Raw genomic sequence first — 456,515 nt, 5'->3', positions numbered from 1 at the left:
CCAGTGGATTTCCGCACCACCGATCGAGGGCAGCTACATTATCAATCTTGGTGAGATGCTGCCGGTCATCACCAATGACCTCTACAAGGCAACCATGCATCGGGTGCTGAACAATAACAGCGACAAGGTGCGTTATTCCTGCCCGACGTTCTGCGACCCGGAGTATTTCTACAAAGTGGAGTGTGCTCCCACCATTCTTGAAAAGGATGGCAGCGCCAAATACCCGGCGATGACTGCTGGTGAACACCTGCGGGCTCAATTTGAAAAAACGTTCGGCACTGCGGCGTGAAGGCGATCTGATGAACCTGTTGATGCAAGTTAGCCTGTTTTCCGAGGACTTTATCGGTCTGTCGGAATTCTACCGGGATCTGTTCGAGCTCCCGGAGGTGGAGGCCCTTCGTTCCGATGTCTTCCGGGGGTATCTGTCCGGCGACGTCATGATCGGATTCAGCGCGCTGGCGGCGTATGACATGCTCGGCCTTGAGGAGCGGAAGAAGGGGGAGGGCGATCAAACCGCCTTCACGTTCAAATTCGACACCAGGGAACAGCTCGACACGTGTGTTGAAACGGCTGTTGCGCGGGGCGCTGATCTCGTCAAAGAACAGTTCATGACTTACTACAACTGGTACATGGCTGTTTTGAGAGATCCGGACGGAAATGCCATCCGTCTGGCATGTCCTACCCCATGAAAAAGCGAAGGTGGAGCAATGCGTCTCCACCTTGAAGCCAAAAGGACATGAACCCGTGAAAGCCATTGTCTACGGCACGGAAAGGGAAATCCCGGACGCGCCCTTCAAGGAATGGATCAAACGGCCGGAGACGGCCGTCATTTCCATCGATATGCATCAGGGTCACCTGTCTGAAGATCCAATGTGCCCCTGCCCGGCACCGCGAGGGCGGGCGATCATTGAGCCTGTGAATGAATTTCACAGACACGCCCGCGCCTTGGGGGTACCGGTGATCCACGTTCGCTCGATTTTGCGCAAAACCGGCGAGGATGACCTGATGGGGCAGCATCCGGCTGCCTGGCGATCTTTGGTCGCCCTGTATGCCGATCCTATCCCGGGTATCAACGAACACGCAATTCAGGGATCCAAGTGGACCGAGTTTGCAACGGAAGTTTTGGACACCGACTTGATCGTGGAGACCAAACGGCGGTTGTCGCCCTTCTACCCGTCCGACCTGGATTTCTTGCTCCGGTCCATGGGGATCAAACGGGTTGTCCTGAATGGCGGAATGACGGATTGCTGTGTCTTGAACGCCACGTTTGACGCCTCCAATCTGGGATACCGGGTCTGTGTGGCGGCAGACTTGGTGCGTGGATCCAATCCGGAAATGGAAGACGCCGCCCTGAAAATGGTGTCGCTCCATACGGGCTTGGTAATGGCTTCAAAAGAGATTGTCGCAAGGTGGGAAGAAGACGTATTGCCTTGACCACTCTTGTTCCCGGTCGGCATCTATGGCGCTCGTTTTTGCCGCCTTGCGTCGATGGGAAGGGCCCATGCCCCACCTGATCGTGGGAGCCGTACGATTGTCGTGTGGCGTCTTCGTGGGCATAGGGTTGGCACGTCAGACGTCCCGGCAACGCCGTCTTCCGTATCGCCAGCCCTGGAAACGAATGGATCCCCGGACGCGCGTTGCTGCGCCGGGGATGACCGTCTGGGCAGCGAAGGTCTTTCGGCGTGCCGGAAGCGCTTTTCCCGCATGACACAACCGGACCGCCGATCTACCCTGGCGTGCATGAGCGCAGCCGACTGGTCAGATACGGAAAATGACGCCGTCGTCGCGGCCTATTTTGACATGCTCGGCAATGAGCTGTCCGGTCGTTCCTACAACAAGGCCGCCCGTAACCGTTTGCTGCAGGAACAGACCGGCCGCAGCCGTGGCTCAATTTCCAGATGACACTTGCGGAAGCCGTTTCCCGCTGGCTGGCACGGCATCCGGAATGGGAAACGGCGCTCGCCAGCACGCATGAGAGCACCGGGAAAGCCCACAGGCGGCCGGACTGGCGGAGCCGCAGGCCCTGTTCGTCGGCGTTGCGCCGACACTCCAAAACGCACCGCCCCCAGAAGAAACGGAAAAACTGCAGGCCGTCGCCCGGCGATTCGACGTCGCGGGTCGCGACGAGCGCAACCGGACGCTGGGCCTTGCGGGCGAGGAACTGGTTTATCACCGCGAACGCGGGCAGTTGCTGCGTCATGGCCGCGACGATCTTGCCGGGGAGGTCGTCTGGGTGTCCAAGGAAGAGGGCGACGGCGCAGGCTACGACATCAAGAGTTTCACGCCGGAGGGCCGGGAGCGCCTGATCGAGGTCAAGACCACCAACGGCTGGGAACGCACGCCGTTTCACATCTCGCGCAACGAACTGGAAGTGGCCGAGGCCCGCCGCGACGACTGGGTCCTCTTCCGCCTCTACGAATTCGCCCGCACCCCCAAAGCCTTCGAACTGCGCCCACCGCTGGAGGCACATGTAGCGCTGACGGCGACGAGTTTTCAGGCGAGTTTCGGGTGAGGGGCTCGTCTGTCAGAGGTCTTCGAAGAAGGGTTTCAGGGCCGTTGCGAACTTCGGCATGCCCTTGCGCGTCAGATCGGTCAGGAATTCGGTTTTGGTAAAAGGCGGATTGTCCAGACGCTTGCGGACAGATCGCATGGCGCTGACGGTGAGAGGGCGATTGAGTTCGAATTGCCCGACCAGGAATGTGTCCGGGTCGATGGCTTCCAGTTCGTGTTTTTCCAGCACATCCTCAGGGAAGTCCTTCAGATTATTGGTGACGATCTGCTGTGCCTCTCCTGCGAGGGCTGCGGCAACCACGTGACGGTCGGCTTGATCCGGAAGGCCTTCAATGGCAGCGATCAACGGTCGGTGACGATGAACCCAGCAGGGTTCGAAGGCGTCCTTCATGATGGCCACGGTGCGATCTATCTTGTCTCGTGTCGTGGCGTGATTGGCGAGAACGCTCCGCGACCATTCGTCCATGATCTCATCCGTCCAGACGGCCCTGAACAGGCCGTGATGGACCATGGTCAAAAGGATGTCGCGCATCCGGTTGGGGTAGAGCACATTGGCATCCAGAACGACGCAAAACCCGTCCGCGACGAAATCAGCCGGCATCGATTTCCTGGCCGAGCGCGGCCAGTTCAGCCAGGGCTTTCTCCTGTTGTGTGTCTCTTTTGGCCTTGTAATCCATCAGGTCATCGAATTTGATCCGCCGGTGCGACCCGACTTTGAAGCACCTGATGTCACCGCGTTTCAGCAGCTTTGTCAGGAAAGGGCGCGACACGTTCAGCATGCTCGCGGCCTGGGCCGTGGTCAGATCCGCTCCGGTCGGCACCAGCGTGACCATGTTGCCGCTGGCAACTTCCGACAGGAGGTTGATCATCAGCTCGCTGATGGCCGGAGCAATGCGCAGTTCATTGCCTGCCGTGCCCGCGACGACAAGCGCGCCCTTGGCGTCCAGCGAATTGGCCAGGGCCGCCGCCGCATGCGCCGCGCTTTCGATCTCATCCGGCGTTGGCAATCGGTGGTCCAGAGCGTCGGACCTCGTTTCCTCGAGTGTTGCAGCCATGGCAGCGTTTCCCTTCCGTCTCCAGACAAGATAGGATTTCTGGCGATGGATCTCAAATGAAATAAGAGAAATAAGTGTAAAGAGAGAATGTACGCCGCGACGACTGATATCTCTTCCGCCTCTATGAATTCGCCCGCACCCCCAAGGCCATCGAACTGCGCCCGCCGCGGGAGGCACATGTGACGCTGACAGCGACGAGTTTTGGGTGAGGCAGTCGAGGTCAAGACTTCCTACCTCAATATTCATCTAGTGGAATGAGCCCATTCTAAGGAATGTGAAATGAAATATAATGTCAAGGTGTAGATAACTGTTAATAGTGAAATCTAAAATTCGTAATTATCGGTCTCAATTCTGGGGACCAAATGAGCCGATACGCCAAAAATCATCAAAGCGCGGCAAAGAGCGTAGGGTTTGTGAGTATTTAATTTCATCTTCTCTTGATGCGACCAAAAGAAGCGACATTTTTCCAAATGGATCAAGCTGCGTTTTGGCCTCATTTAGCCCGTTCAAAAAATTAGACCTGAGATTCCATAATTCTTTAGAGTCTGCTGCTATTTTCCTGCTGAAAGGAAGATGAATATAATTAATTTGTAAGCATTGAAAGTACTCGAGTGCAAATTGAGTAGATTTATAGAATCCAAAGAAATCAGGATAACGTCTCATGTCCATAATCGTATCAGGTTTACTGACATGTAATAAATTTTTGAAACCAAATTGATCAATTTCGTTCATTGCAACGAAGCTTAAACAAACGCGCTCATCATCCTGAAAAAGAGAGAGCTGTTTTGCATTCTTGAATTCATAAGGTTCGTTTGAATTGCGCTCTAAAAGCTCTGTTGAGGAATCATGAACAAGTCGGAGATTGATTCTATCCATCTGTACCTCCCAAGCCTAGCTCCAGTTCCAACTCAACATATGATATTTTAAGGCTATCGAGCGGACCGCTCCAGTCCGGGGACGCTTCGATCCTTTCACCCGTCACCTTATTCTTATAGTCGCGATCCTTCAAGAAAACTCGCCGATACATCCTGGGAGAAACTCCCACAAAAGGCTTAAAAAGAACTTTTGGCGCTTCCTTGAAATGACCCTCTTTTCCCTCCTCTGTGAGGTAAGGTTGTTTTGAGGGCGCAACCCATCCATCAGATTCAGTGGTTATTGCGTCCGAATGGAGGTCTGTTGCCTTACTCTTCGGATACGGCTCAATAAATTGCACCTCATCAATACCGGCTGCGACTATATGTCTTGCGCAGTAATGGCAGGGATACGTTGTTACATATAGTCTACATCCTTTCGTTGATACGCCAGACAAAGAGGCGGAAAGGATCGCATCCATCTCGGCATGTACGGCTCTACTAAATTCGAGGAGGCTACCTACGCGAGTTTTCCGAATTTTCTTTAAAATTTCGTATTTTTTTTCCGTTTGCGTCAAATTTGGGAAAGTATCAATTAGTTCTTCGATAATTTCATTTTGTTCTCTGTTGCTACTGCAATAAACTGTCTCCCTAAAGGCGCATCGATGATCTGCAGTTTCATCAACATCAAAGCCCTCTCCGTAGACGCCGCCTCCTGCTTTTGGAGCTTCGTTTGTTCCTGTCGCAACAATATTCCCAGAACCATCTACAAGTGCCGCTCCAACCTGCCTCGATAGGCAAGCGCTTCTCATTTGTGCTGAGCGTGCTTGATGCATTGCCGTCTCCGAAATAGTCGGGCGAACTATTTTATTATGACCTATTAGTGAAACAAAGCGCTTCAAACTGTCGTTCATACCGGTGACTGATAAGGTTTCATCGCCTTTCTCAGTGTTGTCGACGAAAAAATCACTTTCCTGAAAAGTATCTGAAACATGCTGTCCAAATTTCTGAGGAGAGTTTTCGTCTCTCTCTAAGAAATTTTTAACTTCCCTTTTTGTTTTTTCGTGGCCATGTACGGACCTGTCAAATAAATTCTCTCGAATTCGACGTTCCCTCACGGCTGGATCACAAACTACACCTACCAAAGCAAATGCATCTTGATACACACTCCGGAGTAATTGAACTTCTGCCGGATGTCGTAAGGAATCTATAACATAGACGCGTTTTCTCCCATCTGGCTCCACTTTAGAAGATTCGCTAAATGGTTTTCCCTGTAATTCGGCCCTTAATTTAGCAATTTTTCTAAGTACAAGTCGGGCTACAGCTGAGTGATCTTCCTGACCGCCAGGATAGTTGCCCTGTCTCAGATCATCTCCTCTATCTTGCATCTTTGTTATGGTTCCGATGCTCTTTCTAAGGTCTTCTGCTGGGACTTCCAATCCATGCTTGATTGCAGTTTCACGAATTAGAGTACTGGCTTTGACAGTTTTTGCCTCATATTCGCTATCCTCAAAAAAGGCTTCTAATAGTTTTGCGGCAGTGCCCGCACCAGCTCCCGCAGGACCAACAATTGCGATGAATAGTTCATTGCTATGATATGATTTCAAAATTTCTTGACCGGTACCTATAGATGTGGTCGAAGAAATCTTGTTTATCTCCAGAATTGGGGAAGTCATCTTCTTAATTTGATCCCTACATCGGGTTTTTCGAGAAACCGTACGAAGCTTAATTTTTGATAGGTGGTAAATTCCTACCTAGACATATTTTATAAAAAACAATTTTTAATTGTCATACTAAAATACACCATCTTCAATCTGATTTTGGTGTTCGCTCCTTTGCTGGTGTTGTTGAGGTGATAATTTCCCCCCCTCAATGAAAATCCCTGCTCGGAAACAGCCGCTTCGCCTGATCCCGCGGATGCATCGCCCTTGGCCTCGGGGGTGGTTTCATGTGAGCGGGGACGTCGTCGGTCTTGGGCGTTGTCTGTCCCAGCACGTCGCCGTTCGGGTGGCCGAGCAGGGAGAGGTCGGTGGAGCGGTCCTCGATATGGTCGGCGATCAGATGGACGACCTGGCCCTCGCGCTCCAGACGGCCGGAGACCTTGACGAGGCGGCCGCCGAGGACGGTGGGGCGGAAGCGTTCGTAGATCTTTGGCCAGACGACCACGTTGCTGACCCCGGTCTCGTCCTCCAGCGTCAGGAAGATCACGCCTGACGCGGTGCCCGGGCGCTGACGGGTGATCACAAGGCCGCAGACGGAGACCCGGCGGGCCTCGCGCGGGGAGAGAGCTGCGAGACGGTCGTGCGGGGTCAGCTGCGGGATATGCGGGCGCAGCAGTTCCATCGGGTGGGCGCGCAGGGTCAGGCGGGTGGCAAGATAATCCTCGACCACCTCCTGGCCCAGATGCATGGCCGGCAGATGAACCTCCGGCTCGAAGATCGCCTCGCCGTCGATCGGGTCGTTGAACAGCGGCAGCGGTTTCGCCGAGCGGATGGTCTTGACCTGCCACAGCGCCGCGCGCCGGCTCAGTCCCATGCCGGCGAAGGCGTCGGCCTCGGCGAGGCGCTCCAGGGTGGCCGGCGCGATGCCTGTGCGCAGCCAGAGAGTTTGGGTGTCCGGATAGCCGTTGCCGCGCGCGGCCACGATCCAGGCGGCGTCTTCCTCGCGCAGGCCCTTGATCTGGCGAAAGCCGAGCCTGAGTGCCAGCGCGCCGTCGCCGCGCCGCTCCAGCGTGCAGTCCCACAAGCTGGTGTTGACGCAGACGGGCCGGACCTCGATCTGGTGGTCGCGGGCATCGCGCACGATCTGCGCCGGGGCGTAGAACCCCATCGGCTGGGCGTTCAGCAGCGCGCAGGCGAACTCCGCCGGGAAGTGGCATTTCAGATAGGCCGAGACATAGGCGAGCATGGCGAAGGCCGCCGCGTGGCTTTCGGGGAAGCCGTATTCGCCGAAGCCCTCGATCTGGCCGAAGCAGTTCTGCGCGAACTCAAGCTCGTAGCCGCGCGCCAGCATGCCGGAGATGAATTTTTCCCGGAGCTGGCCGATCGTGCCCATGCGCCGGAAGGTGGCCATGGAGCGGCGCAGCTTGTCGGCTTCCGACGGGGTGAAGCCGGCGGCGACGACGGCGATCTGCATCGCCTGTTCCTGGAACAGCGGCACGCCGAGGGTCTTGCCGAGCACCTCCTCCAGTTCTTTCGAGGGAAAGACGATCTTCTCCTTGCCCTGGCGGCGGTTGATGTAGGGATGCACCATGCCGCCCTGGATCGGGCCGGGGCGCACGATCGCCACCTCGATGACGAGATCGTAGAACTGGCGCGGACGCATGCGCGGCAGGAAGTTCATCTGCGCCCGGCTTTCCACCTGGAAGACGCCGATGGCATCGGCCACGCACAGCATGTCATAGGTGGGCGTGTCGGCCTGGGGCACGCTCGCCAGCGTCACCTCCCGGCCGTGATGGTCCCTCAGGAGGTCGAAGCACTTGCGGATGCAGGTCAGCATGCCGAGGCTGAGCAGATCGACCTTGAGGATGCCGAGCGCGTCGATGTCGTCCTTGTCCCATTCGATCACGGTGCGGTTTTCCATAGCCGCGTTCTCGATCGGGCACAGCGCGTCGAGGCGGCCTTGCGTGATCACGAAGCCGCCGACATGCTGGCTGAGATGCCTCGGGAAGCCGATGATCTCGCGGATCAGCTCGATGGTCTGGATGACGCGCGGATTGGCAAGGTCAAGGCCGAGTTCCTTCAGCCGCGTGTCCTCCGGCCCGCTGTTCGAGCTGCCCCAGATCTGGCCGGCCAGGGCGGCGGTGACATCCGCGTTCAGCCCCATCACCTTGCCGACCTCGCGGATCGCCGCGCGGGACCGGAAATGGATCACCGTGGCGCACAGGCCGGCGCGGTCGCGGCCATATTTTTCATAGACATACTGGATCACCTCCTCGCGCCGCTCATGCTCGAAATCCACATCGATGTCCGGCGGCTCGCCCCGGTGCTCGGAGATGAAGCGCTCCGACACCATGGTGATGGTCTCCGGGCCCACGTCCGTGATGGCGAGGGCGTAGCAGATGATCGAATTGGCCGCGGATCCCCGGCCCTGGCACAGGATCTGCCGGTCACGGGCAAAGCGGATGATGTCGTGGACGGTGAGGAAATAGGCGGCGAATTTCAGCTTCTTGATCAGCGTCAGTTCCTTGTCCGCCAGCTTCAGCGCGTGCTCCGGCACACCGGCCGGGTAGCGGCGCTCCAGGCCTTCGCGGGTCAGCCGCTCCAGCCGTTCCTGGGGGCTTTCGCCGCCCAGGGTCTCGTCGGGATATTCATAGGACAGCTCGGAAAGATCGAAGCTGCAGCGGGTGGCGATCTCCAGGGTCCGCCGCAGCGCGGCCGGATGGTTGCGGTAAAGCCTTGCCATGTCGCCGGGCGCCTTCAGCCGCCGCTCGCCGTTGGGCAGGGCACGGGTGCCGATTTGATCGATGGTGCAGCCTTCGCGCAGGCACGTCAGCACGTCGGCCAGCCTGCGCCGGCCGGCATGGTGCATCATCACGTCGCCGACGGCGACCATCGGCGCGGCCAGCGCATGGGCGGCGGCCGCGCAGGCGCGGAACCAGGTCTGGTCGGTGCCGTCATAGCGCGGCGCGGCGCCCAGAAACACATGCCCCGGCGCCTCCTGGCGCAGCGCGTGGATGTGGTCTTTAGCCGTCTCACAAAGCCCCTTTGCAGGATCGGACACCTGTGGCAGGGCGATCAGGATCAGGCCCTTGCAGGCCGTCCGCAGATCGGCGGTCTCCAGATGGCAATCGCCCTTGTCCGCGCGCCGCTTGCCGAGCGTCAGCAACTGGCTGAGCCGCTCATAGGCCGCCCGGTCGGTGGGCAGCGCCACCCAGTCGACCGGGCTGTCCTGAAGCACGAGCCGGGCGCCGACAATGAGCCGGGGAAGCCGGGGCGGTTTCACCGACCCGGGTGCCAGCCCAGATGCCGGCCCGGGTGCCGGTGCAGGCAGGGCCAGGGCAAGCGGCGGCGCGGCGGTGGTGACCTGGCGGGAAGACGGGTCGGTCTGCGCATGCGAGCGCACCGGCACGCCTTCCTCCGCCGCCGCGCGCCTGATTTCCTTCAGCGCCGAATAGGCCCGCACCACTCCGGCCAGCGAATTGCGGTCGGTGATCGCGACCGCCTCCAGCCCGAGCGCGGCCGCCCGGGTCACCAGTTCCTCCGGATGGGACGCGCCGCGCAAAAACGAGAAATTCGAGGTCACGGCGAGTTCCGCATAGCGCACCGGTTCGGCGCGGAATGTGCCGGGGAGGGGTTCAACGCTCATCGGTGTGGCTCCTGCAGCACGTGGTCCAACCGACAGGTGTGCCCAACCCGTGGCGCCGCCCCGGCCCTGAGCCGGGGCCTGCCCGAAATCGGGGCTTGACGAGGTCCCGGCTCAAGGCCGGGACGGCGGGGTGGCTGTGGCGTGGCGCGGCGGCTCCGTTCTCCTCCGCTGTCATCCCGGCCAAGCGCCAGCGCAGAGCCGGGACCCACTCGCCCGCCCGCTTGCCGAAGCTGGAGTGAAGGACCCTGATCGCGCCGCTCTGCAAATGAGTGGGCCCCGGATCTCCGCTCCGCTGCGTCCGGGGTGACACGAGGAGGGTCAAAGCGTGCGGGTCCCATCAGCCGAACTCCCCTTGCACGAACCAGCCCGGGGCCTGGGGCGTATGGAACAGCCACAGGCGCAGGCCTTCGCCGGTGGCGATGCGCCAGTAGTCGCGCAGGCCCTTGTCCCAGGTATCGTCCGGGTCCCACCAGGCGGGAGTGATCCGCTCCGGCCCCTCCGCCTCCAGCACGCTCAGGGCGCGGCCGCGCCAGCGGAAGCGCCGGGGCGGCTCGAAACCGGCACCGGAAATGGGTTCGGGGGCAAACAGGCGGATCGGCCGCGGGCGATGGTGGGGCCAGCCTGGTGCCGGCCGGCTGTGGGCGGCGGGCACCAGCTTGAAGCTGCGTTCGGGAATGTGGCTGTCGACCGGCTGGAAGCGCAGGATGTTGTCGAGCCCCACCCGGTTGCCGAGCTGGGTGATCAGGTCGTCGAGACCGTCCTTCTCCAGCCCCTCGGAGCGGTCCAGCTGGCGCATGCCGAGCGGCTCGACCGCGATTGCCTCCAGCCGGATCATGTCGATGCCGTAGCCCGCGTCGACCGTGCTCACCCCGCGCTCGAACAGGGCCAGCAGCCGCGCGCCGTCGCGCATCGGCCGGGCGAGCTTGAGTTCGACCGACCGGTTTTCCTGGTCGACCCGGCGGAAGGTCAGCTTCAGGGCGCGCGCGCCCTTCTGCGCCGCGTCCAGCCGACGGCACAGGTGGTCGGTGAGGCGGCGGGCGGCGGCCATGACGTCGTCGACAAGGCCGATCGGGTCGGGCAGGGTGATGCGCACCGCGAAGATCCGGTCTTCGCTCAGGGGGGAGATCTGCTCGGGCAGGGTCCCCAGCGCCTGGTCGAGGCGGGTGAGCACCTCCCGGTCATAGCGCCGGGCGACGGTGGCGCGCGGCAGGTTGTAGAGATCAGACACGGTGGCGATGCCGAGCCGTTCCAGGCTGGTGCAGGTCTGGTCGGCAAGGCGCAGGGCGGACAGCGGCAGCGGGCCGATTCGCGACAGTCTTTCGCCGGGCGCGGCGATGCCTTCGGAAAACCGGGCGAGCGCCCAGGCGGTGCCGGGCGTGTCGGCCAGACCCAGCCGGGCGGTCAGGCCGGCGCGGGCGAGTCGGGCGCGGATGTCGTCGAGCAGCGGTTCCTCGCCGCCCATCAGATGGGCCGAGCCGGTGATGTCGAGAAACAGTCCGTTGCGGCCGTCGAGACCGATCCAGGGGCAGTAGCGGGTCGCCCAGCGGGCGAGCACTGCCAGGAAGCGCTGATCGGTGGCGGGATCGGCCGGCCGGGTCAGCAGGCCGGGGCAGAAGCTGCGCGCATGAACCAGCGTCATGCCGCGGGAAAGGCCGAAGCCTTCCGCGCGCGGGCAAAGGTCGTAAAGGCGTTCGGAGTTGCGGTCGAACAGGCTCAGCGCGAAGGGCGCGTCGACGGGGCGGGCGCGCAGGGACCGCTCAGCCGCCAGCCTCGGAAACCACAATGATACGATGCGACGCTGCATCCCAACGGACAACCCATTCCGATAATGTTCCTATTTTGTTCTTTATAAGCGACCAGCGCCAGTGAGTCGAGTCATGGCGGTTTTGACGAGGGACGGCGGACAGCGGGCCTGAGGGCGCCGGAACCCCCGTGCAGCGCCAGCGGGTTTCGGCGGCATTGCTGCCCGCGCCCTCCGCGATCAGCAGGAGCGCGGTGGTGCCGCCGGCTTCCGCGGCCAGTTGCAGCCGCCGTCCTTCCGTCAGGCCGATGGCGCCGGAAACCTCGGCCACGACCAGCCCGGCGGCGCCGGACCTCAGCGCCGTCTCCGCGCTCGCCAGAACGTTGAGCGGGCTGTCGGCGCGGGTGACGAGCAGCCTGCCGGGGTCGCAATAGGGGACGAGGCCTTCCGGGTTGACGGTCGGCCGCCGGCGTTCGGCAATCCACACCACGGCTCCCGGCGCAGCCTTGTCCCTATTCGGGGCCGCGCCCGCCGCAATGGCGGCAAAGGCCAGCGCGCCGTCGCCGCAGATCTCGTGGGCACGGGCGGTTTTGGGCGGATAGACGGAGGTGAAGGACAGGGACATGCGGCGCCGGGTCGGGAAAACACCGCCCGAGCTTAGCCGAAGCCCGGCGATTCAGGAACCGGGCATATTTCACACTGCAGGCACGGAGCCGAAGCAAATCAGGCCCCTGGAATATCAGGCGGGCCGGTTGCTGCCGGATCCGTCACCCCGGATCCGTCACCATAGGTTCATGTGAACGACGCTCAAGGTTCATGTGAGCCGCCTAATATTCTCCAGAACAGATCCCGAAACCGCACTGACGCGCGTGTCGCGGCGCGCGCGGACATGGACGTGTGCAACCGTTGCATGCCGCCGCTCTGTCGAAAATGCGGTCTCATTTTTGACTGAGAACGGGGTTTTGACGATTTTATCCCGTTTCCCCTTGCGGACGCGGTCTGGGCGTCTTTTAATGTTCATATGAGCGTCATAGAACGTTCATATGAAAACAATACGAAACGCAGGCGTTACCGTTCCTGGTGCCGATGAAGCCATTTCGGCGCCGTGAAAAAACAAACTGCTGACCGGGGCGAACCAGCCCTCGACATGGGAGCAAATGAATATGGCTTATCGCAAGACCGTCGCCAGCCTTGTTGCTGCGGCTGCCCTTCTGGGCACTTCCTCCGCATCTTACGCCGCGACCGACATTTCCTGGTGGCACGCCATGGGTGGCCGTCTTGGCGAAGTCGTCGTTGACATCGCCAATGGTTACAATGGTTCCCAGGACGTCTGCCAGATCACTCCGGTGTTCAAGGGCACGTACGAAGAAACCCTGACAGCGGGCATCGCCGCATTCCGCGCCGGCGAACAGCCGAACATCCTGCAGGTCTTCGATGCCGGTGCCGCCACCATCATCGGTGCCAAGGGTGCTGTCATCCCGGCCCAGGACATCCTGGAAAACGCCGGCGTTGCCTTCGACATCGAAGATTACATCGACGGCGTCCGCTACTTCTACGCCGACAGCGACGGCAAGATGATCGGCATGCCGTTCAACTCGTCCACGCCGATCCTCTACACCAACGAGGAAGCTCTGAAGAAGGCCGGTGTCGAAGCGCCGAAGACCTGGGAAGAGTTCGAAGCCATCGCTCCGAAGCTGAAGGAAGCCGGTTACGTGCCGCTTGCCCAGTCTCACCTGCCGTGGATCTTCACCGAGAACTTCAAGTCCCGTCACAACCTGCAGTTCGCGACCAACAACAACGGTTACGACGGTTCGGAAGGCACCACGCTTGTCTTCGGTGAGCCGATCAAGAACCACTTCACCAAGGTGAAGGGCTGGCTGGACGACGGCCTGTTCGGTTACTACGGCACCGGCTGGGGCGACAACCAGACCCCGTTCAACGAAGGCAAGGTGGCCATGTGGCTCGGCTCTTCGGGGTCCTTCGGCGGCATCTCCAAGACCGTCGAATTCCCGTTCTCCGCGACCTACCTGCCTTACTGGGACGCTGTTGAAGGCGCCGGCACAGGCACGTTCATCGGTGGGGCTGCCCTGTTCGCCATGTCCGGCAAGCCGGACGAAGAGAACAAGTGCGTTGCCTCGTTCTACCAGTACCTGACCTCCCCGGAAGTCCAGTACATGTGGCACAAGGAAACCGGCTACGTGCCGATCACCAACGCTGCCTATGAGCTGGCCAAGAAGGACGGCTACTACGAAAGCACGCCGGCCGCCGAAGTCGGCATCAAGCAGCTGACCCTGCCGGGCGGCGAATGGACCAAGGGCTACCGCATGGGCTTCTACGTCCAGATCCGCGACGTCATGAACCGCGAATACGGCAAGATCCTGTCCGGTGACACCTCCGTTGAAGACGCCTTCGCCACGATCGAGGCGGACGGCAACAAGCTTCTGGAGCGTTTCGCCAAGACCACCAACAACTGATCGGCAGTTGATCTGATCCCGATGGGGGCGCCCCCTATTCCCAGACAGGCGCCCCCATTCCCATAAAAGCGAAGCGGGCAGACCGGACAACCGGTGGCCCGCTTCGCCCGTTCCCGGTGGTCGAGACGCAATCCAATGAAAAAAGTCCACTTCAAGTCCCCGTGGCTGCCCTATCTGCTGCTGTTGCCGCAGCTCGGCATCGTGACGGTCTTCTTCCTCTGGCCGGCCGCCGAGGCGGTACAGTCGTCCTTCTATCTTGAAGATCCGTTCGGCTTCGGCTCGACCTTTGTCGGCCTGGACAACTTCACGGACACGCTGACGTCCACCGACTATGGCCGCACCGCGCGGTTCACGGCCGTGTTCACGTTTTCCGTGACGCTGCTGTCACTGGGCCTTGCCCTGTTGCTGGCGGTCAAGGCCGACAAGGTTCTGCGCGGCGCGTCCTCCTACAAGACCCTGCTGATGTGGGTCTACGCGGTCGCGCCCCCGGTGGCTGGTCTGATCGGCGTTCTCCTGTTCGACCAGCATGTCGGCCCGATGGTCGATTTCTTCGCCCTGTTCGGCTGGCAGATGCAGATCGGCGTCAACTACTTCGATACCAGCTTCGCGATGATCACGACGGCGGTGTGGAAACAGATCCCGGTCAACTTCATCTTCTTCCTGTCCGGCCTTCAGGGCATTTCCAAATCGGTCCAGGAAGCGGCCAGCATCGACTGCCGGTCCGGCTTCCGCCGGTTCTGGACAGTCACCTTTCCGCTGCTGGCGCCGACAGGGTTCTTCCTGCTGATCATCAACATCACCTACGCCTTCTTCGACACGTTCGGCATCATCGACGTCATCGTGAAGAACGAGCCCGGCAACAATCCGGTGACCCTTGTCTACAAGGTCTATCTGGACGGCTTCCGCGGCAACGATCTTGGCGGGTCTTCGGCCCAGTCCGTCATCCTGATGGCGATGGTCTTCGTCCTGACAATCATCCAGTTCCGCCTGATCGAGCGGCGCGTCCACTACACCTGATGGAGGTCTGAAATGAAACGACTGCAGATCTCGGACCACGTGATCCTACTTCTCGGTGTCTTCTTCATGGTCACGCCGGTCGTGCTGGCATTCCTGACCAGCACCCACGATGCGCTGACCGTCTACAAGCAGGGCATCCAGTTCACGCCCGGCGGCAAGTTTCTCGAGACTTACGAAAAGGTCCTGTTCGAGGCAGGCGGCTTCACCAAGGAAGTCGACGGCTTCGTCATGCTCAAGAATTCCATGATTCTCGGATTCGGCTTCGCCATCGGCAAGATCGTCATTTCGATGCTGGCGGCCTATGCCATCGTCTATTTCCGCTTCCCTTTCGCGACACTGTGCTTCTGGGTGATCTTCGCCACGCTGCTGCTGCCGCTCGAGGTGCGCATCCTGCCGTCCTACGAGATCGTTCAGAAACTCGGCATGGTGAACACCTATTCCGGCCTGATCGTGCCGCTGATCGCATCCGCGACGGGCACCTTCTTCTTCCGCCAGTTCTTCATGTCGGTTCCCGACGAGTTGCTGGAAGCAGCCAGGATCGACGGTGCCGGACCGTGGAAATTCTTCAAGGATATCCTGGTGCCGATCTCCAAGACGATGATCGCGGCGATCTTCATCATCATGTTCGTATACGGCTGGAACCAGTATCTCTGGCCGACCCTGATCACCACCGACGAATCCCTGTTCACCCTGGTGCGCGGCATCAAGCAGATCCTGCAGGTCTGGGTGGGCGCGCAGATTCCGGCCTTCAACGAGGCCATGGCCCTGGCAATCCTCGCCATTGTGCCGCCGGTGCTGATCGTCGTGGTCTTCCAAAGCTGGTTCGTCAAAGGGCTCGTCGAGAGCGATAAGTGAGGTATTGAATGTCAACGATTACTCTCGACACCGTCCGGAAGGTGTATGCGGGCAACGTGGAGGCCGTCAAAGGCGTTTCCATCGATATTGCCGATGGCGAATTCATCGTTCTGGTCGGCCCGTCCGGCTGTGGCAAGTCCACCCTGCTGCGCATGATTGCCGGCCTGGAGGACATCACCAGCGGTGAGGCGAAGATCGGCGAGCGTGTGGTCAACAATATCGACCCGGCCGACCGCGACATCGCCATGGTGTTCCAGAACTACGCGCTTTACCCGCACATGACGGTCTACAACAACCTGGCCTACGGTCTCAAGAACCGGCGCATGGACAAGGCCGAGATTGACCGCCGGGTGAAGGAAGCCGCCCGCGTGCTGGAAATCGGCGACTATCTCGACCGCAAGCCCCGGGCCCTGTCCGGCGGCCAGCGCCAGCGTGTCGCCATGGGCCGGGCCATCGTGCGCGAACCGGCGGCGTTCCTGTTCGACGAACCGCTGTCCAACCTTGATGCCAAGCTGCGTGTGCAGATGCGTGTCGAGATCAAGCGCCTGCAGCGGGCTCTCGGCACCACCAGCGTCTACGTGACCCATGATCAGCTGGAAGCCATGACCCTGGCGGACCGGCTGGTGGTTCTCAACGGCGGCAACATCGAGCAGATCGGCGCACCGATCGATGTCTACGACAAGCCGGCGTCCACATTCGTGGCCAGCTTCATCGGTTCGCCGGCGATGAACCTTCTGCCGGTGAAGACGGATGGTTCTGGACTTGCGCTGGAAAACGGCGACGGCCTGTCCGGCACCAATCCGAAGGGCATGGACCGATACATGATCGGCATCCGTCCGGAGCATCTGGCCGTGGTCGACGGTCCCGCCGGTGGCGAGGGCATCGATCTTGAGGTCACGGTCAATGTGCTCGAGCCCGTCGGCGCGGAAAGCTACATCTATGCCAGCTTCGCGAACGGCGGACCGGAAATTGTCGTGCGCGTATCCAGTCATGCCCGCCACGAACCCGGCGAAACACTCCGCCTGAAGGCGCAGCCGCAGGACGTGCATTTCTTCGACGCGGACACCGGCCGCCGGATCGACTGACACGCCCGCGTCCGGCGGATCCTGCCGAAACCGAACAGGCCACTCCGGGCAACCGGGGTGGCTTTTTTACGGGCGTATGACATCCAGATTCTTCAGCGTCGCGTCGAACTGATCGATCCCGATGACAGTGAACCTTGCCTCCAGCATTGCCGCTGCTTCGATCCGATCACACCTGAAAGTTCGAATTGCCCCTCTCAACTGGTCAAATGCCAGCACATACCAAACGGGACTGTGCAGCAGCAGGTAGTGCGGTTCTATGGTGCGTCGCGTAACCCGGCCCTCGATTGACCTGTAGGAGATCTCGAGAAGGTGCCGGGTGAAAAAGGCCTGATGAAGCTCCTCGACCACCGGCTGACCAGGTGCCGAAAAGGCGGACAGGACCATATGCGAGGCGGCTTCTCCAACCCGGATGCGGGACTTGATGTCCGAGATGTCGTTCTTCAGCCTGGGTGAGAAGGACGCAAGCAACTTGCGCCGTATGGGGGCCAGTTCAGCCATGAAGAAAGGTGACTTCATCTGTTCCGCGACCGCCAGGCTCACCAAAAGGTCGATTGCTTCCGAATAACTGAAATTCACGCGTCCGATGCCCCAGCTGCTGTGCAGTCTGACACCACCTCCCCGTCCGCGATCGGCCTCAATGGGCAGGCCCTGGTCGCGGAGAACCTGGATGTCACGAGAAAGGGTTCGACTGCTGACACCGAGTTCATCCGAGAGACCCGTGACTGTCAGGGCTTCATCCGACTTGAGCCGGGCGCTTATCAGCTCCAGACGTTTCATGCGTTCGGTGATGGAACTCTTGGGCATCGAATTAATAAGACACATAATGTCATATTTATCCATAGGGTTCTCTCATCAACAACTCTAGGAGACAAAAATGTCAGAACCAGTAACCGTTCTCGCCCCCATCAAGCTCGCGTCCGGCAAGACGGAAACAGACTTGCTGGAGGCCTCCAGCCGGTTTCAGGAGAACTTTGTCAGGCATCAGAACGGTATCCTTCGGCGTGAGCTCGTGCGTACGGCAGAAGGCCAGTATCTCGATATCGTGCAATTCCGCAGCGCCGACGATGCGGAAAAAGTCATGGAGGCGGAAAGATCGTCTCCTGACTGTATGGAGTTCTTTTCCATGATGGACTTGTCCGATGTGGATATGGATGCCGAGATGCCGATGTATCGTTCGCTGGCGACTTATAGCTGATCGTCGCAAACACCAATGACCGGCCGGCAGCGTGTCTGCCGGAGCGGTTTCATCCCGTGCTTCCTGACGGTGCTTGTCAGGAGCTTTCCTGCAAGGCTCTGGAACCGAAGGCCAGGCTCTGGCACATGGATGCCTAATCGAACATGGGAGCTGTTGTTGGAACCGTTCAAAAACAACATTTCGCCAGAGCTGGTGCGCTGCATCGGCGGGCATATCGTCCGGCATCTTGATGGTTTCAACCGCCGTGCGTTTGAAACGGACATCCTTGCCGAGCTCGAAACGCTAGAGCTGAAGCAACGTGCGGCACTGATCGCGAAGGTCATGGACCAGCATCTGCCGGATGACCTCGGCCAACGCTTCGCCGTCTTGCGAAAAATGCTGCATCCGATGACAGAAGTTGCCTTCGACCGCGGCAGCGACGAACACGGCATCCGCGGCTGGGGCATGATGCCACTCGGCATGGTGGTCTCCGGCTGCGGTCTCAACGATTACGAAGCGTCCTTCGCGCTTCTGAAGGAGATGACCCGGCGTGCGACGGCGGAGTTCGATGTGCGTCCCTTTCTGGACATGGGTCAGGACAAGGCTCTGGCGATCATGGCGCCCTGGGTGACCGACGACAGCGTTCATGTGCGCCGGCTGGTCTCGGAAGGCACGCGTCCGCGCCTGCCCTGGGGCTTGCGCCTGAAAAAGTTGGTGGACGATCCTTCCCCCACCCTGCCTCTTCTGGAAGCGCTGAAGGACGATCCGGAGGACTATGTCCGCCGCTCGGTTGCCAATCACCTGAATGACATTGCAAAGGACCATCCGGACCTGGTGGCGGAGATCGCCGTGCGCTGGCTGAAAGATGCCGACAAAAACCGGGAAAAGCTGGTCCGCCACGCCTGCCGCTCGCTGGTAAAGCAGGGCCATTCTGCGACGCTTGCTGCCTTTGGCCTGAACCCCCCGGAGATTCAAGTCGACGGGCCGCTTATCACGACCGAAAAAGTCGAGTACGGCTCGGCGCTCGGTTTTCGGATCGACTTGACCTCAACCGGCAAGACGCCGCAGGAGCTGGTGCTTGACTATCTGGTGCATTTCAAGAAGGCCAACGGCTCGCTGGCGCCGAAAGTGTTCAAGTGGACCAAGCTGACACTGGCTCCCGGCGAAACGGTTTCCCTGGCCCGCAAACACACCATCAAACCGATCACCACACGGGTCTATTACGGCGGCACGCAGGCCGTGAACTTCAGGATCAACGGCCGGGATTTCGGCTTTTCGGAGTTTGAGCTGGTGATGGCGGACGCGGAGGACTGATATCCGGGAGTGCCGGTCGCGCGCCCTCTGTTCACGGCGCCGTCTGAGCCAGCCGTTTCAATCTCGCCATTCCGATGATGCCGAGCGCGGGACCGATGGCCATGAGCGCGAAGACGCCGGGCCAGCCGATCAGTTCCGCGCCGAGCGGGGTCAGCTGCACGGTGAAGAACGTCAGGGCAAAGCCAAGCGCGGTCTGGAAGGTCATCAGGCTGCCGGCCTGGTCCGGTGGTGCGTAGTCGGCGACAAGCGCGGAGAACTGCGCCGAGTCCGGCAGGATCGCGGCGCCCCAGATGAGAACGCACAGGATCGTCAGCCAGACAGGTCCGCCAAAAGCCAGCGCGGAAGCCAGGGCCGCGGTGCCGCTGACCGCCATGGCGAGAATGGCGATATTGGCCTTGCCGACCCGGTCGGCGACGAGACCGGCGACGATGCAGGCGACCCCTCCGGCGGCAATCGCGAGAAACGCGATCAGGCGTGACAGAACGGTCGCCGCTTCCCCGGGCATATGCGCGGAAAAGGACGCTGCGAGCGCCACGCCGATCCAGGCCCACATGGCGTAGAGCTCCCACATGTGACCGAGATAGCCCGCATAGGCATAGCGGATCCTGGTGTCTGTCCAGGCGGTCAGGATGGCCGTCATCTTCATGCGCGGCGCCCTGGCGTGAAAGGGACCGAGACGGGAGAACAGGCACAGGATGCCTCCTGCCGCCGAGGCGAGCGAGGCAACGCTCAGGCTCCAGCGCCAGTCTGTACCGCCCAGAAGGGCGAGCAGATGCGGCGCCGCGGAACCGAGGGTCAGGGCCCCGACCAGCGTGCCGACAAGAAAGCCGCGGTCCTTCCGGCCCCAGCCCACCGCAATCTTCATGCCGACCGGATAGACCCCTGCCAGAAGGGCGCCGGTGGCGAAGCGGGCGAGGATCGAAACCGTGCCGCCCGGTTCGGCAACGAGCAGACTGGCGTTGAATAGCGCGGCAAGGATGGCGCAGACGGCAAAGAACCGCCGCGGGTCGATCCTGTCGGCAAGGCCCATCAATGCGGAGGCAACGGCACCGAAGACAAATCCGATCTGGACAGCGCTTGAGAGCGCGGCCTGCCGGCCTTCCGAAATCTCGAATTCCCGCGTCAGGTCGGGAAGAATGGCGGCGGACATGAACCACAGGCTCATCGCGGCGATCTCGGCCAGCATCAGCAGGGCAAGCGAGCGCCATTTCCCGGACATGTCAGACGGCAAGGCCGAGATCCTTCCGCTGCTTTTTCGTCAGTTTTCCGGCGATGATCTTGTGGGCGGCGGCGATATAGGCCTTCAGGTCCTCTTCCGGCAGGGCGCCGCTCCTTTCCATCTGTACCCATTTGGCGCGCGCCAGATAGGGGGCCGGAACCAGGCCGTCCTGCTGGGTCAGGAGGGCATAGGACAGATCCGAGCACTTGAAGCTGAACTTGGCGTGTGCCCCTTCTCCCCAGCTGGAACACACGGCGAAGATCTTGCCGCCGACCTTCCAGACGGACGCATTGCCCCATTGAACGACATGGGTTGTCGCCGGCAGGGCGCCGCAAAAGATGTCGAACTCGTCGCGGGTCATGGGAAACTTCATGCTGGCAGGAAAAGACATGGGATCGGCGAGGGTCCGAGACTGGCCTGTCCTGCTCCCGGGCGCAAGCCGGACCGGATCACGGTAACGTCATTCCAGGGCTTGACCTGCTGCGGCCGGGTCGGTGCTGTCCCTGCATGCGGCGGCAGCTGCGGACCCGTGAAATCAGTTGCGCTCCAGCCGTGCCGCGGCGATCCTTGCCCGCCGGGCAAGGCGTCGGAAAGGGCGGACCAACCTGCGCAGCAGGCACTTGCAGTGGAGTTTCCTGATCCTGAGCGCACGGGCCTTGTGCCGTCTTTCAAGCAGCACGTTCTCCGGCAGGTTTTCCGGCCAGAATTCGGCGTGATGGGAATGAAGGGATCTGATCGGATCGTTCCAGGCGGGGGAGACGCCTTTCTGATCGTCACGTCGACAGTTGATGGATGGCAAAACGATCATTGCGTGCACCTTGTCAAATTTGGAGTCAGTTGATCGGTGTTTGCAAAGCATTCCACAAAGTTGCATTATCTAATTGTTTTTAAGTTGAAATCGAGATTTCAAAAATGAAACGAAATATCGATTGGCAGGATTTGAGGCTGTTTCTGGCGGTGGCGAGGGCAAGTGGGCTGGCCGGCGCGTCGGAAGCGACGGGCGTCAGTGCCGCAACCCTCGGACGGCGAGTCGCCGCACTGGAAGCGGATCTCGAGGTACGGCTGGTCGAGCGTGAGGCGCGCGGATATCAGCTCACGACCGCGGGCCGGGAGCTGATGTTTCAGCTGGAAGACATGGACCAGACCGCCCGGGCCATCGACCTCTGGCGGCAAAGCGGCCGCACACGCCGCAGGATCCGGATCTCGGCCGGTGGCTGGACCATGCACCTTCTGCTCGATCATCTGGACGCGTTCTGGTCACCGGATCTCGGCTGGATGCCGGAGTTCCTGGCCGATCCGCGCGACCGGGATGTCGCCAGACGCCAGATCGACATCGGCATCCGCAATCGCCGCCCCCAGCAGGAATGGCTTGCGGGCAGGAAGGTCGGCACGGTCCGCTTCGCGGCCTATCAGGCCGCGAGCGTTCCGGCGGGCCGCGACATCGGCTGGGTGGGACTTGTCGAGGACGAAGCCAATTTTCCGGCGGCGACGTGGATCAGGGAGAACCACAACGAGGACGTGACCGTCACCCTGAACAAGGCGACCTACGCGCTGACGCTCGTGCGCAAGGGCCTTGTGCGCATGGTGCTGCCCTGTTTCGTCGGTGATGCCTTTGACGACCTGGTGCGCCTGTCGGACCCGATCGAAAGCCTGACGACCGAGCGCTGGCTGGTCATGCATCAGGACGAGCGTCATCAGCCGGATCTGCGGCAGGCCATATCGTCTCTCGCCAACCTGTTGAAAAAAAGCCCTGTTCTGACTTCGGGCTCCTGAATCACGCGCACCCGGGAGCCGCATGAATCCCGTCAGATCCGTGCTCCTTGAATCAATTTTAACGAAGCTCCATATTTAATGACGAATGGAACCGTTGGTTCCGACCCGGATGCCTATTGGAGGGTCCGGGCGCAAGGTCGCTTCCACAAGGACTTTGAGGATGTCACGCATGTCAGCGTTTTCCAGCCCGTTCATGCTCGGGTTCGACGATATCGAGCGCGTGCTCGATCGCGTCTCCAAGGCCGCCAATGACGGTTATCCGCCCTATAATATCGAAAGACTTCCGAAAACCGAAGGCCAGGGCGATATCATCCGGATCACCCTGGCGGTGGCCGGGTTTACCAGAGACCAGCTTGATGTCTCCGTGGAGGAGAGCCAGCTGGTCATCCGCGGACGGCAGGTCGACGACAAGACCCGTCAGTACCTGCATCGCGGCATCGCGGCCCGCCAGTTCCAGCGGGCGTTTGTCCTGGCCGAGGGGATCGAGATCCTCGGAGCCGACCTGAAGGATGGACTCTTGTCCATTGATCTGGCACGACCGGAACCGGAACGTGTCATAAGAAAAATAGAAATCTCCAGCGGCGAATAGACCCTCGTCGGCTAACAGATGGAGAATGACTGATGCACGATAAGATCATGGCCTGGACAGACCGAACCCTTCTGTCCGAATTCATGTCCGTTGACGAGCTGACCGAGCTCGGGACCGGCGATATCGCCTATATCAAACCGATCAAGGCGCGCGAACTGAAGGAAATGTTCCCGGATGTTCCCCCGCTGCACGACAACATGACGCTCTACGCGCTGCTGAATGCGGACGGAACGCCGATCCTGCTGGCGGACAGCCGCGAGGCCGCCGTCGCCAACGCCTTTGAAGCCGATCTGGAAATGGCTTCTCTGCACTGAGTGGACACACGGGGACCCGGCGCGTGTCGCCGGGCCCCGTTTCCTTTTCGCAAGGGTCTGTCTCGGCTTACCTGCTGCCGATGAACTTCACGCGTCCTGCTGAGGGACCTCCGGTCTCAACTCAGCTCGCGTTGCCTTGATCTGTTCCCGTCTGTGTCGACCCGGCCCTCTGGATCCGGACCGGCGGGCGCAGCCTCCGCAGCCTCCGCGACCGCCCTGGGCGGTTTACGCCAGGGCTGGCTCTTGTACCAGCCGGCCACATAGGCAACGGCGATCAGGGCAGCAAACCCGAGAAGGTTCGACAGGATCTGCGGGATCCAGTCACCCCGGCCCCAGACCATGTCGCGCAGCAGGCCGGCGGCCTGGGCGATCACAAGGCTGGCCATGAAGACGGGCAGCGATTGCTGGCCCACCTTCTGCACGATCCCCAGGAACCATCCCCACACCGCGCCATGTCCGAGCAGGCGCCGGCCGTGCTCGCCGGCCGCCACCCAGGCCAGATAGGCCAATGCCAGAAAATGCAGGTAGCGGAACAGTCCGAATTCCGTCTTGATCCAGAGCGGCCGGATCGCCTCGCGGATCTCCCGCGCCCAGACCAGGTCCAGATAATGTTCGCTGTGAATGCGGAAATAGGCGAACGGAACAGTGACAACCAGAACCACGGCGCACAGGACGACAAGCCTTCTGTCGACCGGCGGCGCCGGTATCCAGCCGCGCATGAAGGCAAAGCCGGTGAAGAACAGCATCTGCCAGGCGAACGGATTGAAGAACCACTCCCGGTGGAGCCCGTTCGACATGGTCCAGGGTTCCGCCGGCAGGTTCAAAAGATCGAACTGGGAGGCGAGCCAGAGCCCGATGGACAGCGCGAACGCGGCTGTGACCGAATATCTTGCCGCCAGCATGATCACCGGGATCAGCGCCAGGATCACGATATACATGGGCAATATGTCGAAATAGTTCGGCACCCAGGTCAGGGTCATCAGGCCGGGCAGGGCGATTTCGGTCTTGTTGAAGAGATGCCACAGGTTCAGGGATGCCACGTAATCCTGGGTGAGATCGCAGCAGGTGGTCAGGTAATTGCTTTCATGCAGCATCACCAGCCCGACGGCGATCACCAGGATCTGGCCGATATGGGCCCAGTAGACCTGCCACATGCGGTGGACAATGCGCGCCGCGCCCATGCCCCAGCCATGAAGATCGAAAATCTTGCCGAAAGCGAGGGCCGACGCCATGCCGGAACAGAAAACGAAGATTTCCGTGGCATCGGAAAAACCGAAACGGGCCGGGATCCAGAGTGTCCACCAGTTGCCGGGCAGATGGGCGATGTAGATGATGAACATTCCGATCCCGCGGAAAAAATCGAGCCGCGGGTCGCGGATGCGTTTCGTTTGCGTGTGTGCGTTCACTTTGTATCCAGAAAAATCATGTGCCGGGCCGGGCGGGGTCAGACCGAACCGGTGGCCCTGAGCTTCTTGTCTTCCATCACCTGCTGCGCGCGATGCATCTTCTCGCAGGTTTCAAGGCGCTGTTCGGCGAATCGGTCGAGAGCGCCGCGCTTGCGGGTGCGGCTCTTGATAAGCCGATCCGCGTCGACCGGCAATCCGGCCCGCAGGGCGGCGTCGATGGTGATCCGTTCGAAGACATCCCGCTGGGCATGGGAGCCGCCGACCAGATGGAGATTGTCCCGGGCCGACGCCAGCAGGGTGAAGGCGGAGGCGTAATTGCCTTTCCGGTACTGCTCCAGGCCGAGGCCCGCGGGCAGGCCGGCTTCCGCCGTGACGTGACCGATGTCCGTCTCGCTCCTGGCGCGCTGCCGCAACCCCGCCAGAAGCCGTTCGGCTCCCATGCGGCGGCCGCCGTTCAAAAGGGCCAGAAGGTAATGCAGGTCGGCGAAGACATTGCAGCCGTCTTCGGCGCGCTTGTCGGACAGAAGCGCCAGCTCGTCCCATCTGGAACCGACATTGGCCCCTTCCAGTTCGAGCCGCACCAGCAGCGAGGCCGCATTGGAAATGTCCCGGTAGTCGTCGGTCTTGTCCTTGCGGATGTCGGAATCATAGAGCGCCAGCGCCTTGTCCGCGTTTCCCTGATCCAGATACATCAGCGCCAGGTGCCACCACACATGGTAGCCGAAATTGTTGCAGTGGGACCAGCCGTCCGGATGGTTCTCCAGCCAGCCGGCGCCTTCTTCGGACCGTCCGGTCATATCGTGGACGTGGGCGACCGCATGCAGTCCCCAGGCGTCGTCCCGGGCAAATTCCAGCCCTCTGCGTCCCGAAGTTTCGGCGAGTCGGTAATCGCCCGTCTCCTCGAAGCAGAAAGCCCGGCAGCCCAGAAGGTAGCCGTAGGCCGGATGGCTCTCGTGATAGGCGGAATAGACGCGGTCGAGCGACTGGCGCATGCCGGTGGCATCGCCCAGCACGAAACGGATGGCATGGACCAGCTTCATGACAAGCGCGTCTTCGGGCACCTTCACCAGAGCGGCGTCCAGGATATCGGCCGAACGGGTGGGAAATCCCTGCAGCCAGGCATTGAGCGCGTCGAGCACGGCCGTTTCGCGGTCCGTCAGCGGGGTATGCAGGGCGGAGGCGCGGGCGACCTTCAGGCATTCGCTTGCCGTGTCCAGGAACTCCCGGCGCCCGAGCAGCAGGCAGAACAGGCCGCGTGTCGCATGGCCGAGCGCGAAGTGGGGCGCAAGGCTCAGGCAGGTTTCAAGATGCTGCGGCGTCGTCTTGCCGTGGGCAAGAAACGCTCTCACGGTGTCGTTCCAGGCCGCGAGGGCGCCCTTGTCCGACAGTGTGAGATCATACCCGAATTGATCACTGAGACGCATAACAGGCCTTTTTTGTTTCCGGTCCGGACAGGTGTCGCGTCTGTGGTTTCGCCAGGATCCGCGAGTGTCCGGCCGATGAATCCCCGACGCTCAAAATCCGCAGGCTTCACTTGAACTGCAAAACACAAAAAGGTGTTGGCAATGTGTAGGCCCTGGAAGGATCCACAAGCTCGATCCGGCGCCGTGCGCAGCTGCCGTTTGCGCGCCCCTGCCGAACAGGCCCGATTTGATGCTAAAGGCCCGATTTGCCGCGCCACACCGCATTGTGAGATGTCCGTGACCTGAAGTCGTGTCCTCATGTGCAAACGGGATCGCAAGATCCCGATTGCTCAAATGCGGGAGACAATACAATGCGCATGCTGATGTATTTCATGGTGATGATGCTTGCTGCGGGCATTGCCCGGGCAGACGGCATCGCTGCCCGGGAGGGCTGGCAGGTGCTGCCGACGTCTCTCGGATACGACGAACTGGTGGAGAACCTCCAGACCGCCGTCAAGGCGGAAGGCATGTTTCTGGTGACGCAGGCCAGCGCCTCGTCCGGTGCCAAGGGCCGGGGGCTGACCATTGCGGGCAACCGGATCATCGGGGTCTACCGCAACGATTACGCGGTGCGCATGCTCGAAGCCTCCGTGGCCGCGGGCATCGAGGCGCCGATTCGCTTCTACGTCACGGAGACCGGCGACGGCACGGCGACCCTGTCCTGGAAAACGCCGAGTTTCGTGTTCGCGCCCTATATGGACGAGGGCGGCGAACCGCTGGCGGAACTCGCCGCCGAGCTCGACGCCGTCTTTCAGACGATCGCCGGGCGGGCTGTGGCATCCAGGTAACAAAGGCGCGACGTGCGCAAGTGTTGGGCAGGCAGGTCCTGTTTTTAGGCTTGTGAAATCGGCCCGGCGACCCCACACTCTGTGTGTCGTTAACAACTGAAAGGAGGTGTGCCCATGTCTAATGAGTATCTGAACGTGGCCCGTGTGTCTGGGTGGAATGGTTCGGTTCTGGAGCAGCCTCCGGTCTTGAACGGTTTCGCCGGGATCTGATCCGGACCTCGTGTCACGTTGATCTCATGGGAGGGCCGCATCGCGGCCCTCTTTTGATTCCGGACCCCTTCGCCCGCTGTCCCGACGTTGACCGACCCAAAGGTGATCCGGCAGCTTGCCTGCCTTCAACCGAACGCGGGAGATCCCGCATCCGGGGACGCGGGCCTTGCCTGCTTCACACCAGTCCGACCGACTTGCGCACATCCTCGTCGCGCAGCGAGCAGTCCGTGCCGCGATAGGCATCGCCCGCATCCGTGCACAGCCACGCGATCGCCTCGCCGACCCATTCTGCGGGAATATGGACGGACGGATCCAGCTGGCTGACCGGGTTGATGCCCGAGGCCTTGATATCGACCTGCATCCGGGTCGCGACCGTGCCCGGGCTGAGGCCGACCACGCGCAGGCCGTGATCGCCGAATTCCTTGTCGGCGCAGCGCGTCAGTGCCAGGGCCGCGGCCTTGGAGGCGCAATAGTGGCTCCACCCTTCAAGCGCACCGGACGCGGCGCCCGAACTGATATTGACGATGGTGCCGGTGCCCTTGCCCAGCATGTGGGGCGCGGCGGCGCGAATGCCGTGATAGACACCCTTGACGTTGATGTCGATGGCCTGGCCCCAGGTGACCGGATCGCTGTCCTCGATGCGCGCGATCGGCTCGATCACGCCGGCATTGTTGACCAGGATATCCATGCCGCCGAACAGATCCACGCAGGAGCGGACCGCCGCGTCCACGTCCGTGAAACTGGCCACGTCGCAGGTCACCGCGGCCGCCTTGCCGCCACCGTCCCTGATCTCTGCGGCAGTCCGCTCGATGTCGCCGCCGGAGCGGGCGGCCAGAACAACGCTGGCGCCGTATTTCGCAAGGCTGCGTGCGGCGGCCTCGCCGATGCCGCGACTGGCACCGGTGACCAGGGCGACTTGTCCCGACAGATCAAACATGGAACGTCCTCTTCTTCTGTGCGTTTGCGACAAACGGATGATATGTCCTGAAAGTGCTTTAATGCGACTGCGCCAGGGAATAAACCGCCTTCTTCGCCGGAGTGTGCTGCGCGATCCCCATGAATGGGGCTATTGTCTGCAAAATGCCGCAGCCGATTGACTTCCGCAGCCGCCTCGCGTGCTCTGGGCGCAGATACATTGAACGCGAACAAGGGGGCGGACCTGATGGCCGCGGAAAAGCCGGCGCTTCAGATCATGTTGCGCCAGATATATTTCGGTCACGGCACCAGGGCCCGGATCTTCCGCTATGCCCTGCTGGCGTTCGATCTGATCACCATCGCCTATTTCATCATTTCCTCGATTCTCGACCCGGCGCGCCATCACCACGTGCTGGACTACGCCATCGCCGGGGTGCTGGTCCTGGACTATTTCGCCCGGCTGATCGCCTCGGTGCGGCCGGTCCGCTATGTGTTCAGCTTCACCTCGGTGGCCGACATCGTGGTCATCGCCTCGCTGATCGCGCCGGCCTTCCTGGAGAACTTCGCTTTCCTGCGCGTCGTGCGCATGCTGCGGCTGATGCGCTCCTACCACCTGCTGAAGGAACTGAGGGACGCGTCCAGATGGTTTCGGGCCAACGAGGAGATCCTGCAGTCCACGGTCAATCTCGCCGTGTTCATCTTCGTGGTCACGGCCATCGTGTTCGTGGTTGAGGACGACCGCAACCCGAACATCAACACCTATCTCGACGCGCTTTATTTCACGGTGACGACCCTGACCACGACCGGGTTCGGCGACATCACCATGACCGACAGCATCGGCCGGCTGATGACCGTGCTCATCATGATTTTCGGCGTCGCCCTGTTCCTGAGGCTGGTGCAGACCATCTTCCGGCCGACCAAGGTGAGTTATCCCTGCCCCGATTGCGGTCTGAACCGGCACGACCCGGACGCGGTCCATTGCAAACATTGCGGCCGCACGCTGAACATCTCCACCGAGGGTGTCTGGGACTGACGCTGCGGAGCGCCCTGTGAGGACACTGTCTCGCCGAAAAGTGAAGGCATCACGCTGGACAATGGTCCGCCATGACCCATTCTTGGCGTCAGACACCGTGCCATTCTCCCGCGACCGATGGAGCCTTCATGTCTCGACCGACCAGGCGTTTTCCTCTGCCCGGCTTTTGCCTGCTTGCCTGCGCCGCGATGCTGGCTGCGCCGGCCATCGCCGAATCCGATCCCGGCTGCGGCGGCGAGACGGCCTGCAGCCTGAAGACCGGTGACTATTACATTCACCTGCCGCAAGCCGCGAAGGCGGACGACGCCCCGCTCGGCGCCATCCTTTATCTTCACGGTCATCGCGGCAAGGCGGTCAACGCGATCCGCAACAAGAGCTTCCAGCAGATGGCCGACGACCTCGGCGTGGCCTTCGTGGCCGTGCAGGGCGTCAACGGCACCTGGTCCTTTCCGACCGCGCCGCGCAACCTGCGCGACGAGGCGGCGTTTTTCGACGACGTGCTTAAGGACCTGTCCGCCCGCTTCGGCGTCGACCGCGACCGCACCCTGCTGTCGGGCTTTTCCTCCGGCGGTTTCATGACCTGGTATCTGGCCTGCGCGGATTCCGGCCGTTTCGGCGGATATGCCCCGATTGCCGGCGCGTTCTGGGAGCCGCTGCCGCGCGATTGTCCGACAGAGCCGCCCTATCTGTTTCACGTCCACGGCACGTCCGACACGGTGGTGCCGCTGGAAGGCCGCTGGCTGGGCGGCGGCAAGTGGAAACAGGGCGACGTCTTTCAGAGCTTCGATGTCTGGCGCCGCCAGAGCGGCCTCGCCGCCACGGCGCCGAAGACCGAGGCCGACGGCAAGCTGTCATGCGAACGCTGGCAGCCCGTCACCGGCGTCCTGGAACTCTGCCTGCACGACGGCGGCCACAGCATTCAGGCAAGCTGGATCCGGCGCGCCTGGACCAAACTTTCCGAAATGAAGGGCTGGTCGAGCAAAAGCTGAGATCGCTCTGCATCCGCCGGTACCGGGCCAGGGCCAACTGTCCGTCCGGATCGGGACACCTGCTAGCCCGGGCATCTCTCATTGCGCCCTTCTCCCCCGCAAGGGGGGAGAGGGGAGCAAGGAGAGAGCCGATCCACCTTTCCAGAGACGACCGCCGTGGGGAGGGCGGTATGCGGGAGACAGGCCCAAACGCAACAACGTCGACTGCGCAACCGTACCCGCTGCCCAATCACGCCCGCTGCGCCGCCCCTGCGGAGGCAGGGGCCCAGCAATCCATGACGCCCACGACACAGAGACGTCCATGACGCAAATCGGCGCCGGGGGTTACTGGATCCCGGATCTTCGCTGCGCTGCGTCCGGGACGGCCGATAGCAAGGGCTTCGATCATGTGCAAAGCCCCCTGGACACGCAGCCATCGCCTGCGCCACTTCCCGGAATCGTCCCCGGGTGGTTCTGAGACGCCAGCCCGCTGCGCCGCCGCGGCCTTGAGCCGGGGCCCTCTTCGGACGAGACGCGCGAAGGTTTCGGCTCGGGACAGGAACGGCGCGGGTGCTGTGTGGGAGTTCGCGTCTTTGCTGACACGAATGTGAGCCGGTGTGTTCGGGGCCGCCACCCCGCGCAGTTGACGCCGGATGCGCCTTGTGGCCAGTTCCCGGAAACATCGCTTTCACGACCCCCAGGGTGACCCTTGTCCCAGTCTTCCCCCACCTCACAGTCTTCTCCCGCGCCCGGCGCGCTTTCCGGCCTTGTTGTCCTGGACCTGTCGCGCATTCTCGCCGGTCCGACCTGCACCCAGATCCTCGGCGATCTCGGCGCCGAGGTGATCAAGATCGAACGGCCCGGCAAGGGCGACGACACCCGCGGCTGGGGACCACCCTTCCTGAAGGACCGTGACGGCAGGGAGACCTCCGAAAGCGCCTATTACCTGTCCTCGAACCGCAACAAGGCTTCTGTTGCCATCGATCTCGCCAGCGCCGACGGACAGAAGCTGATCGCCGATCTCGCCGAAAAGGCAGATATCCTAGTCGAGAACTTCAAGGTCGGTGACCTGAAGCGCCGCGGGCTCGACCACGACACGCTTAAAAGCCGCAATCCGAGCCTGATCTACTGCTCGATTTCGGGCTTCGGCCAGACCGGGCCTTATGCGCAACGGGCCGGCTATGATTTCCTGATCCAGGGCATGGGCGGCATCATGTCCCTGACCGGTTTTGCCGACGAGGACGGCGGCACGGAAACCAAATGCGGCACTGGCATCGCCGATGTCATGTGCGGCATGTATGCGGCGGTCTCGATCCTGGCGGCGCTCAATCACCGCAATGCCACCGGCGAGGGCCAGCACATCGACATCTCCCTGCTGGACGCCCAGGTCTCCTGGCTGATCAACCAGGGTGTCGGCTATCTGGTCTCCGGCGAGGTGCCGGGCCGGCGCGGCAACGCGCATCCGACCATCGTGCCTTACGAGACCTTTCCCGGATCGGACACGTCGTTCATCCTGGCCGTCGGCAACGATACCCAGTTCGAGAAGTTCTGCGCGGTGGCCGAGGCGCCGGAGCTGGCCGCCGATCCGCTTTATGCGAAAAACGCCGACCGGGTGCGCAACCGCGCCCAGCTGATCCCGATCCTGCGCCGCCTCACCATCGAGAAGACGGCCGCCGAATGGATCGCCGCACTGGAGGCCGCCGGCGTGCCCTGCGGCCCGGTCAACGATCTGGCGCAGGTCTTCGCCAACCCGCAGGTGCAGGCCAGGCAGATGCGGATCACGCTGCCCCATCCCTCGAGCGGCGCGGTCGATCTCATCGGCTCGCCGATCAACCTGGAAAAGACCCCGGTTGCCTATCGCAGCGCGCCGCCGCTCCTGGGCGCGGACACGGCCGGCGTGCTGACCCGGCACCTGGGTCTTTCCCCCGAAACACTTGCCGAGCTCGCGGCAAACGGCATTCTGGGCCTCGGCCCTCAGGAACAGGAAAACTCATGACCACCGGCGCGGATATCATTGCAGGCAAGTTGCACGCGGCAGGCTGCCGCCATGCCTTCGGCATTCCCGGTGGCGAGGTGCTGGCACTGATGCAGTCCCTCGACCAGGCCGGCCTCAAATTCGTGCTTGTGAAACACGAGAACGCCGGCGGCTTCATGGCCGAGGGCGGCTGGCACGCGGACGGCGCGCCGGGCGTGCTCTTGGCAACCCTCGGACCGGGGGCCGCCAACGCGGTCAACGTGGTCGCCAATGCCTGGCAGGACCGGGTGCCGCTGATTTTCCTGACCGGCTGCGTCGACCAGGGCGAGGCGGAAAGCTACACCCACCAGGTCTTCGACCACCAGCAACTGTTGCGCCCCATCGTCAAGGCCAGCTTTTCCGCTCGCCTGGACGCGCTCGACGTGATGATGGAAAAGGCGCTGGCCATTGCCCTCGACGGCCAGCCGGGCCCGGTCCATATCGACGTGCCCATCAAGGTCGCCGAAAGCGAAACGGCGGAAGCCTGGAGCGATGCTTTCCGGTGCGCACCGGTCACCACGGCGCCGGCCGCAGGCGCCGATCTGGACATGGCCCTGAAGCTGTTTGCAAGGGCCGAACGGCCCATCGCGCTGGCCGGTGTCGATGCCGTCAACGAGGGGGCTTCCGCCGCGATCACGGAATTCTGCCGGAAATTCAACGTGCCGCTGGTGACCAGCTACAAGGGCAAGGGCCTGCTGGACGAGAACCTGCCCCTGGCGCTCGGCGGCGCCGGCCTGTCGCCGAAAGCCGACAACCACCTGCTGCCACTGATCAACAGGAGCGACTGCATCCTGCTGCTCGGTTACGATCCGATCGAGATGCGCATCAACTGGCGGGGTCCCTGGGGTCAGGATGCGCCCGTGATCGACGTGACCCCGGTGCTCAGGACCCACGGCATGCACGCCGTGAGCGCGACCCTGAGGAGCGCCGTCAAACCGGTGCTGGAACGGCTGGGCGAGGTGCGCGACCCGGCAATGCCGTCCTGGGCCTCGGGCGAGCCCGGCAGCACCCGCGCCGATCTCGACGCCGCCTTCGCGCCCGAACTTTCCGGTTGGGGTCCGGGCACCGTCTTCCACACCCTGCGCGCCATCCTGCCCGCCGACACGGTCGCCACCGCCGACAGCGGCGCCCACCGCATCCTCGTCAGCCAGATCTGGCGCTGCCCGATGCCCCGCCGGATGCTGCAATCCTCGGCGCTGTGCACCATGGGCTGCGCCGTGCCGCTGGCCATGGGCCACCGGCTGGTGGATCACCAGTCCCCGGTCATCGCCTTCGTCGGCGACGCGGGCCTGGAAATGTGTCTCGGCGAACTCTCCACCCTGCGCGATCTGAACATCCCGGTGATCATCTGCGTCCTCGTCGACACCAGCCTGTCGCTGATCGAACTCAAACAGCGTTCCAGCCAGCGCCCCAACGTCGGCGTCGACTTCGGCGAAACGGACTTCCCGGCGGTGGCCCAGGCCTATGGCGGGCATGGCGTGTGGGTCGAGGATGCGGAAACGCTCAGCTCGCAGGCCGAGGCGGCGCTGGGCCGCGACGGCTTCACCCTGCTGGCCTGCCGGATCGAGCGGCGCGCGTATGATGGAGCGTTTTGAGGGACGTAATTGAAGCGGACCATCACCGAAGATGGCTCAGACTGCTGACAAACTCTCAGTTCGTCATCCCGGACGGTCTGCAGCGAAGCTGCATGGCCAGATCCGGGACCCAGCGTGTCAGCGCGAGCGACAGCGAGCACCTAAGTAATTTAAGTATTTGAAATCATGAATAAAGGCGCGCCTGCGGCGCAAAGTAAGCGCTGGCTTCCGGCTCTTGCCATGCAGCGTCGCTGCACTTGCCTGGAATGACCGCCGATGGGATCGTCAAAAAACCGGGGCGGGCCGAAGGGGACGATCCCCGTCTGCAAGTGCTTGCAAATCACGCCTCGGGCGAGCGATTCGGCGAAAACCCGACGCGTCCGACCATCGGAAGCTTCAGTGAAAAATCATTCAGGTCGATGCCGTAAGTAAGGCCCAGGAGGTTGACCTCAAGTCCCTCTTCCCAGGCGACCAGGATGCCCAGGAGGCCTCGAACAGAGAGTTGGTATCCGGTGCCGCTCGGAGCCTTTGCCCAGAGCCCCGTCTGAAGAAAATCCTTGCCCACAGCGGTCGGGGGCAGGTCCAGCCTGAGTTCGGGCGCGACCCGGCCGAGATGGGCGATGAACGTGTTCGAGTTGGGCCCCGGCCAGACGGTATATTCGTCGTCGTGGTGGTACTGGTTGATGGCGTCAAGCAGTCTCGGTATAGCGGCAGCGGCCTCCCGGCCTCGAAACTCGGCAATCAGTCGCGGCTCCGCACCGAACCAGCGGCTGTCCGGAGCGCGGCGGGAGGCGGAGACGGCTCTTCCGCCCCGGCGCACCCGCCACCCCGTGACCTCATACGTGGTGAAGTGCTCTGCCTCCGGCGGCTTGATCGATATCCAGCTGTGCACCCCGAAATACCCCCGCCAGCTGAAGGCCCGGGCGGCATAGACCTGGATGATGGCCTGCCGTTCGGTGCGCGGATCGGGTGCGATCCCGAGCGGCGCCCTGCTGGCAGTGCTCCAATGCGCGGCTGTCGACTGCACCCCCGAGAAATACGCGGCGAGGCCGAGACCAAGATTGAGAAGCACGAATCCCGTAACCCAGATCAAGATCCGACGCATTGAGTGTCCCGTGTTCCGTTTCCTGGTGTTGCGGCCCTGAGCCCGTTTCAACACCTCGCTGGCGGCGTCATCTTTCCAACCGGAGGTTTCCAAAGCCAATCACATTCCTGCGACAGGGATTGGCCGGTGGGGTGGTCGGCAACAGTGTGTCACAGATCGAACTGATACAGCGCTCCAGCCAGTGGCCCAAAACCGGCGCCGATTCCGGCGGAGGCAAGGGCTCACCGGTCTGCAGCGTAGGCTGCAGGACCAGAGCCGGAAGCCAGCGGCGCCGTGGGTTGGATCCCCGCGCGGAGGCGGGGAAGGCTGCCTTGGTCGTGGCGAGGCTGTCGCTGGACTACCGAGTTGATGGTGGGTTGCGGGTTGTTCAGCGGTCGGGATCTCTTTCCGTGGGAGAGAGACTTCTGAGATCGCGGCCAGTGATTTCGGCCGGACGCGATCATCCCGCCTATCCAAGCTCACGGCAGAGCCCCCTAGACCTGCCCCGTCCCCCCCATTATGTTGCACCTGCGAAAAGAACGGCCGGTCGGGAAACCGGCCGCGGGAGGAAAAAATGAAAATCTGCCGCACAAAGGCGGAGATGCGCGATACCGTGCGCGGCTGGAAGCGTGAGGGCGCGGCCGTCGCTCTGGTGCCGACCATGGGCTATCTGCACGAGGGACATCTGGCGCTGGTGCGGATGGCCCGTGACAAGGCGGACCGGGTGGTTGTCTCCATCTTCGTCAATCCGACCCAGTTCGGACCGAACGAGGACCTGGGCAGCTATCCCCGCGATCAGGTGCGCGATCTGGCGCTTCTGGACGGCGAGGGCGTCGATGCGGTCTTCATTCCCGATGTGGAGGAAATGTACGGCAGCGGCGGCGACACTCATGTCGAGGTGCCGGGCCTGTCCGCGATCCTGCAGGGCGCGCTGCGGCCGGGACATTTTCGCGGTGTTGCCACCGTGGTCACCAAGCTGTTCAACATCGTCACGCCGGATTTTGCCGTCTTCGGCGAAAAGGACTACCAGCAGCTCACCCTGATCCGGCAGATGGTCCGCGACCTCGACATGCCGCTGGACATTCTCGGCCATCCGACCGTGCGCGAAGCCGACGGGCTGGCGATGTCGTCCCGCAATGTCCGTCTGAGCAGCTATCACCGCGGCCAGGCCGCCATCCTGGGCAAGGCGCTGGCGGCGGCGGAGGAGCTGGCGGGGGCCGGACCGGATATCGCCGACCTGGACCGGGCCGTGCGCGCCACGCTTGCCACCGCGCCGGCGGCCGATGTGCAAAGCGTCGACATCCGCGATGCGGACACGCTGGCGGAGGTCTGCGGCCCGCTGGACCGTCCGGCGGTCGTGCTGCTGGCCGTTCGCTTCGGCACCGTCCTGCTGATCGATCAGCGTGTCGTCGCCCCGGCGCCCTGACCTCTCATTTTCTGTTTTTTCGAAAGGATGCCCCATGAGCACCCAAAAACCCGTCCGCCGCATCACGGCGCCCCAGATCACCCGGAAAAAGGGCGGGGAGCCGATCGTGTCGCTGACCTCCTATCACGCCCATACGGCGGCCATCGTCGACAGATACGCCGATTTCATTCTGGTCGGTGACAGTCTGGGCATGGTCATGCACGGCATGGAATCGACCGTCGGCGTCTCGCTGGACCTGATGATCATGCACGGCACGGCGGTGGTGCGCGGCACGCAGCGAGCGCTGGTGGTCGTCGACATGCCCTTCGGAACTTACGAGGAAAGCCCCTCCGAGGCTTTCAGGAACGCGGCCAGGGTGATGAAGGAAACCCAGTGCGGCGCGGTCAAGCTGGAAGGCGGCACGCGCATGGCCGAGACCATCCGCTTTTTGACAGAACGCGGCATTCCGGTGATGGCCCATATCGGCCTGACCCCGCAGTCGGTCAACGTCATGGGCGGCTTCCGGACCCAAGGCCGCGACGAGGACACCTGGGCGCAACATGAAGAAGACGCCCGTGCCGTGACTGAAGCGGGCGCCTTCGCGCTGGTGCTGGAAGGCATGGTTGAACCGCTGGCCGCCAGGATCACGAAACAGATCGCCATCCCCACCATCGGCATCGGCGCCTCGGCCGAATGCGACGGCCAGATCCTGGTGCTCGAAGACATGCTCGGCCTTAATTCTGCACCGCCGAAATTCGTCAAGGTCTACGGCGATCTCGGCGGCCGGATCGAGGCGGCGGTCAAGGCCTATGCGGAGGAAGTGAAGGACCGGAGCTTTCCGGGTGAGGATCAGGTGTACCGGTGACAAGGATGCCGCTGGGTCCCGTCTGCCCCTAGCGGAGAGATGTTTCCGTCAGGAGACAGAGGAGGGATCGGTCTCCCGGATCATCGCAGCATGTCAGCATGTGCCGCACCGTTTTAACCCCCTCTGTCCGTTGCACGGACATCTCCCCCGCAAGGGGGGAGAGGGGAGCAAGGGGAGACCCTTCCCCAAGGTCGGCCGGCAGGACGTCGTCGAGGGCAATGCCGGGGGAGGGGGCGACACCGGGAGAGGGGCCGATTCACGGTGTTGCGGCGCGGGAGCGCAGCCCGGCCACGTCCAAGGCAGCCTTTCCCCTTTGAGCGGCGGACACCCCACATTGCCACCCCCAAGGCGGCCTTCCCCGCCTTGAGCGGGGATCCACCCCGGCCGCCACGCGGCGTCAGGCTTGATTAGATCCACATGCCGGCATCCCAATTGCGCATTCCAGCCGCTCTGCAAACGATTGGCCCCAGGCCACGCTCCGCTTGCCGGGGGAGGCTCAGGGGAAGGACGGTGGTCCGTGCGACAAGTGAAATAAACGCCCGATTTCCGGCTGCATCTTCTGTCCGGTCGGACTAGTCTCCGGCCATGCTGATGATCCGACCTTCCTTCGACACGCTTTACGAGGCGCTGCTGGCGCGCGATGCGTCTTATGACGGGCGCATGTTCGTCTGCGTTTCCTCCACCGGCATCTTCTGCCGGCTGACCTGTCCGGCGCGCAAGCCGAAGCCGGAAAACTGCGCGTTTCACGAAACGGTCGCCGAATGCATCGACGGCGGCTTCCGCCCCTGCAAGCGCTGCCGACCGACAACCCCGGAGGCCAGTGCCGATCCGGTCGTGAAGCCCCTGATCGAAGCGCTGGAAAAGCGTCCCGGCTATCGCTGGGGCGAGCCGGATCTCAAACGCATGGGGCTGGATCCGTCCACCGTGCGCCGGGCGTTCAAGCGCCATTTCGGCATGACCTTCCTGGAAATGGCCCGCCAGCGCCGCCTGCAGGAAGGCTTCTCGACGCTCGCCGGCGGCGGCAAGGTCATCGAGGCGCAGATCACGGCGGGGTTTTCCTCGCCAAGCGCCTTCCGCGAGGCCTTCGCCGGATTGCTGGGGCAGGCGCCGGGAACGTTCTCCAGGGAACCGCTGCTGCATGCCGACTGGGTGGCCTCGCCGCTCGGTCCGCTGGTCGCCGTCACCGACAGCAGTCAGCTGCATCTTCTGGAATTTCTCGACCGCAAGGCGCTGCCGGCCGAATTCAGAAAGCTGCAGGCCCATGCCGGCGGGCGGGTCGGCATGGGCCGCACCGAAGTTACCGACCAGATCCAGGAGGAGCTGGACCGGTTCTTCGCCGGAAACAGCGGCACTTTCGAAACCAGGCTGGCGCTCCACGGCAGCGCCTTCACCCGCGATGTCTGGCGCGAACTCCTGAAAATTCCCGCGGGCGAGACCCGCAGCTATTCGGAACTGGCCGGGACCCTCGGCCGCCCGGAAGCGGTGCGCGCCGTCGCCCGCGCCAACGGCGCCAATCAGCTCGCCGTGGTCGTGCCCTGCCACCGGGTGGTCGGCGCCGACGGTTCGCTCACCGGCTACGGCGGCGGCCTGTGGCGCAAGCAGCGCCTGATCGAGCTGGAACAGGGCTACCGCGCCAGGGCCACCGGGTGAGGCCGTGCTCAGGCGCCGGTTTCCCGCAGGTGCCCGAGATGGATGTCCCAGCCCTTGTCGAGCGCGCTGATCAGGTGCATTGCGTGTTCGCCGGCGGCTTCCGGAATGCCTTCATGGGTCAGGTAGATCATCGTCCCTCCGGCCACCTCCTCCAGGACCCATGTGACAACGGTTGACCGGTCACCGAACGGGCCGATGCAGAACGTCGTCTTCAGTTTTTGTCCGGCCACGAGTTCGAGAACGTCGCCCCAGACCTGTTTCTCGGGTTGCCCGTTGCCGTCCTTGCCAAGCAGGACATAGCTTTGACCGGCGGCAAGATCCGCCTCCGCCGGATGGTACCATTCGCCCAGCTTGGTCTTGTCGACAAGATACGGCCAGACCTTGTCCCTGGCGGCCTTGATGAAAACGGATTTCCTGAGAGTTGTGTCAGTCATTGCTGGTGTTTCCTTCCGGTTTGGCTGGTTCTGCTGAAGTGTCGTCTTCGGTTTCGTCCTGCTCGACACGCGTTTTCAATGCCTGCAGACGTCCATCCCAGAACCGGCTGAAGTGATCGAACCAGTCATTGGCCTTTGCGAGCGCGGCGGGCTCGAGCCGGTTGACGCGCTCCCGGCCCGACGGGTGCACCGAGATCAGCTTGCCGGTTTCGAGAATGTCGAGGTGTTTCTTGATGGCGGCCCGGGTGATCGGAAACCGGTCCGACACCTCCTGGATCGTCATGTCGCGGTCCCGCAGCAGCAACAGGATGCCCCTGCGGGTGGGATCGCCCAGGGCGCGGAACGCGCCTTGCAGCCCGCCCGTCCCGGGTTCCGCGACGATCATGGCTTGACCGGCAGGAAATCGAACCTGCCGTCCTGATAGAGAAACGTCACGCAGGCAACGTCCGAAACACAGCGGCTGACATGCGCCAGCCCCTTGGGAACCTCGTAGAACGCGCCCGTTTCCAGCCGCACCCCGCCCGAGGGATCGGCTCCGGCCGGCTGATGGGTCATCGCGCCTGACACGACGATCCCGTACATGTTGGCGGACTTGACATGGGGCGGACTGACGAGCCCGGCGGGAAGCCGGACCATCGCCATATACGCGCCCTCGAACCTGTCACCGTGCAGCCGCGCGAAGGCGACCCCTTCCGGCGTGACCTGATAGTCAAGCTGCGTGGCTGGAATGACGGTGATCTCACTGTCCCCGGCAACCGCCGGCTGCACAAGAACAAGACCCGTTATGGCGGCCAGGAAAGCCGTTGGTTTCATGCCGGATACCCCTTTATAATACCTTTTGGTGTCATGTTAATACGATACCATTTGGTATTATGTCAAGCTGAAAATTCAGGACGGGGAAACGGCGCCAGGGAAAGCCTTGCTGCCGGTGAGGGCAGCATTGGGCCCTGAGGGCAGGGGCGGGTTGAAATGCCGCAGATTTTCCGGCGAAGAGAACTCCTTGCCCGGAAGGCAGGACAGGATCACGGAATTCTGCGGTTCGCCAAAATGGTGGAGAGTGGAAAGGGGATGGCGGAGGAGCGAGGACAAAGTCCGAACCCGGAGCCACGCACTCAATCAGCCGAAGGCGGTGGCGCGACAAAAAGAATGGCGGAGAGAGAGGGATTCGAACCCTCGGAACGCTTGCGCGCTCAACGGTTTTCGAGACCGCCCCGTTCGACCACTCCGGCACCTCTCCGCGGCACTTTTGACTAAACGGGTCTCAAGTGGCGCGGAACATAGACATGAAGCGCGCACGCCGCAAGACCGGATTTCGGTGTTTTTCACCGAATGTGCAATCGGCCGGCAAGGCCGGGTTTGAACCTGTCCGGTTTTGCGGAAGCACGCGTCACTGCCAAGCGTCCCCCCGGCCCGTCGTCTGGCCCGTCATCTGGCCCGTCATCTGGCCCGCCGCCTGGCCCGTCATCTGGCCCGCCGCCTGGCCCGTCTCCCGGAGCCCAGCCCGGACAAGCGCTGCCGGCGTCCGGCGAAGGTTTCGGCTCCGGGCGGCCGGAAAGGGGCCGGCCGGGGCGTTTCCTCAGCCTCTTCCCCGGGCCTTGTCCTTCGCTCGGTCGGGGCGTGTCAATGCGACCGCCAGGCTGCTGTGATGCAGCGCCCGGCGCGAGCGCTTGTCGCCGCTCCGGGCCGCCTTGGGCCGCTCCTGGGCGGGCCGGCCAGGCGCGGAAGCCGGCAAACAGCGCTTTTCCGGCGGCGCGGCGCGGATTTCCGTTTGACATCGGGGGATGGCTGACTATATTGCGCGGGCTCGAAAAGGTTCGCTTTTTCGGGCGTTGATTGTCGACCCAGGCCAGCCGGGCTTTCCACGCTTCACGCGCATCCCGACACCAGAAGACCTGTCAACCGGTTCAGACCGGAGGGACAGGCGCCTCGCGTTCGACCCGGAAACAGCCGTCTGACGGGCTTTTAAAGCACGCGGCCGGTGTGTCAAAAACGAAAAGAAGGACGTGCGAGACATGTTCGCAGTGATCAAGACAGGCGGCAAGCAGTACACCGTCGCCGCAGACGACCTCCTGAAGGTCGAAAAACTCGATGCCGAAGCCGGCAGCAGCGTCACCTTCGAGGACGTGCTCATGGTTGGCAACGGCACCGACACCACCGTTGGCGCGCCGCTCGTCGAAGGCGCCACCGTTGTTGCGGAAGTGGTCGAACAGGGCCGTGACCGCAAGATCATCATCTTCAAGAAGCGCCGGCGTCAGAATTCCCGCCGCCGCAACGGCCACCGTCAGTCCTTCACCCTCATCAAGGTGACCGACATCCTGACCGGTGGTGCCAAGCCGGCCAAGAAGGCAGCGCCGAAGAAGGCCGCGCCGAAAGCCGACGACGCACCGAAGGACGATGCGCCGAAAGCCGAAAAAGCCAAGGCTGCGGATGCCAAGGCCGATGCGAAAGGCGAAGACGCAGCTGTCGAGCCGCTCTTCACCGCTCCGGACGGCAAGGACGATCTGAAGAAGATCTCCGGTGTCGGCCCGGTTCTCGAGAAGAAGCTGAACGCTCTGGGCATCACCACCTACGAGCAGATCATCGGCTTCTCCGCGGAAGACATCGCCCGTGTTGATGACGTCCTGAATTTCAAGGGCCGCATCGAGCGCGACAACTGGGTTGAACAGGCCAAGGAACTGGCCGGCAAATAAGCCGCCGTTTCATTGCGACTGTTGAAAAGAATTCGAAGAACGAGGAGTTCTAAAGATGGCACATAAAAAGGCAGGCGGTTCATCCCGCAACGGCCGCGACTCAGCCGGCCGCCGTCTCGGCATCAAGAAATATGGTGGGGAAGCTGTGATTCCCGGCAACATCATCGCACGTCAACGGGGCACTCAGTGGCACCCGGGCAATGGCGTTGGCATGGGCAAGGACCATACCATTTTCGCGACCGTGGAAGGCAAGGTGGAGTTCCAGGCCAAGGCCAACAAGCGAACCTACATCAATGTGCTCCCGGTAGCGGAAGCAGCGGAGTAAAGCCGACGTGAAGTTTCGAAACGCCGGCGTCCCACTTGACCCCGGCATTTCGAGATGAGGCCAGCAACCGGCCAGTCAGAGATCCAGGGGAGAGATGGGGCGCCATCTCTCCCTTGATTTGTTTTGGCTGGAGGAAAAGATGGTTGTTGAAAGTGATGGACGTTTAGACGAGAGCTGTCGGGTCGCGGCCCCGTTGCCGCAGGAAGCGGTCCGTGTACGGCTGGACAAGCCGCGCCCGGATGATTTGGCCGATCTGGTGTATCTGGCCGACAACAAGACCGTGGCGGCCAATCTCGCCACCATGCCGTATCCTTTCACCAAGGACGACGGCCGGGCTCTGCTTGCAAGGGCCGATCTGAACAGACCCGAGTCCGCGACATTCGCGATCCGCCTGAAGACCACCGGGCGGCTGATCGGCGTTGCGCGCTACGCCAATGTGGATGCGGACGGGCCCGTTCATGTCGGCTACTGGCTGGGCGAACCTTTCTGGGGTCAGGGCCTGGCGACCGAAGCAGTGCATGTTCTGGTCGATCATGCCTTTACCCACAACGGCATCCAGGAACTGCAGGGCTCCTGCCGGGTGACCAATCCGGCGTCCCGCCGGGTGCTGGTCAAGTCCGGGTTCCAGTATCGGGACCAGGCCATGATCCGCTCGCTGGGAGCGGGCGGCTCCGTGCCGATCGAGCGCTATACGCTGGAACGGGGCGTCTGGAAGTCGTTGAAAGGATGGGGGCAGGGACGATGAGCATGTTGCCGGAACTGAAAACCCGCCGCCTGATCCTCAGGCCGGTTGCCTTGAGCGATGCCGAGGCCATGGCCACCCTCGCGGGCCGGGACTTCGAGGTCGCCAGATGGTTGACCTCCTTCACCTGGCCTTATGAGGACGGTGCGGCGGAAGCGTTCCTGAAATCGGTCGTCGGCACGGATCCGTTCCAGACCGAGGCCCTGTTCGCGATCACGCTCGGGGGCGTCTTCATCGGTGTCGTGGCGGTCGAACCGCCGGGCGATCTGGACGAGCTGCCGGGTCTGCCGACGCTCGGCTACTGGCTCGGTCGCGCCTTCCAGGGCCATGGCTACGCCGGAGAGGCGGTCGAAGCGGCGCTCTCCTGGGCCTTCGAGGTCTTCGAGGCCGATGCGATTGCGGCAAGGGCTTTCGAGGAGAACTTCCGGTCCCGCGGTCTGCTGCGCAAGATGGGTTTCAAGCCCTATTGCATGACCGAACGCTTCTCCAGGGCGCTCGACCGGCGGGTGTCCAACGTCGTCGTGCGGCTGGAACACGCCGATTTCGAAGCCAGGAGGAAAGCGGCATGAGCCTTCCCGTGATCAGGACCGGGCGCCTTGAAGTGCGCCCGGTCGCCTCCGGGGATTTGCCGGCGATCAGCGCGCAGATCGGAGAATTCGACGTTGCGAAGATGCTCGCGGTGGTTCCGCATCCCTATACGCTTGAGGACGCGCAGGGCTGGTTCGAGCAGAGCTGGGTCCGGCAGGCGGATGGCGCAAGGAACTTTGCCATCGACAATGGCACCGGGTTGATCGGCGTTGTCTCGCTTGGCCGGCCGGTGGAGACACCGAATTTCGGCTACTGGCTCGGCAAGGCCCACTGGGGCCGTGGCTACATGAGCGAGGCCGGGCGCGCCGCGTTGGGCTGGCTGTTCGCGGCGACAGAAACGCAGACGGTTGTGAGCGGTGCGCTCGACGAGAACACCGCTTCGCTGAACGTTCTGTCGAAACTGGGTTTCGAGACCGCCGGGCCGTACACGCTCGCCATCAGGTCGCGTGGCCAGGACCTGCCGGGAACACGTATGAAACTGACCCGGACGGCCTTTCTGTCGGCGGCAGGAGACGCACCATGAAGAGAGAACTTGTCAGGACGGAGCGTCTTTGCCTCACCCGGCCGCGCGTGGACGATCTTGACCGCTACGCCGAACTTCTGGGCGACTATGAGGTTTGCAAGATGTTGTCGCGTGTGCCCTACCCCTATGACAGGGACGAGGGACGGGCGCGCCTTTTGAGAGCACAGGACAGTTGGCGCGCCTTCGAAAAGGCGGAGGATCTGACCTTTCAGATCGAGCACCAGGGCGAAGTGATCGGCTGTTTTGCCTTCAAGAAGTTGCAGGAGACCCCGGAGATCGGCTATTGGCTGGGGCGCGCCTATTGGGGCAAGGGGTTCATGAGCGAGGCGGCCAGGGCAGCGATGGTCTGGCTGTTCGAGAATACGGACCACACGCGTGTTGCCTGCGAAGCCATGATCGACAATCCGGCCTCCATCAGGCTGGCGGAGAAAATCGGGTTTCGGAAGGTTGCCGAGGTGGGATGCGCCAGCGTGTCGCGTGGCGGCACGGTGCCCGCGGTCCGGGCGGAAATAACGCGGGAAGAATTCTTGAACGGCCTTTGACGTGAACCAGGGCCTTACAACAGGACAACAAGAGAAGAACAATGAAATTCCTCGATCAGGCCAAGGTCTATGTGCGTGCCGGCAATGGCGGGGCCGGTGCCGTCTCGTTCCGGCGAGAGAAATACATCGAATACGGCGGCCCGGACGGCGGTGACGGCGGCAAGGGCGGTGACGTGATCATCGAGTGCGTCGACGGGCTCAACACCCTGATCGACTACCGCTACAAGCAGCATTTCAAGGCGGGCACCGGCATTCACGGCATGGGCCGCAACCGAACCGGTGCCCACGGCGATGATGTCGTCCTGAACGTGCCGGTGGGTACGCAGGTCTTCGAGGAAGACAACGACACGTTGATCGCCGATCTGACCGAGCTGGGCCAGAAGGTGAAGCTCTTGAAGGGCGGCAATGGCGGCTTCGGCAACGCCCATTTCAAGTCGTCGGTCAATCAGGCGCCGCGCCGGGCCAATCCGGGCCTCGAGGGCGAGGAAAAGTGGATCTGGCTGCGGCTGAAACTGATCGCCGATGCCGGGCTTGTCGGACTTCCCAATGCCGGGAAATCGACCTTTCTGGCCACGGTGACCGCCGCCAAGCCGAAGATCGCCGACTATCCTTTCACGACGCTGCATCCCAATCTCGGCATTGTCCAGATCGACAGCAACAGCTTTGCCATGGCCGATATTCCGGGCCTGATCGAGGGCGCCCATGAAGGCACCGGCCTCGGCGACCGCTTTCTTGGCCATGTCGAGCGCACACGGGTGCTGCTCCATCTGGTCGACGGCTCGGTCGAGGACGATCCGGGCGAGGCCTACAGGGTGGTGCGCGGCGAACTGGAAGCCTATGGCGCCGGTCTGATCGACAAGCCGGAAATCGTGGCCCTTTCCAAATGCGACGCGCTCACCGAGGAGATGATCGCGGAAAAATCCGCCAGCCTCGAGGCCGCCTGTGGCCAGAAGCCCCTGATCCTGTCATCGGCCAGCGGCCTCAATGTCGACCGGGCGCTGCGGATGATCGTGCGGGCCATCGACAGGGACAAGCAAGACGCGGCCAATCAGGTGCCTGCGCCCGAGCAGGAGGGCTGGCACCCCTGATGAGCGTGAACGCCGCCCTGTCCGCCCCCCGCACTCTCAAGGCCTACAGCCGCATCGTCGTCAAGATCGGCTCTGCCCTGCTGGTGGAACGGGGCGAATTGAAACGTGCCTGGATGGACGCCCTGGTATCCGATCTGGCGGCTCTTGCGGACGCCGGAGCGGAAGTGCTGATCGTCTCTTCGGGCTCGATCGCGCTCGGCCGCGGCATTCTCGGCCTGCCGAAAGGACCGTTGAAACTGGAGGAAAGCCAGGCGGCGGCCGCCGCCGGGCAGATCGCCCTGGCGCAGGCCTACGCCGATGCGCTCGGTGCCCATGGCCGCAAGGCGGGCCAGATCTTGCTGACACTCGGAGATACGGAAGAGCGGCGGCGCTATCTCAACGCCCGCGCCACCATCGGCACACTGCTGAAATTGGGCGCGGTGCCGATCATCAATGAAAATGACTCTGTCGCCACCTCGGAAATCCGCTACGGCGACAATGACCGGCTCGCGGCCCGGGTCGCCACCATGGCAAGCGCCGACTGCCTGGTGCTTCTGTCCGACATCGACGGGCTTTACACTGCGCCGCCCCAGGACAATCCGGATGCGGTGTTCCTGCCGGAAGTTCCGCAGATCACGCCGGAAATCGAGGCGATGGCCGGCAGCGCCGGATCCGAGCTGTCTCGCGGCGGCATGAAGACCAAGATCGATGCCGGCAAGATCGCGACCGCCGCCGGAACGTCGATGGTGATCACCTCCGGCAAGCTGCTCAATCCCTTGCGGCGCCTGAGCGAAGGCGCGCGCGGCACCTGGTTTCCCGCTCTTGCCACGCCCGCGAGCGCGCGCAAGGCCTGGATCGGCGGCCATCTGGAACCGCGCGGCGAGATCCGGCTGGATGCGGGCGCCGTGCGGGCGATGCGATCGGGCAAGAGCCTGCTGCCGGCCGGTGTCGCCGCCGTCACCGGGAGTTTCTCGAGAGGCGACGCCGTCGTCCTGGCCGATCCGGACGGGCGTACGATCGGCCGCGGCCTGATCGCTTATGATGCGGACGAGGCAAGGCTGATCGCCGGCCGCAACAGCCGTGAGATCGAGGCAATCGTCGGCTATCCGGGCAGGGCGGAAATGATCCACCGGGACGACCTGGTGCTTGAGTTGCCCGCGTTCGATTGACGGCGCATCCATCAGAAGGATGCCTTTTGGACCGGAACGCGTTAAAACGCTCCAGAAGGTGACCGATCCGAAAGTGTTGGAGCCTCCCGTGCGCTTTCAGGCGCGGGATGCCCCGAGCGGCCCGGCAGGGACGCAATCAAGGAGTTGAGAAAAATGCTGGACGTCGTCGAGGCGAAGACCACCGCGGAACTGATGACGGAAATCGGGCAACGGGCCCGTGCCGCCGGGCGGATCCTTGCAACGGCGCCGGCGGAGCGGAAGAACCTGGCTCTGCGTGAAATGGCGGCCGCGGTCCGCGCTGCCACGCCGGACATTCTGGCCGGCAACCAGGTCGATCTCGCCGCAATGACCGCCAACGGCCAGGCGGCTTCGTTCCTGGACCGGGGGACGCTCGACACGGAGCGGATCGAGGCGATTGCGCAGGCGCTTGAGGCAATCGTCGCGCTCGACGATCCGGTTGGCAGCGTGATCGCGTCCTGGGAGCGTCCCAATGGCCTGAAGATCGAACGCGTGCGCACGCCGCTCGGCGTGATCGGGGTCATCTACGAAAGCCGGCCCAATGTGACGGCCGATGCCGGGGCCCTGTGCCTGAAGGCCGGCAACGCCGTGGTGCTGCGCGGCGGCTCGGACACGATCCGGTCCAACCGGGCGATCCACGCAGCACTCCAGAAGGGCCTCGAGGCTGCCGGCCTGCCCGCTGATGCCATCCAGATCGTGCCGGTCACCGACAGGGCGGCCGTTGGCGAAATGCTGCGCGGGCTCGACGGCAATCTCGATGTGATCGTTCCCCGGGGCGGACGCAGCCTGGTGGAGCGGGTGCAGAGCGAAGCGAGGGTGCCGGTATTCGCCCATCTGGAAGGCCTGGTGCATATTTTCGTCGACAAGGCGGCCGATCTGGAAAAGTCCGTTGAGATCGTGGTCAATTCCAAACTGCGGCGGACCGGCATTTGCGGCGCGCTGGAAACGCTGCTGGTGCATGAGGCCGTTGCCCACAGCCATCTGCCGGTGATCGTCAGGGCCTTGCAGGACAAGGGCTGCGAGATCCGCGGCGGCGCGCGTGTGCGCGATATCTGCGAGAACATCGTGCCCGCCAGCGAGGACGACTGGTCGACGGAATATCTCGACAAGATCCTGTCGGTGAAGGTGGTGGCGGATCTGGATGCGGCGATGGACCATATCGCCCGCTACGGCTCCAGCCACACCGATTGCGTCCTGACCGAGGACCAGGCGGCGGCCGACCGGTTCCAGTCGGAAGTGGATTCGGCGATCGTCCTGCACAACGCGTCCACCCAGTTTGCCGACGGCGGTGAATTCGGCATGGGGGCGGAAATAGGCATCGCCACCGGCCGCATGCATGCGCGCGGACCGGTGGGCGTCGAGCAGCTCACCAGCTTCAAGTACAAGGTTCACGGTACGGGGCAGACGCGTCCATGAACCCATTGAGTCCTGCACCGGGTCTCGACCGCGACTGGCTGAAGTTGCCCCATGCGGAGGCCGGCAACCGGATCGGCATCTTCGGCGGCTCGTTCAACCCGCCGCATTCGGGCCATCGGCTGGTGGCCGCGACCGTGCTCAAGCGGCTCGGTCTCGATCAGGTGTGGTGGCTGGTTACGCCCGGCAATCCGCTGAAGAGCCATTCCGATCTGGCGCCTCTGGAAATGCGCATGCATCTGACCAGCGCCATGGCCGACCATCCGCGCATGAAGGTGACGGCCTTCGAGACGGTTCTGGGCACGCCCTACACGGCAAGAACGCTGATGGCCTTGCGCGCCATGCGTCCCGCCGTGCGATTCGTCTGGGTCATGGGCGCCGACAACCTGGCGGGTTTCCAGCGATGGCAGGATTGGCGCGCCATTGTCGGATCGGTGCCGGTCGCGATCGTCGACCGCCCGGGGGCATCGCTTTCCGTCCTCTCGTCACACATGACGAAAGCCTTTGAAAAATATAGGCTTCCGGAAGAAGATGCAGCGCTTTTGCCGGAAATGGAGCCGCCGATCTGGACGTTTTTGCACACGCCTCTCGACCGGACGTCGTCCACGGACATCAGGCGTGGCACGTCGCGGTGATCGTCAGAACTACCGAGAACTTCCGGTTGTCTTGAAATTGCCAAACGGGAAGCGATATTATGGGCACGGTCGCGGCGAACGCGGCCGAGGTAAGGTCAACCGGTCCTGAACCCAAAACGGGTAACGTGCGCAGACGGACAGTTCAGTTCGTGACCACGTCGGGCGCAGGACGGCACATACGGCGAAAGGCAGACCATCTGACCATGACCTTTGAAAGCGAGCGGGCAGACATGTCCACTCCTCTGACGGCTTCCGTAAGCAAAGATCTTGCGGCAGACCTCCTCGACACGGTTCTCACCAGTCTTGACGACTCGAAAGCTGAGGACCCGGTTACTCTCGACATAGCAGGCAAGAGTTCGCTGGCCGATCACATGGTGATCGTGTCCGGGCGCTCCCATCGTCATGTGGGCGCGATTGCGGATCATTTGCTGAAGGACCTGAAAGTGGCCCGAGCCGGCAAGGCAACGGTCGAGGGTCTGGCAACATGCGACTGGGTGCTGATTGATGCGGGCGATGTGATCGTTCACATTTTCCGTCCCGAAGTGCGCGGCTTCTACAATCTTGAAAAGATGTGGGCGCCGGACACCGACGAGACGCCGCAATACATCAGCTGAGCGGGCCGCGAGGTTCCGATACCGGGGCCTCGGTCGTCGCTGGAAGATAAAGCACCGGCTCCGGAACCGGCGGGGATTTCATGCGCTTTTCGCTCTACTGCATCGGCCGGATGAAGGCCGGTGCGGACAAGGATCTTTTCGACCGCTATGTGGACCGTGCCCGCAAGACCGGGCGCGGGCTCGGCATCACGGATGTCGGCCTCCACGAACTTCCCGAAAGCCGCGCACAGCGCCCCGATGACCGCAAGGCGGAAGAGGCCCGTGGCCTCATCGCGGCGCTAGCAGGCGGTGCGCGTCTTGTGGTCCTGGACGAGAACGGCAAAAACCTGACCAGCGCGGGCTTCAGCGGCAGGCTCGGGGCCTGGAAGGATGAGGGTGTGCCGGAAGTCGCCTTTGTCATTGGCGGCGCCGACGGCCACGGACCGGACGTGCTGGCACGCGCCGACCTGAAACTCGCGCTCGGCGCCATGACCTGGCCGCATCAGATTGCCCGGATCCTGCTGGCCGAGCAGATCTACCGCGCCATGACGATCCAGTCCGGTCACCCCTACCACCGGGTGTGACGGTTCCCGGACGCGGAAAGGGGTTAAATTTGACGGCACCAACACTCGAAACGGAACGCCTGGTCCTCCGGCCGATGCGCATGGAAGACTGGCCGGACTATCTGGACCTGATGCGCTCGGATCGGTCCAGGTACATGGGCGGACCCATGCCGGAGACCGCTGCCTGGGGACTGTTCTGCCAGGACGTGGCGCAGTGGCCGCTGATGCAACACGGCGCGCTGATGATCGAAGACAGGGCAACCGGCCGGTGTCTCGGCCAGGTGGGCATCAACCACGGGCCGCTTTTTCCCGAGCATGAACTTGGCTGGTTCGTCTACGGGCATGCCGAAGGCAAAGGCTTTGCGCTGGAGGCGGCGCGGGCCATGCGCGACTGGGCAAGGGACACGCGCGGCCTGCCGGAACTGGTCAGCTACATGGATCGCGACAACCACCGCTCGGCGCGGCTGGCCGTGAGACTGGGGGCGGTGCTCGACCCGAAAGCGCCCCGCCCCGCACCGGAGGATCTTGTCTACAGGCATTTCGGCCAGTGAGTCGGCCAGTGACCAGTGAATAGACCAGTTAACCGGCCAATGAAGACATGGGCGGATGACAGGGCTCGCGCTGGCCGTGCGGCACCTTCACAGTTGGACTTCAGGTTCCGGGAATGCCGCTAAGAGCGGCTGGCCGCCCGTATCTCGCCGCATTCGCCCCGTATCGATCAACAGGTATCCTTTTGCAAGGTTATGCGGCATTTGCGTGGGATGAGGTGTTGCGGGCCCAACTGGTAAACGGTTCGTTAACGCAGTCTGTGTATCGCAATAAAAGGATAACCTTTGGGAGTTGAGGCAGGGTGACACCGGATCGCACAGGCATTGCGTGTCCAGGACTTGAGCAGCGGCGGTTCGCACGCCCGTTCTTGAGACGTCGCGTCCCGACTCTGTTGCCTGAAATTCTGGTTCTGGCCTTTCTGTTGCCGGTCCTTGTTGTTCCCGCCCTGCCGGTGGGCGCCGCCGAGAGCCTTGATGAAACGGCGCCGGATCGCCAGGCACTTGAAAGCAAGTCTCCTGCGCCGGAAGTTGATGCCGCGCTCGACCGCAAGAGGGAGCGCGAGCAGGAACTGGCCGCGCTCTCGCGCGACATCGAGGTCTCGACGGACCGTCAGTCGGCAATCGCCCGTGAAATCAGGGCGCTTGACCGCGACCGCGAGACCCTGAATGCAAAGATCATCGGCACCTCCGACACGATCAAGGGACTGGAGACCCGGCTGGGCGATACCGAGCGCCGTTTGCTGTCGCTGGGCGCGAACGAGGACGCGGTCCGGCTGTCGCTGATCGCGCGCCGTGATATTCTGTCCGAGGTCCTGGCCGCGCTCCAGCGAATTGGAAAACGGCCGCCACCGGCACTCGCCGTGCGCCCGAGCGATGCCCTGTCCGCCGTGCGCAGCGCGATTCTCCTGAACGCGGTCATGCCGGAGCTGAAAGTTGAAACCGAAGCGCTCGCGGCGGACCTGGAGGAATTGAACCGGCTGAAGTCGGTGATTGCGGAGGAAAAAAACGTGCTGCGCGGCGACGCGATGCGATTGGCTGAGGAAAAGTCCCGGCTGGAGCTTCTTTTGAGCGCCAAAAGGCAGGAACATCAGAAGTCCGTTCGCGATCTGGAGGCGGAAAAGGACCGTGCCCAGGCACTCGCCGAAAAGGCGGGTTCTCTTCAGGAGCTGATCGCAAGCCTGGAGGCGGAAATCGAAAGCGCGCGTGAAGCGGCCGAAAAATCCAGGCAGGCGTCTCTGGATGCCAGCCGCAGGGACAAGAAAGCGTTTGATCCGTTCTCCGACCCGGGCCGTCTGGCGCCGGCGATCGCGTTCCAGGACACCACAGGCCAGTTGCCGATGCCTGTGGTCGGAACCGTTTTGAAGGAGTTCGGTCAGGATGACGAATTCGGTGGTGTGACGGAAGGACAATCTATCGCCACAAGGCCGGGGTCTAATGTCACGTCGCCGGCGGATGGCTGGGTGGTATATTCAGGTCCGTTCCGCTCGTTCGGACAGCTCTTGATCCTGAACACGGGCGACGGCTACCATGTGCTGCTGGCCGGGATGGACCGGATCGATGCGGAACTGGGGCAATTTGTTTTGACCGGGGAACCGGTTGGTGTCATGGGCGCGACCCAATGGGCGAGCGCATCAACATTCGGCTTGGGTTCGACCCAGCCGATCCTATATGTTGAATTTCGGAAGGACGGACGTGCGATCGATCCCAAACCCTGGTGGGGACGCACAGAAGAAGAAAAGGCTCGCGGATGATACGGAAAGCTTCCTTGCTGCTGGTGGGTGCCCTGGTGGGAGCTGCAGCAGTCACGACACTGTCCCAGATGCCGATCAATGTCTCGGTGGCGGCCAATGCCGCGGCAACCGATACCTATCGGCAATTGAACCTCTTTGGCGATGTGTTCGAGCGCGTGCGTTCCGACTACGTGGAAGTGCCGGACGACGCTCAGCTGATCGAAAACGCCATCAACGGCATGCTGACATCGCTGGACCCGCATTCCAGCTACATGTCTCCGAAAAGTTTCCGCGACATGCAGGTTCAGACCCGCGGCGAATTCGGCGGGCTTGGCATTGAGGTCACCATGGAAGACGGCCTCGTCAAGGTCGTCTCCCCGATCGACGACACGCCCGCGGCCAAGGCTGGGGTTCTGTCCGGTGATCTGATCACCTATATCGACGGCGAGCAGGTCCAGGGTCTCACGCTGAACGAAGCCGTCGAGAAGATGCGCGGACCGGTCAAGACCGATATCGTGGTCACCGTCCGCCGCAAGGGCCGGGCCGAGCCGTTCGACATCACCATCACCCGCGACATCATCCGCATCCGGTCCGTGCGCTGGCGTGAAGAGGACGACGTCGGCTACGTCCGCGTGACCCAGTTCAATGAGCAGACATTCGACGGCTTGAAAAAAGGCGTCGAGGAGATGGCGGCCAAGATCGGTGAGGACAACCTGAAAGGTTTCGTCGTCGATCTGCGCAACAATCCGGGCGGTCTTCTGGATCAGGCGATTGCCGTATCCGATGCGTTTCTGGACCGGGGCGAAATCGTCTCGACCCGCGGCCGTGAAGCCGACGAGACCCAGCGGTACAATGCCCGCGCCGGGGATCTGGCCGATGGCAAGCCGGTGATCATCCTGGTCAATGGCGGCTCCGCTTCCGCGTCGGAAATCGTTGCCGGGGCGCTGCAGGATCATCGCCGCGCGACCATTCTCGGCACCCGCTCCTTCGGCAAGGGATCGGTTCAGACCATCATCCCGCTGGGTGCCAACGGCGCGATCCGCCTGACCACGGCGCGTTACTACACGCCGTCCGGAACGTCCATTCAGGCCAAGGGCATCGTGCCGGACATCGAGGCTCTGCAGGACCTGCCCGACGAACTGGTCGGCCGCGTCGACACCAAGGGCGAAGCCGGCCTGCGCGGCCATCTTGAAGCCGACGGGGAAGAGGAATCCGGCAGCCAGGCCTACGTGCCGGCGGACCCGGAAGACGATACCCAGCTGAAACTGGCGCTGGACCTTCTGCGCGGGAACCAGGTGAACAGCGCGTTCCCGCCGGTTTCCGACAGCGCGGCTGTCAAAAACTGATATCAGGCCCGCACGCCGGTCTTCCGGCGCGCGGGTCCCCGCTTTCGTTCTGCGTATTCCTAAAACAATGAAGTTTCCGGTCCGGCACCGGACATAAGGCTCAGGACGACATGTCGAGCGAAGATCTCACAGCTCCTCTTGGAATGGGCAAGCGGCGGCTCGTCAAGCTGCCGTTCGGCCTGATCGGCGCCGGTATCCTGAGCGTGGTGTTCACGACGACGTTTATCTGGATCGCCGTCGTCGACGACCCGCTCGGTGGCGAGCCGGTTGCCGTTCTGCCTCTCGAAGCGGTCGTCGAGGGTGTCACTTCCCAGGACATCGAAGTGGTCGAAATCCGGCCGGCCATCGGCGACGACCTCGGACCGAACCTGCGCCCGCAAAGCGCGGAGGACCTGCTTGGACCCCGCTACGAAATGATCGAGCGCCCGGACGGTCTGGGGCCGGATGCCCCGGTAACCGGACTGTCGGTCAATCCGGACAGCCGTGTCAGCGAGCGGTCTGATTACGGGTTTCTTCCCAAGATCAGCGACGCGGGCGTCCGGCCGCTCGACGCCTATTCAAGGCCGATCGTGCGCGAGTTCACGTCAATTCCGAAGATCGCCGTCGTGCTGACCGGACTGGGCCTGAGCGAGACCGGCACCCAAAATGCCATCCGCCGATTGCCGTCCGACATCACCTTCGCGCTTGCACCCTACGGTGGAGATCTGGATCTCTGGATGCAGCAGGCGCGCGGCAAGGGCCATGAACTGCTCCTGCAGCTCCCGCTGGAACCCTTCGATTTCCCCGACAACGATCCCGGGCCGCACACGCTGCTCGTCAGCCTCCGGCCGGCCGAGATGCTGGACCGGCTCGCGTATCTTCTGACCCGTGTGACCAATTATGTCGGCGTCATTCCCGAGATGGGGACCCGGTTCACATCGACCAAACCATCCATGGAATATCTGTTTGAGAAACTGAAATCGCGCGGTCTGATGTTTGTCGACAACGGCAGTTCCTCGCGCAGCCTGTCGCCCGAGGTGGCCGCTGACAAGCGCATTCCGTTCAGCGGCGTGGATGTCGTGCTGGACGAAGTTCCCAAGGAAGACAGTATCGACGCCAAACTGCTTCAGCTGGAAGGCGTTGCCCGGTCCCGCGGTGTTGCGGTGGCGGCGGCCTCCGCGCTTCCAGTTACCGTGCGCCAGTTGGAAAAATGGGTGCGGGACCTTGAGGAACGGGGCATCCAGCTTGTGCCCGTCAGCGCCACCATCGACCGGTGACAGGTGATTTCAGGCAAGGAAAAATCGTGACGAAGCTTGAGCCCGGAGCAGATTTCCCGGCGCCCGGGGAGGGGCTTCCCTACCGCCCGTGTGTCGGTATCGTGCTGATCAACAAGGACGGCCTGGTCTGGATCGGCAGCCGTGACGACGGCGGCAGTTCCGCCAATTACGAATACAGCTGGCAGATGCCCCAGGGCGGCATCGACAAGGGCGAGACGCCGGAGCACGCCGCGCGCCGTGAACTCTACGAGGAAACCTCGATCAGGTCCGTGACCCTTCTGGAAGAGGCACCGGAATGGTTTGCCTATGACTACCCCGAAGAGGTTGTCCGCAGATCGCGAAAAGGCAAATACCGGGGACAGGCGCAACGTTGGGTCGCCTACCGGTTCGACGGGCCGGACGAGGAAATCAACATCCTGTCGCCGCCGGATGGCCATACCGCGGAATTCTCTTCCTGGCGCTGGGAACAGGCCGCGCATCTGCCGGAGCTGATCGTGCCATTCAAGCGGCCGGTCTATGAGCGTGTGGTTGCCGCATTCTCGCACCTGACTGCCTGATCCGGCGAAGGCCACACCGGTTAGTACTTATGTCCTGCTTGTCGTTTTTCGAACAGACAGGTCTGATCGGCCTCGCTAACATACCGACCAAATGCGTCGTATTGCAGCATCCGCCAGAGCGGAATTGCCAAGTGAACACGCAACCTTGGGAGACAAGCGCGGAGTTGATTCCGGGGCCGCGCTTCAGAGGATTTGGGAGGAACGCCAATGTCTTTCGGCAAGGGGCTTTCAAGAAAGCCGTCCCAGCCCAAAGGGCGTCAACTGGACGACGCGGCCCTGAGCGAGGTTCAGGCTCTTCTGGGCAATGAAGCCCGCCGCCGGGATCTGCTCATCGAGCATCTCCACAAGATCCAGGACGCCTATGGGTGCCTCGAAGCGCGTCATCTGAAGGCCCTGGCCGAGGAGATGCGCCTGTCGCAGGCAGAGGTCTACGAAGTCGCCAGCTTCTATCATCACTTTGATATCGTCCGCGAAGGCGAGGCCAGACCGGCGCCGCTGACCATCCGCGTCTGCGACAGCATCGCCTGTTCGCTGAAAGGCGCGGACGAACTGGCGACCACGCTGGAAAACAGCCTAGATCCGGGCAGGGTGCGTGTTCAGAAAGTGGCCTGTATCGGCCGCTGCGCCGGCGCGCCTGCCATTCAGATCGGCAAGCGGGCGCTCGACCAGGCCACGGAACTCTCGGCCCGGTCTGCCGTCTTCGAGGGCAACACCGCTCCGGATATTCCGGACTATGTCCGACTTGAAGCCTATCGCGCCGATGGCGGCTACGGGTTGCTGGCGCGCGTCAGGGCCGGTGAACTGAAAGCCGTCGAGATCGCCGAAAATGCGCTTGAGGCCGGGTTGCGCGGTCTCGGCGGGGCCGGCTTTCCGACCGGCACGAAATGGAAGATCGTTCACGATCTGCCCGGTCCGAAATACCTGACCGTCAACGGGGACGAAGGCGAGCCCGGCACCTTCAAGGACCGCGTCCATCTGGAGCGCGATCCGCACAGGTTGCTTGAGGGAGCCCTGATCGCGGCCCATGCGATTTCGGCCGAGCGGATCTACCTCTACATGCGCGATGAGTATCCGGCGGTGCTGGACATTCTGAAGGCCGAGATCGAGGCCTTGCGCTCCGCCGGCATCATCACCACCATCGACATCGAACTGCGCCGCGGCGCCGGGGCCTATATCTGCGGCGAGGAAAGCGCGATGATCGAATCGATCGAGGGCAAGCGCGGCCTGCCGAGGCATCGGCCGCCCTTCATCGCCCAGGTTGGCCTGTTCGGCCGGCCGACGCTCAATCACAATGTCGAGACCCTGTTCTGGATGCGCGACATTGTCGAGAAGGGGCCGGAGTGGTTCGCCTCTAAGGGGCGCCGGGATCACAAGGGCTTCCGGTCGTTTTCTGTCTCCGGCCGGGTGAAGGAGCCGGGTGTCAAGCTGGCCCCGGCGGGCATCACCATGAACGAGCTGCTGCAGGAATTCTGCGGCGGCATGGAAGACGGGCACAGCTTCAAGGGCTATCTACCGGGCGGCGCGTCGGGGGGCATCCTGCCCGCGTCCCTCGCCGACGAGCCGCTGGACTTCGGCACGCTCGACAAGCACGGCTGCTTCATCGGCAGCCATGCCATCGTCGTCTTTTCCGATCACGACGACATGCGCGATGTGGCGCTGAACCTGATGCGCTTCTTCAAGCACGAAAGCTGCGGCCAGTGCACGCCCTGCCGGTCCGGCACCGAAAAGATGGAACATCTGCTGGCCCAGGGCGATTGGGACCAGGCCAAGATCGCCGATCTGGATGCGGTCATGCGCTCGGCCTCGATCTGCGGTCTCGGCCAGGCGGCCGCAAATCCGGTCGCCTCGGTGCTGAAGTTCTTTCCGGGGGAGTTCGAGAAATGAGCCAGGTAACCTTCTCACTCGACGGCACCACGGTCACTGCGGAACAAGGCGAGACCATCTGGCAGGTCGCCAGGCGCGAGGGCGTCGCCATCCCGCATCTCTGCCACAAGGATGCCCCGGGCTACCGTTCGGACGGCAATTGCCGCGCCTGCATGGTCGACATCGAGGGCGAGCGCGTTCTGGCGGCCTCGTGCATTCGCGCGCCGTCCGAAGGCATGGTGGTCAACACCGCGAGCGAGCGGGCAAGCAAGGCCCGCGAAATGGTGTTCGAACTGCTCGCCGCCGACCAGCCGCCCCGCGACGCGCATCCAGACCCGGACAGCGATTTCTGGAAATGGACCGACAGCGTCGGCGTTTCAACAAGTCGCTTCTGCGCTTCTGAAAAACCGGCCCCCGACGTGTCTCATCCGGCGATCGCGGTCAATCTGGATGCCTGCATTGCCTGCAACCTGTGCGAACGCGCCTGCCGCGAAGTGCAGGTCAACGATGTCATCGGCATGGCCGACCGCGGCGCGCACACGGTGCCGGTGTTCGATCTGGCCGATCCGATGGGCCTGTCGACCTGCGTTGCCTGCGGCGAGTGTGTTTCCGCCTGCCCGACCGGGGCGCTGATGGAAAAGAGCCTCCTGGATACGACCGCGACCCGGCGCGAAGTCTACGCCGAGGAAACCGTCGACAGTGTCTGCCCGTTCTGCGGTGTCGGCTGCCTGACGTCGGTCTCCGTCAGTGACGGCAGGATCGTCAGCGTCGAGGGCCGCAACGGTCCGGCCAACGAGAACCGTCTGTGCGTCAAGGGACGCTTCGGCTTCGACTATGTGTCCAGCCCGGAACGCCTGACGAAGCCACTGATCCGGCGGGATGACGCTCCCAAGCGTGGCGACATTGCGATGTCGCTGGAAAACCATCTGGATTTTTTCCGTGAGGCGACATGGGACGAGGCGCTCGACAGGGCGGCGGCCGGATTGAAGGCGTCCTATCAGGCCAAGGGCGCTGCCGGCATTGCCGGGTTCGGATCGGCCAAGGGCTCCAACGAAGAGGCCTACCTGTTCCAGAAGCTGATCCGCCAGGGCTTCGGCTCCAACAATGTCGACCATTGCACCCGGCTGTGTCACGCCTCGTCCGTGGCCGCGCTCATGGAGGGCATCGGGTCGGGTGCGGTGACCGCGCCGTTCAATGCGGCCGAAGACGCCGATTGCATGATCGTGATCGGCGCCCGTCCGGAACAGAACCATCCGGTCGCGGCGACCTTCATCAAGCAGGCCGCGAAAAACGGCACCAGACTGATCGTCATGGACCCGCGCGGCCAGGGCCTGATGCGTTACGCCGACTACGGTCTGAAGTTCAAGCCGGGCACCGATGTCGCGATGCTCAATGCAATTCTCAACGTGATCGTCACGGAGGACCTCTACGACAGCCAGTATATTGCGGCCCATGTCGACGGCTTCGAGGCCTTGAGGGAAAAGATCCGCGAATTCACCCCCGAAGCCATGGCGCCGGTCTGCGGCATCGACGCACAGACCCTGCGCGAGGTCGCTCGCCTTTATGCCACCAGCGCGAAGTCGATCATCTTCTGGGGCATGGGCGTTTCGCAACATGTGCACGGCACGGACAATGTCCGCTGCCTGATCGCCATGGCGCTGACCACCGGCCAGATCGGCCGGCCAGGCACCGGCCTGCATCCGCTGCGCGGCCAGAACAATGTGCAGGGGGCCTCCGACGCCGGTCTTATTCCGATGGTGTTTCCCGATTACCGCTCCGTTGAAAACCCGGATATCCGCGCCGAATTCGAGGACGCCTGGGGGCGGACACTGGATCCGCTCGGCGGGCTCACCGTGGTCGAGATCATGGGTGACATTCTCGCAGGCGGCATCGAGGCCATGTTTGTCCAGGGCGAAAACCCGGCCATGTCGGACCCGGATCAGAGCCACGCCCGCAAGGCGCTGGCGAGCCTCAAGCACCTGGTCGTCCAGGATATCTTCCTGACCGAGACCGCCTGGCATGCCGACGTGATCCTGCCGGCGTCCGCCCATGCGGAAAAGCTTGGCACCTACACCAACACCAACCGCCAGGTCCAGATCGGCCGGCCCTGCGTCCCGCTGCCGGGCGAGGCCCGTCCCGACTGGGAGATCCTCATCCAGCTTGCCAACCGGCTGGACCTGAACTGGTCCTATGACGGCGTGCCGGCGATCTACGAGGAAATGCGCTCGCATATGGCATCCCTCGACAACATCTCCTGGGAGCGGCTGGAGCGCGACGGCACGGTCACCTATCCGGCCGACGCACCCGACAGGCCGGGCAACGAGATCCTGTTCGGCCAGTCCTTCCCCACGAGCGATGGCCGCGGCAGGATCGTGCCGACCGACCTGGTGCCGCCGGACGAGCTGCCGGATGACGACTTCCCGCTGGTGCTCACCACCGGCCGCATGCTGGAGCACTGGCACACCGGCGCCATGACCCGGCGCGCCGCGGTGCTGGATGCCATCGAGCCGGAACCGGTTGTCTCCATGAACCCGCGCGACATCGAGCGCGCGAGCCTGGAGATAGGTCAGCAGGTCACGGTGGAAACACGGCGCGGCTCGATCACGCTGACCCTGCGCGCCGACCGGGACGTGGCCGCAGGCATGCTGTTCATCCCGTTCTGCTTCTTCGAGGCCCCGGCGAACTTCCTCACCAACCCGCAGCTCGATCCGTTCGGCAAGATCCCCGAATTCAAGTTCTGCGCCGCCCGGATCGGCCCGGACGGACATCGGCAGGCAGCGGAGTAACAAAAAACAACCCCGCCCTCGCCTCACACTCTGCGCCTTCCCCGACTTGATCGGGGACCCATTCCACCTGTCGGCAGTCCTCGGGACTTCGAGAGAGGGCAGGGCCTCGCCGCATTGGCTTCGCCAGCCTCGACGGTTCTGGAAACGATTGGATCCCCGGTCTGCGCTGACGCTTGCCGGGGAAGGCGGCTGAGGATGCCGGCAGGGCTTCCCTCCCGCAAAGAGCCCCCCCCTCCCGCAAGGAGGCCCCTCCCGGAATGACCCGCGTCCGGGAAAGACCCGCGCGCAGAAAAGACCCGCGCCCAACACTCGCCTCACACTCTGCGCCTTCCCCGACTTGATCGGGGATCCATTCCACATATCCGCGCGCTCAGGGACTTCGAGAGAGCACTGGGCGTCTCCGCATTGGCCTCGCCTGCCTTGACGGCTCTGGAAGCGATTGGATCCCCGGTCCGCGCTGACGCTTGCCGGGGAAGGCGGCTGAGAACGCCGGCAGGGCTTTCGTCCCGGAAAGGCCCCCTCCCGGAATGTCCCGCGTCCCGGAAAGACCCACGCGCGCGCCGCCCCACACTCTGCGCCTTCCCCGACTTGATCGGGGATCCATTCCACCCAACCGCGCGCTCAGGGACTTCGAGAGAGCACTGGGCGTCTCCGCATTGGCCTCGCCTGCCTTGACCGGCTCTGGAAGCGATTGGATCCCCGGTCTGCGCTGACGCTTGCCGGGGAAGGCGGCTGAGGATGCCGGCAGGGCTTTCGTCCCGGAAAGAGCCCCCCCTCCCGCAAGGAGGCCCCTCCCGGAATGACCCGCGTCCGGGAAAGACCCGCGCGCAGAAAAGACCCGCGCCCAACACTCGCCTCACACTCTGCGCCTTCCCCGACTTGATCGGGGATCCATGCCATGTTGACCCCGGCCGGGGCTGCTTGGGTCAGTGGCCCTGCTGCCTGCTCAGTCCGCCGTGACGCTGACGTTCAGCAGATCCGGCAGGGTCTGCGGTGCGGCCAGGCTGCCGAGGATCTGGGCGAGCGGAACAGGGCCTTTGGGCGCGAGCGTTATCCGCAGGTCGCCCGGATTGTTCAGGAACCTGGAGGCGGTTTCGCTCACCATGCGGGTGAAGGCCTGGTTGCCGATGGGTGCGGTCGCCTCGGCGACCTGCGCGATCAGGGCTTCGCGGAAGACGTTTTCCGGAATGCCCTCGGCTTCTGCGACATGGGCAATGCCCTTTGATGTCAGCCCGGCATCCTTGAAGGTCAGGGACGCCTCGACGAATTGTGCGACGATCAGGGCCATCTGGCCCTGGTTCTCCGGATCCTCGAACAGCGTCCTGGGCACATTGGCGAAACGGGCCGAGAATTCCGCGCGCCCGAGCCCTTCGATATCCAGCATCATGCGCTCCAGGCGCAGTTCCAGTGTGGCGTCGTCCCAGTAGACGCGGGTTTCATCCGACCAGACCACCGTGTCGAGGCCGAGGGCGCGGAAGAGCGCCCGTACTTCGGGATCCTCGACGGCGCTGACCGGAAACCGGATATCCTCATTGCGGACATGGAAACTGGTGGGCAGGGGAGGAACCGTGGTGGCAACGGTCATCTCCGCCGATCCGACCCGTGTGCGTCCAAACCGCGGCACGACGACATCCAGTCCCTTGACCTCGTATCCGAAGGACCGCGGCATGAAGGCCCGGGCAACGTCGAGCGGATGCTCCTCGCCGAAATCCGGATCGGCCATCAGCGTGCTGATCATGGCGCGCATCGGCGTGTAGTCGGCGAACTCGATGTCCTTGACAGCCGCCCAGTCGATCTTGAGCGAGCCGCCGTCCGGCAGGTCGGGGGCGTCGAGACCGACCAGGATCATTTCGCCGATGCCGTTTGAACCGACCTCGGACATCGCCATTTTCGCGATGTTGACGGCAACAGCCTTCTCCGGTTCCGGTGTCGGCATCGTCACCTTGATGCCGCTGATGCGGGCATCCGTGATGCCGAACGACCGGTAGAGCTGGAACATGCCGGTGATCAGTTCTTCCGGCGCAGGCGCCTTTTTCGCGAGCAGGCCGTCGAACAGCGCAAGGAGCGTGTTGTCCCGCTTGGTGACGGTCAGATCGCTCATGGTAGCGCTGTCGATGGCGATATCGACCGTAATTCCGTCCGGCATGTCCTGGCGCGAGGAATAGTCGATCGTGGATCCGGAGCCGATCAACGTCACGGTGTCACCGCTTGCCGGCACGTCCGGATCGAACAGGTCGACCAGGGCGGCGCTATCGATGTTCGAATAGATGGTTTTGCCCTGGCGCGTTTCCTGCGCGAGCATGCTGCCGGATGCCGGATCGCGTGTCCGGAAATTCTGTGTGACGCTGTCGAAGGAATGTTCGCCAACCCGGCCGTCGGCCGCGTCGGCCATCCGGTAGCCGTCCAGTTGCATTGTGCCGGAAAACACAAGCGTGTCGGTGCCGTCTTCCCTCGCATGGGCTTCCATGGTCATGCCCGTGTTGTCGACCCTGATTTCATCAAAGGACGTCAGCAGCGCAGCCCTGATGGCGGGCAACCAGCGGCTGAGGGGGCGCTGTGGATCCGCCGCCGGGGCCTGTGGCAGCGTGAAGCTGTAGTCTGTCGCCGACGCTCCTGCCAGACGGCCGTCGATTTTCAGGCGGCCCTTGCCCTCGGCCGATGCGGTGACGACAAATCTGGTGTCGTCCGAATAGACCCAGTGTGCGGCCTCGAATTGACGACGCTCGTGGCTGAAGCCCGTGATGGTGACGGTGCCGCTCGTCAGCTTGATGTCGTAGGTCAGGTCGGTCAGCCTGGACGGATCGATGTCTGTTGTGCCGCCGCTGCCGGTGATGTCGATGTCATCCGCCGGCAGGTTCTTGATCGTTCCGCTCATGGAGAACGTGCTGTCTGAAATGGTCAGCGTGTCGCTGGCGCTGTCGTAGTCGACGGCACCGGTCTCAAACCCGAGACCAAGCTCTTTGAGACCATCGGCATAAGCCTCGAAAGCCGTTTTGCCGGTGTCCTGGGCAACGGCGGCTCCGGACACCAGCACCAGCGCGGCGCCGAGCGAAAGAAGCCGGAGGCGGGTTTTGGCGCAATGCGGGGGCGAAACGGACAGTGAATTCGTGAACAAGGTCTTGGCTCCAAACCGGAAGATCGGAAATGACCACTCGGGGAAGGGTCTCGCCCGATATGGCGGCATATCTGCGGCCATTCCATGACTATGGCCCAATCTCATGACAAGGTCGATTCACAAGGTGGGCAGAAACGGGCGGGCAGAAACGGGCGGCCTGAAAAGGAAATGGGAGGACGGAAATCAGGACAGGGCGGCAAGCCACTCCGCGCGCACATCCGCGTTTTCTTCCGCAAGGATCGCGCTGTCTTTCTCCGACTTGAGCAGATCCGCGGGCGCCAGCCTGCGGAACGCCCACACGGCGGTGCTCCTGACGACAGCATCGGGATCGGCCAGATGGCGCCGGACAGGCTCCAGCAGTCCGGGATCACCGCTGTTGCCGGCGGCGATCAACACGTTGCGCAGAAACCTGTTGCGGCCGATCCGCTTGACGGGCGAGCCGGAGAACAGTTTGCGGAACGCAGCGTCGTCCAGCGTGAGGAGATCCGGCAGGCGGGGGGATTTCAGGTCCTCCCGGGCAACAAGCTTTGCTTCGCGGGCCGCATCGGCGAACTTGTTCCAGGGGCACGCGGCGAGACAATCGTCGCAGCCGTAGATCCGGTTGCCGATCGCCTTGCGGAACTCGCCGGGAATCGGACCGGGATGCTCGATGGTCAGGTAGGAGATGCATCGCCTTGCGTCGAGCTGGTACGGCGCCGGAAAGGCATCTGTCGGGCAACTGTCGAGGCAGGCCCGGCAGGAGCCGCAATGATCGCGTTCCGCTCCGCTCGGCGGCAGCTCCAGCGTGGTGAAGATCGACCCGAGAAAGAACCACGAGCCGAGCTTGCGCGAAACCAGGTTGGTGTGCTTGCCCTGCCAGCCGAGGCCGGCGGCCTCTCCGAGCGGCTTTTCCATCACCGGTGCGGTGTCGACAAAGACCTTGACGTCACCGCCCGCCCGCGACACCAGAAAACTCGCCAGTTCCTTCAGCCGTCCCTTTATGACGTCGTGATAGTCGCGGTGGCGCGCGTAGACGGAAATGCCGCCGCTGCTCTTGTCATCCAGATGCGCCAGCGGATCGTCCTCCGGCGCGGTGCCGGGGCCGTAATTCATCGCCAGCATGAGTACGGAGCGGACTTCCGGCCAGAGCGCGGGCGGCGACCCGCGCCGGTCGGCTGTCTCCGCCATCCAGCCCATGGTGCCGTGATAGCCCTGGTCCAGAAAGTGGCGCAGCCGGACGCCGGCCTCGGGTATGCCGTCGGCCGGCGCGACCCTGATATCGCCGAAGCCGAGCGTGGCGGCCTTCTCGGCAAGGGCGGTCAGGAGATTTGTGGTCTTTTTATCCAAGACTGACCGTTGGGTCTGTAGGGCCGTGATACCGGAAACGGAGCCCGAAGCTTAGGTCCGGCACCCTTAAAAATCCAGATCCGCATAGGTTGAGGCCGGCGGCATGCCGAGCACCTTTTCGCCGAGCAGCGGGCGCATGGACGGGCGGGACTTGACCCGGGCGTACCAGCTGCGGATGTCCTCCTCGTCGCTCCAGGGCACCTCGCCGAGGTAATCGGCGCAGGACAGGCTGGCCGCGAGGGCGAAATCGGCGAAGGTCAGCCGGTCACCCGCGATCCAGCGGCGCGAGGCGACCAGGTAGCCGAAATACTTCAGGTGGTGCTGGATGTTGGCGCGGGCAACGCGCAGTGCCGCGGAGTCCGGTTCGCCGCCACCGGCCGATTTGGGCATGATCTGCTTGTACAGGCGCTCGCGCACGAGATGACCGACCACTTCCTGGTCGAATTTGCCGAGGCTCCACTCCACCAGCCGCCGGGTTTCGGCGCGCGCTTCCGGGTGATCGGGCATCAGCCGCCGGTCGGCGACCGCATAGCCGCGGGTCTCGTCGAGATACTCCATGATCGGACCGGGTCCGCAGATCGCCGGCCCTTCGTTTTCCACCATCACCGGAACCGTCCCGGCGGCGTTCAGCATCAGGAGCTGTTGCGGCCGGTCCCAGGGGTTCACGTGGCACTCCTCGAAGGCAGCGCCGTATTCGCTCAGGATCAGGCGAATGAACCGGGAGGAGGGAGAGAACGGATGGTGGTAGAGCGTGAGCATGTCAGGTCAGGACCTGTGATCAACAGTGAATGGACGCGGTCCGGCCGCGCTGTGCCCGCGTGCCGGCCGGACGGTTCCCCGCACGGACGCGCCTTGTCTGCACTCAAATCGGCTCATGCCACATCATTCCTGTTTTCGGACCGGTTCCCGGGGTTAAGAGCCTGAACTGTGGCAAGACTACGTCGCGGGCCGCCACCGGCGTCAGGGAACGCGTTAACGGAGAGTTTGCCATCAATATGGTTATCAAGGGTTTGACGGGACCCTTCGGCTTCGTCAAATAGGTGGCGGCACGACGAAGCATGAGGAGGGCGGACCTTGAACCGCCACTCATAGCCGGTCTGGCCGGATGTCATCAAGCCCCTCGGAGACAAGACACGCAATGGACGGCCAAACGATCGTAAACGCTCTGATCCTGGGGATTGTCGAGGGGCTGACCGAATTCATTCCGGTGTCCTCCACGGGGCACATTCTGTTGCTGGGCCATTTTCTCGGCTTCGAAAGCACCGGCAAGACCTTCGAGGTGCTGATTCAGCTCGGTGCCATCCTGGCGATCCTGACGGTCTATTTCGGCCGCCTGTGGCAACTGACCATGGCGCTGCCGTCCGACCCGGCCAGCCGCCGCTTCGTTTTCGGCATCCTGATCGCCTTCCTGCCGGCGGCCGTGATCGGCGTGATGGCGCACGGCTTCATCAAGGAGGTGCTGTTCGAGAGCCCGGCGCTGATCTGCACCACCTTGCTGGTCGGCGGCGTGATTCTGTTGTGGATCGACCGGCTGCCCCTGACACCGCGCTACACCAACGTCATGGATTATCCACTGCATCTGTGCCTGATCATCGGTTTCTTCCAGTGCCTTGCCATGGTGCCGGGGGTGTCGCGCTCCGGTGCCACCATCGCCGGCGCGCTGCTGCTGGGCACCGACAAGCGCTCGGCCGCCGAATTCTCGTTCTTTCTGGCCATGCCGACCATGGCCGGCGCCTTTGCCTATGATCTCTACAAGAACCGCAACGTGCTCTCCATGGACGATGCGGTCATCATCACGGTCGGCTTCGTCGCCTCCTTCATCGCCGGGGTGTTCGTGGTCAGGGGCCTGCTGGATTTCGTCTCCCGCCACGGCTTCGCCCCTTTCGCCTGGTGGCGGATTTTCGTGGGCCTTGCCGGTTTTACGGGACTTTATTTTCTGGGCTGAACGGTCGAGCTGCAATCAGTGCCGCTTCAGCAAGCGGTGTTGCGGACAGGCCCCGGATCTTCGCTTGCGCGTCGTCCGGGGCGCGCGCGGGAAAATGTGCCTCACGCAGGCCGGTCAAGGTCCCTGCCATCCCCGTAAATCGCCGCCAGCTCCGCGAGTTCGCGCGCCAGCTCGGCGCGCAAGCCCTCCGGGCCGATGAGTTCGGCGCCCGGCCCCAGCCAGCGCACCAGCGGCAGGATGCGCGTGCGTGCCGTCGATGGAATGCTGATCAGGACCCGGCCGTCCTTCGCCGGGGTGAACACCGCGTGGCGGTAATACCAGTCGGCGCCCAGTTTCTGCGCCTGGCGCGGCGTGATCAGGATCTTGGCGATCTGTTCGTCCTGCTCCCAGCGGCGCATCGCCCTGGACAGCCAGACACCACCGAGCAGGCTCTGGATGGAAAATTCCCTGTCGGGCCGGAAGAACAGACCGCTGATCTCCAGATTGCGCACCCTGTCGGCCCGGTAGACCTTGACCAGGTCGGTGTCCACGCAGCGTCCGGCCAGATACCACAGGTCGCGGTCGAACAGGACGCCGCGCGGCTCGACGTCATGGGCCTTCACGGTTTCCCGGGACGGGTTCACATGCTCGAAGCGCACGCGCCGGCTTTCCAGGATGCCCGCCATGAAGCCGTCCAGCGCCTGCTGCCAGTCCCCGGTCGGTTCCGCCTTGGTGCCGGAATGAAAGATGTCCGCCGGGATCGGCTCGATGCCGACGATCCGCTCGGCCTGTTTGAACAACCCGTGGACGTTCTTCGGCAGCGAGGCCAGCAGCTTCTGTTCCGCGGAGGCAAGATCGGCGGCCAGGGGCACCGTCCGGCTGGCACGCACCAGCGCCATCGCCGCCAGCAGCGCGGCGGTCTCGTTGCGGGTCAGGGCGACGGGCGGCTGCAGGTAGCCGCTGGCGAGCCGGTAGCCGCCTTCCGCGCCCCGCGCCGCGTCCACCGGAACGCCGAGCGCGATCAGCCGGTCGATGTCGCGGTAGATCGTCCGGAGCGACACCTGGAAGCGCTCCGCGAGCACCGTTGCCGGAATGAGTTTGCCGCCGGTCAGAAGCAGCAGGATGCCGAGCGCGCGTTCAATCGGGTTCATGCGGGAAGGCCTTGCGGGTTGGGGGGGCTCAAAAAAACATAACCCGCGAACAGAACGGGATCAAACCTGACTCCCTGCTGTCAGGATTGCCCTGTCATTGTTCTCCTGTCCCCGAAAAACGGAAGACCTGCTCGGGACCGACAAACGAAAACCGCCCGGCCCCGCACCGCTTTGATCGACCCCTCGTGATGGCGGCGGCGCTGGCCGGACTGCAAAGGTGAGAGTGTCCGCCGGGATGCTCCGGGAGAAGTGAGATGAGCGTTGAGATCGATACTGTATTCCGCAGCCGGGCAAACAGCCGCGGCCTGCTGCTGTCTGCCCTTGGTGTATGTGTCGCTGAAGTCCGGCGCTATTTTGCCCGCAGGGCTACCAATAGGGCTCTGGCCCATCTGAGCGAGACGGACCTCAAGGACATCGGCCTGGTGCGCACCCGCTACGGCTACCGCGAACTGCACCACGACCGGCTCGGGGCGACCTGGTGGAACGTGTAACATGGACCCGGCGGCTGCAGGGCAGCCGCCGGGTCAGCCGCCTGACTTGCGGGTCAGGGCCTTGATCTCCGGCTTGTTCCACGCCAGGAACATCACGATCAGCGCACAGACGGCCGCGACAATGACGCCGTAGAAGGGCAGGTCCAGGTCGAGACCGATCAGTTCGCCGCCGACCAGCGAAATCACCCCGGCGACCAGCGTGAACACCGCGATCGTCACGCCCATCACCCAGCCCTGTTCCTCGTCGCCGACGGCCGCCGAATAGAGCCCCAGAAATGTCGGATAGGCGATGCCGAAGACGAAATAGAAGCAGAACACCGGGATGAAGGTCAAAAGCGCGTTCGGCGCGGCGATGAAGGCCGCCGCCGACAGGGCCCAGACCGTGAAGGTAAGCCCCAGGATCGCTTCCTTGCTGAAGCGTTTCTGCGCCGGCACCACCAGGAAGGTGCTGGAAAAGGCCAGGGCGAAGCCGATGGTCAGCATCACCATCGATCCGCCGAGCGTGCCGTAGCCGAACCGGCTGGTGAGATAATTGTCGACGAAGATGTAGAACGACATGTTGGCGATGTGGAACAGCAGGAACACCACCGTCAGCCGCATCACCTTCGGATAGGCCCGGATCTTCAACATGAGTTCGAAGATTTCCGCAGGGCGGAACACGAACGGCGCACGCTCCGCCTGATCATCGCGCGCGTCCCGGAACCCGAACAGCACCAGCACGATGGCCATCGCCACCAGCGCGAAACAGGCATAGAACGGCAGCTTCACGTTGGCCATGCTGCCCAGGATCGCCGGGTCCGAGAGGACCCCGCCGATGATCGGACCGCCGACCAGGCCGAAGCTGACGCCGGTGATGATGTAGCCCATGTTGCGGTTGCGGTCCTCGTCGTCCGTGCTGCCGTCGATCATCGCGGCCTGGGCGATCGGCTGGTTGCCGGCGGTCAGTCCGGTGATCGCCCGCCCGAGGATCAGCAGGGCGAAACTGTTCAGGTAAAGCGCGGCGATGGTCAGCGCATAGCCGCCGAGGGCGCCGACAAGACAGATCAGGATGGCATTCCTGCGCCCGATCACGTCGGAGATCTTGGAAATATACGGCGCGCCGAAAAACCAGCACAGAAAAAACACGCCGATGATCAGCCCGTAGTCGAAGTGGCGCGCGGCCTCTGGCGTGTCCGCCGGCAGCATCGATGTGCCGGGCGTCATGATCAGGCTGTTGAGGATCGGAAACACCAGCCCCTGGCCGAGCATGTCGACGAAGACGACAAAGAGCAGGGTGATTTTCGCAAGCAAGGACATCGGCGCCTCCTGTTGCAAATGACGGTAGGCGATACATGCCGCCACGGCAATGGTGGAGGAGGGGCGCCTATCGGCACAGCTTTTCACCACCCGGCGTCATTCCGGACGCTCTGCAGCGCAGTTGCATGGCCAGAGCCGGAACCCGGCGCGTCATTCGCGCCGCAGGCGCGTCTTGATTGGTAAGTTCAAATTTTAACCGGATCTTTCGCGCGCGCTGGCTTGCCGGGTTCCGGATCTGCGGGCGCACCTGTCCGGAAAGACGAACGGAGGGTTTGTCAGCAGTCTGAAGCGGGCCCGCGCGCGCCTCTCGAAATCCACCGTGTTTCGCCCCGCGCGTTACGCCGGGCGGTGGGCGTCGTACTGGCCGTGCTCGCGGAACCGGTCCAGATAGGTCGGCAGGATCGCCGCCAGCGTGGCGGGCGCGATGCCGATGCCTTCCAGGGTGCGGCCGTCGGCCTTGGCCGCATCGGAGACCACATTGTCACTCTTCAGGAGCTCAACCTGGTCGGCGGTGAAGGGCGCCATCGGCAGCATCTGGAAGACCTTGCCCATGGCGGAGGCGACCGGGAACGGGACCGGCAGCAGCACGCGCTTGCGCAGGGTCACCTCGAGGGTCTCCTCCAGGCAGTCACGGAAGCTCTTGACCTCCGGCCCGCCGAGTTCATAGACGGCGCCCGCGCTCAGCTCGCCGTCGACGGCGCGCGCTACGGCCTCGGCCACGTCACACACATAGACCGGCTGGAATTTCGTCTCGCCGCCGCCCAGCAGCGGCAGCGCCGGCGAGAACCGCGCCATGCCGGCGAACTTGTTGAAGAAGTCGTCTTCCGGCCCGAACACGATCGAGGGCCTGAGGATCACCGAGCCGGGCAGGGTCTCCAGAACCCCGGCCTCGCCCACCGCCTTGGAACGGGCATAGGCCGACGAGCTCTCCGCATCCGCGCCGATGGCGGAAACATGCGTGATGCCGGCGAGACCCGCCGCGCGGGCGGCCTCGGCGATGGCGCGCGGGCCGAAGGCCTGCACCGCGTCGAAGGTCTGCTTGCCGGAAGGCGCCAGGATGCCGACCGCATTGACCACGGCGTCCGCGCCCTGGACCGCCCGGTCGACCGACCAGCGGTAGCGCAGGTTCGCCTGCACCGGCATGATCTGGCCGACCGCGCCGAGCGGCTGCAGGTGGGTGGCCAGGTCCGGCCGGCGCACGGCGGCGCGCACCCGGTAGCCGCGCTTGGCCAGCGCCTGGACGATGTGGCGGCCGAGAAAGCCCGATGCGCCGAAAACCGTGACGAGTTTGCCGTTGAGGGGTGTGGACATCGCTGGAAATGCCTTTTGTCGCGTCCGAAGGGGGGAGGCCGCCGTTTGTTCACGTTTCCCGGCGCTCCGCTGAAGTGTTTCTTAGCCCTTTGGCGCGGTGCTGTGAAGGGCTTGGCGGCACCATGGCACCGAGAAGTGAAAAAAGTCACCTTCCCTGATTGACAAGGCACACCCTCGCCCTTACAAGCCCCCCTCACGGCCCAGGTGGCGGAATTGGTAGACGCGCTAGCTTCAGGTGCTAGTGCTCGAAAGGGCGTGGAGGTTCGAGTCCTCTCCTGGGCACCAAATTCCCGTTTCGGACGGACTGCCAAAGTCCGAAACACTCAAAAAAGCTCCGGTTCGCCGGGGCTTTTTTTGTTTGTGGGGCAACCCCACGATCCCCTATTCATACAAACGCGTGTTTTTCAGGAAAAGCGTGTGTTTCAGTCCGAGGCTCAGCCACTTGCGCCCCTCTTCCCCCTTGCGGGGGAGATGTCCGTGAAACGGACAGAGGGGGGTGTCGGCCTCTCGGCAAACAATCCCTTTTCGAATGCGCCGAACCGCTTCACCCCCCTCTGTCAGCAAAGCTGACATCTCTCCCGCAAGGGGGGAGAGGGGCGCAAGACGAGAGCCATTTCATCGCCCGAAAGACTTGTGGACGTGAAAAGAGTACCGCTTTCGCGGGAGCGACATAACTTCCCGTGACGGTTGATTTCCGAAAATGCCACGTCCGCCTGTATGGAGAATTACAATTGCGCTGTCGGTATCGAGCATGTCAATTGCCACGAGCCGTACGGAAGTGTTCGTATTTCTAACCGATTGTCTGGTCAATGAGCGCGTAGTTACGATTGGTTGGCATGCAGAAAAGGCAGCGCCCATTGCTGGCATCTGCCCAAACCGTGCCGATCTGTCTTTTGACTACTTCGCCCTCATAAAGGTGTTGCCCCTTGTATTCCACGACAAGAATGCGGCCATCGGTCAGCATCGCAACGAAGTCGGGGTAAAACTTGGCGTGAGGGAGTTGAAGCCAGAAAGAAGATTTCTTCCCTTCGACATTTCGCATCCAGTAGCGAACCTTTTCGTGCCGGTCGAGATGGACGGCACAATCAAACTCTTCGCCACTAGCCGCCAAGTCTCCGACAAGATGGGTGTAATGCTTGTTGAACTTGGTCGCCCCGGAATAGGGCTGGTTCGGTGCATAGGTCTGCTCATCGAAAATGATGGACAAGTCAGCGCTGGTCGAAAAATCGTCGGCATTGGCGGCGAAAAGAGCGCTGTATTGGCTGGTCTCGCGTTCACCGCGCAGGTCCTTGATGAACTGAGCCATCGCCTTTCGCAGGTCATATTTGTTACGGGCCAGGACATCCAGTTCAAGCCCCGAGGCCATCAATGCCTCAATCGCACGCGATATGAAGACAATCGCACTTGGCTTGGTAATATCGGGGTGAACGATGCCTGAGTCGAGCCAGTTGGCAAGGCGCGGGAGGGTCCAGGTTGGTTCTTTGACAACCCCTGCCAATTGCCCTTGAATCTGCTTTACAAAATTGATCTCAACCTGGCCCTTGTCGCTGACATTGATGGTTCCGGTTCGGCTGGTGTCAGCCACGCTGAATCGGCTCGTAATGTCACTTACGTTGCATTCGTCCAACCTCCACGGCAGGTCGAGGAAATGCTCTTGCGAGAAGAGCTGAAGTTCACCCTGCTTTCGAAACCCCAGCATTGGTACGATGAATGGCGGCTTATCGTCGTCGTCGGCGGCGCTGGTCTGGAAGTTGTTGGACTCGGCATAGAGCCGGTCGATGGTCTTGCCCACCTGCGGAAGCGACGCCAAGCCAAGGTGAAGGATGTTGCGGTTCTCGCGCGTCATCGGGCCTTTGTAGGAGATTGTCCGTGTCTCTGGATTGAAGGAAACCCGCGTTTTCACGGATTGCGGCAGTTTCTCCATCGCCGCGGCGATCGTCTCGTGCGACGTAGTCTCTTCAGGCAACGGATCGGACTCGTGCTTCCATTCTTCGGCTTTTTCCGAGAAGCCCATGTCCTGCTGCGGCGCAACGATTTCATCGGCTTCCAGTCGATTGAAGCCCGCGCCCTCCACAAGCCCCGTCTTGAGCTGCTGGGCGGTGGCGTCGAAGCTACGTGAAACAATGTAGGCATAGGACTGGTTGAGCGCGTCACGTCGCTTTCTCTCGGCTCGAGGCATCCGGAGGATCCGGCCAAGGATTTGCTCCACGGCCACCGGTGAGACTTGATCGGCCACCGAACACAGCACATAGGCGAAGGGGCAATCCCATCCCTCTTTCAGCTTGGCCACGGTGATGATGTAGCGAACCGGGCAATTCGGGTCGCGGATGTCCGCAATGTCATCAAGGTCTTTGCGAGGCCCCGTGTGAACGGCGATCTGTTCCTTCGGGATGCGTTGGTCGTTCTTCAAATGCTCTTCTATTTTCTCCCATGTCAGGCGAGTCGGATCATTCTTCGACGCGCTTTGTGCCTGAAACAGGATGATCGGGCGAATGTATTCGCCTGTCTCGGTCTCTTCCGCCTTCGCTGCCTCTTCGAGCATTCGCTGGCTGTCCAGCGCTGAGCCCACGGTCTTGGTCCACTCGCCATCTGTGGTAAGACGGATGGGCATCTTGATCATCTCTTCCGCTTTCAGCTCGGCGGCGGAAACGGAATAGAGGATGTTCGAGGCGTGCTTGTCGCGGGCCGGGTTGTGCTCGGTCTGCGGTGTGGCGGTCAGCTCAAGGATAAGCGACGGGTTGAACCGGGCCAGCGTGCGGAACGAAAGATCGCTCCGGCTGTTGTGAGCCTCGTCAACGATCACCATCGGACGGTGAAGGCGCAACAGGTTGGCCAGTGACGCAATCGGACGCTCGGTCCCCTCGACCTTTTCCAAGGGCGCTTTGTGTGCGTCCGTCAGGTTTTCAAAATGATCCATGAGCGCGCCAGCGTCTTCATAGACCTTCAAGCCCTCCGGGTTTTCCTTTCCGCTGTCGTCTTGGCGGCGGAAGGACTGGATAGTAGACACGATCACCACCGCCCCGCCGGTCGCGTCTGCGCGCGACATGGCCAGCGCCTCGGCCTTGGTCATCACCGAAAAGTTTCGGTTGAAGTCCTTGGCCAGGGCAGCGCGATACGGGTGGCCCTCTGTCTTCAAGGCGTCAACGGTCTGATCGAGGATGGCGGTAGACGGTACCAGCCAGAGAACCATGGGATTCGACGCGTTCAGGTATTCCAGCGCGGCAATGCCGACAGAATGCGCGGCCAGCAAAGTCTTGCCGCCCCCCGTTGGCACGCGAAGGCACACATAGGGCGTGCCCTCGGCCACGGCGGGTGCTTCCCTGAACGGCATATTGGTGGACTTGTAGAAGGCCATGTTGGCCCCCATTTCCGTTGTGTCGCGCAGATAGCTGGTGAAGTGATCCAGCGAGATCTTCTGATACTCTTTCATCTCGAAGTTGGTCGCGGCCATGTCACGCCCCCTCGATCTGATAGGGGATCTGCTTGAACACAACGCTCTCGGCTTTCAGCCTGTCGGGCGATACGGTCGTGCCCTCGGCATAGACCACACGCGCGCCCTCAGAGCCGTCAGGCGGCGTAGGAAGGGTGGTCAGTGCGGCTGGGGTCAGAACATTACCCAAAGCCTCTCTGGGAGTCCCCTCCTGCCCTGGTGCGAATAGCAGATACACCGCCTTGTCACCATGCTTGCCAAGGAAGGGTGAGTTCCCATTGGCTCTGGACGGTATCGGTGCGCCAGTTTCCGTAAAGAAGATATGCGCGGCAAGATCGGGGAAGCTCACGGCGGCGTCGATATCGCCAAACTCGTTGAAGAGCGAAACGCCAAGGCGACAATACCGAAAACCACCGCCTAGTCCCTCGACGGGTTTCTGCGCGTCCCCTTTCTTGTTGTATCCATCCGCGACACGTCGCAAACGCTCTGTGGTGATCTGTGTCGCAATTTCCGGGTCCATCTCGATCAAGATGAAGCGGCGTTTTTGCTCGTCAGATTTATTCAAGTCCATCACAGCATGGCCAGTCGAACCAGACCCGGCGAATGAGTCAAGAACTATATCGTTCCCTGTTGTTACAAAACTGATTAAGTCAGAAAGCAACTCAATCGGCTTGGGAGGAGTTGAGAACGGTCTTTTCTTCTCAAAAAGAATATCCTTGATCTCATTCGACCCTCGACGGCCATCGAGTTCATACAAACTCGATAGCTTGCTCTTCCACTCTTCAATGTATACTTTCAGTTCGACGATCTTGTCTTCATCGCTGCCGAAGATGAAACGCTTTTCAGCGAGGAGCCTATCCCTTGTTTCTTCAGGAAAGCGATATCCCATAAGAGGTTTCTTAGTTGGCTTTCCGGTCTTCGGATGCAAAATGTCATAAACGTAGCCTTCTTTTCCGGGGTTGTGCACAGAACGGCTTCCGGTAAAGACACTGCGTTCATCGATCTCGTCATATTCCTGAAACGGCCAAAGGTAGGGTTTTTGTTCTTTAAACCATTTCCTATACTTTTTTTGGCGTATTTGGTTGTTCTCAACGCCAGGGAGCTCCACCACAAGTTCCTGTGCTTTTTCTTGGATTATTTCTCGCACTGGTGACGCTGGACTTTTCCAGTGTGCGTCAACCTTTTCTTTTCTCTTCGCGAAACAGATTATGTATTCATGTTCAATTACAATTCGGCTGGGGTTGTTGTCTGTAGCGTTCTTCCAGCAAATCGTACCAAGCCAATTTGTTTTACCAAAAATTTCATACATTAAGCTCGTCAAGTGTGTAAGTTCGTTGTCATCTATGCTGACAAATATCACACCATCTTCGCGCAAAAATTCGCGAAGTAATCGCAAACGAGGATACATCATACACAACCACTTATCGTGGCGTGAAAGGTCTTCTGCTTCTTTACCGACAACCTTGCCAAGCCAAGCCTTGATTTCGGGCGATGCGACGTTGTCGTTGTAGACCCAGCCTTCGTTGCCGGTGTTATAGGGCGGGTCGATATAGATACATTTCACTTGTCCGCCGTAATACGGCAGGAGGGCCTTCAAGGCCTCAAGGTTGTCGCCCTGAACCAGAAGGTTGCCCGCGTCTGGATCACCGGCGGAAAGCTCGCTATCGCAATGTACCAGCCGATACGGCACCTCGGCGTGGTGATGTTCGACCGCGTCTTTTCCAATCCAGTTCAATGTCGGCATTCAATAGTCTCACGTTATCTGCCCTCGATTCGGACAGGCTGTAGTTTTCTGCAATAGTGCATGGGGTCAAATCAGGTGCAAGGCAATGAAAACGGGAGATACGCCGCATGACCACACTCTGGGGCCTGCACATGCAGGAGGAGATCGGTTCGGATGCGCTGGAGCGCGGTTATGTCGCTATCGGCTGGGCAGGTCTGGGCGACGTCTCCGCCTTGCCCAAGGATCGCGAGGCGATAAAGGCGGCGATTATCCGCGCCTATCCGGAAAAGAAGGCGGGTGCGATTCCGGTCGAGGCAGGTGTGCTCTTCCGTTTCCTTCACGAGATCAAGGAAGGCGATGTCGTCGTCTATCCATCCAAGCACAACCGGCAGGTGAATATTGGCCGCGTTATCGGTCCTGTGACCCATATCGCGGATACCGGCGAGGGCACCTATCCCAATCGGCGTGCGGTGGACTGGCTCGGCAGCTTTCCGCGCAGCGACTTCCCCCAGTCCGCGCTCTATGAAATCGGATCGTTCCTAACACTCTTCCTCGTCAAGACCCACAGGCAGGAATTTCTGGCGAAGATCGACCCGTCGGTGAGCGCACCGGAAGCTGGAGACGAGGATACGGCGACCCCAGACGACGACAGTGTCGCCGGCACCGTCTCGCGGCAGGCGGAAGAGACCACCGAGGATTACGTGGTCCGCAAGCTTCATTCTGTGCTGAGCGGCTACGAGTTCGAGCATTTCGTCGCGCATATTCTGGAATGTCTGGGTTATACCGCGCGGGTCTCCGAGAAATCCGGCGACGGCGGTGTCGATGTCATCGCTCATAGCGACGAACTCGGCTTCGAGCCGCCGATCATCAAGGTTCAGTGCAAGCGTATGACCGGCCAGACGGGAGAGCCGGAAGTCAGCCAGTTGCTCGGTACGCTCGGCGAGGGCGAATGCGCTCTGTTCGTCAATCTAGGTTCCTACAGCAGGCCCGCCCGCGTTCTGGAGCGCAACCGCCCCAAACTCCGGCTGATCGACGGCGAGCAATTCGTAAAGCTGGTGCTGGAGAATTACGACAAGCTGTCGGCGCGCTACCGGACGATGATACCGCTCAAACGGATCCATGTGCCCGATGTGTGATTCTTCCTGCACGCGCGAGCTGCGACAAGCCCCTCGTGGGCCGGCCGTGGCTGGGTGGAGAAACATGTGTTCGACCATGTCACCCCGGCCGAGCGCAGCGAGAGCCGGGGCCCCCTCGTTCGCAGAGAGCTCGAAACAGGACGGGCAGCCCCGGCACACTGAGCTCCGCTTTGGCAAGCGGCACGGCGAGTAGGCCCCGGCTCTGCGCTCCGCTTGGCCGGGGTGACAGTCGGGAATTGCGGCGGGCTTGCAGGACGCGTTGGTCGAAGCGAACAAGAACGCCCAACCGCCAAACGCAAAGGAGCCACCCATGCGCCAACCAAAATCGATGAAAGGTCTCGAAACCCTCGGCCGGGTGCGCCTGTCGGAGAATTTTTTCATGCGGGATTTTCTCTATTCGGAAATCTCCAACTACTACGGCATCCCCAACATTCCGCATCATCCCGATGTCGCGGTCGAGGCGGGGACGAAGCTGTGCGGGGAACTGCTGGAGCCGCTCAGGGCCGCGTTCGGGCATGTCGCCATCCGCTCCGCCTACCGCTCGCCGGAGGTCAACGGCTTCGGCAACGAGAACGGCCTCAACTGCGCCCGCAACGAGGCCAATCATGCCCATCACATCTGGGATTATCGCGACGGTGAGGGCCGGCTCGGGGCGACGGCCTGCATCATCGTGCCCTGGGTGCACGACCGATACAGCGCAGAGGGCGACTGGCGGCGGCTGGCGTGGTGGATCCACGATCACCTGCCGTATAATTCGCTCTGGTTCTTTCCCAAGCTCTGGGCGGTGAACGTCAACTGGCGCGAGCAGCCCGAACGCCGCATCGACAGCTACGCGGCCCCGGTGGGCCTGTTGACCAAACCGGGCTTCGACAATCACGCGGGCACCCATGCCGGCTGGTACGAGGGCTTTCCGGAGGGCCCGCCAGCGAAGCGCGGCGGCAGCGGGGTGTAGCAACCTCAATTGACAGGAGCCTGTCTGATGGCATCGCCTCGATTTGCCGACGAGGCGCGCTGCGAAGGGCGGTCTGGTTGACCGTTCAAGCAGCGCAACGCTGCCCGGCGCGCCGGAACAAGCCACCGGAGGCCGCGTTTGCAGCTTGTTTTGCTACGCCGCGCGTCTTGCCCGCTCTCCCGTCTGCCTACCCGCTCTCCCGTCTGCCTGAAGGTCCGGCGCGGTTCCGGCTGCGTGTTTTCCCGTGCTTGACCTTCCAGTCACGGGAGGGTCTATCTGAAAGACCCTTCGATATTCAACAGAGCCACCAAGACCATGCACGACACAGCCGTCAGGCCCGCAGAACCAACCGCCGAGACCACCACCACCGACCCGGTCTGCGGCATGTCGGTCCCTTTGGGCCGGGGCAAGCCGTCGCTCAGCTACAAGGGCACGGACTATCATTTCTGCAGTTCCGGTTGCCACGACAGGTTCGAGGGCGACCCCTGGTTCTATCTGTCCGGCAACAGCGCCAGGAAAAAGGCGCGGGACGCGGAGCAGAGCCCGGGCGGCGCGCTGTTTTCCTGTCCGATGGACCCGGAAATCGTGCAGGAAGGGCCGGGCACCTGCCCGATCTGCGGCATGGCGCTGGAGCCGATGAGCGGGGTTTCGGACGAGCCCAATCACGAGTTGATCGATTTCGGCCGCCGGCTGCGGGTCAGTGCGCTGGCCGCGGTTCCGCTGCTGATCCTGACCATGGGGCCGATGTTGGGCGTGCCGGTCCGCAGCTGGATCGGCGAAGGCCTGGCGATCTATCTGGAGGCATTGCTGGCGACACCGGTCGTGCTGTGGGCGGCGCAGCCGTTCTTCAGGCGCGGCTGGACCTCGCTGGTCACGCGAAAGTTCAACATGTGGACCCTGATCATGATCGGGGTCGGCGCCGCCTATCTCTATTCCATGGTGGCCGCGTTCCTGCCGTTCCTGTTCCCCGAAACGCTGAAGGGCGGGAGCGGGCACATGCCGGTCTATTTCGAGGCCGCGGTGGTGATCGTCGCGCTGGTGTTCGTCGGCCAGGTGCTGGAACTGCGCGCCCGCGAGCGCACCGGCGATGCCATCCGCGCGCTGCTGGATCTTGCGCCCAAGACCGCGCGGCGGATCACGCCCGCAGGCGACGAATACGACGCGCCTCTTGAAAACATCCTGGCGGGCGACCGGCTCAGGGTGCGGCCGGGGGAGGCCGTGCCGGTCGACGGGGTTGTCGTGGACGGCGGATCGTCGGTGGACGAAAGCCTGGTCACCGGCGAGCCGGTGCCCGTTGAAAAGGCTTCCGGAGACAAGGTCACCGGCGGCACGCTCAACAAGACGGGATCCTTCGTGATGGAGGCGAAGCTCGTCGGCGCCGACACGATGCTGTCCAGGATCGTCGACATGGTGTCGTCCGCGCAGCGCTCGCGCGCGCCGATCCAGGGCCTGGCCGACCGGGTCGCCACCTATTTCGTTCCCGCCGTCGTTGGCGCTGCCGTGCTGGCCTTTGCCGTCTGGCTGGCGGTCGGGCCAAGCCCGTCGCTGGTCCATGCGATCATCGCCGCGGTGTCCGTGCTGATCATCGCCTGCCCCTGCGCGCTCGGTCTGGCGACGCCCATGTCGATCATGACCGCCACCGGACGCGGTGCCCAGGCCGGCGTGCTGGTGAAAACCGCCGAAGCCCTGGAACGCCTGGCCTCGGTCGACACCCTGGTGATCGACAAGACCGGGACGCTCACGGAAGGAAAGCCGTCGGTCAGCGAGGTCGTGCCGGCGCCCGGCAGCACTGAAGACGACCTGCTGCGTCTGGCCGCTGCCCTGGAGAAGGGATCGGAGCACCCGCTGGCGGAATCCATCCTGGAGGAAGCCGCCAGGCGCGGTCTGGACCTGCCGGAAACAAACGGCTTCGAGGCGGTCACGGGCAAGGGCGTGCGCGCGCTGGTGGAGGGCAACGAGATCCTGTTCGGCAACGCGGCCTTCGCCGCCGAAACCGGCGCCGACCTGTCGGACCTTGCAGACCGTGCCGGGGAACTCGCCGAACTGGGCAAAACGGTGATGCATCTGGTCCGCAAGTCCGGCGGCACCGCGCAGCTCATCGGGCTTGTCGCGGTCGCCGACCCGGTCAAACCGAATGCCCGCGCGGCCATCGACGCGCTGCATGAAGACGGTATCCGGATCGTGATGGCAACCGGCGATGCGCCGCGCACCGCCGCGGCGGTCGCCGGTGCTCTGGGGATCGACGAGGTCCATGCCGGCGTGCTGCCGGCCGGCAAAAAACAGCTGATCGAGGATCTCAGGGCCGGTGGCCGTGTCGTGGCCATGGCCGGTGACGGCGTCAATGACGCGCCGGCACTGGCCGCCGCCGATGTCGGGCTCGCGATGGGCACCGGCGCGGATGTCGCGGTGGAAAGCGCCGGCCTGACGCTTCTGAAGGGCGATCTGGAAGGCATTCGGCGCGCCCGCACGCTGGCGCGCGAAACCGTGCGCAACATCCGCCAGAATCTGTTCTTCGCCTTTGTCTACAACGCGGTCGGCGTGCCGGTCGCCGCCGGGCTGCTCTACCCGGTCTTCGGCATTCTGCTGTCTCCGATGCTGGCGGCCCTGGCCATGAGCCTGTCGTCCATTTCGGTGGTCGGCAATGCCCTTCGCCTGCGCGGACTGGACCTGGAAAAGGGGGGAAGATGAACATCGGCGCGGCTTCCTGGCAAAGCGGATTGCCGGTCAAGACCATCCGCTACTACGAGGAAATCGGTCTGGTGCGGCCCGCGCGCAGCGAGAACGGCTACCGGGACTTTCTGGAGACCGATCTGCAGCGGCTGAAGTTTCTGCAGCGCGCGCGCAGTCTCGGTTTTTCCATCGACAAGTGCCGTGAACTGCTGTCGCTTTACGAGGACCGCAACCGGGCGAGCGCGGACGTCAAGGAAATCACCCGGGAGAAAATCGATGAGATCGATCGCAAGATCGAAGAGCTCCAGTCCCTGAAACGGGTCCTGTCGGACCTGGTCAGGGCCTGCCACGGCGATGACCGGCCGGACTGTCCGATCATCGACGACCTGTCCGGAGCGCCGGGGGCGCAGGACAGCGGCGAGGCAGGAGGGGACAAGGCGGAAGGGGACAAGGCATGAGAAAACAAGGCCTGCTCGGAAAACTCCTGATCGTCTCGGCCGGTCCGTTATTGGCCGTATTGGGTGTTCTTGTCTGGGGCTGCCTGACGGAAGACGGCGACGGGTCCGACAGGTCCGACAGGGCGGGTGCGGCCATGGTGGCCGTCAGCGTGCCCGAACTCGGCGGGCAGGCCCTTGAGGGCGAAAGCCTCTTCAAGGACAATTGCGCTGTGTGTCATGGCGTGAATGCAGCCGGCCGGGACGGGGCCGGTCCGCCGCTTGTGCACAGGATCTACGAGCCGGGCCATCATGGAGACGGCGCTTTTCTGCTGGCGGCGCTGCGCGGGGTGCGGGCGCATCATTGGCCGTTCGGCGACATGCCACCGGTCGAAGGCGTCTCGCAAAGTGATGTTGAAAGCATTGTTGCCTATGTGCGCCTGTTGCAGCGGGCGAACGGCATCAACTGACGCGGAGGATTTTTGATGAAAAAATTGCGGGTTGGATCTGTCCTGCTGGCCGGGATTGTGGCGGCGGGAGCGGCCTGGGCCCATGGCGGCGCGACCGGCATCGTCAAGGAGCGCATGGACGCCATGTCGGACATCGGCGGACAGATGAAGGCGGTCGGACGGATGCTGAGGGCCGGTTCCTACGATCCGGCACTGGTGTCTTCGGCCGGCGCGACCATCGCGGGCCATGCCGGAAAGACGCTTGTCGACCTGTTTCCCGAAGGCAGCCTGGAGGCGCCGACCGAGGCGAGCCCCGCGATCTGGACGGACCGGGCAAAATTCCGGGCCTATTCGGACGAACTGCAGGAAGCCGCAAGGGCGATGAAGCAGCTCGCGGACCGCGGCGCGGACATGCAGGAGGTCGCCGGTGCCTTCGCATCGCTTGGCGGAACCTGCAAGACGTGCCATGAGGCGTTCCGCATCAAGAAGTAGCCAGGCGGGCGGGTGAACTGGCGGGCAGGCGAAGGCGTTTCAGCGGTCAAGATGCTTGCCACACGCGACGGCATGTTCTACCTGACGGTCAAATCGAAAGCTAAAAATGCGGGCGGGAGCCGCCGAAGGAGACGAGACGTCATGACGATCCGCTATCACAAGGGCGATTTGCCGGACCTGAAAGCCTATGAGACGGCAAGCGCGGTGGCGGTCGATTCCGAAACGCTCGGTCTCAATCCCAACCGGGACCGCCTGTGCGTGGTTCAACTGTCTCCGGGAGACGGATCGGCGGATGTGATCCAGATTTCCAGGGGCCAGAAAACGGCTCCGAATCTGGAGGCGCTCATGAGCGATCCGGCAAAAGCGAAGATTTTTCATTTCGCCCGGTTTGATGTCGCGGTGTTGCTGCACTATCTGAATATCCGGGTCACGCCGGTCTGGTGTACCAAGATCGCCTCGAAGCTGGTGCGGACCTATACGGACCGGCACGGATTGAAGGATATCACGCGCGAACTGATCGGTGTCGAATTGTCCAAGCAGCAGCAAAGCTCGGACTGGGCTGCGGAGACGCTCAGCGACGCCCAACTGGCCTACGCGGCATCGGATGTGCTTCATCTGCATGCCTTGAAGGAAAAACTGGAATTCATGCTCGCCCGCGAGGAGCGTGGCCACCTTGCCGCCGCCTGTTTCGAATTCCTGCCTGTCCGGGCGGAACTCGATCTCAAGGGGTGGGAGGAAACAGACATCTTTGCCCATTCGTAACTGTTTTGGGATAATGCGGTTCGCCGTGGAACAAGAGCGTGGTCGGAGACCTTGTTGAGCGCTGTCACTGATTTTCCGGGAGGGTCGGCTCCCAACGGGGCAGCTCCCACGAGGGGATTGAACCGCACGCAGCGGGCGGCGCGCCGGCACAGTGTGCTGGTGCGTGTCCTGCGCTGGGTCCTTCCCGGCATCGGCCTGCTGATTCTCGCCGGCATGATCGGGCTGGTGGTCCTGTTCAACCTGCTCAACAGTTTTGGTGCCTCCAACGTCATGCTGACGAGTGAGGGGCTGGTGATGGACCAGCCGGAACTGTCGGGCCATGACGGCGACCGGTCCTATCAGGTGACCGCGCGGCGCGCCATTCAACGGCTCAGCGATCCGCGCATCATCGATCTGGAGACCATCCGCGCCGACATCGTTCTGGGCAAGGACCAGAGCGCCGAGATCATCGCGCTCAAGGGCACCTACAACAATGCTGCGGAAACACTCAGGCTGTACGAGGGCATCCAGATCGAGTGGAGCGAGGGCTACAAGGTCGATCTGTCCGAAGTGGGGATCAATCTGACCAACGGCGCGATGACGACGACAGAGCCGGTTTCCATCCGTTCAGATCAGGGTCATGTTGTCGCCGGTAAACTCGATTACGACAAGGCCAAGGGTCTCGTCCGGTTCTCCGACGGGATCAAGATGACACTCAACCCGGCCTCGCAAGGACAATAGGCGATGACATTTCTCAAGCGCATGATGATCGCAGGTGCTGCAATCCTGTTTGCCGGCTCCGCGCATGCACAGACCTTTTCGGATGCCTTCGCGGGCTTCGGGGCCAGTGACGGTGAACCGATCGAGATCGAGGCCAGCGAACTGCGTGTCGAGGACGGCAACAACACGGCCACCTTCGTCGGCGACGTCGTTGTCGTGCAGGGTGAAACCAGTCTGAAGACCGAGCGGCTGAAGGTGTTCTACGCCGGGTCCGCGTCTGGATCCGGGTCCGAGACTCAGGAAAGCGCGGTCCAGCAGCGCATATCGCGTCTCGAGGCCGCCGGCGGCGTTCACATCACCTCCAAGGACCAGACTGCCCGCGGCGATGCGGCCAGTTTCGACATGACCCGGGAAGTCATGGTGATGACCGGCAAGGAAGTCGTTCTCAGCCAGGGGCCGAACGTGGTGGTCGGCAAAAGGCTGACCGTGAACCTGAAGACCGGCCAGGCAAACCTGACCGCCGGCAGCGGCAATGTGTCGGGCAGTGGTGGCGGACGGGTCAAGGTGCGCATACAGCCCAACAGCGTGCAGAACGCCGAGTGAGCCGGTTTCCGGACCCTCACTCGACAGTCCGGGACGCAGACCTTATGTCAGGTCCCGGCAACGATCGGATGGACGGCGCATCAGTGAAGACAATTTCTCCGGACAATAACGGCCTACAAGGCGTCGCAGCGGGACCCGCGGATCAGTCCGGGGATCAATCCGCGGATCTGTCCCGTGCGCTGGTCGTCGACGGCATCGGCAAGACCTATGGCCGGCGTCAGGTGGTCAAACATGTCAGCCTGTCCGTGCGGCCCGGCGAGGCGGTGGGGCTTTTGGGTCCGAACGGCGCGGGCAAGACCACGACATTCTACATGATCACGGGGCTGATCCGGCCGGACCAGGGCCAGATATCCCTGGACGGGCTCAACATCACCCGGATGCCGATGTACCGCCGGGCCCGTCTCGGCATCGGCTACCTGCCCCAGGAGGCGTCCATCTTCCGGGGGCTCACGGTGGAAGAGAACATCCGCGCCGTGCTGGAGGTGATCGAGCCAAACCGGCACAGGCGCCGTGAGGAACTCGACTCGCTGCTGGCCGAATTCGGTCTGACGCACCTGCGCAAGTCGCCGAGCATCGCGCTTTCCGGCGGGGAGCGCCGGCGCGTCGAAATTGCGCGCGCACTCGCCAGCCGCCCGTCCTTCATGCTGCTCGACGAACCCTTTGCCGGCATCGATCCGATCGCGGTCGGGGATATCCAGCAGCTTGTGCGCCACCTGACCCAGCGCGGCATCGGTGTTCTGATCACCGATCACAATGTGCGCGAAACGCTCGGCCTGATCGACAGGGCCTATATCATCGCCTCCGGTGAGGTTCTGACCGAGGGCCTGCCCCAGGAAATCGTCACCAATCCTGACGTCCGGCGGCTTTATCTGGGTGAACAATTCACCCTTTGATGACAGGCGGTGCGCAACGCTATACACTGGCTCGGCAAGGAATAAGCAAGAAGCAGACCAAGCGGGCATAGCGGGCACCCCAGAAACACATGGCCATTTCAACCAAGCTGGAAATGCGGCAGAGCCAGTCGCTGGTCATGACGCCGCAATTGATGCAGGCGATCAAGCTTTTGCAGATGTCCAATCTTGATCTGGTTGCCTATGTCGAGGCCGAACTGGAGCGCAATCCGCTTCTGGAAAAGACCGACTCCGGAGAGACCGGCGCGGATGGCGACACCGGCTCCGAAGGCAATTCCGAGCCTTTCGCGGACAGCGCGGGCACGCCGGCGGCCTCCGAGGAACCCGGTTCGGGCGACTGGATGCAGAACGACCTGGAGACCGGCTCGGAAGCCATCGCCGCGCGCATGGACACGGATCTCGGCAATGTCTTTCCCGACGAACCCGGCGTCCCGGCATCTCCCGACCCGGCATTGCTGAAAGGCGGCGACAGCTACAAGAACGTCTCCAGCGGCGGGGCTTCCGAGGACTACAACCTGGAGGCCTTTGTCGCCGAGGAAGTGTCTCTGGTCGGCACCCTGGAAGAACAGATGCACCTGGCGCTGACCGACGAGGCGGACAAGCTGATCGCCGGGCATCTGATAAATTCCCTGGACGAGAACGGCTATCTTTACATCGATCTGGGCGAGACCGCAGGGCAGCTTGGTGTCGGTGCCGACCGGATTGAAGCCGTGCTCTGCGTGCTGCAGGCTTTCGAGCCCGCCGGAGTGTTCGCGCGTGATCTCGCCGAATGCCTGAAACTCCAGCTGATCGACAAGAACCGGTTCGACCCGGCCATGGAAGCGCTCATCGACAATATCGAGCTGCTGGCAAAGCGCGATCTCGCCGGCTTGAAAAAGGTCTGTGCGGTGGACGAGGAGGACCTCGTGGAAATGATTGCCGAGATCCGCGCGCTTGACCCGAAGCCCGGAAGCGTTTTCGGGTCCGCCCTGGTCCAGCCCGTTGTGCCCGATGTCTTCGTCAGGCCGGCCAACGACGGCACCTGGGCGATCGAACTGAACTCTGACACGCTTCCAAGGGTGCTCGTCAACCAGACCTACTATGCCAAGGTCATCAAGACGGCGCGCAACGAGACGGAGAAGGAGTACATGACCGACTCGCTGCAGACGGCGAGCTGGCTCGCCAAGAGCCTCGACCAGCGGGCAAGAACGATCCTCAAGGTCTCGACGGAAATCGTCCGTCAGCAGGACGGCTTCCTGACCTACGGCATCGCCCATCTCAGGCCGCTCAACCTGAAGACGGTCGCCGAGGCCATCGGCATGCATGAATCGACCGTCAGCCGGGTGACGTCCAACAAGTTCATGGCGACGCCACGCGGCATCTACGAACTGAAGTATTTCTTCTCCTCGGCCATTTCGGCAACGGTCGGCGGCGACGCGCATTCGGCCGAATCGGTCCGCCACAAGATCAGGCAACTGATCGATGCGGAAGCGCCGAAAGCCATCCTGTCGGACGACACGCTTGTCAAAATTCTGAAGGATGACGGCATCGACATCGCGCGCAGAACGGTGGCCAAGTACCGGGAGGCCATGAAAATAGGCTCTTCGGTGCAAAGACGCCGCGAAAAAAATTCACGCCTTTAGAGGCGGCCCCATGTATTCCGCAGCGCAACTTTCGGCACGTTTCAGAGATGTCGGCTGAAACAATACCTTGGAATTCCAAGTTCCTTTTTGAAACTTGTTACATCGTTTCATAATCAATTGACTCTTGTCCAACACGCAATTATAGCACCGCCCTCGTGACGTAATGAGGGATGGCGCTTCGGCGCTGACTGGTCCATTCTGTAAGCTTGAAACGTATCGCGTTTCTGCACCGGCGGCACGCCGGTGACCTATCGGTCAATAGAAGAAGAAGAGGTCCCCATGGCTTTGCGGATTTCGGGTAAGAATGTTGATGTCGGCGATGCACTGCGCGTCCATATCAATGACCGAATCGAAGATGCGCTTGAGAAATATTTCACAGGCGGTTTTACAGGCCACGTCACGCTCAGCAGGGAAGGCACGGGCTTCAAGTCCGAGTGCAGCCTGCATCTGGACACGGGAATTGTGCTCCAGGTGTCCGCGCAGGATCAGGATCCGCGCAAAGGTTTCGATCAGGCCGCGGACAAGATCGAGAAGAGATTGCGGCGCTACAAGCGCAAGCTGAAGGATCATCACAGCCACAACGGCGCTGACCGTGAGGCGATGGATGCCGCGTCCTATGTGCTTGCCTCGCCGGAGGAAGACGAGGAAGTGCCGGTGGATTTCAATCCGCTGGTGATTGCCGAGACTTCCGCGAAAGTGAAGACGATGACCGTCGGCATGGCGGTTATGGAACTGGATTTGACCGAAGCTCCGGTCGTCCTGTTCAAAAATGCGGCAAATGGCGGTGTCAATGTTGTCTATCGCCGGCCGGATGGCAATATAGGCTGGATTGACCCGGCACTGGTGGCCAAACAGGCTGCCGAGTAGAGATATGACGAGGTCGGCTTCCCCCGGGAAGCCGGCTTCTGAAACGTGTAGGCGGACTAATGGATCTTAGTGATCTTCTGGGTAAAGACGCGGTGATTGCAAGCCTGAAGGCCAAAAGCAAAAAACAGGCGATCCAGGAACTTGCTGCCAGGGCGGCAGAGCTGACCGGTCTTTCGGAACGCGAGATTTTCGACACGCTCCTGCAGCGCGAACGCCTTGGTTCCACCGGTGTCGGCCACGGTATCGCGATTCCCCACGGCAAGCTCGTGCGTCTGGACAGGCTGGTCGGTCTGTTCGCGAAGCTGGACAAGCCTGTCGATTTCGATTCCCTCGACGACGAGCCCGTCGATCTCGTGTTTCTGCTGCTGGCGCCTGAAGGCGCCGGAGCCGACCATCTGAAGGCGCTTGCGAGGATCGCGCGCCAGTTGAGGGACGCGTCGGTCACCAAGGGACTGCGCGGCTCGGTGGACGCACAGGAAATCTACGATCTCCTGACACAGCCGCTGACCTCTTCCAACGCGGCTTAATCGGTTCAGTCTTCTCGACAGGACAAGGACCGGCCCACGTCGGTCCCATTTGCGTTTGGGGACAGGCCCTTCGCTGACCATTTCAGTTTACACGATGACGCCTTGCGTCAGGCTGCCAGCGATGGCCGCAGCCGGCCGGGCCTCACGCCTTCGCCGGTTCCGCGTCGCCCTGACCGAGTTCCGGCTGGCCGGCCGCCGGGGCGGGGCCCCTGGTCAGGGCCGGCAGATGCAGGTCCAGAAGGTCCTCCGGCGGAGCGGTTTCTTCCGGGATCCGCCACAGGGTCGATGAGATGGCGAGTTGTCCGAGCGTGCGGGTCGAGGTGGTGACGGCGATCAGGCCGGCGAAGAGAGGCCCGATGGCAACGGGGATGACCGGCCACACAAGCCCGATCGGCTGACCGGAGAGCCAGGCGAGGCCGGCCAGGCCGAAGAGCATCTGCGGCCAGAGCTTCTGCAGGGCCAGCACGACCGGCAGTCTCTGCACGCCCCTGGCCTGCGCGCCCCAGCCGATTGTCTTGCCGAACACGAGGCCGCCCATGAAGATCGTGTGCGCCACCGCCATGATCGGCGCCAGCATGGCCGCATAGACAATCTCGGCACCGACACTCACAAGAATGCGCAACGTCCCGCCGAAGGCCTTGCGCAGATCCTGTCTCGCCAGCACGTCGGCCACTGTGGCAAGCTTCGGCGCGAACACCATCGTGAGCACCGTGAAGAACACGAGGGCGCCGGTATCCGCGCGGAACGGCGTGCCGTCGCTGACCAGGCCAAGCACGGCAGCGGCGGTCATGAAGCCGATCCAGGCCGGCGACCCCAGGAACATCAGGATGGCGAGAAAAAGCTGCGCACGGCTGACCGGCTTCAGGCCCGGCAGGCCGAGCAGCCTGCGGTATTGCAGATTGCCCTGGCACCAGCGCAGATCCCGCCGGATGTATTCCAGTAGATGAGGCGGGTTGGCTTCATAGCTCCCGGTTTCCTGCGGCAGCACCCGGACCTCGTAACCGGCACGGCGCATCAGAACCGCCTCCACCTGATCGTGGGACAGGATCGTGCCCGCAAGCGGTCCCTTGCCGGGCAGGTCCGGAAGCCGGCACTCTTCCTTGAAGGGCTTGATCCTCAGGATGGCATTGTGTCCCCAGTAGGGGCCGCAATCACCCTGCCACCAGGCGCTGCCGATGGTGTAGGAGCGCATGCCGAGGCGCATGCCGAACTGGAAAATCCGGGCAAAGGCACTGTCGGTCGGCAAACCGACCACCAGGCTCTGCAGAATACCCAGCCTGGGATTGGCTTCCATGCGCCGGACAAGTCCCGTGATCGCATCCGCCGACATGTAGCTGTCCGCATCCAGCACCAGCGCGAAATCATGCAAGTCGCCCCACCGGTCGCAGAAGTCGGCGATATTGCCGGCCTTGAACCCCGGGTTGGTGTCCCGGCGGCGGTAGACCACCTCCATCTGGCCGGCATGGCGTTCCTGAAGCCGCGCCGTCATCTGCTGCTCCTGCAGGGCGACATCGTCCAGGGAGGTGTCGCTCAGCACGTAAAGCGTGAACCGGCTTGCCTCGCCGGCGCGGGCCAGACGGGACATCATGGCGCTGAGATTGGTCTCGAGGCTTTCGGTATCCTCGTTGCGCACGCAGGAAAGCAGGGCCGTCGAACTTGTCAGCGGCAGGGAGGCGTCGCCATGCGCGATCGGGCAGACGGCGTCGACGGGATCCCGGGAAAGCCGCATCACAAGCAAGCCGATCACCGCGTTCCAGAACCCGATGATGGTCCAGGGGAGGGTCACCATGAAACAGGCGACGATCACCGTGTCGAGCACCGAATATCCCCCCGGTGACAGGGTTACGGTCATCAGCGCGGCAAGCGCCGCGAAACTGATGACAACGAGTGCGGCAAAAAGAACGCGCCTGGCGGTCATGGGGGCTGTTGATCCTTCAAATACACGCATGTCAAAAGCCTTGAACATTTTTTTGACTTCCAATCCTGGCGAACGTCGCAATAGTGCGCATGCCAAAATGTCCTAAGATTGACAGGAACCAGGGTTGATGACGGGAGAAGTTACATAATGATTGCGGAAACACCGGTGACGCGCGACACAGGCAAGGCGCAGGCGCTGTGGTACACCGGCCCTGGTGAATGCGCGATCGAGCCGGTTGCCGGCGCCGGTCCGCGCGCCGGTGAAGTGCTGGTGCAATCGCTTTTCAGTGGCGTCAGCCGGGGCACCGAGGGTCTTGTTTTCCGTGGAGAGATTCCGATGAGCGAATGGCAGCGCATGCGCGCGCCACATCAGGCCGGCGACTTCCCCTTTCCCGTGAAATACGGCTATGCCAATGTCGGCACGGTCCTGAAGGGGGACCCGGAGCTTGCCGGACGTGTGGTCTTTTCGCTGTTTCCGCATCAAAGCGTCTTTGCACTCCCGTCAGCGTCCTGTGTGCCGGTTCCCGATGGCGTCCCTGCCGAACGCGCTGTTCTGGCAGCGAATATGGAAACGGCGATCAATGCTATATGGGACGGAAAACCATCACCTGGGGATCACATCTGCGTGGTCGGGGGTGGGGTTGTCGGTCTCCTGACCGCATATGTCGCGGGACGGCTGCCCGGGTCAAGAGTGACGGTGATCGATACCAATCCGGGCCGTGCGGCGATCGCTGAGGCACTTGGCCTGGCCTTCGCCCTGCCGGCCGACGCGCCCCGCGATCAGGATCTCGTTTTTCACACCAGCGCGTCCTCGGCGGGACTTGCCACCGCGCTTGCCTGCGCCGGCGACGGAACGACTGTCGTCGAGATGAGCTGGTACGGCGCCAGGGCCGTGGAGGCGCCGCTCGGCGCCGATTTCCATTGCCGCAGGCTCAGGCTGATATCGAGCCAGGTCGGCACCATCGCCCCGGACCGGCGCGACCGGTGGAGCTACCGGCGGCGCCTAGAACTGGCGCTGTCCCTGCTCGCCGACCCGGTGCTCGACAAACTGATCAGCCACCGAATTCCCTTCGCGGAGTTGCCGGAGCAGCTTCCCGAAGTGTTGAACAAGGCGTCAGATGTTCTGGCAGCCGTTGTCCGCTATGAGAACGGGTCCGGCCACACCGGCTGAGCCCGACATCGAACAATCAGTCATTTCAGGATCACAAAGATGTTTGCAGTTGAAGTTCGCGACCACGTCATGATTGCGCATTCCTTCAGGGGAGAGCTGTTCGGCCCGGCCCAGGCGCTGCACGGGGCGACATTCGTCATCGATGCCGCTTTTCTGGCCGAGACCCTCGACGAAAACGGCGTGGTGATCGACATCGGCCGCGCTCACGAGGCGCTGAAGGAAGTGCTGCAGCCGCTCAATTACAAGAACCTGGACGAGGTCCCGGAATTCGCCGGTACCAACACGACGACCGAGTTCCTGACGAAGCATATTCACGATCACCTTTCGCGTGCGGCCCGCGACAGCCGTCTCGGGCGCGCCGGGACGGAACTGGCCGCCATTCGGGTGACGATTTCCGAATCCCATGTCGCCCGGGCCTGGTATGAAGCCGGGATCTGATCCGCAGATGCAATCTGTCCATTTCGCATATCCGGGGGATCTGGCAACACCCAGCGGCGGGTATGGCTACGACCGCCGGATCATGGCCGGATTGCGCAAGCTCGGCTGGCAGGTCGAGCCGTTGCCCCTGGGCGACGGTTTTCCGTTTCCCTCCCCGGAAACGCTGTCCGCGGCAGAAGTGCGCTTCCGGGCCTTGCCGGCAGGGACACGTGTCGTCGTTGACGGTCTTGCGTTCGGCGCGCTCGCGCATGCGGCGGCCGCCACGGATCACCTGCGTCTTGTCGCCCTGCTTCATCATCCGCTCTGCCTGGAAAACGGCCTTGCGCCGGACCGGGCCAGGGCCTTGCTGGAAAGCGAGACCTGCGCGCTGAAACATGCCGGCCATGTCATCGTCACCAGCCCGGCCACGGCGGCCCAGGTGCATGACCTGTTCGCGTTTCCCGAGGAAAAGATATCGGTCGTCCTGCCGGGTACGGAGAAGCCGGACACTTATGCGCGCCCGGCATCGGACGTGACAAGGCTGTTGTCCGTCGGCACGCTTGTTCCGCGCAAGGGCTATGATCTGTTGCTGGATGCCCTGGCGGAGCTGCCTGCGGATGCCGGCGCCTGGCATCTGGACATCGTCGGCGGCCTGGACTCAGATCCGGCGTGTTATGGCGCCCTGCGAAAACAGTCCGCCGATCTGAACCTGTCCGACCGGATAAGGTTTCACGGTGCCGTCCCGGAGGACCATCTGTCCGCTCATTACCGCGCGGCGCATATATTCGTGCTGGCGAGCCGCTTTGAAGGATACGGCATGGCCTATACGGAAGCGCTCGCCCACGGCCTGCCGGTCATCGGCAGCGGCGGCGGCGCGGTGCGCGAGACCCTGCCGGAAGGAGCCGCGCTCTATTGCGGCACGGAAGATGTCGCGGCCCTGCGCGCGGCCTTGCAGCGCCTGCTGACTTCTCCAGAAGAACGGGCCAGTCTCGGAGACGCGGCACGGTCGGCGGCACGGGCCTTTCCGGACTGGCAGGATGCCGCCGCCCGGTTTTCAGACATATTGCGGGAGACAGGCCCATGAGCGGGTTTTCGACAACATGGCTTGCCTTGCGTGAGCCCCTCGATCTGGCAGCGCGGAACACGGACGTCGAGGCTGCGTTCCTGGACAGCCTGCCATCGGGACCGGTCCGCATTCTCGATCTGGCAAGCGGCGCCGGATCGACCGTGGCCGCTCTTGCGGCGAAAGGTGTGGAGCCCGCCGGCTGGCTGCTGTGCGATCACGATTCCGCCCTTCTTGAGCACGCCGGGCAGCGCTGGCGGAAGCCGGTGGAGCAGGGCACCGGACGGATCGACCTCAGGCAGATCGATCTGGCCCGTGACCTGGAGCAATTGCCTTTCGCGGATGTGGCCGCGGTCACCACATCGGCGTTTCTGGATCTTGTGTCGGAGGCCTTTGTCGAACGGCTGGTCGAACAGGTCGTCAAGGCCCGCAAACCCTTTCTGGCGAGCCTGACCTATGACGGCCGCGTACGCTTCGATCCTGAAGCGCCGTTCGACAGCGACATCCTCGCCGCTCACGACCGGCATCAGCGCACCAACAAGGGCTTCGGCCCGGCCCTCGGGCCGGAAGCGGCATCGCGGGCGATTGCGCTGTTTGAAGCCGCCGGCTACCGCGTCGTGCAGGGCCCGTCCGACTGGCGGGTCGCGCCGCACGAACACGATTTCCTGATGGAATTTCTGGGCGGCTGGGTCCGGGTCGGCGAGGACCTGAACCTGCCATCGCAGGCGCTCGAAACCTGGTGGCGGGATCGCGCCCGGCAAATCCGGTCGGAAGAACTGTCGGTGACCGTCGGTCACGTGGATTTCGCGGCCCTGCCGTCTTGCTGAAGCTTGCTGCCGGGTTTTTCAAGATGTCACGCGCAGTGGGGGCGTCTTGAGACGCGCGTCCCGAGCAGATCTGCAAGGCCCGCGCAGAACCGGTCGTTGAATACGTCTGGAAGAAGTTATTGAAATCTTAAGATCAATTAACCTTAAGAAAATTTAATGCTATTCTTCTGTAATTTTTTACCATGCTCTTTAAGCACAGTTTATTCTTTTTTGTACTATATTCCGCTCCGGAATGCAGGCGCAGGTTCTCCCGTGAACCGATAATTGATGGCAAGGATCATGATGAAACAGACCATACGGACAATTCTGGCGAAACACGGCAATCTTCCCGTCGCCGTGGAAGACATCGCCGACGCCGCGGACCTTTACGACGCCGGCCTCTCCTCCTTCGCGTCTGTTCAGGTCATGCTGGCACTGGAAGAGGAATTCGATATCGAGTTTCCGGAGCATCTCCTGAACCGCAAGTCGTTTTCTTCCATCGACGCCATCGAAGCGGCGCTTTCCGAAATTGTCGAAGAGCAGGCGGCCTGATCAATGACCGCCGCCAGCAAAATCACCGCGCTGGCTCTGGCCGACCGCGCCAAACGCGCCGCCAGGGTCGCCGCCGGATTCGCCGATCAGGTTGATACCGAAGGCCGGTTCCCGTCCGAAGGCATGGAAGCTCTGAAAGCCGAACGGCTTCTGGGGATCATGATCCGGCCGGAATATGGCGGCGAAGGCGCAAGCCTTACCGAGATCGCCGATGTTTGTGCGATCCTCGGACAGGCCTGTGCGGCGACCGCCATGACCTACGCCATGCACCAGATCCAAATTGCAAGCCTTGCCGACTACGCGGCCGGGAGCGCCTGGCACGAGGCCTTTCAGAAACGCGTCTGCGACGAGCAGCTTCTGATTGCGTCCGCGACGAGTGAGGCGGGCATCGGCGGCAACCTGCGCAATTCGCTTTGCGCGATCGAAGTCGAGGGCGACACGGCCCGCCTGACCAAGGACGCAACCGTGATCTCCTACGGCGCCAAGGCCGATGCCATCATGGTCACGTCCCGCCGTCATCCGGACGCCGCCCATTCCGATCAGGTCGCGACGGTTTTCCTGAAAGACCAGTATACGCTCGAGCAGACCAGCAAATGGGACACGCTCGGCATGCGCGGAACCTGTTCCGACGGTTACATCTTCAAGGCGGAGGCGCCCGCGGAGCAGATCCTGCCGCGGCCGTTCGCCGAGATTGCCGCCCAGTCGATGCTGGCCGTGTCGCATCTTCTGTGGGGCGCGCTCTGGTACGGGATTGCCGCCGACGCGGTGGCGCGTGCACAGAGCTTCGTCAAGGCCGCCGCGCGCAAGTCGCCGGGTCAGGTCCCGCCTGGAGCGCTTCGTCTCGCCGAGACGTCCAGCCTGTTGCAACTGGTCAAGGCCAATGTCGTTGCAGGTCTGAAGCAGTTTGAAAGCTGCAAGGGTGACGGGGATGCACTCAACGCGATGAGTTTTTCCGTCGCCATGAACAACATCAAGATCGGCACATCACAGACCATCCTGACGATCATCAACCATTGCATGCTGATCTGCGGCATAGCCGGATACAAGAACGGCACGCCCTTCAGCCTCGGTCGCCATCTGCGGGATGCCCATTCCGCCCAGCTGATGATTTCCAACGACCGCATTCTGGGCAACACGTCGACCATGCTTCTGGTCAACAAGCAAGATACCAGCCTTCTGGGGTAATAATGGACGCGCAAGTTTCTTTTCTCGATCAATTGTTTTCCGAAGGCGTTCTGCATGACAGCGGCGTCGATGGCCTTTACGCGCGCAGCGGTGAATTCGAAAATGTCATTGCCCGCTTCGAGACCTTCGCCCTGAGCTACGGCCAGGACGAGATTTCCGAAGCGATGGTGTTTCCGCCGGGCATGACCATGCAGGATTTCGAGACCAGCGGTTACATGAAGAACTTTCCGCAGCTGGCGGGAACCGTTCATGCCTTCTGCGGCAACGATCATGACCAGATGGGTTTGCTGCAGTGCATGGCGGCCGGCGAGGACTGGTCGAAGGACCAGAAGCCGACTCAGGTCGCGCTGACTCCGGCGGCCTGCTATCCGCTCTATCCGATCCTGTCGAGACGCGGCCCGCTCGCTGCCGAAGGTGCCTATGTCGCCCTGCAGTCCTACTGTTTCCGGCATGAACCGTCCAAGGATCCGGCCCGGATGCAGATGTTCCGTCAGCGCGAATATGTGCGTGTCGGTTCGGCGGACCAGACCATGACGTTCCGCGAGACCTGGAAACAGCGCGGCCAGGACATGATGAAACGGCTGGAATTGCCACATCATGTCGATGTCGCCAACGATCCGTTTTTCGGCCGGGCAGGCAGGATGCTGGCGTCCGGGCAGCGCGAACAGGAACTGAAGTTTGAAATGCTGGTTCCGATCACGTCGGAGGAAAAGCCGACCGCCTGCATGAGCTTCAATTACCACCTGGACAATTTCGGCAAGGCCTGGGACATCCGCCAGGCGGACGGCACCCCCGCGCACACTGCCTGCGTCGGCTTCGGCCTCGAGCGCATTGCCCTGGCCCTGTTCCGGCACCACGGCTTCGACACCGCCGCCTGGCCCGAAGGTGTCAAAGCGGCCCTTTGGGGTTGAGAGGATCGGGCAGACCATGACAGACGCCGTCTTTGATACCCTGAGCGCGGCCGGCTACGCGCGCAGCCCGCTTCATGCGCAGGACCGCGACTGGCCGGAGACCAACTGCTATCTCGATGTCTGGATCGAGGTTCTGCCCTCGCTCGGCCTGCCGCCGGAAGCCTGCCTTGCCTATTCGCTCACCCAGGATTTCGAGGGCGACCAGTTCACCTTCTTCAAGGTGCCGCTGGAGGACCTGGAAGCCCTCTATGGCCTGAAGGTCACGGAACTGGCGATCTACGACCGGGTCGAATTCCATGTTCAGCAGCAGATCGAACGCGGCCGCCTGTCGCTGGTCGAGGTCGACAGCTTTTTCCTGCCCGACACCCAGGGCGTCGGCTATCACGCCAGCCATGGCAAGACCACGATCGCCGTCAACCGGATGGATTTCGAAAACCGGACGATGGAGTATTTCCACGGGCTCGGCCTCCATCGTCTGGAAGGCGACGACTTCGACGGCGTCTTCCAGCGCGGCGCGCATGCCGGGTCGCTGCCGTTCCTGCCCTACACCGAATTCGTGAAATTTCCCGGCAGTCTGCCGTCCATGCAGCACATTGTGACTGTTTCGGAAGATCTGTTGCGCCATCATCTGAAACGCCGGCCTGCGGAAAATCCCGTGGCTGCGTTCGCTTCGGTGTTTCCGGCACAGGTGGAGAAGGTCAGCCAGCGGGAGTTCGATTTCTTCCATCTCTATGCCTTCAACACGCTGCGCCAGCTCGGTGCGAATTTCGAGCTGTTTTCGAGCTATCTGGACTGGCTGGCGGGCCAGGGACGGACGGAGCTGGCCGAAGGCGCCGCGTTGGCCAGAACCATTTCCACCACCTGCAAGACCATGCAGTTCAAGCTGGCCCGGGCGGTCATGCGCAAGAAATTTCAGGGTCTGGAGGAAGGCCTGTTACCGGCGGTTGAAGCCTGGGACAGGCTGATGCAGCTCCTCGACCTTCAGTACGGCGAAGCGCGGGACACCGGTTTCACACCCGTCGTCAGCGCTGCCGGGGCATAGCGGCCGTGCTGCCGGGTACCGGCCCTGCCACCATGGACTGGATCCTCTCCGTCACGGAACCGGGCACCTTTGAGCTGCCTCCCGCCGCCGGAACCCTGCCAGACCCCGTGCCTGCCGCGGTGCCGGGAACCGTGGCCGGTGCCCTGACTCGGGCGGGGCTGTTCGACCCGGACAATCCGGTGCCGCTGCACGGCAAGGACGTCTGGTACGAAGGCCGGTTCGACGCCGAGCCGGGCCGGTACCTCCTGCATCTGGACGGGTTGGCGACCGTCGCGGAGGTCTATCTCAACGGTGAGCCGGTTCTCGAGTGCCGCAACATGTTCCGGAAATTTCAGGTTCCGGTGGATCTTGCAGAGCGGAATGTCCTGACGCTCTGCTTCCGGGCACTGGCGCCTCATTTGACGGCGAAGGGACCGCGGGCGCGCTGGAAGCCTCAACTCGCGACGTCCCAGGGCCTGCGTCTGGTGCGCACCACTTTGCTCGGTCACATGCCCGGCTGGTGCCCGGAGATCCATGCGGTCGGACCGTACCGGCCGATCCGGATCGAGCCGGAGGCCGCAGCGCGGATCACGGAAAAGCAGGTGCTGGCCGATCTCGCGCCCGACGGGCGCGCCCGGTTGACCGTTTCCCTGAAACTTGAAAATTCCGACGCGGTTCCGGTTCTGGAGTGCGCCGGCAGTGCGGCGGAGATGGTGCGCCGGGAGGATGGCTCGTTGGCGGCATCGCTTTGCCCGGCGGGCATCGACCCGTGGATGCCGCACACCCATGGCACACCGGCACTCTACGAAATCACGGTTCAGGCCGGAGAGCAGCGGTTCGGGCTCGGAAAGACCGGTTTCCGGCGTCTCGAGGTGGATCGCGGCGAAGATGGCACCGGCTTTGGCCTCAGGGTCAACGGAATTGCGGTGTTCTGCAGGGGCGCGGTCTGGACCAGTGCGGATCTCCTGAATCTGTCCGGCGATCCGGACACCTGTCGTCCGTTGCTGGAGGCGGCCCGCGATGCCGGCATGAACATGCTGCGTATCGGCGGCACCATGATCTACGAGACTCGGGCATTCTTTGAGCTCTGCGACGAACTCGGCCTGCTCGTCTGGCAGGACTTCCAGTTCGCCAATTATGACTATCCGGTCAAGGACGACGTCTTTGTCGGCGAGGTGAGGGCAGAGGTCCGCGACCAGCTTTCCGACAGCATGGGGTGTCCCTCGCTTGCCGTTCTGTGCGGCGGCAGCGAGATCTACCAGCAGGGGGCGATGATGGGCCTGCCGGAGAACCGCTGGAAAGGGCCGCTCTGCGAAGAGATCCTGCCCGAACTCGCGGTTGGCCTTCGCCCGGATGTCCCCTACGCACCGAATTCGCCCTGCGGCGGGGTGCTGCCGTTCTCGCCGAACGCGGGCATCGCGCATTACTATGGCGTCGGCGCCTACCTGCGCCCACTGGACGATGCCCGGCGAGCGGATGTGCGCTTCGCCGGCGAGTGCCTGGCGTTTTCCAATGTTCCCTGCCGGCAGAGCCTCGAGGAGGGGTTGCCTTCGGTCAGGCCCGGGCATGATCCGCGCTGGAAGGCCCGCGTGCCGCGTGACCGGGGGGCTGGCTGGGACTTCGAGGATGTCCGCGACCACTATCTGAAAGACCTTTACGGCGTTGACCCTGCGGCGCTGCGCACCGGCGATCCGGACCGCTATCTCGATCTCGGCAGGGCCGTGACCGGGGAGGTCATGGAAAGAACCTTTGCCGAGTGGCGGCGCGGGGGCTCCTCCTGCCGGGGCGCGCTGGTGTGGACGCTGCAGGATCTGGCCATGGGCGCGGGCTGGGGTGTGATCGATGCCGCCGGCAGGCCGAAACCGGCCTGGTACGCCCTGAAGCGGGCCTTCCGTCCGTTGCAGGTTTGTCTGACGGACGAAGGCACCAACGGGCTGGCCATCCATGTCATCAATGAACGGCCAGGGGAAAAGACTGTCACGCTCGCGCTGACCTGTTTGCGGGACGGACAAGTGCCGGTGGTCTCGGGGCAAAAGGAACTTGTGCTGGCGCCGCACAGCGCCCAGTCCCTCAACGCGGTCGACCTGATCGGCGCGTTTTTCGACGTCACCTATGCCTATCGGTTCGGTCCGCCCTCACACGATGTGACACTGGTGCGGATGCTGGACCGGGAGACGGGGACGGTTTTGGCTGAAGCGTTTCATTTTCCGCTGGCAGACTCTGTCGCCAGGGTGTCGAAGACGGCGCTCAGGGCGCAGATCACGGCACACAGTGACGGACCGCTTGCCGTTCAACTGGCGACGGAGGCGACACTTGCTGCCGTCACTCTGACACTTCCAGGATATGTCGCGTCGGAAAACGGTTTTCACCTGGCGCCCGGTCCGGAGAAGGAGATCGTCTTCAGGCCTGAACGCCCGGACGCGCCCGAAACGGTGCCGGAGCGACTGGAAATCGCCGCTTTGAACATGCAGGGCGTTCTGGCGGTGCCCCTTTCCACCGCCGACGGGTAGGTGCGCTACCCCGATCCCGCTACGACTGCTTACTTTGCTTTTGCCAGGTCCTGCCCCACCAGATCGCCCAGGAATGCCTCGAGCACTTTTTGAGCCGGTTCGGGGGTCAGGTTGTGATCGGCGTTTTCGACGGTGAACACGCTCATGTTGGGGTAGGCTTTCAGTCCGCTCAGGTCCTGCCCGAAATGAAACTCGAGCAGTTCCAGGCTGCCGTCGCCGGCGCTGCAGAAAAAATGCACCGGAATGCCCCGGTCCCGGAGTTCAGCGAAGATCTCGAGCGCCTGCAGCTTGAAACGGCCGTGTTTTGTCAGGCGGGGCAACACCTTCGACAGGACCGAGGCGAGTTTCATCCCGCCGAGCTTTGTCATGCCCCGCAGAACGGACCTGATGTTGATGTCGCCGGTGACGAGGCGCTTCAGCGTCCTGGGATCGGTCATCTTCTTGCGGTAGGCCTCGGCGGTCCGGAACCCGAGCCGATTGACATCGACCACTTCGTCAGGATCCCAGATATAGACCAGCGGATTGCACAGAACGACCCGGGAGATGGCCCGGCTGAAACGGGCCGCGTGAAGCGCGGCATGCGAGCTGCTGCAGCGCCCGACCAGTGTGAGCGGACCGTCATGGTGTGCGTCGAGCCAGTCCACCGCATCGCCGAAATCGGCAACAGGACCGTCGGAATACAGAATTTCCGAAGCGATCCCGTCCTTGGGCGGACTGTCGCCCACATTGGCCATGTCGAAGCGCACCGTCTCCGCGCCGCCACGCGCCAGTGACCGGCAGATCTTGACCCAGCTCCGGGCCCAGCCGCCATGGTGGTCATAGCCGCCGGTATTGCCGAAAAGAAACACCGGCCTTCCGGCGCGCGCTTCCTCCGGCGAGCTTGAGACGGCGAAGAGCTGTTTGCTGGCCGGTCCGAAATAGGCGGCGGTTTCAGTGAAACCGTTGCCTGCCAGCGCCGTCATGTCCGCAGGGTTTTCGCTTGCGCCGGTCACCGCCCCGGTCACTGCCCCGGGGGGCGCCAACGTGTTCCCAAGCCAGTTGGCGATTTCAGCGATGCTCGCCTCCGGCACTTTCGAGCGCAGCGGATCGATCATCAGATCCTCGTATCCCCCGAACTCGGTGACTTCCAGCCCCGGCGTATCGCCGCGAAGATGCTCCGCGAATGCGGTGTCACTGTCGAGATCGGGGCGCAGGCACAGAAGAGCTGGAACGCCGCCGGGCAGGCCCGGTCCGGCGGGTTTGACAAGCGCGAGATCGGTTGCGAGCGGATCGGGCAGCGCAATGCCGGCGATGGAATATTTCGTTCGGGGCAGGCCCTCCGGCTGAATGTTCAGCCGCTCGTAAAGGACCTTCGCGCGCAGATCGGTCTCGCGCAGGTAGCGCCTGCCGCTTGTCACCGGCGCGGCTAGGACGATGGCGGAAATGTCCTTGCGGGTCTGGGCGGCGTTCCGCGCGACCACAGCACCGACGCCCAGGCCGAAGAGAGCGATCCGGTCCACACCGGTTGACCGTTTGAGTGCATCGCCGGCCCTGTTCGCGGCTGCGGTCCAGTCATCGAGACCGGAGCCCTCCGGGGTGTCGAGCGAATCGACCGTGTCCGGATAGTCGAACCGGAGGCTGGCCAGTCCGCGCTCCGCGAGCGTTTCGGCGAGAACGCGATAGAACTTGCGGCTGCACAATTCGTCAAAGCCCCAGGGCCGGCACAGCAACACCGCGCCCCGGCAGGGCACTTCGGGGGCTGGCCGGGTCAGCACGGCGGCAAGCCCGTCAAAGCACAGCGGAACGGACGGGACGAAACTCATTTGGTTGATCTTTCCTGTCGAACGAGCACGCGGAAAACGGCTTTCAGAAGTGGGGTCAGTCTTTTGGGAAGCACAGCGGAAAGCGTCCACAGAAGGACATCCGCATCTTCCTGCGGAATGCAGTTCAGGGCCCTGACGGCCGCGAAATAAACGAGTGCACCCGCCGGCACCGCCACCAGAAGACCGATGATCCCGCCGATGCTCCACAGGACCGCATAGGCGGTGATCGCGCATAACGCTGCAGCGGCGAAGCTGCCGAGCAGCCATCTGATGCCGACAGCCAGGTTCAACTGGCGTCCGCAGTAGATCATCAGCACGCTCAGCAGCAGTCCATGGAGAGCGATGCGTGCCAATGCCGCACCGATCAGTCCGGCATAGGGCACCACGACCGCGAATACCGCGATCGAGAGGACCGCGAAGACGGCACTGATCCGGACGATGACATGGCTGCGCTCGCGCGCCATCATGACGGCCCTGGGCACCATTTCCAGGGTGTTGAGAAACGCCGAGCCGACCAGGATCGCGGCAACGACACGTCCGCCGTCGAACGCGTCGCCGAAGATCATCGGCAGAAGCTCGCTCATCACCGCCGCGCCGCCAAGGCATATCGGCAAGGTGGACAGCCCTATCCAGCGCATGGTGCGCTGATATGTTTTTTCTATACGCTCCGTGCTGCCCTGGTCATGCAACTCGCCCAGGTGTGTCGTCAGGGCCGCCAGCATGTGGCCGGGAAGCTGGGTCACAAGTGCGGCCAGCGACAGTCCGGCGGCGTAAAATCCGAGTTCCACCGGGGAAACGTAAAAGCTCAGGAACAGGTATTCGGTCCGGCCCCATGCGATCGTGCCGAGCATGCCCGTGAACCAGGTGTTCCTTGCATAGCTGTAGATATTGCTGTCGAAGCGGGTCCCGGTTTCGGGAGCGGACGCGATGTACCTGCGCACCGCCAGCGCTTGCGGCAGGTGGCGGACGGCATAGCCCGCAAGCGCACCGGCTGCGCCGAACAAAAGGGATCCCGCCACGACTGCGGGGATCTGCAGGGCGCTGCCGATCACTGCGAAACGGGTGATTTCCGGGGACCGATGAAGTCCGCGAGAACTTCCTTCGGCGTAACAGGCGATGGAATAAAACAGGAAAACGAGCGTGATGATCAGGAAAATCTCGGGAGAATAAACATCTGCCGACGCTTCACCGGGGAAGAAATAGACGTAGGCCAGCAACCCGAAGGTGGCGAGGGTCATCGGGATCAGGAACCGTGGCAGCAGGTGCCGGGCCAGCCCGCCGCCACAATTGCCGGGCTGGTCGTAGCGCAGCATGTAGCGTTGCAAGGTGTTCGGGATGCCGAAATTGGCGATGGTGTAGGCGGTCAGGGCCGCCCAGACACCAAAGGCCACAATGCCGGATCCATCAGGTCCGAGCGTGCGCGCAATGATCACGTTGCAGACGAAACCGGCCAGAAGAGACGTCAGGCCGGCAAGCGTGCTGAAGATGGAAGAATTTACGAAACTGGCCATGGATGGAAGCAATTTGGCGTTGAGGTCGGATAACCCGTGTCGGAGGCTGGTTTACCCTGAAACACCTTAAGGGATTGCCTAAGGTCTGTGAAAAATCGAAATTTGATCGAGATCCGCACCGCCGGACACGACGCCCGTTCGCCGTCTTTTCGGGCAACGGATCTGGCTGGAACCACACATGACGTCTCCCGCGTTCACTTCATTTAAACCCAAAATACCGTATGGAATTCTATCGGCATAAATGACAGTAACGAAAATGAAAACGATCGCGCAATCCTACAGGTTTTCAGACAGCCTGCTGCTTCGAATGAAGAGGCTTTTCTGGCGGCTCATCTCGCCGCTGCCGGACGGACCGTACCTCTATTTGAAATATGCCTCGATCTACGGCCGGTTCCCCGATACGAAAAATCCGCGCCGGTTTTCCGAGCTTCAGCATCTGCGCAAGCTGCGGGACCGGAATCCGCTCTATCCGGTCATAGTCGACAAGGTCAGAGCGAAGGATGTCATTCGAGATCGGGTCGGGGCGCAACATGTCGTTCCCACCTATTGGGTCGGGACGGACCTGTCGGAAGTGGACTGGGCCGGCATCGATCTGCCGGCGGTGGTCAAGCCGACGCACGCCAGCAAGTCGGGATATTTTCTGTCCGGACAATCGGACATCGACACTTTGATGGCGCGCCGGCCGGAAGCGGAGTGGCTTGCCGACGACCATTTCAGGTTCAACCGGGAATGGGCTTACAAGGACGTTCCCCGCCAGATCATAATCGAAAAAAGGCTTGGCCGCCCGGGCGAGGTGCTGCGAGATTACCGGTTTTATTGTTTCAGCGGAAAGCTGGTCCATATCGAACTCCGGGAGCCGAAAGACGGCCTGATGTTCGAGGCGGTCTATTCACGGGATTGGGAATTTCTGGATGTACATTTCGACTGGTATCCGCACTTGAGAGAGCTCATGCCGAGGCCTGTCGCTTTGGACAAGATGATCGCGATCGCGGAAAAGATGAGCGATGGCATCAGTTTCGCCAGGGTCGACCTCTACGACACGGAGGGGGAAATCTATGTCGGCGAGATCACGCTTTATCCGAGCGGCGGTTTTGAAACCTTCATGCCGGACAGCTATGACACTGTTCTTGGTTCGCATTGGCGCGACAAGAGCGCGCTGACGGGCGAGCGTTCCGCGCCACGTGATGACGGGCCGGAGGGGCGCGGATGAAACTCTTCAAGTGGACGGCGCAACCCTTCCTGCCGTCGGCACGCAAGGTGAGCACGCATTTCATCGCCGAGGAATGGGCGCGGGCGGGGCACGAGACCCACATCGCGACGGTCGGCTTGAGCTGGCTTTCAAAACTCAAGCAGGACGCAGTCTACCGTGCGCTGGCAGAGCGGCAGAAAAACCGGTTTCTTGAAATCGAGCCGCGGTTGCATGCCGGGGCCTATATTCCGCCCCTGCATGCCTTCAGCTCCCGCAACCGGGTCCTGAACCTTCTCAACCGGCCGCTGTTTCGTATTTACGGCGGATATATTCCCGGCTTCTTGCGCCCCGCGCTGACTTCTGCCGACGCGGTCTTTTTCGAACCTGGAACCTGTCTCAGCTTTTTCCACTCCGCGCGGCGCCTGAACCCGGATGCTGTTTTTGTCTACATCAAGCGCGATTGGCTGACGACGATCGGTGCCGCGCCTTACCTCCAGGAACTGGAACGCCGGATCCTGCCCGAGTTCGATCTGGTCATCACCCCCTCCAGTTCGATTGCCGCGATGACATCGCAATCCTGCCGGACGGAAATCCTGCCGCAGGCCATCGACAAGGCCGCCTTCGACCTTTCGGCACCCTCGCCATACGAAGCCGGCACCAGGAATGCCGTTTCGGTCGGCAACATGCTGTTCGACGAGGCCGCCGTCAGGGCACTGGCCGCCGCCGACCGGAGCGTGACCTATCACGTCTTCGGAGCGACCTGTGCGGGAGACCTGCCGGACAACATCGTCGTCCATGGGGAAAAACCGTTCCGGGAACTGGTTCCCTATATCCGGCATGCGGATTTCGGCATCGCGCCTTACCGGATGCGCAAAGAAGATGTCTATCTGGCAGAGACCAGCCTGAAATTTCTGCAATATGCCTATTGCCGGCTTCCCGTGCTGACACCGGACCTGATCCCGGACAAGCGCGGCAACCTGGTGGGCTATTCGCTCGACGGGGAACAGGACTGGCCCGGCAAGGTCGCGGCGGCCCTGGCCATGGCGAAAAGCGAGTCCTTCGGGGCCGATATTCTTGGCTGGGACGAGATTGCAGCCGGGATACTCGACCGCGCGGTGGCGGTTGCCGAAAAAACTGCGGCCTAACCCCGGCCGAAACCGGCAATCGCGACGCATTTTTTGGGCCAGAACGCCTTTGTTAATCCACACCGGGTATACCGTTCTGAAACGGAATCCGCCGCAAGCAGCCGGGCTCATTCGATGACAATCGCCATTCAAACGCAATCGGAGACCGCGGAACAGCCGGACTTCTCGAAAGTGCATCTGGTTCACGTCGTCCGCCAGTATGTGCCCAGCGTAGGCGGCCTGGAAGACGTGGTGCGCAATCTGACGGCACTGCAGAAGGGGCGTTTTGCCAGCCTGAAGGTGGTCACCCTGAACAGGCTCTTCAAGGAGCCGGACATTGAGCTGCCCGCCCGGGAAGTGATCGACGGTGTCGACGTGCACCGCATCCCTTTCAGGGGCAGCACGCGCTACCCGCTGGCGCCTCGGGTGCTTGCCGAACTTGGCAGGGCGAACCTGGTGCATGTTCATGCGGTCGACTTTTTCTTTGACGCGCTGGCTCTTGCAAGGCCCTGGCATGGCCGCCGCCTGGTGGCGACGACCCATGGCGGTTTCTTTCACACCAGAAAACATGCCGCGTTGAAAACCGTCTGGTTCAATACGCTGACCCGCTTTTCCGCCAGCCGCTACGGGGCGCTTGCCTGCTGCAGCGAGAGCGACTTCCGACAGTTCCGGAAAATCGCCCCGGAGCGGGCCTGTCTGATCGAAAACGGTGTCGATATCGCAAAATTCAGGGCGGCCGCGTCCGAGAAACCGGTCAAGCGGCTGCTGACTCTCGGCCGCTTTTCGGCGAACAAGCGGCCGGACCGGTCAATCGAATTGCTGGCTGCGCTCCGGGCGCAGGACCCGGACTGGATGCTCGACATTGCGGGCATGGAGTCCGATCTGACCCGCGAGGATCTTCTTGCACGTGCCAGGGCGCTTGGTGTTGCCGACAACCTGCGCATACATGTCGGTCTGTCCGACGGCGAAATCCGCGCGTTGATGGGCCAATGCAGCTTTTTTGTCAGCGCATCCGAGTACGAGGGCTTCGGGCTGGCCCTGATCGAGGCGATGAGCGCAGGCCTGGTTCCGGTTGTCCATCCGAACGGCGCTTTCCGCGCGCTGGCCGAAAAACATGCGTCGATCGAGCTGGCGGATTTTTCCAGGCCGGAGCAACCGGCAGCGGCCATTGCTGCCCGGCTCGCCGCGTCCAGCCGGTGGCCGGACCTCAGAAATACCCTGATCGCGGATGCCGAGGCGTACAGCTGGAAGTCTGTCATAAGCCGCTATGACGCACTGTACCGAAAGGTGCTGCCGGCGTCCGCGGACACTTAGGTCTTCGGCGTATTCTGAAGAATTCGCCTTCAGGCCCCGATTTCCGCCTGTCCAGGGGCCTGGGCCAGGTCAGTTCTGAAGTTGTCTGGCAGGGCCCGCCGGGACGCCGGCCCGTCAAGCGTGCTGCTTGTCGAGGTCGGGAGAACCCGTTAACTTGTCACTCTTTTCAAGCGCTTGCGGCAGCAAAGCCTGGAGACCAGCTATAGAAACCGCAGACAAGAGAGATACGGCAATCGCGCTGGTGGTGCTGGCGGCCACGGTCTACAACGCCATTCTGGCGGTCGTGAACGCGCATGTCACCCCTCTCGGCTTCACCGGGGCCGCGGCGACCGAAATGCTGATCCTGCTGTCGGCGCTGGTGATCATAGTGAACAGGGGCCTGTTCGAGAAGGACCTGGCACCGCTGTTCCTGTTGGTTGTCACGCTGGTCTTCTCCGTTTACGTGTCGGTCATCAACCGGGCGCCCGTCATCGACTTCTCCCGCAACATGCTCATCGTGTTCTGTTTCGCGGCTCTGGGAAGCCGGGCGGGGCTCAGGACGGTCAAGTTCGTGTTTCTCGCGGCGGCTTCGCTCGTCCTGCTGGTTCTCCTGATGGAAATGTTCTTCGTCAATCAGTATGGCGACTTCTTCTTTCCGGCGCTCTATTTCGAGAACACGCGCGGGCTCGAGCGATCCGGGTATTTCGATACCAAGCTGTTCGAAAACGCGCTCGGCTTCGAGGGCCGTTTCAGTTTCGGCCTCATCAATCACAGGTCGTCGTCCATTTTTCTGGAACAGGTTTCGCTCGCCAATTTCGCCGGTGTCCTGATGATTGCGCTGGTGAGCCTCTGGGGGCACTTCACCAGGGCGCAACGGGCATTCTGCCTGCTGACCATTGTCCTGATCCTGCTGACGAACGATTCCAGGACCATGCTGATTTTTGCCTTCATCTGCATTGCCGGCTATTTCGTGTTTCCCTCGCTGCCCAAGATGTTCACGCTGCTGTACCTGCCGATCATTCTATTCCTCGGGTTCATCGTCTACCTGGTGAATCCAGACGCCGCAGGTGACGACATCCCCGGGCGCGTGGTGCTGACGATGTCGAAATTGAGCGAAATGGATCTGCTCACCTTGCTCGGGTTCTCGGCCGAAAAAGCCTCCACCCTGGCGGACAGCGGGTATGTTTACGTGATCGTGATCGGGACCGTTTTCAGCCTCATCCTGTTCTGGCTGTTTGTCTGTCTTTTTCCGGCGGGGAACACCACGGAGCAGCGACGCTTCGGGCACGCCTTTGCCGTATTCATCTTCATGAACATGATGATCGGCGGGACGGCCGTCTTCTCGATCAAGATTGCGGGTCTTCTGTGGATGCTCGCGGGGGCGATGCGGCACCTGCCGGCCCCGCGTCGGGCCGCCGCGCCACTGCGGCCGCAGACCCACTCACAACATTTCAGGGGTGCGTGATGCTCGTGCAGTTACAGTACGTTCGGGCTATCGCGGCGTTGCTGGTCGTCTACTTTCACAGCGTGCTTCAGTACGGGCGGTTCGAACCGGAGGCGGTGTCCTCGACGTTCCTGTTCGGAGAAACCGGCGTGGATCTCTTCTTTGTCCTCAGCGGTTTCGTGATGTGGCTGACAACCGCGGACCGTGAGATGCGCCCGATCGAGTTCTACCGCCGGCGCATCGAGCGCATCGTGCCGCTCTACTGGTTGTTCACGCTCAGTGCGGCGGCCATTGCGCTTGTGATGCCGAGTTACCTGAAATCCACGACCTTCGATCTGCCGCACTTGCTGGCTTCGCTGGTCTTTGTTCCATGGACCAATCCGGCGGACGGTTCGGGTCAATTGATCGCCCCGGTCGTCATCCCCGGCTGGACACTGAATTACGAAATGTTCTTCTACCTGATCTTCGGCGCGCTGCTGCTGCTGCCGAAGGCGGTCAGGATCCATGCGCTTGCGGCGGTGTTGCTGGCGCTGTTCGCGGTTTTTCAGCTGTGGCCGGGAGACGGCGTCATAGTGCGTTTCTACGGCAACCCGATCGTGTTCGAGTTCCTGGCCGGGGTGATCATCGCCCGTCTCTATCTGGCCGGCCGGCTGATGCCGTCGCGGCTGGCGGTGGCGCTGGTCCCCCTGGCCTTCGCCTGTCTTGTCGCTGCGGACGGGCTGGACTTGCCGCTGCCGCGCATCGTGTCTGCGGGCGTCCCCGCCGCACTGGCGATCTACGCTCTGGTGTCGCTTGATTTCTCGAGATTCCGCGACGTGAAACTGCTGCATGCGATGGGAGATGCTTCCTACAGTCTCTATCTCAGCCATGTGTTCACCCTTGTCGCGGTACGGATCGCCTACGGCATGGTTCCATTCGACTGGCTGAAAAATGAAATATTGTTCATTTCCGTTTGCATGGTTGCTTCGGTCATAGTGTCCCTGTTGATCTACCGGTATTTCGAATTGCCGGTGGCACGGATTTTCAACGGCAGGCGACGTGGCCAAAGACCGGCGATGGCCGCCGGCGGTGAACGCGTTTGACGGCCCGGCATCGATTGCAGGGCCGGGATTGATTGCAAGGCTTGAGTGACATGGTGAACGACCCCATACGCATGACCGCGCTGGCCGCAGCCGCCGTCTGGATGCTGCAATTGCCTGCGGAAGCGGGCTCGGCGGCCGTCTGTTACAAGGGCGTCAACCTGTCCGGTGCCGAATACGGCGTCGATACCGACAACGTCTACGGCACCAATTACATCTACCCGTCGGAACGGACCGTGAAGTATTTCGCCGAAACCGGCATGAACATTGTCCGGCTGCCCTTTCGCTGGGAGCGGCTTCAGCCGGTGTTCGGCCGTCCGCTCGAGGCAATGGAACTGAAGCGCCTCAAGGAAGCTGTCGAACTGCTGCGGGCCTACGACATGACCGTGGTGCTGAACCCGCATAATTTCGGGTACTACGATGGCAAACGCATGATGACGCCGGATCTTCCGGCCCAGGTCTTTGCCGATTTCTGGATCCGGCTTGCGCTGGAATTCGCGGGTGACGCGGACATCGTCTTCGGTCTCATGAACGAGCCCTATGATATTCCCGCCGAGGACTGGCTGTTGGCGGTCAACCAGGCCATCACCGGGATCCGCGCGGTGGGGGCGGACAACCTGGTACTGGTGCCGGGCACCAACTGGAGCGGTGCGACAAGCTGGCTGAGCGACCGTCCGGGGGGAAACAATTCCAGGGTCATGTCCGGCGTCGTGGATCCTGCCGGGAATTTTGCCTACGAAGTGCATCAGTACATGGACGAGGATTATTCCGGAACGCATGAAACATGCCCGAAGGCCGCCGGTGCCCTTGAGGGGCTTGAACGGTTCACCGGCTGGCTTGCCGAACAGGGCGCCAAGGGGTTCCTGGGAGAATTCGGCGGTTCGAAGGATCCCGCCTGCCTTGCAGGTCTCACGGACATGGTCCGGTTCATGGATGCGAACCCGGATCGGTGGGTCGGATGGACCTATTGGGCTGCCGGCGAGTGGTGGCCGCAAACCGAGGGCAACAACATCCAGCCGGTTGACGGCAAGGACCGCGCGCAGCTCACCGAACTGATGCCGAACCTGCAAACGATCGGCGATCAGGCTTGCGAAACAATAAATTAACTATGTTTCTGCAGGCTGGGCGGGTCTGGGCGCGAGGTCTGTGAATGAGGTCTGCGAGTGAAGTCCGGGAATGAAGTCTGGGCGCAGTGTGGAACCAGGGTGCTCATTTCGGCGTCGAAAAGTCGTCAAAGGGAACATCTCTCCCGGCGGCTTCGTTTCCTGAGCCGGGCATTTTGCACCGAATTTCCTCAGGCCGCGTCCCGATTGGCTCGCTGGCGTCAACAGGGCTCGAAGCCGACCGCGTCGTGTCACAACAGAGAAGTCTGAAAAACGGAAATGAACGGGTACGAAGATGACTGGGACAGCCCGGAATGGGATCATGTCCACGGGCGGCGAACGCCCCAAGGGTCGTCCCGGCGCTCCGGCCGGCCGGAGCGCGGCCGTGACGACGCCCAGTTGGAGCTGGTCAGACTGGCCGGCCAGCGCCGCAGCGGTTCCCGCAAATACGACAGGCAGGTGCCGGAGCCGGGAGATCTTGCCGGACCGGCTGATCCGGATCGTCCGGCAAGGCGGCGGTTTTTCGGTGGCCGTCCGGACCCGCGCAAGAACGGGCCCGAAGCGCTCGCGCCCGAACCCGCCTACCCCGAATCCACCTACACCGTTTCCGCGCGCAGACAGGTCGCCCGAAATCCGCTGATCGACTCTCGTTATCAGGCGGAAGAGCCTATTCTCGATACGCGCACGATCATTGCCGCTCTTTACGAAAGCCGGCGGCTCATCGCCGTCATCGTGGTTCTTTGTATGGCACTGGGTGCTGCCGCGACCCTGATGCTGCCACGCAAATTTACCGCAAACGCAAGTCTTTACTTCGATCCGACCCGGCTTCAGCTCAGTTGGGACGGTCAGGCGACCAGTCAGATCTCGCCTCAGACCGTTTCCGCCCTGGTGAACAGCCAGATCCAGATCCTGACGTCGACCACGGTGATGCGCGACGTTGTGGACATGCTGTCGCTGACGGACGATCCTGAGTTCGGCGGCGCGCAAGGCGGCGAGGCGGGCAAATTCGCTGCGGCGGCGTCCGTCGCGGAGGCGGTGACCGCGAACAGGGTCGACGACTCGTTCGTGATCGCGGTCAGGGCAACGACGAGCAGTCCGGAAAAATCGGCCAGCATCGCCAACGCCGCGGTGGAGTCGTTGTACCGGTACGAGACAACCACGGCATCCGATCAATATTCGACCATAACCTCGACGCTGGACAAGCGGCTGGAGGATCTGCGTGCCAAGGCGTTCGCCACAGAAAAGGCGGTTGAAGACTATCGTGCCCGCAATGATCTGGTTGCCTCCAAGGGCGTTCTGATTTCGGACGACCGGCTGTCGGCGCTGAACACGGCGCTGGTGGTTGCCGAACAGAAAACCATCGAGGCACGGGCACGTGTTGATGCCGCCAGCCGGCTCAGTCTGCAAGATGCCGTCGCGGGGACGAGCGATACGGACGTGTCCTCCGCAACGCTGGTGGATCTCCGCCGCCAGTATGCGACCGCGGCCGCGCAACTGGGAAGCCTGCGCAGTCAGCTCGGGTCCCGTCACCCATCGATCGGTGCGGCGGAAGCGTCGCTGAGCGGTCTGGGCAGCGAAATCCGGCAGGAACTGAAACGAATTGCGTCGACAGCCCAGACGGAACTGTCCCAGGCTCAAAAGGCACAGGATGAGCTTGCCAAGGAACTGACCGCCCAGAAGGCTCTGAAACGCACCAATTCTCCGAACCAGGCGGCTCTCGAGAACCTGGTCTTGCAGGCGGCGACCGCCCGCAACATTTACGAGGCCATGCTGACGCGTACCCGCGAAGCGAACGAGGAATTCAACAGCCTTCAAAGCAATGTCCGTGTCATCAGCCAGGCGGAAGTTCCCATCTACGCGGACGGTCCCGGTCGGTCGACGCTTCTCATCGGAGGCCTGTTCGGCGGAGCGGTTCTGGGGTTTGGGCTTGGCCTTTTCCTGGCACTCGCCCGCCGGCTGATCCGCCATCCCGGGATCCGCTCCTATTTCACGGTTGCCGACTGACCATTCCTGGAACCAGACAGGGGTCCTGCGTCGCTTGCGGTTGGTGCGCGCAGGCGTCCGGGAGAGTTTTGCCTCAAATCGTCGTTTTCGCATCGCGGTGCCTTGAAATGGGATAACCCTTTCTGCGACCTTGCTTCTTGAACCGTGCGACGTGCACTCGAACCGCGACCTGATCCCAATTGACCACAGGCCTGGAGCCTTGATGAACAGCGCCGACCTGCAATCCGCTTCTGAAAATGACCCCATCGAGATCGGTCCGTTCGCCATCGCCTGCCTGACATCGGCAGACGCCATCGAACGCGTGAGCGGAGCCGTCCGTCAGCGGCAGCAACTCGACATCGCTATCTGCAATGCGCACACGCTCCTGACGGCGCTGGACAATCCGGCCTATGCCGACACCTTGCAGCACATGACCCTGCTGAACGACGGCATCGGTGTCGGTTTGGCAGGCCGGTTCCTGCATGGCCGGCACTTTCCCGAAAATCTCAACGGCACGGATCTCGTTCCGCGCCTGCTGGCGGAGATCGACATTCCACTGCGCCTCTATCTGATCGGTGCAGGGGAGGCGCAGGTGCTTGGCGCAAGAGCGCATCTGGAGAGCGTCCATCCCAGGCATAAGGTCGTGGGCCATCGCAACGGCTATTTCGACGACAAGGATCTCGCGGGCATCTGCGCCGATATCAGCGCGAGCGGACCGGATCTTCTGCTGGTGGCCATGGGCAATCCGCGCCAGGAGTTTTTCATTGCCCGCAACCGCGCGCATCTGGATGTCCCGGTGGCCATGGGTGTCGGTGCCCTGTTCGACTTCATGTCCGGTTCGGTCGCCCGCGCGCCGAGGCTCGTTCAGAAAGCCGGCCTGGAATGGCTGTTCCGGCTGCTCCAGGAACCGCGCCGCCTGTTTCGCCGGTATATTATCGGCATCCCGCGATTTCTCGCCGTGCTCCTGAAACTCAAATACGGCCGGCCTGCGGAAAAAGCCTAGGCGCTTCCGACGAAATACGGCTGAAGCCGGTGCAACAGCGCGCTGAGGCTGTCGACTGTGTCGGCGGGCGGCAAGTGCGGTCGGTCGATCATCCAAACCGGCAGGTTCAGCTGCCGGGCCGCCTCGATCTTGGCAAAGGAACGCGCGCCGCCGCTGTTCTTGGTCACCAGATGGCTGATGCGGTGGGTTTCCAGAAGTTCGATCTCGTCTGCCGCCGCCTGCGCTGGCCGTGCCAGTATCAGGCGCCAGTGATCCGGCAGCACCACGCCGGGCGGCTCGATCATTCTGGCCAGTGCGAACAGATCGCTCCGCTGCGTGAACTGGCCGACATCCTTGCGTCCGATCGAAAGAAAGACGCGCGCGGCCGGCGGCAGAGCACAGGCGGCGGCGTCGAGCGTGGGGAAGTGCCGCCAGTCGTCCCCGGCTTCAGGCCTCCACGGTGACCGCTCGAGCCGCAGCAGCCGAACACCGGTGGCTTCCGCAGCCGCTGCCGCGTTGCGGCTCATCCGGGCGGCGAACGGGTGGGTGGCGTCAATGAGGAGCGAAACGGCTTCTTCTTTCAGATACGTGCCGAGGCCGTCCGGTCCGCCAAAACCGCCGACCCGCGTCGGCACGCCGAGATCCGGCAGATCGTTGACGGCACCCGCGAAGGAAGCGGTGACCCGGACACCGGGAGGCATGGCCGCAAGCCGCTCGGCGACCTGGCGGGCCTCGAACGTACCGGCGAGAAGAAGGATGTGGTCAGGCATCGGCGTCGAACCCGCATTCGCCAAGAACAGTGCCCTGCCGGTCGGTGATCAGCACCTCGACATCAATCGGTGCGTTCCGCAAGATATGACGGACCGAAGATTTTACTTTCCCCGCAAGCGGACCGCTCAGGTCCAGCCCTTCGGCAAGCGCGTTGTCGAGCACTTCCTTGGCCGTATTGGCGGCGCCCGCGCCGCCGATCAGGTCCGGCGGAGCGCCGGCTTGCCGAAGCAGGTCCTGCAGGAATGCGAAGTCGACGGAGCTGCGGGCCGAATGAAGGTCGAGCGCGCCCTGCGCCAGCTTGGTGAACTTCGCGAACCCGCCGGACAGCGTCAGCCGGTCGACCGGATGGCTGCGCAGGTATTTCAGCAGTCCGCCGGCGAAGTCGCCCATGTCGAGAAAGGCGGTCTCGTCGAGCTGATAGCGGGCCCTGACCGCATCTTCGGAGGCCGAGCCGGTGGCGCCGACCACATGAGTCAGGCCGATGGCGCGCGCGACATCGACGCCCCGGTGGATGGAGGCAATCCAGGCCGCGCAGGAAAACGGCCGCACGATGCCGGTCGTTCCCAGAACCGAGAGGCCCCCGACAATGCCGAGGCGGCCGTTCATGGTCTTGAGCGCCAGCTCGCGGCCGCCGTCGATGGACACCACGATTTCCACATCGCCAGGCGCGCCCGCCGAGGCCGCAAGCCCGGCAATGGCGTCCCGCATCATCTGGCGCGGCACCGGATTGATGGCGGGTTCGCCGGGCGGGATCGGCAGGCCGGGACGGGTGACGGTGCCCACGCCGTCGCCGGCCTTGAAGACGACACCGCTGGCCGCAGGCAGCAGCCTGACGGTCGATGTGATCAGGGCACCATGGGTGACGTCCGGATCGTCGCCGGCATCCTTGGTGATGGTGGCCATCGCCGTCGCGCCGGAAAGGCTGTGCCGGGTCAGAACGAAGTCGGCTGTTCCCCCGCGCGGCAGCGTGATTTCCACCGGGTCCGGAAAGGAGCCGGTCAAGAGCGCGCTGTAAGCGGCCTTGGCGGCCGCTGTCGCGCAGGCCCCCGTGGTCCAGCCCCGCCGCAATTCTGTTGGCTCCGGTGTCGACATCAGGCTTCTATAGCCGAAGATCGGCTGCTTTGCCTCCCCTGCAGTGTCTGCGCGATGAAATGTCGTAATCCAGACCTTTTTGAGCGTTGAAGCGCTTGGAGGTTTTCGATCCTGCGGGTAAACAGGAACCATGACGGTCAAGGAACATGATAACACCCTGCCGGCAGGTTTGCCGGTGTTCGAGCCGGGATGGGTCTGGCTTGCAGGTGCGGGTCCGGGAGACCCGGGCCTGCTGACCCTGCACGCGCTCAACGGCCTGCGTCAGGCGGACGTGGTTGTCTATGACGCCCTTGTCGATCAAAGTATTCTGGACTGGGTGAAGCCGGGCGCGTCCGCCGACTATGCGGGCAAGCGCGGAGGCAAGCCGAGCCCGAAGCAGCGCGACATCACGCTGAAGCTGATTGAGCATGCCCGGGCCGGAAAAAGAGTTCTGCGCCTGAAGGGCGGCGATCCCTTCGTGTTCGGTCGTGGCGGTGAGGAAGCGCTGGGCCTTGTCGACGCGGGGGTTCCCTTCCGCATCATTCCCGGCATCACCGCCGGTATCGGCGGGCTGGCCTATGCGGGCATTCCGGCCACCCATCGCGATTGCAATCAGGCGGTCACCTTTCTCACCGGTCATGACCAGACAGGTCTGACACCGGACGCGGTCAACTGGGACGGCATTGCCAGGGGGTCTCCGGTGATTGTCATGTATATGGCGATGAAACACCTGGAAACCATAGCCGGCAAACTCATTGCCGGTGGACGGTCTGTGGATGAACCTGTGGGTATCGTGTGCAACGCCTCGTTGAAGACCCAGCGTGTCCTGGAGACGACGCTCGGCAAATGCTCCGCCGAAGCCGAGGCCGCCGGGATCGAACCGCCGGCGATCGTCTGTGTCGGTGAAGTCGTCCGCCTGCGCCAGGGTCTTGATTGGCTCGGCGCACTGTCGGGCAGGGTACTGGACAGCGATCCGCTGGGGCTGCGCACAGACCGCCTCTCAGCCGATGCCGGCTGACCGGGGCAAGGGCTTGCCGCGCGGAGTTCTGATTGCCGCGCCTTCCTCGGGCGCCGGCAAGACCACGCTGACCCTGGCGCTGCTCAGGGCCCTGCGGTCCACCGGGTGCTCGGTGGTCTCCGGAAAGTCCGGCCCGGATTATATCGATCCGAAATTCCACGAAGCCGCCAGCGGCGTGCCCTGCATCAATCTCGATGCCTGGGCGATGACGCCCGCGACGCTGCGAACGCTTGCCGCCGGGCAGGCAGACGGGCACGATCTGTTTCTGGTCGAAGGGGCAATGGGGCTGTTTGACGGGGCGGCCGGTGGCGGCGGCTCCGCGGCGGATCTGGCGGCGACGCTCGGTCTGCCCGTTGTTCTGGTCGTCGACTGTGCCAGGCAGGCGCAGTCGGTCGCCGCCCTGGTGCATGGCTTTCAAAGCTTCCGCCAGGATATCCGTCTTGCCGGCGTGATCCTGAACCGGGTCGGCAGCGCCCGGCACGAGACCATGCTGCGCAGCGCGCTGGCCCCGCTCGATATCGAGGTGGTCGGTGCCCTGCCGCGCTCCGACGATCTGATCCTGCCCGAGCGCCATCTGGGCCTGGTTCAGGCGGGCGAGCACGACGATCTGGAGGCCTTTCTGGACCAGGCGGCCGCGCATTGCCGGGCCCATGTCGATCTGGCCGCTCTGGAAAGCCTGGCGTTGCCATTGGCGCCCGCCGGCCCCGCCGACGTTCATCTCCCCGCGCCGCTGGGACAGCGGATGGCGGTGGCCCGCGATGTCGCCTTCGCCTTCGCCTATCCGCATCTGCTGGATTTCTGGCAGAGCGAAGGCGTGGACCTGTCCTTCTTTTCACCGCTTGCCGACGAGGCGCCCGATCGGCACGCCGATGCGATCTATCTGCCGGGCGGCTATCCGGAGCTGCATGCGGGAAAGCTCGCCCGGGCTGACACGTTCCGCACCGCGATGACGCGGGCAGCAGGGTCCGGAAAGCTGATCTACGGCGAATGCGGCGGCTACATGTGCCTTGGGGCAGGGATGGTCGACGCCTCGGGCGAACGCCACCGGATGCTGGGCCTGCTGCCGCTGGAAACATCCTTTGAAAACCGGCGGCGGCATCTCGGCTACAGGATGCTGCAGCCGCTCGGCGGACTGCCCTGGCACGGAGCGCTTGCCGCGCACGAGTTCCATTATGCCTCGATCGTCTCGGAAGGACCGGCGGAGCGGCTTTTTGCCGCCGAGGATGCCGAGGGAACCGCGCTCGATCAAATGGGACTGCGCGCCGGATCGGTCATGGGCTCCTTCGCCCATATGATCTCTTCTGGCTGACTTAAATTACCTCCAGCACCACCAGCTCGCAGAAGACATCTTCCTTGGTGTGGTAGGGGCTGTGGCTGATTTCAACGGTCCGGGTCTTGCCGCTCTCTTCAAGCTGTTCGACCTTGTCCTTGAAGCCGTCGGCCTCCCAGGCGCTGTCTCGCACGGTCAGGACGACAGGAGCGCCCGGTTTGACGACGCGGATCAGCTCGTCGATGCCGTCCGGGCCGACATGGCCGTTTGTGAACACGCCCGCGCAGACGGCGCCGTCATAGACATCGTCATCGATCTCGAAAAGCGGTCCGCACATGTCCGCGATGTTGAGCTTGCGGTAGGCCCCCTTGCTGCGCGATTGCTCGAGCATGGCGGGTGTCAGGTCGATGCCGTCGATGGTCAGGTCGAAATTGCGCTTGATCAGTTCGATCCCGACCAGCCCCGTCCCGCAGCCCGCATCAAGCACGAGAGCCGTCTTGCCGACCCGTTTCGCCAGCGCTTCGGCGGCAATTTCCGGCCCCACATACCCGATGGCCAGCAACAGGTCGCTGTCATAATCGCGCGACCAGTTCTCGTAGAACTCGCGGATGGCATCCGGGTCGCCGCCAAGCGAAACGGCCTGTTTCAAAAGCTGGTTTTCATCCGGCATCGCGGTCTCCTGTCCGGTTGGGGAACTGCAGCTTATACCAAGTGTTCCCGATAGGCATCCGCCTGATGGGCTTGCCGGAAGAGAACGCCTGTCGAGACGATGGTCCGAGTCGGAAATCTTCTAGGGTCTGTGGACATTTAGGATTTGGCCTTGGTTTGAGCGCAAATTGCTCCGCTTCAAGAAGCGAAGGCACGGGAAGGGTTATCCCTTTCAAGCCTTCGCGACGCCGAAGGGGGCAATTTGCGCCAAATCCCTTCGGGACGCGGCGGATTTCGGTCTCGGGAGCGTCGGAAAGTCCTTGTGGTGGGAGGCACCACCGCGGACTTTCCTCCTCCCCGGGACCGAAATCCGACACGCGCCAAGGCCGAAACCTAATTGTCCACAGACCCTAGGTTTTCGCCTTCTTCTTTTTCGGCCGGAGCACGTGCACGTGATCGGCGTCGTAAAGTGCGCTGTCGCGAAAGTCCTCGCCCGGCTTGAGGGCGTGGCCGACAAAGATCAGCGCGGTGCGGGTGATCTTCGAGGCGCGGACCTTGCCGGCGATGGTCGCGAGCGTGCCGTGGATGAAGGCCTGGTCCGGCCAGCCGACGCGGTAGGCGACGATCACCGGGCAGTCTGCTCCGTAATGCGGCGTGAGCTGGCGCTCGACCTCGCGCAGGTTCCGGATCGACAGATGAATGGCGAGCGTCGCGCCGCTTCTGCCGAGTGTGTCGAGATCCTCGTTGTTGGGCATCGCGGAAGACTGCATGGCCGTGCGGGTGACGATGATCGTCTGGGCAACTTCCGGAATGGTCAGCTCCGTTTTCAGCGCCGCGGCCGCGGCTGCGAAGGCCGGAACCCCGGGTGTGACATCATAGTCGATGCCGAGCGCATCCAGGCGGCGCATCTGTTCGGCCGTCGCCCCGTAGATCGACGGGTCGCCCGAATGTACGCGCGCGACATCGAGCCCCTTGGCATGAGCGGCCTCGATCTCGGTGATGATTTCATCGAGGGTCAGTGGCGCCGTGTCGACCACACGGGCGTCGCCCGGGGCGGCAGCCACGATCTGTTCGGGCACCAGCGAACCGGCATAGAGGCAGACCGGGCACGACTGGATGAGCTTCAGGCCGCGCACGGTGATGAGGTCCGGGTCGCCCGGTCCGGCGCCGATGAAATGAACGGTCATGTGTTGTTTTCCGTGTCCTGAACGTCCGCCTGGGCGGATTTTTCTTCCGTGGGTGCCGGCTTTGAAGCGGCGGGTGCCGCGCCGGGGGCATCGATGCGCTTTGCGTAGCCGCGTGGCGTGTAGACGAAAGGCTTGCCGTCGCCCCGCATCACCGTCCTCGTGTTGGTCGAACCGACCAGAACGGTGGTCAGCATGTCGACGTCGTCGACGCTGAGTGCATGCAGGCTGGTGACGCGGATGCTCTCTTCCGGCCGGCCCAGATTGACCCCCAGAATGACCGGCGTCGCCGCGGAGCGGTGTTCCAGCAGGATCTCCCTGGCGGCAGCCAGCTGGGTGCGGCGGCGCTTGGAGACGGGATTGTAGAAGGCGATCACGAAGTCACCCTCGGCGGCGGCCCTCAGGCGCTTCTCGATCACTTCCCAGGGCGTCAGCAGGTCGGACAGGGAAATCGCGCAGAAGTCATGGCCGAGCGGGGCACCGATCCGGGCCGAACAGGCCTGCAGCGCGGATATGCCGGGTGCGTTGGTGACGCTGACCCGCTTGGCCGCGTCCGAAACGCCGCCATACTCCTCGTTGCGGTGAAGCAGTTCGTAGACCAGCGATCCCATGGCGTAGATGCCCGCGTCGCCCGAGGATATCAGGGCGACGTTCTTGCCCTTGCCGGCTTCCTCCAGCGCGAACCTGACCCGGTCCTCTTCCGCGCCGAGCGGGAAGTTGTGATGGGTCTTGCCGGTGATATGGCTCTCGACCAGATCCAGGTAGAGCGAATAGCCGACGACGTCCGACGCCTCGGCCAGCAGCCGGGTCGCCTCCGGTGTCCGCCAGTCGTCCTTTCCGGGGCCGATGCCGATGACGGAAAGATGCCCGCGCGACCGGCCCGAGGCCGTGACGTCGATGGTCTTCGGCGATCGGGTGATGGCACAGGTGGCGTTGTCGGTCTTCTGCTTTTCAACCTTGAATGTGCCGAACGGACCGGCGGCCGCCAGCGCTGCCCCTTCCGCCACACCGTAGCAGCCGACTTCCTTGAAGACGACATTGGACGGGTTCTTGAGCCGGGGGGTCTCGCGCTGCAGCTCTTCCGCGGAGAAGACACGCAAGGGCACGTCGAGATGGCTGGCCAGCGCATTGACCGCAGCCTCGTCGGCCTTCAGGTCGATGGTTGCGACGCAGGCAACGGCGCCCCTGGCGATCTGTGCCCCGGCGAGCTGTGCCTCGACCAGGTCGATCAGTTCCCGGGCATCGCAGCCCCTGGCGCAGCCCACGCCGAGGGCGTATTTCTGCGGGTGATAGACAAGCCGCGTCGGGCTGCCTTCCTCGGGATGTTCCGTGATGATCAGGGAGATGGCCGCATCGTCGGCTTCCGTCAGCCTGGCTTCTTTCAACCAGTCCGCCCGGCCTTCGATGCGCACGGACGCGCCGGACAGGAGTTCGGCCATCACAGGCTTGGCGTCTTCCGGGTTCGCCAGGCGCCAGCCGTCGGGCGGCGCGTCCAGCGCGACGCCGAGCCTGGTGTCGCCCGCGGTGGTGATCGCCGCGTGACCTCCAAGAGCTTTCGCCAGCAACCGCGCCAGTTCATTGGCGCCGCGGTGTCCACCGAGCAGCGGCACGATGCTGGAACCATCCTCGGAAACGGCGATCACCGGCGGCTCGGTGGTCTTGTCCGCCAGAAGAGGGGCCAGGGCCCGGATCAGGATCCCGCTGGCGCAGAACCCGACAATCGGGTGGCCGGCCTGAAACAGCAGGCGGATGTGGTCGATGGTCTCGTTGAACTGGGTATCGGCGCTCGGCACCCGCCCGGCAAGCCCGTGGATGCGGGCGGTGGAGAACCGCCTCGCGATGTCTTCGGCGGCACCCAGGCCGGCTTCGTTCAGGACGAGAAGGATGGGGGAAGCGTCCACGCTTCGTCTCCCTTGTAAATGAGGATCATGGAAAAATATGGAGCAGTGTCGGTCTCAAGGTCGATGAGCCGGTGAACCTTCTGTTCGGGCAGGCTGGCGCGCTCCACGTAACCGGCGGCTTCAAGCAGCCCCATGTCCTCGAGCAGCGCTTTCAGACGCGGCAGGTGCCGGCCGACCTTCATGATGGCCACTGCCTGGGCCTGTTCGATCCGGCCACGGATGTCCGCGTCCGGCAACGGGCCGGGAATCACCGTCAACACATCGTTTCGAGCTGTCAGCGGCCGGCGCAGCTGGGCCGCGCAGGCGGTGAGTGACGTGACCCCCGGCACGATCTCGATCCTGAACCGGTCCGACAGACGGTCGAACAGATACATGAACGAGCCGAAGAAGAACGGATCGCCTTCGCACAGGGTCACGACATCCTCGCCGGTTTCCAGCACGGCGGCGATGTCACCGGCCGCCTTGTCGTAGATTTCCCGGGCGGGAAACCGGTCGACCCGCATCGGCACGACAATCGGGATTTCCCGGATGCCGGACCCGATTGAACTCGCCGCGATGGCACGCGCGAAGCTTTCGCCGGTATCGGGCGCCGGATAGGCGATCACCCTGGCACCGGAAATCAGCCGGTGCGCTTTCAGGGTCATCAGTTCCGGATCACCGGGCCCGAGGCCGACGCCGTAAAGGGTTCCGCTCATGACTTGGTGAAACTCCACTGGGTGACAGGCATCTGCGGACGCCAGCCCGTCAGCCCACCGACCGCCGATGCCCTGTGCACGGAGAGTTTTTTCAAGGTCCCGCCAAAGGTCCGGTAGGTGCTCAGCAGCACCGCTTCGCTTTCGAGCGTCACGGCGTTGGCGACCAGGCGTCCACCGGGCTCAAGCGCCGCGAGGCAGGCATCCACTATACCCGGTGCCGTCAGTCCACCGCCGATGAAGATCGCGTCCGGAACCGGCAGGCCGGCAAGTCCTTCCGGGGCCGTGGCGTCCTTCAGCTCCAGGTGCGGCACACCAAGGGCAGCCGCGTTTTCTGCAGCCATTCGCCGGCGCTCCGCATGAGGCTCCAGTCCGACAGCGCGCGCGCGCCGTGCCGCCCGCAGCCATTCGATCGAGACCGAGCCGCAGCCGGCGCCGATATCCCACAACAGGGCGCCGGGATGCGGTTTCAGCTCGGCAAGCGTCACGGCGCGGATATCCTGCTTGGTCATCTTGCCGTCGTGGCGGAAGGCATCATCGGCAAGTCCGGGCACGAGGCTGCGGAAGCGGGTGCCCGGATCGGCGACGACGTCCAGCGCAAGCGTGTGAAAACCGGCGACCGTCTCCGACCAGGTTTCAGCAGTGCCGTGAACGATCCGTTCCTTGTGGCCGCCAAGATGCTCCAGCACACTCATCGCGCTGCTCCCATAGCCTTCGTCGGCGAGCAGGTCGGCCACCTGACGCGGTGTTTCGGCGCTGCCGGTCAGGACAAGCAGGCGCGCGCCGGGATAAAGCGCGGCGCGGAGAAGATCGACAGGGCGGCCATGAACCGACAGGCACTCGGTGTCCTGGATCGCCCAGCCCATGCGCGCGGCGGCCAGCTGGAAGGCGGACAGGGACGGCAATACGGTCATCTCGCCGGGTTCGAAATGCTTCAGCAGCGAGGACCCGATGCCGAACCACATCGGATCGCCCGTCGCCAGGATCGCAACGCGCCGGTCGTTCAGGTGCGCCAGCTCCTGAAAGACGGTGCCGAACGGACTGGGCCAGAGGCGCTTCTCCGCCAAAATGTCACCGGCAAGGTCCAGGTGACGGGCGCCGCCATAGACGATATCGGCCTGGCCGAGAGCTTCCGCCGCGCCGGGCGCGAGCGTGCCGTCCTCGCCAATACCGGCGAGCGTGAGCCAGGGCAGGGTCATTTGTCCACCAGCGTATAGGGCCGGATACCGGGCTTGACGACAAGGCTCTCGGGCGTGCCGGCGGGCGAGGCCGAAGCCTGGCGGGTGCCCCGGGACTGGCCCCTTGACTGGCCCCGGGACTGGCTTGAGGTCCCGGCTTCTGCCGGATCGCCGCATCCGCCGTCTTGTACGGCAGGGCCACCCGGCTGCGACAGGAACCCGCGCGAGCGCAGGGGCGTGTTGCGGGCAACCGACTTCAGGGGTTTCTTCGGCGTGTCTTCCGCCATCCTACAGCTCCTCCGGCAGACCGGCTGCCAGCGCATTGACCGCCGCCGCCGCCATGGCCGACCCGCCCCTGCGGCCGTTGATCGCAAGAAACGGCAGGCCGAAGGGATTGTCGGCAAGTGCCTGCTTGGATTCCGCAGCGCCGACAAAGCCGACCGGGAAACCGAGCACGAGTGCCGGTTTCGGCCCGCCGTCCGCGATCATTTCCAGCAGATGGAACAGGGCGGTCGGCGCGTTGCCGATGGCAACCACGGCTCCCTCCAGCCTGTCACGCCAGAGCCCGGTGGCCGCCGCCGACCGTGTCGTGCCAAGTTCAGCCGCAAGACTAGGGACGTCCGCCTCGTTCAGAGTGCAGATCACGTCGCAGCCCTGCGGCAGGCGGGACCGGATGATGCCGTGGACAACCATCTCCACGTCGCACAGCACCGGGGCCCTGGCCGAAAAGGCAGCCTGCGCGGCGTCCACCGCGTCCGGCGACCAGGTGAGGTCCTGCGGCACGTCGGTCATGCCGCATGCATGGATCAACCTGATGGCGACGGGCTTCAGCCCGTCCGGAAGATGCGACAGGTCGGCCTCGGCCCGCACGGTCGCGAAGGATTGGCGGTAGATCGCCACCGGATCCTTTTCGTAAGCGTAGCGCGCCATCGGATCCGTGCTCACCCTTCGCGGTTCAGCGATTTTGGTCCGTGCGGATGGTCCGCATGCGGGTAGGGGTGGTGGTGGTGACCATGATCGTGGCTATGTCCATGCGCATGGTCGTCGCCGTGTGAATGTCCATGGGAATGATCGTGGGAATGACCGCCGGGCTCATGCGAGTGCACATGATGATGTCCGCCGGACTGGACCAGTTTTTCGCAGGCACCGGTGCAGATTTCCGCGCATAATTGGCATTCGGCTTCCGCGCCGAGGCCTTCCACATGGTGATGGTGGCTTTCCTGCGCCTGGCCGACTTCGGCCTCGAAGCCGAGCACTTGCTCGCGGTATTTGCACATCTGGCAGTTCATCAGGTTGGCGCCCTGGAGGATCTCCTGCACCCGGTCCGCCATCGTGTCGATCACCTGCGGGTGGTCGTTGAGATAGCCGGCCTGAAGAAACTCGATATCGGGATGCTTCGCCGCGACCTCGTCTGCGGTGTTGTAGATCCGCTGCACCAGCACGCCGGTAAACAGAAAATAGGGAAACACGATGATGCGCTTGTAGCCAAGCTTGGCCGCGTGCTCCAGGCCGGGTCCGACCAGCGGAAACGTGACGCCGGAATAGCAGGTCTCGGCCCAGCCGAAACCGAAACCTTCCCAGAGCAGGCGGGTGATCTTGGCGACGTTGGAATTGGCGTCCGGATCGGAGGACCCGCGTCCGACCACCATCAGCAGCGTGTCGTGCAGGGGCACGTCACCGGGCGCGGCGTCGATGGCTTCCTGGACGCGCGCCGCGGCCGCCTTGACCATCCGCGTGTCGACAGCCAGTTCCCGGCCATAGGAGATCGTCATCTCCGGATGCATCGCCTGATAGGTGTTGAGCACCGACGGAATGTCGTTCTTGGCGTGCCCGGCGGCAAACAGCATGCCCGGCACGGCCAGCACGCGGGTGCAGCCCTGTTCGCGCAGGCGGTTGAGCCCGTCATGTATGACCGGATTGGCGAATTCCAGGTAGCCGTATTCCACCGGCCAGTCCGGGAACCGCTCCGTCAGGCCTGCGGCAAGCTGTGCGAACTGCTTCACGGCGCCCTTGTTGCGGCTGCCGTGACCGCAGATCATCAGTCCGAGTTTTTCACTCATTGAGCTGCGTTCCCGGCGGTGTCCGCATCTTCGGCGTCCTGCTCGGCGGTGTCGTCTTCCTGTGCCCGTTTGCGGCCCTTCAGGGCAATCACGCCGGCAATCAGCGCGGCGCCGGCGAGGGCGGCGACGCCAACCCAGTGGGAATGCCCGGCAAGGTCACCCAGGTGTCCGCCATGGGCGAAAGCGGAAGTCGGCAGAACGGCGGCGGCGAGGCCGGCGAACACAGTTCGATGGGTCATGGATCTCCCCCAGTGGCAGGCGCCGGTCAAGGCATTTGGCGTCGACGGCGACACGTTTTGGCGACATGGGGAATGAAAGCAAACGGGCGAAGGCACCGGTGTGAACCCGGCGATCCGTCAAGGCCGTGGACAGCTCCGGCCTTGGTCCCCTGGGTGGGTCAACCGCATCCGGAATCGCTTTCAGTCCCATGACAGGGACGCCGTCAGTTGGCGGCAACCATATGGGAGGCACTGCACCGGATCAAGCATGAATGCGACACCGATGAGCGCTTATGACCACCTGCGGCAGTTTGGTGCGCGCACTCGGCCGGCCGCCGCACCACGCCAGGCGCAGGCAATTGTCTTCCGATCGGAACTGGATTAGAGAACGGGGGGGTGAAACAAGGGGCAGAGACCGTGAAACGGGTCCGGCGGACATTTCCTGAAATGAGAAAGACGGCTGCCTGCCTGCTGCTGTTGCCGTTCCTGCTGCTCGCCCTGCTGCCGCGCGGCTACATGCCGACGGTGCAGGAAGACGGTGTTTTCACGGTCACGCTGTGTACCAGCTCGGGTCTGAAGACCCTTGCTCTGGATGCCGCGGGCAACGAAGTTCCAGCCAGTCCCGCCGGTGATGATGACGGCGCTGAACGCCCCTGCATCTTTGCAGGCCTGACAACCCTTGCCCTTTACCAGGGCACACCGGATCTGCCGGCCGCGAATGCCGGAAACAGCGCCGCAATCGGATTTGCCTCGCCAGGTCCGTTCGGCTCGGTGCGCACCGGGCGGCTCGGGGCCAGGGCGCCGCCACTCGGGACCTGATTTCCCGTCACTTTTTTCGAAATCAGATTGATCCGAGGGTTTGTCCGGTCCGGAAGGCCGGGATGAAGCCTCGGTGAGGAGATCCCGTGAACACATTTTCTTCGGGCGCCGAGCGTGCGTCCACCCCCTCCCGTTTTTACCTGGCGGCCTGGCGCTGGCATTTTTATGCCGGTCTGTTCGTCATCCCGTTCCTGATGACGCTGGCAGTGACCGGCATGACCATGATGTATATCGGCTATTTCGATGGCCGTGACGGCGAGAATATCACGGTCGGCGTACCGGAAAATGCCCGGGCATTGAGCCTGTCGGCCCAGGCCGGGGCGGCTTTGGCCAGCCAACCGGGTGGAACGATCAGCGAATGGCTGAAGGGACGTTCCGACGGCAACGTATCGGTGTTCCGCGTTGGCGCCGATGGCACCCAGACCATGGTCGCCGTTGATCCCTATACCGGCGCTGTCACCGACAGTTGGGAGCGCCGCAAGGGCTGGTACGATTTCGCCGATGGCATTCATTCGGACCTGTTGCTGGGAACGCTCGGCGACCGGCTTCTGGAAATCGCCGCCGGTCTGTCGATCGTGCTTGTGGTGACCGGTCTTTATTTGTGGTGGCCGCGTGACAGGAGCGTCCTGGCGGCGCTGGTGCCCAATCTGGCCCAGACAGGCCGGGCCCTGTGGAAGTCGCTGCACGCACAGGTCGGCATCTATGTGTCGGTCCTGCTGTTGCTGTTCCTGATTACCGGAATGTCCTGGACCGGGATCTGGGGCGGCAGGATCATGCAGGCCTGGAGCACCTTTCCGGCCGAGAAGTGGGACGCCGTGCCGCTGTCCGACTCCACGCATGCCTCCATGAACCACGGCGCTGTCTCCGATGTTCCCTGGGCGCTCGAACAGACCCCGATGCCCGCGTCCGGATCGCAGGCCGGTGTCGAGGGGACCGCGCCGGGTACGCCGGTCACCATCGACAGTGTCGATGCGCTCGCGCGGGAAATAGGGTTTCAGGCCCGCTACAGGATTGCCTTTCCCAAGGGCGACGAGGGCGTCTGGACCATCAACCAGGACACCATGAGCGCGGATGCCGAGGATCCGTTTTCCGACAGGACCGTTCATGTCGACCGGCATACCGGGCGCATTCTGGCAAATGTCGCTTTCTCGGATTATTCCCTCGCCGGCAAGGCGATGGCGGTCGGCATCCCCTTCCACATGGGGCTCATGGGCCTGTGGAACCTGATGCTCAACACGCTGGTCTGCCTGTCGGTGATCTTCCTGTGTGTCAGCGGGCTGGTGATGTGGTGGCTGCGCCGCCCCAAGGGGGCGTCCTTCAGGGTCTTCGCACCCAGAACACCGGACAACCTGCCGCACTGGCGCGGGGCCATGATCCTGATGCTGTTCCTGTCCCTGGCATTTCCGCTGGTCGGCATCACGTTGCTCTGCGTGCTGGCGCTGGACTACCTGATCGTCAAACGCGTGCCGGTGCTGCGCCGGACCATCGGATAAGGACTGGTCCGGGCACCCTCGCGGTGCCAAGATCTTGAAGACCGGGCACCCTCGCGGTGCCAAGATCTTGAAGACCGGGCACCCTCGCGGTGCCCGGATCTTCCTCAGCCCTCACAGGCAATGGCAGGTCTAGTTGTGCCGGATCACCAGAAGGGTGATGTCGTCAAAAACGGTCTGGGTGGCGATATGCGCCTTGACATCGGTGAGCAGGCCTTCAAGCACGCGTGCCGCGCTCGGCGCGTTGTGGCGGCGGGCGCTGTCGACCAGCCGGTCGAGCCCGAAGAGTTCGCCTTCCGGGTTTGCGGCTTCCGTCACCCCGTCCGTGTACAGAATGATGATGTCGCCGGGACCGAAAACCAGCTCCCTGGTCTCGATGAACGGTTCGATGTTGTCGTCCAGACCGATCGGAAAACCGAGATCGATCGTGTCGATGATGTCGCAGCCACCGTCCGGTCTCAGGACGATCAGTTCCTCGTGCTGGCCTGAGAGTGTCACCTTGTCCGCTTCGAAATCGAGGAAGGACAGGGTCAGGTGCTTGTCGGTCTTGGTGCGTTTGATGTTGCGGCAGATGGCGCTGTTGAGGGCGGTCAGGAACTGGCGCGGATCGCTGGGTCCGCGCTCCTGCAGCGCCACCGCGACCGACTGGACCATGAGCATCAGCACGCCGCTTTCCAGCCCGTGCCCGGTGACATCGCCAATGCCGATCTTCACCCGGTCATCCAGTTGCAGCACATCGTAATAGTCGCCGCCGACCTCGTCGGCCGGCTCCATGAAGGCGGCGATTTCCAGTTCGCGGATGCCGCCGAGTTCGTCCTGGGTGGGCAGCACCATCATCTGGATCTGCCGCGCCACCTCTATTTCCGCGCCGAGCCGCAGGTTTTCCGAGGTCAGCCGCTCGTTCAGGCTGGCGATTTCGGTGTTGGCCTTTTCGAGATTCCGGTTCATCCGGTGGAAGCGGGTCGCCTGGTGCCATTGCAATCCGGTGACCGCCGCGCCGATGGCGCCGGCGCCGGCAAAATAAAGCAGCAGATACCTGAAGGCCCAGAGGTTCTCTGCGATCGGCTGGCTGATGGTGATCGCCTGAATGCCGCGCACGTCGCCGACCGTCCAGTCCGTCTTCGGGCTTTCCGGATGGGAGTTGTGACAGGCCACACAGGCTTCACCGAGCATCACGGGCGAGGCGATCCGGATCTTGCGGCTGAAGATCGAGCCCTCGTATCCGATCTCGATATCCTCCGGATCCCTGCTTTCCCGGAAGTCCTCCAGCGCCTGGATCTCGAATGCGGTGAGATTGTGGGACGCCCGGTCTTCGAACGGCAGATCCGAGACGAACCGGTATTCGAGATTGCGCGCATTTCCACCGATCACTTCTCCGAGTTCGATGGACAGTGTCGCCGGGATCGGGATGCCGCCGGGCGTGTCGTGATACTCATGGGTCGGCGTGATGTCGCCGGGAGCGTCCTGTACCCGGGCAATGATGTTCTGGGCGTAATAGTTGCGGATCTTGCTGATCGTCTGATCAAGGTCGATCGCCTGGGCTTGCAAAGAGGCATCCGATATCGAGCGCAGGTCCATCCACACCGCCACCGGCAGCAAGGCGAGACCGATGACCACCAGCAGCAGGAACACCGCCGGGCGTTCAATGAGCGTAAGCCAGAACTTGTCGACACGGCGGGGTTCGGTCTGTTGCATCTTGAACCTGATTGTTGGTGCACGGGCCGGCGGGGCCAGAGGCGAACATACTTGAAACGGGTGCAATGTGGCTATTATGACGGCGATCCGCCGCCTGGACCACAACGGCCGGCCAGAATATGCACTCTTGTATCCAGCGCGTTGTAATTGTGTAGTAATGCCAAGCGAAATGAATGGGAACCCGCCAAGGGGTTTTCATCGACAAATCAGAAGCGGGGAGCCCATGCAGACCCATCTCGTTTTCACGGTCATCGCCACGGATCGTCCGGGCCTCGTCGGACGGATGGCCGACATCATTGCGGCTGCGGGTGGCAACTGGATCGAGAGTTCCATGGCCCGTCTCGGCGGCGAGTTCGCCGGTATCGTGCGGATCGCAATCGAAGGAATGCACGCGGATGCGCTGGTCGGGGAGCTTCGCGCCCTGTCTGCCGACGGCATCGACATCACGCTGCGTTCCGACCAGGCGGGAGCGGAGCAATCAGGCGGATCGTCCGCCCGTCTTGACATGGTGTCGCAGGACCATCCGGGCATATTGCGCGACATCACCCGGGTCTTGAGCGCGCAAGGCGTCAGTATCGAGCATCTGGAGACCGAGGTGGTGTCCGGGTCGATGCAGGGCGAGGCGCTTTTCAAGGCTTCTGCCGACCTGCGGCTGCCTGCCGGGCTTCAGCCGGCGGCCCTGAGCGAGGCGCTGCAGGAAACGGCCGGCGACCTGATGGCGGATGTCACCCTGCTTGACTGAGCCGGGCGGCATTCAGGCCGCGACCGCCCAGTCCGCCGCGTCTTCCCGCGCGCCGATCAGTGCCAGGCCGTTGGCGACGGAGGTCAGCTCGTTACCGCCGGAGATCCGTTCCTGTCCGAAGCGTTCCGCGAACAGGCGCCGCACCGCCGGCACGAAGGAGGTGCCGCCGGTCAGGAACACCCGGTCAATGCCGGTGTCCTGCAGGCCGGCCTTGTCCAGCGTCGCGTCGAGCGCCTTGTTCATCTTGTAAAGATCCGGTGCGATCCAGCAGTCGAAATCCCGGCGCGAGACCGACGCTCTGAAGCCGGCGCCGAGGGGAGCAAAGCTGAGCTCCACCTCCTCTTGCGAGGACAGCCGCGCCTTGGTCTCCGAGACCGACTTGTAGAGCGGGTAGCCCTGATCCTCCTCGACCAGATCGATGAACAGCTCGATCTTCTCCGGTTCCAGGCTCCAGCGCAGCAGCTTCTTCATTTCCTTGAAGTCGTCCGAGGTCTTGAACACGGACAGCATGTGCCAGCGGGCGAAATTGGAAAAGAGATTGGGCGGGATTTCCAGTTGCTTGCCCATGCTCTGGTAACTGGATCCCTTGCCGAGTTTCGGCAGGATCACATTGTCGATGATGCGGTAGTCGAACGTGTCGCCGGCGATGCCGATGCCGCCACGCCCCAGCGGCGTCGCGCTCAGGTGACCGGCATGGGTCTCGAAGCGCATCACCGAATAGTCGGTTGTGCCGCCACCCAGGTCGGCGACGAGGATGGTCGTGTCCTGCGTCAGGGACTGGGCGAAGGAGAACGCCGCACCAACCGGTTCCATGACGAACAGGATGTCCTCGAAACCGGCTTTGGCGAACGCCTTGCGGTAACGTGCTATCGCGAGTTCCTCGTCCGGATTGTACCCGGCGAATTCGACCGGACGGCCGACCACGAGACGCACCGAGGCCGGGTCGAACGTGGTGCCCGCGCGCCTGAAGGCAAGCGTCAGGAACGTCGCCATCAGATCCTCGAAGTCCATGCGCTTGCCATAGATGCCGGTGCCCTGGAAGGCCCGGCTGGCCGCGAAACTCTTCAGGGACTGGATGAAGCGCACGTCGCCGGTGCTTTCCAGGAACTGCCTGATCGCCCAGGGCCCGACTTCCGGCTGCGCGGATCCGCTGGGCCGCCGGTCGAGGAAACTCAGGACCGTGGCCAGCGAGGTGAATCTGTCCTGGCCGTCGGCAAAACTCACCGGAACCGTCGCGTTCCCGCCGTCCGCGATCACGGCAACCGTGTTCGAGGTACCGAAATCAAGGCCAATCGTCTGGGGCATGAAAGCAGGTCTCCAAAAAACAACCGTCGAGGAATCTCGAGTTGCGACGGGCTGTCGTAGCAGGGGCGACATCTGAAAAAGAACAGCGGGCTGAGTAAGCGGGACACGCGGCAAAAAAAGGTGAAATTCTGAATTTCAGATCCAGGCAATAGCATTCCGCGGCATGCCGGGGTCAAAACCCATCAGGGCGGGGTCGGACACGGGCCGGTGACCAGCCACTGGACATCCAGCTCCCGCGCTTGGATTGGCCGCCGGAGCGTGCCGCAGGCGCACCCGATTGTGTTTTCAGACGAAATTGAAGTCGTCTGCTGCCAGCAATGCAAAGTTGAAGTTTTCAAGCAGGATCGAACCGCCGGAATAGCTGATCAGCGCATCTCCACCGCTGTCTATAATAACCATATCGCCGAAGGACGCGGCCCCGGCAGAAATTTCGATCAGGTCAATCGTGTCCTGAAAGTCCGTTACTGTGTCGTCGTAACCGGTTTCGTTGAATACAAATGTATCTGAACCACCTCCGCCGGTAAGGCGGTCATCGCCCTGGCCGCCGACAATAACGTTGGTCTCGCTGTCGCCGATGAGCGAATCGGCAAATCCGCTTCCCGTAATGTTTTCGACATCAATCAGGCGGTCGCCCTGCGCGTCACCACCGCTTTCGACGGTTGAATCGCTGATGTTGACGCTGACCGCCGAACTGGACGTGCTATAGTCAGCCGTATCTGTACCCGTGCCGCCCTCCAGGCGATCCGAGGAACTGCCTCCAGTCAAAGTGTCATTGCCGTTGCCGCCTCGCAATGTGTCGTTCCCGCCCCGGCCGGAGAGGGTGTCGTTGCCGTCACGACCCTCCAGAACGTTGTCATCATTCGAACCGATGAGCGTGTCATCGGACGTGGACGCCAAGATAGCCTCTATGCTGATCAATCGGTCGCCCTGCGCGTCGCCGCCATTTTCAACTTTACTGTCACCGAGGTTGACGGTAACGGCAACTGAGGAAGCGGAGTAGTCGGCATAGTCATAGCCGCTGCCACCGTCGAGGCGATCGGAAGATGCGCCACCGGAAAGGTAATCGTTACCGGTCAAGCCACGCAGAGTGTCATTTCCCAAGCCACCGAAAAAAGTGTTCGAACCGGAATCGCCGTCAAACATATCATTGAAGTTTGAGCCGTTGGCGCCCTCGATGCCGATAAGTTTGTCCCCTTGAGCCCAACCGCCGCTCTCGACTTTGTAGTCGCTCAGATGGATTGTGACACCGCTCGTGGATTGGGCGTAGTCGGCGACATCGTAACCGTTGCCACCTTCCAGCCGATCGCTGTCGGCACCCCCGCGCAGGAAGTCGTTGCCATCGCCTCCGCGCAGGGTGTCGTTGCCGTACCAACCATACAGCATGTCGTCACCGCCAGCGCCCTCTATCGTATTGGAAGACGAGGATCCGGTGATCACATCATTGTGGTGTGAACCGTAAACGCCTTCGATGCTGATCAGCCTGTCGCCTGCGGCGTCGCTGCCAGCTTCAACGCTGCTGCTGCTCAGATTGATGAGTACGCTGCCAGCTGCATTCAGATAGTCGGCAATGTCGAAGCCCGAACCGCCATCCAAACGGTCGGTCGAGGAACCGCCGCGAAGAATGTCGTTGCCGCTGTTGCCGAGCAGCGTGTCGTTGCCGGATAGCCCGTAAAGCATGTCGTTTCCAGACCGGCCGTCAAGCGTGTTGGCGTTTGAATCTCCGACGATTAGGTCGTTGTAGTTGGAACCGTCGACATATTCGACGCTGCTCAGTGTATCGCCTTGCGCGTGTCCGCCGCTCTCGGTGTGGACATCTCCCAAATTCAAAAGGATTCTGCTGTTGGATTGGCTGTAGTCGGCAGTGTCGTTTCCGGAGCCGCCGTTCAGCGAGTCAGACCCCAGACCGCCGAGCAACTGGTCATCACCGCCATTGCCGAGAAGGCTGTCGTTGCCACTTCCACCCGACAAAAGATTTGCGACACCGTTGCCAGTTAACGTGTCGTTGCCGCCACCAGAAGTCGCATTTTCAATGACTGTGCCGCGTGAAATGATCAAGTTGCCGGTATAACCGCGAACACTGGAAATGCTTTCAGCGTTCAGATTGATCGACTGTCTCCCGCCAAAGGAACTGAAATTGAGTGTATCGGTGCCGCCATCATCGACGATCGTGAAGCTGATGTAGCTGTTCAAAGAACTGACTTGCTGCATCAGGTCGCCGGAGTTTGCGCCGTCGCCATATACCGTGTTGCCGGTTCTTGTTGTGCCTGACGCGCCGTAAAGATTTCGTACGGCAATGATATCTGCGATTTGCGGAGATATCGCATAGACATAACTGGCGTTGACATAGGTGTTTTCGTTTTGGCTGAAATACGACATTACCGACGTTTGCCAGGAATCGTTGGCGTAGTGGTTGTCGATACCATATGTGGCCGAAACATTGTAGTTGCCACTGTGCCCGAGCCCCAGGGCGTGACCGATTTCGTGAATGTAGGTTTGGAAAGAATAGGTGTTCAGGCCTGAGCCGTAGTAGTCTATCCAGCTGGTGCCAACGTTCACAAAGCTATAAGTGATGTTCGCGCCGCTGAGAGAAGACCCGCTATAGGCGCGGTTGGCATCCGAGTCGCCGAATTCGATCTGAGCGCCTCCATTGGTGAACGAGAAATTCAGCCCCGTAGCATCCGACCAAAGTTCCAAAGCGTTGCGAGCCAGAGATTGTGCCGTAGAGGGAAGGACGGATATGTTCACCGATATCGTGCCTCCGACGCCAACGTTAAATGAGCGGTCCGAACCGCCCCAAAAAACATTGGTCAATTGGTAGGCGATCTGGTCGTTGTTGTAGACGGGAGTCGAGGCAGCAACCGGCACTTTTTCGGCCGATTCTACCTTGCTACAGGAAAACCCCGCGACAATGGGTAATTCTCTCGTGCGTCCGGTCGCATCGCAAAGTGTGCACATTTCAACAGCTCTGAAGTTGAAGACGATTGGTCCGTCTCTAACGGCTCGTTCTTGACAACACATAAAATATCGCGACTAAACATATCTGAAAAGAGCCTGCATCACAACTTTACGCTATTTCTCAACTGCCGCGCTTCAGTGTTTTTTGCAAGTTAGCTGGTCAACCAAATTTGTGCCGTTTCTCCTACAAGAAAAACGGCTTGTGCCGAGCGGTGACTGCTTCGATTGAGCCTCCATTCGTCGTTTGAATCCAAGGTGCGAGCCGGCATGAACTGCGTGAGTTGGGCGCGTCTGTTGGCCAATTGTGCCTGTGAGCAGTTGCGACATGGTGGCGCACAAAACTGCCGGAAGGCAACTGCGAACACCGTTTCAAAAGGTTCGGACAGGCCGGCTAGTTAGCTTTGACGGGTTCCGTCACATCGACAATTTGATCGTGCTGACAAGACTTGCAATTTTCGTCAAAAACTGGACAAGAGGGCCTGCAGCTTGCTGCCGACAGCAATTGCTCCGGTCGGCTCACAGCGGCTATCGCTGCGGCATTTTTTTAATTCGGAGAATTCAAGTGCAGTTTTCTAGGGTATTGGACAAATTTAAAAGATTTAGAAAACGTGGACTTGAGACGGTCGCTTTCAAGGCGGCGCCTTCGTTGGGACACGACGATCTGCTTTGCGTCGCCCTGCCGGACAACTTGGAACGATGTTTCAGTCAGCTCGCGGGCGTGAGCGGTCGAGTCATATTCTGTAGCATAAACACATTTCTGTCCGAGAAATCTCAGGCTTTCTTCGAGAATGCAGGCACGCTCATTGTCAGCGAGATGGTTGCGGGAGCGCTTTGCGACGAGATCGAGAGGCTCAGATCTCAAGGCACTGTTGTTCACATTGCCATCTGGTCGCCGTTGAACGATCACATCAGGCATATTGAACAATGCTCACCGGTGGATCATTGGTCGGGCCGGCTTGTCCGGGTTCCGGACGATGCGGAACTGAGATCATACCTTAAAGATTATCGGGTCGACGGAGAGGAGTTCCAAAATCGCCGCGACGGGGGATGCGATCTGGCGCGGGAAAAGGATATTTCCCTGAAGCTCAAGGATCTTGCGCAGCAAAAGGTGTCGCTGACATCCGGATTGGCTCGCTCTCACGTGCAAAGCTACCGTGATGTTCTTGCCGAATTTTTGCCGGTTGGCGAGGACTACGATCTGGTGGTCTTGTGCAGCGGAGCCAGGGGAGCCGACGCCGGGAACAGGCGTATTGAGATTGCAAAAGAGCTAAAAGCCAAAGACAGCGGTCGCAAACTGCTTTTCTTGCTCTATGGCGATTGGGAGATGAAAAGCCGGCTGGAGAGCCTCGGCTACGCCAGCGAGGGCGACCATTTCCTGTTTAGAAACGTACCGGCAAGTGCGTTGTTCGCGCACGTCGGAACTGTCTATAGTGATATCCCGCATATATGCGTGGAAGCTAGGCTGCATGGAAAGGCCGCTCAAAATCTTGATGATTTGACCGCAGCGCGTGAGGGCGCAGTCGACAGATCAGCTTGCTCAAGCGTTGAAACAACACCTTCCGAGACCTCGTTCGCCACGCAGATACTGAATCCGAAAACCTACTTCTTCGACTGCGCCGCCCAAGAGTTCGTCAGCCTCGAAACGACGCTGTCCCGGCTCGAAGAGCTCAATAAACTGCAGCCTCTTGACGATTTCCGCCAATTTGTCAGCGAGCGCGTGGCGCGGACCTGGTCAGAACGTGTGTTCGTGCTCGGACGAGCTGGTTATTTCGACCAGGCGGTCGAACTGGCGGCTTATTTGGCCCTCCATTATCCCGGCACCAATATTGGTCCTGGCTCTGTGCATTCGAAGACCATACTGCAATATCTCAACCAGGACTACGACGGTTTAAGCCGGAGCTTGTCGGTGCTCGACGATTTGTCGACCTTCGACCGCTACTTGCCGATCATTCTATATGCCCGTTTCCAGGCCGGCGAGTTCGACGAGATCCAAAATATTTCAAATGCCTATGTCCGGCACAAGGTTCTAAGGGTTCACAAGGATTCTTCGGTTAAGAACCTGAAAAGCTTGGAACGGACCCTGAACTGCATTTACGAACTTGATCAGCTGCTGTCGTCATATGGGCAGAGTTGCTTTAACCACGAGAGCCGTGTCGCTATCGCGCAATGCTTGACAGCGTTATTCACGAGCTGGAGCAAGTTGTGGGTTGCCGAACGCATTGCCACCCGTTCGGTTTCCCGCTCTGCGATCAAGCTTCTGCATCGTGAAGACTTTGATATTCCCGAAGATCTTGTAAAGATTTTTGTACAGAACAACAAGAATGCAATAATGTATCATGTCTCTTTGCTGAACCTCTTGAACAATAATGAGATCATCACTGCAGAAAACATGTCCGGGCGGCAGCGGATCATGGTCGATCTTGCTGAGCACACCGCGAAGGAATTTCTGCGTCAGGGCCTTGTCAGAAAGCTTGATCCGGTTTTCTGGGCAAATCTGATGTCCTTCATAGCCGTCGGTTACGATTGCCGGGCGATCCGGTCCGACCGCTTTTACGAGTTGGAAAAACGCCTTGAAAAGCACCTGACCGGCGGGCCGTCACGGGTTGAGGCGGGTTTTCTCTATTCGGGCATTGCTAAACTGATGAGCGGCTATATCAGGGCGCTGGAGCAGTTGTCGGTGTCCAATTCTCCAACGTCTGCACTGGCCTGCGATTTTCTGCAGGAAGTGTTGAAAATCGCCGAGAGTAGATTCAAGTCGAACACCCAAATTCAACAAGATCTGATCCGGGTTTATGCACGCTTGCGTAACCGGGAAGAAGTCGAAAGACGAGTCCAGTCGGCTGCGCGGAACGAGTTTTCGCTCAACGTTCACATCAAACGCATCTTCAGTGACCACCTGTTCGCCGAAGAGCGAATGTCGGAAGGCCTTGAGCAACTCGAGCAGTGCGAAATCCAGCTGAGGACGAATTTGCTGAAGCGGGCCGACAATCCGTCGTTCTTCAAGCAGATGAACGACTTGAGCCACGACCATGCCCGCAAGAGGTTTTACAGATCCAGCGCTGACCTGCTGTCCTCCTGTCCGCAACCCCGAGCGCCGAAAGGCGTGGTTTTCGTGCTGCCTTACGATGCGCAGAACACTCTTGCCATGGGTGTTCCGATGATGGGCGAACTGCGCAAAAAAGGATATGCGACTGTCTACCTGGGAACCGGGATCTTGCCGGAGGATCCGACCGGCATCGAAGGGATCGACAAGTATCACGGCATCATCAGCTACGATTACACGACACTCAGCGATGAGTCTTACTACGATCGAGCACTCAAGAACGAGTGGAAGATCGACTGGAAAAACAAGATACTGGAATGTGAAGGGGTCAACTACTTCCAGGGGGTTTTCGAGTATCTGGCTAACCGGTACCGCCGCTTTGACATCGACATCGAAAAAGCACCGATCTGGAAGTTTTTCTACACCCAGCTGCTGAAGTGCGACCGAGCGGTCACGATCTGCAAGGACATCCGGAACAATCCCGCACTAAAGGATCTACCGGTCCGGTTCATGGCGGTGTCGGCCCAGACATCGCCTTCCTATATCTACAAAGAGTTCTGTGCAGAAGTCGGTTACAGAGACGACATGCACTTAGTTTTCCATATCAACGGATACGAGAATTATTTCTCCAATCTGGGGACGAAAATTGCCTCCACGATGGGGGTTCGGGATATGACCGTGCGTCCGTTTATCCGTTCGCCACTCATCGTGCGTCGGGACATACTTGAATTTCCGGCGGACACCGCAGTTGAGAAGGAACGCCTCAAGTCGGTGCTGACGGCGGACCGGGTGGGCGTTGTTGGCCAGACACCTGTTGTGGCTGCTGTGGAGAAACGCATCCGCGAGCACCGGGCAAAGGGAGGCAAGGTTATTGTCTGCTACGGCAAGGTTCTCTGTGATCTGGGCGTGCCCTATGACGGCGGACCGGCGCACAGGGACATTCTCGATTGGGTGAACCACACTGTCGAATGCGCTCGCAAGAGCGAAGCGCTGGTTCTTATCAAGCCTCATCCGCATGAGGTGCGGCCCGAAATTGCTCGTCACCTGACGCAGACGCTGTTTGACGGCATTACCGGCGAGATTCCGGACAATGTCATTCTCCTGGGCCACGATTGGTTTAACAATTCCCGGCTCAAGGACATGATGGACGTTGCCATCTTGTGGAACGGTACGTCCTGCCTCGAAATGAGTGTTTGGGGTCTGCCGGTCGTCATTTGCGCGCATTTCGGCATGATTGATTACCCGGTCAACCTGATCACTCCGGAAAGCAGGGTCGACTATGAGCGGATGATCCGCGAGCCGGAGACCCTGCAACAGGACGCCGACAGCGCCGGCCTCGCGATTGACTACCTCCAGAAGATGGGCGGTGAGACAGTGTTTTCGCCTTACAGATACTGTCCACGCCCGGCCACCAACGACCCCGTCGGCCATTATTTCTGGATGCAGGAAGACATTCAAAGCTGGCAGGCCGGTTCAGACCCTTGGGTCGGGAAAATGGCTGATGAATATCTGCGTGGCTTCACGCCCGGCGAAAAGGGGGTGGCGACTGAAGAGGATTACCAACAGTACCGCGCCTTCAAACACGGACATGGTACCGCGATCTAGTCAAATTGCGCGAATGCGTTTGGAGGGGGCGCTGCAATATCGGCCGGGCGTACAGCACCTGGGCAGGCTGTGCTTGCATCGGGCGGAAATACCGCTTAGTTGAAACAAACTTTTCGGGGAACTGTCGGCTGGCTGCGCGATTGACGGTCAAGCTAGGATCACTTGGGTCAGCAAAAGACTGACACACAGGACATTTGTTATGAAACTTTTGGACACGACACTTCGCGACGGATCATACGTCATCAATTTTCAGTTTTCAGTGGACGATACACGCCAGATCGCCAAGGAACTGGATCTGGCCGGGATCGAATTCATTGAGGTTGGACACGGTGTTGGGCTCGGAGCGAGCCGAAAAGGTGAAGGTGTCGCACGTGAAACCGACGAAGCGTACATGACGGCAACGGCTGAGGCCGTCAAGAATGCGTCCTGGGGCATGTTCTGCATCCCGGGTATTGCCGAGATGTCTGATCTCGAGGCTGCTATTGAGCACAATATGGGATTTGTGCGGCTTGGTGTGTCCATCGACAGGGTTGACGCAGCCACGCCGTTTGTTGAGCGGGCGAAAGACGCCGGTCTTTTTGTTGCGGTCAACTTCATGAAAAGCTACACGCGCCCGCCGGCCGAGTTCGCGCAGGCCTGCGCAACGGCCGGTTCTTTTGGAGCCGACATCGCTTATCTGGTCGATTCCGCTGGTAACATGCTTCCTCAAACCGTTGAGGAATACATGAGGGCGACGAAGGACACGACCGATGTCGCACTCGGCTTTCATGCGCACAACAATCTTGGGATGGCGAATGCCAACGCCCTCAAGGCCATGGAGATGGGGGTCGAGATCATTGATGCCTCGTTGCAGGGTATGGGGCGTTGCACAGGCAACACCGTTACTGAACATTTTGTCGCAATACTCGACCGGATGGGGCGAAAACACAATTATGACCTCTTCCGCCTGATGGACACTTCGGAACTTTATGTACGGCCGTTTCTAACCCAGGTCGGCCTGGATTCTGTCGACCTGGCTTGCGGTCTCGCCGGCTTTCACTCCAGCTATATGTCGGTTGTCCGGGACGCCTGTATTGCACACAATGTCGACCCGCGTACATTGATCATGGATCTGTGCAAGCAGACCCGGGATGTTGCACCTGCGGACCTCGTCGACGACCTTGCCCGGAAGATTGCAGCGAAGGATACGGAAAACAATTACCGTCATCGCTTCCCGCTTCGGCAGTACTTCGGGCATGAGCAGGACTTTCTCTGAAAGGACTTGCCAACAAGATGTTGCGATCCTCATTTTTCGACAAGATCCGGACTGCGACCGAGCGTGAAATGGTCGTGTCACTGATTGACGACACGTCCGTGTCCGGAGTGCAGATGCTGCACGCTGCGGACCGGATTGCCGGGTATCTGACGGAGCTCGGCGCCGGGCCGCAAAGCCGTGTTCTTGCGGTGCTGCCCAACGGACTTGCGCTGCTGATGCTATATGTCAGTTGCCTTCGCCATCGGTTCATTGTCTGTCCGGTCAGTCCGGACAGTCCGAAGCAGGACGTTGACTACATCTGTTCTGTCTACCGGCCGGACGTGATCGTTGATCCCGTTGCTCTGGCAGCATGTCTGCGGAGAAGCCTTGAAGAAGCGCCTGTCGCTTTGTCGCATCCCGAAGGCGTTGTCTATGACGAACGTGATTTCTTCTCGGTGAATTTCACATCCGGTACAACGGGCCGGCCGAAGGGCGTGGCACATTTTGCCGAGCGGATTCTGGACAACGCCCAGTCCTTCAACAGTCGGCTTGGCTGCACAGAAAACCAGCGCATGATGCATGCCATGCCCATGTACTACATGGCAGGCCTTCTCAACACCATCTTGTGTCCGATCATGGCAGGCGGCGCGATCATTGTTGCACCGGCCTTGTTGCCGCGGACAGCCCTGTCCTTCTGGCGTCAGTTTGTTGACAACAGGGCGACAGCCTTCTGGCTGTCTCCAACGATGTTGCGCATGGTGATGAAGCTGGATCGTACCAAAGATTCCAAGAGTTACGCCGCCGCGGCCCTACAGCACGCGTTTGTCGGCACCGCGCCGATGTCACCGGCGCTCGGACAGGAGTTCTTGGACAGTTACCGTGTCAGGCCGTTGCAGAGCTATGGATTGTCGGAGTTGCTGCTGGTCTCTTGCGACGAGACAGGCTCTGGTGATCTTGGCGGTGTCGGCATGGCGCTCTCGGGGATTTCAATCCGCCTAGCGCAAGATCAGGAGCTGGAAATCCTTACGCCCTATCTCTTTGCGGGGTACCTGGACCCGGAGACGGGCGCGATTGACTTTGCAGACAGGCGGCAGCCGTTCAAGTCCGGTGACCTGGCCGAAATCGACGCGCAGTCCCGATTGCGAATTACCGGCCGGAAAAAGGACCTCATCGTCGTCGGCGGCATAAATGTCAGTCCGGCCGCGATCGAGGAACGTCTCCAGTCCATCGAGGGTGTCACGGAGATCGCGGTCGTTGGCGAGAGCGATGACATTTACGGTGAAGTTCCGGTGGCTTTCGTGCAGATGGAATCCACCGCGATCGAAGCTGAGGTGATCGAAAAGCTTCGCGCGGGCGCCAGGGACGGGTTGCCGATGGCAAGCCGCCCCGCAAGATTCTATACGGTCGACAAGATGCCGACCGGTCCGACCGGCAAGGTGCAGAAGCGACTCCTGAACCGGCCTGCCACGTCATGATCGTCGGGGTGGATCATATCGCGTTGGCGTGTGCCGATCTTGAAGTTGGACAGCGTGCGCTAGAAGAATTGGGGCTGACTGAACGTTTTGCAGACCGCGATGTCCGGAATGCGCTGCAGAAGCGGGATCTCCTGCACGACTACGGGCCGCTGCACGACATTGCCGTCTATGACCCCCAGTCTGGAACGGCAATAGAACTCACTGCTCATAATGTGGCGCGAAAGTCCGCTCAGAACGGCTTTACCCCAGTTCTTGACGTGAACGTGGAGGCCAAGGGCGAGCAAGGCGGTGGCGAGCTCGACTGCGTGGCCGCCGCATATGGCGATGGATACGGACTGTATCGGTTTCCCGATCTGGACACTTACTGCTATCTACGTCCTGGAGGCGAGACCAGCAGTTTGCGAGCCGGCGTCTTCACCGTTGCTGGTTTCGACGCGAGCCTTGGCTTTTTCACAGCGGGTCTGTCGGGAAAAATCGACCGGCAGGGCGCCACCTCCGGGCGACGCTGGGCCACAGTCAAACTTCCGGGGCTCATGCCCAAATGGCGCCTGGAGCTGCTAGTCGTCGAAGACCTGGCGTGCCTTGAGCGAACGAGGCTGTTGGACGACGCCGGCTGGCCTTGCCTTGCCTGTCTGACCACGTCGATCGAAGCGGATGCAGAAAAACTGAGACAAGCCTCTGCGGATCGGGTCGGCGAGATCTTTGACTTGAAAGTCAATGGCAAGGCATTGCGAATTCTTCTTGCTACCGGACCGAACGGCGAACTGGTAGAGCTTATCGAAATTTCGAAGAAATAGGATCACAGATATGTCTGAAGTGGTGGATCTGACACTCACATTGCGCGAAGGAATGACGACGTTCCCGGTCTATTGGCATCCGCTGGTGGAGATCAGCCAGCTTGGCCGTCTACACTATGAAAAGCGTGAAACCCGAAAGCTTGTGCTCGGCACCCACACGGGCACCCACATGGATGCGCCGCGGCATTTCATTGTCGGTGGGAAGACCATCGACGAACTGGATCCGGCACTGTTCGTCGGCGACTGTGTCCTGCTGAACATGACGGACTTCAGCCCGTTCACCGAGGTTTGCAAAGCCGATATGGAACAGCGCTTGGCCGGCCGCACGCCGCAGCGTCTCATGCTACGTTTTGACTGGTCCGATCATATCAATTCTACAGAATACTACACAGACCATCCGTTCCTTTCGGAAGAGTGTGCGCAGTATCTGGTCGAAATCGGCGTCAAGGTGCTGGCGATGGATACACCGATGCCGGACAATCCGAAGAACGGCCGAAATTCAGACAATGATTCTCCTAATCACTACATCCTGCTGGGCAAAGATGTGATCCTCGTGGAATATGTCACCAATCTTCGAGCCCTCGGTGATGTCGAATCATTCGAACTCATTGTTCTGCCACTTAAAATCCACGAGGGCGACGGCGCTCCCGTACGTTGTCTTGGAAGACTTGGCTAAATGGAGCAGCAGATGGAAACTGGAGCACAGGAGCGCACAGTTGAACTGGCCTGGCTGATCAACTGGTTCCGCGAGCAGAATCCCATGCTTGCGTCGCTGACGGACCAGGAAATGGAAGCAGCAGATTTTTTTGCGGCAGAGTATATCGATTCCTTTGGCGTCATCATGCTAATCGAGGCCGCCGAACAGGAATTCGGCATTTCGTTCGATGAAGATGATTTCCAGAACAGGGCGTTTGCAAGGGTGATCGGCCTTGCGGGCCTCATCCGGGACAAGCAGGCGGCATGAGTGCTCCCTATACAGCAGAACAACTTGTCGAAGCCGTTTCACGTTGCGGCATCAAGTCAGGTGACGTGATCTTCGTTCATTCTAATGTTGGCTATTCCGGCAGGATGGTGGGCGTGAAATCGCTTGGTGATCTGTGCGGCAGGACCGTCAGGGCACTTCTTGAGGTCATCGGGCCGGAAGGGACGCTCGTGGTTCCGACCTTCAGCTACTCCTTTGGCTCCGACAAGCCTGAACGCCGTTTCGACCCCGCTGTAACGCCCTCCTCATGCGGCGCTCTTTCTGAATATGTGCGCAAGATGCCGGATGCCGTGAGGTCACTGGAACCCATGTTCTCTGTCGCTGCCATTGGCGCAATGAAGGATGACCTGACGCGCAACGTATCGAATGACTGTTTCGGTGCAGGCAGCTTTTGGGAGCGGTTTCTGGCTGCGGACGGCAAGGTCTGCAATCTCAATTTCGATGCCGGATCGACGTTTATTCACTATGTCGAGCGCAAGCTGAACACGCCCTACCGGCAGGACCGGATCATGTCTGGTGAGCTTTGGGACGGTTCCGGCTGGCAGCCTGCCGAGTTTGTTTTCTTTTGCCGTGACATGAACGATCCGAGCGCGGCTGCGCGGTTCGAGCTGTTTGACAAACTGGCTCGCGAAGCAGAAATCGTTGCAACGCAACCGGTTGGGCGAGGCAGTGCGGTCGTCATCAGTGCACGGGATACGCAAGACTTTGTCCACCGCCAGATCACCAGGACACCCGATTTTTTGACCCTGCGCGGAATGCCTACTTGACAGGTCCCGGCTAATACGGGATGCACACGTCGCCCGCGATCATCCATAGAGAAGTAAATTTCAATGTATCGTATTTTTGACGCCGAACACTCTGCCAAGTTCGAAGATGCAACAATTCTTGTCACCGGGGGCACGGGGTCCTTTGGCAAACAGTTCGTTAAGACCGTTCTGCAGAACCAAAATCCGCACAAGATCATCGTTTTTTCCCGCGACGAGCTGAAACAGTTTGATTTCAACATGGAGCTTCAGGCGCTTTTCCCGCCGGAAAAACTCCGCGCTGTCCGGTTTTTCATTGGCGACGTACGCGACCAGGCTCGGCTTCAGTTTGCCATGCGCGAAGTGGACTACGTGGTCCATGCCGCAGCCCTGAAACAGGTGCCGGCCGCCGAATACAATCCTCAGGAGTGTGTACGCACCAACATCCAGGGTGCTGAGAACGTGGTGTCCGCGGCTTTGGCAAACCGGGTTAAGCAAGTTGTCGCGCTGTCAACCGACAAGGCTGCCAACCCGATCAATCTTTACGGTGCCACCAAACTCGCCTCGGACAAGATTTTCGTCGCGGCCAATAACTTCAGCGGCAACATCGGCACCCGCTTCTCGGTTGTTCGTTACGGCAATGTCGTCGGGTCGCGCGGATCGGTCGTACCGTTCTTCCGTAACCTTCTCGATCGCGGTGTCACAGAGCTGCCGATCACGGATGATCGCATGACCCGATTCTGGATTACACTGGAACAGGGTGTCGCTTTTGTGATGTCTTCCTTCGCCTTGATGCGCGGCGGAGAGATCTTTATTCCGAAGATCCCGAGCATGAAGATCACTGATCTCGCTTCAGTGCTCGCACCTGGCCTGCCGCACAAGGTTGTCGGCATCCGTCCGGGTGAGAAGCTGCATGAGATCATGATCTCGGAAGACGATTCCTACGTCACTGTCGAGTTCCCGGACCGGTACGCCATTGAGCCTGCTTTCAACGAATTCAATCGGGAAAGTTTCCTTGATCTGGCTCATGTGAAACGCGTTGGCGACCGCTTCTCCTATACCAGCGACAACAATTCGGAGTGGCTTGATGGTGCCGGTCTCGAGGACCTGCTGAGCAAAAGCAGCGTCTGAGATATCCTGCTGCCATCGTAGTATCCTGAGCGCGAGGCTTGGTGAATGGCTGAATTCCTGCCTTATGGTCGTCAGACGATTGACGACGACGATATTTCCGCTGTGTGCGATGTCCTGCGAGGCGATTTTCTGACGTCAGGGCCGGCGGTTGCCGGCTTCGAGGCGGGGCTGTCTCAAGTTTTTGGCGACTCGCATGTCGTTGCCTCGGCAAACGGCACGACGGCGCTGCATCTGTCGATGCTGGCGCTCGGTGTGGGGCCCGGCGATGTCTGCATCGTTCCCTCGGTCACGTTTCTCGCCACCGCGAATGTAGTGCGCTATGTCGGTGCCGATGTGATCTTTTCTGATGTTTGCGCCGACACCGGCGTGATGCGGGCGCAGGATCTGGAAGATGCGCTGCAAAGGGCTGCGGGCCGCCCGGTCAAGGCTATTCTGCCGGTGCATCTTGGCGGACACGTTGCTCCGATGGAACAATTGGCCGGGATAGTCGCGGCCTTTCCGCAGAACAAGGTGCCGGCAATCGTCGAAGATGCCTGTCACGCAATCGGAAGCCGGTACACTACCTCCGAAGGCGAGTTCACGGTGGGCGACTGCCGTCACTCGACGATGGCGAATTTTTCGTTTCACCCGGTCAAGACGATCGCCTGCGGCGAGGGCGGCGCAACGTCCACGCGTGACCCGGAGCTGGCAAAGGTGCTTGCGGAACTGCGTTCGCATGGCATGGTGCGGGATGCTGGCCGGTTCCAGAACAAGGATCTTGGATTTGACGGGGAAGACGCCAATCCCTGGTTCTACGAGATGCATGCGATCGGCTACAATTTCCGGATTACCGACATGCAGGCCGCGCTTGGAGCGAGCCAGTTGAAAAAACTGCCGGAATTTGTCGCCCGGCGCCAGACGCTGGTGGCCCGCTACAACGAACTCCTCCAAGATTGTGGTCCCCTGATCGAACCAAATGCTGCTCTTGCAGGCAGTACGCCGGCTCAGCATCTTTACGCCGCCCGCATAGACTTTGAAGCTGCCGGGCGGTCACGCCGTCAGGTTATGGCCGCCATGCGCGATGCGGGAATCGGGACGCAGGTTCATTACATCCCCGTTCATACCCAGCCCTATTACAAGGCGCTGTATGGAGAACATGTGCTTTCGGGGGCTGACAGGTTCTATGCCAGAACCCTGTCGCTGCCGCTCTTTCCGGCGATGGAACCCGGCGACGTTGACCGTGTCGTGGGCGCCTTGAAAAAAGCCGTTGGCGTGAATTCATGAACAGCGGATCGCATGTGCGAACCGTTGCGATAGTGCAGGCCCGCATGGGCTCTAGCCGCTTGCCCGGCAAGGTGATGATGCGTCTGGGGCCAAAAACCGTGCTGGCCCACTGCCTGGACAGGTGTAAGGCCATATCGAATGTGGACGAGGTGGTCTGTGCAACCGTGGACACACCGGATTGCGATCCGATTGCCGATGAGGCCGAACGGCTCGGCTGTTCGGTCTTTCGGGGGAACGAAACAGACGTTCTCGCGCGCTATGTCGGAGCTGCCCGGGCCGCAGAGGCAGATGTGGTGCTGCGTGTGACGTCGGATTGTCCCGTCATCGATCCACAGGTCTGCGCGGAAGTTGTCTACGCCCTGATCCAGTACCAGGCGGATTTTGCGACCAACAACGCCCCACCGAGCTTCCCTCATGGCATGGATGTGGAAGTTGTCCGAACGTGGGCGCTTGAGGCCGCCTGGGATAACAACCCGACCACGCATGAACGGGAACACGTCATGCCCGCTGTACGCGGAAATCCGGGTCTCAAGAAACTGAACGTACATGCCGCCAGCATGCCGGGTGCGGAGAATTTGCGCTGGACGCTCGACACACCGCAAGATCTGGAATTCTTTGAGCTTCTGATGAAGGTCGTGCCGGATCTCCCGGATCGCAGATGGCGGGAGCTGGTGGATATCTGCCGTGCGTCACCGGAACTGTTGCGGCATAGCCCGCATGCTGACCAAGACACGCGTCAGCGTGTTTTTGAAGGATTTGAACAGATCGCTTATCAGGCCCGAGCCTGAAACAAACGGAAACCAGGGACACGGGGTCAATGACCAGTCGGGTAGGGTTTAGGGTTGATGCGGCAGTGATGCTGGGCGGCGGCCACGTAATGCGCTGCCTCACGCTGGCCCGCACCTTCCGTGACCTGGGTCACATCTGTACCTTCCTGTGCTCTGAAGAAACGCTTGAAGTCATTCCCGAGGACCTTTGGGATGGGTTCAACGTTCGCACGATTGCGTCGCTGAACTCATATGAAACGGATGAGCGATATGATCTGCTGGTGATCGACCACTACGGCATTGCAGAACCGGAAGAACGGAAATGGCGGAGCCAGGCCGGAACGCTGATGGTAATCGATGACTTGGCGGATCGCCGCCATGACTGCGATCTGCTTTTAGATCAGACCTACGAAGTCAAGGCCGCGGACTATGAGGCACTGGTGCCTGCCAATTGCCGCATGCTGCTGGGCACAAACTATGCGCTCCTGCGCGAGGAGTTCGCGGCGCATCGTCCGGCTTCACTGGAACGACGGATGGACCGCCCGATCGGTGGCAGGGTGCTGGTGTCCCTTGGCATGACCGATGTCGATGGGATTGCTGGGCGGGTTTGCACTCTTCTGAAGAATATCGGCAATCTCCGCAAAGTCGATGTGGTCCTGGACCGCAAGGCGGCAAGCCATGCCCAGATCCGGGACATCTGCGCCAGTGACGGCCGGTTCCAGATTCACTGCGACGTGCGCAACATGGCCGAGTTGATGCTGTTGGCGGATGTTGCAATCGGTGCCGGTGGAACCACGACCTGGGAGCGCTGCGCCATGGGGGTACCTTCCATTGTCTTGGTCCTTGCGGACAACCAGACCAAGATTGCCGACCTGATGAACAAGGCCGGCGCTATCGGGCTTCTCGGTGATGTACGCAAGGATACCGATTTGCAGCTGTCAGACCGGATGACGCAGTTCCTGTCCAATGCCGAACAGCTGCGCGCTTTCGGCAAAAGGAGTGCAGCTCTGTGCGATGGTGCTGGTGCCCGGCGGGTTGTTGAAGACGTGCTGCAGCTTGTTGCGATGAGGAAAGGGATCAACGGATATGTCTGAGGCATGGTGGACGCATAAGCGAACCGTTTCCGTCGTGACCGATACGGAGGGATGGTTCGATCCTTTCGCGCAGGATCTGGTCGAGAAGGCCCGTGAAAACGGCGATACCGCGCAGTTTGTGCGCGACCCGGATCAGACACCGGAAGGGGAGGTGGCCTTCTACCTGAGCTGTCTGAAACTGACACCGGATGCGGTCCTTGCCCGCAACAGGATCAATCTGGTGGTGCATGCCAGTGCGCTGCCGGAGGGGCGTGGGTTCTCGCCGATTGTCTGGCAAGTCCTGGAAGGTCTGAACGACATTCCGCTCTCCCTGTTCGAGATGGACGGTACCGCCGATACCGGCCCGATCGTGAAACAGAGCACGATCACCTTCAAGGGTCACGAACTCAACGACGAAATCCGGGATGCGCTCGGTCGTTGTGTTGTTGACATCTGCATGGATTACTTAAAGGCGGAAACGCGGCCGGTTGCCGTCGCCCAGTCGGGCGATCCCACCTGGTATCGCAGACGCAAGCCGGCTGACAGTGAACTAGACCCGCATAAATCGATTGCCGAGCAGTTTCAGCTGTTGCGGGTGGTGGACAATGAACGATATCCGGCATTCTTTACCATCAATGGTCATAGATACACTTTGAAGATCGCAAAAGCGGATTAATCGCGTCATTCAGTTGGAGGTTACCAGTCATGACACAGCAGAAAGAGGCACGGTGTATTGAGATCGACGGCCGCAAGATCGGCCCGGCTCATCCGCCCTACATCATCGCCGAAATGTCGGGCAACCATAACCGGGACATCACCCGTGCGTTCCGCCTGATCGATGCCGCCAAGGAAGCCGGCGCAGACGCAGTCAAGCTGCAGACCTATACGGCCGATACCATCACGATTGACCATGATGGACCGGGGTTCACCCTGCAAGGCGGACTGTGGGACGGCCGCAAGCTTTATGAGCTTTATCAGGAAGCCAACACCCCTTGGGAATGGCACAAGCAGCTGTTCGACTACGCCAAGTCCGTCGGCATTACGATTTTTTCCTCACCGTTTGACTTTACGGCGATTGATTTCCTGGAAGAGCTTGGAGCACCGGCCTACAAGATCGCCTCGTTTGAGGCCATGGACATTCCATTGGTCAAGAAGGCTGCCAGCACAGGCAAACCGGTGATCATCTCCATTGGCGTGTCCAGCCTGGCCGAGGCGGCCGAGACCGTCGATGCGGTGCGCGCAACCGGGCATGACGACATCTGCCTCCTGCATTGTGTCAGCGCCTATCCGAGCAAACCCGAAGACGCCAATCTCGCGACCGTTCCACATCTCGGTGCCGCATTTGATGTCGTTGTTGGTCTGTCCGACCATTCTCCCGGCACCGCGCTGCCGTCTGCGGCGGTCGCGCTTGGCGCCTGTGTGATTGAAAAGCACTTCACGCTTGCGCGCGCGGATGGGGGACCGGATTCCGCGTTTTCCCTCGAACCTGACGAGTTGAAGCGCCTGGTGGAGGATACGCGTGCTGCCTGGGCTGCAAAGGGCAGCGTCAACTATGGCATAAAGGGATCGGACGAAGCAAAGATGGGCATGCTGCGCCGTTCGCTTTACATCGTCAAAGACATTGCCGCCGGTGAACCTCTCACGGAGGCCAACGTCAGGTCGATCCGTCCTGGCTACGGTCTGAACCCGAAGTATCTGCCCGACGTTCTGGCCAGAACCGCAAGGCGCGAGCTGAAGCGCGGCGAGCCTCTCGCCTGGGATCTGCTGGGTTAACGACAGCACCTTGGAATAGGACACAGAATGCCGCTCGGATTTGATACACCGGCTATCGGCGAAGTCGCTCATGCGCGCGCCCGGGATCTATGGCCGATCTGCCGATCACTAACCGGCCCGGGTGTACGCGAGACTCTGGCCTATCTGAAGGCGATCCTGCCTGAACTGCAGGTTCACGAAATTCCGAGCGGCACAAAGGTGTTTGACTGGACCGTGCCGAGGGAATGGCATATGCGCTCCGGCCAGTTGACGGGGCCGGACGGCCAGATCGTCGCCGATTTCGCCGACAACAATCTTCATGTTGTCGGCTACTCGGTCGGCGTCGACAAGGAACTGTCCCTGGAGGAGCTGGAAGGTCATCTCTATTCCCTTCCGGATCAGCCGGACGCCATCCCTTACATCACCTCCTATTACAATCCGCATTGGGGCTTCTGTGTCTCGCAAAGGGTCAGGGACACGCTGCAGCCGGGTATCTATCGTGTGGTCATTGACTCGGAACACGTGGATGGCGTGCTGAATTATGCGGATCTGGTCATTCCGGGAAAATCGGACAAGGAGATACTGATCTCCACCTATGTCTGCCACCCATCCATGGCTAACAACGAATTGTCGGGGCCTGTCGTGGCAACGGCGATTGCCGAATGGATCTCCGCCCAGAACAATCATTACACTTACCGTTTCGTTTTCGTGCCGGAGACCATTGGGGCGATTGCCTATGTTCACGAGCGGATTGCCCAGCTCAGGAAAAAGACTGTCGCCGGCTATGTTCTGACCTGCATTGGTGACGACCGGTCGTATTCCTTCATGCCTTCTCGCGAAGACGGAACGCTGTCCGACCGAGCGGGACGTCTTGCGCTCAAATCGGTTGCCCCGGACTACGAGGAATACAGTTTTCTGACGCGCGGTAGCGACGAACGCCAATATTGCAGTCCCGGTGTCGACCTGCCAGTCGCCTCGATCATGCGTACCAAATACACGGTCTATCCAGAGTATCACACCTCGCTGGATGACCTGACTTTGGTCACGCCCTCCGGTCTACAAGGCGGTTTCGAGGCGGTCGCCCAGGCGCTTGCGATCATCGACAACAACCGGGTGTGGCAAATCAAGCGGCCATGCGAGCCGCAGCTCGGCGCGCGGGGGCTGTATCCATCCGTCAGCACCAAGAACAAGGCCCGGCAAGTGCGCACATTGTTGAACATCAATGCCTATGCGGATGGAAAACGGGATTTTATCGACCTGTGCGAAACGATCGAGGCAGCCCCTGCCGAAGTGTTGCCTTTGATTAAAAAACTCGTCGAGGGCGATGTTCTGATTGAAATCGGCTTTTGAATATTGTCCAAGGGTGGACTCGGCAAAGAATTTCCGCCTGCGATTGAAGTTTGCTGGACCTCATGTCTTCATCGGAATTCGGCAGACCCTGCGGACAGGATCGCAATGCTCTGCACAAATTCAAATCATCAGAAAGTTCTTTTCAGATTGGAATCTCCGCCGTGTTGGATTAGTGACATAGCCTCACGATACTCATAGCAAAAAGCCGATTTGACAGATCGAATCCGGACTGCGGGACCAAAATGAACAGAGAACTTAAGTCGGCGTTTACTCTTGACGCGATTGAGGCAATTGAAAATCTGAAAGAACTGGAAACGCTGGAAATCGCCGTTGTCGACGATGTCATGATTGATTGCGTGGAAGGGAAATATATAGCGTTCCTTGACAGCGTTCAGGAAGGCGCGTTTCGAACCCTCAACTTTCTCTGGAAGCGACGGGCCATGTCGGCGCTATCGCACCGTCTTGCAGGCTATCTTGATCGCTATGGTGACGAAGATGTCAGGGTCAAGCGCTTGGTTGTTCAATTTCTCTTTCACACCGGCAAGAGAAACCGGCTGCGAGAGATCTTTCGAAGCGACGAATACGCCCAGGCCAATGATGAGGCTATCTCTACGATCCGGAAAGAAATTTTTGCCGACGCATCAGCAGTTGAGCCACTGAAAGGCACGTTCTCAGTCGCTGGTCACCATATTGGTGTCATCAACGTACAGAAGAAGGCTCCGCGTACAACTGAACAGGTTCTGCGCGAATACAAGAAGACCTGGGAAACGGAGCACCGGAACATCCGTCGCCTGGTCGCTCTGGATGGGATGAACTCTCAGTCCCTGCTGAAGTTGAAAGCCTTGAAGAAAAAGTCGAATTTTGGATTGTTGAATGATCCGGCGATCGGTGATTTCCTGCGTCAGGACTTTCTGGAGCGAGATCTGGCTTATCAGCAGGTGAAATCCGATTTTCGCATAAGCGCATTCGACGAGAGCTATTACGCTCATTCGGTTCTGGATGTCGCTTTTGCCGCCAAGCGCTTGGTGGAGGAGCGTTTGGTTGATGTCATAGTCGAACTCGGTTCGGGTTCGGGTGACAATCTGTTCAAGTGTTTCAACTCAATCGAACCGGAATTCAGGCCGTCAGTTGAATTTTTTGGCGCAGAGTTCACGCCAGAGGGCCGCGAAGCCGCCGACCTGATCCATCAGGTGCAGCCGGACATGCGGTTCTCTAGCGTTCCCTTCAACTATTATGAGCCCGACTTCAGCTTCATTCCCGACCTGGAAAACAAAAAGGTTCTTTTTCTAACCAATCACTCGATCGAGCAGATTCCGGTTCTGCCCACGGAACTCTTTGCCAAGATGTTGGAGTGGCCCAGGAAAACCTACTGTATTCACAATGAGCCGGTCGGCTGGCAGCTGATTTCGGAATTGCTGCAGGCACGCGAGAACGGAGACAGGGCATTTTTTGATGAAATCAAATTCAATATGACCACCAGTCCGGTCAAACCGTTTAATGGGCCATCAACACGCTTTTTGCGCAGATATGCGAAACATCAAGTGTCTTACAATTCGGCTTGGTGGTCGTATTACAAAGACTACAACAAGAACCTCGTTCCGACGCTGCGCAATCTTGAGCAAGAAGGCAAGCTTCGGATCGCCAGGATCTTGAAAAACCATGCAGGGTTGAACCCGATGAATGCATCGACCTTCGTTGAATGGGAAAGCACCAGCGATAGCTAAGTGGGTCTGTCTGCAGGCAGGCGCACGCGGCGCCGCGCCTCAGTTTGCTTCTGTCAGTTGTTGGTTCAGGATGTCGATCACATTGAATACATCCGTGGTCTCGATCGCGCTTGTGAAATAGATCGGGTATTCGCCATAGGCAGCCCAAAGCAGGCTTTCGGGAGAAAGGCCTTCTACTTGTTCCTTGTCGACGTTGCGGTCATCCGTAAGTCCCCAGCCTGCATACCACGGCCCGCCCAGCGTGGTCACGGGCGCACCGCGCAATAGCATTTCGAACCCTGCAAGCGACGAGATTGTGTAGATGCGTTTGAAGGCATCGGCATAAGAGAACATGTTCACGCTTTGCGGAAACTCATGGAGCTTGGGAAAGCGCCGGAACGGTGCGCTGTAGGGTTCAGCAATGCCGCGGTGAACTTCAGGATGCGGCTTGAAATAGATGGTTTTCCCGGGGTTTTCCCGGATTGCAAGCTCGACCAGTTGCTCGCAGGTCACATAGGGGTCGGGACCCCGGCGGATCGATTCGTCCCGCTCGACCTGACCAAGCACCAAAACGCTGTCGTCGGCAACCTGAAACACGTCACCTGTGGACTTGAAATTGTACTTGGACAGGTTCTGCTCAAGGATCAGTTCCTTGAGCTTTGCACCCCGCTCCTGAAACTGCTTCTTTCGGTCCGGATCGAGCGAACGCAGCAACTTGTGCAATGTGCTGGTACGGGACTTGTGAAAATAGAGGTCGGTCTCGCGCTCGATGATGATAGAAAGAGGTTTGATCCTCTGAGCTCCCAGGCCAACCGATCTCAGGAAGCCGTCTTCTACCCTGCAGATGCGGCAATTGTTCGTTCCGCTCAGAGCCGAGAGCCAATAGGGATCCTTGTAGGACCACACATAGATGTCTTGGTCTCGTATACAGTCAAACGCGGCCTCGATTATCTGTAAGCCGCCATAATGCTCTTCGCCGATGAACTGGATGTCCTTGTCGGTAAAGACCGATCTGTAAAAGGCACGCTTCCACCCGGTAAATCCGAAGAAAAGCGCCTTGTTGCCCGATCGGATTGACTTGGCGAGCCTGCGGTCTATTTTGCTCGAAATCAGATCTTCGGACAGCGACACTGCTCGTTCGGCAAGTTTCAACAACATGGCAGCTGTGCTCGTTCGGTGGTCGTTGACAGGCAAGGGCAGAACCGGAACACTGCCGCCCCGGATATCATTGTCTGCGTCAACGGGTCACGTTCTGTCGCGGATATTGTAATACATCAGGACGCCGACGATCCAAATACCCAGCAGCAAGAGAAAGAAGCTGAGGGAATGGATGGCCCGATTCGGATATTGAGGCGCTTCGGAAAGTGTCGGCTCAATGAAAGTTGCGAGATAAAGGTGTTTGCTGTCGGCATCCTGGCGCGCTGATTCGAGACCAGCCAGCGCTGTTGTGTAAAGTTTTTGTGCAAACTCTTCCTCAAGCGCCAGATCAGAATAGTCTGCGATCCGGTAAGAGATTGAATTCCTGCCTGAACCGTCTACCGCGCTACCGCCACCGAGCCTTTGGCGTTCCTTAGTGATCTGTTCCCTCAAGGCGTTGATTTCGCCAGTGAGCAGTCGAATTTTTGGCGAATCTGAATCCAGATGGTCACTCAATGTGGCCCGTTCCGCTTCTTTGACGACGACGTCCTGGTCAAGCCGCGCAATCATTTCCATGGCCAGTTCGGCGTTGCTTTCCGGATTGACTTCCTGCGTCGCCTCCCGGTAGGCGATCATCTGCTTCCGGATAGCTTTCAGCCGGGCCTCAGCCCGGGCAACGCCTTCAGCGGCATATTTGACGGATTGCTTTCGGTTTTCCAGCGAGAGCTGGTTCACGAGAGTCTCCGACCGGCCCAAGATCGTTCGTGCCAAGAGCAGGGAATCCTGTGCGTCGAAGCTGCGCGTTTCAATGTAGATCACACCCGAAGTGGAATCGTAATCCACGTCAACCTTGCTGTTCCAGTAGCTGACCTTTTCCTCAATCGACAGGTCGCTTCCCATTCTAAACAGCCAGTCGGCGCTATCGCGATTGTAGATTTCCTCCAGGTTCACTTCCTCGGGCAGGTCCTGAACGACGGCCTGGCTCTGGAGGTAGTCGTGAACGATGTAGCTGTTGGAGGCTGTCGACTCACCACCGGAATCGAGCACCATCCCCAGAATTTCGGTCGCCGGTGTCTGGTTTGCACTGCGCAGCGCGAAAGCCGTCACGCTGTGGTATTGGTCACTGGCGATAAAGAACATGTAGAAGGTGAAAGCCAGCGAGGGCAGCGCAACAATGAATGCGAAGCCAAGGGCGATCAGCCGGTGCCGCGTTTTTGTCGACGCCTTGCCTGAGTTCCCCGGTAGCGTCAGGTCGAGCAGCTTGTGCGGGTCGAGCCCGGACTTCTTCAGCCGATCGACGATCGAGAGCTCTTTGGGAGCGACCACGTTACCGCTCTTTTCCGGCACCTGTACAATGGAGCTGTCTGCGTCTGCCACATTGTCAGCTTTGGTCGGCTTTACTGATCCCGACATTTAGTCACCTTACCTTTAATTCTGCTGACTGCTAGCGGCGTGCCATATTCTCGTCGTGCATCCGAATTGCATCATCAATATTCGCAAAATACGTTAACTGTCCATCCTCAAGTACGACACCGGTCGTACAGTAGTCCTTCAAAGCACCAGACGCGTGGGACACCATGATAATGTCCGACGTCTGCAATTTTTCTTTAAAAACGCTCTTGCATTTCTGTTGAAAATTCTTGTCGCCCACGGCGGTGATCTCGTCCACGAGATAATAATCGAAACTGATACCCATGCTGACGCCAAAGGCAAGGCGTGCCTTCATGCCGGAAGAATAGGTTTTTACAGGCATTTGATAGGCTTTGCCAAGCTCGGCGAAATCCTGAACATACCAAACGAGGTCTTCCGTGTCGTGACCATAGATGCGTGCGACAAATCGCACATTCTGTTCACCGGTCAGACTGGGATTGAAACTGCCCTGAAAACCTAGTGGGAAAGAAACGTTTGATCTTCGGATGATCCGGCCGGATGTGGGTTTGATGGTGCCGGAGATCAGCTTCAACAGTGTTGACTTGCCGGCACCATTTCGGCCGAGCAGACCAATGCTTTCGCCCCTTGGAATCGTGAACGATACGTCCTTGGCAATGTAGCGGAACTCGCCCTTGTGCTTGAAAGCCTTGGTCATGTTCTCGAGACGGATCATTTGGGCTCCCTCAGGCGGGCATCGAACAGCCAGACCAGAAACAGACCAAACACGACGGAAAAAATGGCCAAACCTATCACGTAGGGCAAGTTGACATAGGATGCTCGATAGGTCGGGTAGAAACCCATACGGAACAGCCCGACAAGGTGCACGAGAGGGTTCCACATCAATACATCACGATAGGGCAGGGGAATCGATTCCGGAAGGAAGAAGACCCCCGACACCATAAAAGCGGGTCGGTTGATGACGCCCCAGATATGCTGATACGTGCTATTGAAATGGAACCAGACGATGTTGGAAATTCCGACGCCTGCTCCAAGCGTGATCCCAATGGCGCTGGCGGCAAGAATCGGTCCCATCCGGATTGGTCCGATCTCGACAAAAAATGACATGGCCCCGAAGAGCATGAGGTTGACCACGAACAGCGTTGCTGCCTGCAGCAGCACGCGCGAGATGATGGCGTCATACGGTCGCACAACGGGATAGTTGAGTAGGGCGCGATTGGCTTCGACTGCGTTGGCAACCTGATCCGCTGTCGACCGGTAGATGTAGAACGAAGCGTAGCCGGTTGCGAAAAACAGCATGAAGCTTCGGCCGAGCGGTGGAATATGTGCCACCGCAGAGAACACGACCGTCAAGATCGCAATGAACAGCACCGGGTCAAGGACGGCCCACATGTAGCCGCCGAATTTGTTGCCATAGCGGGTGGTCATCTCGCGAATGATCAATGCGGAGATGATCGCAAACTGCTGTTTCAAGCTGTCGTTAAACGGTTTTGAATACATAAGAGCTATTTTTTACAGTCATTCGGATCGCGGGTTTCAACTTCGTTGTTCGTCAGTATGAATGACCATTCTGGCAATTTTGAGCCTTTTAGCTCGCTCTCCATGCGGTCTGAAAAACGTCGGTCCCATCCTGTGATTTTGGTGGGCCATCAATAATTGATCCGGGCCCGTTATGCAATCGTCTGAAACTGGGTCTCATGGCCGCATCGCTGCGCAGATCAACGTTGGGAGCTAAGGGTTTTGATCCCAAGGCTCAGACAAATACCAGTAGCAGATGGTTGGCGAAAGCCAGTGTCCCGACAGAAAGTTTTGGCGTTTCGGTCATGTGCAATCCCGTAGCTCTCTGAACCGCACCGGGTTTGCCGGAGGCTCCAACTCCTGAGTAGGATGGAGCACCATGAGCAAAACGACGAACCAGTTTTCCCCTGAAGTACCCGAACGAGCGGTTCGCCTTGTGCTGTATACTGAGAGCCAGCACGGATCTCGCTGGCGGGCGATCGTTTCGATATCAGCCAAGATCGGCTGCTCGGCGCACACACTGAACGAATGGGTCAAGAGGTCCGAGGTTGATAGGGGTGCCCGGGCCGGCATTCCGACGGAGATGGTCAAGAAGATGAAGGCTCTTGAGTTGGACCCGTGAGCTTCGTCAGGCGAACGAGATCTTGCGCAAGGCGTTTGCATTTTTCGCCCCTCCTCTCGGTGATTGCGTTGCAATCATCTGCCGGGCAATGGGACGGAGCTCGACCGCTGCGGTTCAATTAGCTAATTATTCGAAGCACAAGTGGCTAATGTGGCTATCATTTTGCGTGGGCAGTAACACTGTCAGTGCCGTACCTATAGACTGATATTCCTACTACATATAATCATCGAATTTAGGGGTGTTTTAAGGGATAACTCGCTGAGCTACTTAATATTCAATAAACGACAAGGGAATGAAAAGGGAAAATGGCGGACAGAGAGGGATTCGAACCCTCGGAACGCTTGCACGCTCACACGCTTTCCAAGCGTGCGCCTTAAGCCACTCGGCCACCTGTCCGTTCCAAGCGTCATCCGCTGGAGTTGGCGCAATATACTCAGGACTTGGCCAAGCGCAAGCACTTGCAGAATTTTTTTTGGGGGCGCCGCGCCGGCTGTGGAATTCGGTGCGATCCGGGCTGGAACCGGCGCCCGATTCAGTCGTTTTCGAAATGAGGCCTGACGGGTGCATAACTCACAGGATTGTGTTGTAGATCAAATCTTGTGCATATAAAAAGCACTATTACCCTAAGGTAGGCTCAATATTAAGAAGCCATCATATTATGGCTGTCTGGTGCCGGATCTTTCCGTGTTTTATGTCTAGAGGACTTGAACCGAAGCGATGATCAGTGTTGTGAAATTTTTATTCCGTTTGCTGGGATACGGGCTCCTTGCAGTGGCGATTATTGCCGGAATCTCCGATGCGAGTACTTCCATCGCGCTTTCGCAGATCCGGCTGGCTCCGCTCGGCAACGTCTGGTTCGATCTGTCGCCCGAAACTCTCAATCTGGCGCAGGCGGTTGTTCAGCGCCACATCCATCCGGGGCTTTGGGACCCGGCCATCCAGACCGTGCTGACCTGGCCTGTCTGGGCGGTGCTTGCCCCGCTGGGGCTGGGCCTGCTGTGGCTCGGGTCCAAGCGGCGCCGCCAGCGTGCGCAATTCGCCTGACCGGACCTGCAAGCGCCTGACGGGCGGGCGCCGTCCCCGATGCCCGCCTTGCACATCCGCACGATACGGCACTTGGAATGCGTGCACGGCTGCGCCACATTAGACCTTGAAATCAGGCCGCGCCGGTCGCTTGTCCACCCACGGGACGCTGGCGATGCCCAGCTTGGAGGTCCACATGTCGTTCATGACCATGTTGTCAAAGAAATTCTCTCTGCCGGGAAAGGACGAGGCGTTGCCGGGGCGCGCCACCGCGATCCGTCCGTCGGAGGCGCATTTCGTCAACGGGCGTGCGTTGGAAGGTCCGTATCCGGACACGATGAAGACGGTTCTGTTCGCCCTGGGGTGCTTCTGGGGCGCGGAACGGATCTTCTGGCAGTTGCCGGGCGTTCATGTCACCGCGGTCGGCTATGCGGGCGGCCATACGCCCAATCCGACCTATCATGAGACCTGCACCGGACGAACCGGTCACACGGAAGCGGTTCTGGTGGTTTATGATCCGCAGGTGATCTCCTTCGCCGCGCTGCTGAAGGTGTTCTGGGAGAACCACGACCCTACCCAGGGCATGCGTCAGGGCAACGATACCGGCACGCAGTACCGGTCCGCGATCTATGTCGGCTCGGCCGACGACCTTGCCGTCGCCGAACGCTCCGCGGAGGCCTATCAGGACGCGCTCCGGCAGGCCGGGGTCTCGGCGTCGATCACAACGGAAATCCGCCAGCTCGACACCTTCTACTTCGCGGAAGACTACCACCAGCAGTATCTGGCCAGGAACCCGTCGGGCTACTGCGGCATCGGCGGCACCGGTGTCGCGTGCCCCACGGGTTCCACGGTCCTTGGGCAGGAAGCCTGACCGGCACACGGCCGCAGGGCGGGAGACAAGCCAACGTGCTGAGATTGCCCGACGACAGGGACAGCAGCGCCGAGACGTTGAGAACATTCCTCGACAGGCAGCCCGGGAACGGCGCTGCCGCCGCGGTGATCATGGCCCTTGCCGACTGCACGGCGTCCATCGCGGAGCGACTGGCGCTGGGAAGCCTTCCGGGGGATCCCGGGGCCGTTGTGGGCACCAACGAGAGCGGTGACCGGCAAAAGGCGCTCGACGTGGCAGCGCACCTTCACGTCGTCGAGGGACTGCGCTTGGCCGGTGTCAGGCTGCTTCTGTCGGAAGAGGCGGAAGATGTGTTGACGCTGAACCCGGAAGGTTCCCTGGACGTGGCCATTGATCCGATTGACGGATCGGGCAGCATCGGCACCGGAGCCCCGCTCGGGACGCTGTTTTCGATACTCCCGGCATCGGAAGAGGGCTTTCTTCGAACCGGCCGGAACGTGATCGCGGCCGGCTATGTCTCGTTCGGACATTCCGTCGATCTGGGCTTCAGTCTTGGCGACGGCCTGCACCTGGCCGTGTTCGACCGGACGGCGGGGGAATACCGCATGTGGCTTGAAAACCACCGGGTTCCGGAAAAGGCCCGCACACTGGCCTTCAACGCGTCGAACATGCGCCATTGGCCATCCGGGATAAGACGGTTCTCCGAGGATGTCCTTGCCGGTTCCGAGGGGCCGCTCGGCGAAAATTTCAACATGCGCTGGCTGGCCGCCGCCGTGGGCGAATTCCACCGGATTTTGCTTCAGGGCGGGCTGTTCTTTTATCCCGGTGACCGGCGTCCGGGTTTCGAAAGCGGACGCCTGCGCCTGATTTACGAGGCCGTGCCGATCGCGTTTCTGATTGAACAGGGCGGCGGCCAGGCGACGGACGGCATCCGGCCGATCCTCGACCGGATGCCCGGCAGCCTTCATGAGAACGTGCCCCTGATTTTCGGGTCGTCTGAAAATGTCGGGTTGATTGCCACCTATCTCGCCGAGCCGTCATAGGCTCGCCCCCCCTGGCCGGGTCTGCTCATGCTGCTTTCGCCCGGCTCCGGATGATCCCGCTCCGGATGATCCCGGCCCGGCTGCCTTGCAATACCGGGGCATGCTGTCACTTGCCTGACCATCTGAATGCAGCGTCTGCGGAGAGGTGCTTTCGCGGTCGCGCTTCCTTTTGGGCACGCAAGTTCTGCCTGGCAGATTTTTCACTTGGATTTTTACGCTCGCACAGGTCTCTTTCAACAAGTAACCGCCAAAACTTCAGTGTTTTTTAAAGATGAGGTGCAATCTTGCAGTCTACGCGCATCTGCATCAGAGGATGGATACTGTGTCCCGCTCGGCAAAGATTTTCGCCGTGGTTTATTTCGCCGCCTGCAGCGTTCTGGTCTCGCTCGCATCGGTGATACCCGCCGGCGACGGCCCCGTTGCGGTTTTTGCGAGTCCCTGGGGCGGGTCGCCTCTGGAAGTCATTGCAAGGGCGGATGGCAGGATCGTTCATGTCGGAAACGCGTCCTGGGTGGCGGTGACTGAACCCACGGATCAGGATTTTATTGCCCGGCTGTATCGGGCGGGCGCAGGTTTTGTGGCGTCCACGGCAGTAGCGAGCGCCTGCGCGGCCTTAAGCGGCGGATCATTGGAGAGTACACTATGAATGAAGAAACGGCTGAGGTTTCCGGTCTCGACTTGCTCCGGGAGAGATTCGCCAGGATCGTGATCTACTTTATCTGGTTCAATGTTTTCCTGGTCATGGCGACGGCCCTCCTGGTCGGCCATGTGTCGCTGGTCGCAGTCTGCGGCGGGGCCTTGCTGCTCGGTGTGGCGGCGACCGGAAGCTGGTTGAAATTCGGCGCGGGGCTGGAAACCAGACTGGCGACCTCCATGTCTCTGGCCGGGCTCGTCGCCCTCTTCGTGGCCGCGCTGGCAACGCCGGCGGGGCAGCCTTCCTACCAGCTCGACGGCCATATGTATTTCTTCGCCGTGCTTGCGATCCTGGCGGCCTGGGTCGACTGGCGCGCCCTTCTGGGGTACGCGGCCGTGGTTGCCGTCCACCACCTGGTTCTCAATTTCGCCTTGCCCTGGGCAGTGTTTCCCGATGGCTCGGATTTCGCCCGTGTCGTCCTTCACGCGGTCGTTATTGTCGCCGAGGTCGGTGCCCTCTGGTGGATGACCGGCAACCTCGCGAATGCCTTCGAATCCTCGGACCAGGCCCGTCACGAAGCGGAAGCCGCACGCCAGGAAGCCCTGAAGTTCCAGGAGCTCACTGCCGAGCAGGACGCGCAGGAACGCAACAAGCAGGCGGTCGTCAATGAGCGGATAGGTACTTTCCAGGACGAAATCTCGGCCAAGCTCAACGGGGTCGGCCTGAAAGTTCAGGAAATGCGCCACGCCGCCGAGGAACTGGGATCGGTTGCCCAGGACACATCGGGCCAGGCCGCATCGGCCTCCGATGCATCGGAAACGGCGTCTTCCAACGTCCAGATGGTGGCTTCCGCCGCCGAAGAGCTGTCTTCATCCATCGCCGAGATTTCACGCCAGGTCGAGCAGACCACGGTCGTTGTCGACAGGGCGACGGAAAACGCGCAGACCAGCAATCAGAAGGTCGCCGGGCTTGCGGAAGCCGCGAACAGGATCGGTGAAGTGGTCACGCTCATTCAGGCCATTGCCGAGCAGACCAACCTGCTGGCGTTGAACGCGACCATCGAGGCTGCCCGGGCGGGTGAAGCCGGCAAGGGGTTCGCGGTCGTGGCCGCGGAAGTCAAGGAACTGGCGACCCAGACCTCCAAGGCAACCGAGGAAATCGGCGCACAGATTTCCGCCATTCAGGGGGAAACCAAGGACGCGGTGGAATCGATCGGCGCAATCGCCGCCACCATGGACGAAGTCAACAGCTACACGGCCGCCATCGCCGCGGCGGTTGGCGAACAGGGATCGGCCACCCAGGAAATCTCGCGCAATGTCGCCGAAGCCGCCAACGGCACTGGCCGGGTGGCGGCCAATATCGGCGGTGTGCGCGAATCGGTGGAACGGACCAACAAGTCGGTCGAAGGCATGACCGAATCGACCGAAACCCTGGAGCAGGAAACGACGGACATGCGCCAGGCCATTGACGCCTTCCTGAAGGATGTGGCGGCAGCCTGACGCTTTTCCGGCGAGCCCAATGCCCGGCGAGCCCAATGCAAAGACCGGCCGGACAACGGCCGGTCTTTTTTGTGGTCCGGTTCCCGGAAGGCCGCCTCGGCTTGACTTGACGCCCTGCGGATGCGACGAGCCGCTCCCAGCGGGCCCACGGCATGCCGATTGCGTGGACCTGTCACCCGACTGCCATTCCAAACCAGGTCAACCTGATGTCCGAGAGCGCGTTTCAGCCTGGGTCCATCCTGCTTCTGGATGTTGTCCGGCAGCAATCCGCACTGCTGTTCCGGGCGCCGCGCGAGATTGTTTCCTGCACGCGCCTTGACGAGGTGAAGTCCGCCCTGGCCCGCCTGGAGGCCGCTCAGGCCGCCGGGCGTCATGCTGCCGGATACCTGGCCTACGAGCTTGGGTTCGCCTTCGAGACGAAGCTGCACCACCGGTTTGAGGCAACAGCTGAGCCGCTGCTCTGGTTCGGTCTTTACGACCAACCCGAGCGGCTCGGCCTCGGTGAGGCACGCGCCCTGCTCGAGGCATCGGCCACCGGAGAGGCGGCGGCCATCGGCGCGCCGCGCTTCGACATGGACCGGAGCACCTATGAGGCCGCCTTCGGCCTGGTCCGCAATCATCTGGCCGCCGGCGACAGCTATCAGGTCAATTTGACCATGCGCGCCGGGTTTGCCCATGACGGCGCGCCGGAGCGCCTGTTTCTGGACCTGCTGGTCCGGCAGCCGGTCGAGTATGCGGCGTTCCTGCGCATGGAGGATCGCACGATCCTGTCCCTGTCTCCGGAGCTGTTTCTGGAACGGCGGGGGACACGGCTGACAACGAGACCGATGAAGGGAACGGCGCCGCGGGGCCGGTTTGCGTCCGAGGACGCGGCCATCTCGCGTGGGCTTGCCGCGGACCCTAAACAGCGCGCGGAAAACACGATGATCGTCGATCTGATGCGCAATGACCTGTCGCGTATCGCCGAAACCGGATCCGTGAGAGTGACCGGGCTGTGCGAGGTCGAGCGCTACCGGAGCCTGCATCAGATGACGTCCACGGTGGAGGCGGACGTTCCTGCATCCACCGGTTTCGCCGACATCATCGCCAACCTCTTTCCCTGCGGATCCATAACCGGTGCGCCCAAGCTGCGCGCCATGCAGATTGCCCATGATCTGGAAAGCGGACCGCGCGGTGTCTATACGGGGGCGATCGGCTGTCTGGAGCCCGGTGGCGATTTCCGGCTGAATGTCGCGATCAGGACGCTGGTGCTGCACCGGGACGGGACCGGCACGGCCGGCACCGGGTCCGGTGTTGTCTTCGACAGCGGCGCAGCGCCCGAATATGACGAATGCCTGCTGAAGCTGAAGTTTCTGACCGACCCGGTGCCGGATTTCGATCTCCTGGAGACACTGGCCTTCGATCCGGAGGCCGGATACCTGCTGCTGGAGCGCCACTTGCGGCGGCTGGAAGACTCCGCCGCCTATTTCGGCTTCGCTTTCGATGGGCAAGACATCCGGGCCGAGCTGACACGGGCAGCCGCCGCTTTCCGGGCCTCGAAGCGCGTCCGGTTGCTGCTGAGCGCCGATGGAAGGAGTGCCATTTCGGCGACAGCGCTGGTCCCGGCTGACGGAGCCGCAGTCTTCAGGCTGGTTCTGGCCGATGAGACAACCCGCTCGGGCGACAGGTTTCTCTATCACAAGACCACAAACCGGGCCTTTTACGACGAAACGAGGCAGCGCTATCAGGCCGAGACCAACTGCCAGGAAGTTCTGTTTGAGAACGAGAACGGGTTCCTGACCGAGGGCAGTTACACGACACTGTTTGTGAACAGGAACGGCCGCCTGCTGACGCCCGCCCTGAAACATGGCCTTCTGCCGGGCACCCTGCGGGCCGGGCTTCTCGAACGGGGCCTTGCGGCCGAGGCTGATCTGACACGCGCGGACCTGGAAGCCGCGGACGGGATATTCGTCGGCAACTCGGTGCGCGGCCTTGTGCGCGGCAATCTGCCGGTGCCTGGAAAATGACCCCTTCGAACCCGTGGCCGGAACAGATGCCCCTGACCGGGACATCCGAATTTCCGGTCGCAGGTTGCGGGTGTCACGAGGCAGGAGTTGTCCACGGAACCACTTCCAGCTCCGGCCACAGGGCCTTCATCCGCTCCGCCTTTTCGACATAAGTCTGTTCGTTCGGCTGCACGTGATTGGGCACGAGGCGCATGGCGAAGAGATTGGCGAGGCCGAAGGGCGCATGAAGGCGGAGGCGGTCCTCTGCGTCGAGGCGCGCCGCGACCGCATGGGTGCGGGCCGCATAGGTGGTCAGGGCGTCCATGGAACAGTCCAGCGGCCGGTAGGGCCGGCCGAAGCGCTGCGTGTACCACAGGTGGACCCGTGCCTGGTTGCGGACTTCCAGAAGGTCCGCGATCTCCGGCAAGGCGGCATTGACCTGTCCGATCACAACGTCCTCGGCCCCGTAGGACAGATCCGTGCCGTCGAAATAGATGATGTCGAAGTCCTTGATGCCGTGCAGGAGCGGACGGTCCGTCAGCACGTTCCATGCCGTCTGGTAGATGCCTCCGGAGACCAGCCAGGCGTCGGGCAGGTTCAGATCGCGAACAGCGCCCAGCATGCGCATGACATGCGGTACCGACCCGAGGATCCGCGCCAGTCCGGCGAGGCGTTCGTGTTCGCTGGCCACGTAGGGGTCGGCGAACCGGCTGACCGCGGCGGCCGGCAGATCGGTTCCACCGTTCATGAAGAGATCCTCTTGTTGTATTCTTGCAGGCTAGCTGATTCCGGTGTGCGGCACAGCGCATCATTGTGCCGGCAGGAGTGATTTCGAACAGGGGCGCCGGACGAAAATATCGCGACGGCCTGTCTACGTGCCATCGGGCCGCACCCCGCGCGCCTTGACACGGCACCGGTCAAGGCCATCTCATTGAGGACGAGGTTCAAAGGGATAACAATATGAAAAGCTTGCTGAGCAGACTGGCGATTGTCGCCCTTACGGGTGGTGGGGCGGCCCTGGCGGGCATCCAGGCTTCGGAAGCCCAGTCCGGGCGGCCGAATTCGACAACCATGACCTGTTCTCAGGTCCAGGCCATGATCACCCAGCGCGGAGCTGTGGTGATGAGCACCGGCCAGTATACGTTCGATCGGTATGTGGCCAATTTCAGTTATTGCCAGCACGGCGAATTTCTAAGGCGGGACTTCATTCCCACAAAGGACAACAACAAGTGTTTTGTCCAGCGATGTGATCCAAGCCGGCCGTTCATCTTCAACGACTGATCGACTGATCGACTGATCGACTGATCGACTGATCGATTGATCGATGGATCCGGTGCACATGATGCGGGCCTTGGAGCCGGTCTCTGCGCGTGCCGCCAATATCCGGACCGGTGGCCGTCTCCGTGGTGCTTTGAGCGACCACGGGGGGCACTGGGCAAATTGGGGGCACTGGACGATTCGACTGCAGGCGATCACCGGATGGCTGACCCGCGTGATTGTCTCGTCGCGCGCGCACGGAGCCATGCGATCACCCGTTCCCTATTTTCTCCGATTTTCAGTCAATTCCCGAATTTTCCGACGCCTGCCAATGCAATGATCTGTTGCAATTCAAGGACACTTCCCAAATATGAGTTTGGGATTGCACGGATCTGGAATCGATCGACATTTTTTTACATGAATTCGCCTGAAAAATCAGGAAAGGCCTTGCGATGAGCGGGAAGAATACAAAAAAACAACTTTCAATGGCATTTTGTACCCTGCGGGCCTGCCTGATTCCGGGTCTTGTCGTGATGTCTGTGCAAATGGCGGACGCGCAGACACGGCGGCAGCCGGACACGACGAAGCTGACCTGTTCGCAAACGCAGGAACTGGTCGCCAAATTCGGCGCAATCAATCTGAAGTCGGGGCCCTACAAGTTCGACCGCTACGTGACCAACCGCAACAAGTGCTATGCGAACGAGTCCGTGCGCACGACATATGTGCCGACGCTGGACACCCCCAGATGTTCGGTTCAGGTCTGCGTGGAGCGCGATCGCAACCGGCGCTGACAGCCGGCGTCATTCCAGCCCTCGAAGATAACTGGCCCTCGCGGAAAGCCCGATCAGGTGCGCGGAACGCGGCCGTGCGGGTCTTCGCCCGGCCGCGTCAATTCTGCCGCAGAATGTCCTAGCCGCGCAGGGCGCCGCCTGTCGCTTTTTCGACATTGGCGATGATCTTTTTCGCGACCGCATCGATTTCCTCGTCCGTCAGCGTCTTGTCTCTTGGCTGCAGGACGACGTCAATGGCAATGGACTTCTGACCGTCCGGCACGCCTTGACCCTCGTAGACATCGAACAGCGTGACATCGCCGATCAGCGTCTTGTCAGCGCCGCGCGCGGCCTTCAAGAGCTTTTCCGCGCCAACGTCCTTGCCGACCAGGAAAGCGAAGTCGCGGCGCACCGGCATCAGGTCGCTGGCCTTGAGCGCACCCTTGGACCGGCCGCCCTTGCCCCGTGGCTGCGGCAGGGCGTCGAGAAAGATCTCGAACCCCACAATCGGACCTTCGATATCCAGCTTCTGCAAGCTGCGCGGATGAACTTCTCCGAACACGGCGAGGATGTTCTTCGGCCCCAGTTTCAGGCAGCCGGAGCGGCCGGGGTGAAACGTGTCCGGGGCGTCGGTATGGACCTGCAGCTTGTCCACCGGGGCTCCGGCGGCGGCCAGGGCGGCCTCGGCGTCGGCCTTGGCATCGAACACATCGACTTTTCCCGACGTGCCGGACCAGTGCCGGCCGGCCCCCTGGAGCTTCGCGGTGCCCCGGCGGATGCCCGTTGCAACCGTTTTTTGTCCCTGAGGGATGTCGTCTTCAAACACCTGGCCGATCTCGAACAGGGCGACATCGCCGGTCCCCCGGTCCGCGTTGCGCTGGGAAGCCGCCAGCAGGCCCGGCAGCAGGCTCGGGCGCATGTCGGACATCTCGCCGGAAATCGGATTGGCCAGCGCCAGGGCGGCACTGCCGCCGCCGAACAGTTCCGCCTGGTCCCGGGAAATGAACGACCAGGTCACGGCTTCGTTGAAACCGCGCGCGGCGAGCGCACGCCGCGCCCTGCCGCGACGGATCTGTCCGGTGGTCAGGACCTTCTGGCCGACGGTGCCGGTGGGCGGCAGCGGCGTGAACGGCACCCGCTCCAGACCGATGATGCGCACGACCTCTTCCACCAGGTCCGCCTTGCCCTCGATGTCCGGGCGCCAGCTCGGCACGGCGACCTTGACCGTTTCCCCCGCGCCCGAGACCCAGAACCCGAGCGACTTCAGCGTCACGTTGGCTTCGGCCGGTATGACGTCGACTCCGGACAGGCGTTTGATTTCCGAATACGGGAACTCGATGATGAGGCTGTTGTCCGGGATTTCGCCGGCCTGGATGGGCTCCGAGGGCTCGCCGCCAACGAGATCGAGCACCATGCGCGTCGCGTATTCCAGTCCCGGCATCATGTAATCCGGGTCGACACCGCGTTCGAAGCGGTAGCGGGCGTCGGTGTTGACACCGAGCTTGCGGCCGGTGGCGGCAATGCCGTCCTCGTCCCAGAGCGCGGATTCGATCAGCACGTTGACGGTGCCCTCCGTGCAGCCCGACGGAACGCCCCCCAGGATGCCGCCGAGGCTCTCCACGCCGTTGTCGTCGGCAATGACGCAGATGGTGTCGTCGAGCTCGTAGGACTTGTTGTTGAGCCCTTCGATCTTTTCGCCCTTTGCGGCGCGCCGGACCACCAGATCGCCATGGACCTTGTCCGCATCGAAGACGTGCAGCGGCCGGCCCTGGTCGAAGGTGATGTAGTTGGTCATGTCGACAAGCGCATTGATCGGTCTGAGACCGATGGCGGTCAGCCGGTCCTGCAGCCATTTCGGCGAGGGGCCGTTCTTGACGCCCCTGACCATGCGCAGGCCGAAGGCCTTGCACAGGGGTTTTGTATCGCCGAAGTCGAGGTTGATGCTGACCGGGCAGGGGTAGCTGCCGCGGACCTGTTCGTGGCTGCGCTCTTTCAGCTTGCCGAGACCGGCGGCGGCAAGATCGCGGGCGATGCCGTAGACCCCGGTGCAGTCGGGGCGGTTGGGCGTCAGGCCGATCTCGATCACCGGCTCGTCCAGTCCCGCCCATTGCGCATAGCTCATGCCGACCGGCGCGTCTTCGGGCAGATCGATGATGCCGTCATGCTCTTCGGACAGTTCCAGCTCGCGCTCCGAGCACATCATGCCGAAGCTTTCAACGTCCCTGATCTTGCCGACCGAAAGCGTGATGTCGAGCCCGGGAATGTAGTCGCCGGGATTGCCCAGCACGCCGACCAGGCCGGTGCGGGCATTGGGCGCGCCGCAGACGATCTGGACCGGATCGCCGCTGCCGGTGTCGACTTTCAGAACACGCAGGCGGTCGGCATTGGGATGCTGGGTGGCTTCCAGAACCCGGGCGATACGGAACGGCTTCAGCCGGTCGGCCTGGTTGGTGACCTCCTCGACCTCGAGGCCGATCATGGTGAGACGTTCAACGATCTCTTCCAGGCTGGCGTCGGTGTCCAGGTATTCCTTGAGCCAGGAAAGGGTGAATTTCATCGGTCGATCTCTTTAGATTTCAGGCTGCGGCATGGGGCCGCGAGAAAGGGCTTTCGGGCGGATCAGTTGCTGAACCGGTCCACCTCGGGCAGAGTGGTCGCGGCGCCGTAGTTCTCCGCGAAGCGGCGGCCGATTTCGGAAAAATCCTGCGTCCATCGCCGCACCATGTCCGGTGTGATCTGCTGCTTGGTCGCAATCGCCTGGGCGGCTTCCGTTTCGATCCTGTCACGCAGAATGCCGAGTTCGAACTGGGCGGCATATTCCGCCCGGTACTTGCCGAGCCAGCCCATTGCGACGATGACCACCATCACCAGAAGGGCGGCGGTGCTGGTCAGGCCCGCCCATTTCGCGGTGCCGCCGATGCGCCGGTCGCTGGCGATCAGCACGATGGTGGCAATGGTCAGGAACGCGACGATATAGATGGCCTGCAGGAAGCTCTCGTATTTTTCCGCCGAGCTTGCCTCGTGACCGGCACGCAGACGGGTGATCCGGTCCCGGAGATAGAGCAGGGCATCGGCTTCGACCCCGAGCTTGTCGCGGAAATAGGTGTCGCAGAACCGAAGCCGGCCGCGGCTTTCGATCTTTTCGGCGCAGGCTTCCAGGAAGGACGTCGGTGTCGCCACCCGCGCAGCCTGGTCCGCCGTTTGCGCGGCGGCTGGAAATCCGGCGGCAACAGCCAGCATTAGGAAGAGACAGATGCGGATCATCAAGGTCATGGGTTGTCGCCCCGTTCCTGAAGGTTAGCTGGAGAGGCCGCCGAACAGCGTCGGCAGGTCGAGGGGGCGGAAACCGTAGTGCTGGATCCAGCGCACGTCCGCGTCGAAGAAGGCGCGCAGGTCGGGCATGCCGTATTTCAGCATCGCGATGCGGTCGATGCCCATGCCCCAGGCAAAGCCCTGGTAGACATCCGGGTCGAGGCCGCAATTGCGGATGACATTCGGGTGCACCATGCCGCAGCCGAGAATTTCCAGCCAGTCGTCGCCCTGGCCGATCTTGACCTCGCCCCCGGAGCGTTCGCACTGGATGTCGACTTCCATGGACGGTTCGGTGAACGGAAAGAAGCTCGGGCGGAACCGCATCTTGATGTCGTCGACCTCGAAGAACGCCTTGCAGAATTCTCTCAGGACCCATTTCAGATGGCCGAAATGGCTTTCCTTGTCGATCACCAGACCTTCCACCTGATGGAACATCGGCGTGTGGGTCTGGTCGCTGTCGCAGCGGTAGGTTCGGCCCGGAATGATCACGCGGATCGGCGGTTCCTGCTCGCGCATGGTGCGGATCTGCACCGGCGACGTATGCGTGCGCAACAGCAGCCGTTCGCCGTCTTCCTTCGGATTGAAGAAGAACGTGTCGTGCATTTCACGCGCCGGGTGGCCTTCCGGAAAGTTCAGGGCGGTAAAGTTCAGCTCATCGGTCTCGATGTCCGGCCCCTCGGCGATGGAAAAGCCCATGTCGGCGAAGATCGCGGTCAGTTCGTCGATCACCTGGCTGACCGGGTGGATCCGGCCGGTCTCGGACGGCGCGGGACGCAGCGGCAGCGTGACGTCGACGGTTTCGCCGGCGAGACGGGCTTCCAGCGCGGCCTCGGCCAGAACGTCCTTGCGCGCCGAAATGGCGTCGGTGATCCTGGCTTTCAGGCCGTTCAGCGCGGGCCCCATGACCTGGCGCTCTTCCGGGGTCATCTTGCCGAGCGTTTTCATCTGCTCGGAGATCTTGCCCTTCTTGCCGAGGGCATGGACACGAAGGTCTTCCAGGGCGGCTTCCGTTTCCGCTCCCCCGATGGCGCCAAGGAGATCGGATTCGAGAGTATCGAGATTGGACATACGTAATCAGCTACCGGTTCGCGCGCGGCGCGCGCTTGAAGTCGAAACAGAAAGTCGGGGTCTTTTAGCGAATAATGGCACCGATGGCCACGGCCTGGATCGCATTAATGCGTGAGACACCGTTGAGGAGAAAAACGCCGGATTTCTTGCGCGTCAGCGCATAAATCGTCCGCAGGCGGGGCCCTGTGGCGCAATGAGGCGCAAGCCGACGCCCGCAATTGCGCGCAAACCGGCGGCGGGTCCGGAACGTTGGATATGTGCGGTGCGCTCACTCATGGGCGTCAATCTACTCAACGGACAGGCGATGGCAAGCAAAAAGGCACTTTACGGAACTTCCCGCCGGACCGAACGTTTGCCTGCGATAGGTGCCTCCGCAAGGGGGAGCGTTCCGGCGGATGGCTTCGCCTGCTTGCGCGAGAGGATCCGATGGCGATTGGCCGAAATGCAGACAGTCCGGCCGGGATCCCGGCGGCAGGATGGCGTGACATTCTCTACCGCGTCTGGCGCGCGGTGCAGAAAGATCACGTCGGTCTGGTGGCGGCGGGCATCGCCTTTTACGGGCTGCTGGCGATCTTTCCGGCGCTTGCCGCGCTGATGGCAATCTCCGGGCTGGTGGTGGAGCCAGCCGAAATCCACAATCAGCTTGCAACGATCAGGACCTTCATTCCTCAAAGGGCGTCCGAGATCATTCTCGAACAGGCGGAAAGCGTGGCCGGTTCCCGGGATGCCGGCCTCGGCATCACCTTCATCGTCAGTCTCTCGCTCGCCCTTTATTCGGCCTCAAGAGGCATGTCGAGCCTGATCGAGGGGCTGAACGTCGCCTATGACGAGCATGAAACCCGGGGTTTCTTCAAACGCAAGGCGCTGACGCTGGCGCTGACAGTCATTCTCGTGCTCGCACTCCTGCTGGGACTGGCCTCCGCGCTCCTGCTGCCCGTCATCCTGAATTTCATCTATCTGCCGGACTGGCTGACAGGTGTTTTATCGACGGTGCGCTGGATCCTCATGGGCCTGCTGACCGTCATGGGTCTGTCGCTCGTCTATCGCTTCGGGCCATGCCGATCCGATGCCAGGTGGAAATGGATTACGCCCGGCGCCGTGACGGCGACCTTGCTCTGGCTGGCGGCATCCATCGGCTTTTCGATCTATACGGCAAATTTCGGCAGTTACAACAAGACGTTCGGCAGCCTGGCCGGAGTCATCATCCTGCTGATGTGGCTGTGGATCTCCGCCTATATCGTTCTGCTCGGTGCGGAACTGAACGGTGAAATGGAAGCCCAGACGCGCAAGGACAGCACCACGGGACCCGAAAAGCCCATGGGCGAGAGGGGCGCGGTCAAGGCCGACGTTCTTGGCAAATCCTTGACTGCCTCAGACTAGTGGATCCTGATCCGTGACCGAATCCGCCCCCTTCGGCCGTCCGATGGAGGTCTGCAGTTCTTCTTTCAGCCAATTGCCGAACGCCCGCTTGGCTTTTGTCTCCGGCGCGTTCCGGCCACTGATAAGCCAATAGGCCATGCCTGTGGCAGCGCGTTCGGGAAAAGGGGCAATCACCTGGCCTGAATTCACCGCGTAGACGGCGAGTGTTTCCCAGGCGAGGAAGACACCCTGTCCGGCAATGGCTGCATCAAGACACAGGGAGCCGTCGGAGAAGGTCGGGCCGCACTGCAAAATGCTCTCGTCCAGCCCGAACAGGTCCAGCCAGCTCTTCCAGGTAAACATCTGCCCTGGATCGTGGATGATTGGCAGTTTGCCGATGTCCTCTGGTTTCCTGATCCCTTCGGCAAGTGCCGGACTGCACACCGGGAAGACCCGTTGGTTCAGCAGTTTTTCCGCATTGACGCCCGGATAGGGGCCGCGTCCGACGCGGATGCAAAGGTCCACGTCCGACGTATCCGGATCGACCAGATCGACCGTCGCCTCCACCCGAACCCGGATGCCGGGATGCGCCTTACTGAAGTTCTTTATGTGCCAGACGAGCCATTTGCCTGCGAAGACCGGGGCGACGGAGATTGTCAGCGCATCTTCCCTGCCGCGTTGCGTGGTCGCCACCGCAGTGGACAGTGACGTCATCGCGGAAGTCAGATGCGGTTGCATCGCCAGCATATGCGAGGTGGGAAGCAACAGTCTGTTCTGTCGTTCGAAAAGTTGAACGCCGAGCTGCGCCTCCGTCTTCTGAACCTGCTGGCTGACGGCGCCAACGGTGACACCAAGCTCTTCTGCGGCGGCCTTGACCGAGCCGAGCCGGCCGACGGCCTCTACGGCGCGCAGACCCGACAGGTGGATGTTGATGAGGCTTTTCATTATAGGAAATCTAAATCAAAATCCAGAAGAAGTCGATTTTTATAAGGGGTTTTTGCTTCTATATTTCAAGCATAGCTAAATTCAAAAAAAGGGATTTGGCAATGAAAAGAACAATAATAAGGAAACTGAAAATCATGATGAAATTGTTTATGCGCCGCCAGCTGACCGCCAGACCGGCGTCCGCCTACGACCGCACCGACCCGCTGTCCCATCCGGCCATCGTCCGCATGAGCCAGCGTGAACTGGCCGACCTGCCGCTCGGCCGGCGCTGACGAGTCCCTGATCGGCTTGCTGGCCGGTTGGAAACATTGTCGAGCGAACCGAGAATTTCAGCGCCGGTATTCCCGGCGCCGTTTCTGTCTTTGCGTTCAGTCACGCCTTCGGCACCGGAGCGCGATCCGCATAGTGTGCGATCCCGTTTCCGAAGGACCAGTTTTCCATCTTTGTTTCCACCAGATTGATGAAGATGTCTTCCGCCCGGACACCGGCCTCCCGCACCAGCCCTTCGGCAATCCGGGCAAACAGCGCTTTCTTCTTTTCCACCGGCCGCGTGTCGCTGACGGTCAACTGGATGACGATCAGGTCGTCGGAGCGGTTGATGTCCATGTAATGGCGGCCGAACAGGAAGTCCTCCGCGGCGTGTTCCGTGATCATCATGAATTTGTCATCCACGGGCACGTCGAAAGTCTCCCGCATGGCCTGATAGATTTCAGCCAGTATAACGGCTTTCCGGTGTGCGGATTTGGATCCTTTCAGCAGGGATACGTTTGTCAGCGGCATGTCGTCCTCCATTCGAAGCGGTGATGGACAGACGGTAAGTGCCTGACATAAATTTCAAAAACAAATCTTTGATATTTCAAAAATCTAAAATAAGAATGATTGGATGAGCGATCTCGATATGGATCTCCTGCGCGCATTCGTGCGTGTCACGGAAACCGGCAGCTTCACGCGAGCCGGACAGTTGACGGGCGCAAGCCAGTCGGCGGTCAGTGTGAAGATCCGGAAACTGGAAAAACGGCTCGGCGAGGCGTTGCTGAGCCGGTCGCCGCGCTCTGTGCGGTTGACGAGTTTCGGAGCACGGTTCCTGAACGATGCCCGCGATCTGATCGATCTTCATGACCGGATCGCTTCCCGCGTCTCCGGCGCGGAAGCGCGCAAGCCGTTGCTTCTTGGCATCAGCGATCATGCGGCAGGGCACAAGCTGCCGGCCATCATCGCGGAGCTCAGCAAGGCGCTGCCCGGGCACCGGCTTCACGTTTCCGCCGGCCTTTCGGAAGACCTTTACCGGGATTTCAAGGCCGGACTGTTCAGTGCCGTCATCGTGCGGGCGGAAGATGTCGACGTGCCGGGACAGACGGCCTTCGAGGAGGATCTTGTCTGGACGGCATCCGGGAATTTCGTCTGGCCGGCGGACAGCCCGTTTCCCCTGGTCGCGCTGAACGGCAGTTGCGCCTTGCGGCGGCTTGTCGTTGCAAGCCTCAAGGAAGCCGGGATCGTCCGGGAGGATGTTTTTACCGGGACGGGCGTCGGCACGGTCCAGGCGGCGGTTGCCGCCGGACTTGGTATTGCCTGCCTCGACCGCAGAAACATGCCTGCAGGATGCCGCGATGTCGGCAGGCTCTATTCGCTTCCCGCGCTGCCACGTACCCGGATGGCGCTTTACACTCGGCAGGAGCGGGGACAGGGGGGCGCGGTCGGTTCGGCGATCCTGCGGGCTTTTCAGCAGCATGGATAGTTTCAGCGATGCTCGGAAAAAGCCTTGACCTGGAGTGACTCCAGACCGCTAGGGTCGCAATCGCAACACAGGAGCAGAGCAGCCCATGCGGATATCGGAAGCCTCCACGAAAAGCGGCCTGAGCGCGGACACCATCCGGTTTTATGAGAAGACGGGGATCGTGCCTCCGATTGACAGAGGCCCGGAAGGATTGCGGCGTTTTTCGCCTGAAAACATCGAGTGGCTCACCCTGCTTTACTGGCTCCGCAAGACCGGCATGCCCTTGAAGGAAATGCAGCGGTTTGCATCGCTTTACCGCCAGGGAGAGGCAACCGTTCCGCAACGCAGAAATCTGCTTTTGAAACATGAACAGCGCCTGCAGGACCGCCGGGCCGACCTTGCCAGATGCGAGGAGGTGCTCAGCCACAAGCTTGCGGCGTATGACAGGATCGAGGGAACCAAGCCATGAAGATCATCGTAGTCGGAGCAGCGGGCGCGATCGGGCAGGCGGCTTGCGCCGAACTGGCGCCCAGGCATGATATAGTTACCGCCGGGCGCTCTTCCGGTGACATCCGTGTCGATCTGGCGGATGCAGGCAGCATCGCGGCCATGTATGAGGCGGCCGGCCCCGTGGACGCGGTGGTCTGTGCGGCGGGAGAAGTCGAATTCGGCCGGCTGGCCGACATGACCGGAGAAAAATACCTGTTCGGGCTGAAGAACAAGGTGCTCACCCAGATCAACCTGGTGCTGGCCGGTCAGGACCTTGTGACGGATGGCGGCTCGTTCACGCTGACGAGCGGCATTCTCGACCGGGATCCGATCCGGGTGGGTTCGGGCTCCGCCACCGCCAACGGGGCGCTGGCCGGTTTCGTCAAGGCAGCGGCCATCGACATGCCGCGCGGCCTGCGCATCAACGTGGTCAGCCCCGGCCTGCTTGAGGTTTCCGCGCAAAGATACGGCGCCATCTTTCCCGGCCATGATCCGGTCTCCTCGCGCCGTGTCGGCCTCGCCTACGCCAAATGCATCGAGGGTGCCGCGACGGGGCAGATGCTGCCGGTGGATTGAGCCTGGCGCCTTTTGCGGCTCAGGACTTCTTGACGAACTCCGTCAGGATGACGATCCGCTGGTCGTTGACCCGGCCTTCGATATGGGCGGGGTTGTCGGCAACGAGGCCGATGTTGCGCACGGCCGTGCCGCGCTTGGCCGTGAACCCGGCGCCCTTGACCTTCAGGTCCTTGATCAGCGTCACCGTATCGCCTGAAGACAGCACGGCACCATACGTGTCCTTGTGGACCACGTCAGCGGCTCCGTCGGTTGCCTCGTCAGGCGCGGTGCCGGTCAGACCGGCCCTGGCCCAGGCGAGCACATCGTCCTCAAGGTACAGCATGTCCAGCAGATCCCGGGTCCAGCTTTCCTCCGGCATTTTGGAAAGCAGCCGGTAAGCAGCAACCTGCACGGGGGGCACCTGGCTCCAGGCGGTCTCGTTCAGACAATGCCAGCGGGTCGGGTCGATGTCTTTGGCGCCGGAGACCTGATCGGCGCAGTCGGCGCAGACGAGGATCGCCATGTCCGCGCTGCCGTCCGCCTCCGGGCCGATTTCCAGCACCGCCAGTGCCTCGGTGGCGCCGCAGAGTTCGCAGGCATTGCCGGCGCGTTCACGGAGGGTCTGCTCCATGGTCATTTCCTTCATCTGGTCAGTCGCATTTTTCACAGGCTGGCTGTGAAGCTCAAGGTAATCTGGTGGAGACCAGCCGGCAGGGCGCCGACGTCGCGGTCTCGGAGATGCTGCCACGGCACTTCCTGCCGGCCGCCGAGGGGCGCCGGGCATCGGGCAGGCGCATGTGTCCGGCGGTCGTGAAGGTCCGCCGGACCTTCACGTCGGGCAACGCACGGCTGCGTTCGTCCCTTCGATTGATCCACCGGATCAATCGATCACGCGAAGCGTGACCGCATCAGCCCGCTCGACGGCGCTGCGCGCCTTGCCCTCGCGGGCGTTCGAAGCTCGGCCGCCTTTGCCCGCTCGACGGTGCTGCGCACCTTACCCTCGCGTGCGTTCGAAGCTCGAAAAGGTCCACCGGACCTTTTCGCCGGACAAGGCCCGACCGCTTCTCACTCATCCATCTTGAGGGCCTGGATGAAGGCTTCCTGCGGGATTTCGACCTTGCCGAACTGGCGCATCTTCTTCTTGCCCGCCTTCTGCTTTTCCAGCAGCTTGCGTTTGCGCGTGGCGTCGCCGCCATAACATTTGGCGGTCACGTCCTTGCGCAGGGCCGAGATGGTTTCGCGGGCGATCACCCGTCCGCCGATGGCGGCCTGGATCGGGATCTTGAACATGTGCCGGGGGATCAGCTCTTTCAGCTTCTCGCACATGGCCCGACCGCGGCGCTCCGCCTGGCTGCGGTGCACCAGCATGGACAGCGCGTCCACCGGCTCGTCGTTGACCAGGATCGACATGCGGACCAGGTCACCCGCCCGGTAGTCGGAAATCTGGTAGTCGAAGGAAGCATAGCCCTTGGAGATCGACTTCAGCCGGTCGTAGAAGTCGAACACGACTTCGTTGAGCGGCAGGTCATAGGCCACAAGGGCCCGCGAGCCGACATAGGAGAGATCCACCTGGATGCCGCGCCGCTCCTGGCACAGTTTCAGTATTCCGCCCAGATAGTCGTCCGGCGTCATGATCGTCGCTCGGATCCACGGCTCGCGAATCTCGGTGATCTTGACCACGTCCGGCATGTCGGCCGGATTGTGCAGGTCGATGTCCGTACCGTCCGTCAAGGTCATCTGGTAGACGACCGACGGCGCGGTCGCGATCAGGTCGAGGTCGAACTCGCGGTAAAGCCGTTCCTGGATGATCTCCAGATGCAGCAGGCCCAGGAAGCCGCAGCGGAAGCCGAAGCCGAGGGCCGCGGAGGTTTCCATCTCGAAAGAGAAACTGGCGTCGTTCAGGCGCAGCTTGCCCATGGCGGCGCGCAGGTCGTCGAAGTCGTTGGCATCGACCGGAAACAGTCCGCAGAACACCACCGGCTGGGCCGGCTTGAAGCCCGGCAGGGCCTCGGCGCAGGGCTTCTTGTCCAGCGTGATGGTGTCGCCGACGCGGGTGTCGGCCACTTCCTTGATAGAGCCGGTGATGACGCCGATTTCGCCGGCATGCAGTTCATCCACCTGAAGGAACTTCGGTGTCATGACGCCGACGCGATCCACGTCATAGGCGGCGCCGGTTCCCATCATCTTGACCTTCTGGCCCTTCTTCAGCGAGCCGTTGATGACACGCACCAGAACCATGACGCCGAGATAGGTGTCGTACCAGCTGTCGACCAGCATCGCCTTCAGCGTGTCGTCCGGATCGCCCTTGGGGGGCGGCAGCTTCTGCACGATGGCTTCCAGAACGTCGTCCACGCCAAGGCCCGTCTTCGCCGAGATCATGCAGGCCTCGGACGCATCGATGCCGATGACATCCTCGATCTGTTCCTTGATCCGGTCCGGTTCGGCGGCCGGCAGGTCGATCTTGTTCAGCACCGTGACGATCTCGTGATCGTTCTCGATGGCCTGGTAGACATTGGCCAGGGTCTGGGCTTCCACCCCTTGCGAGGCGTCGACCACCAGCAGCGAGCCTTCGCAGGCAGCAAGCGAGCGGGAGACCTCATAGGCGAAATCCACGTGGCCCGGCGTGTCGATCAGGTTCAGCGTGTATTGCTGGCCGTCCTTGGCGGTGTAGATCAGCCGCACGGTCTGGGCCTTGATCGTGATGCCGCGTTCGCGCTCGATATCCATGGAATCGAGAACCTGCGAGGTCATTTCGCGATCTGTCATCGTGCCGGTCATCTGGATCAGGCGGTCGGCCAGTGTCGACTTGCCGTGATCGATATGGGCAACGATGGAAAAATTTCGGATGTTGGAAAGGCTCTGCGTCGTCATGGCCGCCCCTTTACCATTGCAATTCGATTTCGACCAGTGAATTGCGCGCGCCACAAGCCGAAATCCGTGGTTTTTTGAGGCGTGCCAGCCACTCCGGCCTGTCGCGGCCGGCAGGCATTGGATGGCCGCCTGCCATGATCAGGCAATTGACGTATGCCTTTCCTGTCGGGAATCATGAAAAATCAGTCTCAAAGTCCGGGCACGGGTGTGCCCAAACGCCTTTGACCGTTCGAACGAGAGACCCGCATGATCATCCACACTGCCGAACCCGGTGACATTCCGGCCATTCTGCTGCTCTACAACCACGCCATACGCGAAACCACCGCAGCCTGGGTGAGCCGCGAGGAAACCCTGGATGACCGTCAGGCCTGGTTCGAGGGCCGCAGAAAACAGGATCTGCCGGTCCTGATCGCGTCGGCGGCTGACGGCACCTTGCTCGGCTTTGCCAGCTACGGTCCGTTCCGCCCGCGAGAAGGCTATCGGCTGACGGCGGAGCACACGGTCTATGTCGATCCGAAAGCCCAGCGGCGGGGGGTCGGCAAGGCCTTGCTGTTGCGGTTGCTCGACATGGCCAGGGCACAGGGTCTGCATGTACTGGTCGGCGCCGTCGACGGCGAGAACAAGGCCTCCATCGGCTTGCATGAAGCGCTCGGTTTCGAGGTCACCGGGCGCCTTCCGCAGGTCGGCACAAAGTTCGGCCGCTGGCTGGACCTGGTGTTCCTGACCAAGGTTCTGACTGAGGAGGACGCGCCGGAGGGCTGAGGCCGGGGGAAACCGGAAGGGCGGTGACGGAGGCCTTAATTCGCCGTCAGAACCGAGCGGCAATCGCGGGGCAGGGCGGCCAGGGCCATGGGGCGTTTCTTGACGACCTTGGGCTTTTCGCCCTTTTTCGGCGGATTTTTCGGCACCCAGGGCTCGTCCGACAGCCAGTAGGACAGGTGCTGTCCGCAGCCGTCGCCCGGCGGAGGCGGGTTCTGGTTCTTGCAGCCGGCGCTGCCGGGCGGGCAGGCCAGGCGGACATGGAAATGATAGTGGTGCCCCCACCAGGGCCGGACTTTGCGCAGCCAGGTCCGGTCACGGCCGGTCTCGAAGTCGCACAGGGCCTTCTTGATTGTCGGGTTGACGAAAATCCGGGCAACCCGCTTGTCCGAAGCGGCGCGCCGGATCAGCCGCGCATGGGTCTTGCTCCATTTTTTCCGGTCGACCCGCCGGTCGGCACCCTTGATGTCGAGCGGCCCCTTCAGCATTGAAATCGCCGAGATGTCCTCGCGTTCCTGCGCACTCAGGCGGCGGTCGGGCATCTGCGTCAGCCAGATATCGGCGTCGAGGCCGATCTGGTGGCTGGCATGTCCGGACAGCATCGGACCGCCGCGCGGCTGGGCCAGATCGCCGACCAACAGGCCTTTCCAGCCGAGCTTCGGCGCATCGCCGGCCAGGTCCTTCAGATAATCGATCAGGTCCGGATGGCCCCAGTTGCGGTTCCTGGAAAGCCGCATCGCCTGCCAGGCAGGACCGTCCGCCGGCAATTCCGCACCACCGGCCAGACAGCCCTTGGCGTAGGACCCGATCGAGCGCGCCTTGAGAGGCGCCGGGCCGTCGGCGTTGCCGAAATAATCCTTGGCCGGTTGATCGGAATACAGCACCAGCTTGGGTTTGCTGGCGACATAGCCTTCGGGCACGGCGCGTTTTTTCACCGGCAGGGGCGTTCCCGCGACGATCCTCACGCTCGGCGCATAGGGGGCCGTATCCGTGTCTGTTGCCGCGCTGGCCGGTTTGGGCTCCGGAACCGGCGCCGCCGCCGCCGCCGCCGCCGCCGCCGGGGAGAAGAGAGCCGCCAGAACACCCAGACAAGCCAGAAAAGCCAGACCGGCCCGTACGGCGGCCGGTTTGGTCGAGCCTGGCAGCGCGGCCGTCAGCGCTGATATCTTCTGCATGATCACCTTGGGACCTCTCGCGCCGGTCGTGTCGGCCAGCCGCCGGTTTCTTCCGCGCTGTTGTTCGCGGCCGCCGGGGCTGTTTCAGCCTTCAGGCAGCATGCACCAGATCGACCGCCGGCGCATCCGATTCCGGATCGCGCATGCACTCTGTCAACATGTCAGCGAAAGTGTCCAGGAAGACGGTATTGTCCCGGATCACCCGGTCGGCGGCTCCGTTCAGGGTGATGATGTTGCCGGGACGGGCGTTGTCGGTGTCCTCGGCTTCGGGCGGCAGCTCCGCTTCCAGCCGGTGATAGGTCACATTCGGCAATTCGGCAAACAGGTGCTCCGCCTGATAGGACGCGGTCTGGGACTGTCCGTCGGCGAAGATCGACAGGATCGGCACGCCCTTGGAGGGCTGCATCCAGCCGAGCGCACCCCAGCCGATCGCATCCTTGTAGAGGAAGGGCCGGCCGGACGCCCGGCCGGTGCCCAGCGACAGGATGACGATTTCGTCGTCCCCCCAGCCGAGCTTGCGCGCTTCCAGGTAGGCGGCGATGGTCGGGTCCTTCATGAAGACGCCGCCGTCGATCAGGGCTTCCTCGCGCCGCCGGCTGAGGTTTTCCACCTTCGCCGGTTCGAAATAGGACGGGGCGGCTGTGGTGGCGCGCACCGCCTGCCAGAAGTAATAATCGTCCGGGCGGCCGCCGTTTTTCTCGGCGCCGTTGGTCATGAACACAGCCTTGCGCCGTTCGATGTCATAGGCGGTCAGGACCAGCCGGGTGAGGCCGCTCGCCATCGAAGTCCAGCCGAAACGCTCCTTGAGCAGCTTTTCCAGGGGGCGGGCGTCATAGGTCTCGTCGAACAGGCCGAGGGGGTTGGTCACGGCGCGGGCGAGCCGCGCGCTGATCGATGACGTGAAAATGTCCCGGGACTCGCGTTCGAAGAAGGCCCGGAGTTCGGCCAGCGTGGTCGCGGCTTCGCCGGCGCTGCCGCCGGGGCGCGGCGCGGTGAGACCGGCGGCGATCAGACCACCGGACGAACTGCCGGCCATCAGGTCGAACACCTTGTGCATCGGTGCGGCGACGCCGCGCTGGCTCAGCCGGCTTTCCAGTGTTTCGAGGAGGCGTACGGGAATGAGGCCACGCACGCCGCCGCCGTCGATGGAAAGGATGAAACGTTTTTTCTGGGCCATGGTTTTCCCCGGGATGTCAGAGCGGAAGGTCCGGCGCCTTCCCGCGGCCGCGGCAGTCGCCTTGTCATCTGACCCTCAATGTTTGCCACCAATTGCGACACTGCAATGGCAAAGACCGAAGGAAAGGCGCGTTTTTCCTGAATTGGCGAGCAACCGGTTAACGCCTTCGCGTTGCTGGCCGCCAGAACGCTTCAATTCAACGGTGAAAGGCTTTAGGATCGGAGCATACTCAAATCCCGTACAGGAAAATCCATGAACATCGATCTGCTGCGCCGACTTTGCGAAACTCCGGGCGTGCCCGGCCACGAACACCGGGTGCGCGACCTGGTCCAGTCGGAAATCAAGGGTCTGTTCGACGAGGTCAGTGTCGATCCGATGGGATCGCTGCTGTGCCGCCGCGACAGCCGCAAGGCGTCCAGGAAGACCGCGCCGAAGAAGGTCATGCTGCTGTGCCACATGGACGAGATCGGCTTTCTGGTCTCTCACGTGACCGACAAGGGATACCTGCATGTGCAGCCGGTCGGCGGGTTCGACGCGCGCAACCTGTTCTCACGCCGCGTCCTGGTGTCCACCGACGAGGGGGATTTCAAGGGTGTCATGAACCCCGGCGGCAAGCCGATCCACATCTCCTCGCCCGAAGAGCGCAAGAAGATCCCCGAGCCGAAGGACTTCGTGGTCGATCTCGGCATGGGTGAGAAGGCGAAGGACATCGTCAAGGTCGGCGACATGGTCACCATGGATGAGCCGCTGATCGAGATCGGCGACAAGGTCGTCTCCAAGGCCCTCGACAACCGCATTGCCTGCTGGCTCGGCATCGAGGCCATCAGGGGTCTGGGCAAGGCCAAGCACGGCTGCGAGATCCATGTCGCCTTCACCTGCCAGGAGGAAGTCGGCCTGCGCGGTGCCCGTACGGCGGCCTTCGCCATCAAGCCGGACATCGGCTTCGGGGTCGACACCACGCTTGCCTGCGACACGCCGGGCGTTCCCGAACAGGACCGCACCACGGTTCAGGGCGAAGGCTTCGGACTACATGTGAAGGATTCCAGCTTCATCGCCGACCGGGACCTGGTCAGGGAAGTCGAGGCGATCGCGCTGAAGGAAAAGATCCCGTTCCAGCGCACCATGCTGGCTGCCGGCGGACAGGACGGTGCCGCGGCCCAGCAGGCGGCGGCCGGTGCCAAGGCGGTCGGCATCGTGGTCGGCACGCGCTACATCCACACGGTCACGGAAATGATCCACAAGGGCGACCTGCAGGCCGCGCTCGACATCCTGGTGGCATATCTCAAAAAGGCGTGAGCGGCGTCATGGAAAGGGGCGCTGCGGCGCCCCTCTGTCTGCTGACAGGCTTTGGGGCGTTCGTGCGCTCCGGTCAGCTTCGCCTCAGGCCAGCAGGCCCGCGAGGTTGGAAACCTGCTCGCCTGTGCCTGCATAGAGGTTGCTGACCGAGGCGCTCTGGTAGCTGAAGGAACCGTTGCCGGTGGACCCTTCGATGGTCGCTGCGCTGGCGGAGCGCGCCGACAGGCCCGTTTCGCTGTCATAGGAAACCCGGTCGAAGGAAACGAACTGGGCCGACAGGGTCTCCCCGCCGATTTCAGCCTCGATCGTGGTTGTGGAGATGGTCGCGCTTTCATAGGCGATCGACGCGGACGGCCCGCCGTCGCCCTCTCCAAGCGCCGACTTCAACTGGCCGGCCGCCTTCTGGTAGTCCTCGACGGTGGCAAGGGTGCTGTCCTCGTTCTCGTCGTCGTCGTCCTTGCCCTTGTCGACCGCATCCTGCAGGGCGGCGATCACAACCGCGTCTTCCTCGGCCTTCTTGCTGGCCGCTTCCAGAACGCTGACGGCCGGTGCCTGCGCACCGCCGGTACCGCCGGCAAGTGCATCGGGACGGCCGTTGCCGCCTTCGGAGCCGCCGCCGGAAACGGACGCGGAAAACAGGCTGGTGCTCTGGACGGTGGTCTCTATGGAAATCTGCATGGCGCCGGATCCTGATTTGTCCGGCCCGTTCTGGTCCGGCAAAGATTCTGAAAGCATCCTGCAAAACCGTTAACAGGTCATTAACCTAAGGCGCGGGGCATGTCCGGGTCCTGCGGGCCAAAAATCCGGACTTTCAGGCAAACGCTCTTTCCAGAAACCGCCCGCCGAGCACCATGCCGCGCTCGTCGATGGAATGGCCAAGGCCGGAGAGCAGATGCAGGCTGGAAACCACCCCGGCCTGTGTCAGTGCCTGATCGGCCGCCTCGGCATGATAGGCCGGCACGACGTCGTCATCGCTGCCGTGCACGATCAGGACCGGGCTTTCGGTGCCGATTGCCTCCAGGCGGGCGGCACCCGGTAGCAGACCTGAAAAGGCGACCAGCGCCGCCGGCGGCGCCTTGCGGCGCAGGCCGCATTGAAACGCCATCATGGCGCCCTGGCTGAAGCCGACAAGGGCAAGCGCGCCGCCGTCAAGCGACAGCGCGGCAAGTTCCGCGTCGAGAAAGCGGTCCAGCGCAGGTCGGGCCGCCTCGGAGCCGAGACGGTATTCATCGGGCGAGCGCTCGCTGAGCGCGAACCACTGCCGGCCGCCAACCGCTTCGAACGGCAGCGTTTCCGGAGCATCGGGAGCGACGAACGCGGCGTCGGGGAACTGGCCCTGCCAGGCGCGGCCCAGGTCGATCAGGTCCGCGCCGTCGGCACCGTAGCCATGCAGGATCACGATCAGCTGGCGCGCGGGGCGGCCGGAGGCGGGCGCCAGGCGGGGGCCATCGAGATGCGTTGGGGCGGGTCTGACGGTCATGGGGTGTCTCTGGTATCCGTGTTTGCGGCCGGGGTCTGCTTCACCTCCCGGCGAATGAACGGCAGGGAAATCACAAGGGACGCGACGATCAGTGCACCGGCAAGCGCGAACGGGGCACCCGGAAACGAGATTGCCGCATCCGGGCCCGAAAAGGCCGCGAAAACCTGTGTCATGACCAGCGGGCTGACCACCATGGACAGGCCCGCTGCGCTGGAGATCAGGCCCTGGAGCTCGCCTTGCGCGTTGTCCGGCATGCGGTTCGACATCAGGCCGGTGAAGGCCGGTGTTGCCAGGGCGCCGAGCGCGGCGAAGCAGATCAGCCCATAGGCCATCCAGCCCGCATCGGCGACCGCAAGCCCGGCAAAGGCGATCAGGTTTGCGGCCAGGCCTGCCAGCAGGATCCGCCCGGGCCCGAGTCTGGGGTCCAGCACCCGGATCAGGTACCCCTGGACAAAGGCAAAGCCGATCCCGACGAAGGCGAGCGACAGGCCGATATCGCCCGGCGACCAGCCATAGACCTCTTCGGAGTAGTAGCTCCAGATCGCCGGATAGACATAGTGGGCGATGTCGAACAGGAAGACCGCGATGAGAAGCGTTCTGACGGCGGGATAGGCGGCCAGTTGCTTCAACGCACCCAACGGATTGGCGCGTTTCCAGTCAAACGCCCGCCTGTTGTCGTCCTTCAGCGTTTCCGGCAGCACGAAAAAGCCGAACACGAAATTGGCGAAGGACAGGATGGCCGCCGCGTAAAAGGGCGCGCGTGGCCCGTATTCGCCCAGGTAGCCGCCGATCATCGGGCCGAGCACGAAACCGACGCCGAATCCGGCGCCGATCAGGCCGAAATTCTTGGCCCGGTCCTCCTTCGAGGACACATCCGCGATAAAGGCCGAAGCCGCGGAGAAGGTCGCGCCCGCGATGCCCGACAGCAGCCGGCCGGCGAACAGCACGGCAATGTGCCAGGACAGCGCCATGATCAGATAGTCCACCGCCATGGCGAACATGGAGACCAGCAGCACCGGGCGCCGCCCGAACCGGTCGGCAATGTTGCCGAGCGTCGGACCGAAAGCGAATTGCATCAGGGCATAGACAAGGCTGAGGGCGCCGCCCCAGCGGGCGGCATCGCTCACAGGCAGGTCGGTCAGCTCGCGCAGCAGCGACGGCATCACGGGCATCATCAGACCGATGCCCATGGAATTGAGGGTCAGCGTAACGAGGATGAAACCGAGCGCGCTGCGCCTGGAGGAGCCTGTCTGCAAGCTGGTGTCCCGGGTTGCACGTTCGTTCGTCCCGAGCCGGTGTCCGGCCCGGGGTTCCTGTCCGATCTATTCGGCGGCGACCAGCGCGGGCTGCTCCCAGCGGCCTCTTTCGATATCGGCGATCTGCTTGTCGATCTGGGCGATGACGAAACGCGAGAACGGGCCGAGATGCACATAGAGCGCCAGCATCATCATCACCGGCTTGATCGCCCGGAAATTGGTGAAAGCGGTCACGAACAGGGTCTTCCAGAACGGCCCGCGATACGTGGTCTCCTTGAAGGTCATCGCCAGCATGAGCCGGCCGAACAGCTTGAGGTCGTGGAAGAAACCGGCCCCGAAAATCGAACCGTTGGCACCGCTCATGTCGAGCATGGACGCTACTTTCCTGACCCGGCCGAAATAGGCCTCAGGTCCGTAGACCCGATCGATGACCTGCTTGAAATCCTCCAGGATCTGCTCGCGCGGCCGTTGCGTCGTGAAGTTGAGCCCCGCGGTGCACTGGTCGCCGTGTTCCGTATCCGGATCGTCACTGGCGAAGTCGGCGTGCAGGCGCCCTTCCTTGGCGAGGCGGCGGGTGAGCTGCGTGTTGGGCAGGGCGTAAAGCAGTCCGGTCATGGCCACCGGAATGGCGGATTCCTCGATAAGGGCCGAGATTTCGTCGGCGACCTTGTCGCTCTCCCCGTCGAAGCCGACGATGAAGCCGGCCAGAACGAAGATCCCGGCGTCGTAGATCTGGTGCACGCTCTTGGCGATGTCGCGGCGGGTGTTCTGCTTCTTGCGCGTGGCGATGAGCACGTCCGGATCCGGGCTCTCGATGCCGATGAAGACCGAGAAAAATCCGGCCTGCTGCATCATCGTCAGAAGGGCCTTGTCGTCAGCCAGGTTGAGCGAGGCTTCCGTCGACATCTCGAACGGATGATTGCGCTTCTTCTGCCAGGCTGCCAGTTCCGGCAGGAACATCTTCACGGCTTTCTTGTTGCCGATCAGGTTGTCATCGACGAAATCGACATGGCCGCGATAGCCGAGTTCATGGAGGCGGTCGAGTTCCGCCAGCATCTGGTCGTTGGTCTTGGTCCTGGGCACCCGGCCATACAGCTCGATGATGTCGCAGAATTCACAGGTGAACGGGCAGCCGCGCGAATACTGAACGCCGATCTGGACGTAATCCTCGAATTTCAGCAGGTCGAAGCGGGGCACCGGACTGGAGGTCACGTCGGCCTTGAATTTCTCGGCCGTGAACCGGCCGTTGCGGGCACCTTCGTTCCAGGCATCCACGAAGGTATCGAGGATCCCTTCGGCTTCACCGAGAACCAGGAAATCCGCCGATTCATAGACTTCGGGGGAAGACGTGGGATCGGGACCGCCGACAACGGCCGGAATGTTTTTTTCCTGAGCTCTCCGGATCACGGCGAGGCTGTCTGCCTGCTGGGGCAGCATGCCGCCTGTCATCACCATGTCCGCCCAGTCCAGGTCGTCATTCGTGAGCGCGCCGGTGTTGCGGTCGATCAGCCGGACATTCCAGTCTTCCGGAAGCATGGCGGCAACCGTGATCAGCCCCAGCGGCGGAGCGGGATACTTTGCGCCGACCATTTCGCAGGTGGCGCCGTAATTCCAGAAAGATCCGGCATTAAACCGCGGATACACCAACAAAACATTGCATTCCGACATAAACGGTCCCTCCAGACGGACACTTGCCCCCAACGGCGTCACCGTACCAAGTTTCCGCGCCGGCACAACCGCTTTGACAGACTGTCACGCGTTTCCGCTCAAGGGACCTGCCGTATGATGATGTCAGAGCTGGCTTGTGCCAGGCTTGCGGGCATGAAAGACGAGGCCGTGCACCTCCTTGCCGAGCTCATGGCGCAGCACCAGTGGTTTTTCGACCTCATAGACAAGCCCCGCGGTTTCCGCGCAGTTTTTCAGGTAGGCCGGTGTGTGGGCGTAGCGCCCTGTCGGGTCGACGCGGTAATCGGGGCCGGACGGATCGGACAGGTGCTCGACGCTGGCAACCAGCACCGCGCCCGGAGTGAGCGCGGCCCACAGCGCGTTCATGAAGGGCTGCAGGTCGCCAAGATAACACAACGTGTCGACACAGACGGCCAGGTCGAACCGGGTCGGCAGAGCGGAATTCAGGAAACCGACAAGTTCGCCTTCGACCAGAAAATCGTAGACCTCCAGTGCAGAGGCTTTGCGCAGCATGCCCGGGGACAGGTCGATACCGGTGAGCCTCGTGCAGTGTTCGCGGATGAGCGGGCCGCACAAGCCTGTGCCGCATCCCAGATCGATCACGTCTCCAAAGGGGGACGAGCGCGCGGAGGCGAGGCTGGCCACTTCCTCGGAGACCCGTTCCGGAGCCCGGTAGCCGAGATTCTTCAGGACCTCGTCGAAACTGTCGGAAAAACTGTCGAAATGCGATTTTACGTAGTCCTCGGGGGCGTGGTCCATGTCGTCGCCGCGAACGGCTGCCAACTGGTAGCGGGCGATGGTATTGCCGGGGTCCGCCGCGACCAGCGCTTCCAGATGCTGCAGGGCCCGGTCCCGGCGCCCGAGCGCACACAGCACGCGCGCGTGCCAGATCGGATCGGTCCAGACCTCCGAGCCGAATTCCAGGCACCGCTCCAGCGCGTCCGCGGCCTCGTCCCTGTGACCCGCCAGCATCAGCGACAGGCCGAAATTGTGCCAGGCGTTGGGATTGTCCGGGTCCAGACGCACGATTTCCCTCAGGACCGGCAGGAGATCGTCATTGTTGGAGGCCCCTTCCATCATGACGTTGATGTTGCTCCAGGCTTCTTCGTGCCGGGGCTCGATCTCGACCGCGCGCACGTAGGCATCGAGCGCTTCATCAGGCCTGTCGCCGAGTTTCAGGATGTTGCCGAGATTGTTGCAGGCTGCCGCATTCCGCGCGTTGTGTTCCAGCGACTTGCGGATGAGTTGCACGGCGTTGTCCGGCTTGCCGGCCTCGAAGTGCAGCAGACCGAGGAAATGCAGGCCGTCCGCGTTTTCCGGTTCGGCGGTCAGAACGTCCTTGTAGGCCGCAAGCGCGCCCTCGAGATTGCCGCTGCGATGGGCGGCAATGCCCTCCTGCAACCTTGCATCGATCTGCATGTCGCACCACTCCCGAAAATCATAATATAAAAAAAGGGCGGTCGAACCGCCCTTGTTGCCAGAAAGTTCCTTCAGGTGACCTTACAGGACTTTCAGGTCTTCAGCCACCATCCGGCCGCGGCGCCACTCCAGGTCGAAAACCACGAGCTGGCCTTCCGTCAGGGTGTCGATACCGGACCGGCGCAGGGCCGTGATGTCGACGATGATGTCCTCGCCGTCCTGGGGTTCGATAGTGCCGATACCTCGGCCCTGATCGAACCATTTTACGTTTCCATGCAGCATGGAGTCTTCTTTCCAATTTTTTTGCATCGAGGCAGGAGACCGGCACATTTAGCCGTCTTTTCCAACGCCTGGATGACAGTGTTTTTATAATAAAAAAGTAGTTATCAGGTCCGCTCGGAAATAAACCTCGTAGTGCGCAGTCGAAGTCGACCGCAGCATCCGCAAGTTCAGATCCTTCAAAGGTGGGCCCTGAATACCCGGCTCAATGGCCGGGGCTTTTTCACAGTATCTATTAGTATGGTAATGAATTTGTTAATTTCAAGACCCTGGTCACCGATCAAGCTGACCATGAATGACATATCTGAGGATATCGACCACTTGTTCGGACGTTTGTGCGACCGCAAGTGCAGCTGCGTCAACTTCCTTGAGTGGATGGGTCAGCGACGGATCGTGAACGACGATCAGCGATTTGCCGAGCGCTGACGCATAGCCGGCATCGAACGCCGCGTTCCACTGCTTGTACTTGTCGCCGAAACGGACCACGACGATATCGGCCTTTTCGATCAGGGTGCGCGTGCGCACGGCGTTCACTTTCGCCCCCTTGTGATCGTACCAGAACTTGTTGTCCTCATTGCCGAGAATGACGGCGCCGCAATCGTCACTGGCATCGTGATCCGTGACAGGTGCCGAAAAGGACACCGGCAGGTCCAGTGCCTTTGCGCCGGTCATGATCTTCTCGCGCCAGTCGGTGTGAATTTCGCCGGACAGATAAACGCGCCAGGTATCCATATGATCCTCCCATCAGGTTTTTATATCCCGTTGTGAATGTCATACGGAATTGTCTTGAAGCTGGTGTCTCGCAGCGCGAACGTCAAGGACTTCGAGCGGGGCGGCCGCGAACGGTTGGTTTGCGTGCTGGGAAACCGGGGGCTCGTCCGGTCCGGCCTGGAACCGGCGCCGGGTGCCCTCACAGGGTTTTCAGCAGCTCCCTCAGCGCGACGCGATAGTCCGGGTAGCGGAACGCATACCCGAGCTCGTCCTTGAGGCGCCGGTTGGAGACCCGCTTGTTCTCGCCGTAGAACGAGCGTGCCATCGGTGACAGGTCCGCGGTCTCGAACGGGATTTCGGGTGGTGGCGCGACGCCGAGCAGCTTCGCGGCAAAAGCCACCACATCCTGGGGGGGCGCCGGTTCGTCATCGGTCACGTTGAAGATCCGGGTGGACGGCTGCGCCATCGCCGCCTCGAGTGCACCTGCAATGTCGGCTGCATGAATGCGGTTGAACACCTGGCCCGGCTTGATCAGGCGCCGGGCCGTGCCCTTCCTGAAATTCTCGAACGCATTGCGGCCCGGCCCGTAGATGCCCGACAGGCGGAAGATCTGGACGGGCAGGCCATGGGCGCGCGCGAACTCCAGCCATGCCTGTTCCGCGGCCACCCGCTGCACGGAGCGTCTGGACACCGGTTTGCACGGGGTGTCTTCGTCGACCCATTCCCCGTCATGATTGCCATAGACCCCGACCGTGGAGAGGTAGCCGGTCCAGTCGGGCCGTCCGGCGGCGATGTCGTCGCCATGGATCCGCAGGACAGGGTCGCCGGTCTCGCCGGGGGCAATGGACACCAGCACATGGGTGGCGCTCTTCAGCGCCTCGGCGATGCGGTCTCCCGGCGTGGTGCCGTCAAACAGGAACGGCTCGACGCCCGCCTTGTCGAGGTCAGCCGACTTTTCAGGAGAGCGTGTGGTGCCGCCGATCCAGTCGAAGCGGTCGCGGACCCGGTCGATGAAGGCCCTTGAGGAAAACCCGGCGCCGAAAACGAACAGTTTCAAGGTTCAAAGCTCCAGATGCTTGCGGCGGATCTCGTAAAGAGCAACGCCGGTTGCGACCGCAAGGTTGAGGCTGTCGGCCTGGCCCGTCTGCGGAATGCGGATCAGCGTGCCGCAGGCGGTGGCCATGTCGTCTTCCAGGCCCTTCTGCTCATTGCCCATGACCAGCAGTACCGGCTCCTGATAATCGGGTTTGCGGTAGTCGACCGAGCCCTTCAGGTGTGTGGCCGCCACGGTGCCCGGCCAGGATCCGGCAAGCGCCTTGAACTGGTCCTTGGTCAGTTTCGCCAGCGGCACGTGGAACAGGGACCCCATGGTGGCGCGCACGGCTTCGACGGCGAACGGGTCGGTGCAGTCGCCGACCAGCATGACGCCTTTGCCACCGACCGCGTCGACCGTGCGGATGATCGTTCCGAGATTGCCCGGGTCGCGGACCCTGTCGAGGGCCACCCACACGGGGGCACCCGACGGATCGATGTCCTTTGCCTCCAGGATTTGCTGTTCATAGACCCCGACGACCATCTGCGGGTTGTCCTTGCGGGTCATGGCCGACATGACGGCGGTCGAGGCTTCCAGAATGAGCGCGCCCCGCGCCTTGGCCGTGGCCGCGGCCTTCTGGGCCACCGGATTGTCACGGGCTTCCGGGCCGAGCGCGAGATAGCGCACGCCCCAGCCGGCATCGAGCGCGTCGGTCGCCAGTTTCAGACCCTCGGCAACGAACAGACCGGACTGGCTGCGGTGCTTGCGCTGGGCGACGAGGCCCTTGATCTCCTTGACGATCGGATTGGAATGGCTGGTAATCTGCTTGACCGCGCCCTGGCGTTGCTCGCTCATCGGCCGCTCCACCGGGAGAACAGCGACGTCGACAACGCGCGGCCATCGGTATCGTTGCTGCCCTCTTCGCGGATGACCAGTTCACCCGATTCTAGAAGACCTCCCTGAGTGGCGAGCGTTTCGGCCATCAGTTCGTGAATCGCGACGAAACTGGAGCGGATGGCGTAGGCGGTCAGGATCATGAACAGCGCATCGCCCGAGAGCAGCTTCTGCAGATCGGCCAGCATGCCGGGCAGACTGGTATAGAGATCCCATACCTCGCCCTTGGGACCGCGTCCGTATTTGGGCGGGTCGAGGATGATGCCGTCATAGGTGTTGCCGCGCCGGACCTCGCGGGCGACGAATTTGCCGGCGTCCTCGCAGATCCACCGGATCGGCAGATCTTCCAGGCCGGACAGGGCCTGGTTTTCCCGAGCAAAGCCGATGGCCTTTTTCGACGCGTCGACATGGGTGACCTGCGCGCCTTCCGCTGCCGGCAGCAGCGACGCCAGGCCGGTATAGCCAAACAGGTTCAGGATCTTCAAAGGCCTGTCGGGCGCGCGGGCGCGTTCAGCGCGGATTTTGCCGTTGACCCAGTCCCAGTGCGCTGCCTGTTCGGGAAAGACGCCGACGTGGCGGAACGACATGAAACGGCCGTTGTAGCGCACGGGGCCGTAGTTCATCGGCCAGGTCTCCGGCACATCGCCGGAGAATTTCCAGCGGCCGGGCCCTTCCTCTTCGGTGTCCCCGGAAAAGACCGCGTCGGCGCGTGTCCAGACACTTTCCTTCAGCCGGCGGCTGCCCATGGCCTGCGGTTCCGGCCGCACGATCATGAACCGGCCATAGCGTTCGAGCTTCTGCCCCGCGCCCATGTCGAGCAGCCGGTAGTCCTTCCAGCCCGCGGTTTCCAGAATCACCGGCAAGGTCTGCACCGGGGGCCGGCCCGAAGGAGCAAAGGAAGAGGCGTTGGTCTGATCCGCCACGTGTGTCTCTCGTCAATCTTGGTGTTGAGCCACATCACCTAGTCGGCAAGCACGCCAAGGTCAACTTTTTGCGGTGTCGCCAAAGAAAAAGGGCGGGGCGCCGAAGCTTCCCCGCCCTTGGCCGGCAGTGAAATGAGGTCAGGCGGCGGCAACCTCGGAGAGGAATTGCTCGACTTCCCGTTTCAGTTCCTGGGTCTTGTCGGTCAGCTCGCCGGACGCCGACAGCACCATGTCCGCGGAGGACGAGGTCTGGTCGACGGCCTGGGAGAGCTGGCCCATGGAGGCGGACACGGCCCCGGTGCCTTCAGCCGCCCGCTGGACGTTCTGCGAGATTTCCGCGGTCGCGGCGCCCTGCTGCTCCACGGCGGAGGCAATGGCGGCCGTGTAGCTGTTGACCTCTGTCATGGTCTCGGTGATTTCGCCGATCGCGACAACGCTGTCCGCGGTGGCGTTCTGGATTTCGGTGATCTGGGAACCGATTTCCTCCGTTGCCCGGGACGTCTGGGTGGCCAGCTCCTTCACTTCCGCAGCGACGACCGCGAAGCCCTTGCCGGCATCTCCGGCCCGTGCGGCCTCGATGGTGGCGTTCAGGGCGAGCAGGTTGGTCTGTTCCGCGATTGCCTGGATGAGCGTGACCACCTGGCCGATCTTGGTCGCAGCCTGCGCCAGGCCCTCGACCTTCTGGTTGGTCTCCCGCGTGCCGGTGGTGGCCCGGTCGACGATTTCCGTGGTCTGGGCGACCTGGCGCGAAATCTCGCCGATTGAAGCGGACAGCTCCTCCGCGGCGCTGGCTACAGTCTGGACATTGTGGGTGGTGTCGTCGGAGGACACCCGTGTTTCGCTTGCATAACCGGCGCTGTCGCGCGCAATTTCCGTCAGCGCCTGGGCGGTGCTGTCGAGGCCGCCCGCCGTTGCTTCGACGGAGCCCAGTGCCGCTTCCGCCGTGGACCGGAAGGACAGGATCATCGCGTCGATGCGTTCCTGGCGCTCCTGTCGTGCGGCTTCCTCCTGGGTGCTGTGCTCCTGCAGTTGCGCCCGCTCGATCGCGTTGTCGCGGAACACCTGCACTGTGCGGCTCATGGCGCCGATTTCATCCCCGCGGTGGATGCCCGGAATGTCGACTTCATTGTCACCATTGGCAAGGCGGTTCATCACGCCGGTAATTGTGTGTATCGGACGGGTGATTGCCAGATTGAGCACGAATGCCAGTCCGATGCCGCCCAGAATGGCGAGCAGGATGGTCACGGCGATCTGCATTTCCGCACCGCTCGAGGCGGCTTTGGCCGCCCGGGACTGGGCTGCGGAAATCACGGAGATATCCGCGGTGACCTTGTGCGTCAGGCTGTCGAGTTGATCGCGCTTGGCCATCAGCTCCGCCTTCGTGGTCAGCATTTCCTTGAAGGACCGGTCGAGTGAAGCGACGGAAATGGCAATCGCGTTGATGGCATCGGCTGCGCTGGGCAGGGTCTTGGCGTATTGCACCATCTCCGTTTCCAGTCGCGCAAGGCCGGCGACATGCGTTTCCACCTTTGTCGCGTCGGAAGCCCCGAAGGAACCGAACAGGTAAAGCGTCTCCGCGCGCGCGGCCAGGGCCAGTTCATTGAGATTGGTTGCGTGCTGCGCAATCGACTGGATGGTCGCCAGCCGTGTCGAGGCGGTCATTGCGTCCGTCTTGGCTTTTGAAACAACCGGCTGAACCTGGGCCAGAATTTCCTGCGTAAGCGAATTCATGCCGTCGATGGCGGAACCGACCGCGTGGCGGGCTTCATAGGCTTCTGCGAAGCCGAGATCCTTGGTCAGGTTTTCAAGCGCCCCGTCCAGTTCCTTCGCCTTGGAGGCCAGTTGGCTGACGGTCTTGCGATCGATGCCCTCGATCTTCTTGTAGTTCAGTTGCTTGGTCACGCCGACCAGATCGGCAGAGGTTGCGATGGCGTTGGTGAGTTCGTCACCTTCGATGTTTCCGCTGCCCTTCAGGTACAGCATGTGAATCTTGACCACTTCATCCTTCAGCTCGAAAATGCTGCGCTGAAGATTGTTTGTGTCGTCGAGCTGGCTGTTCGCGGCGAAGGCCTCGGCACCGATCTTGGTTTCTTCAGTTTCGACCGCGTCGGAGATGCTCACGGACAGGGCTTCAAGATCGGCTGTGCTCGCCAGCAGGGTTGTCAGCCGCTCGGACTGCTGGCTGGTGTGGTCGACAACCTCCGCAAAGGTTTCCGCGAATTGGGCGACCGCGTCACGGGCGGCCGAAACCTGTTGTACTGCGGCCGTGTCCCCGGCGGCATTGCCGGACAGGACAGCCAGTTCCGCTTCGAGTTTCGCAATCCCGTCTTCCACGGAGGTTCCCAGGGCGTCACCGGGATTGTTCAGATAATCCTCGCGCAACAGTGATGTCGTCTGCACCTGGGCCGCGACCTTGGCGGCCTGGTCCGCAACCACAAATCGCGATGACAGATTGTGAATGGCGAGAAAACCCACCCCGCCCACCAATGCCGTCAACAATAGAACAGCAAAGAAACCACCACCGACCTTGAACCCGAATTTCAGGTCGGTCAGAACATTCAAAATGCGCTTCATGTCATCCCCACACAGCTCGAAGAACCGTATTTTCCTTTTGCGACTATTGCCGATGGCCATGAAGAAGAAGTAAATCGGGAAAATTTAGATTGCTTTGGAAATGTGCAGATCAAGAAAGCTGACCGACACACGAAAGAAAATCGCAAATAAAGATATTATAATGCTGGTCTATCAATTCAGGGTTGCATCGCCAGTTAGACGTGCTGGCCTCCATTGATGTGGATCTCGGCACCGCTGACATAAGAAGACTTGTCGGAGCATAGATAGTAGATCGTATCGGCAACCTCGGCAGGCAGTCCCAGGCGGCGCAAGGGGATGTCTTCTATCATCTTTTCCGTTCCGGGCGAGAGAATGGACGTGTCGATTTCGCCAGGTGCGATGGCATTGACCCGGACGCCGTGGGGGCCGAAATCTGCTGCCATCTCGCGGGTCAGCGAGGCCAGCGCCGCCTTGGACGTGGCATAGGCGGTGCCGGCGAACGGATGAACCCGCATGCCGGCGATCGAGGTCACGTTGACAACCGATCCCCGGGCGTTCTTCAGTTCCCTGAACAGGCCCCGGCCCAAAAGGATCGGGGCGAAGAAATTGACCTGGAACACCGTCCGCCATTCATGCATCGCGGTGGTCAGCGAATCGAGGCGCTCGCCCTCCGGGCCTTTCAGGCTGATGCCGGCATTGTTGACCAGGGCATTCAGCCGGGAGCCGTTCGGTTCCAGCCGCTTGCGGATCTCCTGGACTGCGAAGCCGAGATTTTCCGGATCGGACAGATCCACCTGGATATGGTCTTCGGGGCCCATCGGCCATGGGCACTTGTCGGAGAAGGCGTGACGCGAACAGGTGATCACCCGCCAGCCTTCCGCGGAGAACCGTTTGACGGTCGCATGACCGATCCCGCGGCTGGCCCCGGTCAGCACGAGTGCGGGGCGTTCGTCTGCGTCAGACTTGTCTGTCATGTCGATCCCCAAATATGCGCCGATGGCCCGTAAAAAGTTGACTCTCTTGGTAGAGTTTCGATATTGCGCTGAAAAACAGCTATGACACTATGTCCGCTCATGAGGACTCACGCCGGATCCTGCAATGATCATATGCTCCTGTAACGTTCTGTCTGACAAGCAACTTCGCGAGGCGGCGAAGGAAATGCGCGCGGACCCGAACGGCAAGGTTCCGACCCCGGGAGCGGTTTTCCGGCATCTCGGGTGCCGTCCCCGGTGCGGCGGCTGTTTTTCGTCAGTCATTGACATCATCCATGAAAAAGTTTCTGAACAGACGCAGGATGCAGAATCGACGGCCGTACCGGACAAGCGGGCAGCCGAAGGGTAATTCAGGAGAGGGCCTATGAAGGGTGATCCGCGGGTAGTCGAGTACTTGAACAAGTCGCTGCGGCACGAATTGACGGTGGTCAACCAGTTCTGGGTCCATGCGCGCCTCCTGGCCGACTGGGGATTCGGCAAACTCGCCGCGAAGGAACTGGTCGAAGCCGACGAAGAGCGTCAGCACGCCCAGGAACTGATGGACCGGATCATTTTCCTGGAGGGACTGCCGAACCTGCAGACCCTCGATCCGCTGCGCATCGGCCAGTCCCTGAAAGAGTGCCTGGAAGGCGACCTGGCGGCGGAATATGTGGCGCGTGCGCTCTACAAGGAAGCGCGCGAAGTCTGCCGCGAACTGGGTGATTTCGTTACCATGGCCCTGTTTGAAAGGCTGCTCGGCGACGAGGAAGGTCATATCGACTTCCTCGAAACGCAACTCGGGCTGATCGAACGGATCGGCATCGACAATTACGCGCTGCTTCAGGCGAAATCGGCCGATCAGGCCGAGTAGGCTTCGCAACCGTTTTCAGATGACACGCCGTTCCGGCCAGTTTTCTCGGCCAGTTTTCTCGGCCAGTCTTCCCGGTCAGCCTTGCAACAGACCCCGGCTCAGGGCCGGGACGGCGCACTGCTCCGGCAGGTTTCCAACCGGTGAACCATGCCCCCGCCGGTTGTTTCGGCGTCTTCCTCATCATGAGTGACCAGCAGTACCGGCAGGCCCTTGCGCCGCGCCGCATCGAAGACCAGCGCCCGGATATCGGCCCTGCGGGCCTTGTCCAGGCTTGAGAACGGCTCGTCGAGCAGCAGGGCCTTCGGCTCCGAGAGCAGATTGCGCATCAACGCAACGCGCGTCTGCTGCCCGCCGGAAAGGGTTGCCGGGTCACGGCTGCCGAACCCGGCAAGACCGACGTCCTCCAGGGCCTGTTCGGCGAGATCGAGCCGCGCGGATCGCTTCCGCACATCCGCCGGGATCGCGAACATCAGGTTCTGGAGCACGCTCATGTGCGGAAACAGCAGCGGGCTCTGGAACATCAGGCCGATGTGCCGGTCCTGCGCCGGCCGGTCGGTCAGGTCCCGGCCATTCAGGAACACGCGACCGGCTGACTGGAAGTCCCGCCGCAGGAAACCGGCGATGAAATCCAGCAGGCTCGACTTGCCGCTGCCGCTCTCGCCCATGATGGTGAGGATGTCGCCTGGCGCGATCCGGCAGTCGATCTCCACGAGCGGTGCCCCGTTCAGGTGGAGACGCACCTTGTCGAGAACGAGACCGGACGCATCTGCTGGCGTGTTCATGGCGGTCATCCTCTTTCCAGCCGCATGGCGACCCTGTTCCGGTGAACCAGCGCGGGCACCAGCGCAGCCAGCACGAAGCCGCCGAGCGGGATCAGGAGCTGCAACAGTGCATACAGGGCGGCGGCCTGCCTGCTGCCGCCGCTTGCCAGTGCAACGCTTTCGGTCGTGACCGTCACGATCCGCCCGGCGCCGATCATCAGGGTCGGCAGGTATTGGCCCACGGAGACGGCGGCGGCGACCGCGAAGGTCACGAGAACGGGCCGCAGCAGCAGGGGCAGGCGGATCCGCCAGAAGATCCGGGCCCGCGAAGCGCCCAGGGAGGCGGCCGCCTTGCCATAGCGCGGATCGAGACGGGCCCAGGGATCACTCAGGGCGAGCACCGCGTAGGGCAGGACGAACACCAGATGGGCCAGCAGGACCGCCGCAAAGGTCCCGGTCAGTCCGGCGTGGAGAAACAGCATCTGCAGGCCGAACAGAAAGCCGATCTGTGGCAGAAGAAGCGGCAGGAAAACGAGAGCCTTCAGTCTGGCGCTAGTGGTCCGGCCGGCGGCATCACGTGCCTCCAGAAGCCAGAGCGTTACGGCCGTTGCAACGCCCGCGGCCGAGACGGCGAGGGCAAGGGTTGCCCACAGGGCCGGGGCGCCCATGACGGCCATGTCCGCGAACCGCATCACATCCAGGTGTTGCGGAAGCGCCGCGGGAAACCACCACGAGCGCGCCAGGCTCCACAGGCCCAGAAGGACCAGCGAAAGACCCATCGCGGCGATGACGGCCAGCATGACAAACAAACCGGCGAGCCGGCCGGAGGTGTCGTGCGCATGCCGGTGCCCGCTGGAAAGCCGGCTGCGCAGGAGACGGACCGTGAGCCGCTCAAGTCCCAGATAGGCCAGCAGTGCGGCCGTCGTGACGGCCAGTTGCAGCAGGGCGCCCGCGGAGGCCATCAGCCGGCGCGACAGGTCTGGATCGTTCATCCAGCCCACCAGCCGTGGCGCGAGCGGGGAGGGTGTCGCCGGACCGAGGATTTCGGCCACGTCGACCACCGATGTCGCGTAGGCGATGACGGCGAGCATGGGCAACCGGATCAGCGGATAGATCTGCGGCAGGATCAGCTTGAAGAATGTGGCGAGCCGGCCATAGCCGAGGCTCGCGCCGGCCCGGTAGGTGTCATGGATATGCGGCCGGTTGAGCGCGGCCAGGGTCATCAGGAACAGGAACGGCACTTCCTTGGCCACGAGGCCGAGTGTCATGGCGACGCCGAAGGGGTCGTTCAGTATCAGCACGTCCGGCGGGCGCGTCCAGCCGGTGGCCCAGGGGGATGCGAGGCGCACCAGAAACCCCGACGGGGCGATCAGGAACGCCAGACCGATTGCGGCGGCCGCATGGGGCACCGAAAGCAGCGGCGACAGGAACCGGGCAAGCCGGCGGAAGGTGCGCGTGCCCGACCAGCCGGCGGTAAAGACCAGCACGATCGCCAACGAGGCAAGCGAGGCGGCAAGGCCCGTGGAAAAGCTGAGCGCGGCGGACCTGGCCAGACCCGGCGTCTCGAACAGCCGCCGCATCGGCTCCAGCGACACCGTCTCGTGACCAAGGACCGGCAGATACCCGAAAGCGGGCAGCGCGGTTCCGGCCAGGCCGGCCAGAACCGGTCCCCCCAGCAACGCGATGACCAACAGGGTCGGAACGTCCACGATCCGTTTCTGCCGGATGGTCAAGGTTCCTGTCCGCCTAGTTGGCGCCGTAGCGGGCGATCCAGGCTTTTTCCAGGGCGCTGACCCAGCTTGGATGCGGCTCGGGCAGGACCGGACCGAGGTCTTCCGGTGTCAGCGTTGCGGGGCCGAGGTCCAGCGCCTCGAACAGCGCCTTCTCGCGGCCGGGCAGGGCGGCGACATTCAGCACGGTCGGATCGCCCCAGAACTCAGGATCCTGCTTGCGCGACTGGGCCTCCGGCGACAGCAGGTAGTTGGCGAACACCCGGGCGCCGGCCGTGCTGGAGCTGTTGAAGGGGATTGCGACGAAGTGGGTATTGCCGATGGTGCCGCCGTCCAGAACGAAGCTGCGCACACTGGGCGGCAGCTCGCCGTTGGCGATCGCGCCGGACGCGTCCCCGGGATTGAAGGAAAAGGCGATGTCGAGGGCTCCGTCGGCCAGGAGCTGGCGCATGTGGGCCGCGTTCTTCGGAAAGGCATTGCCCTGCCGCCACATCAGGTCATGGAGTTCGTCCAGGTAGGCAAACACGGGCGCGCTCAGATCCGCGAACCGTGCCGTGTCGACCGGCCTCGACAAGGCGTCCCTGTCTTCGACCGTGTCGACGAGGATCTGTTTCAGGAAGGTCGTGCCATAGAAGTTCGGCGGCTGCGGGTAGGAGAACCGTCCGGGGTTGTCCCTGGCATGGGCCAGCAACGCCTCCAGACTGGCCGGCGGGGTGTCGAGGCGCGCGCTGTCATACATGAACACCAGCTTGGCCATGCCCCAGGGACTTTCCTGGCCGTCCGTCGGCACGGTGAAGTCCACCTTTACGGTCGGTTTGTTCTCGATATCGACATGGCGCCAGTTGGGCAGGGTCTCCGCCCAGCCCGGCCCCGCGAGCAGGCCCTGTGATTTCATGGCAGCGAAGTTCTCGCCGTTGATCCAGATGAGATCCACGGCGCCGCCGGACGATTTCGCGACGGATTTCTCAGCCAGAACCTGGGAGACGACAGTCGCCGTGTCGCTGACCTTGACGTGGATGACGCGGACGCCGAAGTCGCGGACGACCTCGCGGGCAGCCCAGCCGATATAGGCATTGATGCGCGGTTCGCCGCCCCAGGCATGAAAATAGACGGTCTGTCCCCTGGCCTCGCGAAGCACGTCCTGCCATTTCGAATCCCCGGCCGGCGCCGTCTCCTGCGCCGCAACAGGCAACAGCAACGTCGCGAGCAGGCCGAGAGTGACAGCAAGAAGTCGGGTCATTGAATTGTCCTCAGGTTCCGGAGCGAAGGCGCACCCGTTCCCTCGCGCAGGCCGCATGGCACGGTCAAGACAAGGCTTTGTGAACTGCCCTCACACCTACACCGGCAGGATGTGGGTGTCCTTGATTTCTTCCATGACCGCGTAGGTATGGGTCCCGCGGACACCGGGAAGAGCCAGCACGACATCGGACAGAAACGCCCGGTAGGCTTCCATGTCCTGCACCCGGCTCTTGATCAGGTAGTCGAACCCGCCGGCCACCATGTGGCATTCCAGAATGTCCGGTGACCGTTCGACGGCGGTCTTGAAGGCGTCGAAGATCTCCGGAGACGTCCGCTCCAGCCGTATCTCGATGAAGACCAGCAGGCCGCGCCCGACCTTTCCGGGGTTAAGGCTCGCGGAGAAATGTTCGATGTAGCCGTCCCGGACCAGGCGCTTCATCCGCTCGGCGGTCGCGGTTGCCGACAGGCTGATCCGTTCGGACAGGTCGGTGTTGGTAATCCGGCCGTCTTCCTGAAGAACCTTCAGAATGCGCCGGTCAAGTCCGTCAAGCATAGTGAAAAAGCTTTCTGATATTCAATTTGAAAGAGGATTACGCTAAAAAATATCTGAAATACAGCGATATCACACCATGAATATCGAATATTCTAGGGAAATCTGATGACCGGGCCCCAGGCCCATCGGGAGACCCCCATGACCGCGACCACCGCTGCCAGAACGACGATTGAACAGACCGACCTCGAGCCGTTCCGCGCGGCCTATGCCCCCGGCGACAAACCGCTTGTGGACGCGCTGCTTAAGGAAGCCGCCGGCGATGTCGTGGTGGAAAAGCTGATCGACCAGCGGGCCCGCGGCTACATCGACGACATGCGCTCGGTTCAGGTGGGGCTGGGCGGTGTCGAGGATTTCATGCGCGAGTTCGGCCTGACCACACGTGAAGGTCTGGCGATGATGGTTCTGGCCGAAGCGCTGCTGCGCGTGCCCGATGCCCAGACGGCGGACAGGCTGATCGAGGACAAGCTGGCGGCGGCCAGGTTCGACGATCCGTCCGGACCCAAGTCGGACACCTGGCTGGTGTCCGCCTCGTCCTGGGCGCTGGGCGTGACTTCCCGCCTGCTGCATCCCGGGGACACGCCGCAAAGCATCCTGTCGAGCCTGGTCAGGCGCATGGGCATGCCGACGGTCCGGGTTGCCACCCGCAAGGCGATGCAATTGCTCGGCCATCAGTTCGTGCTCGGCGAAACCATTCACAAGGCGCTGGAACGCGCGAAGACCCAGGAAACCAAAGGCTACCGGTATTCCTATGACATGCTTGGAGAAGGCGCCCGCACGGCAAGGGATGCCGAGCGCTATTTCCGGTCCTATGCCGATGCCATCGAGGCGATCGGCAAGGCCGCCGGCGACAGGCCCTTGCCGGACCGGCCTGGTATCTCGGTCAAACTGTCCGCACTGCATGCTCGCTACGAGGCGGTCAATGGCGAGCGGGTGCGCGACGAGCTGTTGCCGAAGCTGCGCGAACTCGTCCGGATGGCCAGGGACCGCAATCTCAATTTCACCATCGATGCCGAGGAAGCCGACCGGCTCGAGATTTCGCTGGACGTGATTGCAGCGCTGCTGTCGGATCCGGTGACCGAGGGCTGGGACGGCTTCGGGCTTGCGGTCCAAGCCTATCAGAAGCGCAGCATACACGTGATTGACTGGCTCGTCGGGGCCGCCCGCAAGACAGGACGCAAGCTGATGGTGCGTCTCGTCAAGGGCGCTTACTGGGACACGGAAATCAAGCATGCCCAGGAAAACGGCGCGCACGCCTATCCGGTGTTCACCCGCAAGGCCGCAACGGACCTGTCCTATCTGTGCTGCGCCAAGCGCATGCTGGCCGCGCGCGACGTGCTCTATCCGCAATTCGCCACCCACAACGCCCTGACCATTGCCCAGATCATCGAACTGTCCGGCGGCAAGGCGGAGGGCTACGAATTCCAGCGTCTCCACGGCATGGGCGAAAGTCTCTACAAGGCCGTTTGTGAGCGCGACGGATTTCCGTGCCGGATCTACGCGCCGGTTGGCGGCCACAAGGACCTTCTGGCCTATCTGGTCCGCCGCCTTCTGGAAAATGGCGCCAATTCCTCTTTCGTGACCATTGTCGGCGATGCCTCCGTGCCGGTCGAGGCCTTGCTCAAGCGGCCGCAGGAACTGCTCGACAACGGCCACCACGCGACAAACCGGTCGATCCCGTTGCCGCGGGACCTGTACGGGGCCAGCCGCAGCAATTCTGCGGGTGTCGAGTTCGGATGGGCCGCTGAACGCAATCTTCTGGTCAGTGGCATGGAAAAGGCGGTGGCCCCGTTCACCGAGGCCGGACCGCTCGGCAAGGGCCTGAGCGCTTCCGGCGATGCCCATCCGGTGTTCGCCCCCATGGACGGCAGCACGAAAGCCGGCACCGTCCGCTTTGCCGACAAGGAGACGGCGCGCAAGGCGATCGACAATGCGCGCAAGGGGTTCGAGACCTGGTCCCGCAGGCCCGTCGAGGAACGGGCCGCCGCGCTGGACAAGCTCGGCGATCTTCTGGAGGAGAATCGGGACAGGCTGATGACGATCCTGGCCATCGAGGCCGGCAAGTGCCTGACGGACGGGATCGCCGAAATTCGCGAAGCGGTCGACTTCTGCCGCTTTTACGCCAGCGAGGCCCGCACGCAGTTCGGCGAAGGCCGGCTGATGCCGGGCCCGACCGGCGAGGAGAACCGCTACCGCCATCGGGGCCGCGGCGTGTTCGTGTGCATTTCGCCCTGGAACTTCCCGCTGGCGATTTTCCTCGGCCAGATCAGCGCGGCGCTGCTCGCGGGCAATGCGGTCGTTGCCAAGCCGGCCGAACAGACGCCCCTGATCGCCTATGAAGCGGCGAAGCTGATGTATGCGGCAGGTGTTCCCGAGGACGCCTTCTACCTGGTCCCGGGAGAAGGCGACATCGGCGCGACGCTGACCTCTCATCCGGCGGTCGCCGGTGTGGCCTTCACCGGCTCCACCGAAACCGCCTGGGCAATCAACGGCACGCTTGCGGCCAAACGCGGCCCGATCGTGCCGCTGATTGCCGAGACCGGCGGCATCAACGCCATGCTCGTCGACGCGACCGCATTGCCGGAGCAGGTCTGCGACGACGTCATGATGTCCGCCTTCCGCTCGGCCGGCCAGCGCTGCTCGGCCTTGCGCCTGCTCTATGTCCAGGAGGATGTCGCCGACACACTCCTGACGATGCTGGAAGGCGCCGCGATGGAACTGGCGCTCGGCGATCCGCGTCTGCCGGCAACCGACATCGGCCCGGTGATCGACGAGGAGGCCCGCGACGGCATTCTCTCTCATGTCGACGACATGAGGGAAAGCCAGACGCTGCGCTATGCGGGCAGAACACCGCAAGGCAAACTCGCCAACGGCTCCTGGGTCGCGCCGCACATCGTCGAACTGGACAGCGCCGGGGCATTGACCCGTGAGGTGTTCGGTCCTGTCCTGCATGTGGTCCGTTACAAGGCGAAAGACCTCGACAAGGTGCTCGACGAGATCGATGCCACCGGCTACGGCCTGACCCTCGGCGTGCACAGCCGCATCGACGCGACGGTGAAGCGGGTGGTCGACCGGCTTTCCGTCGGCAATGTCTATGTCAACCGCAACACCATCGGCGCGGTGGTCGGCACCCAGCCCTTCGGCGGCTCGGGCCTCTCCGGCACCGGCCCCAAGGCGGGCGGCCCGGCCTATCTGACCCGGTTCGCGCTGGAACAGGTGGTCTCGATCAACACCGCCGCCGCCGGCGGCAACGCCAGCCTGGTGGCCGCGTCGGACGATTGACGGGTGACGTTTGCGTAGATTTTGTAGAGCTTCGCCTTTGGGCTGACGTGATAGCCGTGCATTCGGCCTGGTCCCCTTCCCCCTTGTGGGGAAGGGTCAGGGAAGGGGGTAAACGGCGAAGCCGTATCGGAACCAGTGCCCCGGTATCAACTGCCCCGCGGCTTCACCCGCCGTGTCGCCTCGGCAACGGTCGGATCGTCCGGCCAGGGGTGCCTGGGGTAGCGTCCCTTCATGTCCGCCTTCACGTCCGCCCAGGACCCGGCCCAGAAGCCCGGCAGGTCGCGGGTAATCTGGATTGGCCGTTGCGCCGGAGAAAGCAGCTCCAGGATCAGCGGCAACCTGCCGCCGCACACGCTCGGATGCTGGTTCAGGCCGAACAGTTCCTGCACACGGATCGACAGCGTCGGCCCGGCGGCGGCGCCATAGTCGATCGGCACCCGGCTGCCGGTCGGCGCCGTGAAATGAGACGGGGCCAGCGCATCCAGCCTGGCTGCGGCGTCGTAGGGAAGGAGCGCCGAAAGCGCAGTGCCGAGAACGGCGGCATCGATGGCACCCAAACCGGTACAGCCCGCCAGATACGGCTGCAGCCAGGTTTCAAGGCTTTCGCTCAAGGCGGCGTCCGACAGGTCGGGCAGGTCTTCTGCGCCATTTTCGCGTGCGTAGGCGACCCGTTTCTTCAGACGTTTCTGGTCCTTGTTCCAGTCCAGCCGGGCTATGCCGCGGCGGCGGATTTCCGCAATCAGGGCGCGTTCGACAGCGTCCGGGTCCGCTGACTGGATTTGCCTCGAATTCAGCTCGACCGCCTTGTAGCGCCTGACGCGGCGCGCCTTCAGCGCGCCGTCGCCGCTCACGTGGACCACGTCCTGTTCGATGATGTCGGCGGCAAACAGATCTTCAATGTCGTCCTTCGATATTGGCGCGCAGAGCTGGATGCGGCCGCTGGCCGCCTTGCCCTGAATGTCGGCGACCGTCAGGAACGGCTCGCGCGCCAGCCCGTGCTCCGGTTCCAGCTCGGCGCCTCGGCCGTTGGCAAGGCGGAACCGGCCGGTCTGGCCGCGCTGTTGCGCGACCCTGTCCGGATAGGCCAGAGCCAGCAGCGCACCGGCGCTTTCCATGTCGATGCCCGATCCCGAGCCGCCGGCCTGTTTCAGCCAGCGATCCGCGAGCAGCCGGCCGTCCTTCGCCCGCTGGCTGGTGTCGTGCCGGAGAGCCTGGAGACGCGCGCGCAGGTCCGGATCACGGCCGCCGAGGCCGGGTTCGGACAGGATCAGCGCGATCAAGGCGGCTGTGCGGCCGAGCCCCTGCGCGTTTGCCTCGATCACCATGTGGGCCAGGCGCGGATGCAGCGGCAATCTTGCCAGCGCCTTGCCGGCATCCGTCAGCCGGCCGGAGCTGTCGATCGCGTGCAGATCCTGGAGCAACGCGCTGGCTTCCCGCCAGGCGGCCTGCGGCGGCGGATCGGCGAAGGCGAGATCCGCGGGATCGAACGTGCCCCAGGCGGCCAGGTCCAGAACCAGCCCGGTCAGGTCCGCTTCCAGAATCTCCGGGGCCTCGGCGCGGGGCAGGGCGGCGGTCTGGGCTTCGGTCCAGAGCCGGTAGCAGACGCCGGGTTCCGTCCGGCCCGCGCGGCCCCGGCGCTGGTCCGCGGACGCGCGCGAGACACGCACGGTTTCCAGCCGGGTAAGGCCTGTCTGCGGCTCGAATTTCGGCACGCGGGCCAGGCCGCTATCGATGACGACCCGGACCCCCTCGATGGTCAGGGAGGTCTGCGCGATGGCACTGGCAAGTACGATCTTGCGTTGTCCCGCCGCGGCCGGCCGGATGGCGGCGTCCTGCATTTTCGCGTCGAGCCCGCCGTAAAGCGGCGCGATCCGGCAATTGGCGGGAAGCTTGCCGTCCAGCAGACCCGCGGTGCGCCGGATTTCCCCTTGTCCGGGAAGGAACACCAGAACCGACCCGGTGTCTTCGTTCACCGCCTGAGAGATGGCCCGGACGACTTGCGCCTCGATCCGCTCGGTGGCGTTGCGGCCCAGATACCGGGTGTCGACGGGAAAGCTGCGGCCCCTGCTTTCAATCACGGGGGCATCGCCGAGCAGCCTGGAAATTCCGGCCGCGTCAAGGGTGGCGGACATCGGAACAAGGCGCAGGTCGTCGCGCAGGGCCGACTGGACGTCGAGCGCGAGCGCCAGACCCAAATCGCCGTCGAGCGAACGCTCGTGGAATTCGTCGAACAGGACGGCGGCAACGCCGGTCAGTTCCGGATCGTCGAGTATCAACCGGGTGAAGACACCCTCGGTGATCACCTCGATCCGGGTCCGCGCGCTGACCTTCGTGTCCATGCGCACCCGGTAGCCGACGGTCTCTCCGGGCTTTTCGCCGAGGTCGCCGGCCATGCGCCTGGCGGCGGCCCTGGCGGCCAGGCGCCGCGGTTCCAGAACAAGGATCTTGCCGTCGCCGCGCCAGGACGCGTTCAACAGCGCCAGCGGCACCCGGGTGGTCTTGCCGGCTCCGGGCTCGGCCACCAGCACCGCATTGACCCTTGTGTCGAGCGTTTCCAGAAGTTCCGGCAGGACACCGTCTATCGGAAGCGGGGATCCAAAGGTCGGCACGGTGGTCATGGACGCTCCGTCAGGGTGCCTCCGCCGCGCCGCCAACCATCCACCGGCGTCCCTGCAGGTCGACGGCAAAGGCGCCCGGCGCGCGGGCAAAGGACGCCAGACCCTCCAGCGCGGGATCCGTGTGCAGGACAATGAAGGTCGGGATCCTGGCCATCAGGGCCTCATGGGGCGCCTTGGCCTCGAAGGCGGCCCGGAAACCGCCGTCGGTCAGGAAGCGCTTGATCCGCAGTGTCACGCCGCCGGTCAGGTAAACGCCGCCCTGGGCAAGCACGGTCAGCGCGAAATCGCCGGCCACACGGCCGAGGCAGCGGGCAAAGACCTCAAGCGTCTTGACCGCCACGGGATCATTGTCCTCGGCGGCCCGGGTCACGTCGGCCGCCGTCGTGAAAGTGCGCTCGGAACTGAGGTAGGCCGCCACGCCCCGGGCAAGGTGCGGCATGCCGGTGCCGCTCAGAATCTGCTCGGCGCCAAGGCGGTCGCCATGCCGCTCCAGATGGGGCCAGATGCCGAAGTCTTCCGGGCTGACGGGACCGAGTTCGACATGTCCGCCTTCTCCCGGCACCGGGATCCAGGTGCTGGCCGCATAAATCATTGCCGCCGCACCAAGACCCGTTCCGGGCCCGAGCACGAATTTGGAGCTGCCCGCGCGGCTGGTTCCCGGGCCGATCTGTTCCACGTCCCCGGCCCGATAGTCGGGCAGCGCCAGCGCCTGGGCCTCGAAATCGTTGAGGACAATCACTTCCTGAAGATCCAGATCCGCGATCATCTTCAGGGGTTCGATCACCCACGCGGCGTTGGTCAGCGGAATCCTGTCGCCGGTTACCGGACCGGCAACCGCGATGATTGCGGTGCGCGGCTTCCGGGGCGCATCCGGCAGGACCACTTCGCGGATGGCCGACGAGATGTCCGGATGATCGGCGGTCGCGGTTTTGCCGCACATGCGTGTCTCGGCGCTGGCGTCGTCCACCAGGGCGAAACGCGCATTCGTGCCGCCGATATCGGCAACAAGAACCGGATACGCAAAGGACTTAAAACGATTTGAAAAACTCATGTGGTCAGGGAACCGACTTCGGGTGTCTCGGAGGTGGTCTTCAGGCCCTGCAGCCGGGCCGAGCGCAACAGGATGTCCGCCGTCGACGGATTGAGCGCCATGGGCATGTCGTAGACAACGGCGAGCCGCATCAGGGCCTTGACGTCGACATCGTGGGGCATGGTGGACAGCGGGTCGACGAAGAAGATCAGACCCTGGAGTTTGCCTTCCGCGATCATCGCGCCGATCTGCTGGTCGCCGCCGAGCGGGCCGCTTTTCAGGCGCTTGAGCTTGAGCGTCGGGCAGGCGTCCAGAATCCGGCCGCCGGTGGTGCCTGTGCCCACAAGACTGAAATCCGACAGCTTGTCCAGGTGGCGTCTGGCGAACTCCACCATCAGATCTTTCTTGGCGTCATGCGCGACAAGCGCAAGCGTTGGAAGGGCAGGCATCGGCGGTCCTCTTCTGCACTGAAGCAACAGGCTGCGGAAAGTTGTTTAGCCTTTCAAAGCGCTTTAGGCAAAGGAAGATGCGCGGCTTCCGCGCAGAACATGTGCAGGACACCGGAGCGAAGCGGCGCGAAAAAACGCCGCGCTCCGGGAGGAACGCGGCGCAAAAGAACGCGGCAGACGTGGCGTCAGTCGAACAGGTTACAGCGGATCGGTTCGCGTCCGGAAGCCCGCTGGAAATAGGAATCGGGTTCATGCATGTGCAGGCCGGCAATCTCCATGACCAGCTTCATGCGGATGGCGTCGGCGAAGCCCTCCTGGGAGCGCACCGGGATCGCGAAGGAACCGGGGCCGCCGATCACGCAATCCTCGTAGTAATGGTCTAGGTTGAGCATGGCCTGCCAGGTGTTCTTGTTCGACTTCATCATCAGCGGCAGCCCGTTGATCGTGACGCCCGCGGCCACCATCCGGTCGCGCATGTCCGTGACCGAACCGCCCTGGTTGTTCGGGCCGTCACCGGAAATGTCGATCACCTGACGCAGACCCATGAACTGGTTGGTCTGCACAAGCTGCACGGATTTTTCCAGCGCAGAGGCAATTGAAGTGCGCTGCACCTGGCGCAGCGGGGCTTCTGCGATCTTGGAGGCGAAATGGGCGGCAGAGCCTTCGTCCCTGATCACGGTCCAGTCGGCGACGATGAAATGCTCGTCAACGCCGCCCCATTCCATGTAGGTCACGGCGACGCGGCCGATCGGGCCGACCTCGATGGCATCCAGGAACTCTCTGGAGGTCAGGGCCGCCACATAGCCGGCGCGCTGGACTTCCTGTTCCTCGGTGTCCATGGACTGGGAAATGTCGACAGCCAGCACCAGTTCCACGTCCACTTCGCTGGCCGGGTCGTAGGTGTACTGTTTCGCCGCCTGCAACATCGGACGATAGTCCCGGGCGGCGGCGGGTGCGGTGAAGAGAACGGCCGCACAGACGATGGATAGTATTGTCGTACTTGTCAGGTTGCACAGTTTTACTATGTCGAGACGCATTCTTTTTCTCCTTAACGACAGCCTGGCGGCTGGGTGGTCACGTCTCCCCAGTTATATTTTGTTATATTTTTACTTGTCTTCGCGGCCCTCGTGAATCTTGCCTAGTGGTCATCAAACGCCTTGTCGGGTTCAAATATTTACTTAGCAAGCTATATGCCAAAGTTACTGGCTTTTCCTTCGATGGCAAAGATAAAGTGCACGGAGTGCGTATCATATCCACAGGTGGGGATTGCGCGGTTTTTTTGCCAGACAGAATTTTCCGCGCGCGTTTCCGCTGGCAACCTTGATTGCCGTAAGCGTGTGTTTTTTCGCTGAAATTTCACTCTTCAGATCGGTTCACAACCGTGTCAACAAAGTGGCTCCGCAAGGCATTCCATCTTCTCCGGCAGGCCGAGCGGACGCCTTCGTTTCCGTCCCTGTGAAAAACGGTAACGCCGCGAAGCCGACAAAGGCGCACCAAGCGCGCCTTCCGGGCGAATCGGTCTGCCGTCAGGCGTTGGGCAGAAATTGCCGTGTTTCCAGGCAGGATTTGCCGGGTTTGATTAATTTTGCGGCATCGGTAGGCAGAAATTGCCGATGCCCGGTTTCAGCGGGCAAGAGGGTGACTTCCTGCCCAGGAAGGTGCCAATTGGCCAGTTTTTCGGCATTTTTTTTGGTTGACGGCAGCTATTGCGCTCGCCATGATCCGAAGAAATTCTCAGCCGGTGAAGAATTTTTCGGTACGCTCGATGACGCGGAAAAACCGGGGCCCGGCAGAGGGCGAGGTGCGGACAGCGGTGCACAGGAAAACCCTTGCACGGCGGCCGGCGCGGCAAACAGGGGAAGGTAGCGAGGCGGCATGCAGGCGCGAGACGACTGGACGACCTATATGGCCATCCGCGCAGCTTGGCTGTCCTTTGTGGGCGGCCGGACGCAAGGCGAGATCGCCACGCAGCTCGGCATGTCTCCTGCCAAGGTGCACCGGCTCATTGCCCATGCCCAGAAGGCCGGTTTGGTGAAGTTCCAGATCGACGGCCGGCCACTGGAATGCCTGGAGCTTGAAAACGAGCTCACCGACCACTTCAAGCTGACCAATTGCCTGATTGCACCGGATCTCGGCGGCGATGACGACAGCGCTCTCAGGGCCGTGGCCGCCTCCGCAGGCCAGTTCCTGTCCGGTCTTCTCGGCGGCTCCGGGGTCACCCGGCTGGGCGTCGGCATGGGGCGCACGCTGACCGCGGCGGTGGAGGCCCTGCCCAGGATTTCCCGGTCAGATCTTGAAATCATGTCGATCTGCGGTTCGCTGACCAGAACGCTTGCGGCAAATCCCTACGACATCGTGCAGAAGATGCAGGAGCGCACGGGCGGGATCGGATACTATCTGCCGGTGCCGTATTTTGCGGAGAACGAGGGTGAAAAGGCCATGTTCCTGACCCAGCGCAGCGTTCAGGACCTGATGACGCGCGCGCGCCAGTCGCAGGCCTTCCTGATCGGCATCGGCTCGGTCGAGAACGAGGGCCATCTGGTCCAGCGCGGCATGATTTCCAAGACCGAACAGGAAGAATTGCTGTCGGGAGGCGCTGTCTGTGATTTGATGGGCCGGTTCCTGACGCTTGAGGGAAACCTGGCACCCGATCCGCTCGGCGATTGCGCCGTCGGACTGCACTTCGATGAAGTGCGCGGGCGCCGCGTGATTGCGCTGGTGGGTGGGGAAAGCAAGGTGGATGCCACGCTTGCGGCCCTGCGCACCGGTGTCATTACCGACCTTGTGACGGACGAGACCCTTGCCAGGGCTCTGAGGACACGGGCCGGATTGAAGCTGGCGCAGTCCGCTTGAGGCGGCTGTGTCACGAGGGGAAACGGGCGCGCCATGAGGCAGGCCCCGCATGTCGGAGGACATACACGTGAAAAAGTTTCTTACCATTGGAACGGCACTTGCCGGTCTGGCCATGTCTGTTGCAGCTGCTGCCGCAGCGGACATCAAGCCGGCCGTGCTCTACGATCTGGGCGGCCGTTTCGACAAGTCGTTCAACGAAGCCGCCTATTCGGGCGCCGAAAAATACAAGGCAGATACGGGCACCGAATACCGCGACTTCGAGATCCAGAACGACAGCCAGCGCGAGCAGGCCCTGCGCAATTTCGCCAAGCGCGGCATGAACCCGATCGTTGCCATCGGCTTCTCCCAGGCGAATGCCGTCGAGAAAGTCGCCAAGGAATTTCCGGACACCCAGTTCGCCATCGTCGACATGGTCGTCGACCTGCCGAACGTTCGTTCGATCCTGTTCAAGGAACATGAAGGCTCCTACATCGTCGGCATGCTGGCCGCGATGGCCTCCGAAACCGACAAGGTCGGCTTTATCGGCGGCATGGACATTCCGCTGATCCGCAAGTTTGCCTGCGGCTACAAGCAGGGCGTCAAGGCGGTCAATGGGGATGCCGAAGTGTTCGAGAACATGACCGGCACCACCGGTGCGGCCTGGAACGATCCCGTCAAGGGCGGTGAACTGGCCAAGTCCCAGTTCGATCGCGGCGCGGATGTGGTCTACCACGCCGCCGGCGGCACCGGCATCGGCGTGCTGCAGGCGGCCGCGGACGCCGGCAAGCTCGGCATCGGCGTGGACAGCAACCAGAACGCCCTGCATCCGGGGTCCGTGCTGTCTTCCATGCTCAAGCGTGTCGACATTGCCGTCTATGAGGCTTTCAAGGACGCCCAGAACGACACATGGTCGTCGGGCTTCGAGGTTCTCGGTCTGAAGGAAGGCGGCGTCGACTGGGCGCTTGACGACAACAATGCCGACCTGGTCAACGACAAGATGAAAGCCGCCGTCGAGGAAGCGACCCAGCAGATCGTTTCCGGAGAAATCGTCGTCCACGACTACATGAGCGACGAATCCTGCCCGTTCTGAGGGCACGTCTCGGACCTCCGCGCACCGAGCGCGGAGGTCTTTCCTCAAGATAATGCGCCAGCCGAACTGCGGAGAACACCATGATACGCGTCAAGTCATGTCTGTTAACGGCCGTGTTTGCAGCGGCATTGGGGACCGCTTCCGCTGTTGCGGAACCGGCCATCGTCTATTCGGTCGGCGGCAAGTTCGACGGCTCCTTCAACGAAAGCGCCTATTCCGGCGTGACGCGGTATCAGGAGGAAACGGGCGTCACGGTCCGTGAGTTCGCTCTTGAACGCGATTCCCAAAGCCTTCAGGCCCTGCGCAACCTTGCCCGCCGCGGCAGCGCGCCCATTGTTGCCATCGGCTTCAATCAGGCCAATGCGCTGTCCCAGGTGGCCCCGGATTTCCCGGAAACGAATTTCGCGATCGTCGACATGGTGGTGGATCAGCCCAATGTGCGGTCCTACGTCTTCAAGGAACACGAGGGCGCCTATATCGGCGGCCTGCTGGCCGCTCTGGCCTCCAAAAGCGGCACCATCGGCTTTGTCGGCGGCATGGACATCCCGATCATCCGCCGGTTCCTGTGCGGCTACAAGCAGGGCGCCCTGGCGGCCGATCCGGACACCAGGGTGCTTTTCAACATGGCCGGCGACACGCCGGCGGCCTTCACGGATCCCTTGCGTGGTGGCGAACTGGCGATCAGCCAGATCAGGCGGGGCGCAGATGTCATCATCCAGGCGGCCGGCGGGACCGGTCTCGGCGTTCTGCAGGCCGCCGCCGACGCCGGCGTGCTCGGCATGGGCACGGACAGCAATCAGAACGGCCTGCATCCGGGCAAGGTGCTGACCTCCATCCGCAAGCGCGTCGACAATGCCGTCCATGACAGTTTTCTGACCGCCGAAAACGGCTCCTTCGAACCCGGCATCCAGGTGCTCGGGCTCAAGGAAGGCGGCATGGACTGGGTCCTCGACGACAACAACCGGGATCTTGTCACGCCACAGATGCAAGCCGCTGCGGACGCCGCCGTCGCCGGTATCGCCGACGGCACCGTCAAGGTCCATGACGTCGTCACCGACGGAACATGCCCGTTCTGAATGAAACAGGCGACGACGTGAGGGGGACAGGGGCGCATGATAATGACAAGGACAAACGGTCAGGCCCGGGGGAGTGCATGAGCGAAACGCCCGCAATTGAGCTGCGCAAGATCAGCAAGAATTTCGGCCCGGTACAGGCCAACAAGGATATCGACCTTGTGGTCAGGAAAGGCTCCATTCACGGGATCATCGGCGAGAACGGGGCCGGCAAGTCGACCCTGATGTCGATCCTCTATGGCTTCTACCAGGCCGATGAGGGCGACATTCTGGTGGGCGGCACCAAAGTGTCGATCCCCGATTCCAAAGCGGCCATCGGTCTAGGCATCGGCATGGTCCACCAGCACTTCATGCTGGTCGACAATTTCTCGGTTCTGGAAAACGTCGTGCTGGGAGCCGAGGACAGCCAGTTGCTGGCCGGCGGGCTGTCCCGCGCGCGCACCGAACTCAAGCGGCTCGAAGAGGAATACGAGCTGCGCGTCGACCCGGACGCCCTGATCCAGGATCTGCCGGTCGGCCTGCAGCAGCGGGTGGAGATCCTGAAGGCGCTCTACCGCAGCGCGGGCGTGCTTATCCTGGACGAGCCGACCGGCGTGCTGACCCCCGCCGAAGCCGATCACCTGTTCAAGATCCTGGAAGTCCTCAAGAACGAGGGCAAGACCGTCGTCCTGATCACCCACAAGCTGCGCGAGATCATGGCCGCGACCGACATGGTCTCCGTCATGCGCCGCGGCGAGATGGTGGCGACACGGGAGACGGCGAACACTTCCATGGAGGAACTCGCCGAACTGATGGTCGGACGCAGCGTTCTCCTCAGGGTCGACAAGAAACCAGCGGAACCCAAGGCCCCGGTCATGGAGGTCGAGAACCTGACCGTAACCGACAGCCGCGGCGTCCAGGTGGTCAAGAATGTCTCCTTCAACGTCCGCGCCGGCGAGATCGTCGGCATTGCCGGGGTGTCCGGAAACGGCCAGTCGGAGCTTCTGGAAACCCTGTCCGGCATCCGCCGGGCCACCAGCGGAACGCTGAAGATCAATGGCGAGACCATCGATCTGGGCACCAGCACGCTGGACGCCGCCGACATGCGCGACAAGAACATGGGGCATGTGCCCGAAGACCGCCACCGCATGGGGCTGATCAACAGCTTCGCCGAATACGAGAATTCCATTCTCGGCTATCATCGGGATCCGGCCTATTCCCGGGGACTTTTCCTGGACCTTGGCGCCATCCGGAAGAACGCGGTCGCCGAGATCGAGAAATACGACATCCGTCCACCGAGTCCGATGCTGAAAACCGCCAACTTTTCGGGCGGCAACCAGCAGAAGATCGTTCTTGCCCGGGAGATCGAGCGCGACCCGGAGGTTCTTCTGGTCGGCCAGCCGACACGGGGCGTCGATATCGGCGCGATCGAATTCATCCACCGCCGCCTCGTCGAACTCAGGGACCAGGGCAAGGGCATTCTTCTGGTGTCAGTCGAACTCGATGAAATCCGGGCTCTGGCCGACCGCGTGCTGGTGATGTTCGACGGCAGGATCGTCGGTGAGCGCGGCGCCGGCGCCGAGGAAGGCGATCTCGGCCTGCTGATGGCGGGTGTCGAAGACACTCACAGGAACACGATCGAGGGAGGTGCCCGATGAGTGCCGGTCAGCTTCCGCGCTGGGTCGACCTCGGTCTGATCCCGTTTTTGAATCTTGCCGCGGCCTTTCTGGTCTCCGGCCTTGTGGTGATCCTGATCGGGGAGAACCCGCTTGAGGCGGTGAAGATCCTGGTGTGGGGATCGCTCGGCTACGGCGAAGGCATTGGCTTCACCCTGTTCTATGCCACCAACTTCATCTTTACGGGGCTGGCCGTCGCGGTCGCCTTTCACGCGGGTCTCTTCAATATCGGCGGCGAGGGCCAGGCCTATCTTGGCGGCCTCGGGGTCGCGATGGCCTGTCTGGCACTCGACACTTACGTGCCCTGGTACGTGACCCTGCCTTTCGCGATCCTGGGGTCCGCCGCGACCGGCGCCGCCTGGGCGCTCATTCCGGGCTGGCTGCAGGCGACGCGCGGCAGCCACGTGGTGATCACCACCATCATGTTCAATTTCATCGCGGCATCGCTGATGGGATACCTGCTCAACAACATGCTCAAGGAACGCGGCTCGATGCAGACCGAGACCCGCACCTTCGAGGACGGCGGCCGCCTGCCGATGCTGAACGACCTGTTCCCGTCCTTCGGCTTCGGCTATTCGCCCGTCAACCTGTCGCTGTTCATTGCGATCCTGGCCTGTTTCCTGGTCTGGCTGCTGATCTGGCGGACCCGGCTCGGTTTTGAAATCCGGTCCTTCGGCGCCAACGCGACCGCTGCGGTCTATGCCGGCATCTCCCCTGTGCGCACCATCATCATCACCATGCTGATTTCCGGCGGACTTGCCGGAATGATGGCGATCAACGAGATCATGGGGTCCCAGCACCGGCTGTTGCTCGACTTCGTGACGGGCTACGGCTTTGTCGGCATCGCGGTGGCGCTTATGGGACGCGCCCATCCGGTCGGTATCGCGCTGGCGGCGGTCCTGTTCGGCATGCTCTACCAGGGCGGCGCTGAGCTGTCCTTCGAAATGCCGAGCATCACCCGCGACATGATCATCGTCATCCAGGGTCTGGTGATCCTGTTCGCCGGCGCCCTGGAATACATGTTTCGCCCGGCCATCGTGCGGGTGTTCACGCCCGCGCAGCCCTTGCAAGCGGAGGAGGCATGATCATGTTCGAGAGCCTCATCCTGATCCTCGACTCCACCGTGCGCCTGTCGACACCGCTGTTGCTGGCCTGTCTGGCCGGGCTGTATTCCGAACGCGCCGGCGTCGTCGACATCGGTCTGGAAGGCAAGATGCTCGGTGCCGCCTTCGGCGCCGGTGCGGTTGCCTACATCACCGCGAACGCCTGGCTGGGTCTTCTCGCCGGGATCACGGTTTCCGTTGCCCTCGGGCTGCTGCACGGCTTTGCCTCCATCACCAATCGGGGCAACCAGATCGTGTCGGGCGTCGCGATCAACTTCCTGGCCGCCGGATTGACGGCCCTGCTCGGGCAGACCTGGTTCCGTCAGGGCGGCAGGACACCGGCGCTTCCCGAAGGCGGCCGGTTCACCGAGATCGTCTGGCCGTTCGCGGCCGGGATCCGGGACGTGCCGGTCATCGGCCCGATCTACGCGGAACTGTTGTCGGCGCACAACATTCTGGTCTATGCCGCCTTCCTGGCGGTGCCGCTGACCTGGTGGATCCTGTTCCGCACCCGGTTCGGCCTGCGTCTGCGCGCGGTCGGTGAAAATCCCGCTGCCGTCGACACGGCCGGCATATCGGTGACCTGGTTGCGGTATCGCGCGGTCATCGCCTGCGGTATTCTGTGCGGCTTCGCCGGGTCCTACCTGTCGATCGCGCAAGGCGCCGGCTTCGGCGTCAACATGACCGCGGGCAAGGGCTTCATCGCGCTGGCGGCACTCATATTCGCCAAATGGCGCCCGATGGCGGCCATGTTCACCTGCCTGCTGTTCGGTTTCCTGGACGCGGTCGCCATCCGCATGCAGGGACAGGAGGTTCCGGGTATTGGTGAAATTCCGGTGCAGTTCTTCCAGGCATTGCCTTATATACTCACGGTGATCCTGCTGGCGGGCTTTATCGGCAAGGCGATCCCGCCGAAGGCGGCCGGTGTCCCCTATTTGAAGGAGCGCTCATGACCGATCTGAACGACCTGTTCGAAGCGGCCAGAACGGTTCGGAAACGGGCCTATGCTCCGTATTCGAATTTCCTTGTCGGCGCCGCCCTGCGGACACCGGATGGCTCAGTCTTCACCGGTTGCAATGTGGAGAACGCATCCTACCCGGTCAGTGTCTGCGCGGAAGGAGGCGCTGTCAGCGCGATGATCTCGGCAGGTCACCGGGAGATCTCCGAGGCGCTCGTGATCGGCGACGCGGCCCTGTGCACACCCTGCGGCATGTGCCGCCAGCGGCTCAAGGAATTCGGCACGGACACTCTTGTCGTCCATGTCGCGGATCTGGAAGGCATCCGGCGCAGCTTCACCATGGACGAGCTGCTGCCGGCGGCATTTGAACTTGAAGAAAAAAGGACTGGCTCTCGATGAGTGGTTACGGCCGTGAATGCGCGGAGATTGTCCGCGCCGCCCGGGAGGGTTCGTACAGGATCGGCATGATCCTCGGCTCCGGCCTCGGCGCGCTGGCCGACGAGGTCGAGGACGCGGTGCGCATTCCCTATTCGCATCTGACGGAATTTCCGGTGTCCTCCGTGACATCCCATTCCAGTGAACTGGTGGCCGGAACGCTGGCCGGCGTCCCGGTGGTGATCCTGTCCGGGCGGGCCCATTTTTATGAAGGCGGCGATCCTTCCGTCATGCGCACGCCCGTGGAAACGCTGAAGGAACTCGGCTGCGAGATCCTGCTGGCGACCAATGCGGCCGGCTCCCTGCGCGAGGATGTCGCGCCGGGATCGCCAATGCTGATTTGCGACCACATCAACTGGTCCGGCAGGAACCCGCTGATCGGCGAGGAAGACGAAAAGCGTTTCCTCGACATGAGCGCGGCCTATGATCCGGACCTGCGCGCCGCCATGAAGAAGGTGGCCGCGGAAACCGGTGACGCGATCGCCGAGGGGGTCTACATGTGGTTCTCCGGTCCGTCCTTCGAGACCCCGGCAGAGATCCGCATGGCCAGGTTGCTCGGTGCCGATGCCGTCGGCATGTCCACGGTTCCGGAAGTCATCATGGCCCGTTTCCTGGGGCTCCGCGTTGCCGCCATGTCGATCGTCACCAACTATGGTGCCGGCATGCAGGCCAATGCGCTCTCTCATGACCAGACCAAGTCCGTCGCGCTTCAGGGCATGGACCGGATGAAGCAACTGGTGCGGGCCTTCGTGAAGGAGATTGGCGAATGACCGACATGATCGAAACAGCGAAACGCGCCCTCGGGCTGGTCGACCTGACCAACCTCAATGACGATTGCACCTCCGCGGACATCACCGGACTGGTGGGCCGGACCGTGACGGACCACGGCTCGGTGGCGGCCGTCTGCGTCTGGCCGCGTTTCGTCGCCCAGGCAGCGAATGAATTGAAGGGCACCGGCGTCAGGGTCGCCACGGTTGTCAACTTTCCGGAGGGCGGCGAGGACACCGATGCGGTGCTGGCCGAAACCCGGCAGGCGATCGCGGACGGTGCGGACGAGATAGACCTGGTGATGGCCTACAGGGCGTTCGTTTCCGGCCGCAAGGGGTTTGCCGAGGAACAGATCATCCGGGTCAAGGAAGCCTTGCCCGCGCCCGTTCTACTCAAGGTCATTCTGGAAACCGGCGAGATCGGCGATCCGTTGCTGATCCACGCGGCCTCGAATGTCGCCATCGCCGCGGGCGCGGATTTCATCAAGACCTCGACCGGCAAGGCCGCGGTCAACGCGACGCTGGAGGTTGCCGAAATCATGCTGACCGTGATCGAGGAGGCCCGGCGCGACGATGGCGAGCGGGTGATCGGCTTCAAACCCGCAGGCGGGATCAGGACATCCGAGGACGCGGCGTCCTACCTGGCGCTCGCCGACAGGATCATGGGCCGCAACTGGGTGTCCGCCCACACCTTCCGGTTCGGTGCGAGCGGATTGCTGGATGCTCTGATTGCCACGATCGAGGGCGGCGGGCACACGCCCAATCAAGGATACTGACGACCATGCTGCCTCAGGAACTCATCCGGAAAAAACGTGACGGGGGCACCCTCGACGCGCAGGAAATCGCCTTCTTCGTGAAAGGCCTCGCCGATGGATCCGTTACGGAAGGTCAGGTGGCCGCACTGGCGATGGCGGTCTTTTTCAAGGGCCTCACCGTGGACGAGCGGGTCGCCCTGACACTGGCCATGCGCGACAGCGGCGACGTCCTCGACTGGTCCGGCATCGACGCGCCGGTTCTCGACAAGCACTCCACCGGCGGTGTCGGCGACAATGTCTCCCTGATGCTGGCGCCCGCGCTGGCCGCCTGCGGGGCAGCCGTGCCGATGATCTCGGGGCGCGGCCTCGGTCACACCGGTGGCACGCTGGACAAGTTCGACAGCATTCCCGGTTACCAGACCCAGCCCGACAACGCGCTCTTCAAGAAGGTGGTGCGCGAGATCGGCTGCGCGGTCATCGGCCAGACCGGTAATCTTGCCCCGGCGGACAAGCGCTTCTACGCCATCCGCGACGTCACCGGCACGGTGGAAAGCATCGATCTGATCACGGCTTCGATCCTGTCGAAGAAACTGGCTGCCGGCCTGCAGGGGCTTGTGCTCGATGTCAAATGGGGCACCGGCGCGTTCATGGGATCTCTGGAAGAAGCCCGCGCCCTGGCCGAAAGCCTGGTGCTCGTGGCCAATGGTGCCGGCCTGAAGACGACGGCTCTCCTGACCGACATGAACGAGCCGCTGGCGTCTGCTGCCGGCAACGCGGTGGAAATGCAGAATGCGGTCGACTTCCTGAAAGGCACTGCCGTCGACAATCGTCTTTGGGACGTGACGGTCGCCCAGGGCGGCGAGCTGCTAGCCACAGGCGGCATCGCGCCCAACGCCGAGGCTGGTTGCGAGATGATGCGGCAAGCCTTTCAGAGCGGCAAGGCGGCGGAGAAATTCGCGCAGATGGTGCATGCACTGGGGGGACCGGCGGACTTCATGGACAAGGCAGAGCTCTATCTGGCCAAGGCGCCGGTGCAGGCGCCGGTCTATGCGGATCAGCCGGGCGTGGTGACGGCGGTCGATGCCCGGGCGATCGGCGTGGCCGTGGTTGCCCTTGGCGGTGGCCGCAGGGCGGCGGCGGACGTGATCGATCCGGCTGTCGGCCTGACTGATCTTGCCGGGATCGGCAATTCGGTCGATGCGGATGCGCCGCTGGCCATCGTTCATGCGAAGACCGAACAAGACGCGGAACAGGCGGCCATCGCCTTGCGCAAGGCCTATTCGCTCGGGGCGGCGACCGATGTCATCGACCGGCCGGGCGTCGTCGGCCGGATCGCGCCTTAAGCAGAAAATTGCGCCGGGATGCCCCTGTCCCGGCGCCCCTCCGGTTTTGCGGAAACCGGCAAAGATAAAAATGAGGAGATGCCCATGCCTCGTGCAATTCTGTGCGTGCTGGACAGTTTCGGCATCGGCGGTGCTGCAGACGCGGAAGCCTTTGGTGATGCCGGCGCAGACACTCTGGGCCATATCGCCGAGACATGCGCCGCAGGCCTGGCGGACAAGACCGGCCTGCGCGGCGGTCCGCTCAAGGTTCCCAACATGGACCGGCTGGGCCTCGGCGCCGCCGGCAGGCTGTCGACCGGCAAGGATGTGCCGGGACTGGACTTTTCCGGTGATCCGGAAGGGCTGTGGGGCTATGCGGCGGAAGTCTCCAACGGCAAGGACACACCGTCCGGCCACTGGGAGATCGCCTGTGTGCCCGTGCGCTTCGACTGGGGCTATTTTCCCGAAACCATTCCGACCTTTCCGGAAGAGCTGATCGCCCGGATCAGCGAGAAGGCCGGGCTGGCCGGGATTCTGGGCAACAAGCATGCCTCCGGCACGGTGATCCTGGCCGAACTCGGTGAGGAACACGTGCGCACCGGCAAGCCGATCTTCTACACCTCCGCGGATTCGGTCATCCAGATCGCCGCCCATGAGGAACACTACGGCCTGGAGAAGCTCTATGAGCTGTGCGAGATAACCCGGAAATTCGCCGATCCCTACAACATCGGCCGTGTCATCGCCCGCCCGTTCACCGGTGACAGCGCCGACACCTTTCAGCGCACCGCCAACCGGCGCGACTATTCGGTGCTGCCGCCTGAGCCGACCCTGCTCGACCGGCTGGCCGCCGAAGGCCGCAAGGTCTACGGCATCGGCAAGATCTCCGATATCTTCGCCCATCAGGGGGTCTCGAAGGTCCTGAAGGGAGCCGGCAATGACGCGCTGTTCGACAAGACCCTCGAAGCCATGGATCTTGCAACGGACGGCGATCTGGTTTTCGCCAATTTCATCGACTTCGACAGCCTCTACGGACACCGCCGCGATGTTCCCGGCTACGCCGCCGCGCTTGAGCATTTCGACACCCGCCTGCCGGAAATGATCGCCCGGATGCGGGACGGTGATCTCCTGGTCCTGACCGCGGATCATGGCTGTGACCCGACGTGGAGAGGCACCGACCACACCCGCGAAAACGTACCGGTGATCGCGACGGGTCCGGGCATCGCCGGCCGCAGCGTCGGGGGACGGGCGACCTTTGCCGATATTGGCGAGAGTGTCGCCGATCATCTCGCCATCGCGACAGGCCCCAACGGCACCAGTTTCCTGTAGCCTGTCTCCACGCAGACATGCACGACCCCGAACGAGTTTGAGGATCCGACCCACATGAGCGATGCCATACAGGTTCCCAAGGCAGAGCTGCATTGCCATATCGAGGGCGCGGCGCCGCCGACGCTGGTCAACCGTCTTGCCGACAGGCACGGCATCGATGTTTCCAGCGTCCTGGATGGCAACGGCAAATTTGTCTGGTCCGATTTCACCACTTTTCTGAAAGCCTATGATCTCGCCAGTTCGGTGTTCAGGACGCCCGCCGACTACGCCCTTCTTGCGGAGACCTATTTCCGCATGCTGGCCGCGGAAGGGGCGATCTACGGCGAGATCTTCATCTCTCCCGATCATGCCCAGGCGACCGGCCTCTCCTACCGCTCCTATGTGGAAGGGCTGGCGGAAGGCATGGAACGGGCCAAGGCCGGTACGGCCATTGAAGGCCGCATGATCGCCATCGGCGTGCGCCATTTCGGTGCCGCCGCGGTCGAGCGGGTGGTCAAGGAGGTGATCGGCAATCCGCATCCGCTGGTAACAGGCTTCGGACTGGCCGGTGACGAGCGCTCAGGCCATCCAGCCAATTTTTCCAAGGCGTTCCGCATGGCGGCGGAGGCGGACCTTGGCACCACGGCCCATGCCGGCGAGTTCGGCGGTCCGGACAGCATCGTCGCCGCCCTGGAATTCCTGCGGGTCAGGCGGCTCGGCCACGGGGTGCGCGCCATCGAGGACAAGGATCTGGTCAGGCGCCTGGCGGACGAGCAGATCGTGCTGGAGGTCTGTCCGGGATCGAACATTGCCCTGGGCGTCTACACACACCTGCGCTTCCACCCGGTCAACATGCTGCGCAAGGCCGGGGTGAAGATCACGCTCAATGCCGACGACCCGCCCTTTTTCGGGACCACGCTGGGCAAGGAATATGCGTCCGTTGCCGCGACCTTCGGCTGGACCTTCGACGACCAGATGGAGGTCACCCGCACGGCCATCGAGGCCGCCTTCTGCGACGACGCCACCCGGAAGAGGCTGCTGGTCCGTCTGGACAGCGCTAGGCAGATCCCGGGGGAGGGCGGTTAGGGTATTTCACCGCTGCGGGAACGGCTCTAGATCTCCCCGCCGGTCTCGTCCATTTCCGACCGGGGATCGAGCACGACGGTTTCCGGCGTCGTGACCTGAGGGGTGGAAAGGACCGGCAGAAAGTCGGATTTTTCCTCTGTCGTCAGAGCCGCGCGCTGGCGCATGCGCCAGAGAGCGAAGCCGAGCATCGACAGATGCGCGGCGGCTGTCACCTGGAACAGGGCGCCCGGATAGGTGAAGGTCATGAGGCCGGAAGCAAGCAGAGGCCCGAGCATGGTGCCGGTGCCGAAGATCAGCAGCAGTCCGCCGCTGATTGTCAGGAAATCCGCGCCGTCGGCGTGATCGCTCGCATGGGCGACGATCACCGGATACATCGAATAGACGACACCGCCGAAGGCGGCGATCAGAAGGACGGTCACGGCCGCATCGTTACCGCCGATGAGCGACAGGCTGGAGCCGAGCGACATGGCCACGACCGCAAGGCAGACCAGAACGAGGCGTCTGTCGAGCCGGTCCGAGAGCATGCCGATCGGGATCTGCACCACCGCGCCGGCAAGCAGCGCGAGGCTCATCATGATGGCGATGTCCGGCACGCCGAGCCCGATGCGGCGGCCGTAGACGGCGCCGAGCGTGCCGAATGTGCCGTTCGAGATGCCGACCATGAAGACGGCGACAACGGCGATGGGGGAGTTCTTCCAGAGTTTCTTCGGGTCAAGCCGCGCCTGCGTCAGCGGTTGCGGCGAGGCCGCCGTCGACAGGGCGGTCGGCAAAAGTGCCATGGAATAGATGATCGACCCGAGCACGAAGAAGAAAAAGCCGCTGGGGTCTCCCAGCGTCAGCAGCATCTGGCCCGCCGTCGTCGCCCCGAGATTGATCATTGTATAGAAGCCGAAGATGCGGCCCCGGGTCTCGCCGGTCGAGCGCTCGTTCAGCCAGCTTTCCACGATCATGGCGGCCCCGGAAAAACAGAAGCCCGTCAGAGCCCGAAGAAAGATCCAGAACACCGCGTCGATGAAGAGAAGATTGAGCAGGACCGTGATGGCGGCCAGCGAGGCCAGCGCGCCGAAGGCCCGCACATGCCCGACCCTCTTCACGATGAGCGGCGTGCCGAGACAGCCGCCCATGAAACCCAGTGCCCAGCCGGCGCCCAGAAGGCCGAGAGAGGCGTCGGAGAAGCCTTGCGCCAGTCCGGCGAGCGGCAGAAGCAGGCCGTGCAGGCCGCCGGCGAGAAGCAGCAGGCCGGATCCGGCGAGCAGTGCGGCGATGGAAACGACAGAGGACATGAACAATCCTGGCAGGAGCGGCGCGGGTGAGACGTGACTTCGATGATGCCCAATGACGAAGCAATTTGACAAGTTTATGGTTGGGCGATACGCGAACCCATCCGCGCCCCGCTTGAAAACCGGGTTGCCGGCAATTCGGTTCCAGATCCGGCGGAATGTCCATGACTGAACCCAGCCCGTTGTTGACCCTGTTCCAGCCCGAAGAGGTCCGCCGCAAGGCGCATCTGTTGCTGGACCGTGCCGTCGCCGGTGACCTTGAACATGTCGCGGTCAGCCTGGACAATCTCGACCGGGCGATTGAAACGGTTCTGGAAACCACGCGGGAAAACTATCCCGATTTCCAGATACCGCCCTATGGCCTCTGGCGGGACCTCGAAGCCGGCGGCATCGACCGCTGGGCGGCCCTCGCCGATGCGCGCGCGTTCGAGACGGCCGGCGAAATGCTGGTCGCCGCTGCGGATCTGGCAATCCTCGGCGCTTTCATGACCACGCTGCATCCGGCGAACTGGTCCTATGAGGACCGCATGACCGAGACACGCGTCACCGGCCGCACGGCATCGGCCCTGGCGGCCTTCCACATGTTCGCGGCCGGGTCCTTTTCCGCGCAGATGACCGACCCCTACCGGGTGGAAGCGGAAACGCTTGTCCGGCTGGATCTCAAGGAGCTCGCCGCGGGTCTTCAATGGGACGTGCGTGACAACGTGGACGACCTCCTCGAGATGCAGCGGCATCTCAAGCGCCTGGGCGAGGCCCTTGCGCTGCGCCCGGACCTGTTCGGCGCCGAGGAGGCGACCCGTCCGGGCCTGCTGGCGATCGCCCTGGCGCAGAATGGCGACGGCACGGTCGATGCGGGGGACCTGCTCGACCGGCTTCTGGAGGGGCTGGCAGCGGTCTGGGACGGCGGTGCGGCCCTTGGTGACATGTGTTTTGGCGACAGTTTTCACCATTCCGGGCTGCCGGGTACAGCCGAGGAAACAATCGTGCCGTTTCATCTGGCCGCCCAGGAAATGGTCTATTCGCTGGTCGAACCGCTTGCCTGGGCGGGGTTCGAGATGACCGGACTGGACAAGCTGACCGCGCCGTCCGACCGCGCGCATGCGGCGTTGTTCGCACACACGGGCGTCTTGACTGTCCGCGATGACGGACAGGACCTGCTTCCGGACATCGCGACAGACCGGATGATCGAGATCCGCGCGGTTTCGCTGGCCCTGACGGACAGGCTGGCAGACCGGCTTGCCGCAGAGCTGGGGGCCGCGCCCGGCGACGTTCCGCTCACCTGTATTCTGGAGGGCGGGACGGCCCGGGCCGGAAACCGGATTCTGGAACAAGCCTCGGGAAACAAACAGATGCCGGGCAAATTCCTCAATCCGGGGGCTGTTTTTTGGTTGCCGTTCGGGGCATAGGTCCTGAACAATGAAAGTGTGAACCAGGTCCGCATACGCAGGCCGGAAAATGAGAGGCAGATATGTCCGGAGCCAATGTCATCAGCCACCCGCTGGTCCAGCACAAACTGAGCATCATGCGCGACAAGGGGACGTCCACCCAGGGCTTCCGTCGCCTCCTGCGCGAGATCTCGACCCTGCTGTGTTACGAAGTTACCCGGGACCTGCCTCTGGTCCGCCAGACCATCGAGACACCTGTCGCCGAAATGCAGGCGCCGACGCTCGCCGGCAAGAAACTGGTCTTCGCCTCCGTGCTGAGGGCCGGCAACGGCCTGCTGGAAGGCATGCTGGATCTGGTGCCGTCCGCCCGCGTCGCCCATATCGGCCTTTACCGGGACCCGGAAACGCTGCAGCCGGTGGAATATTATTTCAAGGCTCCGGAAGACCTGAACGAGCGCCTTGTGATCGTCGTGGATCCCATGCTCGCAACCGCCAATTCCGCGATTGCCGCCATTCAGAAACTGAAGGAACGCGGCGCCACAAACATCCGTTTCCTGTGTCTGCTGGCAGCGCCGGAAGGTGTGGCGAAATTCAACGAAATGCATCCCGACGTGCCGATCTTCACGGCGTCGATCGACGAGAAGCTGAACGAAAAGGGCTATATCGTTCCTGGTCTCGGCGATGCCGGCGACCGCATGTACGGCACCAAGTAACCGGGGTCGTGAACTGCGCGTACGGATTTCGACTGCACGGTTCATGGCCGCTGCCTCGCTGGCCGAGGGCTACATCTGAAAACGGGAGACGGCATGATCACTGTATTCGGGTCCATCAATCTGGACCTCGTCGTGGCCGTGCCGCGTCTGCCGACGGCCGGAGAAACGGTCAGCGGTCCGGACCATCAGACCTTTCCCGGTGGCAAGGGCGCCAACCAGGCACTGGCCGCGCGGCGCGCCGGGGCCGGCGTCAGGATGGTCGGTGCGGTCGGCCGGGACGGATTCGCGGACCTGGCGCTTGCAAGCCTGCGCGAGTCCGGTGCCGATCTTTCCGGTGTTCGCGTGATGACCGGATCCACCGGCCTTGCCCTCATCGGCATCGATCCGGCCGGTGAAAACCAGATTATCGTTGCCAGCGGTACCAATGACCGCGTCGAGGCGAGCTGGCTTGAAGGCGGTCTTGCCTCCGGCGATACGCTGATGATGCAGGGCGAGGTTCCTTTTCAGGAGGCCAGGGACGCTGCCCTGCAGGCCGGTCGGGCCGGCGCCTCCGTGTTCTGGAACCCTGCGCCTGTCCCCGAAGGGGATGCGAGCGCCCTTCTGGAGCTGGCTGCCGTGGTGGTGGTCAACGAAAGCGAGGCCGCTGCCATCGCCAGAAACCTGGGCATTGACGGCGACCCCGAAAGCTTCGCGGAACAACTGGCCAGGCCGGGCCGTGCGGTTATTGTCACGCTCGGTGCCGAAGGCGTTGTCGCGCGCACCGGCACGGACCGGTACCGGTTCCGGTCTCCCGAGGTTGACGCGGTCGATTCCACCGGAGCGGGGGACGCCTTTTGCGGTGCCGTTGCGGCGGCGCTGGACAGGGGGGAGCCCTTCGGGCGTGCCTTGAAGGAGGGCGTTGCCGCCGGCGCGCTCGCCTGTACCGTTACCGGTGCGCAATCGAGCGCGCCTGTGCGCGAGGACATTGTCCGCCTCGCCGACCGGATTGTCTGATCCGGCTTTACAGCCTGCTAAGGAAACCGTGCTACCCCAAAGCGATCCCCGCAACCTCAAGGGCTGGCATGTCCCGGTTTGTCATCATTTTTCTGGTCTTGCTGGCGGTCGCGCCGCTGGTGCCTGTCGTGCTCGATCGGCTGGCTGCGCCGGAAGGGCAGACCGCGGCCAATGAACGACCCGCCCCGGCTGCGCAGGAGACCGGAGAGCGGTCCCACCGGATTTCCAGAAATCGTCAGGGCCATTTCGTGGCCTCCGCGGTTTTGAACGGGCGCGCGGTCGACATGCTGGTCGACACCGGTGCAACCCTGACCGCCCTTCCCGAAACACTCGCCGGGGACATCGGCATTTTTCTCAAGTCGTCCGATTTCAAATATCCGGTCAATACGGCCAACGGCACGATCTATGGCGCGCGGGCCGTGATCGACGGTTTCAGGATCGGCAACATTCGGTTGCGAAACATCGATGCGCTGGTGCTGAAGGACCGGAGCCTTGGGGAACCACTGCTCGGCATGTCCGTTCTCAATCAGCTGGAACGGTTTGACATGTCGGGCGGCACGCTTGTACTGGTTCAGTGACTTGGCCCTCCGTTTCCGCAGTTCGTCCCGAACCCCGCGTTTGTTGTTTGCATTGAGAGGCATTGATGTTTCCAAAACCCGTCCCGAAACTTTCGCCCAATACGCTTGAGTACGAAACGCTTCCGATGGTGAAGCCGACCGGTTTTCGCGAATACGACGCCCGCTGGCTGTACGAGCAGGAAATCAACCTGATGGGCATGCAGGCGCTCGGAATGGGCATCGGCACGCTCATTCACGAACGCGGCGTGCGTCCCGACATTGTCGTCGGTCATGATTTCCGCAGCTATTCGTCCACCATCAAGATGGCGGTGGTCAACGGTCTGATGGCGGCAGGCATCAACGTGCATGATATCGGCCTGGCGCTGTCGCCGATGGCCTATTTTGCCCAGTTCGCGCTGGATGTTCCGGCAGTTGCCATGATCACCGCGTCCCACAACGACAACGGCTGGACCGGCGTCAAGATGGGCATCGACCGTCCCCTGACCTTCGGTCCCGACGAGATGGGGCGGCTCAGGGAGATCGTTCTGGAAGCCGCGTTCGAGCTCCGGGGCGGCGGCAGCTACCACTTCGTGGACGGCTTCGCGGACACCTATTTCAAGGACCTGACCGGCCGGGCGAAACTGAAACGGCCGATCAGGATCGTGGCGGCCTGCGGCAACGGCACGGCCGGCGCCTTCGCACCGAAGATCCTGGAGGCTCTCGGCGCGGAGGTCATTCCGCTCGACACGGAACTCGACTACACGTTCCCGCGCTACAATCCGAACCCGGAGGACATGAAGATGCTGCATGCGCTCCGGGACAAGGTCCTGGAAGTGGGTGCGGAAGTCGGCCTCGGCTTTGACGGCGACGGCGACCGCTGCGGTGTCGTCGACAACGAGGGCGAGGAGATCTTCGCGGACAAGGTCGGGGTGATGCTGGCAAGGGACATTTCCGCGCTGCATCCGAACAGCCGGTTCGTTGTCGACGTCAAGTCGACAGGCCTCTTCAACACGGATCCGGTGCTGCAGGCCAATGGCGCACGGACCGACTATTTCAAGACCGGCCATTCCTACATCAAGCGCAGGGTCGCCGAGCTTGACGCGATTGTCGGTTTCGAGAAGTCCGGCCACTACTTCTTCAACAAGCCGATCGGCCGTGGTTATGATGACGGTCTGGTGTCCGCGATCGCCATCCTCGACATGCTCGACCGCAACCCGGACAAGACCATGGCGGATCTCCGAAGGGACCTGCCCAGGACTTGGGGCTCGCCGACCATGGCGCCGAAATGCGCCGACGAGGTCAAATACGACGTCGTCGACAGGGTCGTTGCCAGATTCCAGGACATGAAGGCCAGGGGCGAGAAAGTCGCGGGTCAGGCAATCACCGACCTGATCACGGTCAATGGCGTGCGGGTTGTCAGCGAGGACGGCACCTGGGGCCTCGTGCGCGCCTCGTCCAACAAGCCGGAACTGGTCGTCGTGGTGGAAAGTCCGGTGTCCGAAGAGCGCCTGCACGCCATGTTCAAGGCGGTCGACGGCGTTCTGCGCGAGAACACGGAAGTCGGCGACTACAACCAGACGCTCTGACCCCTTGCGCGAAAGGGCGGCGGACGGGTCCGCCGCCGCCACGCCCGATCTTGTCGCCGCCCACACGGCCGGCACCTCAGCGGAGACGTTCATGATCCAGGATTTCGGTGTCCTTCCCGACGGCACCACCGTGCGGGAAATCACCTTGAAAAAGGGCCCGCTGGAAGCATCGGTCCTGACTTACGGGGCCATCATCCGCGATCTTAAGGTGGACGGGCAATCCGTGACCCTGGGATTCGAGGATCTGCAAAGCTACCTTGATCATTCGCCCTATTTCGGCGCTGTCGTCGGGCGCTGCGCCAATCGGATTGCGGGCGGGAATCTCACCGTGGACGGGGTCGGTTACCAGCTCGACCTCAACGACAACGGCCGCCATCACCTGCACGGCGGCTCACTGGGATTTTCCGCACGCAATTGGCAACTTGAACAACACGACAAGGCAAGCGTGCTTTTGAAACTGGTCTCCGAGGACGGCGACATGGGCTACCCCGGGCAAGTGGAGGCGCTGCTGCGCTACACCCTGACCGGGGCCGGTGCATTGCGCGTGAAAATGACCGCGACCACCAGCGCGACCACGCCGGTCAATCTGACCCAGCATGCCTATTTCAACCTGGACGGCAGCGCCGACATTCTCGATCACACACTGGAAATCGCCGCGGACCGGTATCTGCCCGTGGATGAGGCGCTGATCCCGACCGGAGAGATCCGGAAGGTCGCCTGGACCCCTTACGATTTCCAGGAAGGACGCAAGCTGCGGCGCAAACCGGGTGAGCAGGGCGTGCTCTACGACCATAATTTCTGCCTCGTCGACGCGCCCGCTCAGGAGCTCGCCTTCGCCGCGGCCCTTGAGGATGGCGCGGGTTCCAGACGCATGGAGGTGTGGACCACCGAACCCGGACTGCAGCTTTTTGACGCCGAAGGGATGGATGTGCCGGTGCCGGGCCTGGCCGGCAAACGGTATGGCGCCCATGCAGGCTTGTGTCTTGAGGCGCAGCGCTGGCCGGACGGTGTCAATCAGAAAGAATTCATGGATGTTTTGTTACGGCCCGGAGAGACCTATAGTCACGCGACGGAATTTCGTTTTTCCTGACTTGGAGTAGTTTTTCCGGATCGGGCCACGGCAGGCAGCCGATTGGGAGTTGGACCGGGGGCGGCGCGTGAAGACAGTATTTTCAGACACCCAGCTGGCGCATGCGCCGGCACAGGAAATCTCCGACGGCGAGTTGAAGCCGGCGGTTGAAATTCCCGCTCGCGCCGAGATCGTGCTCAAGACGATCAGGGACCGGAACGCCGGGGAGATCCTGGCGCCGGAGGAGTTTCCGATCCGTCCGCTGCAACGGATCCATTCGCCGGACTATGTCGCCTTCCTGGAAGGCTTCTGGCAGAAGTGGACCGCCGCCGGCCGGACCCGCGAGGCATTTCCGTTCGTCTGGCCGGTCCGGAGCCTGCGTGAAGATGTGTCGGTCAACCATATCGACGGCCTGCTCGGACGCTATTCGATGGATGCCGGCACACCGGTCGGCGAGCATTCCTACAAGGCCGCGCGCGCGTCCGCCGACACGGCGCTGACGGCGGCCAGGCTGATCCTCGATGGAGAGAAATCGGCATTCGCCCTGTGCCGCCCGCCCGGCCACCATGCGGGGTTCGACTTTTTCGGCGGCTACTGTTTTTTCAACAACGCCGCCATCGCCGCGCAATACCTTCGCGACAACGGTCTCCACCGCGTCGCCATTCTGGATGTCGACTATCACCACGGCAACGGTACCCAGGCGCTGTTCTACGACCGGCCGGACGTGCTGTTCCTGTCCTTGCACGCCGATCCCAGGGACGAATATCCCTATTTCCTGGGGTATGCCGATGAAACGGGAGAGCACGCCGGCACCGGTTTCACCCGCAACTGGCCCCTGCCGCTGGGCACCGACTGGGAAGCCTATGCTCCCGCGCTGGAGGAGGCCTGCCGTTGGCTCCTGGTCTACAAACCCGAAGCGATGATCGTTTCCCTGGGCATGGATTGCTACGAGAACGATCCGATCTCCGGCTTCAAGTTCAAGAGTGCGGACTATCTGCGTCTCGGCCAGCGCCTGGCGAAGGCCGGCGTGCCCACCATTTTCGTGATGGAAGGTGGTTACGCCGTCGATGCCCTCGGCACGAATTGCGTCAATGTTCTTGAGGGTTTCGAAGGCTGAGGGGCCTGACCTGAGCATCAGGCTCCGTCTTCGGGTCCGGATCCGGGGTCAGAACCGGATCCAGATCCAACAGAATGTCAGTGCGGCAGCAGCCGCAACTGCTCCAGATCCCCGCGCAAGCCGTCCGCACCCTTGAAGTGATGGGCCGTCATGCCCAGCCGGCGGGCGGCCTCGACATTCGCCGGGCTGTCATCGATGAACAGACAGGCCCTCGGGTCCAGCGCATTGCGCTGGAACAGGACCTGGTAGAGGCGCGGATCCGGCTTTGCCAGCTTTTCATCCCCGGAAACGACGATGTCCAGAAAACTGGTCTTGAGGAAGGGAAAGCGGTCCTGTGCCTCGGCGAATTTTTCAGCCGAAAAATTGGTGATGGCGTAGAGCGGCAGACCGCTTTCCTTGAGCGCGGCCAGCAGCGCCGGCGTGCCTGGAATTTCTCCCGGTACCATATCGTGCCAGCGCGTGTAATAGGCCTCGATCAGGTCCGCCCTGTCCGGGTGCCGGCGCACCAGCTGCGCAACCGCCTCCGGCCACGGCCGACCGAGATCCTGTTCCAGGTTCCACTCCGCGGTGCACACTGTTTCCAGGAAGGACGACCGTTCCGCAGCGTCGGGAATCAGGCGCCGGTAGAGATGTTCGGGATTCCATTCGATCAGGACATTTCCTATATCGAAGACAACGGTCGTGATAACATCGCTCATGCAGGCCGGTCCTTGTTTCGTGAAAGGGATCAGGAATGCCAGTTTCAGCAAAAGGTAAAGTCGATATTGTGTCGTTCCTGATGAATCGGGCCATTGCGGCTGTGACGATCCTGTTGTCCGCGGCCTTCTTCGGTGCCCAGGCCCAGGACGCCGACGGCCTGCCGGACAGGCTGCGTCTGGGTGTGATCGTTGCCGCGGACGAAGGCGCGCGCGACCGGGTCGAGCCCTTTCGCCTGGCCCTGGAGGACATTGCCGATCTGCCCGTCGATCTTTTCCTGATGGAAACGATGGCCGATGCCGCCGAGGCGATTGCTGCCGGCCGGATCGACTATGCGCGCCTGTCTCCTTCCGCATATGCGGCGGTGCATCAGCTTTGCGCCTGCGTGGAGCCGCTGGTGACAGCCGGCCCTGATGATTTTCCGGCGCGCTTCTATGCCATTCTGGTCGCGGGGGCGGGCGCGGAAAAGGCCACCCTGACGAGCCTGAAAGGCACACGCCTTGCGGTCGGGGGCGCGCATGCCGTTACGGGCTACCGCGTGCCGCTCGCCAACCTGGCGGCGGACGGCATCGATGCCCGGTCGCATTTCGGCGCCCTGGTCGAAGTCCAGAACCCGCTCGAGGGTCTGCGCGCCGTGCTGGACGGGCGGGTGCAGGCAGCGCTTGCATGGTCCACCCTGGCAGGTGAAGCCAAGAATGGTTACACCGCCGGAACGCTCAACGATTACTATGTTTCGGGCGGTGCCGGATTCGAGAACCTTGAAATCGTCTGGCGCTCGCCACCGATACCCTATTCCGCCCACAGCTTGCGCAAGGACCTGCCGGATGTTCTGAAGCGGCGGCTGAGGGCCGGGCTGATGGATCTCCGCCGGGAAGCGCCGGACGCCTATCTGGCGATCGAGCCGGACCTTCCCGGTGGTTTCGAGCCGGTCGTGCATGCGGACTACCGCCCGCTGCTGCGTACCTTCGAAGACGCCTATGCCACTGTTCTGGATCCAGCCGGCAGATAGCAGGGCTCAAACGGCCGCCGCCTCCTTGCCCAGAAGCGCATGGGTGTGACGGCGGATCATTTCCTCTTCATTGGTCGGGATGACCAGGACACTGACTCGGGATCCCGGCGCGGAAATGTCCTCGCCGGCGCCCCTGTTGCGGGCCGTGTCCACCTGCAGACCCAGCCAGTCCTGATCATCGCAGACCTTTTCGCGGATCACGGCGGCGTTTTCGCCGATGCCGCCGGTGAACACCACCGTGTCCAGACCGCCCAGCACCGCTGCCATTGCACCGAGTTCGCGGCGGATGCGGAAGACGAAATAGTCGATGGCTTCCCTGGCCCGCGGATCGTCGCTTGCCGTCAGCGTCCGCATGTCCTGGCTGATGCCGGACAGACCCTTCAGACCGGAGTTCTTGTAAAGAAGATCGGAGACGTCTTCAGGGGTCATGCCCTTGGTGGTCAGAAGATAGAGCACGACGCCCGGATCGAGCTGACCGCAGCGCGTGCCCATCGGCAGGCCGTCCAGGGCGGTGAAGCCCATTGTCGAGCCGATGCTCTGGCCGCCCCGGACCGCGCACATGGACGCGCCATTGCCTAGATGAGCGACAATCACGCGGCCGGCATAGGCCTCGGGGCGCGTCACTTTCAGGTAGCTGCAGATATATTCATAGGACAGCCCGTGAAAGCCGTAACGGCGGACCCCTTCGTCATAGAGCGGCCGTGGCAGGGCGAACGTGTCGTTTACCCAGGGATGGTTGCGGTGAAAGGCGGTGTCGAAACAGGCTGTCTGCAGGGCATCTGGAAAGGCCGCGCGCGCCGCCTCGATGCCGGCCAGGTTATGGGGCTGATGCAGCGGTGCGAGGGGTTCCAGCGCCCGCAGATCGGCCATGACCACGTCCGTGATCCGCACCGGGGCGGCATGGGTCACACCGCCATGGACGACCCTGTGCCCGACCGCGTCGACTTTGCGTCCGCCGAGTTCGCCCTCGAGCATCGGCAACAGGGCCGCCAGCGCGGCAGCGTGGCTGCTGCCCTCGGCGGGGGACAAGGAGCGGTCGATGCGGGTCTGCGAGACGTGGGACCTCAGCGAGAGGTGCGGCGTGGCGCCAAGACCGGAAATCTGCCCCTCAAGCTGCACTCTTTCGCCGGTGTAGAGCGTGAACTTGATCGAGGACGAACCGGAGTTCAGAACCAGAATGACCCTGTCCACGATCAGCCCTCCTCACGCTCGAAGACACCGACCGGCGCGCCGCTGGTCTGCCAGTACATGAACAGTTGCGCCAGGGCGCAGGAGGCAAGCCGCGAACGGCCGTCATCGGCCCGGCTTGTCAGCATGATCGGAACCTTGGCGCCGATCACCAGCCCGGCGGCTTCCGCATGGGCAATGAAGGTCAGCTCCTTGGCAAGCATGTTGCCCGATTCCAGGTTGGGAACGATCAGCACTTCCGCATGGCCGGCGACCAGCGAGGTGATGCCCTTGGTGCGGGCGGCCTGCACGTCGATCGCGTTGTCCATGGCCAGCGGCCCGTCGACGATCGCGCCGGTGATCTGGCCGCGTTCGGCCATCTTGGACAGGATCGCCGCGTCCAGGCTGGAGGGGATGGCGGGATTGACCGTCTCGATCGCCGACAGAACCCCGACCCTCGGCATGTCCAGTCCGAGGGAGCGGGCGGTGTCGATGGCGTTCTGGGTGATGTCGACCTTGGTGTTGAGGTCCGGGGAGATGTTGATGGCGGCGTCGGAGATCAGGACCGGTGTCTTGCGGCCGGGTATGTCCATGACGAACACGTGGCTGATGCGGCGCTTCGTCCTGAGCCCGCCGTCGCGCTTGACCACATGGTGCAGCAGGTGGTCCGTGTGAAGATGGCCTTTCATGATCGCCTTCACCCGGCCTTCATGGACCATGGCGACGGCTCGGCCGGCGGCTTCCATCTCGTCTTCGATATCGATCAGTTCAAAGGTGCCGATATCCTCACCGATTTCTCTGGCGGCAGTGTCGATCCGGGATCTGGCACCGATCAGGATCGGTTCGATCAAGCCTTCGCGCGCCGCCATGATCGCGCCTTCCAGCGAGTTCGGATCGTCGGGGGCGACAACGGCGGTGGGCAGAGCCGGCAGCGTTCTGGCCAGTTCGATCAGGCGGTTGAAGTGCCGGTGACGCTGGACGAGCAGAGCGGGGAGGCTGCTGGAGTCGAATTCTATGGATTCTGTAGGCGCGGCGACTTCGGCGTTTCCTTCCACCAGACGGGTGCCGTCGCCGCGGGTGACCGAGAGCTCGAACACCACGATATTGTCGGCCTTCTTCTCTGTCGCCGTCACCTTCACGGTCAGCTTGTCGCCAACGACGGCGCCCCCGAGAAAGCGGAGGGACTGGGTCTTGTAGATGGTGCCGGGGCCCGGGAGAATGTTGCCGAGCACAGCCGAAGCGAGCCCGCCGACCCACATGGCCGGCGCAACCGGCTTGTCGATCTGTCCGTCACCGGTCCAGTCTGTGTCGGGCAGATGGATCGGATTGTGGTTCCCCGATGCATGAGCGAACACCAGCAGATCGTTGGTGGAACACTCCCGCACGATTTCGGCGCTGTCGCCTGTCTGGATCTGGTCGTAGGTCTTGTTTGTCGCCATCGGTCCCGTCTTCCCGTGAAAAAACATATATTGCGGCGCAGCAATCAAAATGAATGTAGCTGCGGAATGCGACGGAGGAAATACGGGAGATCTCTAAGGAACCGAAACGCGCTATGGACAGTTGCTGCATTGGACCGTGTTGGTGAGGCGGGGACGCAGATAGTAGCTGTCGCTGAGTTCGATCAACGCATCCCTGTCGAAATAGCTCGTGAAAATGCCGGCGAAAGGCGGTTCGTAGTCGAGCGTTGCGACGCTGACGACGATGGACGTGTTCGGCGCGGCAATGGTATCCGGCAGCGTGATCGGCGGTGCGGCACCTTCGGTCCAGGGGGCGTTGCCCGTGGAATCGTAGCTCCAGTCGACTGTGGCATCTTCGTTGTTGTCAAAGGTCACGCTCGCGATGAGGATGACCAGCTCGTCCGCCGGGTAGGGCACGAGAATCTTTTCACCGAGGTTGAAAACACCGTCGAGTTCACCCGTGGTCACCGTCTGGGCCTGGGCGACAAGGTCGGCGATCGAGTTGGAAATGCGGCTGATCTTGCGGTCATGATTCATGGCGCCGGTGATTTCGGCCATACCGATCAGCAGGATTATCATGAATGGCAGGATCATCGCGAATTCGGTGGCCGCGATCGCATGCCGTTCCTGCCAGAGCCTGCGCAATGCAGCCGGGCACGTCGCGAGTCCGTGCCTGAGCCTGCACGCGAGCAGGCTCCCGAAATCATTCCCAGGGTTCATTGCGAAACACCATAGTTGAGGTCAGGTGGCGCTCGAAGCCGTGGTCGCCATTGTCGAATTCAAGCACGGACGACATCATCGGCCACTTGTAGACGACATTGACCACGACGATCTCGCTGGCAGCCCCGATTTCGTATTTCGTTTCGTCCCTCAGGTTGCCGTCTTCGTCATAAAGACTGTCGGTGGACTGTGCGTCGGCAAAATCCGCGATCGATTCGACTTCGATGACCATCCGTTCCTCGCCGGTGATCTCGTCCTTGTCGCACATGAATGAGGGCATGTAGCCGCAGAGCTGGGTCTTGAAAGCATCGGCAGATATATTGCCCTGGGCCTGACCGGTTCTGATCAGCCTGGAGGCTTCCACCAGGGCGTTGTCCAGCATGCGGTTCGCAAGGTGTGCGACGCCGATCTCGATGATGCCGAATGCAAGCAGGAAGAAAGGCGGCGCCACAAAGGCGAATTCGATCGCGGTCACACCACTGCGGTCTTTCGCCAGCGAGTGTCCGTTCCGCCCCCTGACGGGCCAGAAGTTCCGCATTTTCCGGTACATTCCTTGTTAGCTCCGAAAACGGGCCCGGCCGGTCACTTGCTGCCGGCAGCCTCGAGGGACAGACTGTTGCGAGATGTGGCCTGTTCGGCGGCTTCCTTGAACGCGTCTTCGGAATCGCCAAGCCGCAGGGTCGGTTCGCAGGTCGGATTGCACGACATGGTGACCCTGGCCGCTTTCCGGTAGACCGAGACCACATCGTCGTCGGACGCCCTGACCGTGATCACCTCGTCGACGATCGGTTTGTTGTCATCGTCCAGGATGACAAGGTTCGTGGTGCCGTAGCTCTTGCCGGTGATCACGACCGTGTTCTGGTCGAACATGGCCACGTCCGCGATGAAGGGGTTGCCGACAATGACAGCAGAGGCGCCATCATCGATACGGAAGACCTTGGCGCGGTCGACCGTCACCATGACAGGGCCGTCTTCAGCCAGAACGGTGCCGGCCTGAAGCGCCAGCACAAGCACGCCTGTCCATCTCAGTATGTTCGTCAACATGCGTGTGGGTACTCCATGTGTTCTTGTTCCTGCGACAGCATGCGGCAAACGTGGTGAACGATCTGCTAACGTGATGTTTCAAGAAGTGTAAATCACTGCTTTGCCGGGCGGGCCGACGCTTGCCTTCCGTCCGGTGTATTCGTGACGTTCCGACAGAAAACTTCTGCGCCTTGGAATCAGCAGTAACATAAGATCATGACTGTAAATATTGAATTTTGATGCAATAATTAATAAAAACTGAATTGTTATTCTGAAAGAAACGGCGGATAAATTGATTTAGAAACAGACGGAAATGTGATATTACTTAAAAATGGCGGTAAAAATCAAAGTTTAATGATCAGATTAATAGTTTTTTATCTATACATATTGTTAACTATAGTTATATCCGCCAGTTTTTTATCGATGGCGGATGGTAAATTTAACTCGTTGGAAAGCTCTCTGTCCTAGGGTGAGTTCATGTTCGAACGGACAAAAAAAGATCCGTCGAGCTTTGAAGCTGTCAACTTAGTGGTACTTGGAGCAAACACATGAAAAATCTTCTCAAGCGTTTCGTCAACGATGAATCCGGCGCAACTGCAATCGAATACGGTCTGATCGCGGGCCTTCTGTCCATCGTCATCATCGGCGCTCTGCAGCTGGCCGGGACGTCCATGACGGCCCTGTTCACGACCATTCAGACCACCCTGACCACGGCTGCCGGTTCCTGATACACGCCAGATCGGAAACGATTTGGTGGAACCACGTCGAGAAAGCGGGCAGTCAACTGCCCGTTTTTCTGTTTCGCGGCCGCGATGGCTGCGAAACATTAACTCTTGTCCGATAGGTTCGGATGAATAGGGTTAAAGAGTGAAAGTCCGATGATCGAGGCTGCAATCCTGGTGATCTTTCCGATGCTTGTCGCCTTTGGCGGAGCCTCGGACCTTTTGACCATGACCATCCAGAACAGGGTTTCCGTCCTGCTCGTCGCCGGCTTCGCGGCCGTGGCGATCGCGATCGGCCTGCCCTTGTCGGACTGGGGTGTCCACGTGCTGGGGCTGCTTGCGGTCTTCGCCGTCTGCTTTGCCTTCTTCGCGGCGGGCTGGATGGGCGGCGGCGATGTCAAGTTCATCAGTGCCATCGCACTCTGGATCGGCTTCACCCCGGAACTTGCACAGTTCACGCTTCTTGTGACCCTCTACGGCGCGGTTCTGACACTGGGCCTGTTGTCGATGCGGCAGATGATCGTCGTGCCGGGCGCCCTGGCGCGCCAAGACTGGTTCGCCAGATTGCATGACCGCGAAAGCGGGATCCCCTACGGGATTGCGATTGCCGTGGCCGGATTGCAGATCTACCCTGCAACTCAATGGTTCAAGCTTCTCGGCCAGGCCTGATTTTACCAGCACATTCATTACAAATTGACCGGGACAAATTACCTGGCGGGGTTGGCTGTCTGCCTTTCGCGCGCCTGGAAAGCCACCGGATTCGCTGGTTCTATGCCAGATTTTCTCGCAAATTGCAGTCGACTTAAGAAAGCATTCAGTAAAGTTAATGGATATTAACTGAAAACATCTACCGTTGATTAACCATGTTTTGACCAATTACCCCTCATTCTAGAGTTTGACGGTGCAAACTTGCACGGAATTATTGGGTATTGGTCATGAAATTCGCACGAATTTTCGTACTGGCAATTGCGGTTGCTGCAGGCATCATCGCCTTCCGGATGGTGATGATGTCCGGCGGCAAACCCGAGCCGCAAGTCGCGCAGGCGCCTCAGACCGACCAGCAGAAAGCCGAGGTTCTTGTTGCCGGGAAAGACATTCACCTGGGCAACAAGATCGGCAAGGACGACATGTCGTGGGCAAGCTGGCCCGAGGATGCGGTCCCCCTGGGGGCGATCACCAGGAAGCTCAAGCCGGCAGCGGTAGAAGAATACGAAGGCCGAATCGCCCGGGCCCCGATCTTTGCGGGTGAGCCGATCCGTCCGGAGCGTCTGATCAACACCGACAAGGGGTTCATGGCCGCGATCCTGCCCAAGGGCATGCGGGCCATCGCCGTCAGCGTGGAAGCGGAGACGACCGCGGGCGGCTTTATTCTGCCGGGCGACAAGGTCGATGTCATCGTGACGCGCAAATCGGATTCCGGTGCGCTCAGTGAAACAATTCTTGAAAACATACGCATTCTGGCCATCGACACGACCACCGCCGGAGAACAGGACCAGAAGAACCTGGCGCCGAAACGGACGGCAACACTGGAACTGACGCTTTCGCAATCGGAAATCGTTGCCCAGTCGCAGCAGATCGGAACGATCGCGCTGGCGCTGCGCAGTGCCCAGGATTCCGCCGACGACGCGGAAGCGGACAACAGCCGGCGGCGCGGTGTCAGCTATGTGAAATACGGCGTGACCAGCCAGGCAGGTGGGCAATGAGAACGGGCGGAAGAACGTCCAGCGAGAGGGGCGTCATGAAACACTATCTTCTTAGGTTCACAGCTGCGGCAGTCCTTTTCGGCGCCCTGCTGGGAGCGCCGCTTCAGGGGGCCCTGGCGGAAGGCAACTTCCCCAGCCAGGTGCACGTGGCTGCCGGCGAACGCGCGAGCGGGCGTATCCTCAATGTCGGGATCGGCCGGTCGGTCGTGATCAATCTTGCCGAGGACGCAGCGGACGTGCTCGTGGCCAACCCGGAAATTGCCGACGCCGTCCTGCGCACACCTCGCCGGATCTTCGTTATCGGCAACACGGCGGGCCAGTCTCGTCTTGTCCTGTTCAGCAGAAGCGGCCGTGAACTGGCCAGCTTCGACGTCCGTGTCGAAAAGGACACGTCGGACATGACGCGGATCATCCGCAAACTGATCCCCGGATCGAATATCTCGGCTGAATCCATCAACGGCAGCGTCGTGCTGAGCGGCTCCGCCAAGAGCTCGCTCGAAGCGCAGCAGGCCGCAGATATTGCCGCCAAGTTCGAAGGCGCGGAAAGTGCCTCGCAGATCGTCAATCTGATTGCGGTCGAAGGCAAGGACCAGGTTCACCTGAAGGTGACCGTGGCGGAGGTCGAAAGGTCGATCATCAAGCAGCTTGGGGTGCAGTTTCAGGGAACCGTCGGAACCGGGAATTTCTCTCCGAACGGCTCGCTCGTGCCCAATTACACGGTGAACCCGTCCATCGTGAACCAGGCCGCCGTCGGTCTGCAGTTCGTGAGCGGTGCCACCAACATCCAGGCGGAATTGCAGGCGCTGCAGCGCGAAGGTGTCGTGCGCACGCTTGCGGAACCGACGCTGACGGCGATCTCCGGCGAGAATGCAAGTTTTCTGGCCGGTGGCGAGTTTCCGATCCCGATCTCGCGCGATGACAACGAGATCACGGTCGAATTCAAGAAATTCGGTGTCGGCCTCGATTTCACGCCGGTGGTCCTGTCGGGCGGACGGATCAGCTTGCGGGTGAAGACCGAGGTCAGCGAGCTCAGCAACGAGGGCGCTGTCTCGGCCGGCGGCATCACCATATCCGCGCTGAAAGTACGGCGGGCCGAGTCCACGATGGAACTGCCCTCGGGCGGAACGCTGGTGATGGCCGGACTGCTCAAGGAATCCTACTCGCAATCGATCGAGGGCGTGCCGGGACTGATGCAGATCCCGATCCTTGGCGCATTGTTCAAGAGCCGCGATTTCCTGCGCAATCAGACCGAGCTTGCCGTCTTCGTCACACCGTATGTCGTGCGGCCGGTGGCCGTCAGCAAGCTGGTGCGGCCCGACAAGAACCTCATGGCGCCTTCCGACGCCGAAACGATCTTTCTGAACCGCCTGAACAAAATCTACAGCCCCGGCGGAAATGCCGAAGGCACGTATCACGGCCAGATCGGTTTTATCTACAAGTAAGGACGGACGGATGATCAGGAACACTACAGTCCGCAAAACAACCGCTTCCAGGTCCGCGCTTGTCGCATTCGGATGCCTGACGCTGTTGGGATGTCAGAACCAGTCGCAGCAGCCCACCGCGCTGCTCGCATCGCACGACTACCGGCTCCAGCACCCGATCGTGGTCACCGAAGCCCCGGAAACGCTGGATCTGCCGATCGGCCGCAACACGCGCAGCCTGAACGGTCCGATCGAGGGCACGATTGCATCCTTTGCCGTCGATTCACGGCAAAGAGGCAACGGTGCGGTGGAAATTCTGGTGCCTTCCGGCGGTGCCAACGAAGCTGCGGTCCATGCGGTGACGCCACAGATCCGCAGGTCCCTGCAGCAGGGCGGTCTGTCCGGGTCGCATATCAGGACCCGCACCTACGCGGTTCAGGATCCTTCGGCCGATGCGCCCATCAGACTGTCCTATCCGCGCATGCAGGCAACCGCGGGAGAGTGTGGCGTCTGGCCGAAAAACCTCGGCGGCGGTGTTGGCGAAAACGCCAATTACGAGAATTTCGGGTGTGCCGCGCAGGCGAACCTGGCTGCGATCGTCGCCAATCCGTCGGATCTGTTGACGCCGAGAGCGTCGACACCGGCAGATCAGAACCGACGGGCCGTTGTCCTCGAGAGATACAGAAAAGGCGAACTGACAGCCTCTGAATACAAGGAAGGTGTCGGAGCCGAGATCGCGGAAGACTAGGTGATAAAATGAGTGCCAATCCAGAAATGAAAGACCTGCCCGGATATATGGAGTCCTATGCGGAGCCGTCTGATCAGGGCTATGGCGGCAGCGAGGAAGGGGTCCATATCGGGTCCATTCCACGCATCACCATTCACGGGTTCTGTCTGACGGATGCGACCATGCGTGCGGCCGAGGCCGCGATGGAAGACCGCAGGATGGCCAAGGCCCATCTGAAGCTCGACATGGGCGGCATTCCGGCCGCCATCGAGACCTTCGAGCACGCGCCGACGCCCAATCTCATCATGGTCGAGACCTCCGGCAACCGGGAGGACCTGATCTCGAGCCTCGATCATCTCGCCGAGTATTGCGATGCCGGAACCAAGGTGGTCGTCATCGGCGACGTGAACGATGTCACGCTCTATCGCGATCTCATTCACCGCGGCGTCAGTGAGTACCTGATCACGCCGGTCAACGTGTTTCAGCTGATCGGAGCGATCGGCGATCTCTACGCCGATCCGGAAGCTGAACCGCTCGGCCGGACAGTGGCGTTCTTCGGCGTCAAGGGAGGCTGCGGCGCGTCCACGGTCGCCCATAACGGCGCCTGGGCGCTGGCGCGCTGCTTCCAGAGCGAAGTGGCGGTGACCGACATGGACCTGCCATTCGGAACAGCCGGGCTCGACTTCAACCAGGACCCGTTGCAGGGCGTCTTTGAGGCGATCTCGGCTCCGGAACGGCTCGACGAGACCTATCTCGACCGGATTCTTTCCAAGTGCAACGAGCACCTGAGCCTTCTGGCTGCTCCGGCGACACTGGAACGGACATACGATCAGGGTGAGAAGTCGTTCGAACTCCTGATCGAGACCATGCGGGCAAGTGTTCCGCACGTGGTTCTGGATGTGCCTCACGTCTGGAATGCCTGGGTCAAGCAGACGCTGCTCGGTGTGGACGAGATCGTCCTGATCGCGGAACCCGACCTGGCCAATCTGCGAAACGCCAAGAACACCGTTGATTTCCTGAAGCAGTTGCGTCCCAACGACAGGCCGCCGCATCTGGTCATGAACAAGGTCAACGTGCCGAAACGGCCGGAAATCAAGCCGGACGAATTTGCCAGTGCGCTCGGTCTTTCGGTGCAGGCGGCCATTCCGTTCGAACCGCAGCTTTTCGGAACGGCGGCCAACAACGGCCAGATGATCGGTGAACTCGACAACAAGCATGCGATCGCGCGCATGTTCGATGATCTGGCACAGTCGGTATCCGGCAAGGCGCAGCCCAGCAGGTCGTCCGGGTCCGGATTGAGCGGCTTGTTGTCAAAATTCAAGCGCAAGGCCGGCTGACCGGTCCGACAGCGGAGCAGATAGTTCGTTATGTTTGGAAGACGTGGCAGTTCATCGTCCGGTCCTCAGACCATCCGCCCGGGAGGTGTTCCCGGGTTGCAGGACCTGCCTGCTCCGGCGGAACCGGAAGACAGGGCAGAGCAGCCTGCGCCTCAGGAGCGTCAGAGCGAACCCGCGCAGGCAGCCCCTGCACCAGCGCCCGTTTCCGAACCGGAACCGGAACCGGCGCCGAGCGCAGCGGCGCCACGCAAGAAAAACAGCGAGTACTACGAGACCAAGGCCCAGATCTTCAATGCTCTGGTGGAAGCGATCGACCTGTCGCAGCTGGCGCGTCTGGACGCGGAGGATGCCCGGGACGAAATTCGCGATGTCGTCAATGACATCATCGCCCTCAAGAATGTGGTCATGTCCATCTCCGAGCAGGAAGACCTGCTTGAAGATATCTGCAACGACGTGCTCGGCTATGGTCCCCTGGAGCCGCTGCTTGCGCGCGACGACATCGCCGACATCATGGTGAATGGCGCCCACACGGTCTATATCGAGACGGCGGGCAAGGTCGAGCAGACCGGCGTGAGCTTCCGCGACAACGCCCAGCTCATGAACATCTGTCAGCGGATCGTGAGCCAGGTCGGCCGGCGCGTGGACGATTCCAGTCCGATCTGTGACGCGCGTCTTCCCGACGGCTCCCGTGTCAACGTCATTGCACCGCCGCTGGCCATCGACGGCCCGGCCCTGACCATCCGTAAGTTCAAGCGGGACAAGCTGACCCTCGACCAGCTGGTCAAGTTCGGCTCGATCACGCCGGATGGGGCGACGATCCTGCAGATCATCGGCCGCTCGCGTTGCAACATCCTGATTTCCGGCGGAACGGGTTCGGGCAAGACGACCCTGTTGAACTGCCTGACGGCCTATATCGAGAACACCGAGCGCATCATCACCTGCGAAGATTCCGCCGAGCTTCAGTTGCAGCAGCCCCATGTGGTGCGCCTTGAAACCCGGCCGCCCAACCTGGAGGGGGAGGGCGAAATCACCATGCGCGATCTGGTGAAGAACTGTCTGCGCATGCGTCCGGAACGGATCATCGTGGGCGAAGTGCGCGGACCGGAGGCCTTCGATCTGCTGCAGGCCATGAACACCGGTCACGACGGTTCCATGGGCACGTTGCACGCCAACTCGCCGCGCGAGGCGCTGTCCCGTCTTGAATCGATGATCACCATGGGCGGCTTTTCGCTGCCGTCCAGGACCCTGCGCGAGATGATCGTGTCGTCCATCGACGTCGTGGTGCAGGCGGCCCGTCTGCGCGACGGATCCCGCCGGATCACCCATGTCACCGAGGTGATGGGCATGGAAGGCGACATCATCACGACCCAGGACATTTTCCTCTATGACATCGTTGGCGAGGACCCCAGTGGCCGGATCATCGGTCGCCACAGGTCGACCGGCATCGGACGTCCGAAGTTCTGGGAGCGCGCGCGTTACTTCGGCGAGGAAGCGCGCCTGGCACAGGCGCTCGATGCGTCCGAGATGGCCGAGTAGGGAGTAAACTGGGATCTCATGTCCGCATTAGCAGAGTTACTCACACCTCAAATCACCGGCCTGGCCGTGGCGGTGCTCGTCATGCTGGCCGTTGGCGGTGTCATATTCAGCCTGTTCCAGCCGGCCCTGTCCGGAACCAAGCGGCGCGACCAGCGTATGCTGGCTGTCTCGGCGCGGCCGCAGAGCGAGACACAACGCAAGGTGCTCAGGGACACCGACCGGCGCAAGAAGTCCATACAGGATCAGCTGAAGGATTTCGAGGATCGGCAAAAGGCGAAGCAGGACAAACAGCTCAAGGTTTCCCTGAAGACCCGGATGGAGCAGGCCGGTCTGAACTGGGAAATGAAACATTTCATTATTTTCAGCATCATCTGCTGCGTGATCTTCCTTGTCGTTGGACTTCTCGTGAGCGGCAATCTCTGGATCAGCCTGGCCCTGGGTTTCGCCGGCCTGTTCGGCATGCCGCGCTGGTATGTGGGCAGCAAGCGCAAGCGCCGCTTCAACGCCTTCCTCGATGAACTGCCGAACGGCGTCGACATCATTGTGCGCGGCGTGAAGGCCGGACTTCCGCTCGGGGATTGCATCAAGGTTGTTGCCCGGGAGGCGCGCGAGCCCGTCGCGACCGAGTTCCGCAAGATCACCGAGACACAGATCATGGGAGTTTCGCTTGCCGAGGCGGTGGCGAAACTGCCCGACCGGGTCCCGGTTGCCGAAGCCAATTTCTTCGCCATCGTGATCGCGATCCAGCAAAGGGCGGGTGGCGGTCTCGCCGAAGCGCTCGGCAACCTTTCCAAGGTGCTGCGCGGGCGCAAGGCGATGAAGCGGAAGATCACGGCCCTGAGTTCGGAAGCCAAGGCCTCTGCCGGCATCATCGGCGCCATGCCGTTCGGTGTCGGAGGCATCATGTTCCTGGTCGCCCCGAACTACATCATGCTGCTGTTCACGACGACATCCGGGAACATCATCATTGCCGGGGGGCTGTTCTGGATGTTCATCGGCATCATGGTCATGCGTCAGATGATCAATTTCGACTTCTAAGGGCTGCAACATGACTCTCGAAACAATCGCCTCGACCCAGTTCCTGGCCGCCGTCCTGGCCATGGTGGCCGTTACCGGCACGATTTTCTCGCTGGTGATGCCGCTGCTGTCGAACAACACCCTGAAGACGCGGATGAAGTCGGTCGCACTGGAACGTGACAAGCTGCGCGCCCGGGAACGGGCCCGCCTGCTGGAGCACCAGGCGGACGCACGCGCGTCCCTGCGCAACCAGCCCAAGGCCAAGATGAAGAGCTTCGTCGACCGGCTGAACCTGAAGGAAATGCTGTCGGACGAAACCACGACCGACCGGCTGCGGATGGCAGGGTATCGCGGTTCGGCACCGCTTTACTATTTTCTGACGGCACGCATCGCGCTGCCTGGCGTCATTTTTGTTTTTGCGATCACCTATGCGTTCCTGGTCCTGCCGGCGACGCTTCCGGCCCTGTCCAAGATCTGCTTTTGTATCGCGATTGCCGGCGTTGGTGCCTTTCTTCCGAACGTCTACCTGAAAAACAAGATCGACAAGCGCAAGCTGACGATCCAGAGAGCCTGGCCCGACGCCCTCGATCTGATGCTGATCTGCGTCGAATCCGGCATGGCCATTGAAGGCTCCTTCCAGCGGGTCGCCGAGGAAATCGGTGTTCAGTCCGTCGAACTGGCCGAGGAATTGTCTCTGACCACAGCCGAGCTCTCCTATCTGAGCGAACGGCGTGTGGCCTATGAAAACCTGGCCAAACGAACGGGCGTCGACGGCGTCAAGAACGTGATGATGGCGCTGATCCAGGCCGAACGCTACGGAACACCCGTCGGCTCGGCCATCCGGACCATGGCCGACGACACCCGCGAGTTGCGGATGCAGATGGCCGAACAGAAGGCCGCGTCGCTGCCGCCGAAACTGACCGTGCCGATGATCCTGTTCTTTCTTCCCGTCCTGTTCTTCATCATCATGGGGCCGGCGGTGATGCAGGTGCTCGAGGAATTCGGCAGCCCGTGACGGGCCGCGCTTCCGGAGCTGAAAACTCCGGAAGACCCGCCTGACCGGATAGCCGCTTGCCGACGGATGACAAGGGCATGGCCTTGCCGCCATCGATCCGGCCGCACCAGGCGCGAGCCGGGGCCGGGCAGGCCTTCTGAAGTCCCGTCCTGTCCTCATTCGATCCAGACAAGAGAAAAGTAAACCGATCCCCGCAACTGACAGAAGCTGGCCGAGTCGGCGCGGAGGGCTCATGACTGCTTGGCGTGAAGCCGGGCTGTTGAAAATGAACATGCGGCTTGCCGCGAGGCCCGTGCCCGGCGTTTTGCGCGGTGCACTTCGGCCGGGCCGGGGTGCTTGCAACACGTCCCGGACATCACCTGCAACGAAGGCGGGACGCGGCGGCGGGCCGTGTCAGCCGTTGCGGTTCTTCATCATGGTGCGCAGGTAGGCGATGTTGGCTTTCGCCTGCTGTGGGTCGAGTTCTGACTGGGCGACCTGAATGGCCTCGTCGTATTTGCCCTGAACGCCCAGGACGAGTGCCAGGTTCTGGCGCACGCGGCTGTCCGCTCCGGGCAGGTTTGCTGCCTTGCGCAGAGTGTATTCCGCGTCCGGAAGCTCGTTGGAGAGCAGGTAGGACAGGCCCAGATTGTTCAAAAGGCTGGGATCTTCAGGTGCGATCTTGAGTGCCTGCTTGTAAAGGCTGCGCGCCTTCTGATGATTGCCGGTCTGATCGTGGATAGCCGCTTCCGCGGACATCAGTTTCCAGTCCGGGGTGGCGGGCCGCTGCGCCCGCTGCAGAACATTGAGTGCCTCCTCGAACCGGCCGTTCATCGCCAGAACCTTGCCGTAGGCCGACGCGATTTCACGGTCCTTCGGATGCGCGATTACGCCGGACCGGAGCACGGCCATCGCCTGGGGCATCTGGCCGTTCTGGCTGAGTGCGCTGCCGTATCCGAGGATCGCGCTGCGGTCCTTGGGTGCGCGCTGATAGGCCTTGGACCACTTCGACACCTGGGCCAGGGCCTGACCCGAGCCCGGCGATGTGAACCCGGAGGCGGGCGAGTGGGTGCCCGTGTTCGACTTGTTGGAAGCGCAGCCGGCGACAAGGACAAGCGCCGTCATGGCCATCAGCGTCGAAGCCAGTCTGGTGCGACGGGAAACGGTACCGGGTCTGGACGCGTGCATCTTCAATATCCTTGTTGTCCGCGGCAGGTCATGGCAAGGGCTGTCTCGCCTTTCGGACCAGCTCTGCTTTCCCTGAGAAAATAGATAATTAACCCTAATGCTTGGTTAAGCCGCGTTGCGGATTGCGAGAACCGGCATGTGCCTGCCGCGGCATGTTGCGCTGCCGCGCAGGGGGGCTTAGGCTTCGGTGACTTGTCGATTTCAGCCGACTCGGCGAGCGGACGCCGAAGGGCCGGTAGTTCGGATGCCGGATCCCCATGCGTCTCACGCCGATTTCATTTCAACGGAGTTCTTCCCTTGCGCGAAAGTCTTGTCCGCAAAAGCGATGTTGCCAGCACCACACCCGTGATCGCCGTCACCGAGGCGACTTTGCACGATGTTCTGGCAGAACTCGGTGACGCCGCAAAAAGCTGGTGCGCCCTGAACGATTACATCGGCAGGCCGGGGACTTTTCTGCTTGTACCGGGTGCGAACGGCATCGGGGCAGCGGTCCTGTTCGGGACAGAGCAGACGGAGCTTCCCCATCCGTTCGCGCTCGGCGGTCTGGTCAACGCGTTGCCGGCCGGAGATTATCATCTTGCCGACGGGTTCCCCGATCCGGAACAGGCCGCGCTCGGTTTTGCCCTGTCCGCCTATTCCTTCGGCCGCTACCTGAAGGACGCCGGCAAGACGCGCCGGCTTGCCGTTGCCGATGAGTTTGATCTCGACCGGCTCGGCGTCATTCTGGACGGTGTGAAACTGGCCCGCGATCTCATCAATACACCCGCCAACGATCTGGGACCTGGAGAGCTTTCCCAGGCGGCCGCCGTCCTCTTCAGGCAGCACGGGGGCACCGGCCGGATCGTCATCGGCGATGACCTTCTGGAAGAGAATTTCCCCATGGTTCACGCGGTCGGCCGGGCCAGCCCGCGCGCTCCGCGCCTGGCCGACTTCACCTGGGGCAGCGACAGCGATCCGAAGATCACCCTGGTGGGCAAGGGCGTGATCTTCGATACCGGCGGTCTCAACCTGAAGCCCGGCTCTTCCATGTCGCTGATGAAAAAGGACATGGGCGGCGCGGCAAACGTGCTTGGCCTGGCCGCGATGATCATGGCCACGAAGCTGCCGGTCCGGCTGCGTGTGATCATCCCCTGCGTTGAAAACGCGGTGTCCGGCAACGCCTTCCGCCCCGGTGATGTCCTTCAGAGCCGCAAGGGTCTCACGGTCGAGATCGGCAACACCGATGCGGAGGGCAGGCTCGTGCTCGCCGATGCGTTGGCGCTCGGCGATGAGGAAAGCCCGGACCTGATGATCGACATGGCGACCCTGACGGGGGCGGCCCGTGTTGCACTCGGTCCCGACCTGCCGCCGTTCTTCACCGATGACGAGGTCCTGGCCGACGACATGGCCGTCATGGCCGAGGCGGCGGCGGACCCGCTCTGGCGCCTGCCGCTCTGGCGTCCCTACATGAAATATCTCGACAGCAAGATCGCGGACCTCAACCACATCAACACGTCTGGCACCGGCTTCGCCGGTTCGATCACCGCGGCCCTGTTCCTGTCGCGGTTCGTCGAGAATGCCGGAAGCTGGGCGCATTTCGACATCTACGGCTGGACCCCGATGGAAAAACCCGGCAAACCCGCCGGCGGCGAGGCGCAGGGCATCCGCAGTCTGTTCGACCTGATATGCGATCGGTATTCGGACACACAATAACGGTTCCGAAACGTGTTTGTGGTTTGCTGTCCATGGATAGGGATACGCTCATACATGGCTGTCGACCTGCGCGCCTCCCAGGCGCTGAAATTGCTGCATGATGTCAATCTGGCGCTGGTGCGGGACGGCGAACAGGATCTGTCCGCGCGCCAGATGACCATATTGCTGATCGTCTACCTGGAACCGCCGCCCCACACGGTGCGCGGGCTGGCGTCCAAGCTGAACGTGACCAAGCCGGCAATCACCAGGGCGCTCGACACCCTTGGCGGCATGCGCTTGCTGTCGCGCAAGCGGGATGAGGCCGACAAGCGCAACGTGATCATCACACGCACGGTTGAGGGCGCGCTCTATCTGGAGCATCTTGGCGACCTCGTGGTTGAAAAGGCCGGCGAGCTGCCGCGCTGACGTTACATTTTCCCGAAGAGGCCCCGCCAGTCATGTCCCAGGTTCTTGACCGCCGCCGTCATCCGGTCCGCCCGGATCTTGCCGCCATCGATTACCAGGGCCGCGCCGAGGCGGGCCGGTTTGTCGAAGGCGAGGTCATGCGGGTCACCGCGGACCGGCTGGCAATCCGGCCCGAGCCACGCGCCGACAGGCCCATCGACACCGAAGCACTGCGCGGCGAATGGATTACCGTCTATGAGCAGACACCCGAGGGCTGGGCCTGGGGGCAGCTCGACACCGACGGCTATGTCGGCTGGCTGTCCTCCGACGGCTTGGGTCCGGTCGCTGCCGCAACCCACCGGGTCCGGGCGCTCAGGACCTACCGCTATCCCGGACCGGACCTGAAGCTGCCCCCGCTCGGGCTTCTGTCCATCGGTTCAAAGGTGACGGTCACCGGCGAGACGGAGACGCGCGGTCTCGGCTATGCACTGCTCGGCGACGGTTCGGCGGTCGTCGCGAAGCATCTGGTGCCGGTGGACGCCGTCGAGGAGGACTGGGTCACTGTCGCCGAGGAATTCGTCGGCACACCGTATCTCTGGGGCGGCCGCTCCAGTCTCGGGCTGGATTGCTCGGCGCTGGTCCAGCTCGCCGCCCAGGCCGGCGGAATTGATCTTCCGCGTGACAGCGACATGCAGGAAGCCGAGGCCGGGGACGAAATTCCGCATGACGATCCGTCGGCGCTTCAGCGCGGCGATCTCCTGTTCTGGAAGGGCCATGCCGGGATTGTCGCCGGCCCGAACCGCCTGCTCCACGCCAACGGCCACACCATGACGGTGGCCTTCGAGGATCTGGACAAGGCCATCGAGCGTATCGCCGCGAGCGAATGGGGTGCGATCACCAGGGCGCGGCGGCTGGCGTAGGCCGTTGCGGGAAACGGTGGTGGACATTGACGTGCTCGCCTCGGCGTCCCTCCTCGGGATCGGCGGGCCGGACCGGGTTGATGTGGCGGCACTCCAATTGTGTCGCCCCGGCCGATCCGGGCGTGAGCCAAGCCGCCGCCGTCAAACGGTTCCCGCGATCTCCCGCCACAGCCGCTCTGCATCCCGCTCCACGGATTTGCCCGCGCGCCGGAACCAGTAGGCCGCGTTGCCGGGATCGTCCTCGATCAGGTGGCAGAGGGCGTGGATCCAGTCGTGGGCCGGATCGCCCTCCGCGCTCTGGCAGATGTCATGCGCGCGCTCCCATTCCGGACCGAGGCTCAGGGAGCCCTTCGCCAGCCACCAGAGCGCCTGTTTCGGTGGCGAGAAAGTGTCCGGCGGCGCGGCGGTTGAGAGGTCCATCGGGAATTGATCGGACATGAAACCCTCCCGGGTTGAAGTGACCTGGTGAACAAAGATTCTACGAACTGGACGGTATGGGCAGTTGCGGCTCGGAGTCGGATGCATCCTCGACCGATCCCTGAACCTCGCCCAGCTCCAGATCCTCGATCTTGCGGCTGCGCTTGGATATCTTGTCGGTGGAAATGAGAATCTGGTCGATGTCCTTGTTGGCCTGGGAAAAGTGCGACTGCAACTTGCCGACCCGGTCATTCAGCCGGCTGACATCGCTGATCAGGTGACCGACCTCGGCCTGGATAAGATGCGCCTGTTCGCGCATCTTGGCGTCCCTGAGAACCGACTGGATCACCTGGATCGACAGCATCAACAGGGACGGCGACACGATCACCACCCTGGTCCGGTGAGACTTCTGCACCAGATCCTCGAAATTCTCGTTGAGTTCGGCAAAGATGCTCTCCGACGGCACGAACAGGAACGCGGTGTCCTGGGTTTCGCCGGGCAGCAGGTATTTCCCGCCGATATCCTGGATGTGCTTGGTGAAATCGCGGCGGAACTGCGCCTGGGCGTATTTCAGCTGGTCGTCGCTGTCCGCCTTGCGCAGCAGGTTGTAGGCCTCCAGCGGGAACTTGGCATCGATGGCCAGCGGCGGCGCGCCGTTGGGCATGTGGATCAGGCAGTCCGGCCGGCTGTTGTTGGACAGGGTCGCCTGAAAGGAAAAGGTGCTCGGAGCCATCTGGTCCTGGATGATCGCCTCCATACGCCCTTGGCCGAACGCACCGCGTGTCTGCTTGTTGGACAGGATTGCCTGCAACTGGCCGACCTGGCCGGAGAGGTCGGTGATCGTGCTCTGGGCCCGGTCGATGACGGCAAGACGCTCGTGCAGGTGCCTGAGGCCGTCCTGGGTCCGCTTGCTGGTGTCGGCCATGGACAGGCCCAGCTTGTGGCCCATGCCGTCCAGGCGCTCGTTGACGGCGCGCATCATGTCGGACTGGCGCGAGCCGAACACCTCGGCCATGGTCTGCATCCGTCCGGTCATTTCCCCCTGGGATTTCAACAGCTGGGACAGGTGGCTTTCCAGTTCGTGAATGCGCTCCGCCGACGCCGTGTCCGCCTCTCCGCGCAGCCTGATCTCACGCATGGTCTTCAGCACCAGCCAGACAATCAGGCTCAGCAGCAGCAGACCGCAGGCAATCGCGGTTTCCAGGACTGTTACCGGACGGCCGCCAAACTCAAACAGGATCTCGTTCATGAAACAAACATAGAACGATTCGCGGGCCGCGCCCATCCGCATGCAGCTCGAACTGCGTCGAAAATGGCTGAGGTCCGGGAGAATTCCGCGTTGACCGGGGCAGCGTGATTGCCTATGTGAGGCGAATGAGCAAACGACCGATCATCACGATTCCCGACCCTGTGCTGCGCGAGATCTGCGCACCGGTCACCGCCGTGGACGACAGCATCCGCGCGCTGGCAGACGATATGCTGGAGACAATGTACGATGCGCCGGGCATTGGCCTTGCTGCCAGCCAGATCGGTATCCTGCAGCGTATCTTCGTGCTCGATGTCGCCCAGGAGGATGCGCCGAAGGACCCGCTGGTGTTCATCAACCCGCAGATCGTCTGGGCCAGCGAGGACACATCCGTCTATCAGGAAGGCTGCCTGTCGATCCCGGAATTTTTCGAGGATGTCGAGCGGCCTGCGGAAGTGACGGTGAAATTCCTGAACCGCGAAGGCGGCGAACAGGAACTCAAGGCCGACGGCCTCCTGGCGACCTGCATCCAGCATGAGCTTGACCATCTCAACGGCAAGCTGTTCATTGACTACCTGTCGAAACTGAAGCGCGATCGCGTGGTCAAGAAATTCTCCAAGCAGGCAAAGATGGCCGGCAAATCCTGATGGTCCGGACACCTTGGGACGGACTGCAGGGAACCAAAAGGGGCGGTTAACTTATGGATCAGGCCTTATTCCTGAAACTCTTCGCCGCGCTCTTCGCAATCATGAACCCGATTGCCAACCTGCCGGTGTTCCTGTCGCTGACGGCGGACAAGGGCGCCGCCTTTGAGCGCAAGGTTGCCGTTACGCTGCTGATCGGTCTTGTGGCCGGGTCGGTCGTGATCGGCCTGACCGGCAGCGCGCTTCTGAAGGTCTTCGGCATCAGCCTGGACGCCTTTCGCCTCGCCGGCGGGTTCCTGATCCTCCTGATCGCGCTCAATCTGATATCCGGTGAAAAAAGCAAGGCGCATCACGGCACCGAAGAGGAACAGGAACATCATGCGGAGCAGGACAACCCGGCGATCTACCCGCTGACCGTGCCGATCCTGCTGGGGCCGGGATCGATCTCGACCATGATCATCTATCGTGGCCAGGTGAGCGATTTCTCCGGCGAGATCGCCTATGTGGCGGCCATAGCCGCCGCCATCGGGCTTCTGGTCGGCACCTTCTTCGCCGCGCCCTATCTGTCGCGATTTCTCGGGCAGACCGCCACCAGTGTCATGAGCCGCCTGATGGGCATGATCCTGGCGGCGATTGCCATGGAAATGATGGTCGACAGTCTGAAAGCCCTGTTGCCGGGCCTGGCCTGACGGCGACCTGCTGCGGCAGAGCCGCTGTAAAATCAGGCATGAAGCGTTGCCGCGAGGGATCGCGGCAAATCGGGGACCACGCGACATCGCGCTCTTGCAAGGCTCGGTCCGAGACGCAATAAGGGGCCGACTGTCTCGAACCGCTCAGGAACCTCATGTCTCTTCGCGTCATCTTTATGGGCACCCCGGACTTCTCGGTGCCGACCCTGATGGAAATCGTCGGCCAGGGCCATGACGTCGTGGCCTGCTACTGCCAGCCGCCACGGCCGGCGGGCCGAGGCATGGAGCTGAAGAAATCACCGGTGCACGAAGCGGCCGAATCCTTCGGCATCCCGGTGTTCACGCCAAAAAGCCTGAAGGACCAGGACGAGCAGGCCGCGTTCATGGCCCATAACGCGGATGTGGCTGTCGTGGTCGCCTATGGCCTGCTGCTGCCGAAAGCCATCCTGGATGCACCGCGACTGGGCTGCCTCAACCTGCATGCCTCCCTGTTGCCGCGCTGGCGCGGTGCCGCGCCGATCAACCGGGCCATCATGGCAGGGGACACCGAAACGGCTGTTCAAGTGATGCGCATGGAAGAGGGGCTCGACACCGGGCCTGTCTGTCTGTCCGAAACACTCGCCATCGGCGAGAACATGACGGCCGGTGAATTGCACGACCGTCTTTCCACCCTGTGCGGCGACCTGATCGTGCGGGCGTTGCCGGCGCTTTCCAGGGGCGCGCTCGGCGAGCAGCAGCAGGCGGAAGACGGCGTGACCTACGCGGCCAAGATCTCCAAGCAGGAAACCCGCATCGACTGGTCGAAACCGGCGCGCGAGGTTCACAACCACATTCGCGGCCTGTCGCCCTTCCCGGGCGCCTGGTGCGAGATGACGCTCGGCGGCAAGCCGGAGCGGGTCAAGATCCTGCGCAGCGTTCTGGCGGAAGGCGCGGGCGCGCCGGGGACTGTTCTGGCGGCAACCGGCCAGGGCGAGGCCCCCCTGATTGCCTGCGGTTCGGGCGCGGTGCGTCTGGAGCAGGTGCAACGGGCCGGCAAGAAGCCGATGAGCGGCGCGGATTTCCTCCGCGGCACGACACTTTCTGCCGGCACGGTTCTGGATTAAGCTGGGCCACAGGAGACACGAATGACCGATGCCGCCGCTGCCCTTGGCCTGATTGTCCGGGATTTTATCTCCGCCGACGAGGCGGTCGTGCGCGATCTTCTGATCGCAGCTTTCCCCTCGGACATGGAAGCGCGCCTCGTGCACACGCTGCGCCATTGCGGCGCTTTGGTGCTGGAGCAGGTCGTGCTCGATACCGACGGGCGGATCGTCGGCCATATCGCCTACAGCCGGGTTACCCCTGCCGGTGTCGGTCCGGGACAGGCCATGCAGATCGCTTGCCTGGCGCCGGTTTCCGTCTGGCCGGACAAGCAGAAATCCGGCATCGGCTCGGTCCTGATCCGCGCGTCGCTGGATCGGCTGAAGCAGTTGGGCGAGGATCTTGTGCTGGTGCTCGGACCCCCGGCCTATTTCCCGCGTTTCGGTTTTGACGCCGGCCTGGCCAGGAAGGTGCAGGGGCCCTATGCAGGCGCGGCCTTCATGGCCCTGGCCCTGACCGAGGCCGGATCGCGAGACCTGCCGATCGAGGTCGCCTTCGCGACGCCCTTTGAAGAATTCGAATAATGCCACGCTACAAGCTGACTGTGGACTATGATGGCCGTCCCTATTGCGGCTGGCAGCGACAGGCGAACGGCCCGTCCGTGCAGGCGGTGATCGAACGGGCGCTCAAGGGGTTTACCAGCGAGGACGTCTCCATCGGCGGTGCGGGCCGCACCGACACCGGTGTCCATGCCACCGGGCAGGTCTGCCATGCGGATCTGTCGAAAGACTGGCCGGCCGAGACGGTGATGCGCGCGGTCAATTTCCATTGTCTGCCGGATCCCGTGGTGGTGCTGCACGCGGAGCAGATGCACAACGGCTTTGACGCCCGCTTTTCCGCGATCAGGCGCTCCTACCGCTATCGCATCCGCAACCGGGTGCCGGCGCTGACCCATGACCGCGGCCTTGCCTGGCACGTCAAGTCAGAGCTCGATGCGGAGGCGATGCACGCCGCGGCGCAGGAATTCGTCGGCCACCACGATTTCACGACTTTCCGTCACACCCGGTGCCAGGCGAAAAGCCCGGAAAAGACGCTGGAGCATTTTTCAGTGCGCAGGGAAGGCGAGTACGTGATTGCCGAATGTGCCTCCCGGTCCTTTCTGCACAATCAGGTCCGTTCCATGGTCGGGTCCCTGAGGCTGGTCGGAGAGGGCAAATGGCAGCCGGGCGACATCACCCGGGCTCTGGAGGCGCGTGATCGCCAGGCCTGTGGTCCGGTGGCACCGGCGGACGGGCTTTACCTCACCCGGGTCGACTACCGACCGGTCGAGATCGATCAGGAAGAGTGGCAGGACAAGAAAGCGCGCAAGGCAGCGATGGCAGCCGGGGATGACAGCGGGACCTGAGCCTCGGGCCACACGGGAAAACCAGGCCCAGGCGCACCAGGCACCAGGGCTTCGCCTTACAGTCCCTTGAGAGAGTTTGCCGGCCCTTGAGGGTGGATTGCCCGGGATATGGATCCTCGTCCGCCCGATAGCAGGCGATGCAGTGATCATTCCGCCTTTTCGAGCGCCTTGTTTTCGAACAGGGCGATCAGCCGGCCTTCCTGAATTCTGACCAGATCGAAACCGTTCCGGATGAGCTGGTTACAGACCGTGGGCAATGTGCTTTCCTGATCGAAACCCCGCTCATAGCCGCAATCGACGGTCACGAATTGCGTTCGTCTCAGCGTGTCGACCGCGCCTTCCAGAACTTCCGGTTCCGCGCCTTCCGCTTCTATCTTCAGATACCTGACCGCGCCGACGCCCTTGGAGGCGCAATAGGCGTCGATCGTGGTCGCCGGCACTTCGGTAACGGTCTCGTGGCCGCCGAACTCGATCAGGGAAGAATCGGCACTGTCCGATTTTTCGTAGAACTTCAGGACGCAGGTCTCCTTCCAGAGAGCTGTCTTCTCGCAGCTCGATTCGGGATTGTTGAGGCTGCAGGCCCCGTGTTCTTCCTGTCCGGGCTCGAAGGCAATGTAACGCAGCGCTTTCCCGGTCAGCCCGAGGCCGACGCCGATTTCACCGATATTGGCGCCGCAATCGATGAAGACATCGCCGTCGCGCAGGGCTGACCGGTCGATCATGTAATCGTCGAGCAGTCCGTTGACCCTGGGCGGAACGCCGCTTTTGTAGAACGGCAGCCGGTTCTTGTGGATGATGTGCAGGCGGTTGCCCTGGCGGTCCGTGACCTGGAAGAACCGGCCGCCATCGGACACGGCGACCTTCCAGCTTTTGTTCAGTTTGGTGTAAAGGTCCAGGAGCCGGAGAAACAGGCGTCTGTTTTCAATCCGGAACAGCAGCTTCTGAGCCGTCCTCGAGCGCTTTCCGGATCTTTTTTTCTTCTTCCGCTCGGGTATGTTTGTCATTTCGGTGCTCTTGAACTCCGGGAATGGCCTCGGGTCGCTCTGCCTGGGATCCGCGCCGCGCGGAAAGCGGGCGTCCGGCCAGGCTGGGACATGCTTGTCGATGTCATTTGGAAAAGAGTCAAGACTGCGCACCGGCCCCCTGGAGTGGTCCGGGGTCGGTCTTTGCCTGGTCTGGGCCCGAACGGGGTCCGGTCCTGGCCCGGTTCGGGCACCATCCGGTGGCCTTCAGTTTCGGTCCGCGTTTTCCTCCGGAGCCGCCACGCATTTCCGGTAAAGGTGCCATGTCGTGTGCCCCAGCACAGGCAGGGTGACGATCAGGCCGAGAAAGGCCGGGGCCATGGAGACAATCAGGACAGCGGTGACCACGAAAGCCCAGCCGATCATCGGCACCGGCGAGGTCACGACTGCGCGCACGCTGGTGATCATGGCGGTGATGAAGTCGCGGTCCTCCTCCAGCAGCAGCGGAAACGAGATGACCGTCAGGGAGAACAGGAGCAGCGACAGCACGGCGCCGACCACATGGCCGATTGCGAGAAACATCAGCCCTTCCGGCGTGGTGATCAGCTCGGTCAGGAACTCCTCGAAGGACGCAAAAGAGCGGAAGCCGAGAAAGAGAGCCAGCAGCAGGCGCACCTGGTACATCCACATGATCTGGATGAACAGCACGACAAACGCCATCCAGGACAGCTCCCGGCCCTTCTGTGCCCACATGGTGCCGAAGACTTTGGACCAGGAGATCTCCTGGCCGCTCGCCAGCCTGCGGCTGACCTCATAGAGACCGACTGCGGCGAAAGGGCCGATCAGGACGAAACCGGCGGCGGCCGGATAGGACAGGTAGCTCATGTTGAGTGCCGCCGCGCTCAGGATCACGAACAGGCCGCCAACTGCGAAAAACGCCCCGATGGTGAGGCCATAGACAGGCGCCGCGCGGAAATCGGACAGCCCGGCCGCCAGCGCGTCGATCACGTCGTTGACGGTGATCCTGTTCACCCTGGGCATGGGCTTCAGCCCGTCCCCTGAGAACGCCCCGGATGCACCGTCCGGCGTCGAGGTATCGTCGGGGATCGAAGTCTTTTCGTTCATGCGCCAGCCTCCTCCCAAAAGCTCCACGCCCGCCTGCGACCGGCGGGCCTGCAATACTAGGCACGGAAGGAGCGCCCGCTCAATCGGGAGAAGGACTTACAAATGTCGGTTCAGCCGGTTTGCATTCCATTTCCGGCTTCGTCGGCGCAGCAGAAAGCGCGCGCTGCGGCGAGAATGTGGAGGCGGCGGGGACGGGGCACCCGCCGACGCGCGTTATTGCGCTGCCGGCTTGATCTCCGTCGCCGCGGCTGCCGCGGCCGCAGCGGCGACGGTTTCTCTCTGCTTGTCGTCCAGATTGGCATTTTCCGGGATCTGCACGCGGACTTCCTTGCGGGCGAACTGGATGTCGTTCTCCTCGAAAGTCTGCTGCACGCGCTTGTAGATTTCCTTGCGCACGCCGAATTGCTTGCCGGGCTTGGTGGTGAACTTGCCGCGCACAACGATGCCGACATCGTCAACGTCGGCGACCCCCTGACCCTTGAAGGGCGCCAGGATGTCGTCCTTGTATTCTTCCATCTCCATGATGTCCTGGCCGATCTTCTTGAACAGTTTGCGCACCTTTTCGACGTCCGTGTCGAACGGGACGGTGAATTTCAGTTTCATGATCACCCAGTCGCGGGAGAGATTGGTGAGTTTGGGGATCTCGCCATAGGGCACGATGTGAACCGCACCGCGGGTGCCCCGCAATTGCAGCGACCGGATCGAGATCTTCTCGATGGACCCCATGGTTCCGCCGGCGTCGATGAATTCGCCCAGCCGGAAGGCGTCGTCCATCAGGAAGAAGATGCCGGCGACGACATCGCGGACAAGGGTCTGCGCGCCGAAGCCGACCGCCAGGCCGACCACGCCGGCTCCCGCCAGAAGCGGCGTGATGTTGATGCCGAGCTGGCTGAGCGCCAGCAAGCCGGTGAGCGTGAGAATGGTGATCTGAAGCACCACGCGGATCAGCGGCAGGATGGTCGCCAAGCGCGATTTGCCGGCTCCGCCCATCTCGGCATCGTCGTCCTGTGTTTCCGTCGGAGGCGAGTCCTTGGCCAGCTGATGGGACACCCAGAGATTGGTGATCTCCCAGGCCAGATAGCCGGCGGCCAGGATCAGCAGGAAAATCACGCTTCCGCGCGCGACCGCCGAGCCGCTGTCACTGCCGAAAGCGAGCAGGTTCAGGCCATAGATGCGCCCGACCACCAGGATCAGAAACGCAAGCAGGGCGACGCGCGCAATGCGCACATAACTGTGCCGCGTCTGCTGGTGCGCCGCCTCGGCAACCGGACCTTCGCCCTGCATGGGGGGGATGATATGAGACACGATACCGCGCACCATCGTGTCGAGGAACGGCGCGAACACAACCAGCGCGATAACACCCAGAGAGCGGCCCGCCGTCAGGGCCTCGATTCCCATGCTGGCAGTGACCTGCACCAGAAGCCAGTTGAAGGCAATGAACGCCATGGAGAAATACGGCCAGAACCGGGCCATGCGTTCCAGCCCGCTGGTCGGATCGGAGTCGTCGCCCAGGATGATGCTTGTCAGGCCGTGACGCGCCTTCCAGATCACCACGATGATCCAGACATTGACGCCGAGGCCGAAAAAGAAACGGAACGTGCCTGCAACGCCGATCTCGCCCGACGCGAGCATGATGTTGCGCAGCACGAAGATCACGCCGACAAGGACAAAAAGGATCGTGAAGTTGCGGTAGAGCGATTTGGCGGTGGCATCGTCCGCGGTGACCAGCCGCAGCTCCCTTCGGTGCGGGGCAAGGGCAAAGCGCAGAAGTGCCGCCACGAGCCGGGGCAGAAGCACGATCCAGTAAACGACCTGGAAGGCGAAGATGCGGGTTGACGGATCCAGGATGGCCATCCGGCCGACAGCGAAGGCCACGATGGCAAAGACGATCAGGCCGCCGAGGTCCAGGCCCGCACGGGCGGACACCAGTTTGACTGTTTCAAACAGGTTTTCCGGTTGCCGGGCCCGGATCCTGTCGCGCCGGGCGGCAAAGCGACGGTTGACCAGATATTCCGCGGTCAAACCTGCCACCAGGATCAGGGCGACAGCACCGGCCAGTATATGCACCGGGCCGGCAACACTGCCGGCGAAAAGCGCACCGACCGCTGTCAGAACCGCGGTAAAGAGTGCCGGCAGGCTCCGGAAATGCTCCGCGACCATGGTGCCGAACCGGTCGATCATCGCAACGGCCTGATCGGCAAGCCCCGGCGTTTCGACCGAGGGTGCCTCGGCGGCGTTGTTTGCCGTCGCACCTTGCTGCAGGAGTGTCATCAGGTCGGCCAGCGCCCTGACCTGCTCGGGATCAAGGTCGGAAACAAGCTTTTCCAACGCTTCCGTGCGCAATTCCGGCGGCAGTTCCGCTGCGCTTTCCTGCGCGGCGGCGCTCAGCGGCGGCATCAGGATCCCGGTCAGAAGGCAGGCCAGAGAAAAGGCGGCGACGAAGGCGAGGGCGGACGCCCGGATGGTCGCACAGAAGGTTCCCGAGGCGGTTGATCTTGGCTTCCTGGCACCGGTCATCGGCATGCCCCCTTCTTTATCTCAATCTGCACGGCCTTAGAGTTGACACAGCAAATGCTTGAAATCCACCAAAAAACGCAGCGTAATCAATGCGAGATAGCTTGATGTATGAGTTCGCTGGAACCAGCGGCGATCCACCAGTTGCATGACAGAGCTTGATCCATGCCGTTTATGCGTCTACCTCCTTGCCAGACCCATCAGCAAGAGCGGGATGAATGAATACCCCTCCACCAAGCGCGAACATTTCCCCGGGGCCCCTCTGGGCACTGCTCAGTCCGATCGGCCGCATCGGACGTGAGCCCTACTGGCTCTGTTTCGCGATCATCTGGATCATTTTCTGCATCGCGATGAGGATCTGGTGGCTTTCCGAGCCCGGCACCCCGACGCCTGAGGCCCTGCTGGCGGGAGACTTCATCAACACCAATCCGCTGTTTCCGGTGCTGATCCTGGTGCTGCAATGGTTCCAGCTGGCGCTGGTGATCAAGCGCTTGCAGGATGTCGGTCAGAGCGGCTTTCTGGCCCTGCTGATTTTCGTTCCGGTTATCAGCCTGATCATGCTGATCGTTCTGGGCCTGGTGCCGAGCCAGGCCGCGCCCAACCGGCACGGTCCGCTTCCCAACAGCTACTGGCGCAAGCGCTGACTGCTGCGTTGCCGCCGACCAACGTCCATACCGAGAGACCGATTTCATGCCTTCCTCCGCCGTTGCCATCGCTCAGGACCTGATCCGTTGTCCCTCGGTCACGCCTGCCGAAGGCGGCGCTCTGGAAACGCTGGAACGGCTGCTCGCTTCCGCCGGCTTCGCCGTCTCCAGGGTCACGTTCCAGGACACGGACACTCCGGACGTGGACAATCTGTTCGCCTCCGTCGGCACCGGCGCGCCCCATTTCGTCTTCGCAGGCCACACGGACGTGGTTCCGGCGGGCGCGGCGGGTGATTGGCGTCACAGCCCCTTCGAGGCGGCGATCGAGGATGGCATGCTGTATGGCCGAGGTGCCGTCGACATGAAGGGCGGTATCGCCGCCTTCGCGGCCGCCGCCCTCGATTTCGTCGCTGAACAGGGCACCGGCTTCGGCGGAACACTCTCCTTTCTCATCACCGGCGACGAGGAAGGGCCCGCGGTCAACGGCACGGTCAAGCTGCTTGAATGGGCGAAGGCACAGGGGCATGTCTTCGATGCCTGTATCGTCGGTGAGCCGACCAATCCGGAGACACTCGGCGATGCCATCAAGGTCGGCCGGCGCGGGTCGCTCTCCGGAACGGTCTCCGTCACCGGCACCCAGGGGCATGTTGCCTATCCGCATCTGGCCGACAATCCGATCCCGGGTCTCGTGCGCCTGATGGCGGCGCTCGACGCGCTCGTGCTCGACAACGGCAACGACCGTTTTCAGCCGTCCAATCTGGAGCTTGTCTCCGTGGATGTCGGCAACTCGGCCTTCAACGTCATTCCCGCCCGCGCAGAAGCCCGCTTCAACGTCCGCTTCAACGACGCCTGGACGCTCGGGGCCCTCAAGGACAGGATCCGGCAGACGCTGGAACAGGTCGATACTGGAAAACTCGAACTGGGACTTGAGTTCAAGCGCGATGCCAGTGAATCATTCCTGACGCGGGACGAGACGCTGATCGCGGCGCTCAGCGATGCGGTCGCGGCTGTAACCGGCCGCACACCTGAGCTGTCGACCGGAGGCGGCACGTCCGATGCACGGTTTATTAAGAACTACTGTCCGGTAGTGGAGTTCGGTCTGGTGGGGCAGACGATGCACAAGGTCGATGAATGTGTCGCCGTCAGCGATCTGGAGCGGCTGACTGCGGTCTACAAGAGATTTCTGGACAGTTTTTTTCAGGGGTGAACGGCATTTGATCGGTTTGGGCGAAATTCGCGCGGCACTGGACGGGTCCTGGCTGCTTCTGCGCAACCGGCCGGAAGGCATGGCGTTTTTCGACCAGTCGATCGGCGGGTTCTGGCGCTCGTTCCTGGTGATCTTTCTGCTGGTGCCGGCATTTCTGGTCAGCGGTCTGGCCGAGCAACGCTTCTATTTCATCGAGAACCTTTATCACCCGGACAGTTTTCCAGGTGACGCGTTCTGGTTCGCGCAGGCGGTCGGTCTGGGGGCCGACTGGCTTGCGCTCCCGGCTGTCCTGGCGGTGCTGGCGGTTCCGATGGGCATCTCGCACCGCTACGTGCCCTTCATCGTGGTGCACAACTGGACCAGCTTGCTGGCGTCAATTCCCTACCTTGTTACCTATCTGCTGTTCCTGCTCGGCGTGATCAGCCCGGGCTTTGCCGTGCTGTTCTCGCTGACCTGCCTGGTGGCCGTGATCTGGTACCGGTATCAGGTTGCTCGCATCGCCCTTCAGACCGGCATCAGCCTGTCCATTGGCATCGTCGTTCTGGAAGTGCTGATGACCCTGGTGATCTCCCAGATCGTCGGGCTGATGTGGGGCGGTTAGGACAGCCGGTCACAGGCGGGCGGCCTTAGTGCAGCCGCACGCCCTGCCGCTTCAGTTCGCTCTGCAACAGCGAGATATCCATCGCTTCCAGATCCAGTCCGTGCTTGACCGACAGCGCGGCGGCGACACCCGCGCCCTGTCCGGTCACCGTGCAGCACATCATGTTGCGGGTGGCGGCGTGGCTGGTCCTGTCGCCGCCGGTGGCGCGGCCGGCGACCAGCAGGTTCTTCACGCCCTGCGGCAGCATCGTGCGGTAGGGAAGCTGAAAATAGCGGCCCGTGGTCGGCAGGATCAGGATGCCGTAGCCGTCGATGAATTCCGGGAAGATGCCGACACTGTCCTCGAACCGGCCCTGGCCGCGTACGTCCCCTCCCGTCATGTCGTAGGCGGCCAGGATCTTGCGCGTGTCGCGGATGCCGATGGTCATGCCGAAATTGCGCAGTTTCGCCGTGTCGCAGCCGGGCTGATAGCGTTTCAGCGCCTCGACCGCCAGCATCGCCTGGCGGCGGCCCTCGATCTCGTTCCTGGTCATCGAGCCGGGATCGGTGCCGTCGCATTCAGGCAGATGCACCAGGTTGAGATAGGTGAGGTCGCCGCTGTCATAGATCGCACCCCAGGTTCCGGAAATGGTCGACAGGGCCGCCGGGATGACGCCGGCTTCCATGGCCTGTTCGAACGGCTTGCGCAGGAACGGTGAGAACATCGTGTCTTCCTTGCCGGTGGTCTCCACCGACCATTCGCCGCTTTCCCAGTCCTTGTAGGTCTGCGGATCGGCCTTGACGGCTTCGATGAACTTGCGCTTGTCGACACCGTTCATTGAGAACATGACGGACGCCGCCTGCATCTCCTCCACAGGTGTCTTTCGGGTCAGGGCTCCCGCCCGGAAGGCGACATCGGCGTCGCCGGTGGCGTCGATCACTTTCCGAGCCAGGATCGCCTCGCGGCCCGCCTTGCTTTCGGTGATGATGCCGCGGATCTCGTTGCCGTCCATGATCGGCGCGGCGAATGCCCGGTGCAGCATCGGGTGAATTCCGGCTTCCTCGACCAGCGTGTCGGCGACCAGCTTGAAGCCTTCCGCGTCGATGGCATGGCTGTCGGATTGCGGTTCCGGTGTCGCGGCCCCCGCCTGCCTGGCGCGATCCTCGAATTCCCGGCCGACGCCTTCCGTGTCGACGGTCTTTTCGTGCCTGTACCAGGCAAACCCCTCGACACCGACGGCCGTGATATTGCCGCCGAAACAGCCGAAGCGCTCAACCAGGGTGACATTCACGCCTGCGCGGGCCGCGCCGAGAGCGGCCGCCAGGCCACCCGGTCCGGAGCCGACCACGAGCACATCGGTTTCGTGGATCACGTCGATGTCGCGCGCGGGCTCGGGGATCGTTTTCATGCATGCTCACTGAAGTTCTTGAAGGGCCGGTCAGGACCCGGGCGTATAAAGCTTGCCGCCGACCACCGGAAGGGCCGTGCCGGTGGTTTCAGGATAGGTTGTCGGCAATCCGGCCATCAGCCGCCCGCCCAGAAACGCCATCGCCTGTGCTTCAAGCGCATCGCCGTCGATCCGGAACATGTCCGAGGTGGCGACGTCCCCGGCAAGCAGATCCGCCAGTGCGCCCATCAGAACCGGATTGTGCCGGCCGCCGCCGCAGACGATCCAGAGGCGCGGGACCCGCGGCAGCAGGCTCTCCGACTTCGCGATAGCCTGCGCGGTGAAGGCCAGCAGCGTCGCCGCACCATCCTCAAGGCCGAGGCCTTCGGCAAAAGCTCCGGAGAAACTGTAGCGGTCGAGGGATTTCGGTCCGGGCGCGCCCAGAAACGGATGTTCCAGTGCCTGCCGCAGCCTGGTCTCATCCACCTGCCCCCTGGCGGAGATCGCGCCGCCCGCGTCGTAGTCCCCCGCGCCGTGATGGCGGATCCAGTCGTCGAGAAGCGCGTTGCCCGGGCCGATGTCGAAAGCCAGCAGGCGGTCACCGTCGACATAGGTCAGGTTGGAGACCCCGCCGATATTCAGAAAGCACAGCGGTTGCCTGTCCTGACCGACCGGGGACCGCGTCAGGGCCTGGTGGTACACGGGCACCAGGGGGGCTCCTTGCCCGCCCGCGGCCATGTCCGCAAGCCGGACGTCGCCGATCACCGGCACCTGCAACGCATTGGCGAGGGCCTGCGGATCGCCGAGCTGCACCGTTTCACCCGCCGTCGGGTCGTGCCAGACCGTCTGGCCGTGAAACACGACGGCATCGGGGCGAAGGCCGTGCTTGTCCAGAAAATTGCGGAGCGCTGCGGCGTGGTCCTGCGTGACGACCCGGGCAAGATCGGGCCAGGCGTCGCGCCGGGTTCCCTTGCCTGCCGCCGCCTCCAGCACGCGCCGTTTCGTCTCGGGCCGGTAGGCCACCGTCTCGGCCGGGCCGAAACGGGATACGGTTGTGCCGCCGGTTTCAATTTCCGCCAGATCAATTCCATCGGCGGACGTTCCGCTTATGGTGCCGACGACAGACCAGGTGGTCATAGGCTCTCCGCGACAGCGTCCAGGCCGGCCCGGGCAATGTCGAACATCTCGTTCACCTGCGCCTCGGTGATGATCAGCGGCGGGCAGAAGGCCATGGCATCGAGCATGTTGCGCGAGATCAGGCCCCTGTCCTGGAATTCCGCGTTGGTTCTGACGCCCAGGGCGCCGGGGGTTTCGGCCAGGGCTGCATGAGACAATTCGGCGGCCCCGATCAGGCCGATGCCGCGGGTCTCGACCACCAGCGGGTTTTCCGCCAGTTCGGCGAGGCGCTTCTGGAACACCGGCGCCACGGCCTTCACATGGCCGACCAGGTCGCGCTCCTCGATGATCTTCAGGTTCTCCAGCGCGACGGCGGCCGCCACCGGATGACCGCTGCCGGTGTAGCCGTGACCGAGCACACCGATCCTGTGGCTTTCATCGGCGATCGTCTGGTAGACGGCGTCATTGATCAGCAGCGCGGAAATCGGCTGGTAGGAAGACGACAGCGCCTTGGACAGTGTCATCATGTCCGGCTTGAGATCATAGGTCTGGGTCCCGAACATGTTGCCCGTGCGGCCAAAGCCGCAGATGACCTCGTCCGCGACGAACAGGATGCCGTATTTCTTCAGGACCGGCTGCACCGCCTGCCAATAACCGTCCGGCGGTACGATGACGCCGCCGGCGCCCATGACTGGCTCGGCGAAGAAAGCGGCGATCGTTTCCGGGCCTTCGGCCAGGATCATGTCCTCAAGATCCAGCGCGCATCTCCCGGCGAAATCCGCTTCGCTTTCCCCGTCCTTCTTCATGGTGTGGTAATGAGGACAGGTGGTGTGCAGGACCTGGGGGATCGGAAGATCGAAGGACCGGTGATTGTTGACCAGTCCGGTCAGGCTGGCCGAAGCGAGCGTGACCCCGTGATAGCCGCGCACCCGGGAAATGATCTTCTTGCGCTGCGGCTGGCCGAGCGCGTTGGAGCGGTACCAGATCAGCTTGATCGCGGTGTCGTTGGCCTCGGAGCCGGAGTTGGTGAAATAGACCTTCGACATCGGCACCGGCGCCATCTCGATCAGCTTTTCGGCAAGTTCGATCGACGGGCCGTGGGTCTTGTAGGTGAAGGTGTGATAATAGGGCAGCTTCTGCATCTGGCGGGTGGCCGCGTCGACAAGACGCTTTTCGCCGAAGCCGACCGCTACGCTCCACAGACCGGCCATGCCTTCAATGTAACGCTTGCCGCCGATGTCCTCGACATAGATGCCGTCGCCTTTTTCAATGACCAGCGCGCCGGTCTCCTCCTGCCGGCGGGCATCGGCATAGGAGTGAAGCTGACTGGCGGAATCGCGGGCTTCGAGTGAATTTGGCAACTGCGCCATGGGAGGCCTCATGTCGTGAGCAATGATAAGATCCGCAGGACGCCCCATCCGCAGGGCGACACGGCGGTGCCGGCGCGGTCAGGACCACGTCAGGGTAGGGACCCTAGTCCCACCCGTGCGAACGGGCAATCGGTGCCGTGGGAAAAACAGGCTCGCGGAACCAGGTGCTGCCGCCCCTCGAGATCGCGTCACCATCGCAGCCAGGGGGGAGCAGACGCAAAGGGCTCTCTCCAGGGTCCCTTTCAACTGGGCCCTTTCAACTGGGCAAGCCGCGGGCAAGGGGGCGGAAGGTCCGCCGGGCACGTGCCGCCGCGCCCGAAACATTCGGGTAACCTTGCGTTTTTTGGGGGGATACAAGGCTTTCTTGACGAAACCCTGCCGGAGGATACGCGCTGAAATTGCATAAACGAGAAAAAGTCGGACTATTTTTTGTAATCTGCCTTGTTTTTACCATTGTTTTCGCCTAGACAAAGCTCATCGATATTGTTTGACGAACTTTGTGACTGCGCGGCGTGCCGCGGCCCGAACGATCTTCCCTATCAACGTCGACCTAACCGCATTGTCGCGCAAACTTAGTGGCATGCATACATTCATGACCGATTGAAAGGTAATCGTTATGACCGTTGGAACCGTTAAATTCTTCAACTCCACCAAAGGCTTCGGCTTCATTCAGCCGGACGATGGCGCTGCAGACGTGTTCGTTCACATCTCCGCTGTCGAGCGCGCTGGCATGCCGCCGCTCGTCGAAGGCCAGAAGGTCAGCTTTGACGTTGTCCAGGACCGTCGCTCCGGCAAGTCCGCTGCTGACAACCTGCAGGCCGTTTAAGGCTTCGTCCCCGGTCCCTGACCACGGATGTACTGGCAGGGACTAGACGGATGAGACGAAAGGTCGGGAAATTTCCCGGCCTTTTTTTATGCGCACTTTTTGATGCGCACCTTTGAAAGGATCGGAAGTCATGTCCACGGAGACCACCGACGGCAAGCTCAGCCGGACACGGCGGGAGACAGCGGAATCAAAGGCTGAAACGACCAAGCGGATTTCGCAGGAGATCCTGCAGGCAGAAGTAGACCTGCGCGAAGCGAAGACCAATAAACTGCGCGCGGCGCGCCTGGCCATGCAGGCGGACCAGCCGGCTCCGGAACCGGCCGGCAAGACAAAAAAACGCAAACGGTCCGCTTCCTGAGGCGACCATTGCCTGCACCCCTCAGAGAAACCGGCGCGTAGCCCGATATCAAATACAGGGCGCGCCGATTTTTCGGCTGGAACCAGGCATCACCTGCCCAACGGAAACACGCCGGGCAGATTTTCCCGAAGACGCAGACGCACTGAAGAGACTGTTGTGCCAGGCACCCGTGTCGCTGGACAGCCGGAGTTTCCGAGACCAACCGCTGCCGCCGGAGAATGCCCTCTTGGCCAGGGATGCAGACGCGAGCATGTCACTCCGGTTGCGAGGGGTTGCTGGGTCCGGCCGGAAAGTTCACCAGATCCACATCGGGCGCAATGATCGAAATCCGCCAGGACCAATTCGGGATTTGGGCATGAAGGTCCGGACAGTTCGGTGCTTGCCTGAGTTCTTCGGCAGCACCGCACAGGCCCGTGAAAAACTCTTTGGCGCAGGCTCACGGTGATAGCCGATGCTGCATGAACGGATTACCCTGTGCCGATGGATGTCACCGTTTTCCTGTGTCCGGTCAGTCCTGCCGACGACGCCTTGCTGCCGTCGATTTCGGCGCAGCTGATTGCCGAAGAACGTGCCCGGGCAGATCGCTTCGTCGTGCAGGATGCACGGCGGCTCTACATCGTCGCCCACGCCCTGCTTCATCACGCACTTGGTCGGCATGGGGTGGTGGCTCGCGAATTCGCTCTGAATGACTACGGCAAGCCATTTCTGCCCGGATCGTCCATTCGGTTTAACGTCAGCCATACCGAAGGCCTGGCTGCGGTCGCAATCTCAAGGGAGCTCGAGATCGGCGTCGATGTCGAATTGGTACGCGACCTTCGCGACCGCGAAAGTGTTGCGCGTGCTGTCTTTTGCCAGGAGGAGATCGAGGAGATTGGCAAGTGTCCCGAGCCGCTTGAACGGTTCTTTCAACTCTGGACCGCGAAGGAGGCGGTGATGAAAGCGACCGGCCTGGGTTTCTCCATGCCTCCGAAACAGATTGGCTTCGCCGATCACAAGCCACAGCTCGTCACCCTGCCGCCAGATCATGGAGCGCCACAAGACTGGTGGCTCGAAAGCACACGCATCGGAGCTCACTGGTTCGCGCTTGCAGCGAGAAGCAGGTTGAACGGGGTGAGCCGTGTCGACCTTTGCCCCAGCGACCTTGTTCCCGGCTAGTTCTGCACCGCACCGGCTTCGATCAGACAGTCCGAACCAGGCTCTTTTGCGCCGCGACGCCGACTTGTTGAATACAACAGCGCCGTCCGCTCCGGCCCCGCAAACCTGGGAACTGCCCTTGGCAGGATCAATCGCCAATATGGGGCTCTCTGACGTGGATGCCGCCATCGCTCTGGTTCCTGCAAAACCATTTTGGCGCATTCGATGCCGTCGGGTGGAGGCAAAACCGCGTCGGTTCGAATGCAAGGAGGAGCGGCCTCATGAGCCGCGCCACGGTGCAACGGGCGACATCGAAGCCCTCCCGCTGCAATTGCCGCCAGACCTTGCGCACCCCATAGACCCGGAAGTTCTCTTCGAACACACGACGGATCTCGATCTTCAGAGCGATATCGCGGCGAGCACGCGCCGACAGACGACCCGCATCGACCCGTTTGGCGATGGCATGGTAATAAGTCGACGGGGCAATCGGCAGCAGTTTGCAGATCGGCTCGACCCCGAGCACCGAACGGTGTTCATCAATGAAGGAAATCATCGCTTCAGTGGGCGGTCGAGCTCCGCCTGAGCAAAATAAGCAGACGCCTTACGCAGGATCTCATTGGCCTGGCGAAGCTCACGGTTTTCCCGCTCCAGAGCCTTCATCTTATCGGTCATCTCGCTCGGGATACCCGGCCTGGAGCCGTTGTTCACCTCGGCCTTCTTCACCCACTCGTTCAGTGTGTGCGCCGAGCAACCGATCTTCGCCGCAATTGAAACGATCGCCTGCCAGCGTGACCCGTGCTGGCTCTCATTATCCAGCACAAGGCGGACCGCTCGTTCACGTACTTCAGGGGAAAACTTGTTCGTCGTTTTGCTCATGGTGCTCCATCCTACTCAGGAAGTTGGAACCTCCGGCAAACCCGGGGCGGTTCATATCCACGGTTCTGCGTGACAGATGATAAACGTCAAAAGAGGCGAGAAGCCGGGAAAAAACTACCTTGGTGGAGAGCGACAGCTCAGCAGCTTTGACGCTTTGCAATTCATGCGAGTAGCCATAAACTCCTTGCTGACTCGCTAAATCATCAAGGTATGAATCCGCATGTACCGTATTATTGCAGGACTTCTTTTCCTTCTTTGGGCAACGATCAGTTATGCACAAAATCAAACTTCGTACGGGGATTGTAGCCCAAACATAGTGAATGCAAACGCGGAGGTGAGCATTGAATGTTTCAATCAAGGAAATAAAACGCCTCTAAAGACTAGAATAAAGTATGATGTACAAGGTAAAATATATGAAGAAATAATTATCGCTTCAGTAGATGGTGTGACTTATGTTGCCTACCAGCCTGAAGTAGGGGTGACCAATGTAGTCAAGCAAGTTGATTTCAACAACGATGGGTACGAAGATCTACTTTATAGCTGGAGCACAGGCGGCAATTGCTGCGCCCCAAAATATGCAATACTTTTATATCTCGGGAATGGGGTATTTAAGAACTTAGAGCATGATGAACTATGGTCTTGGCAGAGTGCAGAAGTAGTTCCACACGGTGTGACATATCGTTTACGTGTAGACAGCGTTATAATTGGCAACGGAAAAACTGACAATAAATCAAAAATGACCGTGTTTGAAGTTGTTGATGGAGCGCTGCGAGTCGTCGAAAGCGCGGTTGGTGACGCCTTTGTGCCTGCAAATGTACAGCTTACTGTTGATGATTTTGAGAAACATGGCATCGAAAAAACCGATATCATGGTGCTGAGCTTTGATGCAGACGGAGATAAAAGAAGCGACAGCTTACGTTGTGGTTGGTGGGAAAGATGGGGTTTACTGAGCTGCGAAATCTGGCTTGCTAGCGGAAAAGTTGTCGGAATTCAAAATAGCTGTACGAGAATAGGATTCCTTAGTAGCACTACCGATGGATTTCGCGATGCAGTATGTGGTCGAGATTTAATAATGAAATATTCTGCAAAAGTCGCAAGATATGAGTAGTGACAAATGAACACTAAAAGTACTAGTCACACTAAGTTTGTTATCGTTGCGTTGACCGCTCTTGCGTCAATTGCAACCGTTCTGGGTTTCTTCGGTTTAGATTTGAGTGAAACCGAAAAAGTGCAAAATAATAATTCTGAAATTGTCAATCAAACAAGTCACGGCAACAATTCGCCCAATGTGAACACTATGAATGCGCCGCTAAATATTTCTAACTAAGTCAAAAATACGACTGCTTATTGAGCTACGATCAGCAATTGCAAAGCTTAGCGGTGTTCTGGAATTGAACTGCCATGTAAGTCAGCTGCGAGTTGAAACATTAGTTTGTCCGGAGTACCGATTTTCCGATATTTGACCTGCTGACCTGCTCCCCGAAAAAATCCAGCGTTTCGCCATTCTCGTATCCCTTCAAATCAATGGGGTACACCTTAGCAACCTGTCCGAGTTTCAGGGGCCACTTCAGTTTTCGAAGACACCATGGGCCTTTTATCAAGACCTTGGAAAATATGGGAAAATGGAGAAGTTGAGCGTCGTCAAACGGTGCTAAAACTGGTTTTTGACGACCGTTTGGCGTATTGTCGAGAAAACGGTTTTCGAACACCGGAAATAGCCGTGCCTTTCAAGGCTTTAGGCGGAATTTGCAGTGGTAAAAAGAAATGGCGCACCGGAGAGGATTCGAACCCCTGACCCCCAGATTCGTAGTCTGGTGCTCTATCCAGCTGAGCTACCGGTGCGTATTGCGAAGACCTTGCCATCGGGTTTTTCAAAGAACCTCGGGATGGCCGGTCCAGGCGCTGCGGGGCGTTTGTGCGTGCCCCGGACAGGGCGCTTAGTTACTGCGGACAGGCGGGGATTGCAAGCGACTTTTCGAACTTTTTTCAAGGAACTGTCACATTCCCCGGGAAAGCCCGCGCCTCACGCCCGATCGTGTCGAGACGGCGTTGCCGGAAGCCTCCCTCGGCCCGAAAAACCCGTTGAGAAATCTCGTTCAGAAAATCGGTCGGGAAAACCGGTCTGGCACATCGTGTCAGGCGGCCCGGTCCGGCGTTCCGGTCAGGCGGTCCGGTCGGGCACCTCAAGGCAGAAGCAGGTGTCAGGCTGGCTTTCATCCAGGTGGATGCTGCCGCCATGGGCTTTCACAAGTTCCGCGACGATTGCCAGCCCGAGGCCGACCCCGCCTGTCTTGGAGCCGCTGTGAAAGGCCTTGAAGAGGGCTTTTCTGGTGTTGCCGGGGATGCCCGGCCCCGTGTCCCGGATGCGGACCTGGACACAGGTGCCCGCGCGTGCGGCTTCCAGGGTGATCCGGCGCACCAGCGTCTCGTCCCGCTCCGTCTCAAGCGCCTGCAGGGCGTTGCGCACCAGGTTCAGCAGCGCCCGGAAAATCTGCTCCGGATCGGCATCGATCTCGATGTCTTCCGGGATCCGGTTGTCGAATGTCACGTTGTCATGATCGGCCAGGCCCAGCACGTCGGCGACATCGTCGCCCACCCGGCACAGGGCCAGAAGCCGCCGTTGCGGCGCGCGTTCCTGGGCCTTGCCGTAGGACATCACCGCCTGCGTATAGCCGACGGCCCGGTCGAGCGTCGCCAGGATCTTGGGAGCCAGCCGGCTGACCGTCGGGTCGGGCACGTGTTCCAGGCGTTCCAGGAACAGTTGCGCGGAGGCCAGCAGGTTGCGCAGATCGTGATTGATCTTGGACACCGCCAGGCCGAGGTCGGCAAGCCGCTGCTTCTGATGCAGGGCGCGGGACAGGGCCTCTTCCATCGCCGCCAGACGGATCTCGGCATCGCCGAGTTCGTCGCGCCGGCCGGAGATCCTGATGATGCGCGAGGCGTCTTCCGGGCTTTCGGCAAAGTGTTCCATGGAGCGCGTCAGCCGCCGCAGCGGCCGGATGAACAGCGCTCTCAAGGTGATATAGACAAGGCTGGCGGTGATGATGGAGATCACCAGGGACAGTGCCAGGATCCTTCCCGAGAAGGCGAGCATGTCCTTTTGCAGAAGCCCGACCGGCAGGACGACGTCCACCCGCTCCGTGTGCCCCATCCGCCCGGTCCCGATGACCCGCATCACACCGCCGCCGCGATATGTCAGGATCTCGAAACTGCTCAGGATCGACGACCAGGGTGTGACATCGGCCATGTCGATGACAAGGTCCACTTCGCCCGGCACATCGCTCATGGCGATCAGGCTGCGCTGGGTGCCCTGGTCCAGGGCGATCGCCAGCGCGCCGGTGGTGTTGAGCAATTCTTCCTGCAGGCGCGGAGCGATCGTATTGGTTTCGGCCAGAACGGAAGCGGCGACACCGGCCGTGGTCAGCCTGTCCATCAGCCAGGTATCGCGGAAGTTGGCGATCGAGGGAACGTAGATGCAGACCTCGGCCAGCATCACGAACACGACGGTCAGAAGGAGCAGCTTGCCGGACAGCCCGCCGAAGCGGTAGCGCCCAAAGCTGCCGTCGGGCTCGGCAGGACTGACCGCAGCGTCATGCGGGACGGTCGATCCCCGTGGCTGGCCCTCATGTTTCATGTCACGTCTTTCCAATAGTCCATGACCCCGGCCAGGTTTCAAGGATCTCGGAAGTCCGGAAACCTGTCAGCCTCGGTGGATGGGGTCATGCGCCGGCATCTGTCGAGACCGGCAAACAATCAACCCAGCTTGCGCAACATTGCAATCACCCGGCGTACCCAAGCATTTTTGGGGGCTTGCGCATAGTAGGCAATTGCTGCAGTGCGCACCAGTTCCCCGAGGGTGGGGTAGGGCGCGATGAACCCGGCCAGGTCTTTCATGGACATGTTCCTGGACAGGGCCAGCGAAAGAAGGTTCAGGATCTCGCCTGCCTGGGCTCCGGCAATGCCGGCGCCAAGCAGGCGTCCGCGCGGTCCGGCGATCAGTTTCAGCCGGCCCGTGGTCAGGGCCTCGGCCCGGGCCCTGTCATTGCCGGAATACTCCGCGGTCAGCACCCTGACACGGTCGCCGTACTTCTCGCGGGCCTGCGCTTCGGTAAGACCCAGGTGGCCCAGTTCCGGCGCCGTGTAGGTGACCCACGGCACGATGTCGTTGCGCATGGCGATGGGCAGGCGGAACAGGATCGACCGGATGACCAGACCGGCCTGATGGCCGGCGACATGGGTGAACTGCAGCCCGCCGGCCACATCTCCGATGGCATAGATCCTGCGGTTGGACGTGCGCAGGCCCTTGTCGACGCTGATTCCCTTGCGGTCGAAATCGACACCGGCCGCCTCCAGGCCAAGTCCGTCCACATTGGGCGCCCGGCCCACGGCGACCAGCAGATGGCTGGCCGCCAGCGTGACCGGTGTTCCGTCCTGCGCCCTCGCCGAGACGGCAATCCCCTGACCGGAGCTGGCAACGCCTTCGACGCTGGTCTGCTCCAGGATTTCGACACCTTCGGCGCGCACGGTGTCCAGGACGATCGCCGCCAGCTCCGGGTCGTCCTTGCCGAGCGCGCGGCTTGCTTCCAGAACGGTGACCTTCGAGCCGAGACGGCGGTGGGCCTGGGCCATTTCAAGGCCGATCGGCCCGCCGCCGACAACGGCCAGATGCTCCGGCAGGCTGCGCAGGTCGAACAGGGATTCGTTGGTGAGGAAGGGCACCTTGTCCAGCCCTTCAATCGGTGGGACCAGGGCGGTCGAGCCCGTGGCAATCACGAATCGGCGGGCCCTGATCTCGGTCTCGCCCGCGCGCACCGTGTCCGGCCCGGTGAAATGGGCGGCGCTGCGCAGAACCGTCACCCCGAGACCTTCGAACCGTTCCTGGGAATCATGGGGCTCGATGGCTTCGATCACCTGCCGGACGTGATCGTTGACGCGGGCGAAGTCGACGGTTGGTTCCATCGGCCCGACCCCGAAACTGGAGGCTTTGTGCCCCGCGGCGGCGGCCTTGGCGGCGGCCAGCAGCGCCTTGGAGGGCACGCAGCCGTAATTCAGGCAGTCGCCGCCCATAAGGCCTTTCTCGATCAGGACCACGTCGACTCCGAATGCGGCGGCGGCGGCGGCGACCGAAAGACCGGCGGACCCGGCTCCGATCACGCAAATATCCGGGGTCAGCAACTTGGCCATGAGGCAATCCTATCAGGTGCGATATTGGGAAAGGTCAGCGCGTGCGCAGCTTTTTCAGGACAAGGGGAATGAGGCTTGCCAGACCGAGCGCGAAGAAGGCCGCCAGAAGCTGCGGCGTGACCAGAGCGGAGACGTCGATCCGGCAATTTCCGGCGGCCGCGCACCCCGGGTTCGCCGCCTCCTGGGCAGCGATCACGCTGTCCAGGCCCGAACCGATGAAGGTGAAGGCGAAGGTTCCCGGGACGATGCCGACAAAGGTGGCGAGCGCATAGGCCGGCAACGGCATGCGGAATATGGCCGGCGCGATATTGACCAGCCAGAATGGAAAGATCGGTGTCAGCCGCAGGAACAGGAGGTAATGGAAGGCGTCCTTGCGAAAGCCCTCGGCGAGACGGGCGAGAAACGGCCCGGCGCGGTCGGTCAGCAACTCCCCGAAGGACGAACGGGCCACCAGGAACACGGCGCAGGCCCCGATTGTGGCTCCGATGACGGTGGCGACGCCGCCGAGCACCCAGCCGAACAGGAAGCCGCCGGCGATGGTCAGCAGGGACGCGCCGGGAAACGACAAGGACACGGCAATGGCGTAGAGGCCGAGGTAGGTGGCAAGCGCCACGCCCAGATGCGCGCCAACGAATCCCGCCAGCTCCTGGCGCTGCATGATCAGGTTCGACAGGGTCAGGGTTTCATGCAGGCCGAAGGCGAAACCGAGGGCCATCAGGAGCACCAGGGCAGCCACGGGCAGCCACCGGCGCAGCCTTGCAGACAGGGCAGGGGGCGGCGTACTCCCGGCGCCCGGCTTGGTGTCTTTCGGCAGCGTCATTGTTCGGCCTCGTCTCCCTGCATGTCGGTTCCCGTCGTCTCTCTTTTTTGTGCAGGATCTGGCCTGTCTGTTTGTCGTGATAGGCAGATGTACCTTAAACATGGTAAAAAGAACCGCGCTTCACTGATATGTGACGCGCCCGGCTCTGCGGGTCACCTGTACGTGATCGAAACGAAAACGCAGATTCTTGTCCGGGCAAAGTTGACTTGAGGCGGCTTGGCGCTTATAAGCGCGCTCGATCGGGACACGCATTCGGACCCAGGCTGACGGAGCCGCGCTCTTTGAAGCGCTTCGGGTGCTTCCTCCAAAGAATTTAAAAATGAACAAGGGCCGCGCTCAAAGTCGCGCGGGGAAGAACAATGAAGCGTACGTATCAACCGAGCCGTCTTGTCCGCAAGCGTCGTCACGGCTTCCGCGCACGTATGGCGACCAAAAATGGCCGTCAGATACTTGCTCGCCGCCGTTCGAAGGGTCGCAAGAGCCTCAGCGCCTGACAGGCGATCAGCCCGCAGCGCGCCGGGTTGGCGGCGTCTGCCAACACCGACTCGCCGCTATGGACACTTTGAAAAAGCGCTCCGAATTCCTGGCGGTCGCCAAAGGCGGCCGGCTGGGGCGGCGCGCTTTTGTCGTTCAGGGTCTGAAACGCGACAGCGACGACGTCTCCCGTGTGGGCTACACGGTCACCAAGAAGACCGGAAATTCGGTCGCACGCAGCCGCATCAAGCGGCGGCTGCGGTCGGCTGTTGCCGCGCTTTCAACCGACGATATTCCGCGGCAGGCGGATTTTGTGCTGGTCGCGCGCGACAGCGCACTCACTCTTCCCTTTCAAAAACTTGTTGCAGACCTTAAGTCTGGCCTACACCAGGTGCTGGATCCGCAAACGCCGCGCGGGCGGGGGAAACCACGCCGGCCGACGCGGCAGGCTGAAACGACATCGCGCAGGAAACAGGGGTAATTCCAGTTGATTTCTGAAAACCGCAACACGATTCTCGCAATCGTTCTGTCCCTGATTGTTCTGCTGGGCTGGCAGTATTTTATCGCTGGGCCCCAGATGGATCGCCAGCAGGCCGAGCTCCTTGCCGAGCAGGAAGCCTCGCGCGCCGTGGCCGGCGGCAACGTCAACCCCGACGCGCCCCAGCCGCTCACCAGCGCCCAGGGAGGCGACGCCGCCGCGCCGGCCGCGGGCCAGCAGGCTGCCTTCGCCAGCCGCGACCAGGCGCTCGCGGCCACCGATCGCGTCACCATCGACACGCCCAGCCTCGAAGGCTCGGTCAACCTGAAGGGCGGCCGTTTCGACGATCTCCGCCTGAAGGACTATCACGAGACGGTCGACAAGAGCAGCCCGACCATCGCGCTGTTTTCCCCCTCCGGCAGCCCCAACCCCTATTACACCGACTATGGCTGGGTGGCCGATCCGGGCGCGGACGTTGCCTTGCCGGGGCCGGAGACCGTGTGGTCCGCGCAAGACGGCGCACGGCTGACGCCGGAAACGCCGCTGACCCTTACCTGGGACAACGGCGCGGGTGTCACCTTCACGCGCACCTATTCGGTCGACGACGACTACATGTTCACCGTCGCCCAGTCGGTCGAGAACAATGGCAGCGCAGACGTCACGCTCTATCCATATGGCCTGATCGCCCGCAAGGGCATTCCCGAAACAAGCGGCATCTGGATCCTGCACGAGGGTCTGCTCGGCGTCTTCGGGGAAGAGGGCCTGAGCGAAGTCGATTATTCCGACGTCGAGGAGGAGGGTACGATCCGTCCCGCCAAGGTGGACAATGGCTGGCTGGGCATCACCGACAAGTACTGGGCGTCGACCCTCATCCCGGTTCCGGGTGAGGAATTCCAGCCGAGCTTCAGCCATTCGACCGTGACCGGCAACTTCCAGGCGGACTATCTCGGCAATGCCGTGACGGTCGCCGCCGGCCAGACCGGCGAGAGCAGCTCCTACCTGTTCGCGGGGGCCAAGGAAACCAAGCTGCTCGACGGATATGAGGAAGCACTCGGCATCGAGCGTTTCGAACTTCTGATCGACTGGGGCTGGTTCTACTTCCTGACCAAGCCGATGTTTTTCGCCATCGACTATTTCTTCCATCTCCTCGGCAACTTCGGCGTCGCCATCCTGGTGGTGACAGTCATCGTCAAGATGATCTTCTTCCCGCTGGCCAACAAGTCCTACGTCTCGATGAGCAAGATGAAGCTCGTCCAGCCGCAGATGACGGAAATCCGCGAGAAATACGGCGACGACAAGCAGAAGCAGCAACAGGCGCTGATGGAGCTCTACAAGAAAGAGAAGATCAACCCCCTGGCCGGCTGTCTGCCGATCCTGGTGCAGATCCCTGTGTTCTTCGCGCTCTACAAGGTGCTGTTCGTCACCATCGAAATGCGCCATGCGCCGTTCTTCGGCTGGATCCAGGACTTGTCCGCGCCGGATCCGACCACGCTCTTCAACCTGTTCGGCCTGATCCCCTGGGATCCGCCGCAGATGCTGATGCTGGGTGTCTGGCCGCTGATCATGGGCATCACCATGTTCATCCAGATGAAGATGAACCCGGCCCCGCCCGACCCCACCCAGCAGATGATCTTCACCTGGATGCCGGTGGTGTTCACCTTCATGCTGGCCTCTTTCCCGGCCGGTCTGGTGATCTACTGGGCCTGGAACAACACCCTCTCGGTGACCCAGCAATACGTCATCATGCGCCGCCAGGGCGTCAAGGTGGAGCTGTGGGACAATCTGGGCGCGCTGTTCAAACGCAAGAAAGCGGCGCCTGAAGACAAAAGCTGAGGCTGCCGGTAAAGCCTGTGCGATACAAAGGTCCCGCCGCAAGGCGGGGCCTTTTTTTTCACAAAAGCTGAACGCCCCGAGCGGGTCATCATGACTTTGCCGCTTTTCGCGCATCATCTGGCGACCACTTCCCTTGGAGCCTTCATGCGCCGACTGTTCAAATTCCTTGCTGCCGTGTTTCTGCTGCTTGTCACGGCGGCCCTGATGTATGGCGTTGTCGGCTATTTCAACGCGCTTTCAGACGCGGATGAACTGGCCCTGCGCGCCGATGCGCTGGTGGCCGAGCGCCATGGCGGGAAAGATCTCGGCGACGACCGGCTGGAGACACTCCTTCTGGTTCAGGATCCGGCTTTTCACAGCCACGCAGGTCTGGATTTCACCACACCGGGCGCCGGCGTCACGACCGTCACGCAGTCCCTGGCGAAACGCGTTGCCTTCCGGAAATTCAAACCGGGCATCGGCAAGATCCGTCAGACCGGCTACGCCCTCGGGCTGGAACGGAAACTCACAAAAGACCAGATCATAGCCCTGTGGCTGGATACGCTCGAAATGGGTCGGGGGCCGGATGGCTGGATGACAGGTTTCTTCGTGGCGAGCCAGGCCATCTACCTGCGACCGCCCGCGGAATTGACCGACAGGGAGTTCCTGTCCCTCGTGGCTGTGCTGATCGCGCCGGGAACTTACGATCTCGGGCGCACAGATACCCAGCTTGAAGGGCGCATTGCCCGCATCGAAAAGCTGGTGTCGGGCGCATGCACACCCACAGACAATGGCGATGTCTGGCTGGAAGGCTGCCGGCGCAATTAGGGTCGCAGCTCTTCGCGTCTTGACCCGATGGCCGGGCGGATGTATGGGTTTCGTCCTGTAAGCGCCGGTTGAAGCGGCGCCTTTTCGTGACTTTCCGCAGGAGTTCCCGGACCGATGACCCGCTAAAGCAAGACCTGATCCGCAAGGCGAAGCCGCTCACCGGCAGGTCGACCGCGCAACCAGCGCGTTTTCCTCTTCCCTTGTTTCTTGCTTATCCGGAGGTCCCATGCACGGCCCCTCTCCCGACACGCTCCACCCGTTCAATGGTGAACCGCATACGGTTTTCCTGAAAAACGTCATCACACGTCCGACCATCGAAGTCGGCGACTTCACCTATTACAACGACGAGGCCCACGCCGCCGAGTTCGAGAGCCGCAATGTGCGCTATCATTTCGACTTCATCGGCGACCGGCTGAAGATCGGAAGGTTCTGCGCCCTGGCCCAGGGCACGACCTTCATCATGAGCGGCGCCAACCACGCCATGACCGGGTTCTCCACCTTCCCGTTCAATATCTTCTGCGACGCCTGGCGGGAGACGTTCGACCCGGCCACGATTTTCGGGCATCTCAAGGGCGACACGCTGGTAGGCCATGACGTCTGGTTCGGCGCCAATGCCACGGTGATGCCGGGCGTGACCATCTGTTCCGGTGCGATCATAGGCGCGAACGCCGTGGTCGCTTCCGACGTTCCGCCCTTCGCGGTCGTCGTCGGCAATCCGGCCCGGGTGGTGAAGCTGCGTTTCGACGAAGACACCATAGACCGTCTTCTGGAAATCGCCTGGTGGAACTGGCCGGTCGAAAAGATCACCCGGCATCTCGTCGCGATCCGGGGGGCGGATCTCGGCGCTCTGGAAGCTGCGGCTGCCGAGGACAACAGCAGGCTCGACGCCGTCGGGCAAGCAGGGTAGAAGGCGCTCATGAGCGAAGATCAAACCTATTCCGCAGAAGAACTGGAAGCGGGCCGGCTGTTGTTTGCCCGGCCCTGGGACTTCCTGACCAGCGTCACCGACATGGCGAACCTGCCCGAGGCCACCGGCATCGAGATCGCCTTCGCGGGACGCTCGAATGTGGGCAAGTCCAGCCTGATCAACGCGCTGACCGGGCGCAAGGGCCTGGCACGAACGTCCTCGACGCCCGGACGCACGCAGATGCTGAATTTCTTCGTCGCCCCGGACACGCCGCTGACCATCGTCGACATGCCCGGATACGGCTATGCCCAGGCGCCGAAGGAACTGGTGGACGCCTGGACACAGCTGGTGTTCGCCTACCTGCGCGGACGTCCGAACCTGCGCAGGATCATTCTCCTGATCGACAGCCGGCACGGCATCAAGCAAAACGATCTGGACGCCATGGACCTGCTCGACAAGGCCGCCGTGGTCTATCAGGTCGTGCTGACCAAGGCGGACAAGATCAAGCCGCCGCAGCTCGTCCGGCTGATCGAGGACACCAAGGCCATTCTGGCCAAACGTGTGGCCGCCTATCCGGAGATTCTGGCGACCTCCTCGGAAAAGAACCGCGGCGTGGACGTGTTGCGCGCCGAATTGCTGTCCCTGCTGGGGTCCTGACGCAGACAGGCCTCTGGCAGGCCGCTTGCAAGGCGCCGGCAGGCCGCTGCCAGGCCGCTGCCAGGCCGCTGCCAGGCCGCAGATTGTGAAGACCCGGCAAACCGGCTATAGCAGGGGTCCTTCGATCCTGTAATTGCCGCCAGATTGAGTATCAATCCCTCCATGACCACACCTGAATTGTCCAGCCGCGCCGAGATTATCGCCCACGCCTTGCCATACATGCAGCGTTACGACAACAAGACCGTAGTGGTGAAATACGGCGGTCATGCCATGGGCGAGCCGGAACTGGGACAGGCCTTTGCCCGCGACATCACCCTGCTGCGCCAGTCCGGTGTCAATCCGGTGGTCGTGCACGGCGGCGGTCCTCAGATCGGCCGGATGCTGCAGCGGCTCAACATCGTCAGCGAATTCAAGGGCGGACTGCGCGTCACCGACAAGGCGACGGTCGAGGTGGTCGAGATGGTGCTGGCCGGATCGATCAACAAGGAAATCGTCCAGATGATCAATGCCGAGGGCGGCCGCGCGGTCGGCCTGTGCGGCAAGGACGGCAACCTGGTCACCGCGCGCAAGCTGAAGCGCACCGTGGTCGACCCGGACAGCAACATCGAAAGCGTTGTCGATCTCGGTTTCGTCGGCGAACCGGCAACCGTCAATCCGACTGTCCTGAAACTGGTGCTGAAGGAAGACATCATCCCGGTGATCGCGCCGGTCGCTCCGGGCGAGGACGGCGAGACCTACAACATCAATGCCGACACGGCCGCCGGTGCCATCGCCGGCGCGCTCGACGCGACGCGCCTTTTGTTCCTGACGGACGTCCCGGGCGTGCTCGACAAGGACGGCAAACTGATCAAGCAGCTGAGCGTTGCCAAGGCCCACGAGCTGATCGCCGACGGCACCATTTCCGGCGGCATGATCCCGAAGGTCGAGACCTGCATCGAGGCGCTGGACCGGGGCGTGGAAGGTGTCGTCATCCTGAACGGCAAGGTGCCGCACGCGGTTCTGCTTGAACTGTTCACCGATGGCGGCGCAGGGACCCTGATACGACCGTGACCGGAAAACGCACCCTGCCCGGCGAGGGCGCGCATGCCCACCAACACGACCTGAGACTGTTCAAGGGGATCGAGGCCTGGGTGTTCGATCTGGACAACACGCTGTATCCGCATGAAGCCGACCTGTTCTCGCAGATCGACGACAAGATTTCGCGATATGTGCAGAAGCTGCTCGACCTCTCCCGCGAGGAGGCGAGGGCGCACCAGAAAGAACTCTATCACGAGCACGGAACGACCCTGCGCGGCCTGATGAAGCGGCACGAGATCGACCCGGACGATTACCTTCGCGCTGTCCATGACATCGATTATTCCGGGCTCCTGCCCAACCCGGATCTGGCCAGTGCGATCGAGGCGCTGCCGGGCAAGAAATTCATCTTCACCAACGGTGACCGGCCGCATGCGGAGCGCACTGCGGCGGCCCTTGGCATCTCGGAGCATTTCGAGGATATTTTCGGCATCGTCGAAGCTGATCTGATCCCGAAGCCCAACCGGGAAACCTATGACATGTTTCTGGCGAAGACCGGCATATCCTCGGCGCGCGCGGCCATGTTCGAGGATCTGCCGAAAAACCTTGCCGTGCCGCATCAGCTCGGCATGTGCACCACGCTGATCGTTCCCAAAGGCACCCGCGAGGTCTTCCGGGAAAGCTGGGACCTGGAAGGCGAGCCTTACCCTCACGTCGACTTCGTTACCGACGACCTGACGGGTTTCCTGAAGGCGGTCCTTGGCGGACTCGGCTAGGTCTTCTGCCGGACGCCTCCAGCTCGACACGTGTCGCGCGATCCATTATTGACTTAAATTCAATAGTCCGGAACCGTGCCTCATGGCGTCCCTGCGCGCACTTCATGCCTTTTCCCTGCTGGCCCGCCACGGCCGGGCTGCGCTCGCGGCCGAAAAACTGGGGGTCTCGCCCTCGGCGCTGTCCCACCTGATGCGCAAGCTCGAGAGTGAATTGGGGGCGACCCTCGTCAACCGGGACGGGCGCGGGCTGACGCTGACGGAGGAAGGCCAACGCCTTGCTCTCAGCCTTGGTGATGCCTTCGACCGTATCGGCGAAGCGGTGGACAGCTTCAAGCGGCGCGGCCGCACGGAACTCAGGATCAGCACGGTGTCCACCTTCGCGACCCGATGGCTGATCCCGCGCCTGCCGGATTTCCAGGCCGGCCAGCCGGATGTGGAGCTGTTGTTGTCCGCGTCCACCCGCATGGTGGATCTCGACCGGGAAAATTACGATTGCGCGATCCGTCTTGGAACCGGCAACTGGCCAGGCGTGGAAAGCCGGCTCCTGTGGCAGGAACATCTGGCGGTCGCGCTGGCACCGGGTCTTCTGAAGGAGACGGCTCCGGCCGATCCGGCCGTTCTGTCGAAGCTTCGCTTGCTGCACAGCGCTTCCAGGCGCGGCGACTGGATCCGCTGGCTTGAGCACGCCGGTCTCGAGCATCCCGACACCACGTCGGGCACCGTGCTGCAGAGCCGTGACCTTGCCATTCAGGCGGCCATCGCCGGCATGGGGGCCATCGTCATCGACCGGCGCTTCGTCAGCCAGGAACTGGAAGCTGGGCACCTGGTCATGCCGGACTGGGCCGTGGTCGAACTCGATACCGGCTACTGGTTCGTCCGCTCCCCCATCCGAACGCTCACCCGTCCGGTCGCCGCATTCAGGGACTGGCTGCAGACGGCGGTGTGAACCCACCCGAAGGATTGGAAGAGACCGATGGTTACAGGAAGATGCGAATGCGGCAAGGTGGCCTTCGAGGTCAATGCCGTCCGGGACACGGTGACGGTCTGTCATTGCGGCCAGTGCCGGCGCACCAGCGGCCACCTGTGGGCCAGCACGACGGCGCCTGCGGACACGCTTCGCTTCACCTGTGACGAAGGGCTTTCCTGGTACCGGTCGTCCGATTTCGCGGAACGTGGTTTCTGCAAGGTTTGCGGGTCCAGCCTGTTCTACAGGATGGACGGAGACAACACTCTGGCAATCGCGGCCGGCTGCCTGGACACGGCAGACGATCTGACCACCGGCAAGCATATCTTCGTCAAGGACAAGGCCGCTTACTACCAGATCGGCGACGGCGCGCCGCAGTTTCAAAAACTCTGAGCCGCGCGAAGCGGAAACGAGCGGTCCCTGACGGAAGGTCGGTCCGGTCGTCTTGCCTCGATCCCGGAAATGGCGCCATACTCGTCCGGCTGCCGGGACAGATGCGCTGCACCTGTTTCGGAGGCAGTTCAGGGGAATTCAAGGGCTTCTGGGGGGAAAGTATGATGCGCAAGGGGCTGTTTGGCGCCGTAATTCTGGTGTTTTCTGTTGTTTATTCCGGTCTGACCGCATTGCCGGCCTCGGCCGAATCTTTGTTGTGGCGCTTTGAAAGCAAGCATTCGAAGATCGTCGACGTGGAGCTCTATTCCGACACGCGCCGAGGTCATGTCTGGCCGGGCAGCAACAAGGTCTACGTGCTCGACGATTATACGGTGAAGACCATCAGTATCTCCTGCCGCCGCGGTGAAAGGGTCTGCTACGGCGCCTGGGTGCGCAATCGCTCCAACCTCTATTGGGGTGTCGGCCACAAGAATCGCAACAGTTGCTCAAGCTGTTGCTATACCTGCAACGGCGGCCAGACCAGGGTGATCGTGCTCAATCCTTGAGGCTTGACACAGCCTTGTGCCGGGGTCCCCATACGCGGCTTCAACAAGCAGGCATCGAACAACGGGGAATCACATGGCAAAGCGGGTGGGTCTGGCGGTCGTCGGACTGGGAATGGGCGCGGCGCCGCATGCGCAGTCGCTGCAGGACCTTGAGGACGTGATCGATGTGCGTGGCGTTTATGCGCGCTCGGAACCGGCGCGGCGCGCATTCGCGGAAACCTACGGCTTCCGCGCGGCCGATGATCTCGATGCGCTGGTCGGGGATCCGGACGTGGACGGCCTTCTTCTGATAACGCCGCCCAATGTCCGCGCCGGGATCGTTTCGCGCTTCGCCGAGGCCGGCAAGCACATCCTGTGCGAAAAACCGCTGGAGCGGACGGTTGCGGTCGCCGAAGGCATCGTCCGGATCTGCGAGGATGCCGATGTCCGGCTCGGCGTCGTGTTCCAGCACCGCTTCCGGCCGGCCTCCGAAAAGCTCGCCGCGCTGATCGTGTCCGGAGAGCTCGGTCCGATCCGGCTGGTCCGGGCCGACATTCCCTGGTGGCGCGGCCAGGACTATTACGACGAACCGGGCAGGGGCACCTATGAGCGCGACGGCGGCGGTGTCCTCATGACCCAGGCGATCCACATGCTCGATCTGATGATGTCCCTGATCCCACCGGTGACCGCCGTTCAGGCACTGACCGCGACGACCGCCCTGCACACCATGGAAGCGGAGGATGTCTGCGCCGGTGCCTTCGAGTTTGAAGGCGGGGTCGGATCGCTGTTTGCCTCCACCGCCAGTTTTCCCGGCGGAGCGGAGAGCCTGACGCTGGAATGCGAACAGGCTTCGGTTCTGCTGCAATCCGGCGTTCTGACGGTCTCCTGGCGCGATGGCCGCTGTGACCGCTTCGGCGAGGAAGCCGTATCAGGCGGTGGATCGGACCCGATGGCGTTCAAGTATCACAGGCACAAGGCGGTGATCGCCGATTTCGCCGATGCGATCGCGGCGGGCCGACCGCCCCGCATCACCGGCCGGGAGGCCCTTGCGGCCCATCGGCTGATCGATGCCCTGGAACGCTCCTCCCGGGAAGGCCTGCGGGTCGCGATGGAATGAGACGGCAGGTCTTTTGGCCTGATGTCGAAGGGGACGCGGTGCCAATCCCTGCCTGGGGGGCCGCGTCCCCTTCGACATCAGGCCTGAAGACCGGTCTGCATGTTCCGGGCGGCGACATATGTGCGCAAATGCGCCTTGAAATCGCTCGTCAGTTCGCTGTCGCCGCGACCCGCAAGGGTGATCATGCAGACAATCTGGACGGCATTGGGAAGATCGACAGGCGCGATTTCCAGACCGTCGCTGCGGTCCGCGCTCATCGCATACCGCGGAAGAATGGTCAGAAAGTCCGTGTTGCGCAGGACCTCGATGATCGCGTCAGCCGAGCCGCTTTGAAAGGCAAGGTGCATGTGATTGACACCCATCAGCTTGAGCGCGGTTTCCATGTCATAGCGCAACACGCTGCTGTCCGAGTGACCGATCCAGGTGACATCCGAAAGGTCGCGGCCCGAAATTTCCTTTTTCCGGAAAAGAGGGTGTCCGGCGCGGCCGACAACGACGTTGATGTCCTCGAACAGGGGCTCCAGCTGCAATTGCGCATTCCGGTGATCGACGTGTTTGGACGGTGCGATGATGATGTCGATCACGTTCTGCACCAGCCGGTCCTGCAATCCGGAGAAATAGTCGGGCACGAGCTCGATATGCGCCACGGAGCGTTCGGAGACAAATTTGGCGACCGCTTCGGAAACCAGTCTCCTGCACAGGAACGGCGGGACGCCCAGCTTGAGGACGCCGGAGTTTCCCTGGGCAACAAACTGGACGCATTCCCTTGCACGCAGTTGCGCGGACCTGATCGCTTTGCCCTGGTCCGCAAGTTCAAGGGCGATGCGCGTCGGCTTGTGGGGTTTGCTGTCGCGTTCGAACAGCGCCAGTCCGATGCGGGCTTCCAGGGTCTTGATCATCCGGCTCAAGGCAGGTTGTGACGTGCCGATGATGCCGGCGGCCTCATGCAGCGTTTCCGCCTCGACGATTACAGCCAAGTGTTCCAGATGCCGTGGATCAATAAACATATCAAACTCACATAATGTTGAGCCCAATAAGCATTAGACGGATATGATTTTTTCGTCAAACATCAAAGAAAACAAGAAAAGTCGATATATTTTTGTCAGGGAGGTGACAAATGAGACAGTATCTGGCTGCGATTGTTGTCGGAATCGCGATTACATTCCTGAGCATGCCGTCTTCGGCGGTTGCCAGGACACGGTTGATTGTCAATTGCTTCTGGCCGCCCCAGCATTTTGTTTGCACCAAGGTTCTGCCGGGCTGGATCGAGGAAGTCGAGCGCGTCACCGAAGGACGCGTGACAGCGAATATCCCGCCAAAATCCGTCTCGCCTCCTCCCGAACAACTGGCGTCCGTGGAAAAAAACCTCGTGGACGCGGCGGTTCAGTTCAATGGACTGATCGGCAACCGCGTGTCCGGTGCCTTGACCGGCATGCAGCCGTTTTCCGGGTCCAGGGACAGCCTTGCGATGACACAGGCCGCCTGGGAAACGAACAGGAAATTCTATCCGGACGAATTCGGTACCGTTGAACTGCTGGCACAGTGGGTCATCACCCCGGGGGATCTTTATTCGGGCACCGATACGCCGATTGTGACGCTGGAAGACTTCAGGTCACGCAAGATGTGGGCGCTCCCGGGACCGTTGGCGAACATCGCCAAGGAAATCGGTGCGGGCGTGGTTGCGACACCGGCCGTGCGTTCCAACGAGGTTATCGCCAACGGTGTGGTCGACAGTCATCTGGGATTGAACGGGGACGGCCTCAAGGCCTTCCAGGTGCTTCCTTATACCAGGTCGATGACGCGTTTTTCCCGTCCCGTCTATTCAACGTCCTTCTCGTTCTTTGTGAACAAGGACAAATGGGCCGAAATCTCTCCGGAGGATCAGCAGGCCATTCGCGGCGTGTCCCAGGACAAGGTCGGCATGGTGGCGGCCGGGCTGTGGGACAGCGTTTCCCGGGAAGTTCTGGCGGGTTTCGGTGACCTTGGAATTGTCGAGCTGACGGGGGACCCGGATCTGGAAGCAGCGCTTGTGAGCGCCGCTGAGCCCACGACCGCCGCCTGGAAGGCGAAGGCCGCGGAAGCCGGCATCGATGGCGAAGCGGCCCTGGCCTTCTATAGAGAGCGGGTTGCGGACCTTTCGAAATGAGTGACCGGCCCGGGAAAACGGGGTTTGCAAGGTCTGCTCTCAAGGCAGCGGTCACGATCCTCGAGAACATCTCGGGGGTCGTGATCCTGATCATGATGTTGCTGACGTTCGCCGATGTTGTTGGGCGGTACATCTTTCACAGTCCGATCTTCGGCGGAACGGAAATGATATCGGCGCTGCTGGCCCTTGCAATTTTCTCCGGGCTGGGCGTCATCAACGCGCGCGACGACCACATCGCGGTCGAGCTGTTCGATGCCCCGGTCAGGCAGTTTCTCACACCCGTCGTCTATGAGATCTCGATACAGGTGTTCTCGGTTTTCTGCATGGGGCTGATCGCCGTCGTCCTGTTCGAGCATGCATGGGACTCCTACACGCTGAGCAAGCTGACCGTCGTTCTCGAGATGCCGCTCTACTATGTCACCGGGACGATCGCGGTGTTCGCGGTCATAAGCGTGATATCCCAGATCGCCGGTGTCGTTCTTAAAATACTGGACCTGAAGAAACGCTCGGCGGGCAATGGCAGATGATCACGGCTCTCCTTGGTTTTGCGCTTCTGCTGGCGCTGTGTTTCTACGGATTTCGTGTCGGCTTCGCGACGCTGCTGGTGGGCTTCGCGGGCTTCGCCCTGGAGCGCGGCTGGACCGCGTCGCTGACAATGGTCGCGCAGCAGGTGACCGAGGACGCACAGAACTACAACCTGTCGGTCATTCCGCTGTTTGTTCTCATGGGCGTCTTTATCTACCGCTCCGACATCAGCAGTGACCTCTACGATGCCGCCTACGCGGCACTTGGCCGGTTCAAGGGCGGTCTTGCTCTTGCGACCGTGTTGGCATGCGGTGGATTTTCGGCGGTGTGCGGATCGACGCTTGCAACGGCCGCGACCATGTCGAAAGTCGCCATGCCCCAGATGAAGGCATACAATTATTCCGACCGTCTGGCGGCCGGAACCATTGCCGCGGGCGGCACGCTCGGCATCATGATCCCGCCATCGGTTCCCCTGGTGATCTACGGCATCGTTGCCGAACAGGACATCGGCTTGCTGTTCATCGCCGGAATTCTGCCCGGCATGCTGCTGGTCCTGCTTTTCCTGCTTGCCGTGTCGGTTTCGGTGCGCCTCGACCCGTCCTCCGCGCCGGCGGCGGAAGATCTGGACAACGAACGCAAACGAAAGGCGGTGCGGGGAACATTGCCGGTTGTTGCCCTGTTCACCCTCGTTCTTGGCGGTATCTACGCAGGGGTCTTCACCGCAACCGAAGCGTCCGGGATCGGCGCCATGGGAGCCGCGGTGATTGCGGCCCTGCGCGGCCATCTCAGGTCCGTCCAGGCGCTGCGGGTGTGCCTGGTCGAGGCTGCCATGACAACGGCCAAGATCTTCATAGTTCTGTTCGGGGCGGTCGTGTTCACCCAGTTCATCAATCTTTCGGGCATGCCCTACGACCTTCTGGATTTTGTCGACAACGCGCAATTCTCGCCGGTGGGACTGGTCGCCTTCATCTGCGTGATCGCGCTCCTGATGGGCATGGTTTTCGAAACCATCGGCATTGTGGTCCTGCTGGTGCCGGTCTTTCTGCCGGCCCTTTATGCGACCGGTGTCGACATGATCTGGTTCGGCATCATCATGGTCCTGGTGACCGAGATCGGTCTGATCACACCGCCCATCGGCATGAATGTCTTTGTGGTGAAATCCGTTCTGCCCGGCGTCAAGCTGACCGACATTTTTCGCGGCGTGACGACCTATATCGTCGCGCTTGGTATCGGCCTTGTCCTGGTTTTCTCGTTTCCGCAATTCGCGACTTTTCTGCCGTCAATCGCAAGGTGAAAAATGTCAAAGATCAAAAACATCCTGTTCATCATGGCGGACCAGCTTCGTTGGGATTACCTGTCCTGCTACGGGCATCCCCACCTGAAAACACCGAACATCGACCGGCTGGCGGAACGCGGTCTGCGCTTTGACCGTGCCTATGTCCAGTCGCCGGTCTGCGGGCCCTCGCGGGCGTCATTCTATACCGGGCGCACGGTTTTCAGTCACGGCGCGACCTGGAATCTGGTGCCACTGCCCATCGGTGAATTGACGCTCGGCGACTACCTGAGGCCGAACGGTGTCACCACCGCCGTTGTCGGCAAGACCCATATGGTTCCCGACCGCGAGGGGATGGCGCGCCTCGGCCTGAATGAAACGACGGATATCGGCTGCCTGATCAGCCAGCCGGGTTTCGACCCTTACGAGCGGGACGACGGCCTGCATCCCGACAAGCTCCTGAAACACAAGGGCGGCAAGCTGAAGTACAACGACTGGCTCCGCTCCCAGGGTTACGAAGGCGACAATCCCTGGAACGATTTTGCCAATGCGGGTGAAGGGCCCGACGGCGAGATCCTCTCCGGCTGGTACCTGAAAAACTCCAACCTGCCGGCGCGGATCCGCGAAGACCATTCCGAAACGGCCTATATGACGATGCGGGCCAAGGAATTCATTTCGCGGATGGGAGATGCGCCCTGGTTATGCCACCTCAGCTTCATCAAGCCGCACTGGCCTTATATCGCGCCCGCGCCCTATCACGACATGTATGGTCCGGAGAGCTTTTCACCCGTTCATCGGTCCGCGGATGAAAAAACAGATCCAAATCCGGTGTTCTCGGCTTTCATGGATACGCAGGTCAGCCGCACGTTCTCCGAAGAGGGCGTGCGCGAAACGGTGCTGCCGGCCTACATGGGGCTGATCAGGCAGATCGACGATCACCTTGGCCGGCTTTTCGACTGGCTCGAGGAGACCGGGAAATCCCGCGACACCATGATCGTGTTCACGTCCGATCATGGCGACTATCTCGGCGATCACTGGATGGGAGAGAAGGAACTTTTTCACGAGCAATCGGTTCGCGTCCCCCTGATCATCCATGATCCACGCGCCGAAGCGGACGCAACCCGGGGCACCGTATCCGACGCCTTTGTCGAAGCGATCGATCTTGTCCCGAGCTTTATCGAGGCGACGGGTGCTCCCCCGGCGTCGCATCGCCTGGAAGGGCGCTCGCTCATGCCGTTGCTCAGGGGCGAAAGACCTGCTGACTGGCGGACCAGCGTGCTGTCGGAAATCGATTATGCCTTCTATGCCGTCCGCGAGACACTCGAGCTGGGCCCCGCGGATGCCCGCGGCTACATGATCCGGACGGAAAACTGGAAATACGTCTACTTCAAGGGCTTTCCTCCGCAGTTGTTCAACCTTGTCGATGACCCTGATGAATTCACCGATCTGGGACGCCGTCCCGAGCACCGTCCGAAATGTCAGGAAATGCACAATCTCCTGCTGGACCGCCTTCTGGACCGGAAAAACCGGACCACGATGACAGACGAGGAGGTTCTCGGTGTCAGGGACAAGGAAGACGAACGCGGGATCATCATCGGCAAGTGGGCCGAGGTCGAAGCCGGGACGTGACGCCGGTATCGTCCGGGTCGCAAAAGATCGGAAGGGGCGCGCACGGCAAGCGCGGGGATTGCGGCAACGGGCCGGGATGCCGATGTTGCCCCATCATCCGGTCAGAACAATGCCCACCACCGCCAGCACGATCAGGGCGCAGCCCAGGATCTCGGAGCGGACGATCACTTCCCGGAACACCAGCCAGGACGCCAGGAACGTGAACACAAGTTCGATCTGGGCGAGGGCGCGCACATAAGCGACATTCTGCAGGGTCATTGCCGTGAACCAGCCGATGGAACCGGCGACGCCGGACAGGCCGACCCAGACAGCACTGCGCCAGGCCGCAAGGCTGGCGCGCAACTGGTCCGGCTCGCGAAAACCCATCCACAGGGCCATGACCGACGTTTGCAGAACGGTCGCATAAACCAGGGCATATGCCGCCTGCATGGGCACCCCGGTTCCCTCAAGCGACAACGACGCCGTGCGGTAGGCGACGGCAGAGGCGCCGAACAGGGCCGCAGAGGCCAGGCCGATCAGGGCCGGTCGTCCGGCCAGGTTGCTGCGGACGGCCGAAACCGTCAGCGGCACCCGCGCCAGCGATATGACGATCACGCCGGTTATGCCGATCAGGATGCAGACAGCAGCGGCCGACGTGACCCGTTCGCCCAGAACCACGAAGCCGAACAGGGCCGCCTGGATCGGCTCGGTTTTGGAATAGGCTGTGCCGACCGCGAAATTGCGGTAGGAAAACAGGTGGATCAGCAGGAACGTCGCCAGGATCTGCGCCAGTCCGCCAAGCGCGCCCGCGACAATCAGGGTCATCGTGGGCTGCGGCAGCCCATAGCCGAAGCCCAGGTGCAGCACGGCCAGATAGATCATCGCGAAGGGCACGCCGTACCCGAAACGGATGAAGGTCGCTCCCGTGGTGCCGAGCCGGCCTTTCAGATGCTTCTGCAGGGCCGTACGCAGATTCTGGCAGAACGCGGCGGCGATCGTGATGGGAATCCAGAGTTCCAAGAGAGCGGCTTTCCGAAAGGAGTTGAACAGTCGTCATCTTAGCTTTTCCCACAGACCTGACTATGCGGAGAAAAGGAAATCTTCCGGTTAGATTTGCTCAACCTTTCCGGTCTCTGCGATCACCTCCCCCGAGGTCAGTTTCCTTGGGTCAGGCAAGGCTCGAACCTGCACGGGGATCACTCCTCCTTCCGCCGTCCAGGATTTGATCCGGGACCTGTCCCGAGGCCCCGGATCAAGTCCGGGGCGGCGCAGGATGGCACATGCGGGCACGATCGGCGGACAGCAATCACCTCCTGAGGATCGTCATTGCGGCGACCAAACCGCCGAACGGGACGCCCTCGGGACGCGTAACGCTTGACAGTGCGCGGCGCGGCGGCTTAGGTCCGCGCTAAATTCGACACCGCCGGAGACCTTCTGCCAGATGACCCACGACCTCGCTTCCCTGTCCAAGATTATCGATGCCGCCTTTGAAGACCGCGAATCCGTCGGCATCACGACCACCGGTGAAATCCGCGACGCGGTCGAGGAGACATTGACGCTTCTGGACCATGGCAAGCTGCGCGTGGCGGAAAAGAAGGACGGTGACTGGACCGTCAACCAGTGGGCCAAGAAGGCCGTGCTGCTGTCCTTCCGGCTCAATGCCATGGAAGTGATCAAGGGCGGCCCGGGCGACGCGGCCTGGTGGGACAAGGTCCCCTCCAAGTTCGACGGCTGGCGCGGTCTCGACTTCGAGGAAGCCGGCTTCCGTGCCGTGCCCAATTGCACCGTGCGCCGCTCGGCCTTCATCGGCAAGGGCGTGGTGCTGATGCCGTCCTTCGTCAATCTCGGCGCCTATGTGGACGAAGGCACGATGGTCGACACCTGGGCGACGGTCGGTTCCTGTGCCCAGATCGGCAAACACGTGCACCTGTCCGGCGGCGTCGGCATCGGCGGCGTTCTGGAACCGCTGCAGGCCGGTCCGGTGATCATCGAAGACAACTGTTTCATCGGCGCCCGTTCCGAAGTGGTCGAAGGCTGTATCGTGCGCGAAGGCGCGGTGCTGGGCATGGGCGTGTTCATCGGCCAGTCGACCCGCATCGTCAACCGCATGACCGGCGAGATCAGCTACGGCGAAATCCCGCCCTATTCCGTGGTCGTCGCCGGCTCCATGCCGACCGCGACCAAGATGGGCAACGGCGAACCGGCCCCGAACCTCTATTGCGCGGTGATCGTGAAAACCGTCGACGAGAAAACCCGCTCCAAGACCGGCATCAACGAATTGCTGCGCGACTGATCTGGCCCGGCCCGGCCCGACCTGGAAGCCCGTGTGCATGCACGGGCCTAGGACCTCCCTTGCGCAAAACCCGTGTTGCCGGTAACCAGACCGTATGAACGGATCTGAAATCTACCGGCGGCTGATCGGCCTTATCGAGGAACGGGTTCTCAAACCCGGCGACCGCTTGCGCGAGGCGGATCTGGCCGAGGAATTCGGCGTTTCCCGCACACCGATCCGTGAGGGACTGAAACGACTGGAAGCCCAGGGGCTGGCCGTTCACGAGCCCAACCGGGGCATGGTCATTCCGACGCTGGACCACGGTCAGATCAACGAAGTCTATTTCATGCGCGAAGTGCTGGAAGGAACGGCGGCGGGCCTTGCCGCAAAGCACGCCTCGAAGCCGGAAATCGAGATCCTGCAGGATCTGGTCACGGCCGACCGCAAGCGCATCGCCGACCGGGACAGCCTGGTGCGCTCCAACCGGGAGTTCCACCGGCGCCTGTGCCTGGCCTCGCACAACCGCTATCTGGTCGACCAGATCGAGCATCTGCGCCTGTCCCTGATCCTGATGGCCGGCACGACGCTGGACACGCCGGAACGCCGGGAGACGGCAGTCGAGGAACATGCGGACATCGTCAAGGCGATTGAACGGGGCGACTCCGAGGCAGCGGAAACCGCCGCCCGCCGGCACATCGCCCATGCCCACAAGACCCGCCTCCAGCAGATCTGACTTGCCCGGGAAAGCCCTCAAGGGCTCCCGCGCTCACGGCATCTGCCGGCAATAGTCCTCGTGGTACTCGCAGATCACCTGCCGCGCGAAGGCGCCGATGCTGGCGTAGTCCGCCTCGGTCAGGTTGGCCAGGGACACTCTGGCCGAGGCGTCGACGACCGCAAAGCCCTTTCCGGGAAGAAGAACAACGCCGGTTTCCTCCGCCAGACGGAACAGGAAGTCGTAGCCCTTCCTGTTGGCGATGAACCAGTCGGCGAAAGCGTCGCCGTAAAGCCGGCCGCTCAGGTGCTGCAGGTTCACCAGCGTATAATAGTTGACGTCGTTGGGCCTGTGCTCCGGCTTGACACCCATGCTGAGTTCCAGCGTGTCGAACCGCTTGCGGATCAGACTTTTGGCAGCGTTCTTGTAGCGGTCGTCCCGGTCGAGCAGGCCGGACAGGGCGAACAGCATCATCTGGATCTGCTGCGGCGTCGACAGGCCGGCGGTATGGTTGAGGGCGACAGACCGGCTGTCGGCGACCAGCCGGTCGATCAGCCTTGTATCGCGCGCATGGGTGGTCAGCGATGCATAGCGCCGGTCGAGGATGGTCTTGTCCGCCTCCGGCAGGGCCGCCAGCGCCGCATCGAAGATATTGTCCTCATGCAGGGCAATCGTTCCGAGCCGCCATCCGGTCGCGCCGAAATACTTGGAGAAGGAATAGACCAGCAAGGTGTTGCGCGGACACCTGGCGAACAGTGAGACGAACGCATCGGCAAAGGTGCCGTAGACGTCGTCGGTCACGACGAACAGATCCGGGCGCCTGGTGTCGATCACGGCCGCGATCCGGTCGAGACCTTCAGAAGACAGCTTGACCGAGGGCGGGTTGCTGGGATTGACGATGCAGAAGATCCGGATTGCCGGATCTTCCAGTTTGGCGAGCTCGTCGTCGCTGAACTGCCAGTCCGTGCCTTCGTCCATGCGGATGTTCACGATCGGCATGTCGTATTCAGGCAGCGGCGGAATTTCCAGATAGGGGGAGAAGATCGGTGTGCCGAGGGCCACCTTGTCTCCCGGCTTGATGAGGCCGTTGGCCTTCAGGGTCTGGAAGACATAGGTCATTGCCGCCGTGCCGCCTTCCGTCGCAAAGACCGAGAACGGGCCTTGCCGCGGCTCGCCGCCGAACATCTCGCTGGCCAGATAGGCCCCGACGATCCGTTCCGCATGGAAAAGCATGCGCGGCGGTACCGGGTAATTGCAGCCGAGAAACCCTTCGACCATCTCATGGATCAGGTCATGCCGGTGGATACCGAGCTGGTCCTTTGCATAGGAAAGCGCGGCTTTCAGAAAAACGGTGCCGTCGCAGTCCCCCCGCCGGTGCAGGAAGCTCTCGAAACGTTGCAGCAGCCCTTCCTTCTCCGGAAGGCCGCCAAATCCGCTGTCGAGATAGGAATAGGAGCGCTCGGCTTCCTCGACGGCGAAATCGCCGAGCCGCAAGAAGGCCCGCCTGGGATGGGTGGCGAGAAAATTCGGATTGCCGCGTCCGGCGTTCAGCATCATGCGGTCCGCGGAAGAGGACGCGATCTCGATGAGCTTGTCCTTCAGCTCGAACGGGCTGAGGTCATGGAATTCGGAATAGTCACGTGCGCTCACGGGTGGCCTCCAGACAGGTCTGCGGAAGACCGGACGCAGGAACTATCGCGTGTTCTGAAGGGGCGGACAAGCGGGATCGGGTTACTACGGACGTGCCCGGCTCATGCCTGGGAACGGGAATTGTGATCCGTCTGATGAACTGTTCGCGTCGTCCGGCGAGGCGCGTTGCATGTCATGGCCGGCAGCCCGCCTCGCCCTGCGACCTGCTCCTTGCCGGGAAGTCACCCGAACCGGTCGGATGGATCGCACTCGACGCTCATTGGTGTCAGCACTCGACGATATTGACCGCGAGGCCTCCCTTGGAGGTTTCCTTGTACTGCTCCGCCATGTCCATGCCGGTCTGGCGCATGGTTTCGATGCAGCCGTCCAGCGGCACGAAATGGCTGCCGTCGCCTCTGAGGGCCAGTGAGGCCGCCGTGACCGCCTTGACCGCGCCGAGGGCATTGCGCTCGATACACGGCACCTGCACCAGGCCGGCGATCGGGTCGCAGGTCATGCCGAGATGATGCTCCAGGGCGATCTCGGCGGCGTTCTCGACCTGTTCGTTGCTGCCGCCGAGCGCTGCGCACAGTCCGGCGGCGGCCATTGCCGAGGCCGAACCGACCTCGCCCTGGCAACCGACTTCGGCCCCTGAAATCGACGCATTCGCCTTGATGATGCCGCCGACGGCTGCGGCGGTCAGCAGGAAGGTGCGGATGCCGGCCTGGTCGGCGCCCTTGCAATGGTCGAGATAATAGCGTGTCACCGCCGGGATGACGCCGGCCGCGCCGTTGGTCGGAGCCGTGACCACGCGGCCGCCGGCGGCATTTTCCTCGTTCACCGCCATGGCATAGACGCCGAGCCAGTCGACAACATTGTGTTCGAAGGCCGGTTCGCTGCGGCCTTCGCGGATCAGTTTCTGGTAGATGTCGGCCGCACGGCGTTTGACCTTCAGTCCTCCGGGCAGGATACCGGTCTGGCTGATGCCCCGGTTGATGCAGGCATCCATTGCCGACCAGAGCCGGTCGATTCCGGCCTCTATGTCTTCCTGCGGCTGGTCGCGGCATTCGTTGAGGAGCTTCATTTGTGCAATGGTCAGCTCCGCGTCACGGCCCATCTCCAGCATCTGTTTCGCGGTGCCGAAAGGAAACGGTACGTCCTGTGCGACCAGTTCGTTGACAGGCTCGTTGCTCGTCTTGCGCAACTCGGTCTCGCTGACGACAAAGCCGCCGCCGACAGAATAATAGACGAATGAGTCGATCACCGAGCCGGCCGCATCGAGAAGATTGAAGGTCAGGCCGTTGGAATGAAGCGGCAACGGCGGGCCGTAGTCGAAGATCACGTCGGTTTCGGCATTGAAGCGCAGCTCAGGCAGTCCGGGAATTCGCAGACGCCCCTCCGCCTGCAGGGCGTCGAGCATCGGCTCGACCTGATCCGGATCCAGAGTGTCGGGCCTTGCGCCCAAGAGGCCGAGGCACACGGCCTTGTCGGTGGCATGCCCCTTGCCGGTAAAGGCGAGGGACCCGTGCAGGGTGACCGTGAGCCGGGCGGCGCGCTGCTCGGCGCCGGAAAGTCCGCGCAGCCGATCCAGATAGCGGTGGACGGCCACCATGGGACCGACCGTGTGGGAGCTCGACGGGCCGATGCCGATCTTGAATATGTCGAAGACACTGATGAACATCTTTACGGGACCGAATGCCTGGGGTTCGCTGACCTTGTCAAACTAACAGATAGCGTGGCAACCGCCGGCATTCAAACGGGCAATTTTGTGTTGATTGCGACATTCTTCCGAAACAGGTGGTCTCCGTTGCTGTTGATGCGCGGCAGAACGGTTCGCGCAAACGGTTGTTTGCGGAATTCCGCTTTGATAGCGTGCGGCCTCCTTTCAATCGCAGCACCAAGACAAACGAGCCTTCAATGACCGACCGGCACCCGGCAGACCTGACAGATGTCCTGGCATCCAAGAAGGAGGCGTTCCAGCTTCCCGAGGGGGTGATTTATCTGGATGGAAATTCGCTCGGGGTGTTGCCGAAACATGTTCCCGACCGGATCGCCGAAGTGATCAGCGGAGAATGGGGCACCAGCCTGATCAGGGCCTGGAACACCCACAGCTGGATCGACCTGCCGGCGCGCACGGGCGACCGAATCGCCCGTCTGATCGGCGCGCCTGCCGGCAGCGTGGTGGCGTGCGACAGCACGTCGGTCAACGTCTTCAAGGTCCTGTCCGCGGCGCTGTCGCTGCGGCCGGAGCGCAAGGTCATCCTGTCGGACAACGGCAACTTCCCCACCGACCTTTATGTCGCCTCCGGACTGAAACTGCTTCTGGACAAGGGCCACGAGTTGAGGATCGTGGATCCGCAAGACGTCGGGGCGTCGATCACAGCCGAGGTCGCCGCTGTCATGCTGACCCAGGTCGATTACCGGACCGGACGCGTTCACGACATGGCGGACCTGACCCGCCGCGCGCACGAGGCCGGTGCCCTTGCCATCTGGGACCTGGCCCATTCCGCCGGCGCCCTTCCGGTGGATCTGACCGGAGCCAGGGCCGATTTCGCGGTCGGCTGCGGCTACAAGTATCTGAATGGCGGTCCGGGCGCGCCGGCGTTTCTGTATGTGGCACCGGACCTTCAGGGCAGGGTGACCTCGCCGCTGACCGGCTGGATGGGACACGAGGCGCCATTTGCGTTCGATCTTGACTACCGGCCGGTGACCGGCATCAGCCGCATGACCGTCGGTACGCCCGCGATCCTGGCGCTGTCCGCCCTGCATGCGGCCCTGGACGTGTTTGATGATGTCGACATGGCGGACATACGCCGGAAATCGGTCTCGCTCAGTGAATTGTTCATCACCGAAGTCGAGGCGAAATGCCCGCAGCTTCAACTGGCCAGCCCCCGCGATCCGGAGGCACGCGGAAGCCAGGTGTCGTTCCGTTTTGAAGACGGTTATGCAGTGATGCAGGCGCTCATCGCCAGAGGAGTGATCGGGGATTTCAGGGCGCCGGACGTCATGCGTTTCGGCTTCACGCCGTTGTACCTGTCGCATCGCGACATTGTCGAGGCGGTGGAGATCCTGCGGGACATTCTGGAAACACAAAGCTGGAACAGGCCTGAATTCAGGGCCCGCGCCAAGGTCACCTAGCGGCGGCCTTGGTCTGATCCTCCAGCATGGCCAGGAAGCGGTCTTCCGGAACCGGCCTGGAATAGAGATAACCCTGGAACCGGTGACAGCCGTTGTCCGACAGCCAGGCGCGCTGATCCACGGTCTCGACGCCTTCGGCGACGACATCCGCACCGAGAGCCGAAGCCAGCGACAGGATCAATTTGACGATCGCCCCCCCGGAGGCGATGTCGTCCATGAACATCCGGTCGATCTTGATGCCGTCGATCGGATAATTGTGCAGATAGGCAAGGTTTGAATAGCCGGTGCCGAAATCGTCGATGACGATGCGGTAGCCGGCTTGTTTGAGAGACGACAGCGTTCCAAGCGCGTGAGGAATGTCGCCCAGAAGCACACTCTCGGTGATTTCCAGCGAAATCTTGTCCGGGGCGCATCCGCTCAATTCCGGAAGGGAGCGCATCCGCGTCACGAAATTGGGATCGGACAGCTGCCGGGGAGACACGTTCATCGACAGCGGCACGGATTGACCAAGATCTTTAAGATGCGCCTGCATCGCGGCGACCTTGCCGCTGACCCAGAGACCGATGTCGTTGATAAGACCGGTATCCTCGGCGATCGGGATGAATTCGTCCGGAGGGATCAGGCCTTTTTCCGGGTGAAACCAGCGGATCAGTGCTTCGGCGCCGATAACCTGCCCGGTCTCCGTGCAGGCGATCGGCTGATAATAGAGCACAAACTCGTTGTCGACGACGGCGTTTTCCAGATCCTTCTTGATGGCGTGATGCTCGTCGCGCAACAGCCGCATGCTCTCCTGGAAGCGCACGCATTGGTTCTTGGTGCCGGTCTTTGCCTGGTACAGGGCGAGGTCGGCGTGACGCATCAACTGGTCGATACCGTCACCGTCTTCCGGATACTGGGTATAGCCGATGCTGAGCCCGACTTGTCGCGGTTTGCCTTCGATGAGCTGAGGAGTGGCGAAGGCCGCCAGCAGTTCTTGCCCGAACCAGTCGGGGCCGCGCCCCCCCGGCTGTTCGAGATGGCAGATCAGGAACTCGTCTCCGCCCAGCCGCGCGACGATATCGTCCGGGCCGGTGAGGTCCCCGAGTTTTTTCGCGACAAGCTGCAGCAAACCGTCGCCGGCGGCATGCCCCAGCGAGTCGTTGACGATCTTGAAATCATCCAGATCGATCAGATAGAGCGTCGCCCTGTTGTTCTGGTCGTCCGCCGTTTGCAGGACCTGGTCCACGCGTTCCTTCAGATAGGTGCGGTTGGACAGGCCGGTCAGGGTGTCGTGGCTGGCCAGATATTGCGCGCGCTCCTTGGTCTGGTGCAATTCAGTGACGTCGATTTCACTGACCAGATAGGCGGGCTGGCTCGTAACGGCATCATGGCAAGCGCGTATCGTCAATTCGTGCCAGCGTCGGCCCACGGTTGTAGAGACATGGGCGACCAGGCCGGATGTACGGCCGCGCTTCAGGTGGTCGAGCAGTCTGCGCGCATCCTTGCGATCGACGAACTGGTCTTCGAACGGAGCCTCCGGCGCGGAACAGGCGGCCCGGGAGGCGGTGTTCCGGTAAAGCGGTTTGCCGTCTTGCGAGAACAGCGAAATCATCACGCTGGTGTGCATCAGGGCTTCGGCGCTTCGCAGGGTCTCCGGCTGCTGCTCGTGATGCGGCCGGCCTTCGCACAGAAGCGCCATCCGTCCGTCCTTCAGCCGGATGCCGCTCATGACCACCTGCAGAACCTGGGCCTTGCCTTTCGGATAGAGCGTCCAGATTTCGGAGAAACTCACGTCGTGTTTGCAGAAGTCCTGCTGGTACTGGCGCAGCCGCTGATCGACCGAATGGGACATGTCGGCGCCCATGTCACGCGATTGCAGCTCTTCCACGGAGGCCGCATCGGTGAACTCCAGGGCTTTCCGGTTCGCCCACAAGATCCGCTTTTCATCGAAATCGAAAATCCAGACCCCTGTATCCAGGCGGTCGAATATCGAGAACAGCAGGTCCTGATCGATCCTGCCTTCGGCGATGTCGAGCGACTGGATATCTGGTATCCCGGCAGCGATTGGTATTTTCTCCGAACGGTCTGGCATGGATGTCCGTGTTGTTCTCCACGATGCGTATAAGCAGCCGCAACGTCCAACGAAGTTCCGAAGCAGGTATTCTGGTTCGCTACCTTCCGCAAGTGTAGTGAACAAGAATATGCCGATCAATTTAAAATAAATATAATATCTCTGAACCTTGGCAAGGATTGCAATGGGTTGTATTTTTTAAATAACGAGTGCCGGAAAAAGATAAATTACCCATAGAAATTTACCGATGACAGAAAATGAATAATATTCGTCGGGATATATTGCCGCGGGAGCGTTAAAGATCATTGATTTCAGACAAATTTCGGCGGGAAGAAACATGGCCCTCCCGGGTCTGTTTCACGCAGAAGTTCTGCGTCGTTGCTTCGCTCCACCTTCGCCTTCCCGAAAGGTAATTCCAAAGAGTGTTGGTTACGATAAATCTGATGGCCTCGCTTGCAGGCCTTTCGGGCTGCGTTGCGCGTCTTGTCCGGTACACCGCATCGACCGGCGACACGCGTCTGGCGTCACCCTGGCGATGCACTTTTTCAAGCCAGTTGCGGGCAAGCTGATGATGTTGCCCCCTTCATGAAACAGCCGAGGCGTTTTCTCGCACCGGACAGGAGATTGCTCGTTCCCTTGATTTGAGAAATCTGGAAAATCTTGCCCTTTCTGCGGTGGAACGGGGACATTATGAGTTGATTGCGCCGCCAATGAAGTTAGAAGGTTTGATGCCGCGCCGGAGCGGGCCTGTCGTGCCCGCTTTGAAATTCGCAGCGCAATGGACCCGGAGAATGAGGTCTGAAGCGCTCTGAATTGCGCGGTCAAGGGCAATAAGAAAGACCGTTGGGGGCGGCGAGGAGAGTGAATGCTGGAGCTTGATGAGCTCGTAATGGATTTCAGCGGGTTCCGGGCAGTGAATGGCTGCTCGTTCGGCGTCGAGGAAGGCAGTATCACCGGACTGATCGGCCCGAACGGCGCCGGAAAGACAACGCTGTTCAACCTGATTGCAGGGGCGTTGCAACCTACCAGCGGTACGATCAGGTTCCTGGGGCAGGATGTGACCGCGCTGGCCAGTCACCAGCTGTTTCACAAGGGCCTGGTGCGCACATTTCAGATACCGCACGAATTCCACAAGCTGACCGCGCTGGAAAACCTGATGATGGTGCCGCCGTCCCAGCCGGGGGAGCGCCTTTTCTCCAACTGGCTGGCCTGGAGACGCGTGACTTCGGTCGAGCGTGATATCGAGACCAGGGCTTACGAGACTCTCGAGTTTCTGGAACTGACGCATGTGGCGCACGAGCGCGCAGGCAATCTCTCGGGCGGCCAGAAGAAGCTTCTGGAACTCGGCCGCACGATGATGACGGACGCCAGGCTCGTCCTGCTGGATGAACCGGCCGCCGGGGTCAACCGGACGCTGCTGCGCAAGCTGGAAACCAAGATCGCGATCCTCAACAAGGAGCGCGGCTACACCTTCATCCTCATTGAACACGACATGGAAATGATCGAGAAACTGTGCGCGCCGGTGATCTGCATGGCCGAAGGCCGAGTGCTCGTCGAAGGCGATTTTCAGACCGTGCGCTCCAATCCGCAAGTCCTTGAAGCCTATCTGGGTGAAACCATGGGGGCCACCGCATGAGTGCCCTTCTGTCGATGGAAAACCTGACCGGCGGCTATGGTGAAGCGGACATCCTGCAGGATGTGTCCCTGCATGTGGATCCGGATGAAATCGTCGCCATTGTCGGCCCGAACGGAGCCGGCAAGTCCACGGCCATGAAATCCGTCTTCGGTCTCCTGACCATCCGTGGCGGCAGGATGCTTTTCGATGGCGACGACATCACCCGCTGGGCTCCGAACCGCATCGTTCAGCGGGGCATCTGCTACGTGCCCCAGGTCGACAACATCTTTCGGGAAATGTCGATCCACGAAAATCTTGAAATGGGCGGGTTTTTGAAACAGGGCGACCTGACCGCGGCCTATGAGCGTGTCTACACGCTGTTCCCGGATCTGAAGGAACGTCGCCGCACGCCGGCCGGAAGCCTCTCGGGCGGCCAGCGCCAGATGGTGGCCATGGGACGGGCCCTGATGCTCGATCCCAAGCTGCTGTTGCTGGATGAACCGACCGCGGGCCTGTCGCCGAAATACATGGAACAGATCTTCCAGATCTGCCGGGATGTGCGCGATGCCGGTGTCGCCATCATTCTGGTCGAGCAGCACGCCAAGCAGGCGCTTGCCTTTTCCGACCGGGGCTATGTGCTTGCCGCCGGAAAGAACCGTCACGAAGGCACGGGCGCGGATTTGCTCGCCGACCGTGAAGTTGCCGATATGTTTCTGGGGGGCTGAACGGGATGGAACTTTTCGAACTCCTGAATTTCTATGTCATCCCCGGCATCGTGCTCGGGTCCATCTATGCCCTGGGCGCGGTCGGGATCACGCTGATCTTCGCCATCCTGCGCTATGCGCATCTGGCCCATGGCGACCTGGCGACGCTCGGTGCGTTCATCGCCCTGGCCGCGGTCACGGCACTGGGGATCTCGCCGCTGCTGGCCCTGCCCATCGCGATATTGGGCACCGCGGCTGTCGCCGTCGGCATCGACAAGGTGTTCTACGAGCACCTGCGCGAGCGGCCCAAGATCGTGACCGTGATGGCGTCCCTCGGCATTGCCCTGATGGTGCGCTCCGTCATCCAGGTCGTCTGGGGCGTCGACACCCAGACCTACACCCGCGGCATTGTCCGGCCTGAAGACTATTTCGGGCTGCGCATCCGCGACCGGGAAATCTACACGGTCGTTGCCATGGTGCTCCTGGTGGGGGGGCTGCAGGTCTTCCTGACCCGGTCCAAATGGGGCAAGGCGATGCGGGCCATGTCGGACAATCCGAATCTGGCACTGCTGTCGGGCATCGACAACAAGAAGGTCGTCATGCTGACCTGGGTGATCGCCGGTGGCCTGTGCGCGGCGTCGGGCTTCTTCCTGGGGTTCAATACCGAGCTGAAATCCATGATGGGCTGGCACATGCTGCTGCCCATGTTCGCCGCCGCCATTCTGGGAGGTGTCGGCCGGGTCGAGGGGGCTGTTCTGGGTGGCCTGATCGTCGGCATCGCCGAGGAACTGTCGGTTCTGGTGATCCCGAGCGAATACAAGGCGGCGATGGCCTTCGCCATTTTGCTGTTCATGCTGCTTGTGCGCCCGACCGGGCTGCTCAAGGGCAAGGTTCTGTAAGGGGGCACCATGGAATTTCTGGGACTTGTCAATTACGCCCTCTTCATGGCGATCTTCATCGGCATCTATGCGCTGCTGGTGCTCGGTCTCAACATCCAGTGGGGCTTTGCCGGCCTCTTCAATGCAGGCATCGCCGGCTTCTTCGCCATCGGTGCCTACACGTCCGCGATCCTGACGACACCGGCCGATCCCGGCCGCATCGGCGGGTTCGACCTGCATTTCCTGATCGGCCTGCTCGGGGCGATGGCGGCGGCCGCGCTGGTCGCCTGGCCGATCGGCAAGATCTGTCTGCGGTTCCGATCTGACTATCTTGCGATCGCCTCCATCGGCATCGCCGAGATCATCCGGCTGGTGATCAAGTCGGAACCCGCGCTCACCAATGGCGCGCGTGGCATTTCCGGCATTCCCCGGCCGGCCGGCGACATCGGCTACATGGAATCGCAGATCGCCTATCTGGCGATCGTGCTCGTGATCCTGATCGTCGCCTATCTGCTGGTCGAGCGTCAGTTCAACGCGCCCTGGGGCCGGATGATGCGGGCGATCCGCGACAACGAGGATGCCGCCATGGCGATGGGCAAGGATGTCGAGTTCCGGCGTCTGGAAGCCTTCATCTTCGGCTCGGCGCTGATGGGACTGGGCGGCGCGCTGTTCGCCCATTTCAACCGCTCGATCACGCCCGAAGCCATCGACCCGATGGTGGCGACCTTCCTCGTCTGGATCATGCTGATCCTGGGCGGATCGGGCAACAACCGGGGCGCGATCCTGGGCGCCGCTGTTGTCTGGATCATTTGGTCTGTTTCAGAGATTGCAACGGACCGCCTTCCGCATGAATATGCGGTTCAGGCAAAATACATCCGCCTGTTCCTGATCGGCCTCATGCTGCAGCTGGTGCTGCGGTTCCGGCCGGAAGGGCTCTTGCCGGAGCCCCTCAGGGGCGACCAGCGGACGACACGATCCGGTGCGGACCAACCGTAAGGCCCGTTCCCTCAGGCAGACACGTGATCCCTCAGGTGTCTCGCCCGGAAAATCCAAAGACCCGGCAAAGACCGGATAATTGAGGAGGTACTGTTATGAAAACCAAGATTCTCGCGCTCACGGCCGGCCTGATGACGGCAACCGCGCTGGCATCCGCACCGGCCCTGGCGGACGTCAAGATCGGCCTGCTCGGCGGCGTCTCCGGCCCGATCGCGGCCATGGCACCGGCGATGATCGACTCCGCCCAGCTTGCGGTCCAGCAGGTCAACGAGCAGGGCGGTATCGGCGCCGATGAAAAGCTCGTCGGCGTTGTCGGCGACAGTGCCTGCAATCCGCAGAACGGCACGGATGCGGCCACCAAGGCCGTCAACATCGAGGGTGTCGTCGGCATCGTCGGCCCGCATTGCTCCGGCGCCGTTCTGGCAGCGGCCGGGTCCGTGACCATCCCGGCCGGCATCACGCTGATCACGCCGTCGGGCACGTCTCCGGAAATCTCCAATCTGGAAGACAAGGGCACCGTGTTCCGCACCGTGCCGTCCGACGACTATCAGGGCCGCGCCCTGGCACGCACCCTGAAAGATCAGGGCTACGGCAAGGTGGCGGTCGCCTATCTCAACAACGACTACGGCACCGGTCTCGCCAACGCGTTCAAGGCGGAATATGTCGATGCGCTGGGCGGCGAGATCACCCAGTTTGCAGCTCATGAAGAAGGCAAGGCATCCTACCGTTCAAACCTGGCGGAACTCGCCAAGGGTGGCGCGGACACCCTGGTCATCTTCGATTACGGTGACGGCACCGGGCTGACCATCCTGCGTCAGGCTCTGGAAAACGGCTTCTTCGAGAAATTCGTCGGCGGCGACGGCATGAAGTCCGACGCGGTCATCAACGAACTGGGCGCGGAAAACCTTGCCGCATTCGTGGCATCGTCCCCGGTCGGCGAACAGTCCGAGTCCCTGGACATGTTCAACGAAGCCTTCAAGGGCATTGGCGGCGATCCGGATGCGATCTTCGCAACCACGTCCTATGACGCTGCCTTCATGTTGGCGCTCGCCATCGAGAAGGCGGGCGGCGCCAAGGACGGTGTCGCGGCCGCCATGGTCGAAATCTCCGACGGCAAGGGCGAAACCATCCGTCCGGGCGAGTGGAAGAAGGCCAAGGAACTGATCGCGGCCGGTACCGCCATCGACTACAAGGGCGCCGCCGGTGACCACAACTTCGACGCCAAGGGCGACGTTCCGGGCACCTATGCCCTGTGGGAAGTTGGTGCCGATGGCTACGAGGTCATCCTGGAAATGAAATAAGTTCTTCAATTGAAGAATGCGCGTTTGAAGCCGGCGGTTCGAAAGAGCCGCCGGTTTTGTTTTCAGGAACGATTACCGCGATGCCAGTCCGGTTCGGCGTTCGATGTGCGTCTCGCTTGTCCGCAGGAACTGGCGAGACGGCGGTGCGCAGCCTCTCTGTGCGCTCAACCGGGGTGATGACACGCCGGAAGGGCGTTGCGGCCAACTTTCCTTACCCCTGCCGGCCAACCCGTGTATAAGCCCGCCATGCGTGATCTGGATGTTCTTGTTCTCGGCGGTGGCGCGGCCGGGCTGATGTGTGCCATTGAGGCGGCCAAGCGCGGGCGCAAGGTGCTCGTGATCGACCATGCCGCCAAGCCGGCGGAGAAGATCCGCATCTCCGGAGGTGGCCGCTGCAACTTCACAAATATCCATTGTTCGCCGGCTAATTTTCTGTCGCAGAACCCGCGGTTCTGCGTGTCCGCGCTGAAGCGTTACACCCAGCAGGATTTTCTGGGCCTTGTCGAAAAGCACCGCATCCCCTGGCACGAAAAGACACTCGGTCAGCTTTTTTGCGACGACAGCGCGAAGGACATCATCCGCATGCTGCTGTCGGATCTGGACGCCGCCGGCGGCACTCTGCAACTGGAAACGGACATCAAGGCGGTCGAAAAGCCCGACGAGCGGTTTTCCGTGTCAACGTCCAAAGGGCCGCTTCGGGCTGCCTCGCTGGTGGTGGCGACCGGTGGTCCGTCGATCCCGAAAATGGGCGCGACCGGCTTCGGTTACGATCTTGCCAGGCGGTTCGGTCTTGACGTCATCGCGCCGCGTGCAGCGCTGGTGCCGTTGACCTTTTCCGACGCCAACAAGGAACTCTGTGGCCGCCTGTCCGGCGTGTCGGTGGATGCCGAGGTGTCTTTTCAAAAGACCCTCTTCCGGGAAGGACTGCTGTTCACCCATCGGGGCCTGTCCGGACCGTCCGTTCTGCAGATCTCCTCCTACTGGCAGGAAGGCCGGCCGATCTCGGTGAATCTGACACCGGGTACGGAGGTCTTCGACGCCCTGCGCCGGGCGCGGCAGGACAATCCGAAGCAGGATCTGAAAACCGCGCTCGGTCAGTTTCTGCCCAATCGTCTCGCCGACGAATTGTCCGGAGCCTTCTCGCTGAAGGGACGCCTCGCCGACCAGTCCGACAAGGTGCTGCGCCGGGCGGGCGACCAGCTCAATCGCTGGCAGCTGACGCCGGTCGGCACCGAGGGCTACCGCACGGCGGAGGTCACGCTCGGCGGCGTTGACACCAGGGAACTGTCGTCGAAGACCATGGAAAGCGCGAAGGTTCCCGGGCTCTATTTCATTGGCGAGACCGTCGATGTCACAGGCCATCTCGGCGGCTTCAATTTCCAGTGGGCCTGGTCCTCGGGGCATGCGGCCGGGCAGTTCGTCTGACGGCTGAGCAGGGCACCGCCGCATTTCTTGATGACCGTTCCTCATTCGCCGCTATACTGGCGCCGAACAGGGGGCCGAATGAAGCGAGTAACGATCCACGATGTGGCCGATGCGGCCGGTGTCAGTCTGGCCACGGTCGACCGGGTGCTCAATGGCCGGCCCGGGGTGCGCAAGACCACGATCGAGAAGGTCAACCGCGCGGTCGCGACGCTGGATTACAAGCCGGATGTCTTCGCCGCCGGCCTCGCCAAGAAGCGGCTTTACCGGTTCCATTTTCTCATTCCCAACGGCCCGAACGCCTTCATGGAGGACCTGACCCGCGAGGCGTTGTCCCATGCGCGCTCCATGAGCGGTGACCGCATGCATGTTCATGTGGAACCGATCGACGCCTTTGACGGCCACCGGGTCGCCGGCACGCTGGCGCTGCTGGATCCGTCTGTCTGCGACGGCGTCGCCGTTGTGGCGCCGGCCTTCCCGGAGGTGCGCGCGTCCATCGACCGGCTTCAGGACCGCGGCGTCCCGGTGGTCACCCTCGTCTCCGATCACCCCGCCTCCGCGCGGCAGCACTTTGTCGGCATCGACAACATGGCCGCTGGCCGCACCGCCGGCCGGCTCCTCGGGCGGTTCCTGCCCGCAAGTCCTGCGAAGGTCGGCGTGCTTGCCGGATCCCTGGGCCTGCGCGACCACGCGGAGCGCCATGACGGCTTCCGGGAGGTGATCGAACAGGACTTTCCGCATCTGCAATTGCTCAAGGTCCGGGAAGGCCGGGACGACAACTCCCGCAACAAGGACGTCGTCGGCAAGATCATCGCCGAGCATCCGGACCTTGCCGGTCTTTATAATATAGGCGCGGGCAACCGCGGCACGATCGCCGCGCTGACGGCCTCCGGGCGCGCGTCAGAGATCGTCTTTGTCGGGCATGAACTCACCCCGTACACACGCGAGGCGCTCCAGGCCTCTGTGCTCGATGCGGTGATCGCCCAGGATCCCGGCCACGAGATCCGCAGTGCCATCCGCATCCTGAAGGCGCTTTGTGACAAGATGCCGATCATCGAGGGGCAGGAGCGGATCGGCATCGATGTCTTCGTGAAGGACAATCTGCCGGACGACACCGACCAGAGTGCGCCGCAGCCAGCCAGTTAAGAAAAGAAATGCCGGAGAGGACGCTTGGGAGGCCTAAGATGAGTAACGCACCTCAGAAAATTACCAACCCCATTCTGCCGGGGTTCAATCCCGATCCCTCCATCTGCAGGGTGGGCGACGATTACTACATCGCGACCTCCACGTTCGAGTGGTTCCCCGGCGTCCAGATCCATCATTCGAAAGACTTGAAACACTGGCGTCTGGTGACGCGGCCCCTGACCCGCCCGGAACAGCTCGACATGCGCGGAAATCCGGATTCCTGCGGCATCTGGGCCCCCTGCCTGACCCATGCCGACGGTCGATTCTGGCTGGTTTACACGGATGTGAAGCGCAAGGACGGCTCGTTCAAGGACGCGCACAACTATATCGTGACGGCACCTGCCATCGAAGGCCCGTGGTCCGACCCGGTCTACGCCAACTCCTCCGGGTTCGATCCCTCGCTGTTTCATGACGACGACGGCCGCAAATGGTTTCTCAACATGATCTGGGATCACCGGGCCGGCTTCAATTCCTTCACCGGCATCGCCTTGCAGGAGTATGACCCGGTCGGGGAAAGGCTCACCGGGCCGATCAGCAACATCTTCAAGGGCACGCCCCTCGGTCTGACAGAGGGGCCACATGTCTACAAGCGTGACGGCTGGTACTATCTTCTGACGGCGGAAGGCGGGACGGGCTACGATCACGCGGTGACCCTGGCCCGGTCGCGCCAGCTGGACGGACCGTATGAGCTGCATCCGGACGCCCATGTGGTCACCTCGCGGTTCGACCCCGACAATCCGGTCCAGAGGGCGGGGCATGGCGATATCGTCGAGACCCGGACCGGCGAGACCTACATGGTGCATCTGATGGGCCGCCCGCGTCTCGGCCAGAACCGCTGCCAGATGGGCCGGGAAGCCGCGATCCAGAAATGCGCCTGGGACGCGGACGGCTGGTTGCGGCTTGCCGCCGGCGGCATGGCGCCGGAGCTGGAGGTCGACGGGCCGGATCTGCCCGCGCACCCGTTTCCCGAAGACCCCGTGCGCCATGACTTCGACACCGCCGATCTGCCGCCGGTCTTCCAGTGGCTGCGGACGCCCTATCCGGAGCGGCTGTTTTCCCTGACCGGGCGCCCGGGACATCTCCGGCTGTATGGCCGAGAATCCATCGGCAGCTGTTTCGAGCAGGCGCTCGTCGCCCGGCGCCAGACACATTACGGCTACGAGGCCGAAACGCTGGTCGACTTCCAGCCGGACACCATCCAGCAGGCGGCCGGGCTGATCGCCTACTACGGGCGCTGCCAGTTCTATTGTCTCGCCATTGCCGGCGACGACGACCTGGGCCGTGTGTTGACGCTGTACAGTTTTCCGGGGGGCGCTCCGGATGCCAACATGCAGGAGCCCCTGGACGCGCCTGTCCGGATACCGGAAAGCGGACCTGTCGCCATGAAGGTGACGGTCGAGGACATGGCGCTGCGCTTCTGGTTCAGGACGGAAGGTACGGACTGGCAACGCATCGGCCCGGCCTTCGATGCGACGGTTCTGGCCGATGAAGCGTCGGGCCGTGGCGCGCACGGAAATTTCACCGGTGCTTTCGTCGGCATGCTTGCCATGGACATGTCAGGGCGGGCAAGACCTGCGGATTTCGACTATTTCAGCTATCGGAACCTGACATAGGCGGCCGATACCGCACGGTTTCGGGTCTCTTTTGCTAAAAGTGGCCTGAAACATTCAAATTTTGAATTGACCTTTCGGGCAGCGCGCCTCATATCTAACGCATGCGTTTGACACAACAGACCAACTATGCCGTACGCGCGCTGATGTATTGCGCCGTCAACCCGGACAAACCAAGCAAGGTCGCGGAGATCGCGGCCAGCTTTGATATGTCTGAAACACACCTGTTCAAGATCATGAAGGTGCTGGTCGACGCCAACCTGATCAGGACCATCCGCGGTCGCAACGGTGGCGTGATGCTAGCCCGTCCGGCGGAGCAGATCTCTGTCGGTGAAGTCGTGCGGGCGGCTGAAGAGAGTTTCCTGCTGGCCGAGTGTTTCGATTCGGGCCGCAAGGATTGTCCGCTGATCATGTCCTGCGGCTTCAACGGTCTCCTGCACGAAGCGCTCGAAGCCTTCATGGAGATTCTCGATGGCAAGTCGATCGCCGATCTGTCGGAAGACCGGTTCGGCATGCGCGATCTCCTGAAGATCGATGCGGGCAAGACGCCGATCGTCGCCAACGCTTAATCCGGCACTGAATTGACTTTCTGAAGGCGCCACCGTCCGGTCGGCGCCTTTTTCGTATGTACCGTGGTTGGATACATATGGCGCTCAGTCACAGGCGTCTTTCCCTTGAAGCGCCATCTTCGAGCACGACGCGGCGAGGTGAGGCACGGCGGCGCTGGGCTTGTCCTGGAGAAACACCGGAAAGATTGTAAGGGGAAGATCGCGGTTGCGATCCGGAAGGCAAAAGGCCGGGCTGGCTGGCCGCTGAGGGAGAGGAGAGGGCGGTTGGCTGGCCTGGCATTTTTTCCGCCGGTTGCCCGGAGGGCCTGTCTCTTCCGGAACCAGAGGACGCGATTTCCGGTTCGGTTTCGATCAGGCATTGCCTTGATAAAAAAACTTGAGTATGAGTGTCAAGTATAAAGTTGAGTTTGATACTCATCTTTAAGTCACGATGTTCACGCGTCCCGCCCCGAAGGGCCGGTTTTCAGCCGGTCCGGGCGACGCAGATAAAGGCCAAGGACCGAAAGCGCGCCATGACTTTGACTGCCAACAGCCAGAAGAACCGCCTCTCCCTGGGCATCGCAGGCCGCGAGCGCGGCATGCTTGCCGCAAAGCCGGTGCGTGAACAGAAATCGGACTACAACACTCGTGAGCTGTTCAGCGGTCAGCGTCAGATCCAGATCCGGCACAATGAAGAAACCTACCGCCTGTCGATCACCAAACAGGGCAAGCTGATTCTGACGAAGTGATGCGCCCGGCCTCTCGCCCTGTGCATTGCCGGTGCGGCGGGAGGCTCGTTGCTGCGCCCGGGTTCTGCCTTGCCGGCTGTCAGATCCTCAGGCGTGCTGACAGGTGGTGACCTCAGGCGGCGAAAATCGCCACCGGTTTGCCGACGCCGCGCAGGGCGTGCTCGCCCATCGCGTTGAGGCCGGTCACAAGATCCTCCGACAGGGACGCGCGAACCAGTTCCGTCATCAGCAGCTCGCGACCGAGGGGCTTGCACAGGGACTCCACACGGCTGGTTTCGTTGACGGCGCGGCCGATCACCGTGAAATCAAGTCTTTCCTCCCCGCCGACATTTCCGAAAAAGACTTCTCCGCGATGCAGTCCGATGCCGATCCTGACCGGGTGCCAGAGTGCCGGATCCGGAAGACCGTCCGGCGGTGCCTCGTTCAGCGCGTCGATCGCGGCCAGTGCGACCTTTGATGCTCCCAGGGCGGCATCCGCGGCGGCAGATACCCCGAGGGATTTTTCGTCGAAGACCGCGAGCAGGCCATCTCCCATGAATTTCAGGATATCGCCACCATGGCCGAGCACCGCCGCCGAGACACGGTCGAAATAGGCATTCAGGATTGCTGTGACTTCCGGTCCGCTCAAACGGTCGGCGAGTTGCGTGAAACCGCGCATGTCGGAAATGAAGACGACGGCTTCGATCGCCTCGCCGTCGCCGCGCCGGATCTCGCCGTCCAGAACGCGTTGTCCGGCGATTGGGCCAAGATAGGTGTCGGCGACATTGCTGGCGATCCGGTGCAGTATATGACGCTCCACATGAAGGGCGAAGACGTCGATCAGTGCCCGAATCCGGTCCCTTGACTGCGGAGCGAAGCCTCCGGGCCTTGTCGAGGCAAGGGTCATCGCATTGTGCATCGCTCCGGCGGAGCTCAGCGGCCAGGCCACGTAAACGGTGTATCCCTGATCGGCCAGTTCGCCCATCAGCGGGGCTGACCCGGCGCCCTCGGCGCTCTCCAGATCCACCTTTATGGTCTGTCCTTCCGCCATCACCTTGAAGAGCGGGTTGCGGGTAAAGGTTGCATGTTTGATGGCACCCGCGTCCGCGGCAATCTCGTCGCAGAAGCCGTCCTGGCTGTTCCAGAGCCAGGAAAACCCGATCACCCGGGGATGAAGCGTGCCGATGTGCAGGCTCGCCCGGTCGATGCCGAGCCCGGCGGCCTGACAACGCCACATGAATTCCTCGAACATCAGCATGACGCTGTCGAACCCGGTCGCCTCGTGCAGCAGCCAGTTGCGGACGTCTTCGAAATCCTGCTGCTCAGGCGCGCAGGACCTGCCACGCTGGGACCGGTCCACGAGATAGACATGGGGAGCGTAACTGCGCGGGGCGGGATCGAGGGTGGTTTTCATGAAGGCTCCGGAAAGGGTGTCGTGGCCCCTTATTTCGGTCGCGGAGGCCGAAATTCAATCCACCCCCGGGCCATTGAAGGCCGGGAGGAAAATCAAGGCGCGGATTTCCCGGGCCACGGGAGCGGACGGTGCTGTTCGCCGGCCTGTCGCCTCAGCCAGCCTGTCGTCTCAGAACGCCGCTTCGACGCCGCCCATTTCCACGTAGACGCTTTTTACCTGACTGTAGTAGTCGATGGCCGCGTGGCCGTTCTCGCGGCCGATGCCGGACTTCTTGTAGCCGCCGAAGGGCATTTCGATCGGGGTCAGATTGTAGGTGTTGATCCAGCAGGTGCCGGCCTGCAGGGCATCGACCACCCGGTGGGCACGCTGGATGTCCCGGGTGAAGACCCCGGCCGCCAGACCGAATTCCGTGTCGTTGGCACGTCTGACGACTTCGTCCTCCCCGGTGAAATCGAGCACGCTCAGGACCGGCCCGAAGATCTCCTCCCGGGCAATGCGCATGTCGTCGCCGACGTCGGCAAAGACGGTCGGCTGCACGAAGTAGCCATCCGGGAAACTTTCCACCGTGGCCGCACTGCCGCCGCACACGAGCCGGGCGCCCTCGCGCTGGCCGAGCTGCATGTAGTGCATGACCTTGTCGAACTGCTGCCTGGATACCAGCGGACCGATATTGGTGGCCTCGTCCAGCGGGTCGCCCAGGACGGCCTTGGAGGTGCGTTCGGCCAGACGCGCGAGAAACGCCTCCTTGATGTCCGTGTGCACGAACACGCGCGTGCCGTTGGAGCAGATCTGGCCGGTGGAATAGAAATTGGCATTGATTGCCGCGGAGACGGCATTATCGACGTCTGCGTCCCCGAACACGATCAGGGGAGACTTGCCGCCGAGTTCCAGCGTGGTCTTTTTCAGGTGCTCGCCGGCCAGGGCCGCGACCTTGGCACCGGTCGGAACGGAGCCGGTCAGCGACACCTTGGCGATAGCCGGATGGGCGACCAGCTTCGCGCCGACATCGCCGAAGCCCTGAAGAACATTGAAGACGCCGTCCGGCAGACCCGCTTCGCTCAGGACCTCGGCAAGCTTCAGCGCGCTGAGCGGGGTGACTTCGGACGGTTTGAAGATCATGGCGTTGCCGCACACCAGCGCGGGTGCCGCTTTCCAGCAGGCGATCTGGATCGGATAGTTCCACGCGCCAATGCCGAAACAGATGCCCAGCGGCTCGCGCTTCGTGTAGGCGAAGGAACCGCCGAGGTCGATGTGCTCGCCGGTCAGCGTCGCTGCAAGGCCACCGTAATACTCGAGGCAATCCGCGCCAGAAGCTGCATCCGCGACAAGCGTTTCCTGTAGCGGCTTGCCGGTGTCCAGCGTTTCCAGGACTGACAGGGCGTGGTTGTCCCGGCGCAGGATGTCGGCTGCCCGGCGTAACACCCGGCCGCGCTCGGCGGGAGGTGTCGCTGCCCAGATCTTCTGGCCAGCCGTGGCGGCCTGCACGGCGGCCTCAATGATGGCATCGTCCGCCGTGTTGATCCGGGCGATCACTTCTCCGGTTGCCGGGTAAAGGGAATCGAAGGGCGTGCCGGCCCTGCTCTCCTGATAGGAGCCGCCGACGAAATGGGAAGCTTGCGGTTGGGCGCGCATGGGATGTGGCTCCTGCTGATCGTGTCTGATCGGTCTTGTCTTATCTGGGCCAGGCTGTCGTTCAGCCGGCCTCAGCGCTGACTGGTTTGCCAGTCCGGGTGGATCCAGGGTGTCTGGTTGGCGGCCGGCAGTGGGTCCTTGCCGAGAATGTGATCCGAGGCCTTCTCGCCGACCATAATCGACGGGGCGTTGAGATTGCCATTGGTGATTTGCGGAAAGATCGAACTGTCCGCGACCCGGAGGCCGTCGACGCCGATGACCCGGCACTGCGGATCGACCACCGCCATCGGGTCGTCCTGGGCCCCCATGCGGCACGTGCCACAGGGGTGATAGGCGCTTTCGACATGCTCGCGGATGAAATCGTTCAGGGCCTCGTCGCTCTGGACATGGGCGCCGGGCTGGATCTCCTTGCCGCGATAGTCGGCAAAGGCTTCCTGGCCGAAGATCTCCCGCGTCAGGCGGATGCAGCGTCGGAAATCCTCCCAGTCTTCGTCGCGGGACATGTAATTGAACAGGATCGAGGGTTTTTCCCGCGGGTCGCTGGACGTCAGCCGGACCCGACCGCGCGATCTGGAGCGCATCGGCCCGACATGGGCCTGGAACCCGTGGCCTTCGGCGGCGGCCTGGCCGTCGTAGCGCACCGCGAACGGCAGGAAGTGATACTGGATGTCCGGATATCTGATGCCCGCTTTCGAGCGGATGAAGGCGCAGCTCTCGAACTGGTTGGAAGCGCCGAGCCCCTGTTTGAAGAACAGCCACTGCGCACCGATCAGGGCCTTGGAGAATAGGTTCCAGTGCTTGTAGAGCGTGATCGGCTGGGTGCAGGCCTGCTGCAGGTAAAGTTCCAGATGGTCCTGCAGATTGGCGCCGACGCCGGGCCTGTCGGCGACAACGTCGATGCCCAGAGCGCTCAGGTCCTGCGCCGGCCCGATGCCGGACTGCATCAGGATCTTCGGGGAGTTGATCGAGGAAGCGGCCAGAATGACCTCCCGCGCCGCCCGCATTTCGCGCACCGCTCCGCCGGCCTCGAATTCCACGCCGACGGCACGCTTGTCCTCGATCAGGATCTTGCGGGCCAGTGCGCCCTTGATCAGGGTCAGGTTGCCGCGCTTCAGCGCCGGTTTCAGATAGGCGTTGGCGGTGGACCAGCGGCGGCCCTTGTGGACCGTCATCTCCATGTCGCCGAAGCCTTCCTGGCGTTCGCCGTTATAGTCTTCCGTCACGCCGTAGCCGGCCTGTGCACCGGCGTCCCTGAAAGCGTGAAACAGCGGGTTCCACTTGGTGCCGCGGCGCACGTGCAGGGGGCCGTCGGTCCCGCGCCAGCCGCTCTGGCCGCCGTGACTGGTCTCCATGCGCTTGTAATAGGGCAGCACATTGCGGAAGCCCCAGCCGCTCGCTCCCATGTCTTCCCAGGTGTCGAAGTCGCAGGCGTGGCCACGCACATAGACCATGCCGTTGATCGAGGAGGACCCGCCGATCACCTTGCCGCGCGGGGTTGCCAGGCGCCGGCCGCCCAGATGCGGTTCCGGCTCGCTTTCGTAGCCCCAGTCGTAGAGCGCCATGTTCATCGGATAGGAGAGAGCCGCCGGCATCTGGATCAGCGGTCCGGCATCGGTGCCGCCGAATTCCAGCAGCAGCACCCGGTTGCCGGGATCCTCGGAGAGCCTGTAGGCCATGGCACATCCCGCCGAACCGGCGCCGACGATGATGAAATCGAACTGGTCGCTCATTTGGAACTCCGGGGCGGTCAGCCGTTGACACTGCGCGCAACATGCACGGCAATCTGGGTTTCGACGTAGTCCTCGACCATGGCGATGGCGGCATTCCGGTCCGTCCTGGCGTCGCTGAGGGCCTGGCGGATCCAGACGCCGTCGATCATGGACGCGGTGCCTTCTGCGACCCGCAGCGCTTCCGGACGCGGCAGGAACGACAGCAGGTTATGGGTCAGATTGGAGGCAAGCCGGGCGGCATAGATCCGCAGCAGCCGTCTGTTGCCCGCCGTCGTGCGTGACTGGACGTAAAAGGCAAGCCAGGCGGCGATCACCGCGGGCTGAAACTGGTCGACGGCGAAATTGCCGGCGATGATCGCGGAAATGCGCTCGCGGGGCGTCTCCGCCTTGACAAGGCCGTCTCGTATGGCGCCGCCGAGTTCCGTCAGGAGATGACGCATGGTCGCCGCCAGAAGCTGATCCTTGGAGCCGAAATAATGATGCACCAGTCCGCCGGACACGCCCGCGCGCCTCGCGATCTGCGCCATCGTCACATCGGAGTAACCGCGTTCATGAATCGCATCGACCGTCGCGTCGATGAGACTGCGCCGCCGTTCCGCTTCCATTCCGACTTTGGGCATTTCGATCTCCTGGACAGTCCGAGTGTCTTATTTTTAATTGATTAATCAATCAATGAAAACTTGCAAATTTTTCCGGTGGATGTTTGGATCAAACTTAGGCAGGTTACCGGTCAAGGATCGGAGCGGACTTCGTGTGCGCCGACACCGCAGCTTGCGGCAAACATCTTGCGGCTTTAAAGACAAAGCCGACTTTCCAAAGGAGGTATTCCAATGAAAATTGCAGCGAAACTCGCTGGAGGACTTGCGCTTGGGTTGATGCTCACTGGCACGGCGCTCGCGAATGATCCCGAAACCTGTAAGACTGTCCGTTTCTCCGACGTCGGTTGGACCGACATCACCGCGACGACGGCGGCCACTTCGGTGGTTCTGGAAGCTCTGGGCTATGAGCCCGAGGTCAAGCTCCTGTCCGTGCCGGTGACCTATGCGTCCATGAAGAACAAGGACATCGATGTCTTTCTCGGCAACTGGATGCCGACCATGGAAGGTGACATCAAGGCTTATCGGGAAGACGGCTCCGTCGAGACGGTCCGGGCCAATCTGGAAGGCGCGAAATACACGCTTGCCGTTCCCAAATACACCTACGACAAAGGCCTGAAGAGCTTTCAGGACATCGCCAAGTTCAAGGACGATCTGGACGGAAAGATCTACGGCATCGAGCCGGGCAACGACGGCAACCGCCTGATCATCGGCATGATCGACGAGAACCTTTATGGCCTTGAAGGCTTTGAGGTGGTGGAATCCTCCGAGCAGGGCATGCTCTCCCAGGTGGCGCGCGCCGGAAAACGCGACAACGACATCGTCTTCCTCGGCTGGGAACCCCACCCGATGAACGCCACGTTCGAGATGGCCTATCTTGAAGGCGGCGACGACATCTTCGGCCCGAATTACGGCGGTGCGACGGTCTACACCAACGCCCGCGCCGGCTACGTGAAGGAATGCCCGAACGTCGGCAAGCTGCTGGAGAATCTGGAATTCTCGCTGCCCATGGAAAACGAGATCATGAGCGCGATCCTGAACGACGGTCAGGATCCCAACAAGGCTGCCGCCGCCTGGCTGAAAACGCATCCGGCGACCTTCGAAAACTGGCTCGTGGGCGTCAAGACTTTCGATGGCGGCGACAGCTTCGCGGCCGTCAAGGGCGCTCTCGGCCTCTAGAAAACAGAGTCTGACGGGGCACCGGTCTCGCGCATCCCGCGTTCAGGCGAACGTGGATTGATGCATGATCGTTTCGGCCGGTGTCCCGTTGTCTTCCACAGAATCAAGAAGGGGCGGCGGGTTGAACTGGCTGACGGACGACAAGTTGCCGATCGGACCCTGGGTGCGCTCCCTGGTCGATTGGCTCACCGACAACGCCGATTGGGTGTTTGACGGCATTTCGATTTTCCTGGAGACACTGATCGACGGCATCCTGTGGCTTCTTCAGACCCCGCAACCACTGGTCGTCGTCGCCATTGTCGTCGTGCTCGGGTATGCGGTGCACCGGACAATTACCTTTGCCGTGTTCGTGGCCGTCTCGCTCCTTCTGATCATCAATCAGGGCTACTGGGAAGAGACCACGGAGACTCTGGCGCTGGTCCTGGCCGCCTCCGTCGTCTGCATGGCGGTCGGTGTGCCCCTGGGGGTGCTTGGCGCCCACCATCCACGCTTTTATGCTGCCTTGCGTCCGGTGCTGGACCTGATGCAGACCATCCCGACCTTCGTCTATCTCATTCCCGCGCTGATCCTCTTCGGTCTCGGCATGGTGCCCGGGCTGATTGCCACCGTGATTTTCGCGATCCCTGCGCCGATCCGCCTGACCCAGCTCGGTGTCGCTTCCACGCCGACGGCGCTGCTCGAGGCGGGCGAGGCTTTCGGTGCGACCCGGACGCAGCTGCTCTGGAAAATCGAACTGCCCTATGCCCTGCCGCAGATCATGGCGAGCCTGACGCAGACGATCATGCTCTCGCTCTCCATGGTGGTGATCGCCGCGCTTGTCGGAGCCGACGGTCTTGGCGTCCCGACCTTGCGCGCGCTGAACACGATGAACATCTCGCAGGGCTTCGAGGTCGGTGTCTGCATCGTCCTGATCGCCATCGTTCTCGACCGGTTCTTCCGCGCGAATGAGGGGGGCAAGTGATGAATACTTCCGATGAGACGCCTATCGTCTCCTTCAAGGATGTCGACATCGTCTTCGGTGACAAGCCCCACTCTGCCCTGCCGCTGATCGACGCGGGCAGGTCCCGGCAGGAGATCCAGGCCGAAACCGGCCAGATCCTTGGCGTTGCCGGTGCCAGCTTCGATATTTTCGAAGGCGAACTCATCGTGCTGATGGGTCTGTCGGGCTCGGGAAAGTCAACTCTGCTGCGCGCGGTCAACGGGCTCAACCCGGTGATCCGGGGTGAGGTCCAGGTGCGCGACGGGGAAGGCTATGTGAACCCGGAAACCTGTTCGGAAAACGACCTGAGGGCGCTGCGCCGGCACCGCATCGCCATGGTGTTCCAGCAATTCGGTCTTCTGCCCTGGCGCACGGTCGCCGAAAATGTCGGCTTCGGCCTCGAATTGGCGGGCGTGCCGGTCAAGGAGCGCGCAGAGAAGGTCACGGCCCAGCTGAAACTGGTGGGCCTTACCGGCTGGGGTGAAAAATATGTCCATGAGCTGTCGGGCGGCATGCAGCAGCGTGTCGGCCTTGCCCGGGCGTTCGCCACGGACGCGCCGATCCTGTTGATGGACGAGCCGTTCTCGGCCCTCGATCCGCTGATCCGCGACAAGCTGCAGGACGAGTTGCTCGACCTTCAGAAAGAACTCAACCGGACGATCATCTTCGTCAGCCACGATCTGGACGAAGCGGCCAAGATCGGCTCGCGCATCGCCATCATGGAAGGCGGCCACGTCATCCAGCTCGGCACGTCGCAGGAGATCGTGAAAAAGCCGGCGACAAAATATGTTGCCGATTTCGTCGGTCACATGAACCCGCTGAACGTTCTCAGGGCCCGCGACGTCATGGTGCCTCCGGGCAGCTTGCCCGGTTCGCTGGCAAGCGCCCTGAACTGCGATGCCAACACACCGATCCGCGAAGTCGCCCGCCTGAAACAGACCAGCGCGGAACCGGTCGTGGTCATGAAGAACGGGGCGATTGTCGGTGTGATTGGCGAACGGGAATTGCTGGACTGTATGCTCTGAGGACACGCGCAAGGACCGGGAAAAGGCGGAGCCGGTTCCTCCCTCCCTTGCGCCCCGGGACCTGCCCAAGGATGAGGCTTGCCAGCGCCTGGGTTTTTTTGAGGTTTCCGCCGCAGGCAAGGCAACTTCCCGGCAGTTTGGCCGTTCCCTAAAGGACCTTTCGACCAAAAGTCCAGAAAACGGAACGCCGCCGGATGACTTCAAGTGCCGCGACGAACACTGCGCCCGGCGCCTACTTGTATCCCAGGCGGGCGGATGTCGGCGTGCGGCCGCTGATAGAAGCCAGCCAGGCGTTTCCGGCCATCGAGGAGCTGGCGCTGGCAGCGCGCTCGGACCTGTGTTTCGGATTTCGGATCTTCGATCCGCGCACCCGCTTGCGTTCCGCGCAGTCGGCGGCCCTGAACCTTGAAACATGGTCGGACCTGATTGCCTACAAGACCGCGAACGGAACATCCGTCCGGCTCCTGCTGACGGATTTCGAGCCGGTGGTCGCGCATGAGCTTCACAAGCGGACCTGGGCGGCCATGGACGGTTTCGCGCGCGCAGTCGCCGAGGCCGGTGACACGGACAGGTTCCAGGCGATGGCCGCCCTGCACGAAGGCGAATTCGGCTGGCTGGTGCGTCTTGGGCTATGGCCGTTTCTGAAAGCCCGGGCAGAGAAGATCGCGTCCGGATCCGGCCAAGCCGGCCGCGTCGGCTTTCAGTCCTGGCGGCTGTTCAGGGATCGGGGCGGGCAGCCGGGCCGGACGCTCGGCGGACCACCGCGCATGTGGCCGGCGACCTACCATCAGAAATTTGTCGTCGCCGACGGTGCCCACGCGATCGTTGGTGGACTGGATCTGGACGAGCGCCGCTACGACGATCCCGACCACACGCGTCCGGCCGGGCAGACCTGGCATGACGTCAGCCTCTCGGTCTCCGGCGACGTCGCGGAGGATGTGCGGGATCATTTCAACACGTGCTGGAACTTTGAGGTGCCCCGATTCAACGCTCGCATGACTCGGATGGGGGCACACGCTCAGGACATGGCCACTCCGGTGAAACCGGCCGTCCCGGCGCCGCGCACCGACGCGCAAGCGACCGTTCAATCGCCCTGCCTGCGCCTGATACGCACCAGCTCGATGCGGTCGCGTTCCTGGCTGTCCATCGGGCCGCGGCCGGATATCACCGAGATCGAAACGGCCCATCTGGAGCAGATCGGCAACGCCCGCGACTGCCTGTATCTGGAATCCCAGTTCCTGCGTTCGCGCCGCCTGACGGACGCCCTGGTGACGGCAGGACGGGCGCAACCCGGTCTCCATCTGATCGTGCTTTTGCCCGCTGCCACGGACGAGGTCGTGTTCAATGGGGAACGCGGCCTGTCGGTCCGGCACGGGGAGTGGCTGCAAGTCAGGGCGATAGACCGGATCAGGGCGGCGTATGGGGAGCGGTGCGGCTTCTTCAGCCTGACACGGGGTACGCCCGGAACGGAGACAGGCGAACGCGATGCGGTCGAGGGCCAGGAAATCGCCTATGTGCATGCGAAAGTTGCCATTGCCGACGGCGAGACGGCGCTCGTCTCCTCTGCAAATCTGAATGGCCGCAGCCTTCGCTGGGACCGGGAAGCCGGACTGTTGTGGGAAAATGCCGCCGGCGTTACCGAGTTTCAAAGAACGCTGTGGCAACAGCACTTGCGGCGCGAATACCAGGAAGAGCTGACCGTGACCAGAGCGTCGGCCTTGCAGATGTGGCGGGCCGCGGCGGACAGGGGCCCGGACGGGGAGGGCAGTGCCCAGGTGGTCGCCTATCCGCTGGAAAAGGCCAGAAAATTCGCACGGTATTGGCCGATCGTTCCGCACGACATGGTGTGATATCGGGCGTGTGGCGGCACGCTCCTGCCTCCGTGGTACCGGCCCGCAAACCATCGTCAGACACAAAAACGGAGCCTGACGGCTCCGTTTCCAAGGACTTGCAGGTTGGCAGGTCTTGTCAGATCAGACCAGCTCGAGCTGGGCGGCCTGCTTGCCGCGGCCGCGGCGGTCGTCTTCGGCGACGAAGGAAACCTTGGCGCCTTCGACCGGCGTTCCGATCCCGGCCTGTTCGAAGGCGGTCACGTGCACGAACACGTCCTTGCCGCCATCGTCCGGCGTGATGAAGCCGAAGCCACGGTCGTGGTTGAAGAATTTGATGGTGCCGTTCTCACGCATGGAGAAACCTTTCCGTTGGGTGTGCGCGCCTTCCCGGTTCCGGCAAGGTGCGGATAAACGAGAGGTCAAAAAGAAACGGAAAGCTTGGAATTTCAGAGCAACGCTAAATGAAGCACTTGCCGAAGTCAGTCTAACCGGGTCTTTACGTCAGTCCCGTACGGCACAATGCGCACCGATAAAATCAATGTAAGCGCCACTGGCAAATCCGGCAAGCGAAACTTGTGAGGGACCGTGCTTTGGCCGTTTTCCCGTCAAAACCGGGCCCTTGACCTGAAAGCTACCGGCTGTGACCCCGGTCACAGCGATCCTGCCGCGCCATCCCTATCTTGGTTTCATGAGCAGAGGCGAACAGGACACGCCTCACAAACAGAAGGGACACCGTCATGTTCAGGAAACTTGCACACACCACCGTCGCGCTGGCTCTTGTTGCCGGTGCCACCCTTGCAACGCAGACCCGATCCGCCAATGCCGCCGAAGGCTGGCAGGTTGGTGTCGGGATCGCCGGTGGCCTCGCGGCAGGCGCAATTCTGGGCTCGGCCCTGTCCCAGCCGCGCCATCATGGGCCGCGTTACCATGCGCCGCACCGATACCACGCGCCGCGGCCGGTCTATCGTCCGGCTCCGGTGGTTTCCTATCGCCCGGCCCCATGGTCGCCTGCCTGGTACAACTACTGCAGCAGCAAGTACCGGTCTTTCAATCCGCAAAACGGGTATTTTCTGGCCTATTCCGGTCAGTACAAGTTCTGCCGCTAACAGCCGGGGCGCAATCGGCGCGCAAGCGTCAATCCGGCTCCTCCCTGCAAGGTGATCTCCTCCCCGCCTTGCAGGGAGTTTTCTTTTGTCCGACTCAACCGGCGCCGGTCATTCTTTTGGCTGCCCGCATGGTGGTCTCAAGCTGGTTGAGAAAGCGCGACCTGTCCGCTTTGGAAAAAGCCGGCCCGCCTTCCTTGATCTCCCCGATTTCCCTCAGATGCGTTTTCAGATCCCGCATGGCAAGGCGCATGCCCATGGCGTCCTCGCGAAAGGGCTTGCCCGTCGGTCCGATCACCAGGGCACCGGTCTTGACGCAGCGCGCGGCCAGCGGCACGTCGGCGGTGATCACGACGTCGCCCGTTTGAGCGCGCTCCGCGATCCAGTCGTCCGCCACGTCCGGGCCCTCGGGCACCACCACCCGTTCGATCAGGTCGCCCTCGGGCAGCCGCATCCAGCTGTTGGAAACGAACTTGATCGGTACCTTGTGCCGCTCGCCGACCCGAACGGCTTCGTCTTTCACCGGGCAGGCATCCGCGTCCACGTAAAGAACGGTCATGTCAGCGGCCTCCTTCGGTCTTCAGATAGGCGGCGATGCCTGCGGCCGCGCGCGCGGCTGTCGCCACACAGGCCTGCAACAGGTATCCGCCGGTCGGCGCTTCCCAGTCCAGCATCTCGCCCGCGGCGAAGACACCCGGCAGTTTCCTGAGCATCAGCGCGTCGTCGAGCTCGTCCAGCGCGATTCCGCCCGCCGAGGAGATGGCCCGGTCGATGGCATAGGGCGCAAGGCAGCGGATCGGGACGGCCTTGATCCGCTGTGCGAGCGCAGCCGGGTCCGAGGGCAGGCCTCCAGCAAGGTTCTTTGTCAGTTCTCCGGCCGGGTCTAAACACTCATGCAGAAGGGCCAGTTCGACCGGCTTGGCCCGGATCGACTTTTTCAGGAAGGTCGCGACGGACTGTTTGCCGCGTGGACGGGACAGTTTTCCGGTGAGGTCTTTGAGGCTCATTGACGGTCGCAGATCAATGGCAAGCGTGGCCTCGCCCTCGGTTGCGATGCGCTCCCGCAGGGCCGCAGACAGGGCATAGATGGCGCCGCCCTCAAGGCCCTGTTCGGAGATCACCAGCTCACCGGTCATCTTTTCCGTGCCGTGGCTCAGGGCGATGCGTTTGAGCGGCGTGCCGGCGAAACGCTCCTTCACAAAGGCGCTCCAGTCGACCTGAAATCCGCAATTGGCCGGCTGCAACGGATTGACCCGGATCCCGCGCGCCTCAAGCAGCGGAACCCAGGCGGCGTTGGACCCGAGCCTGGGCCAGCTGGCGCCGCCGAGTGCCAGTAGGACCACCCGCGCGGGAAAGGGGGCTGGCGCAGCCTCTTCCGCCTGAAGGTGCGCCGTGCCGGTTTCATCGATGCCTGTCAACATGTGCCGTGTCAGCAAGCGGACGCCGTTTTTATCCAGGCGGCGCAGCCAGGCGCGCAACAGGGGCGAGGCCTTCATCGATTTCGGAAATACCCGGCCGCTGCTGCCGACGAAGGTTTCCTCTCCAAGATCGTGACACCAGTCTGCCAACGCCTCCGGCGGAAACGCGCGGATGATCGGTGCGAGAAAAGGTTCGGCCTCGCGGTAGCGCGCCAGAAAACCGGTCAGGTCCTCACTGTGGGTCAGGTTGAGGCCGCCGCGCCCGGCCATCAGGAACTTGCGCGCGGGCGAGGGCATCCGGTCCACCACGGTTACGGTGGCGCCACCTGCGGACAAACGGTCCGCTGCGAACAGTCCGGCCGGGCCGGCTCCAACAATCAGGACATCAAGCATGGGGCCTTATAGGTCAGCTTTCGGGCCGAACACCACCGGGAAATCAGATCGCCGGAAGTTTGATGAATCCCGGCCTTAAATCCTGAGTAATTCCTCAAGTATTTGTTATCTCTCTCATGAGATGCTGTTGCGGAAGTTACACGCGGATACTTCCGCATGGCGCGTCATCGCACAAGAAGGGGACCCGTATATGGACAAGATTGCGGACCTGGTTGTGGTCGCGGATCCTGACCTGGACGTCCAGGCAGGATTCCAACGCCTGTTTGGCGCGCAGATGAAGGTCGTCTGCTTTTCCGAATCCGATCCGGCGCTGGTTTTTCTCAAGAAAAACCACGGTACCGCTGTTGTCTTTACTTGTTTCAATCTGCCGGGCCGTGGGGGCACCGCCTTCTTGCGCACCGCGGAAACGATCGTGCCGCTGGCAACCCGCGTGATGCTGACCCGGGAGACCTCTGCAGAGGCCATCAAGAAGACGATCAATGAAGGCCACGCCTTCCTGTATCTGGAAAAGCCCTGTCAGCAGGGGGATCTGAAGTCCGCCATGGAAGCGGCCCTGTACCATCATCGCCAGCTCGCCAAGGAGAGGGCGCTTCTGGAGCGGACCCTGGCCGGATCCGTCAAGCTTCTGATCGACATGATGGCCCTTTTTCACCCGGACGCCTTCCGGCGCACCGGCACCGTGCGCAAACAGGCGTTGAAACTGGCGAAACAGCTGGACATGAAAAAGACCTGGGAGCTAGAGATGGCGGTGATGCTGTCGCCGATCGGCGAAGCTTTGCTGCCGAAACAGATCCTGGCCCGCTACCGCGCCGCCCGCAGCCTGACCGAGCAGGAACGCGATATTCTCGACCGGGCCCCCGTCCAGACAAGGGACCTGTTGAAGAACATTCCCCAGCTCGAAAAGGTGTCCGAATACCTCTACCTGTCGGGGCGGGGCTTCAACGGCTCTGGATTTCCGAAAGACGGGCCCGTCGGCGAGGACATCCCGATGGTGGCCCGCATCATCAAGCTGTTGACCGATCTGTGGTATGCCAGCCCGGACAGCGGTCCGGACGCGGCCGCCTTCGAGGCGCTGGCCATAAACCGCCGCAAATACGATCCAAAACTTCTGGCCCTTGCGATGACCGTCCTGGTGGACGATCTCCCGGAGTCCCGCAAGAAGCATGTCGCCCAATGCCATATCCGCTCGCTCCGTCCGGGCGACATTCTGCTGGACGATGCCCTCACTGAATCCAATCACGAGCTGGTGCTGTCGCGCGGACACACGCTGACGCCGACGACGATCCGCCGTCTGGAACACTTTCACCAGGCCTCCGGCGTGCGCCAGCCGCTGCTGGTAGAGCGGCACGAGGTCGAAAAGGTGGTCAAGGAACCGGTGTAACGGTACTTCTGCGGTCTCAAATGTCAGGAGGGACGGGTGCGCTCCAGAAGCTCGGCCTCATGGGCCTTGGCGACGCGCAGGAAGCGCGCATGGGCGTAGTTCATGGCAAGAATGAAGCCCCACCAGCCGTATTTCCAGTATCTGCGGACGACATAGGCCTTGAGGAAACTGACCGGGAACTCGCTCAGCAGGCGGAATTTCGGCAGTCTGCGGCCGCGGGCGCGCATGTCCGCGACCTGCATTCCCGAATAGCGGTTGTATTTGCCGACCTGGAAATCGAGCGAGCGGATCGACCGGTGCGCCATGATCCCGGAAAGATCGGCGATCCGCGCGCCCGGCTCCGGACGGACGGTGTCATGGACGGTCGAACTTGAAAAGCGGCCCTTGCGGCGGTCGTAGAGCCGGATCTGGTGATAGCCGTAGGCCCAGGGCGCCGGTGCCGTCTCGTGGGCATACATGTCGCGGATCATGATGCGCCAGCCATCGGCCCGGGCGTGACTGCCCTCGGCGAAGACGGTCCTGATTTCATCGGCGAGCTCCGGCGTCACCTCTTCGTCCGCATCCAGGTTGAGCAGCCAGTCGTTGCGACACTGGTCTTCGCCGAACCGTTTCTGCGGGCCGTAGCCCGGCCAGTCATTAGGAATGACCCGGGCACCAAGCCGCTCGGCGACGGCAACCGTGTCGTCGTTGGAGCCGCTGTCGATGACGATCACCTCGTCGACCCAGCCGATCACGCTTTCGATCGGCCTGGCGATCCGGTCGGCCTCGTCCCTGGCGATGATGAAGACGGAAAGGGGCAGTCGGTCGGTCATGAAAGTTCCGGCGATTGAGAACGTGGCCGGAACAGCCCGGCGCGTCTATTTAGCCGCGCCGGGAAGCAAATTGAAGAGATGAAATCAGCGCTTCGCCCGGGCGAAGACCGCGTCAAGCCCGTTCAGAGAGATCCGCGCGCCATCGATCGTGCCGGTAAAGCCCGGCGCGTCGATGTTTTCCAGAGCCAGGTCCGGCACCGTGACCTCGGCCGGTTCTGCGCCGAGGTTGAACGCGCACAGGATCGTCTCGCCCTGATAGGTCCGGGTGAACACGAGGGTCTCCCCGTCGCTGTCCAGAAAGGTCATGTCGCCCTTTCTGAGCGGTTGGTGATCCTGCCGCCAGGCATAGAAGGCCCTGTTGCGGTTCAGGATCGAGGTCGCGTCCCTGTCCTGTTCGAACGCTGCCCGCGCGCGGTGCTCGGCGGCGACGGGCAGCCAGGGGTCGGCATCGGAGAAGCCCGCATGGGCGTTGTCGTTCACCCACGGCATCGGTGTACGGCAGCCGTCCCGGCCCTTGTAGTCGGGCCAGAAACGGATGCCGTAAGGGTCCTTCAGGTTCTCGAATGGAACATCCGCCTGGGTCAGGCCCAGTTCCTCGCCCTGGTAGAGGCAGGGGCTGCCGCGCAGGCTTGCGCAGAGCGCGGTTGCCAGCGGCGCGAACCGGTTCAGGTCCAGACCGTCGCCCCAGCGGCTGCCGACCCGCACGACGTCGTGGTTGGAAAGCGCCCAGCTCGCCCAGCCATCGCCGATCCCGGCATTCATCTCTTCGACGATCCGCCGGATATGGGACGCGGAATGCTGTGTTGTCAGCAGATCGAAGCTGTAGGCCATGTGGATCCGCTTGCCGGCTTCCGTGTAGGCGGCCGTGAGTTCCACTGCCTGGCCGTCGGCACCGATCTCGCCGACGGAGGTCGTGCCCGGATAGGCATCGAGCAGCGCCCGCATGCGTTCCAGGAAGACCAGGTTTTCGGGCCGGGTCTTGTCGTAGAGATGATCCTGGTAGCCATACGGATTGGACGGATCGACGGTGGACGGCGTGTCGCCGGCGCCCATCGGCGGGTTGTCCCGAAGCTGCGCGTCGTGGAAGTAGAAGTTCACCGTGTCGAGGCGGAAACCGTCCACGCCCCGGTCCAGCCAGAACCTGGCCGCATCCAGCACGGCGTCCTGGACCTCCGCGTTGTGGAAATTCAGGTCCGGCTGGCTGGCCAGGAAATTGTGCATGTAGTACTGGCGGCGGCGGCTGTCCCACTCCCAGGCGGCCCCCCCGAAGATGGACAGCCAGTTGGTCGGCACCGTGCCGTCCGGCCTGGCATCGGCCCAGACGAACCAGTCGGCCTTGGAATTGTCCTTCGAGGACCGGCTTTCCCTGAACCAGGGGTGCTGGTCGGACGTGTGCGAGATCACCAGGTCGATGATCACCTTCAGTCCGCGCTTGTGAGCGGCGGCCAGCATGTCGTCGAAATCAGCAAGGCTGCCGAACATCGGGTCGACGCCTTCGTAGTCCGACACGTCGTAGCCGAAGTCTTCCATGGGAGATGTGAAAAAGGGCGACAACCAGATGGCATCGACGCCGAGCGAGGCAATGTAGTCCATGCGCGCACGCACCCCGTTCAGGTCACCGACGCCGTCACCATTGGTGTCGTTGAAGGACCGGGGATAGATCTGGTAGATCACCGCGCCCTTCCACCAGTCCGGGTCCTTGGTCATGCTGGCTGGTACATTTGCTTCCAGGCCCGTTTCGGCTTCTTGTGGCATTGCCTGTCTCCGTGCGCCGCCAATTCGTCCGCAATCCCGATGAATTCTCGCCGGGGCCGACTGTAAAAGGCGGATTTTTGTGTTTCAAAGCGCTTTGAATGGCTATCTCCGGTGACCCGGCAGGTCAAGGGACAAGCATTGAAAAAGTCGTCCGATTGACAAAAACCGGAAGCAGGGCCGGAAGCTAAACCGGAGTTCGAAACCGGCTTTCGGCGGCATGGGCGATCCGAAAGCAAAAACCGGCCCCGCGGAGCAGGGCCGGTGGAAAATCTGAAAAGTGCAAAAACACGATTTTGTCCGGAACGCCCAAGCCTTAACCGGCGAGCATGTCAGGCATGTGAACAAATCCCGGACGCAGGCGAGCGTGGCGGCAGGCCTGATCCGGCGAACGGGCGGCAGCATCCATGTGTGGTCGCTTTGACCATATAATAAGATATTGAACTTAAAAACGAAAAATGGGTGTCATGACGTTTAGGTCAGTTTCCTCTTGCAAAGCGCCATGGAAGCTGGAACTGTCCAGCCACACATAGCACCTCGGCAAGGTGGACCCCATATCGGATGTGCGCGCCTGGACAGCGAAACAGATTCGCGCATCTGATTTGAACATCCGGGCGCAGCGCCCGCGGCGGTTGCTTGCCGGGAACAAACTGGAGGAAGTGTCATGACGGCAGCCATGGTGGGATGGGCGCATTTGCCTTTCGGAAAACATGCGGAAGAAACGGTCGAGAGCATGATCGTCAAGGTGGCGGTGGACGCCATCAACGATGCCGGCATCGCGCCGGAAGATGTCGACGAAATCCTGCTCGGTCATTTCAACGCGGGGTTCTCACCCCAGGATTTCACCGCGTCGCTGGTGCTGCAGGCCGACCCGGCACTGCGCTTCAAGCCCGCGACCCGGGTTGAGAACGCCTGCGCAACCGGTTCGGCCGCCGTGCATCAGGGCGTGCGCGCCATTGCTTCCGGCGACGCCCGTTTCGTGCTTGTGGTTGGCGTCGAACAGATGACCACGACACCGGGGCCGGAAATCGGCAAGAACCTGCTGAAAGCGTCCTATCTGAAGGAAGAGGGTGATATTCCGGCGGGCTTCGCCGGGGTCTTCGGCAAGATCGCCGACGCCTATTTCCAGAAATTCGGTGACCAGTCCGACGCATTGGCCAAGATCGCCGCCAAGAACCACAGGAATGGCGTCAGCAATCCCTACGCCCAGATGCGCAAGGATCTCGGCTTCGAGTTCTGCCGGGCGGAATCCGAGAAAAACCCGTTTGTCGCTGGCCCCTTGAAACGCACCGACTGTTCGCTGGTCTCCGATGGTGCCGCCGCGCTGGTCCTGACCGATCCGGCGACGGCCCTCGGCATGAAGAAGGCTGTGGCTTTTCGGGGCATGGCCCACGTGCAGGATTTCCTGCCCATGTCCAAGCGCGACATCCTGAAATTCGAGGGCTGCTCCAAGGCCTGGGGCCAGGCGCTCGGTGACGCCAACCTGGCGCTGGAGGATCTTTCCTTCGTCGAGACACACGACTGCTTCACCATCGCGGAGCTGATCGAATACGAGGCCATGGGGCTGACGGGCGAAGGCCAGGGTGCGAAGGCCATTCTGGAAGGCTGGACCGAGAAGGACGGCAAGCTGCCGATCAACCCCTCCGGCGGCCTGAAGGCCAAGGGCCACCCGATCGGCGCCACGGGCGTGTCCATGCATGTGCTCACCGCCATGCAGCTCACCGGCACCGCCGGGGACATTCAGGTCCGGAACGCCGAAATCGGCGGCATCTTCAACATGGGCGGCGCGGCCGTCGCCAATTTCGTCTCCGTCATGCAGGCGATGAAGTAAGCTGATCGCTTTCGTCGCAAGCGGCGGTGATTTCGATCAGCCCTGACCAGCGGGCGATGATCTGGAACACTGAGAAGAGACGCCTGAAGAAACAGCCCGAAATGGCAACCTAAGCATTCGAACAATTGCCGGACCGGAGTGTCGATGAAGACCGACACTCCGGTCCGGCAATTGTGTTTCTTGCGCCATAACCGACCGTTCCGGCGCGGAGAACTTCCTTGAATGCAGCAGGGTGCCTGGACACGATCTTGCCATTTCGTTTTGGCATTTGATGGCGCGGAGCTGATACGGCTTGCAAAGTGTTGACCGGGCTCGGTTGGTTCAAATGGAATTTTCAACGCATATGCTGGTTTTGATTTCCACGATGGCGATGACGGTGCCATTGTTCGGAGCCCTGTGTTGTCTGATACAGGACCGAAACAAAAACGTGTTCCGGGTCCTTGCCGCTTTTTTTCTGGCAGCGGCAGTCACGGAGTTGCCGACTGCCCTGCAATTGATCGTTTCCGGCGCGGTCGGTGCGACACTGCTGGAGGCGCTGTGGCTGGTTGCCATGGCGTGCGTCACCCCCCTGATCTGGCTTTACGTCTGGATGCTGACCTCAGAAGAGGATGGTCTTCCGAAGCATCTCTATTGGCACATGTTCTTGCCTGCCTTCACACTTCTGACGAGCGTTTCGATTGCGCTTTACCTGATCGAGGCGGAACTGCAACTGGTTGGACTCTCCGAACAAGCCCTGCAACAGTCGGCGACCGCAATAAACTGGGTGTTCAGGGCGCTTGTAAACGTGGCCATCAAGCTGCAATGGGGTGTCTACATATTGCTGGTTTACAGTCGGCTGGTCTCCTATCGAATTCGCTTGAAGGATCTTTTCGCAAGCAACGAGAGCAGGGAGTTACGCTGGATTGCCTTTGTGATCGGCGCCAGCGCATTTTATTGGGTTCTGAGCCTGATATCATCACTCCTGAGCCTGATCGTCCCGGACTACGGCGGGCTCCCAAGTTCGGCATATTATCTGCTTAACTTGTCGCTGCAGACGATCATGGCTGCCTGGGGGTTGAGGCAACGACCGGGGCTCAGGCCTGCAGACAACGAAAAGCGGGCGAGGGAACAGCGCTATGCGAACTCGGCCCTTACAGAAGACGCCGTCGATCGTATCTCCGGCAAACTCCGCAAGGCGATGACGGTCGACCAGCTCTATCTCAACCCAAATCTTTCGCTCTGGATTCTCGCGCGGCATATCGGTGTGAGCGAGAACTACATATCTCAGGTATTGAACGAGGCGATTGGTCAGAATTTTTTCGACTTTGTGAACAGCTACCGGATTGAAGCGGCAAAGATCAATCTGAGGAGCGGAGAAGCCTCGATCCTGGAAATCGCGCTTGAGGCCGGTTTCAACTCCCGCTCTTCCTTTTACAAGGCGTTCAAGAAAGTTACGGATCAGACGCCGACAGCCTACCGACTGGCACAGGGTACACCCGAAAAACTTGCAAGAAATCTGTCCGTCTGAGCTGAAACGGACGACACATCGTGGCGACAGGGCCTATCCGGCGAATTCTCAACCGGAGAAAACCCTATGAAACGAATACACATTTTTCTTGCAACAGCACTGACTGCGACACCTGCACTTTCGGATCTTCCATCCGAGTTCAACGGTGTCTGGCAGACCGACGGTTATGGCACAGTCGCTGAGGTGAAAGACGGCGACATTAAATTCTATCAGGTGGCCGGCGACATCTGCATTGAGGAAAGCGGCGACGCTGAAGCGCTTTCCGACTTGATCGACAACAGCCGGCTTGTCATGGCCAGGGACGGCAATACTGCCACCGTTACACTGCCAATTGCGCAGCACCGGATCCGGGCCGATCGGCTTGATGCACTTCCCGTTTCATGCCTGGCATCGGCCGAAAACACACCCGCAGCCAATTTTGCGGCGTTCGCGGCTTTTTTTGAGCACAACTACCCGTTCCACGGCCTTTATGGTGTTGACTGGCAATCGACCGTGGCATCTGCCCGGAAAAGAATTCGGACCGAAATGTCAGATGCGGAGCTTTTCGAGGTGTTCAAACAAATGATGGCACCGCTGCAGGATGGTCACCTGGACCTCACCGCACGGATTGGAGATGAGTTCATTCGTTTCGAACCTCACCCTGATGACACGTTCAATCAGCTTTCCCGGGAAGCAAAGACAATGGGAATACCCCAGAAAGAGGTGACCGCAGCATTTTTCGAAAGCTTCTGGTACGACAGTATACCGAAGACAATTCTGGGTGGACAAGGCCGCGTTGTCGGAAATCAACGCATCCAGTACGGCGTCTTGAACGGCGACACGGGCTACCTGGCACTTGCGACCGTCGGATATTATGGTCAAAGGGGAGCGTCACCCGACGAGGAACTGGCCGCGACCAATGCCATCATGGAAGAGATTATGCAGCTCTTCCAGACATCCGGCGTGCGATCCGTCATCATTGATCTCAGCGCAAATGTCGGCGGTTACAATCACTTCGGCGGTTACGAGTTTGTCGCCCGCGCAATTGCGGAACGCTTTGCCTCAAAGCCGGTTCAGGCTTACGAGAAATATGCCGCCGATGCCAGGAACTCTCCGAGGACCAAGGTCACTCTTACACCGAGCGACGGAACCCGGTTCGAGGGCCCCGTCCAAGTTCTCACCAGCAGCATCACAGTGCGTGCGGCTGAAGTGCTCGTGCTGTCGCTGCGCGCGCTGCCGAACGTCAGGCATGTCGGCAAGGCCACCCGCGGTGCACCATCGGATATTGTCGGACGAACACTGCCAAACGGCTGGTATCTGTCACTGGCCAATGAAGTGCACGTGGACAATGACGGGCGGTTCTGGGAAGGCCGCGGCATTCAGCCTGATACCGAAATGAATGTGTTTGGCGATGTGGCGTCAATCCAGACGCATGTGAACCTGATCGAGGAGCTTGCCGAGCGGAACTGACATCGACCGCACAATTTATCCTGGATGCTTGGCGATTTGATTGCCAAGCATCTTCGTATCCTGACGGCGCTTTGGTCGAACGCGGAGGGCATGATGACATCCGGTCAGAGTGAGTCCCCTTGGGGAAAGTCGCGGAGCACCCGTTCAGGATCTTGGCACAATGGCAAGGGAGGCGATGTGTCTGAACATTCGGCAAAGGTCTATTCCGCTGCGCCGGCAACGGCAGCGAAAAAGTCCGGATCCGTCAATTCGACCGGGAACACCGGAGCGCCGCCGCCTTCACTGACATAGGTATCGGCGACGCCATACACGAAGACACCGCCGCCGCCAATTTCGTCTCCGTCATGCAGGCGATGAAGTAGGCGCAAGGCCCGGCTTGTCGTCCTTGCGTATGGACGGCAGGCACCGCCGGCATTCCTAGGCTTCGAACGGATGTCCCGGAGCCCATCGATCCGGAAGCGGCAGAGCATCATGCGTTCGTGCCGGCGCAGGATGCTCTCGTCGAAGCAGCGCGACCACGACCGAAGGCCGGCAATGTCCGGCCTTTCCTGTTTGAAGACAGCCATTCGGCGTAAGAGTTTCTACTTATCGATCTTAAGTTTAAAAGGCGGCGCCCTTAAGAAAAATATTACCATCTTCGTCTTATCTCAATGATCAGTGGTTGTATCCGCATACAAGTTGCATGATTGCTGTAGCATTGAGGGAAATGACAGTGGTAAAAACATTGAAGTCAAAGATGCTGGTCATCATTGCCGCCGTATTCGTCGTGGTGACCGCACTCAGTCTGGGGATGATTGTCAATCAGGAGACCCTGGAAGAGAATGCAGGCCGGCTGCGCGATGGCGCCGAGACATTCGCCACCGACGGGATCAATCTGGCGGTTTCCTTGCAGAACATGCAATTCGATGTCGTTCAGGTGCAGCAATGGCTGACCGATATTTCCGCAACCCGCGGGCTCGACGGACTGAACGACGGCTTCGATGTGGCCGCCGAGTTTGCCGAACGCTTCGAGGCGGACAGCGTCAAGGCAACAGCCCTTGCCGACAAACTGGGATACACCGACCTGTCCGCTCAGTTGGCGGAAGTGCAATCCCGTTTCCCGGCCTACTACGATGCCGGCCAGACCATGGCGAACGCCTATGTGGCAGGCGGCCCGGAACAGGGCAACAAGCTCATGGCGAGCTTCGACAGCGCGGCCGAAAACCTGACCGAAGCGGTTGAAGCCGTTCTGGACCTGCACCGGGAACACCTTGCACGCGAGCGCGCCTCCCTGGCCGAGGAAGTCGCAAGCTACAAGTCGGCTGCGGCCAACGCCGATTACATGACCTTTGCCAACCTCTTCCTTGTCCTGGCGGCCCTCGGCGTCGCGGGCTGGTTCATCATGCGTGCCGTCATTCTGCCGCTCGGCGCCTTCGCCAAGGCTGTTGGCCGTCTCGCGGAAGGAGACTACGGCGTCGATCTTCCCGAAAGCCGGCGGCCCGATGAAATCGGCGGGTTGGCCAAAGCGATCCTGGTTCTGCGTGACGGCGCGGCACAACGCGAGGAACTGGTGGCGGCCCAAAAAGTCGAGGACGCGAACAGAATTGAGCGCATGCGGGAGCGCGAACAACTGGTGACCTCTTTCCGCACCGGTGTTTCGGAATTGATTGTCGATGTGACCGGGACCATGTCCAGGCTCGAGGACACGGCTGGAATGCTGAGCAGCGTTGCGGACGATACGACAGCGCATGCGGAAGGTGCATCGCACGCATCGACGTCCGCCCAGAGCCATGTCGAGACCGTTGCCTCCGCGGCAGAGGAACTGTCCGCTTCGATCGGGGAAATCAACCAGCGGGTCGAATCGACCACCGCTGTCGTGAGGGAAGCGGCTGAAACGACCCAGGCGACCAACGACAAGGTTGCGACACTGTCGACCGCGGCGCAGGAAATCGGGGAAGTGGTTCAGCTGATTTCAACAATCGCGGAACAGACCAACCTTCTGGCCCTGAATGCCACGATCGAAGCGGCACGCGCAGGCGAGGCCGGCAAGGGCTTTGCGATTGTTGCCTCGGAAGTCAAGGAACTGGCGACCCAGACGGCCCAGGCGACCGAAAGCATCACGCAGCAGATCGCCGCCATTCAGGAAGCGACCAGCGAGGCGGCCCAGTCCATTCGGCAGATCACCGAGATCATGGGGAATGTGACGACCGAAACCACCGCAATCGCCTCCGCTGTTACCGAGCAGAGCGCGGCGACCGATGAAATTGCCCGCGGTGTCAACGAGGCATCGACCAGCACCCAGAACGCCAGCCAGAGCGTCTCGGGCCTGGAGGAAAACTCGGTCAGGTCCAAGGATGCGGCGGGAGAAGTGAGTCAGGCGGTCAATCTGGTCGCCCAGCGGACCCAGACGCTCACCCATCAGATCGAGGATTTCATCAAGGCCTTCGCCGCCTGATCAACCTGCGATACGACGTTGAAAAAGCCGGCGGAAACCGCCGGCTTTTTTTGCGCAATGCTCACTGAACGGCGTTGATCGCCCGCTCGAGGCCGGCAAGCGGCAGTTCGATGGTCTGCCTGCGGTCGGCTGCGGGCGCGAAGTCGATCTGCAGCGCGTCGCCTGCCGTCATGGCGGCGATCAATTCCGGTGTTGCGCTGGTGGACAGAAAACAGCCGCGCTGGTCGCAGGTGCCGATTTCGAGTTCGCTCACCGGCTTTCCGTCAACGCCGAGCCTGATCTTGCCGGGCAGATAAAATCCGAGCGGTGCCTGCAGGCGGAGAACCGGCGCCGCCTTGCCGGCGGGGAAGACGAGGTCGACCTTGAACACCAGTTGACCGCTATCCTTCATCCGCACGCTTGCGCTCGCCTCGCAAGTGAGGGCCTCCGCTGATCTCGATGGACCGGCGCACCGTGTCTGCCAGTGAGCGTCCTCGTCTGCCTGCTGCGCACGCACCGACTGTGCCACCGCCGCCAGGCCGAAAGCCAGCGACAGAACAATACCTGTTTTGATGAATTGCATGGGTCTTCGCTCTGTTTGTGCCGAGCGTCCGGTGAAACCGTGGTCGGACGTGAAGAAATCGCCACCTGCCGCAATGCCAGGTCCGGATGGCTGAGCGTGTTGTACGTGCAGCTTGCGGAAGGACGCAAGAGCAACGGGAATTGGAATTGGTCAAACCGGCTCAGCGCAAAAAACTATTCCGCTTGTTGCCGAGCCTTTGAAACCCGGTGCCCGGCGCCGGCGGGGGCGGGCCTTTACATTAAGCATCTCGAATTGGGATTGGAGACCCTTGAGATGGCGGCGCGCACTGGCAAACTGCACAACACACTGAAAAAGCCGGAAAACCGGCTCGACGTGTTCCCGGCCTTCATGAAGGTGTCCGGGCGGCGTGTGCTCGTGGTCGGTCACGGCGGCGAAGCTGCGGCCAAGGTCCGTCTGCTGGGCGAAACCAACGCCCGGATCGTTGTTGTTTCCAGAAACGTGGACGCGGACCTTCAGGACGCCATCGCTCTCTATCAGGCCGACCATATTGCCGAAGACTTCCGCCCGGCGCATCTCAACGGGGCCGCGCTGGTCTTTTCCGCGCGCGAGGACATGGATCTGGACGCGGCCGTGGTCAACGCCGCCCGGATCATGGGTGTGCCCGTCAATGCGGTCGACAAGCCCGATCTTTGCGATTTCTACACCGGGGCCCTGGTGAACCGCGCGCCCATCGCCGTCGCCATCACGTCGACGGGTGTCGGGCCGGTGCTGTCGCGCCACATCCGCGCGCGGATCGAGGCGATGCTGCCGCGGGCGACCGGTGAGCTGGCGCGTCTTGCGGAAAGTTTCCGGGATGCCGCGGTCGGCATGATACCCGACGGCGCCCAGCGTCGCGGTTTCTGGGCCCGGTTCTTCTCAGGTGCCGTCGCCGCCAATCTTTATGCCGGCAAGTCCGGTGCCGCCCGCTCCGAAGCCCAGCGCCTTCTCAACTGCGTGGCCGAGGAACCCGGTTTTGTCTGGCTGGTGGGCGCCGGACCCGGAGCCGAGGATCTTCTGACATTGCGGGCGCAGCGCCTGCTGCAGGAGGCCGACGTCATTGTCCACGACGCGCTGGTGCCCGCCGGGGTGGTGTCCATGGGCCGGCGTGATGCGCAGCGGGTTTCGGTCGGCAAGCGCAAGGGCGCGCATTCGGTGCCCCAGTCCGCGATCTGCGACCTGCTGGTAAAGCTGGGCCGCGAGGGCCGGAAGGTCGTGCGCCTCAAGGCAGGCGATCCGATGATCTTCGGCCGGGCGGCGGAAGAAATGCAGGCATTGCGCGACGGTGGCATCGGCTTTGAAATCGTGCCCGGTGTCACGGCGGCCTTCGCTGCCGCGGCGTCGGCGCAGATCCCGCTGACTTTGCGAGGTGTCGCATCCAATCTTGTTTTCGCTACCGGTCACAATGCCAGGTCCGAAACCCTGCCGGACTGGGCCGGCCTTGCGCTGAAAGGCGCGACGGTCGCGGTCTACATGGGCCGGACCGTGGCTGCGGATGTGGCCGGAAAGATGATCGGTGCGGGTTTGAGACCGGATACCCCGGTGGCCGTGATTGAAAACGCGGCGCATCCGGATGAACGCCAATTTGCCGGAACCCTGTCCGAACTCGCGGTGCTGTCGAACCGCGCGGAAATCGACGGGCCGGTGCTGATCGTGATCGGCGAGGCCGTCGGTCATGCCGCCCTGGACAAGGCTGAACCTCTGGTGCCGCTGGAAGCGGCCCGGGGTGTGGCGGCCTGAGACCTGAGAGAGTGATAGCCATGAAAGTCATTACCGCCAACCGCCTGCTGAACGGCGATGTCGTCTGGCTTGGAGACAACGGAACCTGGGTCGAGCTGATCACGCTCGCGAAGATCTTCGAGGGCAAAGAAGCCGTCGCCGCCGGATTGGCCGAAGGTCTGGAAGCCGAGCGGAACCAGCAGGTCGTCAGCGTCTACGAAATGGATGTCACAGCAGCGGACGGTGTCATCGTCCCGGTGCGTCTGCGTGAAAAGATCCGGGCGAAGGGCCCGACAACCCACCCGCATTTCGGCAAGCAGGCCCAGGCCGTGTCCGCCTGAAGTTCAAAGACCCTGAAGTTCAAAGACGATGTCAGGGCTGCGCCAGGAATGCCCGAAGGCTGACGGCAGCGCCCGCAAAGGAGAACAAGATGTACCGCTACGATGAATTCGACGCCAGTTTCGTCAGCCAGCGCACCGACCAGTTCAAGGACCAGGTCCGCCGCCGTCTCGCCGGTGAACTCTCCGAGGACGAGTTCAAGCCACTGCGTCTCATGAACGGTCTGTATCTGCAGCTCCACGCCTACATGCTGCGGGTCGCCATCCCCTATGGCACGCTCAACGGCCGCCAGATGCGCAAGCTGGCCCATATCGCCCGCACCTACGACAAGGGTTATGGCCATTTCACCACGCGCCAGAACATCCAGTTCAACTGGCCGAAGCTGGAAGACACGCCGAAGATCCTGGAAGAGCTGGCGGAAGTCGAGATGCACGCCATCCAGACCTCGGGCAACTGCATCCGCAATGTGACCGCGGACCATTTCGCCGGCGCTGCCGCCGACGAGATCGCCGACCCGCGCCCCTATGCGGAAATCCTGCGCCAGTGGTCGTCGCTGCATCCCGAATTCTCGTTCCTGCCGCGCAAGTTCAAGATCGCCATCACCGGCGCGCCGAACGACCGTGCGGCTGTCCAGGTCCATGATATCGGCCTGCAGCTGACCCGCGACGAGGCTGGCGGCATCGGGTTCGTGGTCTATGTCGGCGGCGGTCTCGGCCGCACGCCGATGATTGGCCGCAAGGTGCGCGACTTCCTGCCGGAAGAGGACCTGCTGGCCTATTCGGAAGCGATCCTGCGCGTCTACAATCGCTATGGCCGCCGCGACAACAAGTACAAGGCGCGCATCAAGATCCTGGTCCACGAGACCGGGCTGGAAGACCTGAAGGCGGATATCGAGGCAGAATTCGAAAAGATCCGCTTCGGTGTCCTGCGTCTGCCGGACCAGGAAGTACGCCGCATCGAGGCCTATTTCGCGCCGCCGCCGCTGGAAGTCGGCTCCGCCGTCTCGCAAGCGCTGGACGCGCGCAAGGACACGGATGCCGCCTTCGCCCAGTTCGTGGCCCACAATCTCAACCCGCACCGGGTGCCGGGCTATACGTCGGTGACACTGTCCATGAAGCCGGTCGGCGGCATTCCGGGCGACGCCTCCGATGCCCAGATGGATGCGATCGCCGATCTTGCCGAGCGCTTCGGCCATGACGAACTGCGCATTTCCCACGAGCAGAACGTCATCCTGCCCCATGTGAAGCTGGACGATCTGCCCGAACTCTTCGATCAGCTTGTCGCGGCGGACATCGCGGAAGGCAATGCCGGTCTCATCACCGACATCATCGCCTGCCCGGGCATGGACTTCTGCGCGCTGGCGACGGCCCGGTCCATTCCGGTGGCGCAACGCATTTCCGAGCGTTTCGGCACGGCGGAACGGCAGGCGGAGATCGGCGAACTGAAGATCAAGATCTCCGGCTGCATCAACGCCTGCGGCCATCACCATGTCGGCCATATCGGCATTCTCGGCCTGGAGAAGAAGGGCGAGGAATTCTATCAGGTGACGCTCGGCGGCTCGGCCAACGAAAACGCCTCCATCGGTGAAATCGTCGGCCGCGGATTTTCGTCCGAAGAAGTGATCGATGCGATCGAAAAGCTGGTCGATACCTATCTCGGTCTGCGGTCCGGCAAGCAGGAAACCTTCCTGGAAGCCTATCGCCGGGTCGGGGAGGATCCTTTCAAGGAGGCCCTGTATGGCGCTGCATGAGACATTCAGCCTGGGGGTTGATCCGGAGCTGGGACTGCAGGCGGAAGTCGCCGCTCTGAATTCCCAGTTCGAGGACGCGACCGCGCAGGAAATCCTGTTGGCCGCCATTCGGCACCAGTTTGCCGGCGGCATCGCCATGGTGTCCAGTTTCGGCGCTGATTCCGCTGTGCTGCTGCACATGGTGGCGCAGATCGATCCGTCCACGCCGGTGCTGTTCATCGACACGGTCAAGCTGTTTCCCGCCACGATACTCTATCGCGACCAGCTGATCGAGCAGCTCGGGTTGACCGACGTGCGCACCTTCAAGCCGGCCAGGGAGGATCTGGCGGAGACCGATCCCGCCGGCATGCTCTGGATGAGCGACACGGACGCCTGCTGTCACATTCGCAAGGTCGTACCGCTGGCGCGTGCATTGACCGGTTTCGAAGCGTGGATTTCCGGACGCAAGCGGTTCCAGAGCAAGACCCGGTCCGCTCTCGACGCGTTCGAGATCGACGAAGGCCGGGTCAAGGTCAATCCGCTGGCGGACTGGACGGCGGCAGATATCCTGGACTATGCCAAGACCCACGATCTGCCGACGCATCCGCTGGTCGCGCAAGGCTATCCGTCGATCGGCTGCATGCCTTGCACCAGCAAGGTCGCTCCCGGTGAGGACCCGCGCGCAGGACGCTGGCGCGGACAGGACAAGACGGAATGCGGCATTCACTGGCCGATCCACGGCAAGGAAATTGACGGCAGCGGCATCTGACCGCCACCGAATTCGAGTTTTGAGGACGCAGAGAATGACAACGATCTACAAGGACGGGGAGTTCGTCGAGGAAGCCTGGGCAAGGGCCGACGCGGAAACCGGCATCGCCATCGCCGGTGACGCGCTGGTGCCCCTGAGCCAGTTTCTGGATGACACCGGCGCCTGGCTCGGCCGCGACTGGCGTACCGCGGTGATTGTCGAGGCGGGCGATGACGTCGAGGGCGTCGTTCCGTTCCTGGACCGCCTGGCGCTTGTTGCCGTCGATTTTCCCAGCTTTGCCGATGGCCGCAGCTTTTCGGCAGCCCGCGTTCTGCGCGAGCAGCTCGGCTACACCGGCGAAATCCGCGCCCTGGGCAAATACATTTTGGATCAGGTGCCGCTGGCGCGCCGATGCGGCGTGTCGTCCTTCGAGATCTCCAAGCCGGAGGTCCTGAAGGCCTTGAAGGCCGGCGAGTGGCCGGAAGTCACCAAATACCTGCAGCCGGTCGGCACCGTGGAAGAAATCCCCGAAGGCACCCGCCCCTGGGCGCGGCGGTCCCCGCGCGATCTGGCGCTCGCCGCCGAATAACCGGCGACGGCGCCTTGTCTCGCCCTGTCACCGGGCTCAGAGCCTGATCCCGGCGAGGGTCAGAAGCACATAGACCGGAAAGACAAGCAGCGGCGCCAGGGTCAGCAGCATCCCGACTGCACGGCCGTTGCCGAAGCCCGAGGTGACCAGCGTGCGGTAGTGGAGCAGGCGTCCGACAAGCAGCGCCCCGCCACCGGCCCAAAGCAGGGCGGCGGGCGCGCCGCTCAGCTCGGCGGCGGCCATCGCGAGCAAGGCCATCGGCACGGTTTCGGTGAAGTTGCCATGGGCGCGCATGCGCTTGAGCAGCGCCGGATCCCCGCCGTCCATGAACTGGATGCCGGTCTGGGCGCGGCGAATGCCGACGGCCACCGTGAACGGGATCTGGGTGAGGGCGAACAGGGCGACGAAAAGTGTGGTGATCGGCAAAGAGAAGACCGTATCCATCTTGAAATCTCCGAAACAGGGAGGGAGCCGGTTTTGAGCCGGCCCCGCATGAAAAGTTATTCTGACGGTGTTTCGTAGGTGATCATCGCGATCACCCCGCCGACCGGGTCGACCACCGTCGCCATCCGGCCAACGCTGGGCACGCTCATCGGCTCCATCGCGACCGTCGCGCCGAGGGACCTGGCCTTTTCGACCCGGGCATCGACATCGTCGACGGTGACATAGGGCAGCCAGCGGGGCGTGTCGGCCGCCATGGGCGGAAATCCGCCGACCTTTTCCCCGCCGTTGCTGATGACGGAATAGGTCATCCCCGGCATTTCCATCTCTTCCGTGCTCCAGCCGAGCAGGCTTGTGTAAAACGCCTTCGCCTTGTCTGCATCGCCACTGTGCAGTTCCATCCAGCTGAAGGCTCCGTGTGTTTGCATCTGGTTGCTCATGTCAATCGTCCTCACTCTTCGAATACAGCCTGGGCAGATCCAGGTGATCAGAGGACGCAGAAGGAATGGGGAAACCGACAGGGGGGAGAGACAAAAATTATTTGCCAGCCGCTAAGTTTCAATGAGTTGGAAAGCGCACAATCCAGAATGGTGTTTGGAAGAGGTGTCTTTTAACTCGCAAGCAGTCGGTATCCATGAGAATCTTGGTAGAGAAACTCGCAAGATTCTATGTCCTGGCGGCAGGCGCTGGATCATGGGTTCCTCATTGGAGGGGCTGCCCGCTGTTGGCGCGAAACGGACCGCGAGGGTGGAAACTCAGGCCCTCGTCTGACTTAAGCGGTTCGATTGTGGTCCCATCCAGCCGGTGAACCAGAGCAAATGCTATGGCGGTGACGCAGGAGGTGACGGCGACGATGACGGATGCGCTGGAAGAGGCCGCGATTGGCAAAGGCGACGCTTCTCTCGCGGTGCGGGATGCCGCCACAAGCCTCAGTGGACTGCGCTCGGAAATCATCGAAGATGCTGCGGCTCAGGCGGCCATGCAGCCTTGGGTCACCATGGAGTGCTACCAGCTCAGCCGTGGCAAGCAGGTGTCGCAGATGGACACTCTGGACCTCGGGCGTGTGCAGATCGTGCGGGAGCATCAGTTTGCAGCGATTCAGAAACTGGGGACCACCCCGGAAGATTTTTGCACCATCTCCTACTGCACGCCGGACCCGGCATTTCGTTTTTCTGACCACTCGGCCAATGGCGCGGACAGCGTTTTCTTCATCCCGGAATGGACCGAATTCGACATTCACGTGCCTGCGGGCACGCAAACTGCCTATGTCAGCTTTTCCCAGTCAGAGTTTGCCGACGCCGCCCGTGCATTGAATCCAAGGGCATGGGAACAGCCGTCGCATCAGGTGTCGCAGTTTCAGACCAGGCAACTGGTTGAGCTGAAGAATGCTCTGGCCCAATGGATTGGTGCCGCCGAAGCAGCGAGCAGAAGAGGCGAGCCGTTCGACCCCACAGGCATGCGGGGCAGTGTTCTGGAGACTGCGCTGCGGATCGCGACCGCTCCCCCCGAGGAGGACGCAACGCGCCCGCCGCCCGCCGCCCGTGCCCGTGCCATGCGCATTTGTCGGCTGGCCCGGGAGTTCGTGGAAGAACAGATGGTGATCCATGTGGTGCCTACCATCGTCGATATCTGCGTGTCATTGGCCGTCTCTGAACGAACACTGCTCTACGCCTTCCACCATTGTGTCGGCATGTCCCCGCAGGCCTATCTCCGGCGTTGCCGGTTAAACCAGGTCCGCACGATATTGCTCGCGAGAAATCCGCAAGACACGACTGTGACAGAGGTTGCCATGCAGTTTGGTTTTCTGCATCTCGGCCGCTTTGCAGGCGACTACAAGCAGATCTTCGAAGAATCCCCGGGCACGACGCTGGCAAGGCGCATGTGACGCCCGATGGCGGCCCGCGTCACTTTTGCGGATTTCGGATAGCGGCACCGCCCGTTCACCTTTAGCTTTCCCGCGAAATGCGTCGCGTGTCTTTCGCTCGGGCGGTGAGACAGGCGCGTTCGGGCTCTCTACCAACTTGCAGTTCAACGGGGACTTTATTGCCATGCCTGGAAATCCGGCCCTGTCAAGGCTTCGTAACGGCCGCATTGGCACTGCCCTGAAGATGTTGGTTGCCGGGTGGGGCGTTGCGATGATGGCGGGCGCAGCGTCAGCCCAGACAACCAGCTTGGACCGCTATCTGGAGAGCGTTCGGATCGAATATGATCTGCCTGCATTGGCTGCTGCCGTGATCAAGGGCGGAGTTGTGGTGGCATCTGCAGCCACTGGAACGCGCGTTTACGGAGAAAATCTGCCTGTCACGATCGATGACCGCTTCCATATCGGCTCCAACACCAAGTCGATGACAGCGACTTTGGCCGGAATGCTCGTCGATACAGACAGTGATCTTGCTGTCGTTGTCACGACCAATTTCCCGGGCGGACGGGCCAATGCCGCCGCCGGCGAAGTTCTGAAAAATCTGTACCTGACAATGGAAAACTGACGTTTTCTATTGGAGACAAGGAGAAAGTCATGTGTGAAGATTGCAAACCTGACAATGTGAGCCGTCGAGGATTGATCGCCGGAGGCTTGGCTGTGTCGATGGCGACGCCTCTGGCCACACAAGCATTCGCCCAGGAGGCCAGTGCGGTTGCGCCGGCTTCGCCGGAAGAGGCGCTGCAACGCCTGATGGATGGCAATGCACGCTATGTTGCGAATGCCGCGATCAATACGGACCACTCGCTGACGCGGGCCAGCCGGGCCGAGGGGCAACAGCCTTTCGCCGCCATTGTCAGCTGCTCGGATTCTCGCGTGGCCCCGGAGTTGATTTTCGATCAGGGTCCGGGAGAACTGTTCGTCGTGCGTGTGGCCGGCAATTTCATCAGTGAAGAGGGACTGGCGACGCTTGAATACGGCGTGGCCGTGCTGGGCATCAAGACCATAGTTGTTCTCGGACACACCTCTTGTGGTGCCGTTGATGCGACGATCAAGTCGATTTCAGACAGGGAATTGCCACCCGGTCATCTCCCCAGCCTGGTCAATGCCATTCGCCCGGCAGTCTATGATGTGATGAACGATTCACCGGACGACCTGCTGGCGGCAGCCACCGCTCAGAACGCCAAACTCAACGCCGCGCGAGCCCTCTCTGAAGGGCCGATCCTGTCCGAAGCCGCTGCTGCCGGAAAGCTTGGCGCGGTGGCTGGCGTTTACGAAATTGCCACCGGCAAGGTAACGTTTCTCTAGCCGATCATTGTCGCTGGCCATGTGGCATTTGCCGTGTCCATGGCCAGGTTGACAGCCGCCGATTGCCATTCCGATGTGTCCGGATGAAGCGCCCGGGGTTCACCCCTCAATCTCTCGCTTCTTCCCCCGGATAAACGCCCGCTCCACCTCTGTCCCCGCCAGCCCGAGCCCGTTTTCATATGCCTCCAGCGCTTGGGAGATCTGCCCCAGCTCTGCCAGGAACGAGCCAAGAACCGTGTGATAGCCGGCATAGCGGGCCAATGGTTCGGAAAGGTGCTCCAGCCGCTCCAGCGCTGCCGGCACGCCCTCCAGCTTTGCCAGCACCACGGCCCTGTTGAGGGCCACGACGGGTGAGGGGCGGATATGTTCCAGCGCTCTGTACAAGTGGTCGATCTCCTGCCAATCGGTGGCAGCGTAGGTGGCGGCGTGCGCATGGGTGGCGGCAATGGCGGCCTCGATCTGCAGCGGCCCCGGTCGCCCGGCGCGCAGGGCCGCTTCCAGCAGGATGGTGCCTTCGGCAATTGGCGTGCGCTCCCACAGCGCGCGGTCCTGGTCCTCCAGCGTCACCGCCCTGCCGCAGGCGGTCAGACGGGCGCGGCGGCGGGAGTGCTGGATCAGGCACAGCGCCAGCAGGCCGCGCAGCTCCGGCTCCTCGGGGAACAGGCGCACCAGCAGGCGGGCAAGGCGGATGGCTTCCTCGCACAGGGTCACGCGGATCAGCTCCGGCCCCTGCGAGGCGGAATAGCCTTCGTTGAAGACGAGATAGACCGCATTGGCGACGGCGGACAGGCGCTGGGCCCGCCCGGTCCTGTCTGGTTCCTCATAGGAGAGCTTTGCTGCCTGCAGCCGCTTCTTGGCGCGGGTGATCCGCTGTTCCATCGTCTTCGGCTGCACCAGGAAGGCGCGGGCGATTTCCTCCACCGAAAGCCCGGCGACGATCTTGAGCGCGAGGACGATCTGCTGGTCGCGGCGCAGCACCGGATGGCAGCAGGTAAACAGCAGACGCAGGATATCGTCCCGGTAGACGGCCCGGTCGAGGGTCTCAGTCAGGTCCGCCTCGGGATGAACGCCGTCGAAGGCCGGTTCCAGGTCTTCCGGCGCGGACAGGGTCTCCCGGCTCCGCTTGCGCAGGACATCGATGCCTGCATTGCGCCCGGCAACGATCAGCCAGGCAACCGGATCGCCGGGCAGGGCATCCGGACGCCAGGTCTTCAGCGCCCTGAGCGACGCTTCCTGAAAGGCGTCCTCTGCAAGGTCGATATCGCCGAACGCCCGGTTCAGCGCGGCCACGACGCGTGGCCGGGCCGCCCTAAGATGCGTTGATAACCACGCGCTCGGCATCGTGAAATTGCGCCCCCTCGAAGAACTCCACCGGCCGGATCTCGATGCGCCCGTGGTTGAGCGGCAGCAGGTTCACGGCATCGATCGCCTCGTCGAGTGTGGCGCAGTCGATCAGGTAGAACCCCATGAACTGTTCCTTGGTCTCCGCATAGGGGCCGTCCGTGATGACGAGTTCCTCTCCGTCGCGATTGACGGTGACCGCCGTTCCCGTCGACATCAGCTTGGCCGCGGCGGCAAAGGTCTTGCCGGTCTTGGTGTGCTCGTGAAAGGCGCCGTGTTTTTGCAGTATGAGCGCATGTTCCTCGGGCGTGAGCGCGTCGATGAAATCCTCGCTCGCGTAAATCATTACGGAAAACAGCATGTCAGATCCTCCAGTTCCTTTCGGGTCCATATCCCAGGAACGTCCGGGCCCCAACCTAACCGACAGTCACACTGAAAGAAAAATGAAATGCCCGCGATGGTCCGGGAGGTCGGCCGCCGGTTTCGGCGGCCCGGCCAATTTGTCCCGGCCCGGTGATCCAGTCGAGGCGCGAGTACCGCCTCTACGACAGCCAGCCGTCCCGCTTCAGGATGCGGTGGGCATCGTTGAGTGTTTTTTCCGCCGTCGCGACCAGCTGATCGGCTTCCTCGTGGCTCAGCACCAGAGGCGGCGAAATGATCATGCTGTCGCGCACCGCGCGCATCACCATGCCATGTTCGAAGGAAATGTCCCGGCACAGCTGCCCCGCAACGCCGACATCCTTGAACGGTTTGTGCGGGTCGGTCTTGCCGGGCACCAGTTCCAGCGCGCCGACCAGACCGGTCATGCGGGCTTCGCCCACCAGCGGATGATCGGCGAGTTTCAGCCAGCGATCCTTCAGGTACGGACCGATGTCGGACTTGACCCGCTCCACCAGACCTTCGCGCTCGATGATCTCGAGATTGGCGAGCGCGGCGGCTGCGCAGGCCGGGTGTCCTGAATAGGTGTAGCCGTGATTGAAATCGTCGCCGGCCAGCATCAGGCCTTCTGCCACCCGGTCGGACACCAGAACGCCGCCCATCGGCAGATAGCCGGAGGTCAGACCCTTGGCGATCGGCATCAGGTCGGGCTTCATGCCATAATAGTCCGCCCCGAACCACTCGCCGAGCCGGCCGAAACCGCAGATCACCTCGTCGGAGACGAACAGGATGTCGCGTTCCTCCAGGATCCGGCGGACTTCAGGCCAGTAGGTGTCGGGCGGAATGATCACGCCGCCGGCGCCCTGGATCGGCTCGGCGATGAAAGCGGCAACCTTGTCCTCGCCGATCTCGTCGATCGCTTCTTCCAGCTTGCGTGCCATCTTGATGCCGAACGCGTCGGGGCTCATGTCATGGCCTTCACCGAACCAGTAGGGCTGGTCGATGTGGTGAACACCGGGAACGGGCAGGTCGCCCTGCTTGTGCATGGCCTTCATGCCGCCGAGGCTTGTGCCGGCCAGTGTCGAGCCGTGGTAACCGTTCCAGCGGCCGATGATGACTTTCTTGTCCGGCTTGCCGACCTTGTCCCAATAGGTGCGCACCATGCGGAACACGGTGTCGTTGGCTTCCGATCCGGACGAGCAATAGAACACCCGGTTGATATGGTCCGGAGCAAGCTGCGCCAGTTTGTCTGCCAGGGCGATCGCCGGAGGATGGGTCGTCTTGAAGAACGTGTTGTAATAGGACAATTCGTTCATCTGCTTGTAGACCGCGTCGGCGATTTCCTTGCGGCCATGGCCCACCTGGACGCACCAGAGACCGGCCATGCCGTCGAGAATCCTGTTGCCTTCCGAATCCGTCAGCCAGACCCCGTCCGCGCTGGTGATCACCCGGCTGCCTTCTTCGTTGAGGCTCTTCATGTCCGAGAACGGATGCCAGTGGTGAGCGGCGTCGAGGTCCTGAAGCGCCTTGGTCGGGTAGATGTTGGAATGAGCCGTCATGGCGAAAACTCCAAGAGAGTGAGGGAACGGATCAGACGTTGAGCAGGAGATATTCCCGCTCCCAGGAACTGATCACGGACATGAAGGTTTCGAATTCCTCGTATTTGATCGCCCGGTAGGTCGCGACGAATTTCTCGCCGAACACCTCGACCATCTCGTCGGATTTTTCGAACTTGGCGACGGCTTCCGGCAGGCCGCGTGGCAGCGACTTTGCACGGTCCGAACAGTCATCCGTCTTGGGCGCATCCGGCTTCAGGCCGTTGATGATGCCCAGATAACCGCAGGCAAGACTTGCGGCGATGGCCAGATACGGGTTGGCGTCCGAACCGGGGATCCGGTTTTCCAGACGGCGCGCCTGCGGATCGGAATAGGGCACACGCAGCCCGACGGTGCGGTTGTCGTAGCCCCAGTAGACATTCACCGGGGACGTGGAGGTCCTGGAGAAGCGCCGGTAGGAGTTGACGAACGGCGCCATGATGCAGGTCACCTTCGGCAGATACTTCTGGTGTCCGGCTATGAACGACAGGAAGGCCGGTGTTTCCTCGCCGTTCTCTCCGGAAAAGATGTTGCGGCCCGTCTCGATGTCGATCACGGACTGATGGATATGCATGGCCGAGCCGGGCTGGTTGGACATCGGCTTGGACATGAAGGTGGCGTACATCTCGTGCCGCAGGGCGGCTTCGCGGATCGTGCGCTTGAACAGGAACACCTGATCGGCCAGCACCACAGGGTCGCCGTGACGCAGGTTGATCTCCATCTGCGCGGCTCCCTCCTCATGGATCATGGTGTCGATTTCCAGACCTTGCTTCTCTGACAGGTCGTAGATGTCGTCGATCAGGTCGTCGAACTCGTTGAGCGCGGAAATCGAATAGGATTGACGGCCGACTTCCGGACGGCCCGAGCGACCGCGCGGCGGTTCAAGCGGATAATCGGGATCGGTGTTCGGCTTGACCAGATAGAATTCGATTTCCGGTGCGATGACCGGCTTCCAGCCCTTGTCGTCATAGAGTTTGAGGATGCGCTTCAGCACATTGCGCGGTGCCGTTTCTACCGGGTTGCCGTCGCGGGTATAGGCATCGTGAATAAGCTGCGCTGTCGGGTCCGTTTCCCACGGGACGGTGGTCAGGGTGCTGTAGTCGGCGCGGAAATAGAGATCGCCATCCGTCGGATTATGCTGAAAGCGCTCGTCGTCTTCCGGGTAATCTCCGGAAATGGTCTGCGCGAAGATCGACGCGGGCATGGTCATCACGGGACCGGAAAAGAACTTTCCCGTCGGCATCATCTTGCCGCGCGCAACGCCAGCAAGATCCGGGACTATGCACTCGATGTCCTCGATGTTGCGCGCGCCGAGCCAGTCGCGGGCGGCATTCTCATCCGGGACGCCGCGCAGGCTGTCAACAGGGTTTGCGCTTTCACTGGCGGGCGTTTCGGAAGTCACGGGAAGCTCCAACGGTCTTGAGGGTGCGGGGTCTGTGGTTACGGGATTGGCCAGTCGCTTGCGGAAGGGGTGAGAGAAGCTGGTCAGAGTTGCGGCAGGCGAAAAAAATCAGTTTGTGATCACAAAATGGCACGGGTTGGGCCGGGGATCAACAGGCTCATGGCTCGGCCAGAACTTCCTTGCCCAGAAGACCCATGCCATCGGCGATGTCTGCCGCGATCGCGGCGCGCAGGGCAGGGGCGTCGGCCCGTTCGATCGCCCGGATGGCTTCCTTGTGACGGTCTTCCAGATTGGCCGTGCCGACCCGCCCGTAGACGGTGCGCATGAAGGGAGCGAATTGCAGCCACAGGCTGTCGATCAGGGGCAGGAGCACCTGGGATCCGGAAGCCCGGTAAATGCGGAAATGGAAGGCATGGTTGAGCCGCATATAGGCCTCCGCGTCGCCATTGGTCAGGCGCGCGTCGATGTCGTCGTCGATGGCCTTGAGGTCGGCAGCGTCGGCGCTGCGAAGATGCGGCAAGGCCAGTTCGGCCAGTTCCGTTTCCAGCAGCAAACGGGCCTTCAGCACTTCGTCGAAGCGGCCGGGCGTCATGTCGGGCACCTGCACCCGTCCGTTCGGTTTGACTTCCAGCGCGTTCTCCGCTGCGAGCCGTTGCAGCACTTCGCGCACCGGCATCGGACTGACGCCCAGGTCTGCGGCCAGTCCCCGGATGGTCACTGATTTTCCCGGAATGAATCGTCCCGTGAGCAGGCGCGAGCGTACGGCGCTGTCGACCTGCTCGCGGGTTGCGCCACGGGAGGAAGGCGTTGCTGCGGCTGCCTTGGCCGGGCCGGACTTCAGGGCGGAATGCGCATCGGCCAAGGATGATCTCCTCCATCTGTCGGGCGTCGGCGCCGGTGGCTCGGCGCTGGTTCCCGGGTGCCGGGGCCAGCGGCCGGTGTGTTGGTGAACCGGGTCCCGGAGGAACAACGTGTCAGCGGTTCGACCCGCCGGGAGAATGAATTTCACGATCCTGCTTGACAGGGTTTTCCGAAAGTGATCACATTTTTGACGTGGACGCAAACAAAAGCTGACGGTCGGATCCGGGGTCTGGATACGCTCGGCCGGCAGGTGCCAAGGCTAGACATACCCCAGATGAACGAACTTCCTCACCAGATCCTTGAACATCCGGCCGACCCTGGCTGGAAGAGTGATTTCAACGCCTTTCTGGCGGCCCATCCGGACCTGGACACGCTCGAGGTCGTGCTGCCGGACACCAACGGCGTGCTGCGGGGCAAGTGGCTGCCGGGCAACGCCTTGCCCAAGGTCTTCGAGGGCGGGGTGGCATTTCCCTATTCCCTGTTCGGTCTGGATGTCTGGGGGCGCGAGGTCGAGGCGACCGGCATGCATCTGGAAACCGGCGACAAGGACGGTGTCTGCTGGCCGATCCCCGAAACGCTCAAGCTGGTGCCGTGGACCGACCGCAAGACCGCCCAGGTGCTGCTGTCCATGTATGACCGTGACGGCGATCCCTTCCTGGCCGACCCGCGCCATGTGCTGGAAAACATGGTCGCGCGCCTGAAGGACGAGTTCGGCGTGACCGCGACCTGCGCCTTCGAACTGGAATTCTATCTGTTCGAGGAAAGCGATGGCGACTGGACCGAACAGCCGAAACCGTTGTTTGCCACCCATCTGGGTCCCGCCCGCCAGAACATGTACGCGCTTTCGGATCTGGAAGCCCTGCTGCCGGTGGTCGACGATCTGCGCAGGGCCTGCGAGGCCCAGGGAATTCCGGCGGACGCTGCGGTTTCCGAGGCGGCGCCCGGCCAGTTCGAACTGAATCTCCATCATCGCCGCAATCCGCTGCTGGCCGCCGACGACGTGGTGCTGCTGCGCCGTCTCGTGGCAGGCGTTGCCCGCAAGCACGAACTGAAGGCCTCCTTCATGGCCAAGCCGTTTGTGGAATGGCCCGGCAACGGCATGCACGTCCATGTGTCCATGGAAGACGAGACCGGCAACCTGTTCGCCGATCCTGAGCACGGTGCCGAACGCCTCGGTTACGCCATCAGCGGTCTGTTGAAGACCATGCCCGAAGCGTTGCTCCTGTTCATCTCCACCTTCAACGGCTTCCGCCGCATGCAGCCGGGGTCCTACGCCCCGGCATCGATCTGCTGGGGCTACGACAACCGCTCGGTCGCGTTGCGCGTGCCGGCTTCAAGCCCGGAGGCCGCGCGCGTGGAACACCGTATCGCCGGTGCCGACGCCAATCCCTATCTGGTGCTGACCGGCGTGCTGGCCGGCATGATGGAAGGGTTGCGGCTGCAGAAGGACCCGCCGCCGCCGGTGACGGGAAATGCCTACCAGAAACGCAGGAAGCGGCTGACGCCCTGGATGGACGAGGCGATCGACGCCTTCGAGGCTTCCAAACTGATGAAACAGGCCGTGGGCAAGGAAATGCACAAGGTTCTTACCGAGATCAAACGCCACGAGCTGACCGAGTTCGGACGCGAGATCTCGTCGCTGGAGCGCCGGACCTATTTGTGAGCACCCGGCGCTCAAAATCGAAGCTGGACAAAATCCGGCACCATCGCCAATCTTTCGGACACAAGACGCAAACAGCGCGATTGTCCGTTTGCAAACAGGGATCAAGGTCCGCAACGGACCGCAGTCAAACTCTGAGGGGAGTTCTCAATTGACGATCAAAACCATGCTGACCGGAGTCGCTGTGCTCGGCCTTATGAGCGGCGCTTCGCTCGCCCAGGACCGGACGGTGAATGTCTATAACTGGTCCGATTACATCGATGAATCCATCCTGAAGGACTTCGAGACGGAAACCGGCATCGAGGTCGTCTACGACGTCTTCGACAGCAACGAGGTTCTGGAAACCAAGCTGCTCGCCGGCAGCACCGGCTACGATGTGGTGGTGCCGACCGGGACGTTCCTCGCCCGTCAGATCAAGGCCGGCGTCTTTTCCGAGCTCGACAAGGCCAAGCTGACCAATCTTTCCAACATGTGGACGGACATCGAGCAGCGGGTCGAGAAATACGATCCGGGCAACCTGTACTCCATCAACTACATGTGGGGCACCACCGGACTCGGCTACAATGTTGACAAGGTGAAGGAAGCGCTGGGCGAGGACGCGCCGGTCGACAGCTGGGACCTGTTCTTCAAGCCGGAAAATCTGGCAAAGCTGGAGGACTGCGGTGTCCACGTTCTGGATGCGCCGACCGAACTGGTGCCGGCGGCGCTCAACTATCTCGGCCTCGATCCGGACAGCAAGGACACGGGAGACATCGAAAAGGCCGGTGAGCTGCTCATGTCCGTCCGCCCCTATGTGCAGAAATTCCACTCGTCCGAATACATCAACGCCCTCGCCAATGGCGATATCTGCCTGGCCATCGGCTGGTCCGGTGACGTGCTTCAGGCCCGTGACCGTGCGGCGGAGGCCGGCAACGGCGTGACCGTGGAATATGCCATTCCGAAGGAAGGCGCCCTGATGTGGTTCGACCAGATGGCGATCCCGGCGGATGCCCCGCACAAGGACGAGGCGCATGAGTTCCTGAACTACATCATGCGGCCGGACGTGATGGCCAAGGCGTCCAACGTTGTCTACTATGCCAACGGCAACAAGGCCTCCCAGGAACTCCTCAACGACGACGTCATCGGCGACCCGGCGATCTATCCGAGCGAGGATGCGGTCAAGAACCTCTACACCGTGACCTCCTATCCGCCGAAGGTGAACCGGATCGTCACCCGCACGTGGACATCGGTGAAAAGCGGCCAGTAAGGCCAGTGGGCGCCGGAACCCGAACAAGGGTCCGGCGCCTTTCATGACGGAATGTCTCTTCGGGGTGGGGGATTGCCTTGGCGAAAAAATCGATAGGCCCGGTGCGCCGGGAATTCACCCCCTGGGAAATCCCGGGCCATCCACCCTTCATCGAATTCCGGGATGTCACCAAGAAATTCGGCGACTTCACGGCGGTCAGGAACCTCTCGCTGACCATCTTCGAGCGTGAATTTTTCGCGCTTCTGGGCGGGTCAGGCTGCGGCAAGACCACGCTGATGCGCATGCTCGCCGGCTTCGAGACGCCGACTTCCGGGCAGATCTTCCTTGACGGTCAGGACCTTGCCGGTATTCCGCCCTACCGGCGGCCGTCCAACATGATGTTCCAGTCCTATGCGCTGTTTCCCCACATGAGCGTGGAAAAGAACATCGCCTTCGGACTGAAGCAGGACAGGATGCCGGCGTCGGAGATCGGCGACCGGGTTGCCGAGATGCTGCGGCTGACCAAGCTGGAGGAGTTCGCCAAGCGCAAGCCTCACCAGTTGTCCGGCGGCCAGCGTCAGCGCGTCGCCCTGGCCCGGTCTCTGGCCAAACGGCCCAAGGTGCTGCTGCTCGACGAGCCGCTCGGCGCCCTTGACCGGAAGCTGCGCGAGGAAACCCAGTTCGAACTGATGAGCCTTCAGGAAGATCTGAAGATGACCTTCCTGATCGTCACCCACGATCAGGAAGAGGCAATGACGGTCGCCGACCGGATCGCCGTCATGGACAAGGGCGAACTTGTTCAGGTGGCCACGCCCCCGGAAATCTACGAAGCGCCGAATTCCAGGTTTGTCGCCGATTTCATCGGCGACGTGAACCTGATCGAGGCGGCCGTCGCCGCGAAGTCCGATGCGGGCACTCAGCTCAGGGCGCGCAATGCGGACCTCACGCTCGACACCGACCAGGTCACGGATGCGGGTGTCGGGGAGACGGTCTGGTATGCCATCCGCCCGGAAAAGGTCCGGATCGCACAGGGACGACGGACCCCGGGCGCGGTCAATCAGGTCGACGGGGTGGTCTGGGACATTGCCTATCTCGGCGATGTCTCGATCATTCATGCCAAGGTTGGCGCTGACGACCGCGACACACTTCGCGCCACCTTCGCAAACGTCTCGCGGCTGGTGGAAAACCCGATCAACTGGGACGACGAGGTGGTGCTGTCGTTCGACCGGGACGCCGGCGTCATCCTGAAGGGCTAGGGCCATGGCCGAAGATCACATCGCCGCTCCTCCCCGACGCAGTCTTTCCGGCTGGCTCCTGATCGCCTTGCCCTATCTCTGGCTCCTGATCTTTTTTCTGACACCGTTCCTGATCGTCTTCAAGATTTCCCTGTCGCAGGTGGTGGTGGCCATTCCGCCCTACACACCGACCTTCGATCTCGCCGAAGGCTGGCGGTCGATCCTGGAGGGTCTCGGTGAACTCACCGTGGAAAACTACGTCTGGCTGACGGAAGACACGCTTTACTGGAAGTCCTACATATCCTCGGTCACCATCGCTGCGATCTCGACGCTGGCGACACTGGTGATCGGATATCCGATCGCCTATGGCATGGCCCGCAGCCCGCAGTCTCTGCGCCCGACACTGCTGATGCTGGTGATCCTGCCCTTCTGGACCAGCTTCCTGATCCGGGTCTACGCCTGGATCGGTATTCTCAAGAACGAGGGCCTGCTCAATCAGCTGCTTCTGATGCTGGGCCTGATCGACGAGCCGCTGGTGATCCTGAACACCAACCTGGCGGTCTATATCGGTATCGTCTATTCCTACCTGCCGTTCCTGGTGCTGCCGCTTTATGCCAGCCTTGAAAGGCTGGACGGCAGTCTTCTCGAAGCGGCCGAGGATCTCGGCTGCCCGCCCTGGAAGGCGTTCTGGAAGATCACCGTACCGCTGTCGCTGCCCGGGGTCATCGCCGGATGCTTTCTGGTGTTCATTCCGGCGGTGGGGGAATTCGTCATTCCGGATCTGCTGGGCGGCTCCGAGACGCTGATGATCGGCAAGACGCTCTGGGTCGAGTTCTTCAACAACCGCGACTGGCCGGTGTCCTCGGCGGTTGCCGTGATCCTGCTGATGATCCTGGTGATCCCGATCGTGATGTTCCAGAACCAGCAGCAGAAGATGTCGGAGAAGAACGCATGACCCGCGGCCCGACCTGGTTCAACATCACCTCGCTCGTGCTGGGCTTTTCATTCCTGTATCTGCCTATCGTCTTGCTGGTGGTCTATTCGTTCAACGAAAGCCGGCTGGTGACCGTATGGGGCGGGTTTTCGACCAAGTGGTACGTGGCACTGCTGGACAACGATCAGCTTCTGGATGCCGCCTGGGTCACGCTGCGGGTTGCCTTTGCCTCGGCGACCATCGCAACGGTGTTCGGCACGATCGCGGCTCTTGTGCTTGTCCGTTCGGGGCGGTTTGTCGGCCGCTCGCTGTTCTCCGGCATGATCTTCGCGCCGCTGGTGATGCCCGAGGTGATCCTCGGCCTGTCGCTGCTGCTCTTGTTCGTGGCGATGGACACCAGCCGCGGCTTCTGGACCGTGATGCTGGCGCACACGACCTTCGCCATGTGCTACGTGGCCGTGGTGGTGCAGTCCCGCCTGGTCGGCTTCGACAAGTCCATGGAAGAGGCCGCGGAGGACCTCGGCTGCCCGCCGGTCAAGACTTTCTTCCTGATCACGTTGCCGATCATCTTTCCAGGCGTGCTCGCCGGCTGGATGCTTGCCTTCACCTTGTCCCTGGACGATCTCGTGGTCGCCAGCTTCACCACCGGACCGGGCGCGACGACCCTGCCGATGAAGATCTATTCCCAGGTCCGGCTTGGTGTCACACCCGAAATCAATGCCGTCTGCACCATTCTGGTCGCGCTGGTGACCATTGGCGTGATCGCCGCCTCGCTCGTGTCCCGGCGGCAGCAGCTGCGCCGGGAGCAGGATGAGCGCGCGGCCTTCGGAGCCGATGGCTGAATGCGGGGCTCAGCCTGAGCGGGGCGGCTGGAACAGGTAGATCACCAGCCACACGGGAACCACGATGAAGGCGCCGAGGACCATGTTCGGAACGGCCCAGTCCCGGAATTCGAGCATGTAGATCCACAGCTGCAGCGGACTGAGGCCGACCGAGCCGAGAATGTCCGTTGCCGTGATGTTGACAAAGGAAAGACCCGCGCCGACGAGCAGCGAAAACACCGCGATCTTGAAGAGGGTCGACAGGAACGGATACACGGCAGGCGATTTCTTTCCAGTGGGTGTCAGGGCCCTGCCTCGCTGCAAGGTCCATGGATCTGCTTCCGGAGTCTTGATCTTAAGACTTTAAAAACCATAAACGGACCGACGGAATTCAGGCATGACGGGCGAGTTTTCGCCGGAAGACCGGCCAAATCGATTAAGTGACCGGCCGTTCATGATTTGCGCTGCGATGCGGCAAAGATGGCTTGACCGGAAAGAACCAAGCGGCGAATGTGCGCCTCACGCATTCAGCGGTCATTACTGGGAGTGAAACATGAACAAAATTTATCCGGACGCGAAGGCGGCCCTGGACGGGCTCACCTTTGACGGCATGACTGTTATGGCCGGCGGTTTCGGGCTGTGCGGTATCCCGGAAAATCTGATCGTGGCGCTCCGGGACTCCGGAGCCAGGGACGTCACCGCCATTTCCAACAACGCCGGTGTCGATGACTTCGGGCTCGGCCTGTTGCTGCAGACACGTCAGATCAAGAAAATGGTGTCGTCCTATGTGGGCGAGAACGCCACTTTCGAAAAGCAGTATCTGAACGGCGAACTGGAGCTGGAATTCAATCCGCAGGGCACTCTGGCCGAGCGGATCCGCGCCGGCGGCGCGGGCATTCCGGGCTTCTACACCAAGACCGGTGTCGGCACGCTCATTGCCGAGGGCAAGGAGCACAAGGATTTCAACGGCGAGACCTACATCATGGAAACCGGCCTGGTTGCCGATGTTGCGCTGGTCAAGGCCTGGAAGGCCGACAAGGAAGGCAATCTTGTCTACCGCAAGACGGCACGGAACTTCAATCCGATGATGGCGACCGCCGGCAAGGTCTGCGTGGTCGAGGTCGAGGAGATTGTCGAGGTCGGTGAACTCGATCCGGACAACATCCACACCGCCGGGATCTTTGTCGACCGCATCATTCTCGGCAATCACGAAAAACGTATCGAAAAGCGCACGACGCGCGCAGCCTGAGGGAGAAAACATCATGGCCTGGACACGTGATGACATGGCAAGGCGCGCAGCGCAGGAACTGGAAGACGGCTTTTACGTCAACCTCGGCATCGGCATTCCGACGCTGGTTTCCAACTACATTCCGGAAGGCGTTCACGTCACCCTTCAGTCGGAGAACGGCATGCTCGGCATGGGCCCGTTTCCGACCGATGACGAGGTCGACGCCGACCTGATCAATGCCGGCAAGCAGACCATCACCGAACTGCCGCAGACGAGTTATTTTTCGTCCGCCGACAGTTTCGGCATGATCCGCGGCGGTCATATCGACCTGTCGATTCTGGGCGCCATGGAAGTCGCCGAAAACGGCGATCTTGCCAACTGGATGATCCCGGGCAAGATGGTCAAGGGCATGGGCGGCGCCATGGATCTGGTCGCCGGCGTCAAGCGCGTCGTGGTGATCATGGACCACGCTTCAAAGGCGGGCGATCCGAAGCTCTTGAAAGAGTGCACGCTGCCGCTGACCGGCGTGGGCTGCGTCGACCGGGTGATCACCAATTTCGGTGTTTTCGACGTCACCGACGGCGGCCTGAAAGTGGTCGAACTCGCACCGGACGTGACACTGGACGAGGTCAAGGAAAAGACCGAGGCGACACTCCTGGCCTGACGTTTTAGGGCCACGATCCGGCGAATTTCCGAAAGGGCGCCTGCAGGTGATGCGGGCGCCCTTTTTTTGTCAGACGCAGGTGCTCGCGACAGCGCCGGGGCAAATTGTCCTGAAACGGCACCATTGCGCAATTTTTACAGGGAAAAATCGAATATAATTAAGACTTTCACTGGTCAATAAACCAATGAAAATCCGCGTCTTTGTCGAAAATTCCCCTCTATTCAGGCAATGTAATTACTCCGGCTAAGGGTCGGCTTAGCGTTTACGGCATCGGCAGGTTTTACGGTGTCGTGATTATCCGGCCTTCAAGACTTGTTCGCTAGAATGACCGGGTCTCTCAAGGGAGTGGGTTGTGGGTGAATCGCCGCGTGTCGTGACAAAACTTGTTGGCATCCTGTCGGCATGGCTGCCTGGCCTGAGCTCGCGCTTCGTGCTGCTTGTCGCCGGCCTCTTTCTGGCGCTTTCAGTGGTCATGATCATGGTTGCCAGCTACCTCGACCTGCGCGACGAGGAGCAGCGGGCCGTCTCCGACGCCAAGGCAATCGGCGCGACCGTGAGCCGTCTCGCAGTTCCCCATCTGACCAATCATCACTATCTGATCCTGGAACAGGAACTGGAGAGCATCGCGGCAAGTGGTGTCGTCGAATTTGCCCAGGTGTACGACCCGGCGCGGACGGTCACGATCGACAGCGATCCGGACACGAGCTATTTCGACGAGACGGAAAACCACGCGCTCGTGCGGGAGGTTCTCGACACCGGCCGCGACCAGCTCCGCCAGACACGCGAGCGCGTCGAGATCGCGCTTCCGGTCCGCGACATGGTATCGGGAGACATGCTTGGCACGGCGCTCGTTTCGGTGAAACGGATGCCGGTCAACGGCATGCTGTTGTCGATCTGGGGGCGCAACATCGTCATCACGCTGGTGTTGCTGGTCTTCTGTGTCCCGGTCACCATTCATTTCGCCGAAAATTTCGTCAGGCCGATCAAAGCCCTCACGCAGGCTGCTCACACGGTCAGTTCCGGCAACTTCGACGCGCCGTTTCCGGTCGATCGAAAGGACGAGATCGGCGTGCTTGCCCGCGCCTATCGCGACATGGTGGCCACCATCCGCAACAACATGGCCCGCATTCACGAACTGGCCTACGTCGATCCGGTCACCCGGTTGCCGAACCGGGAAAGCTTCCGGCAGCATTTCAACGCCAATATGGAAGGGGCCGGCGGCAAGCCGAACCGCATGTGCGTTCTGTTCATCGATCTGGACAGGTTCAAGCGGGTCAATGACAGCTACGGCCACGACCACGGCGATGCATTGCTGAAGGAAGTGGCCGCCAGACTGCAGCGGCTGCTGGACACAAGAGCCCGTGACGGCGCCACCGGAATGGAACACGCGGACCGGAAACCGGCCTTCGCACCGCTGGTTGCCCGCCTGGGCGGCGACGAATTCGCCGTGGTCCTGCAGGCCGAAATGCCGATGGAAGATCTCCGTCTGTTTGCCGAGCAACTGGTGCAATGTGTCGAACAGCCGCTGGAGATCAGCGGCCTGACCATGGCCGTTGGCGCCAGCATCGGCGTGTCTGTCTATCCGGACGACGGCGAGGACTACACCGCGATCCTGAAGAACGCCGATATCGCCATGTATGCCGCCAAACGGACAGGCGGCAACCGGGCCTGCTTCTATAAGGAAATCGAGAGCGACTCGCATGCGCATGAGCGGATCCGCCTGGAAGCGGAGCTGAAGATCGCGCTCCTTCGTGACGAAATCACCATCGTGTTTCAGCCAAAGATCGACTGCACGTCCATGAGTGTGGTCGGAGCGGAGGTTCTGGCCCGGTGGAACCATCCGGACCGGGGCCTGCTGTCGCCGGGGTGCTTCATCGATGTCGCCGAGGAGAGCGGCCTGATCACGCGTCTGGGAGAGCGGGTCCTGGATCTTGCCTGCCGGCAGGGGCGGGTCTGGCTCGATGCCGGTCAGAGGATGCCGCTGGCGGTGAACGTCTCCATCCGGCAGATCGAGCAACCGGGTTTCACCACCCGGGTGCTCGAAACGCTCGACATCACCGGGTTCCCGGCAGAGCTGCTGCAGCTGGAGGTCACCGAGACCGTGGCCATGGCGGATCCGGAGCAGGTGTCGGAGGCGACCGGCCCGTTGCTGAAGGCCGGCATCACCTTCGCCATCGACGATTTCGGCACGGGATATTCCAGTCTGGCCCATCTCCAGCGCCTGCCGTTCAACACCTTCAAGATCGACCAGAGCTTTGTCTGCGGCCTGGCCGGCGATCACCACAGCCGGTCCATCGTCAAGACGATCCTGGCGATGGCGAAAAGTCTTCGCTACGAAGTGGTTGCCGAAGGTGTCGAAACGATCGACCAGCAGGCTTTCCTGATGGAAAACGGCTGCACCACCGCGCAAGGGTTCCTGTTTGCCCGGCCGATGCCGGCGGACCGGTTCGAAGCCTGGGCAGCCGCCTTCACACGGCCGCAGGGCGCACAGGCGGACCCGGCGTCTCCGGACAGGAACAGTGCCTCCGGGTGTGCGACGTGAGCTATTGCGCAGCGGCGTTGTGGCGGCGCTTGGCAAGTGGCCGGATGGCCGGGAAGTCCTGATCGGTGAGTGTTTCTTTTTCAAGAAGAAGCGCCGCGCCTTCGTCCAGTTCCTTGCGATGCGCGTTCAGAAGGTCCTTGGCCTGCGCGAACGCCTGTTCGACACGGGATTTGATCGCCATGTCGATCTCGCGCTGGGTCTGGTCGGAAACCTCGACGACGTCGCCGCCCGGCTGGCCGAGAAAATTCTGTCTCTGCGCGGAGTAGATCCGGTTGCCCAGCCCGGTCTCCATGCCGTATCGCATGACCATGTCCCGGGCGACCTCGGTGACTTTCTGGATGTCGTCGGAAGCGCCGGTCGAAATCTCGCCGAAGACGATCTCTTCCGCCGCACGCCCTCCCATCAGGACGGTCATCCGGTCTTCCAGGTCCCGGGTGGTCATCAGGAACCGGTCCTCTGTCGGCCTTTGCATGGTGTAGCCCAGAGCGCCGACACCGCGCGGGATGATCGAGATCTTGTGCACCGGATCGCAACCTTCCAGATTGGCGGCGACCAGGGCGTGGCCCATTTCATGAAAAGCGACGGTCTTGCGTTCCTTGTCGGACAGGAGGCGGCTGCGTTTCTCGATGCCCGCGATCACGCGTTCGATGGCTTCGCTGAAATCCGGCAGGGCAACCGCGTCGCCGTTCCGGCGTGTCGCGAGCAGGGCGGCTTCGTTCACCAGCGTGGCCAGATCCGCCCCGGTGAAACCCGCCGTCAGCTGGGCCACCTGGTCGAGGTCGGCGTCAGGCGACAGCTTGATCTTCTTCACATGGACGTCGAGGATCGCGCGACGTCCGGACTTGTCCGGGCGGTCGACAAGCACCTGGCGGTCGAAACGTCCCGCACGCAGCAGGGCCGGATCCAGGATCTCGGGCCTGTTGGTCGCTGCCAGCAGGATGATGCCGCTCGAGGGATCGAAGCCGTCCAGTTCCGTCAGGAGCTGGTTGAGCGTCTGTTCCTTTTCGTCGTTCGATCCCATCGGACTGTTGGCGCGCGCGCGTCCGAGGGCGTCGAGCTCATCGATGAAAATGATGGCGGGAGCGGCCTTGCGGGCCTGCTCGAACAGGTCGCGCACCCGGGCGGCACCGACGCCGACGAACATCTCGACAAATTCGGAACCGGAGATGGAAAAGAACGGCACGCCCGCCTCTCCGGCGACGGCGCGGGCGAGCAGGGTTTTCCCCGTCCCGGGAGGACCGATCAGCAGGATGCCCTTTGGAACATGCGCGCCCAGGCGGCCATAGGCTTGCGGGTTCTGCAGGAAATCGACGACTTCCTGCAGTTCGCGTTTGGCCTCGTCCACACCGGCGACATTTTCGAAGCTGACATCCACACCGGTCTCGACATAGACCTTCGCCTTGGACTTTCCGACGGTCATCATGCCGCCGAATCCCTGTTTTTCGGCAAAGCGGCGGATGAAAAACGCCCACAGCCCGAACAGCAGCAGCACCGGCAGAACCCAGGAGAGGATATCGCGCAGGATCGTGTTCTGGACGACGCCGGTGAACTTCACATCGTATTTGCTGAGCTCTTCGGCGAGCGGGAAGTCCACGCGGGTGGTGATGAAATACTGTTTGCCGTCCTTCGAGGGCTCCTTGAACTTGCCCTCGATGACGTTCTCCTTGACGGAAATCTCGTCGATCTTGCCGTCCTTGAGATACTGTTCAAACTGGCTGTAAGGGATCTGTTCGACGGTCTTGTAGGTGGTCCACCAGCTTTGGAACATCAACACCAGCATCAAGGCCGTGAAGGCGTACCAAAGATTGATCTGGTGTTTCTTGTCCATCGAAGGATCCGTCCCCTGTTGACCGGCGGTATGGCGCCATTGGGAGGATTTGGCGGGGCCCTGTCAAGTTGCGATAGGGTCACAGGGAACCCGCCTTACGTGGATCAGACCGCCGGTCCCGGCTGACGCTTGGAAAGCCGCGTGCGGAACGACGAGGCGCTGGTGCGGGCGAGATAGATCACCGGGATCAGACCGACCAGAACGATGGCCAGCGAGGGCAAGGCCGCCTCCTCGAAAGCTTCCCGGGAGGCAGCTTCGAACACGGTTGTCGCCAAGGTCTCGAAATTGAAGGGGCGCAGCAGGATCGTGGCCGGCAGTTCCTTCATGCAGTCGACGAAACTGAGCAGGGCAGCCGACAGCAGCACCGGTTTGAGCATCGGCAGGTGAACCTGCGTCAGGGTCTGGCCGCTGTTGCGGCCAAGTGTCCGCGCGGCCATGTCCAGATGGGGCGTGATGCGGCCGAACCCGCCTTCCACCTGGCCGTAGGAAACCGCGAGGAAGCGCACCACATAGGCGTAGACCAGGCCTGTGCCGCTTCCCAGCAGCAACAGCCCGGTGTTCAGGCCGAACCATGCCTCCATGCGCGCGTCGAGCAGATTGTCGAAATTGGCCATCGGGATCAGGATGCCGATCGCCAGCACCGTGCCGGGAATGGCATAGCCGATGGACGCCAGCCTCACTGCACCCTTGAGCGGGCCGTTCGGGCTCAGGCGCAGCGCATAGGCCAGGCAGATGGAAATCACGACGGTCAGCAGCGCGGCGACTGCGGCGAGGCTGAAACTGTTCCAGACGGTGGTCAGAAAGCCGTCGGTCAGAACGAAGCTCAGCCGCCGGCTGGCACGGTCCGCCAGCAGCACGCCCGGAACCACGAAGCCTGCGAAGACCGGAACCAGGCACAGGACGAGCGCGAGCTTCGCCTGCCAGGGGTTCAGGTCGAACCGCGTCGGCGGACGGTGCTTGGCATCCCCGCGGCTGTCGAAACGTTGCTTGCGCCGTCCGAAGCGTTCCAGCCACAGCAGAAGAAGCACCATGAAGAGCATGGCCAGGGCAAGCTGGGCGGCGCCCCCGAGGCTCGAGCGATTCAGCCAGGTGTCATAGACCGAAAACGTCAGGGTCTTGACCCCGAAGAATGTCACCGCGCCGATGTCGTTGAGGCATTCCATCAGCGCCAGTGAAATGCCGATGGCGATCGCCGGTCGGGCCAGGGGCAGGGCCACGCGGAAGAACAGGCCGTAGGGAGAGGCGCCGAGGGTTCTGGACACATCCAGCGTCGAAGCCGACTGGATCAGGAAACTGGCGCGGGTGGTGAGATAGACATATGGGTAAAGCACCGCGCCCATGACGAAGATCGCGCCGCCGAGCGAACGGATTTCCGGAAACCAGTACTCCCGGGACGTCTGGTAGCCGAACAGGTCGCGGACCAGGCTCTGGACGGGCCCCGTGTAGTCGAGGACTTCCACATAGGCGAAGGCGACGATGTAGGTCGGGACGGCAAGCGGCACCAGCAGGGCCCAGTCCAGGATGCGCCGGCCCGGAAAATTGCACATGGTGACCAGCCAGGCGGTCGCGACACCGGTGAGACCGGTGACCAGGCCGACACCCAGCATCAGCAACAGCGTGGTCCGTAGCGCTCCGGGCAGGACGGTCGTCAGCAGGTGGCCCCAGACGGCGCCGGACGGCGTGAATGCGATCCAGACAATCGCCGCCAGCGGCAGCAGCACAAGTGCGGCGATAAACAGCGCTGCGGCTTGCCAGAAACGGTCGACAAGGGAATGGGTGGGCGTGCGCAACAAGAGCGGACTTTTCACTGAGAATTGTTCGCAGGAAGCTCTAACGGCAAATGCTGAAAAAAGCAAAAAGCGCCGCTATGGGCGGCGCTTCTCGTTGGTCTCGATAAGGAAACGTTCCTCAGGACGCAGGGCCGTCGTCGAAGCCGACCTTGTCGACCAGCTCACTGGCGGTCTTGCGGTTCTTGGCGATCTCGGCGAGGGACAGCGCGTCCGGCTTCAGGTCGCCCCAGCTCTGGACGCGCTCCGAGACTTCCACGCCCGGGGTGACCGGGTATTCGAAGTTGGATTCAGCGTAGATCTTCTGGGCGTTCTGGGAAGACAGGAACTCGACCAGGCTGACCGCATTGTCCTTGTTCGGAGCGTGTTTGGCCAAAACGACACCGGCAAGATTGACGTGGCTGCCACGGCCATCGGCATTCGGGAACAGGATACGCACGCTGTCGGCCCAGTCCTTCTGTTCCGGCTCTTTGTCGTTGGTCTGCATCTTGCCCATGTAATAGGTGTTGCCGAGCGCGATATCGCATTCACCGGCAAAGATGGCCTTGACCTGCGCCCGGTCGTTGCCGGCAGGCTTGCGGGCCAGGTTGTCGCGAACACCCGCGAGCCATTCCTCGGTCTCCTCGGCGCCGTGATGCGCGACCATGGAGGCGATCAGGCCGATGGTGTAGACATGCTGTCCCGAGCGTGTGCAGATCCGGCCCTTCCACTTGGGATCGGAGAGCTCCTCATAGGTGATGGCGTCCTGTGCGACACGATCCTTGGAGGCGTAGACGATACGCGCGCGGTTGGTCAGTCCGACCCAATGGCCTTCCGGATCGCGAAACTGCTCCGGAATGTTCCCGGAGACGACATCGGAAACGATCGGCTGGGTGACGCCGAGCTGCTTGGCGCCGTCGAGACGGCCGATGTCCACTGTCAGAAGCACGTCTGCCGGAGAGTTCTCACCTTCCGCGGCGATCCGTTCGCCAAGGCCCTTCGAGGCAAAGACGACGTTCGTCTTGATACCGGTCTCTGCCGTGAACGCATCCAGAAGCGGCTGGATCAGGAACGGCTGGCGATAGGAATAGATGTTCACTTCACCGTCGGCGAACGCGGGCGCAGCGGCAAGGGATGCCGAAGTCAGTGCGAGGGCGCCTGCCAGGGTGCGGAAAGTGGCGTGCATGTTTGGTCTCCCGGTCATCTGGTTATTCTGGCCTGGGTCAAATGGCCTCAGATTTGGACCGCACTATGTCGCTGGGTCAGTAAGAAGTCAATAAATCAAGCAAAATCAATAGTTTAGAATTATTCAAAACTAACTGGAGACTTATACTCCAGTATTGAGCGGGAAAAGGAAGCTAAAACAGGAGTTTATCACTCGACTTTGGCGGGCGGCTGTCCCGAACCGCGATCCGGTGCAGTGATCACGAATGTGTTACCGGTCGGCTCGGGGAAGATCCCTGGCCGGGACCCTGTCCGCTCCGCCGTCCGGGGAGCGGCGACACTCGTGCCGCCGGTCATCCCGATACCGGATGGCAAAGACGCCGCGCGGCAAAGACGCCGGCACGGTCAGTCCGGCCGGTCTGTCATTCCGACAGCACCCGCTGGGTCGGAAAGAGGATTTCCACCAGGGTGCCCTGGTCCGGTGTCGAATCGATGTGAAAACTCGCCCGGTTGGCTTCCACCAGTGCCTTGGTCAGCGGCAGGCCAAGGCCGGTGCCGCCCCCGCGGCTGGAGGTATGAAGCTGCCTGAAGGGTTCAAGCGCAGCCGCAAGCTGCTTGGTGGTCATGCCGGTGCCGGTATCGCGCACCCGAAGGGCGACCTCTCCATTGCTTTCCAGAGCCGTCGACAGGATCACCTGCCCGCCGGAGCGGTTGTACTTGATGGCATTGGACAGGAGGTTGAGCACGATCTGGCGCAGGGAGCGCGGATCGGCAACCACATCGGGCACCGATTCCGGCAGGCTTGCCCGAATGATGACCCGCTCCCGGTTCGCCTGCGGCTGCATCAGCGCCACACATTCGTTGATGACGTCGTTGGTCGATACGGCGGAGAAATTCAGGTCCAGTTTGCCGGCCTCTATCTTCGACAGGTCCAGAAGATCGTTGATGAGGCTCATGATGTGCGAGCCGGACGTGCGGATGTCCTTCAAATAGTCCTTGTAGCGGTCGTTGCCGATCGGGCCGAACCGTTCCTCCATCATCACCTCGGAAAAGCCGATGATGGCATTCAGCGGCGTGCGGATCTCGTGACTGATCTTGGCGAGGAAGTCGGATTTCTGCGAGCTTGCGTTCTCCGCCTGCCGCTTGGCCTCGGTGAGCTCCTCCTCGGCGGTTTTCCACTGGGTGATATCGCGCAGGACCGCGCAGTATTTGGCATCGTCCTGGCTGCCGTTGATACGGCCCATGGTCATGAACAGCGGGATCAGACCACCCGTCGGCATCTGGCCGAGGACCTCGCGGCCATCGTTCAAGATGCTGGCCACGCCGTTGCGCGACAGGCCGTCCAGATAGTCGGCGGCGGACCGGTGGCTTTCCGGGGCGAGGAACTCGGTGAAGGGCGCGCCGATCATGTCCGAGCGGCTGGCGCTGAACAGCGCCTCGGCGGAGCCGTTCACCTTCAGGACCGTTCCGTGCAGGTCGAGCACGAGGACACCGTCCGTCGCTGTCTCCAGAATGGTGTCCATCTCGGCGATCTGGTTGCGCGCGCTGTCCAGTTCCGCGCGCACTTCTGCGAAGAAATTGGGCGATGCGGGCGTCGCCGCAGCGGAGACCGGCTGGGCCGCCGTCCCCTTGCGTTCGGTAATCGAGATCATCAGCCCGTGGCCGCCGTTCCAGGGCACGGAATGCATGTGCGCATCGACATTCAGCACACCGCCATCGGACAGGCGCAGTTTCATCGCCTCGTCGACTTCGCCGTCCATGTCCTCCGCGTCCGGGAGTTCCTCCGCGTCGTCGATAAAGAGCGCTTCCAGTCCGCCCGCCTGTGACAGTTTCGCGATCGACCTGTAGCCGAGCATGGCAAGCAGCGCCTTGTTGGCGTAAAGCACTTCGCGGTCATCCACGATGGCGATCCCGATGGGCAATCGGTCGAGCAGGCTCGGGTCGATCGGGCCGGCTTCCGGCACCTCCGGCGGCAGATCCTCTTCCGGTTCCGCCTCCCGGTCCGGAGCATCGAAATCCTCCAGGTCGCCTTCCAGCCGAGCTCCGAGTGCCTCGGCGATCTTGCGGAAAGCCTGCCGCTCGGGCCTGGAAAGACTGGAGGTGTCGACCGGAACGACACGGGGCCTGGCTGTCGCCAGCGCAATGACTTCACCGGTCCTGGCTGGCTCCGGCGTTTCGTCTCCACCGGACGCCTCTTCGGCGGCCCGGTCCTCGGTTTCGAAAGCCGCTGTTTCCTCGAAGAACTCGCGCTCGTCCGTCGTTGTCTTTTCCGTTGTGTCACCGGCGTTCGGGACGTTCGTCCCCGGCGCCCCGGCTTCGTCCGCCGACACGTTGTCAGGCACGGGCGCAGGAACAGGCCCAGGAACAGGCGCTGTGTCAAGCGTTGCCGCTGTCTGCTCGATCATCCGGCTATCTTCATCGACAATGTCGAACTGGCTGTCTTCAAGGGCGGGCACGGGCGGGTCCCTTGCGTCGTCTGCCCCGTCCTTCGGCAAGACGTCGTTCGCCGGATTGTCGGCGTCCACCGGCGGGCGTGTCGCGGCACCTGCGGGACTTTTGGCCGTCGGGTCGTCCGTGGTGCCTGCAGCCGTATCGCCGTCATCTGCCGGCTCTGTTTGCGAAGGGGCCGCCTCGCCCGGAGGCGCGTCGAACAGGTCGCGGGATTTCTTTTCCGCCGTCTTGTAGGATTTTGCCAGCGACTTGACGGCACTTTCAATCTCGGCGGGCTCGAGCGGCGCCGTTCCTGAAATGCCGGTCGGCTCGTCGGCCTCAGCCGCGTCCCGGCCGCCTTCCGCGCCACCATCGACAGCATCACCATTGCCGTCACCTTCGTCCGTATCCATGAGGGCGCTGGCGCGGTTTTCCGCTTCAATCTCCGCACTCTGCGCGTCAGCGGCTTCGGAAAGGGGCTCTTCCGACTGGAGCAGGTCGTCCTGCCGCTCGGCGCCTGCCGGGTCCTGCGGGCTTCCGGCCGGTACGGACTGGCCGGTCTGCAATGCTTCCAGCCTGGAGTCCAGCGCGGCGCCGGGCAGATCGTCCGCATCCTCCACAGCCGCGTTATCCGCGGGTTCCGAAGAGGTGGTGCCTGCGTCCGCAGCAAGAGAGGTTTCGGATTTCACGGAAGGGTCCGGGGCGGCTGATGGCTCTGACGGACCGGAGACGCCCGGCTCGGTGGGAGCTGATTTTCCGGTAAACCGGGAAAGCGAGCCGACCAGCGCGGCCGCGCTGGCACCGAGAAAGGTTTTGCCGGCAAATGAATCCGGTTGGGCGGGTTTCAGGTCTTCGAGCGATGAGGCCGCGTCGGACGCCTTGTCCTGGCCGGAAGGCATGCGTGCCTCGGAGGTGGCCTCGTTCTCTTCCCTGTCCGTTTCTTGGTCAGGGGTCCCGTTGGCAGCAGTGTCGCCTGACCCGGCGTCCGTCTGCACGGGAGACATTTGATCGGTTTGCGGGGCTTCGATCGCCGGCTGGTCCGCGACCGGACGGTCCGCGCCTGATGGCGCGACCCCGGACACGTCTTCCTGCGGGGAGGCGGTTTCGGTCGGGTCCGAGAGGCGCCGGTCCTCACTGCTGCCGAGAGGATCTTCGGTCTGGTCCACTGCCTCTGCGTCAGCCTCCGCTTCCGCATCCGGGCCGGTGGCCGCGTGTTTTGCGCTGATGCCGATACCGGAGGCGGGCCCTGCCTCGGACAGGTCCGCGCCCGGCAACGGTCCGTCGGGGTCGCTGATCGCATCGGCGGTCCGGCAGACGCCGAACCCCCGGTATCCCTCGAACCGGCGATTGCGGTCGAAGGCGGGCAGGGCGGCCATGTCCACGGGAACACGCAGCGCCGCACCGCTGACCGGCCAATCGACCGTCTTGCCGCTCCAGGTGTCGCGGCGATCGAGCGCCCGGGCGATCTGGCCGCGCGGGTCGAGGCCGTATCTGGCGGAAACCGCTTCCCAGGTCTGCCCGACAATATCGGTTGCCGCCGGACCCAGCACATCTGAAAATTCATCGGACAGGAACGTGAACCGCTGGTCGATATCCATCTTCCAGGCAAAACGCACCGGCCGCCTGCGCGGCTGGAACACAAAGACATTTTCCGGCTCGTTCGGCAGGTCGGTTGATGGCTCCTCGGTGCCGGCCGCAACGCCGGTCCTGGCGGCATCGGTCTCCGGATCGCCCGCCTCATCGCTGCTAGCCTCATCGCTGCCGGTCTCATCGCTGCCGGTGTCGATTGACGCAGGCGGCGCGTCCGGCTCTGTCACCGGATCTGGCGTGGCACCAGGAACCTCGGGCGTGGCGTCAGGCACTTCGTCAGCGCGGTCCTGCGCGTCGGTGCTCGCGTCACTTCCTTGCACAAGTGCGCCTTCATCCTCGGGTGCCTGAACGTCCTCGAGGTCTTCGCCTGCGTCGGCCGGGGTCCCGGCAAGGTCGTCGTCATGGTCGGGCATGCCGCCGGGGGCGTCGTCATGGTTGTCCGCCGGGGCCGGCGCGGTTTCGTCCGTCGGCGGAGCGGCAAGCGCCGTGGCGCCTGATGCCGCGACGGCGGCAACAGCGGTTGCACCGATATCTTCGGGCGTGCCGGCCTGGGGGCGGTCCGCATTCGCCTGGCGGTTGTCGGCTTCACCGCCGTCTTCGTCTTCGTCGCCGAGCGCGGCGTTTTCCAGCACGACCAGTCTGTGCTGGTCGGTCACCTGCAGGACAACGCCGTCGTGATAACAGCCGTCGAGTTCGATCGCGCCGAACAGGGCAATCTGGTCCTCGGGCAGGTCGAGGTCCTCGGGGGTGCCTTCGAGTTCGCCGATCCGCTCGACGACCGCCCCGGCGGAGGTCACGAAGACGGTGGCCGTTTGCGAGCCGAGCAATTCGGCGAAGGCCGGGAGCGGGTCCCTTGTCGCCGCCAGGCCCTTGTCGCCGCAAACGATCAGCGCGGCGGCGGTGCCGTCGCCAAGCACGATCCGTTTGCATTGACAGGTCAGCAGCATGACCCTCAAGCCGCGATAGAACCGCAACCTGTCGATGCTGAACTTGTCGGTCGGGCCGGCTTCCGCGATGCGGGCGATATGCGGACGGGCGGGGGAGCGCTCGAGCGCTGTCAGGCGGCCCAGATCCGAAATCGAATGGGCGGAGAAGAAAGCAGCTCCGGCGGCGTTGGACCACAGAATGCGCGCGCCATCGTCCGACCAGAGCCAGGCGGCTCTCTTGTCAGCAACAAGCTGAACCAGTTCATCCCCGGCAGACAGCTCCAGGAATGATTGGGTCTGTTGGTCCATGGCTCTGCTCCAAGCGGATCTGCAATCCCGGTTGACGGGTGAGCGGCCGCCGGATTTGCTTGCAGTGGTAAACAGTCTGTTAATACAAGCAAACTCCGGCGTCGTCCACGTAAAGCAAGGTTGCTAAAGGGGTTACATGAAGGCGTGGTTAATCCGATCGACCAAGTTTGCCCGAATGCCGTCGCCGTGTTACGAATTTTTGGCATGGAAGGATTTCAGGAGAGCTGCCTGATCACTTCCGTCGACCCGAGGAGCGCCGACATGACTACAGACAAGACAGGTTTCGAAGTCCCCGATCAGATGCGGGAATTCGCTGAAAAGAGCGTCGATCAGGCCCGCAAGGCCTTTGACGATTTCATGGGCGCCACCCACAAGGCGGTCAGCAATGCGGAAGACAGCGCGAGCGCGGTTCAGGTCGGCGCGGCGGATGTCAACAAGAAGGCGCTGACCTACGCCGAAGAGCATGTCGATGCCGCATTCAAGTTCGCGCAGCAGCTGGTCACGGCCGGTAATGTCGAGGACATGATGAAACTGCAGCAGGACTATCTGCGCAGTCAGATGGAATCGCTCGGCGAACAGGCCCGCGAATTCTCCAACTCGGCCACCAAGGCCGTTCAGGATGCCGCCAAGGCCGCCCAGAAAAAGTGATTTTCCGGAACACCGCGCAGGGCGCATCCGCCCTGCGCCCTCAGGAAAACTACTGCATTGCACAATACGTGTTTCGGTTGTAAATTTCCTTTCTGCGCCCAGACATTTCCGAGATGTCGCCCGTTGCCCTCTTCTGGTGGCCCTCTTCAGGTGTTCGTCGCGACCTCAAACCTCGTTTGAGGCAGGACCCGTCGAGACACGACAAGGCCGCAAAATCCGAGACCTCCCCGACGGAAACTTATTGTGCAACGCAAAAAAATGTTGCAATGCACAATAACATCCCTTATGTAGGGGATGCGGATGACGACAGGGCCCGCCGGCACACGATCGGCGGAAACAACAGAACCAATGATCGCATCCGAACTCAAGGAGATGAGATCATGACTGATACCAACACCACCGCATCGGCAAAGACCGCCCCGAAGGCTCGCACCACCAAGGCAAAAGCTGCCCCCGCCGGTGCCGCATTCCCGGATTTCGAAGCATTTGCCATGCCGAAAATGGAAATTCCGTCCGTGTTCCGTGAAGCCACGGAAAAGGGCATTGACAACGCACGCGACGCTTACGCCAAGGTGAAGACCGCTGCCGAAGACGCGACCGACCTGATGGAAGACACATTCGAAACCTCCCGCCAGGGCGTTGTCGAGTTCAACCACAAGGCCGTTGATGCTGCCAAGACCAACGCCGATGCGGCCTTCACTTTCTTCAAGGACATCATGTCCGCGAAAAGTGTCGCGGAAGCCATCGAGCTGCAGTCCAGCTTTGCGCGCCAGCAGTTCGACACCCTGAGCACCCAGACCAAGGAAATGCAGGAGCTGGCCACCAAGCTCGGCACCGACGTTTCCGCACCGGTCAAGGAAGCCATGGAGAAAAACTTCAAGGACCTGAAGGTCAACTGAACCGAACTGGCCGCTTTTTGAGCGACAACACGACTGGATGCCCGGGGAACGCCCCGGGCATTTGCTTTTCAACAGGCCGGATTTTCCGAAATTTCACGCTTGCCGGTTGGAAAAAACGCGTTTAAAAGACGCCCACGCATCTGGCGCCCTGCCCAACAGGGCCCGCGCCGGATTGACGACCTTAGCAGACGTAGCTCAGTTGGTTAGAGCGTCGGATTGTGGCTCCGAAGGTCGGTGGTTCGAACCCACTCGTCTGTACCATTTCTCCCTGACAACCGATCTTCCATCTCTCCCTCTTCGCGGATGCTTCGAGACTCTGTGAAGACTCGGGTCTGAACCGGTTCCGTGCGATGCTGCGTTCTTTCCCGGCTGAGGCCAGGAGCGGGAGGGAGAACGACATGTCTGAAGATATACCGGGTCTCGGAGACCGGCTGTTGCGCTTGCCGGGTCAGCTGCTGCTGGCCCTTGTGAACGCCACCGCGGTGCTCGTCATTGCCGCCTGCGTGCTGGCAATTCTGGTTCTGAACCGGGTGGATGAAGCCGGTGAACGGATCGCGGGAGCCGTGACCGAAGCCGCGCTCACGCGCCTGCAGGTGACACCGGCGGACCTCAAGGCGCGCCTTGAAGCGATTGACGAACGGATTGACGGCCTGCGCGCGCAGCTCGCCGATCCGGATCGTCAGGACCATTGGCAGGTGAACGACCAGTTGAAGGACCTCAACCGCAATCTCGCCGGGATCAGGGCCGCCGCGGAAGGCCTGGGCGCTGCCGGACCGGATGTTGCCGCGGTTGCCTTCAATGAGGCCGGTGATCTTGTCACCCGGGCCCTGTTCGCCCTCAGGGGTTGTGAGGCGGGTGAAAAGCCGACCGATCCGGCCGGCATGCCGGCGGTCGGACCCTCGGGCTGAACCGAGGGTCTGCGGATGTGCGAGACCCGGACAAGCCTGGCTCGCATCCGCCCGGTCGGGAGGCTCGTGTGACGGCGCCTTCACGGTGCGGCATCGGGAAGATCCGCCCGCTCGCGGACCTCTGCGCAGGTGGAAATCGCGCGCCGGTGGCGGGGTATACTTGTCCCCGGCGCGGACCCGTCGGGGCCACATTGTCCGCATCGACCGCCGGATTCAAGTCGCAAACAGCCATAAATCCGATCCGCGAAAACAGTTAGTCCGTCAACGCGGCTGGCAATTTCCGCCGGGCTGGTCTAAGCGCAGGAAACACGGTGGCAGCGCCATCATCCCGACATGAGGAGACCCGCGTGGAAGATCTCAGTTTACTTTCCCTTGGCCTTCTGGCCGCCGCGCTTCTGGCGACGGGGGTTGTCGCGGGCATCATCGCCGGGTTGCTTGGCGTCGGCGGCGGCATCGTCATCGTGCCGGTGCTCTATTACATGTTCACCGCCCTCAAGATCGATCCCTCCGTGATGATGCATGTGGCCGTCGGGACCTCGCTTGCCACGATCCTGGCGACCGGCGCCTCCTCGGCGCGCGCCCACTACAAGCGCGGCAGCGTCGACATGGACCTTCTCAAACGATGGTGGTGGGCGATCGCGCTCGGCGTGATCGCGGGCGCGACCCTGGCCGGCAATATCTCCGGCGGCGCGCTGACACTGGTGTTCGGCATCGTCGCGCTTGCCGTGGCCGCCAACATGCTGCTGCGCAAGGACGGGTCCCACCTGGCCGACCAGTTGCCCGGCGCGCCCTGGCGCGAAGTGCTCGGTTTTCTGATCGGCGGCATCTCGGTCATGATGGGCATCGGCGGCGGAACGCTCGGCGTGCCGACGCTGACCCTGTTCAACTATCCGATCCGCAAGGCCGTCGGCACCGCCGCCGCCATCGGCCTGATCATCGCCGTGCCCGGCACGTTGCTGTCGATCTGGTTCGGCATGGGAGCCGAAGGCCGGCCGCCGTTCTCGCTCGGCTATGTCAATCTGATCGGGTTCGCGCTGATCATTCCCGCGTCCACCCTGTCCGCGCCGCTGGGGGCGAAGATCGCCCATGCGATCGACCCGTCCAGGCTCAAGCTGGTCTTCGCCCTGTTTCTGGGCGTCACGGGCCTGCGCATGATCTACGGCGTGTTTTTCTGATCGTACGCGCGGGGCCAGCAGCAAGACTGATGGGTGGATCAAAAGGTTTCATTGGTGCCCCGTCCATGAATGCAGGATACTGAAGGCTCTCCAAACGGCGCACCCGCCGTTTCCGAAACCTTGGACAGACATGCTGGATAAAAACGTCACCCTCAGCCGGAAAGGCTGCGTGCAGGGCGCCGCGATGTGCATCCCGGTGTCTCCGGGCATCATCGCGCTCGGACTGGTTTTCGGCACGGTGGCCGCTCAAAAGGGGCTGAGCCTTCTGGAAACCGTGCTGATGAATTCGCTGGTCTTTGCCGGGGCCAGCCAGTTCGTGGCGATGGAAGTCTATGGCGATCCGCTGACCTGGGGCCTCGTCGTGGCGATGATCGGGGTGACGGCCGCGGTCAACATGCGCATGCTGCTGATCGGCGCGAGCCTGCGGCCCTGGCTCGGTCAGGTGCCGGCCTGGCAGACCTATCCGTCCCTCTTCGTCCTGACCGATCTCAACTGGCTGCTGGCGCTGTCGGCCTATGACAAGGGCACCCGCGACTGGGGCATCTACCTTGGCAGCGGCCTGTTCACCTGGTCGCTCTGGTCGATTGCGGTCGTGCCGGGCTATTTCGCGGGCAGCCTCGTGTCCGATCCGAAGGTCTTCGGTCTCGACGTCGTCCTGCCGGCCTTCTTCGCAGCCCTTCTCGTGCCGCTCTGGAAAGGCCGCCGGCAAACGGTCAGCTGGCTGGTCGCCGGTGCCGTCGCGGCCCTGACCTGGTATCTCTTCGGCGGCTACTGGAGCATCTTCACCGGGGCCATCGCCGGGGCTTTCGCGGGGGCCTATCTCGATGACTGAGGGTATCCTGTCCGCCGATCCGATGTTCCTGATCACCGTGCTCGGCATGACCATCGTGACCTATGCGCTCAGGGCCGGAGGCTACTGGATCATGGGGCGGGTGCCGATCACGGCGCGCGCGCGCCGCGGGCTGGAAGCCCTGCCCGGCGCGATCATCGTCTCGACCATCCTGCCGATCGTGCTGCAGGGCGGCCTGGCGGTGGGCCTGTGCCTGATCGTGGCCGCGCTCGCACAGATCGGTCTGCGGAAGGAATATGTCGCCGTTTTCTTCGCCGCTGCCGCCGCCGCCGCTCTCAGGGCGGGCGGCCTGTAGGGCCACGCCTAATACCGACCTCAATAGATAGAAACCTGTTTGATGAGGTTGATCTTAAAGGTTCAGGGCCTGCCGCGCACGGGCGAGCGTCTCTTCCTTGCCGTTGCCGGCGTCGATCCGGGACCAGGTCATCTCCCCCAGGTCGTATCCGAGTTGCAGCTCCACCACATCCGCTGTCGCATCCGATGCGTCCCGCGCCCTTGCGCTCACGCGTTCCTTCAGCACATGTGCCGGCGCGGTCAGCCACAGGCCGGCAAAACCCGCTTCGACCCGGGCCGCGATGGCACCGATCTGCGCCCGTTCGCTCTCGGCGGCGAAAACCGCGTCGTAAATGGCCGAATATCCGGCGGCAAGCACGCCCTGAACGCTCTCGTCCAGAACCTCATAGACGCGCCGCGAGGCTTCAGGCGTATAGGCCTCTGCCGGTGCCGTCTCGGTTTCCGCGATGCCGAGCAGGCGCTTTCGCATCACATCCGTGCGCAGCACCCGTGCCCCGGGCGCCCGTCCCAAATCCGGGGCCAGGGCGCAGGCAAGCGTGGTCTTGCCCGTGCCGGACAGGCCGCCAATGGCCACCAGTTGCGGCGAAGACGGTTCCAGAAAGGCAAGCGCATGGCGAAAATAGGCGCGCGCCTGCACCTGCTGCTGCCGTTTGTCTTCCGGATCGGACTGGGCAAGGGCCGCGCTCGCGGCGATCTTGGAGCGGATTGCGGCGCGCATCATCAGATAGAAGGGCAGGGCGGCGAGACCTTCAGGATGACTGTCCAGCCGGCTCGCGTCGAGATACCGGTTGAACACCCGGTTGGCCGCACCCGGCTGGCCGCGTTCCCACAGATCCATCAGCAGGAAGGCGAGGTCGTAGAGAATGTCTCCGGTGGCGATGGCATCGGAAAACTCGACCGCGTCGAACAGCACCGGTGCCCCGTCGATCAGCACGATATTGCGCAGATGCGCATCACCGTGGCAGCGCCGCACCAGGCCCTGCGTGCCCCGCCGCACGATCAGCTCCTGAAGATCCGCCAGCACGAAGCGGGAGGTTTCGGTCAGATGGCGCACGTCCCCGGCGGGGAAAAGGTCCGGATGTTCCAGAAAGGCGGCTTCGTTCTGGTCCACATAGCTGGCCAGCTCCCGGTGGAACCCGGCGCCGTCACGGAGCGGGGCAGTGTCGTGCGCGGCCACCATCATGTCGGCGAGCCTGTCGGAAAGATCGTCCGGTAACGGGCTTTCTGCCGCCATGACATCGAGCTCGTCGCGCCGCTCGAAGCGGTTCATTTCGACCGCCCATTCAATCGGCTCGCCGGAACCGTCCAGAGCCAGGCCGCCGGCGGCCTCGCGCGTGATCGGCAGGGCCCTGCGGTAGATCTGCGGGGCGTTGGGCCTGTTGCAGGTGATTTCGGCCTTGCAGGCCTCCTCGCGCAGGGAAAGCGTCGAATAGTCGAGGAACGGAAAACGGACCGCCCGCTTGACCTTGTAGGCCTTGCTGCCGACCAGGATGACGATATTGGCATGGGTGTCGATCCGCCTGGCGCGCGGATGCGCCGGATCGTCGGACGCCAGACCCGTCAGGAAATTCAGGGCCTCTGCCTGGGGTCCGTTCCGGCTTTCGTCCTGAGCCCCGTTCCGGGAGTTTTCCTGAACCATGTTGCGTCCTCGCGTTGTCGCCCGGCCAGCATGCCCCACGCACTATCGGACCGGTTTGATCCTTCTCAATGTGAGATGGCAGCGATGTGGCACAAGTAGAAAGGATTGTCAGTAAAGGAGGGCACCATGAGCGACCACCAGGGTTTGAAAAAGATCAGGCTGAACCTGGCCAGGACCAAGGAGTATCCGCAAGGCTCGGCGCGCCATGGCTACGAATTCACCGCACCGCTCGACGAGACCGGTCACATCGACGCCACGCACTGGAAGAAGGAACGCGACCATTGCCGAGTACGTCGTTTCTGGGGGGGCGAGGAAGAGGAGATCGGTCACCTGATTCACCGTCCGGGCGGATCCTGGGCCTTTCGTTACGACATTGACGGAGACGATGACGACGAAGCGGGCTACCGCTTCGGCGCTCATGCCTTCAATCCGGGTGAATATGTCTCCATCAAGGATGAAGACGGCGAATTGCACACCTTCCAGGTGGTGACTGTGCAGTCGATCTGACCAGTACCGCCGGAACTCCGGCGCGGATCTTCTTGCGACCGTGAAGGGGAGCGCCGGGAAACCGGCGCTCGATTTGTATGTCTTTCCATTCCGGAATGATCTCATTGCCAAATAACCTGATTTCCCGTTCTGACAGGCGGGTCTTCCATACGCTATAGAATGACCAGGCATTTCTGACTGGGATTGAGAGCATGGACCAGAAGACCGGCGGCGAATTACTGGTGGAGGCGCTGGAGCGCCATGGGGCGGACCGCGTCTTCTGCGTGCCGGGAGAGAGTTATCTGGCTGTGCTCGACGCGCTCCACGACGCGGACATTCCGGTCACCGTCTGCCGCCAGGAGGGCGGCGCAGCGATGATGGCCGACGCACACGGCAAGCTGACGGGCAAGCCGGGCATCTGCATGGTCACGCGCGGTCCGGGTGCCACCAACGCGTCGGCGGGGGTTCATGTGGCGGCGCAGGATTCAACGCCGATGATCCTGTTCATCGGCCAGATCGAACGCGGCATGCGCGAGCGCGAGGCCTTCCAGGAGATCGACTACCGCCAGATGTTCGGCGGCATCGCCAAATGGGTCGCTGAAATCGATCACGCCGACCGGGTGCCGGAATTCATCTCCCGGGCCTTCCATGTCGCCACATCCGGGCGCCCCGGCCCGGTGGTGCTGGCCCTGCCGGAAGACATGCTGGTCGAACGCGCCGCCGCGGAACAGCCGCCCGCCTGGACCCAGGTCGAGACCTATCCGGGCCTGACCCAGATGGCCGACCTGCAGAAACGTCTGTGGGCGGCGGAGCGGCCGGTCGCGATTCTCGGCGGCAGCCGCTGGTCGGAACAGGCGGTTGCCGGGTTCACGCGTTTTGCCGAGCGTTTCGAGCTGCCGGTGGCCTGTTCCTTCCGCCGGCAGATGCTGTTTGACAACCTGCACCCCAATTACGCCGGCGACGTGGGCATCGGCATCAATCCGGAGCTGCTCTCCCGTATCAAGGGCTCCGACCTGATCCTGCTGGTGGGTGGGCGGCTTTCGGAAATGCCGAGCCAGTCCTATGCGCTGCTCGACATTCCGTCCCCGAGCCAGCAGCTCGTCCATGTTCATCCGGATGCGGAGGAACTCGGCCGCGTGTACCGTCCGGCGCTGGCGATCCACGCCAGCCCGACCGCCTTCTGCAAGGCTGCGGAAGGTCTGCAGCCGCCCGCGGCTCTCAAGGGTGCGGGTGCGGCAGCGAAGGCGCACCACGCCTATCTGGACTGGTCCGGCGCACGGCCGCAAACGCCGGGAGACCTGCAGATGGCCGGGGTCATGGACTGGCTGGAAGCACATCTGCCCGAAGACGCGATCTGCACCAACGGGGCCGGCAATTACGCCACCTGGCTGCACAGGTTCCACCGCTTCCGCCGCTATGGCACCCAGGCAGCCCCGATCTCCGGATCCATGGGCTACGGCCTGCCGGCGGCCATCGCCGCCAAGCTGGCCTTCCCCGAGCGCGAAGTTGTCTGTTTCGCCGGCGACGGCTGCCTGCAGATGACCATGCAGGAATTTGGCACCGCCTGCCAGAATGGTGCGAACATCATCGTGCTGGCGATCGACAACGGCATGTACGGCACCATCCGCATGCATCAGGAACGGCATTATCCGGGCAGGCCCTCGGCAACCGATCTGGTCAATCCGGACTTCGCGGCGTTTGCGAAAAACTATGGCGCATTCGGCGAGACGGTCGCGCGCACCGAGGATTTCGGCCCTGCCTTCGAGCGCGCCCGCGCCGCCGGCACGCCGTCCCTCCTGCATCTGAAGCTCGACCCGGAGGCCATCACCCCGGCGGCCAGCCTCAGCCAGATCCGGGCGGCGGCCGAGGCAAAGTAGGGCGCTGCTTTCAAAGGTCTGCTTTCCGGGCGCGCGGTGCGTGGCTTGCTCTGGGAAAGCAGGCAGTCCTCACATCTCGTCGGGAACCTTCGCCACGGCAAGGCTCACCAGCGCGACGCCGGGGTCGTCCGGCGAGGTGCCGACCGTGAAGCCGAGGGCCTGGCACATGGAAATCATCGATGTGTTTTCCTTCAGGACTTCCCCCTTGATGACCTCGATACCGTCTTCCCTGGCGTAGAGGATGATCAGTTTCATCAGCGCCCAGCCGAGGCCGAGGCCCTTCAGGTCCGAGCGCACCATGATTGCGTATTCCCCGGTCTGGTGGTTGGGGTCCGCGTGCAGGCGGACCACGCCGAGCAACTTGCCGTCCTGCGGATCGATCGCGGCGAAGGCGATCGCGCGCGCATAGTCGAGCTGGGTGAGCCGCGACAGGAACCGGTGGCTGAAGTCACGCACCGGCGCGAAGAAACGCAGCCGCAGGTCCTCGTGTGTGACCGCCTCGAAAAAGGCCCTGAAGAGATCCTCGTCTTCCGGCCGGACCGGCCGGAAAAAGACTTTGCGTCCGTCTTTCAGTGTCTGTGTCTGTTCCCATTCCTGCGGATAAGGCGTGATCGCCAGGCGTGAGCCGCCGGTGCGGCCGGGACGCTTTTGCGGATGGCATAGCGTCATGCGGGCGTCGAGCGCGATCAGGCCGGACGGAAGCGAGACCATCGGATTGATGTCGAGTTCCTGGATTTCGGGGATGTCGATGGTGATCTGCGAGAGTTTGACCAGCGCCTGGCTGAGCGCGGTCCGGTCGAGGATCGGACGGGACGGCCCGCCGTCGAGCAGGCGCGCGGTCCGCGTCCGGCTGATCATGGCTTCGGCCAGGTTCAGGTCGAGCGGCGGCAGTTCCAGTGCGATGTCGATGCTGTCCTCTATGGATGTGCCGCCGTGGCCGAAGACAAGAACGGGCCCGAATTCCGGTGTTTCGGCCAGTCCCATGTAAAGTTCCAGCCCGTGCCGGTCCTCCAGCATCGGGTGAACGGAAATGCCCGCGATGTCGGCCTGCGGGAAGTCACGACGGGCTTTTTCAATCAGGTCTTGGGCGGCGAGGCGCACGGCCTCGGGGCTTTCCAGTCCGAGTCTGACGCCGTCGATCCGGGACTTGAAGGGAAGGTCCGGCGAAATCAGCTTGGCCACGCAGTGGGTGGCGACCAGGAAGAACGGCCGCGACAGCTCTCCCGTCTCCTCGGGTGACGCGGCCAGCTCCGTCGCCATGATCGGAAGGTCGTATGCGGTGAGAACCGCGACGACTTCCGGCGGTGTCAGCCAGGTGCGATTCTGTGCGAGGGCCGCCTCGACGATGACGCGCGCATTGGCGGTGTCCGGTGAGAAGGAACTGGGCAGGCTGGGCGGTGCCGCCATCAGGAATTCGCGCGATTTCGCGTCATGCGCCAGATACATCAAGCTGCGCGCGGCCTCTGCGGGACTGGCGTAATTCGGGATCCTGGCATCGGAAAGGGCCGCGCGGACCGTGCTGTCGCCACCGATCAGCCCGGCGACCAGGGCCTTGCGCCGTCCGGTCCGCCGCCGGTCCGCCGCCGCCGCGTCGACGATCGCTCCGGCGATCGTCGACAGGGACTGAAATGCGCTGGCCGCCTGCAGGACGATCGCTCCGTCGACTTCCGGATCCTTCAACACCGTGGTGATGGCGCCGGTGATCTCCTCCGGCGTGACGTTCTCCCTCAGGATCACCGAACCGCTTGCCGCCGGCGTTGCGTCGAGGTCGGGGTTGGCGCGGCTGACAGCCTTCAGGGAGGCTCTGGTTTCCGCTCCCAGGTCGGCGAATGCGCCGTCCAGATCCATCAGCCGGTCGACCGCAAGACTTGCCAGGCTGCGGCCATTGGCGATGACCGCGAGCTTGTTGCAGCGTGGCACGCGGATATAGGAAAGCGTTTCCAGCGCCTCGAACATTTCGTCCAGATCATGGACTCGCAACAACCCGGTTCTGCGGAACACTGTTTCATAGACAAGATCGGTCCTGGCCAGACGTCCGGCATGGGTCTTGCCGGTGCCGCCGGTGTCCCGGCTCTTGCCGGACCGGATCACGATCACCGGTTTGCTGCGCGCGGCCGCACGTGCCGCGGAGATGAACTTGCGCGGCACCGCGATGCCTTCCAGATGCATGACGATGGCGCGGGTCTTGTAGTCCTGGGCGAAGTAGTCGATCAGGTCGCTGACATCGACATCCATCCGCGCGCCGAGCGACACGATCGCGGAAAAACCGGATTTATGCGCCTTTGCCCAGGACAGGGTCGCGTTGAGAACAGCGCCCGAGCGCGAGAAGAAGGCAATGTCGCCCTTGTCCGGCCGTTCGGCGCTCAGCAGGGCATTGAGGCCGCTCGCGGGCACCGCGATCCCCAGGGTGCCCGGACCGATCAGGCGCAGGTTGGTGGGACGGGCGGCCTCCCGGCACGCTTGCAACAGATCGTCCGGCCAGGTCTCGAAGCCGGGGGAGGGGATCAGCACGGCTTTCGTGCCTCCGGCCGCCAGCGTCCGGATGGTGTCCGGAAGCGCCTCGGCCTGTGCCAGATAGATCGCGAGATCCGGCATGGTTTCCAGAGCGTCCAGCCCGGAGACCGTCTTGCCGCTGAAGGGGACATCCTCGTCGAAGCCGACCAGTGTTACCGGATGACCGGCGTCGATATCCTTCAGGCAGTCGATCAGCTTGTGCGTCAGGACACCCGGATGCCTGCAGGGACCGAATACGGCAATGGAATGCGGCGCGAAAAAGCCGTCCAGATTTCGAATGGTCACCTGCGCAGTCCTTTTCAAAATGCCCGAGATAAAGCCGGTATCCAGATGGAAACATAACAAAACCCGCGGACCCGATTGTGTCAGGTCCGCGGGCCCTGTGCACCGCAAAATTCAGGTCGGCGAGATCCTAGTGGGCCATCAGTACCGGGACGGTCATGGCTTCCAGAACTTCGCGTGTCGCGCCGCCGAACAGGAACTCGCGCATGCGGCTGTGGCCGTAACCGCCCATGACGACAAGGTCGTTGCTGTTGTCGGACACGTGGTTGAGCACGGCATCCGCGACGCCTGTCTGCGGGTTGGTGACCACTTCGACCGTGACGTCCATGTTGTGGCGGGCCAGGTAGTTGGCGACTTCGGCACCGGGTTGGCCGGCGCCGGCCTGCTTTGTCTTCTCGATGACAAGCACGGTGATCTTGTCGGCCTTCTCCAGCACCGGCAGGGCCGAGTGGATCGCGCGGGTTGCCGTTGAGCTGCCGTCCCAGCAGACCAGGACGTTTTCCGGCTGGAAGGTCGTGCTGCCGATGTATGGCACCAGCAGAACCGGCACGCCGCTTTCGAACAGGATGGTTTCGATCAGGAGCTCACGCATCGGCTCGGGCTTGTCCGGATTGGCCTGGCCGATGACGACAAGATCGGTCGGTCGGCAATTGACCAGCACGTTTTCCAGCGGACCGCCTGTCAGGATCTCCGCCATGCGGCTTTCGCATTTGACCCCGGCGATCCGCGCCAGCTCGTCAAAATCCTTCTTCGCCTCGTTCGCAGCGGCGATCGCCTGTTCGTGTGCCGCCTGAAGGTAGTCGACCGGCATCGGCGCGGCTGCGAAGGCCGGCACGACCGGTTCGAACGACACAGCCAGACCGGTCACGTGCGCGTCGTAATTGCGACCGAACTCCAGTGCGTATTTGGCTGCGGGCTGATCACCCGACAGGTCCAGAACCGTCAATATGTCTTTGATAGGCATCTGTCTCTCCATTGGCCGGTGTCAAAGCGGCGACCCGGCCTCGGTAAAAATCTAAAGGACCGAGTGAACCATCGTCCTTGACGCGTATCAACTGCAAGCCCGTATAGGTGGCGGCACCGGAAAAAATGCGCAATATGGGGCATGTCGAAACGCTGGCTCTATTTTGCGCTGCCACCGCTCGTGATCGTGGCCGCCGCCTTTGTGGTCGTTCAGCTCTTTCTGGAGCTGGACGAGGACAGGGTCGACCGCAAGGCGGCCGAGCGTCTGACGCTCTACCGTCAGACGATCCTGGGCGAGTACCAGAAATACCGTTACCTGCCCTACATGATCGCGCGGGACCCGCGGGCGACCGCCGCCCTCGGCCTCGGCCGTCCGGTCGAAAGCGCCAACCGCTTCCTTGAGGAAATGGCGGCGAATTCCGGCGCCGATCTGCTTTACGTCATGAATGGAGACGGGACCACGCTGGCCGCGAGCAACTGGCGCGACGACCTGTCTCTGGTCGGTCGCAACTACGGGTTCCGGCCGTATTTCAAGTCCGCGATTCAAGGTGAGGAGGGCCGGTTCTTCGCAATCGGCGCCACGCTGCTTGAGCCGGGACTGTTTCTTGCCCGGCCGACGCCGGTCGCGGGCGCGCCAAGGGGCGTGGCCGTGGTCAAGGTCGACATGGGGCCCCTGGAGGACGCCTGGGCCGAAGGTGGCGAGACGGTGTTCGCCTCCGATGCGAACGGCGTGATTTTCCTGTCGAGCCAGCCGGAGTGGCGCTATCGCACGCTCGACGCCCTGCCGGACGACGTGCGCCGGTCCATCGAGAGCACACGGCAATATGGCGACCAGAGCCTGGAGCCGGTGGGCGAGCAGCCCGCGCAATCTCTGGAACAGCTTCAGATCGACGGCAAGGCGTATCGGCACAACACCGCAAAGGTCGGTCTTCTCGGCTGGACGCTGCATTTTCTCGTGCCGGTGGAGGAGACGCGCAAGAGCGTCCTGCCCATCTGGGCGGCCGCCATCACGTTCTGTCTCGTCTATGCGGTCATCGTCCTGATGCTGCGCGGCCGCAGGCTGCGCAAGGCGTCGGTGCTGCTGCGCCGGGAATCGGCGAGCCTGAAGGAACTGAACACCCGTCTCGTCGACGAAGTCCAGGAGCGCCGCCGTGTCGAACGGGAACTGCTTGAGGCACAGCGCGGGCTTGCCCGGTCGAACCGGCTGGCCGCCGTCGGTGAAATGTCGGCGGCGGTCGTGCATGAATTGAGCCAGCCGCTGGCCGCCCTCAGGATGTTTGTTGCCGGCACGCGCAAGTTTCTGGAAAAGGGCGATACGGAAACGGCTGCGGAAAATCTCGACGAAATCGACTCCCTGCAGATGCGCATGGCCAGTCTCACGCAGGAACTCAAGCGGTTCGCCCGGCCGGGGGAAAGCCGGATCGAGAAAACGGATCTCAGGGAATGCGTCAGGGTGGCGGAGAAAATCGCACGTCCCCGGTTTGAGGAAACCGGCGTGTCTCTTGAACTGGATCTGCCGGACACCCCGCTGGAGGCCGAAACCGCCCCCCTCAGGATCGAGCAGGTCCTGGTCAATCTTTTGCGCAACGGAGCGGATGCGGCGGCGAGTGAGGACCACGGTACCGTCACGCTGTGTGCGGAGCGTCAGGACGGTCAGGTGATCGTGCGGATCTCCGACAACGGTCCGGGCATTCCGGCCGATCTGCGCGAGCGCGTTTTCGATCCGTTTTTCTCCACCAAGGCCAGTTCCGGCGGCATGGGCCTCGGCCTGGCGATTTCGATCCGTCTCGCCGAGGACCTGGGCGGTGGCTTGTCAGTCGGGACGAACACCCCTAAAGGAGCTGTGTTCGAGCTTGCCCTGCCGGCGCTCACACCCGCACAGGCCGGGCATGCCCCCTCGCCGGAGCTGAAATCCGAAGCTGCTGAATGACAGATACCCTTCCGAAAGTTCCCGTCCTGATCGTGGACGACGATCCCTCCATGCGGGCGGCGCTCAGGCAGTGGATCCGGCTGGCCGGGTTCGAAACGCAGGAAGTTGCGGCGCCGGACCAGGCCATGGCCCGCCTGACGCGGGACTTCGCCGGCTGCGTGGTTTCCGACGTGATGCTTGACGGCGAGGACGGTTTGTCACTGCTGCGGCGGATCGGGGAGCTGGATGCCGGCCTTCCGGTGGTGTTGATCACCGGCCATGGCGATGTGCCGATGGCGGTCGAGGCGATGCGATCCGGAGCCTATGATTTCATCGAAAAGCCTTTCGATCCCGAACACATTGCCGAAGTGGTTCGTCGGGCTTGCGAAAAACGCGCGCTGGTGATGGAAAACCGCGCTCTCAAGATGCAGCTCACGGACAGCGCCGGGCTTGAGAGCCGGCTGATCGGCGCGAGCCCGGCAATGCAGGCGCTGCGCCGGCAGGTTCTGCATTTCGCCACCACGGACGCGGCTGTGCTGATCATCGGCGAGACCGGAACCGGCAAGGAAGTCATCGCCCAGGCCCTGCACGATTTCAGCCCGCGCAAGGATGGGCCGTTCGTGGCCATCAATGCGGCGGCGCTGCCGGAGGCCATGGTCGAGGCGGAATTGTTCGGCCACGAGGCAGGCGCCTTCACGGGCGCGGACCGCAGACGGACCGGCCGGATCGAGGCGGCCGGCGGCGGCGTGCTCCTGCTCGACGAGATCGTTTCCATGCCCACCTCCCTGCAGCCCAAGCTGCTGCGGGTGCTGCAGGAAAAGAAGGTCGACCGGATCGGGGGCTCGCGGCCCGTGGATGTCGATATCCGCCTGATCAGCGCCGCCAACATCGAGCCGGGGGAAGCCGTCCGGTCCGGCCGGCTGCGCGAGGATCTTCTTTTCCGCCTCAACACGATCGAACTGCGTGTGCCGCCGCTGCGCGAACGCGGCAGTGATGCGCTGCTCCTGTTCGATACGTTCGTCAACCGGTTCGCCGTCCGCTACAGCCTGGATGCGCCGGCGGCCAGCGCGCGCGACGAGGCTTTCCTGCAGACCTATGCCTGGCCCGGCAACGTGCGCGAACTGCGCAATGCGGCCGAACGGTTCGTGCTCAACGCACCGGTCAGCCCCCAGCCGCTTGAGGCGTTGGTGACAGGCCGGCAGGATCCCGGTCCATCGCCCGTGGACGGTGGACTGAAGGACCTCATGGATGCCTATGAGCGCAACCTGATCGAAGGTGCGTTGCGCCGCCACGGCGGGCGCGTTCTGGACGTCATGCGCGAACTCAATCTGCCGCGCCGGACGCTCAACGAGAAAATGGCGCGCCTGGGCCTGAGCCGCGACCGATCCGGTCTGTCGGATACGGGCGAGGGCTGACTTTCGGCGAAATTTCGCCGACATGGCGTGACTGTCGGCAAGATTTTGCCGAGCTGCGCTGCAACATTGTCAAAACCATCAGGGAAGATGCCCGGGATTCCGCAATTGAGGTGTTGTCAATTCGAACTGGCACGGGTCATGCTATGGGACCATCGACCTGATCCGGGCCTGCGGCATGAGAAGTGTCCAGGCTGAGCGACCAGGGAAATGAGCAGGGCCATGTTTCACGTCTGAAGCATGGCCGATGATCTCGGGAGGATTGCATGCTCTTTTCACTCAAGTCCGCGACCGCTGTGTCCGCGGCTGCGCTGTCCGTTGTTTTTGCCACCGAAACCTTCGCCGCTGACGTGACCTGGAATGTGTCGCTGTGGGGCAAGCGCCGCGCCTTCACCGAACATGTCGAGAAGCTGGCTGAAGAAGTGGCTGCGCGGACCGACGGGAAATTCGAAATCAAGCTCCACTACGGCGGTGCGTTGTCCAAGTCCCGTGAGAACCTTGACGGGATCTCCTTCGGTGCATTCGAGATGGCGCAGTTCTGTGCCTCCTATCATGCCGACAAGAACCCGAGCCTGACAGTTCTGGAACTGCCGTTCCTCGGTGTTTCGGATCTGGAAACCGAAGTGAAGGTCTCCAAGGCACTCTACGCGCACCCCGCCGTGCAGGCCGACCTCGGACGCTGGAACGCCAAGCTGCTGATGCCTTCGCCGATGCCGCAGTACAACTTTGCGGGCAAGGGCGATGTGCCGGAGAGCATCGCGGACTTCGACGGCATGCGTGTGCGCGCGCTGGGCGGTCTCGGCAAGCTGATGGAAGCCGTCGGTGCCGTGCCCACTTCCGTCACCGCGTCTGAAACCTATCAGGCGATCGACTCCGGCACCGTGCAGGCCGCCGGCTTCGCACCGCATGCGCACCTGTCCTTCAAGGTGGTTGAAGTCGCCGACTGGTGGACCAAGAACCTCAATCCGGGCACCGTGCATTGCCCGATCGTGGTCAATATCGAGGCTTACGAGGCCCTGCCGGACGACCTGAAGGCCGCGCTGGACGCCTCCGTGGATCCGGCGATCGCGCATTACCTCGACACATACGCGAAGGTCTACGACAAGTGGTGGCCCGAGCTGGAAAGCCGCGGCGTCACGCAGATCGAGTTTTCCGACGAGGAACTGGCCGCTTTCGCCGAAAAGGCCGGGCCGATCCAGAACGCCTGGGTCGAAGAGCAGTCCGCCAACGGTCTGCCCGCTCAGGAACTGCTCGACATGGTCAAGAAGACCATCGCCGAATAAACCGGCACTTCCTGATTGACCTCATGCTTTCTGGCGCACATCCAAGGGTGCGGCGCCAGAAAGCCCTGCTCGGGGCTGACACTCATGATGACAATTGATCCCGGTAGCCGTTCCGCTTCGGAACGCCCGGTTACCTTTATTCGTTTCGACGGCTGGCTCAGCCACGTCGAAAACGCCTTCAACCTGTTCGCGGCATTCTCGATCCTCGCCCTGATGCTGCTGGCCGTCGCCCAGGTCGTGGGCCGCCTGTTGTTCAACATGCCGGTTCCGGGCTTCATCGATATCACCGAACAGGCGATGGCGATTTTCGCTTTCGCCGGCGTGGCCTATTGCCAGCGCGTCGGCGGGCATATCCGTATGGAAATCGTGCTCGGCAAGTTGAGTGGCCGTACGCTTTACATCTGCGAGATGCTTGGTGTCATCCTGATCGCCGTCACGGTCGCGCTGCTCATCTGGGGATCCTGGTACCACTTCGGCCGCTCCTGGGGGATCGGCGACAGCACCATGGACATACGTCTGCCGACCTGGCCCTCGAAGCTGATGATACCGGCTGCGCTCGGGCTGCTGTTCCTGCGTCTGCTCATGCAGATCTACGGCTACAGCCGCCTGGTCGCGGATCCGACGCGTGACGCGGTCGCCGTGCCGGTGATCGAGGGTGTCGAGGAACATGCCAAACACGAGATCGAGGAAGCCTTTGGCGAGGACACCGGCGAAGGAGAAGCCAGATGACGCCGTTTGATGTTGGCATCATGATGACCGGCGTCCTGCTGGTTCTTGTCGTGATCGGCGTGCGGGTCGCGTTCGCCGCTGCCTTTACCGGCCTGGTCGGCCTGATCGTGCTGTTCTCCATGAAGATGGGCTTCGAGCGCGGGTTTTTCGTGGCGCTCAAGATGGCCGGAACGATCCCGCATTCCAAATCCGTCACCTACGCCCTGTCGGTCTTGCCGACATTCATCCTGATCGGCTTCCTGGCGTTCTACGCCGGTTTCACCAAGCAATTGTTCGAGGCTGCCAAACGCTGGCTCGGCTGGTTGCCGGGCGGCATGGCCGTTGGAACGGTGTTCTCCACGGCCGGCTTCGCGGCCGTCTCCGGGGCCTCCGTCGCGACCGCAGCGGTGTTCGCCCGCGTGGCCATTCCCGAAATGCTGGCCGCCGGCTATTCCAAGCGGCTGTCGGCCGCCGTGGTTGCCGCCGGCGGAACACTCGCGTCGCTGATCCCGCCCTCTGCCATTCTGGTGATCTACGCGATCCTGGTGGAGCAGTCCGTCGGCAAGCTTCTGATCGCCGGTTTCCTGCCCGGCGTGTTCTCCGCGCTGGTCTACGTCGGCATCATCGTGGCCGTCTCCGCCTGGCGTGGCGACGCTCCGGCGATCAAGGGCTACACCTGGAAAGAGCGTTTCGAAAGTGTTCCGGGCACTCTGCCGATCATCGCCGTGGTGGCGATCATCTTCTGCTCGTTCTTCTTCGGACTGGCAACGCCGACCGAGGCGGGGTCGCTCGGCGCCTTTGTGGTGCTTGTGGTCGCCTTTGCCAAAGGCATGCGCGGCCGCCAGCTCGGCCAGGCCTTGCACGAGACGGCAAAGCTCACCGTGATGATCTTCACACTGATCTGGGGTGTGCTGGTCTATGTGCGCTTCCTGGGCTTTGCGGGCCTGCCGGACGCCTTCAAGGACTTCATCGTCGCGCTCGAATTCTCGCCCTGGATCGTGATGATCTGCATCCTGCTGGCCTATGCCGTTCTCGGCATGTTCATGGATGCGATCGGCATGCTGATCCTGACCCTGCCGGTGGTCTATCCGGCGGTGATTGCGCTCAATGGCGGCGAAGGCGTGACGGCAGCGGACAGTGCCTTCGGCATGTCGGGAGAGGCCTGCGCGATCTGGTTCGGCATCCTGGTGGTGAAAATGGCGGAGCTCTGTCTGATTACGCCCCCCATAGGCTTGAACTGCTTCGTGGTTTCCGGGGTCCGGCCGGATATTCCGGTGCAGGAAGTCTTCCGCGGCTGCGTGCCGTTCTTCATCGCGGACGTCCTGACGATTGGTGGCCTTCTGGCCTTCCCGGCGATCATCACAATCCTGCCGGAACTGATGGGATAACAGGTCTGCCGAAACCGAAAAAAGACGCCGCCGGAGCCTGTCTCCGGCGGCGTCTTGCGTTGAACAAAGAAGGGCGTCAGTCGAAGACAGCGGCCTGACTGCGGCCGGAATCGAAGCGGTTCGGTCCCTGGGTTCCCGGAAAAAAGCCATTGACAACAAACAGATAGAGGGCGAAGAACGCGCCGATGATCGGGATGAACATGATCAGGATCCACAGACCGGAGGCATCCCGGTCGTGGCAGCGGCGGACTTCGAGGGAAAACAGGCAGACCGTCAGGGCGACGAACGCGAGCAGGTAAATCATGCCGGTGCCGGTGTCCATAAAGCCGCCAAGCACCGCCGCAGAATCGAGCTGGGCGCTGTTTGCCGGAAGGCTGCTGGCATAGGCGATGGCCACGGCGATCATCAGGATGAAGCGGACAATGCCGATGCCCCAGTATTCCATTCGGCCGATGCGCCCCTGAAAGCTGAACAGCATTGCGAACACGGACCCGATGCCCGCCAGGGACATGCCGGTGCCTTCGTCCGCATCTGAGCCATAGCCGGGCGCGGCATAGGCCGGCGCTGCCGTTCCGTACCGGGTTTGCGAATTGCCCCAGCCCGTCGCTGATTGCTGTGCCAGGCCGCGTCTTCCAAAGTGCTTGCGTGGTGTCGGCATCGATGCCCCCCGTCCGAAAGTCAATTGACAGAATGACATGACGTTACGCGAGGTGGTTTAAGATTGGTGTAAGGGAATAGGTTAAAACCGACCGAACCAGGCTGTGCCGCCAGGCTGTGCCGCCAGGTTGTGCGATTGGATGCCGGGCTGCGATCCGGGCGCGGTGCCGCGCGCGCGACATCGTCGGTCGCCCCGGTTTGTTGCTACAGTTTGTTGTCCCGGTTTGTCTCGCTCAGGTCGACTGCCGCTGTCGGGTGCGTCCGGTCGGCAGGTGTCAGAACAGGTCGCCCTGACCGGCAGGCTTGGGTTTTCCCGAGGCGGCCCTCTTCGGTCTGGCTTTTGCGGGAGCGGGCGTTTCGCCCGCGCCGGCGGCAACCGCGTCGATCGATCCGTCGGCCAGTTCTATGGAGAGGGCAGCGCCCGGAGCCACGGCATCCGCGGAGCGGACCGGATGGCCTTCGTCATTGCGGACAACCGCATAGCCACGCGCGAGCACATCCTTGTAGGACAGCGATTTGAGCAGCTTCTGCAGACCGTCGAGCCGGGCTTTTTCCTGGGAAACCCGTGCGACATAGGCCCGCTCCAGGCGCTCGCCGAGACCGGCGAGGCGCTCCTGGCCGAGCACCGTCTGCTGGGCAAGGCGGCCCGGCGTCAACCGCGCGGCGAGCGCGGCATAGGCCTGCCGTTTCTGGGCAACCGCGACCTTGAGCGCGCGTTGCTGGCGCTCGCTGTTCTGGACAAGGTCCTGGCGCGCCTTGCTGGTCAGGCGCGTCAGCAGCATTGGCGACAGGCGCCCGTGGAGGGTCTGGAAGTGGGTCCGGTGGGTCCGCGTGCTGACGATCAGCGAGCGTTCCAGGCTGTTTGCGAGATTGTCGAATTTCTGACGCGGCAGGGCGAGCAGGTCCTGCGGCTGGGGCAGCGCCGCACTGGCTGCCCGCAACTCGGTCCGGCGCCCGGTGACAAACCGCACCAGCCCGGAATTGAGCCGCCGCGACCGGTCGTCGACCATCGCCATCAGCTCCGCTTTCACCGGAACGGCGATTTCGGCCGCGCCGGTCGGGGTCGGCGCGCGCAGGTCGGCGGCAAGGTCGATCAGCGTCCAGTCGGTCTCGTGACCGACCGCCGAGATCAGCGGAATGGCGCTGTCGGCGGCAGCGCGCACGACGGCTTCCTCATTGAAGCCCCACAGGTCCTCGATGCTGCCGCCGCCACGGGCGACGATCACAAGGTCCGGGCGCGGAATTGATCCGCCGGGGGCCAGCGCATTGAACCCGCGAATGCCGTTGGCCACTTCCGCGCCGGACGTTTCTCCCTGCACCCGCACCGGCCAGACCAGAACGTGAATGGGGAAACGGTCGGAAATCCGGTGCAGGATATCGCGGATGACGGCGCCGGTCGGCGAGGTGACCACGCCGATCACCTTCGGCAGCGGCGGCAGTTTTTTCTTGGCTTCCTCGGCGAACAGCCCTTCCGCGGCGAGCTTTTTCTTGCGTTCTTCCAGAAGCGCCATCAGGGCTCCGGCGCCCGCGGGCTCGAGCGCGTCGATCACCATCTGGTATTTCGACTGGCCGGGAAAAGTCGTGATCTTGCCGGTGGCGATCACCTCGAGGCCCTGCTCGGGCTGGATCTTCAACTTGGAGGCGACGCCTCGCCAGATCACGCCGGACAGAACCGAGCGATCGTCCTTCAGGTCCAGATAGATGTGGCCGGATCCGGGCCTGGAAATCCGTCCCAGTTCGCCGCGCACCCGCACATAGCCGAATGTGTCCTCCATCGTGCGCTTGATGGAGAAGGAGATTTCGGAGACCGAGAACTCCGCGACATTGGACTGGGATTCGCTCAAGCAGGTGATTCCTTCTGACCGGAGAAAACTGGCTGCTTGCGGGCGAAGGGTCAAGAGCCGGCCACAGGCATGCGGACTGTTGACGGATCGCCGGCGGAAAGAAGACGGTTCGTATCTCTCGGAACTGGCCGATCCGCCTTGAATCCCACACAATCGCGGCTACGGTCTGCTCATGGCCAAATACGAGTTCAACATGCAAAGACTATTCCTGCGACACATCCTTGCCGACGGTGCACGCATCGAGGCGGATCGCGGTCAGGCGAACTACCTTTTGAATGTGCTGCGGCTCAGGGACGGCGATTTCGTGCTTGTCTTCAACGGCAGTGACGGCGAATGGCTGGCGAAGATTTCCAGCAACAGCCGGCGCGATTGCACGTTGCAATTGGTCGAACGCCTGCGCGAGCAGACCGCGCGGAACGACCTGATCTACATGTTCGCGCCGCTCAAGCACGCCCGGCTGGACTACATGGTGCAGAAGGCCGTGGAGATGGGCGCCGGCAGCCTGAAACCGGTGATGACCCAGCACACACAGGCAAGCCGGGTCAATCTTGAACGCATGGAGGCCAATGTGATCGAGGCCTCCGAGCAATGCGGCGTGCTCTGCGTCCCGGAGGTTCTGGCGCCCCAGCCCCTGCAGGATGTCCTTGACGGCTGGCCGGAAGCGCAACCCGGTCGGCGGCTGCTGTTTTGCGACGAGGGCGAGGGCACCGACAACCCGCTGCTGGCACTGGCCCAGATGAAGGACGCAGGTGCGCCGCCCCTCGCGGTCCTGATCGGACCCGAAGGCGGCTTTTCCGAAGAGGAGCGGGACAGGCTGCGCGGCCTGGAGTTTGTCACTCCCATTCCTCTCGGCCCCCGTATCCTGCGGGCAGACACGGCGGCGGTTGCCGCGCTCGCCATCATTCAGGCCACCCTGGGCGATTGGAGATAGACCTATGACCCCGGGGATCCCGCCGAAGCAGGAGCCGGTCACCGGCAGTGGCCGCAACGCCGGGGTCGAGGAACGGGACAAGCTTGGGGACGGCCCGACCGCCCGCAAGGGCCACCTGCGGGTCCGGTTGCCTGTCGGCGTGGCGCTCGGCCTGGTCTTCTCTTTGCTGCTCGTGCTGATCTGCGGCATCATCATTACCTACATGGCCGCGGCGGACCGGCGCATTGCCGGACGCCTGCTGGACGAGCAGGGCCTCGCCGTCCTGAACGGCAACGAGGCGGTTCTGCAAGGGTTCTTCGCGCAACAGGAACTGCTGTTGCGCTCGTTCGCGGCCCATGTGGCGGTGACCGGAAACCGGCTCGACGACACGGATCTGGAAGTCTACGGCAAGCTGTTGCCCGAGGGCGCGAGGCTGGATCTCGGCCGCGCGATGACGGCGGACGGCCCGGTGGGTCAAGTGTCCCCGCTGCGCTGGTTGGAGTTTCGCCACCTGGACGGGTTCCGGACCGGTGTCATGTCAGCGGACCTTGACCTCGGCAACGGCCAGGTGCTGTCGGCTCACTATCCCCAGCCGGTCTTCGCGGCACTTGCAAAAACCATGGAGTGGGAAGGCCGCCAGCAGGTGTTTCTGCTGGCCGGGCGGGACCGGGCGATCGTGGTCGGCGGACTTCCGGAAAGCGCGTTTGCCGCAAGCGCCGATGCACCGTTGCCTGCCCTGGGCAGCCTGACCGGATCGCCGCTGCATTTCATCTGGAAGGACCAGGACAGGGCTTTCGACATGAGCGGTGGGGTCTCGGGCAGGGTCTTTCCGGGGTCGCAAAGGATGTTCACGGCGATCTTCACCGAAGTGCAGTCGGGCCCGGCGGCGGGATGGACCCTGGGAACGCTCTATCAGGCGGCCGACTTCGGCGCGGCCCTGGACCAGACCCAGATCGTGCTCTACGCGGCACTGGTGGCGCTGGTCGTCGGGGCTGTCCTGTCCTTCATTGTCGGCCGCCTGCTCGGCCGCCCGCTGAGCAGACTGGCCCATGCCGCCGCGCAGATGCGGACCCTGGAGTTCGCGGCGTCAGAGCGGCTGCCGCGGTCCCTGCTCGTGGAACTGGACGATGTCAACCAGGCCTTCAACGGGTCGATCGGCGCGCTCAACGCCTTTGCGAAATACGTGCCCCGGCAGCTTGTCTCCCGCCTGGTCGAAGAGGGCATGACCAGCACCCGCAATATCGAGATCAAGGAAATGACGATCGTCTTCACCGATCTCGCCGGCTTTACCGATCTGGCCTCGCACATGAGCGCGGAAGAGACGGCTTCCTATCTCAATGGCTATTTCGAAACCGTGTCGGAGGCCATCTCCGAGCAGCACGGCACGATCGACAAGTTTCTCGGCGACGGCGTAATGGCGTTCTGGGGTGCGCCCTCCGACCAGCCGGATCACGCAGCCCTGGCAATCGCGGCGGTCAGGGCGCTGGCCGAGCGGATCGAGCAAATACCCGCAGAGACCATGCGGGTCCGGATCGGCGTTCATACGGGCAAGGTGGTGGTTGGCGACATCGGCTCGGCGGCGCGCATGAACTACACCGTCATCGGCGACGCGGTCAACGTGGCCGCGCGTCTCCAGGAGCACGGCAAGACGGTCGATCCGAAGGCGAAGGTCATCGCGCTCGCCAGCGCCGAGACCATGCGGCACCTGCCGGAGGGCGCGCATGCGACCAGCCTCGGAACCGTGCAGTTGCGCGGCCGCGAGGAACCGTTATCCGTCTTCAGAATAGCGTGAGATCCGCCCGCCGCAGTTTCCTTGCTTGCAATCTTGTTTCAGCACTCCTAAATCACCGAAGCTTAAAAGCGTTCGTCTTGCGAACGTGCCGGATCATAGCGGTTTGCGGGCGTTGCGACGTCTTTGCTGAGGCGCCGCGCAGAATTTAGGACGGTTACATGGCCCGCGATACGGTCGACTCCACCCCGATTGAAACGGTTGCCGATCTGGCAGCCACGCTCGAGGAGGGGAGCAAGCCGGAAGAGCGGTTCCGCATTGGCACCGAGCACGAAAAATTCGGATTTTGCCTGAAGGATCTGACCCCCATCCCCTATGAGGGCGCAAAGGGTGTGGAAGCCGTGCTCACCGGGATGGAAAACCTGACCGGCTGGGAACGGATCGAGGACGCCGGCAAGATCATCGGTCTGGCGGACGATCGGGGCGGTGGCGCCATTTCCATCGAACCGGGCGGCCAGTTCGAATTGTCCGGCGCGCCGCTGGAAACCCTTCACCAGACGTGCCGGGAGGCCAACCAGCACCTGGCCCAGGTGCGCCAGGTGGCCGAGCCGCTCGGTATCGGGTTTCTGGGCATCGGCATGACGCCGACCTGGGCGCGGTCCCAGATGCCGCGCATGCCCAAGTCCCGCTATGACATCATGACCAACTACATGCCCAAGGTCGGATCGCTCGGCCTCGACATGATGTACCGGACCTCGACCATCCAGGTGAACCTGGATTTCTCCTCCGAAGCCGACATGGTCAAAAAGATGCGCATCGGCCTGGCGCTGCAGCCGGTCGCGACCGCCATTTTTGCGAACTCTCCCTTTACCGAAGGCAAGCCGAACGGCTTCAAGTCCTTCCGGGGAGAGATCTGGATGGACACGGACGCCGACCGCACCGGCGATCTGGCCTTCGCCTTCGAGGACGGCTTCGGCTTCGAGCAATATGTCGACTGGGCGGTCGACGTGCCGATGTATTTCGTCAAGCGGGGGCAGACCTATCACGACGTCACCGGCACCACCTTCCGGCAGTTCATGAACGGCGCGCTGGAGGGCAAGGTGCCGGATGCGACGCCATCGATCGGCGACTGGAACAACCACCTGTCGACCCTGTTCCCGGATGTCCGCCTGAAGAAATACATCGAGATGCGCGGTGCCGACGGCGGCCCGTGGCGGCGGATCTGCGCACTGCCGGCGCTTTGGGTCGGCCTGCTCTACGACAAGGGCGTGATGGACCAGGCCTGGGAACTGGTGGCGGACTGGACCCACGAAGAACGCGCGGCGATGCGCCGCGACGTTCCGAAAACCGCGCTGGAGACGCCGTTCCGGAACGGCACGGTCCTGGATGTCGCCAAGGACGTGCTTGCGCTGGCGCAGGAGGGGCTCAAGCGCCGCAACCGTCTCAGCGACGGCGATCTGGACGAGCGGGTGCACCTGGCGCCGATCGAGGAGGGGCTTGCCTCCGGCATGTGCCCGGCCGACATTCTCCTGCAGCGCTACAACGGCTCCTGGGACGGTGACATCACCCAGGTCTTCCGCGAATACGCCTATTGAGACAATTGGCAAGGTCACCGGCGTGATTGTGAGGGGACAGCCAGGTGCCGGACAAACACGCGAATTGACCTAAAGCCTGCAAAGGGCCACTCTGCTTGCCGATGGCCTGTTTTCTCAAGGCCTTGCAATTGCGAACCCGGAGCAGGGCAATGACAGGCGGCGAGACGGCAGCTCCCCCATTCGACATTTTCTCTGTGAGCGAGGATGTCCGGAACCGGTTTGGCTGGTCGAACGAGGACCTCAACCGGGTGATGGAACAGCTCATGCCGGCGGCGCTGAACGGATTCCGCTATTTCGGCAGCACGGTTCCGGGTTTCACCGAGTTTCTGGGGCAGTCGGCGCCCCTGTCCGGCAGTCCGCAATTGCCGTTCGCCGGATATTCCAACCTCTTCCAGACCCCGTCCGAAGCCGCGTTGACACCGTTTTTTGGTCCTGAAGCGGTGCAACAGGCTCTGGCTGGCCAGGTTTCGGTCCTGACCGGGCTGCAAAGCGGTGCCATACAGGAGATGATGCCGGTGGCGGCCACCCTCGCCATGGGCCAGATCGCGCGTCCCTTCGTCCAGGGCGAGGCGCGCAATCTTCTCGATGCCTACTTGCGGGGATTCGCGAGAGGCCGGCCCAAACCGCAGCCGAGCCCGGTCGACTATCTTCAGGGCTACGCCAATGCCATGCAGTCCTTCTGGGGCGCTTTCCTGCAGCCGGCCAGCATCGTTGAAAAACCGGCCGGGCACGACCCGGAGCCGCTGGAAGAAGACGCGCTTTCGCCAGAAAACGACAACGAGTCCGGGAACGAAGACGGCGGCCCGGAAGCCGAAGCATCCGAACTGGAAGGCATGGTGTCCGACTGGATGTCGGCCGGGCGGGATTTCCAGTCCAGCCAGTTCAAGGCGTTCGACAGCTTCTTTGAAAAGGCGTCGAAGGACTACCGCACGGACTAGGTCTGCTGGCCGGTGTTTCGGACCGAGACGGTTCCGGATTCTGATTTGTTTCTCAAAAAAAAGGCCCGCCAGGGATGGCGGGCCAGTTGTGTCAGCAAGGCTGCCGACAGGGGCTGCATAAAACTATCTCCGGGAACGGGTCCCCGGCAGTCATGGGGTCAGGCGGCCAGTTGGCCATCCTTGCCTGCGCGCTGCGGGCGGGCGAGGGTCAGAGCCGGCCCGGTCAGCGGAGCGTTGGCGGCCAACCTCTGGCGCGGGTGTGCCGCGGCGCCGCTCAGAAGAGATGTCGGGTCGCGATAGAACGGCTGTGCCATTGCGCGTCGAACATCGCTCCGGGTCAGGCCGATGTCGTTCAACTGCTCGTCGGACCAGGTCTTCAGCTCAGCGAACTTGCGCCGGTTGTTGAATACGCGCCAGACACGGGCAGCCATCTGCCCGGTGAGAGCGAAAAACGGGGTGCTTGCGATATGTGTCATGGCAAAAATCTCCTGTTGGCGACCGGAGGAAGTTCCGGCAGCCCGTTCCGCGCCAGTGCCTGGCAATCCTTGTGTTGGAACACCCTCTAGATGGATGGTTTCCAGACATTAATCCAACGAATGTTTGTGATTGAAACAATCGTTTTTTGTGATGTTTGGCGTGAAGCCGCCTCTCCACACGGGTGAGGGCAGGCGGGTAGAAAACATTTCCCGATCGAATGGATGGCGTGATAGGCATGAGAATATCTTATAAGTGAGATGCCCATGCTCGACCTCGACCAGCTCCGGACATTCGTGGCCATTGCCGAATGCGGCAGCTTCACGCGCGCTGCGGAGAACGTACACAAGACCCAGTCCGCCGTGTCGATGCAGATGCGCCGGCTGGAGGAACGCATCGGCAAACCGCTGTTTGTGCGCGTGGGACGTCAGTCCCGGCTGACCGAGCACGGGGAACGCCTGCTGCATTACGCGCGCAGGCTGGTTCAGCTCAATGACGAGACGCTGGCGGCCTTCGACGACACGGAGTTGGCGGGACTGGTCCGGCTCGGCACGCCGGACGACTACGCCGACCGGTTTCTGCCGGAAATTCTGGCCCGGTTTTCCAGATCCAATCCCAAGGCGGAAGTGAGCGTGGTCTGCGCACCGACGCCCAATCTGGCGGACATGATCGCCGAGGGCGAACTGGATGTCGCCATCATCACCCATGTCCAGAAGAAGGGCCGCAAGAATGTCGACGTCGTGCGCCGCGAGCCGCTGCTGTGGGTCGTCTCCGCCCGCCACGCGGTAGAAAACGAATCGCCGCTGCCGCTCGCGCTCGGTCGGGCGACCTGCGACTGGCGCAAGGCGGCGATCAGCGCGCTCGCCGATCAGATGCGCGAACACCGCCTGCTCTATTCGAGCTGGAACTCGACCGCTGTCGGGGCCGCGGTGCTGGCCGGGCTCGCCATTTCGGTGTTGCCGGAATCGGCGCTTCGCTCCGGCATGCGGGTGCTGACGGAAACTGACGGCTTTCCGAAATTGCCGGAGTGCGAGATCGGCATCATGCGGTCATGGCACAACAGTTCGCGCGTCACCGATGCCCTGGTGGAACATATTGTCTCGTCGCTGGACAATCTCTCCGTTCCACAAGCTGCTGAATAAACGAGCTTATTGAATTAGCTGTTTTGGTTCAGGATGTTATAACAATTATCGATTTTCCGGACGACAAGATGCAATTGATTTTTCACAGATTGTGATGTAATCTTGCCTGATCAATTCGCAAATCAAATAGCCCACTGATACGGGGCTCATGTTCAGGGTCCTGCATGAATCACGCACTAGATATCGATCAGTTGCGCACGTTTCTGGCGATCGCGGAACTTGGCAGCTTCACCAAGGCCGGTGAGGCGGTTCACAAGACCCAGTCGGCCGTGTCCATGCAGATGCGCCGTCTTGAGGACCGTGTCGGGCAGCCGATCTTCATCAAGGACGGCCGTCAATCGCGGCTGACCGAGGACGGCTTGCGGCTTATCGAATTCGCCCGGCGCATGATCCTGCTGAACGACGAGACCCTGTCCGCGTTCAACGGCCACAAGGAAGTCGGACACGTCAAACTGGGCGTGCCGGACGACTACGCGGACCGGTTGCTGCCGCAGGTTCTGGCTGCCTTCAACCGTCTCAATCCGTCGATCGAGGTGCAGGTGGAGTGTGCGTCAAGCGCCAAGCTGACCGACGCGATCCGCGACAGCGCTCTTGATGTCGCCATCACGACATCGGGCGACACGATGGACATCAGGGGCGAGATCATCCGGCGGGAGCCACTCTACTGGGTTACTTCGACCCAGCATTCGGCCCATACCCAGGACGTGGTCCGGCTTGCGCTTGGCCCGGCGAGCTGCTGCTGGCGGCGGCTGTCGATGGATGCCCTGGACCGGGCAGGACGGAGCTACCGGGTGTCCTATACCAGTTCCAGCGCAGCGGCTCTGGTCGGGGCGGTTCAGTCCGGTCTTGCGGTAACGGTGTTCCCGGAAAGCGCAATTCGCGACGGCATGCGGATCCTCGAGGAAAAGGACGGATTTCCATCGCTGCCGTTCTGCGACATTGCCCTGTTGCGTTCCGGCGGGGCGCGTGAAGCGATGCACGACACGCTGTGCAATCATCTGGTTGCGGCGATCGGCAATGTCGGCAATGGGACGGGCCAGTTGGCGGCCGAATAACCGCGCCCGTCGGCGCTTTTTCACTGCGTTTCGGATTGCCGGGTTTCAGCGGGCGCGCAGCATCATCAGGTTGCCGCCCAGCACGCAGACCAGACCCGCGGCGGCGAGCGGGGTCCACTGATAGTCCTCGAAGACGGTCGATACCGTCAGCGCCACCACCGGAAACAGCACCGTTGCGTAGCCGGCCCGGGCCGAGCCGATGCGTCCGAGCAGCGTCAGGTAGGACGCGAAGGCGATGACCGAGGCCACGACGGCCAGATAGGTCAGGCCGCCCAGATACCCGAGAGACCATTCCGGCGCGAAGCTGTGGCCGCGCACGGCCGAAAAGAGCCCCAGAAAGATCATCCCGTAGACCATGCCCCAGGCCGTTGCCGGGGTCACGCCGATGCCCCGCCGCTGGGTGTCGGCCGACAGCATGTTTCCCAGACAGAAGGACAGTGTTCCGCCGACGCAGAAGGCCAGCCCGAGCGCGGCACCGGAATTGAATTCCGTACCCGTCAGCTTGGGCAGGAACATCAGGCCGATGCCGGCGAACCCGAGACTGCCGGCGCCAAGCGCCATCAGGCTCGGTCTTTGCCCGAACAGCACCAGTCCCAGAAACAGGTTGAAGATCGACGCGGTGGAGAAGATCACGGCCAGCAGGCCGGAGGGCAGGGAGGCCGCCCCGTAATAGAACAGCGTGAAGTTGGTCGAGAAGATCAGGGCGCCCAGTCCGGCGAAACGCAGGTGATCCCGAAATCCGAAGGACAGACCGTGACCGCGATAGCGCGCCCAGGCCATCATGATCGCCGCTGCCAGCACAAAGCGCCAGAACACGGACACCTCGGCAGGGACGGTCGCGACCTGGCCCTTCATGGCAACCCAGCTGAATCCCCAGGCCATCACGGTGACGGCATAAAGGCCGTAATCCGTGGTGCTGAGTCCGTTGGACACGGGACGAAGGGCAGGAGAGGCAGTGCTCATGACGGGCCGAATTGTTGGGAAACCGGCCACAATGTGAGCTGCCCGACACTTCAGCGCAAATGATTGTTTGTGATATTTTCATCAAGAAGGCGAATATTTCCGCGCCCGGCCTCCTGCGTTCGAAGGAACGCTAGGAGGTCGGGCCGCAGGGGTCAAAGCACCAGGTTGTGCCGGCCCGCGTTGCCGATGTCGGTCTCGCCACACAGGCCCATGGTGACGTCCAGCTCCTTGCGCATGATCTCCAGCACCTGGGTCACGCCGGCCTTTCCCCTGGCGCCGAGGCCATAGATGAAGGCGCGGCCGATATAGGTGCTGCGGGCGCCCATGGCGACGGCCCTGAAGACGTCCTGGCCGGAGCGGATGCCGCCGTCGAAATGAACCTCGATCCGGTCGCCGACCGCGTCGACGATGTCTCCAAGAACATCATAGGAGGCCAGGGCGCCGTCGAGCTGGCGGCCGCCGTGGTTGGAGACGACGATGGCGTCGGCTCCGATATCGGCGGCGATCTTTGCATCCTCGACATCGTTGATGCCCTTGAGGATCAGCTTGCGGTCCCAGTGTTTCTTGACCCACTCGACCGAAGACCAGTCCAGGGAGGGATCGAACTGGCTGTTGGTCCATTCCGCCAGCGAACTCATGTCGTCGACGCCCGAAACGTGACCGTGAATGTTGCCGAACTGGCGGCGGCCGGTCTTCAGCATGTTCCAGCACCAGCGGGGTTTCAGGGCCAGGTCGGCCAGCACCAGCGGCTTTGGCTTGGGCGGCGCGCTCAGGCCGTTCTTGAGGTCCCGGTGCCGCTGGCCGAGAACCTGGAGATCGAGCGTCAGTACGAGGGCCGAGCAGCCGGCGGCGTCCGCGCGCTGCATCAGGCGTTCGGAAAAGCCCCTGTCGCGCATCACGTAGAGCTGGAACCAGAAGGGCGACTTGGTGTGTTCGGCAACGTCCTCGATGGAGCAGATGCTCATGGTGGACAGCGTGAAGGGAACACCGAATTCTTCCGCAGCCTGCGCGGCAAGAATCTCGCCATCGGCATGTTGCATGCCGGTCAGTCCGACCGGGGCAAGGGCGACGGGCATGGCCACGTCCTGACCGATCATGGTCGTCTTGATGGAGCGGTTGTCGATGTTGCGGGCGACGCGCTGGCGCAGCTTCTGGCGTTGCAGGGCGGCCTCGTTTTCCCGGTAGGTGCTCTGCGTCCACGATCCGGTATCGGCATAATCGTAGAACATCTTGGGCACCCGGCGACGGGCCAGGGCCTGCATATCGGCAACATCGGTGACAAGGGTCATTGAATGTCCTCCCGGGACTCAGGAACGATGGATGGATTTTTCCGTTTCAGGGCGCCTGAGGCCGGCGAGCTGTTCCCGCCGGTCCAGATTTTCAGCTTCGGCAAGAGTGCCGCGTACATAGTCGATATGATCCTGCGAGGCGCGTCTGGCGCGATCGGCGTCACCGGACCGGATGGCATCGGCGATGGTGCAATGCTGGCGCAACAGCTCGATGCGGGCGCTCGGATGATAATAGAGCCGGCCCCTGTCGTAAAAGACGCCGTTCTCCAGCAGCCGGTAACAGGATCTCAGCGTGTGCAGCATCACCACGTTATGGGTGGCGTCTCCGACCGCATGGTGGAACGCCACATCCAGACGGCTTTCCATGGCAAGGTCGCCGATATCGTGGGCTTTGCGCATCTGGCCGACTATTTCGTCGAGCCGGCCAAGGTCGGAAGGCGCAGCGCGCACGGCGGCAAGAGCGGCTGCCTGCCCCTCGATGCCGCGCCGGAATTCGAAATAGTCGTTTCTCGCGGACGGGTGGCGCGCGATCAACTGGATGATCGCTTCCGAAAAGATCGGTCCGATCAGGTCCGCGACGAAGGTTCCACCGCCCCGCCGGGTCTCTATCAGTTGGCGCTTTTCCAGGATATTCAGGGCATCACGCAGCACCGGGCGGGACACGGCCATCTGCTCCGCAAGGTCCCGTTCCGCCGGCAGACGGTCGCCTGAACGCAGCACGCCCTTGAGGATCAGGTCCTCGATCTGCTCGACCGCCCCTAGGGCGGTCTTCCGGTGGTCGACAGGCTGGAACAAGCGCTCTGGTATCCTCGTGTTGGCGCGGACGCTAGCGTCACAGGCGCAATTGGTCAAATTTTTTAACCAGTTTTGACGGCGGGAGCCGAGTGAAAGGCGCGGTGTGACAATATTGAGGGTTGGCTTCCACCATGCCTTTGGGGGAAGGTGACACACTACGAACGCGTGTTCATGCCGAGGGGGGCATTTTGGATCAGGGGTCTGAAAACGGGTCGTCCTTGCCCAAGTTCAGAACATCGCCGTTGCGCGAGAGGGTTCTGGGCGAAGTTCATGCCCGACCATTCCGGCCGATGAGCGGTGCGCGCTCGGTTCTGCTCTACGCCTTTCTCACCAATGCGGACGAAGCGGCAAGCGACGAAGCCTGGCTGACGGAATTCTGTATCTCGCGCGGGGGACATGGACCGGCCGCGGGCACCCGCCATCACACGATCCCCTTCGGCGGCGGAACGCTGAGCTGGGAACAGCATGCCGAATTCACCACCTATTCCTGGGACGGCCCGGCAGTTCAGGGCGGCATCTTCGAACAGTTGCCGCGCTCGCATCCGTTCGGGGCCGCATTTCGCGCGCCGGGTGACCTGCTGGTCGCCGTCCGGGTGGAGGTGCGGGACGAGAGCGAGTCGGAAGACTGGCGGCGGCACTTCGACGGCGGCAGCCTGACGGTCTCCAATGTGGAAGACAGCGCCGCCCGGGTGGCCACCGACTTTCACCAGGATGGCGACGGGCTCACCCGGTTTCTGGTCTTCAACCGGTCCCTGGGGGATGTCCAGATGGGCGCTGTGGTACAGCGTCTTCTGGAAGTGGAGACCTATCGCACGCTGGCCATGCTGGGCCTGTTCGAGGCAACCAGGCTCCAGCCGGATATCCGCCGCTTCGAAATCGAGCTCGCCGAACTGACCGGCCAGATGCGGGACAGTTCCGCGCTGGGCGCCAACCAGGGCCTTCTGGACAAGTTCATGGCGCTCGCCGCCGCGCTGGAGGCGGGTGCGACCGCCAGCACGTTCCGCTTCGGTGCCAGCCGGGCCTATGCCGAGATCGTCACGGCCCGGTTCCAGACCTTGCGCGAACAGGCAGCCCCCGGAGAACTGTCCCTGGCGTCGTTCCTGGTACGCCGGCTGGCGCCGGCGATGCGCACCTGCCAGGCGATAGAGGACCGTCAGGCGATGCTGTCGCGCAAGCTCGCCAGGGCGACGACGCTCCTGCGCACCCGTGTGGATGTCGAACTGGAAGAGCAGAACCGCAGCCTGCTGCAGTCGATGAACCGGCGCGCGCGCCTGCAGCTCAGGCTGCAGCAGACCGTCGAGGGGCTGTCGGTCGCGGCCGTGAGCTACTATGTGGTCGGTCTGATTTCCTACCTCGCCAAGGCGGCCAAGGGCGCGGGCCTGAACGTGCCCGATGCCAATATCATGACCGGTGTGGCCGTGCCTGTCGTCGTCCTCGGGATCTGGTGGACAGTGCGCAAGATCCGTCACCGTCATGATGAGGACTGACCGGCTGGGGTCTGCGGACAATCAGGTTCGGGTCGCCGCGCGGCTGGATCCGGGATGGCCAGTTCGAAGGGCTTCAAAATAGAAAAGGCCGGGAACTCCCGGCCTTTTCCAGATGCGGTTCCTGCAGGAGCCTATTCGCTCGTGCCGTCTTCCTTGAACTGGGCCAGATAGGCGATCACGTTTTCACGATCCGCTTCCTTGCGCAGGCCGGCAAAGGCCATCTTGCCCTTCGGGATGACGTCCTTCGGCTTCAGCAGATAGGCGTCGAGCGTTTCCACGTCCCAGACCTTGCCGTCGCCCAGTTCAATCAGAGCCTTGGAATATTTGTAATCCTCGACCTGGCCCCAGGGCCGACCGACGACGCCGTTGAGCTGCGGGCCGACCTTGTTCTTGGCCTTCTCTCCGACAGCGTGGCAGGCGGCGCATTTCTTGAATACCTTCTTGCCCTTTGCAGGGTCGCCTTCGGCGCTTGCCTGAACTGTCAGGGCCAGAAGCGCGGTTCCGGCGATCATCAGCAGTCGCTGCATGTGTTTCTCCCTCGAATTGGGTGTGTTCAAACCCGTTGGAACTGAACAGGAACCGGCTCGCGGATGCAAGCGACGCAGCGTCGCAGACCGTCACCGCACGATCCCGCATTTCCGGCAAGGCATCGCCGGTTTCGCAAGTCCGGCGCCCCATTGAAAGCCTATCTGGCTCGCGCGCGGCCGAGGTCAACCCGCCCGGGCCGTGTTCGGAAGATGCAGCCATTCCTCCAGCCCGGTATCCCAATAAGGCGATGAGCCGTAAAGGTTTGCGAGAAAGTCGATGAACACGCGCACCTTTGCCGGCAGGAACTGGCGGCTCGGATAAACAGCGTAAAGGCCGACATCCTTGGAAGCCCTGTACTGGGGCAGCAGGATCTGCAGCTTGCCGTCGCGCAGGTCCGGGCCGACGTCCCAGGTGGACCTGAGCGCGATGCCGATACCCGCCAGCACGCATTCGCGCACCACCTCGTTGGAGTTGGTCTTGACCGGCGACTGTGTGCGCACGGTCTCGATGCCGTTCGGTCCCGCAAGGCGCCAGGGGTCCTGATTCGTGGCGGCGATGGTTACGTGGTGCGCGACGAGATCCTCGATGGACTCCGGTTTGCCGCATCTTTCGATATATTCCCGGCTGGCGCACAGCACCCTGTGAACGGGCGCCAGTCGACGGGCAACCATGCTTGAATCGGAGAGTTCGGCGATCCGGATAGCCAGGTCATAGCCGTCACCGACGATGTCGACAAAATCATCCGACAGATCGAGATTGACCGACAGGTCGGGGTTTTCGGTCAGAAACTTGCCCAGATGCGGGGCGATGTGCAGACGGCCGAAGGAGGTGGGTACGGCCACCTTCAGATTGCCGCGCGCCTTCGCGGACCCACGGGAGACAAAGGTTTCAGCCTCTTCCACCGACGCCAGGATGGCGACGACGCGTCCATAGAAGCCCTGGCCGGCCTCGGTCATGGCAATCTGGCGGGTGGTCCGTTGCAACAGGCGCGTTCCGAGTTTTTCCTCCAGCCGCCGGATGCGTTTGGAAACCACCGCGGGCGACAGGCTCATTTCACGTCCGGCCGCCGACATGCTGCCGGCGCTCACGACGCGCGCGAAAATCTCCATGTCGGTCAGGTTGCTCATTTTCAATCTCTCAGAAAGACAATTATTCTTGTCCGATTGCCTTGCCCGGGCTTGCGGACCGCCGGCTTTTGGCGAACCTTGTACCCGGACCGTTTTTTGGCCGTCACATGTTACGACAGGCCTACCCCGACGGATCAATGTTGTACACCAGAAGGAGTCGACCCGGTGACCGCAATTGCGATGCCAGCGCCCGATCAGGCCGTGATCGCGCGCCGCAAGGAAATCCTGAGTGCGCTGCAGGCCATCGTGCCGGGAGAGGGCGTGATCCACGACGAACGCGAAATGCGGGTCTATGAAACCGACGCGCTGACGGCCTATCGCCAGCTGCCGTTGATCGTTGTCCTGCCGGAAACCGTCGACCAGGTGTCGAAGGTGCTCAGGTATTGCCACGACAACGATGTCAAGGTGGTGCCGCGCGGCGCCGGCACCTCGCTGTCGGGCGGCGCGCTGCCGCTCGGAGACGGTATCCTCCTGTCCATGATGAAATTCAACCGGGTCATGGACATCGATTTCGACAACAGGGCCGTGGTCGTCCAGCCGGGTGTCACCAATCTGGGCATCACGCGGGCAGTCGAGCACGAAGGCTTCTACTACGCCCCGGACCCGTCCTCCCAGATCGCCTGTTCCATCGGCGGCAACATCGCGGAAAATTCCGGCGGTGTGCACAGTCTCAAATACGGGCTGACCACCAACAATGTGCTCGGCCTGGAGATGGTGCTGATCACCGGCGAGGTCATCCGCCTAGGCGGCAAGCATCTCGACAGCGAGGGGTACGACCTGCTGGCGCTGATGACGGGGTCGGAAGGACTGCTTGGTGTCGTAACGGAAGTGACCGTGCGCATCCTGCAGAAACCGGAAACCGCGCGGGCCCTGCTGATAGGGTTCCCGACGAGCGAGGACGGCGGCCGCTGCGTGGCCGACATCATTGCCGCCGGCATCATTCCCGGCGGCATGGAGATGATGGACAGGCTTGCCATTCACGCAGCCGAGGATTTCGTCAATGCGGGCTATCCGCGGGACGTCGAGGCGCTCCTGATCGTGGAGCTGGACGGTCCGGAAGGCGAGGTCGATTATCTCATCGGCCATGTGGAGGAAATCGCCAGGACCAACCAGGCCAGTCAGGTGCATGTTTCGGAAAGCGAAGAGGAACGCATGACCTTCTGGGCCGGGCGCAAGGCGGCCTTTCCGGCGGTCGGACGGATCTCGCCCGACTACCTGTGCATGGACGGCACGATTCCGCGCCGCGAATTGCCGAAGGTGCTCGCCCGCATGCGCGAACTGGGCGAAAAGCACGGGCTCCGCGTCGCCAATGTCTTTCATGCCGGTGACGGCAACCTGCATCCGCTGATCCTCTACGACGCCAACAAGCCCGGGGAACTGGAGGCGGCCGAGGCCTTCGGCGCGGATATCCTGCGGCTGTGCGTGGAGGTCGGCGGCGTGCTGACAGGCGAGCATGGCGTCGGCATCGAAAAACGCGACCTCATGACGGACATGTTCACCGAGGACGACCTGAAGCAGCAGCAAAGGGTCAAATGCGCCTTCGATGAAAAGCATCTGCTCAATCCGGGCAAGGTCTTCCCGCTGCTTCATCGCTGCGCCGAACTCGGCAGGATGCATGTCCACAAGGGACAGTTGCCCTTTCCCGACATCCCGCGTTTTTGAGGAAATTTCCGAATGGATGCATCGTTCAAGCCGCGTGCAACGCGGCAGGTTGAAGACGCGGTCAAATGGGCGGCAGCCGAAGAACAACCTCTGGAAATCGTCGGGCACGGATCCAAGAGAAAGCTCGGCCGTCCGGTTCAGGCAGCCCATGTCCTGGACCTGTCCGATCTCACCGGCATCGACAGTTACGAGCCGGCGGAACTGGTGCTGACCGTGAAGGCCGGGACCCCGATCGCCGAGATCGAAAAGCTGGTCGACGACAACGGCCAGGAGCTGTCCTTCGAGCCTATGGATTATGGCCCTCTGCTCGGCGGCGAACCCGGCCGGGGAACCATCGGCGGCGTGCTGGCGGCCAATCTGTCCGGTCCGCGCCGCATCAAGTCGGGCGCCGCGAGGGATCACGTTCTGGGGATGGAAGCCGTTTCCGGCCGAGGCGAAATCTTCAATTCCGGCGGCAAGGTGGTCAAGAACGTCACCGGATACGATCTGCCGAGAGCGCTGTGCGGGGCGTTCGGCACACTGGCCGTCGCGACCACGGTCACGCTCAAGGTCAATCCGAAGCCGGAAACCTCCGCGACCTTCCTGCTTGGCGGACTGAACGAGGCGGACGCCGTCAAGGCCTTGTGCCGGGCCATGGGATCATCGGCGGAAGTGTCCGGGGCCGCCCACTTGCCCGCGGACCTGCCCTTCGGCCCGAACGGTGATCTGCCTGGTGGCCTTGGCGGCACGTCCGCCAGGACCCTGCTGCGCCTGGAAGGGTTCGAAACCTCGGTCGATTACAGGTTCAGGACGCTGGAGAAGCTTCTCGGGGATTTCGGCACGCCCGACCGGCTGGAGGCGCCCCAATCCGAAGAACTGTGGCGCAACATCCGGGACGTGAAGGTCTTTGCCGGCTCCGGGACCCCCGTGTGGCGCGTGTCCGTGGCGCCTTCGGACGGCCCGCGCCTGGTGGCGCGCCTGAAGGCGGCGTTCGATGTGAGCGCGTTTTATGACTGGAGCGGCGGTCTTGTCTGGTTGTCCTGCAATGACGGGGCGGTGCACGACGGCGAAATCCGCATGGCGATTGCTGCGGCCGGGGGCGGCCATGCGACCCTCGTGCGCGCCGACTCGTCCGTGCGCGCGAACGTCGCCATATTCCAGCCCCAGCCCGATGCTCTGGCAGCGCTTTCCCGGCGCCTGAAAGGACAGTTCGACCCCAAGGGCATTCTAAACCCTGGACGAATGGTCACAGGCGTGTAGTCTGATCAGTCTATTTTACGTGGATATTTTTTGCGGAGACCAAAATGGATCAACAATCCGATGCGGCAGGCTATATTGAGCCCGGCGGCAAGAATGTCACCCTCGTCTACATTCTTTATCTCCTGAGTATTCTGATAGGGTTCACGTCGCTGATCGGCATCATCTTCGCCTATCTGAACAGGGGCAAGGCCGGCGGCTGGGTCGATACACATTACACCTTCCAGATCCGCACATTCTGGATCGGGCTGCTGGGCAGCCTGGTCGGCATTCTGCTGACCTTCGTGGTCGTCGGCATCTTCCTGCTGATCGCACTTTTGATCTGGATGATCATCCGCTGCATCAAGGGGCTGCAGCTTGCCTCGCGCGGCGAGCCTGTGCCGGATCCGCAGACCTGGCTGTTCTGATAGATCTTGACGATCGGACACAAGACCCGGCCGCGGGATCGCGGCCGGGTCTTGTGTGTCGAAAGCTGAATTCATTCCGCCGTGAGGGTGCTCTTGTGCCGGAATGACGCCTTGTGTGGTGAAATGCCAGCCCCTACGATCCGGGTTACTCGGAAGGAGACGCCCGCAGGAAATGCGGGCAATTGAGGGGCGCCGGACAGAATGCAGACCAACTTCACCGCAGAGCAGCTCAAGGACCGCCATGTCGCGGAGTCCGAAAAGATCCTGCGCAAATGCGTGCATTGCGGCTTCTGCACGGCGACCTGCCCGACCTTCACCCTGCTCGGCGATGAACTCGACAGCCCGCGCGGGCGGATCTACCTGATCAAGGACATGCTGGAGAACGATCGTCCCGCCGACGAGAAGGTCGTCAAGCATGTCGACCGCTGTCTGTCCTGTCTGGCCTGCATGACCACCTGTCCGTCCGGTGTGCATTACATGCATCTGGTCGATCACGCCCGCACCCACATTGAAAAGACCTACAAGAGACCGCTTGCCGACCGGGTGACGCGCGCGCTGCTGGCCTTCGTGCTGCCCTATCCCAACCGGTTCCGGCTCGCCTTGACCGGGGCGTTTTTCGCCCGCCCGCTCGCCGGGGCCTTCAAGGCGCTGGGCGGGCCTCTGGCGAGGCTTGGGGCAATGCTTGAACTCGCGCCCGCAAGGGCGCCCGGGCGCGGCATGCACGAGGGGCCGGGCGTGTTCGAGGCCGCTGCGCCGGTGCGCAAGGGCCGTGTCGCCCTGCTCGGCGGCTGTGCCCAACCGGTCCTCAACCCGGGCATCAACGACGCCACCATCCGGCTTCTCCGCCGTGCCGGCTACGAGATAGTACTGCCGGAAGGCGAAGTCTGCTGCGGGGCCCTGGTCCATCATATGGGCCGCGAGGACTCTGCCCTGGAAAACGCCCGCCGCAATGTCGATGCCTGGACCGCGGAAGCGGAGGGGGAGGGCCTCGACGCGATCCTGATCACCGCATCCGGCTGCGGCACCACGATCAAGGACTACGGCTATATGCTGAAAGAGGATGCGGCCTATGCCGAAAAGGCCAGCCGCGTTTCCGCCTTGGCAAAGGACGTCACCGAGTTCCTGACCGGTATCGAGCTGGGGGCTCCCGCCGTCACTCCCGACCTCACCGTTGCCTATCATTCCGCCTGTTCCATGCAGCACGGCCAGAAGATCACCCGGCAACCGAAGGATCTCCTGTCAGCGGCCGGTTTCCGGGTGAAGGACGTGCCCGAGGGGCATCTGTGCTGCGGTTCGGCAGGCACCTACAACATTCTTCAGCCGGAGATTGCCCGCCGCCTGCGCGACAGGAAAGTCGCCAACATCGAAAGGACCGCGCCTGACGTCATCGCGACCGGCAACATCGGCTGCATGACCCAGATCGGCCTTGGCACCGACATACCGATCCTGCACACGGTGGAACTTCTGGACTGGGTCTATGGCGGCCCGTGTCCGGAAGGCCTGCACCCGGTGACTGCGCCGATGGAAGCCGCGCAATAGCCGCGCCGGCTGTCTTCCGGGGTCAGCCGTCCCGCGTGCCGAGTTGCACCGGCGTCACGTCGGTCTCCTTGTCGGGCGCGGTCCCGGCAAGCCGCAAGGTGCGTTCCAGGAGTTGTTCGTAGATCGGGCGGCCGCCAAGATGATGCGCGGTCAGCGAGGCGGCCGTGCAGGTGACGAGAACCGGCATGATCAGCGTATAGGCGCCTGTCAGTTCCATCACCAGAACGACGCCGACAAGCGGCGCCCTCACGGATGCCGCGAAGAATCCCCCCATCGCGGCGACCGCGCAGGCGGCCCGGAAATCGTCATCCATGGGCAGGATGCTGGTCGTGGCCACCCCGAATGCAAGCCCGGCGCAGGTTGCGATGGACAGCATCGGCGCGAAAATGCCGCCCGGGACGCCTGAAGCATAGGAAAACAGCACGCCGCCGAAGCGCAGCACCGTCAGCGCGATCAGCACCATCACGCCGTATTGGGACGTGACCAGACCATGGACCAGGTCTTCACCGCCGCCGGTCGCGTCCGGAAACGCGATCAGGAGCGCCCCGGTGACGCCGCCGATCGCGAGCGCGGGCAACAGGCGCAGCCTTGCGGGGATCTTCTGGAAGAGATCCATGGCCTTTATCAGGGCCCAGTTGAAGAACACGCCCAGACCGCCGAGAACGATGCCCAGAAGACCCAGCAGAACAAGGCTCCATACCGGCACATAAGACACCTCGACAAGCAGCGGCGGGCCGATATGGGTCAATTGCTCGGTGACCGCCGCGCTCAGGATGGAGGCGATGATGACCGCCATATAGGTCCGGTAGCCGAAGGGAAACTGGCGCCGGGTTTCCTCGACGATAAACAGGATTGCGGCCAGCGGCGCGTTGAAGGCGGCAGCCAGACCGGCCGCTGCGCCTGCGGCCAGAAGTCCCTTGTGGTCGGAGGGCGACACGCCGTTCGATCTGGAAATCGCTTCTGCGGTCATCGCTCCCATGTGGATGGTCGGTCCCTCCCGGCCGAGCACCAGACCGGATCCGAGCGCAAGCAGACCCCCGAAGAACTTCGCGATCAGCACCCGCACCCAGTTGAGCGGCCGCTTGTCTTCCATTGCGCCTTCAATTTCCTGAATGCCGCTGCCCGCGGCTTCCGGGGCAACCCGCTGAACCAGCAGGAACGCTCCGGTGACGCAGGCAGCCGATATCGCCATCGACACGACATAGGGCAAAAGGCCGGTGCCGAGCGACGCCCGCAGCGCCGCATACTGGCCGAACAGAAACTCCAGCCCGGTGTGGAAGCCCGTTGCAAGGCCTCCGACCAGCAGACCGACCAGCGCGGCCTTCAGAAAATAGGCGGCGTCGGATCCGGAGGAGAGTGATTTCAAGGGGTCTGTCATGCCATGAACCGGCTTTTTTTCAAGGTAGGTGGCGGATTGGTCGGAACAATTCGCCGGGACGCAGCAGGGCACACGCGAAACGGCCTCCACCGTGAGGCCGAAGCGCTTGCATGTGAGGCCGGGTGACACGGAACCGGTGAAGGAACCCTGTGTGCCCGCTCCGGCCGGTCGTCGCGTGGGGGCGGGAAAACGCGCTGGCAGAGCGCGCGTTTTCCCGGCAGACACCGAAGTGCCGGGCCGGCCGTGTCAGAGGACGATGACCCTGGTTCCGACACCGACCCGCTCGTACAGATCCGTCACGTCCTCGTTGCGCATGCGGATGCAGCCGGAGGAGACCGCATGGCCGATGGTCCAGGGCTGATTGGAACCATGGATGCGGTAGAGCGTCGATCCGAGATAGAGCGCACGCGCGCCGAGCGGGTTCTCGGGGCCGCCGGCCATGAAGACCGGCAGGTCGGGGCGGCGTTTACGCATTTCTGCGGGCGGCCGCCAGTCCGGCCATTCCGCCTTGCGGGTGACCTTGTGGGTTCCGGCCCATTCGAAGCCGGGCTTGCCGACACCGACGCCGTAGCGCCGGGCGGTGCCGTCCTTCTGGACCAGATAGAGATAGCGGGCATTGGTATCGATCACGATCGTGCCGGCCTTCTGTCCACCGTCATAATCGACGACCGTCGGCAGATACTGCTGCGCGATCTGACGTGTTCTCGGCTTCTGAGCCTGTTGCGGCTGCCGGCGCACAGGTTGCTGGCGCACCGGCTGCTGGCGGGGAGACCACCAGTTGGTACGCCGGACCTTTGGCTGCCGTTGCTGCTTGAACTGGTACCGCCGGGCCGTCGACCTGCGCTCGACGCGCGGCTGCAATTGCAGCAACCATGGTTCGGTCAGGTTGGGGCTGAGAACGAGCGGCGGCGGCGACACCTGACCGGCACTCGCCGGCGCGGTACTCAGACCGGCGGAAAGGATCAGGGCACCGGCGAGGCCGAGAGCCATGCCGGAAAATTGGCCGGAAATTTGGCCGGAAATCTGGCGCAAGAACAGCATTGCAGCACCTTTAAACTTGTCATCGACAACGTTCAGCGGACTTGAGGCCATCTCAAATCTGCCGGTTTACGGAATGGAAAGGATGATAAGGTGCTGAAATCAGTCAAACGTGAATTCTGCTTAGAGAATTCAGGTAATCTTTTCTTATGGTTATTGTTTGGTTTATGAACAGGATTAATAAAATACGGTCGCTGGCCAAGGTCTATGGTTAATTTTTTCTATTGAGATTGACTCTGCGGCGTTTTCCGCGATTCCTTGGTTAACGCACGCGCCAGCGGGCATCCCTGACCACGAGCGGCAGGATCTGCCGTGTCTGCTTGCGGGACATGCCGGGTTTGATCCGCGGATCATAAAGCATGTTCATGATGATCTGGTCGAAGACGGTGAAGCGGCTGTGGCGCGAAGAATCGTTGAACACGGAATGAATGAGGTCTGCATCGTCGTTCATCGGGCCGAGACCCTGCAGCAATTCCTCGACCAGGCAGCGCTTGAACAGGAACTCGCCTTCGTCCGAGACGATCACGGCGGCCGAACGCTTGATGCCCTTGCGGCCGGAAACGACGCGCACGAGGCAGCGGCCGGGAACACGGGCACGGTCGTTCTTGTAGATGTTTTTCTTCACCACCTGTTCGTATTGCGCACGGTCGACCACATAGACGTCGAAATTGGCCGCTGCGGGATCGTTGGTGACCGCCGTGCTCAGGCCGCCAACACGGTTGCCGATCTCCTGAATGAAACGATGAACGGTTTGGGTCCGGTCACGTGACGACAGGCTGTACACATGGAACAGCACGGGCCGGGTGAATTTTTTGACCAGATAGGGCCGCCAGCTCCAACTGCGGTATTCCAGGCCGAAAACGGTTTTCTCAAAGCCGCTCAGCAGCTCATCGGTGGTGAACGAATCGCTCGAAGCTGCGGCGGGAGACCCGGACGCCCCGCATAGAAGAAGTAGAAAAACGAGAAAACCACGCATGAATTTCATATAGCCCAAAGCATCGATTGCGACCACATTAGCACCGAGAATATGGCCTGTGCATGCATCTGGCGGTTGCGTTGATCTTTTATATTGCAAGAATAACCAATGGTTCGCAGAGAGGAAAGCCAAGAAACCGTTACCAAAGCCCAAATCTGTCTCCCGGCAGGACACGCCGGCGGAAAAACAATTCCTTAAACTTCCACTGTTATAGCTGGGAAATATTACGATTAAAGGTAGCCTGCAGGGGCAATGGACGGGAGTAGGCATGGCCGCGGTGAAAAGATCCTTCCGAGCGGAAAGCTTGATTAAAATGAATTCCGGGGCGAGTCGTGACCCCGTCCTTGCTGAAGAGCGTCGGCATCAGGAAGTTCTGGCTGAAATCGCCAGTCTGAAATCCCTGGTGGGCAGTGGCGCGGAACAGCAGGCGGCGCTCGATCCGCAGGCGATGAGCGAACAGTTCATGTCCGAATTCCGAAAGGAGTTGTCGGAAGCCGCCAAATTGAAGGTCGAACTCGACGCGATCTACGAGGCGATTGCCCAGACCAAGAAAGAAATCGCGACCTTGCACCAGACCACGGGCTCCGAGGGCGAGGATATGACCCGCGTGACCAACGAGCTGGACGCAGTGGTGTCGGGGACGGAAGGGGCGACGGAAACCATCCTGTCCGCCGCCGAGTTCATCGACGAGACCGCCAATACGCTGTCCGCGCGGGTTGGCAAGGAGGAATCCGAGCTCGCCGGCGACATCCGTGACCAGGTCGTCCAGATTTTCGAAGCCTGTAACTTCCAGGATCTGACCGGGCAGCGCATCACCAAGGTGGTTGGAACGCTGCGCTTCATCGAGGACCGCATCGAGCAGATGATGGATATCTGGGGCGGCATCGAAACCTTCAAGGAAATCGAGACCGAGATGCGCAAGGCCAAGGAAGGCGATGCGGCCCTGCTCAACGGCCCGTCGCTGGAAAGCGATGTCGACGTTGCGAGCCAGGACGACATCGACGCCCTGTTCGCCTGACCCTTTTTCCCGTCAGTCACGAAAAACCCGGCCATGTGCCGGGTTTTTTGTATCATATCGGGGCACCGCGCCGTCAGCGGCCTTGCACCGGCCCCCGTTCGCCTTTACCAGTGGGAGAACAAAGAGTGAATAAAGGGGCAGGCCATGACGGAAAAGATCACCGGCAGCACCGTGAAGGCGGAGCGCGACCCGGAAACCGGCTTGCTGACGGGCCCCGACGGCAAGGAACGATGCTGGTGGCATGCGAACCTTGGAGACTACCTGCTTTATCACGACACCGAATGGGGCTGGCCGGTCGACGAGGACCGCCGCCTGTTCGAGAAAATCTGCCTGGAGGGATTTCAGTCGGGTCTCTCCTGGCTGACGATCCTGCGCAAACGGGACGCTTTCCGTGCGGCTTTCGCAAATTTCGAGGTCGAAAAGCTCGCCGCCTTCACCGAAGCGGACGTGGAGCGTTGCCTGGGTGACGCGGGCATTGTCCGCCACCGCGGGAAGATAAAATCGACCATCAACAACGCCCGGCGGGCAATCGAGTTGCGGGCGGAATTCGGATCGTTCGCGGCCTACGTCTGGTCGTTCGAGCCAAAACCGGAAAACCGGCCGGCCAGAATCGACTTCGCCACCGCGAGAACCCTCGGCAAGACGGACGAAAGCACCGCGCTGTCGAAGGACCTCAAGAAACGCGGCTGGAGCTTCGTCGGCCCGACCACGGTTTATGCCTTCATGCAGTCCATGGGCATGGTCAACGACCATCTGGAAGGCTGCTGTTGCCGGGACGCGATCGAGCAGGCGCGGGCGGACTTCACGAGGCCGGTCAGGACCTGATCGGCTGGCCCTGATGTGGGCATCCCGCGCCTGTCCGGCGGAACCCGCCGGATCTATCCTGCAGAGGCCAGCAGGGTTTCGTTGAACGATTTGAGATCGAATTCCTGAGACAGCAATTTGCGCAGGGCCTGCAGTTCGGCAGAACCAGGATTTATAAAGGAGTAACGCACATAATCCTGCACGATTTTACCCTGTTGTTCAAAGCGGTAGTCCAGAAATTTCTTTCCCGGAACAATGTGGTAGTCGTAGGGTTTACTGTAGCGAATATGTTCCAGTGCAACAGCGAGCAACGTGTATCCGGTGCGGTCCCTGTTCTGGTACTGCCACACATGCATGATCTCGTGCCCCAGCAACTCCAGGTCGTCCACGAAGACGTTGGTCGGAAAGCCCGCGGCAAGATCGGCTTTGTAAGCGTCTGATTTGTAATAGATATTGTTTTTTATTACCAGTGCTTCCGGCTTGTCGCGAAGGGACGCCGCCGCTCTTGTAAGGAGCTGGGATTTGTCGAGGCCGTAGCTCTTGACCGCTTTGTCGGTTCGATACTCCGCTTCAAGCGTGCCCATGAGTTTGTCGTTCGTATTCTGGCGCGAGTGGGCGAGTGAATAGACTTGAACCTTGTTCGCGTTGAGTTGGCCGGAATAAATCTTTGAAGTGAAATTCTTTTCATTCGCCGTCAGGAACCGGCAGCCGGAGAGTGCCAGACCAGCGAGCAGAATAATCAGAAAAAATCGAATGTTCATGGAAATGTCCCCCTGTCGAAAACGAGCTGAAGCGCGCGCGCGAGCCTTGGTGTTTTTAGGGGGTAGTGAGGCGAATTACAATTTTAAAGGGTTTCAAGACGTCAGAAATCAGGTCCTGTGCGGACTTCTCACCGTCGGTCAGCCCTGTGGCCCGGATTATCCGCCAACCTTGTCCTTCAACGGTGCGAACAATCTGTTTTCACGGGAAAAGACGTAGTCCAGCGTTTCGACGGTGACTGTTTCCGCGCCGGCCTCGATCAGCAGCTGGGCGCAGTCGGCAACGGTGTCGCGGGGGCACAGAATGCTGACATGATGGCTGTCGTCGCTGTCGGAGAAGCGCTGAACGGCGCCGATCTGGCTGACGGATCTGAGCGCCTGCGTGCGGTCGTCGACAACGGCCTTGACCAGCTTCACATTGCGCGCGGCTTCTTCGGCCGCGACCCTGTCGAGGATCGCTCTGGCAGCGGCTAGAGCAGTGTCGGACCAGTCGGCACTCAGGGACGCCACCAAGTTGGCCTGGCTTTTCAGCATGACGCCGTCGGTGAGAATCTTCAGGTTGTTGGCGGCAAGCGTCGAGCCGGTGGTGGTGATGTCGACAATCAGTTCGGCGGAGCCGGCGGCCGGCGCGCCTTCCGTGGCGCCCGCGCTTTCAACGATCCGGTAGTCGGCGATGCCGTTCGCGGCGAAGAACGCGCGGGTGAGGGTCACATATTTGGTCGCGACACGCAGACGGCGGCCGTGGCGGTTGCGGAAATCGGAGGCGACATCGGACAGATCCGCCATCGTTTCAACGTCGATCCACGCCTTGGGCACGGCAACGACCACATCCGCCGAGCCGAACCCCAGCGGCGTCACGATGTGCACGCTGGTCTCGGGAGCGGTGATGTTCTCGTGCACCAGATCGAGCCCGGTAACGCCGAAATGAACTGCGCCCTCGGCAAGCGACCGGGCGATTTCCGAGGCCGACAGAAACGCGATCTCGACGTCGTTCAGGCCCTTGATGGAGCCCCGGTAATTGCGCGCGCCGCCAGGCTGCAGCACCTTCAGGCCGGCGCGTCCGAAAAAACCCTGGGTGTTTTCCTGCAGGCGGCCCTTAGAGGGAATGGCGATGATCAGTTTGCTCATGATGCAACACTCGCGGCAATGCGGTCGAGCCACATGGAAAAGCCGATGGCCGGCACGTCTTCCCCGGCGCCCAGCAGGGTGACCAGCTTGTCGTAACGTCCGCCGCCGACCAGCGGTCCTTCCTGGGTGCCATTGGCGGCGTGAATCTCGAACACGAAACCGGAATAATAATCGAGACGGCGTCCGAAATCGGCGGAAAAGGACAGCCGGGACGGGGCGATGCCCCTGGCCTCGACGGCAGCGAGCCGCTGTTCGAAGGCGGCCAGAGGCGTGTCCAGGCCCAGGTTGAAGGTGCCGGCAAAATCGCGCAGCGCATCGGCGGCGTTGGCACCGTCGGCCTGAAGCGACAGATAGGCTGTCAGGGTCTCGGCGGCCCTGTCGTGTCCGCGCGCGCCGCTGGCCAGCGCCGCCTGCTCCAGGAAGCGGTCGGCGATCTCGCTCGGTGTGCGGCCTCCGACAGCGGAGATGCCGGCGATCGACAGAAGATCCTCGACCACCGCATGGGCAGCTTCCGGATCGGTGCCTTCCAGAGCGGACAGGAATCCGAGACGGACGTCGCGGCGCTCGTCGTCTGCGGCAGCGCTTCCGGCCATGCGGCCGATGGCGGCATTCAGCCGGTCGGTCTCGCCGAACAGATCGCGCAGCCGCCTGCGCCAGACGGTCGGCAGGTCGAGGCCTTCCAGGACCGCGGCGAACAGCGTCTCGTCGCCGATGCGGATCCGGTTGTCACCAAGCCCGAAAGTGTCCAGCGCCCTGACCGACAACGCCAGGAGATCTGCATCGGCCTCTGCGGTGTCCGCACGCCCGAGGCTTTCGGCACCGAGCTGTGGAATTTCGCCCAGCCCGTCCGGGCGCTGGCGGAACACCGGCCCATTGTAGCAATAGGCCGCCGGAAGTGTCGCGCCGTGCTGTGCCAGATGATGCCGGCAGACCGGAATGGTGAAGTCGGGCCTGAGGCACAGGTCGACGCCGTCCGTGCCGCTGGTCAGGTAGAGACGGCGGCGGATATCCTCGCCGGTCAGGTCCAGAAAGACATCCGCCGGCTGCAGGATCGGCGGGCTGACAGGTGTATGGCCTTCGGCCTTGAACAACTCCAGAACCGCGTCGATCTTCGCCGGGTCCAGCGCTTGTTTCCGTGCTGCCGTCATCGCTCAGCCCTCATTCGCCCGTTTGCGATCCTCGGCATGGCCGTTCAGGATGTCGGTGACGGTTTTCAAAAGGTCGGTTTCCTTGACGGTGACCTGCGCCGGCCGGCTTTCGCGCCAGGTGACGTTGTCGGTGATCTCTTCCGACAACCGCTTGCCCTCGATCAGGTCCTTGACCTGGATCTCGCCCGCGTCGCGCTCGTCCGATCCCTGGATGATCGCAATCGGACAGCCGCGCCGGTCGGCGTATTTGAGCTGGTTGCCGAATTTCTTCCAGTTGCCCTGGTACATCTCCGCGCGGATGCCGGCTTCGCGCAGGTCCTGCGCCATCTTCTGGTAGCGTCCGAGGGCGGCCACATCGCCGTCCATGACCGTGACCAGAACCGGTGCAGTCACATCGGATGTGTCCAGCTTGCCGAGGTTCTTCAACGCGGACATCAGCCGCGAGACACCGATGGAAAAGCCGGTGGCCGGAACATCGCGGCCGGTGAAGCGCTTGACCAGCCCGTCATAGCGCCCGCCGCCACCGACGGAACCGAACTGGACCACTTCGCCCTTCTCGTTGGTGACGTCGAACAGGAGTTCGGCTTCGTAGACGGGACCGGTGTAATATTCCAGGCCGCGGACGACGGAAGGATCGATCTTGATGCGGTCGTCACCGTAGCCGCAGGATGCGAAGATCGAAGCCATGGTGTTCAACTCGGAGACGCCTTCATTTTCCGAAGTGCCGGTCCCCGAAACGAAGGCCACAATATTTTCGATCGCAGTTGCTTCCAGTCCCGCTCCCTTGGTGAAATCGCCGCTGTCGTCCTTGCGGCCTTCGCCCAGAAGCAGGCGCACACCCTCGATGCCGAACTTGTCCAGCTTGTCGATGGCTCTGAGAACAGTCAGCCGCTGTTCGGCCTGGTCCTCGCCGCCAAGGCCGATCGCGTCCAGCACGCCGTCCAGAACCTTGCGGTTGTTGACCCGGATCACATATTGCCCGCGCGCAATGCCGAGGGCTTCCATGGTGTCGGCCATCATCATGCACATTTCGGCGTCCGCCTGGACGCCCGGCGCGCCGACCGTGTCGGCGTCGAACTGCATGAACTGACGGAACCGGCCAGGGCCTGGCTTTTCATTGCGGAACACCCAGCCGGCCCGGTAGGTGCGGTAGGGGAGCTGGATCTCGTTGATGTTCTCCGACACATGACGTGCGAGCGGCGCGGTGAGGTCGTAGCGCAGGCTCATCCACTGTTCGTCGTCGTCCTGCACCGAGAACACACCGGCATTTGGCCGGTCGGTGTCCGGAAGGAACTTGCCGAGGCAATCGGTATATTCGAACGCCGGCGTTTCGACCGGGTCGAAACCGTAGCGCTCGTAGACGCCGCGGATCCTGCCCAGCATCTCGTCGGTGGCGCGGATATCCGCGGCCGAGCGGTCGACGAAGCCGCGCGGCAGGCGTGCCTTCAGTTTGTTCGGTTTCTTGGCCATGAGGTCTTTTTTGTCCTGGCGAGTGCGCCGCCGGTGACAAGCTTGAAAACCCTTGGCGTCCGGCAGTCCGATAGTGCCGCTGTCCTAGACGAAACGGACCGCAAGGGCAAGGTGGAGCAGGGGGTGGGGAGGGGACGCCACTATGTCGATGTCACCCCGGCCGACCACAGGGAGAGCCGGGGCCCACTCGTTTCCAGAGGTTTCGGAACGGGCAAGGCGGTCGCAGCACAATCAAACAGGCTTTGGCAAGTCGCACCGCGAGTAGGCCCCGGATCTCCGCTTCGCTGCGTCCGGGGTGACATCGGGAGTCATGGCGCCAGGAGGTCTTTCCAGTCCGGATTCTCCCGTTCAATGAGCTGCACCTTCCAAGCCCTGCGCCACTTTTTCAGCCTCTTTTCCATCGCGATCGCCTCGTCGACCTGATCGAAACTCTCGGCATGGACAAGTCTGTGAACGGAATGCTCTCTTGTGAAGCCTGTGGCGGTTCCGTTGCGGTGCTCTTCCATCCGCCGGCCGAGATCATTGGTGACCCCGACATAGAGCGTACCGTTCATCCGGCTGGCAAGGATATAGACGAAGTAAGGCATCTGGCAGCTTGCAATGCGTGTGCGCTCAAGCACAACTTATAGCTGAATGCGTGGATGTAAAGCAGGGGGAGGCAAAACATGGTTGAGTTGATTTTCGTCTCCCCATGATCTCACCCCGGCCGACCGCAGGGAGAGCCGGGGCCTGCTCGTTTCCAGAGCGGTGGGTATGGGCAGCGTAGTCACGACACAATCAGACCGGCTGCGGCAAGCTGCACCGCGAGTGGGCCCCGGATCTGCGCTACGCTGCGTCCGGGGTGACATCGCTTGGAAGCGTAAGAAACAACAAAACATCTGCACCGCCTTGCTTGCGCCACGGTTCGGCTTAAAAGGGCCCGGTCTTTTCTTGAATTTAATCTCCGGCAGGCTATGGTCCGCGCCAAATGCGGGCAGAGCCGGCGAAAAAGGGTGAATAATGGACAGTGCGGTGCGCGTGGCGGACGAGAACTCCGGCGATGGCAGCCAATCGGCACGGGCGGCACGGGCGGCCCGGGCGGCCACCACCGCGGAGCTGAGCGTTATCCTGCCCAGTTTCAACGAGGCGGCCAACATCCCGATCCTGATCGGTCTCCTGGACGAGGCCCTGGCCGGGATTGCCTGGGAGGCGATCGTCGTCGACGACAATTCCCCGGACGGCAGCACCGAAGTCGCCCGCACCATTGCCCGATCCGACGGACGTGTCCGCGTCATCCGCCGTATCGGCCGCCGTGGTCTTTCCGGCGCCTGCGTCGAGGGCATTCTGGCCTCCTCCGCGCCGTTCGTGGCGGTGATGGACGCCGATCTGCAGCATGACGAGACCCTGCTGCCGAAGATGCTGGCGGAACTGAGGGCCGGCGACGCGGATCTGGTGGTTGCCAGCCGCAAGGTCGACGGCGGCACGGTCGGCGAGGGGCTGTCCCGGGTGCGCGCCTTCGGATCGAATATCGCCAACGGCCTTGCGCAGAAGCTTCTGAACGTCACTCTTCAGGATCCCATGAGCGGCTTTTTCATGGTCCGGCGCGACAAGGCCGAGGCGCTGGCGCCGAAACTGTCGCCGCAGGGCTTCAAGATCCTCCTCGACCTCGTGTCGAGTGCCGACGGCGCCTTGAAAATCAAGGAACTGCCTTTCACCTTCCGCGAACGCCAGCATGGCGAGAGCAAGCTCGATACGCTGGTGACACTCGACTATTTCGGCCTGCTTCTGGCGAAATACTTCGGCGACATCGTCTCCGTGCGCTTCCTCATGTTCGGGCTGGTCGGAGCAAGCGGTCTGGTGGTGCACCTGATCGCGCTGCGTATGTTCCTGCTCGGTGGCCTGGAGTTCAACATGGCCCAGACGGCGGCCTCGTTCGTCGCCATGACCTCGAATTTCTTCCTGAACAACCAGCTCACCTATCGTGACCGGCGCCTGACCGGCATGGGAGCGGTCGTTGGCATGCTGACATTCTACGCGGTCTGTTCGGTCGGCGTGCTGGCCAATGTCGGTGTCGCCAACCTGATCTATGCCGATCCGGCCTACTGGTGGATTGCCGGCACGGCGGGCGCGATCATGGGCGCCGTCTGGAACTACGCGGCAAGCTCGGCCCTCACCTGGCGGAAGTCCTAGGCCGGTGGGCGATGTGACGACCGCCCAGCGAGACGAACTGCCGTTCTTCCTGCGCCCGGCCGGACTGACCCTGCTGGTCGGACTGCTGACAGCGCTGAAGGTTTTTGTCGCCGCGAACAGCCATTTCGTCGAGGACGAGGCCTATTACCGGCTCTGGGGTCTGTCTCCGGCCCTGAGCTACTATGATCATCCGCCGATGATCGGCTGGTGGATCGGCGCCGGCCAGGCCCTGTTCGGCGATACGGTGTTTGCCGTGCGCGCGCTTGTGGTGGCCTCCGGTGTGATCGGGTCTCTGGCGCTCTGGCGCACGACAAGCCTGCTGTTCGACCGACAGGCGGCCGGCTGGGCGGTGCTGTTCCTCAATGCAAGTCTTCTGGTCGGCATTGGCGGCATTCTGGCCACGCCCGATGCGCCTTCCGTGCTGTTCTGGGGGCTGAGCCTGTGGGCGCTCGCCGAGCTGTCAGCCTCGAAGAACGCCAACTGGTGGCTCGTCGTCGGACTGATGGCGGGGTTTGGCCTGCTTGCCAAATACTCCGTCCTGTTTCTGGGAGCCGGCATCGTCCTGTGGCTGCTGTGGGTGCCGCCGGCGCGCCGCTGGCTTCAATCCTGGCAGCTTTGGGCCGGCGGTCTGATCGCAGTGCTGTGCTTTTCTCCGGTGCTGTACTGGAACCACCTCCACGACTGGGTCAGCTTCTACAAGCAGTTCGGCCGTGCGGGCGGCGGCGGTTTCACCGCCAGATACATCTTCGAGTTTCTGGGCGGTCTGATCGGCCTGCTGAACCCGCTGATCGCGGTGCTGGCCGTCGCTGGTGCCGTGCTGCTGGCAAAAGGGCTGAAGGCGCGCGACACGGCGGCCTCGCTTCTTGTCCTGACGGTGCTGCCGTTTCTTGTGTACCTGCTTTATCATTCGCTCCACGCCCGGGTTCAGGCCAACTGGCCGGCCCCCCTGTTTCCGGCTTTCGCGATGATGGCGGCGGTGTTCGTTGCCGGTCTGCAGCCCGGACAAAGGCTCTGGCAGGGGCTGGCCCGGGCCGGCGTCGTCCTCGGGCTTGTGATTGCCGTTCTGGTGCAAACCCATGCGGTCGCGCCGCTCACGGGCAGCCTGGCCCGCAAGGACCCGACCTTCCAGTTGCGCGGCTGGCCTGAAATCGGCCGGCAGGTGGCGGCAATCGCGGAGCGCGAGGGCGCCACCTTCGTCGCAACCACTAGCTACGGCCTCAACGGCCAGCTCGATTTTCTGCTGAAAGACACAGTGCCGGTGGCCCAGGTTACCGAGCGCATCCGCTACATCATGCAGGGTGACCCGGACCCGGCTCCGTTCGACGGGCCGGGGCTCTATGTTGCCGAAAAACGCCGCGACAATGCCGGTCGGCTGGAGCAGGCCTTCGCCTTTGTCGAGAAACTCGCAGACCTGACACGCAAGGTCGATGATATGCCGCTGGAAACCCTTGTGGTCTACAAGGTCCGGGACCGGATCGGACCGGTTTTCGAAGCGCTTCCGGGAAGATAAACCGGAAAAAGACACCGTTCGCTGCCAACAACCGGCTTGCAAAGCTTCTGCGAATGCCGCAGGGATGTGACTGATTATTCAGTTGCCTGGTCTTTCATGAAGCGCATTACACTTGGAGCATTGGACTACGGCCTTGCCTTCGGGGTCGACCGCGCCCTGCGCGAGCTGGTCGAGCAGGGGCGGCTGAGCGCCCTGGGAGCGATGGTGGCAACGGACTTGTGGCCGCGTGAATTCCGTCCGCTTCAGGAAACGGCGCAAAAGGTCGGCAAGCGCGCGCTTTTCGGTGTGACAATTGCTTTCAGCGGCGACCGGGTGGTGCCTGTCAGTGCCCGCATGCAGGAAACCTATGGCGACAGCATGTTCACCCGCGAGCAGTTGCAGCGGCGCGCGTGGTTGCGGCTGTTGCCGGACGAGCTCCTGTTTGAGGAAGCCCAGGCGCAGCTGGCCCGTTACAGCGTGCTGATGAAACGGCAACCCGATTTCGTGGCCGTGCGCGAGGGCATGCTGGCCCGCACCTCGCTGGCGCGTCTTGTCTTCAAGGCGATCGAGCGTGCCGATTACGCCGTGCCGCCTCTCGTGATCTCGCCGGTCCGGTCCGGCCTGAAAACCCTGCGTCTGGCCCGCCTTGCGGCGGCGCACGGGCTGAAGATGCTGGGCAAGGCCGATCCCTTGCCCGAAACCGACGATCCGGAAGAGTTGCACCGGCTTCTGCACAATCATTTCGACGGCATGAAAGAGCTGAGTTTTGTCGCCGCCATTCCCGGGCATGCGGACGACCGGCTGCGCCGCGACGAGCCGCGCAGGAAGGTGGCGATCCGCGAGTGCCAGTATGAGGTTCTTGCCAGCGACCGGTTCTTCCACACGCTGGAAAAGAAGGACGTGTTCCTGAATTGACGGGGCGTGCAGCCTGAATTCGGAAAATGGCGCTTGAGTAACAGGCGTGACACTGACACCTTGTCATCGCTGCCAGGGCGGCAATGCCCGTTGGACAAACGAAAAAACGGTCCTGCGGGGAACAGGACCGTTTTTCGCGGAGGTCTGGAAGGGGGAGGGGCGACCCCGCTTCCATGTCCATCGATATAGGGCTATTTTGTTCGAATGCACGTGACGGGCATCACAGGAATTCGTTTGACCATGAAAATTCGCGGGCGTCGGAACTTCGTTGCAGGGGGAAAATGTGGCGGAAATTAAGGACTTTTTGAAAAACAGCTTTTCACTGGAAGGGCTTGATCCGGAACTCGCGGTGGGGCTGTCCCGTCTGGCGAGGCCCATGAAGATTGCCGCGGGAACGATCCTCTTTGAAAACGGCGACCCGGGCAACGGCTGTTACGCGGTGCTGGAAGGCTCGCTGAAGGTGGCGCTGCTGTCTGTGGACGGCGACGAACAATTGCTGGCCGTTCTCGGCCCGGGCGATCTGGTCGGCGAACTGGCGTTGCTCGACGGGCGGCCGCGTTCGGCGACGGTCAGCGCCCTGAAGGAGGCCCAGCTCGCCTTCATCGACAAGGCCGCCTTCCAGAGATTTTCCGACGAGCATCCGGCCGTCTACCGTCACATGCTGTCCATCGTCGGCAAACGCCTGCGTCATGCCAATGATGTCCTTGCGGCGCGCTCCTTCCTGCCTTTGCCCGGACGTGTCGCCCAGACGTTGCTGCAACTGGCCGAGACCTTCGGCAAACCGCTCGACGACGGCCGCCTGCTGATCCATTACAAGCTCAGCCAGGCGGACATCGCCAACATGGCCGGTGCTGCCCGCGAGAACGTCAGCCGTGTCCTCAACAATTGGAAGCGCGCCGGCACCATCAGCCGGATCTCCGGTTATTACTGTCTGGAAGAGCTCGAGTTTCTGGAGCAGGCCTCGACGCTTTAGCGCGCAGCTGTCGGCAGGGGCACCTGCTGCGTGCCCGTCAGGATCGAGGCCAGTGTCTCGGAATTCAGACTGTCCAGAAACGCTTCCGCCGCCCGCGCCATGGCCCCCTTCAGCGCGCAACGCGGCAGGAAGACACAATCGGCGGGTGCCGGCTTCAGGCAGGCGACGACGCCGAGATCCGGTTCGATCAGACGAACCACGTCTCCCAGCCGGATCTCCGCCGGCTGCCTGGCGAGCCGGATACCGCCGCCACGTCCGCGCGTGGTCTCCAGATAACCGGCCCTGGCCAGCAGCGCGACGATCTTCATGACATGGGACTTGGCGAGGCCGAGCTGCGTCGTCAGCTTGTCGACGGTCTGCGGCGCATCCGACTGGCCGGCCGCCATCAGGATTCTCAAGGCGAAATCGCTGGCCTGACTGAGGCGCATGGACGTGTCTCATATAACATTCATCTGGAATGTTGATTTTAGCGTCAGGCTGTGTCATTTAAAAGATGCATTTTAAATGAATGTTTGGAGACGGCGATGGAAGCCCGCGATACACAAGGCCATCGATACAAGTTGCAGGCGCACCGGCCTGCCGGGACCGGCGATCGCCTGCAGCGCTACGAACAGGTGGACGAACAGGCGATCCGCGTGATGGTGCACACGTTTTACGGCTGCATCCGCAAGCACCCGCGCCTGGGCGGGATCTTCGAGCGCAGGCTGGAGGGACGCTGGGAAGAACACCTGCCGAAAATGGAAGCCTTCTGGCAATCGGTCCTGCTGAAAAACGGCGCCTACAAGGGAAGGCCGGTCCCGGCCCACCTGAAACAGAAAGAACTGGTCAGCGCCGATTATGGCGAGTGGCTGGGCGTTTTCCGTCCGGTTGTCCGCGAGCTGTTCGTTCCCGATCTTGGCGACGAGATCATTGCCGTGGCCGAACGGATTGCCCAGAGCCTGTGGCTGGCCACCTTCGGCACGCCCGGGGCCAATCCACCTGAGGAGCTGTGTTCGCATCAATCCGACGGGAGGGGGGCATGCTGATTGCAATCGTTCTCGCCGCGGAAGGGCTTGCCGTGGTGGGGTTCATTGTGTTCTCGATCATGCTGGTGTCGATGTATCTCGACAGCCGCGGCATGCCGGAGCCGAAATGCGACCTTGCCGGGCAAACACTTGTCGGCAACGCCAAGGTCGCCTTCCTCACGGGGATGACCGCGCTCACGATCCTGACTGTCCTGGAAATTCAGGCAATCGCCTGATCACGACCCTCGCGGAGAAGATCAATGTCCAAATCCACGCTGCTGACCCGGGGCTTGCCGATCCTGCTGATCTGGGTCGCCGCGCCCCTCCCGCTCTGGATCATGGCCGCGCTGATGCTGGCCTTTTGATAAAGAAGACTTGTGATCCTGCCGCCTGCTTGTAGTCTTTCGAAGAGAATCAGAACAGGGGGCGGGCTTGACCGACGAACAACCACAAGGCGATCTGACCTTGCGCACGATGGCCATGCCGGCCGACACCAATGCGTCCGGAGATATTTTCGGCGGCTGGGTCCTGTCGCAGATGGATCTTGCGGGCGGCATTGCCTCCGGTCAGAGGGCCGAGGGCCGCGTGGTGACGATCGCGGTCGACAAGATGAAGTTCATCCGCCCGGTGCATGTCGGCGATGTCCTGTGCATCTACACGCATGTCGGCCGTGTCGGCAATTCGTCCATGGAAATCACCGTCGAGGCATGGTCCCTGCGCCACCGCTACGGCCACCGCGAGAAGGTGACGGAAGCCATCTTCACCATGGTCGCGGTCGACGACAGCGGCAAACCGCGCCCGGTGCCGCGCCGGGGGTGAGACGGATCGCGCGGCCTGAAACCGGGAGTGCGGACCTCACGATGACGCCGGCATTGAAGCCGATGCCGGTCTGATGGCAGGTCGGGGAAAACGGGTTTTCGAGTGCCGGCGCAGGATGTCGGCGAAGAGTTCCTCGTCGACGGCGCAGGTGCAGCCGTTCGCCCACAGCGTCAACAGGGTCTTCAGGCGTTCATGGCGGGCCTGGGGCCCGAGCGGTGCCTTGTGGCGTGGCAGGCCGCCCAGGATACGCAGGGACTTGAACCGTGCGAGCACACAGTCCTCGGCCGCGGTCTGCCAGATCGTGTCCGCCGCAAGCTGCGCGCCTGCCGCTGTTCTGTGCCCGATCAGCTCTGCCGCGCGTCCGGCAATTGGGTCCTGAGACAAAAAATCCTCCATCGGTTGCCCGAGGAGGACTGGCGCATGAAAATCAACCGATTTGTTACCGGAAAGCCTCTGTTGAGGATCTGACCGGCCGCATCCCTGTTGCGGAAACCACCTTGCCCGGTTCGGCAGGTTGGCGAGGGCGCCAGCCCTTCTCTTGATGAGGGCGCGCTTATGCCATGTCCGAACCGCCTTGGCAAGATCGCCGGTGCATGGCACATCTTCCTGAAACGAACACCTCGGGAGCCCGCAAACTTGGACAGATCCGCCTCGCATCAGAGCCTGCCGATGGTTCCGGTCCTGCTCGCCTTTTGCGCCTGTTTCGTCGATGTGATCTGCATCCTCGGCCTGTTCCACACCTTCACGGCCTTCATCACGGGGACACTCGTGGTCCTGTGCACCGAAGTCTTTCACAAGGCAGAGAACGCGTCATTGAAGCTGTTTGTGCTGGCGATGTTCTTCGCCGCCACGCTCTTCTGGTTCACGGCCGTGTCGCGGCTGGTCAGGACTGGAAGGGTCACGGTAAGGCACCTCTTCGCAGTAGAGGCCGCGCTTGTCGCCGCGTTCATGCTGGTGGCCGCTCTGGGGGACCCCGGGGCCTCCGGGCCGCTCTCTGCGGTAACGCTTGTCGCCGTCGGCCTGTCGACGGTGGCCATGGCCTTGCAGAACGTCACCATGCTGACCATCCTCAATCACCATGTCCCGACCACCATGATGACCGGAAATTCGCTGAAGCTGGTGCTCGGCATCGCGGACTATTTCCAGCATGCCGATACGAGGTCTGACAGCCGGTCCAGGATCGTCCAGCAGGCCCTGGTCCTGGCCGCCTTCGCGGCGGGCGGCCTGCTGGCAAGCCTGTTGATGAAGATCGCCGGGTTCTGGGCCCTGTCGGTTCCGGTTGCCGTGCTGCTGTTTCTGGCCACCGTGCATCGCGACAGCCTCAAGAATTGACCGGAACGCTGTATTGCAATTTTTGCGCGAACACGGCTAGAGTTGCTTCTTTGAAGAATTTTTTTCCAAGTATTCTATTTCAAAAATTGGATTGGTCGGAAAATGGCCGTTATCTTTCAAAGATGTAACAACTGTGCCGGTCGTGGTCGCGTTCCGGATATCGTGAACGCATGCACCCATTGTACCAATGGACTGCGGCTTGTCGGCGGGCAGACGGAAACCTGCCCCTATTGCAGTGGCTTCGGCACAAGTCCGATACCATCTGAAATGGATTGCCCGAAATGCAACGGAACCGGTGAGATCCGTGATCGGCGTGCCGAACGGCAGCAGGACGCTGAAGAAAGGAAACAGGAAAAAGCCGCCAGAAAGGCTGGAAAAACCGGAAATTCAACTGGAAAAAAGGCGACAAGATCCACAGGGACGTCGGAGGAAAACTCTCTTCGGTCATTCAAATCACGCATGAGCACGGGATTTCTTGCAGCGCTCTTTGCCACCCCCTTCCTGATAACAGACAGCTCGGTTGAATTTTTCAGCGGCTTCTTTCCCGACGCTCCCGAACTCGCCAGCTTTGGTGTGTTCGCGGTCTTTGGCTTCCTGCTGCCAAGGATCACGATGGGTTTGCTATCGTTGCTGGTTGTCTATTTTTTGTATGCGGTCCTGTCCTAGTTTCGGCGGGTTCCTTTTGCCGTATTGAGTTCCAGTCGATCGCTTGAAAGTTCGCACAGGGGTTCCGGGGTGCGAGATGTTCCTACAGCCGCCGGTCATAGTCGATGCGTCCGTCCACCAGATGAATGCGCCGCTCCATCCGCGCGGCCAGATCCAGGTCGTGGGTGACGGCGACCACCGTGGTCTTTTCGGTCTCGACGATCTTTTGCAGGCTCTGGAACACCTGTTCCGTGGACGCCGAATCCAGGCTGCCGGTCGGTTCGTCGGCGAGAATCAGGTCCGGCGCGTTGGCCAGGGAGCGGGCTACGGCGACGCGCTGGCGCTGACCGCCCGAGAGCTGCTCCGGCCGGCGGTGCAGGAAGTCCTTCAGGCCAAGCTCGGCCAGCAGGTTCGTGGCATGGTCGAGCTGCGCCTTTGGCGACAGCTTCCCGAGCCGCTGCATGGGGATCATCACGTTGTCGAGGGCGGAAAACTCCGGCAGCAGGAAGTGGAACTGGAAGACGAACCCGAGTTTTTCAAGGCGCAGGTGGGCAAGCTCGGCGGAAGACAGGTCATCGGTCCTCTGACCTTCGATGAGAACCTCGCCCCCGGTCGGCCGGTCAAGCAGGCCGAGCAGATAGAGCAGCGATGATTTTCCGGACCCCGATGGACCGGTGATCGCCACGAATTCCGCCTCGCCGATTTCGAAATCGACATCTTCCACCAGGGTGACCGGCACCACGGCGGGCAGGATACGGGTGAGCTTCCGCGCTTCCAGAAGCGGTGCTTTCACGCGTCCGGGGGCGGGCGGGCCGCTCATGTTGCCCCCCGGATGATGTCGACGGGATTGAGCCGGGCGGCCTTGCGTGCCGGAATGAAGCCTGCAACGGCGGAGGAAAACAGAGCCAGCAGGCAGGCGATGACGTAGTGCAGAGCGGAAAAGTGGATTGGCAGATGGGTCATTTCCACGTCGGTGGTGAATTCGAACCTGACGGTGGCAAGGTAGCTCGACAGCGCGAACCCGAGACCGGATCCGGCGATGGCCCCCAGCACCCCGATGACAAGGCCTTCCAGCACGAAGATCCGCTGGATGTCGCCTTCCGGAAACCCGAGCGACTTCAGGATGGCGATGTCCCGGGCCTTTTCGTGAACGATCGTGGAGACGATGTTGAAGATGCCGAACCCGGCGACCACGAGGATGGCGCCGACCACCGTATACATGATCACGTTGCGTACGACGAAGGCCTCCATCAACCCTTCGTTGGCCTCTTCCCAGGACACGGCCTTGTAGCCAAGCTGGCGTTCGGCCCGTGCGGCGACGACCCTGGCGTCCTGGATGTTTTTCAGGCGGATGGAGATGGAATTGATGATGTCGGGCTTTTCAAGAAGGATCTGGACCGCCTTCAGCGGCGCATAGGCGATGCCCTCGTCGCTTGCCGTGATCCCGGTATGAAACAGGCCGACGATCTTGAAGCGCCTGGCGACACCGTTCGCGGAGGTCAGCGTGACCGTGTCTCCGATATCCGCGCCCAGCCGCTGTGCGGCCTTGTCCCCGATCACAAGGCCGTTTGCGGTCGCCTCCAGGTCCTCGAAAGATCCCGAACGCATGTCCTCCCTGATCTTCGAGACGTCAAGTTCGCGCTTCGGCACCACACCGATCAGGGTCAGGCCGATGTCCTGTCCGCTGTAACGCAGCACGGCCTGGCCGCTCAACCGCTGTGCCATGGTGCCGTTGACCCAGTCGCGCAGCGAGGCCAGTGCCTCGGTCGGATTTCGGATGCCGCGCAGATCTTCCTTCGGCCTCAGTCCATGAAACACCACCGCGTCATAGATCCGGCTGGCCGGCTGCGCCTCGGGAAAGCGCCGTTCGTCCAGGATCTCGACATTCGGGATGGCTTCGATGAGCGTTGACATGAAATCCCGCTGCGATCCTTCCATCAGGCTGGCCATGGCAACGGAAAAGCCGACCCCGAGCGCAACGCCGAGCGTGGAAACCACCGTCTGCCGCAAGCGGGTGCGCACATGCGTGGCCGCGATCCGGAGCAGCAGCATCATGACCTGTTGCCGTCCAGAGGCCTGACGATGTCGCCGTCGCCGAGGGCCGGATCGAACGGTACGACCACACGGCTGTTGTCACCCACGCCCTCCAGAACTTCGACGGACCGGGTGCCGCGAATGCCGGTCTTCAGCGTGACAACCGAGATCCGGTTGCCCTCGCCGACGATCTGGACACTGGATCCGTCGAACGCCGCCAGGGGCAGCAGCACGGCGCTGTTCTTTTCTTCAGTGACGATATTGATTTCCGCGGTCATGCCGATGCGCAGCGGCGTGTCTTCGGGCAGGTCGAGATAGACACGATAGTTCTTCAGCACCGGATCTCCCTTGGGCGTGATCCGGGCGACGACCGCCGTCAGGTCCCGGTCCGGAAACGCATCCGCCCTGATGAGCGCCGTCTGACCGCTGGCGACTTTCGGAATGTCCTCCTCGTTGACTTCCGCCACCAGTTGAAGCGGCGCGGGCTGACCGATCCAGAACAGGATCTCTCCAGGTTCCGCGACCTCTCCGACAGAGCCGTCCTGGCGCAGGACCACTCCGTCCATCGGGGCGACGATGCGATAGTCGCGCAGTCGTTCGGTCTGGGCGGCGATCAGGGCGTTGACGCGGATCAGCTCGCTCTGCGCCTTGTCATAGACCTGTTGGCTGACCACCCGCCGTTCAAGCAACTGCAGGGCGCGTTCCCTGTCTGACCGGGCAAGCACCTGGCGGGCTTCCAGTTCGGCCAGGGTGGCCCTGGCATCGCCGCTGTCAAGTTCGGCCAGTTCGTCCCCCTGGCTGACCTCCATGCCTTCGCAGCCACACAGGGTGACGATCCGCTTGCGGATGACGCTGGTCACCTTGGCCCAGCGGACCGGTTCGACCACCGCGGTCGCATAGACGATTTCCGCGGCCCGGCCCGTGACCGGCGTAGCGACCTCGACCTGGGAGGGGCGCTCGCTCCACCAGAGCCAGCCGGCAACGGCGGCGGCCACCAGCACGATCAGGGATAGGGGTTTCATAAAACGCATGGCATACCTTCAAGAGAGCTGCCGGAGCATACCCTCTTGAAGGCGACGCGTCAGGACCTGGATCAAATTCCAGGCGTGTCAGAGATCGGAAACCCGGACCAACAGTTTGCCGCTGTTGGTTCCCTCAAACAGCTTGTCGAGCACGGCAGGAGCGTTTTCCAGACCGTCCTCGATGTCGAGACGGTATTTCAGTTTGCCCTGCATCATCAACTTGCCGAGTTCCTGAAAGATCGCGGGAAAGCTTGCATAGTGGTCCGGCATCGCGAACCCCTTGATGGTCAGTCGCTTGCGGACGATGGCGGTCATGTCGGGCACGTCCTCGACCGGGCCGCCGTTATAGGCGGAGATGAACCCGCAGAAGACCATGCGGCCGAAGGGAGCCATATTGCGCAGTGCGGCCTTGAACGGCTTGCCGCCGACATTCTCGAAATGCAGGTTGATGCCGTCCGGCGCGAAGGCCTTCAGGCCCTTGTCGAGGTCGTCCGTGCGGTAGTTGAGCGCGGCGTCGAAACCGAGTTCCTTCGTCAGCCAGTCGCATTTTTCCTGGGTGCCGGCAATTCCGATGACCCGCAGACCGAGGCTCTTGCCGATCTGGCCGACAAGGGAACCGACGGACCCGGCGGCGCCGGTGATGCACAGGGTTTCGCCGGCAGCGGCCCGGCCTTCGGTGACCAGACCGTGATAGGCGGTTGCCCCGGGCAGGCCGAGCACACCGATATAATCCTCGATCTTTGCCAGCTTCGGCACGACCGTCAACTGGCCCGGCATCACGTCAAGATACCGCGTCCAGCCGGTCATGCCGGTCACCCAGTCGCCGGGCTTGCAGGCGTCCGTCCTGCTTTCCTCGACCACGCCGACGCCGAGCGAGCGCATGGTCTCGCCGAGCTGAACCGGCGGAATATAGCTGTCGGTGCTCGGCGAGACCCAGCCGCGCATGGCCGGGTCGAGCGAAACATAGACGACCCGGACCCGGGCCTTGCCATCTTGCAGCGGACCGAGATCTTCGTCGACCTTGGTGAAGTGGTCCGGCCCGAGCCGGCCTTCCGGACGTGCGGTCAGAGTGAACCGTTCATTGTGCATGGTAAGCCTTTTGGCGGGCGGGTCGTGCCGGCGCGTTCAGTAATGCGGGGGTTTTTCGATCTGGTGGCCGGGCTGGGAATTTTCCATCAGCTCTTCGACCTGATCGGTCATGTTTGCCATGGCCCGGGTCATCCTGTCGATCTGCCGGGCCTGTTCGAACACCACCGTGTTGAGTTCCTCGATGGTGTTGACGGCATGGGCGAGGTCGACTTCGAGCTTTTCCAGCCGGGCTTCGTGCCGGGCTTCGTGATCGTCTGCCATGGAACTTCCTGAAACTGCTGCGGATGGGTTGATCGGAGGTGCCGGCAGGTATAGGCGCGTTGCCGCGAAAGCACAATTCCGCTCATCGCTCCGGTGGAAAGGACCTGAAAGCAACGCTCTTTGGTATGACTGCCGGCCTTGCCCGGATAAGCTCCCGGAACCAGATGACTTGGAGATCGCGACATGTCCGCCTTGAACGCCTTTGAAATCGCCCGCAAGTGGCCGGCGCAGTATCCCGACCGGATCCAGCTCTATTCCCTGCCGACACCGAACGGTGTCAAGGTCTCCGCGATGCTGGAGGAAACCGGCCTGCCCTATGAAGCCCACAAGGTGGATTTCGCCACGGGCGACCAGAAGAGCCCGGAATTCCTGTCGCTCAATCCCAACAACAAGATCCCGGCGATGATCGATCCAGACGGGCCGGGCGGCAAGCCGCTGCCCTTGTGGGAATCCGGCGCCATGCTGATCTATCTGGGTGAGAAATCCGGACGGCTGCTGCCGGCTGACCCGGCCCGCAAGGCCGAAACGATGCAATGGTTGATGTGGCAGATGGGCGGTCTCGGGCCGATGGCCGGCCAGCTCGGCTTCTTTCACAAGTTCGCGGGCCGCGACTATGAGGACCGCCGCCCGTTCGAGCGCTACCGCGACGAGGTCAAACGGCTGATCGGGGTTCTGGACCGGCACCTGGACGACCGGGATTTCATCATCGGCCCCGACTATACCATCGCCGACATTGCCTGCTGGCCGTGGCTCCGCAATCTCGGCGGCTTCTACGAGGCGGGCGAAGTCCTTGGCCTGCCGGATTTCAGGAACGTGACGCGCTGGCTGGACACGTGCCTGAGCCGCGCGGCCAGCGAAAGGGCGGTCAATATTCCACTCAGGGATTGAGCGGGAGCCGGGCCCGGAGAGGCAACCGGCTGCGGGCCTTGCTGCCCTGACCAACGGAGGCCGGTGGTTCGATTTGTGAGACCGTGAGGGAACCTTGGGCGGGACCTGGGCGTTCACTGAGGCTTGAACCAGCGGTGGCCAGACGGACAACGCTTTCAGTCTCCTGAATTCAGTCCCCAGAAGGCAGCCTCACGAATGTGGTGCATTTGAATTTTGGATACGGCAAGATCCGGATGGCCCTGCCTGTTTTGATGGGCACGACGTTGGCCGGCAAGCACTTGTAACTTCTTTGGAGCACTATCATGCGTATGCGACTTGGGTGCCGGCTGACTTTCGATCTTCCCGCACCGACACCAATGATCTTGTTGCTCAACGTCCATTATTCGCGCGCGAGCGATCTGGAACGGCCGGACCTTCTGGTAACCGACCCGCCGGTCGCAATCGAGGCCTATCGTGACAGTTTCGGCAACTGGTGCAGCAGGGTGGTCGCGCCCGCCGGCCTGATGACGATCTCGACCGACGGGGTGATCAGGGATGACGGGCGTCCCGACCCGGCCGATCAATCTGCCGAGCAAATCCCGGTGGAGCTGCTGCCGGCAGAAGCCCTGGCCTATCTGCTCCCAAGCCGGTACTGCGAGACCGATGTCCTTTCGGACTTCGCCTGGGCGCAATTCAACCATGAGCCCCAGGGTTGGCCGCGTGTTCAGGCGGTCTGCGATTTCGTGCACGAAAAAATCCGCTTTGGGTACGAACATTCGCGCCCGACCCGGACGGCCGTGGAGGCGCTGAATGAAGGCGTGGGTGTCTGCAGGGACTACACCCATCTGGCAATTACCCTGTGCCGGTGCCTCAACATCCCTGCACGCTACTGTACGGGATATGTCAGCGATATCGGTCAGCCCATGCCGCATTCGGCCATGGATTTCGCCGCCTGGATGGAGGTCTATCTCGGTGGCAGATGGTGGGTTTTCGATCCGCGCAACAACGACACCCGGTTTGGCCGCGTCCTTATTGCCCAGGGCCGGGACGCCGCCGACGTGCCCCTGACCCACAGTTTCGGCCGCCACGAACTGAAAGGGTTCGAAGTGTGGATTGACGAAGTCGGGGAGGCCGATGAGCCCTCCGCCAGACTGCAACAGGCGCTCTGAACAAACCTGCCTGTGTCCCGGCGGCGGGAGGGCTTCAGGACCGGAGTGAAGCAGCGCGGATCTGGTTTCTCCGCGCCGCCTTCAGGGCCTCGCCAAGCTGGAGAAAAACGGTCTTTCGGGCCGATCCGGGGCGCCAGGCCAGTGCGATCCGGCGCGGGCAGGCGCGGGGCAGGGGGGTCAGCTTGATCGTGCCTTCCGGGACGATGCCCGCATCGATCGCCAATTCGGGAAGAAGGGTGATGCCCAGCCCCTCCGATACCATGGAAATCAGGGTCGTCAGGCTGGTTGCCGAAAAACTCTCGTCCTGCTCCAGATGTCGGTTCGGCAACGCCTTCAGGGCATGGCGCTGCAAGCAATGGCCCTTTTCCAGCAGCATCAGCCGGCTGCTGGTCTCCAGCACGTCCTCGCCGGGAACGGGAGCCGGGGCATTGCCTGGTTTTGCCAGCATATAGCCGTCCTCGAACAGGGGAGCGATCTCCAACGACCCGGTCTCGAACGGCAGGGCGATCAGGATCAGGTCCAGCCTGCCCTGGCCCAGTCCCTCGATCAGGCTTTCGGTGAGCTCCTCGCGCAGGAACAGCTTCAGTTTGGGGAAACGGGTCCGGACGAGCGGCAGCGCGGCGGGAATGAGATAGGGGCCGACCGTCGGTATCGACCCGAAGCGCAGCTCGCCTTCACCCGGATTGCGGTGTGCCTTGGCGAGCGTTTCGATCGCTGCAGCTTCCACAAGAACAGACCGCGCGCGCCTGGCAACGTCTTCGCCGAGAGCCGTCATCATGACGCTCTGACGGGTGCGTTCGAAAAGCTGTGCGCCGAGCCGGTCCTCGAGTTCCTTGATGCCTGCGCTCAAGGTCGGTTGCGTCACCGAACACCGCTCGGCCGCGCGCGAGAAATTGAGCGTGTCGGAGAGCGTGACGAGGAACCGCAGCTGACGCAGTGTGATCATTATTGAAAATCTCTATAACAATAAGTGTTATTATCAATTTCAAGTGGCCGAGGCAAGCTCTTATGTTCAGCTTGTCGAAACGAGTTACCGAAAGGATCAGTCGGATGACCGCCATACAGCAAGCCAATATCGATGCTTTGAAAAATGTTCTGGGTCAGACTTTCCGGCTCTACGTGCAGACGCACGGGTACCATTGGAATGTCGAGGGGCCGGGCTTCCGCCAGTTGCATGCCGTCTTCGAGGAGCAATACCGCAATCTGTGGGACGCACTCGACGAGATCGCCGAACGCATCCGTGCCCTGGGGGCCTATGCTCCCGGTTCCGTGTCCGATCTGATGGCGCTCGCCGGTGAAGAAGCGGCCGCTCCGCAGTCGGCGGACGACATGGTGGCCAAATTGATCGCGGCGCATGACAAGATCGCTGCTGTCCTGCGGGATGCCATCGCGACAGCCGGCGAAGCCGGTGACGAGGTCTCCACCGGTCTGTTGACCGACAGGCTGGCGTGGCACGAGAAGGAACTGTGGATGATGAAGGCCGGATCGCGTTGATCCGGTCTGCCGTAGAAGTCGATAGCCAGGGTGCCGATCGTCATGGTGCCCAGACAGGGAGCAGCCCGTGTCAAATCCAATTGTAAAATCCTTCTGGGATGAGATCACGGGCAGCTGGCAATATGTCTTCCATGACCCGGAGACGATGCAAGGTGCGGTTGTCGATCCTGTCCTTGACTACGATCCCCTGTCCGGCGCGACGGGCACGGCCAATGCCGAACGGCTTCTGGCCTATATCGAACAGGCGGGGATCGAGCTTGTCTGGATCCTCGACACGCACCCGCATGCCGACCACTTCTCGGCCGGGCCGTTTCTGAAGTCCAAAACCGGCGCGGCGACGGCGATCGGAGCCAGGGTGACGGATGTGCAGAAGTTGTGGCAGAAGGTCTATCACCTGCCCGATGACTTTCGCACGGACGGGCATCAATGGGACCGGCTATTCGACAGCGGCGAGCAATTCATGGTCGGGACCGTTCCGGTCACGGTGATTTTCTCGCCGGGTCACACACTGGCGTCGATCACCTATCTGGCGGGCGATGCCGCCTTCGTGCATGACACGCTGATGATGCCGGACAACGGCTCGAGCCGGGCCGATTTCCCGGGCGGCAGTTCGAAGGCGCTGTATGCCAGCATTCAGGAAATTCTCGCCTTGCCCGATGAAACCCGCGTGTTCGTGGGCCACGATTACGCGCTGGCCGGTCGCGATGCCGCGTGCGAGGCGACGGTCGCCGAGCACAAGGCGTCGAACATCCATTTCCGTGATCATCCGGGCGAGACGGACTATTGCGCCGTGCGGGATGCCCGCGACAGCACGTTGCCCCTGCCCAGGCTGATGCTCGCCGCGCTGCAGGTAAACATCCGTGGCGGGCGGCTGCCCGAAGCTGAAACCAACGGCCGCTCCTACCTCAAGATACCGCTGAATTATTTTCAGCCGCGTTAGGTCAAGGCGACGCCCGGGCTGGCCTCGCAGGAGGCAAGGCTTGTTGAAGAGCGGTCGCCGGCCCGCTCAGCCGGAGGCATCGGCTTTTTCCATCAGCGACCTGATGTGCCGGGCGAACGCCCAGGTGGCGGGCAGGCCCAGGATCAGCCCGCCGGCGACGGCCTCCCAAGGGGTCAACACCCGCCAGCCGACCCAGCTGAGGATCAGCGACGCGAAGAACAGGTTGACCGCGGCGGCTCCCGCACCGAACGGATAGAGCGCGGCAAGCAGTTTCCAGCCCGGCCGGAAAGCCGGCTCGAAAAGCGTTCTCATCTTCGCGCGACCAGCCAGTACACTGCGGCCAGCGCCAGCAGAAGTCCGATCGAGGCCGCGAAAAACCACATCTCGGCGGTTGCCGTTTGCGGATTGGGGATCGGCCGCTGGACCCCGGCGGCAAGGGCCTGGGCCGGAACCGTCAGCGATGTCCCCAGGGCGGCAAGAACGGAAAAGATGCGCATGTCAGGTCTCCTGTACCAGTGAACGATAGATGTCGGGAAGCGCCCGGGTCAGACGCGCCGGGTCCGGCAGAAGCGTGAAGCCGGCCCGGTTGAAGATCCGGGCGAACCAGTCCTGGCCGTCGGCATCGATGATGACCGCGTGCACCGCCTGCGCCTGCATGCGTGCCTCGCGGACGGCCATGCGGCTGTCCTCTATTCCGTGTATGCCTTCATAATGATCGAGATCGTTCGGCTTGCCGTCGGTCAGCACCAGCAGCAGCTTGCGCGCCGCGCTCTCCCTGGCCAGTTGCGCCGAGACATGGCGAATGGCCGTGCCCAGCCGGGTGTAATGTCCGGGCCGCAGGCCGGCGATGCGGGAGGTCACGAGCTCCGACATGGGAGCGTCGAACGGCTTGCAGCGCGTCAGGAACACCCGGTCGCGGCGCAGGGACGAGAACCCCCAGATGCCGAAGCGATCCCCCGCCGCATCGATGCCTCCGGCCAGCGCCATCAACGCCTCCCGTGCCGTGTCAATCACCGAACGCGCTCCGATGACGGCCTCCGTCGATCGTGAGCAGTCCATCAGCACGGCAACGCAAAGATCCCGTTCGGTGACACGCAGGCTTTGATAGATCCGGTCGCTGCCGGCGCCCGTGGCGCGCAGGCAAACCTGGGCGGCAATCAGCGCATCGAGATCCAGTTCCGCGCCCTCGATCTGGCGCGGGCGCAGGATACGGCGCGGATGCAATGTCTCGAATTGACGGCGGACACGGGCAACCAGGCGCGGATCGGCAACTATGCCATGCGCCGAATCGGCCGTGGCGTCGACTTCCAGCACGCGGCAATGGTCGGGCATGTAGCTGCGGGAGCGGTGGTTCCATTCCGGGTAGGTGCTCTGGTCCGACAGGCGTTCGTGGTCGGCGTCCTGGGGAGCGAGATCCAGATGCAGGCGCAGCCGGGTCGCTGCGCGCTTGTTGTTCTGCGACAGGGTGATGTGATCCTGGTCTTCGGCCGCCTTTTGGGCATTGTCCTGATCGTCGTCGTCGACCGAGCGGTTGAGGTTCATGCTTTCGACCCAGCTCAGGATCGCCTCGAAACGGTGGATGATGAAGCTGTCCTTGCGGTTGGCCTGCTCACGTTCCTCCCGAATACCGACTTTCCGCGTCGTCGTGGCCACTCCGGGAGGGGCCGTTCCGGGGTCCTGTTCGGCGGCCGCCTTGCCGGGTTCGCCGCGCTCCAGCCGCAACCAGATCGGCACCGGTGCGACCGGCGCATAGCCGCGCGGCGCCCGCAGCGTTCCGGCCCGATACCGGTGCATCAGATCGCCGGCAGCTTCCGTGAGCAGAACCGGTTCGCCCAGATGCCAGCGCGTCAGTTCCTCGACCAGGGCCTCGATGCCGCCACTGGTGTGGGATACGCGCGTCTCCAGAAGAGAGGTGCGCAACGCCGCATGTGGCCGCTCCAGTCCCGGACAGGCCCTCAGGACACGGGCCGTCACCGCCTCCATCGCCGCCAGATGGTGCAGATCCGCGGCCAGGGGGTCCGCAGGCGCTTCCTGGTCGCTCAGTCCGGCGCTGCAGCCCGCCATCGCGGCCAGCCAGAGATAGGCGGCGCGGTTCAGGTCCGGGGCGGGAAAAACATCCATCACCGGTGGCAGCCGCAGGCGTTCGCCATCGAAACCGGCAATATGTTCCAGTTGCCGCGTGTCGCCGATCGTGCGCGCCACGCCACGCCGGTGGCGCGACGGCGTGGCCGCCGCCGCCCCGATCTCGGCGCCGCCGGCACCGCCAAGCGCCCGGAACAGGACCGCAAGGCTGACGCGGACCGAGTCCAGCGAAACCGCACACGCCTCGTAGCCTTCTGGCGCGGCCATATGGCTTGCCCAGTCGTGCCAGAGATTGCCGACGGTTTCCTCGGGTTCCATCAGGTCCAGCGGGCGGATCATGGCGGCCTCTTTCTACCCGTAGACCGCGGCGATCAGATCGCGCAGGGCCTGTTGCACATCCGGCTCATCCGTCAGCGGTTCGATCACCGCCGATTCCAGCGCCTGTTCAAGCGGCATGCCGCCGGCAATCAGCGTCGCGGCATAAATCAGCAGGCGCGTGGAGACGCCTTCCTCCAGATCCATTCCCGACAGGGCCCGCACATGGCCGGCAAGCCGCACCAGCAGGGCGGTCCGGTTTTCCTCCAGTCCGCTTTCGCGTGACACGACCGCGGTTTCGGTCGCCGGATCGGGGAAACCGAAGCCGATCGACAGGAACCGTTGCCGGGTCGAGGGTTTCAGACGCTTGAGGATATTCTGGTAGCCGGGGTTGTAGCTCGCCACCAGCATGAAGCCGGCCGGGGCCGCCAGTTCCTCGCCGGTCCGGTCGATCAGCAACCGGCGGCGGTTGTCGGTCAGCGGATGCAGCACCACGGTCACATCCTTGCGCGCCTCGACCACCTCGTCGAGATAGCAGATCGCGCCTTCGCGCACCGCCCGGGTCAGGGGCCCGTCGACCCAGTCCGTCTCGCCGCCGCGCAGAAGGTAGCGGCCAATCAGGTCGGCCGCCGAAAGGTCGTCATGACAGGCGACGGTGTAGAGCGGACGGCCGAGTCTGGCCGCCATATGCTCCACGAACCGTGTCTTGCCGCAGCCGGTCGGCCCCTTCAGAAGAAGGGGCAAACCATTGGCGTGGGCCGTCTCGAAGAGGGCGCATTCGTTGCCGACCGGACGATAGAACGGGATATCCTGCTCGGCCGCGATGCCGCTCATATGCGCGTTCATGCCCGCTCTCCTTCCGGCAGCACATCCACTCTGCCCGGTTCGACAATCTCGCGCCGGACAACCAACTGGCTGTAGATGAACAGCAGGGCGCCGATCACCACCGCCACACCTGCACCGAAGCGCATGATGTAGAAGATTTCGAGCTGGTCCTGCACGTCCATGTAGTAGTCGCCGACGACCCGCTGCATATGGGTCTGGATGGTGCCGGCGAAGGTCAGCACGAAGGTCATGAAGGCCATGCCGCCGGTCATCAGCCAGAAACTGGCCATGTTGAGCACCTGGTTGTAGGGCTCGCGGCCGCGCAGCATCGGCATCGCGTAGGTGAACATCGCCAGGTTCAGGGCGACATAGGCGCCATAGAAGGACAGATGCCCGTGCGCCGCCGTCACCTGGGTGCCATGGGTGTAATAGTTCACCCCGTGCAGCGTGTGCAGGAAACCCCAGACGCCGGCACCGAAGAAGGCGACCGTCGCGGATCCCAGCGACCACAGCAGCGCCGCCTTGTTGGGATGGTTGCGCCGGCCTTTCCAGACCATCAGGAAGGCGAAGCTCATCATGGCGAAGAACGGAACGACCTCGAAGGTCGAGAAGATCGAACCGACCCATTGCCAGTACTGGGGCAGGCCGATCCAGTAGAAGTGGTGGCCGGTGCCCAGAATGCCGGAAAACAGGGCCGTGGCGACGATCACATAGAGCCACTTCTCGATCACCTCGCGGTCGACGCCGGTCAGCTTCAGCATCAGGAACGCCAGGATCGAGGCCATCACCAGTTCCCAGGTGCCTTCGACCCACAGATGAACGATGAACCACCAGTACATCTTGTCGAGGCTGAGGTTCGCCGGATTGATGAAGGCGAAGATCCACAGCAGCGACAGCATCCACAGGCCGGTCAGCAACACGTTGGTGATCGCGGTCTTGCGTCCGGCAAGCACCGTCAGCGAGATGTTGATCAGGAAGATTACCGCCGCCACCAGGATGCCGAACTTGACCCACAGGGGCTGTTCCAGGAATTCGCGCCCGCCGTGAATGCCGACAAGATAGCTTGCGACCGCGCCCAGCGTGCCGACGACAAGGATGATCAGCTGCAGATAGGCCAGCTTGACCGAATAGATCTCCCGTTCGCTTTCTTCCGGCACGAGGTAGTAAGCCGCCCCGAAGAACCCCAGAAGAAGCCAGACAATCAGCGCGTTGGTGTGGATCATGCGAATGACGTTGAACGGCAGAAGCTCGGACAACGTGTTGGGGGATATGTAGACCCAGCCGGCCAGCAGGCCGCCCGCCACCTGAATTCCGAACAGCCCCATGGCCGCCAGGAAGTAGGCATATGCGACTTTTTGCGATTGATATTTCATGAGTTTTCTCCCTTGGAGCATTGGCCGTTCAAGAAACGCCGATGCGCCAACACTTGGAAATCGATCAGCTTGAGAGCGACAAGCCGTACCCGTCGTGTCGTCGGCTGATCTAACCCGCGTCGTTCGGCGGCCAGTTCTGGGTGTCGGTCTGGTCGGCCCAGCGCAGGAATTCGGCCAGGCCGCGCATTTCTTCCTCATTGATGTCGAAATGCGGCATCTGGCGGCGGCCCTCCACGCCGGACGGTTGCGCCTGCATCCAGCCATCGAGAATTTCGTAGGCCGCCTCGGGATCGTCCAGGACATCCCAGCGCGTCATCACATTGCCCAGCTCGGGTGCGAAATAGGCGCCTTCGCCATGCAGCGTATGACAGTTGATGCAACTGTGACGCTCCCAGACTTCCTTGCCGAGCTTGACCTCTTCGCTCAGCGGCATGCCTGCGGTCGATACGGCCACCACATAGCGGTGGCTGTGAATTGTCATGGCCACGAAAACGACTATGAAGAACAGGGATCCCCCATAAAAAACGTTTCTGGCCCGCGACTTGGTTAGGATCTCTGACATGGTGCCGAACCTGATCTTTGTTGCGGAAGCAATCGGATTACCGCGATCCGAAACGGGCGATGTTGTCGCAGCACAAAGAAGGCGGAGAATTCGCGTGTCATGAAGGAGGCATTCGCCGCCGGGACCTGGGGCTCCCGGTCCTCTTTGAACAGCAAGCTCCGGGGCGCTTCGAATCGCACGGGGTATCGTGCCATGCACCGATCGAACATCGACGATCCGGATCTGACGCTGACCAGTCTGTTCGAGCTCTGGCCGGAAACACCCGCCGTGTTCCTTCGGCACAGGATGCTCTGTTTCGGATGTCCGATCGCACCGTTTCACACGGTCATCGATGCCTGCAGGGAATACGGTCTGGACGAACAGGCCTTTCGCGCGGAGCTTCGCGCGGCAGTGAGGCAGCCGGGGCAATGATCGCGCGGCCAAGGATTGGCCCTATGGTCCAGGACCGGTCCCGGACCAAAGGGCTGGTTCACGCGCGAACGCTCAGCCCGCGGCGCCGCTCAGCAGGACCAGTTGATGGGGCCGGGTCACGACTATGTGGCGCCGGGTGCTCTCCACGATGCCCTGTTTCTGCCAGGCGCTCAGAACCCGGCTGACCGTGTGCAAGGTGGTCCCGGTCATTTCCGAAATGTTCTGGCGGGTCACCGGAAAGCCGATTTCGATGCCGTTGTCGACTTTCCTGCCGGACTGGTTGACCATTCTCAGAAGCGCCGAGGCAAGCCGCTGTTCCACCGCCTGGGTCGCCAGTTCGGCGAGCTGCGCCTGGACTTCGGCCAGCCGGTCACCGACGACCTTGTAGGTCTCCGAAGCGAAGCCGTCGTAGTTCGCAACGAACTCATCCCACAGACGCACCGGCCAGGACAATGCCAGCGTCTCGGCGGCGGTCAGCGCGGTCGCCGGATAGGTCTCGCGTCCCAGGGCCGGCGCGATGCCGAACAACTGCCCCGGTGCGATATGCATGGCAATGATGGTTTCTCCGCCGGACGTGGTCTTCTGCACACGGATATAGCCGTCGAGCAGAAGATAGAAGCGCTCGGCGACCATGCCCTGGGAGAACACCGTCACGCCCTCGTCGAACCGCTTCGAGACGGCGAGATCGAGGATTTCACGGATTTGTCTTTTCTCAAGACGCCGGAACGGCGGGACACCCACCAGAAGACTTTCGTCGATTTTCGTCACGCGTCGTACCGGAGTTTGTTGCAGCACAAAGTCTATCTGCGGTGACTAAAGCATAACGGCGCCACAGAAAACACACCGGAAACGAAGAAAGGGATTTCCGATGCTACGTAGAACTCTCGCAGTGGCTTCAGCTCTCGCCCTGATGACGGCGGCCGCATTTGCGGAAACCCATGAAGTCAAGATGCTCAACAAGGGCGAAACCGGGTCCATGGTGTTCGAACCGGCCTATGTTGCGGCGGAGCCTGGAGACACGGTCACCTTCGTTTCCGTCGACAAGGGACACAATGCCGAGGGCATTAAGGGCATGCTCCCGGACGGGGTTACGCCTTTCAAGAGCAAGATGAGCAAGGACTTCTCGCTCGTCGTCGAGGCCGAAGGTCTCTACGGCATCAAGTGCACCCCCCACTACGGCATGGGCATGGTCGCGCTGATCCAGGTCGGAGAAGCCGTCAACCTCGATGCGGCCAGCGCAGTCAAGCAGCGGGGCAAGGCCAAGAAGCGCTTCGTCGAGATCTTCGCCCAGGTCAAGTAACCGGCTTACATGTTGAACTCCAGCAGGGGCGGTGCCGGCAACGGTCACCGCCCCTGTCTGTCAGGACCAGGGCAATGCCATGACACGACCCAATCGGAACTCCTATGACGGACCGGCCCTTTTCAGCTACGGCTTCCGGCCCTTTTTTCTTGCTGCATCCCTGTTCGCGATCGCGGCCATCCTGATCTGGATGCTGGCCCTGGAGGGGGAACTGGCGCTGGGCGGTCCGTTCTCGCCATCGGACTGGCACAGCCACGAGATGCTGTTCGGCTATGCGTCGGCGGTCATCGCGGGCTTTCTGTTCACCGCGATCCCGAACTGGACGGGCCGGATGCCGAAACAGGGCCGGCCCCTGGTCCTGCTGCTGGTTCTGTGGATCGCCGGCCGGCTGGCCTGCGCGGGGCTCTTCGGGCTTGGCGCCGTGCCGGTGATGCTGCTCGATAGCGGGTTTCTGGCGGCAATCGTGGCCATGGTGATCGTGGAAATCATCGCCGGCCGCAACTGGCGCAACCTGATGGTGGTGGTGCCGGTCCTGCTCCTGTTCGTCGCAAATCTGGGGTTTCATCTCGAAGCACTGGCCTTCGGCGGTGCAGATATCGGCCGCCGGCTCGGCCTGGCGGTGGTGATCTTTCTGGTCACGCTGATCGGCGGGCGCATCATTCCAAGTTTCACCCGCAACTGGCTGGTCAAACGCAATCCGGCACATCTGCCCGCCTCCGCCAGCCGCTTCGACGCGATGTGCCTCGTTGTCGGTGGCGCGGCCTTGCTGACATGGTCATTCTTGCCCGAGGGTGGACCGACGGGCGGTTTGCTGATTGCGGCCGCCGCGCTGCATTTCATCCGCCTGAGCCGCTGGCAAGGCGCCCGCACGGGCGCGTCGCCGCTGCTGCTGATACTGCATATCGCCTATGGCTTCGTGCCGCTTGGCCTCGCGGCGACCGCAGCCGCTTCCGTCGATCTTCTGCCCGCCGCAACAGGCGTCCACCTGCTCGGCATCGGCGCCATCGGCGGCATGACCATCTCGGTGATGATGCGCGCGTCCCTGGGACACACCGGCCACGCGCTTGTCGCCGGACCCGTCCTGACGGCCGCCGCCGCGATGGTCTTCCTGGCGGCCCTGATCCGGGTCCTTGCCCCGGACATGTCCTTTTCCGGTGTCAGCGGACTCTGGATCGCGGCCCTGCTGTGGGCCGCGGGCTTCTCGGTGTTCGCCCTGCGCATCGGCCCCTATCTGGCCCGCACCAGCCGGAAGCCGACATAATCCGCCGGAAGGCCGGCGGCACAGCCGCCGACCTTCGGGTTGCGCACCAGGTCGACGATGATCGCACGGTGCTTGCCTTCCGCGATATGGGCACCGCAATATTCCTGCTGCCGGACAGGCGCCAGTCCCTCTTCCGTCAGATCCGAGTTCGCCACGCAGGTGGTGGTCCATTCCCAGACGTTGCCGGCAATGTCGGCCACGCCGTGAGAATTCTCTCCGAAGGTGCCGAGCGGCTGCGGCTCGGCGGCGATGTCGCCGCGTGACGCGACATTGCGCGCATAGGCCGCGAGCCAGCGCTGCGCCGGATCGTCCTCGTCCTCGGCGACGATTTCTTCCTCGAAAAAACGCTCGGCTGCCGCGCGCTGCCACTCCCGGTCGTCGGGAAGGCGCCAGTTCTGCCGGGTCTTGCGTGAAAACCAGGCTGCGTAGGCGGTGGCGTCATACCAGTTGACTTCGGTTTGCGGCAACGCGGCCCCCGCGCCGCCACCTTGCGGCGGGGTTGAGGCCTGACATGCACCCTCGGTGACGCAAGCGGCATATTCGGCGCGGCTGACCTGGTACTTCATGATCTCCAGAGGATGCTCCGCAACCGGAGTTTCCAGGGGCGCGTCGACCAGCTTGCCATAGAAGCGATAGGTCCCGGCGGGACGATAGGTGAAGACCCCCGGCGCGATCACGACGGTTTCCGGCAGGTCGGTGAGTGCGGGCCGTGTCAGGGTCCAGGCGGTCACGGCGGCGGCTGTGGCAGTGACCGCCAGCGCGGCGCCGGCAAGCAGTCGGGATGTCATCTCGGGCTCCTTTCACATCGCAAAAGGGGGCAGCCGCTGAACGGCCGCCCCCGATTGCCGAGTTCGCACTTCTTGCCGTGCTTAAGGCAGCGCAGTCTTGCCCTCGAAGGCGACGTCGTATTCGGTCGGAGCGACGAGTTGTTCCATCAGGTCGTTGTTCCATTCCCCCTCGACCAGCACATGCGCCGTGGCGCCGAGATTGACCGCCTCGATGAGATTGTGGTTCACGTAGGCGTAGACGCCCGGCTGCAGAAACTCGTAGAGCGCTGCCCCCGCGGAGCCGCCGCGGATGAACCAGGTTTCCAGGTCACGGGAAGGCGGATTGTTGAATTTGCCGAGTTCCCAGACCAGATCGCCGTGGCCGCCGATCAGGTGCGGGCGTGAATCGCGGTTTGCCTGACTGTGGACGAACAACACCCGTTCGCCCTGATTGGCCGTCAGCGCGCCTTCGCCGGTCAGCGCGCCGACCTTGCCGTTGAACACCACATGACTGGGGATCAGTCCGTTCATCACTTCGAGCGTATCGGCATAACTGTCACCGGCATCCTCGAAACGCATGTAGTCGCCGTTATCGTCCTTCGGAATGTAGAAGTCGTTCTCGCCGATATAGTAGACGCGGTCGTAAGCGACCGGCGCGCCGTTGTGATCGCTCAGCCCCTTGCGCGGCAGCACCATGATGGCGCCGGACATGCCGGATACGACGTGCCAGGGGATCATCGGGCCGCCCGGTGCGCAGTGATAGACGAAGGTTCCGGCCCGTGTCGCCTTGAACCGCAGCTTGGTCTTTTCGCCCGGATTGACCAGCGTCAGGGACCCGCCGCCAAGCGCGCCCGTGGCCGCATGAAAGTCGATATTGTGCTGCATGGTGTTGTCGGGACCGTTGAACAGCGTCAGCTCGACATAATCGCCCTCGTGGACCACCATCAGCGGCCCCGGCACCGACCCGTTGAAGGTCATTGCCTGGAGATAGGCATCGTCGGCCACCTGGACTTCCTTCTCGACGATCTTCATCTCGAATTCGACGATCCGCGGTTCGGCGGGCGCGATCTGGTCATGGTCATGCACGAAAGGCGGCGCCACCAGCTTGTGCTTGATGCGTTCGAGACCGGACAGGTCGGTGGGCGGAGCCATGGATGTATCCATGATTTCCTCACTCTGTGCCGTCTTCACGATGAAAGGGCTGGCAGCAACGCCGGCTGCCCCCATCAATGCGGCTCTGCGCGTCAACATCTGTCTCTCCTTCGGGTTGTCGAACTGTCCCGAAGAATTTAGCAAATGCCGGTATGGCGACGTTGTTCCAGCACAAGGTTGGAGAAGGCAAACCCTGCGCACCGGCCTGTTCCGGAAGCTCACGGCGGGGGCACCGGCGTCCCGGAGACGGGCATCCGTTCAGGGGAGCCCGATCGCGATGGTCCGGTGGCTTGCCGCCGAGGCGGCGATGGCTTCCGCGATCATGACATCGGCCACAAACTCGGCGGGAGCGTTGCGGCATGACCTGGTGCCATCGATCGCGTCGAGAAAGCACTGCGCCTGGGCCAGAAAAGGCTTGTCCCCGGTGAAAACCTCCTGCGTGACCTTGCCACCCGAATGGACCTGCAGCGACCCCGGCCCTTCGTCGGACGGAAACACATGCAACTCCCCCTCGGTTCCCAGAAAGATGACCTGCCATGCGGCATCCTCGTCCGCGGGACCGGAGCGCACGTAACCGGCCGTGAGGGTGCACAAGACCTCGTCCGGGAACAGCAGCCCGGCAACGCAGGTCTCTTCGCGAACCAGTCCGGGCCCGGTGTGTTTCTTGCGGTTGGCGAAAGCCGACACATGGAGCGGATGGCCCAGCAGTCCGCGCAGCGGGTTGAGGAAGGCGTAGGTCATGTGCGTCAGGGGCATGCCGCCACTGTCGGTCTGATCGTAATACCAGCTGGCGGGATCGGCCGCGAACAGGGCCACGGCCCGCACTGCGATGAGTGTGCCGATCTCGCCTGAATGCAATCGGTGGCGGGCGCTTTCCCAGACGGCCTTGTAGCGGGCTTCATAGCCTGCCTCCACGATCGAGCCTTGCGCGGCGGCCCGTTCCGCGATCCTGCGCGCTTCCCCGGCCGAATTCGCGGGACTTCCGCCGATCAGCACATGCGCGCCCGTTTCCAGCGCCCAGCAGACCACATCCTCCTGAACCAGATGGGGGGTTTCCACGAGCACCACATCCGGCGCGCAGGAACTCAACCGGCGAAATTCGTCAAAACAGGTATCGCAGCCATACTGGTGCGCGAAGGCTCGCGCGCTCGACAGACGCCGGGCCGCGACACCGCACAGCATCACCCGCCGCGTCTCCAGAAAGGCCTGGGTCCGGATATGCGCCATCCGGCCGGCGCCGACTACGGCGAGCCGTTTCATGGCCGCGCGCCTTTCAAGGTTGAAGGGACGCCGTCCGTCCCTCGGTTTTCGATGCCTGGACGGTGGCGAGCAAGCTGAAGCCGGCCATATAGACCATCACGCCCGACGAAAGCGCCAGCACAGGGTAGACCGGTTCGGGAAACGCATACAGCAGGAACAGATTGCACCCGGCCCACAGCGCCACCAGCGCCAGGTTCAGCCGGCGAAGCCGGACAGTGCGTGTCGGATAGATGAACTTGACCGGCACGAAATGGAGAATGCAGAACCCCGCGACGACAAGGCCATTGCCCCAGTGCGGCAGGTTCAGGAAAAACAGGTAGAACACCACGATGCTCCACATGGCCGGGAAACCGCGAAAGTAGAAGTCGTCCGTCATCGCCTCGAGATTGGCATAATGGTAGCATGATACCAGCAAAACGGCACCGGCGGCCGGCAGGCGCAGGGGCTCGGGCAGCAGGCTGGAGGCAAGCAGGAAATACGCCGGAATGAAAACGATGTTGAGAAAGTCGATCACGTAATCCAGCATGCGCCCGTCGATCGAGGGAAGCACCTCCTTGACGCGGGCCGCCCGTGCCAGAGAGCCGTCGACGGCGTCGATCAGATAGGCCGCGAACAGCCACACCAGCGCCTCGCGGAACCGGCCCGCGTGGATCGCCTGCACGGCCAGCAGACCCAGGACGGCTCCCGAGGCCGTGAACGCGTGAACCGACCAGGCAAGCACGCGCTGCATCGGAGCGGCGGCGGCGGCAGGGGCGGGATGTGACGGGACGCGGGTTTCCATGGTCGGTCGGCTCTATCGTTGCGCGGAGGTCAGGGCGACGGCCTTGTCGAGCCAGGGCCGTGGATGCTGTTCGAACAGGTCCGGCGCGTAAGTGCGCGCCGAGGTGTCGAACTGCCACCCGTCGGTTCGGACGATGCCCTGGTCCGTTGAAAAGAGGGCTTCCGCGTCTTCCGGACAGCCTGCGTAATTCTGGACGAACAGCTTCTTGCATTCCTCCGGATCGGCTTCCTTGACCCAGTGGTGCAGGGTCGGGTGCTGGACGATGGTGTGGTCGTTCTTCCAAAGTCCGCGCACGATCCCGGCCGGGCGGGTGCGGTCTTCATATTCCAGCGCCACCTTGTTGAGCTTCACGTCGAGCGCGGCGACCGCCGCATGGAACGCCAGTTCGTCACAGATATCGTTGGGCCAGCGGATATAGGCCGTGCCGGGAAGCGTCTCCATCTGCCACTGGTCGATGACGCGGATCCAGGCATCCAGCCAGGCAAGGCACGAAGTATCGGCCATGACGGTGCCGGTGTTGTAGGTGATCCAGAACGGTTGGGCCGGCTGGCGCACGGAGACCAGCGGCGGCTGCCAGGATGCGGGCAGGGGACGGACGATCCGGCACTCGACATCCAGAAACAGGACCGTCCCGTGGTCCAGGACACCCTGTCTGATGATGCGCGGATGATTGCACCAGGCCTGGACAAGGTCGGGATAGGTCCGGTCGATCTCGTAGAGGCGAAACGGGTATCCCAACCGGCGGCAGTCCTGGCTGAGGCCGTCAGCCAGATACTTGTAATCTCCGGTGCACCAGCTGATGACGGTGACCATCGGGTCAGGGGCCGGCGGTGTATTCGGTGCGGGCAAGGGCGCGGTCCTTCATGTAATGGCCGATGGTACACTCCAGCGCCTCCTGGATCCCCACCCTGGGCCGCCATCCCAGTGCCGCCGTGAGGGCGGCGATGTCCGGTCTCCTGCGGGACACATCCTGATAGCCCGGGCCGTAAAAGACCCCGGCGCTGACCGGCTGCAGCGCAAGACCGGTCATGAGGTCCTCATAGCCCGGGTAGCCCGAGACGATCCGGCCCATATGATCGGCCAGTTCTGCGATCGTGCAGACATTGTCCGGGTTGCCGATGTTGAAGATCCGGTTGTCGGCGGCACCGTCGGGATTTTCCGCGATCCGCATCAGGGCATCGATGCCGTCGCTGATATAGGTGAACGACCGGCTTTGCTGCCCGCCTTCCACCAGCGGGACCGGCTCGCGCCGAAGCAGGTGACCGAGGAACTGGGTGACGACACGCGAGCTGCCGGGTTCATCGTTCCGGGTGTCGTCCTGGTTGGGGCCGATCCAGTTGAACGGGCGGAAAATGGTGAAGCGCAGACCTTCAGTCCGGTAGGCCCAGATGATGCGGTCGAGCATCTGCTTGGCACTGGCATAGATCCAGCGCTCCTTGGAGGTCGGACCGAAGACCATCGGGCTGGTCTCCTCGTTGAAGGTCTCGTCGGCACACATGCCGTAGACCTCCGAGGTCGACGGGAAGATCACCCGCGTGTCGTGATGCAGGCACATGCGGACAATGCGCAGGTTCTCCTCGAACACCAGTTCGAACACCCGTATCGGCTCGAGAACGTAGCGGCGCGGCTGCGCGATGGCGACCAGCGGGAAGACGATGTCGGACCGGGCGATCTGCTGATCGATCCAGGGACGCTCCCGGTGAATGTCGCCCTGACGGAATTCGAAGCGCGGATGGCCCAGAAGCGGCGTCAGCCGGTCGCTCGTCAGGTCGATGCCGGACAACGTCCATTCCGTCTCTTCCAGAATGCGGCGGGCCAGTGCATGCCCGATAAACCCGTTTACGCCTAAAATATGAATATGCATTCTTGTGACCTGTAACGAATGAATAGCCTACGCTCGGTAACGCTGAACGACACGTTCGAGCGCGGTGATGACATCGTCCTGATCCGCATCCGTCATCGAGGGATACAGCGGCAGCGACAGGATCCGGGATCCGGCATCGGCGGCACACGGACAGTCTTCCGGGCGCAGATGATATTTGTTGCGGTAATAGGGCTGGGTATGGAGTGGCGGAAAATGCAGGCCGGCGCCGATATTGGCGCGCGCCAGCTCGTCGAGCACTTCATTGCGGCCGATGCGCAACGCGCCCTGTTCGATGCGCACGATGTACAAATGCCAGGCATGGTGATGGGCATAGGGGACGGGGGCGAGCGGGGCTATTTCCGGCAGGGCCTCCAGCAAGGCCGTGTAGCGCGCGGCAAGCTGTGCGCGCCGGCTGTTGAAGCCGTCGAGCTTGGGCAATTGCCGGAGACCGAGGGCGGCCTGCATGTCGGGCATGTTGTACTTGTAGCCCGGTTCGATGATTTCATATTCGGGCGCGCC

At 62.3% G+C, this 456,515-nt stretch carries 417 protein-coding genes, 5 tRNA genes, 2 pseudogenes, 1 riboswitch and 1 other annotated feature (2 of these 426 running past the window's edge); of the genes and pseudogenes, 255 read left to right on the top strand and 169 right to left on the bottom strand.

The features are described 5' to 3' along the window. From WNZ15_RS03145 to WNZ15_RS03125, 5 genes are all read left to right on the top strand, one after another. Positions 1–289, top strand: the final stretch of a protein-coding gene (locus tag WNZ15_RS03145) for a 2-oxoglutarate and iron-dependent oxygenase domain-containing protein (RefSeq protein ID WP_342891474.1). Its footprint begins 695 nt before the window's first position; only the last 289 of its 984 coding nucleotides appear in the window; the start codon falls outside the window, past its left edge; it ends in the stop codon at positions 287–289. Further along, positions 240–689, top strand: a complete 450-nt coding sequence (locus WNZ15_RS03140) for a VOC family protein (RefSeq protein ID WP_342891473.1) — start codon at positions 240–242, stop codon at positions 687–689. The genes WNZ15_RS03145 and WNZ15_RS03140 overlap by 50 nt, the downstream gene beginning before the upstream one ends. A 55-nt stretch (positions 690–744) precedes the next feature. Next, on the top strand, positions 745–1,434 hold the full coding sequence (locus tag WNZ15_RS03135) for an isochorismatase family cysteine hydrolase (RefSeq protein WP_342891472.1): 690 nt from the start codon (positions 745–747) through the stop codon (positions 1,432–1,434). A 270-nt stretch (positions 1,435–1,704) separates the two neighbouring features. Beyond that, complete coding sequence (locus WNZ15_RS03130) at positions 1,705–1,902, top strand: hypothetical protein (RefSeq protein ID WP_342891471.1); 198 nt, start codon at positions 1,705–1,707, stop codon at positions 1,900–1,902. A gap of 286 nt (positions 1,903–2,188) precedes the next feature. Further along, positions 2,189–2,512, top strand: a complete 324-nt coding sequence (locus WNZ15_RS03125) for a DUF3883 domain-containing protein (protein WP_342891470.1) — start codon at positions 2,189–2,191, stop codon at positions 2,510–2,512. Between the two features lie 12 nt (positions 2,513–2,524). On the opposite strand, the gene WNZ15_RS03120 is transcribed toward WNZ15_RS03125, so the two are convergent. From WNZ15_RS03120 to WNZ15_RS03090, 7 genes are all read right to left on the bottom strand, one after another. Further along, complete coding sequence (locus WNZ15_RS03120) at positions 2,525–3,112, bottom strand: PIN domain-containing protein (RefSeq protein WP_342891469.1); 588 nt, start codon at positions 3,110–3,112, stop codon at positions 2,525–2,527. Then, a complete protein-coding gene (locus WNZ15_RS03115; protein ID WP_342891468.1) occupies positions 3,102–3,566 on the bottom strand; it encodes a helix-turn-helix domain-containing protein in 465 nt (154 codons plus the stop codon). The genes WNZ15_RS03120 and WNZ15_RS03115 overlap by 11 nt, the downstream gene beginning before the upstream one ends. Before the next feature lie 345 nt (positions 3,567–3,911). Then, a complete protein-coding gene (locus WNZ15_RS03110; protein WP_342891467.1) occupies positions 3,912–4,442 on the bottom strand; it encodes a hypothetical protein in 531 nt (176 codons plus the stop codon). Further along, the gene (locus WNZ15_RS03105) at positions 4,435–6,093 is read right to left on the bottom strand and encodes an anti-phage dCTP deaminase (RefSeq protein WP_342891466.1); all 1,659 of its coding nucleotides are present in this window, start codon (positions 6,091–6,093) and stop codon (positions 4,435–4,437) included. Before WNZ15_RS03105 ends, WNZ15_RS03110 begins: the two co-directional genes overlap by 8 nt. Before the next feature lie 193 nt (positions 6,094–6,286). Then, positions 6,287–9,724 (bottom strand): error-prone DNA polymerase, encoded by a 3,438-nt coding sequence (locus tag WNZ15_RS03100; protein ID WP_342891465.1) that lies wholly within the window; start codon positions 9,722–9,724, stop codon positions 6,287–6,289. A gap of 337 nt (positions 9,725–10,061) precedes the next feature. After that, positions 10,062–11,528 carry a DNA polymerase Y family protein gene (locus WNZ15_RS03095; RefSeq protein WP_342891464.1) on the bottom strand — a complete coding sequence of 489 codons (1,467 nt, stop codon included), beginning with the start codon at positions 11,526–11,528 and terminating at the stop codon, positions 10,062–10,064. Continuing rightward, positions 11,482–12,090: a hypothetical protein gene (locus WNZ15_RS03090; protein ID WP_342891463.1), complete on the bottom strand. Its 609-nt coding sequence runs from the start codon at positions 12,088–12,090 to the stop codon at positions 11,482–11,484. The genes WNZ15_RS03095 and WNZ15_RS03090 overlap by 47 nt, the downstream gene beginning before the upstream one ends. Before the next feature lie 538 nt (positions 12,091–12,628). On the opposite strand from WNZ15_RS03090, the gene WNZ15_RS03085 reads away from it, so the two are divergent. The 4 genes from WNZ15_RS03085 (at position 12,629) to WNZ15_RS03070 (ending at position 16,896) form a co-directional block, all read left to right on the top strand. Beyond that, complete coding sequence (locus WNZ15_RS03085) at positions 12,629–13,939, top strand: extracellular solute-binding protein (protein ID WP_342891462.1); 1,311 nt, start codon at positions 12,629–12,631, stop codon at positions 13,937–13,939. Between the two features lie 135 nt (positions 13,940–14,074). Further along, the gene (locus WNZ15_RS03080; RefSeq protein WP_342891461.1) at positions 14,075–14,956 is read left to right on the top strand and encodes an ABC transporter permease subunit; all 882 of its coding nucleotides are present in this window, start codon (positions 14,075–14,077) and stop codon (positions 14,954–14,956) included. Between the two features lie 12 nt (positions 14,957–14,968). Next, complete coding sequence (gene ugpE, locus WNZ15_RS03075; protein WP_342891460.1) at positions 14,969–15,811, top strand: sn-glycerol-3-phosphate ABC transporter permease UgpE; 843 nt, start codon at positions 14,969–14,971, stop codon at positions 15,809–15,811. An 8-nt stretch (positions 15,812–15,819) separates the two neighbouring features. Beyond that, positions 15,820–16,896, top strand: coding sequence for a sn-glycerol-3-phosphate import ATP-binding protein UgpC (locus WNZ15_RS03070; RefSeq protein ID WP_342891459.1), 1,077 nt, complete (start codon positions 15,820–15,822; stop codon positions 16,894–16,896). A 66-nt stretch (positions 16,897–16,962) separates the two neighbouring features. On the opposite strand, the gene WNZ15_RS03065 is transcribed toward WNZ15_RS03070, so the two are convergent. Then, positions 16,963–17,718 (bottom strand): WYL domain-containing protein, encoded by a 756-nt coding sequence (locus WNZ15_RS03065; protein WP_342891458.1) that lies wholly within the window; start codon positions 17,716–17,718, stop codon positions 16,963–16,965. A 52-nt stretch (positions 17,719–17,770) separates the two neighbouring features. On the opposite strand from WNZ15_RS03065, the gene WNZ15_RS03060 reads away from it, so the two are divergent. Together WNZ15_RS03060 and WNZ15_RS03055 are read left to right on the top strand one after the other, a co-directional pair. Continuing rightward, complete coding sequence (locus WNZ15_RS03060) at positions 17,771–18,091, top strand: hypothetical protein (RefSeq protein WP_342891457.1); 321 nt, start codon at positions 17,771–17,773, stop codon at positions 18,089–18,091. A 156-nt stretch (positions 18,092–18,247) separates the two neighbouring features. Continuing rightward, on the top strand, positions 18,248–19,384 hold the full coding sequence (locus tag WNZ15_RS03055) for a DNA alkylation repair protein (protein ID WP_342891456.1): 1,137 nt from the start codon (positions 18,248–18,250) through the stop codon (positions 19,382–19,384). Positions 19,385–19,415: 31 nt separating this feature from the next. On the opposite strand, the gene WNZ15_RS03050 is transcribed toward WNZ15_RS03055, so the two are convergent. The 3 genes from WNZ15_RS03050 to WNZ15_RS03040 form a co-directional block, all read right to left on the bottom strand. Then, positions 19,416–20,615, bottom strand: coding sequence for an MFS transporter (locus WNZ15_RS03050; protein ID WP_342891455.1), 1,200 nt, complete (start codon positions 20,613–20,615; stop codon positions 19,416–19,418). Next, positions 20,605–20,964 carry an MmcQ/YjbR family DNA-binding protein gene (locus WNZ15_RS03045; RefSeq protein ID WP_342891454.1) on the bottom strand — a complete coding sequence of 120 codons (360 nt, stop codon included), beginning with the start codon at positions 20,962–20,964 and terminating at the stop codon, positions 20,605–20,607. The genes WNZ15_RS03050 and WNZ15_RS03045 overlap by 11 nt, the downstream gene beginning before the upstream one ends. A 174-nt stretch (positions 20,965–21,138) precedes the next feature. Further along, complete coding sequence (locus WNZ15_RS03040) at positions 21,139–21,411, bottom strand: hypothetical protein (RefSeq protein ID WP_342891453.1); 273 nt, start codon at positions 21,409–21,411, stop codon at positions 21,139–21,141. 104 nt (positions 21,412–21,515) lie between these two features. Here WNZ15_RS03040 and WNZ15_RS03035 point away from each other — a divergent pair, with 104 nt between their 5' ends. The 3 genes from WNZ15_RS03035 (at position 21,516) to WNZ15_RS03025 (ending at position 23,279) form a co-directional block, all read left to right on the top strand. Beyond that, on the top strand, positions 21,516–22,376 hold the full coding sequence (locus WNZ15_RS03035) for a LysR family transcriptional regulator (RefSeq protein ID WP_342891452.1): 861 nt from the start codon (positions 21,516–21,518) through the stop codon (positions 22,374–22,376). A 160-nt stretch (positions 22,377–22,536) separates the two neighbouring features. Further along, on the top strand, positions 22,537–22,965 hold the full coding sequence (locus WNZ15_RS03030; protein ID WP_342891451.1) for an Hsp20 family protein: 429 nt from the start codon (positions 22,537–22,539) through the stop codon (positions 22,963–22,965). 32 nt (positions 22,966–22,997) lie between these two features. Then, positions 22,998–23,279: a DUF1150 domain-containing protein gene (locus WNZ15_RS03025; protein ID WP_342891450.1), complete on the top strand. Its 282-nt coding sequence runs from the start codon at positions 22,998–23,000 to the stop codon at positions 23,277–23,279. Positions 23,280–23,395: 116 nt separating this feature from the next. Here WNZ15_RS03025 and WNZ15_RS03020 read toward each other — a convergent pair whose 3' ends face one another. After that, positions 23,396–24,658, bottom strand: coding sequence for an OpgC domain-containing protein (locus WNZ15_RS03020; RefSeq protein WP_342891847.1), 1,263 nt, complete (start codon positions 24,656–24,658; stop codon positions 23,396–23,398). Between the two features lie 65 nt (positions 24,659–24,723). Continuing rightward, positions 24,724–26,109, bottom strand: coding sequence for a tetratricopeptide repeat protein (locus tag WNZ15_RS03015; protein WP_342891449.1), 1,386 nt, complete (start codon positions 26,107–26,109; stop codon positions 24,724–24,726). A 350-nt stretch (positions 26,110–26,459) separates the two neighbouring features. Here WNZ15_RS03015 and WNZ15_RS03010 point away from each other — a divergent pair, with 350 nt between their 5' ends. Next, a complete protein-coding gene (locus WNZ15_RS03010; protein ID WP_342891448.1) occupies positions 26,460–26,936 on the top strand; it encodes a DUF302 domain-containing protein in 477 nt (158 codons plus the stop codon). A 385-nt stretch (positions 26,937–27,321) separates the two neighbouring features. On the opposite strand, the gene WNZ15_RS03005 is transcribed toward WNZ15_RS03010, so the two are convergent. Then, entirely contained in the window at positions 27,322–28,083 is a 762-nt protein-coding gene (locus WNZ15_RS03005; protein ID WP_342891447.1) for an SDR family oxidoreductase, read from the bottom strand. A gap of 225 nt (positions 28,084–28,308) precedes the next feature. On the opposite strand from WNZ15_RS03005, the gene WNZ15_RS03000 reads away from it, so the two are divergent. From WNZ15_RS03000 to WNZ15_RS02985, 4 genes are all read left to right on the top strand, one after another. After that, a complete protein-coding gene (locus tag WNZ15_RS03000; protein ID WP_342891846.1) occupies positions 28,309–29,094 on the top strand; it encodes an ion channel in 786 nt (261 codons plus the stop codon). 128 nt (positions 29,095–29,222) lie between these two features. Next, complete coding sequence (locus WNZ15_RS02995; RefSeq protein WP_342891446.1) at positions 29,223–30,083, top strand: polyhydroxybutyrate depolymerase; 861 nt, start codon at positions 29,223–29,225, stop codon at positions 30,081–30,083. Positions 30,084–30,771: 688 nt separating this feature from the next. Next, positions 30,772–32,058 (top strand): CaiB/BaiF CoA-transferase family protein, encoded by a 1,287-nt coding sequence (locus WNZ15_RS02990; protein WP_342891445.1) that lies wholly within the window; start codon positions 30,772–30,774, stop codon positions 32,056–32,058. Further along, positions 32,055–33,671, top strand: coding sequence for a thiamine pyrophosphate-binding protein (locus WNZ15_RS02985; protein WP_342891444.1), 1,617 nt, complete (start codon positions 32,055–32,057; stop codon positions 33,669–33,671). The genes WNZ15_RS02990 and WNZ15_RS02985 overlap by 4 nt, the downstream gene beginning before the upstream one ends. Positions 33,672–33,990: 319 nt before the next feature. Here the strand turns inward: WNZ15_RS02985 and WNZ15_RS02980 are convergent, their stop codons facing one another. Further along, positions 33,991–34,755, bottom strand: coding sequence for a DUF3750 domain-containing protein (locus WNZ15_RS02980; protein ID WP_342891443.1), 765 nt, complete (start codon positions 34,753–34,755; stop codon positions 33,991–33,993). 553 nt (positions 34,756–35,308) lie between these two features. Here WNZ15_RS02980 and panC point away from each other — a divergent pair. The 3 genes from panC (at position 35,309) to WNZ15_RS02965 (ending at position 38,654) form a co-directional block, all read left to right on the top strand. Beyond that, positions 35,309–36,160: a pantoate--beta-alanine ligase gene (panC, locus tag WNZ15_RS02975; RefSeq protein ID WP_342891442.1), complete on the top strand. Its 852-nt coding sequence runs from the start codon at positions 35,309–35,311 to the stop codon at positions 36,158–36,160. Positions 36,161–36,194: 34 nt separating this feature from the next. After that, positions 36,195–37,004, top strand: a complete 810-nt coding sequence (gene panB / locus WNZ15_RS02970) for a 3-methyl-2-oxobutanoate hydroxymethyltransferase (protein WP_342891441.1) — start codon at positions 36,195–36,197, stop codon at positions 37,002–37,004. A gap of 585 nt (positions 37,005–37,589) precedes the next feature. Next, on the top strand, positions 37,590–38,654 hold the full coding sequence (locus WNZ15_RS02965) for a trifunctional transcriptional activator/DNA repair protein Ada/methylated-DNA--[protein]-cysteine S-methyltransferase (protein ID WP_342891440.1): 1,065 nt from the start codon (positions 37,590–37,592) through the stop codon (positions 38,652–38,654). Positions 38,655–38,662: 8 nt separating this feature from the next. On the opposite strand, the gene WNZ15_RS02960 is transcribed toward WNZ15_RS02965, so the two are convergent. The 4 genes from WNZ15_RS02960 to WNZ15_RS02945 form a co-directional block, all read right to left on the bottom strand. Then, positions 38,663–39,088 carry an SRPBCC domain-containing protein gene (locus WNZ15_RS02960; RefSeq protein WP_342891439.1) on the bottom strand — a complete coding sequence of 142 codons (426 nt, stop codon included), beginning with the start codon at positions 39,086–39,088 and terminating at the stop codon, positions 38,663–38,665. Further along, a complete protein-coding gene (locus WNZ15_RS02955; RefSeq protein ID WP_342891438.1) occupies positions 39,081–39,473 on the bottom strand; it encodes a metalloregulator ArsR/SmtB family transcription factor in 393 nt (130 codons plus the stop codon). Before WNZ15_RS02955 ends, WNZ15_RS02960 begins: the two co-directional genes overlap by 8 nt. After that, positions 39,470–39,901, bottom strand: coding sequence for a DUF4437 domain-containing protein (locus WNZ15_RS02950; protein ID WP_342891437.1), 432 nt, complete (start codon positions 39,899–39,901; stop codon positions 39,470–39,472). The genes WNZ15_RS02955 and WNZ15_RS02950 overlap by 4 nt, the downstream gene beginning before the upstream one ends. A 334-nt stretch (positions 39,902–40,235) precedes the next feature. Next, a tRNA-Ser gene (locus tag WNZ15_RS02945) sits at positions 40,236–40,325 on the bottom strand. A gap of 775 nt (positions 40,326–41,100) precedes the next feature. Between WNZ15_RS02945 and WNZ15_RS02940 the strand changes: the two genes are divergently transcribed. The 19 genes from WNZ15_RS02940 (at position 41,101) to fdhF (ending at position 60,042) form a co-directional block, all read left to right on the top strand. Next, on the top strand, positions 41,101–41,778 hold the full coding sequence (locus WNZ15_RS02940) for a 50S ribosomal protein L21 (RefSeq protein WP_342891436.1): 678 nt from the start codon (positions 41,101–41,103) through the stop codon (positions 41,776–41,778). Positions 41,779–41,833: 55 nt separating this feature from the next. Then, the gene (gene rpmA / locus WNZ15_RS02935; protein WP_342891435.1) at positions 41,834–42,103 is read left to right on the top strand and encodes a 50S ribosomal protein L27; all 270 of its coding nucleotides are present in this window, start codon (positions 41,834–41,836) and stop codon (positions 42,101–42,103) included. A 139-nt stretch (positions 42,104–42,242) separates the two neighbouring features. Next, positions 42,243–42,848 (top strand): GNAT family N-acetyltransferase, encoded by a 606-nt coding sequence (locus tag WNZ15_RS02930; RefSeq protein WP_342891434.1) that lies wholly within the window; start codon positions 42,243–42,245, stop codon positions 42,846–42,848. Beyond that, positions 42,845–43,414: a GNAT family N-acetyltransferase gene (locus WNZ15_RS02925; RefSeq protein WP_342891433.1), complete on the top strand. Its 570-nt coding sequence runs from the start codon at positions 42,845–42,847 to the stop codon at positions 43,412–43,414. The genes WNZ15_RS02930 and WNZ15_RS02925 overlap by 4 nt, the downstream gene beginning before the upstream one ends. Beyond that, on the top strand, positions 43,411–43,956 hold the full coding sequence (locus WNZ15_RS02920; protein WP_342891432.1) for a GNAT family N-acetyltransferase: 546 nt from the start codon (positions 43,411–43,413) through the stop codon (positions 43,954–43,956). Before WNZ15_RS02925 ends, WNZ15_RS02920 begins: the two co-directional genes overlap by 4 nt. Next, positions 43,953–44,498: a GNAT family N-acetyltransferase gene (locus tag WNZ15_RS02915; protein ID WP_342891431.1), complete on the top strand. Its 546-nt coding sequence runs from the start codon at positions 43,953–43,955 to the stop codon at positions 44,496–44,498. Before WNZ15_RS02920 ends, WNZ15_RS02915 begins: the two co-directional genes overlap by 4 nt. Positions 44,499–44,539: 41 nt before the next feature. Then, on the top strand, positions 44,540–45,586 hold the full coding sequence (obgE, locus tag WNZ15_RS02910) for a GTPase ObgE (RefSeq protein ID WP_342891430.1): 1,047 nt from the start codon (positions 44,540–44,542) through the stop codon (positions 45,584–45,586). Further along, on the top strand, positions 45,586–46,734 hold the full coding sequence (gene proB / locus WNZ15_RS02905) for a glutamate 5-kinase (protein ID WP_342891429.1): 1,149 nt from the start codon (positions 45,586–45,588) through the stop codon (positions 46,732–46,734). Before obgE ends, proB begins: the two co-directional genes overlap by 1 nt. A 153-nt stretch (positions 46,735–46,887) precedes the next feature. Further along, a complete protein-coding gene (locus tag WNZ15_RS02900; protein WP_342891428.1) occupies positions 46,888–48,168 on the top strand; it encodes a glutamate-5-semialdehyde dehydrogenase in 1,281 nt (426 codons plus the stop codon). Continuing rightward, on the top strand, positions 48,165–48,800 hold the full coding sequence (locus WNZ15_RS02895; RefSeq protein WP_342891427.1) for a nicotinate-nucleotide adenylyltransferase: 636 nt from the start codon (positions 48,165–48,167) through the stop codon (positions 48,798–48,800). Before WNZ15_RS02900 ends, WNZ15_RS02895 begins: the two co-directional genes overlap by 4 nt. 230 nt (positions 48,801–49,030) lie before the next feature. After that, complete coding sequence (rsfS, locus tag WNZ15_RS02890; protein WP_342891426.1) at positions 49,031–49,414, top strand: ribosome silencing factor; 384 nt, start codon at positions 49,031–49,033, stop codon at positions 49,412–49,414. 80 nt (positions 49,415–49,494) lie between these two features. Next, positions 49,495–49,977 carry a 23S rRNA (pseudouridine(1915)-N(3))-methyltransferase RlmH gene (gene rlmH, locus WNZ15_RS02885; protein WP_342891425.1) on the top strand — a complete coding sequence of 161 codons (483 nt, stop codon included), beginning with the start codon at positions 49,495–49,497 and terminating at the stop codon, positions 49,975–49,977. A 29-nt stretch (positions 49,978–50,006) separates the two neighbouring features. Next, the gene (locus tag WNZ15_RS02880; protein ID WP_342891424.1) at positions 50,007–50,507 is read left to right on the top strand and encodes a GNAT family N-acetyltransferase; all 501 of its coding nucleotides are present in this window, start codon (positions 50,007–50,009) and stop codon (positions 50,505–50,507) included. 365 nt (positions 50,508–50,872) lie between these two features. After that, positions 50,873–52,255, top strand: coding sequence for a peptidoglycan DD-metalloendopeptidase family protein (locus WNZ15_RS02875; RefSeq protein WP_342891423.1), 1,383 nt, complete (start codon positions 50,873–50,875; stop codon positions 52,253–52,255). After that, positions 52,252–53,580: a S41 family peptidase gene (locus tag WNZ15_RS02870; RefSeq protein WP_342891422.1), complete on the top strand. Its 1,329-nt coding sequence runs from the start codon at positions 52,252–52,254 to the stop codon at positions 53,578–53,580. Before WNZ15_RS02875 ends, WNZ15_RS02870 begins: the two co-directional genes overlap by 4 nt. Before the next feature lie 110 nt (positions 53,581–53,690). Beyond that, a complete protein-coding gene (locus tag WNZ15_RS02865; RefSeq protein ID WP_342891421.1) occupies positions 53,691–54,836 on the top strand; it encodes a divergent polysaccharide deacetylase family protein in 1,146 nt (381 codons plus the stop codon). 26 nt (positions 54,837–54,862) lie between these two features. Then, positions 54,863–55,393 (top strand): RNA pyrophosphohydrolase, encoded by a 531-nt coding sequence (locus WNZ15_RS02860; protein ID WP_342891420.1) that lies wholly within the window; start codon positions 54,863–54,865, stop codon positions 55,391–55,393. A gap of 207 nt (positions 55,394–55,600) precedes the next feature. Then, on the top strand, positions 55,601–57,277 hold the full coding sequence (locus WNZ15_RS02855; protein WP_342891419.1) for an NAD(P)H-dependent oxidoreductase subunit E: 1,677 nt from the start codon (positions 55,601–55,603) through the stop codon (positions 57,275–57,277). Further along, a complete protein-coding gene (gene fdhF, locus WNZ15_RS02850; RefSeq protein WP_342891418.1) occupies positions 57,274–60,042 on the top strand; it encodes a formate dehydrogenase subunit alpha in 2,769 nt (922 codons plus the stop codon). The genes WNZ15_RS02855 and fdhF overlap by 4 nt, the downstream gene beginning before the upstream one ends. Positions 60,043–60,988: 946 nt before the next feature. Here fdhF and WNZ15_RS02845 read toward each other — a convergent pair. The 3 genes from WNZ15_RS02845 to WNZ15_RS02835 form a co-directional block, all read right to left on the bottom strand. Then, positions 60,989–63,157: a hypothetical protein gene (locus WNZ15_RS02845; protein WP_342891417.1), complete on the bottom strand. Its 2,169-nt coding sequence runs from the start codon at positions 63,155–63,157 to the stop codon at positions 60,989–60,991. A 183-nt stretch (positions 63,158–63,340) separates the two neighbouring features. Beyond that, the gene (queG, locus tag WNZ15_RS02840; protein ID WP_342891845.1) at positions 63,341–64,414 is read right to left on the bottom strand and encodes a tRNA epoxyqueuosine(34) reductase QueG; all 1,074 of its coding nucleotides are present in this window, start codon (positions 64,412–64,414) and stop codon (positions 63,341–63,343) included. 135 nt (positions 64,415–64,549) lie between these two features. Next, positions 64,550–65,242, bottom strand: coding sequence for a glutathione S-transferase family protein (locus WNZ15_RS02835; RefSeq protein WP_342891416.1), 693 nt, complete (start codon positions 65,240–65,242; stop codon positions 64,550–64,552). 379 nt (positions 65,243–65,621) lie between these two features. Between WNZ15_RS02835 and WNZ15_RS02830 the strand changes: the two genes are divergently transcribed. Then, a complete protein-coding gene (locus tag WNZ15_RS02830) occupies positions 65,622–66,428 on the top strand; it encodes an undecaprenyl-diphosphate phosphatase (RefSeq protein WP_342891415.1) in 807 nt (268 codons plus the stop codon). Positions 66,429–66,529: 101 nt separating this feature from the next. On the opposite strand, the gene WNZ15_RS02825 is transcribed toward WNZ15_RS02830, so the two are convergent. Further along, positions 66,530–67,558: a WYL domain-containing protein gene (locus WNZ15_RS02825; protein ID WP_342891414.1), complete on the bottom strand. Its 1,029-nt coding sequence runs from the start codon at positions 67,556–67,558 to the stop codon at positions 66,530–66,532. A 254-nt stretch (positions 67,559–67,812) separates the two neighbouring features. Between WNZ15_RS02825 and WNZ15_RS02820 the strand changes: the two genes are divergently transcribed. Further along, the gene (locus WNZ15_RS02820; RefSeq protein ID WP_342891413.1) at positions 67,813–68,049 is read left to right on the top strand and encodes a DUF1127 domain-containing protein; all 237 of its coding nucleotides are present in this window, start codon (positions 67,813–67,815) and stop codon (positions 68,047–68,049) included. A 33-nt stretch (positions 68,050–68,082) separates the two neighbouring features. Here WNZ15_RS02820 and WNZ15_RS02815 read toward each other — a convergent pair whose 3' ends face one another. Next, complete coding sequence (locus tag WNZ15_RS02815; protein ID WP_342891412.1) at positions 68,083–69,345, bottom strand: MFS transporter; 1,263 nt, start codon at positions 69,343–69,345, stop codon at positions 68,083–68,085. A gap of 336 nt (positions 69,346–69,681) precedes the next feature. Further along, positions 69,682–70,656 (bottom strand): complex I NDUFA9 subunit family protein, encoded by a 975-nt coding sequence (locus WNZ15_RS02810; RefSeq protein ID WP_342891411.1) that lies wholly within the window; start codon positions 70,654–70,656, stop codon positions 69,682–69,684. Positions 70,657–70,854: 198 nt separating this feature from the next. Here WNZ15_RS02810 and WNZ15_RS02805 point away from each other — a divergent pair. Beyond that, a tRNA-Leu gene (locus WNZ15_RS02805) sits at positions 70,855–70,941 on the top strand. A gap of 505 nt (positions 70,942–71,446) precedes the next feature. Here WNZ15_RS02805 and WNZ15_RS02800 read toward each other — a convergent pair. After that, positions 71,447–74,107, bottom strand: a complete 2,661-nt coding sequence (locus WNZ15_RS02800; RefSeq protein WP_342891410.1) for a DEAD/DEAH box helicase family protein — start codon at positions 74,105–74,107, stop codon at positions 71,447–71,449. A gap of 1 nt (position 74,108) precedes the next feature. Continuing rightward, a complete protein-coding gene (locus tag WNZ15_RS02795) occupies positions 74,109–75,830 on the bottom strand; it encodes a site-specific DNA-methyltransferase (RefSeq protein ID WP_342891409.1) in 1,722 nt (573 codons plus the stop codon). Between the two features lie 107 nt (positions 75,831–75,937). Here WNZ15_RS02795 and WNZ15_RS02790 point away from each other — a divergent pair, with 107 nt between their 5' ends. The 13 genes from WNZ15_RS02790 to ptsN all read left to right on the top strand — a co-directional run bounded on the left by WNZ15_RS02790 (position 75,938) and on the right by ptsN (position 87,933). Then, entirely contained in the window at positions 75,938–76,945 is a 1,008-nt protein-coding gene (locus WNZ15_RS02790; protein ID WP_342891408.1) for a restriction endonuclease, read from the top strand. A 310-nt stretch (positions 76,946–77,255) separates the two neighbouring features. Further along, entirely contained in the window at positions 77,256–77,897 is a 642-nt protein-coding gene (locus WNZ15_RS02785) for a hypothetical protein (RefSeq protein WP_342891407.1), read from the top strand. A gap of 315 nt (positions 77,898–78,212) precedes the next feature. Next, on the top strand, positions 78,213–80,585 hold the full coding sequence (locus WNZ15_RS02780; RefSeq protein WP_342891406.1) for a heavy metal translocating P-type ATPase: 2,373 nt from the start codon (positions 78,213–78,215) through the stop codon (positions 80,583–80,585). After that, entirely contained in the window at positions 80,582–81,025 is a 444-nt protein-coding gene (cueR, locus tag WNZ15_RS02775) for a Cu(I)-responsive transcriptional regulator (protein WP_342891405.1), read from the top strand. Before WNZ15_RS02780 ends, cueR begins: the two co-directional genes overlap by 4 nt. Then, positions 81,022–81,471: a cytochrome c gene (locus WNZ15_RS02770; RefSeq protein WP_342891404.1), complete on the top strand. Its 450-nt coding sequence runs from the start codon at positions 81,022–81,024 to the stop codon at positions 81,469–81,471. Before cueR ends, WNZ15_RS02770 begins: the two co-directional genes overlap by 4 nt. A gap of 15 nt (positions 81,472–81,486) precedes the next feature. Continuing rightward, positions 81,487–81,942 (top strand): cytochrome c, encoded by a 456-nt coding sequence (locus WNZ15_RS02765; RefSeq protein WP_342891403.1) that lies wholly within the window; start codon positions 81,487–81,489, stop codon positions 81,940–81,942. Positions 81,943–82,083: 141 nt separating this feature from the next. Beyond that, positions 82,084–82,704, top strand: a complete 621-nt coding sequence (locus tag WNZ15_RS02760) for a ribonuclease D (protein WP_342891402.1) — start codon at positions 82,084–82,086, stop codon at positions 82,702–82,704. Between the two features lie 54 nt (positions 82,705–82,758). Further along, a complete protein-coding gene (gene lptC, locus WNZ15_RS02755; RefSeq protein WP_342891401.1) occupies positions 82,759–83,424 on the top strand; it encodes an LPS export ABC transporter periplasmic protein LptC in 666 nt (221 codons plus the stop codon). A gap of 3 nt (positions 83,425–83,427) precedes the next feature. Continuing rightward, entirely contained in the window at positions 83,428–84,006 is a 579-nt protein-coding gene (locus tag WNZ15_RS02750; protein ID WP_342891400.1) for an LptA/OstA family protein, read from the top strand. 68 nt (positions 84,007–84,074) lie between these two features. Next, on the top strand, positions 84,075–84,899 hold the full coding sequence (gene lptB / locus WNZ15_RS02745) for an LPS export ABC transporter ATP-binding protein (RefSeq protein WP_342891399.1): 825 nt from the start codon (positions 84,075–84,077) through the stop codon (positions 84,897–84,899). An 89-nt stretch (positions 84,900–84,988) separates the two neighbouring features. Beyond that, positions 84,989–86,539, top strand: coding sequence for an RNA polymerase factor sigma-54 (gene rpoN / locus WNZ15_RS02740; RefSeq protein ID WP_342891398.1), 1,551 nt, complete (start codon positions 84,989–84,991; stop codon positions 86,537–86,539). Positions 86,540–86,818: 279 nt separating this feature from the next. Then, positions 86,819–87,406, top strand: a complete 588-nt coding sequence (raiA, locus tag WNZ15_RS02735; protein ID WP_342891397.1) for a ribosome-associated translation inhibitor RaiA — start codon at positions 86,819–86,821, stop codon at positions 87,404–87,406. Between the two features lie 59 nt (positions 87,407–87,465). Continuing rightward, a complete protein-coding gene (gene ptsN, locus WNZ15_RS02730; RefSeq protein WP_342891396.1) occupies positions 87,466–87,933 on the top strand; it encodes a PTS IIA-like nitrogen regulatory protein PtsN in 468 nt (155 codons plus the stop codon). Positions 87,934–88,075: 142 nt separating this feature from the next. On the opposite strand, the gene mdoH is transcribed toward ptsN, so the two are convergent. Next, positions 88,076–89,851 carry a glucans biosynthesis glucosyltransferase MdoH gene (gene mdoH / locus WNZ15_RS02725; RefSeq protein WP_342891395.1) on the bottom strand — a complete coding sequence of 592 codons (1,776 nt, stop codon included), beginning with the start codon at positions 89,849–89,851 and terminating at the stop codon, positions 88,076–88,078. A gap of 147 nt (positions 89,852–89,998) precedes the next feature. Between mdoH and WNZ15_RS02720 the strand changes: the two genes are divergently transcribed. The 9 genes from WNZ15_RS02720 (at position 89,999) to WNZ15_RS02680 (ending at position 99,486) form a co-directional block, all read left to right on the top strand. After that, on the top strand, positions 89,999–91,021 hold the full coding sequence (locus WNZ15_RS02720; RefSeq protein WP_342891394.1) for a zinc-binding alcohol dehydrogenase: 1,023 nt from the start codon (positions 89,999–90,001) through the stop codon (positions 91,019–91,021). A 39-nt stretch (positions 91,022–91,060) separates the two neighbouring features. Continuing rightward, complete coding sequence (locus WNZ15_RS02715) at positions 91,061–91,459, top strand: 6-carboxytetrahydropterin synthase (RefSeq protein WP_342891393.1); 399 nt, start codon at positions 91,061–91,063, stop codon at positions 91,457–91,459. Between the two features lie 7 nt (positions 91,460–91,466). After that, complete coding sequence (locus WNZ15_RS02710; protein ID WP_342891392.1) at positions 91,467–92,522, top strand: glycosyltransferase family 4 protein; 1,056 nt, start codon at positions 91,467–91,469, stop codon at positions 92,520–92,522. Continuing rightward, positions 92,519–93,328 carry a class I SAM-dependent methyltransferase gene (locus WNZ15_RS02705; RefSeq protein WP_342891391.1) on the top strand — a complete coding sequence of 270 codons (810 nt, stop codon included), beginning with the start codon at positions 92,519–92,521 and terminating at the stop codon, positions 93,326–93,328. Before WNZ15_RS02710 ends, WNZ15_RS02705 begins: the two co-directional genes overlap by 4 nt. Before the next feature lie 282 nt (positions 93,329–93,610). Further along, entirely contained in the window at positions 93,611–93,859 is a 249-nt protein-coding gene (locus WNZ15_RS02700) for an acyl carrier protein (protein WP_342891844.1), read from the top strand. A gap of 3 nt (positions 93,860–93,862) precedes the next feature. Next, a complete protein-coding gene (locus WNZ15_RS02695; RefSeq protein ID WP_342891390.1) occupies positions 93,863–95,044 on the top strand; it encodes an acyl-CoA dehydrogenase family protein in 1,182 nt (393 codons plus the stop codon). A gap of 2 nt (positions 95,045–95,046) precedes the next feature. Next, positions 95,047–95,955 (top strand): amino acid--[acyl-carrier-protein] ligase, encoded by a 909-nt coding sequence (locus WNZ15_RS02690; protein WP_342891389.1) that lies wholly within the window; start codon positions 95,047–95,049, stop codon positions 95,953–95,955. A 16-nt stretch (positions 95,956–95,971) separates the two neighbouring features. Continuing rightward, positions 95,972–96,997, top strand: a complete 1,026-nt coding sequence (locus WNZ15_RS02685; protein WP_342891388.1) for a DUF1839 family protein — start codon at positions 95,972–95,974, stop codon at positions 96,995–96,997. 32 nt (positions 96,998–97,029) lie between these two features. After that, positions 97,030–99,486: a glycoside hydrolase family 2 protein gene (locus WNZ15_RS02680; RefSeq protein ID WP_342891387.1), complete on the top strand. Its 2,457-nt coding sequence runs from the start codon at positions 97,030–97,032 to the stop codon at positions 99,484–99,486. 29 nt (positions 99,487–99,515) lie between these two features. Here the strand turns inward: WNZ15_RS02680 and WNZ15_RS02675 are convergent, their stop codons facing one another. Together WNZ15_RS02675 and WNZ15_RS02670 are read right to left on the bottom strand one after the other, a co-directional pair. Then, on the bottom strand, positions 99,516–101,288 hold the full coding sequence (locus WNZ15_RS02675; protein ID WP_342891386.1) for a hypothetical protein: 1,773 nt from the start codon (positions 101,286–101,288) through the stop codon (positions 99,516–99,518). Beyond that, entirely contained in the window at positions 101,285–102,799 is a 1,515-nt protein-coding gene (locus tag WNZ15_RS02670; RefSeq protein WP_342891385.1) for a lipopolysaccharide biosynthesis protein, read from the bottom strand. Before WNZ15_RS02670 ends, WNZ15_RS02675 begins: the two co-directional genes overlap by 4 nt. Before the next feature lie 241 nt (positions 102,800–103,040). Between WNZ15_RS02670 and WNZ15_RS02665 the strand changes: the two genes are divergently transcribed. From WNZ15_RS02665 to WNZ15_RS02630, 8 genes are all read left to right on the top strand, one after another. Further along, positions 103,041–104,009 carry an ATP-grasp fold amidoligase family protein gene (locus WNZ15_RS02665; protein ID WP_342891384.1) on the top strand — a complete coding sequence of 323 codons (969 nt, stop codon included), beginning with the start codon at positions 103,041–103,043 and terminating at the stop codon, positions 104,007–104,009. Then, entirely contained in the window at positions 104,006–105,133 is a 1,128-nt protein-coding gene (locus tag WNZ15_RS02660) for a polysaccharide biosynthesis protein GumK (protein WP_342891383.1), read from the top strand. Before WNZ15_RS02665 ends, WNZ15_RS02660 begins: the two co-directional genes overlap by 4 nt. A 114-nt stretch (positions 105,134–105,247) precedes the next feature. Then, entirely contained in the window at positions 105,248–106,426 is a 1,179-nt protein-coding gene (locus tag WNZ15_RS02655; RefSeq protein WP_342891382.1) for a glycosyltransferase family 4 protein, read from the top strand. Positions 106,427–106,580: 154 nt separating this feature from the next. Continuing rightward, positions 106,581–107,870, top strand: a complete 1,290-nt coding sequence (locus WNZ15_RS02650) for a hypothetical protein (RefSeq protein ID WP_342891381.1) — start codon at positions 106,581–106,583, stop codon at positions 107,868–107,870. Then, positions 107,870–108,931: an acyltransferase gene (locus tag WNZ15_RS02645; RefSeq protein WP_342891380.1), complete on the top strand. Its 1,062-nt coding sequence runs from the start codon at positions 107,870–107,872 to the stop codon at positions 108,929–108,931. Before WNZ15_RS02650 ends, WNZ15_RS02645 begins: the two co-directional genes overlap by 1 nt. A gap of 50 nt (positions 108,932–108,981) precedes the next feature. After that, the gene (locus WNZ15_RS02640; RefSeq protein WP_342891379.1) at positions 108,982–110,034 is read left to right on the top strand and encodes a glycoside hydrolase family 5 protein; all 1,053 of its coding nucleotides are present in this window, start codon (positions 108,982–108,984) and stop codon (positions 110,032–110,034) included. Positions 110,035–110,310: 276 nt separating this feature from the next. Beyond that, complete coding sequence (locus tag WNZ15_RS02635; RefSeq protein WP_342891378.1) at positions 110,311–112,035, top strand: GumC family protein; 1,725 nt, start codon at positions 110,311–110,313, stop codon at positions 112,033–112,035. Positions 112,036–112,237: 202 nt separating this feature from the next. After that, the gene (locus WNZ15_RS02630; protein ID WP_342891377.1) at positions 112,238–113,017 is read left to right on the top strand and encodes a WecB/TagA/CpsF family glycosyltransferase; all 780 of its coding nucleotides are present in this window, start codon (positions 112,238–112,240) and stop codon (positions 113,015–113,017) included. Here the strand turns inward: WNZ15_RS02630 and WNZ15_RS02625 are convergent. Then, on the bottom strand, positions 113,014–113,766 hold the full coding sequence (locus tag WNZ15_RS02625) for a cobalt-precorrin-6A reductase (RefSeq protein ID WP_342891376.1): 753 nt from the start codon (positions 113,764–113,766) through the stop codon (positions 113,014–113,016). The genes WNZ15_RS02630 and WNZ15_RS02625 overlap by 4 nt on opposite strands. Beyond that, positions 113,759–114,859 (bottom strand): cobalt-precorrin-5B (C(1))-methyltransferase, encoded by a 1,101-nt coding sequence (locus WNZ15_RS02620; protein WP_342891375.1) that lies wholly within the window; start codon positions 114,857–114,859, stop codon positions 113,759–113,761. The genes WNZ15_RS02625 and WNZ15_RS02620 overlap by 8 nt, the downstream gene beginning before the upstream one ends. Before the next feature lie 130 nt (positions 114,860–114,989). Here WNZ15_RS02620 and cobA point away from each other — a divergent pair, with 130 nt between their 5' ends. Together cobA and WNZ15_RS02610 are read left to right on the top strand one after the other, a co-directional pair. After that, positions 114,990–115,856 (top strand): uroporphyrinogen-III C-methyltransferase, encoded by an 867-nt coding sequence (cobA, locus tag WNZ15_RS02615; protein WP_342891374.1) that lies wholly within the window; start codon positions 114,990–114,992, stop codon positions 115,854–115,856. After that, positions 115,846–117,165 carry a cobyrinate a,c-diamide synthase gene (locus WNZ15_RS02610; RefSeq protein ID WP_342891373.1) on the top strand — a complete coding sequence of 440 codons (1,320 nt, stop codon included), beginning with the start codon at positions 115,846–115,848 and terminating at the stop codon, positions 117,163–117,165. Before cobA ends, WNZ15_RS02610 begins: the two co-directional genes overlap by 11 nt. A gap of 1 nt (position 117,166) precedes the next feature. On the opposite strand, the gene WNZ15_RS02605 is transcribed toward WNZ15_RS02610, so the two are convergent. From WNZ15_RS02605 to WNZ15_RS02565, 9 genes are all read right to left on the bottom strand, one after another. Then, a complete protein-coding gene (locus WNZ15_RS02605) occupies positions 117,167–117,796 on the bottom strand; it encodes a class I SAM-dependent methyltransferase (protein ID WP_342891372.1) in 630 nt (209 codons plus the stop codon). Positions 117,797–118,184: 388 nt separating this feature from the next. Continuing rightward, complete coding sequence (gene cobM / locus WNZ15_RS02600) at positions 118,185–118,961, bottom strand: precorrin-4 C(11)-methyltransferase (RefSeq protein ID WP_342891371.1); 777 nt, start codon at positions 118,959–118,961, stop codon at positions 118,185–118,187. Continuing rightward, positions 118,958–120,859, bottom strand: a complete 1,902-nt coding sequence (cobJ, locus tag WNZ15_RS02595) for a precorrin-3B C(17)-methyltransferase (RefSeq protein WP_342891370.1) — start codon at positions 120,857–120,859, stop codon at positions 118,958–118,960. The genes cobM and cobJ overlap by 4 nt, the downstream gene beginning before the upstream one ends. After that, complete coding sequence (gene cobI / locus WNZ15_RS02590; protein WP_342891369.1) at positions 120,829–121,554, bottom strand: precorrin-2 C(20)-methyltransferase; 726 nt, start codon at positions 121,552–121,554, stop codon at positions 120,829–120,831. The genes cobJ and cobI overlap by 31 nt, the downstream gene beginning before the upstream one ends. Next, complete coding sequence (cbiE, locus tag WNZ15_RS02585) at positions 121,551–122,750, bottom strand: precorrin-6y C5,15-methyltransferase (decarboxylating) subunit CbiE (RefSeq protein ID WP_342891368.1); 1,200 nt, start codon at positions 122,748–122,750, stop codon at positions 121,551–121,553. Before cbiE ends, cobI begins: the two co-directional genes overlap by 4 nt. Next, positions 122,747–123,016, bottom strand: coding sequence for a hypothetical protein (locus tag WNZ15_RS02580; RefSeq protein WP_342891367.1), 270 nt, complete (start codon positions 123,014–123,016; stop codon positions 122,747–122,749). Before WNZ15_RS02580 ends, cbiE begins: the two co-directional genes overlap by 4 nt. 1 nt (position 123,017) lies before the next feature. Next, positions 123,018–123,659, bottom strand: coding sequence for a precorrin-8X methylmutase (locus tag WNZ15_RS02575; protein WP_342891843.1), 642 nt, complete (start codon positions 123,657–123,659; stop codon positions 123,018–123,020). A gap of 11 nt (positions 123,660–123,670) precedes the next feature. Then, the gene (locus WNZ15_RS02570; protein WP_342891366.1) at positions 123,671–124,789 is read right to left on the bottom strand and encodes a sirohydrochlorin chelatase; all 1,119 of its coding nucleotides are present in this window, start codon (positions 124,787–124,789) and stop codon (positions 123,671–123,673) included. Then, positions 124,786–125,028 carry a DUF6732 family protein gene (locus tag WNZ15_RS02565; protein WP_342891365.1) on the bottom strand — a complete coding sequence of 81 codons (243 nt, stop codon included), beginning with the start codon at positions 125,026–125,028 and terminating at the stop codon, positions 124,786–124,788. Before WNZ15_RS02565 ends, WNZ15_RS02570 begins: the two co-directional genes overlap by 4 nt. A 426-nt stretch (positions 125,029–125,454) precedes the next feature. Between WNZ15_RS02565 and WNZ15_RS02560 the strand changes: the two genes are divergently transcribed. Beyond that, positions 125,455–125,826 carry a hypothetical protein gene (locus WNZ15_RS02560; RefSeq protein WP_342891364.1) on the top strand — a complete coding sequence of 124 codons (372 nt, stop codon included), beginning with the start codon at positions 125,455–125,457 and terminating at the stop codon, positions 125,824–125,826. An 86-nt stretch (positions 125,827–125,912) separates the two neighbouring features. Then, positions 125,913–127,319 (top strand): PepSY domain-containing protein, encoded by a 1,407-nt coding sequence (locus tag WNZ15_RS02555; RefSeq protein WP_342891363.1) that lies wholly within the window; start codon positions 125,913–125,915, stop codon positions 127,317–127,319. Between the two features lie 129 nt (positions 127,320–127,448). On the opposite strand, the gene WNZ15_RS02550 is transcribed toward WNZ15_RS02555, so the two are convergent. Continuing rightward, entirely contained in the window at positions 127,449–129,011 is a 1,563-nt protein-coding gene (locus WNZ15_RS02550; protein WP_342891362.1) for a SpoIIE family protein phosphatase, read from the bottom strand. Positions 129,012–129,234: 223 nt separating this feature from the next. On the opposite strand from WNZ15_RS02550, the gene WNZ15_RS02545 reads away from it, so the two are divergent. After that, positions 129,235–129,753, top strand: coding sequence for an ACT domain-containing protein (locus WNZ15_RS02545; protein WP_342891361.1), 519 nt, complete (start codon positions 129,235–129,237; stop codon positions 129,751–129,753). A 12-nt stretch (positions 129,754–129,765) separates the two neighbouring features. Here WNZ15_RS02545 and WNZ15_RS02540 read toward each other — a convergent pair whose 3' ends face one another. Then, positions 129,766–131,058, bottom strand: coding sequence for an Hsp70 family protein (locus tag WNZ15_RS02540; protein WP_342891360.1), 1,293 nt, complete (start codon positions 131,056–131,058; stop codon positions 129,766–129,768). Between the two features lie 285 nt (positions 131,059–131,343). Further along, positions 131,344–134,013, bottom strand: a complete 2,670-nt coding sequence (locus WNZ15_RS02535; protein WP_342891359.1) for a M10 family metallopeptidase — start codon at positions 134,011–134,013, stop codon at positions 131,344–131,346. Positions 134,014–134,338: 325 nt separating this feature from the next. Here WNZ15_RS02535 and WNZ15_RS02530 point away from each other — a divergent pair, with 325 nt between their 5' ends. The 15 genes from WNZ15_RS02530 to WNZ15_RS02460 all read left to right on the top strand — a co-directional run bounded on the left by WNZ15_RS02530 (position 134,339) and on the right by WNZ15_RS02460 (position 152,952). Next, positions 134,339–138,661: a hypothetical protein gene (locus tag WNZ15_RS02530; protein WP_342891358.1), complete on the top strand. Its 4,323-nt coding sequence runs from the start codon at positions 134,339–134,341 to the stop codon at positions 138,659–138,661. A 199-nt stretch (positions 138,662–138,860) separates the two neighbouring features. Then, on the top strand, positions 138,861–139,916 hold the full coding sequence (locus tag WNZ15_RS02525; RefSeq protein WP_342891357.1) for a 4-hydroxy-2-oxovalerate aldolase: 1,056 nt from the start codon (positions 138,861–138,863) through the stop codon (positions 139,914–139,916). A gap of 17 nt (positions 139,917–139,933) precedes the next feature. After that, on the top strand, positions 139,934–141,370 hold the full coding sequence (locus tag WNZ15_RS02520; protein ID WP_342891356.1) for a class I adenylate-forming enzyme family protein: 1,437 nt from the start codon (positions 139,934–139,936) through the stop codon (positions 141,368–141,370). Further along, positions 141,367–142,167, top strand: a complete 801-nt coding sequence (locus WNZ15_RS02515) for a hypothetical protein (RefSeq protein WP_342891355.1) — start codon at positions 141,367–141,369, stop codon at positions 142,165–142,167. Before WNZ15_RS02520 ends, WNZ15_RS02515 begins: the two co-directional genes overlap by 4 nt. 10 nt (positions 142,168–142,177) lie before the next feature. Next, positions 142,178–142,843 carry a cyclase family protein gene (locus WNZ15_RS02510; protein ID WP_342891354.1) on the top strand — a complete coding sequence of 222 codons (666 nt, stop codon included), beginning with the start codon at positions 142,178–142,180 and terminating at the stop codon, positions 142,841–142,843. Further along, the gene (locus WNZ15_RS02505) at positions 142,844–143,131 is read left to right on the top strand and encodes a phosphopantetheine-binding protein (protein ID WP_342891353.1); all 288 of its coding nucleotides are present in this window, start codon (positions 142,844–142,846) and stop codon (positions 143,129–143,131) included. Continuing rightward, positions 143,128–143,916 (top strand): AAC(3) family N-acetyltransferase, encoded by a 789-nt coding sequence (locus WNZ15_RS02500; RefSeq protein ID WP_342891352.1) that lies wholly within the window; start codon positions 143,128–143,130, stop codon positions 143,914–143,916. The genes WNZ15_RS02505 and WNZ15_RS02500 overlap by 4 nt, the downstream gene beginning before the upstream one ends. A 63-nt stretch (positions 143,917–143,979) precedes the next feature. After that, on the top strand, positions 143,980–145,023 hold the full coding sequence (gene pseB / locus WNZ15_RS02495) for a UDP-N-acetylglucosamine 4,6-dehydratase (inverting) (protein WP_342891351.1): 1,044 nt from the start codon (positions 143,980–143,982) through the stop codon (positions 145,021–145,023). A 45-nt stretch (positions 145,024–145,068) separates the two neighbouring features. Continuing rightward, positions 145,069–146,286: a UDP-4-amino-4,6-dideoxy-N-acetyl-beta-L-altrosamine transaminase gene (pseC, locus tag WNZ15_RS02490; protein ID WP_342891350.1), complete on the top strand. Its 1,218-nt coding sequence runs from the start codon at positions 145,069–145,071 to the stop codon at positions 146,284–146,286. Then, entirely contained in the window at positions 146,283–147,074 is a 792-nt protein-coding gene (locus WNZ15_RS02485) for a glycosyltransferase family protein (protein ID WP_342891349.1), read from the top strand. Before pseC ends, WNZ15_RS02485 begins: the two co-directional genes overlap by 4 nt. A 29-nt stretch (positions 147,075–147,103) precedes the next feature. Further along, entirely contained in the window at positions 147,104–148,147 is a 1,044-nt protein-coding gene (gene pseG / locus WNZ15_RS02480; protein WP_342891348.1) for a UDP-2,4-diacetamido-2,4,6-trideoxy-beta-L-altropyranose hydrolase, read from the top strand. Next, a complete protein-coding gene (locus WNZ15_RS02475; protein ID WP_342891347.1) occupies positions 148,140–148,802 on the top strand; it encodes a formyltransferase family protein in 663 nt (220 codons plus the stop codon). Before pseG ends, WNZ15_RS02475 begins: the two co-directional genes overlap by 8 nt. A gap of 29 nt (positions 148,803–148,831) precedes the next feature. After that, on the top strand, positions 148,832–149,899 hold the full coding sequence (gene pseI, locus WNZ15_RS02470; RefSeq protein WP_342891346.1) for a pseudaminic acid synthase: 1,068 nt from the start codon (positions 148,832–148,834) through the stop codon (positions 149,897–149,899). Positions 149,900–149,926: 27 nt separating this feature from the next. Next, positions 149,927–151,228 carry a DUF4910 domain-containing protein gene (locus WNZ15_RS02465; RefSeq protein WP_342891345.1) on the top strand — a complete coding sequence of 434 codons (1,302 nt, stop codon included), beginning with the start codon at positions 149,927–149,929 and terminating at the stop codon, positions 151,226–151,228. Between the two features lie 242 nt (positions 151,229–151,470). After that, entirely contained in the window at positions 151,471–152,952 is a 1,482-nt protein-coding gene (locus tag WNZ15_RS02460) for a hypothetical protein (protein ID WP_342891344.1), read from the top strand. A 39-nt stretch (positions 152,953–152,991) separates the two neighbouring features. Here the strand turns inward: WNZ15_RS02460 and WNZ15_RS02455 are convergent, their stop codons facing one another. From WNZ15_RS02455 to WNZ15_RS02440, 4 genes are read right to left on the bottom strand one after another with little or no spacing between them, the layout of a single operon-like run. Next, entirely contained in the window at positions 152,992–154,125 is a 1,134-nt protein-coding gene (locus tag WNZ15_RS02455) for a hypothetical protein (protein ID WP_342891343.1), read from the bottom strand. A gap of 51 nt (positions 154,126–154,176) precedes the next feature. Then, positions 154,177–155,481 carry an RkpR, polysaccharide export protein gene (locus WNZ15_RS02450; protein ID WP_342891342.1) on the bottom strand — a complete coding sequence of 435 codons (1,305 nt, stop codon included), beginning with the start codon at positions 155,479–155,481 and terminating at the stop codon, positions 154,177–154,179. 31 nt (positions 155,482–155,512) lie between these two features. Continuing rightward, positions 155,513–156,172, bottom strand: coding sequence for an ABC transporter ATP-binding protein (locus tag WNZ15_RS02445; protein WP_342891341.1), 660 nt, complete (start codon positions 156,170–156,172; stop codon positions 155,513–155,515). Beyond that, positions 156,169–156,957, bottom strand: a complete 789-nt coding sequence (locus tag WNZ15_RS02440; RefSeq protein WP_342891340.1) for an ABC transporter permease — start codon at positions 156,955–156,957, stop codon at positions 156,169–156,171. The genes WNZ15_RS02445 and WNZ15_RS02440 overlap by 4 nt, the downstream gene beginning before the upstream one ends. 397 nt (positions 156,958–157,354) lie before the next feature. Here WNZ15_RS02440 and WNZ15_RS02435 point away from each other — a divergent pair. Further along, positions 157,355–157,649: pseudogene (locus WNZ15_RS02435) on the top strand (IS3 family transposase); the annotation flags it as partial. Between the two features lie 254 nt (positions 157,650–157,903). Here WNZ15_RS02435 and WNZ15_RS02430 read toward each other — a convergent pair. Further along, a tRNA-Ser gene (locus WNZ15_RS02430) sits at positions 157,904–157,993 on the bottom strand. Positions 157,994–158,368: 375 nt separating this feature from the next. On the opposite strand from WNZ15_RS02430, the gene WNZ15_RS02425 reads away from it, so the two are divergent. The 5 genes from WNZ15_RS02425 (at position 158,369) to pabB (ending at position 164,652) form a co-directional block, all read left to right on the top strand. After that, complete coding sequence (locus tag WNZ15_RS02425; RefSeq protein WP_342891339.1) at positions 158,369–158,641, top strand: hypothetical protein; 273 nt, start codon at positions 158,369–158,371, stop codon at positions 158,639–158,641. Between the two features lie 175 nt (positions 158,642–158,816). Then, positions 158,817–159,491: a peptide-methionine (S)-S-oxide reductase MsrA gene (gene msrA / locus WNZ15_RS02420; protein ID WP_342891338.1), complete on the top strand. Its 675-nt coding sequence runs from the start codon at positions 158,817–158,819 to the stop codon at positions 159,489–159,491. Between the two features lie 35 nt (positions 159,492–159,526). Further along, on the top strand, positions 159,527–160,513 hold the full coding sequence (locus WNZ15_RS02415) for a class 1 fructose-bisphosphatase (protein WP_342891337.1): 987 nt from the start codon (positions 159,527–159,529) through the stop codon (positions 160,511–160,513). A 642-nt stretch (positions 160,514–161,155) separates the two neighbouring features. After that, positions 161,156–162,646, top strand: a complete 1,491-nt coding sequence (locus WNZ15_RS02410; protein ID WP_342891336.1) for a methyl-accepting chemotaxis protein — start codon at positions 161,156–161,158, stop codon at positions 162,644–162,646. Between the two features lie 152 nt (positions 162,647–162,798). Next, complete coding sequence (gene pabB, locus WNZ15_RS02405) at positions 162,799–164,652, top strand: aminodeoxychorismate synthase component I (protein ID WP_342891335.1); 1,854 nt, start codon at positions 162,799–162,801, stop codon at positions 164,650–164,652. 73 nt (positions 164,653–164,725) lie between these two features. On the opposite strand, the gene WNZ15_RS02400 is transcribed toward pabB, so the two are convergent. Next, entirely contained in the window at positions 164,726–165,379 is a 654-nt protein-coding gene (locus WNZ15_RS02400; RefSeq protein WP_342891334.1) for a nucleotidyltransferase family protein, read from the bottom strand. Between the two features lie 212 nt (positions 165,380–165,591). Between WNZ15_RS02400 and WNZ15_RS02395 the strand changes: the two genes are divergently transcribed. Together WNZ15_RS02395 and WNZ15_RS02390 are read left to right on the top strand one after the other, a co-directional pair. After that, positions 165,592–165,912, top strand: a complete 321-nt coding sequence (locus WNZ15_RS02395) for a hypothetical protein (protein ID WP_342891333.1) — start codon at positions 165,592–165,594, stop codon at positions 165,910–165,912. A gap of 509 nt (positions 165,913–166,421) precedes the next feature. Then, the gene (locus tag WNZ15_RS02390) at positions 166,422–166,679 is read left to right on the top strand and encodes a hypothetical protein (protein ID WP_342891332.1); all 258 of its coding nucleotides are present in this window, start codon (positions 166,422–166,424) and stop codon (positions 166,677–166,679) included. A gap of 118 nt (positions 166,680–166,797) precedes the next feature. Here the strand turns inward: WNZ15_RS02390 and pheT are convergent, their stop codons facing one another. The 3 genes from pheT to pheS form a co-directional block, all read right to left on the bottom strand. After that, positions 166,798–169,215: a phenylalanine--tRNA ligase subunit beta gene (pheT, locus tag WNZ15_RS02385; RefSeq protein ID WP_342891331.1), complete on the bottom strand. Its 2,418-nt coding sequence runs from the start codon at positions 169,213–169,215 to the stop codon at positions 166,798–166,800. 62 nt (positions 169,216–169,277) lie between these two features. Continuing rightward, the gene (locus WNZ15_RS02380) at positions 169,278–169,931 is read right to left on the bottom strand and encodes a phenylalanyl-tRNA synthetase subunit alpha (protein WP_342891330.1); all 654 of its coding nucleotides are present in this window, start codon (positions 169,929–169,931) and stop codon (positions 169,278–169,280) included. A gap of 24 nt (positions 169,932–169,955) precedes the next feature. After that, the gene (pheS, locus tag WNZ15_RS02375; protein ID WP_342891329.1) at positions 169,956–171,038 is read right to left on the bottom strand and encodes a phenylalanine--tRNA ligase subunit alpha; all 1,083 of its coding nucleotides are present in this window, start codon (positions 171,036–171,038) and stop codon (positions 169,956–169,958) included. Positions 171,039–171,464: 426 nt separating this feature from the next. On the opposite strand from pheS, the gene WNZ15_RS02370 reads away from it, so the two are divergent. Then, positions 171,465–172,418 carry a YihY/virulence factor BrkB family protein gene (locus WNZ15_RS02370; RefSeq protein ID WP_342891328.1) on the top strand — a complete coding sequence of 318 codons (954 nt, stop codon included), beginning with the start codon at positions 171,465–171,467 and terminating at the stop codon, positions 172,416–172,418. Here the strand turns inward: WNZ15_RS02370 and WNZ15_RS02365 are convergent. Continuing rightward, a complete protein-coding gene (locus WNZ15_RS02365) occupies positions 172,410–173,342 on the bottom strand; it encodes a LysR substrate-binding domain-containing protein (protein ID WP_342891327.1) in 933 nt (310 codons plus the stop codon). The two genes, WNZ15_RS02370 and WNZ15_RS02365, sit on opposite strands and share 9 nt — an antisense overlap. Before the next feature lie 134 nt (positions 173,343–173,476). Between WNZ15_RS02365 and WNZ15_RS02360 the strand changes: the two genes are divergently transcribed. Continuing rightward, positions 173,477–173,614 (top strand): hypothetical protein, encoded by a 138-nt coding sequence (locus tag WNZ15_RS02360; RefSeq protein WP_342891326.1) that lies wholly within the window; start codon positions 173,477–173,479, stop codon positions 173,612–173,614. Positions 173,615–173,714: 100 nt separating this feature from the next. Here the strand turns inward: WNZ15_RS02360 and WNZ15_RS02355 are convergent, their stop codons facing one another. Continuing rightward, positions 173,715–174,122 (bottom strand): tautomerase family protein, encoded by a 408-nt coding sequence (locus WNZ15_RS02355; protein WP_342891325.1) that lies wholly within the window; start codon positions 174,120–174,122, stop codon positions 173,715–173,717. Between the two features lie 103 nt (positions 174,123–174,225). On the opposite strand from WNZ15_RS02355, the gene WNZ15_RS02350 reads away from it, so the two are divergent. The 3 genes from WNZ15_RS02350 to WNZ15_RS02340 all read left to right on the top strand — a co-directional run bounded on the left by WNZ15_RS02350 (position 174,226) and on the right by WNZ15_RS02340 (position 176,121). After that, the gene (locus WNZ15_RS02350) at positions 174,226–175,077 is read left to right on the top strand and encodes a LysR family transcriptional regulator (RefSeq protein ID WP_342891324.1); all 852 of its coding nucleotides are present in this window, start codon (positions 174,226–174,228) and stop codon (positions 175,075–175,077) included. 85 nt (positions 175,078–175,162) lie between these two features. After that, on the top strand, positions 175,163–175,525 hold the full coding sequence (locus WNZ15_RS02345) for a MerR family transcriptional regulator (protein ID WP_342891323.1): 363 nt from the start codon (positions 175,163–175,165) through the stop codon (positions 175,523–175,525). Next, entirely contained in the window at positions 175,522–176,121 is a 600-nt protein-coding gene (locus WNZ15_RS02340; protein ID WP_342891322.1) for a short chain dehydrogenase, read from the top strand. The genes WNZ15_RS02345 and WNZ15_RS02340 overlap by 4 nt, the downstream gene beginning before the upstream one ends. 19 nt (positions 176,122–176,140) lie before the next feature. Here WNZ15_RS02340 and WNZ15_RS02335 read toward each other — a convergent pair whose 3' ends face one another. Further along, positions 176,141–176,731 (bottom strand): PhnA domain-containing protein, encoded by a 591-nt coding sequence (locus WNZ15_RS02335; protein ID WP_342891321.1) that lies wholly within the window; start codon positions 176,729–176,731, stop codon positions 176,141–176,143. Positions 176,732–177,165: 434 nt separating this feature from the next. Continuing rightward, positions 177,166–178,971, bottom strand: a complete 1,806-nt coding sequence (gene lepA, locus WNZ15_RS02330) for a translation elongation factor 4 (RefSeq protein WP_342891320.1) — start codon at positions 178,969–178,971, stop codon at positions 177,166–177,168. 246 nt (positions 178,972–179,217) lie between these two features. On the opposite strand from lepA, the gene WNZ15_RS02325 reads away from it, so the two are divergent. After that, on the top strand, positions 179,218–179,733 hold the full coding sequence (locus WNZ15_RS02325; RefSeq protein ID WP_342891319.1) for an N-acetyltransferase family protein: 516 nt from the start codon (positions 179,218–179,220) through the stop codon (positions 179,731–179,733). A gap of 35 nt (positions 179,734–179,768) precedes the next feature. Here the strand turns inward: WNZ15_RS02325 and mepA are convergent, their stop codons facing one another. Beyond that, positions 179,769–180,905, bottom strand: coding sequence for a penicillin-insensitive murein endopeptidase (mepA, locus tag WNZ15_RS02320; protein ID WP_342891318.1), 1,137 nt, complete (start codon positions 180,903–180,905; stop codon positions 179,769–179,771). A gap of 91 nt (positions 180,906–180,996) precedes the next feature. After that, positions 180,997–182,082 (bottom strand): patatin-like phospholipase family protein, encoded by a 1,086-nt coding sequence (locus WNZ15_RS02315; RefSeq protein WP_342891317.1) that lies wholly within the window; start codon positions 182,080–182,082, stop codon positions 180,997–180,999. A gap of 252 nt (positions 182,083–182,334) precedes the next feature. On the opposite strand from WNZ15_RS02315, the gene WNZ15_RS02310 reads away from it, so the two are divergent. After that, positions 182,335–183,378, top strand: coding sequence for a M20/M25/M40 family metallo-hydrolase (locus tag WNZ15_RS02310; protein ID WP_342891316.1), 1,044 nt, complete (start codon positions 182,335–182,337; stop codon positions 183,376–183,378). An 84-nt stretch (positions 183,379–183,462) separates the two neighbouring features. Here the strand turns inward: WNZ15_RS02310 and WNZ15_RS02305 are convergent, their stop codons facing one another. The 12 genes from WNZ15_RS02305 to WNZ15_RS02250 all read right to left on the bottom strand — a co-directional run bounded on the left by WNZ15_RS02305 (position 183,463) and on the right by WNZ15_RS02250 (position 196,586). Further along, positions 183,463–184,056: a hypothetical protein gene (locus WNZ15_RS02305; protein ID WP_342891315.1), complete on the bottom strand. Its 594-nt coding sequence runs from the start codon at positions 184,054–184,056 to the stop codon at positions 183,463–183,465. 133 nt (positions 184,057–184,189) lie between these two features. Continuing rightward, positions 184,190–184,858 (bottom strand): dienelactone hydrolase family protein, encoded by a 669-nt coding sequence (locus WNZ15_RS02300; RefSeq protein ID WP_342891314.1) that lies wholly within the window; start codon positions 184,856–184,858, stop codon positions 184,190–184,192. Further along, positions 184,855–186,114, bottom strand: a complete 1,260-nt coding sequence (locus WNZ15_RS02295; protein ID WP_342891313.1) for a TCR/Tet family MFS transporter — start codon at positions 186,112–186,114, stop codon at positions 184,855–184,857. The genes WNZ15_RS02300 and WNZ15_RS02295 overlap by 4 nt, the downstream gene beginning before the upstream one ends. Before the next feature lie 66 nt (positions 186,115–186,180). Continuing rightward, positions 186,181–187,782 carry a B12-binding domain-containing radical SAM protein gene (locus WNZ15_RS02290; protein WP_342891312.1) on the bottom strand — a complete coding sequence of 534 codons (1,602 nt, stop codon included), beginning with the start codon at positions 187,780–187,782 and terminating at the stop codon, positions 186,181–186,183. A gap of 123 nt (positions 187,783–187,905) precedes the next feature. Further along, complete coding sequence (locus tag WNZ15_RS02285; protein WP_342891311.1) at positions 187,906–189,219, bottom strand: methyltransferase; 1,314 nt, start codon at positions 189,217–189,219, stop codon at positions 187,906–187,908. A gap of 81 nt (positions 189,220–189,300) precedes the next feature. After that, entirely contained in the window at positions 189,301–189,501 is a 201-nt protein-coding gene (locus WNZ15_RS02280) for a cold shock domain-containing protein (protein WP_342891310.1), read from the bottom strand. Between the two features lie 270 nt (positions 189,502–189,771). After that, entirely contained in the window at positions 189,772–190,230 is a 459-nt protein-coding gene (locus WNZ15_RS02275) for a YtoQ family protein (RefSeq protein WP_342891309.1), read from the bottom strand. A 178-nt stretch (positions 190,231–190,408) separates the two neighbouring features. Next, positions 190,409–191,266 (bottom strand): SDR family oxidoreductase, encoded by an 858-nt coding sequence (locus WNZ15_RS02270; protein ID WP_342891308.1) that lies wholly within the window; start codon positions 191,264–191,266, stop codon positions 190,409–190,411. Between the two features lie 3 nt (positions 191,267–191,269). Then, complete coding sequence (locus tag WNZ15_RS02265) at positions 191,270–192,097, bottom strand: RNA methyltransferase (RefSeq protein WP_342891307.1); 828 nt, start codon at positions 192,095–192,097, stop codon at positions 191,270–191,272. Then, positions 192,094–193,059, bottom strand: a complete 966-nt coding sequence (locus WNZ15_RS02260) for a class I SAM-dependent methyltransferase (RefSeq protein WP_342891306.1) — start codon at positions 193,057–193,059, stop codon at positions 192,094–192,096. The genes WNZ15_RS02265 and WNZ15_RS02260 overlap by 4 nt, the downstream gene beginning before the upstream one ends. Before the next feature lie 138 nt (positions 193,060–193,197). Beyond that, positions 193,198–195,633, bottom strand: coding sequence for a methyl-accepting chemotaxis protein (locus WNZ15_RS02255; RefSeq protein ID WP_342891305.1), 2,436 nt, complete (start codon positions 195,631–195,633; stop codon positions 193,198–193,200). Positions 195,634–195,827: 194 nt separating this feature from the next. Further along, positions 195,828–196,586 carry an SDR family oxidoreductase gene (locus WNZ15_RS02250; RefSeq protein WP_342891304.1) on the bottom strand — a complete coding sequence of 253 codons (759 nt, stop codon included), beginning with the start codon at positions 196,584–196,586 and terminating at the stop codon, positions 195,828–195,830. Positions 196,587–196,710: 124 nt separating this feature from the next. On the opposite strand from WNZ15_RS02250, the gene WNZ15_RS02245 reads away from it, so the two are divergent. After that, positions 196,711–196,953 carry a (2Fe-2S)-binding protein gene (locus WNZ15_RS02245; protein WP_342891303.1) on the top strand — a complete coding sequence of 81 codons (243 nt, stop codon included), beginning with the start codon at positions 196,711–196,713 and terminating at the stop codon, positions 196,951–196,953. Between the two features lie 15 nt (positions 196,954–196,968). After that, positions 196,969–197,454 carry a bacterioferritin gene (gene bfr, locus WNZ15_RS02240; RefSeq protein WP_342891302.1) on the top strand — a complete coding sequence of 162 codons (486 nt, stop codon included), beginning with the start codon at positions 196,969–196,971 and terminating at the stop codon, positions 197,452–197,454. 98 nt (positions 197,455–197,552) lie between these two features. Here the strand turns inward: bfr and WNZ15_RS02235 are convergent, their stop codons facing one another. From WNZ15_RS02235 to WNZ15_RS02220, 4 genes are all read right to left on the bottom strand, one after another. Next, positions 197,553–198,236, bottom strand: coding sequence for an ATP-binding cassette domain-containing protein (locus WNZ15_RS02235; RefSeq protein ID WP_342891301.1), 684 nt, complete (start codon positions 198,234–198,236; stop codon positions 197,553–197,555). 5 nt (positions 198,237–198,241) lie between these two features. Continuing rightward, the gene (locus WNZ15_RS02230; RefSeq protein ID WP_342891300.1) at positions 198,242–199,948 is read right to left on the bottom strand and encodes an ABC transporter permease subunit; all 1,707 of its coding nucleotides are present in this window, start codon (positions 199,946–199,948) and stop codon (positions 198,242–198,244) included. 13 nt (positions 199,949–199,961) lie between these two features. Further along, on the bottom strand, positions 199,962–201,185 hold the full coding sequence (locus WNZ15_RS02225) for an ABC transporter substrate-binding protein (protein ID WP_342891299.1): 1,224 nt from the start codon (positions 201,183–201,185) through the stop codon (positions 199,962–199,964). Between the two features lie 96 nt (positions 201,186–201,281). After that, a complete protein-coding gene (locus WNZ15_RS02220; protein ID WP_342891298.1) occupies positions 201,282–201,737 on the bottom strand; it encodes an Lrp/AsnC ligand binding domain-containing protein in 456 nt (151 codons plus the stop codon). A gap of 138 nt (positions 201,738–201,875) precedes the next feature. Between WNZ15_RS02220 and putA the strand changes: the two genes are divergently transcribed. After that, positions 201,876–205,016: a bifunctional proline dehydrogenase/L-glutamate gamma-semialdehyde dehydrogenase PutA gene (gene putA, locus WNZ15_RS02215; RefSeq protein WP_342891297.1), complete on the top strand. Its 3,141-nt coding sequence runs from the start codon at positions 201,876–201,878 to the stop codon at positions 205,014–205,016. 146 nt (positions 205,017–205,162) lie between these two features. On the opposite strand, the gene hrpB is transcribed toward putA, so the two are convergent. The 4 genes from hrpB to WNZ15_RS02195 all read right to left on the bottom strand — a co-directional run bounded on the left by hrpB (position 205,163) and on the right by WNZ15_RS02195 (position 210,150). Next, positions 205,163–207,634 (bottom strand): ATP-dependent helicase HrpB, encoded by a 2,472-nt coding sequence (gene hrpB / locus WNZ15_RS02210; RefSeq protein ID WP_342891296.1) that lies wholly within the window; start codon positions 207,632–207,634, stop codon positions 205,163–205,165. Positions 207,635–207,644: 10 nt separating this feature from the next. Beyond that, the gene (locus WNZ15_RS02205) at positions 207,645–208,685 is read right to left on the bottom strand and encodes an ROK family protein (RefSeq protein WP_342891295.1); all 1,041 of its coding nucleotides are present in this window, start codon (positions 208,683–208,685) and stop codon (positions 207,645–207,647) included. Continuing rightward, entirely contained in the window at positions 208,682–209,113 is a 432-nt protein-coding gene (locus WNZ15_RS02200; RefSeq protein WP_342891294.1) for a methylglyoxal synthase, read from the bottom strand. Before WNZ15_RS02200 ends, WNZ15_RS02205 begins: the two co-directional genes overlap by 4 nt. Before the next feature lie 185 nt (positions 209,114–209,298). Further along, positions 209,299–210,150 carry a DUF1194 domain-containing protein gene (locus WNZ15_RS02195; RefSeq protein WP_342891293.1) on the bottom strand — a complete coding sequence of 284 codons (852 nt, stop codon included), beginning with the start codon at positions 210,148–210,150 and terminating at the stop codon, positions 209,299–209,301. An 838-nt stretch (positions 210,151–210,988) separates the two neighbouring features. Between WNZ15_RS02195 and WNZ15_RS02190 the strand changes: the two genes are divergently transcribed. From WNZ15_RS02190 to WNZ15_RS02135, 12 genes are all read left to right on the top strand, one after another. Beyond that, on the top strand, positions 210,989–211,966 hold the full coding sequence (locus tag WNZ15_RS02190) for a sugar-binding transcriptional regulator (protein ID WP_342891292.1): 978 nt from the start codon (positions 210,989–210,991) through the stop codon (positions 211,964–211,966). A gap of 112 nt (positions 211,967–212,078) precedes the next feature. Further along, complete coding sequence (locus tag WNZ15_RS02185; RefSeq protein WP_342891842.1) at positions 212,079–213,035, top strand: BMP family ABC transporter substrate-binding protein; 957 nt, start codon at positions 212,079–212,081, stop codon at positions 213,033–213,035. Between the two features lie 80 nt (positions 213,036–213,115). Next, entirely contained in the window at positions 213,116–214,111 is a 996-nt protein-coding gene (locus tag WNZ15_RS02180) for a BMP family ABC transporter substrate-binding protein (RefSeq protein WP_342891291.1), read from the top strand. 77 nt (positions 214,112–214,188) lie between these two features. Next, complete coding sequence (locus WNZ15_RS02175) at positions 214,189–215,745, top strand: ABC transporter ATP-binding protein (protein WP_342891290.1); 1,557 nt, start codon at positions 214,189–214,191, stop codon at positions 215,743–215,745. Continuing rightward, complete coding sequence (locus WNZ15_RS02170; protein ID WP_342891289.1) at positions 215,742–216,848, top strand: ABC transporter permease; 1,107 nt, start codon at positions 215,742–215,744, stop codon at positions 216,846–216,848. The genes WNZ15_RS02175 and WNZ15_RS02170 overlap by 4 nt, the downstream gene beginning before the upstream one ends. Then, complete coding sequence (locus tag WNZ15_RS02165) at positions 216,845–217,819, top strand: ABC transporter permease (RefSeq protein WP_342891288.1); 975 nt, start codon at positions 216,845–216,847, stop codon at positions 217,817–217,819. Before WNZ15_RS02170 ends, WNZ15_RS02165 begins: the two co-directional genes overlap by 4 nt. Next, complete coding sequence (locus WNZ15_RS02160) at positions 217,816–218,223, top strand: cytidine deaminase (RefSeq protein WP_342891287.1); 408 nt, start codon at positions 217,816–217,818, stop codon at positions 218,221–218,223. The genes WNZ15_RS02165 and WNZ15_RS02160 overlap by 4 nt, the downstream gene beginning before the upstream one ends. Continuing rightward, positions 218,220–219,029, top strand: a complete 810-nt coding sequence (locus WNZ15_RS02155) for a purine-nucleoside phosphorylase (protein WP_342891286.1) — start codon at positions 218,220–218,222, stop codon at positions 219,027–219,029. Before WNZ15_RS02160 ends, WNZ15_RS02155 begins: the two co-directional genes overlap by 4 nt. Next, positions 219,026–219,802, top strand: coding sequence for a deoxyribose-phosphate aldolase (gene deoC / locus WNZ15_RS02150; RefSeq protein WP_342891285.1), 777 nt, complete (start codon positions 219,026–219,028; stop codon positions 219,800–219,802). The genes WNZ15_RS02155 and deoC overlap by 4 nt, the downstream gene beginning before the upstream one ends. A 5-nt stretch (positions 219,803–219,807) precedes the next feature. Continuing rightward, a complete protein-coding gene (gene deoA, locus WNZ15_RS02145) occupies positions 219,808–221,124 on the top strand; it encodes a thymidine phosphorylase (RefSeq protein ID WP_342891284.1) in 1,317 nt (438 codons plus the stop codon). 84 nt (positions 221,125–221,208) lie between these two features. Continuing rightward, entirely contained in the window at positions 221,209–222,429 is a 1,221-nt protein-coding gene (locus WNZ15_RS02140) for a phosphopentomutase (protein WP_342891283.1), read from the top strand. A 54-nt stretch (positions 222,430–222,483) separates the two neighbouring features. After that, entirely contained in the window at positions 222,484–223,494 is a 1,011-nt protein-coding gene (locus WNZ15_RS02135; protein WP_342891282.1) for an adenosine deaminase, read from the top strand. Between the two features lie 26 nt (positions 223,495–223,520). Here WNZ15_RS02135 and WNZ15_RS02130 read toward each other — a convergent pair whose 3' ends face one another. Continuing rightward, the gene (locus tag WNZ15_RS02130) at positions 223,521–224,777 is read right to left on the bottom strand and encodes an MFS transporter (protein WP_342891281.1); all 1,257 of its coding nucleotides are present in this window, start codon (positions 224,775–224,777) and stop codon (positions 223,521–223,523) included. Between the two features lie 161 nt (positions 224,778–224,938). On the opposite strand from WNZ15_RS02130, the gene WNZ15_RS02125 reads away from it, so the two are divergent. From WNZ15_RS02125 to WNZ15_RS02095, 7 genes are all read left to right on the top strand, one after another. Next, positions 224,939–226,180 (top strand): DUF1688 family protein, encoded by a 1,242-nt coding sequence (locus tag WNZ15_RS02125; protein WP_342891280.1) that lies wholly within the window; start codon positions 224,939–224,941, stop codon positions 226,178–226,180. Positions 226,181–226,242: 62 nt separating this feature from the next. Next, a complete protein-coding gene (gene upp, locus WNZ15_RS02120) occupies positions 226,243–226,872 on the top strand; it encodes a uracil phosphoribosyltransferase (protein ID WP_342891279.1) in 630 nt (209 codons plus the stop codon). A gap of 93 nt (positions 226,873–226,965) precedes the next feature. Next, positions 226,966–227,865 carry a ribokinase gene (locus WNZ15_RS02115; RefSeq protein ID WP_342891278.1) on the top strand — a complete coding sequence of 300 codons (900 nt, stop codon included), beginning with the start codon at positions 226,966–226,968 and terminating at the stop codon, positions 227,863–227,865. A gap of 68 nt (positions 227,866–227,933) precedes the next feature. Next, positions 227,934–228,443 (top strand): TIGR02281 family clan AA aspartic protease, encoded by a 510-nt coding sequence (locus WNZ15_RS02110; RefSeq protein ID WP_342891277.1) that lies wholly within the window; start codon positions 227,934–227,936, stop codon positions 228,441–228,443. Between the two features lie 65 nt (positions 228,444–228,508). Next, entirely contained in the window at positions 228,509–230,008 is a 1,500-nt protein-coding gene (locus WNZ15_RS02105) for a phosphomannomutase/phosphoglucomutase (RefSeq protein WP_342891276.1), read from the top strand. A gap of 91 nt (positions 230,009–230,099) precedes the next feature. Further along, the gene (locus tag WNZ15_RS02100; RefSeq protein WP_342891275.1) at positions 230,100–231,098 is read left to right on the top strand and encodes an aldose epimerase family protein; all 999 of its coding nucleotides are present in this window, start codon (positions 230,100–230,102) and stop codon (positions 231,096–231,098) included. Positions 231,099–231,165: 67 nt separating this feature from the next. Further along, the gene (locus WNZ15_RS02095; protein ID WP_342891274.1) at positions 231,166–232,194 is read left to right on the top strand and encodes a histone deacetylase family protein; all 1,029 of its coding nucleotides are present in this window, start codon (positions 231,166–231,168) and stop codon (positions 232,192–232,194) included. Positions 232,195–232,271: 77 nt separating this feature from the next. On the opposite strand, the gene WNZ15_RS02090 is transcribed toward WNZ15_RS02095, so the two are convergent. Beyond that, a complete protein-coding gene (locus WNZ15_RS02090) occupies positions 232,272–232,892 on the bottom strand; it encodes an HAD family phosphatase (protein ID WP_342891273.1) in 621 nt (206 codons plus the stop codon). Between the two features lie 35 nt (positions 232,893–232,927). Here WNZ15_RS02090 and WNZ15_RS02085 point away from each other — a divergent pair, with 35 nt between their 5' ends. After that, a complete protein-coding gene (locus WNZ15_RS02085; RefSeq protein WP_342891272.1) occupies positions 232,928–233,899 on the top strand; it encodes a PhnD/SsuA/transferrin family substrate-binding protein in 972 nt (323 codons plus the stop codon). Positions 233,900–233,905: 6 nt separating this feature from the next. Here WNZ15_RS02085 and WNZ15_RS02080 read toward each other — a convergent pair whose 3' ends face one another. From WNZ15_RS02080 to WNZ15_RS02060, 5 genes are all read right to left on the bottom strand, one after another. Continuing rightward, entirely contained in the window at positions 233,906–235,093 is a 1,188-nt protein-coding gene (locus WNZ15_RS02080) for an acetate/propionate family kinase (protein WP_342891841.1), read from the bottom strand. Continuing rightward, positions 235,093–236,505: a bifunctional enoyl-CoA hydratase/phosphate acetyltransferase gene (locus WNZ15_RS02075; RefSeq protein WP_342891271.1), complete on the bottom strand. Its 1,413-nt coding sequence runs from the start codon at positions 236,503–236,505 to the stop codon at positions 235,093–235,095. The genes WNZ15_RS02080 and WNZ15_RS02075 overlap by 1 nt, the downstream gene beginning before the upstream one ends. A 111-nt stretch (positions 236,506–236,616) precedes the next feature. Then, complete coding sequence (locus tag WNZ15_RS02070) at positions 236,617–237,243, bottom strand: TadE/TadG family type IV pilus assembly protein (protein WP_342891270.1); 627 nt, start codon at positions 237,241–237,243, stop codon at positions 236,617–236,619. After that, positions 237,227–237,781 (bottom strand): TadE/TadG family type IV pilus assembly protein, encoded by a 555-nt coding sequence (locus WNZ15_RS02065; RefSeq protein WP_342891269.1) that lies wholly within the window; start codon positions 237,779–237,781, stop codon positions 237,227–237,229. Before WNZ15_RS02065 ends, WNZ15_RS02070 begins: the two co-directional genes overlap by 17 nt. 44 nt (positions 237,782–237,825) lie before the next feature. After that, positions 237,826–238,287: a pilus assembly protein N-terminal domain-containing protein gene (locus tag WNZ15_RS02060; protein ID WP_342891268.1), complete on the bottom strand. Its 462-nt coding sequence runs from the start codon at positions 238,285–238,287 to the stop codon at positions 237,826–237,828. Between the two features lie 527 nt (positions 238,288–238,814). On the opposite strand from WNZ15_RS02060, the gene WNZ15_RS02055 reads away from it, so the two are divergent. From WNZ15_RS02055 to WNZ15_RS02015, 9 genes are all read left to right on the top strand, one after another. Beyond that, positions 238,815–238,994 (top strand): Flp family type IVb pilin, encoded by a 180-nt coding sequence (locus WNZ15_RS02055; protein ID WP_342891267.1) that lies wholly within the window; start codon positions 238,815–238,817, stop codon positions 238,992–238,994. 150 nt (positions 238,995–239,144) lie between these two features. Further along, positions 239,145–239,657: a prepilin peptidase gene (locus WNZ15_RS02050; RefSeq protein WP_342891266.1), complete on the top strand. Its 513-nt coding sequence runs from the start codon at positions 239,145–239,147 to the stop codon at positions 239,655–239,657. Positions 239,658–239,923: 266 nt separating this feature from the next. Further along, positions 239,924–240,691 carry a Flp pilus assembly protein CpaB gene (gene cpaB, locus WNZ15_RS02045; protein ID WP_342891265.1) on the top strand — a complete coding sequence of 256 codons (768 nt, stop codon included), beginning with the start codon at positions 239,924–239,926 and terminating at the stop codon, positions 240,689–240,691. A gap of 35 nt (positions 240,692–240,726) precedes the next feature. Then, positions 240,727–242,133, top strand: coding sequence for a type II and III secretion system protein family protein (locus WNZ15_RS02040; protein ID WP_342891264.1), 1,407 nt, complete (start codon positions 240,727–240,729; stop codon positions 242,131–242,133). Between the two features lie 10 nt (positions 242,134–242,143). Then, complete coding sequence (locus WNZ15_RS02035) at positions 242,144–242,860, top strand: CpaD family pilus assembly protein (protein WP_342891263.1); 717 nt, start codon at positions 242,144–242,146, stop codon at positions 242,858–242,860. Positions 242,861–242,868: 8 nt separating this feature from the next. Then, positions 242,869–244,176 (top strand): CtpF protein, encoded by a 1,308-nt coding sequence (locus tag WNZ15_RS02030; protein WP_342891262.1) that lies wholly within the window; start codon positions 242,869–242,871, stop codon positions 244,174–244,176. Positions 244,177–244,206: 30 nt separating this feature from the next. Further along, complete coding sequence (locus tag WNZ15_RS02025; protein WP_342891261.1) at positions 244,207–245,712, top strand: CpaF family protein; 1,506 nt, start codon at positions 244,207–244,209, stop codon at positions 245,710–245,712. An 18-nt stretch (positions 245,713–245,730) separates the two neighbouring features. After that, positions 245,731–246,750: a type II secretion system F family protein gene (locus tag WNZ15_RS02020; protein ID WP_342891260.1), complete on the top strand. Its 1,020-nt coding sequence runs from the start codon at positions 245,731–245,733 to the stop codon at positions 246,748–246,750. 10 nt (positions 246,751–246,760) lie between these two features. Next, positions 246,761–247,744: a type II secretion system F family protein gene (locus WNZ15_RS02015; RefSeq protein ID WP_342891259.1), complete on the top strand. Its 984-nt coding sequence runs from the start codon at positions 246,761–246,763 to the stop codon at positions 247,742–247,744. Between the two features lie 393 nt (positions 247,745–248,137). On the opposite strand, the gene WNZ15_RS02010 is transcribed toward WNZ15_RS02015, so the two are convergent. Further along, a complete protein-coding gene (locus WNZ15_RS02010) occupies positions 248,138–248,911 on the bottom strand; it encodes a tetratricopeptide repeat protein (protein WP_342891258.1) in 774 nt (257 codons plus the stop codon). Positions 248,912–249,208: 297 nt separating this feature from the next. On the opposite strand from WNZ15_RS02010, the gene WNZ15_RS02005 reads away from it, so the two are divergent. Genes WNZ15_RS02005 through WNZ15_RS01995 form a run of 3 tightly spaced genes read left to right on the top strand, consistent with a single transcriptional unit; the run spans position 249,209 to position 251,907 of the window. Beyond that, on the top strand, positions 249,209–250,603 hold the full coding sequence (locus WNZ15_RS02005; protein ID WP_342891257.1) for a leucyl aminopeptidase family protein: 1,395 nt from the start codon (positions 249,209–249,211) through the stop codon (positions 250,601–250,603). 54 nt (positions 250,604–250,657) lie between these two features. After that, a complete protein-coding gene (locus WNZ15_RS02000) occupies positions 250,658–251,008 on the top strand; it encodes a MarR family transcriptional regulator (protein ID WP_342891256.1) in 351 nt (116 codons plus the stop codon). A gap of 32 nt (positions 251,009–251,040) precedes the next feature. After that, positions 251,041–251,907 (top strand): NlpC/P60 family protein, encoded by an 867-nt coding sequence (locus WNZ15_RS01995; protein ID WP_342891255.1) that lies wholly within the window; start codon positions 251,041–251,043, stop codon positions 251,905–251,907. A gap of 141 nt (positions 251,908–252,048) precedes the next feature. Here the strand turns inward: WNZ15_RS01995 and WNZ15_RS01990 are convergent, their stop codons facing one another. Together WNZ15_RS01990 and rmuC are read right to left on the bottom strand one after the other, a co-directional pair. Beyond that, a complete protein-coding gene (locus WNZ15_RS01990) occupies positions 252,049–252,345 on the bottom strand; it encodes a hypothetical protein (RefSeq protein WP_342891254.1) in 297 nt (98 codons plus the stop codon). 40 nt (positions 252,346–252,385) lie between these two features. After that, positions 252,386–253,573: a DNA recombination protein RmuC gene (rmuC, locus tag WNZ15_RS01985; RefSeq protein WP_342891253.1), complete on the bottom strand. Its 1,188-nt coding sequence runs from the start codon at positions 253,571–253,573 to the stop codon at positions 252,386–252,388. A gap of 125 nt (positions 253,574–253,698) precedes the next feature. Between rmuC and def the strand changes: the two genes are divergently transcribed. The 5 genes from def (at position 253,699) to truA (ending at position 257,388) form a co-directional block, all read left to right on the top strand. Beyond that, positions 253,699–254,217, top strand: a complete 519-nt coding sequence (gene def, locus WNZ15_RS01980) for a peptide deformylase (protein ID WP_342891252.1) — start codon at positions 253,699–253,701, stop codon at positions 254,215–254,217. 53 nt (positions 254,218–254,270) lie between these two features. Next, complete coding sequence (locus tag WNZ15_RS01975) at positions 254,271–254,903, top strand: MarC family protein (RefSeq protein ID WP_342891251.1); 633 nt, start codon at positions 254,271–254,273, stop codon at positions 254,901–254,903. A 155-nt stretch (positions 254,904–255,058) separates the two neighbouring features. Then, positions 255,059–256,006 (top strand): methionyl-tRNA formyltransferase, encoded by a 948-nt coding sequence (fmt, locus tag WNZ15_RS01970; protein WP_342891250.1) that lies wholly within the window; start codon positions 255,059–255,061, stop codon positions 256,004–256,006. A gap of 21 nt (positions 256,007–256,027) precedes the next feature. Next, positions 256,028–256,567: an N-acetyltransferase gene (locus WNZ15_RS01965; RefSeq protein WP_342891249.1), complete on the top strand. Its 540-nt coding sequence runs from the start codon at positions 256,028–256,030 to the stop codon at positions 256,565–256,567. Further along, the gene (gene truA / locus WNZ15_RS01960) at positions 256,567–257,388 is read left to right on the top strand and encodes a tRNA pseudouridine(38-40) synthase TruA (protein WP_342891248.1); all 822 of its coding nucleotides are present in this window, start codon (positions 256,567–256,569) and stop codon (positions 257,386–257,388) included. The genes WNZ15_RS01965 and truA overlap by 1 nt, the downstream gene beginning before the upstream one ends. A gap of 146 nt (positions 257,389–257,534) precedes the next feature. Here truA and WNZ15_RS01955 read toward each other — a convergent pair whose 3' ends face one another. From WNZ15_RS01955 to WNZ15_RS01945, 3 genes are all read right to left on the bottom strand, one after another. Next, positions 257,535–258,392 (bottom strand): FkbM family methyltransferase, encoded by an 858-nt coding sequence (locus WNZ15_RS01955; RefSeq protein ID WP_342891247.1) that lies wholly within the window; start codon positions 258,390–258,392, stop codon positions 257,535–257,537. 225 nt (positions 258,393–258,617) lie between these two features. Then, on the bottom strand, positions 258,618–259,391 hold the full coding sequence (locus tag WNZ15_RS01950) for a DUF2189 domain-containing protein (protein ID WP_342891840.1): 774 nt from the start codon (positions 259,389–259,391) through the stop codon (positions 258,618–258,620). Positions 259,392–259,688: 297 nt separating this feature from the next. Next, a complete protein-coding gene (locus WNZ15_RS01945; protein ID WP_342891246.1) occupies positions 259,689–261,998 on the bottom strand; it encodes a mechanosensitive ion channel domain-containing protein in 2,310 nt (769 codons plus the stop codon). 209 nt (positions 261,999–262,207) lie between these two features. Between WNZ15_RS01945 and WNZ15_RS01940 the strand changes: the two genes are divergently transcribed. From WNZ15_RS01940 to WNZ15_RS01930, 3 genes are read left to right on the top strand one after another with little or no spacing between them, the layout of a single operon-like run. Further along, entirely contained in the window at positions 262,208–262,633 is a 426-nt protein-coding gene (locus tag WNZ15_RS01940) for a DUF805 domain-containing protein (RefSeq protein WP_342891245.1), read from the top strand. 46 nt (positions 262,634–262,679) lie between these two features. Next, positions 262,680–263,840: a succinyl-diaminopimelate desuccinylase gene (dapE, locus tag WNZ15_RS01935; protein ID WP_342891244.1), complete on the top strand. Its 1,161-nt coding sequence runs from the start codon at positions 262,680–262,682 to the stop codon at positions 263,838–263,840. A 7-nt stretch (positions 263,841–263,847) separates the two neighbouring features. Next, positions 263,848–264,441, top strand: a complete 594-nt coding sequence (locus tag WNZ15_RS01930; RefSeq protein ID WP_342891243.1) for a hypothetical protein — start codon at positions 263,848–263,850, stop codon at positions 264,439–264,441. A gap of 25 nt (positions 264,442–264,466) precedes the next feature. Here the strand turns inward: WNZ15_RS01930 and WNZ15_RS01925 are convergent, their stop codons facing one another. From WNZ15_RS01925 to WNZ15_RS01915, 3 genes are read right to left on the bottom strand one after another with little or no spacing between them, the layout of a single operon-like run. Further along, positions 264,467–265,828 (bottom strand): FAD-dependent oxidoreductase, encoded by a 1,362-nt coding sequence (locus WNZ15_RS01925; protein ID WP_342891242.1) that lies wholly within the window; start codon positions 265,826–265,828, stop codon positions 264,467–264,469. Positions 265,829–265,858: 30 nt separating this feature from the next. Further along, entirely contained in the window at positions 265,859–266,944 is a 1,086-nt protein-coding gene (locus WNZ15_RS01920; protein ID WP_342891241.1) for an anhydro-N-acetylmuramic acid kinase, read from the bottom strand. Then, entirely contained in the window at positions 266,941–268,293 is a 1,353-nt protein-coding gene (locus WNZ15_RS01915) for an aspartate aminotransferase family protein (RefSeq protein ID WP_342891240.1), read from the bottom strand. Before WNZ15_RS01915 ends, WNZ15_RS01920 begins: the two co-directional genes overlap by 4 nt. Before the next feature lie 616 nt (positions 268,294–268,909). Here WNZ15_RS01915 and WNZ15_RS01910 point away from each other — a divergent pair. From WNZ15_RS01910 to WNZ15_RS01900, 3 genes are all read left to right on the top strand, one after another. Continuing rightward, complete coding sequence (locus tag WNZ15_RS01910) at positions 268,910–269,119, top strand: cold-shock protein (protein WP_342891239.1); 210 nt, start codon at positions 268,910–268,912, stop codon at positions 269,117–269,119. A 130-nt stretch (positions 269,120–269,249) separates the two neighbouring features. Continuing rightward, positions 269,250–269,477, top strand: a complete 228-nt coding sequence (locus tag WNZ15_RS01905) for a hypothetical protein (protein ID WP_342891238.1) — start codon at positions 269,250–269,252, stop codon at positions 269,475–269,477. A gap of 480 nt (positions 269,478–269,957) precedes the next feature. Beyond that, a complete protein-coding gene (locus tag WNZ15_RS01900) occupies positions 269,958–270,632 on the top strand; it encodes a 4'-phosphopantetheinyl transferase superfamily protein (protein WP_342891237.1) in 675 nt (224 codons plus the stop codon). A 250-nt stretch (positions 270,633–270,882) separates the two neighbouring features. Here the strand turns inward: WNZ15_RS01900 and WNZ15_RS01895 are convergent. Next, positions 270,883–271,487, bottom strand: a pseudogene (locus WNZ15_RS01895) (IS3 family transposase); the annotation flags it as partial. Continuing rightward, positions 271,090–271,206, bottom strand: a sequence feature (AL1L pseudoknot). It overlaps the preceding pseudogene by 117 nt. A 220-nt stretch (positions 271,488–271,707) precedes the next feature. On the opposite strand from WNZ15_RS01895, the gene WNZ15_RS01890 reads away from it, so the two are divergent. Both WNZ15_RS01890 and WNZ15_RS01885 read left to right on the top strand, forming a co-directional pair. After that, positions 271,708–272,595, top strand: a complete 888-nt coding sequence (locus tag WNZ15_RS01890; protein WP_342891236.1) for a hypothetical protein — start codon at positions 271,708–271,710, stop codon at positions 272,593–272,595. A 477-nt stretch (positions 272,596–273,072) separates the two neighbouring features. Next, positions 273,073–273,282, top strand: a complete 210-nt coding sequence (locus tag WNZ15_RS01885) for a hypothetical protein (protein WP_342891235.1) — start codon at positions 273,073–273,075, stop codon at positions 273,280–273,282. On the opposite strand, the gene WNZ15_RS01880 is transcribed toward WNZ15_RS01885, so the two are convergent. The 4 genes from WNZ15_RS01880 to WNZ15_RS01865 form a co-directional block, all read right to left on the bottom strand. Further along, positions 273,253–273,329: transfer RNA gene (locus WNZ15_RS01880), tRNA-Arg, on the bottom strand. The genes WNZ15_RS01885 and WNZ15_RS01880 overlap by 30 nt on opposite strands. Positions 273,330–273,648: 319 nt before the next feature. Continuing rightward, a complete protein-coding gene (locus WNZ15_RS01875) occupies positions 273,649–275,121 on the bottom strand; it encodes a HAMP domain-containing sensor histidine kinase (protein ID WP_342891234.1) in 1,473 nt (490 codons plus the stop codon). A gap of 119 nt (positions 275,122–275,240) precedes the next feature. Then, the gene (locus WNZ15_RS01870) at positions 275,241–276,671 is read right to left on the bottom strand and encodes an FAD-dependent oxidoreductase (RefSeq protein WP_342891233.1); all 1,431 of its coding nucleotides are present in this window, start codon (positions 276,669–276,671) and stop codon (positions 275,241–275,243) included. A 34-nt stretch (positions 276,672–276,705) separates the two neighbouring features. After that, positions 276,706–277,491, bottom strand: a complete 786-nt coding sequence (locus WNZ15_RS01865; protein ID WP_342891232.1) for a TVP38/TMEM64 family protein — start codon at positions 277,489–277,491, stop codon at positions 276,706–276,708. A 359-nt stretch (positions 277,492–277,850) separates the two neighbouring features. Here WNZ15_RS01865 and rpmH point away from each other — a divergent pair, with 359 nt between their 5' ends. From rpmH to WNZ15_RS01805, 12 genes are all read left to right on the top strand, one after another. Continuing rightward, the gene (rpmH, locus tag WNZ15_RS01860; protein WP_342891231.1) at positions 277,851–277,985 is read left to right on the top strand and encodes a 50S ribosomal protein L34; all 135 of its coding nucleotides are present in this window, start codon (positions 277,851–277,853) and stop codon (positions 277,983–277,985) included. 59 nt (positions 277,986–278,044) lie between these two features. Beyond that, a complete protein-coding gene (gene rnpA, locus WNZ15_RS01855) occupies positions 278,045–278,446 on the top strand; it encodes a ribonuclease P protein component (protein WP_342891230.1) in 402 nt (133 codons plus the stop codon). Positions 278,447–278,452: 6 nt separating this feature from the next. Further along, positions 278,453–280,276: a membrane protein insertase YidC gene (gene yidC, locus WNZ15_RS01850; RefSeq protein WP_342891229.1), complete on the top strand. Its 1,824-nt coding sequence runs from the start codon at positions 278,453–278,455 to the stop codon at positions 280,274–280,276. 90 nt (positions 280,277–280,366) lie between these two features. Further along, positions 280,367–281,083 carry a transglycosylase domain-containing protein gene (locus tag WNZ15_RS01845; protein WP_342891228.1) on the top strand — a complete coding sequence of 239 codons (717 nt, stop codon included), beginning with the start codon at positions 280,367–280,369 and terminating at the stop codon, positions 281,081–281,083. A gap of 226 nt (positions 281,084–281,309) precedes the next feature. Further along, positions 281,310–281,990 carry a CatB-related O-acetyltransferase gene (locus tag WNZ15_RS01840; RefSeq protein WP_342891227.1) on the top strand — a complete coding sequence of 227 codons (681 nt, stop codon included), beginning with the start codon at positions 281,310–281,312 and terminating at the stop codon, positions 281,988–281,990. A 9-nt stretch (positions 281,991–281,999) separates the two neighbouring features. Then, on the top strand, positions 282,000–282,647 hold the full coding sequence (yihA, locus tag WNZ15_RS01835; protein ID WP_342891226.1) for a ribosome biogenesis GTP-binding protein YihA/YsxC: 648 nt from the start codon (positions 282,000–282,002) through the stop codon (positions 282,645–282,647). Between the two features lie 162 nt (positions 282,648–282,809). Beyond that, positions 282,810–283,697 (top strand): acetylglutamate kinase, encoded by an 888-nt coding sequence (gene argB / locus WNZ15_RS01830; RefSeq protein ID WP_342891225.1) that lies wholly within the window; start codon positions 282,810–282,812, stop codon positions 283,695–283,697. After that, positions 283,694–284,437, top strand: coding sequence for a pyrimidine 5'-nucleotidase (locus WNZ15_RS01825; protein ID WP_342891224.1), 744 nt, complete (start codon positions 283,694–283,696; stop codon positions 284,435–284,437). Before argB ends, WNZ15_RS01825 begins: the two co-directional genes overlap by 4 nt. Positions 284,438–284,519: 82 nt before the next feature. After that, positions 284,520–285,383, top strand: a complete 864-nt coding sequence (locus WNZ15_RS01820; protein WP_342891223.1) for a LysR substrate-binding domain-containing protein — start codon at positions 284,520–284,522, stop codon at positions 285,381–285,383. A 27-nt stretch (positions 285,384–285,410) separates the two neighbouring features. Then, positions 285,411–285,794 carry a GFA family protein gene (locus WNZ15_RS01815; RefSeq protein ID WP_342891222.1) on the top strand — a complete coding sequence of 128 codons (384 nt, stop codon included), beginning with the start codon at positions 285,411–285,413 and terminating at the stop codon, positions 285,792–285,794. A gap of 161 nt (positions 285,795–285,955) precedes the next feature. Then, positions 285,956–286,339, top strand: coding sequence for a hypothetical protein (locus WNZ15_RS01810; protein ID WP_342891221.1), 384 nt, complete (start codon positions 285,956–285,958; stop codon positions 286,337–286,339). Positions 286,340–286,412: 73 nt separating this feature from the next. Beyond that, positions 286,413–287,435, top strand: coding sequence for a Gfo/Idh/MocA family oxidoreductase (locus tag WNZ15_RS01805; protein ID WP_342891220.1), 1,023 nt, complete (start codon positions 286,413–286,415; stop codon positions 287,433–287,435). Positions 287,436–287,512: 77 nt separating this feature from the next. Here the strand turns inward: WNZ15_RS01805 and WNZ15_RS01800 are convergent, their stop codons facing one another. Next, positions 287,513–288,442 (bottom strand): LysR family transcriptional regulator, encoded by a 930-nt coding sequence (locus tag WNZ15_RS01800; protein WP_342891219.1) that lies wholly within the window; start codon positions 288,440–288,442, stop codon positions 287,513–287,515. A gap of 110 nt (positions 288,443–288,552) precedes the next feature. Between WNZ15_RS01800 and WNZ15_RS01795 the strand changes: the two genes are divergently transcribed. From WNZ15_RS01795 to WNZ15_RS01780, 4 genes are read left to right on the top strand one after another with little or no spacing between them, the layout of a single operon-like run. Continuing rightward, positions 288,553–289,581, top strand: a complete 1,029-nt coding sequence (locus tag WNZ15_RS01795) for a hypothetical protein (protein ID WP_342891218.1) — start codon at positions 288,553–288,555, stop codon at positions 289,579–289,581. Continuing rightward, positions 289,578–290,108, top strand: coding sequence for a TRAP transporter small permease (locus WNZ15_RS01790; RefSeq protein WP_342891217.1), 531 nt, complete (start codon positions 289,578–289,580; stop codon positions 290,106–290,108). Before WNZ15_RS01795 ends, WNZ15_RS01790 begins: the two co-directional genes overlap by 4 nt. Continuing rightward, the gene (locus tag WNZ15_RS01785) at positions 290,105–291,400 is read left to right on the top strand and encodes a TRAP transporter large permease (protein WP_342891216.1); all 1,296 of its coding nucleotides are present in this window, start codon (positions 290,105–290,107) and stop codon (positions 291,398–291,400) included. Before WNZ15_RS01790 ends, WNZ15_RS01785 begins: the two co-directional genes overlap by 4 nt. Positions 291,401–291,403: 3 nt before the next feature. After that, entirely contained in the window at positions 291,404–293,008 is a 1,605-nt protein-coding gene (locus WNZ15_RS01780; RefSeq protein ID WP_342891215.1) for an alkaline phosphatase family protein, read from the top strand. A 93-nt stretch (positions 293,009–293,101) separates the two neighbouring features. Here WNZ15_RS01780 and WNZ15_RS01775 read toward each other — a convergent pair whose 3' ends face one another. Then, positions 293,102–294,007, bottom strand: coding sequence for a DMT family transporter (locus WNZ15_RS01775; protein WP_342891214.1), 906 nt, complete (start codon positions 294,005–294,007; stop codon positions 293,102–293,104). 421 nt (positions 294,008–294,428) lie between these two features. Here WNZ15_RS01775 and dapD point away from each other — a divergent pair, with 421 nt between their 5' ends. Next, complete coding sequence (dapD, locus tag WNZ15_RS01770) at positions 294,429–295,280, top strand: 2,3,4,5-tetrahydropyridine-2,6-dicarboxylate N-succinyltransferase (RefSeq protein ID WP_342891213.1); 852 nt, start codon at positions 294,429–294,431, stop codon at positions 295,278–295,280. Positions 295,281–295,374: 94 nt separating this feature from the next. Further along, on the top strand, positions 295,375–295,992 hold the full coding sequence (locus WNZ15_RS01765) for a GntR family transcriptional regulator (RefSeq protein WP_342891212.1): 618 nt from the start codon (positions 295,375–295,377) through the stop codon (positions 295,990–295,992). A 33-nt stretch (positions 295,993–296,025) separates the two neighbouring features. Here WNZ15_RS01765 and WNZ15_RS01760 read toward each other — a convergent pair whose 3' ends face one another. Together WNZ15_RS01760 and WNZ15_RS01755 are read right to left on the bottom strand one after the other, a co-directional pair. Continuing rightward, entirely contained in the window at positions 296,026–297,621 is a 1,596-nt protein-coding gene (locus WNZ15_RS01760) for a bifunctional aspartate transaminase/aspartate 4-decarboxylase (RefSeq protein WP_342891211.1), read from the bottom strand. Positions 297,622–297,886: 265 nt separating this feature from the next. Beyond that, positions 297,887–299,281, bottom strand: a complete 1,395-nt coding sequence (locus WNZ15_RS01755) for an L-serine ammonia-lyase (RefSeq protein WP_342891210.1) — start codon at positions 299,279–299,281, stop codon at positions 297,887–297,889. Positions 299,282–299,517: 236 nt separating this feature from the next. On the opposite strand from WNZ15_RS01755, the gene kynU reads away from it, so the two are divergent. After that, a complete protein-coding gene (kynU, locus tag WNZ15_RS01750) occupies positions 299,518–300,738 on the top strand; it encodes a kynureninase (protein ID WP_342891209.1) in 1,221 nt (406 codons plus the stop codon). Here kynU and WNZ15_RS01745 read toward each other — a convergent pair. Then, positions 300,731–302,809, bottom strand: a complete 2,079-nt coding sequence (locus tag WNZ15_RS01745; RefSeq protein WP_342891208.1) for an EAL domain-containing protein — start codon at positions 302,807–302,809, stop codon at positions 300,731–300,733. The two genes, kynU and WNZ15_RS01745, sit on opposite strands and share 8 nt — an antisense overlap. An 844-nt stretch (positions 302,810–303,653) precedes the next feature. On the opposite strand from WNZ15_RS01745, the gene WNZ15_RS01740 reads away from it, so the two are divergent. From WNZ15_RS01740 to WNZ15_RS01695, 10 genes are all read left to right on the top strand, one after another. Then, a complete protein-coding gene (locus tag WNZ15_RS01740; RefSeq protein ID WP_342891207.1) occupies positions 303,654–304,424 on the top strand; it encodes an ABC transporter ATP-binding protein in 771 nt (256 codons plus the stop codon). Beyond that, positions 304,421–305,128 carry an ABC transporter ATP-binding protein gene (locus tag WNZ15_RS01735; RefSeq protein ID WP_342891206.1) on the top strand — a complete coding sequence of 236 codons (708 nt, stop codon included), beginning with the start codon at positions 304,421–304,423 and terminating at the stop codon, positions 305,126–305,128. Before WNZ15_RS01740 ends, WNZ15_RS01735 begins: the two co-directional genes overlap by 4 nt. Before the next feature lie 5 nt (positions 305,129–305,133). Beyond that, a complete protein-coding gene (locus WNZ15_RS01730) occupies positions 305,134–306,006 on the top strand; it encodes a branched-chain amino acid ABC transporter permease (RefSeq protein ID WP_342891205.1) in 873 nt (290 codons plus the stop codon). A gap of 9 nt (positions 306,007–306,015) precedes the next feature. Then, complete coding sequence (locus tag WNZ15_RS01725; protein WP_342891204.1) at positions 306,016–306,981, top strand: branched-chain amino acid ABC transporter permease; 966 nt, start codon at positions 306,016–306,018, stop codon at positions 306,979–306,981. A 95-nt stretch (positions 306,982–307,076) separates the two neighbouring features. Continuing rightward, entirely contained in the window at positions 307,077–308,282 is a 1,206-nt protein-coding gene (locus WNZ15_RS01720; protein WP_342891203.1) for an ABC transporter substrate-binding protein, read from the top strand. A gap of 246 nt (positions 308,283–308,528) precedes the next feature. Next, on the top strand, positions 308,529–309,707 hold the full coding sequence (locus WNZ15_RS01715; RefSeq protein WP_342891202.1) for an NAD(P)/FAD-dependent oxidoreductase: 1,179 nt from the start codon (positions 308,529–308,531) through the stop codon (positions 309,705–309,707). A 78-nt stretch (positions 309,708–309,785) separates the two neighbouring features. After that, positions 309,786–310,850 (top strand): LacI family DNA-binding transcriptional regulator, encoded by a 1,065-nt coding sequence (locus tag WNZ15_RS01710; protein ID WP_342891201.1) that lies wholly within the window; start codon positions 309,786–309,788, stop codon positions 310,848–310,850. Positions 310,851–310,888: 38 nt separating this feature from the next. After that, on the top strand, positions 310,889–312,502 hold the full coding sequence (locus WNZ15_RS01705; protein WP_342891200.1) for a glycoside hydrolase family 43 protein: 1,614 nt from the start codon (positions 310,889–310,891) through the stop codon (positions 312,500–312,502). Between the two features lie 101 nt (positions 312,503–312,603). Next, positions 312,604–313,068 carry an Rrf2 family transcriptional regulator gene (locus WNZ15_RS01700; RefSeq protein WP_342891199.1) on the top strand — a complete coding sequence of 155 codons (465 nt, stop codon included), beginning with the start codon at positions 312,604–312,606 and terminating at the stop codon, positions 313,066–313,068. Positions 313,069–313,580: 512 nt separating this feature from the next. Further along, positions 313,581–313,796, top strand: coding sequence for a hemin uptake protein HemP (locus WNZ15_RS01695; RefSeq protein WP_342891198.1), 216 nt, complete (start codon positions 313,581–313,583; stop codon positions 313,794–313,796). A gap of 112 nt (positions 313,797–313,908) precedes the next feature. Here WNZ15_RS01695 and WNZ15_RS01690 read toward each other — a convergent pair whose 3' ends face one another. The 4 genes from WNZ15_RS01690 to betI all read right to left on the bottom strand — a co-directional run bounded on the left by WNZ15_RS01690 (position 313,909) and on the right by betI (position 319,171). Beyond that, positions 313,909–315,189, bottom strand: a complete 1,281-nt coding sequence (locus WNZ15_RS01690; RefSeq protein WP_342891197.1) for an adenylate/guanylate cyclase domain-containing protein — start codon at positions 315,187–315,189, stop codon at positions 313,909–313,911. Positions 315,190–315,357: 168 nt separating this feature from the next. Then, positions 315,358–316,821, bottom strand: a complete 1,464-nt coding sequence (gene betB, locus WNZ15_RS01685) for a betaine-aldehyde dehydrogenase (RefSeq protein ID WP_342891196.1) — start codon at positions 316,819–316,821, stop codon at positions 315,358–315,360. Between the two features lie 71 nt (positions 316,822–316,892). Further along, the gene (gene betA, locus WNZ15_RS01680; RefSeq protein WP_342891195.1) at positions 316,893–318,551 is read right to left on the bottom strand and encodes a choline dehydrogenase; all 1,659 of its coding nucleotides are present in this window, start codon (positions 318,549–318,551) and stop codon (positions 316,893–316,895) included. 17 nt (positions 318,552–318,568) lie between these two features. Next, positions 318,569–319,171: a transcriptional regulator BetI gene (betI, locus tag WNZ15_RS01675; RefSeq protein ID WP_342891194.1), complete on the bottom strand. Its 603-nt coding sequence runs from the start codon at positions 319,169–319,171 to the stop codon at positions 318,569–318,571. A 210-nt stretch (positions 319,172–319,381) separates the two neighbouring features. Between betI and WNZ15_RS01670 the strand changes: the two genes are divergently transcribed. From WNZ15_RS01670 to WNZ15_RS01655, 4 genes are all read left to right on the top strand, one after another. Next, the gene (locus WNZ15_RS01670; RefSeq protein WP_342891193.1) at positions 319,382–320,326 is read left to right on the top strand and encodes a choline ABC transporter substrate-binding protein; all 945 of its coding nucleotides are present in this window, start codon (positions 319,382–319,384) and stop codon (positions 320,324–320,326) included. Positions 320,327–320,447: 121 nt separating this feature from the next. After that, positions 320,448–321,287 carry a choline ABC transporter permease subunit gene (gene choW / locus WNZ15_RS01665; protein ID WP_342891192.1) on the top strand — a complete coding sequence of 280 codons (840 nt, stop codon included), beginning with the start codon at positions 320,448–320,450 and terminating at the stop codon, positions 321,285–321,287. Continuing rightward, positions 321,287–322,330 (top strand): choline ABC transporter ATP-binding protein, encoded by a 1,044-nt coding sequence (gene choV / locus WNZ15_RS01660; RefSeq protein WP_342891191.1) that lies wholly within the window; start codon positions 321,287–321,289, stop codon positions 322,328–322,330. The genes choW and choV overlap by 1 nt, the downstream gene beginning before the upstream one ends. Before the next feature lie 194 nt (positions 322,331–322,524). Beyond that, positions 322,525–324,180: a phospholipase D family protein gene (locus tag WNZ15_RS01655; RefSeq protein WP_342891190.1), complete on the top strand. Its 1,656-nt coding sequence runs from the start codon at positions 322,525–322,527 to the stop codon at positions 324,178–324,180. A 123-nt stretch (positions 324,181–324,303) separates the two neighbouring features. On the opposite strand, the gene WNZ15_RS01650 is transcribed toward WNZ15_RS01655, so the two are convergent. Beyond that, positions 324,304–324,516, bottom strand: coding sequence for a cold-shock protein (locus WNZ15_RS01650; RefSeq protein ID WP_342891189.1), 213 nt, complete (start codon positions 324,514–324,516; stop codon positions 324,304–324,306). A 383-nt stretch (positions 324,517–324,899) separates the two neighbouring features. On the opposite strand from WNZ15_RS01650, the gene WNZ15_RS01645 reads away from it, so the two are divergent. Beyond that, the gene (locus tag WNZ15_RS01645; RefSeq protein WP_342891188.1) at positions 324,900–325,268 is read left to right on the top strand and encodes a BA14K family protein; all 369 of its coding nucleotides are present in this window, start codon (positions 324,900–324,902) and stop codon (positions 325,266–325,268) included. Between the two features lie 94 nt (positions 325,269–325,362). Here WNZ15_RS01645 and WNZ15_RS01640 read toward each other — a convergent pair whose 3' ends face one another. Further along, the gene (locus WNZ15_RS01640; RefSeq protein ID WP_342891187.1) at positions 325,363–325,824 is read right to left on the bottom strand and encodes a YaiI/YqxD family protein; all 462 of its coding nucleotides are present in this window, start codon (positions 325,822–325,824) and stop codon (positions 325,363–325,365) included. 1 nt (position 325,825) lies between these two features. Further along, positions 325,826–327,076, bottom strand: a complete 1,251-nt coding sequence (locus WNZ15_RS01635) for a TIGR03862 family flavoprotein (RefSeq protein WP_342891186.1) — start codon at positions 327,074–327,076, stop codon at positions 325,826–325,828. A gap of 190 nt (positions 327,077–327,266) precedes the next feature. On the opposite strand from WNZ15_RS01635, the gene WNZ15_RS01630 reads away from it, so the two are divergent. After that, entirely contained in the window at positions 327,267–328,457 is a 1,191-nt protein-coding gene (locus WNZ15_RS01630) for an HD domain-containing phosphohydrolase (RefSeq protein WP_342891185.1), read from the top strand. 23 nt (positions 328,458–328,480) lie between these two features. Here the strand turns inward: WNZ15_RS01630 and WNZ15_RS01625 are convergent, their stop codons facing one another. Further along, positions 328,481–329,269: a glycosyltransferase family 2 protein gene (locus WNZ15_RS01625; protein WP_342891184.1), complete on the bottom strand. Its 789-nt coding sequence runs from the start codon at positions 329,267–329,269 to the stop codon at positions 328,481–328,483. Between the two features lie 84 nt (positions 329,270–329,353). After that, the gene (locus tag WNZ15_RS01620) at positions 329,354–331,024 is read right to left on the bottom strand and encodes an alpha-glucosidase family protein (protein ID WP_342891183.1); all 1,671 of its coding nucleotides are present in this window, start codon (positions 331,022–331,024) and stop codon (positions 329,354–329,356) included. Between the two features lie 661 nt (positions 331,025–331,685). Here WNZ15_RS01620 and WNZ15_RS01615 point away from each other — a divergent pair. The 3 genes from WNZ15_RS01615 to WNZ15_RS01605 all read left to right on the top strand — a co-directional run bounded on the left by WNZ15_RS01615 (position 331,686) and on the right by WNZ15_RS01605 (position 335,808). Then, positions 331,686–332,852, top strand: coding sequence for an acetyl-CoA acetyltransferase (locus WNZ15_RS01615; RefSeq protein WP_342891182.1), 1,167 nt, complete (start codon positions 331,686–331,688; stop codon positions 332,850–332,852). Between the two features lie 325 nt (positions 332,853–333,177). Beyond that, the gene (locus WNZ15_RS01610; RefSeq protein ID WP_342891181.1) at positions 333,178–334,359 is read left to right on the top strand and encodes a helix-turn-helix transcriptional regulator; all 1,182 of its coding nucleotides are present in this window, start codon (positions 333,178–333,180) and stop codon (positions 334,357–334,359) included. Between the two features lie 66 nt (positions 334,360–334,425). Next, on the top strand, positions 334,426–335,808 hold the full coding sequence (locus WNZ15_RS01605; RefSeq protein ID WP_342891180.1) for a S41 family peptidase: 1,383 nt from the start codon (positions 334,426–334,428) through the stop codon (positions 335,806–335,808). Positions 335,809–336,008: 200 nt separating this feature from the next. Here the strand turns inward: WNZ15_RS01605 and WNZ15_RS01600 are convergent, their stop codons facing one another. Then, positions 336,009–336,374, bottom strand: coding sequence for a hypothetical protein (locus WNZ15_RS01600; RefSeq protein ID WP_342891179.1), 366 nt, complete (start codon positions 336,372–336,374; stop codon positions 336,009–336,011). Between the two features lie 146 nt (positions 336,375–336,520). On the opposite strand from WNZ15_RS01600, the gene WNZ15_RS01595 reads away from it, so the two are divergent. After that, positions 336,521–338,242 carry a methyl-accepting chemotaxis protein gene (locus WNZ15_RS01595; RefSeq protein ID WP_342891178.1) on the top strand — a complete coding sequence of 574 codons (1,722 nt, stop codon included), beginning with the start codon at positions 336,521–336,523 and terminating at the stop codon, positions 338,240–338,242. 61 nt (positions 338,243–338,303) lie between these two features. Here the strand turns inward: WNZ15_RS01595 and WNZ15_RS01590 are convergent, their stop codons facing one another. After that, complete coding sequence (locus WNZ15_RS01590; protein ID WP_342891177.1) at positions 338,304–338,804, bottom strand: invasion associated locus B family protein; 501 nt, start codon at positions 338,802–338,804, stop codon at positions 338,304–338,306. Positions 338,805–339,077: 273 nt separating this feature from the next. Here WNZ15_RS01590 and cysG point away from each other — a divergent pair, with 273 nt between their 5' ends. The 5 genes from cysG to WNZ15_RS01565 all read left to right on the top strand — a co-directional run bounded on the left by cysG (position 339,078) and on the right by WNZ15_RS01565 (position 343,925). Further along, positions 339,078–340,541, top strand: a complete 1,464-nt coding sequence (gene cysG, locus WNZ15_RS01585; protein WP_342891176.1) for a siroheme synthase CysG — start codon at positions 339,078–339,080, stop codon at positions 340,539–340,541. A gap of 20 nt (positions 340,542–340,561) precedes the next feature. Beyond that, positions 340,562–340,861 (top strand): DUF2849 domain-containing protein, encoded by a 300-nt coding sequence (locus WNZ15_RS01580; protein ID WP_342891175.1) that lies wholly within the window; start codon positions 340,562–340,564, stop codon positions 340,859–340,861. Between the two features lie 89 nt (positions 340,862–340,950). Then, a complete protein-coding gene (locus WNZ15_RS01575) occupies positions 340,951–342,609 on the top strand; it encodes a nitrite/sulfite reductase (protein ID WP_342891174.1) in 1,659 nt (552 codons plus the stop codon). Then, positions 342,596–343,357: a phosphoadenylyl-sulfate reductase gene (locus WNZ15_RS01570; protein WP_342891173.1), complete on the top strand. Its 762-nt coding sequence runs from the start codon at positions 342,596–342,598 to the stop codon at positions 343,355–343,357. The genes WNZ15_RS01575 and WNZ15_RS01570 overlap by 14 nt, the downstream gene beginning before the upstream one ends. Before the next feature lie 34 nt (positions 343,358–343,391). Then, positions 343,392–343,925, top strand: a complete 534-nt coding sequence (locus tag WNZ15_RS01565) for a DUF934 domain-containing protein (RefSeq protein WP_342891172.1) — start codon at positions 343,392–343,394, stop codon at positions 343,923–343,925. A gap of 36 nt (positions 343,926–343,961) precedes the next feature. Here WNZ15_RS01565 and WNZ15_RS01560 read toward each other — a convergent pair whose 3' ends face one another. Beyond that, a complete protein-coding gene (locus tag WNZ15_RS01560) occupies positions 343,962–344,369 on the bottom strand; it encodes an MAPEG family protein (protein WP_342891171.1) in 408 nt (135 codons plus the stop codon). Positions 344,370–344,425: 56 nt separating this feature from the next. Continuing rightward, on the bottom strand, positions 344,426–344,806 hold the full coding sequence (locus WNZ15_RS01555; RefSeq protein ID WP_342891170.1) for a VOC family protein: 381 nt from the start codon (positions 344,804–344,806) through the stop codon (positions 344,426–344,428). Positions 344,807–345,189: 383 nt separating this feature from the next. On the opposite strand from WNZ15_RS01555, the gene WNZ15_RS01550 reads away from it, so the two are divergent. The 3 genes from WNZ15_RS01550 (at position 345,190) to WNZ15_RS01540 (ending at position 347,592) form a co-directional block, all read left to right on the top strand. Continuing rightward, a complete protein-coding gene (locus tag WNZ15_RS01550; RefSeq protein ID WP_342891169.1) occupies positions 345,190–346,251 on the top strand; it encodes a helix-turn-helix domain-containing protein in 1,062 nt (353 codons plus the stop codon). Between the two features lie 163 nt (positions 346,252–346,414). Further along, positions 346,415–346,852, top strand: a complete 438-nt coding sequence (locus WNZ15_RS01545; protein ID WP_342891168.1) for a serine hydrolase domain-containing protein — start codon at positions 346,415–346,417, stop codon at positions 346,850–346,852. A gap of 29 nt (positions 346,853–346,881) precedes the next feature. Further along, positions 346,882–347,592: a carbonic anhydrase gene (locus WNZ15_RS01540; RefSeq protein ID WP_342891167.1), complete on the top strand. Its 711-nt coding sequence runs from the start codon at positions 346,882–346,884 to the stop codon at positions 347,590–347,592. A 99-nt stretch (positions 347,593–347,691) separates the two neighbouring features. Here WNZ15_RS01540 and WNZ15_RS01535 read toward each other — a convergent pair whose 3' ends face one another. The 5 genes from WNZ15_RS01535 to WNZ15_RS01515 form a co-directional block, all read right to left on the bottom strand. Beyond that, entirely contained in the window at positions 347,692–348,933 is a 1,242-nt protein-coding gene (locus tag WNZ15_RS01535) for an RNA polymerase sigma factor (RefSeq protein WP_342891166.1), read from the bottom strand. Continuing rightward, positions 348,902–349,294, bottom strand: coding sequence for a YciI family protein (locus WNZ15_RS01530; RefSeq protein ID WP_342891165.1), 393 nt, complete (start codon positions 349,292–349,294; stop codon positions 348,902–348,904). Before WNZ15_RS01530 ends, WNZ15_RS01535 begins: the two co-directional genes overlap by 32 nt. 181 nt (positions 349,295–349,475) lie before the next feature. Further along, on the bottom strand, positions 349,476–350,870 hold the full coding sequence (locus tag WNZ15_RS01525; RefSeq protein ID WP_342891164.1) for an aspartate aminotransferase family protein: 1,395 nt from the start codon (positions 350,868–350,870) through the stop codon (positions 349,476–349,478). A gap of 31 nt (positions 350,871–350,901) precedes the next feature. Then, positions 350,902–352,308, bottom strand: a complete 1,407-nt coding sequence (locus WNZ15_RS01520; RefSeq protein ID WP_342891163.1) for a glutamine synthetase family protein — start codon at positions 352,306–352,308, stop codon at positions 350,902–350,904. A 157-nt stretch (positions 352,309–352,465) separates the two neighbouring features. After that, entirely contained in the window at positions 352,466–353,170 is a 705-nt protein-coding gene (locus tag WNZ15_RS01515; RefSeq protein ID WP_342891162.1) for a GntR family transcriptional regulator, read from the bottom strand. 273 nt (positions 353,171–353,443) lie between these two features. Between WNZ15_RS01515 and WNZ15_RS01510 the strand changes: the two genes are divergently transcribed. The 5 genes from WNZ15_RS01510 to WNZ15_RS01490 all read left to right on the top strand — a co-directional run bounded on the left by WNZ15_RS01510 (position 353,444) and on the right by WNZ15_RS01490 (position 359,065). Continuing rightward, positions 353,444–354,832 (top strand): glutamine synthetase family protein, encoded by a 1,389-nt coding sequence (locus WNZ15_RS01510; RefSeq protein WP_342891161.1) that lies wholly within the window; start codon positions 353,444–353,446, stop codon positions 354,830–354,832. A 193-nt stretch (positions 354,833–355,025) separates the two neighbouring features. After that, positions 355,026–356,075, top strand: a complete 1,050-nt coding sequence (locus WNZ15_RS01505) for a polyamine ABC transporter substrate-binding protein (RefSeq protein ID WP_342891839.1) — start codon at positions 355,026–355,028, stop codon at positions 356,073–356,075. Between the two features lie 77 nt (positions 356,076–356,152). Then, entirely contained in the window at positions 356,153–357,310 is a 1,158-nt protein-coding gene (locus tag WNZ15_RS01500) for an ABC transporter ATP-binding protein (RefSeq protein ID WP_342891160.1), read from the top strand. 4 nt (positions 357,311–357,314) lie between these two features. Then, the gene (locus WNZ15_RS01495; RefSeq protein ID WP_342891159.1) at positions 357,315–358,244 is read left to right on the top strand and encodes an ABC transporter permease subunit; all 930 of its coding nucleotides are present in this window, start codon (positions 357,315–357,317) and stop codon (positions 358,242–358,244) included. Continuing rightward, positions 358,241–359,065 carry an ABC transporter permease gene (locus WNZ15_RS01490; protein WP_342891158.1) on the top strand — a complete coding sequence of 275 codons (825 nt, stop codon included), beginning with the start codon at positions 358,241–358,243 and terminating at the stop codon, positions 359,063–359,065. The genes WNZ15_RS01495 and WNZ15_RS01490 overlap by 4 nt, the downstream gene beginning before the upstream one ends. Positions 359,066–359,074: 9 nt before the next feature. On the opposite strand, the gene WNZ15_RS01485 is transcribed toward WNZ15_RS01490, so the two are convergent. Then, on the bottom strand, positions 359,075–359,320 hold the full coding sequence (locus tag WNZ15_RS01485) for a DUF6460 domain-containing protein (RefSeq protein WP_342891157.1): 246 nt from the start codon (positions 359,318–359,320) through the stop codon (positions 359,075–359,077). A gap of 277 nt (positions 359,321–359,597) precedes the next feature. Here WNZ15_RS01485 and WNZ15_RS01480 point away from each other — a divergent pair, with 277 nt between their 5' ends. From WNZ15_RS01480 to WNZ15_RS01470, 3 genes are all read left to right on the top strand, one after another. After that, complete coding sequence (locus tag WNZ15_RS01480; protein ID WP_342891156.1) at positions 359,598–360,293, top strand: CoA transferase subunit A; 696 nt, start codon at positions 359,598–359,600, stop codon at positions 360,291–360,293. A 13-nt stretch (positions 360,294–360,306) separates the two neighbouring features. Next, complete coding sequence (locus WNZ15_RS01475; RefSeq protein ID WP_342891155.1) at positions 360,307–360,936, top strand: CoA transferase subunit B; 630 nt, start codon at positions 360,307–360,309, stop codon at positions 360,934–360,936. A 373-nt stretch (positions 360,937–361,309) separates the two neighbouring features. Then, entirely contained in the window at positions 361,310–363,478 is a 2,169-nt protein-coding gene (locus WNZ15_RS01470) for an EAL domain-containing protein (protein WP_342891154.1), read from the top strand. A gap of 1 nt (position 363,479) precedes the next feature. Here the strand turns inward: WNZ15_RS01470 and ftsH are convergent, their stop codons facing one another. The 4 genes from ftsH to WNZ15_RS01450 all read right to left on the bottom strand — a co-directional run bounded on the left by ftsH (position 363,480) and on the right by WNZ15_RS01450 (position 373,491). Continuing rightward, the gene (gene ftsH, locus WNZ15_RS01465; RefSeq protein ID WP_342891153.1) at positions 363,480–365,306 is read right to left on the bottom strand and encodes an ATP-dependent zinc metalloprotease FtsH; all 1,827 of its coding nucleotides are present in this window, start codon (positions 365,304–365,306) and stop codon (positions 363,480–363,482) included. Positions 365,307–365,410: 104 nt separating this feature from the next. Next, on the bottom strand, positions 365,411–367,114 hold the full coding sequence (locus WNZ15_RS01460; protein WP_342891152.1) for an iron ABC transporter permease: 1,704 nt from the start codon (positions 367,112–367,114) through the stop codon (positions 365,411–365,413). Between the two features lie 100 nt (positions 367,115–367,214). After that, on the bottom strand, positions 367,215–368,258 hold the full coding sequence (locus tag WNZ15_RS01455) for a Fe(3+) ABC transporter substrate-binding protein (protein ID WP_342891151.1): 1,044 nt from the start codon (positions 368,256–368,258) through the stop codon (positions 367,215–367,217). Between the two features lie 400 nt (positions 368,259–368,658). Then, the gene (locus WNZ15_RS01450) at positions 368,659–373,491 is read right to left on the bottom strand and encodes an ATP-binding protein (RefSeq protein ID WP_342891150.1); all 4,833 of its coding nucleotides are present in this window, start codon (positions 373,489–373,491) and stop codon (positions 368,659–368,661) included. Positions 373,492–373,752: 261 nt separating this feature from the next. Between WNZ15_RS01450 and WNZ15_RS01445 the strand changes: the two genes are divergently transcribed. From WNZ15_RS01445 to WNZ15_RS01415, 7 genes are all read left to right on the top strand, one after another. Next, the gene (locus WNZ15_RS01445) at positions 373,753–374,139 is read left to right on the top strand and encodes a phasin (RefSeq protein WP_342891149.1); all 387 of its coding nucleotides are present in this window, start codon (positions 373,753–373,755) and stop codon (positions 374,137–374,139) included. A 380-nt stretch (positions 374,140–374,519) separates the two neighbouring features. Next, positions 374,520–375,038, top strand: coding sequence for a phasin (locus WNZ15_RS01440; RefSeq protein ID WP_342891148.1), 519 nt, complete (start codon positions 374,520–374,522; stop codon positions 375,036–375,038). A gap of 184 nt (positions 375,039–375,222) precedes the next feature. Beyond that, positions 375,223–375,299: transfer RNA gene (locus tag WNZ15_RS01435), tRNA-His, on the top strand. 137 nt (positions 375,300–375,436) lie between these two features. Beyond that, positions 375,437–375,946 carry a hypothetical protein gene (locus WNZ15_RS01430; RefSeq protein ID WP_342891147.1) on the top strand — a complete coding sequence of 170 codons (510 nt, stop codon included), beginning with the start codon at positions 375,437–375,439 and terminating at the stop codon, positions 375,944–375,946. 347 nt (positions 375,947–376,293) lie between these two features. Further along, entirely contained in the window at positions 376,294–377,121 is an 828-nt protein-coding gene (locus WNZ15_RS01425; protein ID WP_342891146.1) for a sulfite exporter TauE/SafE family protein, read from the top strand. Between the two features lie 130 nt (positions 377,122–377,251). Beyond that, entirely contained in the window at positions 377,252–377,953 is a 702-nt protein-coding gene (locus tag WNZ15_RS01420; RefSeq protein WP_342891145.1) for an AzlC family ABC transporter permease, read from the top strand. Next, positions 377,946–378,266 (top strand): AzlD domain-containing protein, encoded by a 321-nt coding sequence (locus WNZ15_RS01415; protein ID WP_342891144.1) that lies wholly within the window; start codon positions 377,946–377,948, stop codon positions 378,264–378,266. Before WNZ15_RS01420 ends, WNZ15_RS01415 begins: the two co-directional genes overlap by 8 nt. Before the next feature lie 54 nt (positions 378,267–378,320). Here the strand turns inward: WNZ15_RS01415 and WNZ15_RS01410 are convergent, their stop codons facing one another. After that, the gene (locus WNZ15_RS01410; protein ID WP_342891143.1) at positions 378,321–379,904 is read right to left on the bottom strand and encodes an AAA family ATPase; all 1,584 of its coding nucleotides are present in this window, start codon (positions 379,902–379,904) and stop codon (positions 378,321–378,323) included. Positions 379,905–380,030: 126 nt separating this feature from the next. Here WNZ15_RS01410 and WNZ15_RS01405 point away from each other — a divergent pair, with 126 nt between their 5' ends. After that, on the top strand, positions 380,031–380,411 hold the full coding sequence (locus WNZ15_RS01405; RefSeq protein ID WP_342891142.1) for a hypothetical protein: 381 nt from the start codon (positions 380,031–380,033) through the stop codon (positions 380,409–380,411). 191 nt (positions 380,412–380,602) lie between these two features. Further along, on the top strand, positions 380,603–382,267 hold the full coding sequence (locus tag WNZ15_RS01400; protein WP_342891141.1) for a thiamine pyrophosphate-binding protein: 1,665 nt from the start codon (positions 380,603–380,605) through the stop codon (positions 382,265–382,267). A 69-nt stretch (positions 382,268–382,336) separates the two neighbouring features. On the opposite strand, the gene WNZ15_RS01395 is transcribed toward WNZ15_RS01400, so the two are convergent. Then, positions 382,337–385,066 carry a GNAT family N-acetyltransferase gene (locus tag WNZ15_RS01395; RefSeq protein ID WP_342891140.1) on the bottom strand — a complete coding sequence of 910 codons (2,730 nt, stop codon included), beginning with the start codon at positions 385,064–385,066 and terminating at the stop codon, positions 382,337–382,339. A 127-nt stretch (positions 385,067–385,193) separates the two neighbouring features. Further along, entirely contained in the window at positions 385,194–386,027 is an 834-nt protein-coding gene (locus WNZ15_RS01390) for a universal stress protein (protein ID WP_342891139.1), read from the bottom strand. A gap of 141 nt (positions 386,028–386,168) precedes the next feature. Between WNZ15_RS01390 and WNZ15_RS01385 the strand changes: the two genes are divergently transcribed. The 5 genes from WNZ15_RS01385 (at position 386,169) to WNZ15_RS01365 (ending at position 392,726) form a co-directional block, all read left to right on the top strand. Continuing rightward, the gene (locus WNZ15_RS01385; protein WP_342891138.1) at positions 386,169–387,956 is read left to right on the top strand and encodes an ATP-binding protein; all 1,788 of its coding nucleotides are present in this window, start codon (positions 386,169–386,171) and stop codon (positions 387,954–387,956) included. Further along, the gene (locus tag WNZ15_RS01380; protein WP_342891137.1) at positions 387,953–389,350 is read left to right on the top strand and encodes a sigma-54 dependent transcriptional regulator; all 1,398 of its coding nucleotides are present in this window, start codon (positions 387,953–387,955) and stop codon (positions 389,348–389,350) included. Before WNZ15_RS01385 ends, WNZ15_RS01380 begins: the two co-directional genes overlap by 4 nt. 263 nt (positions 389,351–389,613) lie before the next feature. Next, a complete protein-coding gene (locus WNZ15_RS01375) occupies positions 389,614–390,630 on the top strand; it encodes a C4-dicarboxylate TRAP transporter substrate-binding protein (RefSeq protein WP_342891136.1) in 1,017 nt (338 codons plus the stop codon). Between the two features lie 84 nt (positions 390,631–390,714). Next, a complete protein-coding gene (locus tag WNZ15_RS01370) occupies positions 390,715–391,359 on the top strand; it encodes a TRAP transporter small permease (RefSeq protein ID WP_342891135.1) in 645 nt (214 codons plus the stop codon). Further along, positions 391,356–392,726, top strand: a complete 1,371-nt coding sequence (locus WNZ15_RS01365) for a TRAP transporter large permease (RefSeq protein ID WP_342891134.1) — start codon at positions 391,356–391,358, stop codon at positions 392,724–392,726. Before WNZ15_RS01370 ends, WNZ15_RS01365 begins: the two co-directional genes overlap by 4 nt. Before the next feature lie 76 nt (positions 392,727–392,802). Here WNZ15_RS01365 and WNZ15_RS01360 read toward each other — a convergent pair whose 3' ends face one another. After that, positions 392,803–393,384, bottom strand: a complete 582-nt coding sequence (locus tag WNZ15_RS01360) for a DUF805 domain-containing protein (RefSeq protein ID WP_342891133.1) — start codon at positions 393,382–393,384, stop codon at positions 392,803–392,805. Positions 393,385–393,658: 274 nt separating this feature from the next. Beyond that, positions 393,659–395,227: an exodeoxyribonuclease VII large subunit gene (gene xseA / locus WNZ15_RS01355; RefSeq protein WP_342891132.1), complete on the bottom strand. Its 1,569-nt coding sequence runs from the start codon at positions 395,225–395,227 to the stop codon at positions 393,659–393,661. A gap of 172 nt (positions 395,228–395,399) precedes the next feature. On the opposite strand from xseA, the gene WNZ15_RS01350 reads away from it, so the two are divergent. From WNZ15_RS01350 to WNZ15_RS01335, 4 genes are all read left to right on the top strand, one after another. Next, entirely contained in the window at positions 395,400–396,158 is a 759-nt protein-coding gene (locus tag WNZ15_RS01350; RefSeq protein WP_342891131.1) for a 16S rRNA (uracil(1498)-N(3))-methyltransferase, read from the top strand. Positions 396,159–396,162: 4 nt separating this feature from the next. Next, a complete protein-coding gene (locus WNZ15_RS01345) occupies positions 396,163–397,929 on the top strand; it encodes an adenylate/guanylate cyclase domain-containing protein (RefSeq protein WP_342891130.1) in 1,767 nt (588 codons plus the stop codon). 158 nt (positions 397,930–398,087) lie between these two features. Continuing rightward, entirely contained in the window at positions 398,088–399,461 is a 1,374-nt protein-coding gene (locus WNZ15_RS01340; RefSeq protein WP_342891129.1) for a glutamate--cysteine ligase, read from the top strand. 149 nt (positions 399,462–399,610) lie between these two features. Then, on the top strand, positions 399,611–400,399 hold the full coding sequence (locus WNZ15_RS01335; protein ID WP_342891128.1) for a hypothetical protein: 789 nt from the start codon (positions 399,611–399,613) through the stop codon (positions 400,397–400,399). 158 nt (positions 400,400–400,557) lie between these two features. Here the strand turns inward: WNZ15_RS01335 and WNZ15_RS01330 are convergent, their stop codons facing one another. Continuing rightward, positions 400,558–400,875: a DUF1127 domain-containing protein gene (locus WNZ15_RS01330; RefSeq protein ID WP_342891127.1), complete on the bottom strand. Its 318-nt coding sequence runs from the start codon at positions 400,873–400,875 to the stop codon at positions 400,558–400,560. 264 nt (positions 400,876–401,139) lie between these two features. Between WNZ15_RS01330 and WNZ15_RS01325 the strand changes: the two genes are divergently transcribed. Beyond that, positions 401,140–402,015, top strand: a complete 876-nt coding sequence (locus WNZ15_RS01325; protein WP_342891126.1) for a LysR substrate-binding domain-containing protein — start codon at positions 401,140–401,142, stop codon at positions 402,013–402,015. Positions 402,016–402,179: 164 nt separating this feature from the next. Next, on the top strand, positions 402,180–403,070 hold the full coding sequence (locus WNZ15_RS01320; RefSeq protein ID WP_342891125.1) for a LysR substrate-binding domain-containing protein: 891 nt from the start codon (positions 402,180–402,182) through the stop codon (positions 403,068–403,070). 45 nt (positions 403,071–403,115) lie between these two features. Here the strand turns inward: WNZ15_RS01320 and WNZ15_RS01315 are convergent, their stop codons facing one another. From WNZ15_RS01315 to WNZ15_RS01305, 3 genes are all read right to left on the bottom strand, one after another. Next, complete coding sequence (locus WNZ15_RS01315) at positions 403,116–404,033, bottom strand: DMT family transporter (RefSeq protein ID WP_342891124.1); 918 nt, start codon at positions 404,031–404,033, stop codon at positions 403,116–403,118. 152 nt (positions 404,034–404,185) lie between these two features. Next, complete coding sequence (locus WNZ15_RS01310) at positions 404,186–405,322, bottom strand: alpha-hydroxy acid oxidase (RefSeq protein ID WP_342891123.1); 1,137 nt, start codon at positions 405,320–405,322, stop codon at positions 404,186–404,188. 18 nt (positions 405,323–405,340) lie between these two features. Beyond that, positions 405,341–406,117 carry a FadR/GntR family transcriptional regulator gene (locus WNZ15_RS01305; RefSeq protein WP_342891122.1) on the bottom strand — a complete coding sequence of 259 codons (777 nt, stop codon included), beginning with the start codon at positions 406,115–406,117 and terminating at the stop codon, positions 405,341–405,343. 218 nt (positions 406,118–406,335) lie between these two features. Between WNZ15_RS01305 and WNZ15_RS01300 the strand changes: the two genes are divergently transcribed. Then, entirely contained in the window at positions 406,336–407,604 is a 1,269-nt protein-coding gene (locus tag WNZ15_RS01300; RefSeq protein ID WP_342891121.1) for a DUF3422 domain-containing protein, read from the top strand. A 131-nt stretch (positions 407,605–407,735) separates the two neighbouring features. On the opposite strand, the gene WNZ15_RS01295 is transcribed toward WNZ15_RS01300, so the two are convergent. Together WNZ15_RS01295 and WNZ15_RS01290 are read right to left on the bottom strand one after the other, a co-directional pair. Beyond that, positions 407,736–408,131, bottom strand: a complete 396-nt coding sequence (locus WNZ15_RS01295) for a cytochrome c family protein (RefSeq protein WP_342891120.1) — start codon at positions 408,129–408,131, stop codon at positions 407,736–407,738. A gap of 183 nt (positions 408,132–408,314) precedes the next feature. Beyond that, on the bottom strand, positions 408,315–409,259 hold the full coding sequence (locus WNZ15_RS01290; RefSeq protein WP_342891119.1) for a LysR family transcriptional regulator: 945 nt from the start codon (positions 409,257–409,259) through the stop codon (positions 408,315–408,317). A 165-nt stretch (positions 409,260–409,424) separates the two neighbouring features. Between WNZ15_RS01290 and WNZ15_RS01285 the strand changes: the two genes are divergently transcribed. The 4 genes from WNZ15_RS01285 (at position 409,425) to glcF (ending at position 414,103) form a co-directional block, all read left to right on the top strand. Continuing rightward, positions 409,425–410,921 (top strand): FAD-linked oxidase C-terminal domain-containing protein, encoded by a 1,497-nt coding sequence (locus WNZ15_RS01285; RefSeq protein WP_342891118.1) that lies wholly within the window; start codon positions 409,425–409,427, stop codon positions 410,919–410,921. 12 nt (positions 410,922–410,933) lie between these two features. Beyond that, positions 410,934–412,160 carry a glycolate oxidase subunit GlcE gene (glcE, locus tag WNZ15_RS01280; protein WP_342891117.1) on the top strand — a complete coding sequence of 409 codons (1,227 nt, stop codon included), beginning with the start codon at positions 410,934–410,936 and terminating at the stop codon, positions 412,158–412,160. 44 nt (positions 412,161–412,204) lie between these two features. Further along, entirely contained in the window at positions 412,205–412,564 is a 360-nt protein-coding gene (locus WNZ15_RS01275) for a DUF4870 domain-containing protein (RefSeq protein ID WP_342891116.1), read from the top strand. A gap of 201 nt (positions 412,565–412,765) precedes the next feature. After that, entirely contained in the window at positions 412,766–414,103 is a 1,338-nt protein-coding gene (gene glcF / locus WNZ15_RS01270; RefSeq protein ID WP_342891115.1) for a glycolate oxidase subunit GlcF, read from the top strand. A gap of 22 nt (positions 414,104–414,125) precedes the next feature. On the opposite strand, the gene clcA is transcribed toward glcF, so the two are convergent. The 3 genes from clcA to WNZ15_RS01255 form a co-directional block, all read right to left on the bottom strand. Then, the gene (clcA, locus tag WNZ15_RS01265) at positions 414,126–415,481 is read right to left on the bottom strand and encodes a H(+)/Cl(-) exchange transporter ClcA (protein ID WP_342891114.1); all 1,356 of its coding nucleotides are present in this window, start codon (positions 415,479–415,481) and stop codon (positions 414,126–414,128) included. Positions 415,482–415,727: 246 nt separating this feature from the next. Beyond that, complete coding sequence (locus WNZ15_RS01260) at positions 415,728–416,573, bottom strand: L,D-transpeptidase (RefSeq protein WP_342891113.1); 846 nt, start codon at positions 416,571–416,573, stop codon at positions 415,728–415,730. 208 nt (positions 416,574–416,781) lie between these two features. Then, positions 416,782–417,648: a DUF2927 domain-containing protein gene (locus WNZ15_RS01255; protein ID WP_342891112.1), complete on the bottom strand. Its 867-nt coding sequence runs from the start codon at positions 417,646–417,648 to the stop codon at positions 416,782–416,784. A gap of 160 nt (positions 417,649–417,808) precedes the next feature. Between WNZ15_RS01255 and WNZ15_RS01250 the strand changes: the two genes are divergently transcribed. Both WNZ15_RS01250 and WNZ15_RS01245 read left to right on the top strand, forming a co-directional pair. Continuing rightward, positions 417,809–418,513 carry a protein phosphatase CheZ gene (locus tag WNZ15_RS01250; protein WP_342891111.1) on the top strand — a complete coding sequence of 235 codons (705 nt, stop codon included), beginning with the start codon at positions 417,809–417,811 and terminating at the stop codon, positions 418,511–418,513. Between the two features lie 144 nt (positions 418,514–418,657). Beyond that, the gene (locus tag WNZ15_RS01245) at positions 418,658–419,338 is read left to right on the top strand and encodes a DNA-3-methyladenine glycosylase I (RefSeq protein WP_342891110.1); all 681 of its coding nucleotides are present in this window, start codon (positions 418,658–418,660) and stop codon (positions 419,336–419,338) included. A gap of 53 nt (positions 419,339–419,391) precedes the next feature. On the opposite strand, the gene WNZ15_RS01240 is transcribed toward WNZ15_RS01245, so the two are convergent. The 5 genes from WNZ15_RS01240 to WNZ15_RS01220 all read right to left on the bottom strand — a co-directional run bounded on the left by WNZ15_RS01240 (position 419,392) and on the right by WNZ15_RS01220 (position 424,408). Next, positions 419,392–420,078 carry a hypothetical protein gene (locus WNZ15_RS01240; RefSeq protein WP_342891109.1) on the bottom strand — a complete coding sequence of 229 codons (687 nt, stop codon included), beginning with the start codon at positions 420,076–420,078 and terminating at the stop codon, positions 419,392–419,394. A 156-nt stretch (positions 420,079–420,234) separates the two neighbouring features. Beyond that, positions 420,235–421,206: an ATP phosphoribosyltransferase gene (hisG, locus tag WNZ15_RS01235; protein WP_342891838.1), complete on the bottom strand. Its 972-nt coding sequence runs from the start codon at positions 421,204–421,206 to the stop codon at positions 420,235–420,237. Then, a complete protein-coding gene (locus tag WNZ15_RS01230; RefSeq protein WP_342891108.1) occupies positions 421,200–422,351 on the bottom strand; it encodes an ATP phosphoribosyltransferase regulatory subunit in 1,152 nt (383 codons plus the stop codon). Before WNZ15_RS01230 ends, hisG begins: the two co-directional genes overlap by 7 nt. A gap of 3 nt (positions 422,352–422,354) precedes the next feature. Beyond that, positions 422,355–423,821, bottom strand: coding sequence for a histidine--tRNA ligase (gene hisS, locus WNZ15_RS01225; protein WP_342891107.1), 1,467 nt, complete (start codon positions 423,819–423,821; stop codon positions 422,355–422,357). A 308-nt stretch (positions 423,822–424,129) separates the two neighbouring features. Continuing rightward, positions 424,130–424,408, bottom strand: a complete 279-nt coding sequence (locus tag WNZ15_RS01220) for a GIY-YIG nuclease family protein (RefSeq protein ID WP_342891837.1) — start codon at positions 424,406–424,408, stop codon at positions 424,130–424,132. 412 nt (positions 424,409–424,820) lie between these two features. Here WNZ15_RS01220 and WNZ15_RS01215 point away from each other — a divergent pair, with 412 nt between their 5' ends. From WNZ15_RS01215 to WNZ15_RS01200, 4 genes are all read left to right on the top strand, one after another. After that, positions 424,821–425,990 carry a glycosyltransferase family 2 protein gene (locus tag WNZ15_RS01215; RefSeq protein ID WP_342891106.1) on the top strand — a complete coding sequence of 390 codons (1,170 nt, stop codon included), beginning with the start codon at positions 424,821–424,823 and terminating at the stop codon, positions 425,988–425,990. 4 nt (positions 425,991–425,994) lie between these two features. Continuing rightward, positions 425,995–427,500, top strand: a complete 1,506-nt coding sequence (locus tag WNZ15_RS01210; protein ID WP_342891105.1) for a glycosyltransferase family 39 protein — start codon at positions 425,995–425,997, stop codon at positions 427,498–427,500. Positions 427,501–427,596: 96 nt separating this feature from the next. After that, positions 427,597–428,394, top strand: coding sequence for a ChbG/HpnK family deacetylase (locus tag WNZ15_RS01205; protein WP_342891104.1), 798 nt, complete (start codon positions 427,597–427,599; stop codon positions 428,392–428,394). 283 nt (positions 428,395–428,677) lie between these two features. Further along, the gene (locus tag WNZ15_RS01200) at positions 428,678–429,367 is read left to right on the top strand and encodes a Crp/Fnr family transcriptional regulator (RefSeq protein ID WP_342891103.1); all 690 of its coding nucleotides are present in this window, start codon (positions 428,678–428,680) and stop codon (positions 429,365–429,367) included. Here the strand turns inward: WNZ15_RS01200 and WNZ15_RS01195 are convergent. Next, complete coding sequence (locus tag WNZ15_RS01195) at positions 429,364–429,795, bottom strand: Rrf2 family transcriptional regulator (RefSeq protein WP_342891102.1); 432 nt, start codon at positions 429,793–429,795, stop codon at positions 429,364–429,366. The genes WNZ15_RS01200 and WNZ15_RS01195 overlap by 4 nt on opposite strands. Positions 429,796–429,891: 96 nt before the next feature. On the opposite strand from WNZ15_RS01195, the gene WNZ15_RS01190 reads away from it, so the two are divergent. From WNZ15_RS01190 to WNZ15_RS01180, 3 genes are all read left to right on the top strand, one after another. After that, positions 429,892–430,392 (top strand): group III truncated hemoglobin, encoded by a 501-nt coding sequence (locus WNZ15_RS01190; protein WP_342891101.1) that lies wholly within the window; start codon positions 429,892–429,894, stop codon positions 430,390–430,392. After that, the gene (locus WNZ15_RS01185) at positions 430,386–430,607 is read left to right on the top strand and encodes a hypothetical protein (RefSeq protein WP_342891100.1); all 222 of its coding nucleotides are present in this window, start codon (positions 430,386–430,388) and stop codon (positions 430,605–430,607) included. The genes WNZ15_RS01190 and WNZ15_RS01185 overlap by 7 nt, the downstream gene beginning before the upstream one ends. 238 nt (positions 430,608–430,845) lie before the next feature. Further along, positions 430,846–431,190, top strand: a complete 345-nt coding sequence (locus tag WNZ15_RS01180; protein ID WP_342891836.1) for an acyl-CoA thioesterase — start codon at positions 430,846–430,848, stop codon at positions 431,188–431,190. A gap of 36 nt (positions 431,191–431,226) precedes the next feature. Here the strand turns inward: WNZ15_RS01180 and WNZ15_RS01175 are convergent, their stop codons facing one another. Further along, positions 431,227–431,574, bottom strand: coding sequence for a hypothetical protein (locus WNZ15_RS01175; RefSeq protein WP_342891099.1), 348 nt, complete (start codon positions 431,572–431,574; stop codon positions 431,227–431,229). 41 nt (positions 431,575–431,615) lie between these two features. Beyond that, positions 431,616–431,740, bottom strand: a riboswitch (SAM-I-IV-variant riboswitch). Positions 431,741–431,826: 86 nt separating this feature from the next. Here WNZ15_RS01175 and WNZ15_RS01170 point away from each other — a divergent pair. Then, a complete protein-coding gene (locus WNZ15_RS01170) occupies positions 431,827–432,522 on the top strand; it encodes a YoaK family protein (protein ID WP_342891098.1) in 696 nt (231 codons plus the stop codon). Between the two features lie 102 nt (positions 432,523–432,624). Then, positions 432,625–433,188, top strand: a complete 564-nt coding sequence (locus WNZ15_RS01165; protein WP_342891097.1) for a hypothetical protein — start codon at positions 432,625–432,627, stop codon at positions 433,186–433,188. A gap of 82 nt (positions 433,189–433,270) precedes the next feature. Here WNZ15_RS01165 and WNZ15_RS01160 read toward each other — a convergent pair whose 3' ends face one another. The 5 genes from WNZ15_RS01160 to WNZ15_RS01140 form a co-directional block, all read right to left on the bottom strand. Further along, positions 433,271–433,987, bottom strand: a complete 717-nt coding sequence (locus WNZ15_RS01160) for an ABC transporter ATP-binding protein (protein ID WP_342891096.1) — start codon at positions 433,985–433,987, stop codon at positions 433,271–433,273. Next, positions 433,984–435,222: an ABC transporter permease gene (locus WNZ15_RS01155; protein ID WP_342891095.1), complete on the bottom strand. Its 1,239-nt coding sequence runs from the start codon at positions 435,220–435,222 to the stop codon at positions 433,984–433,986. The genes WNZ15_RS01160 and WNZ15_RS01155 overlap by 4 nt, the downstream gene beginning before the upstream one ends. Next, complete coding sequence (locus WNZ15_RS01150) at positions 435,219–436,232, bottom strand: efflux RND transporter periplasmic adaptor subunit (RefSeq protein ID WP_342891094.1); 1,014 nt, start codon at positions 436,230–436,232, stop codon at positions 435,219–435,221. The genes WNZ15_RS01155 and WNZ15_RS01150 overlap by 4 nt, the downstream gene beginning before the upstream one ends. 78 nt (positions 436,233–436,310) lie before the next feature. Then, the gene (locus tag WNZ15_RS01145) at positions 436,311–437,312 is read right to left on the bottom strand and encodes an NADP-dependent oxidoreductase (RefSeq protein WP_342891093.1); all 1,002 of its coding nucleotides are present in this window, start codon (positions 437,310–437,312) and stop codon (positions 436,311–436,313) included. A gap of 36 nt (positions 437,313–437,348) precedes the next feature. Then, the gene (locus tag WNZ15_RS01140) at positions 437,349–437,573 is read right to left on the bottom strand and encodes a SlyX family protein (RefSeq protein ID WP_342891092.1); all 225 of its coding nucleotides are present in this window, start codon (positions 437,571–437,573) and stop codon (positions 437,349–437,351) included. A gap of 183 nt (positions 437,574–437,756) precedes the next feature. Between WNZ15_RS01140 and WNZ15_RS01135 the strand changes: the two genes are divergently transcribed. Continuing rightward, positions 437,757–438,461, top strand: a complete 705-nt coding sequence (locus WNZ15_RS01135) for a glutathione S-transferase C-terminal domain-containing protein (RefSeq protein ID WP_342891091.1) — start codon at positions 437,757–437,759, stop codon at positions 438,459–438,461. Between the two features lie 302 nt (positions 438,462–438,763). Then, positions 438,764–439,609 (top strand): transglutaminase family protein, encoded by an 846-nt coding sequence (locus tag WNZ15_RS01130; RefSeq protein ID WP_342891090.1) that lies wholly within the window; start codon positions 438,764–438,766, stop codon positions 439,607–439,609. Between the two features lie 34 nt (positions 439,610–439,643). Here the strand turns inward: WNZ15_RS01130 and WNZ15_RS01125 are convergent, their stop codons facing one another. Further along, on the bottom strand, positions 439,644–440,555 hold the full coding sequence (locus WNZ15_RS01125; protein ID WP_342891089.1) for a LysR substrate-binding domain-containing protein: 912 nt from the start codon (positions 440,553–440,555) through the stop codon (positions 439,644–439,646). A 104-nt stretch (positions 440,556–440,659) separates the two neighbouring features. Here WNZ15_RS01125 and WNZ15_RS01120 point away from each other — a divergent pair, with 104 nt between their 5' ends. Both WNZ15_RS01120 and WNZ15_RS01115 read left to right on the top strand, forming a co-directional pair. Next, entirely contained in the window at positions 440,660–441,103 is a 444-nt protein-coding gene (locus WNZ15_RS01120) for a DNA starvation/stationary phase protection protein (RefSeq protein ID WP_342891088.1), read from the top strand. Between the two features lie 67 nt (positions 441,104–441,170). Then, a complete protein-coding gene (locus WNZ15_RS01115; RefSeq protein ID WP_342891087.1) occupies positions 441,171–442,043 on the top strand; it encodes an MBL fold metallo-hydrolase in 873 nt (290 codons plus the stop codon). Positions 442,044–442,109: 66 nt separating this feature from the next. Here WNZ15_RS01115 and WNZ15_RS01110 read toward each other — a convergent pair whose 3' ends face one another. The 6 genes from WNZ15_RS01110 to WNZ15_RS01085 form a co-directional block, all read right to left on the bottom strand. Further along, positions 442,110–442,355, bottom strand: coding sequence for an NnrT protein (locus tag WNZ15_RS01110; RefSeq protein WP_342891086.1), 246 nt, complete (start codon positions 442,353–442,355; stop codon positions 442,110–442,112). Beyond that, positions 442,352–442,540, bottom strand: a complete 189-nt coding sequence (locus WNZ15_RS01105) for a hypothetical protein (protein ID WP_342891085.1) — start codon at positions 442,538–442,540, stop codon at positions 442,352–442,354. The genes WNZ15_RS01110 and WNZ15_RS01105 overlap by 4 nt, the downstream gene beginning before the upstream one ends. A gap of 1 nt (position 442,541) precedes the next feature. After that, on the bottom strand, positions 442,542–444,464 hold the full coding sequence (locus tag WNZ15_RS01100; RefSeq protein ID WP_342891084.1) for a VWA domain-containing protein: 1,923 nt from the start codon (positions 444,462–444,464) through the stop codon (positions 442,542–442,544). A 12-nt stretch (positions 444,465–444,476) separates the two neighbouring features. After that, the gene (locus WNZ15_RS01095; protein ID WP_342891083.1) at positions 444,477–445,286 is read right to left on the bottom strand and encodes a CbbQ/NirQ/NorQ/GpvN family protein; all 810 of its coding nucleotides are present in this window, start codon (positions 445,284–445,286) and stop codon (positions 444,477–444,479) included. Further along, the gene (locus WNZ15_RS01090; RefSeq protein WP_342891082.1) at positions 445,283–446,638 is read right to left on the bottom strand and encodes a cbb3-type cytochrome c oxidase subunit I; all 1,356 of its coding nucleotides are present in this window, start codon (positions 446,636–446,638) and stop codon (positions 445,283–445,285) included. Before WNZ15_RS01090 ends, WNZ15_RS01095 begins: the two co-directional genes overlap by 4 nt. Before the next feature lie 109 nt (positions 446,639–446,747). Beyond that, positions 446,748–447,200 carry a cytochrome c gene (locus WNZ15_RS01085; RefSeq protein ID WP_342891081.1) on the bottom strand — a complete coding sequence of 151 codons (453 nt, stop codon included), beginning with the start codon at positions 447,198–447,200 and terminating at the stop codon, positions 446,748–446,750. Between the two features lie 99 nt (positions 447,201–447,299). Here WNZ15_RS01085 and WNZ15_RS01080 point away from each other — a divergent pair, with 99 nt between their 5' ends. Then, entirely contained in the window at positions 447,300–447,611 is a 312-nt protein-coding gene (locus WNZ15_RS01080; RefSeq protein ID WP_342891080.1) for a DUF1858 domain-containing protein, read from the top strand. Between the two features lie 72 nt (positions 447,612–447,683). On the opposite strand, the gene WNZ15_RS01075 is transcribed toward WNZ15_RS01080, so the two are convergent. Further along, positions 447,684–448,379 (bottom strand): Crp/Fnr family transcriptional regulator, encoded by a 696-nt coding sequence (locus WNZ15_RS01075; protein ID WP_342891079.1) that lies wholly within the window; start codon positions 448,377–448,379, stop codon positions 447,684–447,686. A 142-nt stretch (positions 448,380–448,521) separates the two neighbouring features. On the opposite strand from WNZ15_RS01075, the gene WNZ15_RS01070 reads away from it, so the two are divergent. Both WNZ15_RS01070 and WNZ15_RS01065 read left to right on the top strand, forming a co-directional pair. Further along, positions 448,522–448,911, top strand: coding sequence for a pseudoazurin (locus WNZ15_RS01070; RefSeq protein ID WP_342891835.1), 390 nt, complete (start codon positions 448,522–448,524; stop codon positions 448,909–448,911). A gap of 79 nt (positions 448,912–448,990) precedes the next feature. Beyond that, positions 448,991–450,172 carry an NnrS family protein gene (locus tag WNZ15_RS01065; protein WP_342891078.1) on the top strand — a complete coding sequence of 394 codons (1,182 nt, stop codon included), beginning with the start codon at positions 448,991–448,993 and terminating at the stop codon, positions 450,170–450,172. Here the strand turns inward: WNZ15_RS01065 and WNZ15_RS01060 are convergent. The 7 genes from WNZ15_RS01060 to WNZ15_RS01030 form a co-directional block, all read right to left on the bottom strand. Continuing rightward, the gene (locus tag WNZ15_RS01060) at positions 450,139–450,960 is read right to left on the bottom strand and encodes an SUMF1/EgtB/PvdO family nonheme iron enzyme (RefSeq protein ID WP_342891077.1); all 822 of its coding nucleotides are present in this window, start codon (positions 450,958–450,960) and stop codon (positions 450,139–450,141) included. The genes WNZ15_RS01065 and WNZ15_RS01060 overlap by 34 nt on opposite strands. 81 nt (positions 450,961–451,041) lie before the next feature. Then, the gene (gene nirK, locus WNZ15_RS01055) at positions 451,042–452,190 is read right to left on the bottom strand and encodes a copper-containing nitrite reductase (RefSeq protein WP_342891076.1); all 1,149 of its coding nucleotides are present in this window, start codon (positions 452,188–452,190) and stop codon (positions 451,042–451,044) included. Between the two features lie 159 nt (positions 452,191–452,349). Further along, positions 452,350–453,351: a Gfo/Idh/MocA family oxidoreductase gene (locus tag WNZ15_RS01050; protein WP_342891075.1), complete on the bottom strand. Its 1,002-nt coding sequence runs from the start codon at positions 453,349–453,351 to the stop codon at positions 452,350–452,352. Positions 453,352–453,364: 13 nt separating this feature from the next. After that, positions 453,365–454,132: a phosphatidylcholine synthase gene (locus WNZ15_RS01045; RefSeq protein ID WP_342891074.1), complete on the bottom strand. Its 768-nt coding sequence runs from the start codon at positions 454,130–454,132 to the stop codon at positions 453,365–453,367. Positions 454,133–454,144: 12 nt separating this feature from the next. Then, positions 454,145–454,981 carry a hypothetical protein gene (locus WNZ15_RS01040; RefSeq protein WP_342891073.1) on the bottom strand — a complete coding sequence of 279 codons (837 nt, stop codon included), beginning with the start codon at positions 454,979–454,981 and terminating at the stop codon, positions 454,145–454,147. After that, positions 454,950–455,996, bottom strand: a complete 1,047-nt coding sequence (locus WNZ15_RS01035; protein WP_342891072.1) for a bifunctional UDP-4-keto-pentose/UDP-xylose synthase — start codon at positions 455,994–455,996, stop codon at positions 454,950–454,952. The genes WNZ15_RS01040 and WNZ15_RS01035 overlap by 32 nt, the downstream gene beginning before the upstream one ends. A 27-nt stretch (positions 455,997–456,023) precedes the next feature. Next, on the bottom strand, positions 456,024–456,515 hold the final stretch of the coding sequence (locus WNZ15_RS01030; RefSeq protein ID WP_342891071.1) for an aminotransferase class I/II-fold pyridoxal phosphate-dependent enzyme. Its footprint extends 684 nt past the window's final position; 492 of the gene's 1,176 nt are visible here — the last part of the coding sequence; the start codon falls outside the window, past its right edge; it ends in the stop codon at positions 456,024–456,026.

This window comes from Roseibium sp. AS2, assembly GCF_038900065.1.
Taxonomy (GTDB): Bacteria; Pseudomonadota; Alphaproteobacteria; order Rhizobiales; family Stappiaceae; genus Roseibium.
This window is presented reverse-complemented; position numbering and strand designations above follow the sequence as displayed.

Bases quoted from the DNA above. Each gene is read 5' to 3' on its own strand.
- cobI (WP_342891369.1), bottom strand. From the start codon at position 121,554: ATGAGCGGAACCCTTTACGGCGTCGGCCTCGGGCCCGGTGATCCGGAA.
- WNZ15_RS02540 (WP_342891360.1), bottom strand. From the start codon at position 131,058: ATGCCCCAGACGATTGGCCTTGATTTCGGTACCTCGAACACGGTTGCC.
- WNZ15_RS01150 (WP_342891094.1), bottom strand. From the start codon at position 436,232: ATGCGTTTTATGAAACCCCTATCCCTGATCGTGCTGGTGGCCGCCGCC.
- betI (WP_342891194.1), bottom strand. From the start codon at position 319,171: ATGCCCAAAGTCGGAATGGAAGCGGAACGGCGGCGCAGTCTCATCGAC.
- WNZ15_RS01610 (WP_342891181.1), top strand. From the start codon at position 333,178: ATGGAATTTTCAACGCATATGCTGGTTTTGATTTCCACGATGGCGATG.
- WNZ15_RS01070 (WP_342891835.1), top strand. From the start codon at position 448,522: ATGACGGCGGCCGCATTTGCGGAAACCCATGAAGTCAAGATGCTCAAC.
- WNZ15_RS01290 (WP_342891119.1), bottom strand. From the start codon at position 409,259: ATGAGCAACCTGACCGACATGGAGATTTTCGCGCGCGTCGTGAGCGCC.
- WNZ15_RS02825 (WP_342891414.1), bottom strand. From the start codon at position 67,558: ATGAACCCGATTGAACGCGCGCTCGGCATCCTGCTGCTTCTGACCGGC.
- WNZ15_RS02265 (WP_342891307.1), bottom strand. From the start codon at position 192,097: ATGAGCGAGCAACGCCAGGGCGCGGTCAAGCAGATTACCAGCCATTCC.
- WNZ15_RS02790 (WP_342891408.1), top strand. From the start codon at position 75,938: ATGACCACACTCTGGGGCCTGCACATGCAGGAGGAGATCGGTTCGGAT.
- WNZ15_RS03095 (WP_342891464.1), bottom strand. From the start codon at position 11,528: ATGCAGCGTCGCATCGTATCATTGTGGTTTCCGAGGCTGGCGGCTGAG.
- WNZ15_RS01320 (WP_342891125.1), top strand. From the start codon at position 402,180: ATGAATCACGCACTAGATATCGATCAGTTGCGCACGTTTCTGGCGATC.
- glcE (WP_342891117.1), top strand. From the start codon at position 410,934: ATGGATGCATCGTTCAAGCCGCGTGCAACGCGGCAGGTTGAAGACGCG.
- WNZ15_RS03065 (WP_342891458.1), bottom strand. From the start codon at position 17,718: ATGTGTCTTATTAATTCGATGCCCAAGAGTTCCATCACCGAACGCATG.
- WNZ15_RS01215 (WP_342891106.1), top strand. From the start codon at position 424,821: ATGGACAGTGCGGTGCGCGTGGCGGACGAGAACTCCGGCGATGGCAGC.
- WNZ15_RS02325 (WP_342891319.1), top strand. From the start codon at position 179,218: ATGATCATCCACACTGCCGAACCCGGTGACATTCCGGCCATTCTGCTG.
- WNZ15_RS01620 (WP_342891183.1), bottom strand. From the start codon at position 331,024: ATGCCACAAGAAGCCGAAACGGGCCTGGAAGCAAATGTACCAGCCAGC.
- WNZ15_RS02820 (WP_342891413.1), top strand. From the start codon at position 67,813: ATGAGCGTTGAGATCGATACTGTATTCCGCAGCCGGGCAAACAGCCGC.
- WNZ15_RS01625 (WP_342891184.1), bottom strand. From the start codon at position 329,269: ATGACCGACCGACTGCCCCTTTCCGTCTTCATCATCGCCAGGGACGAG.
- WNZ15_RS01230 (WP_342891108.1), bottom strand. From the start codon at position 422,351: ATGACGGCAGCACGGAAACAAGCGCTGGACCCGGCGAAGATCGACGCG.
- WNZ15_RS01550 (WP_342891169.1), top strand. From the start codon at position 345,190: ATGGCGGTGACGCAGGAGGTGACGGCGACGATGACGGATGCGCTGGAA.
- fdhF (WP_342891418.1), top strand. From the start codon at position 57,274: ATGAGCCAGGTAACCTTCTCACTCGACGGCACCACGGTCACTGCGGAA.
- WNZ15_RS01365 (WP_342891134.1), top strand. From the start codon at position 391,356: ATGACGCCGTTTGATGTTGGCATCATGATGACCGGCGTCCTGCTGGTT.
- deoA (WP_342891284.1), top strand. From the start codon at position 219,808: ATGCTGCCTCAGGAACTCATCCGGAAAAAACGTGACGGGGGCACCCTC.
- WNZ15_RS02770 (WP_342891404.1), top strand. From the start codon at position 81,022: ATGAGAAAACAAGGCCTGCTCGGAAAACTCCTGATCGTCTCGGCCGGT.
- rmuC (WP_342891253.1), bottom strand. From the start codon at position 253,573: ATGAACGAGATCCTGTTTGAGTTTGGCGGCCGTCCGGTAACAGTCCTG.
- WNZ15_RS01570 (WP_342891173.1), top strand. From the start codon at position 342,596: ATGGCGCTGCATGAGACATTCAGCCTGGGGGTTGATCCGGAGCTGGGA.
- WNZ15_RS01140 (WP_342891092.1), bottom strand. From the start codon at position 437,573: ATGGCAGACGATCACGAAGCCCGGCACGAAGCCCGGCTGGAAAAGCTC.
- WNZ15_RS01185 (WP_342891100.1), top strand. From the start codon at position 430,386: ATGCTGATTGCAATCGTTCTCGCCGCGGAAGGGCTTGCCGTGGTGGGG.
- WNZ15_RS01060 (WP_342891077.1), bottom strand. From the start codon at position 450,960: ATGACATCCCGACTGCTTGCCGGCGCCGCGCTGGCGGTCACTGCCACA.
- WNZ15_RS02170 (WP_342891289.1), top strand. From the start codon at position 215,742: ATGAGTGCCGGTCAGCTTCCGCGCTGGGTCGACCTCGGTCTGATCCCG.
- WNZ15_RS01475 (WP_342891155.1), top strand. From the start codon at position 360,307: ATGGCCTGGACACGTGATGACATGGCAAGGCGCGCAGCGCAGGAACTG.
- WNZ15_RS02625 (WP_342891376.1), bottom strand. From the start codon at position 113,766: ATGCCTGACCACATCCTTCTTCTCGCCGGTACGTTCGAGGCCCGCCAG.
- WNZ15_RS01430 (WP_342891147.1), top strand. From the start codon at position 375,437: ATGTCTGAAGATATACCGGGTCTCGGAGACCGGCTGTTGCGCTTGCCG.
- WNZ15_RS01885 (WP_342891235.1), top strand. From the start codon at position 273,073: ATGGGCCTTTTATCAAGACCTTGGAAAATATGGGAAAATGGAGAAGTT.
- cpaB (WP_342891265.1), top strand. From the start codon at position 239,924: ATGAAATTCGCACGAATTTTCGTACTGGCAATTGCGGTTGCTGCAGGC.
- WNZ15_RS02835 (WP_342891416.1), bottom strand. From the start codon at position 65,242: ATGCTCACGCTCTACCACCATCCGTTCTCTCCCTCCTCCCGGTTCATT.
- WNZ15_RS02355 (WP_342891325.1), bottom strand. From the start codon at position 174,122: ATGCCGCTGACAAACGTATCCCTGCTGAAAGGATCCAAATCCGCACAC.
- WNZ15_RS02075 (WP_342891271.1), bottom strand. From the start codon at position 236,505: ATGGCGACAAACAAGACCTACGACCAGATCCAGACAGGCGACAGCGCC.
- WNZ15_RS02695 (WP_342891390.1), top strand. From the start codon at position 93,863: ATGACCGCCGCCAGCAAAATCACCGCGCTGGCTCTGGCCGACCGCGCC.
- WNZ15_RS02255 (WP_342891305.1), bottom strand. From the start codon at position 195,633: ATGAAGCGCATTTTGAATGTTCTGACCGACCTGAAATTCGGGTTCAAG.
- WNZ15_RS02665 (WP_342891384.1), top strand. From the start codon at position 103,041: ATGACAGTAACGAAAATGAAAACGATCGCGCAATCCTACAGGTTTTCA.
- WNZ15_RS01840 (WP_342891227.1), top strand. From the start codon at position 281,310: ATGCACGGCCCCTCTCCCGACACGCTCCACCCGTTCAATGGTGAACCG.
- def (WP_342891252.1), top strand. From the start codon at position 253,699: ATGAGCAAACGACCGATCATCACGATTCCCGACCCTGTGCTGCGCGAG.
- rnpA (WP_342891230.1), top strand. From the start codon at position 278,045: ATGGACACTTTGAAAAAGCGCTCCGAATTCCTGGCGGTCGCCAAAGGC.
- pseC (WP_342891350.1), top strand. From the start codon at position 145,069: ATGGCTGAATTCCTGCCTTATGGTCGTCAGACGATTGACGACGACGAT.
- WNZ15_RS02965 (WP_342891440.1), top strand. From the start codon at position 37,590: ATGCTGATGATCCGACCTTCCTTCGACACGCTTTACGAGGCGCTGCTG.
- WNZ15_RS01700 (WP_342891199.1), top strand. From the start codon at position 312,604: ATGCGTTTGACACAACAGACCAACTATGCCGTACGCGCGCTGATGTAT.
- WNZ15_RS02705 (WP_342891391.1), top strand. From the start codon at position 92,519: ATGAGCGGGTTTTCGACAACATGGCTTGCCTTGCGTGAGCCCCTCGAT.
- WNZ15_RS01110 (WP_342891086.1), bottom strand. From the start codon at position 442,355: ATGAGAACGCTTTTCGAGCCGGCTTTCCGGCCGGGCTGGAAACTGCTT.
- WNZ15_RS02510 (WP_342891354.1), top strand. From the start codon at position 142,178: ATGTCTGAAGTGGTGGATCTGACACTCACATTGCGCGAAGGAATGACG.
- WNZ15_RS01710 (WP_342891201.1), top strand. From the start codon at position 309,786: ATGAAGCGAGTAACGATCCACGATGTGGCCGATGCGGCCGGTGTCAGT.
- WNZ15_RS02335 (WP_342891321.1), bottom strand. From the start codon at position 176,731: ATGGAGCAGACCCTCCGTGAACGCGCCGGCAATGCCTGCGAACTCTGC.
- WNZ15_RS02635 (WP_342891378.1), top strand. From the start codon at position 110,311: ATGAACGGGTACGAAGATGACTGGGACAGCCCGGAATGGGATCATGTC.
- WNZ15_RS02130 (WP_342891281.1), bottom strand. From the start codon at position 224,777: ATGTCCTCTGTCGTTTCCATCGCCGCACTGCTCGCCGGATCCGGCCTG.
- WNZ15_RS02520 (WP_342891356.1), top strand. From the start codon at position 139,934: ATGTTGCGATCCTCATTTTTCGACAAGATCCGGACTGCGACCGAGCGT.
- WNZ15_RS01805 (WP_342891220.1), top strand. From the start codon at position 286,413: ATGGCAAAGCGGGTGGGTCTGGCGGTCGTCGGACTGGGAATGGGCGCG.
- WNZ15_RS01360 (WP_342891133.1), bottom strand. From the start codon at position 393,384: ATGCCGACACCACGCAAGCACTTTGGAAGACGCGGCCTGGCACAGCAA.
- pseB (WP_342891351.1), top strand. From the start codon at position 143,980: ATGTATCGTATTTTTGACGCCGAACACTCTGCCAAGTTCGAAGATGCA.
- WNZ15_RS01505 (WP_342891839.1), top strand. From the start codon at position 355,026: ATGAGCGGCGCTTCGCTCGCCCAGGACCGGACGGTGAATGTCTATAAC.
- WNZ15_RS02765 (WP_342891403.1), top strand. From the start codon at position 81,487: ATGAAAAAATTGCGGGTTGGATCTGTCCTGCTGGCCGGGATTGTGGCG.
- WNZ15_RS03060 (WP_342891457.1), top strand. From the start codon at position 17,771: ATGTCAGAACCAGTAACCGTTCTCGCCCCCATCAAGCTCGCGTCCGGC.
- hisS (WP_342891107.1), bottom strand. From the start codon at position 423,821: ATGGCCAAGAAACCGAACAAACTGAAGGCACGCCTGCCGCGCGGCTTC.
- WNZ15_RS02485 (WP_342891349.1), top strand. From the start codon at position 146,283: ATGAACAGCGGATCGCATGTGCGAACCGTTGCGATAGTGCAGGCCCGC.
- WNZ15_RS02575 (WP_342891843.1), bottom strand. From the start codon at position 123,659: ATGGCGCGCTACGCTTACGAAAAGGATCCGGTGGCGATCTACCGCCAA.
- WNZ15_RS01340 (WP_342891129.1), top strand. From the start codon at position 398,088: ATGGCCCGCGATACGGTCGACTCCACCCCGATTGAAACGGTTGCCGAT.
- WNZ15_RS01440 (WP_342891148.1), top strand. From the start codon at position 374,520: ATGACTGATACCAACACCACCGCATCGGCAAAGACCGCCCCGAAGGCT.
- WNZ15_RS01645 (WP_342891188.1), top strand. From the start codon at position 324,900: ATGTTCAGGAAACTTGCACACACCACCGTCGCGCTGGCTCTTGTTGCC.
- WNZ15_RS01695 (WP_342891198.1), top strand. From the start codon at position 313,581: ATGACTTTGACTGCCAACAGCCAGAAGAACCGCCTCTCCCTGGGCATC.
- WNZ15_RS03025 (WP_342891450.1), top strand. From the start codon at position 22,998: ATGCACGATAAGATCATGGCCTGGACAGACCGAACCCTTCTGTCCGAA.
- WNZ15_RS01900 (WP_342891237.1), top strand. From the start codon at position 269,958: ATGGATGTCACCGTTTTCCTGTGTCCGGTCAGTCCTGCCGACGACGCC.
- WNZ15_RS01045 (WP_342891074.1), bottom strand. From the start codon at position 454,132: ATGGAAACCCGCGTCCCGTCACATCCCGCCCCTGCCGCCGCCGCCGCT.
- WNZ15_RS01510 (WP_342891161.1), top strand. From the start codon at position 353,444: ATGAACGAACTTCCTCACCAGATCCTTGAACATCCGGCCGACCCTGGC.
- WNZ15_RS02315 (WP_342891317.1), bottom strand. From the start codon at position 182,082: ATGGCCCAGAAAAAACGTTTCATCCTTTCCATCGACGGCGGCGGCGTG.
- WNZ15_RS02165 (WP_342891288.1), top strand. From the start codon at position 216,845: ATGATCATGTTCGAGAGCCTCATCCTGATCCTCGACTCCACCGTGCGC.
- WNZ15_RS01875 (WP_342891234.1), bottom strand. From the start codon at position 275,121: ATGAAACATGAGGGCCAGCCACGGGGATCGACCGTCCCGCATGACGCT.
- WNZ15_RS01580 (WP_342891175.1), top strand. From the start codon at position 340,562: ATGAAAGTCATTACCGCCAACCGCCTGCTGAACGGCGATGTCGTCTGG.
- WNZ15_RS01630 (WP_342891185.1), top strand. From the start codon at position 327,267: ATGGACAAGATTGCGGACCTGGTTGTGGTCGCGGATCCTGACCTGGAC.
- WNZ15_RS01190 (WP_342891101.1), top strand. From the start codon at position 429,892: ATGGAAGCCCGCGATACACAAGGCCATCGATACAAGTTGCAGGCGCAC.
- kynU (WP_342891209.1), top strand. From the start codon at position 299,518: ATGACCGACCGGCACCCGGCAGACCTGACAGATGTCCTGGCATCCAAG.
- rlmH (WP_342891425.1), top strand. From the start codon at position 49,495: ATGCGCTTTTCGCTCTACTGCATCGGCCGGATGAAGGCCGGTGCGGAC.
- WNZ15_RS02020 (WP_342891260.1), top strand. From the start codon at position 245,731: ATGTCCGCATTAGCAGAGTTACTCACACCTCAAATCACCGGCCTGGCC.
- mdoH (WP_342891395.1), bottom strand. From the start codon at position 89,851: ATGACCGCCAGGCGCGTTCTTTTTGCCGCACTCGTTGTCATCAGTTTC.
- WNZ15_RS01945 (WP_342891246.1), bottom strand. From the start codon at position 261,998: ATGCCGATGACCGGTGCCAGGAAGCCAAGATCAACCGCCTCGGGAACC.
- WNZ15_RS01730 (WP_342891205.1), top strand. From the start codon at position 305,134: ATGGAACTTTTCGAACTCCTGAATTTCTATGTCATCCCCGGCATCGTG.
- WNZ15_RS02630 (WP_342891377.1), top strand. From the start codon at position 112,238: ATGAACAGCGCCGACCTGCAATCCGCTTCTGAAAATGACCCCATCGAG.
- WNZ15_RS02030 (WP_342891262.1), top strand. From the start codon at position 242,869: ATGAGTGCCAATCCAGAAATGAAAGACCTGCCCGGATATATGGAGTCC.
- WNZ15_RS01375 (WP_342891136.1), top strand. From the start codon at position 389,614: ATGCTCTTTTCACTCAAGTCCGCGACCGCTGTGTCCGCGGCTGCGCTG.
- WNZ15_RS02090 (WP_342891273.1), bottom strand. From the start codon at position 232,892: ATGAGCGATGTTATCACGACCGTTGTCTTCGATATAGGAAATGTCCTG.
- WNZ15_RS03115 (WP_342891468.1), bottom strand. From the start codon at position 3,566: ATGGCTGCAACACTCGAGGAAACGAGGTCCGACGCTCTGGACCACCGA.
- WNZ15_RS02185 (WP_342891842.1), top strand. From the start codon at position 212,079: ATGTCTGTTGCAGCTGCTGCCGCAGCGGACATCAAGCCGGCCGTGCTC.
- WNZ15_RS02760 (WP_342891402.1), top strand. From the start codon at position 82,084: ATGACGATCCGCTATCACAAGGGCGATTTGCCGGACCTGAAAGCCTAT.
- WNZ15_RS02505 (WP_342891353.1), top strand. From the start codon at position 142,844: ATGGAGCAGCAGATGGAAACTGGAGCACAGGAGCGCACAGTTGAACTG.
- WNZ15_RS01335 (WP_342891128.1), top strand. From the start codon at position 399,611: ATGACAGGCGGCGAGACGGCAGCTCCCCCATTCGACATTTTCTCTGTG.
- WNZ15_RS02800 (WP_342891410.1), bottom strand. From the start codon at position 74,107: ATGGCCGCGACCAACTTCGAGATGAAAGAGTATCAGAAGATCTCGCTG.
- WNZ15_RS01120 (WP_342891088.1), top strand. From the start codon at position 440,660: ATGACCGCCATACAGCAAGCCAATATCGATGCTTTGAAAAATGTTCTG.
- WNZ15_RS02980 (WP_342891443.1), bottom strand. From the start codon at position 34,755: ATGCGTCGGATCTTGATCTGGGTTACGGGATTCGTGCTTCTCAATCTT.
- hrpB (WP_342891296.1), bottom strand. From the start codon at position 207,634: ATGACCACCGTGCCGACCTTTGGATCCCCGCTTCCGATAGACGGTGTC.
- WNZ15_RS03045 (WP_342891454.1), bottom strand. From the start codon at position 20,964: ATGACCCGCGACGAGTTCGACATCTTTTGCGGCGCCCTGCCGGCGACA.
- WNZ15_RS02125 (WP_342891280.1), top strand. From the start codon at position 224,939: ATGACTGAACCCAGCCCGTTGTTGACCCTGTTCCAGCCCGAAGAGGTC.
- WNZ15_RS01910 (WP_342891239.1), top strand. From the start codon at position 268,910: ATGACCGTTGGAACCGTTAAATTCTTCAACTCCACCAAAGGCTTCGGC.
- glcF (WP_342891115.1), top strand. From the start codon at position 412,766: ATGCAGACCAACTTCACCGCAGAGCAGCTCAAGGACCGCCATGTCGCG.
- WNZ15_RS01705 (WP_342891200.1), top strand. From the start codon at position 310,889: ATGAGTAACGCACCTCAGAAAATTACCAACCCCATTCTGCCGGGGTTC.
- WNZ15_RS01250 (WP_342891111.1), top strand. From the start codon at position 417,809: ATGAATTCCGGGGCGAGTCGTGACCCCGTCCTTGCTGAAGAGCGTCGG.
- WNZ15_RS02640 (WP_342891379.1), top strand. From the start codon at position 108,982: ATGGTGAACGACCCCATACGCATGACCGCGCTGGCCGCAGCCGCCGTC.
- WNZ15_RS02055 (WP_342891267.1), top strand. From the start codon at position 238,815: ATGAAAAATCTTCTCAAGCGTTTCGTCAACGATGAATCCGGCGCAACT.
- WNZ15_RS02645 (WP_342891380.1), top strand. From the start codon at position 107,870: ATGCTCGTGCAGTTACAGTACGTTCGGGCTATCGCGGCGTTGCTGGTC.
- WNZ15_RS01050 (WP_342891075.1), bottom strand. From the start codon at position 453,351: ATGAAACGGCTCGCCGTAGTCGGCGCCGGCCGGATGGCGCATATCCGG.
- truA (WP_342891248.1), top strand. From the start codon at position 256,567: ATGCCACGCTACAAGCTGACTGTGGACTATGATGGCCGTCCCTATTGC.
- WNZ15_RS01820 (WP_342891223.1), top strand. From the start codon at position 284,520: ATGGCGTCCCTGCGCGCACTTCATGCCTTTTCCCTGCTGGCCCGCCAC.
- WNZ15_RS01745 (WP_342891208.1), bottom strand. From the start codon at position 302,809: ATGCCAGACCGTTCGGAGAAAATACCAATCGCTGCCGGGATACCAGAT.
- WNZ15_RS02580 (WP_342891367.1), bottom strand. From the start codon at position 123,016: ATGGCGGAAGACACGCCGAAGAAACCCCTGAAGTCGGTTGCCCGCAAC.
- WNZ15_RS01295 (WP_342891120.1), bottom strand. From the start codon at position 408,131: ATGCAGCGACTGCTGATGATCGCCGGAACCGCGCTTCTGGCCCTGACA.
- WNZ15_RS02815 (WP_342891412.1), bottom strand. From the start codon at position 69,345: ATGTCCTTGCTTGCGAAAATCACCCTGCTCTTTGTCGTCTTCGTCGAC.
- WNZ15_RS02390 (WP_342891332.1), top strand. From the start codon at position 166,422: ATGTCTGTGCAAATGGCGGACGCGCAGACACGGCGGCAGCCGGACACG.
- WNZ15_RS02445 (WP_342891341.1), bottom strand. From the start codon at position 156,172: ATGATCCGTCTCGAGAACATGACCAAGGCTTTCAAGCACAAGGGCGAG.
- putA (WP_342891297.1), top strand. From the start codon at position 201,876: ATGACCGCGACCACCGCTGCCAGAACGACGATTGAACAGACCGACCTC.
- WNZ15_RS02700 (WP_342891844.1), top strand. From the start codon at position 93,611: ATGAAACAGACCATACGGACAATTCTGGCGAAACACGGCAATCTTCCC.
- WNZ15_RS02305 (WP_342891315.1), bottom strand. From the start codon at position 184,056: ATGCAGATTTCCATAGAGACCACCGTCCAGAGCACCAGCCTGTTTTCC.
- WNZ15_RS01780 (WP_342891215.1), top strand. From the start codon at position 291,404: ATGTCAAAGATCAAAAACATCCTGTTCATCATGGCGGACCAGCTTCGT.
- WNZ15_RS02605 (WP_342891372.1), bottom strand. From the start codon at position 117,796: ATGCCGGATGAAAACCAGCTTTTGAAACAGGCCGTTTCGCTTGGCGGC.
- WNZ15_RS01555 (WP_342891170.1), bottom strand. From the start codon at position 344,806: ATGAGCAACCAGATGCAAACACACGGAGCCTTCAGCTGGATGGAACTG.
- WNZ15_RS02175 (WP_342891290.1), top strand. From the start codon at position 214,189: ATGAGCGAAACGCCCGCAATTGAGCTGCGCAAGATCAGCAAGAATTTC.
- WNZ15_RS01720 (WP_342891203.1), top strand. From the start codon at position 307,077: ATGAAAACCAAGATTCTCGCGCTCACGGCCGGCCTGATGACGGCAACC.
- WNZ15_RS01950 (WP_342891840.1), bottom strand. From the start codon at position 259,391: ATGCCCAGGGTGAACAGGATCACCGTCAACGACGTGATCGACGCGCTG.
- WNZ15_RS01490 (WP_342891158.1), top strand. From the start codon at position 358,241: ATGACCCGCGGCCCGACCTGGTTCAACATCACCTCGCTCGTGCTGGGC.
- WNZ15_RS03090 (WP_342891463.1), bottom strand. From the start codon at position 12,090: ATGTCCCTGTCCTTCACCTCCGTCTATCCGCCCAAAACCGCCCGTGCC.
- argB (WP_342891225.1), top strand. From the start codon at position 282,810: ATGACCACACCTGAATTGTCCAGCCGCGCCGAGATTATCGCCCACGCC.
- WNZ15_RS01615 (WP_342891182.1), top strand. From the start codon at position 331,686: ATGACGGCAGCCATGGTGGGATGGGCGCATTTGCCTTTCGGAAAACAT.
- cobM (WP_342891371.1), bottom strand. From the start codon at position 118,961: ATGACCGTTCATTTCATCGGCGCCGGACCGGGCGACCCGGACCTCATC.
- dapD (WP_342891213.1), top strand. From the start codon at position 294,429: ATGACCCACGACCTCGCTTCCCTGTCCAAGATTATCGATGCCGCCTTT.
- WNZ15_RS01260 (WP_342891113.1), bottom strand. From the start codon at position 416,573: ATGGCCTCAAGTCCGCTGAACGTTGTCGATGACAAGTTTAAAGGTGCT.
- WNZ15_RS01690 (WP_342891197.1), bottom strand. From the start codon at position 315,189: ATGAAAACCACCCTCGATCCCGCCCCGCGCAGTTACGCTCCCCATGTC.
- WNZ15_RS01325 (WP_342891126.1), top strand. From the start codon at position 401,140: ATGCTCGACCTCGACCAGCTCCGGACATTCGTGGCCATTGCCGAATGC.
- WNZ15_RS01785 (WP_342891216.1), top strand. From the start codon at position 290,105: ATGATCACGGCTCTCCTTGGTTTTGCGCTTCTGCTGGCGCTGTGTTTC.
- WNZ15_RS01410 (WP_342891143.1), bottom strand. From the start codon at position 379,904: ATGGTTCAGGAAAACTCCCGGAACGGGGCTCAGGACGAAAGCCGGAAC.
- rpmA (WP_342891435.1), top strand. From the start codon at position 41,834: ATGGCACATAAAAAGGCAGGCGGTTCATCCCGCAACGGCCGCGACTCA.
- WNZ15_RS01495 (WP_342891159.1), top strand. From the start codon at position 357,315: ATGGCCGAAGATCACATCGCCGCTCCTCCCCGACGCAGTCTTTCCGGC.
- WNZ15_RS02060 (WP_342891268.1), bottom strand. From the start codon at position 238,287: ATGTTGACGAACATACTGAGATGGACAGGCGTGCTTGTGCTGGCGCTT.
- WNZ15_RS02610 (WP_342891373.1), top strand. From the start codon at position 115,846: ATGCCGGCTGACCGGGGCAAGGGCTTGCCGCGCGGAGTTCTGATTGCC.
- WNZ15_RS01530 (WP_342891165.1), bottom strand. From the start codon at position 349,294: ATGCTGTTTTCCGTAATGATTTACGCGAGCGAGGATTTCATCGACGCG.
- WNZ15_RS03030 (WP_342891451.1), top strand. From the start codon at position 22,537: ATGTCACGCATGTCAGCGTTTTCCAGCCCGTTCATGCTCGGGTTCGAC.
- WNZ15_RS03070 (WP_342891459.1), top strand. From the start codon at position 15,820: ATGTCAACGATTACTCTCGACACCGTCCGGAAGGTGTATGCGGGCAAC.
- WNZ15_RS02190 (WP_342891292.1), top strand. From the start codon at position 210,989: ATGCAGGCGCGAGACGACTGGACGACCTATATGGCCATCCGCGCAGCT.
- WNZ15_RS03130 (WP_342891471.1), top strand. From the start codon at position 1,705: ATGACACAACCGGACCGCCGATCTACCCTGGCGTGCATGAGCGCAGCC.
- WNZ15_RS01085 (WP_342891081.1), bottom strand. From the start codon at position 447,200: ATGTCAGAGATCCTAACCAAGTCGCGGGCCAGAAACGTTTTTTATGGG.
- WNZ15_RS01315 (WP_342891124.1), bottom strand. From the start codon at position 404,033: ATGAGCACTGCCTCTCCTGCCCTTCGTCCCGTGTCCAACGGACTCAGC.
- pseG (WP_342891348.1), top strand. From the start codon at position 147,104: ATGACCAGTCGGGTAGGGTTTAGGGTTGATGCGGCAGTGATGCTGGGC.
- WNZ15_RS02500 (WP_342891352.1), top strand. From the start codon at position 143,128: ATGAGTGCTCCCTATACAGCAGAACAACTTGTCGAAGCCGTTTCACGT.
- ptsN (WP_342891396.1), top strand. From the start codon at position 87,466: ATGGATCTTAGTGATCTTCTGGGTAAAGACGCGGTGATTGCAAGCCTG.
- fmt (WP_342891250.1), top strand. From the start codon at position 255,059: ATGTCTCTTCGCGTCATCTTTATGGGCACCCCGGACTTCTCGGTGCCG.
- WNZ15_RS03100 (WP_342891465.1), bottom strand. From the start codon at position 9,724: ATGAGCGTTGAACCCCTCCCCGGCACATTCCGCGCCGAACCGGTGCGC.
- WNZ15_RS01540 (WP_342891167.1), top strand. From the start codon at position 346,882: ATGTGTGAAGATTGCAAACCTGACAATGTGAGCCGTCGAGGATTGATC.
- WNZ15_RS01600 (WP_342891179.1), bottom strand. From the start codon at position 336,374: ATGGCTGTCTTCAAACAGGAAAGGCCGGACATTGCCGGCCTTCGGTCG.
- WNZ15_RS02995 (WP_342891446.1), top strand. From the start codon at position 29,223: ATGTCTCGACCGACCAGGCGTTTTCCTCTGCCCGGCTTTTGCCTGCTT.
- WNZ15_RS03000 (WP_342891846.1), top strand. From the start codon at position 28,309: ATGGCCGCGGAAAAGCCGGCGCTTCAGATCATGTTGCGCCAGATATAT.
- WNZ15_RS02960 (WP_342891439.1), bottom strand. From the start codon at position 39,088: ATGACTGACACAACTCTCAGGAAATCCGTTTTCATCAAGGCCGCCAGG.
- ftsH (WP_342891153.1), bottom strand. From the start codon at position 365,306: ATGGACAAGAAACACCAGATCAATCTTTGGTACGCCTTCACGGCCTTG.
- WNZ15_RS03110 (WP_342891467.1), bottom strand. From the start codon at position 4,442: ATGGATAGAATCAATCTCCGACTTGTTCATGATTCCTCAACAGAGCTT.
- WNZ15_RS01405 (WP_342891142.1), top strand. From the start codon at position 380,031: ATGAGCGACCACCAGGGTTTGAAAAAGATCAGGCTGAACCTGGCCAGG.
- WNZ15_RS02395 (WP_342891333.1), top strand. From the start codon at position 165,592: ATGAAAAGCTTGCTGAGCAGACTGGCGATTGTCGCCCTTACGGGTGGT.
- WNZ15_RS02000 (WP_342891256.1), top strand. From the start codon at position 250,658: ATGGCTGTCGACCTGCGCGCCTCCCAGGCGCTGAAATTGCTGCATGAT.
- WNZ15_RS02350 (WP_342891324.1), top strand. From the start codon at position 174,226: ATGAGCGATCTCGATATGGATCTCCTGCGCGCATTCGTGCGTGTCACG.
- betB (WP_342891196.1), bottom strand. From the start codon at position 316,821: ATGCGCGCCCAACCGCAAGCTTCCCATTTCGTCGGCGGCTCCTATCAG.
- WNZ15_RS01245 (WP_342891110.1), top strand. From the start codon at position 418,658: ATGACGGAAAAGATCACCGGCAGCACCGTGAAGGCGGAGCGCGACCCG.
- WNZ15_RS02115 (WP_342891278.1), top strand. From the start codon at position 226,966: ATGATCACTGTATTCGGGTCCATCAATCTGGACCTCGTCGTGGCCGTG.
- WNZ15_RS02515 (WP_342891355.1), top strand. From the start codon at position 141,367: ATGATCGTCGGGGTGGATCATATCGCGTTGGCGTGTGCCGATCTTGAA.
- WNZ15_RS02460 (WP_342891344.1), top strand. From the start codon at position 151,471: ATGAACAGAGAACTTAAGTCGGCGTTTACTCTTGACGCGATTGAGGCA.
- WNZ15_RS01310 (WP_342891123.1), bottom strand. From the start codon at position 405,322: ATGACCCTTGTCACCGATGTTGCCGATATGCAGGCCCTGGCCCGTCGC.
- WNZ15_RS01955 (WP_342891247.1), bottom strand. From the start codon at position 258,392: ATGACAAACATACCCGAGCGGAAGAAGAAAAAAAGATCCGGAAAGCGC.
- msrA (WP_342891338.1), top strand. From the start codon at position 158,817: ATGTCGTTCATGACCATGTTGTCAAAGAAATTCTCTCTGCCGGGAAAG.
- upp (WP_342891279.1), top strand. From the start codon at position 226,243: ATGTCCGGAGCCAATGTCATCAGCCACCCGCTGGTCCAGCACAAACTG.
- WNZ15_RS02105 (WP_342891276.1), top strand. From the start codon at position 228,509: ATGTTTCCAAAACCCGTCCCGAAACTTTCGCCCAATACGCTTGAGTAC.
- pheT (WP_342891331.1), bottom strand. From the start codon at position 169,215: ATGAAATTCACCCTTTCCTGGCTCAAGGAATACCTGGACACCGACGCC.
- WNZ15_RS01145 (WP_342891093.1), bottom strand. From the start codon at position 437,312: ATGCACAATGAACGGTTCACTCTGACCGCACGTCCGGAAGGCCGGCTC.
- WNZ15_RS02855 (WP_342891419.1), top strand. From the start codon at position 55,601: ATGTCTTTCGGCAAGGGGCTTTCAAGAAAGCCGTCCCAGCCCAAAGGG.
- cbiE (WP_342891368.1), bottom strand. From the start codon at position 122,750: ATGACCCTGCCCTGGCTCACGCTCGCCGGTATTGGCGAGGACGGCACG.
- WNZ15_RS02675 (WP_342891386.1), bottom strand. From the start codon at position 101,288: ATGAGTTTCGTCCCGTCCGTTCCGCTGTGCTTTGACGGGCTTGCCGCC.
- WNZ15_RS01545 (WP_342891168.1), top strand. From the start codon at position 346,415: ATGCCTGGAAATCCGGCCCTGTCAAGGCTTCGTAACGGCCGCATTGGC.
- WNZ15_RS02285 (WP_342891311.1), bottom strand. From the start codon at position 189,219: ATGCAGATCGATGCAAGGTTGCAGGAGGGCATTGCCGCCCATCGCAGC.
- lptB (WP_342891399.1), top strand. From the start codon at position 84,075: ATGGACGGCGCATCAGTGAAGACAATTTCTCCGGACAATAACGGCCTA.
- clcA (WP_342891114.1), bottom strand. From the start codon at position 415,481: ATGACAGACCCCTTGAAATCACTCTCCTCCGGATCCGACGCCGCCTAT.
- WNZ15_RS02895 (WP_342891427.1), top strand. From the start codon at position 48,165: ATGAACCCATTGAGTCCTGCACCGGGTCTCGACCGCGACTGGCTGAAG.
- WNZ15_RS02985 (WP_342891444.1), top strand. From the start codon at position 32,055: ATGACCACCGGCGCGGATATCATTGCAGGCAAGTTGCACGCGGCAGGC.
- panB (WP_342891441.1), top strand. From the start codon at position 36,195: ATGAGCACCCAAAAACCCGTCCGCCGCATCACGGCGCCCCAGATCACC.
- WNZ15_RS02340 (WP_342891322.1), top strand. From the start codon at position 175,522: ATGAAGATCATCGTAGTCGGAGCAGCGGGCGCGATCGGGCAGGCGGCT.
- WNZ15_RS01725 (WP_342891204.1), top strand. From the start codon at position 306,016: ATGGAATTTCTGGGACTTGTCAATTACGCCCTCTTCATGGCGATCTTC.
- WNZ15_RS03005 (WP_342891447.1), bottom strand. From the start codon at position 28,083: ATGTTTGATCTGTCGGGACAAGTCGCCCTGGTCACCGGTGCCAGTCGC.
- WNZ15_RS03010 (WP_342891448.1), top strand. From the start codon at position 26,460: ATGCGCATGCTGATGTATTTCATGGTGATGATGCTTGCTGCGGGCATT.
- WNZ15_RS03015 (WP_342891449.1), bottom strand. From the start codon at position 26,109: ATGCGTCTCAGTGATCAATTCGGGTATGATCTCACACTGTCGGACAAG.
- WNZ15_RS02710 (WP_342891392.1), top strand. From the start codon at position 91,467: ATGCAATCTGTCCATTTCGCATATCCGGGGGATCTGGCAACACCCAGC.
- WNZ15_RS01480 (WP_342891156.1), top strand. From the start codon at position 359,598: ATGAACAAAATTTATCCGGACGCGAAGGCGGCCCTGGACGGGCTCACC.
- WNZ15_RS02155 (WP_342891286.1), top strand. From the start codon at position 218,220: ATGAGTGGTTACGGCCGTGAATGCGCGGAGATTGTCCGCGCCGCCCGG.
- WNZ15_RS01800 (WP_342891219.1), bottom strand. From the start codon at position 288,442: ATGTTTATTGATCCACGGCATCTGGAACACTTGGCTGTAATCGTCGAG.
- WNZ15_RS02200 (WP_342891294.1), bottom strand. From the start codon at position 209,113: ATGCCTGCCCTTCCAACGCTTGCGCTTGTCGCGCATGACGCCAAGAAA.
- WNZ15_RS01815 (WP_342891222.1), top strand. From the start codon at position 285,411: ATGGTTACAGGAAGATGCGAATGCGGCAAGGTGGCCTTCGAGGTCAAT.
- WNZ15_RS02530 (WP_342891358.1), top strand. From the start codon at position 134,339: ATGGTGGCGCACAAAACTGCCGGAAGGCAACTGCGAACACCGTTTCAA.
- WNZ15_RS02280 (WP_342891310.1), bottom strand. From the start codon at position 189,501: ATGCTGCATGGAAACGTAAAATGGTTCGATCAGGGCCGAGGTATCGGC.
- WNZ15_RS01715 (WP_342891202.1), top strand. From the start codon at position 308,529: ATGCGTGATCTGGATGTTCTTGTTCTCGGCGGTGGCGCGGCCGGGCTG.
- WNZ15_RS02140 (WP_342891283.1), top strand. From the start codon at position 221,209: ATGCCTCGTGCAATTCTGTGCGTGCTGGACAGTTTCGGCATCGGCGGT.
- yihA (WP_342891226.1), top strand. From the start codon at position 282,000: ATGAGCGAAGATCAAACCTATTCCGCAGAAGAACTGGAAGCGGGCCGG.
- proB (WP_342891429.1), top strand. From the start codon at position 45,586: ATGAGCGTGAACGCCGCCCTGTCCGCCCCCCGCACTCTCAAGGCCTAC.
- WNZ15_RS02010 (WP_342891258.1), bottom strand. From the start codon at position 248,911: ATGCACGCGTCCAGACCCGGTACCGTTTCCCGTCGCACCAGACTGGCT.
- WNZ15_RS01650 (WP_342891189.1), bottom strand. From the start codon at position 324,516: ATGCGTGAGAACGGCACCATCAAATTCTTCAACCACGACCGTGGCTTC.
- WNZ15_RS02545 (WP_342891361.1), top strand. From the start codon at position 129,235: ATGCAGACCCATCTCGTTTTCACGGTCATCGCCACGGATCGTCCGGGC.
- WNZ15_RS01640 (WP_342891187.1), bottom strand. From the start codon at position 325,824: ATGACCGTTCTTTACGTGGACGCGGATGCCTGCCCGGTGAAAGACGAA.
- WNZ15_RS01925 (WP_342891242.1), bottom strand. From the start codon at position 265,828: ATGAAAACGATCCCCGAGCCCGCGCGCGACATCGACGTGATCCACGAA.
- WNZ15_RS01605 (WP_342891180.1), top strand. From the start codon at position 334,426: ATGAAACGAATACACATTTTTCTTGCAACAGCACTGACTGCGACACCT.
- WNZ15_RS03035 (WP_342891452.1), top strand. From the start codon at position 21,516: ATGAAACGAAATATCGATTGGCAGGATTTGAGGCTGTTTCTGGCGGTG.
- WNZ15_RS02925 (WP_342891433.1), top strand. From the start codon at position 42,845: ATGAGCATGTTGCCGGAACTGAAAACCCGCCGCCTGATCCTCAGGCCG.
- WNZ15_RS02040 (WP_342891264.1), top strand. From the start codon at position 240,727: ATGAAACACTATCTTCTTAGGTTCACAGCTGCGGCAGTCCTTTTCGGC.
- WNZ15_RS01370 (WP_342891135.1), top strand. From the start codon at position 390,715: ATGATGACAATTGATCCCGGTAGCCGTTCCGCTTCGGAACGCCCGGTT.
- lepA (WP_342891320.1), bottom strand. From the start codon at position 178,971: ATGACGACGCAGAGCCTTTCCAACATCCGAAATTTTTCCATCGTTGCC.
- WNZ15_RS02560 (WP_342891364.1), top strand. From the start codon at position 125,455: ATGAGAAAGACGGCTGCCTGCCTGCTGCTGTTGCCGTTCCTGCTGCTC.
- WNZ15_RS01205 (WP_342891104.1), top strand. From the start codon at position 427,597: ATGAAGCGCATTACACTTGGAGCATTGGACTACGGCCTTGCCTTCGGG.
- WNZ15_RS01035 (WP_342891072.1), bottom strand. From the start codon at position 455,996: ATGCATATTCATATTTTAGGCGTAAACGGGTTTATCGGGCATGCACTG.
- WNZ15_RS01670 (WP_342891193.1), top strand. From the start codon at position 319,382: ATGAAAATTGCAGCGAAACTCGCTGGAGGACTTGCGCTTGGGTTGATG.
- WNZ15_RS01415 (WP_342891144.1), top strand. From the start codon at position 377,946: ATGACTGAGGGTATCCTGTCCGCCGATCCGATGTTCCTGATCACCGTG.
- WNZ15_RS01755 (WP_342891210.1), bottom strand. From the start codon at position 299,281: ATGTTCATCAGTGTCTTCGACATATTCAAGATCGGCATCGGCCCGTCG.
- WNZ15_RS01385 (WP_342891138.1), top strand. From the start codon at position 386,169: ATGTCGAAACGCTGGCTCTATTTTGCGCTGCCACCGCTCGTGATCGTG.
- WNZ15_RS02110 (WP_342891277.1), top strand. From the start codon at position 227,934: ATGTCCCGGTTTGTCATCATTTTTCTGGTCTTGCTGGCGGTCGCGCCG.
- choV (WP_342891191.1), top strand. From the start codon at position 321,287: ATGAATACTTCCGATGAGACGCCTATCGTCTCCTTCAAGGATGTCGAC.
- WNZ15_RS03080 (WP_342891461.1), top strand. From the start codon at position 14,075: ATGAAAAAAGTCCACTTCAAGTCCCCGTGGCTGCCCTATCTGCTGCTG.
- WNZ15_RS02830 (WP_342891415.1), top strand. From the start codon at position 65,622: ATGGACGGCCAAACGATCGTAAACGCTCTGATCCTGGGGATTGTCGAG.
- WNZ15_RS02750 (WP_342891400.1), top strand. From the start codon at position 83,428: ATGACATTTCTCAAGCGCATGATGATCGCAGGTGCTGCAATCCTGTTT.
- WNZ15_RS02370 (WP_342891328.1), top strand. From the start codon at position 171,465: ATGGCGATTGGCCGAAATGCAGACAGTCCGGCCGGGATCCCGGCGGCA.
- WNZ15_RS02810 (WP_342891411.1), bottom strand. From the start codon at position 70,656: ATGTCCACACCCCTCAACGGCAAACTCGTCACGGTTTTCGGCGCATCG.
- pseI (WP_342891346.1), top strand. From the start codon at position 148,832: ATGACACAGCAGAAAGAGGCACGGTGTATTGAGATCGACGGCCGCAAG.
- WNZ15_RS02525 (WP_342891357.1), top strand. From the start codon at position 138,861: ATGAAACTTTTGGACACGACACTTCGCGACGGATCATACGTCATCAAT.
- WNZ15_RS01350 (WP_342891131.1), top strand. From the start codon at position 395,400: ATGGCCAAATACGAGTTCAACATGCAAAGACTATTCCTGCGACACATC.
- WNZ15_RS01575 (WP_342891174.1), top strand. From the start codon at position 340,951: ATGTACCGCTACGATGAATTCGACGCCAGTTTCGTCAGCCAGCGCACC.
- rpoN (WP_342891398.1), top strand. From the start codon at position 84,989: ATGGCCATTTCAACCAAGCTGGAAATGCGGCAGAGCCAGTCGCTGGTC.
- WNZ15_RS01165 (WP_342891097.1), top strand. From the start codon at position 432,625: ATGGCCGTTATCTTTCAAAGATGTAACAACTGTGCCGGTCGTGGTCGC.
- WNZ15_RS02475 (WP_342891347.1), top strand. From the start codon at position 148,140: ATGTCTGAGGCATGGTGGACGCATAAGCGAACCGTTTCCGTCGTGACC.
- WNZ15_RS01445 (WP_342891149.1), top strand. From the start codon at position 373,753: ATGACTACAGACAAGACAGGTTTCGAAGTCCCCGATCAGATGCGGGAA.
- WNZ15_RS02410 (WP_342891336.1), top strand. From the start codon at position 161,156: ATGAATGAAGAAACGGCTGAGGTTTCCGGTCTCGACTTGCTCCGGGAG.
- WNZ15_RS02310 (WP_342891316.1), top strand. From the start codon at position 182,335: ATGAACATCGATCTGCTGCGCCGACTTTGCGAAACTCCGGGCGTGCCC.
- WNZ15_RS02930 (WP_342891434.1), top strand. From the start codon at position 42,243: ATGGTTGTTGAAAGTGATGGACGTTTAGACGAGAGCTGTCGGGTCGCG.
- WNZ15_RS02290 (WP_342891312.1), bottom strand. From the start codon at position 187,782: ATGTCGGAATGCAATGTTTTGTTGGTGTATCCGCGGTTTAATGCCGGA.
- WNZ15_RS01095 (WP_342891083.1), bottom strand. From the start codon at position 445,286: ATGAACGCGCATATGAGCGGCATCGCGGCCGAGCAGGATATCCCGTTC.
- WNZ15_RS02660 (WP_342891383.1), top strand. From the start codon at position 104,006: ATGAAACTCTTCAAGTGGACGGCGCAACCCTTCCTGCCGTCGGCACGC.
- WNZ15_RS02025 (WP_342891261.1), top strand. From the start codon at position 244,207: ATGTTTGGAAGACGTGGCAGTTCATCGTCCGGTCCTCAGACCATCCGC.
- WNZ15_RS01080 (WP_342891080.1), top strand. From the start codon at position 447,300: ATGAAGGAGGCATTCGCCGCCGGGACCTGGGGCTCCCGGTCCTCTTTG.
- WNZ15_RS02900 (WP_342891428.1), top strand. From the start codon at position 46,888: ATGCTGGACGTCGTCGAGGCGAAGACCACCGCGGAACTGATGACGGAA.
- betA (WP_342891195.1), bottom strand. From the start codon at position 318,551: ATGAGCGACCAGTTCGATTTCATCATCGTCGGCGCCGGTTCGGCGGGA.
- pabB (WP_342891335.1), top strand. From the start codon at position 162,799: ATGCCGATTGCGTGGACCTGTCACCCGACTGCCATTCCAAACCAGGTC.
- WNZ15_RS02400 (WP_342891334.1), bottom strand. From the start codon at position 165,379: ATGAACGGTGGAACCGATCTGCCGGCCGCCGCGGTCAGCCGGTTCGCC.
- WNZ15_RS01455 (WP_342891151.1), bottom strand. From the start codon at position 368,258: ATGCACGCCACTTTCCGCACCCTGGCAGGCGCCCTCGCACTGACTTCG.
- WNZ15_RS02275 (WP_342891309.1), bottom strand. From the start codon at position 190,230: ATGGATACCTGGCGCGTTTATCTGTCCGGCGAAATTCACACCGACTGG.
- WNZ15_RS02795 (WP_342891409.1), bottom strand. From the start codon at position 75,830: ATGCCGACATTGAACTGGATTGGAAAAGACGCGGTCGAACATCACCAC.
- raiA (WP_342891397.1), top strand. From the start codon at position 86,819: ATGGCTTTGCGGATTTCGGGTAAGAATGTTGATGTCGGCGATGCACTG.
- WNZ15_RS01790 (WP_342891217.1), top strand. From the start codon at position 289,578: ATGAGTGACCGGCCCGGGAAAACGGGGTTTGCAAGGTCTGCTCTCAAG.
- WNZ15_RS01345 (WP_342891130.1), top strand. From the start codon at position 396,163: ATGACCCCGGGGATCCCGCCGAAGCAGGAGCCGGTCACCGGCAGTGGC.
- WNZ15_RS01420 (WP_342891145.1), top strand. From the start codon at position 377,252: ATGCTGGATAAAAACGTCACCCTCAGCCGGAAAGGCTGCGTGCAGGGC.
- WNZ15_RS01090 (WP_342891082.1), bottom strand. From the start codon at position 446,638: ATGAAATATCAATCGCAAAAAGTCGCATATGCCTACTTCCTGGCGGCC.
- WNZ15_RS01915 (WP_342891240.1), bottom strand. From the start codon at position 268,293: ATGGCGCAGTTGCCAAATTCACTCGAAGCCCGCGATTCCGCCAGTCAG.
- nirK (WP_342891076.1), bottom strand. From the start codon at position 452,190: ATGTTGACGCGCAGAGCCGCATTGATGGGGGCAGCCGGCGTTGCTGCC.
- WNZ15_RS02955 (WP_342891438.1), bottom strand. From the start codon at position 39,473: ATGATCGTCGCGGAACCCGGGACGGGCGGGCTGCAAGGCGCGTTCCGC.
- WNZ15_RS01160 (WP_342891096.1), bottom strand. From the start codon at position 433,987: ATGAGCGGCCCGCCCGCCCCCGGACGCGTGAAAGCACCGCTTCTGGAA.
- WNZ15_RS02550 (WP_342891362.1), bottom strand. From the start codon at position 129,011: ATGCAACAGACCGAACCCCGCCGTGTCGACAAGTTCTGGCTTACGCTC.
- WNZ15_RS01155 (WP_342891095.1), bottom strand. From the start codon at position 435,222: ATGATGCTGCTGCTCCGGATCGCGGCCACGCATGTGCGCACCCGCTTG.
- WNZ15_RS02870 (WP_342891422.1), top strand. From the start codon at position 52,252: ATGATACGGAAAGCTTCCTTGCTGCTGGTGGGTGCCCTGGTGGGAGCT.
- WNZ15_RS02785 (WP_342891407.1), top strand. From the start codon at position 77,256: ATGCGCCAACCAAAATCGATGAAAGGTCTCGAAACCCTCGGCCGGGTG.
- WNZ15_RS02205 (WP_342891295.1), bottom strand. From the start codon at position 208,685: ATGAGTTTTTCAAATCGTTTTAAGTCCTTTGCGTATCCGGTTCTTGTT.
- WNZ15_RS01565 (WP_342891172.1), top strand. From the start codon at position 343,392: ATGACAACGATCTACAAGGACGGGGAGTTCGTCGAGGAAGCCTGGGCA.
- WNZ15_RS01865 (WP_342891232.1), bottom strand. From the start codon at position 277,491: ATGACGCTGCCGAAAGACACCAAGCCGGGCGCCGGGAGTACGCCGCCC.
- WNZ15_RS01735 (WP_342891206.1), top strand. From the start codon at position 304,421: ATGAGTGCCCTTCTGTCGATGGAAAACCTGACCGGCGGCTATGGTGAA.
- WNZ15_RS01590 (WP_342891177.1), bottom strand. From the start codon at position 338,804: ATGCAATTCATCAAAACAGGTATTGTTCTGTCGCTGGCTTTCGGCCTG.
- WNZ15_RS02235 (WP_342891301.1), bottom strand. From the start codon at position 198,236: ATGAACACGCCAGCAGATGCGTCCGGTCTCGTTCTCGACAAGGTGCGT.
- WNZ15_RS02670 (WP_342891385.1), bottom strand. From the start codon at position 102,799: ATGGCCAGTTTCGTAAATTCTTCCATCTTCAGCACGCTTGCCGGCCTG.
- bfr (WP_342891302.1), top strand. From the start codon at position 196,969: ATGAAGGGTGATCCGCGGGTAGTCGAGTACTTGAACAAGTCGCTGCGG.
- WNZ15_RS02035 (WP_342891263.1), top strand. From the start codon at position 242,144: ATGATCAGGAACACTACAGTCCGCAAAACAACCGCTTCCAGGTCCGCG.
- WNZ15_RS01655 (WP_342891190.1), top strand. From the start codon at position 322,525: ATGACTTCAAGTGCCGCGACGAACACTGCGCCCGGCGCCTACTTGTAT.
- WNZ15_RS01995 (WP_342891255.1), top strand. From the start codon at position 251,041: ATGTCCCAGGTTCTTGACCGCCGCCGTCATCCGGTCCGCCCGGATCTT.
- WNZ15_RS02245 (WP_342891303.1), top strand. From the start codon at position 196,711: ATGATCATATGCTCCTGTAACGTTCTGTCTGACAAGCAACTTCGCGAG.
- WNZ15_RS02465 (WP_342891345.1), top strand. From the start codon at position 149,927: ATGCCGCTCGGATTTGATACACCGGCTATCGGCGAAGTCGCTCATGCG.
- cueR (WP_342891405.1), top strand. From the start codon at position 80,582: ATGAACATCGGCGCGGCTTCCTGGCAAAGCGGATTGCCGGTCAAGACC.
- pheS (WP_342891329.1), bottom strand. From the start codon at position 171,038: ATGTCCAATCTCGATACTCTCGAATCCGATCTCCTTGGCGCCATCGGG.
- WNZ15_RS01390 (WP_342891139.1), bottom strand. From the start codon at position 386,027: ATGCCTATCAAAGACATATTGACGGTTCTGGACCTGTCGGGTGATCAG.
- WNZ15_RS03120 (WP_342891469.1), bottom strand. From the start codon at position 3,112: ATGCCGGCTGATTTCGTCGCGGACGGGTTTTGCGTCGTTCTGGATGCC.
- WNZ15_RS02015 (WP_342891259.1), top strand. From the start codon at position 246,761: ATGACTCTCGAAACAATCGCCTCGACCCAGTTCCTGGCCGCCGTCCTG.
- WNZ15_RS02085 (WP_342891272.1), top strand. From the start codon at position 232,928: ATGCCAGTTTCAGCAAAAGGTAAAGTCGATATTGTGTCGTTCCTGATG.
- WNZ15_RS02195 (WP_342891293.1), bottom strand. From the start codon at position 210,150: ATGCGTCTCGACATAGTAAAACTGTGCAACCTGACAAGTACGACAATA.
- WNZ15_RS01065 (WP_342891078.1), top strand. From the start codon at position 448,991: ATGACACGACCCAATCGGAACTCCTATGACGGACCGGCCCTTTTCAGC.
- WNZ15_RS01220 (WP_342891837.1), bottom strand. From the start codon at position 424,408: ATGCCTTACTTCGTCTATATCCTTGCCAGCCGGATGAACGGTACGCTC.
- WNZ15_RS02300 (WP_342891314.1), bottom strand. From the start codon at position 184,858: ATGACCGTCAGACCCGCCCCAACGCATCTCGATGGCCCCCGCCTGGCG.
- WNZ15_RS03085 (WP_342891462.1), top strand. From the start codon at position 12,629: ATGGCTTATCGCAAGACCGTCGCCAGCCTTGTTGCTGCGGCTGCCCTT.
- WNZ15_RS02065 (WP_342891269.1), bottom strand. From the start codon at position 237,781: ATGCGGAACTTCTGGCCCGTCAGGGGGCGGAACGGACACTCGCTGGCG.
- WNZ15_RS01125 (WP_342891089.1), bottom strand. From the start codon at position 440,555: ATGATCACACTGCGTCAGCTGCGGTTCCTCGTCACGCTCTCCGACACG.
- panC (WP_342891442.1), top strand. From the start codon at position 35,309: ATGAAAATCTGCCGCACAAAGGCGGAGATGCGCGATACCGTGCGCGGC.
- WNZ15_RS01965 (WP_342891249.1), top strand. From the start codon at position 256,028: ATGACCGATGCCGCCGCTGCCCTTGGCCTGATTGTCCGGGATTTTATC.
- WNZ15_RS03105 (WP_342891466.1), bottom strand. From the start codon at position 6,093: ATGACTTCCCCAATTCTGGAGATAAACAAGATTTCTTCGACCACATCT.
- WNZ15_RS02050 (WP_342891266.1), top strand. From the start codon at position 239,145: ATGATCGAGGCTGCAATCCTGGTGATCTTTCCGATGCTTGTCGCCTTT.
- WNZ15_RS01240 (WP_342891109.1), bottom strand. From the start codon at position 420,078: ATGAACATTCGATTTTTTCTGATTATTCTGCTCGCTGGTCTGGCACTC.
- WNZ15_RS02160 (WP_342891287.1), top strand. From the start codon at position 217,816: ATGACCGATCTGAACGACCTGTTCGAAGCGGCCAGAACGGTTCGGAAA.
- WNZ15_RS01890 (WP_342891236.1), top strand. From the start codon at position 271,708: ATGTACCGTATTATTGCAGGACTTCTTTTCCTTCTTTGGGCAACGATC.
- obgE (WP_342891430.1), top strand. From the start codon at position 44,540: ATGAAATTCCTCGATCAGGCCAAGGTCTATGTGCGTGCCGGCAATGGC.
- rsfS (WP_342891426.1), top strand. From the start codon at position 49,031: ATGTCCACTCCTCTGACGGCTTCCGTAAGCAAAGATCTTGCGGCAGAC.
- WNZ15_RS02225 (WP_342891299.1), bottom strand. From the start codon at position 201,185: ATGACCCGACTTCTTGCTGTCACTCTCGGCCTGCTCGCGACGTTGCTG.
- WNZ15_RS01330 (WP_342891127.1), bottom strand. From the start codon at position 400,875: ATGACACATATCGCAAGCACCCCGTTTTTCGCTCTCACCGGGCAGATG.
- WNZ15_RS02915 (WP_342891431.1), top strand. From the start codon at position 43,953: ATGAAGAGAGAACTTGTCAGGACGGAGCGTCTTTGCCTCACCCGGCCG.
- WNZ15_RS02690 (WP_342891389.1), top strand. From the start codon at position 95,047: ATGGACGCGCAAGTTTCTTTTCTCGATCAATTGTTTTCCGAAGGCGTT.
- mepA (WP_342891318.1), bottom strand. From the start codon at position 180,905: ATGCAGAAGATATCAGCGCTGACGGCCGCGCTGCCAGGCTCGACCAAA.
- WNZ15_RS01450 (WP_342891150.1), bottom strand. From the start codon at position 373,491: ATGGACCAACAGACCCAATCATTCCTGGAGCTGTCTGCCGGGGATGAA.
- WNZ15_RS01180 (WP_342891836.1), top strand. From the start codon at position 430,846: ATGGCCATGCCGGCCGACACCAATGCGTCCGGAGATATTTTCGGCGGC.
- WNZ15_RS02680 (WP_342891387.1), top strand. From the start codon at position 97,030: ATGGACTGGATCCTCTCCGTCACGGAACCGGGCACCTTTGAGCTGCCT.
- WNZ15_RS02180 (WP_342891291.1), top strand. From the start codon at position 213,116: ATGATACGCGTCAAGTCATGTCTGTTAACGGCCGTGTTTGCAGCGGCA.
- WNZ15_RS02345 (WP_342891323.1), top strand. From the start codon at position 175,163: ATGCGGATATCGGAAGCCTCCACGAAAAGCGGCCTGAGCGCGGACACC.
- WNZ15_RS02100 (WP_342891275.1), top strand. From the start codon at position 230,100: ATGATCCAGGATTTCGGTGTCCTTCCCGACGGCACCACCGTGCGGGAA.
- WNZ15_RS02940 (WP_342891436.1), top strand. From the start codon at position 41,101: ATGTTCGCAGTGATCAAGACAGGCGGCAAGCAGTACACCGTCGCCGCA.
- WNZ15_RS02380 (WP_342891330.1), bottom strand. From the start codon at position 169,931: ATGACCTTGATGATCCGCATCTGTCTCTTCCTAATGCTGGCTGTTGCC.
- WNZ15_RS02535 (WP_342891359.1), bottom strand. From the start codon at position 134,013: ATGTGCACACTTTGCGATGCGACCGGACGCACGAGAGAATTACCCATT.
- WNZ15_RS02865 (WP_342891421.1), top strand. From the start codon at position 53,691: ATGTCGAGCGAAGATCTCACAGCTCCTCTTGGAATGGGCAAGCGGCGG.
- WNZ15_RS01535 (WP_342891166.1), bottom strand. From the start codon at position 348,933: ATGCCGAGCGCGTGGTTATCAACGCATCTTAGGGCGGCCCGGCCACGC.
- WNZ15_RS03040 (WP_342891453.1), bottom strand. From the start codon at position 21,411: ATGATCGTTTTGCCATCCATCAACTGTCGACGTGACGATCAGAAAGGC.
- WNZ15_RS01400 (WP_342891141.1), top strand. From the start codon at position 380,603: ATGGACCAGAAGACCGGCGGCGAATTACTGGTGGAGGCGCTGGAGCGC.
- WNZ15_RS02135 (WP_342891282.1), top strand. From the start codon at position 222,484: ATGAGCGATGCCATACAGGTTCCCAAGGCAGAGCTGCATTGCCATATC.
- WNZ15_RS01635 (WP_342891186.1), bottom strand. From the start codon at position 327,076: ATGCTTGATGTCCTGATTGTTGGAGCCGGCCCGGCCGGACTGTTCGCA.
- WNZ15_RS02440 (WP_342891340.1), bottom strand. From the start codon at position 156,957: ATGTATTCAAAACCGTTTAACGACAGCTTGAAACAGCAGTTTGCGATC.
- WNZ15_RS02220 (WP_342891298.1), bottom strand. From the start codon at position 201,737: ATGCTTGACGGACTTGACCGGCGCATTCTGAAGGTTCTTCAGGAAGAC.
- WNZ15_RS01380 (WP_342891137.1), top strand. From the start codon at position 387,953: ATGACAGATACCCTTCCGAAAGTTCCCGTCCTGATCGTGGACGACGAT.
- deoC (WP_342891285.1), top strand. From the start codon at position 219,026: ATGACCGACATGATCGAAACAGCGAAACGCGCCCTCGGGCTGGTCGAC.
- WNZ15_RS02685 (WP_342891388.1), top strand. From the start codon at position 95,972: ATGACAGACGCCGTCTTTGATACCCTGAGCGCGGCCGGCTACGCGCGC.
- WNZ15_RS02920 (WP_342891432.1), top strand. From the start codon at position 43,411: ATGAGCCTTCCCGTGATCAGGACCGGGCGCCTTGAAGTGCGCCCGGTC.
- WNZ15_RS01905 (WP_342891238.1), top strand. From the start codon at position 269,250: ATGTCCACGGAGACCACCGACGGCAAGCTCAGCCGGACACGGCGGGAG.
- WNZ15_RS01195 (WP_342891102.1), bottom strand. From the start codon at position 429,795: ATGCGCCTCAGTCAGGCCAGCGATTTCGCCTTGAGAATCCTGATGGCG.
- WNZ15_RS01525 (WP_342891164.1), bottom strand. From the start codon at position 350,870: ATGACGGCTCATTCCAACATCTACCCGACCAAGGCGCTTCAGGACCTC.
- dapE (WP_342891244.1), top strand. From the start codon at position 262,680: ATGCCTTCCTCCGCCGTTGCCATCGCTCAGGACCTGATCCGTTGTCCC.
- WNZ15_RS02720 (WP_342891394.1), top strand. From the start codon at position 89,999: ATGATTGCGGAAACACCGGTGACGCGCGACACAGGCAAGGCGCAGGCG.
- ugpE (WP_342891460.1), top strand. From the start codon at position 14,969: ATGAAACGACTGCAGATCTCGGACCACGTGATCCTACTTCTCGGTGTC.
- WNZ15_RS01990 (WP_342891254.1), bottom strand. From the start codon at position 252,345: ATGTCCGATCAATTCCCGATGGACCTCTCAACCGCCGCGCCGCCGGAC.
- WNZ15_RS01765 (WP_342891212.1), top strand. From the start codon at position 295,375: ATGAACGGATCTGAAATCTACCGGCGGCTGATCGGCCTTATCGAGGAA.
- WNZ15_RS02570 (WP_342891366.1), bottom strand. From the start codon at position 124,789: ATGAGTGAAAAACTCGGACTGATGATCTGCGGTCACGGCAGCCGCAAC.
- WNZ15_RS02620 (WP_342891375.1), bottom strand. From the start codon at position 114,859: ATGTCGACACCGGAGCCAACAGAATTGCGGCGGGGCTGGACCACGGGG.
- cysG (WP_342891176.1), top strand. From the start codon at position 339,078: ATGGCGGCGCGCACTGGCAAACTGCACAACACACTGAAAAAGCCGGAA.
- rpmH (WP_342891231.1), top strand. From the start codon at position 277,851: ATGAAGCGTACGTATCAACCGAGCCGTCTTGTCCGCAAGCGTCGTCAC.
- WNZ15_RS02250 (WP_342891304.1), bottom strand. From the start codon at position 196,586: ATGACAGACAAGTCTGACGCAGACGAACGCCCCGCACTCGTGCTGACC.
- WNZ15_RS01810 (WP_342891221.1), top strand. From the start codon at position 285,956: ATGATGCGCAAGGGGCTGTTTGGCGCCGTAATTCTGGTGTTTTCTGTT.
- WNZ15_RS02780 (WP_342891406.1), top strand. From the start codon at position 78,213: ATGCACGACACAGCCGTCAGGCCCGCAGAACCAACCGCCGAGACCACC.
- WNZ15_RS02715 (WP_342891393.1), top strand. From the start codon at position 91,061: ATGTTTGCAGTTGAAGTTCGCGACCACGTCATGATTGCGCATTCCTTC.
- WNZ15_RS01845 (WP_342891228.1), top strand. From the start codon at position 280,367: ATGACTTTGCCGCTTTTCGCGCATCATCTGGCGACCACTTCCCTTGGA.
- WNZ15_RS01920 (WP_342891241.1), bottom strand. From the start codon at position 266,944: ATGACCACCTGGTCTGTCGTCGGCACCATAAGCGGAACGTCCGCCGAT.
- WNZ15_RS01560 (WP_342891171.1), bottom strand. From the start codon at position 344,369: ATGGATACGGTCTTCTCTTTGCCGATCACCACACTTTTCGTCGCCCTG.
- WNZ15_RS01740 (WP_342891207.1), top strand. From the start codon at position 303,654: ATGCTGGAGCTTGATGAGCTCGTAATGGATTTCAGCGGGTTCCGGGCA.
- WNZ15_RS01975 (WP_342891251.1), top strand. From the start codon at position 254,271: ATGGATCAGGCCTTATTCCTGAAACTCTTCGCCGCGCTCTTCGCAATC.
- WNZ15_RS01130 (WP_342891090.1), top strand. From the start codon at position 438,764: ATGCGTATGCGACTTGGGTGCCGGCTGACTTTCGATCTTCCCGCACCG.
- WNZ15_RS01795 (WP_342891218.1), top strand. From the start codon at position 288,553: ATGAGACAGTATCTGGCTGCGATTGTTGTCGGAATCGCGATTACATTC.
- WNZ15_RS02655 (WP_342891382.1), top strand. From the start codon at position 105,248: ATGACAATCGCCATTCAAACGCAATCGGAGACCGCGGAACAGCCGGAC.
- WNZ15_RS02450 (WP_342891342.1), bottom strand. From the start codon at position 155,481: ATGTCGGGATCAGTAAAGCCGACCAAAGCTGACAATGTGGCAGACGCA.
- WNZ15_RS02360 (WP_342891326.1), top strand. From the start codon at position 173,477: ATGATGAAATTGTTTATGCGCCGCCAGCTGACCGCCAGACCGGCGTCC.
- WNZ15_RS01135 (WP_342891091.1), top strand. From the start codon at position 437,757: ATGTCCGCCTTGAACGCCTTTGAAATCGCCCGCAAGTGGCCGGCGCAG.
- WNZ15_RS02950 (WP_342891437.1), bottom strand. From the start codon at position 39,901: ATGAAACCAACGGCTTTCCTGGCCGCCATAACGGGTCTTGTTCTTGTG.
- WNZ15_RS02565 (WP_342891365.1), bottom strand. From the start codon at position 125,028: ATGACCCATCGAACTGTGTTCGCCGGCCTCGCCGCCGCCGTTCTGCCG.
- WNZ15_RS02365 (WP_342891327.1), bottom strand. From the start codon at position 173,342: ATGAAAAGCCTCATCAACATCCACCTGTCGGGTCTGCGCGCCGTAGAG.
- WNZ15_RS02070 (WP_342891270.1), bottom strand. From the start codon at position 237,243: ATGAACCCTGGGAATGATTTCGGGAGCCTGCTCGCGTGCAGGCTCAGG.
- WNZ15_RS01100 (WP_342891084.1), bottom strand. From the start codon at position 444,464: ATGATCCGCCCGCTGGACCTGATGGAACCCGAGGAAACCGTCGGCAAT.
- cobA (WP_342891374.1), top strand. From the start codon at position 114,990: ATGACGGTCAAGGAACATGATAACACCCTGCCGGCAGGTTTGCCGGTG.
- WNZ15_RS01870 (WP_342891233.1), bottom strand. From the start codon at position 276,671: ATGGCCAAGTTGCTGACCCCGGATATTTGCGTGATCGGAGCCGGGTCC.
- WNZ15_RS01275 (WP_342891116.1), top strand. From the start codon at position 412,205: ATGGATCAACAATCCGATGCGGCAGGCTATATTGAGCCCGGCGGCAAG.
- WNZ15_RS01940 (WP_342891245.1), top strand. From the start codon at position 262,208: ATGAATACCCCTCCACCAAGCGCGAACATTTCCCCGGGGCCCCTCTGG.
- WNZ15_RS01105 (WP_342891085.1), bottom strand. From the start codon at position 442,540: ATGCGCATCTTTTCCGTTCTTGCCGCCCTGGGGACATCGCTGACGGTT.